The 449,537-nt window shown below is 72.1% G+C and carries 427 protein-coding genes, 4 tRNA genes, 6 pseudogenes and 2 riboswitches (2 of these 439 cut by a window edge); of the genes and pseudogenes, 238 read left to right on the plus strand and 199 right to left on the minus strand.

The genetic code is table 11. From position 1 onward, the window contains the following. Nucleotides 1-1,340: the 3' portion of an endo-1,4-beta-xylanase gene (locus BLW76_RS21470; RefSeq protein WP_244170251.1), read on the plus strand. 259 nt of this gene lie to the left of the window's left edge; the window shows 1,340 of its 1,599 coding nt (coding positions 260-1,599); its start codon lies off the left edge, out of view; the stop codon is at nt 1,338-1,340. A gap of 101 nt (nt 1,341-1,441) precedes the next feature. Here BLW76_RS21470 and BLW76_RS21475 read toward each other — a convergent pair whose 3' ends face one another. Continuing rightward, nucleotides 1,442-2,224 (minus strand): ABC transporter permease, encoded by a 783-nt coding sequence (locus BLW76_RS21475; RefSeq protein WP_244170252.1) that lies wholly within the window; start codon nt 2,222-2,224, stop codon nt 1,442-1,444. Then, on the minus strand, nt 2,217-3,182 hold the full coding sequence (locus tag BLW76_RS21480) for an ATP-binding cassette domain-containing protein (RefSeq protein ID WP_091310156.1): 966 nt from the start codon (nt 3,180-3,182) through the stop codon (nt 2,217-2,219). The genes BLW76_RS21475 and BLW76_RS21480 overlap by 8 nt, the downstream gene beginning before the upstream one ends. Before the next feature lie 101 nt (nt 3,183-3,283). On the opposite strand from BLW76_RS21480, the gene BLW76_RS21485 reads away from it, so the two are divergent. Both BLW76_RS21485 and BLW76_RS21490 read left to right on the plus strand, forming a co-directional pair. Beyond that, nucleotides 3,284-4,045 carry a TetR/AcrR family transcriptional regulator gene (locus tag BLW76_RS21485; RefSeq protein ID WP_091310159.1) on the plus strand — a complete coding sequence of 254 codons (762 nt, stop codon included), beginning with the start codon at nt 3,284-3,286 and terminating at the stop codon, nt 4,043-4,045. Between the two features lie 11 nt (nt 4,046-4,056). After that, complete coding sequence (locus tag BLW76_RS21490) at nt 4,057-4,857, plus strand: SDR family oxidoreductase (protein ID WP_244170253.1); 801 nt, start codon at nt 4,057-4,059, stop codon at nt 4,855-4,857. Nucleotides 4,858-4,867: 10 nt separating this feature from the next. Here BLW76_RS21490 and BLW76_RS21495 read toward each other — a convergent pair whose 3' ends face one another. Continuing rightward, entirely contained in the window at nt 4,868-9,496 is a 4,629-nt protein-coding gene (locus BLW76_RS21495; protein WP_091310161.1) for a DUF6531 domain-containing protein, read from the minus strand. Nucleotides 9,497-9,740: 244 nt separating this feature from the next. Between BLW76_RS21495 and BLW76_RS21500 the strand changes: the two genes are divergently transcribed. Then, nucleotides 9,741-11,354, plus strand: coding sequence for a long-chain fatty acid--CoA ligase (locus BLW76_RS21500; protein WP_091310163.1), 1,614 nt, complete (start codon nt 9,741-9,743; stop codon nt 11,352-11,354). 4 nt (nt 11,355-11,358) lie between these two features. On the opposite strand, the gene BLW76_RS21505 is transcribed toward BLW76_RS21500, so the two are convergent. Continuing rightward, nucleotides 11,359-13,047 carry a helix-turn-helix domain-containing protein gene (locus BLW76_RS21505; RefSeq protein WP_091310166.1) on the minus strand — a complete coding sequence of 563 codons (1,689 nt, stop codon included), beginning with the start codon at nt 13,045-13,047 and terminating at the stop codon, nt 11,359-11,361. A 144-nt stretch (nt 13,048-13,191) separates the two neighbouring features. On the opposite strand from BLW76_RS21505, the gene BLW76_RS21510 reads away from it, so the two are divergent. Together BLW76_RS21510 and BLW76_RS21515 are read left to right on the plus strand one after the other, a co-directional pair. After that, nucleotides 13,192-14,583: an MFS transporter gene (locus BLW76_RS21510; protein WP_091310169.1), complete on the plus strand. Its 1,392-nt coding sequence runs from the start codon at nt 13,192-13,194 to the stop codon at nt 14,581-14,583. Then, the gene (locus BLW76_RS21515; protein WP_091310171.1) at nt 14,580-16,163 is read left to right on the plus strand and encodes a tannase/feruloyl esterase family alpha/beta hydrolase; all 1,584 of its coding nucleotides are present in this window, start codon (nt 14,580-14,582) and stop codon (nt 16,161-16,163) included. The genes BLW76_RS21510 and BLW76_RS21515 overlap by 4 nt, the downstream gene beginning before the upstream one ends. An 18-nt stretch (nt 16,164-16,181) precedes the next feature. Here the strand turns inward: BLW76_RS21515 and BLW76_RS21520 are convergent, their stop codons facing one another. Together BLW76_RS21520 and BLW76_RS21525 are read right to left on the minus strand one after the other, a co-directional pair. Continuing rightward, entirely contained in the window at nt 16,182-19,838 is a 3,657-nt protein-coding gene (locus BLW76_RS21520) for a glycoside hydrolase family 3 C-terminal domain-containing protein (protein WP_091310173.1), read from the minus strand. 196 nt (nt 19,839-20,034) lie between these two features. Beyond that, nucleotides 20,035-20,487, minus strand: a complete 453-nt coding sequence (locus tag BLW76_RS21525; RefSeq protein ID WP_091310176.1) for a hypothetical protein — start codon at nt 20,485-20,487, stop codon at nt 20,035-20,037. Nucleotides 20,488-20,725: 238 nt separating this feature from the next. Between BLW76_RS21525 and BLW76_RS21530 the strand changes: the two genes are divergently transcribed. Continuing rightward, nucleotides 20,726-23,131 carry an ATP-binding protein gene (locus BLW76_RS21530; RefSeq protein ID WP_244170254.1) on the plus strand — a complete coding sequence of 802 codons (2,406 nt, stop codon included), beginning with the start codon at nt 20,726-20,728 and terminating at the stop codon, nt 23,129-23,131. Nucleotides 23,132-23,134: 3 nt separating this feature from the next. On the opposite strand, the gene BLW76_RS21535 is transcribed toward BLW76_RS21530, so the two are convergent. The 3 genes from BLW76_RS21535 to BLW76_RS21545 form a co-directional block, all read right to left on the minus strand. Beyond that, nucleotides 23,135-23,944, minus strand: a complete 810-nt coding sequence (locus BLW76_RS21535; RefSeq protein ID WP_091310179.1) for a radical SAM/SPASM domain-containing protein — start codon at nt 23,942-23,944, stop codon at nt 23,135-23,137. Nucleotides 23,945-24,164: 220 nt separating this feature from the next. Then, on the minus strand, nt 24,165-24,494 hold the full coding sequence (locus tag BLW76_RS21540; RefSeq protein WP_091310180.1) for an L-rhamnose mutarotase: 330 nt from the start codon (nt 24,492-24,494) through the stop codon (nt 24,165-24,167). A gap of 26 nt (nt 24,495-24,520) precedes the next feature. After that, entirely contained in the window at nt 24,521-25,279 is a 759-nt protein-coding gene (locus tag BLW76_RS21545; RefSeq protein ID WP_091310183.1) for a FadR/GntR family transcriptional regulator, read from the minus strand. 153 nt (nt 25,280-25,432) lie between these two features. On the opposite strand from BLW76_RS21545, the gene BLW76_RS21550 reads away from it, so the two are divergent. From BLW76_RS21550 to BLW76_RS21565, 4 genes are read left to right on the plus strand one after another with little or no spacing between them, the layout of a single operon-like run. Continuing rightward, entirely contained in the window at nt 25,433-26,701 is a 1,269-nt protein-coding gene (locus BLW76_RS21550) for an ABC transporter substrate-binding protein (protein ID WP_091310185.1), read from the plus strand. A 5-nt stretch (nt 26,702-26,706) separates the two neighbouring features. Continuing rightward, nucleotides 26,707-27,654 carry a carbohydrate ABC transporter permease gene (locus BLW76_RS21555; RefSeq protein WP_244170255.1) on the plus strand — a complete coding sequence of 316 codons (948 nt, stop codon included), beginning with the start codon at nt 26,707-26,709 and terminating at the stop codon, nt 27,652-27,654. Then, nucleotides 27,654-28,481, plus strand: coding sequence for a carbohydrate ABC transporter permease (locus tag BLW76_RS21560; protein ID WP_091310189.1), 828 nt, complete (start codon nt 27,654-27,656; stop codon nt 28,479-28,481). The genes BLW76_RS21555 and BLW76_RS21560 overlap by 1 nt, the downstream gene beginning before the upstream one ends. A gap of 1 nt (nt 28,482) precedes the next feature. Further along, on the plus strand, nt 28,483-29,634 hold the full coding sequence (locus BLW76_RS21565; protein WP_091310191.1) for a mandelate racemase/muconate lactonizing enzyme family protein: 1,152 nt from the start codon (nt 28,483-28,485) through the stop codon (nt 29,632-29,634). Between the two features lie 661 nt (nt 29,635-30,295). Here BLW76_RS21565 and BLW76_RS49775 read toward each other — a convergent pair. The 4 genes and pseudogenes from BLW76_RS49775 to BLW76_RS21585 all read right to left on the minus strand — a co-directional run. Beyond that, a pseudogene (locus BLW76_RS49775) lies at nt 30,296-30,496 on the minus strand (HNH endonuclease signature motif containing protein); the annotation flags it as partial. A 109-nt stretch (nt 30,497-30,605) separates the two neighbouring features. Then, nucleotides 30,606-32,063, minus strand: coding sequence for a group II intron reverse transcriptase/maturase (gene ltrA, locus BLW76_RS21575; protein WP_167384673.1), 1,458 nt, complete (start codon nt 32,061-32,063; stop codon nt 30,606-30,608). A 494-nt stretch (nt 32,064-32,557) separates the two neighbouring features. After that, nucleotides 32,558-33,682 carry an HNH endonuclease signature motif containing protein gene (locus BLW76_RS21580; protein WP_091310195.1) on the minus strand — a complete coding sequence of 375 codons (1,125 nt, stop codon included), beginning with the start codon at nt 33,680-33,682 and terminating at the stop codon, nt 32,558-32,560. A 109-nt stretch (nt 33,683-33,791) separates the two neighbouring features. Then, complete coding sequence (locus BLW76_RS21585) at nt 33,792-34,319, minus strand: hypothetical protein (RefSeq protein ID WP_091310198.1); 528 nt, start codon at nt 34,317-34,319, stop codon at nt 33,792-33,794. Nucleotides 34,320-34,392: 73 nt separating this feature from the next. On the opposite strand from BLW76_RS21585, the gene BLW76_RS21590 reads away from it, so the two are divergent. Both BLW76_RS21590 and BLW76_RS21595 read left to right on the plus strand, forming a co-directional pair. Continuing rightward, entirely contained in the window at nt 34,393-34,818 is a 426-nt protein-coding gene (locus BLW76_RS21590; protein ID WP_091310200.1) for a MarR family winged helix-turn-helix transcriptional regulator, read from the plus strand. Between the two features lie 56 nt (nt 34,819-34,874). Continuing rightward, entirely contained in the window at nt 34,875-36,053 is a 1,179-nt protein-coding gene (locus tag BLW76_RS21595; RefSeq protein ID WP_091310202.1) for a serine hydrolase domain-containing protein, read from the plus strand. 351 nt (nt 36,054-36,404) lie between these two features. On the opposite strand, the gene BLW76_RS21600 is transcribed toward BLW76_RS21595, so the two are convergent. The 22 genes from BLW76_RS21600 to BLW76_RS21705 all read right to left on the minus strand — a co-directional run bounded on the left by BLW76_RS21600 (nt 36,405) and on the right by BLW76_RS21705 (nt 51,930). Next, entirely contained in the window at nt 36,405-36,626 is a 222-nt protein-coding gene (locus BLW76_RS21600) for a hypothetical protein (protein WP_091310205.1), read from the minus strand. A 32-nt stretch (nt 36,627-36,658) separates the two neighbouring features. After that, nucleotides 36,659-37,123, minus strand: a complete 465-nt coding sequence (locus BLW76_RS21605) for a hypothetical protein (protein ID WP_091310207.1) — start codon at nt 37,121-37,123, stop codon at nt 36,659-36,661. Nucleotides 37,124-37,346: 223 nt separating this feature from the next. Then, complete coding sequence (locus BLW76_RS21610; RefSeq protein ID WP_091310210.1) at nt 37,347-38,390, minus strand: Gfo/Idh/MocA family protein; 1,044 nt, start codon at nt 38,388-38,390, stop codon at nt 37,347-37,349. Between the two features lie 74 nt (nt 38,391-38,464). Further along, on the minus strand, nt 38,465-38,875 hold the full coding sequence (locus BLW76_RS21615; RefSeq protein WP_091310211.1) for an enediyne antibiotic chromoprotein: 411 nt from the start codon (nt 38,873-38,875) through the stop codon (nt 38,465-38,467). A 210-nt stretch (nt 38,876-39,085) separates the two neighbouring features. Continuing rightward, the gene (locus BLW76_RS21620) at nt 39,086-39,973 is read right to left on the minus strand and encodes an NmrA/HSCARG family protein (RefSeq protein ID WP_091310214.1); all 888 of its coding nucleotides are present in this window, start codon (nt 39,971-39,973) and stop codon (nt 39,086-39,088) included. Further along, nucleotides 39,970-41,133, minus strand: coding sequence for an LLM class flavin-dependent oxidoreductase (locus BLW76_RS21625; protein ID WP_091310216.1), 1,164 nt, complete (start codon nt 41,131-41,133; stop codon nt 39,970-39,972). The genes BLW76_RS21620 and BLW76_RS21625 overlap by 4 nt, the downstream gene beginning before the upstream one ends. After that, the gene (locus tag BLW76_RS21630) at nt 41,130-42,194 is read right to left on the minus strand and encodes a methyltransferase (RefSeq protein WP_167384674.1); all 1,065 of its coding nucleotides are present in this window, start codon (nt 42,192-42,194) and stop codon (nt 41,130-41,132) included. The genes BLW76_RS21625 and BLW76_RS21630 overlap by 4 nt, the downstream gene beginning before the upstream one ends. A 31-nt stretch (nt 42,195-42,225) precedes the next feature. Next, the gene (locus BLW76_RS21635) at nt 42,226-43,500 is read right to left on the minus strand and encodes a beta-ketoacyl-[acyl-carrier-protein] synthase family protein (protein WP_091310221.1); all 1,275 of its coding nucleotides are present in this window, start codon (nt 43,498-43,500) and stop codon (nt 42,226-42,228) included. A 26-nt stretch (nt 43,501-43,526) separates the two neighbouring features. After that, a complete protein-coding gene (locus BLW76_RS21640; protein ID WP_091310222.1) occupies nt 43,527-43,844 on the minus strand; it encodes an antibiotic biosynthesis monooxygenase family protein in 318 nt (105 codons plus the stop codon). Then, the gene (locus BLW76_RS21645) at nt 43,841-44,170 is read right to left on the minus strand and encodes an antibiotic biosynthesis monooxygenase family protein (protein ID WP_091310225.1); all 330 of its coding nucleotides are present in this window, start codon (nt 44,168-44,170) and stop codon (nt 43,841-43,843) included. Before BLW76_RS21645 ends, BLW76_RS21640 begins: the two co-directional genes overlap by 4 nt. Next, entirely contained in the window at nt 44,170-44,928 is a 759-nt protein-coding gene (locus BLW76_RS21650) for an SDR family NAD(P)-dependent oxidoreductase (protein WP_091310228.1), read from the minus strand. Before BLW76_RS21650 ends, BLW76_RS21645 begins: the two co-directional genes overlap by 1 nt. A 28-nt stretch (nt 44,929-44,956) precedes the next feature. Continuing rightward, entirely contained in the window at nt 44,957-45,406 is a 450-nt protein-coding gene (locus BLW76_RS21655) for an SRPBCC family protein (RefSeq protein ID WP_091310229.1), read from the minus strand. Between the two features lie 2 nt (nt 45,407-45,408). Continuing rightward, entirely contained in the window at nt 45,409-45,657 is a 249-nt protein-coding gene (locus BLW76_RS21660) for an acyl carrier protein (protein ID WP_091310232.1), read from the minus strand. Between the two features lie 13 nt (nt 45,658-45,670). Further along, the gene (locus BLW76_RS21665; protein WP_091310234.1) at nt 45,671-46,894 is read right to left on the minus strand and encodes a ketosynthase chain-length factor; all 1,224 of its coding nucleotides are present in this window, start codon (nt 46,892-46,894) and stop codon (nt 45,671-45,673) included. After that, nucleotides 46,891-47,310 (minus strand): cupin domain-containing protein, encoded by a 420-nt coding sequence (locus BLW76_RS21670; RefSeq protein WP_244170256.1) that lies wholly within the window; start codon nt 47,308-47,310, stop codon nt 46,891-46,893. The genes BLW76_RS21665 and BLW76_RS21670 overlap by 4 nt, the downstream gene beginning before the upstream one ends. Beyond that, nucleotides 47,307-47,633, minus strand: coding sequence for a TcmI family type II polyketide cyclase (locus BLW76_RS21675; protein ID WP_341866497.1), 327 nt, complete (start codon nt 47,631-47,633; stop codon nt 47,307-47,309). Before BLW76_RS21675 ends, BLW76_RS21670 begins: the two co-directional genes overlap by 4 nt. Before the next feature lie 34 nt (nt 47,634-47,667). Beyond that, the gene (locus tag BLW76_RS21680; RefSeq protein ID WP_091310236.1) at nt 47,668-48,423 is read right to left on the minus strand and encodes a SchA/CurD-like domain-containing protein; all 756 of its coding nucleotides are present in this window, start codon (nt 48,421-48,423) and stop codon (nt 47,668-47,670) included. A 29-nt stretch (nt 48,424-48,452) separates the two neighbouring features. After that, a complete protein-coding gene (locus BLW76_RS21685) occupies nt 48,453-48,683 on the minus strand; it encodes a hypothetical protein (protein ID WP_091310239.1) in 231 nt (76 codons plus the stop codon). Between the two features lie 32 nt (nt 48,684-48,715). Next, nucleotides 48,716-49,645 (minus strand): NAD(P)-dependent oxidoreductase, encoded by a 930-nt coding sequence (locus tag BLW76_RS21690; RefSeq protein WP_091310240.1) that lies wholly within the window; start codon nt 49,643-49,645, stop codon nt 48,716-48,718. Further along, the gene (locus BLW76_RS21695) at nt 49,642-50,502 is read right to left on the minus strand and encodes a diaminopimelate epimerase (protein ID WP_167384675.1); all 861 of its coding nucleotides are present in this window, start codon (nt 50,500-50,502) and stop codon (nt 49,642-49,644) included. The genes BLW76_RS21690 and BLW76_RS21695 overlap by 4 nt, the downstream gene beginning before the upstream one ends. Beyond that, entirely contained in the window at nt 50,483-51,541 is a 1,059-nt protein-coding gene (locus BLW76_RS21700; protein WP_091310246.1) for an amidohydrolase family protein, read from the minus strand. Before BLW76_RS21700 ends, BLW76_RS21695 begins: the two co-directional genes overlap by 20 nt. Then, the gene (locus BLW76_RS21705) at nt 51,538-51,930 is read right to left on the minus strand and encodes a SchA/CurD-like domain-containing protein (RefSeq protein ID WP_091310248.1); all 393 of its coding nucleotides are present in this window, start codon (nt 51,928-51,930) and stop codon (nt 51,538-51,540) included. Before BLW76_RS21705 ends, BLW76_RS21700 begins: the two co-directional genes overlap by 4 nt. 270 nt (nt 51,931-52,200) lie before the next feature. Between BLW76_RS21705 and BLW76_RS21710 the strand changes: the two genes are divergently transcribed. The 3 genes from BLW76_RS21710 to BLW76_RS21720 are packed head-to-tail and all read left to right on the plus strand — an operon-like array spanning nt 52,201 to nt 55,906. Further along, the gene (locus tag BLW76_RS21710) at nt 52,201-53,946 is read left to right on the plus strand and encodes a non-ribosomal peptide synthetase (RefSeq protein ID WP_091310250.1); all 1,746 of its coding nucleotides are present in this window, start codon (nt 52,201-52,203) and stop codon (nt 53,944-53,946) included. Beyond that, nucleotides 53,943-55,166 (plus strand): cytochrome P450, encoded by a 1,224-nt coding sequence (locus BLW76_RS21715; protein ID WP_091310252.1) that lies wholly within the window; start codon nt 53,943-53,945, stop codon nt 55,164-55,166. Before BLW76_RS21710 ends, BLW76_RS21715 begins: the two co-directional genes overlap by 4 nt. After that, on the plus strand, nt 55,163-55,906 hold the full coding sequence (locus tag BLW76_RS21720; RefSeq protein ID WP_091310255.1) for an SDR family oxidoreductase: 744 nt from the start codon (nt 55,163-55,165) through the stop codon (nt 55,904-55,906). Before BLW76_RS21715 ends, BLW76_RS21720 begins: the two co-directional genes overlap by 4 nt. Here BLW76_RS21720 and BLW76_RS21725 read toward each other — a convergent pair. Beyond that, nucleotides 55,882-56,376, minus strand: coding sequence for a MarR family winged helix-turn-helix transcriptional regulator (locus BLW76_RS21725; RefSeq protein WP_244170258.1), 495 nt, complete (start codon nt 56,374-56,376; stop codon nt 55,882-55,884). The two genes, BLW76_RS21720 and BLW76_RS21725, sit on opposite strands and share 25 nt — an antisense overlap. 123 nt (nt 56,377-56,499) lie before the next feature. On the opposite strand from BLW76_RS21725, the gene BLW76_RS21730 reads away from it, so the two are divergent. The 3 genes from BLW76_RS21730 (at nt 56,500) to BLW76_RS21740 (ending at nt 59,911) form a co-directional block, all read left to right on the plus strand. Beyond that, the gene (locus tag BLW76_RS21730) at nt 56,500-57,807 is read left to right on the plus strand and encodes an MFS transporter (RefSeq protein ID WP_244170259.1); all 1,308 of its coding nucleotides are present in this window, start codon (nt 56,500-56,502) and stop codon (nt 57,805-57,807) included. A gap of 401 nt (nt 57,808-58,208) precedes the next feature. Continuing rightward, nucleotides 58,209-58,619, plus strand: a complete 411-nt coding sequence (locus BLW76_RS21735; protein ID WP_091310259.1) for a MarR family winged helix-turn-helix transcriptional regulator — start codon at nt 58,209-58,211, stop codon at nt 58,617-58,619. Nucleotides 58,620-58,690: 71 nt separating this feature from the next. Further along, a complete protein-coding gene (locus tag BLW76_RS21740) occupies nt 58,691-59,911 on the plus strand; it encodes a cytochrome P450 (protein WP_091310262.1) in 1,221 nt (406 codons plus the stop codon). A gap of 5 nt (nt 59,912-59,916) precedes the next feature. On the opposite strand, the gene BLW76_RS21745 is transcribed toward BLW76_RS21740, so the two are convergent. The 3 genes from BLW76_RS21745 to BLW76_RS21755 are packed head-to-tail and all read right to left on the minus strand — an operon-like array spanning nt 59,917 to nt 62,469. Next, complete coding sequence (locus BLW76_RS21745; protein ID WP_091310263.1) at nt 59,917-60,120, minus strand: MbtH family protein; 204 nt, start codon at nt 60,118-60,120, stop codon at nt 59,917-59,919. Between the two features lie 38 nt (nt 60,121-60,158). Continuing rightward, nucleotides 60,159-61,739, minus strand: a complete 1,581-nt coding sequence (locus BLW76_RS21750; protein WP_091310266.1) for a class I adenylate-forming enzyme family protein — start codon at nt 61,737-61,739, stop codon at nt 60,159-60,161. Next, nucleotides 61,726-62,469, minus strand: a complete 744-nt coding sequence (locus BLW76_RS21755) for an SDR family oxidoreductase (RefSeq protein ID WP_167384676.1) — start codon at nt 62,467-62,469, stop codon at nt 61,726-61,728. The genes BLW76_RS21750 and BLW76_RS21755 overlap by 14 nt, the downstream gene beginning before the upstream one ends. Nucleotides 62,470-62,728: 259 nt before the next feature. Here BLW76_RS21755 and BLW76_RS21760 point away from each other — a divergent pair, with 259 nt between their 5' ends. Beyond that, complete coding sequence (locus BLW76_RS21760) at nt 62,729-63,844, plus strand: glycosyltransferase (RefSeq protein WP_167384677.1); 1,116 nt, start codon at nt 62,729-62,731, stop codon at nt 63,842-63,844. 276 nt (nt 63,845-64,120) lie between these two features. Here BLW76_RS21760 and BLW76_RS50790 read toward each other — a convergent pair. From BLW76_RS50790 to BLW76_RS21785, 5 genes and pseudogenes are all read right to left on the minus strand, one after another. Then, nucleotides 64,121-64,639: pseudogene (locus tag BLW76_RS50790) on the minus strand (NAD-dependent epimerase/dehydratase family protein); the annotation flags it as partial. 13 nt (nt 64,640-64,652) lie between these two features. Further along, nucleotides 64,653-66,029, minus strand: a complete 1,377-nt coding sequence (locus tag BLW76_RS21770; RefSeq protein ID WP_091310273.1) for an NDP-hexose 2,3-dehydratase family protein — start codon at nt 66,027-66,029, stop codon at nt 64,653-64,655. A gap of 12 nt (nt 66,030-66,041) precedes the next feature. Continuing rightward, a complete protein-coding gene (locus BLW76_RS21775) occupies nt 66,042-67,262 on the minus strand; it encodes a cytochrome P450 family protein (protein ID WP_091310275.1) in 1,221 nt (406 codons plus the stop codon). After that, nucleotides 67,259-68,500 carry a cytochrome P450 gene (locus BLW76_RS21780; RefSeq protein ID WP_091310277.1) on the minus strand — a complete coding sequence of 414 codons (1,242 nt, stop codon included), beginning with the start codon at nt 68,498-68,500 and terminating at the stop codon, nt 67,259-67,261. The genes BLW76_RS21775 and BLW76_RS21780 overlap by 4 nt, the downstream gene beginning before the upstream one ends. Further along, entirely contained in the window at nt 68,497-69,714 is a 1,218-nt protein-coding gene (locus tag BLW76_RS21785) for a cytochrome P450 (protein WP_167384678.1), read from the minus strand. Before BLW76_RS21785 ends, BLW76_RS21780 begins: the two co-directional genes overlap by 4 nt. 764 nt (nt 69,715-70,478) lie before the next feature. On the opposite strand from BLW76_RS21785, the gene BLW76_RS21790 reads away from it, so the two are divergent. Continuing rightward, entirely contained in the window at nt 70,479-71,876 is a 1,398-nt protein-coding gene (locus BLW76_RS21790; RefSeq protein ID WP_279627736.1) for a helix-turn-helix domain-containing protein, read from the plus strand. Between the two features lie 74 nt (nt 71,877-71,950). On the opposite strand, the gene BLW76_RS21795 is transcribed toward BLW76_RS21790, so the two are convergent. Next, nucleotides 71,951-72,865 (minus strand): LysR family transcriptional regulator, encoded by a 915-nt coding sequence (locus BLW76_RS21795; RefSeq protein ID WP_091310284.1) that lies wholly within the window; start codon nt 72,863-72,865, stop codon nt 71,951-71,953. Nucleotides 72,866-72,981: 116 nt separating this feature from the next. Between BLW76_RS21795 and BLW76_RS21800 the strand changes: the two genes are divergently transcribed. Continuing rightward, a complete protein-coding gene (locus BLW76_RS21800) occupies nt 72,982-74,106 on the plus strand; it encodes a tartrate dehydrogenase (protein ID WP_091310286.1) in 1,125 nt (374 codons plus the stop codon). Between the two features lie 54 nt (nt 74,107-74,160). Beyond that, the gene (locus BLW76_RS21805) at nt 74,161-74,319 is read left to right on the plus strand and encodes a helix-turn-helix domain-containing protein (RefSeq protein WP_143060660.1); all 159 of its coding nucleotides are present in this window, start codon (nt 74,161-74,163) and stop codon (nt 74,317-74,319) included. A 61-nt stretch (nt 74,320-74,380) separates the two neighbouring features. On the opposite strand, the gene BLW76_RS21810 is transcribed toward BLW76_RS21805, so the two are convergent. After that, a complete protein-coding gene (locus tag BLW76_RS21810; protein ID WP_091310291.1) occupies nt 74,381-75,133 on the minus strand; it encodes a GntR family transcriptional regulator in 753 nt (250 codons plus the stop codon). 78 nt (nt 75,134-75,211) lie between these two features. On the opposite strand from BLW76_RS21810, the gene BLW76_RS21815 reads away from it, so the two are divergent. The 10 genes from BLW76_RS21815 to BLW76_RS21855 all read left to right on the plus strand — a co-directional run bounded on the left by BLW76_RS21815 (nt 75,212) and on the right by BLW76_RS21855 (nt 95,946). Beyond that, nucleotides 75,212-76,477 carry an MFS transporter gene (locus BLW76_RS21815; RefSeq protein ID WP_091310293.1) on the plus strand — a complete coding sequence of 422 codons (1,266 nt, stop codon included), beginning with the start codon at nt 75,212-75,214 and terminating at the stop codon, nt 76,475-76,477. A gap of 8 nt (nt 76,478-76,485) precedes the next feature. Next, the gene (locus tag BLW76_RS21820) at nt 76,486-77,427 is read left to right on the plus strand and encodes an NAD(P)-dependent oxidoreductase (RefSeq protein ID WP_244170260.1); all 942 of its coding nucleotides are present in this window, start codon (nt 76,486-76,488) and stop codon (nt 77,425-77,427) included. A gap of 5 nt (nt 77,428-77,432) precedes the next feature. Next, nucleotides 77,433-78,794 carry an acyclic terpene utilization AtuA family protein gene (locus tag BLW76_RS21825; protein ID WP_091310297.1) on the plus strand — a complete coding sequence of 454 codons (1,362 nt, stop codon included), beginning with the start codon at nt 77,433-77,435 and terminating at the stop codon, nt 78,792-78,794. Beyond that, complete coding sequence (locus BLW76_RS21830; RefSeq protein WP_091310299.1) at nt 78,787-79,101, plus strand: DUF4387 domain-containing protein; 315 nt, start codon at nt 78,787-78,789, stop codon at nt 79,099-79,101. The genes BLW76_RS21825 and BLW76_RS21830 overlap by 8 nt, the downstream gene beginning before the upstream one ends. Next, nucleotides 79,098-79,904: an alpha/beta hydrolase family protein gene (locus BLW76_RS21835; protein ID WP_091310301.1), complete on the plus strand. Its 807-nt coding sequence runs from the start codon at nt 79,098-79,100 to the stop codon at nt 79,902-79,904. Before BLW76_RS21830 ends, BLW76_RS21835 begins: the two co-directional genes overlap by 4 nt. A gap of 23 nt (nt 79,905-79,927) precedes the next feature. Further along, the gene (locus BLW76_RS48650) at nt 79,928-80,101 is read left to right on the plus strand and encodes a hypothetical protein (protein WP_167384680.1); all 174 of its coding nucleotides are present in this window, start codon (nt 79,928-79,930) and stop codon (nt 80,099-80,101) included. Between the two features lie 72 nt (nt 80,102-80,173). After that, entirely contained in the window at nt 80,174-83,197 is a 3,024-nt protein-coding gene (locus BLW76_RS21840) for a DEAD/DEAH box helicase (RefSeq protein ID WP_091310304.1), read from the plus strand. Further along, nucleotides 83,190-83,909, plus strand: coding sequence for an SWIM zinc finger family protein (locus BLW76_RS21845; RefSeq protein ID WP_091310306.1), 720 nt, complete (start codon nt 83,190-83,192; stop codon nt 83,907-83,909). Before BLW76_RS21840 ends, BLW76_RS21845 begins: the two co-directional genes overlap by 8 nt. Before the next feature lie 115 nt (nt 83,910-84,024). Continuing rightward, nucleotides 84,025-84,702, plus strand: a complete 678-nt coding sequence (locus BLW76_RS21850; RefSeq protein WP_091310309.1) for a helix-turn-helix domain-containing protein — start codon at nt 84,025-84,027, stop codon at nt 84,700-84,702. 324 nt (nt 84,703-85,026) lie between these two features. Continuing rightward, entirely contained in the window at nt 85,027-95,946 is a 10,920-nt protein-coding gene (locus tag BLW76_RS21855; RefSeq protein ID WP_091310310.1) for a calcium-binding protein, read from the plus strand. 280 nt (nt 95,947-96,226) lie between these two features. Here BLW76_RS21855 and BLW76_RS21860 read toward each other — a convergent pair whose 3' ends face one another. From BLW76_RS21860 to BLW76_RS21870, 3 genes are all read right to left on the minus strand, one after another. Next, entirely contained in the window at nt 96,227-97,792 is a 1,566-nt protein-coding gene (locus BLW76_RS21860; protein WP_244170261.1) for a M28 family metallopeptidase, read from the minus strand. A gap of 132 nt (nt 97,793-97,924) precedes the next feature. Then, the gene (locus BLW76_RS21865; RefSeq protein WP_244170262.1) at nt 97,925-99,613 is read right to left on the minus strand and encodes an enoyl-CoA hydratase-related protein; all 1,689 of its coding nucleotides are present in this window, start codon (nt 99,611-99,613) and stop codon (nt 97,925-97,927) included. A gap of 216 nt (nt 99,614-99,829) precedes the next feature. Next, nucleotides 99,830-100,267, minus strand: coding sequence for a MarR family winged helix-turn-helix transcriptional regulator (locus tag BLW76_RS21870; RefSeq protein WP_091310315.1), 438 nt, complete (start codon nt 100,265-100,267; stop codon nt 99,830-99,832). Nucleotides 100,268-100,336: 69 nt separating this feature from the next. Between BLW76_RS21870 and BLW76_RS21875 the strand changes: the two genes are divergently transcribed. Continuing rightward, nucleotides 100,337-101,740, plus strand: coding sequence for a pyridoxal phosphate-dependent decarboxylase family protein (locus BLW76_RS21875; protein ID WP_244170263.1), 1,404 nt, complete (start codon nt 100,337-100,339; stop codon nt 101,738-101,740). A gap of 13 nt (nt 101,741-101,753) precedes the next feature. On the opposite strand, the gene BLW76_RS21880 is transcribed toward BLW76_RS21875, so the two are convergent. From BLW76_RS21880 to BLW76_RS21890, 3 genes are all read right to left on the minus strand, one after another. Beyond that, nucleotides 101,754-102,755: an SMP-30/gluconolactonase/LRE family protein gene (locus tag BLW76_RS21880; RefSeq protein ID WP_091310317.1), complete on the minus strand. Its 1,002-nt coding sequence runs from the start codon at nt 102,753-102,755 to the stop codon at nt 101,754-101,756. A gap of 171 nt (nt 102,756-102,926) precedes the next feature. After that, nucleotides 102,927-103,397 (minus strand): MarR family winged helix-turn-helix transcriptional regulator, encoded by a 471-nt coding sequence (locus BLW76_RS21885; RefSeq protein WP_091310319.1) that lies wholly within the window; start codon nt 103,395-103,397, stop codon nt 102,927-102,929. Nucleotides 103,398-103,432: 35 nt separating this feature from the next. Continuing rightward, nucleotides 103,433-104,617, minus strand: a complete 1,185-nt coding sequence (locus BLW76_RS21890) for an alpha/beta hydrolase (protein WP_091310322.1) — start codon at nt 104,615-104,617, stop codon at nt 103,433-103,435. Between the two features lie 304 nt (nt 104,618-104,921). On the opposite strand from BLW76_RS21890, the gene BLW76_RS21895 reads away from it, so the two are divergent. Next, nucleotides 104,922-105,776 carry a dienelactone hydrolase family protein gene (locus BLW76_RS21895; RefSeq protein ID WP_091310325.1) on the plus strand — a complete coding sequence of 285 codons (855 nt, stop codon included), beginning with the start codon at nt 104,922-104,924 and terminating at the stop codon, nt 105,774-105,776. Nucleotides 105,777-105,801: 25 nt separating this feature from the next. Here BLW76_RS21895 and BLW76_RS21900 read toward each other — a convergent pair whose 3' ends face one another. Then, the gene (locus BLW76_RS21900; protein WP_091310327.1) at nt 105,802-106,104 is read right to left on the minus strand and encodes a hypothetical protein; all 303 of its coding nucleotides are present in this window, start codon (nt 106,102-106,104) and stop codon (nt 105,802-105,804) included. Between the two features lie 177 nt (nt 106,105-106,281). Between BLW76_RS21900 and BLW76_RS21905 the strand changes: the two genes are divergently transcribed. Beyond that, a complete protein-coding gene (locus tag BLW76_RS21905; RefSeq protein ID WP_091310329.1) occupies nt 106,282-107,259 on the plus strand; it encodes an LppU/SCO3897 family protein in 978 nt (325 codons plus the stop codon). Here BLW76_RS21905 and BLW76_RS47890 read toward each other — a convergent pair. From BLW76_RS47890 to BLW76_RS21920, 4 genes are all read right to left on the minus strand, one after another. Continuing rightward, nucleotides 107,249-107,581 carry a hypothetical protein gene (locus tag BLW76_RS47890; RefSeq protein WP_143060662.1) on the minus strand — a complete coding sequence of 111 codons (333 nt, stop codon included), beginning with the start codon at nt 107,579-107,581 and terminating at the stop codon, nt 107,249-107,251. The genes BLW76_RS21905 and BLW76_RS47890 overlap by 11 nt on opposite strands. A gap of 83 nt (nt 107,582-107,664) precedes the next feature. Then, nucleotides 107,665-108,714 carry a LacI family DNA-binding transcriptional regulator gene (locus tag BLW76_RS21910; protein WP_091310331.1) on the minus strand — a complete coding sequence of 350 codons (1,050 nt, stop codon included), beginning with the start codon at nt 108,712-108,714 and terminating at the stop codon, nt 107,665-107,667. A 176-nt stretch (nt 108,715-108,890) separates the two neighbouring features. Then, entirely contained in the window at nt 108,891-109,766 is an 876-nt protein-coding gene (locus tag BLW76_RS21915) for a universal stress protein (protein WP_091310334.1), read from the minus strand. A gap of 27 nt (nt 109,767-109,793) precedes the next feature. Further along, the gene (locus BLW76_RS21920; RefSeq protein WP_208613349.1) at nt 109,794-110,792 is read right to left on the minus strand and encodes an Acg family FMN-binding oxidoreductase; all 999 of its coding nucleotides are present in this window, start codon (nt 110,790-110,792) and stop codon (nt 109,794-109,796) included. 284 nt (nt 110,793-111,076) lie between these two features. Here BLW76_RS21920 and BLW76_RS21925 point away from each other — a divergent pair, with 284 nt between their 5' ends. The 5 genes from BLW76_RS21925 (at nt 111,077) to BLW76_RS21945 (ending at nt 115,102) form a co-directional block, all read left to right on the plus strand. After that, complete coding sequence (locus tag BLW76_RS21925) at nt 111,077-111,934, plus strand: universal stress protein (protein WP_091310335.1); 858 nt, start codon at nt 111,077-111,079, stop codon at nt 111,932-111,934. A gap of 2 nt (nt 111,935-111,936) precedes the next feature. Then, complete coding sequence (locus BLW76_RS21930) at nt 111,937-112,632, plus strand: CBS domain-containing protein (protein ID WP_091310338.1); 696 nt, start codon at nt 111,937-111,939, stop codon at nt 112,630-112,632. Next, nucleotides 112,629-113,486, plus strand: coding sequence for a universal stress protein (locus tag BLW76_RS21935; RefSeq protein ID WP_091310339.1), 858 nt, complete (start codon nt 112,629-112,631; stop codon nt 113,484-113,486). Before BLW76_RS21930 ends, BLW76_RS21935 begins: the two co-directional genes overlap by 4 nt. Before the next feature lie 102 nt (nt 113,487-113,588). Next, entirely contained in the window at nt 113,589-114,200 is a 612-nt protein-coding gene (locus BLW76_RS21940; protein ID WP_091310342.1) for a CBS domain-containing protein, read from the plus strand. Then, a complete protein-coding gene (locus BLW76_RS21945; protein WP_091310344.1) occupies nt 114,197-115,102 on the plus strand; it encodes a universal stress protein in 906 nt (301 codons plus the stop codon). The genes BLW76_RS21940 and BLW76_RS21945 overlap by 4 nt, the downstream gene beginning before the upstream one ends. Before the next feature lie 81 nt (nt 115,103-115,183). Here BLW76_RS21945 and BLW76_RS21950 read toward each other — a convergent pair whose 3' ends face one another. The 4 genes from BLW76_RS21950 to BLW76_RS21965 all read right to left on the minus strand — a co-directional run bounded on the left by BLW76_RS21950 (nt 115,184) and on the right by BLW76_RS21965 (nt 122,527). After that, nucleotides 115,184-116,623: a family 43 glycosylhydrolase gene (locus BLW76_RS21950; RefSeq protein ID WP_091310347.1), complete on the minus strand. Its 1,440-nt coding sequence runs from the start codon at nt 116,621-116,623 to the stop codon at nt 115,184-115,186. Nucleotides 116,624-116,751: 128 nt separating this feature from the next. Then, entirely contained in the window at nt 116,752-120,093 is a 3,342-nt protein-coding gene (cydD, locus tag BLW76_RS21955; protein ID WP_091310349.1) for a thiol reductant ABC exporter subunit CydD, read from the minus strand. Further along, nucleotides 120,090-121,109 (minus strand): cytochrome d ubiquinol oxidase subunit II, encoded by a 1,020-nt coding sequence (cydB, locus tag BLW76_RS21960; protein WP_091310351.1) that lies wholly within the window; start codon nt 121,107-121,109, stop codon nt 120,090-120,092. The genes cydD and cydB overlap by 4 nt, the downstream gene beginning before the upstream one ends. A gap of 17 nt (nt 121,110-121,126) precedes the next feature. After that, entirely contained in the window at nt 121,127-122,527 is a 1,401-nt protein-coding gene (locus BLW76_RS21965; RefSeq protein ID WP_091310353.1) for a cytochrome ubiquinol oxidase subunit I, read from the minus strand. A 164-nt stretch (nt 122,528-122,691) separates the two neighbouring features. Here BLW76_RS21965 and BLW76_RS21970 point away from each other — a divergent pair, with 164 nt between their 5' ends. The 4 genes from BLW76_RS21970 to BLW76_RS21985 all read left to right on the plus strand — a co-directional run bounded on the left by BLW76_RS21970 (nt 122,692) and on the right by BLW76_RS21985 (nt 126,078). Further along, on the plus strand, nt 122,692-123,330 hold the full coding sequence (locus BLW76_RS21970) for a response regulator (RefSeq protein WP_091310356.1): 639 nt from the start codon (nt 122,692-122,694) through the stop codon (nt 123,328-123,330). Nucleotides 123,331-123,498: 168 nt separating this feature from the next. Continuing rightward, on the plus strand, nt 123,499-125,193 hold the full coding sequence (locus BLW76_RS21975) for a sensor histidine kinase (RefSeq protein ID WP_091310359.1): 1,695 nt from the start codon (nt 123,499-123,501) through the stop codon (nt 125,191-125,193). 116 nt (nt 125,194-125,309) lie between these two features. Next, complete coding sequence (locus BLW76_RS21980) at nt 125,310-125,699, plus strand: hypothetical protein (protein WP_425266012.1); 390 nt, start codon at nt 125,310-125,312, stop codon at nt 125,697-125,699. 4 nt (nt 125,700-125,703) lie between these two features. Beyond that, a complete protein-coding gene (locus BLW76_RS21985; RefSeq protein ID WP_091310363.1) occupies nt 125,704-126,078 on the plus strand; it encodes a hypothetical protein in 375 nt (124 codons plus the stop codon). Nucleotides 126,079-126,152: 74 nt separating this feature from the next. On the opposite strand, the gene BLW76_RS21990 is transcribed toward BLW76_RS21985, so the two are convergent. After that, nucleotides 126,153-126,812 (minus strand): MOSC domain-containing protein, encoded by a 660-nt coding sequence (locus BLW76_RS21990; protein ID WP_244170264.1) that lies wholly within the window; start codon nt 126,810-126,812, stop codon nt 126,153-126,155. 73 nt (nt 126,813-126,885) lie between these two features. Here BLW76_RS21990 and BLW76_RS21995 point away from each other — a divergent pair, with 73 nt between their 5' ends. Next, on the plus strand, nt 126,886-127,776 hold the full coding sequence (locus BLW76_RS21995) for an intradiol ring-cleavage dioxygenase (protein WP_091310366.1): 891 nt from the start codon (nt 126,886-126,888) through the stop codon (nt 127,774-127,776). Here BLW76_RS21995 and BLW76_RS22000 read toward each other — a convergent pair. Then, complete coding sequence (locus BLW76_RS22000) at nt 127,766-127,972, minus strand: CsbD family protein (RefSeq protein ID WP_091310369.1); 207 nt, start codon at nt 127,970-127,972, stop codon at nt 127,766-127,768. The genes BLW76_RS21995 and BLW76_RS22000 overlap by 11 nt on opposite strands. 256 nt (nt 127,973-128,228) lie before the next feature. On the opposite strand from BLW76_RS22000, the gene BLW76_RS22005 reads away from it, so the two are divergent. The 5 genes from BLW76_RS22005 to BLW76_RS22025 all read left to right on the plus strand — a co-directional run bounded on the left by BLW76_RS22005 (nt 128,229) and on the right by BLW76_RS22025 (nt 130,441). Beyond that, complete coding sequence (locus tag BLW76_RS22005; protein ID WP_091310373.1) at nt 128,229-128,693, plus strand: Asp23/Gls24 family envelope stress response protein; 465 nt, start codon at nt 128,229-128,231, stop codon at nt 128,691-128,693. Between the two features lie 77 nt (nt 128,694-128,770). Continuing rightward, on the plus strand, nt 128,771-128,947 hold the full coding sequence (locus BLW76_RS48655) for a hypothetical protein (protein ID WP_091310378.1): 177 nt from the start codon (nt 128,771-128,773) through the stop codon (nt 128,945-128,947). Between the two features lie 2 nt (nt 128,948-128,949). Further along, nucleotides 128,950-129,342: an Asp23/Gls24 family envelope stress response protein gene (locus BLW76_RS22015; RefSeq protein WP_091310381.1), complete on the plus strand. Its 393-nt coding sequence runs from the start codon at nt 128,950-128,952 to the stop codon at nt 129,340-129,342. Next, entirely contained in the window at nt 129,339-129,866 is a 528-nt protein-coding gene (locus BLW76_RS22020; protein ID WP_091310384.1) for a DUF6286 domain-containing protein, read from the plus strand. The genes BLW76_RS22015 and BLW76_RS22020 overlap by 4 nt, the downstream gene beginning before the upstream one ends. Next, nucleotides 129,863-130,441 (plus strand): alkaline shock response membrane anchor protein AmaP, encoded by a 579-nt coding sequence (locus BLW76_RS22025; RefSeq protein ID WP_091310387.1) that lies wholly within the window; start codon nt 129,863-129,865, stop codon nt 130,439-130,441. Before BLW76_RS22020 ends, BLW76_RS22025 begins: the two co-directional genes overlap by 4 nt. A 649-nt stretch (nt 130,442-131,090) precedes the next feature. Here BLW76_RS22025 and BLW76_RS22035 read toward each other — a convergent pair. The 4 genes from BLW76_RS22035 to BLW76_RS22050 all read right to left on the minus strand — a co-directional run bounded on the left by BLW76_RS22035 (nt 131,091) and on the right by BLW76_RS22050 (nt 134,836). Next, nucleotides 131,091-131,318, minus strand: a complete 228-nt coding sequence (locus BLW76_RS22035; protein ID WP_091310394.1) for a hypothetical protein — start codon at nt 131,316-131,318, stop codon at nt 131,091-131,093. Between the two features lie 403 nt (nt 131,319-131,721). Further along, nucleotides 131,722-133,104 carry an MBL fold metallo-hydrolase RNA specificity domain-containing protein gene (locus BLW76_RS22040; protein WP_091310397.1) on the minus strand — a complete coding sequence of 461 codons (1,383 nt, stop codon included), beginning with the start codon at nt 133,102-133,104 and terminating at the stop codon, nt 131,722-131,724. 508 nt (nt 133,105-133,612) lie between these two features. After that, nucleotides 133,613-134,086 (minus strand): nitroreductase/quinone reductase family protein, encoded by a 474-nt coding sequence (locus BLW76_RS22045; protein ID WP_091310400.1) that lies wholly within the window; start codon nt 134,084-134,086, stop codon nt 133,613-133,615. Nucleotides 134,087-134,179: 93 nt separating this feature from the next. Continuing rightward, nucleotides 134,180-134,836, minus strand: coding sequence for a phosphoribosyltransferase (locus BLW76_RS22050; protein WP_091310403.1), 657 nt, complete (start codon nt 134,834-134,836; stop codon nt 134,180-134,182). A 298-nt stretch (nt 134,837-135,134) separates the two neighbouring features. Between BLW76_RS22050 and BLW76_RS22055 the strand changes: the two genes are divergently transcribed. The 3 genes and pseudogenes from BLW76_RS22055 to BLW76_RS50800 all read left to right on the plus strand — a co-directional run. Continuing rightward, nucleotides 135,135-135,911 (plus strand): hypothetical protein, encoded by a 777-nt coding sequence (locus BLW76_RS22055; protein ID WP_143060663.1) that lies wholly within the window; start codon nt 135,135-135,137, stop codon nt 135,909-135,911. Between the two features lie 71 nt (nt 135,912-135,982). After that, nucleotides 135,983-136,027: pseudogene (locus tag BLW76_RS50795) on the plus strand (hypothetical protein); the annotation flags it as partial. Nucleotides 136,028-136,211: 184 nt separating this feature from the next. Then, nucleotides 136,212-136,421, plus strand: a pseudogene (locus BLW76_RS50800) (ABC transporter permease); the annotation flags it as partial. A 33-nt stretch (nt 136,422-136,454) separates the two neighbouring features. Here BLW76_RS50800 and BLW76_RS22070 read toward each other — a convergent pair. Genes BLW76_RS22070 through BLW76_RS22080 form a run of 3 tightly spaced genes read right to left on the minus strand, consistent with a single transcriptional unit; the run spans nt 136,455 to nt 139,743 of the window. Further along, complete coding sequence (locus BLW76_RS22070; protein ID WP_091310408.1) at nt 136,455-137,612, minus strand: ABC transporter permease; 1,158 nt, start codon at nt 137,610-137,612, stop codon at nt 136,455-136,457. Then, nucleotides 137,609-138,766: an ABC transporter permease gene (locus BLW76_RS22075; RefSeq protein ID WP_091310411.1), complete on the minus strand. Its 1,158-nt coding sequence runs from the start codon at nt 138,764-138,766 to the stop codon at nt 137,609-137,611. Before BLW76_RS22075 ends, BLW76_RS22070 begins: the two co-directional genes overlap by 4 nt. 2 nt (nt 138,767-138,768) lie before the next feature. Continuing rightward, the gene (locus BLW76_RS22080; RefSeq protein ID WP_244170265.1) at nt 138,769-139,743 is read right to left on the minus strand and encodes an ABC transporter ATP-binding protein; all 975 of its coding nucleotides are present in this window, start codon (nt 139,741-139,743) and stop codon (nt 138,769-138,771) included. Between the two features lie 158 nt (nt 139,744-139,901). On the opposite strand from BLW76_RS22080, the gene BLW76_RS47900 reads away from it, so the two are divergent. The 7 genes and pseudogenes from BLW76_RS47900 to BLW76_RS49780 all read left to right on the plus strand — a co-directional run bounded on the left by BLW76_RS47900 (nt 139,902) and on the right by BLW76_RS49780 (nt 143,586). Then, complete coding sequence (locus BLW76_RS47900; RefSeq protein ID WP_143060664.1) at nt 139,902-140,165, plus strand: hypothetical protein; 264 nt, start codon at nt 139,902-139,904, stop codon at nt 140,163-140,165. A gap of 8 nt (nt 140,166-140,173) precedes the next feature. Next, nucleotides 140,174-140,428: a hypothetical protein gene (locus BLW76_RS22085; protein WP_091310413.1), complete on the plus strand. Its 255-nt coding sequence runs from the start codon at nt 140,174-140,176 to the stop codon at nt 140,426-140,428. Between the two features lie 78 nt (nt 140,429-140,506). Then, nucleotides 140,507-141,853, plus strand: coding sequence for a wax ester/triacylglycerol synthase domain-containing protein (locus tag BLW76_RS22090; protein WP_091310415.1), 1,347 nt, complete (start codon nt 140,507-140,509; stop codon nt 141,851-141,853). A gap of 8 nt (nt 141,854-141,861) precedes the next feature. Further along, complete coding sequence (locus BLW76_RS22095; protein WP_208613350.1) at nt 141,862-142,320, plus strand: hypothetical protein; 459 nt, start codon at nt 141,862-141,864, stop codon at nt 142,318-142,320. A gap of 147 nt (nt 142,321-142,467) precedes the next feature. Beyond that, nucleotides 142,468-142,812, plus strand: coding sequence for a hypothetical protein (locus tag BLW76_RS22100; RefSeq protein WP_091310419.1), 345 nt, complete (start codon nt 142,468-142,470; stop codon nt 142,810-142,812). A gap of 346 nt (nt 142,813-143,158) precedes the next feature. Beyond that, nucleotides 143,159-143,275: pseudogene (locus tag BLW76_RS50805) on the plus strand (peptigoglycan-binding protein LysM); the annotation flags it as partial. A 98-nt stretch (nt 143,276-143,373) separates the two neighbouring features. Continuing rightward, nucleotides 143,374-143,586: a LysM peptidoglycan-binding domain-containing protein gene (locus BLW76_RS49780; RefSeq protein ID WP_244170266.1), complete on the plus strand. Its 213-nt coding sequence runs from the start codon at nt 143,374-143,376 to the stop codon at nt 143,584-143,586. 127 nt (nt 143,587-143,713) lie between these two features. Here the strand turns inward: BLW76_RS49780 and BLW76_RS47905 are convergent, their stop codons facing one another. Genes BLW76_RS47905 through BLW76_RS22120 form a run of 4 tightly spaced genes read right to left on the minus strand, consistent with a single transcriptional unit; the run spans nt 143,714 to nt 145,479 of the window. After that, nucleotides 143,714-143,941: a hypothetical protein gene (locus BLW76_RS47905; RefSeq protein ID WP_143060665.1), complete on the minus strand. Its 228-nt coding sequence runs from the start codon at nt 143,939-143,941 to the stop codon at nt 143,714-143,716. 27 nt (nt 143,942-143,968) lie between these two features. Beyond that, nucleotides 143,969-144,193 (minus strand): hypothetical protein, encoded by a 225-nt coding sequence (locus BLW76_RS22110; RefSeq protein ID WP_091310422.1) that lies wholly within the window; start codon nt 144,191-144,193, stop codon nt 143,969-143,971. A 1-nt stretch (nt 144,194) separates the two neighbouring features. Further along, nucleotides 144,195-144,632: a nitroreductase family deazaflavin-dependent oxidoreductase gene (locus BLW76_RS22115; protein ID WP_091310424.1), complete on the minus strand. Its 438-nt coding sequence runs from the start codon at nt 144,630-144,632 to the stop codon at nt 144,195-144,197. 1 nt (nt 144,633) lies between these two features. Then, nucleotides 144,634-145,479 (minus strand): nitroreductase family protein, encoded by an 846-nt coding sequence (locus BLW76_RS22120; protein ID WP_091310426.1) that lies wholly within the window; start codon nt 145,477-145,479, stop codon nt 144,634-144,636. Nucleotides 145,480-145,656: 177 nt separating this feature from the next. On the opposite strand from BLW76_RS22120, the gene BLW76_RS22125 reads away from it, so the two are divergent. Next, entirely contained in the window at nt 145,657-146,004 is a 348-nt protein-coding gene (locus BLW76_RS22125; RefSeq protein WP_091310428.1) for a hypothetical protein, read from the plus strand. A 302-nt stretch (nt 146,005-146,306) separates the two neighbouring features. Here the strand turns inward: BLW76_RS22125 and BLW76_RS22130 are convergent, their stop codons facing one another. The 3 genes from BLW76_RS22130 to BLW76_RS22140 all read right to left on the minus strand — a co-directional run bounded on the left by BLW76_RS22130 (nt 146,307) and on the right by BLW76_RS22140 (nt 148,244). After that, nucleotides 146,307-147,380, minus strand: coding sequence for an IS110 family RNA-guided transposase (locus BLW76_RS22130; RefSeq protein ID WP_208613352.1), 1,074 nt, complete (start codon nt 147,378-147,380; stop codon nt 146,307-146,309). Between the two features lie 118 nt (nt 147,381-147,498). Beyond that, on the minus strand, nt 147,499-147,810 hold the full coding sequence (locus tag BLW76_RS22135; protein ID WP_091310433.1) for a hypothetical protein: 312 nt from the start codon (nt 147,808-147,810) through the stop codon (nt 147,499-147,501). Beyond that, nucleotides 147,807-148,244 carry a pyridoxamine 5'-phosphate oxidase family protein gene (locus tag BLW76_RS22140; RefSeq protein WP_091310436.1) on the minus strand — a complete coding sequence of 146 codons (438 nt, stop codon included), beginning with the start codon at nt 148,242-148,244 and terminating at the stop codon, nt 147,807-147,809. The genes BLW76_RS22135 and BLW76_RS22140 overlap by 4 nt, the downstream gene beginning before the upstream one ends. A gap of 273 nt (nt 148,245-148,517) precedes the next feature. Between BLW76_RS22140 and BLW76_RS22145 the strand changes: the two genes are divergently transcribed. Further along, on the plus strand, nt 148,518-148,919 hold the full coding sequence (locus BLW76_RS22145; protein ID WP_143060666.1) for a hypothetical protein: 402 nt from the start codon (nt 148,518-148,520) through the stop codon (nt 148,917-148,919). Between the two features lie 85 nt (nt 148,920-149,004). Here the strand turns inward: BLW76_RS22145 and hypE are convergent, their stop codons facing one another. From hypE to hypF, 4 genes are read right to left on the minus strand one after another with little or no spacing between them, the layout of a single operon-like run. Further along, a complete protein-coding gene (hypE, locus tag BLW76_RS22150; protein ID WP_091310440.1) occupies nt 149,005-150,051 on the minus strand; it encodes a hydrogenase expression/formation protein HypE in 1,047 nt (348 codons plus the stop codon). Continuing rightward, nucleotides 150,048-151,154: a hydrogenase formation protein HypD gene (gene hypD / locus BLW76_RS22155; RefSeq protein WP_091310442.1), complete on the minus strand. Its 1,107-nt coding sequence runs from the start codon at nt 151,152-151,154 to the stop codon at nt 150,048-150,050. The genes hypE and hypD overlap by 4 nt, the downstream gene beginning before the upstream one ends. Continuing rightward, nucleotides 151,151-151,411: a HypC/HybG/HupF family hydrogenase formation chaperone gene (locus BLW76_RS22160; RefSeq protein WP_091319689.1), complete on the minus strand. Its 261-nt coding sequence runs from the start codon at nt 151,409-151,411 to the stop codon at nt 151,151-151,153. The genes hypD and BLW76_RS22160 overlap by 4 nt, the downstream gene beginning before the upstream one ends. A gap of 5 nt (nt 151,412-151,416) precedes the next feature. Continuing rightward, on the minus strand, nt 151,417-153,702 hold the full coding sequence (hypF, locus tag BLW76_RS22165) for a carbamoyltransferase HypF (protein ID WP_091310445.1): 2,286 nt from the start codon (nt 153,700-153,702) through the stop codon (nt 151,417-151,419). 135 nt (nt 153,703-153,837) lie between these two features. Between hypF and BLW76_RS22170 the strand changes: the two genes are divergently transcribed. Genes BLW76_RS22170 through BLW76_RS22190 form a run of 5 tightly spaced genes read left to right on the plus strand, consistent with a single transcriptional unit; the run spans nt 153,838 to nt 158,267 of the window. Further along, nucleotides 153,838-154,947 (plus strand): 4Fe-4S dicluster domain-containing protein, encoded by a 1,110-nt coding sequence (locus tag BLW76_RS22170; RefSeq protein ID WP_091310447.1) that lies wholly within the window; start codon nt 153,838-153,840, stop codon nt 154,945-154,947. After that, nucleotides 154,944-155,756 carry an FAD/NAD(P)-binding protein gene (locus BLW76_RS22175; RefSeq protein WP_244170267.1) on the plus strand — a complete coding sequence of 271 codons (813 nt, stop codon included), beginning with the start codon at nt 154,944-154,946 and terminating at the stop codon, nt 155,754-155,756. The genes BLW76_RS22170 and BLW76_RS22175 overlap by 4 nt, the downstream gene beginning before the upstream one ends. Beyond that, on the plus strand, nt 155,756-156,508 hold the full coding sequence (locus tag BLW76_RS22180; RefSeq protein WP_091310450.1) for an NADH-quinone oxidoreductase subunit B family protein: 753 nt from the start codon (nt 155,756-155,758) through the stop codon (nt 156,506-156,508). The genes BLW76_RS22175 and BLW76_RS22180 overlap by 1 nt, the downstream gene beginning before the upstream one ends. After that, nucleotides 156,505-157,797, plus strand: coding sequence for a Ni/Fe hydrogenase subunit alpha (locus BLW76_RS22185; protein ID WP_091310451.1), 1,293 nt, complete (start codon nt 156,505-156,507; stop codon nt 157,795-157,797). Before BLW76_RS22180 ends, BLW76_RS22185 begins: the two co-directional genes overlap by 4 nt. Continuing rightward, entirely contained in the window at nt 157,794-158,267 is a 474-nt protein-coding gene (locus tag BLW76_RS22190) for a hydrogenase maturation protease (protein ID WP_208613353.1), read from the plus strand. Before BLW76_RS22185 ends, BLW76_RS22190 begins: the two co-directional genes overlap by 4 nt. Nucleotides 158,268-158,284: 17 nt before the next feature. On the opposite strand, the gene BLW76_RS22195 is transcribed toward BLW76_RS22190, so the two are convergent. The 8 genes from BLW76_RS22195 to BLW76_RS22230 all read right to left on the minus strand — a co-directional run bounded on the left by BLW76_RS22195 (nt 158,285) and on the right by BLW76_RS22230 (nt 164,956). Then, complete coding sequence (locus BLW76_RS22195) at nt 158,285-158,503, minus strand: hypothetical protein (RefSeq protein ID WP_091310454.1); 219 nt, start codon at nt 158,501-158,503, stop codon at nt 158,285-158,287. A 185-nt stretch (nt 158,504-158,688) separates the two neighbouring features. After that, the gene (locus tag BLW76_RS22200) at nt 158,689-159,195 is read right to left on the minus strand and encodes a DUF2231 domain-containing protein (RefSeq protein ID WP_091310455.1); all 507 of its coding nucleotides are present in this window, start codon (nt 159,193-159,195) and stop codon (nt 158,689-158,691) included. Between the two features lie 43 nt (nt 159,196-159,238). Further along, complete coding sequence (locus BLW76_RS22205; protein WP_244170268.1) at nt 159,239-159,976, minus strand: FAD:protein FMN transferase; 738 nt, start codon at nt 159,974-159,976, stop codon at nt 159,239-159,241. Then, nucleotides 159,973-160,404: an FMN-binding protein gene (locus BLW76_RS22210; RefSeq protein WP_091310459.1), complete on the minus strand. Its 432-nt coding sequence runs from the start codon at nt 160,402-160,404 to the stop codon at nt 159,973-159,975. The genes BLW76_RS22205 and BLW76_RS22210 overlap by 4 nt, the downstream gene beginning before the upstream one ends. 14 nt (nt 160,405-160,418) lie before the next feature. After that, nucleotides 160,419-161,807 carry a ferredoxin reductase family protein gene (locus tag BLW76_RS22215; RefSeq protein WP_091310462.1) on the minus strand — a complete coding sequence of 463 codons (1,389 nt, stop codon included), beginning with the start codon at nt 161,805-161,807 and terminating at the stop codon, nt 160,419-160,421. A gap of 47 nt (nt 161,808-161,854) precedes the next feature. Then, nucleotides 161,855-163,234 (minus strand): HAMP domain-containing sensor histidine kinase, encoded by a 1,380-nt coding sequence (locus BLW76_RS22220; protein ID WP_091310464.1) that lies wholly within the window; start codon nt 163,232-163,234, stop codon nt 161,855-161,857. Beyond that, nucleotides 163,231-163,923 carry a response regulator transcription factor gene (locus BLW76_RS22225; protein WP_091319697.1) on the minus strand — a complete coding sequence of 231 codons (693 nt, stop codon included), beginning with the start codon at nt 163,921-163,923 and terminating at the stop codon, nt 163,231-163,233. Before BLW76_RS22225 ends, BLW76_RS22220 begins: the two co-directional genes overlap by 4 nt. 781 nt (nt 163,924-164,704) lie before the next feature. Beyond that, nucleotides 164,705-164,956, minus strand: a complete 252-nt coding sequence (locus BLW76_RS22230; protein ID WP_091310466.1) for a hypothetical protein — start codon at nt 164,954-164,956, stop codon at nt 164,705-164,707. Nucleotides 164,957-165,409: 453 nt separating this feature from the next. Here BLW76_RS22230 and BLW76_RS22235 point away from each other — a divergent pair, with 453 nt between their 5' ends. Next, the gene (locus tag BLW76_RS22235) at nt 165,410-165,913 is read left to right on the plus strand and encodes a MarR family winged helix-turn-helix transcriptional regulator (RefSeq protein WP_091310469.1); all 504 of its coding nucleotides are present in this window, start codon (nt 165,410-165,412) and stop codon (nt 165,911-165,913) included. 18 nt (nt 165,914-165,931) lie between these two features. Here the strand turns inward: BLW76_RS22235 and BLW76_RS22240 are convergent. Together BLW76_RS22240 and BLW76_RS22245 are read right to left on the minus strand one after the other, a co-directional pair. Next, nucleotides 165,932-166,811 (minus strand): annotated as a pseudogene (locus tag BLW76_RS22240) (IS5 family transposase). A gap of 258 nt (nt 166,812-167,069) precedes the next feature. After that, nucleotides 167,070-167,420, minus strand: a complete 351-nt coding sequence (locus BLW76_RS22245) for a spore germination protein GerW family protein (RefSeq protein WP_091310471.1) — start codon at nt 167,418-167,420, stop codon at nt 167,070-167,072. 158 nt (nt 167,421-167,578) lie between these two features. On the opposite strand from BLW76_RS22245, the gene BLW76_RS22250 reads away from it, so the two are divergent. Genes BLW76_RS22250 through BLW76_RS22290 form a run of 9 tightly spaced genes read left to right on the plus strand, consistent with a single transcriptional unit; the run spans nt 167,579 to nt 177,385 of the window. Then, nucleotides 167,579-168,472: a class I fructose-bisphosphate aldolase gene (locus BLW76_RS22250; RefSeq protein ID WP_091310474.1), complete on the plus strand. Its 894-nt coding sequence runs from the start codon at nt 167,579-167,581 to the stop codon at nt 168,470-168,472. Next, a complete protein-coding gene (locus tag BLW76_RS22255; protein WP_091310476.1) occupies nt 168,469-169,065 on the plus strand; it encodes a 2-oxoacid:acceptor oxidoreductase family protein in 597 nt (198 codons plus the stop codon). Before BLW76_RS22250 ends, BLW76_RS22255 begins: the two co-directional genes overlap by 4 nt. Then, a complete protein-coding gene (locus tag BLW76_RS22260; RefSeq protein WP_091310479.1) occupies nt 169,049-170,290 on the plus strand; it encodes a transketolase C-terminal domain-containing protein in 1,242 nt (413 codons plus the stop codon). Before BLW76_RS22255 ends, BLW76_RS22260 begins: the two co-directional genes overlap by 17 nt. A 5-nt stretch (nt 170,291-170,295) precedes the next feature. Next, nucleotides 170,296-171,291, plus strand: coding sequence for a thiamine pyrophosphate-dependent enzyme (locus BLW76_RS22265; protein ID WP_091310482.1), 996 nt, complete (start codon nt 170,296-170,298; stop codon nt 171,289-171,291). A 1-nt stretch (nt 171,292) separates the two neighbouring features. Then, the gene (locus BLW76_RS22270; protein WP_091310484.1) at nt 171,293-172,915 is read left to right on the plus strand and encodes an NAD(P)-binding protein; all 1,623 of its coding nucleotides are present in this window, start codon (nt 171,293-171,295) and stop codon (nt 172,913-172,915) included. 9 nt (nt 172,916-172,924) lie between these two features. Next, complete coding sequence (locus BLW76_RS22275; RefSeq protein ID WP_091310487.1) at nt 172,925-173,194, plus strand: DUF1876 domain-containing protein; 270 nt, start codon at nt 172,925-172,927, stop codon at nt 173,192-173,194. Nucleotides 173,195-173,205: 11 nt separating this feature from the next. Then, nucleotides 173,206-173,727, plus strand: coding sequence for a flavodoxin family protein (locus BLW76_RS22280; RefSeq protein ID WP_091310490.1), 522 nt, complete (start codon nt 173,206-173,208; stop codon nt 173,725-173,727). Between the two features lie 5 nt (nt 173,728-173,732). Beyond that, a complete protein-coding gene (locus BLW76_RS22285; RefSeq protein ID WP_244170269.1) occupies nt 173,733-174,794 on the plus strand; it encodes a carboxylate-amine ligase in 1,062 nt (353 codons plus the stop codon). Next, nucleotides 174,791-177,385 (plus strand): cation-translocating P-type ATPase, encoded by a 2,595-nt coding sequence (locus tag BLW76_RS22290; RefSeq protein ID WP_091310493.1) that lies wholly within the window; start codon nt 174,791-174,793, stop codon nt 177,383-177,385. Before BLW76_RS22285 ends, BLW76_RS22290 begins: the two co-directional genes overlap by 4 nt. Here the strand turns inward: BLW76_RS22290 and BLW76_RS22295 are convergent. The 5 genes from BLW76_RS22295 to ftsH all read right to left on the minus strand — a co-directional run bounded on the left by BLW76_RS22295 (nt 177,345) and on the right by ftsH (nt 182,209). Next, nucleotides 177,345-177,857: a hypothetical protein gene (locus BLW76_RS22295; RefSeq protein ID WP_091310496.1), complete on the minus strand. Its 513-nt coding sequence runs from the start codon at nt 177,855-177,857 to the stop codon at nt 177,345-177,347. The two genes, BLW76_RS22290 and BLW76_RS22295, sit on opposite strands and share 41 nt — an antisense overlap. 29 nt (nt 177,858-177,886) lie before the next feature. Next, nucleotides 177,887-178,840: a magnesium transporter CorA family protein gene (locus BLW76_RS22300; RefSeq protein WP_091310499.1), complete on the minus strand. Its 954-nt coding sequence runs from the start codon at nt 178,838-178,840 to the stop codon at nt 177,887-177,889. A 4-nt stretch (nt 178,841-178,844) separates the two neighbouring features. Continuing rightward, nucleotides 178,845-179,285, minus strand: coding sequence for a hypothetical protein (locus tag BLW76_RS22305; RefSeq protein WP_244170270.1), 441 nt, complete (start codon nt 179,283-179,285; stop codon nt 178,845-178,847). Between the two features lie 111 nt (nt 179,286-179,396). Beyond that, nucleotides 179,397-180,269 carry a universal stress protein gene (locus BLW76_RS22310; RefSeq protein ID WP_091310502.1) on the minus strand — a complete coding sequence of 291 codons (873 nt, stop codon included), beginning with the start codon at nt 180,267-180,269 and terminating at the stop codon, nt 179,397-179,399. After that, on the minus strand, nt 180,266-182,209 hold the full coding sequence (gene ftsH, locus BLW76_RS22315; RefSeq protein WP_091310504.1) for an ATP-dependent zinc metalloprotease FtsH: 1,944 nt from the start codon (nt 182,207-182,209) through the stop codon (nt 180,266-180,268). Before ftsH ends, BLW76_RS22310 begins: the two co-directional genes overlap by 4 nt. A gap of 177 nt (nt 182,210-182,386) precedes the next feature. Between ftsH and BLW76_RS22320 the strand changes: the two genes are divergently transcribed. Beyond that, nucleotides 182,387-183,388 (plus strand): zinc-binding alcohol dehydrogenase family protein, encoded by a 1,002-nt coding sequence (locus BLW76_RS22320; RefSeq protein WP_091319703.1) that lies wholly within the window; start codon nt 182,387-182,389, stop codon nt 183,386-183,388. Between the two features lie 20 nt (nt 183,389-183,408). Here BLW76_RS22320 and BLW76_RS50470 read toward each other — a convergent pair whose 3' ends face one another. Further along, nucleotides 183,409-183,531 carry a hypothetical protein gene (locus BLW76_RS50470; protein WP_279627692.1) on the minus strand — a complete coding sequence of 41 codons (123 nt, stop codon included), beginning with the start codon at nt 183,529-183,531 and terminating at the stop codon, nt 183,409-183,411. A gap of 151 nt (nt 183,532-183,682) precedes the next feature. On the opposite strand from BLW76_RS50470, the gene BLW76_RS22325 reads away from it, so the two are divergent. Together BLW76_RS22325 and BLW76_RS22330 are read left to right on the plus strand one after the other, a co-directional pair. Continuing rightward, nucleotides 183,683-184,564: a universal stress protein gene (locus BLW76_RS22325; RefSeq protein ID WP_091310507.1), complete on the plus strand. Its 882-nt coding sequence runs from the start codon at nt 183,683-183,685 to the stop codon at nt 184,562-184,564. Nucleotides 184,565-184,576: 12 nt separating this feature from the next. Continuing rightward, nucleotides 184,577-185,200, plus strand: coding sequence for a CBS domain-containing protein (locus BLW76_RS22330; RefSeq protein ID WP_091310509.1), 624 nt, complete (start codon nt 184,577-184,579; stop codon nt 185,198-185,200). Between the two features lie 54 nt (nt 185,201-185,254). Here the strand turns inward: BLW76_RS22330 and BLW76_RS22335 are convergent, their stop codons facing one another. Together BLW76_RS22335 and BLW76_RS22340 are read right to left on the minus strand one after the other, a co-directional pair. Next, a complete protein-coding gene (locus BLW76_RS22335) occupies nt 185,255-185,494 on the minus strand; it encodes a DUF2188 domain-containing protein (protein WP_091310513.1) in 240 nt (79 codons plus the stop codon). A gap of 117 nt (nt 185,495-185,611) precedes the next feature. Continuing rightward, the gene (locus BLW76_RS22340) at nt 185,612-186,631 is read right to left on the minus strand and encodes an Acg family FMN-binding oxidoreductase (RefSeq protein ID WP_091310515.1); all 1,020 of its coding nucleotides are present in this window, start codon (nt 186,629-186,631) and stop codon (nt 185,612-185,614) included. A gap of 155 nt (nt 186,632-186,786) precedes the next feature. On the opposite strand from BLW76_RS22340, the gene BLW76_RS22345 reads away from it, so the two are divergent. Beyond that, a complete protein-coding gene (locus BLW76_RS22345; protein ID WP_091310518.1) occupies nt 186,787-187,119 on the plus strand; it encodes a hypothetical protein in 333 nt (110 codons plus the stop codon). Next, nucleotides 187,109-189,373, plus strand: coding sequence for a heavy metal translocating P-type ATPase (locus BLW76_RS22350; protein ID WP_091310521.1), 2,265 nt, complete (start codon nt 187,109-187,111; stop codon nt 189,371-189,373). The genes BLW76_RS22345 and BLW76_RS22350 overlap by 11 nt, the downstream gene beginning before the upstream one ends. A 6-nt stretch (nt 189,374-189,379) precedes the next feature. Here BLW76_RS22350 and narI read toward each other — a convergent pair whose 3' ends face one another. The 5 genes from narI to BLW76_RS22375 form a co-directional block, all read right to left on the minus strand. Beyond that, entirely contained in the window at nt 189,380-190,111 is a 732-nt protein-coding gene (gene narI, locus BLW76_RS22355) for a respiratory nitrate reductase subunit gamma (RefSeq protein WP_091310523.1), read from the minus strand. Further along, on the minus strand, nt 190,108-190,719 hold the full coding sequence (gene narJ / locus BLW76_RS22360; protein ID WP_091310525.1) for a nitrate reductase molybdenum cofactor assembly chaperone: 612 nt from the start codon (nt 190,717-190,719) through the stop codon (nt 190,108-190,110). The genes narI and narJ overlap by 4 nt, the downstream gene beginning before the upstream one ends. After that, nucleotides 190,716-192,365, minus strand: coding sequence for a nitrate reductase subunit beta (narH, locus tag BLW76_RS22365; RefSeq protein ID WP_091310528.1), 1,650 nt, complete (start codon nt 192,363-192,365; stop codon nt 190,716-190,718). Before narH ends, narJ begins: the two co-directional genes overlap by 4 nt. Nucleotide 192,366: 1 nt before the next feature. After that, nucleotides 192,367-196,050 (minus strand): nitrate reductase subunit alpha, encoded by a 3,684-nt coding sequence (locus BLW76_RS22370; protein ID WP_091310530.1) that lies wholly within the window; start codon nt 196,048-196,050, stop codon nt 192,367-192,369. 164 nt (nt 196,051-196,214) lie between these two features. Then, nucleotides 196,215-197,414, minus strand: coding sequence for an IS110 family RNA-guided transposase (locus BLW76_RS22375; RefSeq protein ID WP_425266056.1), 1,200 nt, complete (start codon nt 197,412-197,414; stop codon nt 196,215-196,217). A gap of 242 nt (nt 197,415-197,656) precedes the next feature. Between BLW76_RS22375 and BLW76_RS22380 the strand changes: the two genes are divergently transcribed. Together BLW76_RS22380 and BLW76_RS22385 are read left to right on the plus strand one after the other, a co-directional pair. Then, nucleotides 197,657-198,865: an MFS transporter gene (locus tag BLW76_RS22380; RefSeq protein WP_425266014.1), complete on the plus strand. Its 1,209-nt coding sequence runs from the start codon at nt 197,657-197,659 to the stop codon at nt 198,863-198,865. Continuing rightward, nucleotides 198,862-199,272 (plus strand): hypothetical protein, encoded by a 411-nt coding sequence (locus BLW76_RS22385; protein ID WP_091310535.1) that lies wholly within the window; start codon nt 198,862-198,864, stop codon nt 199,270-199,272. Before BLW76_RS22380 ends, BLW76_RS22385 begins: the two co-directional genes overlap by 4 nt. A gap of 10 nt (nt 199,273-199,282) precedes the next feature. Here the strand turns inward: BLW76_RS22385 and BLW76_RS22390 are convergent, their stop codons facing one another. Then, nucleotides 199,283-200,413: a site-2 protease family protein gene (locus BLW76_RS22390; protein ID WP_091310537.1), complete on the minus strand. Its 1,131-nt coding sequence runs from the start codon at nt 200,411-200,413 to the stop codon at nt 199,283-199,285. Nucleotides 200,414-200,542: 129 nt separating this feature from the next. On the opposite strand from BLW76_RS22390, the gene ppk2 reads away from it, so the two are divergent. Then, on the plus strand, nt 200,543-201,349 hold the full coding sequence (gene ppk2 / locus BLW76_RS22395; protein WP_091310539.1) for a polyphosphate kinase 2: 807 nt from the start codon (nt 200,543-200,545) through the stop codon (nt 201,347-201,349). Nucleotides 201,350-201,362: 13 nt separating this feature from the next. After that, complete coding sequence (locus BLW76_RS22400; RefSeq protein ID WP_091310540.1) at nt 201,363-201,554, plus strand: hypothetical protein; 192 nt, start codon at nt 201,363-201,365, stop codon at nt 201,552-201,554. On the opposite strand, the gene BLW76_RS22405 is transcribed toward BLW76_RS22400, so the two are convergent. After that, on the minus strand, nt 201,545-202,162 hold the full coding sequence (locus BLW76_RS22405; protein WP_091310543.1) for a hypothetical protein: 618 nt from the start codon (nt 202,160-202,162) through the stop codon (nt 201,545-201,547). The two genes, BLW76_RS22400 and BLW76_RS22405, sit on opposite strands and share 10 nt — an antisense overlap. Before the next feature lie 129 nt (nt 202,163-202,291). Here BLW76_RS22405 and BLW76_RS22410 point away from each other — a divergent pair, with 129 nt between their 5' ends. The 11 genes from BLW76_RS22410 to BLW76_RS22460 all read left to right on the plus strand — a co-directional run bounded on the left by BLW76_RS22410 (nt 202,292) and on the right by BLW76_RS22460 (nt 212,067). Further along, nucleotides 202,292-203,074: a universal stress protein gene (locus tag BLW76_RS22410; protein WP_091310544.1), complete on the plus strand. Its 783-nt coding sequence runs from the start codon at nt 202,292-202,294 to the stop codon at nt 203,072-203,074. 15 nt (nt 203,075-203,089) lie between these two features. Beyond that, nucleotides 203,090-203,671 (plus strand): CBS domain-containing protein, encoded by a 582-nt coding sequence (locus BLW76_RS22415; RefSeq protein ID WP_091310547.1) that lies wholly within the window; start codon nt 203,090-203,092, stop codon nt 203,669-203,671. Next, nucleotides 203,668-204,192, plus strand: coding sequence for a flavodoxin domain-containing protein (locus tag BLW76_RS22420; RefSeq protein ID WP_091310549.1), 525 nt, complete (start codon nt 203,668-203,670; stop codon nt 204,190-204,192). The genes BLW76_RS22415 and BLW76_RS22420 overlap by 4 nt, the downstream gene beginning before the upstream one ends. Next, a complete protein-coding gene (locus tag BLW76_RS22425) occupies nt 204,189-205,562 on the plus strand; it encodes a DUF4389 domain-containing protein (protein WP_091310551.1) in 1,374 nt (457 codons plus the stop codon). The genes BLW76_RS22420 and BLW76_RS22425 overlap by 4 nt, the downstream gene beginning before the upstream one ends. Nucleotides 205,563-205,575: 13 nt before the next feature. Continuing rightward, entirely contained in the window at nt 205,576-205,854 is a 279-nt protein-coding gene (locus BLW76_RS22430) for a DUF1918 domain-containing protein (protein ID WP_091310553.1), read from the plus strand. Further along, nucleotides 205,838-206,743 carry a universal stress protein gene (locus tag BLW76_RS22435; protein WP_091310556.1) on the plus strand — a complete coding sequence of 302 codons (906 nt, stop codon included), beginning with the start codon at nt 205,838-205,840 and terminating at the stop codon, nt 206,741-206,743. Before BLW76_RS22430 ends, BLW76_RS22435 begins: the two co-directional genes overlap by 17 nt. Beyond that, the gene (locus BLW76_RS22440) at nt 206,740-207,147 is read left to right on the plus strand and encodes a hypothetical protein (protein WP_091310558.1); all 408 of its coding nucleotides are present in this window, start codon (nt 206,740-206,742) and stop codon (nt 207,145-207,147) included. The genes BLW76_RS22435 and BLW76_RS22440 overlap by 4 nt, the downstream gene beginning before the upstream one ends. Further along, nucleotides 207,144-208,133: a CHAD domain-containing protein gene (locus BLW76_RS22445; RefSeq protein WP_091310560.1), complete on the plus strand. Its 990-nt coding sequence runs from the start codon at nt 207,144-207,146 to the stop codon at nt 208,131-208,133. The genes BLW76_RS22440 and BLW76_RS22445 overlap by 4 nt, the downstream gene beginning before the upstream one ends. Before the next feature lie 81 nt (nt 208,134-208,214). Continuing rightward, nucleotides 208,215-208,823, plus strand: coding sequence for a CBS domain-containing protein (locus BLW76_RS22450; protein WP_091310563.1), 609 nt, complete (start codon nt 208,215-208,217; stop codon nt 208,821-208,823). Beyond that, nucleotides 208,820-209,725 (plus strand): universal stress protein, encoded by a 906-nt coding sequence (locus tag BLW76_RS22455; protein ID WP_091310564.1) that lies wholly within the window; start codon nt 208,820-208,822, stop codon nt 209,723-209,725. Before BLW76_RS22450 ends, BLW76_RS22455 begins: the two co-directional genes overlap by 4 nt. After that, a complete protein-coding gene (locus BLW76_RS22460; RefSeq protein WP_091310567.1) occupies nt 209,722-212,067 on the plus strand; it encodes a phosphoketolase family protein in 2,346 nt (781 codons plus the stop codon). The genes BLW76_RS22455 and BLW76_RS22460 overlap by 4 nt, the downstream gene beginning before the upstream one ends. 47 nt (nt 212,068-212,114) lie before the next feature. On the opposite strand, the gene BLW76_RS22465 is transcribed toward BLW76_RS22460, so the two are convergent. Together BLW76_RS22465 and BLW76_RS22470 are read right to left on the minus strand one after the other, a co-directional pair. Beyond that, the gene (locus tag BLW76_RS22465; protein WP_091310570.1) at nt 212,115-212,822 is read right to left on the minus strand and encodes a hypothetical protein; all 708 of its coding nucleotides are present in this window, start codon (nt 212,820-212,822) and stop codon (nt 212,115-212,117) included. 9 nt (nt 212,823-212,831) lie between these two features. Further along, nucleotides 212,832-213,050: a hypothetical protein gene (locus tag BLW76_RS22470; protein WP_091310572.1), complete on the minus strand. Its 219-nt coding sequence runs from the start codon at nt 213,048-213,050 to the stop codon at nt 212,832-212,834. A 165-nt stretch (nt 213,051-213,215) separates the two neighbouring features. Here BLW76_RS22470 and BLW76_RS22475 point away from each other — a divergent pair, with 165 nt between their 5' ends. Continuing rightward, nucleotides 213,216-213,854 carry a response regulator gene (locus BLW76_RS22475; protein ID WP_167384682.1) on the plus strand — a complete coding sequence of 213 codons (639 nt, stop codon included), beginning with the start codon at nt 213,216-213,218 and terminating at the stop codon, nt 213,852-213,854. Between the two features lie 22 nt (nt 213,855-213,876). Here the strand turns inward: BLW76_RS22475 and BLW76_RS22480 are convergent, their stop codons facing one another. Beyond that, entirely contained in the window at nt 213,877-214,863 is a 987-nt protein-coding gene (locus tag BLW76_RS22480; protein ID WP_208613354.1) for an Acg family FMN-binding oxidoreductase, read from the minus strand. A gap of 145 nt (nt 214,864-215,008) precedes the next feature. On the opposite strand from BLW76_RS22480, the gene BLW76_RS22485 reads away from it, so the two are divergent. Further along, nucleotides 215,009-216,703, plus strand: a complete 1,695-nt coding sequence (locus BLW76_RS22485; protein ID WP_091310574.1) for a sensor histidine kinase — start codon at nt 215,009-215,011, stop codon at nt 216,701-216,703. Nucleotides 216,704-216,707: 4 nt separating this feature from the next. Here BLW76_RS22485 and BLW76_RS48660 read toward each other — a convergent pair whose 3' ends face one another. Continuing rightward, nucleotides 216,708-216,962: a dsRBD fold-containing protein gene (locus BLW76_RS48660; protein ID WP_167384683.1), complete on the minus strand. Its 255-nt coding sequence runs from the start codon at nt 216,960-216,962 to the stop codon at nt 216,708-216,710. Nucleotides 216,963-217,146: 184 nt separating this feature from the next. Here BLW76_RS48660 and BLW76_RS22495 point away from each other — a divergent pair, with 184 nt between their 5' ends. The 6 genes from BLW76_RS22495 to BLW76_RS22520 all read left to right on the plus strand — a co-directional run bounded on the left by BLW76_RS22495 (nt 217,147) and on the right by BLW76_RS22520 (nt 225,038). Further along, nucleotides 217,147-217,557: an Hsp20/alpha crystallin family protein gene (locus BLW76_RS22495; RefSeq protein WP_091310577.1), complete on the plus strand. Its 411-nt coding sequence runs from the start codon at nt 217,147-217,149 to the stop codon at nt 217,555-217,557. 67 nt (nt 217,558-217,624) lie between these two features. Beyond that, on the plus strand, nt 217,625-220,237 hold the full coding sequence (locus BLW76_RS22500) for a bifunctional acetate--CoA ligase family protein/GNAT family N-acetyltransferase (RefSeq protein ID WP_091310580.1): 2,613 nt from the start codon (nt 217,625-217,627) through the stop codon (nt 220,235-220,237). An 11-nt stretch (nt 220,238-220,248) separates the two neighbouring features. Further along, on the plus strand, nt 220,249-221,334 hold the full coding sequence (locus BLW76_RS22505) for an acetate/propionate family kinase (protein ID WP_091310583.1): 1,086 nt from the start codon (nt 220,249-220,251) through the stop codon (nt 221,332-221,334). A 4-nt stretch (nt 221,335-221,338) separates the two neighbouring features. Next, on the plus strand, nt 221,339-221,734 hold the full coding sequence (locus BLW76_RS22510; RefSeq protein ID WP_091310585.1) for a hypothetical protein: 396 nt from the start codon (nt 221,339-221,341) through the stop codon (nt 221,732-221,734). Then, the gene (locus BLW76_RS22515) at nt 221,731-222,444 is read left to right on the plus strand and encodes a hypothetical protein (RefSeq protein ID WP_091310588.1); all 714 of its coding nucleotides are present in this window, start codon (nt 221,731-221,733) and stop codon (nt 222,442-222,444) included. Before BLW76_RS22510 ends, BLW76_RS22515 begins: the two co-directional genes overlap by 4 nt. Next, on the plus strand, nt 222,441-225,038 hold the full coding sequence (locus BLW76_RS22520) for a cation-translocating P-type ATPase (protein ID WP_091310590.1): 2,598 nt from the start codon (nt 222,441-222,443) through the stop codon (nt 225,036-225,038). Before BLW76_RS22515 ends, BLW76_RS22520 begins: the two co-directional genes overlap by 4 nt. Before the next feature lie 3 nt (nt 225,039-225,041). Here the strand turns inward: BLW76_RS22520 and BLW76_RS22525 are convergent, their stop codons facing one another. Both BLW76_RS22525 and BLW76_RS22530 read right to left on the minus strand, forming a co-directional pair. Continuing rightward, a complete protein-coding gene (locus BLW76_RS22525; RefSeq protein ID WP_167384684.1) occupies nt 225,042-226,715 on the minus strand; it encodes a glycoside hydrolase family 27 protein in 1,674 nt (557 codons plus the stop codon). Nucleotides 226,716-226,791: 76 nt separating this feature from the next. After that, entirely contained in the window at nt 226,792-227,241 is a 450-nt protein-coding gene (locus BLW76_RS22530) for a universal stress protein (RefSeq protein WP_091310593.1), read from the minus strand. A 169-nt stretch (nt 227,242-227,410) separates the two neighbouring features. On the opposite strand from BLW76_RS22530, the gene BLW76_RS22535 reads away from it, so the two are divergent. From BLW76_RS22535 to BLW76_RS22555, 5 genes are read left to right on the plus strand one after another with little or no spacing between them, the layout of a single operon-like run. Further along, nucleotides 227,411-228,382, plus strand: coding sequence for an Acg family FMN-binding oxidoreductase (locus tag BLW76_RS22535; protein ID WP_091310596.1), 972 nt, complete (start codon nt 227,411-227,413; stop codon nt 228,380-228,382). Beyond that, complete coding sequence (gene ppsA, locus BLW76_RS22540; RefSeq protein WP_091310599.1) at nt 228,379-230,622, plus strand: phosphoenolpyruvate synthase; 2,244 nt, start codon at nt 228,379-228,381, stop codon at nt 230,620-230,622. Before BLW76_RS22535 ends, ppsA begins: the two co-directional genes overlap by 4 nt. After that, entirely contained in the window at nt 230,619-231,521 is a 903-nt protein-coding gene (locus tag BLW76_RS22545) for an ABC transporter ATP-binding protein (protein WP_091310600.1), read from the plus strand. The genes ppsA and BLW76_RS22545 overlap by 4 nt, the downstream gene beginning before the upstream one ends. Further along, a complete protein-coding gene (locus BLW76_RS22550) occupies nt 231,518-233,110 on the plus strand; it encodes an ABC transporter permease (protein WP_091310603.1) in 1,593 nt (530 codons plus the stop codon). Before BLW76_RS22545 ends, BLW76_RS22550 begins: the two co-directional genes overlap by 4 nt. Nucleotides 233,111-233,129: 19 nt before the next feature. Then, nucleotides 233,130-234,497, plus strand: coding sequence for an MBL fold metallo-hydrolase (locus tag BLW76_RS22555; protein ID WP_091310604.1), 1,368 nt, complete (start codon nt 233,130-233,132; stop codon nt 234,495-234,497). Here BLW76_RS22555 and BLW76_RS22560 read toward each other — a convergent pair whose 3' ends face one another. Both BLW76_RS22560 and BLW76_RS22565 read right to left on the minus strand, forming a co-directional pair. Next, nucleotides 234,498-235,010, minus strand: coding sequence for a DinB family protein (locus BLW76_RS22560; protein WP_091310607.1), 513 nt, complete (start codon nt 235,008-235,010; stop codon nt 234,498-234,500). 229 nt (nt 235,011-235,239) lie between these two features. After that, complete coding sequence (locus BLW76_RS22565) at nt 235,240-235,638, minus strand: CBS domain-containing protein (RefSeq protein WP_091310609.1); 399 nt, start codon at nt 235,636-235,638, stop codon at nt 235,240-235,242. A gap of 185 nt (nt 235,639-235,823) precedes the next feature. Between BLW76_RS22565 and BLW76_RS22570 the strand changes: the two genes are divergently transcribed. From BLW76_RS22570 to BLW76_RS22580, 3 genes are read left to right on the plus strand one after another with little or no spacing between them, the layout of a single operon-like run. Next, the gene (locus tag BLW76_RS22570) at nt 235,824-236,411 is read left to right on the plus strand and encodes an Rv1733c family protein (RefSeq protein WP_091310612.1); all 588 of its coding nucleotides are present in this window, start codon (nt 235,824-235,826) and stop codon (nt 236,409-236,411) included. A gap of 23 nt (nt 236,412-236,434) precedes the next feature. After that, nucleotides 236,435-236,947, plus strand: a complete 513-nt coding sequence (locus BLW76_RS22575; RefSeq protein ID WP_091310615.1) for a universal stress protein — start codon at nt 236,435-236,437, stop codon at nt 236,945-236,947. 11 nt (nt 236,948-236,958) lie between these two features. Further along, entirely contained in the window at nt 236,959-237,657 is a 699-nt protein-coding gene (locus tag BLW76_RS22580; RefSeq protein ID WP_244170271.1) for a CBS domain-containing protein, read from the plus strand. Between the two features lie 56 nt (nt 237,658-237,713). Here the strand turns inward: BLW76_RS22580 and BLW76_RS22585 are convergent, their stop codons facing one another. Next, nucleotides 237,714-238,016 carry a hypothetical protein gene (locus BLW76_RS22585; RefSeq protein WP_091310620.1) on the minus strand — a complete coding sequence of 101 codons (303 nt, stop codon included), beginning with the start codon at nt 238,014-238,016 and terminating at the stop codon, nt 237,714-237,716. A 6-nt stretch (nt 238,017-238,022) separates the two neighbouring features. Continuing rightward, nucleotides 238,023-239,171, minus strand: coding sequence for a carboxypeptidase regulatory-like domain-containing protein (locus BLW76_RS22590; RefSeq protein WP_167384685.1), 1,149 nt, complete (start codon nt 239,169-239,171; stop codon nt 238,023-238,025). Between BLW76_RS22590 and BLW76_RS48665 the strand changes: the two genes are divergently transcribed. Continuing rightward, entirely contained in the window at nt 239,158-239,361 is a 204-nt protein-coding gene (locus tag BLW76_RS48665) for a hypothetical protein (protein WP_167384686.1), read from the plus strand. The two genes, BLW76_RS22590 and BLW76_RS48665, sit on opposite strands and share 14 nt — an antisense overlap. 235 nt (nt 239,362-239,596) lie before the next feature. On the opposite strand, the gene BLW76_RS22595 is transcribed toward BLW76_RS48665, so the two are convergent. After that, nucleotides 239,597-240,634: a zinc-dependent alcohol dehydrogenase family protein gene (locus BLW76_RS22595; protein ID WP_091310624.1), complete on the minus strand. Its 1,038-nt coding sequence runs from the start codon at nt 240,632-240,634 to the stop codon at nt 239,597-239,599. A gap of 67 nt (nt 240,635-240,701) precedes the next feature. Then, the gene (locus BLW76_RS22600; RefSeq protein ID WP_091310626.1) at nt 240,702-241,310 is read right to left on the minus strand and encodes a DoxX family membrane protein; all 609 of its coding nucleotides are present in this window, start codon (nt 241,308-241,310) and stop codon (nt 240,702-240,704) included. 208 nt (nt 241,311-241,518) lie between these two features. Between BLW76_RS22600 and BLW76_RS22605 the strand changes: the two genes are divergently transcribed. Beyond that, nucleotides 241,519-242,370 carry a universal stress protein gene (locus BLW76_RS22605; protein ID WP_091310629.1) on the plus strand — a complete coding sequence of 284 codons (852 nt, stop codon included), beginning with the start codon at nt 241,519-241,521 and terminating at the stop codon, nt 242,368-242,370. Here the strand turns inward: BLW76_RS22605 and BLW76_RS22610 are convergent. Continuing rightward, the gene (locus BLW76_RS22610; protein WP_091310632.1) at nt 242,325-242,561 is read right to left on the minus strand and encodes a PLDc N-terminal domain-containing protein; all 237 of its coding nucleotides are present in this window, start codon (nt 242,559-242,561) and stop codon (nt 242,325-242,327) included. The genes BLW76_RS22605 and BLW76_RS22610 overlap by 46 nt on opposite strands. Before the next feature lie 177 nt (nt 242,562-242,738). On the opposite strand from BLW76_RS22610, the gene BLW76_RS22615 reads away from it, so the two are divergent. Further along, nucleotides 242,739-243,371 (plus strand): CBS domain-containing protein, encoded by a 633-nt coding sequence (locus BLW76_RS22615; RefSeq protein WP_244170272.1) that lies wholly within the window; start codon nt 242,739-242,741, stop codon nt 243,369-243,371. Next, nucleotides 243,371-244,696, plus strand: coding sequence for an NAD(P)/FAD-dependent oxidoreductase (locus tag BLW76_RS22620; protein WP_208613355.1), 1,326 nt, complete (start codon nt 243,371-243,373; stop codon nt 244,694-244,696). The genes BLW76_RS22615 and BLW76_RS22620 overlap by 1 nt, the downstream gene beginning before the upstream one ends. 629 nt (nt 244,697-245,325) lie before the next feature. On the opposite strand, the gene BLW76_RS22625 is transcribed toward BLW76_RS22620, so the two are convergent. Continuing rightward, a complete protein-coding gene (locus BLW76_RS22625) occupies nt 245,326-246,519 on the minus strand; it encodes an IS110 family RNA-guided transposase (RefSeq protein WP_091310636.1) in 1,194 nt (397 codons plus the stop codon). A 343-nt stretch (nt 246,520-246,862) separates the two neighbouring features. Between BLW76_RS22625 and BLW76_RS22630 the strand changes: the two genes are divergently transcribed. After that, complete coding sequence (locus tag BLW76_RS22630) at nt 246,863-247,132, plus strand: hypothetical protein (RefSeq protein ID WP_091310639.1); 270 nt, start codon at nt 246,863-246,865, stop codon at nt 247,130-247,132. A gap of 54 nt (nt 247,133-247,186) precedes the next feature. Here the strand turns inward: BLW76_RS22630 and gap are convergent, their stop codons facing one another. Next, nucleotides 247,187-248,200: a type I glyceraldehyde-3-phosphate dehydrogenase gene (gene gap / locus BLW76_RS22635; protein ID WP_091310641.1), complete on the minus strand. Its 1,014-nt coding sequence runs from the start codon at nt 248,198-248,200 to the stop codon at nt 247,187-247,189. 158 nt (nt 248,201-248,358) lie between these two features. Here gap and BLW76_RS22640 point away from each other — a divergent pair, with 158 nt between their 5' ends. The 3 genes from BLW76_RS22640 to BLW76_RS22650 are packed head-to-tail and all read left to right on the plus strand — an operon-like array spanning nt 248,359 to nt 250,455. Next, the gene (locus BLW76_RS22640) at nt 248,359-248,856 is read left to right on the plus strand and encodes a universal stress protein (protein WP_091310644.1); all 498 of its coding nucleotides are present in this window, start codon (nt 248,359-248,361) and stop codon (nt 248,854-248,856) included. 1 nt (nt 248,857) lies between these two features. After that, complete coding sequence (locus BLW76_RS22645) at nt 248,858-249,646, plus strand: ATP-binding cassette domain-containing protein (RefSeq protein WP_091310646.1); 789 nt, start codon at nt 248,858-248,860, stop codon at nt 249,644-249,646. Then, nucleotides 249,643-250,455 carry a slipin family protein gene (locus tag BLW76_RS22650; RefSeq protein WP_091310649.1) on the plus strand — a complete coding sequence of 271 codons (813 nt, stop codon included), beginning with the start codon at nt 249,643-249,645 and terminating at the stop codon, nt 250,453-250,455. The genes BLW76_RS22645 and BLW76_RS22650 overlap by 4 nt, the downstream gene beginning before the upstream one ends. Before the next feature lie 10 nt (nt 250,456-250,465). Here the strand turns inward: BLW76_RS22650 and BLW76_RS22655 are convergent, their stop codons facing one another. Beyond that, nucleotides 250,466-251,086 carry a DUF998 domain-containing protein gene (locus BLW76_RS22655; RefSeq protein ID WP_167384687.1) on the minus strand — a complete coding sequence of 207 codons (621 nt, stop codon included), beginning with the start codon at nt 251,084-251,086 and terminating at the stop codon, nt 250,466-250,468. Next, nucleotides 251,083-252,342 (minus strand): NAD(P)/FAD-dependent oxidoreductase, encoded by a 1,260-nt coding sequence (locus BLW76_RS22660; protein WP_091310653.1) that lies wholly within the window; start codon nt 252,340-252,342, stop codon nt 251,083-251,085. The genes BLW76_RS22655 and BLW76_RS22660 overlap by 4 nt, the downstream gene beginning before the upstream one ends. A gap of 141 nt (nt 252,343-252,483) precedes the next feature. On the opposite strand from BLW76_RS22660, the gene BLW76_RS22665 reads away from it, so the two are divergent. After that, complete coding sequence (locus BLW76_RS22665; protein WP_167384688.1) at nt 252,484-254,004, plus strand: WS/DGAT domain-containing protein; 1,521 nt, start codon at nt 252,484-252,486, stop codon at nt 254,002-254,004. On the opposite strand, the gene BLW76_RS22670 is transcribed toward BLW76_RS22665, so the two are convergent. From BLW76_RS22670 to BLW76_RS22695, 7 genes are all read right to left on the minus strand, one after another. Beyond that, entirely contained in the window at nt 253,992-255,635 is a 1,644-nt protein-coding gene (locus BLW76_RS22670; protein ID WP_091310658.1) for a SulP family inorganic anion transporter, read from the minus strand. The two genes, BLW76_RS22665 and BLW76_RS22670, sit on opposite strands and share 13 nt — an antisense overlap. Then, nucleotides 255,632-256,042, minus strand: coding sequence for an ArsR/SmtB family transcription factor (locus tag BLW76_RS22675; protein WP_091310661.1), 411 nt, complete (start codon nt 256,040-256,042; stop codon nt 255,632-255,634). Before BLW76_RS22675 ends, BLW76_RS22670 begins: the two co-directional genes overlap by 4 nt. A 47-nt stretch (nt 256,043-256,089) precedes the next feature. After that, complete coding sequence (locus tag BLW76_RS22680) at nt 256,090-257,451, minus strand: wax ester/triacylglycerol synthase family O-acyltransferase (RefSeq protein WP_091310664.1); 1,362 nt, start codon at nt 257,449-257,451, stop codon at nt 256,090-256,092. Between the two features lie 102 nt (nt 257,452-257,553). Then, complete coding sequence (locus tag BLW76_RS48670; protein WP_167384689.1) at nt 257,554-257,694, minus strand: hypothetical protein; 141 nt, start codon at nt 257,692-257,694, stop codon at nt 257,554-257,556. After that, complete coding sequence (locus BLW76_RS22685) at nt 257,691-257,930, minus strand: SHOCT domain-containing protein (protein ID WP_167384690.1); 240 nt, start codon at nt 257,928-257,930, stop codon at nt 257,691-257,693. Before BLW76_RS22685 ends, BLW76_RS48670 begins: the two co-directional genes overlap by 4 nt. A 14-nt stretch (nt 257,931-257,944) precedes the next feature. Further along, a complete protein-coding gene (locus tag BLW76_RS22690; RefSeq protein ID WP_091310669.1) occupies nt 257,945-258,955 on the minus strand; it encodes an Acg family FMN-binding oxidoreductase in 1,011 nt (336 codons plus the stop codon). Further along, nucleotides 258,955-260,505, minus strand: coding sequence for a bifunctional aminoglycoside phosphotransferase/ATP-binding protein (locus BLW76_RS22695; protein ID WP_091310672.1), 1,551 nt, complete (start codon nt 260,503-260,505; stop codon nt 258,955-258,957). The genes BLW76_RS22690 and BLW76_RS22695 overlap by 1 nt, the downstream gene beginning before the upstream one ends. 125 nt (nt 260,506-260,630) lie before the next feature. Between BLW76_RS22695 and BLW76_RS22700 the strand changes: the two genes are divergently transcribed. The 5 genes from BLW76_RS22700 (at nt 260,631) to BLW76_RS22720 (ending at nt 264,170) form a co-directional block, all read left to right on the plus strand. Further along, a complete protein-coding gene (locus BLW76_RS22700) occupies nt 260,631-261,356 on the plus strand; it encodes an ABC transporter ATP-binding protein (RefSeq protein WP_091310674.1) in 726 nt (241 codons plus the stop codon). Continuing rightward, complete coding sequence (locus tag BLW76_RS22705; protein WP_091310677.1) at nt 261,353-262,078, plus strand: ABC transporter permease; 726 nt, start codon at nt 261,353-261,355, stop codon at nt 262,076-262,078. Before BLW76_RS22700 ends, BLW76_RS22705 begins: the two co-directional genes overlap by 4 nt. A gap of 131 nt (nt 262,079-262,209) precedes the next feature. Beyond that, entirely contained in the window at nt 262,210-262,656 is a 447-nt protein-coding gene (locus BLW76_RS22710; RefSeq protein WP_091310679.1) for a DUF6292 family protein, read from the plus strand. 4 nt (nt 262,657-262,660) lie between these two features. After that, nucleotides 262,661-263,644, plus strand: coding sequence for an Acg family FMN-binding oxidoreductase (locus BLW76_RS22715; protein WP_341866499.1), 984 nt, complete (start codon nt 262,661-262,663; stop codon nt 263,642-263,644). Nucleotides 263,645-263,723: 79 nt separating this feature from the next. After that, nucleotides 263,724-264,170 carry a hypothetical protein gene (locus BLW76_RS22720; RefSeq protein WP_091310682.1) on the plus strand — a complete coding sequence of 149 codons (447 nt, stop codon included), beginning with the start codon at nt 263,724-263,726 and terminating at the stop codon, nt 264,168-264,170. 6 nt (nt 264,171-264,176) lie between these two features. Here BLW76_RS22720 and BLW76_RS22725 read toward each other — a convergent pair whose 3' ends face one another. Continuing rightward, on the minus strand, nt 264,177-265,097 hold the full coding sequence (locus BLW76_RS22725; RefSeq protein WP_091310683.1) for a galactose-1-phosphate uridylyltransferase: 921 nt from the start codon (nt 265,095-265,097) through the stop codon (nt 264,177-264,179). Further along, complete coding sequence (locus BLW76_RS22730; RefSeq protein ID WP_091310686.1) at nt 265,094-266,506, minus strand: glycosyltransferase; 1,413 nt, start codon at nt 266,504-266,506, stop codon at nt 265,094-265,096. Before BLW76_RS22730 ends, BLW76_RS22725 begins: the two co-directional genes overlap by 4 nt. A gap of 200 nt (nt 266,507-266,706) precedes the next feature. Here BLW76_RS22730 and BLW76_RS22735 point away from each other — a divergent pair, with 200 nt between their 5' ends. Next, nucleotides 266,707-267,327 carry an Rv1733c family protein gene (locus BLW76_RS22735; RefSeq protein ID WP_091310689.1) on the plus strand — a complete coding sequence of 207 codons (621 nt, stop codon included), beginning with the start codon at nt 266,707-266,709 and terminating at the stop codon, nt 267,325-267,327. Nucleotides 267,328-267,340: 13 nt separating this feature from the next. Here BLW76_RS22735 and BLW76_RS22740 read toward each other — a convergent pair whose 3' ends face one another. Both BLW76_RS22740 and BLW76_RS22745 read right to left on the minus strand, forming a co-directional pair. Beyond that, on the minus strand, nt 267,341-268,693 hold the full coding sequence (locus BLW76_RS22740; protein WP_091310691.1) for a hypothetical protein: 1,353 nt from the start codon (nt 268,691-268,693) through the stop codon (nt 267,341-267,343). Nucleotides 268,694-268,919: 226 nt separating this feature from the next. Continuing rightward, nucleotides 268,920-269,351, minus strand: coding sequence for a histone-like nucleoid-structuring protein Lsr2 (locus BLW76_RS22745; protein ID WP_091310693.1), 432 nt, complete (start codon nt 269,349-269,351; stop codon nt 268,920-268,922). 216 nt (nt 269,352-269,567) lie between these two features. On the opposite strand from BLW76_RS22745, the gene BLW76_RS22750 reads away from it, so the two are divergent. Both BLW76_RS22750 and BLW76_RS22755 read left to right on the plus strand, forming a co-directional pair. Beyond that, a complete protein-coding gene (locus BLW76_RS22750; protein WP_091310696.1) occupies nt 269,568-269,900 on the plus strand; it encodes a helix-turn-helix domain-containing protein in 333 nt (110 codons plus the stop codon). A gap of 157 nt (nt 269,901-270,057) precedes the next feature. Continuing rightward, on the plus strand, nt 270,058-271,269 hold the full coding sequence (locus BLW76_RS22755; protein ID WP_208613552.1) for a tyrosine-type recombinase/integrase: 1,212 nt from the start codon (nt 270,058-270,060) through the stop codon (nt 271,267-271,269). Nucleotides 271,270-271,319: 50 nt separating this feature from the next. Here the strand turns inward: BLW76_RS22755 and BLW76_RS22760 are convergent. The 4 genes from BLW76_RS22760 to BLW76_RS22775 form a co-directional block, all read right to left on the minus strand. Next, a tRNA-Val gene (locus tag BLW76_RS22760) sits at nt 271,320-271,394 on the minus strand. Nucleotide 271,395: 1 nt separating this feature from the next. Further along, a tRNA-Cys gene (locus BLW76_RS22765) sits at nt 271,396-271,466 on the minus strand. 24 nt (nt 271,467-271,490) lie between these two features. Further along, nucleotides 271,491-271,563 (minus strand) — tRNA-Gly (locus BLW76_RS22770). A gap of 112 nt (nt 271,564-271,675) precedes the next feature. Then, nucleotides 271,676-272,101, minus strand: coding sequence for an SsgA family sporulation/cell division regulator (locus BLW76_RS22775; RefSeq protein ID WP_013227152.1), 426 nt, complete (start codon nt 272,099-272,101; stop codon nt 271,676-271,678). Between the two features lie 391 nt (nt 272,102-272,492). On the opposite strand from BLW76_RS22775, the gene BLW76_RS22780 reads away from it, so the two are divergent. The 13 genes from BLW76_RS22780 (at nt 272,493) to BLW76_RS22840 (ending at nt 283,423) form a co-directional block, all read left to right on the plus strand. Further along, nucleotides 272,493-272,564: transfer RNA gene (locus BLW76_RS22780), tRNA-Val, on the plus strand. A 799-nt stretch (nt 272,565-273,363) separates the two neighbouring features. Next, nucleotides 273,364-274,887, plus strand: a complete 1,524-nt coding sequence (locus BLW76_RS22785) for a sugar transferase (protein ID WP_167384691.1) — start codon at nt 273,364-273,366, stop codon at nt 274,885-274,887. A 313-nt stretch (nt 274,888-275,200) separates the two neighbouring features. Further along, nucleotides 275,201-275,815, plus strand: coding sequence for a malonic semialdehyde reductase (locus BLW76_RS22790; protein WP_091310699.1), 615 nt, complete (start codon nt 275,201-275,203; stop codon nt 275,813-275,815). Between the two features lie 133 nt (nt 275,816-275,948). After that, nucleotides 275,949-277,976, plus strand: coding sequence for a threonine--tRNA ligase (gene thrS / locus BLW76_RS22795; protein ID WP_091310702.1), 2,028 nt, complete (start codon nt 275,949-275,951; stop codon nt 277,974-277,976). Next, nucleotides 277,973-278,515, plus strand: a complete 543-nt coding sequence (locus tag BLW76_RS22800; RefSeq protein ID WP_091310704.1) for an HIT family protein — start codon at nt 277,973-277,975, stop codon at nt 278,513-278,515. The genes thrS and BLW76_RS22800 overlap by 4 nt, the downstream gene beginning before the upstream one ends. A gap of 73 nt (nt 278,516-278,588) precedes the next feature. Next, nucleotides 278,589-279,110 carry a MarR family winged helix-turn-helix transcriptional regulator gene (locus BLW76_RS22805; RefSeq protein WP_091310707.1) on the plus strand — a complete coding sequence of 174 codons (522 nt, stop codon included), beginning with the start codon at nt 278,589-278,591 and terminating at the stop codon, nt 279,108-279,110. Between the two features lie 88 nt (nt 279,111-279,198). Continuing rightward, nucleotides 279,199-279,825 carry a phosphatidylinositol phosphate synthase gene (gene pgsA, locus BLW76_RS22810; protein ID WP_091310710.1) on the plus strand — a complete coding sequence of 209 codons (627 nt, stop codon included), beginning with the start codon at nt 279,199-279,201 and terminating at the stop codon, nt 279,823-279,825. Next, nucleotides 279,822-280,739, plus strand: coding sequence for a phosphatidylinositol mannoside acyltransferase (locus tag BLW76_RS22815; RefSeq protein ID WP_091310712.1), 918 nt, complete (start codon nt 279,822-279,824; stop codon nt 280,737-280,739). Before pgsA ends, BLW76_RS22815 begins: the two co-directional genes overlap by 4 nt. An 18-nt stretch (nt 280,740-280,757) precedes the next feature. Continuing rightward, nucleotides 280,758-281,903 (plus strand): glycosyltransferase family 4 protein, encoded by a 1,146-nt coding sequence (locus tag BLW76_RS22820; protein WP_091319725.1) that lies wholly within the window; start codon nt 280,758-280,760, stop codon nt 281,901-281,903. Then, nucleotides 281,900-282,382 (plus strand): NUDIX hydrolase, encoded by a 483-nt coding sequence (locus tag BLW76_RS22825; RefSeq protein ID WP_091310715.1) that lies wholly within the window; start codon nt 281,900-281,902, stop codon nt 282,380-282,382. The genes BLW76_RS22820 and BLW76_RS22825 overlap by 4 nt, the downstream gene beginning before the upstream one ends. A 1-nt stretch (nt 282,383) precedes the next feature. Further along, nucleotides 282,384-282,650: a hypothetical protein gene (locus BLW76_RS22830; RefSeq protein WP_091310717.1), complete on the plus strand. Its 267-nt coding sequence runs from the start codon at nt 282,384-282,386 to the stop codon at nt 282,648-282,650. Beyond that, nucleotides 282,647-282,898, plus strand: coding sequence for a hypothetical protein (locus tag BLW76_RS22835; protein WP_091310720.1), 252 nt, complete (start codon nt 282,647-282,649; stop codon nt 282,896-282,898). Before BLW76_RS22830 ends, BLW76_RS22835 begins: the two co-directional genes overlap by 4 nt. Nucleotides 282,899-282,916: 18 nt before the next feature. Continuing rightward, nucleotides 282,917-283,423 (plus strand): XdhC family protein, encoded by a 507-nt coding sequence (locus BLW76_RS22840; RefSeq protein WP_091310722.1) that lies wholly within the window; start codon nt 282,917-282,919, stop codon nt 283,421-283,423. A gap of 108 nt (nt 283,424-283,531) precedes the next feature. Here the strand turns inward: BLW76_RS22840 and BLW76_RS22845 are convergent, their stop codons facing one another. Beyond that, a complete protein-coding gene (locus tag BLW76_RS22845) occupies nt 283,532-285,640 on the minus strand; it encodes an elongation factor G-like protein EF-G2 (RefSeq protein ID WP_091310724.1) in 2,109 nt (702 codons plus the stop codon). 133 nt (nt 285,641-285,773) lie between these two features. On the opposite strand from BLW76_RS22845, the gene BLW76_RS22850 reads away from it, so the two are divergent. From BLW76_RS22850 to pdxS, 3 genes are all read left to right on the plus strand, one after another. After that, a complete protein-coding gene (locus tag BLW76_RS22850) occupies nt 285,774-287,216 on the plus strand; it encodes an FAD-binding oxidoreductase (protein WP_091310727.1) in 1,443 nt (480 codons plus the stop codon). Nucleotides 287,217-287,247: 31 nt separating this feature from the next. Beyond that, entirely contained in the window at nt 287,248-288,231 is a 984-nt protein-coding gene (locus tag BLW76_RS22855) for an ArsR/SmtB family transcription factor (RefSeq protein ID WP_091310728.1), read from the plus strand. A gap of 87 nt (nt 288,232-288,318) precedes the next feature. Beyond that, nucleotides 288,319-289,242: a pyridoxal 5'-phosphate synthase lyase subunit PdxS gene (gene pdxS / locus BLW76_RS22860; protein ID WP_208613356.1), complete on the plus strand. Its 924-nt coding sequence runs from the start codon at nt 288,319-288,321 to the stop codon at nt 289,240-289,242. Between the two features lie 60 nt (nt 289,243-289,302). On the opposite strand, the gene BLW76_RS22865 is transcribed toward pdxS, so the two are convergent. Beyond that, the gene (locus tag BLW76_RS22865; RefSeq protein ID WP_091310734.1) at nt 289,303-289,962 is read right to left on the minus strand and encodes a DUF4190 domain-containing protein; all 660 of its coding nucleotides are present in this window, start codon (nt 289,960-289,962) and stop codon (nt 289,303-289,305) included. A gap of 127 nt (nt 289,963-290,089) precedes the next feature. On the opposite strand from BLW76_RS22865, the gene BLW76_RS22870 reads away from it, so the two are divergent. Genes BLW76_RS22870 through BLW76_RS48675 form a run of 4 tightly spaced genes read left to right on the plus strand, consistent with a single transcriptional unit; the run spans nt 290,090 to nt 296,752 of the window. After that, nucleotides 290,090-292,003: a hypothetical protein gene (locus BLW76_RS22870; RefSeq protein ID WP_143060670.1), complete on the plus strand. Its 1,914-nt coding sequence runs from the start codon at nt 290,090-290,092 to the stop codon at nt 292,001-292,003. An 8-nt stretch (nt 292,004-292,011) separates the two neighbouring features. After that, nucleotides 292,012-294,855: an ATP-binding protein gene (locus BLW76_RS22875; protein ID WP_091310737.1), complete on the plus strand. Its 2,844-nt coding sequence runs from the start codon at nt 292,012-292,014 to the stop codon at nt 294,853-294,855. Then, nucleotides 294,852-295,055 carry a hypothetical protein gene (locus BLW76_RS22880; protein WP_091310739.1) on the plus strand — a complete coding sequence of 68 codons (204 nt, stop codon included), beginning with the start codon at nt 294,852-294,854 and terminating at the stop codon, nt 295,053-295,055. Before BLW76_RS22875 ends, BLW76_RS22880 begins: the two co-directional genes overlap by 4 nt. After that, nucleotides 295,052-296,752: a hypothetical protein gene (locus BLW76_RS48675; protein ID WP_091310741.1), complete on the plus strand. Its 1,701-nt coding sequence runs from the start codon at nt 295,052-295,054 to the stop codon at nt 296,750-296,752. Before BLW76_RS22880 ends, BLW76_RS48675 begins: the two co-directional genes overlap by 4 nt. Before the next feature lies 1 nt (nt 296,753). Here the strand turns inward: BLW76_RS48675 and BLW76_RS49790 are convergent, their stop codons facing one another. After that, nucleotides 296,754-297,110: a cupin domain-containing protein gene (locus BLW76_RS49790; RefSeq protein ID WP_244170273.1), complete on the minus strand. Its 357-nt coding sequence runs from the start codon at nt 297,108-297,110 to the stop codon at nt 296,754-296,756. Between the two features lie 208 nt (nt 297,111-297,318). Further along, a complete protein-coding gene (locus BLW76_RS22900; RefSeq protein ID WP_091310743.1) occupies nt 297,319-297,882 on the minus strand; it encodes a helix-turn-helix domain-containing protein in 564 nt (187 codons plus the stop codon). Nucleotides 297,883-297,951: 69 nt separating this feature from the next. Between BLW76_RS22900 and BLW76_RS22905 the strand changes: the two genes are divergently transcribed. The 5 genes from BLW76_RS22905 to BLW76_RS22925 all read left to right on the plus strand — a co-directional run bounded on the left by BLW76_RS22905 (nt 297,952) and on the right by BLW76_RS22925 (nt 301,275). Beyond that, nucleotides 297,952-298,644: an AzlC family ABC transporter permease gene (locus BLW76_RS22905; RefSeq protein WP_143060671.1), complete on the plus strand. Its 693-nt coding sequence runs from the start codon at nt 297,952-297,954 to the stop codon at nt 298,642-298,644. Further along, entirely contained in the window at nt 298,644-298,964 is a 321-nt protein-coding gene (locus BLW76_RS22910) for an AzlD domain-containing protein (RefSeq protein WP_091310745.1), read from the plus strand. The genes BLW76_RS22905 and BLW76_RS22910 overlap by 1 nt, the downstream gene beginning before the upstream one ends. A gap of 247 nt (nt 298,965-299,211) precedes the next feature. Beyond that, complete coding sequence (gene pdxT, locus BLW76_RS22915) at nt 299,212-299,829, plus strand: pyridoxal 5'-phosphate synthase glutaminase subunit PdxT (RefSeq protein ID WP_091310748.1); 618 nt, start codon at nt 299,212-299,214, stop codon at nt 299,827-299,829. A 41-nt stretch (nt 299,830-299,870) separates the two neighbouring features. Further along, nucleotides 299,871-300,626: a YebC/PmpR family DNA-binding transcriptional regulator gene (locus BLW76_RS22920; protein WP_091310751.1), complete on the plus strand. Its 756-nt coding sequence runs from the start codon at nt 299,871-299,873 to the stop codon at nt 300,624-300,626. 97 nt (nt 300,627-300,723) lie between these two features. After that, the gene (locus BLW76_RS22925) at nt 300,724-301,275 is read left to right on the plus strand and encodes a DUF4262 domain-containing protein (RefSeq protein WP_167384692.1); all 552 of its coding nucleotides are present in this window, start codon (nt 300,724-300,726) and stop codon (nt 301,273-301,275) included. Here BLW76_RS22925 and BLW76_RS22930 read toward each other — a convergent pair. Next, nucleotides 301,272-301,712: a cupin domain-containing protein gene (locus BLW76_RS22930; RefSeq protein ID WP_091310756.1), complete on the minus strand. Its 441-nt coding sequence runs from the start codon at nt 301,710-301,712 to the stop codon at nt 301,272-301,274. The genes BLW76_RS22925 and BLW76_RS22930 overlap by 4 nt on opposite strands. Before the next feature lie 75 nt (nt 301,713-301,787). Here BLW76_RS22930 and ruvC point away from each other — a divergent pair, with 75 nt between their 5' ends. The 8 genes from ruvC to BLW76_RS22970 all read left to right on the plus strand — a co-directional run bounded on the left by ruvC (nt 301,788) and on the right by BLW76_RS22970 (nt 310,928). Beyond that, nucleotides 301,788-302,372, plus strand: coding sequence for a crossover junction endodeoxyribonuclease RuvC (gene ruvC / locus BLW76_RS22935; RefSeq protein WP_091310759.1), 585 nt, complete (start codon nt 301,788-301,790; stop codon nt 302,370-302,372). Next, complete coding sequence (gene ruvA / locus BLW76_RS22940; protein WP_091310762.1) at nt 302,369-302,965, plus strand: Holliday junction branch migration protein RuvA; 597 nt, start codon at nt 302,369-302,371, stop codon at nt 302,963-302,965. The genes ruvC and ruvA overlap by 4 nt, the downstream gene beginning before the upstream one ends. Before the next feature lie 9 nt (nt 302,966-302,974). Then, nucleotides 302,975-304,042, plus strand: coding sequence for a Holliday junction branch migration DNA helicase RuvB (ruvB, locus tag BLW76_RS22945; RefSeq protein ID WP_167384693.1), 1,068 nt, complete (start codon nt 302,975-302,977; stop codon nt 304,040-304,042). Nucleotides 304,043-304,161: 119 nt separating this feature from the next. Next, nucleotides 304,162-304,566, plus strand: a complete 405-nt coding sequence (gene yajC, locus BLW76_RS22950) for a preprotein translocase subunit YajC (RefSeq protein ID WP_208613357.1) — start codon at nt 304,162-304,164, stop codon at nt 304,564-304,566. A 217-nt stretch (nt 304,567-304,783) separates the two neighbouring features. After that, nucleotides 304,784-306,592: a protein translocase subunit SecD gene (secD, locus tag BLW76_RS22955; RefSeq protein ID WP_167384694.1), complete on the plus strand. Its 1,809-nt coding sequence runs from the start codon at nt 304,784-304,786 to the stop codon at nt 306,590-306,592. 1 nt (nt 306,593) lies between these two features. Further along, nucleotides 306,594-307,820: a protein translocase subunit SecF gene (gene secF, locus BLW76_RS22960; protein WP_091310769.1), complete on the plus strand. Its 1,227-nt coding sequence runs from the start codon at nt 306,594-306,596 to the stop codon at nt 307,818-307,820. Nucleotide 307,821: 1 nt separating this feature from the next. Beyond that, nucleotides 307,822-308,340, plus strand: a complete 519-nt coding sequence (locus tag BLW76_RS22965) for an adenine phosphoribosyltransferase (RefSeq protein WP_091310772.1) — start codon at nt 307,822-307,824, stop codon at nt 308,338-308,340. 233 nt (nt 308,341-308,573) lie between these two features. Then, nucleotides 308,574-310,928: a RelA/SpoT family protein gene (locus BLW76_RS22970; protein WP_091310774.1), complete on the plus strand. Its 2,355-nt coding sequence runs from the start codon at nt 308,574-308,576 to the stop codon at nt 310,926-310,928. Here BLW76_RS22970 and BLW76_RS22975 read toward each other — a convergent pair. Both BLW76_RS22975 and BLW76_RS22980 read right to left on the minus strand, forming a co-directional pair. Further along, entirely contained in the window at nt 310,925-311,326 is a 402-nt protein-coding gene (locus BLW76_RS22975; protein ID WP_091310776.1) for a DUF1304 domain-containing protein, read from the minus strand. The genes BLW76_RS22970 and BLW76_RS22975 overlap by 4 nt on opposite strands. Then, nucleotides 311,323-311,736 carry a cupin domain-containing protein gene (locus tag BLW76_RS22980; RefSeq protein WP_091310778.1) on the minus strand — a complete coding sequence of 138 codons (414 nt, stop codon included), beginning with the start codon at nt 311,734-311,736 and terminating at the stop codon, nt 311,323-311,325. Before BLW76_RS22980 ends, BLW76_RS22975 begins: the two co-directional genes overlap by 4 nt. A gap of 89 nt (nt 311,737-311,825) precedes the next feature. Between BLW76_RS22980 and BLW76_RS22985 the strand changes: the two genes are divergently transcribed. The 3 genes from BLW76_RS22985 to BLW76_RS22995 all read left to right on the plus strand — a co-directional run bounded on the left by BLW76_RS22985 (nt 311,826) and on the right by BLW76_RS22995 (nt 314,936). Continuing rightward, complete coding sequence (locus BLW76_RS22985) at nt 311,826-312,848, plus strand: helix-turn-helix transcriptional regulator (protein ID WP_091310780.1); 1,023 nt, start codon at nt 311,826-311,828, stop codon at nt 312,846-312,848. A 91-nt stretch (nt 312,849-312,939) separates the two neighbouring features. Next, nucleotides 312,940-314,595, plus strand: coding sequence for a hypothetical protein (locus tag BLW76_RS22990; RefSeq protein ID WP_091310782.1), 1,656 nt, complete (start codon nt 312,940-312,942; stop codon nt 314,593-314,595). Then, nucleotides 314,595-314,936 (plus strand): hypothetical protein, encoded by a 342-nt coding sequence (locus BLW76_RS22995; RefSeq protein ID WP_091310785.1) that lies wholly within the window; start codon nt 314,595-314,597, stop codon nt 314,934-314,936. The genes BLW76_RS22990 and BLW76_RS22995 overlap by 1 nt, the downstream gene beginning before the upstream one ends. Here the strand turns inward: BLW76_RS22995 and BLW76_RS23000 are convergent. Beyond that, nucleotides 314,933-315,766 carry an alpha/beta fold hydrolase gene (locus BLW76_RS23000; RefSeq protein ID WP_091310787.1) on the minus strand — a complete coding sequence of 278 codons (834 nt, stop codon included), beginning with the start codon at nt 315,764-315,766 and terminating at the stop codon, nt 314,933-314,935. The two genes, BLW76_RS22995 and BLW76_RS23000, sit on opposite strands and share 4 nt — an antisense overlap. Before the next feature lie 73 nt (nt 315,767-315,839). On the opposite strand from BLW76_RS23000, the gene BLW76_RS23005 reads away from it, so the two are divergent. After that, nucleotides 315,840-316,619: an enoyl-CoA hydratase/isomerase family protein gene (locus tag BLW76_RS23005; RefSeq protein WP_167384695.1), complete on the plus strand. Its 780-nt coding sequence runs from the start codon at nt 315,840-315,842 to the stop codon at nt 316,617-316,619. On the opposite strand, the gene BLW76_RS23010 is transcribed toward BLW76_RS23005, so the two are convergent. The 3 genes from BLW76_RS23010 to BLW76_RS23020 form a co-directional block, all read right to left on the minus strand. Beyond that, on the minus strand, nt 316,606-317,184 hold the full coding sequence (locus BLW76_RS23010) for a P-loop NTPase family protein (protein ID WP_091310791.1): 579 nt from the start codon (nt 317,182-317,184) through the stop codon (nt 316,606-316,608). The genes BLW76_RS23005 and BLW76_RS23010 overlap by 14 nt on opposite strands. Before the next feature lie 95 nt (nt 317,185-317,279). Next, complete coding sequence (locus tag BLW76_RS23015; RefSeq protein ID WP_091310793.1) at nt 317,280-318,104, minus strand: LysM peptidoglycan-binding domain-containing protein; 825 nt, start codon at nt 318,102-318,104, stop codon at nt 317,280-317,282. A 148-nt stretch (nt 318,105-318,252) separates the two neighbouring features. Continuing rightward, nucleotides 318,253-319,125 carry a peptidylprolyl isomerase gene (locus BLW76_RS23020; protein WP_091310795.1) on the minus strand — a complete coding sequence of 291 codons (873 nt, stop codon included), beginning with the start codon at nt 319,123-319,125 and terminating at the stop codon, nt 318,253-318,255. 148 nt (nt 319,126-319,273) lie between these two features. Between BLW76_RS23020 and BLW76_RS23025 the strand changes: the two genes are divergently transcribed. Further along, nucleotides 319,274-319,840 carry an MBL fold metallo-hydrolase gene (locus tag BLW76_RS23025; RefSeq protein WP_091310797.1) on the plus strand — a complete coding sequence of 189 codons (567 nt, stop codon included), beginning with the start codon at nt 319,274-319,276 and terminating at the stop codon, nt 319,838-319,840. Then, nucleotides 319,837-320,472 (plus strand): hypothetical protein, encoded by a 636-nt coding sequence (locus tag BLW76_RS23030; RefSeq protein ID WP_167384696.1) that lies wholly within the window; start codon nt 319,837-319,839, stop codon nt 320,470-320,472. Before BLW76_RS23025 ends, BLW76_RS23030 begins: the two co-directional genes overlap by 4 nt. Here BLW76_RS23030 and BLW76_RS23035 read toward each other — a convergent pair. Together BLW76_RS23035 and BLW76_RS23040 are read right to left on the minus strand one after the other, a co-directional pair. Further along, nucleotides 320,444-322,255, minus strand: coding sequence for a YibE/F family protein (locus BLW76_RS23035; RefSeq protein WP_091310799.1), 1,812 nt, complete (start codon nt 322,253-322,255; stop codon nt 320,444-320,446). The genes BLW76_RS23030 and BLW76_RS23035 overlap by 29 nt on opposite strands. A gap of 253 nt (nt 322,256-322,508) precedes the next feature. Beyond that, the gene (locus BLW76_RS23040) at nt 322,509-323,486 is read right to left on the minus strand and encodes a GlxA family transcriptional regulator (RefSeq protein ID WP_091310801.1); all 978 of its coding nucleotides are present in this window, start codon (nt 323,484-323,486) and stop codon (nt 322,509-322,511) included. A gap of 99 nt (nt 323,487-323,585) precedes the next feature. Between BLW76_RS23040 and BLW76_RS23045 the strand changes: the two genes are divergently transcribed. The 6 genes from BLW76_RS23045 (at nt 323,586) to BLW76_RS23070 (ending at nt 330,962) form a co-directional block, all read left to right on the plus strand. Further along, on the plus strand, nt 323,586-324,290 hold the full coding sequence (locus BLW76_RS23045) for a DJ-1/PfpI family protein (protein ID WP_091319736.1): 705 nt from the start codon (nt 323,586-323,588) through the stop codon (nt 324,288-324,290). Between the two features lie 105 nt (nt 324,291-324,395). Then, nucleotides 324,396-327,341, plus strand: coding sequence for an AfsR/SARP family transcriptional regulator (locus BLW76_RS23050; RefSeq protein ID WP_091310803.1), 2,946 nt, complete (start codon nt 324,396-324,398; stop codon nt 327,339-327,341). Nucleotides 327,342-327,442: 101 nt separating this feature from the next. After that, on the plus strand, nt 327,443-327,952 hold the full coding sequence (locus BLW76_RS23055) for a hypothetical protein (RefSeq protein ID WP_091310806.1): 510 nt from the start codon (nt 327,443-327,445) through the stop codon (nt 327,950-327,952). A 54-nt stretch (nt 327,953-328,006) separates the two neighbouring features. Continuing rightward, a complete protein-coding gene (locus BLW76_RS23060; RefSeq protein ID WP_091310809.1) occupies nt 328,007-328,387 on the plus strand; it encodes an SPW repeat domain-containing protein in 381 nt (126 codons plus the stop codon). A gap of 97 nt (nt 328,388-328,484) precedes the next feature. Continuing rightward, the gene (gene ligD / locus BLW76_RS23065) at nt 328,485-329,369 is read left to right on the plus strand and encodes a non-homologous end-joining DNA ligase (RefSeq protein ID WP_244170274.1); all 885 of its coding nucleotides are present in this window, start codon (nt 328,485-328,487) and stop codon (nt 329,367-329,369) included. 126 nt (nt 329,370-329,495) lie between these two features. Further along, nucleotides 329,496-330,962 carry an MFS transporter gene (locus BLW76_RS23070; protein ID WP_244170275.1) on the plus strand — a complete coding sequence of 489 codons (1,467 nt, stop codon included), beginning with the start codon at nt 329,496-329,498 and terminating at the stop codon, nt 330,960-330,962. A 45-nt stretch (nt 330,963-331,007) separates the two neighbouring features. Here the strand turns inward: BLW76_RS23070 and BLW76_RS23075 are convergent, their stop codons facing one another. Next, nucleotides 331,008-332,078 (minus strand): DNA polymerase ligase N-terminal domain-containing protein, encoded by a 1,071-nt coding sequence (locus BLW76_RS23075; RefSeq protein WP_091310812.1) that lies wholly within the window; start codon nt 332,076-332,078, stop codon nt 331,008-331,010. A gap of 46 nt (nt 332,079-332,124) precedes the next feature. Beyond that, a complete protein-coding gene (gene mmuM, locus BLW76_RS23080) occupies nt 332,125-333,030 on the minus strand; it encodes a homocysteine S-methyltransferase (RefSeq protein ID WP_244170276.1) in 906 nt (301 codons plus the stop codon). Between the two features lie 100 nt (nt 333,031-333,130). On the opposite strand from mmuM, the gene BLW76_RS23085 reads away from it, so the two are divergent. Next, on the plus strand, nt 333,131-334,471 hold the full coding sequence (locus BLW76_RS23085; protein ID WP_091310815.1) for an amino acid permease: 1,341 nt from the start codon (nt 333,131-333,133) through the stop codon (nt 334,469-334,471). A gap of 63 nt (nt 334,472-334,534) precedes the next feature. Here the strand turns inward: BLW76_RS23085 and BLW76_RS23090 are convergent, their stop codons facing one another. The 3 genes from BLW76_RS23090 to BLW76_RS23100 are packed head-to-tail and all read right to left on the minus strand — an operon-like array spanning nt 334,535 to nt 338,933. Next, on the minus strand, nt 334,535-336,544 hold the full coding sequence (locus BLW76_RS23090; RefSeq protein WP_091310818.1) for an ABC transporter ATP-binding protein: 2,010 nt from the start codon (nt 336,542-336,544) through the stop codon (nt 334,535-334,537). After that, nucleotides 336,541-338,274 (minus strand): ABC transporter ATP-binding protein, encoded by a 1,734-nt coding sequence (locus tag BLW76_RS23095; RefSeq protein WP_091310821.1) that lies wholly within the window; start codon nt 338,272-338,274, stop codon nt 336,541-336,543. Before BLW76_RS23095 ends, BLW76_RS23090 begins: the two co-directional genes overlap by 4 nt. Beyond that, a complete protein-coding gene (locus BLW76_RS23100; protein ID WP_091310824.1) occupies nt 338,268-338,933 on the minus strand; it encodes a TetR/AcrR family transcriptional regulator in 666 nt (221 codons plus the stop codon). The genes BLW76_RS23095 and BLW76_RS23100 overlap by 7 nt, the downstream gene beginning before the upstream one ends. A 508-nt stretch (nt 338,934-339,441) precedes the next feature. Between BLW76_RS23100 and BLW76_RS23105 the strand changes: the two genes are divergently transcribed. The 7 genes from BLW76_RS23105 (at nt 339,442) to BLW76_RS23135 (ending at nt 344,663) form a co-directional block, all read left to right on the plus strand. Continuing rightward, complete coding sequence (locus BLW76_RS23105) at nt 339,442-340,698, plus strand: sensor histidine kinase (protein WP_091310827.1); 1,257 nt, start codon at nt 339,442-339,444, stop codon at nt 340,696-340,698. Further along, nucleotides 340,695-341,132: a roadblock/LC7 domain-containing protein gene (locus BLW76_RS23110; protein ID WP_091310830.1), complete on the plus strand. Its 438-nt coding sequence runs from the start codon at nt 340,695-340,697 to the stop codon at nt 341,130-341,132. The genes BLW76_RS23105 and BLW76_RS23110 overlap by 4 nt, the downstream gene beginning before the upstream one ends. Nucleotides 341,133-341,155: 23 nt before the next feature. Beyond that, nucleotides 341,156-341,530, plus strand: coding sequence for a DUF742 domain-containing protein (locus BLW76_RS23115; protein ID WP_208613358.1), 375 nt, complete (start codon nt 341,156-341,158; stop codon nt 341,528-341,530). After that, on the plus strand, nt 341,505-342,131 hold the full coding sequence (locus BLW76_RS23120) for a GTP-binding protein (RefSeq protein ID WP_091310833.1): 627 nt from the start codon (nt 341,505-341,507) through the stop codon (nt 342,129-342,131). Before BLW76_RS23115 ends, BLW76_RS23120 begins: the two co-directional genes overlap by 26 nt. 17 nt (nt 342,132-342,148) lie before the next feature. Then, nucleotides 342,149-343,375: a styrene monooxygenase/indole monooxygenase family protein gene (locus BLW76_RS23125; protein WP_091310835.1), complete on the plus strand. Its 1,227-nt coding sequence runs from the start codon at nt 342,149-342,151 to the stop codon at nt 343,373-343,375. A gap of 76 nt (nt 343,376-343,451) precedes the next feature. Then, nucleotides 343,452-344,342 (plus strand): non-homologous end joining protein Ku, encoded by an 891-nt coding sequence (gene ku, locus BLW76_RS23130; RefSeq protein WP_091310837.1) that lies wholly within the window; start codon nt 343,452-343,454, stop codon nt 344,340-344,342. A gap of 111 nt (nt 344,343-344,453) precedes the next feature. Then, on the plus strand, nt 344,454-344,663 hold the full coding sequence (locus BLW76_RS23135) for a hypothetical protein (RefSeq protein ID WP_091310839.1): 210 nt from the start codon (nt 344,454-344,456) through the stop codon (nt 344,661-344,663). A gap of 314 nt (nt 344,664-344,977) precedes the next feature. Here BLW76_RS23135 and BLW76_RS23140 read toward each other — a convergent pair whose 3' ends face one another. From BLW76_RS23140 to BLW76_RS23160, 5 genes are all read right to left on the minus strand, one after another. Further along, nucleotides 344,978-345,118: a hypothetical protein gene (locus tag BLW76_RS23140; RefSeq protein WP_162472556.1), complete on the minus strand. Its 141-nt coding sequence runs from the start codon at nt 345,116-345,118 to the stop codon at nt 344,978-344,980. A 147-nt stretch (nt 345,119-345,265) separates the two neighbouring features. Further along, nucleotides 345,266-346,726 carry an adenosylhomocysteinase gene (gene ahcY / locus BLW76_RS23145; protein WP_091310841.1) on the minus strand — a complete coding sequence of 487 codons (1,461 nt, stop codon included), beginning with the start codon at nt 346,724-346,726 and terminating at the stop codon, nt 345,266-345,268. Between the two features lie 81 nt (nt 346,727-346,807). Continuing rightward, nucleotides 346,808-346,886, minus strand: a riboswitch (S-adenosyl-L-homocysteine riboswitch). Nucleotides 346,887-346,917: 31 nt separating this feature from the next. Then, nucleotides 346,918-347,400, minus strand: coding sequence for a GNAT family N-acetyltransferase (locus BLW76_RS23150; RefSeq protein ID WP_091310843.1), 483 nt, complete (start codon nt 347,398-347,400; stop codon nt 346,918-346,920). Then, complete coding sequence (locus tag BLW76_RS23155; RefSeq protein WP_091310846.1) at nt 347,397-348,062, minus strand: hypothetical protein; 666 nt, start codon at nt 348,060-348,062, stop codon at nt 347,397-347,399. Before BLW76_RS23155 ends, BLW76_RS23150 begins: the two co-directional genes overlap by 4 nt. A gap of 56 nt (nt 348,063-348,118) precedes the next feature. After that, nucleotides 348,119-349,009, minus strand: a complete 891-nt coding sequence (locus BLW76_RS23160) for an AurF N-oxygenase family protein (RefSeq protein ID WP_091310847.1) — start codon at nt 349,007-349,009, stop codon at nt 348,119-348,121. Nucleotides 349,010-349,097: 88 nt separating this feature from the next. Here BLW76_RS23160 and BLW76_RS23165 point away from each other — a divergent pair, with 88 nt between their 5' ends. Beyond that, nucleotides 349,098-349,760: a TetR/AcrR family transcriptional regulator gene (locus tag BLW76_RS23165; protein ID WP_091310850.1), complete on the plus strand. Its 663-nt coding sequence runs from the start codon at nt 349,098-349,100 to the stop codon at nt 349,758-349,760. 33 nt (nt 349,761-349,793) lie between these two features. Here BLW76_RS23165 and BLW76_RS23170 read toward each other — a convergent pair whose 3' ends face one another. Both BLW76_RS23170 and BLW76_RS23175 read right to left on the minus strand, forming a co-directional pair. Next, the gene (locus BLW76_RS23170; RefSeq protein ID WP_091310851.1) at nt 349,794-350,822 is read right to left on the minus strand and encodes a DNA polymerase IV; all 1,029 of its coding nucleotides are present in this window, start codon (nt 350,820-350,822) and stop codon (nt 349,794-349,796) included. A gap of 37 nt (nt 350,823-350,859) precedes the next feature. Beyond that, nucleotides 350,860-351,123 carry a DUF3040 domain-containing protein gene (locus BLW76_RS23175; protein ID WP_091310854.1) on the minus strand — a complete coding sequence of 88 codons (264 nt, stop codon included), beginning with the start codon at nt 351,121-351,123 and terminating at the stop codon, nt 350,860-350,862. Nucleotides 351,124-351,386: 263 nt separating this feature from the next. Here BLW76_RS23175 and BLW76_RS23180 point away from each other — a divergent pair, with 263 nt between their 5' ends. Continuing rightward, a complete protein-coding gene (locus BLW76_RS23180; RefSeq protein ID WP_091310855.1) occupies nt 351,387-352,448 on the plus strand; it encodes a cobalamin-independent methionine synthase II family protein in 1,062 nt (353 codons plus the stop codon). A gap of 29 nt (nt 352,449-352,477) precedes the next feature. On the opposite strand, the gene BLW76_RS23185 is transcribed toward BLW76_RS23180, so the two are convergent. Continuing rightward, nucleotides 352,478-353,110, minus strand: coding sequence for a LysE family translocator (locus tag BLW76_RS23185; protein WP_091310858.1), 633 nt, complete (start codon nt 353,108-353,110; stop codon nt 352,478-352,480). 98 nt (nt 353,111-353,208) lie between these two features. Here BLW76_RS23185 and BLW76_RS23190 point away from each other — a divergent pair, with 98 nt between their 5' ends. Then, nucleotides 353,209-353,820: a GTP cyclohydrolase II gene (locus BLW76_RS23190; protein ID WP_091310860.1), complete on the plus strand. Its 612-nt coding sequence runs from the start codon at nt 353,209-353,211 to the stop codon at nt 353,818-353,820. Between the two features lie 111 nt (nt 353,821-353,931). On the opposite strand, the gene BLW76_RS23195 is transcribed toward BLW76_RS23190, so the two are convergent. Then, the gene (locus BLW76_RS23195) at nt 353,932-354,462 is read right to left on the minus strand and encodes a MarR family winged helix-turn-helix transcriptional regulator (RefSeq protein ID WP_091310862.1); all 531 of its coding nucleotides are present in this window, start codon (nt 354,460-354,462) and stop codon (nt 353,932-353,934) included. 96 nt (nt 354,463-354,558) lie between these two features. Here BLW76_RS23195 and BLW76_RS23200 point away from each other — a divergent pair, with 96 nt between their 5' ends. Both BLW76_RS23200 and BLW76_RS23205 read left to right on the plus strand, forming a co-directional pair. Next, a complete protein-coding gene (locus tag BLW76_RS23200; RefSeq protein WP_091310864.1) occupies nt 354,559-355,521 on the plus strand; it encodes an MBL fold metallo-hydrolase in 963 nt (320 codons plus the stop codon). Beyond that, nucleotides 355,518-357,008 (plus strand): FAD-dependent monooxygenase, encoded by a 1,491-nt coding sequence (locus tag BLW76_RS23205; RefSeq protein WP_091310867.1) that lies wholly within the window; start codon nt 355,518-355,520, stop codon nt 357,006-357,008. Before BLW76_RS23200 ends, BLW76_RS23205 begins: the two co-directional genes overlap by 4 nt. Nucleotides 357,009-357,212: 204 nt before the next feature. Here BLW76_RS23205 and BLW76_RS23210 read toward each other — a convergent pair whose 3' ends face one another. Further along, nucleotides 357,213-358,214 (minus strand): LacI family DNA-binding transcriptional regulator, encoded by a 1,002-nt coding sequence (locus BLW76_RS23210; RefSeq protein WP_091310868.1) that lies wholly within the window; start codon nt 358,212-358,214, stop codon nt 357,213-357,215. 198 nt (nt 358,215-358,412) lie between these two features. On the opposite strand from BLW76_RS23210, the gene BLW76_RS23215 reads away from it, so the two are divergent. From BLW76_RS23215 to BLW76_RS23275, 13 genes are all read left to right on the plus strand, one after another. Then, nucleotides 358,413-359,168, plus strand: a complete 756-nt coding sequence (locus BLW76_RS23215) for a sulfite exporter TauE/SafE family protein (protein ID WP_091310871.1) — start codon at nt 358,413-358,415, stop codon at nt 359,166-359,168. A gap of 31 nt (nt 359,169-359,199) precedes the next feature. Then, a complete protein-coding gene (locus BLW76_RS23220; RefSeq protein ID WP_091310872.1) occupies nt 359,200-361,464 on the plus strand; it encodes a xanthine dehydrogenase family protein molybdopterin-binding subunit in 2,265 nt (754 codons plus the stop codon). Then, nucleotides 361,461-361,931: a (2Fe-2S)-binding protein gene (locus BLW76_RS23225; RefSeq protein ID WP_091310875.1), complete on the plus strand. Its 471-nt coding sequence runs from the start codon at nt 361,461-361,463 to the stop codon at nt 361,929-361,931. Before BLW76_RS23220 ends, BLW76_RS23225 begins: the two co-directional genes overlap by 4 nt. Then, on the plus strand, nt 361,928-362,740 hold the full coding sequence (locus tag BLW76_RS23230; RefSeq protein WP_091310877.1) for an FAD binding domain-containing protein: 813 nt from the start codon (nt 361,928-361,930) through the stop codon (nt 362,738-362,740). The genes BLW76_RS23225 and BLW76_RS23230 overlap by 4 nt, the downstream gene beginning before the upstream one ends. A 91-nt stretch (nt 362,741-362,831) precedes the next feature. Next, nucleotides 362,832-363,503 (plus strand): flavin reductase family protein, encoded by a 672-nt coding sequence (locus BLW76_RS23235; protein WP_167384697.1) that lies wholly within the window; start codon nt 362,832-362,834, stop codon nt 363,501-363,503. Nucleotides 363,504-363,720: 217 nt separating this feature from the next. Then, nucleotides 363,721-364,563: an ESX secretion-associated protein EspG gene (locus BLW76_RS23240; protein ID WP_091310879.1), complete on the plus strand. Its 843-nt coding sequence runs from the start codon at nt 363,721-363,723 to the stop codon at nt 364,561-364,563. A gap of 15 nt (nt 364,564-364,578) precedes the next feature. Next, entirely contained in the window at nt 364,579-365,052 is a 474-nt protein-coding gene (locus tag BLW76_RS23245; RefSeq protein ID WP_091310881.1) for a hypothetical protein, read from the plus strand. Nucleotides 365,053-365,060: 8 nt separating this feature from the next. Continuing rightward, entirely contained in the window at nt 365,061-367,010 is a 1,950-nt protein-coding gene (locus BLW76_RS23250; protein WP_091310883.1) for a hypothetical protein, read from the plus strand. A gap of 5 nt (nt 367,011-367,015) precedes the next feature. Next, on the plus strand, nt 367,016-367,360 hold the full coding sequence (locus tag BLW76_RS23255) for a type VII secretion target (RefSeq protein ID WP_091310885.1): 345 nt from the start codon (nt 367,016-367,018) through the stop codon (nt 367,358-367,360). After that, the gene (locus tag BLW76_RS23260; protein WP_091310887.1) at nt 367,357-367,896 is read left to right on the plus strand and encodes a YbaB/EbfC family nucleoid-associated protein; all 540 of its coding nucleotides are present in this window, start codon (nt 367,357-367,359) and stop codon (nt 367,894-367,896) included. Before BLW76_RS23255 ends, BLW76_RS23260 begins: the two co-directional genes overlap by 4 nt. Further along, nucleotides 367,890-372,929, plus strand: coding sequence for an RHS repeat-associated core domain-containing protein (locus BLW76_RS23265; protein ID WP_091310889.1), 5,040 nt, complete (start codon nt 367,890-367,892; stop codon nt 372,927-372,929). The genes BLW76_RS23260 and BLW76_RS23265 overlap by 7 nt, the downstream gene beginning before the upstream one ends. A gap of 82 nt (nt 372,930-373,011) precedes the next feature. Beyond that, nucleotides 373,012-373,554 (plus strand): GNAT family N-acetyltransferase, encoded by a 543-nt coding sequence (locus BLW76_RS23270; protein ID WP_091310891.1) that lies wholly within the window; start codon nt 373,012-373,014, stop codon nt 373,552-373,554. Then, the gene (locus BLW76_RS23275) at nt 373,551-374,858 is read left to right on the plus strand and encodes an MFS transporter (protein ID WP_091310894.1); all 1,308 of its coding nucleotides are present in this window, start codon (nt 373,551-373,553) and stop codon (nt 374,856-374,858) included. The genes BLW76_RS23270 and BLW76_RS23275 overlap by 4 nt, the downstream gene beginning before the upstream one ends. Here BLW76_RS23275 and BLW76_RS23280 read toward each other — a convergent pair. Both BLW76_RS23280 and BLW76_RS23285 read right to left on the minus strand, forming a co-directional pair. Then, entirely contained in the window at nt 374,816-376,051 is a 1,236-nt protein-coding gene (locus BLW76_RS23280) for an SGNH/GDSL hydrolase family protein (protein ID WP_091310897.1), read from the minus strand. The two genes, BLW76_RS23275 and BLW76_RS23280, sit on opposite strands and share 43 nt — an antisense overlap. A 377-nt stretch (nt 376,052-376,428) precedes the next feature. Continuing rightward, nucleotides 376,429-376,695 (minus strand): hypothetical protein, encoded by a 267-nt coding sequence (locus BLW76_RS23285; protein ID WP_091310899.1) that lies wholly within the window; start codon nt 376,693-376,695, stop codon nt 376,429-376,431. A gap of 237 nt (nt 376,696-376,932) precedes the next feature. Here BLW76_RS23285 and BLW76_RS23290 point away from each other — a divergent pair, with 237 nt between their 5' ends. Beyond that, entirely contained in the window at nt 376,933-379,284 is a 2,352-nt protein-coding gene (locus tag BLW76_RS23290; protein WP_091310902.1) for an alpha-L-fucosidase, read from the plus strand. Here BLW76_RS23290 and BLW76_RS23295 read toward each other — a convergent pair. From BLW76_RS23295 to BLW76_RS23305, 3 genes are read right to left on the minus strand one after another with little or no spacing between them, the layout of a single operon-like run. Continuing rightward, nucleotides 379,281-380,465, minus strand: coding sequence for a 4-hydroxybenzoate 3-monooxygenase (locus tag BLW76_RS23295; RefSeq protein ID WP_091310904.1), 1,185 nt, complete (start codon nt 380,463-380,465; stop codon nt 379,281-379,283). The two genes, BLW76_RS23290 and BLW76_RS23295, sit on opposite strands and share 4 nt — an antisense overlap. Before the next feature lie 24 nt (nt 380,466-380,489). Further along, nucleotides 380,490-381,983: an ArnT family glycosyltransferase gene (locus BLW76_RS23300; RefSeq protein WP_091310907.1), complete on the minus strand. Its 1,494-nt coding sequence runs from the start codon at nt 381,981-381,983 to the stop codon at nt 380,490-380,492. A 23-nt stretch (nt 381,984-382,006) separates the two neighbouring features. After that, nucleotides 382,007-383,329 (minus strand): type III PLP-dependent enzyme domain-containing protein, encoded by a 1,323-nt coding sequence (locus BLW76_RS23305; RefSeq protein ID WP_091310908.1) that lies wholly within the window; start codon nt 383,327-383,329, stop codon nt 382,007-382,009. 82 nt (nt 383,330-383,411) lie between these two features. Between BLW76_RS23305 and BLW76_RS23310 the strand changes: the two genes are divergently transcribed. Continuing rightward, nucleotides 383,412-384,302, plus strand: coding sequence for a LysR family transcriptional regulator (locus BLW76_RS23310; RefSeq protein ID WP_091310911.1), 891 nt, complete (start codon nt 383,412-383,414; stop codon nt 384,300-384,302). Nucleotides 384,303-384,361: 59 nt separating this feature from the next. Here the strand turns inward: BLW76_RS23310 and BLW76_RS23315 are convergent, their stop codons facing one another. Further along, nucleotides 384,362-384,916 (minus strand): hypothetical protein, encoded by a 555-nt coding sequence (locus BLW76_RS23315; protein WP_091310912.1) that lies wholly within the window; start codon nt 384,914-384,916, stop codon nt 384,362-384,364. 25 nt (nt 384,917-384,941) lie between these two features. Beyond that, entirely contained in the window at nt 384,942-386,231 is a 1,290-nt protein-coding gene (locus tag BLW76_RS23320) for an NAD(P)/FAD-dependent oxidoreductase (RefSeq protein WP_091310915.1), read from the minus strand. Nucleotides 386,232-386,402: 171 nt separating this feature from the next. On the opposite strand from BLW76_RS23320, the gene BLW76_RS23325 reads away from it, so the two are divergent. Then, nucleotides 386,403-386,771 (plus strand): STAS domain-containing protein, encoded by a 369-nt coding sequence (locus BLW76_RS23325; RefSeq protein WP_091310917.1) that lies wholly within the window; start codon nt 386,403-386,405, stop codon nt 386,769-386,771. A gap of 57 nt (nt 386,772-386,828) precedes the next feature. Here the strand turns inward: BLW76_RS23325 and BLW76_RS23330 are convergent, their stop codons facing one another. Genes BLW76_RS23330 through BLW76_RS23340 form a run of 3 tightly spaced genes read right to left on the minus strand, consistent with a single transcriptional unit; the run spans nt 386,829 to nt 387,810 of the window. Continuing rightward, entirely contained in the window at nt 386,829-387,095 is a 267-nt protein-coding gene (locus BLW76_RS23330; RefSeq protein WP_091310919.1) for a DUF4235 domain-containing protein, read from the minus strand. Next, nucleotides 387,092-387,400, minus strand: a complete 309-nt coding sequence (locus tag BLW76_RS23335; RefSeq protein WP_091310921.1) for a DUF3618 domain-containing protein — start codon at nt 387,398-387,400, stop codon at nt 387,092-387,094. The genes BLW76_RS23330 and BLW76_RS23335 overlap by 4 nt, the downstream gene beginning before the upstream one ends. Then, complete coding sequence (locus BLW76_RS23340; RefSeq protein WP_091310924.1) at nt 387,397-387,810, minus strand: phage holin family protein; 414 nt, start codon at nt 387,808-387,810, stop codon at nt 387,397-387,399. The genes BLW76_RS23335 and BLW76_RS23340 overlap by 4 nt, the downstream gene beginning before the upstream one ends. Before the next feature lie 119 nt (nt 387,811-387,929). Between BLW76_RS23340 and BLW76_RS23345 the strand changes: the two genes are divergently transcribed. From BLW76_RS23345 to BLW76_RS23355, 3 genes are all read left to right on the plus strand, one after another. Beyond that, a complete protein-coding gene (locus tag BLW76_RS23345) occupies nt 387,930-388,391 on the plus strand; it encodes an SRPBCC family protein (protein WP_091310926.1) in 462 nt (153 codons plus the stop codon). A 101-nt stretch (nt 388,392-388,492) separates the two neighbouring features. Further along, complete coding sequence (locus tag BLW76_RS23350) at nt 388,493-389,332, plus strand: aldo/keto reductase (protein ID WP_091310929.1); 840 nt, start codon at nt 388,493-388,495, stop codon at nt 389,330-389,332. An 86-nt stretch (nt 389,333-389,418) separates the two neighbouring features. Continuing rightward, nucleotides 389,419-389,883, plus strand: coding sequence for a hypothetical protein (locus BLW76_RS23355; protein ID WP_091310931.1), 465 nt, complete (start codon nt 389,419-389,421; stop codon nt 389,881-389,883). 48 nt (nt 389,884-389,931) lie between these two features. Here the strand turns inward: BLW76_RS23355 and BLW76_RS23360 are convergent, their stop codons facing one another. Continuing rightward, nucleotides 389,932-390,735, minus strand: a complete 804-nt coding sequence (locus BLW76_RS23360; protein WP_091310933.1) for a GAF and ANTAR domain-containing protein — start codon at nt 390,733-390,735, stop codon at nt 389,932-389,934. A gap of 40 nt (nt 390,736-390,775) precedes the next feature. Further along, nucleotides 390,776-391,297 (minus strand): hemerythrin domain-containing protein, encoded by a 522-nt coding sequence (locus tag BLW76_RS23365; RefSeq protein ID WP_091310934.1) that lies wholly within the window; start codon nt 391,295-391,297, stop codon nt 390,776-390,778. A gap of 125 nt (nt 391,298-391,422) precedes the next feature. On the opposite strand from BLW76_RS23365, the gene BLW76_RS23370 reads away from it, so the two are divergent. Next, a complete protein-coding gene (locus tag BLW76_RS23370) occupies nt 391,423-392,931 on the plus strand; it encodes a CYTH and CHAD domain-containing protein (RefSeq protein ID WP_091310936.1) in 1,509 nt (502 codons plus the stop codon). Nucleotides 392,932-393,000: 69 nt separating this feature from the next. Here the strand turns inward: BLW76_RS23370 and BLW76_RS23375 are convergent, their stop codons facing one another. From BLW76_RS23375 to BLW76_RS23385, 3 genes are all read right to left on the minus strand, one after another. Then, nucleotides 393,001-393,792: a SigB/SigF/SigG family RNA polymerase sigma factor gene (locus BLW76_RS23375; RefSeq protein WP_091310937.1), complete on the minus strand. Its 792-nt coding sequence runs from the start codon at nt 393,790-393,792 to the stop codon at nt 393,001-393,003. Continuing rightward, nucleotides 393,789-394,238: an ATP-binding protein gene (locus BLW76_RS23380; protein WP_091310939.1), complete on the minus strand. Its 450-nt coding sequence runs from the start codon at nt 394,236-394,238 to the stop codon at nt 393,789-393,791. Before BLW76_RS23380 ends, BLW76_RS23375 begins: the two co-directional genes overlap by 4 nt. A gap of 62 nt (nt 394,239-394,300) precedes the next feature. After that, entirely contained in the window at nt 394,301-394,630 is a 330-nt protein-coding gene (locus tag BLW76_RS23385) for a plasmid stabilization protein (RefSeq protein ID WP_091310940.1), read from the minus strand. A 127-nt stretch (nt 394,631-394,757) separates the two neighbouring features. Here BLW76_RS23385 and BLW76_RS23390 point away from each other — a divergent pair, with 127 nt between their 5' ends. Then, the gene (locus BLW76_RS23390) at nt 394,758-395,723 is read left to right on the plus strand and encodes an LLM class F420-dependent oxidoreductase (RefSeq protein ID WP_091310942.1); all 966 of its coding nucleotides are present in this window, start codon (nt 394,758-394,760) and stop codon (nt 395,721-395,723) included. 5 nt (nt 395,724-395,728) lie between these two features. On the opposite strand, the gene BLW76_RS23395 is transcribed toward BLW76_RS23390, so the two are convergent. Further along, nucleotides 395,729-396,082, minus strand: a complete 354-nt coding sequence (locus BLW76_RS23395; RefSeq protein ID WP_091310944.1) for an STAS domain-containing protein — start codon at nt 396,080-396,082, stop codon at nt 395,729-395,731. Nucleotides 396,083-396,372: 290 nt separating this feature from the next. Between BLW76_RS23395 and BLW76_RS23400 the strand changes: the two genes are divergently transcribed. Continuing rightward, on the plus strand, nt 396,373-397,104 hold the full coding sequence (locus BLW76_RS23400; RefSeq protein WP_091310946.1) for a GAF and ANTAR domain-containing protein: 732 nt from the start codon (nt 396,373-396,375) through the stop codon (nt 397,102-397,104). A gap of 23 nt (nt 397,105-397,127) precedes the next feature. On the opposite strand, the gene BLW76_RS23405 is transcribed toward BLW76_RS23400, so the two are convergent. Then, nucleotides 397,128-397,340 (minus strand): hypothetical protein, encoded by a 213-nt coding sequence (locus BLW76_RS23405; RefSeq protein ID WP_091310948.1) that lies wholly within the window; start codon nt 397,338-397,340, stop codon nt 397,128-397,130. A 169-nt stretch (nt 397,341-397,509) separates the two neighbouring features. Here BLW76_RS23405 and BLW76_RS23410 point away from each other — a divergent pair, with 169 nt between their 5' ends. Both BLW76_RS23410 and ku (BLW76_RS23415) read left to right on the plus strand, forming a co-directional pair. Beyond that, nucleotides 397,510-397,704 (plus strand): hypothetical protein, encoded by a 195-nt coding sequence (locus BLW76_RS23410; RefSeq protein ID WP_091310951.1) that lies wholly within the window; start codon nt 397,510-397,512, stop codon nt 397,702-397,704. 28 nt (nt 397,705-397,732) lie between these two features. Continuing rightward, nucleotides 397,733-398,659 (plus strand): non-homologous end joining protein Ku, encoded by a 927-nt coding sequence (gene ku / locus BLW76_RS23415; RefSeq protein WP_091310954.1) that lies wholly within the window; start codon nt 397,733-397,735, stop codon nt 398,657-398,659. Between the two features lies 1 nt (nt 398,660). Here ku (BLW76_RS23415) and BLW76_RS23420 read toward each other — a convergent pair whose 3' ends face one another. Beyond that, a complete protein-coding gene (locus tag BLW76_RS23420) occupies nt 398,661-399,287 on the minus strand; it encodes a UdgX family uracil-DNA binding protein (RefSeq protein WP_091310957.1) in 627 nt (208 codons plus the stop codon). Nucleotides 399,288-399,374: 87 nt separating this feature from the next. On the opposite strand from BLW76_RS23420, the gene BLW76_RS23425 reads away from it, so the two are divergent. Then, nucleotides 399,375-399,791, plus strand: a complete 417-nt coding sequence (locus BLW76_RS23425; protein WP_091310960.1) for a CBS domain-containing protein — start codon at nt 399,375-399,377, stop codon at nt 399,789-399,791. Nucleotides 399,792-399,857: 66 nt separating this feature from the next. Here the strand turns inward: BLW76_RS23425 and BLW76_RS23430 are convergent, their stop codons facing one another. From BLW76_RS23430 to BLW76_RS23455, 6 genes are all read right to left on the minus strand, one after another. Then, nucleotides 399,858-400,163, minus strand: coding sequence for a DUF3040 domain-containing protein (locus tag BLW76_RS23430; RefSeq protein WP_091310962.1), 306 nt, complete (start codon nt 400,161-400,163; stop codon nt 399,858-399,860). Between the two features lie 65 nt (nt 400,164-400,228). Beyond that, complete coding sequence (locus BLW76_RS23435) at nt 400,229-401,995, minus strand: IlvD/Edd family dehydratase (RefSeq protein WP_091310965.1); 1,767 nt, start codon at nt 401,993-401,995, stop codon at nt 400,229-400,231. 138 nt (nt 401,996-402,133) lie between these two features. Continuing rightward, nucleotides 402,134-403,546, minus strand: coding sequence for a GH1 family beta-glucosidase (locus BLW76_RS23440; RefSeq protein ID WP_208613359.1), 1,413 nt, complete (start codon nt 403,544-403,546; stop codon nt 402,134-402,136). Continuing rightward, on the minus strand, nt 403,543-404,424 hold the full coding sequence (locus BLW76_RS23445) for a carbohydrate ABC transporter permease (protein ID WP_091310971.1): 882 nt from the start codon (nt 404,422-404,424) through the stop codon (nt 403,543-403,545). Before BLW76_RS23445 ends, BLW76_RS23440 begins: the two co-directional genes overlap by 4 nt. Beyond that, nucleotides 404,421-405,416 (minus strand): carbohydrate ABC transporter permease, encoded by a 996-nt coding sequence (locus tag BLW76_RS23450; protein ID WP_091310974.1) that lies wholly within the window; start codon nt 405,414-405,416, stop codon nt 404,421-404,423. The genes BLW76_RS23445 and BLW76_RS23450 overlap by 4 nt, the downstream gene beginning before the upstream one ends. A gap of 4 nt (nt 405,417-405,420) precedes the next feature. Next, nucleotides 405,421-406,725, minus strand: coding sequence for an ABC transporter substrate-binding protein (locus BLW76_RS23455; protein ID WP_091310975.1), 1,305 nt, complete (start codon nt 406,723-406,725; stop codon nt 405,421-405,423). Nucleotides 406,726-406,975: 250 nt separating this feature from the next. Here BLW76_RS23455 and BLW76_RS23460 point away from each other — a divergent pair, with 250 nt between their 5' ends. The 4 genes from BLW76_RS23460 (at nt 406,976) to BLW76_RS23475 (ending at nt 414,887) form a co-directional block, all read left to right on the plus strand. Then, complete coding sequence (locus tag BLW76_RS23460) at nt 406,976-407,971, plus strand: LacI family DNA-binding transcriptional regulator (RefSeq protein ID WP_091319748.1); 996 nt, start codon at nt 406,976-406,978, stop codon at nt 407,969-407,971. Between the two features lie 585 nt (nt 407,972-408,556). After that, entirely contained in the window at nt 408,557-411,475 is a 2,919-nt protein-coding gene (locus BLW76_RS23465) for a glycoside hydrolase family 48 protein (protein WP_091310978.1), read from the plus strand. A gap of 18 nt (nt 411,476-411,493) precedes the next feature. Then, nucleotides 411,494-413,029, plus strand: a complete 1,536-nt coding sequence (locus tag BLW76_RS23470) for a cellulase family glycosylhydrolase (RefSeq protein ID WP_091310980.1) — start codon at nt 411,494-411,496, stop codon at nt 413,027-413,029. Nucleotides 413,030-413,057: 28 nt separating this feature from the next. Continuing rightward, nucleotides 413,058-414,887: a glycoside hydrolase family 6 protein gene (locus BLW76_RS23475; RefSeq protein ID WP_208613360.1), complete on the plus strand. Its 1,830-nt coding sequence runs from the start codon at nt 413,058-413,060 to the stop codon at nt 414,885-414,887. Between the two features lie 629 nt (nt 414,888-415,516). On the opposite strand, the gene BLW76_RS23480 is transcribed toward BLW76_RS23475, so the two are convergent. Continuing rightward, nucleotides 415,517-416,788 carry an ABC transporter substrate-binding protein gene (locus BLW76_RS23480; RefSeq protein WP_091310985.1) on the minus strand — a complete coding sequence of 424 codons (1,272 nt, stop codon included), beginning with the start codon at nt 416,786-416,788 and terminating at the stop codon, nt 415,517-415,519. Nucleotides 416,789-416,958: 170 nt separating this feature from the next. Between BLW76_RS23480 and BLW76_RS23485 the strand changes: the two genes are divergently transcribed. Next, nucleotides 416,959-417,909: a LacI family DNA-binding transcriptional regulator gene (locus BLW76_RS23485; RefSeq protein WP_091310987.1), complete on the plus strand. Its 951-nt coding sequence runs from the start codon at nt 416,959-416,961 to the stop codon at nt 417,907-417,909. Between the two features lie 72 nt (nt 417,910-417,981). Here BLW76_RS23485 and BLW76_RS23490 read toward each other — a convergent pair whose 3' ends face one another. Beyond that, nucleotides 417,982-419,097, minus strand: a complete 1,116-nt coding sequence (locus BLW76_RS23490; RefSeq protein ID WP_091310989.1) for a lytic polysaccharide monooxygenase — start codon at nt 419,095-419,097, stop codon at nt 417,982-417,984. Between the two features lie 166 nt (nt 419,098-419,263). Here BLW76_RS23490 and BLW76_RS23495 point away from each other — a divergent pair, with 166 nt between their 5' ends. The 3 genes from BLW76_RS23495 to BLW76_RS47930 all read left to right on the plus strand — a co-directional run bounded on the left by BLW76_RS23495 (nt 419,264) and on the right by BLW76_RS47930 (nt 421,862). Next, entirely contained in the window at nt 419,264-420,457 is a 1,194-nt protein-coding gene (locus BLW76_RS23495) for an AGE family epimerase/isomerase (RefSeq protein WP_091310992.1), read from the plus strand. 126 nt (nt 420,458-420,583) lie between these two features. Further along, nucleotides 420,584-421,579 (plus strand): aldo/keto reductase, encoded by a 996-nt coding sequence (locus BLW76_RS23500; RefSeq protein WP_091310994.1) that lies wholly within the window; start codon nt 420,584-420,586, stop codon nt 421,577-421,579. Between the two features lie 160 nt (nt 421,580-421,739). Continuing rightward, nucleotides 421,740-421,862 (plus strand): hypothetical protein, encoded by a 123-nt coding sequence (locus tag BLW76_RS47930; RefSeq protein ID WP_425266015.1) that lies wholly within the window; start codon nt 421,740-421,742, stop codon nt 421,860-421,862. A 1-nt stretch (nt 421,863) separates the two neighbouring features. On the opposite strand, the gene BLW76_RS50475 is transcribed toward BLW76_RS47930, so the two are convergent. Continuing rightward, nucleotides 421,864-423,021 (minus strand): cellulose-binding domain-containing protein, encoded by a 1,158-nt coding sequence (locus tag BLW76_RS50475; RefSeq protein ID WP_091310997.1) that lies wholly within the window; start codon nt 423,019-423,021, stop codon nt 421,864-421,866. 530 nt (nt 423,022-423,551) lie between these two features. Between BLW76_RS50475 and BLW76_RS23510 the strand changes: the two genes are divergently transcribed. The 5 genes from BLW76_RS23510 to BLW76_RS23530 are packed head-to-tail and all read left to right on the plus strand — an operon-like array spanning nt 423,552 to nt 428,397. Next, nucleotides 423,552-425,003 (plus strand): hypothetical protein, encoded by a 1,452-nt coding sequence (locus BLW76_RS23510; protein ID WP_244170277.1) that lies wholly within the window; start codon nt 423,552-423,554, stop codon nt 425,001-425,003. Further along, nucleotides 425,000-425,830, plus strand: a complete 831-nt coding sequence (locus tag BLW76_RS23515; protein WP_091310998.1) for an AfsA-related hotdog domain-containing protein — start codon at nt 425,000-425,002, stop codon at nt 425,828-425,830. Before BLW76_RS23510 ends, BLW76_RS23515 begins: the two co-directional genes overlap by 4 nt. 29 nt (nt 425,831-425,859) lie before the next feature. Continuing rightward, the gene (locus tag BLW76_RS23520; RefSeq protein WP_091311001.1) at nt 425,860-426,669 is read left to right on the plus strand and encodes a carboxymuconolactone decarboxylase family protein; all 810 of its coding nucleotides are present in this window, start codon (nt 425,860-425,862) and stop codon (nt 426,667-426,669) included. Then, nucleotides 426,666-427,370 (plus strand): HAD family hydrolase, encoded by a 705-nt coding sequence (locus BLW76_RS23525; protein ID WP_091311002.1) that lies wholly within the window; start codon nt 426,666-426,668, stop codon nt 427,368-427,370. The genes BLW76_RS23520 and BLW76_RS23525 overlap by 4 nt, the downstream gene beginning before the upstream one ends. Before the next feature lie 25 nt (nt 427,371-427,395). Then, nucleotides 427,396-428,397, plus strand: coding sequence for a zinc-dependent alcohol dehydrogenase family protein (locus BLW76_RS23530; RefSeq protein ID WP_091311005.1), 1,002 nt, complete (start codon nt 427,396-427,398; stop codon nt 428,395-428,397). Between the two features lie 328 nt (nt 428,398-428,725). Here the strand turns inward: BLW76_RS23530 and BLW76_RS23535 are convergent, their stop codons facing one another. Continuing rightward, the gene (locus BLW76_RS23535) at nt 428,726-431,476 is read right to left on the minus strand and encodes a cellulose binding domain-containing protein (protein ID WP_091319753.1); all 2,751 of its coding nucleotides are present in this window, start codon (nt 431,474-431,476) and stop codon (nt 428,726-428,728) included. A gap of 270 nt (nt 431,477-431,746) precedes the next feature. Here BLW76_RS23535 and BLW76_RS23540 point away from each other — a divergent pair, with 270 nt between their 5' ends. Continuing rightward, a complete protein-coding gene (locus BLW76_RS23540) occupies nt 431,747-433,138 on the plus strand; it encodes a sugar porter family MFS transporter (RefSeq protein WP_208613361.1) in 1,392 nt (463 codons plus the stop codon). Here the strand turns inward: BLW76_RS23540 and BLW76_RS23545 are convergent. Further along, nucleotides 433,116-433,970, minus strand: a complete 855-nt coding sequence (locus BLW76_RS23545; RefSeq protein WP_091311007.1) for a TIGR03619 family F420-dependent LLM class oxidoreductase — start codon at nt 433,968-433,970, stop codon at nt 433,116-433,118. The two genes, BLW76_RS23540 and BLW76_RS23545, sit on opposite strands and share 23 nt — an antisense overlap. 259 nt (nt 433,971-434,229) lie before the next feature. Further along, nucleotides 434,230-434,308, plus strand: a riboswitch (S-adenosyl-L-homocysteine riboswitch). A gap of 14 nt (nt 434,309-434,322) precedes the next feature. Between BLW76_RS23545 and metH the strand changes: the two genes are divergently transcribed. Beyond that, nucleotides 434,323-437,967, plus strand: a complete 3,645-nt coding sequence (gene metH / locus BLW76_RS23550; RefSeq protein ID WP_091311009.1) for a methionine synthase — start codon at nt 434,323-434,325, stop codon at nt 437,965-437,967. 163 nt (nt 437,968-438,130) lie between these two features. On the opposite strand, the gene BLW76_RS23555 is transcribed toward metH, so the two are convergent. Further along, a complete protein-coding gene (locus BLW76_RS23555; RefSeq protein ID WP_091311012.1) occupies nt 438,131-439,273 on the minus strand; it encodes an FAD-dependent monooxygenase in 1,143 nt (380 codons plus the stop codon). 144 nt (nt 439,274-439,417) lie between these two features. Further along, on the minus strand, nt 439,418-440,812 hold the full coding sequence (locus BLW76_RS23560; protein ID WP_091311013.1) for a PI-PLC domain-containing protein: 1,395 nt from the start codon (nt 440,810-440,812) through the stop codon (nt 439,418-439,420). 159 nt (nt 440,813-440,971) lie between these two features. Here BLW76_RS23560 and cutA point away from each other — a divergent pair, with 159 nt between their 5' ends. The 7 genes from cutA to BLW76_RS23595 all read left to right on the plus strand — a co-directional run bounded on the left by cutA (nt 440,972) and on the right by BLW76_RS23595 (nt 445,578). Next, nucleotides 440,972-441,295, plus strand: coding sequence for a divalent-cation tolerance protein CutA (gene cutA, locus BLW76_RS23565; RefSeq protein WP_091311016.1), 324 nt, complete (start codon nt 440,972-440,974; stop codon nt 441,293-441,295). A 9-nt stretch (nt 441,296-441,304) separates the two neighbouring features. Beyond that, complete coding sequence (locus BLW76_RS23570; protein WP_091311017.1) at nt 441,305-442,012, plus strand: RraA family protein; 708 nt, start codon at nt 441,305-441,307, stop codon at nt 442,010-442,012. A 67-nt stretch (nt 442,013-442,079) separates the two neighbouring features. After that, complete coding sequence (locus BLW76_RS23575) at nt 442,080-442,544, plus strand: DUF6292 family protein (protein ID WP_091311020.1); 465 nt, start codon at nt 442,080-442,082, stop codon at nt 442,542-442,544. Between the two features lie 66 nt (nt 442,545-442,610). Next, nucleotides 442,611-443,258 (plus strand): response regulator transcription factor, encoded by a 648-nt coding sequence (locus tag BLW76_RS23580; RefSeq protein WP_091311021.1) that lies wholly within the window; start codon nt 442,611-442,613, stop codon nt 443,256-443,258. Nucleotides 443,259-443,330: 72 nt separating this feature from the next. Then, complete coding sequence (locus BLW76_RS23585; protein ID WP_167384699.1) at nt 443,331-443,729, plus strand: ATP-binding protein; 399 nt, start codon at nt 443,331-443,333, stop codon at nt 443,727-443,729. Between the two features lie 50 nt (nt 443,730-443,779). Further along, nucleotides 443,780-445,201, plus strand: a complete 1,422-nt coding sequence (locus BLW76_RS23590; RefSeq protein WP_091311024.1) for a PAS domain-containing sensor histidine kinase — start codon at nt 443,780-443,782, stop codon at nt 445,199-445,201. Beyond that, nucleotides 445,198-445,578: a response regulator gene (locus BLW76_RS23595; protein ID WP_091311026.1), complete on the plus strand. Its 381-nt coding sequence runs from the start codon at nt 445,198-445,200 to the stop codon at nt 445,576-445,578. The genes BLW76_RS23590 and BLW76_RS23595 overlap by 4 nt, the downstream gene beginning before the upstream one ends. Nucleotides 445,579-445,582: 4 nt before the next feature. On the opposite strand, the gene BLW76_RS23600 is transcribed toward BLW76_RS23595, so the two are convergent. Continuing rightward, nucleotides 445,583-445,975 (minus strand): STAS domain-containing protein, encoded by a 393-nt coding sequence (locus BLW76_RS23600; protein ID WP_091311028.1) that lies wholly within the window; start codon nt 445,973-445,975, stop codon nt 445,583-445,585. A 231-nt stretch (nt 445,976-446,206) separates the two neighbouring features. On the opposite strand from BLW76_RS23600, the gene BLW76_RS23605 reads away from it, so the two are divergent. Together BLW76_RS23605 and BLW76_RS23610 are read left to right on the plus strand one after the other, a co-directional pair. Beyond that, a complete protein-coding gene (locus BLW76_RS23605; protein ID WP_091311030.1) occupies nt 446,207-446,515 on the plus strand; it encodes a DUF4326 domain-containing protein in 309 nt (102 codons plus the stop codon). Between the two features lie 48 nt (nt 446,516-446,563). Further along, nucleotides 446,564-449,131 carry a tetratricopeptide repeat protein gene (locus tag BLW76_RS23610; protein ID WP_091311031.1) on the plus strand — a complete coding sequence of 856 codons (2,568 nt, stop codon included), beginning with the start codon at nt 446,564-446,566 and terminating at the stop codon, nt 449,129-449,131. Here BLW76_RS23610 and BLW76_RS23615 read toward each other — a convergent pair. Next, nucleotides 449,128-449,537, minus strand: the end of a protein-coding gene (locus BLW76_RS23615) for a phenylacetate--CoA ligase family protein (protein ID WP_244170278.1). Its footprint extends 1,039 nt past the window's final position; only the last 410 of its 1,449 coding nucleotides appear in the window; the start codon falls outside the window, past its right edge; the stop codon is at nt 449,128-449,130. The genes BLW76_RS23610 and BLW76_RS23615 overlap by 4 nt on opposite strands.

A 449,537-nucleotide genomic window follows, 5' to 3' on the forward strand; every position in this document is an offset into this window, starting at 1 on the left:
CGCCCGGCGTCGCCGGGGCGGCGAGCACACTCGGGGCCGCGGCCGCCCAGACCGGCCGGTACTACGGCGCCGCCATCTCGACCGCCCACCTGGGCGAGGCGGCGTACGTGAACACGTGGACCGCGGAGTTCAACGGCGTCACGCCGGAGAACGAGATGAAGTGGGACACGGTCGAGCCCAACCGCAACCAGTTCAACTTCGCGCCCGCGGACCGGATCGTCAGCCAGGCGGCGAGCCGGGGCATGAAGGTCCGCGGGCACACGCTGGTGTGGTACCAGCAGCTCGCGCCGTGGGTCGGCGGACTGGACGCGAACAACCTGCGTTCGGCGATGCTGAACCACATCGCCCAGGTGGCCGGGCACTGGAAGGGCCAGGTGATCGCCTGGGACGTGGTCAACGAGGCGTTCGAGGAGAACGGCACCCGCCGGCAGGCGACCTTCCAGCAGAAGCTCGGTGACGGCTACATCGAGGACGCGTTCCGCGCGGCCCGCACGGCGGATCCGGGCGCGAAGCTCTGCTACAACGACTACAACACCGACGGCATCAACGCGAAGAGCACCGGGATCTACAACATGGTCCGGGACTTCAAGAGCCGCGGCGTGCCCATCGACTGCGTCGGCTTCCAAAGCCACCTCTCCGCGAACTCGAACCTGAGCAGCTACCAGGCGAACCTCCAGCGCTTCGCCGACCTCGGGGTCGACGTCCAGATCACCGAGCTGGACGTCGGCGGCTCGGGGACCGGCCAGGCGAACGTGTTCCGGCAGGTGACCCAGGCATGCCGGGCGGTGACCCGGTGCACCGGGATCACGGTCTGGGGCGTCACGGACAAGTACTCGTGGCGCTCCGGCGACACCCCGCTGCTGTTCGACGGCAACTACGGCAAGAAGCAGGCCTACACCGCGGTCCTCGACGCGCTCGGCGGCGACGACCCGGATCCCGGCGGGGGTACCGGCCCGGTGCGGGCCGTGGCGTCGAACCGCTGCCTGGACGTGCCCGCCTCGTCGACCACCGCGGGTACCCAGGTCACCATCTGGGACTGCCACAGCGGGGCGAACCAGCAGTGGACCCGCGGCAGCGCGGGCGAGCTGAGCGTCTACTCCGGCGGGACGAAGCGCTGCTTGGACACCGCGGGCGGCGGCACCGGCGCCGGCACGGCGGCCGTCATCGCGAACTGCAGCGGCGGGAACGGCCAGAAGTGGACCTTCACCGGGACCGGGACGGTCACGAACGGCCAGTCGGGCCTGTGCCTGGACGTGAGCGGCGCGGCGACGGCCAACGGCACCAAGGTGATCGTCTGGACCTGCAACGGCGGAGCCAACCAGCGGTGGGCGGTGAGCTGACCGCGTGCCGGCCGGCGTCGTAAGCCGGCCGGCCGGGTGGCCAACTGCGGAAGGAGACGCCCGCCGCTTGAGGAGTGGCCGCCGGACGGACCCCCTTCGCGTCACGCCGTCCGGCGCCTGAACAGGCGGCCCGTCGCCGCGATCGACAGGGCGAGGATCCCGGCGCACCACGCGAGGGCGAGCCAGGCGCTGTTCCCGGCCGGGGTGCCGAGGAGGAACCCGCGCAGGGCCTCGATCAACGGCGTGAACGGCTGGTTGTCCGCGAACCCGTGGATCCACGACGGCATCGTGTCCACCGGCACGAACGCGCTGCTCGGGTACGGCAGGAACATCACGAAGAACGTGAACCCGCTCGCCGCCTCGGGGGTTTTCGCCAGCAGGCCGACCGCCGCGGACGCCCAGGACAGCGCCAGGATCGCGACCAGCAGCAGCCCGGCGGCCGCCAGCCAGTCCACAACGGACGCCGAGGGGCGGAAGCCGATCAGGAGCGCGACGCCGAGCACCAGCACGGTCGACACGAGGTTGCGGGCGGTGCTCGCGGCGACGTGCCCGCCGAGCACGGAGGTGCCCCGTACGTCCATCGACCGGAACCGGTCCATGATCCCGCCGGTCATGTCGTTCGTGACGGCCACCGCGGTGAGCGAAGCGCCGAACGACGCACACAGCATGATCACCCCCGGCACCACGTACGTCACGTACGCGGTGCCGGTCCGGATCGCGCCGCCGAACAGGTAGACGAACAGCAGCATCAGCATGATCGGCAGGGCGAGCGAGGTGATCAGCGCGTCGCTGTTGCGGATCGTCAGCGTGGTCGCGCGGCGGACCAGCACGCCGAGGTCTCCCAGCGGCGAGGCGGGACGGGTGGCGGAGAGCGTGTCAGACACCGGCTCGCTCCTTGTCGTGGGTGGTGGTCGCGTGCCCGGTCAGGGCCAGGAACACGTCGTCGAGGGTCGCGGAGTGCACGGCGAACCGGTGCACCGCGGTCCGGGCCGGATCGAGCTCGTCGAGCAGGGCGCGGACGTGCCCCGCAGTGCCGTCGGTCGCGACCGACAGGGCGAGCCGCTCGCGGTCGGGCAGCAGTGCCCGGTCGCGCAGCTCGGCGGCGAGCGCGTCGAACGCGGCCCGGTCGGTGAGCGTCAGGTCGAGCCGGTGGCCCGACACCCGCTGCTTGAGCTGCGCTGCGGTGCCCTCCGCGACGATCCGGCCGCCGTCGACGACGGCGATCCGGTCGGCCAGCCGGTCGGCCTCTTCGAGGTACTGCGTCGTGAGGAAGATCGTGACGCCGGAGTTCGCCAGTTCGGTGAGCACGGTCCACATCGCCGCCCGGCTGCGCGGGTCGAGGCCCGTGGTGGGCTCGTCGAGGAACATCACCGCGGGCGCCGCGATCAGGCTCGCGGCCAGGTCGAGGCGCCGGCGCATGCCGCCTGAGTAGGTCCCGGTGCGCCGGGAACCCGCCTCGGTGAGGTCGAACTGCTCCAGCAGCTCGGTGGCACGGCGGACGGCGGCACGCCGGGACAGCCGGCAGAGCCTGCCGAGCATCACCAGGTTCTCCGCACCGGTCTGCGCCTCGTCGAGCGCGGTGTCCTGGCCGGTGAGGCTGATGCTGCGGCGCACTGACCCGCGCTCCCGCACCACGTCGTAGCCGGCGACCCGCGCCGAACCGGCGTCGAGGCTGGTCAGCGTGGTCAGGATGCGTACGGTGGTGGTCTTGCCCGCGCCGTTCGGGCCGAGCAGCGAGAACACACTGCCCGCCGGTACGTGCAGGTCGATCCCGGCGAGAACCGGCACCTCACCGTAGGACTTCGTGAGGCCGGTAGCCTCGATCGCTGGTTGGCTCGACATGCTTCCCCCTGGGGTCCGCGGGCTTACTGCGTACGACATAAACTCTATTGCGTAGGGCGTAAACAGTAAATCAGGGTTTTCCCTGAGACGAGGTCAGGGTGATGAGCGGCGACGACGCGGAGACCGGGCTCCCGGCCAGTTTCGAGCTGGCCTGGGGCGTGCGCGACCGACCGGCCAAGGGGCCCAAGCGCGGACTGTCGCTCGAGCAGATCGTCGAGGCGGCGATCGACGTCGCCGACGCCGAGGGCATCGGCGGAGTCTCCATGGGCCGCGTCGCGAAGGAGCTCGGCGCCTCGGCCATGTCGCTCTACCGCTACCTCGGCTCGAAGGACGAGCTGCTCGCGCTGATGATCGACGGCGCGTTCAACCGCTTCGACGCCACCGAGCCCACCGGCGGCACCTGGCGCGCGCGGCTCGAGCGCTGGGCCGAGATCGAGCTCGCCGCCTACCGCCGGTTCCCGTGGGTGCTGCACATCCCGATCACCGGTGCGCCGATCATGCCGAATCAGCTCCGGTTCATGGAATGGGGTCTGCGGACGCTCGGCGGCACCGGCCTGACGGAGGCGGACAAGCTCTCGTCGGTGCTGCTCGTCACCAGCTTCACCCGCAGCTTCGCCTTGCTCAGCAGCGACATCGCGGCCGCGTTCGAGTCGGCGGACCCGACGACGGTGCGCCTCATGCCGCGGTACGGCGAGCTGATCAGGAAGCTGACCACCCGAGCGGAGTTCCCCGCCTTGCACGCGGTGGTCGACGCGGGCACGTTCGACGACGGCGGCGAGTTCGACGGCCTCGACCACGACTTCCGGTTCGGGCTCCAGCGCATCCTCGACGGCATCGAGAAACTGATCGACCGCCCCGCCTGAGGGTGGCTATCGTGCCCGCCGTGGAGAACGGAGCACTGGCGGGCCGGGTCGCGGTCGTCACCGGGGCCGGGCGGCGGGCCGGGATCGGGTTCGCCATCGCGGAAGAGCTGCTGACCGCCGGCGCCTCGGTGCTCGTGCATTCGTGGGCCCCGCACGACGCCGAACAGCCGTGGGGTGCCGACCCCGCCGGGGATGCCGGGGTGGTGGCGGCGCTGGGTGGCGAGGGCCGCCGCCTGCGGCACGTCTCGGCCGACTTCGCCGACCCGCAGGCGCCCGGGCAGGTGGTCGCCGCCGCGGTGGCGGCGTTCGGGGCGGTCGACGTCGTCGTCGCCAACCACGCCCGGAGCTCGGGCCAGAGCCTCGCCGACGTGACCGCCGCCGAGCTCGACCTGTCCTGGGCGGTGAACGCCCGGGCGAGCGTGCTGCTGGCGCAGGCCTTCGCCGCCGCGCACGACGACTCCCGGCCCGGCGGGCGGGTCATCCTGTTCACGTCCGGGCAGCACCTGGCTCCGATGAGCCGGGAACTGCCCTACGCGATCAGCAAGGGCGCCCTCCACCAGATGACGCTCACCCTGTCCGACACGCTGATCGACCGCGGGATCACGGTCAACACGATCAACCCCGGCCCGGTCGACACCGGGTGGGCCGAGCCGGACCTCGCCGCCCGCGTCGGGCGCGCCCTGCCCGCCGGCCGGTGGTGCCGCCCGGCCGAGGTCGCCCGGCTGGTCCGGTGGCTGGCCTCCGACGACAGCCGGTGGATCACCGGGCAGGTCGTCGACGCCGAGGGCGGGTTCCGCCGCTGGGTGATGTGACCCGCGGGCGTCAGCGCTTGGCCCGGTCCCAGATCACCACCGGGGGCTCGTTCGGGAAGTCCGTGTCGTGCGCCCAGACCTTGTCCACCTTGGGGTTGTGCCGCAGGATCGGGAACTCGTCCATGTCGAACACGTTGTTGGGACGGCGCGAAGCCAGCTCGTCGCCCTGGCCGGGCCAGCCGCTCGACTTGCCCGGCGTGTTCGGCAACGCGATGTGGACGTCGCCTTCCGCGTTGTGCGCCAGTGCCTTCGACGCGTCCTTCCAGACCTTCTCGCCGTTGGGGTGCTTGTCGGCGAAGCCGGGCATCTCGACGCCGTTGTCCTTCAGGAGCCCTTCGAGGGTGTTGCCGCCGTTCTTCTTCGCCATGTCGATCGCCGGGTTCTCGATCGAGCCGTGGTACTTCGACTCGGACAGCGGCTTGCCGGTCGCGGGGTCGACGACCTCGTCCTTGATGTGGCCGCCCGACCAGAACCAGGACTTGTCCTTGCCCGGCGCCATCATGTCGTTCCACTTCGCCGAGAACTTGGCGTACTGCTCGTCGGTCATGGTGTGCGGGCGAATCTTGCCGTCCGGGTCGCGGAACTCGTCGAGGCCGTCCGGCTTCTTGGCCCCCGGCGGGAGCTTGCCCGCGTCGCCGCCGCCCGCCGGGTTGTCCGGGGCCTTCGGGCCGCCCGTCTTGCCGCACGGGCTCTGTGTCAGGCCCAGCGGGTCGCTCTGCAGGTGCGGCTGCCCGACGTAGCCCGCCGGGTCGGGCGCCGCGGCCAGGCCGAGCGGGTCCTGGCTCAGGTAGCGGCCCGTCCGCGGGTCGTAGTAGCGGTAGACGTTGTAGTGCAGGCCGGTTTCGGCGTCGCGGTACTGGCCGGGGAAGGCCAGCGGCATCGGCGCCGTCCCGGACGTCGAGGGCAGCAGTTCGCCCCAGAAGCTCGTGCGCGCCTGCCACGCGACGCTGCCGTCCGGGCCCAGCAGCTCGGTCGGCGTGCCCGCCGGAGACGTCACCACCGTGTGGCACCGCACCTCGGTACCCCGCTGCTCGACCTGGACCACCGGCCGGCCGTCGTCGGGGTGGCGCTCCCAGGTGAGCACGCGCGAGGACCCGTCGTCGGTCACCTCGATCTCCTCGACGAGCTCGCCGCCGCTCCAGACGAACCACGTCTCGGCGGTCCTCCGCGGCGCGCCGTCGTCGCCGAGCTCCCAGCGCCGCTTGGCGAACCGGCGCCCGAGCGGGTCATAGCGGTAGGTCCAGAACGACTCGTCCGGGCCGATCGCGGCGACCAGCCGGTCGAGCTCGTCCCAGACGAAGCGCCACCCGGCGGTCCCGGTCACCCGGCCCTGCGGGTCGTGGTCGTCCCGCGTCCCGGACGGCGGCGCGAGCCGGCCCGCCGCGTCGTAGGCGAAGCGTTCGACGCCGTCGGGGGTGACGACCTCCGCGACGCGGCCCGCCGGGTCGAACCCGAACCGGACCGGCCGGGCGTCCTCGATCGCGGCGAGCCTGCCGTCCGGCGTGTAGGTGTAGGCGCGCCGGCCCACGCCGGCGATCGTCTGTTCCCCGAGCCGGTCGGCGGCGTCGAAGACCTGGCGCAGGACGACGGCGCCGTCGACCGAACGAGCGGTCTCGCGGCCGGCTTCGTCGTACTCGAACGCGATCTCGTGCCCGGCGACGCGCAGCGACACCGGCCGGTCGCCGTCGTAGCGCCACTCACTGTCCACACCGGACAGCGTGGTCCGGTGGACGCCGTCGGCGGCGTAGGTCCAGCGCACGCCGACGCCGTTGACAGTTTCTTCCCGCACGCGCCCGCGTTCGTCGCGCACGATCTGCAGCACCGACTCGTTGTTGATCGCGTACTCGAGCTGCCCCAGCGCGTCGTAGGCGTACCCGGTGACCCCGGTCGCGGTCCGGCGTTCGACGACGTTGCCGAGCGTGTCGTAGGCGTACTCGGTGACTTCGCCGAGACCGTTCGTCATCCGCCGCAGCTGCCCGGCCTCGTCGTAGGCGTAGGTCAGCCGGCGCCCGTCGAAGTCGGTCTCCGCGGCGAGCCGCCCGGCCGGGTCGTAGGTGTAGCGCCAGGTCCGGCCCCGCGGGTCGGTCACCGAAGCCAGGCGCAGTTCGGCATCGTAGCTGTACGCCGTGCGCGCGCCCGCCGCGTCGAACTCCTCGATCGGCAGGCCGAACGGCCCGTACGTGCGCCGGGTCGTCCGCCCGGCCGCGTCGCGGTGCTCGACGACGCGGCCTTCGCCGTCGTGGCGCCAGCTTTCCCGAGCCCCGTCCGGGCCGATCCGCCAGGAGCGCCGCCCTTCGGCCGTCCAGCCCAGCCGGGCCGCGCCGCCGGACGCGGTGTGCACCAGCCGCGGCCGGCCGAACGGGTCGCGGTCGCCGGGCCGCGCCGCCGCGGTGATCACCGGTTCGTCGCCGAGCGGGTCCACCCCGTCGACGCGCAGCCGGGTCGAGACGCCCGGGAGCGCGGCGTGGGGATCGGCCGCCGGGGCCACCGCCCGTGCGTCGCCGGCCCGCAGCTCCACCTCGCCGGTCCCGGACGGCGTCAGCCGCACCACGGAACCGTCCGGCCGCGTCACCGTCGTCAGCACGCCGTTTTCGTAGCCGTAGAAGGTGATCCGGCCCAGTTCGTCGGCCTGGGACAGCAGGTCGTCGTAGCGGGTCCAGGAGTACCGGCGCGTGTGCCCGAGCGGGTCGGTCCGCTCGACGAGCTGGCCTGCCTCGTTCATCCGGTACGTCCAGGTGTGGCCCATCGCGTCGGTGTACCGGGTGATCCGGGCCTCGGTGTCGTAGGCGAACGCGCCGTTGAGGTAGCGCTCGGCGCCGACGCTGCGGACACAGCGGCCCGCGGCGTCGTAGACGTAGCGGTACCAGGTGCCGGTGCGGTCCTGCCAGCCGACGATCCGGTCGTCGACGTCGTAGTCGAGGTTCACCGGGCGGCCGGTGAACCCGGCGATCTGGGTCAGCTGGCCGAGCCGGTTGTAGCCGTACCGGACGACCGGCGCGCCGCCGGGCACGCCGAGCGCGGCGATCCGGCCGGCCACGGTCTCGACGCCGATCTCGGTGCCGTCGTCCCGGCGCAGCAGCCGCGGCGCGCCAGTTTCGTCGTGTTCGATCGTGGTGCGGGAGCCGCCCTGCTCGATCACCGTCAGCGGCAGCACGCGGCCGGGGGAGTCGGCGAACACCAGGTGGTGGGCGCCGGTCGAGAGCCGGTACCCCGCGGCCGTGCGGCGCAGCGGGTGGCGCGGGCCCTCGATCGGCAGCACGGGCCGGTCGCCGTCGGGCCGCGGGTACACGAGGACCATGCCGTCCTCGGCGAAGAACCGCAGGTGCGCGCGATCGGCCTCGAGTCTTTGGTCCAATGTGGACGCCCAGGAGCGGCCGAACCACCGGCCGGCGCGGTAGGCCGACAGGTGGGTGCGGGACAGCGTCAGGTCGCCCGCGTCGCCCGGCAGGGTCAGGTCGACCTGCTTCAGCACGACCTCGCCGGTGGCGACGTCGACCGGGTCGGAGACGCAGACCTTCTTGTCGTCCGGCACCGCGCGGTCCCGCGGGCCGTCGCCCTTCGGGTCGCCTTTCGGCCTGCCGCCGCCGTCGGGCCCGCCCTTGGGCGTGCCCCCGGGCGGGTCGGCCTTCGGCGGCGGGTCAGCGGGCGGGTCGCTCTTCGGCGGCGGGTCCGTCTTGGGCGGGGGATCGGTCTTCGGTGGCGGGTCCGCCTTCGCGCCCGCCGCGCTGGTGCTGTCGTCACCCTTCGGCGGAGGGTCGGTCTTGGGCGGCGGGTCGGTCTTGGGTGGCGGTGCGTCGGGGTCGCCCTTGCCGCCGCCCTTCGGGCCGCCGATGTCCTTGGGCCCGCTCTTGATTTCGGCGTGCTTCGGCGGCGGCGCGGCCTTGCCCGGCTTGATGTTCCGCAACGCCTTCGCCGCGTCCGCGAACAGGTCACCGGCCCGCTTCAACAACGGCATCAACGCCTTCAACGCCGTCACCAGCCGCTTCACCAGATCGGCGATCTTCGACGCGGTCTTCGCCACCGCGTTGATCACCTGCGGCACCACCCACGCCATCCCGATGCCGAGGGTGAACACCACCTGCAACGCCCAGCTGATCAGGTGCCCGATCAGTTCGGCGATGATGTCGCGCACCAGCGCGCGGACCGCGGCGACGACTTCACCGGCGGTCTTCACACCACTGGAAGCGCCTTCACAGCCTTTCTGCGCGGTTTCGAGCAGCGTCACGGTGTCCTGCGCGCGCTGGCGGTAGGTGTCCGCGGCGGTGCCGGTCCAGGCGGAGACGTCGGTCTTGACCATGCTGGTCAGGTCCGCGCCGACACTGCCCAGCTCGGTCGCGATGTTCTTCCACGTCTCCGACTGCGCGGCGATCTCGTCGGCGTTGCCGGTCAGCCCGTTGAGCGCTTCCTTCAGCGGCCCGACGTGCTCGATCAGCCACCCCACCCCGGCCGCGAGGATCGCCCCGAACGGGTCCATCGCCATCGACAACGCATCCAGCGCCGTCCCGACCGCCCCGAGCGCCACCGACGCCCAGTCCCCGCTTTCGATGGCGGACTTCAGGTCGGCTGCCGACTCCAGCAGCGAAACACCCGAGTACGCCTTCGTGGAATCCTTGGTCTCCGCCACCAACGGGTTCGCCACTGCATGACCTTCTTTTCGCCGGGTCCTGGCGACAAATTAGCAGCGGCCGATCACGCCGCGCCGGTGCCGGAACCCCGCTGCCCGAAAAGCCACGATCGCTGTCCGGGGCGGGCAACGGCGGTCCGGCGTGGAGGTGATCACCACCGGAGACGGCCGACTGGTGGGCGGTTCTCACCTCTCCTCGGCATCGGAACCGCTCCTAAAGTCACCCGCGACAGCAAGTTCCCCGACCGGAAGAGGCGCCATGGACGGGCTGATGCAGCCACGGCCGCTCACCCTCGCCCACATCCTGGAGCGTGCCGAGCGGCTCTACGCGCACAAGGAAGTCGTCACGGCAGGCGGCGAGCGGCTGACGTACGCGGAGGTGGCCGACGGGACCCGGCGGCTCGCCCGGGCGCTGGCCGGGCTCGGCGTCCCGGCCGGTGCCCGGGTCGCGACCTTCGCGGCCAACCACCGGCGGCACCTCGAGCTGTACCTGGCCGTGCCGGTCACCAAGCGGGTGCTGCACCCGATCAACATCCGGCTGGCGGCGGAGCACCTCGAGTACATCGTCGGGCACGCCGAGGACGACGTCGTGTTCGTCGACCGCGCGCTGCTGCCGCGGATCTGGCCGAGCGCCGCCCGCCTGCCGCGGGTGCGGTACTGGGTCGTGCTGCCCGACGACAGCGGCGAGCCGATCCCGGCGGACCCGCGTGTCCTGCACTACGACGACCTGGTCTCCGCGGCCGTGCCCCACACCGGCTCGTTCGAGGAGGCCTTCACGCTCGCCGACGAGCACCTCGCGTCCGGGCTCTGCTACACCTCCGGGACGACCGGACCGCCCAAGGGCGTGCTCTACAGCCACCGCTCGACGGTCCTGCACGCGCTGGGGACGCTCGCCGCGGGGTTCATCGGCCTGTGCGAGAGCGACGTCGTGCTGCCGATCGTGCCGATGTTCCACGCCAACGCCTGGGGCCTGCCCTACGGCGCGATGCTGACCGGCGCGTCCCTGGTGCTGCCCGGTCCGTCCGCGGACCCGGACCACCTGCTGGGACTGATGGCGGCCGAGCGCGTCACGGTCGCCGGGGCCGTCCCCACGGTCTGGACGAGCCTGGCACCCCGCCTGGAAGCGTACGACCTGAGCGCGACGCGGTTCCTGCTCGGCGGCGGCTCGGCGGTCCCGCCGGCGCTGTCGGAGACCTACCGCGCCGCGATCGGGGTGCCCATCACGCATTCGTGGGGGATGACCGAGATCAGCCCGGTCGGCGCCATCGGCGGCACGCGCACCCAGCACCGGGACGCGCCCGCGGCGGAGCAGGTCGCGGTGCGGGCCGCCCAGGGCCAGCCGCTGCCGCTGGTGAACGTCCGGATCGTCGACGTCGAAACCGGCCGGGAGCTGCCCCGCGACGGCGAGGCCGTCGGCGAGCTGCAGGTCGCGGGCCCGTGGGTGGCGGGCGGCTACTACCGGGTGGCCACCGGCGGCAGCTTCACCGCCGACGGCTGGCTGCGCACCGGCGACCTGGCCACCCTCGACGCCGAGGGCTACCTGCGGCTGGTGGACCGGATGAAGGACCTGATCAAGTCCGGCGGCGAGTGGATCTCCTCGGTCGAGCTCGAAGGCGCGCTCACCGCCCACCCCGACGTCGTCGAAGCCGCGGTGATCGCCCGCCCGGACCCGCGGTGGATGGAACGCCCGGTGGCGTACGTGGTGCTGCGCGAGGGCAGCGAGACGACGGCCGAAGACGTCTTGGCGCACCTCACGCCGCTGGTCGCGAAGTGGTGGCTGCCCGACGAAGTCGTGTTCGTGCCCGCCCTGCCGAAGACGGGCACCGGCAAGATCTCGAAGACCGCCCTGCGCGACTCGGTGCGGATCGCCTGAAGCGTCAGGGCGTGCGCGAGCGCAGCTGGTGCAGCCGGAGCCCGAGCTGCAGTTCCAGGTCGTTCTCCTGGCGCCAGCCGTCGCCGAGCACCGTGCCGGCCCGGTCCAGGCGCTTGAGCAGCGTGTTGACGTGCAGGTGCAGCGCGCGGGCCGTCGCGGCGACGTTGGCGCGGTGGACGTAGTACGCGCTGAGCGTGCCGACCAGGTCGGTGCCCCGCTTCCGGTCGTACTCGAGGAGCCCGCCGATCGACCCGGCCAGGAACCGGTCGAGCTCGCCGGCCCGCTCGGGGTCGAACACCATGGCGTACAGGGCATACCGGCGGGTGGTGGTGCCGCCGTCGGGGTGGCCGAGCGCGCGCAGCACCGCGCCGCAGCGGCCGGCCAGGGTGAAGGCGCGGGCCCAGTCGTGGTCGCCTGCCCGTTCGCCCACGACGACGACCGGCCCGCCCAGCGCCCGCCGCAGTCTCTTGTGGACTTCCGCGGCGGTGGCCTCTTCGTCGGCGGCGGGCAGGATCAGCGTGGCCCGGCCCAGGTGCTCGCCGGCCAGCCCCGCGCGCTCGCGGGCGATGTCGTGCAGGTGCCGCACGAGGTCGGCGGGCGCCACCGCGGGGGAGTCCGCGACCAGCACCAGGTCGAGGCGGTCGACGTCGATGGCGCGGGCACGGGCGCGGGCGCGCTGGGCCGGGCCGATCCCGGGACTGCCGACCATGAGCTCGGTCAGCAGCTCGCCGCTCAGCCGTTCGCCGGCTTCGGCCACGGCCCGCTCCTTGAGGATGAGCAGGCCGAGGATGTGGGTGGCGCGTTCGAGCGTCCGCAGGTCCGTGTCGTCGCCGGTGGCCGAGGGCCGGCTCCACACGAGCGCGCCGAGGTAGCTGTCGCCCGCCTGGACGGCCGCCACGCTGTGGTCCGTTCCGCCGTCGCCGGACGTCGTCGCGCAGCGGCCGGTGCGGCGGGCCTCGGCGACGGCTTCGGCCAGGTCCGTCCCTTGTGGACTGTCCGTGCGGTCGAGGAGCGTGACGGCGCCGCCCAGCTGGTCGGCGAGGTGCTGGGCGACGTCGCCCGGCGTGCCGCCGTCCAGCACGACACCGGTCAGGGCTTCGTGGATCGCCTGCGCCCGCTCGATCTTGCGGTACGCGACCCGCAGTTCGCGCAACGCCGTCCGGCTCTCTTCGTAGAGCCGCGCGTTGTCGAGCGCGACCGCGGCGTGGTCGGCGAACGCGTTGAGCAGCGCGATCTCCTCGGCCTGGAACGACCGCTGCGACCGGTCCGCGGCGAACAGCGCCCCGACGGCCTCGCCGCGGATCACCAGCGGCACGCCGAGCAGCGCGACCAGTTCTTCGGTGACGACCAGGCGGTCGAAGTCCGGGTCGTGCCGGATGCGCGTCGAGGTGGCGTAGTCGCGCACCCAGTGCGGGCTCTTCGACGCCAGCACCTTGCCCCCGAGCCCGACCGTGGCCGGGATGGTCGCGGCGAGGAACTCCGCGGAGATCGTGCCCTCCGACGCGCGGGCCGACAGCCTGCCGTCCGCGCCGACCAGCGAGAGGTAGGTGAAGTCCGTGCCGATCAGGTCGTGGGCGTGGTGGACGATCGACTGCAGGACGTCGTCGAGCTCGCCGAGCGCGGTGAGGGACTTGACGGTCGCGTACAACGACGCCAGCTCGCGCTGCCGGCGCGGTTCCGCCGCACTGGTCACGGGACGCCCTCCTTGGCGTGGGGTGGGCGAAAGACCCACCGCTGCGGCGGGAGGAGTGGGTGGTCCACACCTCAGCCGGCAGCGTAACCGCGCCCTAACATCTCCGCCATCACCAGCCGGCGCTCCTCGACGAAGGCGGCACGCATGGCCATTCCGCTCACCCAACCCGACGGGCAGTCCGGCACCGGGGTGCCCGCCCCGCCGCGGCGGGGTTTCCGCAAGCTGCTCGCGGCCGGGCTGATCGGCAGCTCGATCGAGTGGTACGACTTCTTCCTCTACGGCACCGCGGCCGCGCTGGTGTTCCCCAAGGTGTTCTTCCCGCACGCCTCGGCGCTGACCGGCACCCTGCTGGCGTTCAGCACGTTCTGGGCCGGGTTCGTGGCGCGCCCGATCGGCGGCGTGCTCGCCGGGCACCTCGGCGACAAGTACGGGCGCAAGCCGGTGGTCGTGGCCTGCCTGGCGCTGATGGGGGCGGCGACGTTCCTGATCGGCTGCCTGCCGGGCGCGGCGAGCGTCGGCGCACTGGCCCCGACGCTGCTGGTCGTGCTGCGGTTCGTCCAGGGCCTCGCGGCCGGCGGGCAGTGGGGCGGCATCGTGCTGCTGCTGACCGAATCCGCCAGTCCCAAGCGGCGCGGCTTCGCCGGCACCTTCGGGCAGACCAGCGTCCCGGTGGCCGTGATCCTGTCCAACCTGATCTTCGTCGCGGCCAGCGGCGTGCTGCCGGACGCGGACTTCCTCAGCTGGGGCTGGCGCATCCCGTTCCTGCTCAGCGTCGTGATGTTCGGCGTGGTGCTCTACATCCAGGCCAAGGTCGAGGACACGCCGGAGTTCCGGCAGCTGCAGGAAACCGTGGCGGACAAGGAAGGCCCGGTCGTCCGGGCACCGCTCGCCCAGGTGCTGCGCAGCAAGTGGCGCACCATCCTGCTCGGCTGCGGGCTGCTGTCGGCGACCAACAGCCTCTTCTACGTCAGCATTTCCGGGCTGCTCAGCTACGGCACCGGCACGCTCAAGCTCCAGCGCGACTCGCTGCTCGCCGTGGTGCTGCTCAGTTCCGCGGCGATGCTCGCGACGATCCCGTGGTCCGGGTACCTCTCGGACAAGGTGGGCCGCCGCCCGCTGATCCTGGTCGGCGGGCTCGGCGTCGCCGTCTGGGCCTTCCCGTACTTCGGGCTGGTCGGCACCGCGTCGCTGCCGCTGATCTTCGTCGCGGTGACGGTGGGGTTCGTGTTCCAGTGCCTCACCTACGGCCCGATCGCGAGCTTCCTCGGCGAGCTGTTCGCGCCCAGCGTCCGCTACTCGGGTGCGTCACTGGCCTACCAGCTGTCCGCGATCGTCGTCAGCGGCGGGACGCCGTTCCTGATGACGGCGCTGATCGCGGAGGCCGGGAGCACGTGGCCGGTCGCCGTCTACATCACGCTGATGGGGCTGATCACCTTCGCCAGTGCGTGGTTCCTGCCGGAGACGAACCCCGCCGAAGTCCGGGCCGATCCGCACGCCGTCCCGGGCGCGCACCTGCACAAGGCGGCCGCGCGATGAGGGCGACCGTGGTGGCGGCCGCCGTGGTGCTGGCGGCGAGTGTGCCCGCGACGGCGTCCGCCGCGACGCCGGAGTGCACCGGGCTGGCCGGGGTGCGGATCCCGGCGTCGGTGATCAGCCTGCCGACTTCGGGCGGGCTCGTCACGGCGGCGTCCGTGACCGGTGAGTCCTGCCGGGTCGACGCCGACCTGTACCCCGTCGACCCGGCCGCACCGGCCATCAAGCTGCGCGTCGCCCTGCCCCGCGTGTGGAACCACAAGGCGCTGATGTTCGGCGGCGGCGGGTACAACGGCACGATCCCCGACGTGGCGGCGAACGTGCCCTTCGGCCCCGCCGACCGCCCGGCGCCGCTGGCCCGGGGGTACGCGACCTTCGCGAGCGACTCCGGCCACCAGCAGAACCCGGCGTCCCCGCCGTCCCTGGACGGCTCGTTCGGCACGAACGACGAGGCACTGGTCAACTTCGCCGCGGGGGATGCGCTCAAGAAGACGCGGGACGCGAGCCTGTTCCTCATCCGGCGGGCGTACGGGGCAACGCCGGCCGAAGTGTTCTTCGCCGGCGGGTCGACCGGGGGCCGCGAGGCGCTCGTCGTCGCCCAGCGCTGGCCGGCCGCGTTCGACGGCGTGATCTCCGCCTATCCGGCGTGGAACAACCTCGCCGAGATCCTGGACCTGGGTTACCTGGCGCAGGTGCTGTCGCGCCCGGGCGCGTTCCCCGGCCCGGCGAAGCAGACGCTCGTCTACGACAGCGTCATCCGGGCGTGTGACGGCCGCGACGGCGTCACCGACGGCGTCGTCTCGAACCCGGGCTGCCGGTTCGACCCCCGCGTGCTGCGCTGCCCGGGTGGGGCCGACACCGGCCCGTCGTGCCTGTCGGACGCCCAGATCGGGGCGGTGACGGCGATGTCGTCGCCGTTCCGGTGGCCGTACCGGATCGCCAGCGGCGAAACGCAGTACCCGGGCTTCCCGTTCCTCTCGGGGGCGGACATGCGGACGCCGTTCCTCGGCTTCGGCACCACCGCGCCGGCCGCCCCGATGCCGGTGACCAGCGGCTACGGGATGCAGTACTGGGACCAGTGGGTCAAGTACTTCCTGACCCGCGACCCGGGCCGCAACGGCCTGGACATCGACCCCCGGCGGCCCGGCGAGTGGCTCGGCCGGATCAGCGCGCTGTCGCTGGTCGAGGACCGCAACAACGCCGACCTGCGCCCGTTCGCCCGCGCCGGCGGCAAGCTGATCCTGCTGCACGGCGCCGCGGACGAGCTGGTCTCGCCGTACTCGACGAGCGACTACTACTCGCGGGTGCGCTCGGTGGCGGGTCCTTCGCTGACCGACGCCTTCCTGCGCTACTACGTCGTTCCCGGTGCCAACCACGCCAGCTTCGGGACCCCGGCGTTCGCGGCGGGCTGGGACTCGCTCTCGGCGCTCGAGCGGTGGGTGGACACCGGCCGCGCGCCGGCGGACCAGGTCGTCACCGACCTTGCCCACCAGCGCACCCGGCCACTGTGCGCCTACCCGGGCTGGCCCCGGTACCGCGGGGGCGATCCGGCCGCCGCCGCGAGTTTCGCGTGCGTCCGCTGACCCGCGGCCCGGCGCGGCTCAGCCGATGGCCACGGTGAAGATGTGCATCGCCGCCGTGCCCATGTTCGCGCCGTCGCTGATGTCGGGCAGGGTCAGGTACTGCACCGTCTTGCCCGGCTGCAGCGGGATCGGGGCGTAGTACAGGCTCACCCGCTGGTCCAGCCGCCCGTTGCTGTTGTTGAGGTAGGGCAGCGTGGTGAGGATGTCGCCGCCGGTGGCCGCGTTGGACCACCAGTCCGCGAAACTCACCGAGTGGGACTCGGTGGTTCCGTCGGTGTAGGTCACCGTCGCCGTTCCGCTCGGGCTGCCGTAGTCGCCGGCGCCGATCAGGCCCAGCGTCGTCCCGGAGCCCGAGAGCGCGATCGTCTGCCCGCCTGCCGAGCTGCCGGCGACCACGTTGTCCGGTTCCCCCGGCCGGACGTCGGGCCAGGTGAACGTCAGCCCGTTGTGGGTGAACGTGGCCCCCGGGGTCAGGCTGGGTGCCGCCGCGGCCAGTGCCTGCGCGGAGAAGCTCGCGTTGCCGCCGTCGAAGTTGCCGGCGCCCGGCGTGGCGTCGTCGCTGATGCCCACGTTGTTGCGGGCCGCGGCCAGCGACGGGTACGGCGGGTGCGGCAGCAGCACCGTGGTCGCGTCCACCGCGGTGCCCCGCCCGTTGGCCGAGGTGAACGTGGCCTGCGCCGAGACGTCGAACTTGCCGGGCTGCGCCGAGGCCGGCACGCCGATCTCCCAGGTGGTGCCGACGGTCTGCCCGGCGGGCACGGTGGCGAAGGTCGACGGCGAGGTGGCCTTCGCGGTCCACCCCGTGGGCACGGCGAGCGTCAACGCCACGTCCCGCAACGGCCGGGCACCGGCCGGGTTCGGCAGCGTGGTGGTGGCGGTGTACGTCGTCCCCGCCTTCACCTGCGCCGGTGCGCTGAGCGTGAACGGCTGCTCGACCACCACCGGCGTGCTGCCGGTGACACCGTCGACCGTGACGCTGATGGTCGCGACGCCGGGCGCCACCATGGTCACCTGGCCGGTCCGGCTCACCTGCGCCACCCGCGGATCGCTGCTGCGGTAACCGATCCGGGCCCGCGAGAGGTCGACGAACGACTGGTCGTCGTGCACCGCCTCGACGATGTGATCGGCCGGCGTGTGCTGCGCGGCCTGGGACGTGACGTCGGCGATCCACGGGTTCTTCGCCGTCAGGTCGAGCCGCTGCCCCGGGGGGAACACGACCTGGCCGGGCTGCACGGTGACGTACTTCGTCTTCGGCTGGAGCGCCCCGGTGACGGCCACCGTCGCGGTGCCGGCGAGGTGGCCGGAGTCGGCGCCCACGCCGAACCGGTACGCGCCCGGGTACACCACTTCGCGGCGCTTCGCCTCGTCCCAGAAGGACAGGTCGGCGATCCGCACCGGGAAGGCCACGTGCTGGGTCTGGCCCGGCGCCAGCACCTTCGTCTTCTCGAAGCCGGCCAGGCGCTGTCGCGGCAGTTCCACGCCGGGCACGCCGAACGCGGTGGCCGCGTACAGCTGCGCGACGGCGGCGCCGGGCGTCGTGCCGGTGTTCGTCACGTCCACGTGCACCGTCACCCGGCCGTTCGCGTCGACGGCCCTGGTGTCCGCGTGCACCCGGGAGAAGGCGAACTTCGTGTAGGAGAGGCCGTGGCCGAAGGGGTACGCCGGCGTGCCGGTGAAGTACTGGTACGTGCGGCCGAGGCCGCCGGTCTGCGACGGCGTCAGCCCGTAGTTCTTCATGTCGGGCAGCTGCGAGTCGTCGGCGTACCAGGTGAAGTTCAGGTGCCCGCTGGGGTTCTGCCTGCCGAACAGGACGTCGGCCAGTGCGGTGCCCTGGCTTTCGCCGTTGTACGCGCTGAACACGATGCCCGGGATGCCTGCGGCGTGGCCGAGCGAGACGGCGCCCGCGGACTGGACGGCCAGTGCGGTCCGCGGGTTGCCGGCCGCCTTGACCAGGTCGAGCAGCGAGTCGTAGTTGCCCGGCATGGCGATGGTGGTGCGGTCCCGGCCCTCGGTGGCCACGTTCCCGTCGGTTCCGGCGAAGACCACGACCAGGTCGGCCGTCTTCAGCGCGGCCAGGGTGTCCGCCGAGCAGCTCGCCGCCGTGGTCGTGCCGGTGGACGTGCCGCACGCGTCGAACGTGACCGTGGCGTCCGGGCGGGCGGCCTTGACCGCGGTGGTGATGCCCTGCACCGCGTTGACCTGCAGCGCGGGCTCGCCGGAGTAGCCGCCGAGGGTGACCTTGTTCGCGAGATCGCCGACGACGACCACGCTGCCGAGCTTCGCCGGGTCGGCGGGCAGCAGCGGCGCCTTGGTGCCGGCGACCGGGTCGTTCTTCAGCAGCACCAGCGAGTTCGCGGCGACCTTCGCGGCCAGCGCCTGGTGCTCGGCGCTCTGGATCACGTCCTTGGTGATCTTCGTGTAGGCCACCCGGTCCGGCGGGTCGAACTCGCCGGTCTGCATGCGGATGGTGAACACGTGCACCAGCGCGGTGTCGAGCACGCCTTCGGACAGCACCCCGGCCTTGATGGCCTCCTGGATGTTGGCGACGGTGGCTTCCGAGCCGGTGCAGTTGAGCTGGGTACCCGCCCGCAGCGCGTACGCCTGGCCGCCCGCGGCCCCGGAAACCTTCTGGCCGGTGGCGGTGTTCGTCCACTGCGTGGCCGCCCCGGCGGTGGTGGTGGTCCAGCCCGGCGGCGCCCAGTTGTGGCTGCCCGGCGCGAAGACGTCGCCGACCGCGCCGCAGTCGGAGGTGATGTAGCCGTCGAAGCCGTAGGTGCGCTGCGCGATGGCGTTCGCGGTGTAGGTGTCGGCCGGGGCCGGCGTGCCGTTGATGGCGTTGTACGCCGTCATCAGGCCGGCGACGTGCGCGTCCTGGACGAGGTGCCGGAACTGCCGGGTGTAGTAGTCGCGGATGTTGGTCTCGGTGGTGTCCGAGGAGTCCGCGTGCCGGTCGTTCTCGACGTCGTTGAGCGCGTAGTGCTTGGCGGTGGCGGCGACCTTGAGGTACGGCGTCTGCGGCTTCCCGGACGGCGACTGCCCCTGGTAGCCGTTGACGAACGCGCCGGCCATCTTCGCGACCAGGTACGGGTCTTCGCCGAAACCTTCGTCGGTCCGGCCCCACCGCGGGTCGCGGTCGAGGTTCACCGTGGGCGCCCAGTAGGTCAGCGAGCCGTAGTTGTTCTTGTCCGGGCCGATGTTGTTCTGCGCGACGCCCCACAGGGACTTGTCGAGCATGCCGCGGGCCTCGTCGGAGATCGCCGTGGTCTCCTGGTGGATCAGCGCCGGGTCCCACGACATCGTGCTCGCCAGGTTGGTCGGGAAGCTGGTGGCGTGCACGCCGCCGGTCGCCGTGCCGTCGTCGGTGTTCGCGCCGAGGGTGTTGAGGCCGTGCTGGCCTTCGCTCCAGTAGGTGTACTGCTGCACGCCAAGGCGCGGAATGGCCGGCGCGCTGTTGGTGCGCAGCTGCAGCACTTTCTCGGGCAGCGTCATCCGGGCGACGAGATCGGCGGCCCGTTCGGCGAAGCTGTAGTGCATGTCGCGGTAGACGGGCACCGCGGCCGCCGGGGCGGGCGCGGCCGAAGCGGCCGGGACGAGCGTGGCCGCGGTGATCGTCACGGCGAGCAGCGGCGCGGCGGTGCGCCGCACCCGCCGCCGTCCGGGAAAGCGCAGGGACATCGGATCTCCGTCGCGGAAGGTCGGATGGGCCGGGCGCTCCGGTGCGTCACCGGCCGGTTCGTGACCATCGTTCGCAGGGAAGCGGTGTCTGGCAAGCAATTCACGGCCGGGGCGGCGTCGTCGCTGGCCCGGGCCGTGCGGTGGCTGAAAATTTCACGGCCGCCGGCCCGGTCTGTCCTGAGGCGGTTCGTTCGAGTCAGAAGCGCCAAACCAGCCAATGGCCGAGGAGCACCGTGAGCTTCTCGAAGGACTCCCAGTGCGGACCTTGGCCGATGCCCAGAGCGACCACGACGGCCATCGCCAGCCGGCGCAGACTGGTGAACAGGTCACCGAAGATCGCCCGCTCGGTCCGGACGAGTACTGTCACCAGCGCGAGAGTGCTGGCTGCCAGCTTGGGCCAATCCCAGAAGCCGAGGTCTGCTTCCGCCACGACGCGCGTGTAGGCCACAGACAAGAGGAACAAGGCAAGGAAGTACGCCACTCCGGCGCCGCGGTAAACAGTCCCGGCCACGTATCCCTGATCGCTCGCCTCGAAGACTTCCGTGCTGGAGTGGAAATTCACGTCACCGTAGATGTCCCGTGCTTGGACGATGTCGTCCGCGGTTCCGGAAAAGTCGTTGACGAACTGTCCTTCTTGATCTTCGTCCACGGTCGTACCGTGCCCCTCGTCGTTTGCCGAACGGGTATGCCCCGATAGACGCGCCCTACGGTAGCGCTCCGGAAGTAGTCGGAGAGAACGGTGGGACGACTGGTTCTTCTGGTGCGCAAGAGGCTGTGACAGATTTGTGACATGGACGCCGATGGGAACGCCACTCCTTCGTACGCCCGGCGACAAGCGCTGCTGCGCTACCGTGGAAGCTCGGATGCATCGCGCTCTGGAGGACCCGATGGACCCGGCGGACAGGAACGCCGACAAGACGGTGCCCGTGCCGATGGACGGCACCCGATCGGAGTTGTCCGGTACAGCGGGTGACGTCGTTCAAGCTCGAGATGTCAGCGGTGGAGTGCATTTTCATCAGTTCGGTACAAACCGGCGGGACGTACCCCGGCAATTGCTCGGCGATGTGCGAGGCTTCGTCAACCGATCGGCCGAGTTGGGTCGTCTCGACACAGTCCTGTCCGAACGCGGGCACGAAGCAGCCCATCTCACCGTGATCGTCGGCACGGCCGGGGTCGGCAAAACCGCGTTGGCCCTTCGGTGGGCTCATCGCAGGCAGGATCACTTCCCCGACGGGCAGCTGTACGTGAACCTCCGTGGCTACGACCCGGGTACTCCGATCACCGCCGAGCAGGCTCTTGATCGATTCCTCCGCGCGCTGGACGTGCCCTCTGCGCGTATTCCGGCTGATCCGGAAGCCAAGGCAGCCCTGTATCGGTCATTGCTTGCCGGTCTCCGGGCTCTCGTCGTCCTGGACAACGCCGAGAGCGTCGGGCAGGTACGGCCCCTGATACCGGGCAGCGATGATTGCCGTGTCATCGTCACCAGCCGGAGCAGACTCGCCGGGCTCATGGCCCGGGACGGCGCCCAGCGCGTCATCGTGGAAGTTCTTCCCGAATCCGAGTCGGTCGAGCTGATCAGCGCCATCACGGCGGACTACCGCACCCAGGACGACCCCGCTGATCTCGCCGAGCTCGCCCGGTTGTGCGCCTGCCTGCCGCTGGCGCTGCGGATCGCCGCCGAACGCGCCGCCACTCGCCCTTGGATGCCCCTGGCGCAGCTCATCCAAGATCTGCGTGATGAATCGGGTCTTTGGGACGCCCTCTCCGCCGAGGACGGCGAAGAGGCGGACGGCGTGCGAGCAGTATTCGCCTGGTCGTATCGGGCCCTTCCCGCCGACGCCGCCAGAATGTTCCGGTTGCTCGGCCTGCACCCCGGTCCCGAGTTCAGCGTGGAAGCGGCCGCCGAGCTGGCCGGTGTCACGGTGCTGGACTCACGGCGTCTCCTTGACACCCTCTGCGGTGCCCATCTGATCGAGCAGATCGCCTCCGATCGCTACGAATTCCACGATCTGCTGCGCGCATACGCCACTAACGCCGCTCATCACGAGGAATCCCTCGAGGAACAGTACGCTGCCTTGAGCCGGGTGCTTTCGTGGTACCTGCACACCGCTCACACAGCGGGGATCGCCATGCGAACACCGGTCCGGCTCCTCCCGCCGACTGCCCTGCCGGCCCCTTCGGCCACGCTCGGTTTCGCGGAATATCTGGACGGCGCGCGGTGGTACGAGCTGGAGTGGGCCAACCTCCTCGCCGCGGTGCAAGCCGCCGAGAAGTCGGGTCTGGATCGCGTCTCCTGGCAACTGGGCTTGATGCTGCGACCGCTTTTCACGCGGCAGGCACCGATTGCCGATCGGCTGCAGGTGCTGGAAACCGCGCTGGGCGCCGCGCGCCGCGATGACGACAAGCTGGCCGAAGCGGAAGCCTCCTTCGCGCTCGGCGCTGCCTTCTCCACGCAGCATCGGCTCGACGAGGCGCTCCGGGTGCATTCGGAGGTGCTCCGGCTCCAGCGTGAGATCGGCGACAGCGAAGGGGAGTTGCTGTCGGTCAACATGCTTGGTGTGCTGTTCCTGATGCGCCGCAGTTTCGCCGAAGCCGTTGAGCAATTGGAGTCGGCTCGTGGGCTCTCGCGTGAACGAGGTGACGCCGGGCGTGAGGCGACCGCGTTGTTCAACCTCGCCGACGCCTACGACGGCTTGGGCCGCTACCGGGAGGCGATCGACGCCGCAAGAGCAAGCCTGGCCCTGAGCAGGGAACTCGACGACCAGCGACGGGAATTGGTCGCTCTCGTCTACCTTGCTCGCGCGCTGGCCGATTCGGGGGAGAACGGGAGGGAAGAAGCGCTCCGTCTCGCCGAGACGGCGCTCAACCTCGCTCGTGCACGTACTGACGATCGCAACGAGGGGTGGGTACTCCTCGATTATGCGCGCATCCAGCGGCTCAACGGCCACTCCAACGACGCACTCGTGTCCTATCAGCGGGCGACCACCCTGCACAGAGCGCTCGAAGACCGTGCCAGGGAGGCTGCGGCGTTGGACGGCGCAGGCCAGGCGTACCAGGACCTCGGCCGCACGGCAGACGCCATTCCGTTCCATCGTCGTGCCGTGGTGATCTTCCGGGAACTCGACGATCGATGGCGGCTGGCCGTCGCACTCGACAACCTCGCGACCGCACTGCGCACGACGGACGTCGCCGAGGCACGCTCGTGCTGGCAGGAGGCTGCCGAACTGTTCGACGGCTATGTGGATCCTTCGGCGCGCGCCCACTTGACGCGGATCGTCCGGCTGCTGGGTTGAACGTCAGGGGCCGCCACATTGCGGGCCCGACTTGACCGGGTCGCAGTCGACGCCGCCGGTTCGTTCGGCGAAGCCCGCGGAGATCGCTGCCATCCGAGGACTGACGAGAATCTTGTCCACCGGCTCCCGGTGAACGTTGCCGATGTGAATCCACCGGGCCATCACGCAGGGCGAGACGTTGCCGAGTGGGTCGATGGCCGCCCGGCTCTGAGCACACTGACCGCACAGATCTTCGGCCGAGGGTGGCCGGCCGCCGGCGCCGCGCCCGATCGCGCGAACTTGCCCGAGGCTGATGTCGGCGACACCGAGCGCGGCAAGATCCGCACGCGCATCCTCGGCCGCCGTGCCGCAGCCGATGACGGCCACCCGGATCCTCACACCCGTCTGCACGGCTCGGGCAATGTTGGCGCGCGTGCGGGCATGGCTGCCGACCAGACCGGTGAAAGCATCGTGCACCGCAGAGTCGCGGGTGTAGTACGACGTCGCGACCGACACATTCGGACGCAGGAAGAGCGACCACCAGGACCGGCTGACGCGCACCAGGTTCGTGAACACCTCGACGCGCATCCCCGAGGTCACTGCGTGATCGACCAGGTTCGCACATTCGGGGTGCAGAGTCGGCTCGCCTCCGATGAACTGCACGTGTTCCACGCCGAATCCGGCCGCCGCATCCAGGAGTTGCCGCCAATCCGCGCCGGTCATGTCGCCGTGCCGGCCGTGCGGTGAGGAATCGGCGTAGCAGTGGGCGCAGGAAAGCTGGCAACGCCCGGTCAGTTCCAGTGCTAGTGATCGGACGCGTGTGCCGGCCGCCATCGGTTCTCTCCCCTTCCCCGATCGCTGAGCGAGAGGGCGTGCACGAAGGGTCGCAGGTAGTTCGCGCACGGTCAATGGTCGGGGTCGCCGACAAGGAGGTCCCGTGCATCGCTGCCGAGGTCGATTGCTCAACCTGGACAAGGAGATCCGCGGCGTGGCAACCGTCGACGGGCCTGCCGCACCGTGATGTCCGTGATGGTGCGCGAGGAAGATCGCGCCGTCAGGGGGAGAGGTGCCAGACTTCCTGCATGGGCGTCCACCACGCGCCGCCTTCGCGGGGGGAAAGGGACTCCTGGCACGGGTCGGTCAACGCCCACCAGCGCTGCGTTTCGGGGTCCGCGGCGATGCGCGCCTGATCGGCGTCGTGGTCTTCGCCGACGTACTCGTAGAAGCCGAAGAGCAGGTCGTCGTGCAGGAAGATGGTGAAGTTGCGGATGTTGGCCTCCCGCAGCTTCGCCTCGACCCCTGGCCAGACCGCGGCGTGCAGCCTCAGGTACTCCTCGCGCCGCTCGGGGCGCAGGCGGATCAGCATGCCGTAGCGCTGGGCCATGGAACTCCTTCCGGACGGGGGCTGGATCATCGCTCGAGGCGGGTGAGGTCGCCGGAGGCGGGGCGGCGGGCGAGCCACGCTTCGGTGATGTGGTCGTACATCGCCTTCGCCGCGCCTTCCGGGTCGCCGGCCGCGATGCGCTCGTACACCCGGCGGTGGCCCTTGTTCGAGGCCACGCACAGGGCGCGCTCGCTGGGGCCCACGTACCGCGCCGTGTTCACCACCTGGTTCTCCAGTGCGCGCACCACGCCGCGGGCGAGGCGGTTGCCCGAGACCTGCATGATCGTGTCGTGGAAGGCGAGGTCCAGCTCGCGGTAGGCCACCGGCTCGCCGACGAGCTCGTCCATGCGGTCCACCAGCTCGCCCAGCCGCGCGACGACCTCGGGGCCGGCGGTCCGGGCGGCGACCATGGCCATGTCCGATTCGAGCAGCCGGCGGGTCACCACCAGATCGTCCAGGACGGCCACCGTCTCGTCCTCGGCGATCACCGCCGCCAGCACGAGCTCGTCGAGCATGTTCCACATCGACGCCGGGTTCACCACCGTGCCCGCACCCTGCCGGACCTGGACCAGGCCCTTCGCCTGCAGCAGCTTCACCGTCTCGCGGACCACCGTCCGGCTCACCGAGAAGCTCTCGCACAGCGCCGGCTCCGAGGGCAGCGACGTCCCGGGCGGGTGGACGCCGCGCACGATCCGGTCCACGAGTTCGGCGGTGACCGCGCTGCCCAGGTTCGCCGGGCGGCGCACCCAGTCGGGCACGGCGGGTTGCCGGTCTGATGCCGTCATCGTTCCTCCGGTCGCACGGCGCCGACCTGCGTCGAACGCACGAGGGAAGTTTACACAGCGGCAGCGTTGACGTCATACGTCATACGAGTTACGTTTCTGCGCACTGCGCCGGGCCACTCCCCGTCCGGCCACCGTCTGGAGAAGTGAGCAGCGATGAAGCAGCGCACACTAATCTCGGCCGCACTGGCCGCGGCGTTGGCGTTGACCGCCGGGTGCGGCAGCGCCTCCGGCCCGGCCGCCCCGTCCGGCGACGCGAGCGGCAAGCTCGTGGTCTGGGACTGGAAGTCCGGCGACGCCAAGGCCGCGGGATACGTGGCGAAGGCCAAGGCCGCGTTCGCCAAGCAGCACCCCGGCGTCACGGTCGAGTTCGTGGCCCAGCCCTACGACCAGTACTACACCCTGCTGGGCGCGGCGATCCAGGCCAAGCGCGGCCCGGACGTCATGCTCTTCAACGGCGGCGGCCAGATCCGCGACCGCGTCGCCGACCTCGAACCCCTCGACTCCTACGTCGCCGACGACCGCTCCCGGCTCAGCGGCTGGGACGCGTTCACCAAGGACGGCAAGGTCTACGCCGAGCCGGTCACCCTGCAGGGCCACCCGGTCTACTACGACAAGGACCTCTACCAGAAGGCCGGGCTGAACCCCGACGCCCCGCCCCGCACCTGGGACGAGTTCGTCGGCAACTGCGGCACGATCGCCGCCAAGACCGGCGCGAAGTGCTTCGCCCTGGGCAACAAGGAAGGCGCCGGGATCCAGTTCTGGCTCTCGGCGCTGGGTTCGGCGAGCCTGACGCCCCAGGAGTACACCGACTGGATCGCCGGCAAGCGCACCTGGACCTCGCCGGACGTCAAGCGGATCTTCGAGCTCTGGAAGCAGGCCGGCGACACCGGGCTGAACACCGACGGCCCCAACTCCACGGCGATGTTCAACGACGCGTTCGCGCTCTTCCAGTCCGGCAAGGCCGCGAACGTCATCGGCCTGATGTCCGACGTCGGGCACTGGAAGGACTTCGCCGAGTTCCTGGGCGCGGACAAGGTCGGCGTGATGACCGCGCCGCGGATCAACCCGGCCGCCACGCCCAGCCTCCCGTACGACGGCGGGATCGGCTACGCGGTGGCGAAGGGGACGAAGGACCCCAAGGTGGCCGCGGACCTGGTCCGGGCGCTGAGCTCGACCGACGCCCTGAAGTCCTTCTACGCCGACAGCGGCGCGATCGCCGCGGACACGTCGATCGACGTCTCCGCGGGCGGCCCGGCCGTGGCGACGATCGTCTCGGAGGTCAAGAGCGGCAAGCCCGCCTTGCACGTCGCCCTGTCCTCGAAGACGCTCGACCTCATGGGCCGGCTCTCGCAGCAGCTGCTGAGCGGGTCGATCGGCGTCGACGAGGTGCTGCAGCAGCTGGCCGCGTCGGACAAGGGCTGAGGGGCGTGACCGGGTACTCTCCCGCCCCGGTGGACCGGGCCCCGGCCCGGCCCGCCGGGGGACCCGCGCCGGCCCGGCGGGCCCCGCGCGGCACGCGGCTCGAGCGCTTCGCGCCGCTCGTCTTCGTCGCCCCGGCCGTGCTGGTCGTCGTCCTGCTGCGGCTGTGGCCACTGCTGCTCGGCGTCAACTTCTCCTTCACCGGGGACGGCGTCCGCAACGGCACGGCCGTCGGCCTCGACAACTACGTGACCCTGTTCGGCGATCCGCTGTTCCGCACCGCCCTGCGCAACGTCGGGCTGCTCGTGCTGCTGCTCCCGGTCGCCGTCGCCATCCCCGGCCTGCTCGCCACCTTCATCCACCTGAAGGTGCCGGGGCACCGGGTCTACCGCGGCGTCTACTTCTTCCCGGCCGTGCTCTCCCCGGTGATCGTCGGGGCGATCTTCAACCTGCTGCTGGCCTTCGACGGGCCGGTCAACGCCGCCCTCGGGGCGATCGGCCTCGGCCCGGTGGACTGGCTCGGCGATCCCGGCGTGGCGATCTTCGCCGTCGTCGGGGTGCACGTCTGGGCGACGTTCGGCATGGCGCTGGTCGTCTTCCTCGCCGGATTCTCCACTTTGGACTCCTCGTTGCTGGACGCGGCCAAAGTGGACGGTGCGTCGCTGCCGCAGACCATCCGGCACGTGATCGTCCCCGGCCTGTCCCGCACCATCCAGTTCGTCTTCGTCACCACGATGATCGGGATGCTGACCTCGATGTTCGGCCTGCTGTACGTGATGACGAGCGGCGGCCCGGCGGGTTCGACCTACCTGCCCGAGTACTACGTCTGGTTCCAGCAGGGGAACCTGAACCAGCCCGCGCTGGCCTCCGCGGCGTCCACGGTGCTGTTCCTGATCATGCTCGTGGTCGGCCTGGCCCAGATCGGCATCCTGCGTCGCGCGGGAAAGGAGGACTGATGCCGGGTTCCCGGCTCACGAAGTGGCTCGCCGCCGTGCCCATGGCCGCACTGGCGTGCGCGACGATCTACCCCCTGGTGTTCACCGCGAACGTCGCCATGAAGGACCGCCGCGAGTACACCCTCGACCGGTTCGCTCCGGCGGGCGCGCTGCGCTGGGACAACATCGCCCGGGCGTGGACGAGCGTGGGGATGTCGCGGTACTTCCTCAACTCGGTCGTCGTCGTGGTGTGCTCGGTCGCGGTGCTGCTGCTGCTCGGGTCGATGGCCGGCTTCGCGCTCGGGCGCCTGCGCTTCCGCGGTTCGTCCGCGGTGTTCCTGGGCATCCTCGCCGCGCTGTTCGTGCCGTTCCAGGTGATCATGGTCCCGCTCGCGCGGATCATGGCGGGCACCGGGCTCATCGACACCTACCCGGGGCTGGTGCTCGCCTACGTGGCGCAGTTCCTCCCGTTCACGGTGTTCCTGATGACCAGCTTCTACGCGGCCGTGCCGCCGGAGATCGTCGACGCCGCCCGCGTCGACGGCACCACCCTCTACGGCGTGTACTGGCGGATCATGCTGCCACTGGGTGCCCCGGCCCTGTTGTCGGTCGGGGTGCTCAACGCCCTGTTCTGCTGGAACGACGTCCTCATCTCGCTGCTGCTGATGCCGTCCGCCGAGCACCGCACGCTGATGGTCGGGGTGACCGCGCTGCGCGGGCAGTACTCCGCCGACATCCCCACGTTCGCCGCGGGGGTGCTGATCGCCGCGGTGCCGGTGCTGCTCGTCTACCTGTTCCTGCAACGCCAGATCGCCGACGGGGTCACCGCCGGGTCCACGAAGGGATGAAATGCGCATCACTGGCTTCCGGGCCCTCACGACCGTCCAGGACTGGGGCCGCCCGGTCGGCGACGCCAACGGCGTCCACGCCGGCGGTCTCGTCCGGATGCCCCTCGTCGTCGTCGAGACCGACGAAGGCGTCACCGGCGTCGGGCTCGGCTCACACGTGCAGGCGGAGACCGTCTTCGCCGCGATCGAGGGCGAAGACCCGCGCGGCGTGACGGCGCTCTACGACCGGATGCTGCGCCGGACGTTCAAGGCGGGGCACGCCGGCGCGGTGTTCGGCACCATCGGCGCGTTCGACACGGCGTTGTGGGACATCAAGGCGAAACTGGCGGGCGAGCCGCTCTGGCGGCTGCTCGGCGGCCGGGACCGCCGCGTGCCCGCCTACGCCTCGGGGCTCGACATCGCCCTGGACGACGACGAGCTGGCCGAGCTGTACCGGACCTACGCCGGGCACGGGCTGCGCGCGGCGAAGCTCAAGGGCGGCCTCGACGTCGACCGCGACCGGCGCCGCCTGACGCTGGTCCGCGACGTCCTCGTCGAGGCAGGCGGCAGCACCCGGCCGGGCCTGATGCTCGACGTCAACGAGAACTGGACGCGCAAGCAGGCCGTCCGGCACGTCGGCGAGCTCGAACGGACCCTCGACCTGACCTGGATCGAGGAACCCGTGCGACGCTGGGACGTCGAGGGGCACGCGACCGTCGGCCGCGGCGTCCGCGCCTCGGTCGCCACCGGCGAGAACCTCACCGGGCTGGAACAGCACCGGCCGCTGATCACCGCCGGGGCGGTCGACGTCGTGCAGACGGCCGCGGGCTGGGGCGTCACCCACTTCCTGCGGGTCGCCGCCCTTGCCCACGCCCACGACCTGCCGGTGAGCCCGATCGGCACCACCCCGGTCGGCCTGGTGCACGCGGCGACCGCGGTGCCCAACCACCTGGTCACCGAGCTGCAGGACCTCCGGCCCCCGGTCGGCATCGCACTGGGCCACGAGATCGGCGACGGCGCGTTCGTCCTCGGCGACGCCCCCGGCCTGGGCATCCACCTCGACGAGGCGGCCATCGCGGCCGCCGGGCACCGGCTGCCCGACCCGGCGTCGGACGGTTCGCACATCCGGCCCGACCGCGCCGGGTACCACCTGCTCCCGGCGCTGGGGGTTTGACGGCGGTTCACCGGGCCGGGGGACCGCCCCGCCGGGAACCTCTCCACGGAGGTGGCCGACGGGGAGGCCCGCGCGGTGGCCGCCGCGGCATGGGAGGCCGGGGATCCCGCTCTTCGGCAGCACTACGGGCACGGGCGGACCGCCTTCGCGCGGAGTCCGTCTCGTCGGCCGGGTCCTGGTCCCGGATCGGGCGGCGAGGGCTTTGCCGTCCCGGCGACCTTGCGCGGGGAGTGGGACTTCAGCGCGTCCGGCCTCCGGCGCAGTCTGGAGTCGCTGGAGCGCCTCGGCGTCGTCCACGACACGGACGACCACGCGGACCAGGCGCCGGCCGAAGCGGTGCCGGCTCTGGCAGAGCCGGACGTGATCGGCAGGTCCGGGGTCGGGGGTGAACCAGTGGCGGTTGCCCGTCCGGTTCGACGGCGCGTCATGCACGCGGGGCGCGCACGTTGCTGGAGCAGCCGGCGCCGGCGGAGCTGCTTCCCAGGGAGCTGTGAGTGGAAGGCCCGCTTGACGTCGAAGCGCCGACGCCCGGGGCTGTCTCGAAGTCGTGTCGAGCTGGTGAATAAAGTAGACCGGACTGCCCGGCGAGTTGCCGCGGTCAACGGGTGGCTCGCGCGCGGGTGTAGGCCCGTAGCCGTGTGGCTGCGGGCCGTTCCCGTGTTCAGGCTGCGAATGGCAGGGGTTCGTGGATGTTGTTGCGTCGGGGTTGTCGGCGTCGGTCGATGAATGCTGGTGGCAGGAACTCCGGCAGCCCATCGGCCGCGATGCGGACTTCCCAGCCGGAGCGGTGCAGCAACCGATGGTGGTGGGCGCACGTCAGCACCAGGTTGTTCAGGTCGGTGGGGCCGCCGTCGGCCCAGTGAGAGTCGGCAGGGGGCGCGGTGTCCGGATTTCGCCGGGTCGTTTCCCCCTGCCGCTCTCCCGAACCCGGCGTACCCGTTTCCGAGTACCGGGCTCTCCACGAGTCGCCGTCAGGCAGGCGAGACGCCTGGTTTGTCCCATGGTGTCGGTATCCGGTGGCCCCGGTAGCGATAACGCTGAATGGTCATCGTGGCGGGTTGCCAGAGTGCGACACTGTTGTATTCCGGCCACCACCGGTTGTAGTAGCGGCGGATGATCCACCGTCTGCTGGTGCGGGGGTGTTTGTTCTTCAGCCATTCCCAGACCCGCCACCACAGGTAGTGCTGGAGATGGTGGTAGGCCTTGCTGGAGGAACTGTGCCGGAAGTACTGGGCCCATCCGCGGGTCATCGTCCCGAGTTGCCGGAACAGTCGGTCCGCGTCCTGATGGGTGATCCGCTTGGTCGCTGCCTTCACCTTCCGTTTGATGGAAGTCATCGACTTCTTCGACGGATAGGTGTAGATCAGTTTCCGGTCGCTTCCGTATTGAGTGTGCCGCTGGATGCGGAATCCCAGGAAGTCGAATCCCTCGTCGATGTGCACGATCTGTGTCTTTTCCGGGGCGAGCCGAAGCCCGATCCGGTCCAGGATCGCACCGATCTCATCCCATAGTTTCTCCGCGTGGTCTCGGGTTCCGTTGACCAGGACGACGAAGTCGTCGGCATAACGGGTCAGCCGGAATGTTGCGCCGCCGCGTTGGCGATGGCGCGCCCGGGTCCAGGAGTTCCTGTGGTTCTCCCAGATCTGGTGGAAATAGTCGTCCAGTTCGGAGAGAGTGATGTTGGCCAGCAGCGGCGACAGAATGCCGCCCTGAGGGGTTCCGGAATGGGTGTCCCGGTCGGCGCCGTCCTCGCTGAGGATTCCCGCGCGCAGGAACGCCTTGATCAGCTCCAGGATCCGCTTGTCCTTGATCCGTTTCCGCACCAGCCCGAGCAGGGCGGTGTGGTCGATCTCGTCGAAACAGGCGGCGATGTCGCCCTCGAAGACCCACTCATAGCCCTGCTGGGCATAGTGGCGGATCTCCTCGACGGCGTCCTGGGCCCGGCGCCTGGGCCGGAAACCATAACTAGAGTCCCGGAACCCGGCCTCGAAGATCGGTTCCAGGACCAGCTTCAGCGAGGCTTGAACGACCCGATCGGTCACGGTCGGTATCCCCAGCCGGCGCGTCTTCCCGCCGGTTCTGGGAATGTGCCGTTCCCGGACCGGGAGCGGACGGAACGCCCGAGCCTTCAGATCAGCCCGGATTTCCTCCAACAACCCGACAACACCCAGCTTCGATTCGGTGATCGAGCGGACAGTCCGCCGATCGACACCCGCGCTGCGTGCTCCGGTGTTCCCCGACACCCGTTCCCACGCCGTGACGAGGAATGCGGGGTCGGCCACGAGGTTATAGAGATCATCAAACCGGCGGCCGGGATCGGCCGCCGCCCAACGGTGCAGCTTCGTTTGCATTCCCAGTACCCGCTGCCCTGCGGTGAACGGCACCAACAGCAGATCACCGATGTTCACCGGTGAGGCTTCTTCTGGCATTACCTCAACTTCCCTGCTTCGTCTCGCTGCCGCCCTTCCCCATGTGGACGGCTTTCCCGTCCTCGGAGTACTACGGCGACTCCGCCCCATCGCAAGCCTCTCGGCAGGCAATGCGCCTATCCGTCATCAGACCACCGGCTGTGACCCGTTTATGGAAGGCTTGCGGTGGTTCCCATGTTCACGTGTTCCCGATCGACGAGTGAGGCACCCAGCTTTACCCCGGCAGTCCCTGTGAATACGCCACAGACTTTCTCCACAGGCTGCCCGAGAACAATTCCCGGGCGGACGCTACCCCTACCACTTGGTTCACGCGCACTGCACTACCGACCCATATCCGCCAGGTTCGAGTCGGCTCCACATAACGAGGCTTCAGACACTGATTCCTATTCGTATACCTTCTCGTCTCGCTCACCGAGCCCGCACCATCTGGCGATACTGGCACGACTCGACTTTGTCAGGGCCGCTTGCCACCTCAACCTGCCCATTCCCGCAGGTCAGGCTGCCCTCAGCTTCACCGAACCGCTGTGACGATCCAGCGTCGGAGGTCTTGCACCTCCGATCGGATAAACACGCGCCTCATGGCGCACGTGGCGGACGTGGTGGCCCTGGCAATGCCGGGGTGGGCGGTGGCAGCCGGGGAAGGCACAGCCTCGGTCGCGGAGGAATAAGGCTCGGCGGAGTCCCGCGGAGATCAGCCGTCGGAGGCGGCCGAGGTTCAGCGGTTCGCTTTTCTCGCCCAGGACCGCGGGGATGATCATGGCGTCGCAGGCGTGCACCCGCGCTTCGGCGGCCGTCATGGTTCCGGTGTCGCCGAGGGTGGCCTTCCCGACCCCGGACTTCAAGTCTTTCAGGGAGACCGCGACCATCACGTGGGCTCGTTCCCCGGCCTGCATGGGCAGGTTCGGGGAGTTGAGGGCGAGATCCACGGCGTCGGAGAAGGCATCGCCGTAACGTTGCGGGGTGGTGCGGAAGTCGGGGCCGTCGTCGCCGGTGCGACGCTCAGCCAGGGCGTCCAGCAACGCGCTGGCGCGGGTGCCGGTTTCGTCGTCGAACCGGCCGCTCAGCTCCCACACCCCGGTTCTTTTGCGGCGCAGGAACAGTTCCCGGGCGGGAACCGAGGGTTCGGTGTCGTCGGGGGCGGTTCCGTCGGGAGCCAGGTGGGCGAGGATGCGGGCACCGAGGGCGGCGACCTGCTTGTGGCCAGCCTCCTCGGCGAAAGTGAGCAGGTTGGCCTCGGCACTCAGGCGATGCTCGGGCGGAACTTGAGTCAGGACATCGGTGATCACATCGATCATCGGGTCACTCAACCGCCCCGCCCGGGCAGCAGCACCGGTGCCGGGAGCCAGCGCAGGAATCGGGGAGCCATCCAGGTTCCGGCCCGGGTTCACCAACCGAGCCCGTTTCACCGCCCGTTCCGCAGCCGGCTTCGGCACATCGGCGAGATGCTCCAGAAGCCGTGCCACAGAACGATAGCCGAACAGCTCCATCACCCCACGCTGCTCGATGTCCACCAGCAGCGCACCAAGTTCAGCCTCGGCAGACCGCATGGTCGCGATCAGCGATCCGATGCGGTCGGCAAGAGCCGCCGCGTCGGCTGAGGGGGTCGCGTCGTGGGTCATACCTCCAAACTACCCACCCATCGAACACACGGCATCACACGAAACGGTGAGAACACAAGGTAAAGAGGGTAAGCGAAGCATGGCGAATCGGCCCACGCGGACCACAGTTCTAATGGTCCACAGTGGATGGCTGAGGCCGGGAAGCCTCCTCGGCGGCGCGCACGCGGAAGACCTGACGAATCAGGCCGATGCACCAGATGAACGTCAGCGCGATCACGGTCGGGTTCTTCAGGAACAACAGGACAGCGAGGTACGTCTGCCGGGCGGACTCGGGCAGCAGCTGCGACAGCACGTGTTCGGCCAGGACTTCGAAGACCAGGACGGCCGCGCCGAGGAATGCCGCCTGCCACAGCAGGCTGCGCCAATGGTTGCGCGCGAACGCCCGGCCCGCGCGCCAGTGGAGGGTCAGCCCGCGCATCGCGAGGCGCCAGACCAGCACCACGAGGGCGATCCGGGCGGCCATGACGACGACCTCGGAGGCGAGGGCGAGGCCGTGGGGGATCCGGTCGGTCCAGTTGACCACGATCAGCCGCTGGATCGAGGCGATCGACGACAGGCCCACGACGAGCCGCCAGTGGCGGGTGTAGCAGTGCCACGTCCACTTCGGCACTTCCAGTGCTCGCTTCAGCTCGCTCACGGTACCCCCATGGTTCAGTCGGCGAGTAATTTAGTTCAGTGTACTGAAATATCGACGCAGGTAAAGTGACCGCATGGACGGTCGAGACGCCGGACGCGAACTGAGCACCGCCGTGGTCGCGTTCCACGAGGCGGTGGGCGCGAGCCTGGGCGTGACGGCGGTGGACCAGCGTGCCCTCGCGATGATCGCGGCCGCCGGCTCGATGTCGGCGGGGGACTTGGCCAAGGAGATCGGCCTCACCCCGGGCGCGGTGACCGGGCTGGTCGACCGGCTCGAGCGCGCCGGGCTCGCCCGCCGCGCACCGGACCCGGCCGACCGGCGCCGGCTCGTGATCACGGCGGTGCCCGGGGCGTTCGGGAAGGTCTTCGCCGGTCTCGACGCGGCCATGACCGAGCTGAACGGCCGCTACACCCCGGCCGAGCAGGCGGTGATCGCGGACTGGGTGGCGCGCACGATCGACGTCCTGCGCGAGCAGACCCGGTTGCTCGCGAAGCGGTGATGCCGCCGGCCCGGTTGCGCTACGGTGGCGGGGGAACGCGGACACCGGGGGGAATCATGCGTCGACTGCTCGTCTCCGCCGCCTGCGCCGTGCTGCTGGTCGCCGGCACCGGAACCGCCGATGCGGCAACGGATCCGCGGCAGGCCGCGCTGGATGTGGCCGTGCAGGCCGGGAACGTCGGGATGATCGCCGTCGCCACGGACGCGGGCGGGCGGTGGCGGGGGCGGGCCGGGGTCGCCGACGTCGTCACCGGGGCGAAACCCGACACCGGCGGGCGGTTCCGCATCGGCAGCGTGTCCAAGACTTTCACGGCGACGCTCGTGCTGAAGCTCGCCGCGAACGGCAGGCTGCGGCTGGACGACCCGATCGCGCGGTACCTGCCCGGCCTGCTGCCGTACCCGGAGCCGATCACCGTGCGGCAGCTGCTGCAGCACACCGCCGGCGTGCCCCGTGACCTGGCGCCGCAGTACACCTGGACGACCGCGGAAGAGCTGGACACCGAACGCTTCGTGCACTTCGGCGAGGTCGAGGCGATCCACGACAGCACCGTGCAGCCGCTGCTGTTCCCGCCGGGCACGGGCTGGTCCTACTCCAACACCGGCTACAACGTGCTGGCGCTGCTGGTGGAAAAGCTCACCGGCCGTCCGTTCGAGCGGGTGCTCGCCGACTGGATCACCGGCCCGCTGCACCTGGCGGACACGTTCCTGCCGCGGGACTTCCCGTGGGTGCCGCGCCCGGCCATCCGCGGCTACGAGCAGCTCTACCCGGCACCGCGCGGGCTGACGGACGTCACCGTGTACAACCTCAGCCGCTACTTCGGCGCGGGGAACATCATTTCCAGCGCGGCCGACCTGAACCGCTTCTTCCGCGCGCTGTTCGGCGGCGAGCTGCTGCCCGCCGACGTGCTGGCGCAGATGAAGACCACGGTGCCGTGGCCGGGCGAGGGCGGGCTGGTCGGCTACGGGCTCGGGCTGATGCGCATCTCCCTGGCCGGCATCTGCGGTCCCGGCGCCCCCGACGTCTGGGGGCACGGCGGGGACGTCCCCGGGTACAACACATGGAGCATGAGCGACGCGGCGGGCACCCGCGGGATCACGGTCGCGTCCAGCCCCGACCTGACCGCTTCGCCCGCCGCGGCGGCCCGCCGGACCCTGGCGATGGTGACGGAGTTCTGCACGCCGGCGCTGCCGGACGCCCAGGAACGCGCCGCGCGGATCCAGGCCGCGCTGCGCTGACGCCGGTTCCCCGCCACCGCACCACGAGCCGATCGCCGTGGTTTGGCCGCCTCGGCGGCCGGGTAAACGAATTCCGGCTCGTCTCCAGCCCTCCGGACGCGCCGGCCTGCCGCGCTCCGCACCGCCGTCCGGAGGAAGAGCCGTCACGCTGTTCCCGGCTTCCTGGCGCCGGTGCGCGCTCCGCCACCACCGATCCAGGGGGAACCCATGTCCGTGCCGTCCCCGACGACCGTCGACCGCCGCCCGGCCCGAACTCCGCACCCGGTCGCGCCCGGACCTCGTGGCGGGCAAGGCGTTCGGGCAGCCGCGGATGACGGCGCGGGCGCCGGGGTCAGCCGAGCTTCCCGGTCGTCACTCGGGCGTGCAGGTGCTGCGGGGGTCGAGCAGGACGGCGGCGAGCAGGTCGACTTCGCGCAGGTCGATGACCACCAGGTGCGGTGGCGGCAGGGGGTCCGTGGCGCCGAGCAGCCGGGTCGGCACGGCCGCGGCGGCGCCCGTGTCGAGGGTTCCGGTGACCCGCAGGACGAGCGCCTGCCCGGCCTCCACCGGCGCGATTTCGATCTCGGCCGCCATGAGACACCTCCAGTCCGGTCGTCGGAACGGGGTTACCCGAGCGGGGCCGGTCGTAGTCCGGCCGCGCGGCGGGCCACCCCCGCGGCGGCACCAGGACCGCGGCGCTCGGGTCCGACGGCCTGCTCAGGCGGCTCGTCCGGTGTGTCGAGTGCTTCCGCGCGCCGGCGGTTGATGACCGCGTCCGCCCGGTGGGTTTCCGCTTTGCGGCGGTGTTCCGCTTCGGTGGCACCGCCCGAGCGGGCGGCTGCTTCGTGTTGCTCCGCCGCCCGATCGTGGGCGTCCGCCGACCGGTGCAACGCGGCCCGCAGCCGCTCTCGCGCGGCTTCTTGCCGCTGCCGGGCGTCGTTCGACGTCGGGAAGCCCCGGGACTGCTCGACGCTCGAGCGGTCGTCGCGGTGGGACAGCGCCCGGCGCCAGTGCCGGGCGGCCTCGGCGCGCTCGGCGGCTCGTCTCGCGGCTTCCGCGGCGGTCGCGCCGGGGTCGGTCGGGACGTCCACGCCACTGATGGTTCCACGCGTCGACCCGCCGGTCCTCCCCCCGGAAAGAAGGACCGCTTCCGCTCGGCGAAGGGTGGGGGGAGACCTGCGAGCGGAAGCGGTGGCTTGGGGTCGGTACGGGGGTCGCCTCTCGGCGAGTGGCGCGACCCGGCTCCGGGGTGAACCGGTGGTCCGGGAAGGCGGAGGGGGTGAGGCCCGGGGGACTCCGCCGTACCGACACCCGTTACAACGTCCGGCGTGGCGCGGTGTTCCCGGCGGGGAGGCCGCCGGGCGTGACGTGCGTCGCCACGGGAGCCGGCCGCCGGACCGCCCGCTCCCGGATCCGGTCGACCAGGGCGGCCTGGGCGACGATCGGCGGGCCCTCGAGGTCCGACGGCACGCCGTCGCGGGCCCGCGCCACGAATTGCCGGACCACCGCCGCGAACTGGTCGTCCGGCGGGAGCGTCCGCTCCTCGACGCCGTCCGGGCGCTCGACGCGGACGACCGGGGCGTGCCCGGCCGGTGGGGTGTACGCCCACGGCACCGTGATGCGGCCGTGGTCCCCGGCCAGCTCGTAGCGGCAGCGGTACGCGTGCCGCATGCCGAACCTCAGCTCCGCGGTCCGGCCGGCCGGACCGGTCAGGACGGCGGAGCCGCCGACGTCGACGCCGAGGCCGGGGTCGACGTCCAGCGTGGCGGCGACGACTTCGGCTTCCTCGCCGAGGAAGTCCAGTGCCGTGCGGACCGGGTACACGCCGATGTCGAGGAGCGCGCCGCCGCCGAGGTCGGGGCGGTGGCGCATGTCGCCCGGCGGAGGCGCGGGGATGGTGAACTCCGCCGTCAGCGACCGCACCGTGCCGACGGTGCCGCCGGCGGCGAGGGCGCGGACCGCCGCGTGCTGGGAGTGGCAGCGGAACATGAAGTTCTCGAGCAGGGCCACCTTGCGCTCGTCGGCCAGCACCACGAGGCGCTGCGCGTCCTTCGCCGTGGTGGCCAGGGGTTTCTCGGCGAGGACGTGCCGGCCCGCTTCGAGTGCGCGCTCGATCCACTTCGCGTGCAGGACCGCCGGGAGCGGGACGTACACCGCGTCGAGGTCTTCGCGGGCCAGCAGCCGGTCGTAGCCGGTCACGGGCTCGCCGCCGAACCGGGCGGTGAACCGGGCGGCCTTGGCCGGATCGCGGCTCGCCAGGGCCACGACCGCCACGTCCGGGTGGCCGGCCAGCGCGGGAAGCATCCTGCGCCAGGCGATGTCGGCGCAGCCGAGGACGCCGATGCGGAGCGGGTTCATTTCCGTCGATCCCTTCGGGATGCGGCCGGTCGGCCGAGCTGGGGGAGGGGCGGGCCGACCGGCCGCGGGCTCGCTCAGCCGAAGGAGATCACCGCGTCGGCGACTTCGCTGTAGGACTCGTCGGCCACACCGACGAAGCACCCGTTGGCGACCGTGGTGCAGTCCACCGGTCCCGACGCCGTGGTGAGGACCCGGTGGACGACGAACGAGGTGGACACCGTGCCGTCGGCGCCGGTGGTGGCCGCCTGGCTGCCGGTGTCGCAGACCGGGCCGGTGGCGCCGCCGGCGCACTCCCAGACCGTGACCGCTGCCCCGGCGGTGAAACCGGTGGCGGCCACCGAAACCGTGGCTCCGTCGGCCAGCCCGCTCGACGGCGACACGGCGACGCTCGGCGTGGCCGCGGGGTCGGCGTACGCGGCCGAGCTGCCCGCCGCGACGACGGCGAACGCGACCGCCAGTGCCGGGAAGAACCTGGTTTTGGACATGCGGGAACACTCCGAATCATCAGGGGGAAATCGCGAGGTGCGAAAGCCGGCCGCCGCGCGGTCCGGCCCGGTCGTGATCGTTTGACCGTGAACCCGATATTAGGCGAGAAGTTCACAACATGGCAAGCAAGAAGTATCAACTGCTAGTTTCTTGCCGGTGAGACGGGACGAGGCCGGGAGGTTTCCCGGCCTCGTCGGCGTTTCCGGCGCTCACGCCGTCGGCACGGCCTTGATCGGCTTGGCGCCGATGTGCTGCCAGTCCTGCAGTCGCGCCCAGTCCGCGAAGGTGTGCCAGCCGACGTCGGGGAAGTCCGCGCGCAGGGCGGCGATGTCGGCGGTGAAACCGACGCGGTCGATGTAGGCGAACATCGCGCTCAGGTCGGGGCCGAGGAACGGCGCGTCCGGCGGGATCGCCGCGTAGCGGACCGGTTCGCCGATGATCTCCGCCAGCGTCGCGGCGGCGGCCTCGCCGGTGAGGTCGTCGCCGGCGATGTCGAACCGCAGGCCGAGCACGTCGGCCCGGTGTTCCAGCGCGTGGCGCACGAACTCCGCGATGTCGGCCACGGCGATCTGCTGCAGCGCCCGCGCCGCGGGCATCGGCGTCGGCAGCAGCCAGCCGTCGTCGCTCCGCCGCAGGCCGAAGAACCGGTTCTCCATGAAGAACGCCGGCGCGACGACCGTGTGCGGCACGCGGTTCTCCCGCAGGTGCCGCTCGATCGCGGCCTTGCTGTCGAAGTGCGGGACACCGGTGTCGCGGTCGGCGCTCGCCGCCGAGGTGTAGACGATGTGCCCCACCCCCGCCCGCCGCAGCCCTTCGACCGCGCCGATGCCGGCGGTGGTTTCGAAGCCGGTCCCGGCGTCGAAGGAGTCCGAGAGCAGGAAGGCGGCGTCGGCGCCCTGTGCGGCGGCTTCGATCGACGAGGCGACGGCGAGGTCGCCGGGCACCACTTTCGCACCGAGACCGGCCAGGTCGGTCGCGGCGGCCGAGCCGGGTCTGCGGGTGAGGGCGCGGACGGTGTGTCCGCGGCGGAGCAGTTCACGGGCGACGGCGCCGCCCTGCTGCCCGGTGGCGCCGACGACGAGGACGTCGAGGCTCATGCCGGAACCTCCTGTACCGAAGGGGAAATCCGGGCCTGGCGGGTGCGCAGGCCGCGGCTGAGCCAGAGCAGGCCCGCCATGCTGTAGACCGCGTCGGCGGGGGACACCATCGCCGACGCCGCCACCAGCACCGGATGCTGCAGGCCCGCGTCGACCAGGTCGCCGATCCGGGCGCGGACCTGCTTCGGCGTGCCCGCGACCACCCGGCTCGCGACCAGCTCGGCGGGTGCGGCGTCGATCGCGGCTTCGACCTGGGCTCGGCTGTACCGGTGGGGCAGGAGGTCCATCGCCCCGCGGAAATCCGGGCCCAGCGGGTGCTCGGCCCCGAACGAGCGCCACGCGCGCGCGTCGGCGAGCAGGGCCAGGTAACGCACGGACTTGGCGCCCAGCAGCCGCCGGACGTGGTGGGCGTCGCGGCCGAGGACCACCGTCAGCACCTGGGCCGCGCTGATCGCCGCCGGGTCGCGGCCGGCCCGCTTCGCCGCGTCGTGGACTTCGCGCAGCCGGCGCCCGTACTCGTCCGGGTCGACCGGCTCCCACGGGTACCAGCCGTCGGCGTAGCGGCCCGTCAGCTCGAGCATCCGCGGGCCGTGCGCGGCCAGCCAGAGCTCGGGACGGCGGCCCTGCGGTGCCCGCAGGTCCAATACCGCCTGGTCCAGGGTGAAGTACTCGCCCGTGAAGTCGAACGGTCCCTCCGCGTCGAAGCACCTGCGGATGATCTGCACGGCCTCCGCCAGCCGCGTCACCGGCCGGTCGCAGGGCACGCCGTAGGGGTCGAGGTTCTCGCGTTCCCCCGCGCCGAGGCCCAGGATCGGCGGCCGGCGCGTCAGGTGGGCCAGCGTCAGGAACGTCTGGGCGAGGCTCACCGGGTGGCGGCGGTGCGGGTCGGTCACGCCGACGGCCAGCTGGACCTTGCCCGCCTTGGCCGCGAGGTGGCCGAGGACCGTGGCGAAGTCGAATGCCTCGTCCGGCGTGGGTGATCCCTTGGCCAGGAACGAGAAATCGGTGTCCCAGACGCTGCGGGGAAACGGGCTGATCAGGTGGTCGACCGTCCACAGTGAACCCATGCCCGCCAGTTTCGCGCACGTGAGGTGCCCGGGCCCCGCCGCGGCCGGCGCGCTGGTGGCCCAGACGATCCCGGGCGACACGGAGCGGCTCATCGCGGCTTCGCCTCCAGGACCCAGTTCGGCGGCGTGGCGCGGGTCGTGGTGGCGAGCTCGAACCCGCCGGCGGCGAACAGCGCCCGCCACTCGGCCTCGGTCCGCTCGCGGCCACCGAGGTTGACGAGCATCTCGATGTCCATCAGCTTGCTGAAGTCGAACGTGTTGAGCTCGGGAACCGTGGCCTCGAACAGGATCACCCGCGCGTCCGCGTTGGTGCCGATCCGCCGCCGGATGTTGCCGAGGATGGTGACGCACTCGTCGTCGGTCCAGTCGTGCAGGACGCTCTTGAGGACGTAGGCGTCCGCCTCCGGCACGTCCTCGAAGAAGTTGCCCGGGACACGCGTGACCCGGTCCTGCACGCCGTTGCGCGCCAGCACCGGGTCCGCGCCGGCGAGCACCTCCGGCCGGTCGAACAGGACGCCCTTGACCTCCGGGTGGGCGCGCAGCACCGCCGACAGCATGTGGCCGTGGCCGCCGCCGAGGTCGGCGACGACGCCGAAGCGGCCGAAGTCCGCGATCCCGGCCAGCTCGTCGGCGGCCGCCTCGCTGAACGCCGTCATCGCGCCGTTGAAGACCTCGGCCAGGTGCGGGTGCGCCGCGTAGAAGTCGAACGACTGCATGCCGTGCACCTGCTGGAACGCCTGCTCGCCCGTGCGCAGCGTGTCCACCATCGACGCGTAGGACTGCAGGCGGCAGGCGTGGCCGACGTGCCGCGCGAAGTTGCGCAGGCTGCCCGGCGTGTCACTGCGCAGGCACTCCGCGTCCGGCGTCAGCTCGAAGCGTCCGTCGGGCCGCTCGGCGAACACCCCGATCGACGCCGCCGCGCGCAGCACGCGGTAGAGCGCGTCCGGGTCGGTCTCGGTGGCCGTGGCGATCTCGGCCACCGTGCGGGGGCCGTCCACCATGTGGTCGGCGACGCCGACCTCGGCCAGGACGTTGATCGAGTGCGAAAGCCACTGCGCGGTGACGATCATGATCACGCGCACCCGCGGCGGCAGCACCGCCAGGTTCGGGAAGCCCGCCCCGGCGGTCGGCGGGGCGATCACTTCACTGGTCACGAGCTGTCCTCTCATCGGATGGGTACTGGGGTCAGGCCGTCGGCCGGGTCAGGACGGCGGCGGACTGGAAACCGCCGAAGCCGCTCCCGACGCTGAGCACGACGTCCATCGGGTGTTCGCGGGCGTGCACCGGGACGTAGTCGAGGTCGCACTCGGGGTCCGGGGTGCTCAGGTTGGCGGTCGGGGGCACCACCTGGTGCTCCAGGGCGAGCGCGCAGGCGGCGAGCTCGATCGAGCCGATGGCGCCGAGGGAGTGGCCGACCATGGACTTGATGGAGCTGACCGGCACCTCCCGGGCGTGTGCGCCGAGGCTCCGCTTGAACGCCGCGGTCTCGTGCCGGTCGTTCTGCTTGGTGCCCGAGCCGTGCGCGTTGACGTAGTCCACTTCGGACGGGTCGAGCCGGGCTTGCGCCAGCGCCCGGTCGATCGCTTCCCCCATCTCCCGGCCGTCGGGCCGCAGGCCGGTCATGTGGAAGGCGTTGCTGCGCGCGGCGTACCCGGCGAACTCGGCGTAGACGTGCGCGCCGCGGGCCCGCGCCGCGGACAGCTCCTCGAGGACGAGGATCGCGGCGCCCTCCCCGATGACGAACCCGTCCCGCTCGCGGTCGAACGGCCGGGAGGCGTGCCGCGGGTCGTCGTTGTTCGCCGACGTCGCCCGGATCGCGTCGAAGCAGGCGACGGTGATCGGCGAGATGGGCGCGTCGGTGGCCCCGGCCAGGACGACGTCGGCCGAGCCCTCCCGCACCAGCGCCGCGCCGTGGGCGACGGCGTCGATGCCGGACGTGCAGCCGGTGGAGATGACCGCGGCCGGGCCCTCCGCGTTCGCCGCCCAGGCGACTTCGGTGGCCAGGGTGCTGGGCACCATGAAGCTGTAGAGGTGCGGGACGACGTAGTCCTCGTCGACCTCCCAGTGCTTGCCGTGGTCGCTGAGCACCACGTACTCCCGCTCCAGCGCGGTCGTCGCGCCGACGGCGCTGCCGACGCTGACGCCGATCCGCTCGGGCGGGAGCGCCGCGAAGTCGAGGCCGCTGTCGGCGATCGCCTCCCGGGTGCTCGTGACGACGAACTGGGCGGCCCGGTCCATCCGCCGGATCTCGCGTTCGCTCAGCCCGTTGGCCGCGGGGGAGAAGCCGACCTGCGCCGAGATCCGCGACCGGAAGCCGCTGGGGTCGAACAGGGTGATCCGGTCGGTGGCGGTGCGCCCGGTGGACAGCAGGTCCCAGAACTCCTTCTTCCCGATCCCGCCCGGGGCGACGACGCCGATGCCGGTGACGGCGACCCGGCGGCCCTGTGCCGGCAGTGCCATGAGGTTCCTCTCCGAGAATGGTGGTCCTAGGACAGCGCGTCGGCGCGGTACTCGGACACGACCTGGTAGATCGCGAACGGCCGTGCGCGGGAGCCGTCCTGGTGGTCGCGCAGCGGCGCGGTCGACGCGCGGTGCCCGGGGCCGCGCTCCCAGACGTCGAACTCCTCGAGGCTGGACCACTCGCTGAGCACCGCCATCTCCGCCGGGTCGTGCGGTGAGCGCAGCAGTTCGTTGCCGAGCAGGCCCGGGGTCCCGGCCAGGCTCGTGCTGATCCGGTGGTACGCCCGCTCCACCTGCGCGGTGTCGGCACCGCGCAGGTAGAGCAGCACGCGCACCCGGCTCATCGCGAAGCGCCCGCGGCCTGCGGCGCGTGGACGACCGTCGTCGTCTCCATCGACCCGCCCGTCCGGAACGGGTGCAGCTTCACCCGGTGCTCGAGGTGGTCGTCGCTGCGTTCGAACGCGCGGAACTCCGGCTCGCTCGTCCAGTCGCTGATGACGAAGTACACCGGCGCGCCGGGCTGCGTGCCGCGCAGCAGCCACTGCCCGCGGTTGGCGGGGTGCCCGGTGATCACGTCGGCGATGTCGAGCCAGGTCCGCTCGAACTCAGCCTCGACCCCCTCCTTGATCTCGAACCGGAGGATCACCCGGAAGGTCTCCTGGTCGCTCATCACATGCCCCCGTCCACGGAGACGACCGCCCCGTTGACGAAGCCGGCGGCGTCACTGGCCAGGAACGCGACGACGGCGCCGACGTCGGCCGGCTCGCCGAGCCTGCCGAGCGGGACCCGCTTCCGGTAGCCCGCCAGGCGTTCTTCGACGGCCGCCCGCTCGTCGTCGGTGGCCCGCTCGGCCATCTCGGTCGCGATGATCCCCGGCGCGACCAGGTTGACGCGGACGCCCTGGGCGCCCAGTTCCTTCGCCAGCGACTTGGTGAGGCCGGTGAGCCCGGCTTTCGCGGCCGTGTAGTGGGCGCGCAGCGGCACGCCGATCTCGGCCACCTTGGAGCCGATGTTGATGATGGCGGAGCCGGGGCGGAGGTGGGTCATCGCGCGCTGCGCCAGCAGGTACGCGGCGGTCAGGTTCGTGTCGATGACCCGGGTCCAGTCCGCCACCTCCAGCTTGACGAACGGGACGTGGCTGATCGCGCCGGCGTTGTGCACGAGGACGTCGAGGCCGCCGAGCCGCTCGCCGCACACCTCGATCAGCCGGTCGATCTCGGTTTCCTGGGCGATGTCGGCCTGCACCACGTGGTGGTGGCCGCCGCGCTCGTCCAGCTCGGCCTCCAGCGCCTTCGCCGCGTCGGTGTCGCTCTGGTAGCAGGCGACGACGTCGGCGCCGGCGTCCGCCATGGCGAGCACCACGCCGCGGCCGATGCCGCGGGTGCCGCCGGTGACGAGAACGCGTTTCCGGGCAAGGGAAAGTGTCATGATCTGCTCCCTGGGTGGTGATGGGTGGTCAGCCGGCGGCCGCTTCGACCTTGTCCTTGATCAGCTTCAGCTGGCCGGCGGAGTTCGTGTTGAGCCGGTCGGTCATCTGCGCGTCGTCCAGCGGGGCGCCCGGCTTCAGCTCGAAGTCCTGGACCCAGCGCAGGCGGACGCGGCCGCCGAGGTCCTCGTACTCCCAGAACAGCGACATGTACTTGAAGACGCCGGTCTCGACCCGGTGGGCGCGCACGGTCCGGGCGGCCCGGTCGGGGGTCCGCTCGGACACCCAGCTCCAGGTCTTGCCGTTCTCGTCGGGGTGCAGCGACAGCCGGAACTTCACGGTGTCGCCGCGCTGTTCCAGGACGACGGCTTCGGCGTACTCGCTGAACAGCCGCGGCCAGCCGGGGACGTCGTTGGTCATCCGCCACACCCGTTCGAACGGGGCTTCGATCACGATCTCGTTGTCGGTGTGCCCGGCCACGGCTACACCTCCACGAGGTTCTGGTTCACGTACGCGACCAGGTCGTCGGGGCGCAGGAGGAGCGTCGCGGAGTCCTCGGGGAAGGAGATCCCCAGCTCCTGCTTGACGCGCGCCTGGATCTCCAGCATCGCCAGCGAGTCGAAGCCGAGCTCGGTGAACTCGGTGGCGCCGATGTCGCCGCCGAGGTCGACCCCGTCGTCGGCGCCGCCGGTGGCGTCCATGATCTCCCTGAGACCGTCCAAAGTGAACATCGTGGTTCTCCCTTCACTCGGTTCCGCACTGGCGCACGACCATCGCGGAGTTGAAACCCCCGTGGCCACGGGCGAGCACGAGCGCGGTGCGCACCCGCGCTTCCCGTGGCTCGTTCAGCACCAGGTCGAGGTGGTGGCCGCCGGCCTGCCGCCGGACGCCGACGGTCGGCGGGACCACGGCGTCCCGGATCGCCAGCAGGGCGAACGCGACGTCGAGCGCCGCACCGCCCGCGAGGAGCCGGCCGGTCATCGTCTTGGGCGCGGTCACCGGAACGCCGTGCGGCCCGAAGATCCCGGTGATCGCGGCGGCCTCGGCGCGGTCGAGCGCGGGCACCCCGGCGGCGTCCGCGAAGACGACGTCGACCTCGTCCGGGGCCACGCCCGCGTCGGCCATCGCCGCCTCCGCCGCGCGGCGCAGGCCGGGGGGCCGCGGCGAGCCCGGCGGGGGATCGAACGTCGCCGCGTACCCGGCGATCTCGCCGTAGCGGCGCGGGGCGCCGCGGCGCACGGCGGACGCGAGGTCCTCCACGATGGCGATCGCCCCGCCTTCGCCGACGACGTGCCCGCACGCGTCGGCGTCGAACGGCAGGTACGCGCGCTCGGGGTCGCTGCGGGTCGACAGCCGCCCGGTGGCGGTCTGCGCGACCAGCCCGTAGGGGCACAGCGAGGCGTCGGTGCCGCCGGTGACGATCACCGGCGTGCCCGCCCGGATCAGCCGCCGGGCCTGGCCGATGGCGTCCAGCCCGCCGGCCTGCTCGGTGGCCACGACCCCGCACGGACCGCGCATCCCGTGCCGGATCGAGACCTGGCCGGTGGTGGCGGCGTAGAACCACGCGATGGACTGGTACGCCCCGACGAACTCGGGGCCCTTCTCCCACAGGCGCTGGATCTCCCGCTGGCCGAACTCGTTCCCGCCGGACGAGCTCGCCGTCACCACCGCCATCTCGTACTCGTCGAGCGCCGCGGTGTCGACGGCCGCGTCGGCGAGCGCGTGCTCCGTGCAGACCAGGCCGTGCTGGGTCCACTTGTCGGTCTGCACGATCAGCCCGCGCGGAACGCGGTCGACGGCGTGGAAGCCGGCCAGCTCGCCCGCCACGGTGACCGAGTACCGCGACGCGTCGAACCCGGAGATCGGGCGGATGCCGGTCTTCCCGGCCAGGGTGGCGGCCCAGCACTCCTCGACGCCCATCCCGTTGGGGGCGAGGACGCCGAGGCCGGTCACGACGGCGGTGGTCACCGGTGCGGCCCGCCGACGTCCACCCCGGCCTCGGCCGGGTGGGCCGGTGCCTCGGTGTCCACGTGCCCGAGCTCGGGCCGCGGGGCGAGCGGGCACAGGTGGAACACGGCGAACGCGGGTTCACCACCGCGGTTCTCCAGCCGGTGGCGCACGTCCTTGGGCACCAGGACGGCTTCGTCGGCACCCAGCTCGACCGGCTCGCCGTCCAGCGTCAGCACGAGCGTGCCGCGCACGACGTAGAGGTACTCCTCCGAGTACGGGTGGTAGTGCTCGGTCACGGACTCGCCCGGCAGCAGCGTGACACCGCCCATGAACCCGGTGGTCGACCCGGCCGTCTTCGGGCTGAGCACGACCCGCAGGTCACCGCCCCGCCGCCGGTTGGCGGGCACGTCGCCGAGCGCGATCTTCTGCGTCACGTGGCACTCCAGCTGTAGAAGGTCTCGGCCATCGCGTCCTTCGGTTCCCGCCAGCCCGGGTCGAACGGGCTGATGAACTCCGCGAGCCGCTCGTTGATGTCCTGGTAGAGCGGGTGGGACCGGGCCTTGTACAGGTCGCCCGTGATGTCCGCATCGGCTTCCACGAGGTGGAAGTAGAGCCCGTGGAAGCGGAAGAGGGTCCGCCGGTCCACGCCGATCATGCGCGGCAGCTCGGTCGCGTCCGAATCGGCGAAGATCCGGGCGACGTCCGCGCTGTCTTCCGCGTTCATGCGGGCCACGATCAGTGTTCTCCGCACGCGCACCTCCGAAGGTGGTTTCGTTGTCGGACAGGGGGTTTCAGACGCGGGCGGGCAGGATCTCCCCGGCCGGGGAGTCGTGCATCGCCAGCTGGGACAGGCAGCGCATGGCGAGCCGGCCGACGATGTCCGGATAGGACTGTTCGGTCGGCCGCAGGCCGCCACCCGACAACGCGTCCAGCAGCACGGCTTCGCGCGCGAAGGCGGCCGCGTCCCGGGCCACCAGCCGGGCCACGTCCCGCAGTTCGCCGGTGTGCTGCCACAGCCGGACGACGGATTCGCCGTTGCGGTACCAGCGTTCGGCGAGCAGCGCCGGACCGTCCGGGTGCCCGGGCCCGGCCCAGAGCGGCACCCGGCTCTCCAGCGCGAGGTCGGCGGGCCCGGCATCCGGGTGCCGGAACCGCAGCACGGTGATGCGGGCGAGCCGGTCCGGCGTCGACGAGCCGCCGCAGTCGGTCATCAGGCTGTTCGCGAAGTACCGGAGGAAACCCTGTTCCGTCTGCGTGTCCCGCGGCTCGGCGAGGAACGGGCTGAGCCGCTGCTCGGCGAACTTCACCGTGGTCTGCCGGGACATGTGCCGGGCGACGTCGTCGAGCTCGCCCAGGTACTGGATGATCCGGACCATGCTGTCGTCCCCGATGAACAACCCGGTGGCGGGGATCAGGCCGACCTCGTTCCCGGCCGCGTCGTAGACGACCGGCGAGCCGGTCCGCCGGAACCCCGTGGCCGAGAAGATCTCGGCGATCTCGGCCTCGGTGTCCGGGCGGATGTTGTAACTGATGGCGGCAAACGACACCTTCCTGCCTTTCTGCTCGGTGCACCCGGTCAGATCAGATTGCGCGTGATGCCGGCCCAGGCGGCCCGCTCGACGTCGGTGAGCGGCGGGCCCGCCGGCGGCGGACCGGGTGCCGGTTCGCCCGGGACGGGCTGGACGGGCGGGACGGCGAACGCGTGGAACGCGGCGCCCACGGCGCCCAGTGCCGCCAGTGCGTACCGGCCGAGTGCGCGCAGGCGGCGGCGCGACTGTCCACCTGGGACGAACCGGCGCTCCGGCATCGGCCCCCCACCTCCCTTTCTGTCCGGCACCCTCAGCCAACCCCGGGCGGCTGCGCACGACCACGTGCTTGTGCCTGCAGGAATGCCGGAACTTCACCGGCGAGGACGACGGCCGCGTCCTTGGCGCCGTCGCCCCGCCCGGTCAGCGCGGCGAACCGCCGGGCGGCGTGCGTCACCAGGTCCGCGTCGAGCCCGCCGTCCCGCGCGGTCGCCTCCGCGAGGCGCAGGTCCTTCGCCATCAGGTCGGTGCGGAACGCCGCCGGCACCAGCCGGTCGTCACGCACGAGCGCGGCCCGGAAGCTCAGCACCGGCGAGCTGAAGCCGCTGCCCGCGATCGCTTCGAGGAGCCGGTCGCGGTCGACCCCGCCCGCGGCGCCGATGTCGAGCGCTTCGGCGAGACCGGCGAGCTGCACGCCGAGCAAGGCGTTGAACGCCAGCTTCGCGCTCGCGGCCGAGCCGGTGCCGCCGATGTGCCAGGTCTGCTTGCCGATCGCGGCGAGCAGGTCCGACACCTTGGCGACGTCGGCTTCCTCGCCCGCGGCGAGCACGCGCACCTCGCCGGATCTCGCCTGGAACGGGTTGCCGATCAGGCAGGCCTCCACCCGGGACACCCCGGCTTCGGCGAGCCGGGCGGTGCAGGCGCGGGAGAAGTCCGGCGAGACCGTGGAGGCGTCGACGACGACCGCGCCCGGCTTCAGGCCGTGCACGGCGCCGTCTTCGCCGAAGAGCACCTCGGCCACGGCCTCCGGTCCGCTGAGGCTGACCAGCACCGTGGCGGCGTCCTCGACGGCGGCCACGGGGGTCGCCGCGCACCGGGCGCCGCGCTCGGCCAGCGGGCCCGCCTTCGCCTCGGTCCGGTTGAACACCGAGACCGGCCGGCCCGCGTCGAGCAGCCGGTGGGCGAGTCCCGAACCCATCGCGCCGAGGCCAAGGCACGCGATCGGGGTGTCCGGTCCGGTCATTGAAACTCCTTGTCCAGAGAAGTGATCCAGCCGGCGTCGAGGGTCCCCAGCGCGGCGACGCTGGCCGAACCGGTGAACACGGTCTTGCCGTGCCCGCGGAGGGTGACCGACAGGGGCCCGGCGTCGGTGTCGACGACCGTCGTGCCCCAGGCGCCCGCCGCCCGCTGCCGGGCCGCCGCGGCCGCGCACACGGCCGTGCCGCACGACCGCATTTCGCCGGTGCCCGGTTCGTACACCCGGGTGCGCAGCCGGCCGTCGGCCAGCACGTTGGCCCAGGTGATGTCGAGGTCGGCGGCGCCGAACCCATCGGCCAGCACGGGCTCGGCCGAGAAGTCGAGCGTCTCGACCGGCGCCGTCACGAAGCACACGAGGTGCAGGTTGCCGAGCGAGATGACGCTGCCCGGGTACTCGCGGCCGCCGAGGCGGACCGACGACGAGCCGAGGAACTCCGGCGGCAGCAGCTCGACCGACGTGGTGCCGGCGTCGTCGATGACGGTCCGCTTCGCGCCGACCTGCGTCCCGATCCACACCTCGCCCGGCGCGATCAGGCCGGCGTCGAGCAGGTAACGCGCGATCAGCCCCAGGCCCGGGCCGCACATGGGCGCCACCGTGCCGTCCGGGTTGCGGCAGTCCATGTACCACTCGGCGTCCGCGGCCAGTGCCGGGTCGGCGAACTCGGTGCGCACCAGCCGGAGCACGCCGTCGCCGCCGAGGCCGCGGTAGCGGTCGCACAGGCCGCGCACGGCGTTCCCGGTCAGCCGGACGTCGTCGTCCGGGTCGATGAGCAGCACGAAGTCGTTCCCGCCGCAGAAGCCCTTCGCGTACCGCGGCCCCCGGTCAACCGCCGGCGGGGACACGGCGCTCCTCGGCGGATGCACGGGCTTCGAGGAAGTCCGTGAGGTCGAACAGCCGCAGCGCGTTCCCGGCGAGGATGTCCTGGACCTCGGCTTCGCCGATCGGGAGGTCGCGCACCGCCTGGACCTTGTCCGCGAACTTGACCGGGATCGGCGGCGCGTCGGTGCCGAAGACGATGTGCTGCGGGCCGAGCAGGCGCAGGTTCGCCTCGTGCAGGCTGGGGTGGTCGAAGGTGGTGTCGACGTACAGGCGCGCGGCCAGTTCGCTGGGCCGCGAGGACGACGCCGTCCGGTGCAGCTCCGGGACCGGGGCGCCCGCGGCGTCGTCCTCGCCACGGTCCTGAGTGGACCGGTCGTCCCAGTGCCGGGGCCGGACCGCCCAGTCGATGCGGTCGGCGAACAGGCTGAACGCGCCGCCGGAGTTCGCCGAGATGAACTTGAGCGACGGGTGGCGTTCCAGCCGTCCGGACAGGACGAGGGCGGCGAGACCGAGTGTCGCGTCGCACGGCCGGCCGAAGATCTCCAGCAGTCCGTAGTTCGCGATGTCCCGGCAGCTCGCGGGCATCGGCCCGGCGTGCAGCAGGATCGGCACGCCGGCCTCTTCGGCCATGGCGAAGAAGGCGTCGGCGCGCGGGGAGTCGAGGTACTCCGCGTCCGCGCTGAAGTTCGCGATGAGCCCGACGAAACCGGGTTCGCGCAGCGTTGCCGCCGCGGCGGCAATGCTCTTCTCGTCGCCGAACACGTCGCAGTAGACGTAGGCACGCAGGTGCCGCCACCACTTCTGCACGGTCTCGCCGAGCCAGTCGTGCAGGGCGCGCAGCTGGTCGAACGGCTGCTGGTAGCCGAACGGCTGCCGGTAGCCGGCGAACCGGTCCGCGGGTGCCATGGTCCGCGCGCCGCTCGGGCTGCCGACGATGGTCAGCTCGATGCCGGCGGCCGCCTTCGCTTCGATCATGCCTTCCACGTCGACCAGGCTGCGGGGCATCGGGGCGCGCTCGGCCGCTTCCGCGGAGATGATGTGCCCGTGGACGTCGATGATCATCGGGCCGGCGCTCCCGTCGGGTCCAGTGCGGGCTTGCGGAAGTACAGGCAGCGCATCGCGGTGTCCGCGAAGAAGGTCCGGAACCCCTCGGGGGTGGTGAGGTCGGCGGGCTTCTCGAGGTACTGCTGGAGCGCGCGGTCGATCTCGGCGTGCGTCGACTCCATCGACTTCTGGCGCAGCAGCTCGGGCAGCGGGCCTTCGAACTCCATGACGCGGACGACGAGGTTGTCGCGCACGAAAACGGCGGTCGCCAGCATGCGGCCGACCACGGTGCCGGCGTCGTCGGTTATTTCCAGCGAGTCCGGCGGCGGATACCGGAGGAGCAGGTCCTCGACTTCGTTCTTGCATTCCCGGCGAAACGTCCATGCTATCGCCGCAACCTGCGTCATCTGATCACCTCTCGGAGTTCCCGCGGGTTCTCGCAGCGGATCGGATCCGTGCCCTGCTCAGGCAAGAATGGGCAGGCGGCACCCGGCTCACCAGGCAGTCGGGGCAACTGCCGCCGAAACTGCCGATCGGCCGCCACTCCTTCCAGCGGAAGCACATGGCCGCGGTCTCCGCGCGGTGATTGGCTTTGGCGCGTGACGGTATCGAAAGACGAGGCGAGCACTGCCCACGACTTTCGTCGATCGGCAGTCGGGCAATTGGCGAACGAGGGTGTGCCCCGCACCCTGCACGCATTGTGGGAGCACACGGTGCGGCGGCACCGGCGCGGGACCGCGCTGGTCGCCGGCGGCGAAGTCCTTTCCTACGACGAGGTGAACACCCGGGCGAACCGGCTGGCCCGGCTGCTGGCCGACCACGGTGCCGGCCCCGAACGCGTGGTGGCGCTGGCGCTGCCGCGGTCGGCGGAGATGGTGACGGGGGTGCTGGCCGTGGCCAAGGCCGGGGCCGCCTTCCTGCCCGTCGACGTCTCCTACCCGGCCGAGCGGATCGCCCCGATGCTGACCGACGCCGCACCCGTGGTGGTGTGCACGACGCGGGCCGGTGCCGCGGACCTCCCCGAAACCGGCGTGCCGGTGGTGGTGCTCGACGACGACGGGGCGTCCGCGGCGCTGGAGAGGCGTCCCGGCACGGACCTGACCGACGCCGACCGCACCGGACCCCTGTCCGTGGCGAACCTCGCCTACGTGATCCACACGTCCGGCTCGACGGGACGGCCCAAGGGGGTCGCGGTGACCCACGCCGGGCTGGCCGGGCTGGCGCGCGCCAAGGTCGCGGCGATGCGGGTCACCGCGGACAGCCGGGTCCTGCAGTTCGCCTCGCCGAGCTTCGACGCGTTCCTGACCGAACTGCTGGCGGCGTTCACCACCGGCGCCGCGCTGGTCGTCCCGTCGGCGCCGACGCTGGCCGGCGAGGTGCTCGAGGCGGCGATGCTGGGCGGGCGCGTCACGCACGCGGTGCTGCCGCCGACCGCGGTCGCGACGCTGACCCCGGGCACCTTCCCCGCGCTGGAGACGCTGGTCGTCGCCGGGGAGGCGTGCCCGCCGGAGCTCGTCGCGCGGTGGGCGCCGCACTGCCGGGTGCTCAACGCCTACGGGCCGACCGAGGGCACGGTGTGCGCCACCATGACCGGGCCGCTGCGGCCGGGCGAGCCGGTGACCATCGGCACCCCGATCGCCGGGGTCTCGGTGTACGTCCTCGACGGCGAGCTGAGCCCGGTGCCCGACGGGGAAATCGGGGAGCTGTACCTCGGCGGCGCGGGCCTGGCCCGGGGGTACCTCGGCCGGCCCGCGCTGACCGCCGAGCGGTTCGTCGCCGACCCGTTTTCGACGGCGGGCGCCCGGATGTACCGCACCGGTGACCTCGCCTCGCGCCGCGCCGACGGTGCCTTCCTGTTCCACGGCCGCGTCGACGACCAGGTCAAGCTCCGCGGGTTCCGGATCGAGCTCGGCGAGGTCGAGGCCGTGCTGGCCCGGCACCCGGGCGTCGGCCAGGCCGCCGCCGTGGTCCGGGACGACCGGGTCGCCGGCCGGCAGCTGGTCGTGCACGTGGTCCCGGCGCGGGGCAGTGCGCCTTCGGCGGACGAGCTGCGGGCGCACGCGCTGCGGTACCTGCCCGCCCACATGGTCCCGGCCGCATACCCGACGTTGGACGCGATGCCGGTGCTGCCCAACGGAAAGGTCGACCGGGCCGCGCTCCGCGACCGGGAGGTCCGCGGGGGAGCGGCGGGCCGGCCGCCGGAAACCGCGGCCGAGAAGGCGATCTACCTGATCTTCCGCGAGCTCTTCGGGGACGCGCCGATCGACGCCGGGAGCAACTTCTTCGAGCTCGGCGGCACCAGCATCCTCGCCATCGACGTGATCCTGCGCGCCCAGGAGGCCGGGCTGGAGCTCTCGCCGCGGAGCGTGATCGACAACCCGACCCTCGAGGCGCTGGCCGCCGCCGCCCGGAGCGAACCATGACGACACGACCGATCGCCGACCCCGCCGCGCTCGACGAGCTCGACCTGGCGTCGCCGACGTTGCACGCCGAGCACGAGCTGGGCGCGGTGTGGCGGCACCTGCGCACCCACGACCCGGTGTACTGGCAGCCCCCGCGTGGCACGCAACGCGGGTTCTGGGCGATCACCCGGTACGCCGACGTCAACCAGGTGTACCAGGACAAGGCGCACTTCGGCGTGGAGAACGGCAACGCGCTGGCCACCCTGCTGCACGGCGGCGACTCGGCGTCGGGGGTGATGCTGGCGGTGACCGACGGCGACCGCCACGACAAGGTCCGCGGGGTGCTGAAGAAGGGCTTTTCCAAGCGGATGCTCGACCTCATCGGGCATTCGCTGCAGGAGACCGTGGACGGCCTGCTGCTGGACGCGCTCGAAAAGGGCGACTGCGACGCCGCCCGTGACGTCTCGTCCAACGTCCCGCTCGGGGCGATCTGCGACCTGCTGGAGATCCCCGACGGCGACCGCAAGTACCTGCTCGACCTGACCGCGCACGCCTGGAGCTCCGACTACGCCGACGAGCCGCCCGAGGAGAGCTGGGTCGCCAAGAACGAGATCCTGCTGTACTTCAGCAGGCTGGCCAAGGCGCGCCGCGGCGCCACGGGCGACGACATGGTCACCTTGCTCGCCAACTGCCACGTCGACGGGCTGCCGCTCAACCAGGCCGAGCTGATGGCGAACTGCTACGGCCTGATGATCGGCGGCGACGAGACCGGACGGCACGCGATCACCGGCACCATCCTGGCCCTGATCGAAAACCCGGACCAGTGGCGGGCGCTGAAGAACGGCGACGTCGACCTCGCCACCGCCACCGAGGAGGCGCTGCGCTGGACGGTGCCGTCCCTGCACGGCGGCCGGACGGCGACCGCGGACGTGGTGGTCGGTGGCCGGCAGATCCGGGCGGGTGACGTCGTCAGCGTGTGGATCTCCTCGGCCAACCGGGACGAGACCGTGTTCGCCGGCCCGGACCGGTTCGACCTCGCCCGGACCCCGAACCACCACTTCACCTTCGCCTACGGCTCGCACTACTGCCTCGGGCACTACCTCGGGCGGATGGAGGTGCGGGCGGTGCTCGACGGGTTGCGCCGGCTGGTGTCCCGGATCGAGCAGACCGGCGACGAGAAGTGGATCTACTCCAGCATCCTGCACGGGATGAGCTCGCTGCCGGTCAAGTTCACCGCATGAGCGTGGCTCTGGTGACCGGTGCTGCGGGCGGGATCGGCGCGGTCACCGCGCAACTGCTCGCGGCCGGCGGGTTCCGGGTCGTCGCGGTCGACCGCGACGAGGACGGTGTCGCCGGCACGGTGGCCGCGATCCGCGCGCTCGGCGGCGCCGCCACCGGCCTCGGCTGCGACGTCACTTCGGCCGGCCAGGTGACGAGCACGGTGAACCGGGCGGAGCGCGAGTCCGGGCCCGTCGACGTGCTGGTGAACTGCGCCGGCGTCACCCGCGACCGGTTGCTGCTGACCATGACCGACGAGGAGTGGGACACCGCGGTCGACGTCAACCTCGGCGGCACGATCCGCTGCTCGCGCGTCGTCAGCGAACGCATGAAGCGGCGGCGGCGCGGCCACATCGTCAACTTCAGCTCCGTCGCCGCGGACGGCAACGCGGGCCAGGCGAACTACGCGACCGCGAAGGCCGCCGTCACGGGCTTCACCCGGGCGCTCGCCGCGGAGCTCGGCCCGTTCGGCGTCACGGTGAACGCCGTGGCGCCGGGCTTCGTCGCGACGGCGATGGTGGCCGAGCTGGCCGACCGGCTCGCCGTCGACCGGCAGGCGTTCCTCGACCGCGCGGGGGCGGCAACCGCGCTCGGGCGCGTCGGCTCGGCCGCGGACATCGCCGGTGTCGTGGCGTTCCTCGCCGGCCCGGGCGCGGGCTACGTCACCGGGCAGACGGTCTACGCGACGGGAGGCGACCGGTGATCGCCGGGTCCGGGTGAGCTGAAGGGGCCCAGCCGGCCCGCGACGTGCTCGCGCAGCCGGGCGAGCACGTCGAGCAGGGTGGCGCGCTCGGCGTCGGTGAGGATGCCGAAGGTCAGCTCGGCGTGTGCCTCGTGCAGGGCCTTGATCTCGCCGAGGTGTTCCCGGCCCTTCGCGGTGATCTCGAGCCGGGTCGACCGGCGGTCACCGGGGTCGCCGACCCGCTGCAGCAGGCCTTCCTCCTCGACCCCGTCCACCAGGGACGTGATCGACCGGCCGGTGACGCCGAGGCGGTCCTTGAGGTCACCCATCCGCGGGTTCCCGGCCTCCTGGACGGCGAGCATCAGCAGGACGCGCGACGGGGACCAGCCCCGCTGCTGGTACGGCTGCCCGGCGAAGCGGCGCAACGCGTGCGTGGTGCGCATCAGCGCGTCACCCAGCTGGGCCCCGGTCGGCGGTTTGTCGCTTGACACCCCCTCACCATACCGGTAATCCTGACAGGCACAAACTACTCTGTCCGGATTGAAACTAATTTCAGGAGTGCGTGCATGGAAGCAACGGGGACGAGCACGGGCCCGCCGGGGACCGTCTCTCCGGTGAAGAAGTCGTGGTTCAGCCGCAACTACAAGTTGCAGATGGCGGGCGCGATCATCTCGGCACTGGGCACGTCCGCCGCGCCGGTCGCGATGGCGTTCGCGATCCTCGACACCGGCGGCTCGGGCACCGCCGTCGGCCTGGTGTCCGCGGCGGGCACGGTGCCCGCGGTGCTGTTCTTCGTGATCGGCGGCGTCGTGGCCGACCGCCTGCCGCGGCACCTCGTCATCGTCGCCACGAACGTGGTCAGCACGGTCGCGCAGGGGTTGTTCGCGCTGGTCGTGTTCCTCGATTCGATCAAGCTCTGGGAGCTGGTGGCGTTCTCCGCCGCCAACGGCCTCGCGATGGCGTTCCGCATGCCCGCCACCGAAGGCCTGCTGATGCGCAGCGTCGACCGGGAGCACGCCAGCAAGGCGTTCGCCATCTTCCGGACCGGCCTCAACGGCGCCCAGGTCGCCGGCGCGGCACTCGGCGGTGTGCTGGTGTCCGCCTTCGGCCCGGGCTGGGTGCTGGCGATCGACTCGGCGACGTTCGCCCTGACGTCGTTGCTCGCCTTCGCGATGCAGGCGGAGGGGAAGCTGCGCAAGCGGGAAGGCATGATCACCGAGCTGCGCGAAGGCTGGACGGAGTTCTCCAGCAGGCGCTGGCTGTGGACGGTGACGGTGCAGTTCGGCATCGTCAACGCCCTCGGCGTCGGCGCGTTCACGGTGCTCGGCGCGGTGGCATCGGACCGCCGGCTCGGCGGCGCGAGCGACTGGGGCTTCATCCTGTCGTGCGACGCGGTGGGCATGATCCTGGGCGGCTTGCTGATGGTCCGCCTCCGCCCGCAGCGGCTGCTGGTCTCGGGGGTCTGCGGAGCTCTGCTGCTGGCGTTGCCGCTCGCGGCTTTCGCGGCGGGAGCGCCGCTTCTGGTGATCTGCGCGGCCGCGCTGCTGGGTGGAGTCGGCGTGGAGGTGTTCACGGTCAACTGGATGACCACCCTCCGCCAGGAGATCCCCCACGAGAAGTTCTCCCGCATCGCGGCGTACGAGGCATTGTGTTCGTTCGGGCTGACGCCGCTCGGCGCGGCAGGCGCAGGCCCGGCGGCGGACCATCTGGGGCTCGGCCGGACGCTGTGGTTCGCGAGTGGCGCGATCGTGGTGACCACGGCGATGGTGCTGGCGAGTGCGGACGTGCGGAGGGTGAAGCGCGCGCCGGATGACGGGACGCGCGGGCCTGGGGGGCCGTTCGGTGGGCCTGGGGGACCGGGTGGGCCGGGCGGGCCCGGTGGCCCTGGTGGGCCTGGACCGGGCGGACCTGGCAGGCCTTGACCGGGCGGGGCTGGCAAAGTCTTGCGCAGTCGTGCTGCAGGTGCCGGCTGGGCGTGGCAGCGGGTTCGAACGTCATGAACGAGTCGTTCATGACGCCGGACGTCATGAACGACTCGTTCAGTGCATCGGCGACCCCGCCGCCATCCCTCGATCACCCTGCGAACGACACCCGATGACCTCCCGAGCCGGCCGTGGCCGGTCGGGGTGGCGGCCGCCCGGTGGGGTGGCCGGCGCCGCTCGGTGCCTGACTCCCCCGGGGGTGCCGAGCGGCGCGCGGGACCGTATTCCCGGGCACCACTTACAACCCGGATAGCTTTACTTTCGTCAATCCGGATTGCGTGTAGCCTGAACGCGTGTCGAGCAAAAATCCTCCGTCCGGGGCGCAGCTGGCGGATGCGTTGATGCGCACCACGCACGCATTGCGCCGCTTCGCCGGCCAGCCCTACCAGCAGCGCGGCTGGTCGACCTCGCGGGTGCTGCTGATGCTCGCCGTCGACGAGGCGGGTACTCCGCGGATGGGGGAGCTCAAGGACAGGCTCGGCGTCACCGGCCGCTCGATCACGTCGCTCGTCGACGGTCTGGAAGAGGAGGGACTGCTCAAGCGGGTCGACGATCCGGGCGACCGCCGGTCGATCCGGCTCGAGATCACTGCGAAGGGCCACGAGCACCTCGGGGAGATCAAGGCCCTGCACGACGCGCACGCCGAGGTGACCTTCGGCATCCTCACCGACGCCGAACGCGCCACCCTGCTCGACGTGCTCGACCGGCTGCGCGACCACGTCGCCGGCCGCTTTCCCGAGCCCGAAAAATAAAACCGGCAGAAAATCCGCACCAATCGCCATTCCTGTTGCCTGGCGAAACAAATCATGCTCATGATGACGGCATGGTGGAATCCGTCGAAATCAAGGCCGATCTGTCCGATCCGGAATTCCTGCAGAACCCCTATCCCGCCCTCGCCGCGCTCCGGCGTGACTCCCCGGTCGCACGGGTGAAAACCGCGTTCGGGTTCGACGCGTGGCTGCTCACCGGGTACGACCTCGTCCGGGAGTCGCTCGCCGACCCGCGGCTGGTGCGGAACGTGCCGGGGGAGGTGGACCCGATCCGGCAGGGGACCCCGGGCGGCGTGGCCGGCCGGGACTTCGTGCCGCCCAGCGTTCTCGACACCGTCGACCCGCCGGAACACACGCGGCTGCGCGCGCTCGTCCAGCCTGCCTTCACCAGCCACCGGATCGACGGGCTCGCCGGCCGGATCGAGGCGGTGGTCGCGCCGCTCGTCGAAGAGCTCGGCGGGACGCCGGAATGGGACGTCGTCCCGCGGATCGCCTACCGCCTGCCGCTGGCCGTCATCGGGGACATCCTCGGCACGCCGCGCGGCGACGACGTCGAGCTGGTGCGGATCACCGCCGGCCTGCTCGCCGAGGACACCGACGGCGACAGGTTCCGCGCCCACCGCATCGCGTTGCACTCCTTGCGCGACTACCTCGTCGACCTCATCGCGCAACAGCGACGGCGACCCGGCGAAGACCTGACCAGCAAGCTCGTCGAAGCCGTGCCGGCGACGGACGAGGTCGCCGGGTACGAGCTGGTTTCCCTGCTGGTCAACATCGTCGTGGCCGGCTACCTGACCACGGGGAACGTGATCGGCAGCGGGCTGGCCGCCCTGCTGACCCACCCCGGCCAGCTCGCCCTGCTCCGCGGAAACCGCGGGTACATCCCTTCGGCGGTCGAGGAGTTCGGGCGCATCGAGGCGCCGTTCACCTCCGTGCTGGCCTTCGCCGCGGAAGACCTGGCCTACGGCGAAGCCGCGATCGAACGGGGTGACGCCGTGATCTCGTCGCTGACCGCGGCGAACCGGGACCCCGCGCGGTTCGCCGACCCCGACCGGTTCGACATCACGCGCCCCGACCACGGCCAGCTCGCCTACAGCCGCGGCATCCACCGCTGCCTCGGCAGCCACCTCGCGCGCGTCGAAGTCGCCGTCTTCCTCCGGTTGCTGCTCGACCGCTTCCCGGTGCTGGAACTGGCGTGCGCGCCGGAGGACCTGCGGTGGCGGGCCATCGGCGAGATCCGCGGGCTGCGGGCCGTGCCGGTCCGCACGGCCTGAGCCGGCTACTCCCGGGCGTGGACCGTGGCCGGCCGACCGGTCCAGTTCCGCTCGACGTGACCGAGCGCGGACTGCCGTCCGGCCGGCCCGGCCACGATCCGCCAGCCGGCCGGGACCGGGACGGACGCCGGCCACAGCGCGTGCTCGTCCACGGCGTTCACCAGGACGAAGTAGCTTCCGGCCGCGTCTTCGAACGGGTTGGTTCCCACAGGTTTTCCTTTCCCACCGACAGAAGATGTGCCCGCGGCTACGCGCCGACCAGGCCCTCGTCCTCGACCGCGACGAGGGCATTGGCCCGGCGCACCGCGACGCGGTCGACCTTGCCCGCGGTGCTGACCGGGAACCGGCGCCAGCGCACGAACTTGACCGGCGCGTGCGTCGGCGTCATGTGCCGGGCCACGTGCTCCCGCAGGGCCGCGAAGCCGGGCGGGCCGTCCGCGGCCAGCACCACCCCGGCGTGCAGCTCCTCGACCAGGTCCGCGCGGCGGTGGCCGTACACGCACGCGTCGACGACCCCCGGGTGGCCCACGAGCACCTTTTCGACCTCCGTCGGCGCGACCTTGGTGTCGTGCACCTTGACCACGTCGTGCATCCGGCCGAACAGCCGCAGGTACCCGCCGGCGTCGAAGCTGCCGTAGTCCCCGGTGTGCACCCAGCTGTCGCGCAGCACCGCGTCCGTCAGCTCCGGATCGGCCGCGTAGCCCCGCATGGCGTACGGGCTGCGCACGGTCACCTCGCCGATCTCGCCGGCCGGGACCGCGCGGCCGGTCGCCGGATCGCGGATGACGACGGTGATGTCGGGCCGTGGCCGGCCGACGGTCGTCCGCAGCGCGGGCTCGCGGTGGCCGTCGGCGGTCAGCATGGCGATCGGGCCGGCCTCCGTCGTCCCGTACGCGTAGTGCAGGACGCCGGGGAAGACGGCGAGCGCCTGCTCGACGCGTTCCGGCGACGCCGGGCAGCCGCCGTACAGGAGGCTCCGCAGGGACGAGAGGTCCGCCGAGCGGACGCCGGGGTGGCAGGCGAGCTCGTAGAGCAGCGGCACGCCGATGAACGTGTCGGTGATGCGCCACTTTTCGATGTCGCGCAGGAACGATTCCGGTTCGAACCGCTCTCGCAGCAGCACGCTGCCGCCGGACGCGATCGCCATGTCGGCCAGGACGCCGCCGGTGTGGCTGGCCGCGCTCACCACGAGGAAGTGCTTCGGCTCGTCCGCGCCGGAGAGCACGAGGTCGTTCCACGCGGCGAAGGGCTTGAAGACGCCTTTGGGGCGGCCCGTGCTGCCGCTGGTGTAGATCACCGTGGAGCACTCGGGCACCCGGGGCTCGAAGTCCAGGCGGACGTGGCCGAGCGGCCTGCCGTCCACCGTCACCGTGTCGCGGATCGGCCGGCCCACCCCGCACAGGTGCGGCGCTTCGGTGAGCAGGTCCGCGATCTTCCGGATCCGCTCGGCGTTCGCGTCGTCGAACACCACGAACGACGCGCCGGTCTCCCGGATCATCCGGGCCCGGGCCGCGACCGGCAGCTCGTGCGTCACCGTCCCGTGGTTGGCGCCGCTGATGTGCACGACGGTGGCCCCGAGCAGGTGCGCGGCGTACCGCGCGACGAGCATCCACGGGCTGTTCACCGCGGTCAGGATCGCGACCGTGTCCCCGGGCCCGGCGCCGGCTTCGTGCAACGCCGACGCGACCCGCAGCACCGCGTACCGCAGCTCGTCGGCGGTGAACGTCTCGTCCCGCCAGCGGACGACCGGCCGGTAGCTGTCCGCGGCCAGCGCGCCGAGGATGCGCGCGACGTAGTGCCCGGCGGTCGGCGGCCTAGTGGCTGACATGGCTGTCCCGCTTCCCGTTGGAGGTCTGGAGCCGCGGCCGGTCCGGCCGGCCCGCGACGTAGGTGCCCTGGCCGGTGATCGCGCTCGCGCGGTCGTCGGCCAGGAATTCCGCCACGTGCGCCACCCCCGCCGCGTAGGGCTCGGCGTCGTCGCCTGCCGTGCGCAGCCGCGGGCGGGGGTTGGGGGCGCACGCCAGCGGCGCGACGTAGTTCGCGGTGATGCCGAACGCGGCCAGCTCGACGGCCAGGGTCCTGGTGAACCCGATCAGGCCGGCCAGCACGGTTTGCGCGTCCCGCCACCCGTCGGCCCCGGTTTCCGTGGCCAGTCCGACGTTGATGACCCGGCCCCACTTCCGGCGCGCCATGGGCGTGGTGGTGGCCCGGCTGCAGACGAACAGGGTGCGCAGCCGCCGCCGGACCGTGCCGACGTGGTGCTCGAGGAAGGGCGATCGCTCGGCCCGGACCCCGAGCGGGACGCCGGTGACGAGGACCGCCGGGCTGCCGAGTCCGGACCCGATCGCGCGGATCGCGCGCTCGAACGACGTGGTGTCGGCGCAGTCCGCTTCGAGGGCGAGGCACTGCCGGCCGGTTTCCGACACCTGGCGGGCGGTTTCCCCGAACCCGGTGGGATCGGTGTCGACCAGGGCGACGTCGAAGCCGCCGCGGGCGAGCCGGACCGCGGCCGCCGCGCCGGCGTCGCTCGCGCCCGCGATGACGGCGACCCGGTTCACCGGGTGCCGTCCACCGGCTGCCGAGAATTGCGTCGCATGGCCGTCTTCCCGTCCGATCGCCTGCCGAACCGTGCTTTCCGGTCGAGGCTAGACAAGGCTGCGCGAATCGGGCCATGCGGTTCCGGTGGAAACAATGCGCCGGCCACCGGCAGTTTCCCGGCAGATACCCGGAATCGCCGGCCGGAAATGTCTCCGGCTCGGCATCCTGGACACAGAGGTGTGCGAAAAAAGCGGCTACGCCGATCTGAGGAGTCCACCGTTGCGAGTACTGTTCACCACCCTGTCCGGCGTCGGCCACCTGTTCCCGATGGTGCCGCTGGCCCAGGCGGTGCGGGCGGCCGGGCACACTGTGCTCTTCGCCAGTGACGAAGCTTTCGCGCCGGTCGTCCGGAATGCGGGCCTGCCGGCCACCGCCGTCCTGCCCCCGAGTGACCTGTCGACGTTGCTGAAACCGCCCACCGGCGCGCCCTTCGGCCGGTTCGATCCGCAACGGGCGGCCGAAGGCAGCGGACGCCGGTGCGGCGAGGCGGCCGTCCGGGCGCTGCCCGCGGTCCGGCGGCTCGTCGAGCGGTGGCGGCCGGATCTGGTGGTGTCCGAGCCCATGGAGCTCGCCGGCCCGGCCGCCGCGAGCGAGGCCGGGGTGCCGTGGGTGCGGCACTTCTGGGGGCTGTTCCCGCCCGAGGGCATCCTGCGCTCCGCCGCCGAATCCCTGGCGGCCGCCGGCCTGGCGCCACTGGCCCCGCCGGTGCGGACGATCGACATCTGCCCGGCCGGCCTGCAGTTCCCGGCCACGACGCCGGTGACACCGATGCGGTACGTCCCCCACCAGCCGGCCGACGTCCCCGGCCGGCTTGCCGGTGGCGGGCCTCGGGTGTGCCTCACGCTGGGCACGATGCTGCCGCGGCGCGAACCGGAGGTCGCCCCGCTCTGGCGGCGGCTCCTGGACGGGTTCCTCGACCTCGGCCACGAGGTGGTCATCGCGATCGACCCGAAGGACCGGCCGGTGCTCGGCGACCTGCCCGGCGGCGTGCGCGCGGACTGGGTGCCGCTGGCCGCGCTGCTGCCGACGTGCGCGGCGATCGTCCACCACGGCGGCATGGGCAGCCTCATGACGGCGGTGACGTGCGGCGTGCCCCAGCTGGTTGTCCCGCACTTCGGTGACCAGTTCCGCAACGCGGAGCGGATCACGGAGGTCGGTGCGGGCCTCGGCTTGTCCCGGACCACCGAGGATCCGGCGCAGATCGGCGCCGCCGTGGCCCGCCTGGTGGCCGACGGCGGACTCCGCGAAGTCTCGCGGCGGCTGGCGGCGGAGAACGCGGCCCGGCCGAGCCCGGCCGCCGTCGCCGAAGACGTGACGGCGCTGACCACGGCGTGAGCCCCGGCCGGCGGTGGAGACCTTCACCGCCGGCCCGCCGGAGAGGCCGTTCACCTGGGGGACCGGGACGTACCGATCGAGCACTGTGGACAGATAGCCCGGCCCGAACCCGTAACCGTCCACTTCGGGCAGGAGCCGGCGCAACCGGTCCAGGCTGACCGCGGCCGTGCTCGCCGGCCGGTGCACCACCTGCCGGTCCGCCGTCGTGCCGAGCCGGCGCTCGATGCCGTCGATGATGCGCTCCACCGGGACCGGCACGCCGGAAGCCACGTTCACGACGGTGTCGCGCACCCCCGCGCGCAGCAGGCCGTCGAGCGCCGCGAGGACGTGGCGGACGTCCACCAGGTCCCGGGTCACGCCGCGGCGCACCAGCACCGAGCCGGACCGCACCTGGCTGACCAGCGTCGGCAGCAGCTGGTGTTCGCGCTGGCCGCGGCCGACGAGGTTGCTCAGCCGCAGGGTCAGCCAGCCGGCCCCGCTGGCCGCCAGCACCGCCTCCAGCGCCAGCTTGTGGCGGCCGTACACCGAGGCGGGGAACACCGGGCCCCCCTCGGTGCCCGCGGACCGCTCGCCGTACAGCGCCGGCGACGCCGTCGAGAAGAACACCGCCAGCCGGCCGCGGTTCCGGCAGTCGAGCGCGACGCGGTACACCAGCTCGGCTTCGCGGTCGAACTCGGCCGCCGCGTCGACGATCGTGCTCGACACCCCGGCCGCGATCGCGGTCACGCCCGGGTGCCGGTCGCCGAAGTGCCCGCGCAGGTGCCCGGCCAGGAACCCGCCCCCGATCACCTGCATCGCGGCCGCGGGCTCACGTCAGCGCCCGCAGCGCCGCGACCAGCGTCCGGGCCTGGACGTTGAGGTAGTGGCGGTGCTGCAGCAGCACGGTCAGCTGGCTCGGCGTCAGCCACTGGAACTGGCCGTCCGGGCGGACCGGGAACCCCTCGTCCACCTCGAGGATCACGTACCGGCTGCGGGCGTCGTGGAACCGGCCGCCCTCCTCGGAGAGCTCGACGTCGAACCAGGTTCGCTCCGGTCGCCGGCTGCGCACCAGGTCGACGTAGGGCGGCATGCTGCCGGCGGGCAGGTGCCGGTAGTTCTCCGGGACGCACTGCACCGTGGGCGCCAGCTCGACGACGTCCAGGTAGCCGGGCTCGACCCGCGCGTTGATCAGGGCGTGCAGCACCCCGTCGAAGCGCTTGACCAGCAGCGCGACGATGCCGGTGCCGTGCGGCTCGAGCAACGGCTGCTGCCACGAGGCCACTTCGCGGCAGCCGGCCTGCACGTCCACGGCCACGACGCTGAAGAACCGGCCCGACTCGTGCGCGATCGCGGTGTCCGTGCGGTGCCAGCGCTCGATTTCGCGCAGCGGCACCCGTTCGGTGACCAGCTCGTGCTCGGTGCGCATCCGGGTGATCCAGCTGAGCACCTCGGCCGTGGTGTGCAGGCTCCCGGCGGCGGGGTCGACCACCGCCGGCAGGCACGACAGCACCGTGCGGGCGTCCATGTTGACCACGTTGTCCAGGTGCAGCAGCCGGTGCAGCTGCCCCAGGGTGAGCCAGCGGAAGTCGTCGCCCGCTTCGACCTCGGGGCCGACCGCCACGACCATGTTCCGGTTGCGCTTGCGGTAGAACCAGGCGCCCTGCTCGGACTGCAGGACGTCGGCGATGACGTGCCGCGGATCGGCCGCGGCGAAGTGCTCGAGGTAGGGCACCGCCCGGCCGCCGTGCACCCGGGTGTAGTTGCTGCGGGTGGCCTGGACCGTCGGCGCGAGCTGCACCCCGTTCGGGTTGCCCGGTTCCGCCTTGGCCTGCATCAGGAAGTGCAGCACGCCGCCGATCTCGCGCACGGCGATGCCCAGGATGCCGATCTCCGGCTGGTGGATGATCGGCTGGGACCACTCGCGCACGGGCCCGAAGTCGCTGCGCACCCGCAGCCCCGCCACCGAGAAGAACCGGCCGCTCGTGTGGGCGAGGTCGCCGGTGGCCGGGTCGAAACCCCAGCCGGCCAGCTCGTCGAACGCGATCCGCCGGACCCGCTGGGCGTGGTGCGGCCGCCGGTTCTCCAGCCACGCCAGCACTTCCCGGTGCGTCAGGACGCCGTCGGCCGCCGCGGCGGACTCGGCGACGCGGGCGGGCAGCGAGGCGTCGGTGTGGCGCAGCAGTCCGGTGGACGTGGCTGTCGGCATGCGATCCTCCGTCTACGCCGGCAGGACCGGCAGTTCGGCGAGCCCGCGGAAGGCGGGGATCTCCACCCCGAGCCAGGGCACCTGCTCGGGCGGCACCGCGAGCTGGATCCCCGGGAAGCGGGCGAACAGCGTCGCCAGCGCGATCTGCGCCTCCATCCGGGCCAGCGAGGCGCCGAGGCAGTAGTGCGCCCCGTGGCCGAACCCGAGGTGGCCGCTGTTGTTCCGGCCGAAGTCGACGGTGTCCGGGTCGGGGAAGCGGGCCGGGTCCCGGTTGGCCGCGGCGATCGCGATCTGCACCAGCGCACCCCGGGGGATCACCTGGTCGCCGATGCGCAGCTCCTCGGTGGCGTACCGGAAGGTGGCGTTCTCGGCCGGTCCGTCGAAGCGCAGCAGCTCCTCGACGGCCTGGGGGAGCAGCTCGGGCCGGGCGCGCAGCTCGGCCAGCCGGTCCGGGCGTTGCAGCAGGTGGAAGACCGAGTTGCCGATGAGGTTGCCGGTGGTCTCGTGGCCGGCGAACAGCAGCAGCCAGGCCGACGACACGAGCTCCCGCTCGTCGAGCCGGTCGTCGTCGCGGGCGCTCACCAGCGAGCCGAGCAGGTCGTCGCCGCGTTCGGCGCGCTTGCGGGCGATCAGGTCCACCAGGAACTCGTGCAGCTTGCCTTCGGCTTCCTGCTGGGCGCGGGTGGACTCCTCGTCGAACCCGGTGTGCGCCACCGTCGCCGACCACCGCTGGACGTCCGCCCGGTCCGCTTCCGGCACCCCGAGCAGCTCGCAGATCACCGTGATCGGCAGGGGGAAGCCGAACGCGGCCATCAGGTCGACCGGGACGCCGGGGGCAATGCGGTCCAGCAGCTCGTCGGTGATCGCCTGCACCCGCGGCCGGAGCGCTTCGACCCGGCGCGGGGTGAAGGCGAGGTTGACCAGCCGGCGCAGCCTCGTGTGCTTGGCCCCGTCGGAGTTGATCATGTTGTCGTCGAGGTGCACCGAGCTGTCGCCGAAGATGGCGACGTAGGCCTCCCAGGCGCCGTACATGTCCTTGCTGAGCCGGGGATCGGCGAGCGCGGCACGGGCGTCCTCGTAGCGGGTGACGACGTAGGCCGGGAACCCGTGCGGCGCCGTCACCGGGCAGGCCGCGCCGGACTCGCGCAACCGGGCGTAGGTGGGGTAGGGATCGCGCCGGAAGTCCGCCGTGAACATCTCCGAAACGGGGCTGCTGCCCGCGATGTCCGTCATCCGAGTGCTCCCTTCGCGTCGAACCGGACCGGCAGCTCGTAGACCGAGCGCAGCAGCAACCCCGGCCGCCAGCGCAGCTCGCCCGGGTCGACGGCCAGCCGCAGGCCGGGCAGCCGGCGCACCACGGCCGCGAGGCCGACGGTGCTCACCAGCTGCCCGATCTTCTGGCCGAGGCAGTTGTGCGTGCCGATGCCGAACGCGATGTTGAGCTCGCCCTGCCGGGTGACGTCGAGCCGCTCGGGTTCGGCGTAGTGCCGGGGATCCCGGTGCGCGGAGGTGAGCACCGGGCACACCACGGCGCCCCGGGGGATCACGGTGTCGCCGTACTGCAGGTCCTTCGCGGCGAAGCGGAACGTCGCCGTCTGGGTGCCGCTGTCGTACCGCAGCAGCTCGTTGACGGCGTTGTCCATCAGCTCCGGCCGGGCCCGCAGCAGCTCCAGCTGGTCGGGGTGGGTGAGCAGCGAGTGCAGCGCGGTCCCCAGGAAGGCGGTGACCGAGTCCACTCCGGACAGGACCATGGTGACGACCATGGCCAGCAGCTCCTGCTCGGTCATCTCCTCGCGGTCGCGCGCCCGGACGAGGTCGCTGATCACGTCGTCGCCCAGCTGCTCGCGCCGCAACCGGATCACTTCGAGCACGAGGTCGCGGATCTCGTACTTGATGCGGTCGAAGTCCGCCGAATGGTGCTGGTAGCTCGGGCTGGTCAGGTTGCGGCCGAGCTCGCGCAGCCGCGCCCAGTCGGCGGACGGCAGCACGTGCACGCCGACCAGCTCGCCGATGATCCCGTCGGCCAGCGGCGAGGCGTACCCCTCGATCAGCTCCGCTTCGCCGTCGGCGGCGAACTTGTCGATCAGCTCGTCGGCGAGCCGCTCCGCGGGTTCCTGCCGGGAGCGTGCCTGCCGCGGGGTCATGTTCTTCGCGATCACGCGGCGCAGCCGGGTGTGGTCGGGCGGGTCGAGCATGGACAGGTTGCGGTGGAACGGTTTCAGCTCCGGGTCCATCAGCTGGTGCGCCGCGAGCGAGCCCTCGGTGACCGAGCTGCGGTCCTTGACCAGGTCGGGGTCGATCAGGGCCGTGCGCACGTCGTCGTAGCGCGTGAGGAACCAGAGCCGGTTCAGCCCGCCAGGGTAGAAGCGCTGGGAGACGCCTTCGCTCTCGCGCATGTGCTCGTAGGTGGCGTGCGGGCAGGCCACGAACTCGGGGCTGAAGAGCTCGGGCGCCGCGTCCTGCTGGGTCATCGGCTTTCCTCGTCGGTGAAGGTGACGGGCAGTTCGCGGACGGCGCGCAGCAGGATGCCGGGCCGCCAGTCGAGGGTGTCGGGAAGCGCGGCGAGCGCCAGGCCGGGGAGCCGGCGCAGCACGGTCTCCAGGGTGATCCTGGTCAGCATCCGGCCGAGTTCGGCGCCGAGGCAGTTGTGGATGCCGTGCCCGAGCGCGACGTGGTGGGTGGCGTCCCGGGTGATGTCCAGCCGGTCGGGGTCGGGGAACCGGCCGGGATCGCGGTTGGCCGCGGCCAGTGCCAGCGCGACCACCGCGCCGCGGGGGATCACCGTGCCGCCGAGCTCGACGTCTTCGCTGGTGAACCGGAACGACGCGGTCTGCATGGCGCCGTCGAACCGCAGCAGCTCCTCCACCGCGTTGTCCATCAGCTCCGGCCGGGACCGCAGCAGCTCCAGCTGGTCGGGGGAGAGCAGCAGCGCGAGGAGGGCGTTGCCGAGGAAGGCGGCCGTGGTGTCCATGCCGCCGAGCACGAGGGTGACCACCAGGCCGAAGAGCTGGTCGGGGGTCAGCTCGCCGCGGTCGGTGGCGGCGATCAGGGCGCTGAACACGTCCGGGCCGGGGTTTTCGCGGCGCCGGTCGATGAGGATTTCGACCAGTGCCTTGATCTCGAACTTGATGGCGTCGTAGTCGAGTGTCGTCGCGCTGTTGTCCGGTGTGGTCAGCCGGTTGCCGAGGACCCGCAGCCGGTCCCAGTCGAACCCGGGCCAGTCCTCTTCGGGCCGGGAGCCGAGCATGCCGCCGATGATGTGGTAGCACAGCGGAACGGCGAGATCGCCGATGAGCTCCGCCTTCCCGGCCGGCCGGAACCCGGCGACGAGCTGGTCGGCGTAGGCCGCGGCCTTGTCCGCCATCGCCCGGATCCGGCGCGGGCTGAACTCCTTGGCCACGAGCCTGCGCAGCGTGGTGTGCTCCGGCGGGTCGAGCATGATCAGCGTCCGGTGGAACGCGGCCAGCTCGGGGTTCCCACGGCCCTTGGCCAGCCCGCCCGTCGACACCGACTCGCGGCTCTTGCGGAACCGCGGGTCGCGGAACGCCGCGCGGACGTCTTCGTAGCGGGAGACGAACCACACCTGCATGCGCTCGCCGGCGTACCGCTTGCAGACCACCGGCTCGTTCTCGCGCAGGGCCCGGTACGTGGGGTACGGATTTGCGGTGAATTCTTCGCTGAACAATGCGGGAGCGTCTGTTTTCGGCATGGTCACCTCGAGTGGGCGGACGGGAAAAGAACTCGAACTCGACGACACCGCCGACCTTATTGGCTCGTCACGGGCCGGACACCTGAGAGAACGGCTGCAGTATTCCGGCGGTTTCGGCGTCCCCTTCCGCCTGCCTTCCTTCCGGTGCGCGGGCGGCCGGTCGGACGAACCCGGATGAAACGGACGTACCTGACATTTGTGCCTTGACAACGTGTCAGACGCGTTGATAGACAAACTCATATCTTCCGAACGAGACCCTCCGAGGGTGCGCCTATGGAGACCGAGCGTCGGCTTGCGCCGCCCGATGCCCCCGAGTTGTGCGCCCGCCCTGCGGGGTTGCCCGGTGAACGGGACAGGTCTCCGGTCTCCTCTTCGTGTGCCGCCGGGTTCCGGCTCGCGGCCGGCACCGGGCTCCGGGATCGGTCGCCGACCGCTGCCTGACCCTTCGTCGCGTCGGCTGCGGGGTGCCGGCCAGGGGAATTCCACAACGTCATCTGCGGGCAGGCAGATCGCGGTACGGTGGTACAAGTGAAAACTGGGGGTTGGTAACTGGGGTGAAAATTCAGCTTCAACTGAATTGATCGGATCACGCACTTCGTCGGGTGGCGGTGTGTGTGCCATCGGTGATCGCGGCCGGCGTCGTCCGGAATTGCGCGGTCGCCGATCAACAGTACTCGCGGTTCGTTCGCGCGCGGGTTTCGTGCGCGAGCGGACCGGCGGGGAAAGTCACTGGGGGCTTTGTGTTCGAATCAAGCGAGTCATTCAGGGTTGAATTACGGAGATTGCGCATCAAATCCGGTGTCACGCAGGAAGAACTGGCGGAGGCGTCCGGCATCAGCGTGCGGGCGATCAGCGACCTCGAGCGGGGCCGGACCCGCCGTCCGCAACGCAAGACGGTGGAGCTGCTGGCCAGCGGGATGCGCCTGGACGAGCACGACACCGCGCGGCTGGTCCAGGTCGCCCGGAAGTCCACGTTGCAGGTGGCGCTGCCGCACGCGGTGCCCGGCGTGGTGCCGTGCGGCCACGACGCGGCCCGCTCCGAGCCGGGGGAGCCGGGCCGGATCTGCGAGCTGCCGCCGAGGTTGCCGGGCCTGCACACCACGCTGCCGGAGTACCCGGTGCTCGACGACTTCCTGCAGTCCGTGGCCGCGGCCGAGACGGTGGCGCCGGCCAACGGCAACACCGCGCTGGTCATCGGGTCGCCGTGGGTGGGCAAGACGACGGCCGCGGTGCACGCGGCCTACAAGTGGCGGCACCTGTTCCCGGACGGGCAGCTGTTCATCGACCTCAGCCCCGACGGCCAGCCGGCGATGCTCCCGCTCGACGTCGTGCGGCGGTTGTCCCGGTCGGTCGGCGCGCCGGTCGTGGAGGACGGCGCCGGCCTCGAATCCGCGGCCGCCACGCTGCGCAGCTTCCTGGCCAGCCGCCGGCTCCTCATCGTGCTGGACAAAGTGGTCAGCGAAGCCCAGGTGCGCGCGGTCCTGCCGGGGGTCAGCGCCAGCGCGGTGATCGCGGTGTGCCGCCGCCGGTTCCCCGCGCAGGCGGGCCTGCCGACGGTGGTGGTCGAGCCGCTGTCGGCCGGCCTGTCGGTGGCCCTGCTCGCCGCGGCCCTCGGCGAGCAGCGCGTCCGCGCCGAGTACGACGCGGCGATCGGGCTGGCGACGTTGTGCGGCGGGCTCCCGCTGGCCCTGCAGTGGGTGAGCGGCAAGCTGCTGCGCAATCCACATTGGACACTGCACCGGATGTTCACGGCGCTGATCAACCCGCAGACCCGGAAGGACCTGATCGGCGCCTGCCGCATGGACTTCAGCGGCCGGTTCTACGCCCTGTACGACGAGCTGTCCCCGGACGCCCAGCGCGCGTTGTGCGCCCTGTCGCACATCCACGCCGAGGAGTTCACAGTGGACATGGCCGCGGCCGTCCTCGGCACCTCGGTCGACACCGCCGAGCACATGATCGAGTACCTGATGGAGTGGCAGATCATCGAGGTCCACCACGACGCGGCCCGCCCGGCGGCGTTCCGGATCAACCCGTTCGTGCGGGCGTTCGCGGTGAGCGTGTCGGAGACGAGCGACCCCCTGGCGGACCTGGAGCACGTCCGCCAGCGCGCCACGACGGTGGTGGGCGCCAAGGTGTGAGCCGGAGGCCGTCCGGCACGGCGGCGGCGTGACGCCGTCGTGCCGGACGGTGTCGTGCCGGAGGGCGGGGGCCGTCACCGTTTCCGCGGGGGCCCGGAACCGGCGATCCGGTCCGGCAGCCGTGCGGCCAGGTACTTGATCAGCTCGCTGATCCGCCGCGGCACGTGGGTTTCGTCGGCGCGCAGGGCGTGGATGTCGGCCGGGGGTGTCGGCACGCCGGGCAGGACGCGCACCAGCGCGCCGCTGTCGAGGTGGGCGCGGACCTGCCACTCCGAGCGCATGATCACCCCGTGTCCCTGCAGCGCCCAGCCGGTCACGATGTCGCCGTCGTTGCTCGACAGCCGGCCCCGCACCCGGACCTGGCGCGGGGTGCGGGCGTCTCCGAAGCGCCACAACGCGAAGTCGCCCTCGTTCTCGCGGAGCACGATGCAGTCGTGGTCCGCCAGGTCCTCGATGCGCTCGGGCATCCCTCGCTGGTCCACATAGGACGGAGCCGCGCAGGGCACCCGGCGGTTCTTCGCCAGCCGGCGCATCCGCAGCGAGGAGTCCGGCGGGGTGCCGACGTGGACGGCCAGGTCGAACTCGCGCCGGTGCGGGCGCAGGGGCAGCGCGGACGTGCGGAGCCGGACGTTCAGCCGGGGGTGCCGGGCGGCGAACTCGCCGAGCAGCGGGGCGACGTGCGCGCGGCCGAGGCCGAGGGTGGCCTGGACCACGACGGATCCCCGCAGGTCGCCGGAGCCGTGGCCGACCAGGTCCTCGAGCTCGCGGACCTGGTCGAGGATCGGCTCCAGCCGCGCGGCGAACAGCTCGCCCTCGGCGGTCAGCGCGAGCCGGCGCGTGCCGCGGTGCACCAGTCGCGCGTCGAGCCGGCGTTCCAGCGCGCTGAGGCGCTTGCTGACGGCAGGCAGCGAGCACTGCAGCTCGCGGGCGGCCGCCGTCAGCGTCTCGCTGGCCGCCACGACGTGGAAGAAACGGAGATCGTCGATCATCGGGGTCCTCACCTTTCCCTGGGGGAAAGGATAGGTTGCCCGCCCGGTTCTTGCCGGGACGCTCGCCGCCGATCAGGGTGGGAGCCGCGTGTTCACCGGATCGACAGGAGTGTCTCGTGTCCCAGCGTTACCGCATCGCGGCCATCCTGGGTGACGGCATCGGCCGCGAGGTCGTCCCCGAAGGACTCCGGTGCCTGCGAGCGGCCGCCGAAGCCCACGGGTTCGAGCTCGACGTGGTCGAGCACGACTTCGCCTGCGCCGACCACTGGCTGCGGCACGGCGCAATGCTGCCGCCGGACTGGAAGGACGTGCTCGGCGGCTTCGACGCGATCTTCTTCGGCGCGGTCGGGTGGCCCGAGGTGGTGCCCGACCACGTGTCGCTGTGGGGCAGCCTCCTTCAGTTCCGCCGGGGTTTCGACCAGTACGTCAACCTGCGGCCGGTCCGGCTGCTGCGCGGGGTCCGCAGCCCGCTGCGCGACCACGGCCCCGGGGACATCGACTTCCGCGTCGTGCGCGAGAACACCGAGGGGGAGTACTCGAACGTCGGCGGCCGGATCTTCGAGGGCACCGACCGCGAAACCGTGCTGCAGGAGACCGTGCTGACCCGGATCGGGGTGGACCGGGTGCTGCGCTACGCCTTCGACCTCGCCGCCGGCCGCCCGCGCAAGCACCTGACGTGGGCGACCAAGAGCAACGGCATCTCGATCGCCATGCCGTACTGGGACGAACGCGCGGCGGCCATGGCGAAGCAGTACCCGGACGTCGTCGCGGACAAGGACCACATCGACATCCTGGCGGCCAAGTTCGTCCTGCGGCCCGGCCAGTACGACGTCGTCGTCGCGAGCAACCTCTTCGGCGACATCCTGTCCGACCTCGGCCCGGCCTGCGCCGGGACGATCGGGATCGCGCCGAGCGCCAACATCAACCCGGACCGCACCTGGCCGAGCCTGTTCGAGCCGGTCCACGGGTCGGCCCCGGACATCGCCGGCCGCGGGATCGCGAACCCGGTCGGGCAGATCTGGAGCGGCGCCATGATGCTCGAGCACCTGGGGGAGCCCGCCGCGGCCGCGGCGGTCCTGGCCGCGATCGAGCGCGTGCTCGCCGACCGGCCGGAGGTGCTCACCCCGGACCTCGGCGGCCCCGGCACGACCGAGGGACTGGGCACGGCGATCGCCGCCGAGATCGCCTGGGCCGGACGCCAGGAGGATCAACCCGTCCAGGTCTGCCGCGGCTTGTCGTGAGTGGTAAGGAGGGTTCTAACCGGCTGTTGAGTTTCAGGACATGTCGGACAGTTGATGTCTCAGGACCTCTGCCGCGAACACGGCATGTCCCGGGACACCTTCTCCCGGTATGTGACCCGGTTCCGGACCGAGGGCATTGACGGGTTCATCCGCCGCAGCACCGCCCCGCCTGCTCCATCATGGGGGACACGGTCGCCCGCCAGCTCACGCTAGACCGGTCGCTACCTCACCAACCACACACTGTCCGCGAGGTCCTGCGACAGCACAGAGGGTTCTAACCCTCTTTCCCACTCACGACCGCGGTGCCGGGCGGGGCGGTGGGGGCGGCGAGCAGATCACCCAGCCCGCCGCGGGCGTCCTCGATGACGAGTGCCTCGGCCGCGGCCGAGTCGCCCGCCCGCAGGGCCCGGACGAGCGCGCGGTGGCTCCCGTAGCGGTCGAGGCCGAACTGGTCGTTCCCGGCGATGCGTTCGATCAGCCTGGCCCGCCGTTCCGGCCCCGAGAACACCCGCGTCTGGCCGAGCAGGCGCACCAGGACCGGGTTGTGGGCGCACGCCTCGACGACCTCGTTGAAGCGCTGCATGGCGTCGAGCAGCCGGTCCAGGTGCCGGGTCACGTCCTGCCCGGCCTGCTGCCGTTGCCGGACGAGGATCAGCAGGTCGTCGGCTTCGTCGAGGACGGCGTCGAGGTGGTCCAGCTGGGCCGGGGACGCGTGCCGCGCGGCGAAGCGGGCCACCATGCCCCGCAGGGCCACCTCCACCTCGGCCAGATCCTGGATCGCGGCGTCGCCGACGGCCGTCACCTGGACCGTCCGCGGTCCGGTGCGTTCGAGGAGGCCGTCCTGCTCGAGGCGCCGGATGGCCTCCCGCACCGGGGTCGGGCTCACCGACAGCCGCTCGGCGAGCCCGCGTTCGGTGACCTTCTGCCCCGGCCGCAGCTCGCCGGTCGTGACCGCGTCGCGGATGGCGCGGTACGCGCGGTCGGCCAGCGTGTCGGCCGTCAGGCCCTTCAACGTCTCACTCGCCATACCGCCACCCTATCTGCCACAGCAACGCCAGTAAGAAACTATTGACGTTCTTGCTATAGCAAAAGTACGGTCTCGGACATGACCACGACGTCGAGCACGCGCCGCGTACGGACCGGGCGGATCACGATCTTCGTCGCGCTGGCGGTCTTCGCGCAGGAGTCGACGTGGAACCTCTACGACTCGCAGGTGCCGCCGTTGCTCCGCGAGCACCTCGGCAGTGCCGCGCTGATCGGTCTCCTGATGGGGATGGACAACGTGCTCGGCATCTTCATCCAGCCGTGGATGGGCAACCGCTCCGACCGCACCCGCACCTCGTGGGGGCGGCGCATCCCGTACCTCGTCGCCGGGATGCCCGTGGCGGCGCTGCTGTTCCTCCTCATCCCGCACGCCGCGGCGTCGCTGCCGCTGCTGATCGCGACGATGTTCGGCTACGCGCTGGTCGCGAACTCCTTCAAGCCGATCGCCGAGTCCCTGCTCCCGGACTTCGTCCCGCCCGAGCGGCGCAGCCGCGCGAACGCGGTCGTCAAGATCGCGGCGAGTCTCACGGTGATGGTCGCGGCCCTGATCAGCATCTTCCTGATCGACGCGTATCCGAAGCTGTCGTTCGCGATCCCCGCGGCGCTGATGGTGGTGTCCCTGGCCGTGCTGGCCGCGAACGTGCGGGACAGCCGGTCGCCCGCCTACCGGAGCGCCGTCGCCGAGGAACGCGAACAGGCGGCACCCGCCGCACGGGTGCGGGACACCGTGCTCGACATCGTCCGGGACCGCGATCGCAGCCGGCTGCTGCTCATCGTGTCGATCTTCCTCTTCGGCGGCGCCTGGGCCGCCTCGCGGGCACTCAGCACGCCGTACGGCATGGAGGTGCTGGGCATGTCCCGCGGCGAAGCGGGCGGCCTCACGCTGCCCAGCGGGGTGGCCTTCATCGTGGCCGCCTACCCGGTCGCCAGGCTCGCCGAACGCTTCGGCAGGCTGCGGGTGATGACCGCCGGGATGACGGTGTTCGCGGCAGGCATGGTGCTCGGCACCGTGATCCGGAACCCCGCCGGTGTCGTCACCGGTCTCTGCGTGGCGACCGCGGGGGCCTCGGCGTTCCTCGTCAACGCGGTCGTCGTGCTGTGGAACCTCGCCCCGTCCACCCGCGTGGTCGGGACCTACACCGGGCTCTACACCGTGGGCTGGGTGGGTGGCGGCTTCCTCGGCCCGGCGCTGATCGGCGGCCTGGTCGACCTGACCGGCTGGGGCCTGCTGCTGCTCCACGTCGCGGCCGTCGCGCTCCTCGCCGTGCTGGCGGTCGCGCGGGTCGGCGCCCTGCAGCGCCGCTGCGCCACCGGTCGTGCGCTGTGACGGCGCGCGTGCTGATCACCACGGACTACCTCCGTCCCGGCGACGAGGCCGATCGGTTCCTGCGCGGACGCGGCCTGGAAACCCGGCACCTGCCCATGGCGGGCCGGCGCGATCCCGGCGAACTCGCCGCCGCGCTCGCCGGCATCGACGCGGCGCTGGTGGCCAACGAACCGCTGACGGGAGACGTCCTCGCCCGCGCACCGCGGCTGCGCGTCCTCGTGCGGACCGGGGTGGGCTACGACTCCATCGACGTCACCGCCGCGGCCCGGCTGGGGATCACGGTGAGCAACCTGCCCGGGATCAACGCCAACGCCGTGGCCGAGTACACCCTCGGCCTGCTGCTCGCCGGAGCACGGCGGCTCGTGCAGTCCGCTTCCGGGGTGGCGAACGGGGGATGGCCGCGCGAGGACGGACACGAACTGCGCGGTGCGACCCTCGGCCTCGTCGGCTTCGGTGCCTCGGCGCGGGCGGTGGTCCCGCTGGCGCGCGCCTTCGGCATGGCCGTGGTGTGCACGACGAACGTCCCGGCGGAACTGCGGGATCCCGGTGTCCGGTGCCTCGGGCTCGGCGAGCTGCTGTCCATTTCGGACTACGTCTCGGTGCACACCGCGCTGACCGAACGGACCCGGGGGCTCCTCGGCGCCGCGGCGTTCGAGCGGATGAAGCGGACGGCACTGCTGGTCAACACCGCGCGCGGCGCCATCGTCGACGAAGCCGCGCTCGCGGCGGCCGTCCGGGCCGGGGAGATCGCGGGCGCCGCGCTCGACGTCGCGGCCGAGGAGCCGCTTCCGCCCGGCAGTCCGCTGCGCGGGGTGGCCGGGATCGTCGTCTATTCCCACCTGGCCGGGCAGACGGCCGAAGCCCGCCGGGCCGCGGGCCTGCGCGGTGCGGAGGAACTGGTCGCGGCCCTCGCGGGGCGGGGCCGGTTCGTGGTGAACGGAGAGAAATGAGGACCATGGAGACAGTGCGCGTCCTGGCGCCGAGCGGCATGCTCGGCGCCGGCTGGGACCACGCGACGGTCGAGCGCGGCATCGCCCTGGGCGCCGACGTCATCAGCATCGACGGCGGGTCCACCGACTCCGGCCCCTACTACCTCGGCGCCGCGACGGCCAAGACGACGGCCAAGGCGGTCGCGCGCGACCTGCGCAGCCTGTTCACGGCCGCCGCGGGGGCGGGGATCCCGGTGATCGTGGGTTCCTGCGGCACGAGCGGGACCGACCGCGGCGTCGACTGGGTCGCCGGGATCGCCGCCGACGTGCTGGCCGAGGAGGGCCTGTACCTGAAGGTCGCGCGGATCTACAGCGAGCAGGACGCCACCGGCCTCAAGGAGTGCCTGGACCGCATCCACCCGTTGCCGCCCTCGGGAGAGCTCGACGCCGAGACCCTCGAAAGCTGCACGCACATCGTCGGGGCGATGGGCCACGAGCCGATCGTCGAAGCGCTGCGCGCGGGCGCCCAGGTCGTGCTCGCCGGCCGCGCGACCGACACGGCGGTGGCGGCCGCCTACCCGCTGATGATGGGCATGCCGCCCGGACCCACGTGGCACGCGGCGAAGATCATCGAGTGCGGTGGCCAGTGCACGAGCAACCCGCGGGCGGGCGGCGTCCTCGCCACCATCGACGCCGGCGGCTTCACCATCGAGCCGCTCGACCCGACGGTGGCGTGCACGCCGATCTCGGTGGCCGCCCACATGCTCTACGAGACCGCGGACCCGTTCGAAATGCGCGAGCCCGCGGGCACCCTCGACGTCCGGGACGCGCGGTACACCGCCGTCGACGACCGGATCGTCCGCGTCGAGGGATCGCGGTTCCACCTCGCCGGCCAGTACACGGTCAAGCTCGAAGGCGCCCGGATCACCGGCTACGAAACCGTGTCCTTCTCGGCGATCCGGGACCCGCTCATCCTCGCGGACGTCGGCGCCTGGGCGAACCTGATGCGCACGATGATCACGCAGCGGGTGCGCCAGACGCTGGAGCTGGCGGACGACGAGTACGCCTTCGACCTCCGTCTCTACGGCCACAACGCGGTGCTGGACGACCTCGAGCCCGAGAGCGGGCCGCCGCGCGAGGTGGGCGTGATGCTGCTCGTGAACGCCCCGGACCAGGCGACGGCCACGGCGGTCGCCAAGGTCGCCAACCCGCTGATGCTGCACCTGCCGGCGCCGGGGATGGACTACCTGCCGAGCCTCGCGTTCCCGTTCTCGCCCGCGGAGATCGAGCGCGGCGCGGCGTACGAGTTCGTGCTGAACCACGTGGTCGACTGCGCCGATCCCGCCGAGCTGTTCCGGACCGAGCTGGGGGAGAAAACCCATGCCTGAGCGCACTCTCGCGGATCTCGCCCACGAGGTCCGCGCCAAGAACGCCGGCCCGTTCTGGGTCACCATGGAGCTGTTCATGCGGGACGCCGAGGGCTACCGGATCGCCGCGGACCTGGTGGACGAGCGGGTGATCGCCCGGCTCTACCGCGTCGAGGAGAGCACCGTCCGGCTGTTCCGGATCCCCGCGCTCAACGTCGTGAAGATCTCCTTCCCGCGCCCGGTGAGCCAGGGCTCGCTCCGGGACCGCGACGTCCACGCGGGACAGCACCACGTCCCGCTCGCCCGCATGCCGGTCGAGCGCTCGTGATCCGGGTCGCGGACCTGCCCGCCACCCACCCCGGCCGCCGGTTGCTGACCAAACGCTCGCCGTTCTTCGCCGCCCCGGGCGAGCCGCGGTGCAGCTACTGCGTCTACGTGCCCACGAGCTGGACCCCGGACGCCGAGCTGCCGGTCCTGGTGGCCGTGCACGGCACCGGCCGCAGCGTCGGCGAGCTGCGCGAGGGGTTCATCCCCTTCGCGGAACGCCACCGCCTGATCGTGGTGGTCCCGCTGTTCCCGGTCGGCATCGACGATCCCGACGACGTGGACGGCTACAAGCACCTCGACGCCCACGGCATCCGGTTCGACCTGGTGCTGCTGGACATCCTGGAGCAGGTGCGGTTCCGGTGGAACGCGCGCGTCGGCACCGTGCTGCTGTGCGGGCACTCCGGCGGGGGCCAGTTCGCCCACCGCTTCCTGTACCTCCACCCCGGCCGGGTCGCCGCCGTCGCGGTCGGCGCGCCCGGCGGCGTGACCCTGCTCGACGACTCGCTCGCCTGGCCGGCGGGCACCGGCGACACCCCGCGGCGGTTCGGGAGCACCGTGGACCCCGGCGCGGTCGCCCGGGTGCCGGTGCTGCTCGTCATCGGCGGCGACGACGACGGGCGGGCCGACCTGGCCGCCATGGGCGACCACGGCCACAGCCGGCCGGAACAGCTCGACCGGCTCTCCGAAAGCCTGAGCCGCCACGGCACGCCCGTGACGAAGGTCGTGGTCCCCGGCGTGGGCCACAGCGCCGCGGGAACCCGACCGCCGGTCACCGGCTTCTTCGCCCGGTTCCTGTCCGAATAGGACCCCTCGGGAAAGGCGGGTCCTTGATCGGAAACGACTCTGGCCGGCGGCGGCTCCGGGTGGCGCTCGCCGCGGCACCCGTGGTCCTGCCCGGGACCGCCTCCTCCCCGATCGCCGTCCCCCAGCGCTGGAACCGCGCGCTCGTCGTGCACGCGCACGCCTGGGCCGCGATCGACGGCGTGGGCATCGCGCCCTGATCCGGTGGCGAGGCCCGAGCACCGTGTCCGCCGTGCGACGATCGACGGGGAACCCGGACCGGAGGAAGACCCTTGCCCCTCGTGCACGCTCTGTGGTCTCCGGGCCGAGGCCTGCTGCTCTGGGCGGAGCACGACCGGCGCCCGGCGGGCACGTCGAGCCGCTCGGCGCGGATCGCGCTCTCGCACCCGTTCGCCGTCTCCAGCGCTGACCTCACCGCGCTGCACCCCGGCAAGCCGACGTCGGTCACCTTGCTGCTGCCGTCGCGGGCGAACCGGCCGCTCGCCTCCACCGAACTGCGGGCCGGTGCCCGGCGACGAGGTCCGGCGCCGTCGCTGCGGGCGTGGTCCGTGCCGGCGCTGGTCGTCGACGCCGCCGAGCTGGACGACCTCGACGACTCGGCCTCCTACGGCGCCTCCGTCACCCACCTGCGGGCCGTCGCGGGGCTGGCCGCGGAGCTCGTGGGCCGGGGGCGGGTGCTGCCGACGCTGCTGCGGCGGGGCGACGCGGCTGAGGCGCGGTGGCGCCCGGTGCTGCAGGGCGTGGACTTCGTCGCGTTCGACGCGCTGGTCGCGGCCATGCCGCCGGTCGGGCGGGCCGAGCAGATCGCGCCGCTCACCGGGGCGTCGCCGCGTGCGCTCGTCACCGATGCCCTGCACACCCTGGTCGACGCCGCGGTCCGGGACCGGCTGGCGCGGGCCGAGCCGCCCGTCGACCTGCGTGGGGGCCCGGGTCCGGCCGGGGCGTGGCTGTCCGCGCTGCAGGGCGGCGATCCCCGCCTCGACCTGCCGCTGGCCGAACTCCGCGTGCTGGCCGACGCCGTCGCGAAGTGGGACGAGGTCGCCGACACCGACGTCGTCGACGGCCGGGCGTGCTTCCGGCTGGCCGAAGTCACCACCCTGCGGCAGCCGGCCGCCGACGACCCCGACGACCAGACCGGCGACGGCACCAAGTGGCAGCTGCAGTTCCTCCTGCGGGCCACCGCCGATCCGAGCCTGCTGCTGTCGGCCGGGCAGATCTGGGCGGGCGAGGCCAACGGCCTGGTCCGCGACCCGCGGGGGCTGTTCGTCGCCGAACTGGGCCGGGCCGCGCTGGTGGAACCGGTGCTGGCGCCGGCGTTGCGCCGGACGCAGCCGTCCGAGTACGACCTGACGGTCGAGGAAGCCGAACACTTCCTCACCTCCGGGGCGAAGCGGCTGCTCGACGCCGGGTTCGAAGTGCAGCTCCCGGCCACCTGGGACGGCCGGCGCCGGCTCGCGCTGCGGCTGTCGGTCCGCAGCACGCCGGCCGAGCAGGTCGTCGCCCGCACCCGGGTCGGCCGCGACGAGCTGGCCGGGTTCCGCTGGTCGATCGCGGTGGGCGACGACGAGCTCGGGGAAGAAGAGCTGGCGAAGCTCGTCGCGGCGAAGACCCCGCTGGTGCGCCTGCGGGGCCGGTGGATCAGCGTCGACGCCGAGCGGCTCCGCGCCGGGCTCGAGTTCCTGCGCCGGGACCCGGCCCGGCAGTCCCCGCACCCCACCGCGGCCGAGCTGCTGGAACTGGTCCACTCGGGAGTGGAAACGCCGCTGCCGGTCACCGACGTCCGCGCCGACGGCTGGGTCGGGGACATCCTGGCCGGGCGGGTCCAGCAGACGCTGCGGCCGGTCGAGCTGCCGCCGTCGTTCCGGGCCACGCTGCGCCCCTACCAGCAGCGGGGCGTCTCCTGGCTGGCGTTCATGGCGGCACTGGGGCTCGGCGCCTGCCTCGCCGACGACATGGGTCTCGGCAAGACCGTCCAGACACTGGCGCTCGAGGCCGTCGAACGGGCGGACGGCCGGCACCTTCCGACGCTGGTGCTGTGCCCGGTGTCGCTGGTCGGCATGTGGCAGCGGGAGGCGGCGAACTTCGCCCCGGGCCTGCGGGTCTCCGCCCACCACGGCGGTGCGCGCGGGCACGGCGACGCGCTCGCCGAGCGGGTGGCCGCGGCCGACCTCGTCGTCACGACCTACGCCACCGCCACCCGCGACGCCGGCGAACTCGAAACCTTCACCTGGCGACGCCTGGTGCTCGACGAAGCGCACGCGATCAAGAACGCCGACACCGCGACGGCCAAGGCGGTGCGCCGGTTCCCGGCCGGGCACCGGCTCGCGCTCACCGGCACCCCGGTGGAGAACCGGCTGGCGGACCTGTGGTCGGTGCTGGACCTCCTCAACCCGGGGCTGCTCGGCAGCCGGTTCGAGTTCCGGCAACGGTTCGCCGTCCCGATCGAGCGCCGCGGCGACACCGCCGCGGCCGCCGCGCTGCGCCGGCGCACCCGGCCGTACCTGCTGCGCCGGGTGAAGACCGATCCCGCGATCGTCCCCGAGCTGCCGGACAAGATCGAGATCCGGCAGGAGTACCGGCTCACCCGCGAACAGGGGACGCTCTACAGCGCGGTCGTCGAAGAGATGATGAAGAAGATCGAGGACAGCCAGGGCATCAAGCGCCGCGGCAACGTCCTCGCCGCGATCACGAAGCTCAAGCAGGTCTGCAACCACCCGGCGCACCTGCTGCACGACGGGTCCCCGCTCGGGGACCGCTCCGGCAAGGTCACCCGCCTCGAAGAGGTCCTCGCGGAAATCCTGGCCTCGGGTGACCGGGCGCTGTGCTTCACGCAGTACACCGAGTTCGGCCACCTGCTCGTGCCGCACCTGGCCGACCGGCTCGGCACCGAAGTCGGCTTCCTGCACGGCGGCCTGGCCAAGGGCGCGCGGGACGCGATCGTGGACCGCTTCCAGTCCGGCGCCGGGCCGCGGATCCTGTTGCTGTCGCTCAAAGCCGGCGGTTCCGGGCTGACGCTGACCGCGGCGGGCCAGGTGCTGCACCTGGACCGCTGGTGGAACCCGGCCGTGGAGAACCAGGCCACCGACCGGGCGTTCCGGATCGGGCAGCGCCGGACCGTGCAGGTGCGGAAGTTCCTGTGCCCGGGCACCGTCGAAGACCACATCGACACCCTGATCACGAAGAAGCGCGCGCTCGCGGGCATGGTGGTGGGCGAAGGCGAAAACTGGCTCACCGAGCTGTCCACGGACACCCTGCGCGAGGTGCTCACCCTGGGGGAGGACGCGATCGATGACTGAGCCACTCCCGTGGTGGGCGACCCGGTTCGTCCGCGCGCTGACGGCGATCGGCGTCCTGCTGCCCGCGCCGGGCCAGGGGCGCGTCACGTCGCTGGCGGTCGGCGCCGGGCGGGTCGACGCCGAGGTCCGGGACGGCCGGCCGCACCAGGTGCGGATCGGGCTGACGGCGTTCGGGAAAGCGGACTGGGCGGCGATCACCCACGCCGTCGCCGCGAAGGCGTCGCTCACCGTGCAGCTGCTCGGCGGCGAGCTGCCCCGCGACGTCGAGCAGGTCTGCCAAGCGGTCCGGCTGCCCCTGTTCCCGTCGTCGGCGCGGGAGGTGTCCCTGGACTGCACCTGCCCGGCCGCCGAAGTGCCGTGCGGCCACCTGAACGCGGTGTTCTCCGCGCTCGTGGCGCGGGTCGCGGAGGATCCGTTCACCGTCCTCGCGCTGCGCGGCCGCACCCGGGAAGCGCTGCTCGAGGACTTGAAGAACCGGCTCATCGCCGCCGAGCCGCTCGATCCGGGCGACGGGTCCCCGGCCCTGACCGACGTCATGGCCGGCTACTTCGACGGCGTCCCGGCCCCGGGCCTGGGCGGTGCGGCGCCGCTGCACGCGCCGCGGACGGCGTCCGACGCGCTCCTCGACCAGGCACCGCCGTTCGCGATCACGGTGGGTGGCGAAGACGTCACCGACCTGCTCCGGCCGGTCTACCGGGCCCTCACCGGCTGACTTCGGCCCCCTTCGAGTGGTGCCTCACCCACACGTGGGAGGTTCCGTAACGACGTGGCGACGCGCCGCGACTTGCCCCCCGGCGCGGCCATTCGGCCCAGGAGGGGAGGCGTGGATGTTCACGGACGGCTCTGACCTGCGGCTGGTCGAAGAGGCCGGGCGGGGCCCCGGCCGGAGTGTGCTGGCCGGCGCGTTCGCGCTGCTGGAGGCACTCGCCGACGCGAAGGCCGAGCTCGGGCTCACCGAGGCCGCCCGCCGGGCGGGGCTGCCCAAGTCCACCGCGCACCGGCTGCTGGAGCAGCTGTGCGGGATGGGCGCGGCCGAGCACCGCATCCGCGGCTACGGCGTCGGGCCGATGTTCGGCAGGCTGTGCGACGGCCGCGACCGCGGCCACGAGTGGATCCGCGCCGCCGCCGGACGGCCCGCGGTCCGGCTGGCCAAGCTCTCGCGCACCGACGTCGTGGTGTGCGTGCTGTCCGCCTCCGAGGTCCTGGTGGTGGCGACGTTCGCCGGCCACTCGGCCCGGCTGCCGGTGGTCCGCCCGGGCACGGTCCTGCCGCCCCCGACCCCGTTCGCCACGGTCCTGCTCGGCGGGTGCGGCACCGGAGCCGCCCCGGAGGTGGCCGGCCGCAGCTGTGCCGCGGCCCCGATCCACGCCCCGGACGGCCGCGTCGTCGCGGCAATGGGCGTGCTGAGCCCCTCACCGGAGGAGCTACCCCGGCTGCAGCCACTGGTGACGACGGCCGCGGCCGAGGCCGGCCGCGAGCTGGCGGAACCGCTCCGCCTGCGCTGAGCCGAGCGGCAAGCGCCCCAATGTGGCGTTGGGTGCGTTGGGCGTACCCAATGTGGCGTTGGGTGCGTTGGGCGTACCCAATGTGGCGTTGGGTGCGTTGGGCGTACCCAATGTGGCGTTGGGTGCGTTGGGCGCACCCAATGTGGCGTTGGGTGCGTTGGATGCACCCAATGTGGCGTTGGGCGCTCGGGGCCAGGGCGGCGAGGGCGCGGCGGTGGGTTCCGCTGAGCGGACCCGGGCCTTCCGGAAGATCCGTCCCCTTTGTCAGTCTCGCCCGGTGAGCGGCGCCGGTGTTCCGTGCGCCCGCGACAGTGGAGGTTGACCATGGGCTCCAGAAGGTGGCTCGGACTGACCACGGCGTTCGCGCTCTCGCTCGGCGGCGTCGTCGTCACCGCCGCTCCGGCGCGGGCGGCCGATCCCGGTGTCACCACCCTGGTGAACGCCCTCGCCGCCCCCGCGAACAGCTTCGCGGCCTGGTCGAAGGGACTCGGCACGCTCGGCCAGCTCGCCAAGGCGCTGCCCGCCGTCCAGACCAGCCCCGGTGCCGCGCTCGGGTTCGACACCCTGGCGCAGGAAGCCTTCCACGCCGGCACCAAGAAACTCGCCGACGCCGTCGACGACGCCGATCTCGACATCGACCAGCCGATCAGCCTCTCCGCCGACCGTGCCGGGACATTGAAAACCACGCTGACGTCCGTCGGCGAGGACAAGCGGCTCGACGTCACCCTCACCGTCTCGCGCGTGCTGCAGGACCAGGCGCTGAGCGTCCCGCTGCCGATCGGCGGCGGCACCAATGCCCCGCAGTCGGCGTTCTCCTCCACCGGCGGCGTGCGGCTCACCGTGAGCACCGCGCTGAAACTGAGCCTGGTCTGGGACAAGGCCCACGACAAGGCCTACTTCGTCAACGACGGGACGACCCCGTCGCTGACCGTCGACGCCGAGGCGAACATCCAAGACGTCAACGCGGTCAAGGCCGCCGTCGGCATCCTCGGCGTGAAGCTCGCCGGCGATTCCTCTTTGGACCTCAAGGCGCACTTCGCGGCCACGGTCAACGATCCGGACAACGACGGGAAGCTCGCGTTCACCAACTTCGACGGCACCGCCGGCGAACTCGCGCAGAACGGTTCGCTGGCCGGCCTGGTCAGCTTCGGCTTCGCGAGCCCCGCCGGGTCGCTGACCGGCTCGCTGCACCTCGCCGCCGCGCCGGCGAGCTCGTTCTCGCTCGACCTGCCCGCGGTGGACGCCAAGATCGGCATCCAGTGGCCCGACCTCGCCACCGGCACCCCGCAGATCGTCCCGCAGGGCATCGAGACGGTCGGCCCGTTCCTCAACATTACCCCGCGCGACCTGGCCACCGGCCTGGCCCAGCTGGCCACGACGCTGACCTCGATCCAGCGCGCGAAGTGGGGCGACGCGGCCAACCCGGTCGGCAACCTCGACCTGCCGTTCCTCAAGGGCACCCTCGCCGACGCGATCCAGCTCAACGAGTCGATCAAGAAGTTCCTGCAGGACAACACCAAGACCGCCGCGGACCCGGCGCAGGCCGGCGAACCGCTGTTCGTGTCCCTGCAGGAAATGCTCGACAAGCTCAACACCGCGGCGAACCTCCCCGGTGGCGGCAAGATCGGCGTCTCCGACGTCCACCTCCCGCCGGGCACGACCAAGCTCGACTTCAAGATCACGGTCTCCCGAAAGGCACCCACTACGGCCGTCGACCTCAACGCGGCCGCGGCGGCGGCGTCCGGCCCGGCGGGCAGCCCGGGCAAGACGTCCTACACCCAGACCACGCTCAAGGACGAGAACCAGAAGTGGAAGCCGGGGGAGTTCGCCGGCCGCCACGTCGTCGCCGGCGCCGCCGGGGCGACCGTCGAGAACAACAACGAGAACACCCTGTTCCTGCAGGCACCCGGCTGGACACCGGTGATCCCGGTCGCGAACGCGCCCTACACGATCTCCGGCATGCAGGGTGACGTCGGTGTCGTCCAGCTCGGCAACGACCTCAAGACCGGCGGCCGCGGCGTGGGCGAAGCCAACGCCGTCAACGCCACCGCGAAGGTGAAGCCGTCCTACGACGCCGCCGTCACGCTGGTGCTCGACCTGCAGAACCCGACCGTGCACACTCCGCCGATCGAGCAGAAGAACCCGGACGGCAGCACGATCCTCGTCGGCGCGACGCCGACCGGGCCGGACCGGGTGCTGCTGCGCACCTCCGGCGGCCCCTCGCTGTTCACCGCGGACTTCCCGATGGACGCCGACGTCGACCTCTTCGCCAACGCCGGCTTCCTCCAGGTCGAGCTCAAGGGCGCGGCCCACGTCTGCCACCCGGACGCGGGCGCCGACTGCGCCGGCACGCCCGACGCCGACGACCACATGCTCCAGGTGGAGCTCAAGGACCAGGGCGACCTGACCTTCGGCGCGGTCGTGGACAAGCTGCTGCACGACCCGGGCGCGCTGCTCGACTTCCAGGTCGCCGTCCGCGGCGCCGGCGGCGTCGACGCGAGCGCGCCGGGCACCGGTGACTTCTTCAAGGGCGCCACCGCGCACGCCGGGTTCACCTGGAACGACCTCACCAAGCTCACCGGCTCCGACGGCCCGCAGTTCAGCACGAGCGACCTCTCGGAGCTGGCGAACTTCGACTTCGACCCGGCCAACCCGAAGGCGCTGTTCTCGATCATCCTCAAGACGCTGCAGACGCTCAACTCCTCGATCAGCGACGCCTCCCCGGCCGGGGCCGCGGTGTTCGGCACGAAGATCCCGCTGGTCGGCCGCTCGCTGCGCGACCTGCTGCGGGCCGACGAATCCGGCTCCGGCCCGAAGGTGACGTACGGCGGGAACACCGTGAAGGACACCGCACGCAGTGTCGAGAAGGGCAACGCGTTCCCGCAGACGCTCATCGGCCGCACCGTCGTCGCCGGGACCCAGGTCGGCATCGTCGGCAGCGTCAGCGCGGACACCCTCACCCTGGCCGGGCCGTGGGCCAGCCAGCCGTCGCCGTCGACGGCGTACGTGATCCGGTCCGAACTGGACGACGTCATCTCGATGCTGGAAGCCGCGCCGTCGGACAACCTGCAGCGGCTCGTCCAGACGATCAACGAGCGCTTCAAGGGCAGCGTGCCCATCCAGTTCGAATACGCCGACCTCGCCGGGACGCCGTCGCTCATCATCCGGCTGGACTGGAAACGCAGCTACCACACCAGCACGCCGGTGCAGTTCGACTTCAGCCTGCCCGCGGGCAACCAGCGCGTCGCCGGCGTGCAGGGCGACGGCTCGGTGTCGCTCGGGGTCGGCGGCGAGGTCAAGATGGGCCTGGTCGTGCCGCTGGCGCCCGGGCCCGGCCCGGCCGACGCGAACGCGCTGCGCATCCTGGACGACTCCAAGATCGGCGTGAAGCTCGACGCCACCGTGGAGAACACCACCATCGCCACCACCCTCGGCCCGCTGACCGTCTCGCTCGGCAACCCGAAGTCGGCGGACAAGGCGACCGCGAAGGCCTCCTACTCGCTCGACCTGGCCAAGAGCGGCGGCACCGGCGCGCCGGTGACGTTCGCCGAGTTCGCCGGCGCCGTCGGGCCGTCGGTCAACGCCGCGAGCACGGCGGTGAACTGCGGCCTCGACGGCAGCACACCACTGGCCCTGTGCGCCAAGTTGCCGCTGTACATCAGCGAAGACGGTGGCGCGACCTACACCAAGGTGATCACCGACGAGACCAAGGCGAACGACTTCGCGCTGCGCCTGCCCAAGTCGACGACACCCGACGACTACTTCAACCTCGGCGGCGCGGCCATCGACGGCCACCCGCGGCTGGAGACCCCGGATCCGACGCTGCTGGGCCAGGAGCTGGCCAAGCGGCTGATCGACTTCGGCAGGCTCGACGGCCTCGACAGCTACCTGAACATGGTCGAGCAGGCCCTCACCACGGCCAGCTTCGGCGGCAAGCTGCCGCTGCTCGGCGACGACCTCCAGCAGGGCGCCGACTTCATCGGCAAGCTGCGCACGGCGATCCACACCGCACTGGACCAGCTGCCCGCCGACGGCCACTTCACCGACATGGCCGCCGTGCGCGGCTGGGTGAACGACCAGCTCGGCGCGAAGCTCGCCGCCGCGGGCCTCAACCCGGACACCGTCACCGTCGACACCCTGTGCAAGACGCGCCTGGGCACGGTCGGCGTCCCGACGGTCAAGCTGCACGAAGGCGCCACGGCGGCCGACAAGACCTACCGGTACGTCGTCGCCTCGTACGCCACGATCAACGGGGAGAAGAAGCAGGCCAAGGCGAGCGATCCGGGCTCGATCACGAACGGCCCGGCCACACTGTCCACAACGGACTCCCTCGACATCGACTGGGAGCCGGTCGACAGCGCTTCGGGCTACATGGTGTTCCGCGAAGAGGGCGGCGTCTTCAAGCTCATCGCCGACGTCACCGACACCCAGGCCACCGACACCGGCGCCGCGGCCATCGGCGGAGCCCCGGAGAACCCGGCCGAGAACCCGCAGCCGCACGATTGCGCGTATAACGACCTCGACGCCGTGACGATCAGCCTGAACGTCAGCCAGGGCGACTTCAGCGGCGACCTGCTCAACTGCGCCGGGCTGCCGGCCGGCCACGAGTGCCTGAAGAAGTCCGTGCCGCTGGACCTGGGCATCCCCGGGTTCTCCCTCAAGGGCGACGGCGGCGCGGGCCCCGAGGTCCAGCTCGGCTGGCGGCTGCACCTGGCCATGGGCATCAGCCGCAGCGAAGGGTTCTTCGTCACCACGAAGGACTCCGCGCAACCGGAGTTCGCGGTCGGGCTGAACGTCACCCTGCCGCAGAAGATCAACGCCCAGCTGGCGTTCATCAACATCACCGCGGAGAACTGCACCAAGCAGTCCAGCGCCGACGACTGCAACGCCGCGGCCGCGCCCCCGGCGAACGCCGTCCTGCCGCTGTTCGGCGGCGCGTTCAAGATCGACCTGATCGCCCCGGACGACCCGACCAACGGCCGGCTGCACCTGACCGACCTGCAGAACGCCGGGCTGGACCGGCTCGCCGACGTCAAGCTGCACGCGAGCGCGGACATCAACTGGCTGCTCAAGGCGCGCCCCGGTGACGACGCCGGGTTCCCGGGCATCCAGGCGAACTTCCGCCTGCACTGGGCGTGGAACAACGTCAAGCCGGGCACCAACTCGGCCGACAACAACGGCAACAGCCCGCTGACGCTGGCCTTCGACAAGGTCGCCATCGACAGCGGCGAGATCTTCGAGAAGATCCTCAGCCCGATCGTCAACAAGATCAAGCAGGTGACCGGCCCGCTCGACCCGGTGATCAAGACGCTGTACGCGCCGATCCCGGTGCTGTCGGACCTGTCGCACCTGGCCGGCGGCGGCGACGTCACGCTCGTCTCGCTCGGCAAGGCGTTCAGCACGATCGCCGGTGGCCCCGACCTGAAGTTCGTCGACACGATCGCCGGGATCATCACCTTCATCAACAACTTCCCGACGTGCACCACCAGCTGCCTGATCCCGCTCGGCTCGTTCGAGCTGGGCGGTCAGAAGGCACTTGACACGACCGCGACACCCGACAACACGGAAAGCCTCATCAGCAGCAAGAAGGACGCCGGCGGCGGCACCACGTTCGCGCCGCTGCTCGACACCATCAACGGCAAGAACTCCAACACGAACTCGGTCAACCCGATGACCACCCAGGCGTCGGCGGCCGGCTTCAGCTTCCCGGTGTTCGAGAAGCCGGCGTCGCTGTTCAACCTGCTCCTCGGCGGTGACGTCGACCTGGTCAAGTTCGACTCCGGGCCGCTGCGCCTCGGCTTCGACTGGCGCCAGCAGTTCGGGCCGGTGTACGCGCCGCCGCCGGTCGTGATCACCCTGCACGGCTCGGCGTCGGTGACGCTGCGGATCGTCGCGGGCTTCGACACCTACGGCATCCGCAAGGCGTTCGAGGCGGCCCGCGCGGGCACCCTCGACCTCGGCACCGTGGGCAACGCCTTCCTGCAGAGCTTGTTCTTCTACACCACGGAAAACGGCAAGCCGATCCCGGTCGTGACCTTCACAGGTGAGATCGCGGCCGGGGCCGCGGTCACGGCGGTGATCATCACGGTCGGCATCGAGGGCGGGCTCGGGCTCACGGTTTCTTTCCTGTGGAACGACCCCAACCACGACGGGAAGTTCCGGATCACCGAATTCCTGCAAACCGCACTGAACAACCCGATATGCCTGTTCACGGTGTCCGGGCGGCTTTACGTCTTCCTCAAGCTGTACGTGACGGTCGGGTTCGGCCCGTTCTCGGTGTCGTTCAGCTTCACGATCGTCGACGTCACCCTGCTCGACTTCACGGCGACCCCGAACTGCACGCCACCACCACCGAAGCTCGGCGGGCTGAGCGGCGACGGGAAGACGTTGGTCGTGTACGCGGCCGCGCTCGGCCACACCGCGCAGCGCGGCGGCGGCGCGGGTGACCCGTACGAGTCGAACAACCAGGAAAAGGACACCGTCAAGATCACCTCGCTGCACAACTACGCGAACCCCGCGAACCCGGCGTTCACCGGCGTGGCCGTGGACATGCTCGGCATCCGGCGCGAGTTCACGAACCCCAACATCGAACGGGTCGTCGTCGACGGCCGCGGCTACGCCAAGCCGATGAGCGTCACGTTCATCGGAGACGCCCAAGCCGACACCGCCAAGACCGGCCCGCCGCCACCGACCGCGCAGTTCGACCGCGACGCGATCGTCTTCGGCGGCACCAAGAACGACCAGATCAAGACCGGCATCGGCCACTCCTGGGTCGACGGCGGAGCCGGCGACGACGTCATCGTCACCGGCGACCGGACCGTGCTCGCCGCGAACAAGACGAGCTACGTCCGCGACGACGCGAAGGCCCGCGTCGCCGGTGGTCCCGGCGTCGACAGCATCACCGTCGGCAACGGCGTCGACATCGTCGCCGGTGACTCGAGCCTCGGCGCGCCCCCGGTGACGTCGATCGGGCTCAAGGAACTCAAGAACGACGGCCGAGACGGCGGCGACCCGATCGCCGACGGTACCGGCGGCCCGAACGTGTCCGTGCCGAACTGGGCGCTCCTGCCAGATCCGGCGGGCGGCACCGGCACCGGCGACGCCGGCGACACGATCAAGCTCGGCCTCGCCAAGTCGACCGCGTACGGCAACGGTGGCGACGACACCCTCGGTGTCGCGGCCGACGACCCGCTCAAGGACGTGCCGACGTACCCGCAGGGGCTCTTCGTGTCCCAAGGCGCGACACTCGTCGGCGGCGACGGCAGCGACCGGTTCGCCGGCGGCACCGGACCGGACCAGATCTACCCGGCGGCCCAGGTCGACCCCGGCGTCGACGGCTACGGCTCCGACGACGCCAACACCTCCGGCGGACCCGCGGGCGGGCCGATCAACACGATCGACACCGGCAGCGGCAACGACACGGTGTACGGCGGCAAGGGCCAGGACCGCGTCACCGGCCACTCCACCAAGGACCAGCACGACGACTTCCGCGGTGGCGGCGGCAACGACATCCTGTTCGGCGGGTTCGGCCCCGACACGCTCTACGGCGGCCCGGACGACGACTACGTCATCGCCGAACCGTCCACACTGGACTTCCCGAACCCGGGGAAGACCGACGGCTTCGGGCCGTTCTACGTCGTCACGCACACCCCGCTCCCGCAGGGGGTGACCCCGTCGCACAAGACGCTCGTCGGTGGCCTCGGCTTCGACCACGTCATCGGCGGCGACGGCGGCGCGGACGTCTACGGCGACAAGCAGACGACGCCGTGCAAGGCCGGGACGCCGATCCCGTCGACCCCGGTCGGCGAGTCGGTGAACGACCCGCTCGACGGCAACGACCGGATCATCGGCGGGGCGGGCGTGGAGAACATCCGCGCCGGCGGCGGTGACGACAACGTCGATGCCGAGGCGGCCGACGACCTCGTGTGCGGCGAGAAGGGCAAGGACGCCCTGCACGGTGGCCGTGACGCGGACCAGGTCTGGGGCGGCTCGGACGACGACGCCGTCTACGGCGACTCCGGCGCGGACCTCCTGTACGGCAACGACGGCGTCGACACGATGTTCGGCGGCGACGACCCCGACACCATCGAAGGCAACAACGGGAAGGACTGGGTCTCCGGTGGCCTGGCCGGCGACACGATCGTCGGCGGCACCCGGGCGGCCGGGCAGCCCGACGACGGCGACAAGCTGTTCGGCGACACCGGCCCCGACACGATCATCGGCGACAACGGTGATCCGCTGGTGCCCGGCGGCCCGGTGTTCGACCTGGCCAGTGCCGACCCGGCGCTGGGCGGCGACGACACGATCTCCGGCGGCTTCGACAACGACCTGTTGTTCGGCGGGCTGGAGAACGACACGGTCTTCGGCGGGAAGGACCCGGACCGCATCGAAGGCAACCCGGGTGCCGATACGCTGAACGGCGAGACCGGCGCCGACGACATCATCGGCGGCAGCCACCAGACGCCGGGCGACCCGGCGGTCAAGAACGCCGCCGGCTACCCGGACGCGGGCGACACGATCTCCGGCGGCGACGCCGACGACGTGATCACCGGCGACAACGCGACGATCACCGGGACCGGCGGTGGCGACACCGGCGACCCGGTCACCCGGGGCCGCGGGCTGTCGGCCGGACGGCACGTGGTGCTGTTCGACCTCGGCTACACGCCGGCCGCGGGCACGTCCGGCGGAGACTCGATCTACGGCGGCGAAGCCGCGGACGTCATCTACGCCCAGGGCGGCCCGGACACCGTGCACGGCGACGCCGGCGACGACTACGGCGAAGGTGACCAGGACGCGGACAAGCTGTTCGGCGAGTCCGGGCAGGACGACCTGGTCGGTGGCTCGTCGTACGTCGAATCCGGAACCGGCCAGGGCACCGCGGGCCAGCTCGACACCGGCGACACCATCTCCGGTGGCGACGACGCCGACCTGATCACCGGCGACAACGCCCTGCTCACCCGGGACGCCGGTATCCCGAAGAGCCCGATCACGCAGGGCCGCTTCGACACCGACGCACCGGCGTCGGCGCCGATGGTCCAGCGCAGCATCCAGCAGTACGACCTGGGCGACGGGCCGCTGCCGAACACCTCCGGCGGCGACGACATCACCGGGGACAACGGCTGCGACGCGATCCTCGGTCAGTCCGGCAACGACCGGATCAAGGGCAACGCCGACGGCGACTACGCCGAAGGCGGCCCCGGCCGGGACTGGCTCGAGGGCAACGGCGGCGACGACGACCTCGTCGGCGGCAGCTCGGTGATCTTCGGCGCCGACACGGCGTTGACCACGCAGGGCCAGCCGGACACCGGCGACGCCGTCTTCGGCGGCACGGGTGACGACGTGGTGCTCGGCGACAACGCGATCACCGACCGGATCGCGCCGCCGTCGCCGTACCTGCTCCGCGTGGGCAGCACCGGGGTGTTCGAGACGCAACGTTCGCTGCGGCTGCTCGACCTCTCGTGGAGCAACGGGTTCCTCGGCGCGCCGACGCGGTCCGTCGCGGGCGGCGACCAGTTGTCCGGTGGTGGCGGCGTCGACGTGGTCTTCGGCCAGGACGGCGACGACCAGATCTCCGGCGGCGCGCACGACGACTACGCCGAAGGCAACGGCGGGCACGACACGATGTTCGGCGACCGGACGCTGGCCGAAGCCGGGATCCCGATCGCGCCGGCCTCCCCGGCGTGGCCGGGCACGGCGTCGGGCGACCTCGGCGACGTCTCCGCGCCGAACGGGCAGGACGACCTGCTCGGCGGCAGCTCACTGGCGGTCTTCCGCGACACGGCCGACGACGTGCACGGCGACGGCGCCGCCGACTTCGTCCTCGGCGACGGAGGCACCGCGGTGCGGGACGCCGTCGACCAGACCGGCAAGCCGGTGGCGCTCGGCGACGACCTGTCGAAGGTGTCGCTGCCGCTGACGAACCGGATCTACGCCAAGCGCTACCCGGCGACCCCGCCGGTGGGGGCGGCGTTCGTCCGGCACGGCGTGGGTGGCGCCCCGACCCGGTTCTGCACCACCACGCAGGCGACCTGCGAGTCGCTCGGCGCGTCCGGCGGGGACAACCTGTGGGGTGACGCGGGCGAGGACACGCTGTACGGCCAGGACGGCAACGACCTGATGTACGGTGACACCGGCACGGCGACGGCGGCCGGTGACGGCGCCGACGACATGTACGGCGAGCTGGGCGACGACCGGATGTGGGGCACCGGCGGCGACGACGCCATGGTCGGCGACCGCGGCGGCATCGTCGACGTGTACCAGAACGGGTCGAACAAGTTCGTGATCGACAACAGCCAGGTGCCCGCGATCCACTACGAGGGTTTCCTGCCCGGCTCGGTCACGCGGCAGGTCGACCTGCAGCACGACGTCAACGGCGACGCCTTCGCCGCACCCGGCACCGCTCCGGCGATGCCGCACCGCGGTGACCTCGAAGGCGGCACCGACCGCCTCCGCGGCGGCGACGACCACGACTCGATCCACGGCGGCTTCGGCGACGACCTGGCCAACGGCGATTCGGGCGGCGACAACGTCTTCGGCGACGACGGCGCGGACCTGCTGTGGGGCGGCAAGGGCGGCACCGACCCGGCCAACCCGGACGACCGCGGCGTCGGCGACTCGCTCGTCGACTACGTCCTCGGCGGCAAGGGCGCGACGACCGGCCCGTCGGTCGACCCGGTGGCGGGAGCGCTGGGTTCGGACATCATCGACTGGCGCCCGCGCGGCACGTACGGCACCCCGGGATCGGCGACGTGTTCGGCGAACCCGTGGCCGCAGACGTTCGGCAACGGCAAGAACGCGGTCACGGTGGACCCGTGCACGTGGTTCGAGATGACGAACCTGAACAACGCGGACGTCGCGGACAACCAGCACCACCAGGGCATCGACTGGATCTACGGCGGCTGGGACCGCGACGTGCTGCAGGCCGACGTGGCCGACAACGGCCCCAACCAGGGCGACCGCCTGCTGGACTGGGGCGGGGCGTACAACCTGTACACGCACTGCAACGCGGCCTACGGCGGCTACAACGACGTCCGGCAGTTCAGCCCGACACACCAGGACTTCCTGCAGCGGTGGGCGTACTCGCTGGGCGCCGGCCAGGGAGCCGCGGACGTGACAACGGCGGGCACGTCGGCGTTCGACGAGCTGGCGCTGGTGTACCAGTCCGACTTGCAGGCCCACGGGGCCGGACCGGCGTTCCCGACCACGCCGGGGCACTTCGACAATCCGAACGCCTGCGCACCCTGACCCGCTGACAAGGAGGAAAGCCACGGCGGGCGCCCGGGATCCGGGCGCCCGCCGTGCTGTCCGCGGGTCCGACGCCTGAACGCGTCGGCTGGTGAGCATGAAGGCGGCCGGGCGGTTTGTCGGCCGCGTGGTCGCCCGGTTCGGGCGTGGTGTGTTCGGGAGTCTGTTCCCGATGCCGCGGCCACGCTGAGGGTGAGTGCGCGGGACCTTCGCGCGCATCGCCCGGCGGCCCGGACAGAGCGGGCGCCCGGAACCCGGGCGCCCGCCGCTTGGCGACCGGCTACTGCACCGCGTCGTCGTGCTGCCCGGCGGCCGGGTTGCGCAGCGAACCCGGCGGCGTGCGGCCCGGCACGCCGTTGACGAGCTGTGTGCTGTACGCCAGCGTGACCGTCGAATAGGCGATCGCGTCGGCGTTCTGGTCCAGCACCACCAGGTTGTTGTTGGCGAACGTGTCGCACGCCTGGTGGTAGCAGCTGTCGTAGGCGACGCCCGCCGTGCCGCCGTAGACCGCCGCCTGGGCCGGGGTCTTCACGCCCTCCGCCCCGGTGAACAGGCCGCCCGCCGGGATGCCGATCTCGATGAACGGGCCGTAGTCGCTGCGGCCGTCGAATGCCGTCGGCTCGGTGGCGAGGCCGCGGTCGGCGAAGAACTTCGAGAACACGTTCTCGATCGGGCCCGAACCGGCGGGACCGGGGTCGCTGAGCCCGGCCGAGCCGTCGCCGTCGTAGACGAACCTGACGAAGTTCGGGGACGAGACCATGTCGAAGTTGAGGTACAGCGCGATCCGGTCCGCCTCCGCCTGGGTCAGGTTCTGCACGTAGTGCGCCGACCCGAGCAGGTTCAGCTCCTCCGCGCCCCACCAGGCGAACCGCACCGTGTTGGTGGGCTTGGCCTTGGCGAACATCCTGGCCACCTCGAGGATCGCCGCGCTGCCGCTGCCGTTGTCGTTGATGCCCGGCCCGGCGAGCACCGAGTCCAGGTGCGCGCCGACCATCACCACGTTGCCGTTGGTGCGCGCGCCGGGCAGCTCCGCGAAGACGTTGCGGGTCTGGCGGATCTGGCTGACGGTGCTCGTCGCCAGGTGCACGGTCGCGCCCTGGAGGCTGACGCCGATGTCGAAGCTGGTGCCGACCACCGGAATCGTGATTCCCGGTGCGCCGAGCGTGCCGCCGAAGGCGTCGGTGCGGCCCGGCTGGCCCTCGTTGAAGATGATCACGCCGACGGCGCCCGCGGCCTGCGCGTTGGCCGCCTTGTCGGCGAAGGCGCAGGTTCCGCGCTGCAGCAACGCGATGTTCCCCGGGACGAACCCGGCGAAGTCGGCGGCCTCGCACCCGCTCGTCGACGACGAGGGCACCGGGCCCGGCGGCAGCATCAGGTCGACCGGCCGCACGAACGCCGTGACGTTCCCGCTGCCCGAGTAGGTCATGGTGCTGAAGTCGGTGCCCGGCGCGAAGAGCCGGAACAGCGGCGCCACCTGCTCCATGGTCTCGCTGTTCAGCTGGAAGAACGGGAAGTCGAAGTCCTGCGTGGTGACCTTCAGGCCCGCGGCGCGCGCCTGGCTTTCGACGTAGGCCGCCGACGCGGCGTACCCGGGCGTCCCCGAGGCACGCGTGCCGCCGTTGGCGTCGGCGGCGTTCTGCAGCGCCTGCTGGTGAGCGCGGACGCCGCCGACCGTGACGCACTCGAGCATCATCTGCACGGTGTTGTTGGTCCGCGTGTCACAGCGCGCGGGCGCGGCCGAGGCCGGTCCGGAGACGGCGGCGAGCGCGGGGAGCACGAGCAGGCCGGCGACCGCCATGACGGCGGCCCGCGGTCTCTTCCTGGGGTGGGGGCTGGCAGAGGACATCGTCGTCCACTTCCTTTCGGGCACGGGCGCCGGGTGCGCCCGTACCGGATAAGTCGGGACGAACGGCTCAAGTGTCACAGCCGATCGGCGTAGTGACCGGGAGCTGACCTGCGGTTACGCGGGCGCGCCCGCTCAGCCGACCGGTGTCATCGATGGCCGCCGGGGGACCGGCAGCGAGGGCGGTGGCGGGTCGGCGGGCCGGCCGGTGAGGAAGGCGCGCCGGGCGCGGGCGAACCCGTGCCGGTCGTCGAAGATGTCGTGGCTCATCTCGGCGAGCTCGCGGATCCGGTAGGTCTCCAGCGGCCGGCGTTGCTCGTCGGCCTCCCGGGTGGCCCGTTTGCGGTCGAGCAGGGCCTTCGCGTGGCCACCGGCGGCCAGTTCGGTCGCGTACGCCAGGGCGGTGGCGACGAACGCGGCGCGGTCGCCGTCGGCGAGCTGGTCGACGGCCCCGAGCGCGGCGGCCTGGGCGGCGGTGATCGGCTCGCAGGCCGTGGTCAGCCGGCGGGCCTGGTCTTCGCCGACCCGGCTCGGCAGCACGTAGGTCCAGTATTCCGAGCCGTAGAGCCCCATCTTCCGGTAGTGCGGGTTGAGCAGGACGCCGTCCCGGGCGATGACCCGGTCCGCGCCGAGGGCCAGCATGACCCCGCCCGCGCCCGCGTCGCCGGCGAGCGCGGACACCACGAGCTGACCGGTGCAGCCGATGATCTCCCGGCAGAGGTCGTCGATCGCGGTGATGTTCCGCCAGGCCTCCGCCGCGGGATCCGGGTGCGCGTCGATGACACCCAGGTGCAGGCCGTTGGAGAACACCTCGCCGCCCGCCAGGACCAGGACGTCGGTGTCCTGCGCGGAGGCGAAGCGCACGGCCGCGGTGAGCCGGCGGCACTGGGCCGTGGACATCGCGCCGTTGTAGCACTCGAAGCGCACCAAGCCGACCCGGCCCACCCGCCGGTAGCCGAGGTCGCGGAGGCCGGGCGGGCCGGCGATCCGCGGCACGTCCGGTACCCGGTCCCCGAGCGCGAGGACGGCGGGGAGCTTGACCGTCGTGCCCGGGGCTTCGGGCGCCAGCCGCCGCGCGTGCCCGATCCACAGCGCGCCGTCGCCGGTCCGGACCAGCACCGCACTCCGCGTGCGCGCCACGATGGTGCCCGGCTCGCCGGGCCCGGTGTCCCCGGGATGGGCGTCGAACACCGCGACCGGAACCCCGGCCAGTTCGGTGTGCACGCCGGGACGGCCGTCCGCGGCCCGGATGCGCCGCAGGATGTGGCCGGTCGGGTCACCCCAGGAGAAGGACCGGTCGGTCTGCCGGACCAGGGGACGGTCCGTGCCCGCCCGGGGGTCCAGGCGCCGCGGCGTGAACCCGGGGTCTTCGGCCTTGGTCGCGACTTCGTCGATCAGGCTCAGCGCGGCGTCGGACACCTCGGTGTTGTAGAGGGTGCTCTTGCGCGGCGGGTCGGCCGGCATCCGGAACACCCGGGTGCCCCAGACGGGCCCGCCGTCGAGGTCCCCGGTCGCCTGCAGGGCGGTGACGCCCCAGCGGGGTTCGGCGTCCATGATCGCCCAGTCGAGCGCGGACGGCCCGCGGTCCCCCTCGGGGCCGGGGTGGATGACGATCGTGCGGTGGCGGCGCCAGACCGCCTCGGGAACCCGGTGGCGCAGGAAGGGGCAGATGATCAGGTCGGGTTCGGCCGCCGACACGGCCGCGGCGATGTCCTGCGGATCGCGCACGGTCCGCACCGTGACGTGGTGGCCGCGGGCGCACAGGCGGAGCCAGGCGCGCTGGCTGAGGCCGTTGAAAGCGGAACACAGCAACAGGATTTTCAACGGGCCTCCGCTCGTTGCCGCGATCGATCTCCTCAGGCGACCGATCGACGTTACCCGAAGCGGCACTGAAGAAAACGCGGCCAACGGGGTAACTGCATTCCGCCAACCGGGCTGTTCAGGGGCGACGCCGTGGTAAAGGACCGTTTTCGCCGGTGAACCGGAGATATTTTTCCGGCGGTAACCGCGATCATTGAAAGCGCTTTCTCAACTACTTACTCACTCGTCGCCTGCGAAGCGCCGCTCCAGGTGGGCGAGGGTCTCGTTGCACCGCGCGATCGTGGCCGGGTCGACGTCGCCGAGCAGGTCGGCCAGCAGCGCCGACCACGCGCCGCGGAGGACTCCGAGGTTGGCCTGGGCGAGCTCGGTGGGGTGCACGGTCACGCTCCGGCCGTGCCCCGTGCGCGTCAGCATGCCCTTGGCTTCCAGCCCGCGCAGGGCGGTGCTGACGTTCGTGCGCTGCAGCCCGGCACGCTCGGCGATCCGGCTCGGCGCGCACCCGGGGTCCAGGTCCACGATGCGCATGACCTGGCGCTCGGTGGCGGTGAGCGGCACGACGGCCGGCTCGGCCGGGGTGCGCAGGCGGATCAGGCGCGCGACGTTGAGCACGAGGTCGGCCAGGTCGGCGTACGGGTCCGAAGGCTGCGGGCGGGGCACCCCTTGAACCCTACCCGATAGTTATGTGAAGATAATTATGTATTGATAGTCAACGTGCGGGGAGTGCCGATGCACCGAGACGATGGTGTCCTGCGGGCCGGACCGGCCGGTTTCCCGGAGCTCGCCGCGGTGCTCGGCGACGCCGTCCGCGACGTCGGGGCCTGGATGTCCGAGTACGGCGGCTACGACCCGCACCCCGCCCAGGACGTGCCGCTCGAGCGGCTCCGGGAGGCGACCGCGGAACTGCACCGGCGCCTGCGGGACAACTACCCGTTCTTCCACCCCCGCTACATCGGGCAGATGCTCAAGCCGCCCCATCCGGCGGCCGTCGCCGGCTACCTGAGCGCGATGCTGATCAACCCGAACAACCACGCCCTCGACGGCGGTCCCGCCACCGCGGCCATGGAAAAGGAGGTGGTCGCGGACCTGGCGGCGATGTTCGGCCTGCCGCAGCACCTGGGACACCTGACCAGCAGCGGGACGATCGCGAACCTGGAAGCCCTGTTCGTCGCCCGCGAGACGCACCCGGGCAAGGCGATCGCGCACAGCGCCGACGCCCACTACACCCACGGCCGGATGAGCCACGTGCTCGGCATCGAGGCCGTCCCGGTGGCCGTCACCGCGGACGGGACCCTCGACCTGGACGCGCTCGAGGACCTGCTGCGCGCCGGACGCATCGGCACGGTGGTCGCGACCACCGGGACGACCGGCCTGGGTGCCGTCGACCCCGTCGGCGAGATCGTCGCCCTCGCCCGCCGGTACGGGGCCCGGGTGCACGTGGACGCGGCGTACGGCGGGTTCTTCCGGCTCATCGCCGACGACACCGCCGACGGCGTGGCCTCGGCGCCCTTCCGCGCCATCGCCGACGCCGATTCGGTCGTCATCGACCCGCACAAGCACGGGCTGCAGCCCTACGGCTGCGGTGCCGTGCTCTTCCGCGACCCGTCGGTCGCCGGCCACTACCTGCACGACTCGCCGTACACGTACTTCACCTCCGACGAGCTGCACCTCGGGGAGATCTCCCTCGAATGTTCCCGGGCCGGCGCCGCGGCCGCGGCGCTGTGGCTGACGTCCCAGGTCCTGCCCCTGACCCCGGACGGGCTCGGCGCGGTGCTCCGCCCCGGCCGCCGTGCCGCGCTCGCCTGGGCGGACCTGATCGACGGCAGTGCCGAGCTGGCCTTGTTCCAGCCGCCCCAGCTCGACATCGTCAGCTACTTCCCCGCCCGCGAAACGCTTTCCGAGATCGACCGCGTCAGCGCCCACGTGCTCGAGGCCGGGTTGCGCCGCCCCCCGGAGCAGGCGTTGTTCGTCGCGACGTACACCGTCACCGGTGCCGACCTCGCCCGCCGCGGCCACCGCGTGCACGACGACGTCCCCCGTGGCCGGATCCTGCGCAGCGTCCTGATGAAACCGGAGAGCGAAACGCACATCCCCGGCCTGCACGCGGAAATCGCCCGGTTGAGCAGCAGGTGAACGGCCGGCTCGTTCAGTAGGGATTGCCGGGCACGTTGAGCCGCGCCTGGTAGAGGCCGTACCCGCCACCGGACACACTGGACGTGATGTACAGGGTCCGGCCGTCCGGGCCGCCGAACGCCGCGTTGGTGCTGTTGCGGCCGGCGGAAATGGTGCCGAGCCGGGCGCCCGTCGGGGAGAAGACGTAGACGAGCCCCTCGCCGTTGGAGACCCAGTACACGTTGCCGGCGCAGTCGACGGTCGCGCCGTCCGGGGTCCGGATGTTCGCGAACACCGTGCGGTCGCCGGTGGTGCCGTCGGGGCGCACGCTGTACTTCATGATCACGTCGGCGCCGGTGGCGCCCACGTACAGCGTCTTGCCGTCGGGGGACAGGACGACGCCGTTCGGTTGCGGCAGCGTGTCGTCGACGAGGCCGACCACGCCGTCGCGCACGCGGAAGACGCTGGTCCGGCCGCCCTGCTCGTCGGGGCGGTTGCCGCGCTGGTAGTTCGGGTCGGTGAAGTAGGTGGTGCCGTCCTTGGCGGTGGTCAGGTCGTTCGGCGAGTTGAACGCGCGGCCGAGGTAGCCGGCCGCGATCGTCGTCCGGCTGCGGTCGGCCAGGCTGTAGGCCGACACCGTGCGGTTGTCGTGGGTGGCGGCGAGCACCCGCGTGCCGTCGGCGGAGATCGCGAGGCCGTTGCTGCCGGCGTCGGCGATGAACGTCTCGAAGGTGGCCGGCGGGGTGTGCCGGATCATCGCCGACGGCTGCACGCCCTGGGGACCCGTGGGGCTGCGCATGTCCGACATCAGCAGGGTGCCCGTCCGCCGGTCCCAGGTGGGCCCTTCGAGGAAGGTGAACCCGCCCCGCACGAGCCGGGCCGCCACCGCGGGGCTCGGCAACGGCCGGCCGTAGGTCGCTCCGGGAGTGCACGGTGGATCCGCGGTGGCGCCGGACGCCGCGGGTGTCACCGCGCCCGCGAGGACGATCGCCGCTGCCGTCACTGTCCACTTGCGACGGTGTGTCCTGTGAGCCATGCGTCGCCTCCTTGCGAGCAGGTGCTGCCGGACTCCGAGGCTGGGAGCGCTCCCAGGCCACCGTAGCGCACCTCGTTCGCCACGGACAAGAGCGGTGAGCAGGTATCCAACCGCACCGGCTCGGCCGCAGCTTTCGAACAAGCCGTGAGAGTGGGACTCGGGCCGAAGGGCTCAGTCGTCGTCGGGGCGGAGGTGGGCGCGCTGGTGCTCGGTGATGTCGATGAGCCGGCGCTTGAACCGCGCGTAGTCGTCGCTTCCGATGCGCTCGGCGTGCCGCTGCTGGATGTCCGCCATGATCGCGTCCGCGGTCCGCATCTGTTCGAGCCCGCGTTCGGTGGGGCGGACGAGCTTCGCCCGGCGGTCGCTCGGGTCGGGGACCCGCCGGACGTACCCGAGCGACTCCAGTTCGTCGATCAGCAGGCCGACGTTCTGCTTGTGCTGCCCGGAAAGTTTCGACAGGTCGGTCGCCCGGACCCCGTCCGGGTCGAGGTAGGCCAGGACGGCGCCGTGGCGGGGCTTCAGGTCGTCGAAGCCCCGCTCGGCGAGCGTCGAGAACAGCTCCCGCTGCACGGCGAACAGCAGTCGCCCCGCGAGCACGCCCAGATCGGGGTCCGTCGCGTTGCGTTCCGCCCGGGTCGTCATCTCACCGCTCCTCGCCGTCGCCCTCCGCGGACAGCCTAACGATCACCGCGGCCGCCGGCTCCGGCGACGGTTTCGCGGATCCAGCCGGTGATCTCCGGCCAGACCGGGTGGTCCGGCCGGACGACGTCGAAGTGGGTGCCGCCCTCGACTTCCACGAAGCGGGCGCTGCCGCCCTCCGCGGTCACCTTCCCGACGTAGCGGCGGCTCCATTCCGCGGGCACGGCTTCGTCCGCGGTGCCGTGGACGGCGAGGACCGGCACCCCGGCACTGGCCAGGAGCAGCGGCGAGGTCCAGGCGTAGTGCTCGGGCGCGTCCGCGCGGTGCCCGCCGAGCAGCAGCGGCAGGATCCCGCCTCCGACGGCGTCCGCGACCGCGGGCCACACCTCGGGCCGGGCCGGCTCGGGCGCGTCCTTCGGCGGCTCGGCGGCCGGGTCGGCGAGCACCTTCCCGAGTCCCGCCGCGTCGGCTGCCTCCAGGTCGAGCGCGCCGGCCAGCGCGACCACGCCGATCGGCGTGACCCGCGGGTGGGCGCCGGGTGCCTCGGGCGGGAGCGCGCCGCGGTGGGCGGCCCAGGTGGCCAGGTGACCGCCCGCGGAGTGGCCGAGGAGCACGACGCGGCGGGTGTCGAGTGCCGGGTCCATGCCGTCGAGGGCGTCGATCGCCGCGGCGACGTCGAGGAAGGTGCCGGGCAGGCCGCCGCCGGGCTCGCCGATCCGGCGGTACTCGGCGTTCCACACCGCGTAGCCCCGGGCGACGAGGTCGTCGGCGACGGCGGTCAGCTGCCGTCGGTCCCACAGGGCCGTCCAGTAGCCGCCGTGGAGGACGGCCACGACGGGGAACGGGCCGTCGCCTTCGGGCAGGTACAGCTCGCCGACCTGCGACGGCTCGGGTCCGTAGGCGACGGTGCGGACCCGGCGGGCGCCGTCTTCGGAGTCGTCGTAGCGCACGCCGCGTTCGGCGCCGACCAGGGAGTCGATCGTCGCGAAGAAGGCCCCGATCGCCGGCAGGTTCGCGCCTTTGGCCTTCGACTCGTCCCACGCGGCGTCGTCGGTCCACTCGACGAAGTCGAGCCAGGTCCGCTCGTCGAGGCGGACCAGGCGGGCGGCGAGGAAACCCCGCCGGTCGGCCCGGAAGGCGGCCACCATGCCCGGGCGCGCGGCCAGCATCGCCTCGGTGTGCTCCGGTGCCACGGTGAACGTGGTCAGTTCGATGACCGACATCGTCAGCTCCTCGGTCTCCCCGAGTTGGTCAAGATTGATGATAGTCATAAATTTTGACCATCTGGTCGTGACGCGCGCCACGTCCGTGCGTGCCCGGCCCGCGCTCGTAACTTTCACCGCCCGGGAGCAGGCGTGACCTGGCCCCTTCGGCGGATTCGACGCGGGCCGGCGCGGGGGAGTTGGCGCGCCCGATCCGTTGGCACTAGCGTGATTCCGCACGCGGCTGCCGGCCATCGGCACGATTTCGGTGCTCTTCTCCGGTTTCCGCGAGGGCGAGCCGCCGGTCACCCGAGGAGGTAAGGCAATGCGACGCGTTCTCTCCGGCATCGCGGCGGTGCTGACCCTGGTCGCCGTGGCCGTGTCGCCGGCGGCCGCCGCGGCCAACCCGTACCAGCGGGGGCCGGATCCCACCCTGGCGAGCGTGGCGGCGCCATACGGGCCGTTCGCGACGGCGCAGGCGAAAGTGCCGCCCGGCAACGGGTTCAACGGCGGGTACCTCTACCACCCGGCGGACACCACCCTGGGCACGTGGGGCGCGGTCGCGATCGTGCCCGGTTACTCCGCCCTGTTCGCCGACGAGGAGGCCTGGATGGGGCCCCGGCTGGCGTCCTTCGGCTTCGTGGTCATCGGCATCGAGACCAATAGCCGGACCGACAGCGCCGACGCCCGCGCCACACAGCTGCTCGCGGCACTCGACTACCTGACGCAGCGGAGCCCGGTGCGCACCCGCGTCGACGGGAGCAGGCTGGGCGTGATCGGTCATTCCGCGGGTGGCGCGGGCGCCCTGCTCGCGGCCCTGCGGCGGCCGTCGCTGAAGTCGGTGGTCGGGCTGGCGCCCGGTTCCCCGGTGGGCAACCTCGACCTGGCCGGCGACCGGGTGCCGACGATGTTCATCGCCGGTCAGCGCGACCCGGTCGTCACCCCGGCGTACCTCGAGAAGCTGTGGGTCACCCTGCCGGCGGCCCTGAAGAAGGCCTACGTGCAGATCGCCGGCGCCGACCACCTCTTCGCGACCCGGCCGAACACCGTCGAAATGCGCACCCTCGTCCCGTGGCTCAAGCTGGCCCTCGACCAGGACACGCGCTACGGGAAGTTCCTGTGCCCGACGGTGGCCGACGCCACGGGCATCTCGATGTACCGCGTCACCTGTCCACTGTAGACATTCTCCCGGATGGGGAAGCGGCTCAGCCGGAAGTGCCGCCCACTTCCTTCAGTACTTCCTTCAGCGTCTCCTTCGAGACCCGCCCTGGGCCGGTGGCGGCGTAGACCACGCCCGCGGCCTTGACGACGCTCACCTGGTCGAGCGGGATCCAGTAGACACCGGCCCAGGTCTTCGCCTCGACGGAGCGGGCACTGCCCGCCGGCCTTCTCGTGCTGAGCCGGGCGATCTTCACGGCTTCCGCGCCTTCGGAGCTCAGGCCGGTCTGGAGGATGACGACCTTCTGGTGGTTGTGTTTCATGACCATGCCGGCCTTCAGCGATGCCATCCGGTGCCCCTCCCGACCAGGTGAACTTCGAACGATAGGCATACGCCGGGTAGTCGGCGAGATCCGAATGGGCGAACCGTCACCGCATTGTCGGGTGATCAAGCGGTCCCCCGGTGGGGACTGACCTGCGGCTATGATCTGGCTTCCGATCATGTTCACACGCTGGGGGGACCTTCCGTGACGACGCCCGAAGACAGACCGCAGCACGAGCCGGAGGCGAATCCCTTCCGGCCCCCGACCCCGGAACCGGCCCTGCCGCCGTACCCGGCCACGCCGTACCCGCACGCGCAGTACCCGGCGCCGCCGCCGATCGGCTTGCCGCCCAAGCGGGGAGCCGGCCGCAAAATCGCGCTGGGGATCGGGATTCCCCTCGTGCTCCTCGTGGTCGCTGCCGTGGTCGTGGCCGGGCTGACCGCGGCCAAGCCCGGCAGCAGCAACGTCGGCGACTGCCTCAAGGGCAACCCGGACCGCGCCGACAGCGTGTCCTCGGTCGCCTGCGGCCCGGAGGCCGCCTACAAGATCGTCGGCAAGCTCGCGGACCAGCACCAGGTGGCGATGAACTTCGGCGGCTGCGACCGGTTCCCGACCGCGTCCGCCGCGTACTGGGAGGGCGTCGACGTCTCGAAGGGCACGCTGTTCTGCCTGGAGGACCTGAAGAACCCGGGCAAGGGCATGCCGGCGGTGGGTGACTGCCTCAAGGGCGAACTCTCCGCCGCCCACGCCGAAAGGGTCCCATGTGGACCGGAGGCGAGCTACAAGGTCGCCGCCATCGAGGACGGCGGCGCGCTCGCCGGGCTCACGAAAGCGGTCTGCACCAAGGTCCCGTCCGCGGGAGCGTCGATGGAGTGGAAGCGCCAGGGCAGCTTGTCGTCGAAGATCCTGTGCCTGGAGGACCTGAAGAACCCGGCCAACCGGAGGCCCGCGGTCGGCGAGTGCATGGCCCCCGGCCCGGGCGACGAGCTCCACCTCGCCCCGTGCGCGAAGGGCGCGGCGAAGGTGCTCGGCCAGGTGGAGGGCCTGACCAAGCTGGACACCGTGTCGAAGACGGTCAAGGAGATCTGCAAGGACTTCCCCGGCGCGGACCAGGCGGCATCCTGGAGCGCGCAAGGCTCCTTCACGGCGACCACGTACTGCCTGCAGTCGGTCAGGAAGTAGTTCCGCCGATGGGCTCGGCGGGGAGCGCTCGTTCCAGGTGCCCGCGGACTCCGGCGAGCCGGCCCTGGTCGAGCTCACCCTGCTGGACCACGAGCTCGGCAGCAGCGCGGGCGAAAGCGCGCGGATCGCCGCGGGGGCCCAGCGTCCGGTCCGGGCACGGCACGATCCCGTACCCCAGCCCGGGGGAGGTGGACGGCTGCGTTCGCACGCAGTTCACCGGTGCGCCCGAAGAGGTCGCGGCCGGACCGGGCGCGCTGCGGCGGGCGACCGGCCTGGTCCGCCGGCTGGTGGTCGGCCCGGCCGGCGCATCCAGCGTTCGCACGCGGACCTGCCGGCCGCGGGCCGCTACCGGGCGCGGCCGTGCTGCGGGCCGAGGAGTCCGTTCGCAGGCCCACGTCCCCGTGCTCACCGCCGCGCTGGCCCGGTATCCCGAGGAGGGGTGCTGTCGCGCAGGATGACGTTCGTCGGCAGCCAGACGACCTCGCCCTTGTCCGTTCCGGTGAGGGCGAGGTCGATCGCGCGGCGGCCCATGGCGTGCGTGGGTACGCCGACGGTCGTCAGCGCGGGGGCGACATCGGTGGCGGCGCTGATGTCGTCGAAACCCGCGACGGCGAGGTCGGTTCCGGGGACCAGGCCCGCGTCGCGCAGGGCGCGCACGGCGCCGACCGCCATGACGTCGTTGACCGCGAACACCAGCTCGACGCCGGCCAGGCCGCGGCCGAGCAGGTCGGTCATGGCCGCGTGGCCGCCGTCCTCGGTGAAGTCGGTTTCGACGACCATGCCGGGGGCGAGGTCGATCTTCGCCCGGGCCAGGCCGGCGCGGAACCCTTCGGCGCGGTCGTGGGAGGTGCGGTGCCGGCCGGGGCCCCGCAGCACGGCGAACCGGCGATATCCCTGGGCGAGCAGGGCTGCCGCGAGGTCCTCGGCGCCGCGGCGGTTGTCGACCGTGACGGTTCCGTAGGGCAGGCCCGGCTGGCTCACGACAGCGACGCGGCCACCGGCGGCTTCGTACGTGCGCAGCTCGTCGGCCAGCGCGGTCTGGTCGTCGCCGACGCGGCTGCCGGCGAGGATGATCGCGTGCGGCCGGTGGCCGCGCAGTGTCGAGACGATCTCGAGTTCCCGCTCCGGGGAGCGGCCGGTCACGGCCATGGTCACGGTCAGCCCGGCGGCCTCGGCGCCGTCGATGGCACCGGCGGCGATGGAGGAGAAGTACGGGTCGGCGATGTCGTGGACGATCAGCGCGACCGTCTCGGTGGACCCGCGGGCGATGGCCTGCGCCGAAAGGTTGGGCGCGTACCCGAGCTTCGTGGCCGCTTGCAGCACGAGTGCCACTTTTTCGGCACTGACGTTGCGAGTGCTGCCGTTGAGCGCTCGTGAGGCCGTGGCCGCGGAGACACCGGCCTCCGTGGCGACATCCCGCAGGGTGGGGGAGGGGCCGGTGCGTGGGTCGTCCATGATGGGCCGGAGTCTAGGCGAGCGGCCGCCTCGGCGTTGTCGACTCGTGCAGCGGCGGCAACAGTCAGAAGTGGACGGTCAACGCCAACCGCACGATCACCAGTCCCCAGGCCGCCACCGCCGACAACACACCGGTCATCGTGTGGACCTGCACCGGTGGTTCCAACCAGAGCCGGTCACCACCGGGGCGGCGGGACGACGGCCACCGGGCAGGCGGCGTGGTAGATGAGGGCGTGGCTGGTCGAACCCAGCAGCAGGCCGCGGAAGCCGCCCCGGCCACGGGAGCCGACCACGACCAGCTGGGCGTTCCGGGCTTGGTCGAGCAGGGTGTGCGCGGGCCGGTGCCGGGCGACGACGACCTCCACCGGCACGTCAGGGTGCTCGGCCCGGGCCGGGGCGAGCCATTCGCCGACCAGTGCGCGGTGCTCGCGCTCGATCGCGTCCCAGGCCTCGTCGACGCCGATCTCGCCCAGTGGCGTGTCCAGCCAGGTGTGCACCGCGACCAGCGGCACCCCGCGCGAGGCGGCGGCGCGGAACGCGAACGGGATCGCCGCCGCACTCGTGGGTGACCCGTCCACGCCGAGGACCACGGGCCCCTCGGCACCGGCGTCGGCGCCGCGGACCACCACGATCGGGCAATGGCCGTAGGTGGCCACGGCCACCGCGATCGACCCCACCACCAAGCCGGTGAACCCGCCCAGGCCCCGTGACCCCAGCACGACCAGCTCCGCCGATGCCGAGCGGGCGATCAGCTGCTCGGCCGCCGAGCCGCGGGCCAGGTCCGTGCTCACCCGCACGTCCGGGGCGGCCTCCCGCGCCGCCGACTCCGCCGCGTCGAGCCACTCGCGGCCGTACTCGAGCTGCGCGCGGTGGTAGGCGGGCACCAGCGCTTCCGCGTACGGCACGGCCACCGGTACCAGCGCGCACGCGTGGACGACCACCAGCGGCACGTCGCGCCGGACCGCCTCCCGCGCGGCCCAGCTCACCGCGTGGGTCGCGGCGGTCGAGCCGTCCACGCCCACCACGATCGGCCGCACGCTTGCTTCCACCATTTCCGGTCCCTCCACGAAAGTCGGTGATCAGGCGCTGAGCCGGTCCGGCTCGAGCAGGACGTCGGCCACGGACCGGCGCGGCGTCCACGCCACCGGCTTGCCCCGGCCCAGGCGCAGGACGATCTGTGGCCAGAGTCCGCCGCCGAGCAGGTCGCGCAACTCGCCACGGACGGAGCCGACTTCGACCGGCTGGGAGATGAACGACGCGTCGAGCCCGGCGGCGGTGGCGGTCAGCAGCACCCGCTGCATGGCTTGGCCGGCGCGGAGCTGGTCGAGCCGGGTGTCGTCGAAGGAGCCGATGACGACGACCAGCGGGTCGGATGCGTCGATCCGGCCGCGCCGGGGCGAGGGCTCGGTCCCGAAGTCCCGCAGGATCCAGCCGCCGTCGTCGGCGGGCATCGCCCCGGCGGCGTGGTCGGGGACGCCGTCGCGGCTGCCTCGCCCCCGGCCGGTCCAGTACCGCCACTCGGCGACGAACGCCGGATCGGCGAGCTGGGCGTGGTGACTCTTGTTGACCAGTTCCCGGAGCCGGGCCAGCTGGACGGCGTCCAGCCGTGGCAGCCACGCCTGCTCGACCTCGGCGGCGTGGCGCAGCCTGGTGACCACCGAGGGGGGAATGGCGGCTTTCTCGAACGGCGTGCGGTTGGTGTGCCGCCGGGGGATCGCGCCGGCCAGCTCGACCAGCCGCGGGTCGGGTTTGCGGGCGGCGAAGGGCCGGACGACGGCCAGCAGGTCGGGTTCGTCGCGGCGGGGCAGCAGTGTCGTGGCGGGGTGGGCGCCCAGTGCGTGGATGGCGGTGCGCAGGTTGAACAGCGCCGCCCCGCAGGAGAGCAGCAGCTCCCGCCGTCCGGCGTCGACGACCGGGAGTGCGCGCTCGGTGTCCGCGTGCAGCTCGAGGCCCACGGGGGTGCAGCGGAACCGCCAGGGCTGCGTGTTGTGCGTCGACGGGGCCAGCACCGCGGCACCGAGCACGGATTTCACCTGGTCGGAGTCCAGCAGGCCGACCGGCGTGATGGCTGAAGTCATGTCTCCCTCCATGCCGCGGCGCGGCACGCTGTGGATCGGAAGGCTCGGCCCGAGGATCTCCCGGGCGGACCGGGCTCCGAAAGAGCACAAGGTCACCAGCCCGCCGGACCGCACAGTCCACTTCGGACATCGACGTGGCGGTGACGACGCGCGTCGAGGGACTCGGCCGAGTGGCCGAAGGTCCTCGCGGGCGAGGACGAACGGCCGCAGCGTCCGCCCGCCGGCGAGCCATACCTTCGAGCCGGATGCGTGATCCGCGCACCGGAACCCGGAGGAACCGAGTCATGGGCACAACCGGAAACCCGCCGGTCGTCGTCGCCGTCGACGGGTCGGAAACCGCTGCCGCGGCCGCGTTGTGGGCGGCCGGGGAAGCGGCCCGCCGGCACGCGCCGCTGCTCGTCTTCACCGCGTACGGCTACGAAGACGCCGCGTTCGGCGGGAAGATGTCCCCGCCGTCCGACTGGCTCGAGTTCAAGGAGACCGAAGCCGACGAGCTGCTGCGCACGACGCGGGCGACCCTCGAAGCCGCCGTCCCCGGGGTGGACGTGTCCACCGAGGCCAGTGACCGCGGGCCGGTCCCCGGCCTGCTGGAGGTCTCGGCGCGGGCGCGGATCCTGGTCACCGGGGAGCCCGTCGGCGCGATCGCGGGTCTGTTCAGCGGTTCGCCCGACGTCGACCTCGCCGCCCACGCGCACTGCCCGGTGGTGGTCGTGCGCGGGAACGAGTCCGCCGACGGCCCGGTGGTCGTCGGCGTCGACGGCAGCCCCCTGAGCGAGGCCGCGATCGCGTGGGCGTTCGAGGAAGCCTCGCTCCGCAACGCTCCGCTCGTCGCGTTGCACGCCTGGCACGACGGGGACGTCGCCTTCCCGGGCGAAGGTCTGCAGGACTCCGGCCGTCGGCTGCTGGCTCAGCGGCTCGCCGGCTGGCAGGAAAAGTATCCGGACGTCCAGCTCGAGCGCCGGGTCTCCCGCGACAAGCCCCGTTCCCGGTTGCTGTCGGCGAGCCGCGGCGCGCGGCTGGTCGTGGTCGGCAGCCGCGGCCGGGGTGGTTTCGCCGGGCTGGTGCTCGGCTCGACGAGCCAGGCCCTGCTGCACCACGCGGCCTGCCCGGTCATGGTCGTCCGCACCGAGGAGGAGAAGTGAGCATGAACGCCGGAACGGTGTCCGCGGTGATGACCGCCGACCCGATCACCGTTTCCCCGCAGACGCCGTTCAAGGACATCGCCGCGCTGCTGACCGGCAACGGGATCAGCGCGGTCGGCGTCGTCGACAAGACGGGCGCGCTGGTCGGCGTCGTTTCCGAGGCCGACCTGCTGCCGCACCTGTGGGAGGACCGCAAACCCCGGTGGCGTGACCGCCGGCTGGCCCGCAAGGCGACAGCGTGCGTCGCGAAGGACCTGATGACGAGCCCGGCCGTCACGGTCGACGCCGAGGCGACCCTCGCCACCGCCGCGGCGGAGTTCGCCCGCACCGGCGTCCGCCGGTTGTTCGTGCTGCGGGGCGGAAAGGTGGCGGGCGTGCTGTCCCGCCGCGACCTGGTCGCGGTCTTCACCCGCGGCGACGCCGACCTCGAGCGCGAGATCACCGACCGCGTGCTGCGTGACCGGCTCGACCTCGGGCCCGACCGGGTGCGCGTGCAGGTCCGGGCCGGGATCGTGACGGTCGTGGGGCGCGTGGAGCGGCGCAGCGACATCGACCCGGTGACGCGGCTGATCCACGAGCTGCCCGGGGTGGTGGAGGTCCGCAACCGCCTGGACTACGTCTGGAACGACGTCGGTTCCCGGAACTCACCCGCGCTGCCGAGCGCGAACTCGCGGCCAGGCCGCAGGAGGAATCGATGACCGCAACCGCCACCCGGCCGGTATTCGTCGGAGTGGACGCTTCGGCGGCGTCCCTCGACGCCGTCCGCTGGGCCGCGAAGGAGGCTCGACGGCGCGAAACGACGTTGCAGCTCCTGCACGCCTGCATCTTCGAAGAAGCCTCATCGCGAGCGGGCAACTCCGAACTGCTGCTCGAACACGCCCACCGCTCCCTCCGCCGTGCCGCGGAAATCGCCGGTGAGGAGGCGCCGGGCGTGCGGGTCGAGACCTCGGTCCGGCTCGGGCTCGCGGTCGACCTGCTGCTCGCCGAGTCCGGCGGCGCGGCGCTCGTCGTCCTCGGGTCGCACGGGCTCGGTGGCCTGCGCGGCGCGCTGATCGGTTCCGTCGCCCTGCGGGTTGCGGCCGGGGCGTCCTGCCCGGTCGTGGTCGTGCCCACGCACCGGCCCCACCGGACCGGCCCGATCGTCGTCGGCGTCGACCCGTCGGACTCGAGCGAGCACGCCCTGCGGTTCGCCCTCGAGGAAGCTGCCGCGGCGCGGGCGCCGGTGCACGTCGTGCACGCCTGGCACGACGGCCTGCTGGTGCCCGAGGCGGTGCTCGCGGACATCGGGGTCGCCGAGCAGCGCGAGCTGGAAGCCCACCTCGCGAGCTGGGCCCGCAAGTACCCGGCGCTGGACATCACGGCACGGGCCGTCCGGGACCGCATCGCCTCGCGCGCTCTGCTGGACGCCGCCCCCGACGCGCGGCTGATCGTCGTCGGCACCCGCGGCCGCGGCCCGGTCGCCGGCGGGCTCCTGGGGTCGACCGGGAACGCGCTGCTGACGCACGCGGCCTGCCCGGTGGCGGTGGTGCGGCCCAGCGACCGGGAGCCGTGACCACGCAAGAAGGGACGTAAGTCCCCGCGAGCGGTGACCGACGCCGGCGGCCGCCGGCGTCCGGCCTTCCTAGGTTGGGAGGTGACAGGAAAGGAACTTCCGATGCGCGCACGCGACCTGATGACTGCGCCGGTGACCACCGTGCGGCCGTGGACCTCGGCCAAGGAGGCGGCCGAGCTGCTGTCCGTGCACGGCTTCACCGCCCTGCCCGTGGTCGACGACGACGGCGGCCTGATCGGCATCGTCACCGAGGCCGACCTGATCCGCGGCCGGATCCCCGCCGACCCGCGCCATGCCCACCGGCGCCACGACGCCGCCGTCGCCGGCGAGACGGTCGGGGACGTGATGACCAGCCCCGCCACCGCGATGAGCTCCGGCACCGACATCGCCGACCTGTGCCAGGCACTGGTGGACGCCCGGATCCGGGCGATGCCGATCGTGGACGGCTCGGCCGTCGTCGGCATCGTCACCCGCGGCGACGTCGTCCGCACGCTCGCGCGGGAAGACACCGACATCGCCCGCGACGTCAAGCACCGCTTGGAGATCTACGGCGGCGGGGGCCGCTGGAAGATCGACGTCCGCGACGGCCACGTCCACATCACCGACCTGTACGACGACGACACCGACCGGCACGTCGCCCGGCTGCTGGCACTGGCCGTGCCCGGCGTCGTCGCCGCCGACACCGTTTACGCGGGTGAGGAGCAACAGCGATGAGCACCACCGAACCGAGGATCACCGTCGGCGTCGACGGCTCGGCGGGCAGCACGGCCGCCGTCGCCTGGGCGGCGAAGCTCGCTGCCTTGCGCCACCTCGAACTCCGGATCGTGCACGGCCTCCAGCTCACCGGCGTGTACTACGGGGGCGGCGTGCTCGGAGCCGGTGCGGAGGCGCTGTTCGACGCGATCCGCACCGACGGCGAGCGGGTCGTGGCCGACGCCCGCGCGCTGGCCGCGTCGATCGACAAGGACCTCGCCGTCACGACGGACCTCCCGAACGAGCCGCCGGTGCCGATGCTCATCGACGAGTCCCGGCGCGCCCGGCTGCTCGTGGTCGGCCGGACCGGCACGGACGGCTTCGCGGACATGCTGCTCGGCGGCACGGCGGCTTCGGTCGTCAGCCACGCGCACGGCCCGGTGGTGGTCGTCCGCGGCCGCCACGACTCGGCCGACGTCCCGGAGTCCGGCCCGGTCGTGGTCGGCGTCGACGGCAGCCCGAACAGCGAGCAGGCCATCGCCGTCGCGTTCGAGGAAGCCGCGCTGCGCGGAGCGCCGCTCATCGCGCTGCACGCGTGGAACGACGTCACGTATGAGGACGCCTTCGGCTCCGCCCGGATCCTCACCCAGCCGGAAAGCCTCGAAGAAGACGAAGAGCGGCTGCTCGGTCAGCGGCTCGCGGGCTGGCAGGAGAAGTACCCCGACGTGGCGATCCGGCGCGTGCTCGTGCGCGACCGGCCGCGGCACGCGCTGCTCGAGGTCTCCGCGGAGGCGCAGCTGGTCGTCGTGGGCAGCCGGGGCCGGGGCGGGTTCACCGGCATGCTGCTGGGCTCGACGAGCCAGGCGCTGGTGCAGCACGCCCGGTGTCCGGTGCTCGTGGTCCGCCCGGAGCCGAAGGCATGACCGCCGGCGTGCTGCGGCAGCGGATGACCGAGGCCCAGGGGCCGGAGATCCGCCACTGGGCCTGGGCAGGCTGAGGCCGCTCTAGCCACGCCGCCACAGCTGGACGGCGAAGCCGTTGCAGGTGTAGAGCGAGAGCCGGGCGCCGTTCACGGCCTTCCAGTCGTAGTTGTCCAGGCACATGTTGCCGGCGACGTTGCGCAGCGAGAACCAGCCGTTGCCCCGGTCGATGATCTGCCACTGCTGGGCCGTCGAACTGGTACAGGCGACCAGCCCGACGTCGGCGTTCAGCGCCGTGCTGCCGTTGATGTCGGTCAGGCACGTACCGGTGTTGCGGTTGCGGATCTCGTACCAGCCCTTGTAGCCGAACTCCCACTCCTGCGCGGCGTTGCCGTTGCAGCTGTACAGCCGGACGAGCGCGCCGGGCGTCGTGTCGAAGTCGTAGTTGTCGACGCAGCGGTCGCTGTACTGGCCCCGGATGCCGGGCGCGGTCATTCCGTTCGGCAGCGGCTGGCCGAAGAACGGGGTGCCGTTGTCGCCGAAGTAGAGCTGCTGGAAGCGGGTGTGCCGGTTCGGGTCGGTGAGCGCGTCCGGCGTCGGGTTGGCGTAGTCACGGGCGTGGTAGACCAGCACGTCCGTGCGGTTGTCCTCGGCCACCGTGAAGCTGCCGTGGCCCGGGCCGTAGACCCCGTTCGCCGTCTGGAACACCGGGTTCGGGCTCTTGCGCCAGGAGGCGGGGTCCAGCAGGTCCGCGGTGTCGTCGGCCGAGAGCAGGCCCAGCTTGTACCGGGAGTCGGTCGCCGAGGCCGAGTAGGCGATGAACACCTTGCCGTTCTTGACCAGCGGCGACGGCCCTTCCACCACGCCGGCGACGCCTTCCATCTCCCAGCCGTACGTCGGGCGCGCGATCTCGGTGACCGGGCCGGTGATGCCGGTGGGCCCGTTCATCCGGGCGATGTACATGTGGCTGTTGAAGTTGGTGTCCGGGCTGTCCTGGGCCCAGGTGAAGTAGCGCACCCCGCGGTTGACGAACGAGGCCGCGTCGAGCTGGAAGGACTCCCAGCCGGTGGTGAAGCGCTGGGGCGCGCTCCAGGCGCAGGTCATCGGATTGGCGCAGGTGTTGCGGATCCAGTAGAGCCGCTGGTCGAAACGCGCGGTGCCGGGCGAGGCCGAGAAGTACATGTACCAGGCGCCGTCGACGAACTGGATGTCCGGCGCCCAGATCCACCCGCTCAGCGGGCCGCTCGACGGCGCGGTGAACGCGTTGATCGTCGCGGCGCTGCCGAGGCCCTGCAGTGTCGTGGCGCGGCGCAGTTCGACCCGCTTGTAGTCGGGGACCGAGGCCGTCATGTAGTAGTAGCCGTCGGTGTGCTTGTAGATCGCGGTGTCGGCGCGCTGCTGGATGACCGGGTTGTTGATCGTGAGGAACTGTGCGCCGGCCGGCGGAGCCGACACGGTCAGCAGCAGCACGAGCACGCCGAACGCGACCGCCAGTCCCCGACGGACGCGGGTGAACGTTGCCATGGGTGGGCTCCTCGGGGGAAGGAGGGGACCGCGCCGGCGAGCCAGGGGTGGCGCACGGGCAGGTGCGATGTGAGCGCTAACAGAGTCGCTGGCGATTACGGGGATGTCAACAGCGGGTTTCGTGCGCTCTACGCCTCGCTCAAGGCGCGGCCGTCGGAGACCGCCACCACCGGAAGGGCCGCGAACTCCGCCGGCCGGTGTGTCACGACCAGCGCCGACCGGCTTTCGGTCGCCTTCAGCACGTCGGCCGCCAACGCTGTCGCCGTGGGGGCGTCCAGGTGTGCCGTCGGTTCGTCGAGCAGGAGGATCGGCCGGTCCGACAGCAGGGCCCTGGCCACGCCGATGCGCTGGCGCTCGCCGCCCGAGACCGGGGTTCCGTGGGCTCCCAGCGTCGTGTCGAGGCCGTGCGGCAGCCGGGCGAGCCACGGTCCCAGCTGGGCGCGCTCCAGTGCCGCCCGCAGGGCGGAGTCGTCGGCGGACGGCCTGGCCAGCCGGAGATTTTCGCGCACCGTGCTGTCGAACAGGTGGGTCTCCGGCCCGCACCAGGCGATCCGCTCCCGCACCGAGTCGCCATCGCACGTCAACGTGTCGGTGCCGGCCAGCAGGACACGGCCCGCCGAGGGGTCCAGGTAGCGCATCAGCGCCGCGATCACCGTGCTCTTGCCCGCACCCGAGCGGCCCGTCAACGCGAGCCGGCGCCCGTGGCCGATCCGGAGGTCCACGTCCTGGACCGCGTCGGCCGTGGCCTGCGGCCAGCGCACCGACAGGTGTTCGGTGGTCAGCTCCACGGCGGCCGGGGCAGGACCCGTGGCGACGGTGTGGGGCGCGGGAAGGACGTCCAGTTCGGCGAGACGACGTGCGGAGCCGGCGGCCCCGAGCAGCCGCTGCGCCGCCTCCGGCAGCCCGGCCACCAGCTCGGCCGTCGCCAGCGGCGTCAGCGCCAGCACCGCCAGCACGGGGCCGGGAACCGCCGCCAGGATGCCCAGGGCCAGGCACGCGACGGAGGTCAGCCCGACGCCCAGGGTCGCGATCCCGCCGCCCAGCCCGCGCCACCCGGCGGACCGGCGCTGGAGTGCCGTCACCGCGAAGTCGATCTCGCGCAGCCGCGCGTGGCGGCGCGCGGCCGCGTCGTGGGTGATCAGGTCGGCCGACGCCTGCAGTAGTTCCACCGTGCCCGCCGTGAGGTCCGCGCGCAGCCGCGCGGTCTCCCGCTGGGCCCGGTGGCCGGCCACCGCCGCGACGACCGGTGCCAGCACCCCCGCCGCGGCCAAGCCCAGGGCCGCCACGAGACCGGCGCCGGGCAGGATCACGCCGAGGGTGACCGTCGTCGCGGCGAGGACAAGGAACGTCGAAACACCCGGGACCAGGCCGCGGACCAGGACGTCCCGCTGGCTGTCCACATCGGACACGAGCCGGTGCAGCAGGTCGCCCCGGCGCAGACGGGCGGTGCCCGCCGGGCCGATCCGGACCAGCTGGGCCCACACCCGCACCCGGAGTTCCGCCAGGGCGCGGAGCGCGACGTCGTGGGACACCAGCCGCTCGAGGTAGCGGAAGATGCCTTTGGCCAGGCCGAAGGTGCGCACGGCGACGATCGCCACCATGAGGCTGAGCACCGGCGGGTGCAGGGCCGCGCTCGCGATCAGCCACGACGACGTCGCCGTGAGCGCGACGCCGCACCCCAGCGCGGCAGTCGCGGCCAGACAGGCCAGTGCCAGCCGCCACCGGTGGGGCCGGACCGCGTCGAGCAGCGGCCGCCACGTCGGGCCGGTCCGGTCCATCGTGGACGGCGCCGCCGCAACCGGCGAGGCGGCACGCACGGCCGGCCGGGAGGCCACGGACGGCGCAGCCGCGGAGACCGGCGCCGAGCCGCCGAGGGCGACGACCCGGTCGCACCGCGCCAGCACCGCGGGGTGGTGGCTGACGACGACGGCGGTCCGTCCGGCGAGCACCTTGGGCAGCCGCTCGAGGATGGCGGCCTCGGTCTCGGCGTCGACGCCCTCGGTGGGTTCGTCGAGCAGGATCAGCGGCCGGTCGAGCAGCACCGCGCGGGCGAGCGCGACGCGGCGGCGTTGCCCGGTCGACAGGCCGGCGCCCAGCTCACCGACCACAGTGGACAGCGGGACGTCGAGCGCCGCGGTGTCGGCGGCCGCGGCCACGGCGTCGTCGGTGGCGTCGGGGGAGCCGAGCCGGATGTTCTCCGCCACGGTTCCGGCGACGAGGTGCGGCTGTTGCGGCACCCAGGCGAGGTGCCGGTGCCAGGTGGCCCGCCCGACGTCGGCGAGGTCGGTGTGCCCGAGCAGGACCTGGCCGCGGTCGGGACGCCGCCAGCCGAGCAGGACGTCGAGCAGCGTGGACTTCCCGGCACCGCTCGGCCCGGTCACGCCGACGACCTCGCCGGCCGGGACGCGGAGGCAGAACCGGTCGAGGATCGGCCCGGACCGCCCTTCGACCGTGACGTCTTCGCACCGCAGTGCCACCTGAGCGAGGTCGGGAACCGGAGAAGTACCGGCGTCACCGGTGGGCGTGCCGGCGAGCGCGATGATCTCCTCTGCCGCGGCGAGTCCCTCGGCGCTGTCGTGGAACCGGGCGCCGACCGCCCGCAGCGGCAGGTAGACCTCCGGCGCGAGGATGAGCACGACGAGAGCGGTCTGCAGGTCGAGTTCCCCGGCCAGCAGGCGCAAGCCGATCGAGACGGCGACGACCGCGACCGACAGGGTGGCCAGGAGTTCGAGGGCGAGCGCGGAGAGGAAGGCGACGCGCAGGGTCCGCATGGTGTGCGTGCGGTACTTTTCGGTGATCTCCCGCAACGACCGGAGCTGGGCCCTCGCCCGGCCGAACGCCGTCAGCTCGGCGAGCCCGGCGACGAGATCGAGGAAGTGGTTCCCCAGCACCGAAAGCGTCTTCCACTGCCGCCGGACGTCGCGCTGGGTGTAGCGCCCGATGAGGATCATGAAGATCGGGATCAGCGGCACCGTGCACCCCACGATGACCGCGGCGACCCAGTCGGCGGCCAGGATCCGGGCGCCGACCACCAGGGGGACGACGGAGGCGATCAGCAGCTGCGGCAGGTAGCGGGCGAAGTAGCCCTCCAGGCGGTCGACGCCATGGGTGGCCAGGGCCGCGACCTCCGCGGGGGAGCGGTCCGCCCGCCGCGGCCCGATCCGCAGCGCGGCCGCGACGACCGTTTCCCGCAGCTGCGAGAGGGCCCGGGCGGCGGCGCGGTGGGCGGTCGTTTCCGACAGCCACGCGATACCGGCCCGGGCGAGCACGACGAGCAGGAGCAGGCCGAGCGGCAGCGCCAGGCTGTGGAGACCGAAGCCGTCGAGGAACGCCCAGGTGATCGTCTTCGCCAGCAGTTCCGCCTGGGCGAGCACCAGCATCGCGGTGAGCGCGCCCAAGCCGGCGCAGGCCAGGATGAACGGCCGGACGGCGCTCGCGTGGCGCAGCAGCCGCGGGTCGAGGGGCTTCACCGGCGAGCCACGGGCAGGCCGCCGCCGGCGGGGATCGAGGCGCGGCTGATGCGCTTGCGGAACACCCAGTACGTCCAGGCCTGGTAGGCGAGCACGATCGGGGTGAACGCGACCGCGACCCAGGTCATGATCTGCAGGGTGTACGGCGTCGAGGCCGCGTTCGTCGTCGTCAGGCCGAACGCCGGGTCGGTGGTCGAGGGCAGGACGTTCGGGTAGAGCGACCAGAACAGGGTGACGGTGACCGCGATGATCGCGCCGGCGGTGCTCGCGAAGGCGAACCCGTCCCGCTCGCCGGTGGCGAACAGCACGCCCGCGGCCAGCAGCAGCGCGGCGATCGCCGCGGTGAGCCACGCCCAGCCGCCGTGCTCGATCGCGGTGTAGGCGAGGAAGACCCCGCCGAACACGATCGCCACGCCGCCGAGCGCACGGCCCAGCGTCCGGGCCCGGTAGCGGAGCTCGCCGGTCGTCTTGAGCGTCAGGAAGATCGCGCCGTGGAAGGTGAAGAGGCTGAGCGTGGCGAGGCCGCCGAGCAGGGCGTAGGGGTTGAGCAGGGTGAAGAACGTGCCGGTGAAGTGGTGCTGCGCGTCCAGCGGGACGCCGTGGACGATGTTGCCGAAGGCGACCCCCCACAGCAGCGCGGGCCCGGCGGAGCCGAAGACGATGACCCAGTCCCAGGTGTTCCGCCAGCGCGGGCTGTCGAGCTTGCCGCGGAACTCGAACGCGACGCCGCGCAGGATCAGGGCGACGAGCACGAGCAGCAGCGCGAGGTAGAAGCCGGAGAACAGGCTGGAGTACCAGAGCGGGAAGGCGGCGAAGGTGGCGCCGCCGGCGACGAGCAGCCAAACCTCGTTGCCGTCCCAGACCGGGCCGATCGTGTTGATGAGCACGCGGCGGTCGGTGTCGTCGCGGCCGAGGACGCGCAGCAGCGTGCCGACGCCGAAGTCGAAGCCTTCGAGGACGAAGTAGCCGGTCCAGAGGACCGCGATGAGCAGGAACCAGATGTCGGTGAGGGCCATGACGGGTCTCCGGCGTCTCAGTAGGCGAAGGCCGCGGGCCGCGGCTCATCGGAATCGGTCTCGTCCGCGGGTGCCTCGGGAGGTGGGGGCCCGGCCTTGGCGTAGCGGACCATCAGGACGCCGTCGACGACCGCGAGCACGCCGTAGAGCAGGGTGAACACGATCAACGACGTCAGGACGTTGCCCGCGGAAACCGTCGGCGAGACCGAGTCGGCGGTCTTGAGCACGCCGAACACCGACCACGGCTGGCGGCCCATCTCGGTGAAGATCCAGCCGACGCTGTTGGCCAGGAACGGCAGCGCGATCCCGGCGGTCGCGACGGGGAAGAACCAGCGGGCGCGGGGCGTGCGGCCGCGGCGGAACAGCCAGAGCCCGGCCAGCGAGATCAGCAGGCAGAGGAAGCCGAAGCCGATCATCAGCCGGAACGTCCAGTAGGTGACCGGGATGTCCGGCCGGTACTCGCCGGGCCCGTACTGCCGCTGCTCGGCGGCTTGCAGGTCGTTGATGCCCTCGACCTGGCCGTCGAACTTCCCGGTGGCCATGAAGGAGAGCACGCCGGGGACGCGGATGCTGAACTTCTCCTGCGAGCCGTCGAGCGAGCCGATGGTGAACAGCGAGAACGACGCGGGCGCGACGGTGTCGTACAACGCTTCGGCGGCGGCCATCTTCATCGGCTGCTGCTCGGTCATCAGCCGGGCCTGCAGGTCGCCGGTGACGATGACGCCCAGGCTCGCGACCAGCACGGTGACCAGTGCGAGCTTCATGGACGGCCGGTAGACGTCCGCTGAGTTGCCTTTCCGCAGCTGCCAGGCGCTGATCCCGACGACGAACATGCCGGCGGTGAGGAAGCACGCGGTGATGGTGTGCGCGAACGCCCCGACGGCGGTCGAGTTGGTCAGCACCGCACCGAAGTCCTTGAGCTCCGCGCGGCCGGTGGCGGGGTTGACCGCGTAGCCGACCGGGTGCTGCATCCAGGAGTTGGCGGCGAGGATGAAGTACGCCGAGAGCACGGTGCCGATCGAGGCGAGCCAGATGGTGGCCAGGTGCAGTTTCTTCGGCAGCTTGTCCCAGCCGAAGATCCACAGCCCGAGGAACGTCGACTCGAGGAAGAAGGCGAGCAGGCCCTCGATGGCGAGCGGCGCGCCGAAGATGTCGCCGACGAAAGTGCTGTAGTCCGACCAGTTCATCCCGAACTGGAACTCCTGCACGATGCCGGTCGCCACGCCCATGGCGAAGTTGATGAGGAACAGCTTCCCCCAGAACTTCGTCATCCGGCGGTACTTGTCGTTCCCCGTGCGCACCCAGGCCGTCTGCATCCCGGCGACCAGGAAGGACAGCCCGATGGTCAGCGGGACGAAGAGGAAGTGGTAGACGGTGGTGATCCCGAACTGCCAGCGGGCGAGGTCCAGGGCGTTCATCGGTGTTCTCCTGCTCACGGACGACGGTGACCCCGGCAGCATCCGGTGCCGGGGCCCGCCGGCGAGAGGGTCCTTGGTCACTTCCCCGACGGTCTCGGGTCCCTGCCGTCCGGGGCCCTGTGGTCGTACGCTGATTTCCGTCGAACCGGATTGCGGGAGGTCGGATGCTTCGGGTGTTTCTCGTCGACGATCACGAGGTCGTGCGCCGGGGCGTGGCCGACCTGCTCGACGAGGACGAGAACCTCACGGTGATCGGGCAGGCCGGCAGCGTGTCGCAGGCGCTGGCCCGGATCCCGGCGCTGAACCCCGACGTGGCGGTGCTGGACGTCCGCCTGCCCGACGGCAACGGCATCGAACTGGCCCGGGAGCTGCGGTCGAAGCTGCCGGAGCTCAAGTGCCTGATGCTGACCTCGTTCACCGACGAGCAGGCGATGCTGGACGCGGTGCTGGCCGGCGCGAGCGGGTTCGTGATCAAGGACATCAAGGGCATGGACCTGGTCTCGGCGGTCCGGGACGTGGGCGCGGGCAAGTCCCTGCTCGACGCGCACGCGACGGCGGCGTTGATGGCGAAGCTGCGCGACAGCCAGGCGAAGAAAGGCCCCCTCTCCGACCTGTCGGACCAGGAGCGGAAGCTCCTCGAACTGATCGGGGAGGGGCTGACCAACCGGCAGATCTCCGAGCGGATGTTCCTGGCCGAGAAGACGGTGAAGAACTACGTCTCCCGCCTGCTGACCAAGCTGGGCCTGGAACGGCGGACGCAGGCCGCGGTGCTGGCCACCGAACTCCGCAACCGGAGCGAGTGAATTCCGGACACCCCGGCCGAGTACGGACTTCACCTGAACGGGGTCCAGCAGGCCGATCGAGGTGATGGGTAGGGTCGTGGTTTCCCCTCGCCGCCGCGGAGCGGCACACTCGATGCGGAGGTCGTGGTGAGTGGACCCGGGCCGGAGCCGGACGGTGGGCCGCGGCGGATGGCGGGCACGCTGTCCGGGTTGCGGCTGCGTGAGCTGCTGCGTGACCTGCAGGACCGGATCGAGCTGCTGATCGGCACCCGGGACAAGATGGACGGCCTGCTCGACGCGGTGCTGGCGGTCGCGTCGGGGTTGGAGCTGGACGCGACGCTGCGGCGGATCGTCGAGGCGGCGATGGAGCTGGGCGAGGCGAAGTACGGCGCGCTCGGGGTGCTGGCCGAGGACGGCTCGCTGGCGGAGTTCGTCTACGTCGGCATCGACGACCAGACCCGCCGGCTCATCGGTGACCTGCCGACCGGCCACGGCGTGCTGGGTGTGGTCATCGACGAGGCCAAGCCGCTGCGGATGGACGAGATCTCGGCGCATCCGGCGTCGGTCGGGTTTCCGGCGCACCACCCGCCGATGCACTCGTTCCTCGGGGTGCCGGTGCGGGTGCGTGACGAGGTGTTCGGGCGGCTGTATCTGACCGAGAAGAAGAACGGCGAGCAGTTCACCGATGACGACGAGGTCGTCGTGCAGGCGCTGGCCGCCGCGGCCGGTATCGCGATCGAGAACGCCCACCTCTACGAGCAGGCCCGAGTCCGCCAGCAGTGGCTGGCCGCCACGAGCGAAGTGACCACCGAGCTGCTGGGCGGCACCGACCCGGCCGAGGCGCTGACCACCATCGCCAGCCGCGCGCTGGAGCTGACCGGCTCCGACGTCACGATGCTGGCGTTGCCGAATTCCGGACGGCTGGACGTCGACGAGGACTGGGGCGATGACGTCGACGACCTGACCGTGACCGTCAGCGCCGGCACCCGGGCCGCGGAGCTGTCGGGCACGCACATCGACCTCGAGGGCAGCGTGCCGGGCGCGGTGTTCAAGGACCGCACCCCCCGCAGCGTCGCCGAGCTCCAGCTGGGCGGACACCGCTTCGGACCGGCGATGGTGGTGCCGCTGCGGGCGGGGGACCGCACGACGGGTGTGCTCATCGCGATCCGGGAATCCGGGGCCGGCTCCTTCGAGTCGACCCAGCTGCCGGTGGTGGCCTCCTTCGCCGACCAGGCGGCGCTGGCGCTGCAGCTGGCCGCGCAACAGCGAGCCGCGCGGGAGCTGGACGTGTTGGGCGATCGCGACCGGATCGCGCGTGATCTGCATGATCACGTGATCCAGCGGTTGTTCGCGGTGGGGTTGTCGATGCAGAGCACGCAGCGGCGGACGAAGTCGCCGGAGTTGCAGAAGCGGCTCGGGGACAGCATCGAGCAGCTGCACGAGATCGTCCAGGAGATCCGCACGGCGATTTTCGACCTGCACGGCGGCGCGGCGGGGGAGACGGGGATCAGGCTGCGGCACCGGCTGCACGACGCGATCGCCGAGCTGACCGACGACGCACCGCTGCAGCCGACGGTGAGCATGTCCGGCTCGATCGACACGGTGCCCACCCAGCTGGCCGAACACGTCGAAGCCGTGGTCCGCGAAGCGGTCAGCAACGCGGTCCGGCACGCCGACGCCGCGACGCTGTCCGTGTCGATCGCGATGAAGGACGACCTGATCCGCGTCGTGGTGATCGACGACGGCAAGGGCTTGCCCGAGGACGTCTCGCCGAGCGGGCTCGGCAACCTCGAGGACCGCGCGGAAGCCGTGGGCGGGCAGTTCGCCGTCGACGCCGTCCCGGCGGGTGGCCTGAAGCTGGAGTGGTCGGCCCCGGTCGGCTGATCCTCCGGGGCCGGATCGGTGACGAAGGTCCTCGGTGTTCGGGTAGTCCGGCCGCGTCGTGGCAGCCGGTGCCCGAGGTCTCCTTGTGGTGCCGAGCGAGACCGAAGGAGCGACCCGTGCGTGTGCTGACTCTGAACCCAGGTTCGTCGAGCATGAAGGTGTCGCTGTTCCATCGCTCCGGCCTGGCCGGGATGAGCGGTACCAACGGCGACCTGCGCCGCGTCCTGGCCGCCGCGGCCCGCGGCGAGCAGAACGCCGAAGTCGCCCTGGACGTCTACCGGCACCGGTTGTGCCGGGAGATCGGCGCGGCCGCGATGAGCCTGTCGCGGCTGGACGCGGTGGTGTTCACCGGTGGCGTCGCCGAGCACCAGCCCGGGCTGATCACCTCGGTCATCGACGGGCTGGGGGTGCTCGGCCTGCGCGCCGGGCAGGTCCCGCACACCGAAACCGATCGGGTCGTCACCGCACCGGACTCGCCGGTGCTCGCCCGAGTGTCCGTGAGGTGACGCCGTGCACGTCCTGTTGACCGAATCGTCCTTCGGCGACTCCGACTTCCTGCTGCAGCCCCTGCGTGATGCGGGCTGCCTGGTCAGCCGGTGCCACAGCCGCGCCGGGCTCTGCCGCGCGCTGGCGGTCGGGGGCCGCTGCCCGCTCGACGAGCCGTTCGCCCAGCCCGACCTCGTCGTCGACGTCCGCGGGCAGGGCGCCGAGCTGACCGCCCGCGAGTACGGCGTCGTCTGCGCGGTCCGCGACCACGTGCCGGTCGCGCTGGTCTCCCCGGATCCGGACGTCCGGGCGGAGATCCCGGCGGGGCTGGAGAACCGCGTCACCGTGATCGACGTCGACGGCCTGCTGGCGACCTGCCGGGCCGCGTCGTCACGCTGACCGAGCCGTCCAGCCGCCGCGGGCGAGCCGGAAGTTACCAGCCTCAGGTCGCGGATGGCCGGCGCGTCGCGTGGTCACCGCATCACGGTGAGGGTTGCGGGACCGACGCGCAGGATTCCGTCATCGAGCGGGGTGCAGCGGACACCGCCGCGTCCGCGGAGCGCGCGGAACGCGCCGGGCGCCAGCACCACGTCCATCCAGGCGCAGGGGTGGGCCGGGCGGTAGGCCTGGAACCGGACTTCGCCCGCCCCGGAGTCGAGGCCGAAGACGGCTCCGGTCCCGCCTCGCGGCGCGGCCAGCTCGTCGACGGGAAACCCGCGCACGACGATGTTGCGTCGCGGCAGGTGCGGGTCCGGCACGGCGTCGAGGCCGAGGTCGCGGGCGAGAACGTCGAGTGAGTCGGCGGCGAAGAGGGTGACGGCGGCCTGGCGGTGGGCCGGCCGGTTGAAGTACCGGTCACCGACGAGCCCGAGCCCGGCACGCACGGTCACCTCATCGTGCTCGACGGGTACGGGGTCGGGCCTCGGGCCGTCGGTGGGACGGCCTTCGAAGGCGTGTGCGGGGGAGACCAGGAGCGCGACGATCTCCACCGGGGTCGAGATCGTTTCAGGCATGGGCTCTCCTCGATCCGGGCCGTCGGTGTCGCTGGTGAACAGGATGCGGTAGTCGCCGTAGCCCGCGTCTTCCAGGTCATCGAGGTGGATGAACCGCCCGAACCCTCCATCACCTCGCATCAGGGACGAATCCAAAGCCGGCTCACAGGTCTCGCACATGGCTCGCCCACCCTCGCCCGGCAGAGTCATTGCCATGAGCGATGCTGATCCGACCTACGAAGGCCGTCCGCTACCCCGACCGCGTGACGAGGTCGTGGACCAAGGCCTCGGCTTCGACGTCGCAACCCTGTTCACCCGCCGCCGGGCGCTGCGGCTGTTCGGCGTCGGTGCGGCCGGTGCCGTCCTCACCGCCTGTGGCACCGTGTCCGGCGGTTCGACCACCACCTCGGCGACGACCACGGCATCGGCCGCACCGGGCGAAATCCCGGACGAGACCGCGGGACCGTATCCGGGTGACGGTTCCAACGGGCCGGACGTGCTCGAACAGAGCGGCGTGGTCCGCAGTGACATCCGATCGAGTTTCGGCACCGGCAGCGTCACCGCCGAAGGCGTGCCCATGACCCTCGAACTGGTCGTCGCCGACCTGGCCAACGGCGGCTCGCCGTTCGCCGGAGCTGCCGTCTACGTCTGGCACTGCAACCGCGCCGGCCAGTACTCCCTCTACTCCGACGGGGTCGAGAACGAGAACTACCTGCGTGGCGTCCAGATCGCCGACGCCGCCGGCAAAGTCCGCTTCAGCAGCATCTTCCCCGCCTGCTACGACGGCCGCTGGCCGCACATCCACTTCGAGGTCTACCCCGGGCAGGCGGATATCACGGACTCCACCAAGGCGATCGCGACCTCGCAGGTCGCCCTGCCGCGGAACGTCTGCGAAACGGTCTACGCCCAGCCCGGCTACGAGCAGTCCGTGTCCAACCTCGAAAAGGTGGACCTCAGCAGCGACAACGTCTTCGGCGACGACAGCGGCGCCCTGCAGCTGGCCACCGTCACCGGCGACGTCACAGGCGGCTTCACAGTGACACTCAACGTCGGCGTGAACCGCGGGAATGCCCGCGGCCCGAGCCGAACCGCGACTACTTCTTGAAAACGTCCTTGATCTTGCCGGTGACGTCGCCGACCGCGTCCTTGACGTTCTCGACGGCGTCCTTGAGGCCGGCCTTGGCCTGGTCGCTTTGCCCCTCGGCCTGCAGCCGCTCGTTTCCGGTGAGATCGCCGGCGGCTTCCTTGGCCTTGCCGCCGAGGTCCTCGGCCTTGTTGCTGATCTTGTCGCTCATCGACATGAGGCTTCCCTTCCCTGGTGGGCGCCCGGTGGCGCGCCGTCCGGTCCTGAAGACAGCACCTCCCCGCAGAACCTCACGACCCTGAACGGGTGATGGTGATCACCGCGCCAAACCGGCTTTGCAGCGGAGGCCTGCCCGCGCGAGACCGGGGTCACACGATCGGGTCGTGACGATCTCCCGAACGCCGGGTCCTGGAGGTGTGGAGGGCAACGGACTTCCGCCCCGAGAAACCGAATCCGACCCGAGGAGAACCGTCATGACGAACACGGCCGCCACCAAGACTCCCTCGACCGAGCTCGAGGCCGCCGGCACCGGCGCTCTGGCGTCCACGCAGGGTTCCACCACCATCGCCGACACCGTCGTCGCCAAGGTCGCCGGGCTGGCGACGCGCGAAGTTTCCGGCGTCCACGCCCTCGGTGGCGGCGCGGCGCGGGCGTTCAGCGCGATCCGCGAGCGCATCCCGGGCGCGTCGGCCTCGGTCGCCCAGGGCGTGTCGGTCGAGGTCGGCGAGCGTCAGGCCGCCGTCGACCTGCAGATCCTCGTCGAGTACGGCGTCTACATCGCCGATCTGGCCCGCTCGGTCCGCAAGAACGTGATCACCGCGGTCGAGCAGATCACCGGCCTGCAGGTCGTCGAGGTCAACATCAACGTCTCCGACGTCCACCTCCCCGGCGACGACGAAGGCGACGACACCCAGGCCGCGACCGGCCGGGTCCGGTGACCGCAGGCGTCGAAGTCGACGCCTGCGACCGGTTCCCTCCCCAGCCGGGCCGATCGGCAACCTGCAAGGAGAAACCCATGTCCAACACCCATCTCGGCCTCCTCACCGGCCTCGCGCTCGGCCTCGCCGCCGCGTTCGGCGGCGTCGGCGCCTTCCTCGTCGTGCTCGTCCTCGGCGCGCTCGGCCTGCTCGCCGGCCGGGTCCTCGACGGCAAGCTCGACCTCTCGCAGCTCACCGGCCGCGACCGGGGCTGACCATGACCACCACCCTGCAGCACCCCGCCGCCGCGGACCTCGACGAGCGAGGCACCCTCACCGTCTCCGAACGCACCGTCGAACGGATCGCCGCCCAGGTCGTGACGGAGGTCGAGGGCACCGGCGGCGCGGCCGGCCGCGTGCTCGGCATCGCCGTCGGCGGCGAAGACCTCGACCGCAGCGCGAAAGTCACCGCGACAGTGCACGGCGACACCACCGCGCTCGACGTCCGGCTTTCCATCGGCTACCCACGATCGGTCAGCCGCACCACCGAAGCCGCCCGCCGACAGCTGACGCGGCGGGTCGCCGAGTTCACCGGCCTCACCGTGGCGCGGGTCGACATCACCGTCACCGCCCTGCACACGACCACCAGCGCACCCAGGAGGGTCCAGTGAAACGCCGCCCCCGCCGCTCCACCCCGGCCACGGTCACCGCCCTCGTCCTGCTGGCCGGCTGCGCGTTCGTCGCCGTGGTCGCGATCCAGCTGATCCTGAACCAGAGCCCATGGGTCAGCTACCAGGCCATCGCCGGCGCTCTGCACGACGCGCGCTGGAACGACCCGGCCCCCGCGCTCGCGGGCGGCGGGGTGGCGCTGCTCGGGATCACGCTCCTGCTGACCGCGATCCTGCCCGGCAAGCTCACCGTCCTGCCGCTGCACGGCGAGCTGGATTCCGGCGCGTCCCGGCGCAGCTACCGTTCCACCCTCCGCACCGCGGCATCCACTGTGGACGGTGTGGTCGGCACGAAGCTGCTTCTGGGGCGCCGCAAGGTCACCGCGAGGGTGACGACCAGGCGCACCAGCACCGACGGGCTCGCCGACGCCGTGCGCGCCGCGATCGAGCACCGGCTCGCCCAGATCGACCCCGTCATCCACCCGGCCGTCACGATCAAGGTCCACGCCGCCAGGAGCGCGTCATGACCAGCCTCAACCGCCCGGCCCGCCTCAACCGCGCCCTGCTCGCCCTGGTCGGGCTGGTCCTGCTCGCCGCCGGCGGCTTCGCCGTCGCCACCCACTTCGGCGCAGTCCGCGTCCTCGCCCCGGACTCGCCGCTGGTTCCCGGCACGGCGACTCCGCCGACCTGGACGCTGTATGTCACCGCCGCCGTCGCGGTCGTGCTGGGACTGCTTCTGCTGCGGTGGCTGCTCGCGCAGCTGGCACGCAAACCCAAGAGCCACACCTGGCGGTTCGAGTCCGACCCGCACACCGGCCGCACCGAACTGGCCGCGAGCACCGCGATCCAGCCGTTCACCGCCGAAGTGGCGACCTACCCCGGCGTCCACGCCGCACACGCCACCCTGGCCGGCACCCGCGAGAACCCGGCCGTCGCCCTGGTCCTCAGCGCCGAGCAGGACGGCGACGTCGCCGCCATCCGCGACCGGATCGAGACGGAGGCCCTCCCACGCCTCCGCACGGCCCTCGACCTCGATGCCCTGCCCTCGACCGTCGAGTTCCGGTTCTCCACGAGTGTGGCGCCGATGGCATGTCCGAGATGACCAGGCGCGTGCGCCCGTCGGGCAACTCGGTTCGGTTCGAGCGCCGCGACGTCCCAGGCGTCCACCGGGTCACGGCGGCGTGTCCAGTACTTCACGCTGTCGCCGAGGTCGAGGTTGCCGTCTGGGATCACGCCGGCACCGGGATACGGTCCGGCGACCTCCGCATCGGTCGCACCCCAGCGCATCAGCACCGACGCGGCGAACGCGACGAGTTCGACGCTCAGCAGGAGTATTTCGAGAGGTCTCACGATGTCCCTCGGTCACGAGCTGTCGGCCTCGGTGGTTCAACGCGACGGGGAATGGTGAACGCGGGGTCCGCTGCCGCAGCGCGGGGCCCGGGCCATCACGTCCGGATCTTCGGCGGGTCCCGTCACCAGGAAGCCGGAGGGCGGGCAGGCGATCCCGGATGCCGCGGAGCCGGCGCCGGTACAGCGTCGGCGTCGTCACCAGCACGTTGCCTTCCCCCAGGGGGCGGCGTCGGCGGACCGGTTCGGGGTATCCGGGGCGGACCTGGTTCCGGGTGGAACCGCCGGGCCCCGGCCGGTGGGCGACTCTGCGTGCGCCGCGCGTGCTGCGTTGGTGGGACGCCCCGTGGAACCGGGGTGCGGCGTCGCAAAAGCAGCTGACGGGCCTCGCAGCCGGTCGGCGCTCAGTTTTCCGACGTGTCCACGACGTCGAGGCGGTAGCCGGGCACCAGCCTGGCCTGACCGGGGTCGAACTCGATCCAGGCCGAGCCGGGCCGGAGATCGGGGGCGTGGTCGACCACCACCCCGCTCAGCCCGTCAAACCGGTCGCCGTGCGCGCGGACCTTCAGCCCGGTGGGGAAGCCGCCTGTTCGGGCCGGTCCCGGGGCGTCGCTGTCACGGGGGAATGTCATGTCAGCCGTCCTGTCCGAGGAACGTGTCCGGTCTTTTCTGCCGGTTCTTCGAGGGTGTCACCCGGCGAGCGGGTGCTCCCAGGGTCGAAGGCCAAGCGCCGGTGGGCCGATCCTCCCCGTTTCCGCGGCGTCTGTGCCCTTCGGGCGGCGGACCTTGAGCTCGTCGGCGAGCCGCGAACGGGACAACGGTGGACGGTCCGGCCGCCGGAGACGGTGGTGGCGGGCGGGTGGCGGGGAGGGGGCGACCCGGGCCGTCACCACCGTTCCGTGCGAGGGAGCCCGCTGCCGGGGAGGGGGGCCACGGGCGGCTCCCTCACCATTGACGGTCCTCGCCGCCGCCGGCTCGTTGTAGGGGGTGAAGTCCCTATCGGGGAAGCACAAAGTCAGTTCCGGAGTCCCGCCGCTAGATCAGCACCCGCTCGCGGTCGCGGGCGATCGAAACCGGGATTCCCGGCCGCTCGGCCCGCAGGCGCGACGCCAGCTCTTCGGCGCTCTCGGGCTCGCCGTGCACCAGGTGGATCGCCCCCGGCGGTTCGCCGGCGCAGGCCCAGCGGACCAGTTCGCCGGCGTCGGCGTGGGCGCTGAAGGCGTCGATCTGTGCCACCTCGGCGCGGACCGGGACGTACCGGCCGTGGATCTTGATCTCCCGCGTCCCGTTGGCGAGGCTGCGGGCGCGGGTGCCGGCCGCGGCGTAGCCGACGATGAGCACGGTGTGACGGTCGTCGGGCAGCATGTGCTCGAGGTGGTGCAGGACCCGGCCGCCAGTGGCCATGCCGGACGCCGAGAGGATGATCGAGGGCATGATCGGGTCGTTGACCCGCATGGATTCTTCGGTGGTGCGCAGCTCGACGAGGTGGCCGGGGTCGAGCGGGTCTCCGTCGCCGAGGTCGGTGCGGATCTCCGGCCACCGCTGGTTCATGGCGGTGCGGTAGACGCGGAGCGCGGCGAGCGCCATCGGGCTGTCGACGAAGACGGGCAGCTCCGGGATCGCGCGCCGGTCGGTGAGCTTCTTGAGCGCCGCCAGCACGACTTCGGTGCGGTCGACCGCGAACGCCGGAATCAGGACGCTGCCGCCGCGCGCGGCGGTCCGGCGGATCACTTCGGCGAACGTCGCGAGCGCGGATGCGTCGTCGTGGACCCGCCCGCCGTAGGTGGATTCCAGCACGAGGGCGTCGCAGGCGGGCCGTGGCTGGGGCGGCCGGAGGACGCCGTGGGCAGGCCGGCCGAGGTCGCCGCTGAAGACGATGCCGCGGCCGTCGGCGACACGCAGGTGCGCCCACGCGGAGCCGAGGATGTGCCCGGCGCGGCCGAACTCCAGCCGCACACCCGGCGCCACGGCGGTGACGTCCCCGAACCCGATCGGCTTCAGCAGCCGGATCGCCTTCGCGGCGTCGTTCTCGTCGTACAGCGGCAACGCGGGGCGGTGCTTCGACCAGCCGTAGGTGTTCGCGTGCGCGGCCTCGGCCGTCATGAGGTGGGCGCTGTCCCGGAGCACGATCGGGACCAGCCCGGCCGAGCCGTGGGTGACGTAAACCGGGCCGTGCCAGCCGGCGCGGACCAGGACCGGCAGGTAGCCGCAGTGGTCCAGGTGGGCGTGGGTGATGACGACGGCGTCGAGGTCCGCGAGCTCGTGGGGCATCGGGGCCCAGTTGCGGCGGCGGAGCTTCGCCAGGCCCTGGAACAGCCCGCAGTCGACGAGCACCCGGGAGCCGCCGGCCTCGACGAGGTACTTGCTGCCGGTGACGGTCCCGGCGCCACCGAAGAAGGTGAGGGCAGGCTGCGGCATCGAGGTCCTCCGGTGGGCTCAGTGGTCGTGTGCGGCGGCCAGGCTGGCGCGGCAGGCGCGGACCAGCTGACGGGTGGCCCGCGTGGCGGGCGTGTCGCCGCAGGATGGGGCGAATCCGCGGGAGGAGCGCCGGCTGTCCATGGTGTGCCTCACTTTCGGCAGGCTCCAGACTCCGCCGGACGGAGCCGGGCGACGAGGGCCCGACCGCCCCGGATTCGCGGGACCGGAGGCCCCGGTTTCGAGGGGCGAAGGCCCGGGAGGTGAGGACTTTCGGCCGTCAGGAGGCGGTGCGCACCGGGTACGTGTGCAGCAGTGCCTGGCCGGGGAAGCCGCCTCGGCCCGGTCGCCGAGCACGACGAGCCGGGGGCCGGTACTGGGCTCGATCAGCTCGCGGTGTGGATGACCGCTTGCGGGTCCAGGTGCGGTTCGGCTTCCGGGCGGGGTGGATCGCCGGTCGACGCGGGCACACGACCAAAGCGGCGTGCCGGGCTTTCACCTCGGCAACCGCTCAGCTGGTTCGCAGGGTGATCGTCGCCAGGGAGTACTCGCGGACGACCGCCTCGAGCTCGGCAGGGTCCGGGTTCCGGTGGGCCGGCAGGGCCAGGCCGAAGCGACGCTGCGCGTCCGTGCGGCCGAGTTGCACGATCGCCTTGCTCAGCCGGCTGGCCACTGTGGACGGTTTTTCCTCCAGCTGGGCGTGCATCTGCCGGGTGAACCCCTGGCGGGTGACCGTCACTTCGGTGGTGTCCCGCAGGTTGGCTCGCCACCGGTGCTGGGTGACGATCAGCAGGGCGTCGCCGAGGTCGGCGTAACCGACCGGGATGTCGTAGTGCCGCCCGGTGCGCCGGCCCGTGAGGTGCAGGATCAGGACGCTCGCGTCGAGCAGGCGGTGCAGGCGCGAGCCTGCGATCGCTCGCACCAGGGGGTTCACGGCGGTGATCAGCCGTTGTGGTGGGATCCGCCGGGTGATGGTGTCGCTCATCGCCGTTCTCCTCGGGTTCGCCGGGTGTCAGTCGTGGTAGCGGCCGGACGGCGTCGGTTCGGTTGCTCCGCGTTCGGCCGCGTGGCCGCTGCCTCAAGGCCGGGTCGTTCCGGTCCCGGCCGGCTCCCGTGCCAGCAGGGCGAGGACCTCGGTGTCGTCGATCCGGTCGAAGTCGGTGTACCAGTCGCCGACGGGGCTCCTGCGTCGCAGCGGGACCGGGCAGAGGGTCTGGGCGACGTCGGTGGCGAGCGAACGCAGGACATCGAGGGGCGCGACCGGCACGGCGAGGACGATCCGGCCGGCCCCTCTGGCCCGCAGCACCCGGATCGCCGCACGCGCGGTGGCGCCGGTCGCGATGCCTTCGTCCACCAGGACGACGGTCCGCCCGGCGACCTGCAGCGGCGGGCCGTCCGGGTGGTAGCGAGCGGTTCGCCGGGCGAGTTCGGCCTTCGCCGAGCGGGCGACCCGGCCGAACTCGGCCGGCTTGACCTTGAGCGCCCGGATGGTGGCCGGGTTGCTCACGACGACGTCCGGCTCGCCGATCGCGCCGATGACGAGGTGCGGGCGGCGAGGTGAGATGAGCTTGTGCACCAGCAGCGCATCCAGCGGGGCGTGCAGCGCGTCGGCGACTTCGCGGGCGACGGCAACGCCGCCGTGGGGAAGGCCGAGGACGACCGGTTCGTGCCCGCGGAGGTAGTGCAACCGCGCCGCCAGGGCCTGGCCGGCTTCCCGCCGGTTCCGGAACCGCATCCTTCGCCTCCCGCCATCGGCCGTCCCACCACCTTGCCCGGTCGGCGACCGGGCCGAGCAGGGCTGGAAGTCGCGGCCTTGGGTGGCACAAAGTCCTTCACGCGCTTCCGGAGTCGTCAGCGGCTCCGCCGGCACCCCGGAAACCGCCCCGTCGTTGTCGCGCGCCGAACGTGGTGGCCGGTGCGGCGCGGTGGCGAACCGCGGTGGTGGTCGGGACGGGACGGGGACTTTCGGCTCTCGCGGCGAAGGGTCGCCGGGCGCATCGTGGGTGGGCGACGAAGCCGAGGGGGATGGCGCCATGGCAGTCCGGAAGCCGCCGGGATCCAGGGTTGGGAACAGCGAGCCGGCCGACGGCTCCGGGGACGTTCACCTCTGCCGGGCAGCGTTGCCGGTCGGGGTGGTGACGGCGTTGCTGGGCATGGTCGGCTTGGTGGCCGGGATTACGACACCGGCACGGTCCGGCGCCTTCTGCCGCGGCCCGTGCGTGGCCTACCCGTACACCGACGTGGCCGCGTTCGTGCCGCGGGACTACTGGTGGATGTATCCGGGACTCGCGTTGGCGCTGGTGGCCGTGGTGTTCGTGGTGTGCCTGGCCCGGTGGGCACCGTCCGGCCGCGGCGTCCTCGCCGTGGTGTCGGTGTGCTCGACCGCGATCGGCGCAGCGGTCCTCGTGGTCGACTACGGCGTCCAGCTCTCCGTTGTCCAGCCTGCTCTGCTGGCGCGGCAGACCGACGGGCTGACGCTGTGGTCGCAGTACAACCCGCACGGCTTGTTCATCGCGCTGGAGAACATCGGCTACGCGCTGCTCGGCGGGGCGATGCTGCTCCTCGGTGTCGCGCTGGCGCAGCACCGGGCACGGGCGCCGCGGGTGGTCGGCCGGGTGCTCGGGATCGGTGGCGCGCTGAGCATCGCTCTGCTGGTGGTCCTCGTCTCGATCTACCGCGCGGACCTGGATGTCCCCTACGAGGTGGCCGCCGTCTCGGTCACCTGGCTCGTCCTCACCGTGACCGGCACGCTGGTCGCGGTCCATTCCGCCCGGACCAGGCGGTCCGCGGCCGGCTCGGAAGCGAGGTGATCGGTATCGGCGCCGCGGAGCGGGTGAACGGGCTGCGCAAGCGACACGGCGACGTCGTGGCCGTGGACGACGTGAGCTTCGAACTGGGTGCGGGGGAGATCGTCGGCCTGCTCGGGCCGAACGGCCTCGGGAAGACGACGATCGTGGAGTGCGTGCAGGCCTGCGCCGGGCCGACCGCGGTGAGATCGACATCTTCGGCTCCGACCCTCGGCACGACGCGCCGAGGGTGCGCCGTCCGGTGGGTTGATCACTCTGTCCACGGTCGGCTACGACGGCGTGCTGCCGCACGACCGGGCCGGCGTGGCGGCCGGGTTCCTGTTGATCACCGCCGCGTTCGCGGCGCTGGGCGCGTTCCTCGGCGTGACCTTGCCGACGGCCCGGGCCGCGCAGGGCCTGGGAGTGCTGCTGTTCTTCGTCTTCCTCATGCTCGGCGGGGCGGGCCCGCCGCGAGAGGTGCTGGCCGGCGCGATGTCCACGCTGGCCGACGCCGTTCCGTTGATCTACGCCAGTGCCGTCCTGCGGGATGAGCGGTGTGCTTGCACCTCAGGCGGTCAGCGTGCGGTTCAGCCGCCACGAGGCCGCGGCCAGGAGAGCCGCCGCGAACGTGGCCAGCACCCCGAGGGGCAGGAGGATGTCGGCGAGGCCGCCACCGCGGGAAAGCAGCGTCGTCCACGCGTCGACCGCCCAGGCCTGCGGGGTGAGGTGGCCCAGCGCGCGCACCGCGTCCGGCACGATCTCCAGGGGCCACATGCAGCCGCCGAGCATGCCGAGGGCCACGCCGGACGTCGTGCCGAGCGCGGCCGCCTGTTCGGGCGTGCGGAAGAGCGTCCCGGCGAACATCCCGGCGCCGGTACCCACCACCGCCCAGGTGAGGACCAGCGCCGCCGCGGCGACCGGGTCGCCCCAGCGCACGCCGAACAGCGCCGCGCCCGCCCCGACGATCAGTGCCGACTGCAGCAGCGCGAGGCCGAGGTAGTACAGCGACTCGCCGAGGATGATGTCGCGGGCGCGTACCGGCGCGGCCAGCACGCGGGTGTGGATCCCGAGCCGCCGGTTCTCCACCAGCGCCGCGCCGGCGGCGACCGAGTTGACGAAGACGAACAGCACCAGCATGGTCGGTGCGCTGTAGGTGAACCCGGCGGGCAGGATGTCGCTCGAACCGTTCACCACTTCACCGGTCACCGGCACCACCGGCACCACGCGTTCCACCGCGGTGGCGAGCGGCAGGCGCCCGGCGAGGTCGCCACCGGCCTCCGCCGCGGCGAACGCTGCGGCCTGCACGGTTTTCGCGTGGCGGGCGACGGCGGCGGAGACCGCCTGCGACGCGGCTTGCCCGCTGCCGGTGAACCCGCCGGCCAGCAGGGGCAGCCGGATGTCCCGGCCACTCGCCAGCGTCTCGTCGAACTGCGCCGGGATGAGGAGAACGGCATCGACCTCGTTGCGGCGCAACGCGTCCCTCGCGGCCGGTTCGCCGTCGAACACAGTGGTCCGCAGTCCTCCCGCGGTGCCGAGGTCCCCCACGAGCCCGGCGGCGAGCGGGCCCGTCGCCGGGACGACGCCGAGCCGGGGCGTGCTCTGCCCGCCGACGGTCGCGCCGATCACGAGGATCACGACCAGCGGCAGCAGCACCATGAAGAAGGCGGCGACCCGGTCGCGCAGCATGCGTTTCAGGGAAGCGCCGGCGATGGTGAGAACGCTCATCGGCGTGCCTCCAGGTTCCGCAGGACACCGGTCAGGGCGGTGAGCGCCGCGCAGAACGCGAGGATCGCCAGTACCGGCACGATCACACTGGTGCCAGGGGCACCGCCGGCCAGGTCGGTGAAGCCGCGCAGCGCCCAGCCGTTGGGGGTGAACAGCGCCACCGTGCGCACCAGCGGCGGCGCGGCGCCGGCGAACACGAAGTGCCCGCCGACGAGCACCAGCCCGAAGGTGAGCATCGCCGCGAGGCTGTCGGCCTGGCGCTCGGAGCGCGACACCGAGATGACGAACGCGGTCAGGCAGGCGACGCTCAGCGCGACGGCGAGGACCAACGCGGCGACGGCGGGCAGCGGTCCCCAGTCGGTGCCGAAGACGAGCGACGTGACCAGGTACACCGTGCCGAGCCCGGCGACGCTGTAGGCGAAAGTGGCGAGCGACTTGCCTGCCAGCACGGCCCACTGCCCGACCGGGGCGACGGCGATCCGGTCGAGGGTGCCGTCCCGCCGTTCGAGGAAGTACCCCCGCGCCGCGAACCCCATGGCGAAGAACAGGAAGAAGATGCCCATCGCCGGGGCGAAGTAGCCGACACCGGAGATCGGGCGGGTGCCCGACGCCTGCCGGACGACCTGCTCGGGCAGCCGCAGCGCGGCCGCGCGGGCGGCGAGGTCGCCGGTGGGCGCGCCGGCGGCGACCGCGGTCGCCACGGACAGGCGGTCGGCGTCGAGCTGCGCGGCGAACGACTCCGCGACCGAGCGCACCACCTGCCCGGCCACCGGGCCGTCCACAGTGGTCAGCACGGTCAGCGGTGGCGGGGTCCCGCCGTGGGCCGCGGCGGAGAAGCCGGCGGGGATCACCACGCCCGCGCCGGCGTCCCCGCGGTCCACCCGGGCACGGGCCTCGGCGGCGTCGGCCACCGGGGTCACGGTGAGCACCCCGGCGAGTTCGGGGCCGGTCAGGAAGGACGTGAAGGCCCGCGCGAGAACGCCGTGGTCCTCGTCGACGACGGCGACCTCGGCGTGGAAGGTTTCGGCACCGCCGAAGGCGATGCTGACCAGACCGGCGATCGCCAGCGGGGCCAGGAAGCCGAGCACCCAGGCGGACCGGTCCCGGGCGCGCTGACGCAGGTCCTTGGCGGCGATGACGAAGACGGGCCACATGGTCAGTCCCGCAGCGCCGTGCCGGTGAGGTGCAGGAACACCGCTTCCAGGTCCGGTTCGGTCACCTCGGCCGACCGGACGACCGCACCCGCCCGCTCGGCCGCGGCGAGCGCGGCGGGCAGCAGCCGCCGTCCGCCATGCCCGAGCAGGTGCACCTCGGTCCCGGTGACGTCGGCGCCCTCGACACCGGGCAGGTCCCGGCACAGCGCGGCGAACGCGGCGAGGTCGCCGGTCGCGGCCAGGGTGATCCGGTCCCGTTCGCCGAGCCGGTCGACCAGCTCGCGCCGGGTGCCTTCGGCGATCAGCCTGCCGTGGTCGATGATCCCGACCCGGTGGCAGAGCCGTTCGGCTTCGGCCATGTCGTGCGTGGTGTAGAGCACGGCCATCCCGCCCGCGCCGAAGCGGTGGACGCTCTCCATGATCGCGTGCCGGCTCTGCGGGTCCACGCCGACGGTCGGTTCGTCGAGCACCAGCAGCGTCGGCCGGTGCAGGAGCGCGGCGCCGATGTTGAGCCGGCGCCGCATGCCGCCGGAGAACGACTCCACCTTGTCCTTCGCCCGGTCCGCGAGCCCGATCAGGTCGAGGACCTCGTCGATCCGGGCCCGGAGCGCTTTGCCGCGCAGCCGGTACAGCCGTCCGAAGAAGGCGAGGTTTTCGCGAGCGGTCAGATCGGGGTACAGCGCGACGTCCTGGGGCACGTAACCGATCAGGCCGCGCCCCGCGGTCGAGGCCGGGCTGACCGTCGCGCCACCGACGACGACGTGTCCGGCGTCGGCGCGCAGCAGGCCGCACACCAGCCGGATGGTCGTCGTCTTGCCCGCGCCGTTCGGGCCGAGCAGCCCGTAGGTCTCGCCGGCCGAGACGGCGAAGGAGACGTCGTCGACGGCGGTCCGGTCGCCGAAGCGCTTGCTCAGCCCGCTCGCGGCCAGGACACCGGAGGTCGCGGTGTGGTCGGAGACTGCTGCCTGCTGCGTCACCGGTCCAGCATCGGCGCGGCGGCGCGAGCAGGGGAGGGCCGAAGGTCCGCGAGCCGGAGGACCGACGGTTCTGGCCGGCCCACGGGCCGCGGCGTCGACGCGGGCCACGGGGAACGAGTGAGGAGCCACGCAGGGCGACGACCGCCACCGTGGCCGCCGTGCTGCGGATCCGGCTGTTACTCGGGCCACAGGGCTCGTGCTCGCGGTGTCCTCCGCCGGGGCTGGCTCGGCCTGCTCGTGATCTCGGCGTCGCCGCCGCCCTGCTGCTCGGCCCGGTGGCCGGGGTGGTGGCCGACCGCCTGTCCCTGGAGACCACCTCCGGTGTCACGCCGGTGGTCTCCGCGCTGGTTGCGGCCGCCTTGTCCGGCCTGGCGGCCCCGGACACCGTCGCGCCGTACCTGACGCCGCGACGTTCCTGCTGAACGCCGTCGTGGTCGCCTTCGCCGGAGCCGGCGTGGTGATCGGCGCCGCCCAGCGCTACGCCCGGTCCGTCGGCGACGGCGACGTGGCGTTCACGGTGCTGTTCGCGGCCCTGTTCACCGGGATGGCCTTGGGCGTCGCCGGCGTGTTCGCCGGCCTCCGTGCGCCACCGCCGGGGATCCCGGCCGACCGGCTGGTGCTGCTCGGCGCCGGCGGCCCTGTCAGGCTGGCCGGGCTGGCCGGCCTGCGGCTGATCGACGCGTGAGCGAAAGGCCCTTTCAGCTCCCCGGGCGGTGACTTCCGGCCCTGTGCCGGTCCGGGATCGCCGAGGTCGGCTGGGGTGATGAACCGGATCGATGTCGACCGCGCGAGTCCCACCGACCGCGCCTTCCTCGCGATGGGCACCGGCGACGGCGGGCCGGTGCAGTTCGGTGTCCTCCTGCTGCTCGGCCGGGCGGCCGGCCTCGACCTGGTCCGGGTACGGCAGCTCATCGGCGAACGCGTCCCGGCGGTCCCGCGCCTGCGTCGCCGGCTGGTGCCGGCACCGCGGGGCGGTGGCGGCCCGATCTGGGTCGACGACCCGGGTTTCGACGTCCGCCGGCACGTCCGGCCGGCGGTGTGCGCGCCGCCGGGGGATGGGCAAGCGGTGCTCGACACCGCGCTCTCGTTGGTTTCGGCGCCGCTGCCCCGGGACGCCCCGCCGTGGTCGGCGACTTTCCTCACCGGGCTGGCCGGCGGGGAAGCGGCGCTGGTCGTCGTGCTCGACCACGTGCTCGCGGACGGGGTCGGCGGCCTCGCCGTCCTGGCCCGGCTGGTCGACGGCGGCGCCGAGACGGCCGCGGTCCCGTACCCCCGCCCGTGGCCGGGTGCGGTGGCGCTGCGCCGGGAAGCCCTGGCCGGCCGGCTGCGGTCGGTGCGCCGGATCGGGCCGGCCGCGCGTGCTCTCTACGCGTCGACGGCGGCCGCCGGCGGGCTGCACCCGCCCCGCGCCACCCCCTGTTCGCTGCTCGGACCGGCGGGCTCCCGCCACCGCCTCGTGGTCGTCCGGGCCGAGCTCGCGCCGCTGCGGGCCGCCGCTCACCGGCACGAGGCCTCGGTGAACGACGCCGTCCTGGTCGCTGTGGCCGGGGCCCTCCACCGGTTGCTGCGGGCGCGGCACGAAGACGTCCGGACGTTCGCGATCGGCGTGCCGGTGTCCGGCCGGGCGGCGGCGGATGCCTCGCACCTCGGCAACGCGGTCAGCCCGCTGCTGGTCACCGTCCCGGGTACCGGCGACGTGGCCGGGCGGCTCGCCCTCGTCGCGGCCCGGGTCCGCGCCTCGAAAGCGGCCGCGACCGGGCCACCGCCGATCGCCGTGCTGGGCGCGCTGTTCCGGCCGCTGGCCGCGCTCGGCCTCTACCGGTGGTACCTGGACCACCAGCGCCGGATGCACACGCTCGTCAGCCACGTGCGCGGACCGGCCGGGCCGGTGACGTTCGGCGGTGTCCCGATCGGCGAAGCGATTCCGCTCAGCGCCGGCGCCGGCGGGAACCTGACGGTGCTCTTCGAAGTGCTCTCCTACGCCGGGAACGTGGTGATCTCGGTGCTGGCCGACGCCGCCCGGTGTCCCGACCTCGGCGTGCTTGCCGACGGCTTGGCGGCGGAGCTGGACCTGGTGTGCCGAGAATCCCGCGAACAGAGGCCGAAATGACGGCCGGCGTGCGAACCCGCCGAACACCCGTCCGGCCCCGGCTCGCCGGGTACCTCGCCGGGGTGGTGGTCAACGGCGTTCTGCTCGCCCTGATCAACGGACAGCCCGGCTGGGCGGCCGTGCCGTTCCTGACGGCCGGGTTCTCCGCGGTAACCGGGGTCGTCGACCTCGCGCTGGTGACCGGCCTGATCACCGGCTACGTCCACCTGTGGCACGACCCCGAGTGGCTCGTCACCGTCGACGGTCTCGTGACGACGGGTGCCGGTCTGGTCGCGCTCGTGCGGATCTGGCAGGTCTTTCCCCTCGACTTCGGCGCGACGCCGGTCGACTGGGCCGCGGCGGCCCGGGTCGTGCTGGCGGTCGGCATCGCCGGATCCGTGCTCGCGTTGATCGCCGGGCTGGTGAACCTGGTCCGGACCGGCCTCCGCCGGCCGGCCGGCCCCGCGGGCGGTTCCTCCGGCGAGTGAAACGTGCGCCGGGGTGAAGCAGGCCCCGGCGGGCACGAGGACTCTCGAAAGCGGGCCTTTGCGTCCTCCCGTCGGCGTGCGGCGCACCGCTACGGTTCCCTCGACCGCTTGACCGCCGAGAACCACCGGACGCGTCCGAGGTGAGCCATGACGACCAGCGCGATCCTCTTCCTCACGAGTGTCATCGCCGTCGTGCTCGCCGGCCTCGGGGTGGTTTGGTTGCTCGCGGGCAGCGGGGCCGGCCGACGGTCGCCGGCCCCGGCGGGCGCGGGGCGGCGAGTGGTGCGGAGGACGGCGGACGATGAGCCGGCCGGACCTCGGCTCGCCGCGGTTCGTCAGCTCCTTCTCGACGAGCTGGAAAGCCGTGCCCCGGGGAGATTCCGGCGGTGGCTCGAGCGCGGCGCGATGGCCGGCCTCGATCCCGAGCCGTTCCTCGGCGCGGACCGCGGCGCCGTCGAGCCCGGACCCGGTGGCGCCGGCAGGCGGTGCTGACGGGCGGGCGGCGACGTTCTTCCGCCCGTGGCGGCGCTCGGCTCGGGCTGGTTTGTTGCCGGCGGCGGAAACCGGGCTTCTGCCCGGTCGGAAAGGCCGCGCGGTTCGTTGGCCCGAAGGGACTTTGTGCCCTACTTGGCGGCCTCGGGGTGTTGCTCCACGAATTCCGATCTGTGCCGGAGTCCGGCGGTATCGGCTGCGAGCCGTGCGCGAAAAGTCCGGGCCGGTGATTCCGCCTTTTCTCGCGCCCGCGGGCGGCCCGATCCGAGAGGAGCGAACGGTGACGATCTACCTGGAGCAACCGGCAACGTACGACCTGGTGGGCACCACCATCCAGGTGGCCGGGGTGGCCGGCGGGGCCTTCGAGGCGAACTTCGGCTACCGCGTGCACGAGGGCCACGACGAGGTCACCGGCTCGTTCCTGGCCGGCGACGGCACCGGTGGGCACGGCCAGTTCCAGTTCACCACCGACGTCAGCGGCGCGGCCTTCAAGCTGGACCGGTTGTTCGTGGAGCTGTTCACACCTCGCCGAAAGACGGTACGGAGCTGGACAAGGTGGTCGTGCCGGTCGTCTTCGGCCCGCGGATCGTTCCGGGCTACCAGAGTTACCTGGAGCACATCGTGGTGTCCGGTGAGACGCTGTGGGGCATCGCCGCCAAGTACTACGGGTCCGGCAATCTCTACCACCGCTTGGTGGCGGCGAACCCGGGCACGATCCCGAATCCGAACGTCATCCACCCGGGTGACCTGATTCGCGTGCCGCAGGGAGCCTGAACGTCCCGGGCCGGCCGTCACCGCGGGCGGCTCTCTCACCTTCCATGGTCGTCGGCGGTTCCGGGTGGGTGCAGGGCGAAAAGTTCTCTTCCGAAGGGAACAACGTCGTCCTGAGCGGGGGAGGGAGTCACCGCGAGCCGGTGCGTTCCGCAGCGAATGGCGCGAGCAGCTCGCGCAGTTCGTCCGCCGTCAACCGGCTGTGGGGACGGCGTGGCTCGGACGGCGGGGCATCAGCGTGGTCCAGCCCGAGCATCGCCAGGAGCTCCGCCGCGTCGTCACCGTCGCGTGCGTGCCGCCGCACCGTGCGGCTGGCGCGCCTTCGCTCCTCCGGTGACGGACGGCCGGTCGCGGGCATCGCGCTCCTTCCTCGAATACGGGCGGCTCACTCTTCCGGTCCCGACACGTCGAGCCGGTACCCGGGAACGAGCCGGGGGTGGCCCGGGGTGAACTCGACCCAGACCGAGCCCGGGCGGAGGTCAGGGGTCCGGCCGACCACGATGCCGGCTCGTCCGTCGAACCGGCCGCCGTGGACGCGCACGTGCAGGCCGCTGGGAAAACCGCCCGCGCGGGCGGGCCCGGGTTCGCGATCGTGGTGGAGGAATCCCATGTCACTTACCCTTCTCCGCGCTGACCGTCACCCGCAGGTAGCGGGCGATGCCGAAGCGGCACCAGGCTTGGGCGTAGGCGGGCGAAACCTGCGTGAAGGCCTCGGCCGCGTCGATGATCCGTGGCTCGGTCACCACGGAGGTGATCCCGCGCGAGCGGAGGTTCGCCGTCCCGGCGGCGAGGACGTTGCGCAGCCAGTCGACGTCGGTGCCGTACGGCAGGGGCACGACGAACCCGCCCGGCACGCGGCCGGCCACCACGGGTGTGGTGTAGGAGCGGCCCGACCTGCGCCCGACGTGCTCGAGTGCCGACGCGTACCAGTGCTTGCGGCCGGCGAGCAGGCACATGACCGGGTTGAGGACGTGCTTGTTGAACTGCCGCACCCGGTCCTTCGCCGGGTGACGCGGACGTGTTCCCCGCTCGTGGTCCTTTGTGGACATCTCAGGCCTCCTCGCGCAGCAGGCGGTGGTGGTACTTGGGTGGCGCCTGGAGGGGCTCCAGGACGTGCCCCAGGCGGCGCCGCGGTGTCGGCGGCAGCGGTGCGGACCCGGGTGCTGCCCACCCGACCCGCACCAGGGCCTGGGGATACGCCGGCGTGGTGCGGGCGAACTCCTCCTGGGTGTCCCGCGAAGCGGTGAGTGGACAGGACGCGAGCCCGAGCGCGGTCGCGGAGAGCAGCACCGCGCTGGTCGCCTCTCCCGCGCGCAACAGGGCCATCCGGTCGTCGGACGCCGTGGCCACCACGAGCACTTCGCCGCCCGTTCCGAGAGCGGCCGGCCGGGTGAGAAGTGTGCCTGGCCGCCCGTCCATCCCGTGCCGGACCGACCCCGTCACCACCTCCAGCCGGGCGCCTTCGCGGGTTGCCGCGCGAGCCAGCGCGTCGAGGTGCGCGCGCGGCACCGGCCACACCGCGGGCGGACGCCGGTCGGTGCGGCGGCGGGGAATGGCGGCCGCCAGGGCGGTCGTTTCCTCCCTCGGGCGCCCGGCGGGGCGCGGGGTCACCACGGCCAGGTGCGCGGGATCGTCCGGGTCCGGCAGCCGCTGTACTTCGGCACTCCAGCCCAGGGCGGCGAAGGCCACCCGGACGTGGTGCAAGGCCGCGCCGCAGCCGAGGAGCACGTCCCGCTCACCCGGTGCCGGCAGCGGGCGGTCCTCGTCCGCGAAAAGGTGCAGGGTGCTGTACCCGATCCGCCAGCACCACGGCTGGGCGTTGCGGGCGGACGGGGCACGCAGCGCGAGGGCCACCGCGGACTCCACGGTGGCGGTGTCCGGGATTCGTCGCTCCATCGGTTCGCCTCCGGTTCCCACGGTGGCAGCGGGCCGTAGTGCGCCGGGAGAGCCGGAGGGCCTCACGTCCGGGGACTTCGGGTCACCATGCCGCCGCGGTGGCCGGACGCCTTTGGTTCTCGAAGCCGGGGACTTCCGGACCTGGGAGAGCGGCTGCGCGGTGAACACGATCAGGGTATGAAGATCCGCATCAACACCAGCAAGAACGTCCACGGCGGCGACGACCTGGCCCAGCGCCTCGCAGGCGAGTTCGGGACGGCACTGGCGAGGTTCGCCGGGGAGATCGAGACCCTGCGGGTCCACGTCGGTGGCGACGCGAACCCCGGCAGCCGGCACCGGCGGTGCGTGCTCGAGGCGCACCCGGCCGGACAGGCACCGGTCGTCGTCATCCACCACGCGGAGACGGTGCTCGAAGCCTGCCAGGGTGCCGCGCACAAGCTGGAGAGCGTGCTCGAGACCAAGTACGGCCGGGCCCGGCACCGCAAGGGCGGGGACACCATCCGCCGGCCGCGGGTGACCAGCTGATATGGAGGGGTTGTTTGTCAAGCGGGCAGGCTGAAGTTGGCCCGGTGTGGTGGGTCGTGCCTGGTCACAGGGGTGCCGGCGGGAGACTTCGGTGTGCGGGGCGGTGTCGGTCGACGCGCGGTCAAGGCTGATATGCGCGGGTTGGTTGCCGCATGACCGGGTGTTCGTCGGGAGTGTTCCGCGGCTCTAGGGTCGAGCGTCGCACCGTCCACTGGGCTGGTGTTGCTCATAGCTGTATCGCGGGTCGCTCCTCGCGCTGCCTGCGCATGCCGGTCTCCCGCCGGCGGGTTTTCGGGGGTGTGTCAGCCCGTGCCGGGTTCTGTGTCCGGTTCCATGGTGGCGAGGCTCCAGCACCAGCCGGCCAGTTCACGGGCGACGGCGACCGTGCTGATCGTGGAACGTTTGCTGCGAGCGTCCAACCGTGCCCAGCGGCGGTGCAGCCGCCGGTTGCCTGCCTCGGCCCGTGCCCGGGCCACCGCCGGCTGCCCGTCCTGGCGGCGGATCAGTTCCCGGCTGAGCCGGTAGCGTTTGCGGTGATGCCAGGCGGCCTCGACCAGCAACCGCCTGGCATGGCAGTTCCCGGTCTTGGTGATCGCTGCTTGGCAGCGGTGCTCACCGCTGGAGGACTCCGCGGGGACCAGACCGACGTAGGCGCCGATCGAGGCACCGGTGAACCGCCGCCAGTCCCCGATCTCGGTCGCCAGGCCGAACGCGGTCAGCGTGCTCACCCCGCGCAGGCAGCCCAGCCGCCCCACCACCGCCGCGAACGGCGGTGCCGCGGCCAGCTCGGTGATCGCGGTGTCCAGCCGGGCCCGGCGGGCCTGCGTGACCAGCACCGCGTCATAGGCTTCCTCGAAGGCCGGCCGGACCCCGGCCCGGTCGAAGGCCAGCGACCGCAGCCAGACCTCGTGCGCCCCGGTCCACGCCGAGCCGTCATAAAGCAAACCTTGCCGCAGCAGCAACTTCGACAGCCGGTGCCGGGCCCGCATCAGATCCCCGCGGACATCCTCGCGCGCCCGCACCAGATCCCGCGCCGCTTCCTCGGCCTCACTCGGCACCCGCACCGCGGGCAGTTCCCCGATCCGCAGCAGCTGCGCCAGGCGCTCGGCGTCACGCCGGTCGGTCTTGACCCGGTCACCGGGCGGCCGTTCCAGCTTCGACGGCGCGACCACCACGCACCGGACCCCGGCCCGTTCCAGTGCCCGCGCCGGCCCGAACCCGGTCGGACCAGCTTCGTAGGTCACCGCCGCCGGAGCGGGCAGCGAACACACCCACCCCACCACCGCCTCCGTCTCCGGCGACAGCCGCAGCGACCGGGCCTCCCCGGCCTCGTTGTCGATCGCGCAGGCCACCACCGACCGGGCGTGAACATCCAACCCGACACACGTACGCTCGATAAACACCGGCGCCTCCCGTAAGTCGCGGCTCTACCACCACCAAGCGTGGCGGCAACCCGCGTCAACTTACGAGCGAGGCGCCGGCCCTCCATACGGTCTAGTGGGCGCGCCGGTCACTGCGCGAGCGGGCGTAGCCGGGACCGTGGAAGACGCTCGCCGCGAGGAGGATGCCGAACACGAACCCGAAGTCGTACCAGTGCCCGTCGTTGCGGACCTCGTAGACACCCACGTGGTCGTTGAACAGGGAGACCAGGAAGGTGATCGGGCAGATGAAGCCGTGCCACAGCCCGAGCCAGAAGCCGGGCCGGGCGGCGGCTTCCGCGTAGGTGTTCGCGGCCGGGGCGCAGGCGGCCAGTACCAGGACCAGCGCGACGACGAGGGCGGCGGAGGCCGCGCGACGGCGGTTCACAGCAGGCCCGATTCGGTCGCGTCGGTCGCGTCCGGCCGCAGGGCGATCCGCCGCCCGTCGATCCGGTCGAGGCTGATGCGCAGGAGGCGGTCCCGCGGCGGGGGAGCCCACGAACGCAGGCCGGGGCCGAACTGGGCCGCCACGGTGTCGACGTCGGTGACCAGGGTGGCCACGCCGGTGACGATCACGCTCCAGCCGGTGTGGTCGCCGGCGTCGTAGGCGTCGGCCTCGAAAGTGACCGCCTGGCCGCCGATCCGGTCGGCCCAGGAGTTCCGGGCGGAGCGCAGCCATACGGCGTTGCCGGTGAAGGTGAAGTTCACCGGCCGGATCACCGGCCGCCCGTCGCGGACGAAGGCGACCCGGCCGAGCGGGACCGACGCGAGCAGCGCCCGGCAACGGTCGTGGCTCAAGGCGTGGATCTGCGAAGTGCTCATGGGCGGTGTCCTGGGGCCGGCGGATTCGGGTGAACCAGCTCAGGCTGCGCCGGCGGCAGGGGTGACTCCAGGGGCCGAGGTCACCGAGCGACGGGACCGAAGTCCACCGGTTCCGCTGGGATCGCTTCGGCCGGATCACCGAACTGAAGCCGCCGCCGGGGACCATCGGCGCCTCGGCGGCGGACATCGACGACACGGGGCTGGTCACGGGCACCGCCGATCTCCCTCCGGTGCCACCCGCGCGGTCGTTTGGGACGCGCGCGTTCCGTCTCGGTGCTGCCCGACCGCCCCGAGCAGGCCTCGTGCGACTGCCACAACACCGTGTACTGGAACCGGTCCGGGCAGCTGACCGACCTCGGACTGCCGTTCGGCGCGAAGTCGACGACGTTCGGCGCCATGAACGAATCCGGGGTGATCGCCGGCACCGCGGCGTTCGAGGCTCCGGGCTCGGTGACGCACGCGATCCGGTGGGACCGCAGGGACCGCCCCACCGACCTCGGTACGTTGCCCGGGGGCAGCTGGAGCATGGCCGGCCGGATCAACGCACGCGGCGCGGTCGTCGGGGGAGCCGAGACCGCCGACCACGCGACCCACGCCGTGTACTGGGACCCGGCCGGACAGCCCACGATCTGGGTGCCCTGCCCGGAGCCACCTGGAGTTCTCCCACCGACGTGAACGACCACGACGTGGTGGTCGGCTTCTCCCAGGACCCGCAGGCTTTCACCCGCCGCGCGGTCGCGTGGCGGCGCTGGTAACCGGCTCAGCAGATCCGGGGCAGCTGCTCGCCGATCAGCATGTCGACGACTCGCGTCGAGCCGACGAGGGTGCGGGCGACGACGCGGGCCGGTCCGCCGGGCGGGCCGACCGTGCCGATCGCCCGCGCTTCGCGGCCGGCCGGGTCCGCGCGCATCGCCGCCAGCACGGCGTCGGCGGCCGCCGGGGCGACGAACGCGACCAGGCAGCCCTCGTTGGCCACGTGCAGGGGATCGAGACCCAGCAGCTCGCATGCGGAAGCCACCGCCGCCGGCACCGGAAGCCCGGGCTCGTCGATCTCCACCGTCACGTCCGAGCTTTCGGCGAGCTCGTTCAGCGCCGAGGCGAGACCACCGCGCGTCGGGTCGCGCAGCGCGTGGACCTCGTGGCCGCCCGCTTCGACCATTGCCGCGACGAGCCGGTGCAAGGGGCGGCTGTCGGAGCGGATGTCCGCTTCGAAGCCGAGGCCTTCGCGGACGCTGAGGATCGCGGTGCCGTGCGCGCCGATCGGGCCGGACAACAGCACGACGTCGCCGGGCACGCCGCCTGCGGCCGTGGGGGTCGCGGACGGCAGCCGCCTGCCGATGCCGGTGGTGGTGAGGTAGCAGCCGTCGGCGGCCCCGCGGCCGACCACCTTCGTGTCGCCGGTGACGACGCGGACGCCGCAGTCGCGTGCCGCGGCCGCCACCGAAGCCGTGATTTCGCGCAGCTCGGCGAGCGGCAGGCCTTCCTCGAGCACGTACGCCAGCGTCAGCGCGATCGGTCGCGCGCCGCGCATCGCGAGGTCGTTGACGGTGCCGTGAACCGCCAGCGAGCCGATGTCGCCGCCCGGGAAGAAGCGGGGCGTGACCACGAAGCCGTCCGTGCTGACGACCAGGTCCCCGCCGATCAGCGCGGCGTCTTCGAGCGGGCCGGGCTCACCCAGCTCGCCGGTGATCACGGTGGCGAGCAGGTCGGCCATCAGCCGGCCGCCGGACCCGTGGCCGAGCAGGACGCGCTCGGTCTCGGCGCCGGGGAGCGGGCAGGTGAGCTGGTCGGGGTCGATGGTGGTCATCGTGCCTCCACAGTGGACTTCCGGCGGCCCGCGTGGTGGAAGGCCGCGCACGTGCCTTCGGTGGACACCATCGGTGCGCCGAGCGGGGTGAGCGGGGTGCAGCGGGTGCCGTAGGCGGAGCAGTCGGTGGGGATCGCGGTGCCGCGCAGGATGCGGCCGGCGATGCAGTCCGGGTGTTCGGCGGCGGGGGTGCCGGGCGCGGGGAAGCGGGCTTCGGCGTCGAAGGCGGCGAACTCGGGAGTGAGCGCCAGCCCGCTCGCCGGGATGGGGCCGATGCCGCGCCACGTCCGCGTGGTCACCCGGAACACCCGCCGGACGGCCTGCTGCGCGGCGGTGTTGCCCTCCCGCCGGACGGCCCGCGCGTACTGGTTCTCCACCGCGGCCCGCCCGGATTCCAGCTGCTGCACCGCCATGACGATGCCTTCGAGCAGGTCCAGTGGCTCGAACCCGGTGACCACGATGGGCACGCCGTAGCGCCGCGAGATCGGTTCGTACTCGGTCCAGCCCATGACCGCGCACACGTGCCCGGCGGCGAGGAAGGCCTGCACCTGGCTGTCGGGGGCGTCCAGGATCGCCGTGATCGCGGGCGGCACCAGGACGTGGCTCACCAGCACGGAGAAGTTCTCGAGGCCGGTGGTTGCCGCGTGCAGCACGGCCATGGCGTTGGCCGGCGCGGTGGTCTCGAACCCGACGGCGAAGAAGACGACCTGCCGGTCCGGGTGCTCGCGGGCGATCCGGACCGCGTCCAGCGGGGTGTACACGACCCGTACGTCGCCGCCGCGGGCCTTCACCCCGAGCAGGTCCCCCGCGGTGCCGGGCACCCGGAGCATGTCGCCGTAGCTGGTGAAGATCACGCCGGGGCGGGCCGCGATGGCGACCGCGGCGTCGATCGTGGCCAGCGGGGTGACGCAGACCGGGCAGCCGGGTCCGTGGATCATCCGGACACCGGCCGGCAGCAGCTCGTCGATGCCCTGGCGGACCAGGGTGTGCGTCTGGCCGCCGCAGACCTCCATGATCGCCCACGGCCGGGTGGCCGTCGCCCGCAGCTCGGCCAGCAGCCGGCGGGCCAGGACGGGGTCGCGGTACTCGTCGAGGTACTTCACGACGCGAACTCCGGCCCCAGCTCGCCCGCCAGTGCGTCGGGGATCGCGCGGAGCACGGCCAGCGTCCGGGCGGCTTCGGCCTCGTCGACCTGGCTGATCGCGAACCCGACGTGCACGATCACGTAGTCGCCCACCTCGGCTTCGGGGGTGTAGGCGAGGCACACCGGCCGCCGCACACCGTCGAAGTCGACGGTGCCCATGAGCAGGGCCGGGCCGTCGGTCAGCGCGACGATCCGGCCGGGTACACCGAGGCACACCGGGCTCACCTCCCGTTCATCCGGGCGCAGGCGATGGCCGCCTGGCCGTAGCTGATGCCGCCGTCGTTCATCGGGACGCGTTCGGCCACCAGCGGCCGCAGGCCCGCGGTGGTGAGCCCGTCGACGACGTTCGCAGTGAGCAAGGCGTTCTGGAAGACGCCGCCGCCGAGACAGACGACGTCGGTCCCGGCGGCGTCGGCGGCCTTCACCGCGAGCGTGACGACGACTTCGGCGATGGTGCGGTGGAACCGCGCGGCCACCTCACCGGCCGGGGCGTTCGCCGCGGACTGCAGTGCGTCGCGGAGGGTGGGGACCGGGTCGTACACCCACAGGCCGTCCCGTTCGTGCAGCTCCCATTCGAGGGCTTTCCGCGCGTCGTACCGCATGGCCGCCGTCTCCAGGCGGACGGCGGCTTCGCCTTCGTAGCTGTTGTCGTCGCAGAGGCCGAGCAAGGCGCTGACGGCGTCGAAGAGCCGCCCGGCGCTGGAGGCCCGCGGGCAGTTGAGCTCCCGCGCGATCATCGTGCGGACGACGGCGAGCTCCTGTCCGTCCACTCGGGACAGCAAGGTGCCGGCAAGGTGCTCGGGTACGGAGGCGCCGAACGATTCGGCACCGTAGAGATAACCCAGCGCCATGCGGGCCGGGTGGCGCACCGCGGCCGCGCCACCCGGCAGCGGGGCGGTGGCGAACCGGGCGAACCGCCGGAACTCCCGGTAGTCCGCGAGCAGCACTTCACCACCCCAGAGCGTTCCGTCGTCGCCGAGCCCGAGCCCGTCGAGCGCGACTCCGACGAACGGTGTCGAGACGCCGTGTTCCGCGGCGGTCGCCGCGACGTGGGCGTGGTGGTGCTGCACACCGATCCGGCGTCCGGCGGGCCAGCGCCGGGCGTGCTGCGTGGACAGGTAGCCCGGGTGCAGGTCGTGGGCGCACCACGCCGGTTCGGCGTCGAGCCAGCGGGCCAGGTCCGCGGCCGTCCGTTCGAACGCGGCGAGCGTCCGGGCGTCCTCCAGGTCCCCGGTGTGCGGGCCGAGGTGGGCCATGCCGTCGCAGGCGAGCGCGCAGGTGTGCTTGAGCTGCGCGCCGAGGGCCAGCAGCGGTTCCGGGGCGGCGAAGGGCAGCGGCAGCGGCGCGGGCGCGTACCCGCGGGCCCGCCGGATCGTCGTGGTCCGGCCGTGCCGGGTCCGCACGACGGAGTCGTCCGACCGGGACCAGATCGGCCGGTCGTGGCCGAGGACGCCGTCGGTCACCGGCCCGAGGATGGCCTGCGCTTCGGCGTCGTCGACGACCATCGGGCCGCCCGCGCGGTTGCCGCTCGTGACGACCAGGGGGCGGCGGAGCTCGGCCAGCAGCAGGTGGTGCAGCGGGGTGGTCGGGAGGAACACGCCGATCTCGGCGAGGCCGGGTGCGATGCCCTCGGCCAGCGGTGCGCCGGGGCGGCGGGGGAGCAGGACGATCGGGGCCGCGGCCGACGCCAGGACGGCGGCCGCGCGATCGTCCACTTCGGACAGATTCCGGACGTCACCGAGGCTGCGGGCCAGGACGGCGAGTGGCTTCGCGGGCCGGTCCTTGACGCGCCGGAGCCGGCGCACGGCGGATTCGTCGGCGGCGTCGCAGACGAGCTGGTAGCCGCCGAGTCCCTTCACGGCCACGATCCCGCCGCCGGCGAGGACGGCACAGGCGGCGGCGAGCGCGCCTTCGCCGTGCACGTCCGGCGTCCAGCTCAGCCGCGGGCCGCACGTGGGGCAGGCGATGGGTTCGGCGTGGAACCGCCGGTCCGCCGGGTTCTGGTACTCGGCCGCGCACGCCGCGCACAGCGGGAACGTGTGCATCGCGGTCCGGGGGCGGTCGTAGGGCAGCCGCCCCAGGATGGTCGCGCGAGGGCCGCAGGCGGTGCAGGTGAGGAACGGGTAGCGGTAGCGGCGGTCGGCCGGGTCGAACAGCTCGCGGACGCAGGCGGGGCAGGTCGCCAGGTCCGGTGGGACCTCACCTCCGCGGCCCTCGACACTGGCGGCGACGCGGAAGCCGGGGCCGAGCGCCACCCGGTCGGTCAGCGCGGTGACGTCGATGCCGGTGACGCGGGCCTGCGGGGGCGCCGCGGCGGTGAGCCCGGCGACGAAGTCGGCCACCCGGCCACCCGCCGCGCGGATCACGACGTGGCCGCCGGCGTTGCGCACGTCCCCGCCCACGCCGAGTTCGGTGGCCAGGCGGTGGACGAACGGCCGGAAGCCGACACCCTGCACGGTCCCGCGCACGTCGATCCGCACCCGGTCACCGCCCGGTGTCTCCGCCATGCCGCCTCCCGCGTTCCGGGCACCACGGTTCCCGGCGGGCCGCCCGGCCGACAGGGCACGAAGTACCCGTAGCGGTGACCTTCGGCCCTAGGCCCGTTCGCGGCGTCGCCGGTTCAGTGGCTCCGGGAGGTCCGGATGACAAGCGAAGGCACGGTGACGATCGACCTCGCGGGACTCGGCGGGCTGGTGGAGGCGCTGCTCCTCGACGGCTACCGGGTGATCGGCCCGACCGTGCGCGACGACGCGATCGTGCTCGCCGAACTCGAGTCGGCCGAACAGCTCCCGATGGGCTGGGGTGTCACCACGGGGCCGGGCCACTACCGGCTCCGCCGGCGCGCCGACCGCGCCGTGTTCGGGCATTCGGCCGGCCCTCAGGGCTGGAAGCGCTGGCTCCACCCGCCGCGGCGCAAGCTCTTCGAGGCCACCGCGGACGGCCGGTTCACCGCCGAGGAACCGGAGCAGCCGCGCTACGCGTTCCTCGGCGTGCGCGGCTGCGACCTCGCCGCGATCGCCGTCCTCGACCGGGTGCTCGGGGGCGCCGCGCACCCCGACGGCTCGTACCGGCGCCGCCGCGCGGAATTGTTCATCGTCGCCGCCAACTGCACGGAGCCGGGCGAAGTGTGCTTCTGCGCGTCCATGGGCACGGGCCCGGCGGCCGGCCCCGGGTACGACCTGGGCCTCACCGAGCGCGTGGACGAAGACGGGCACCGGTTCGTCGTCGACGTCGGCAGCCCGGACGGCGCGCGCCTGCTGGCCCAGGTCGGCACCCGGCCGGCCCGCGGTGCCGAAGTTCGCGCGGCCCGGGAAGCCGTCGCCGCCGCCGCGGACCGGATGGGCCGGGCCATGCCGGCCGTCGACCTGCCGTCGGTGATCCGGGAAAGCCGGGAGTCGCCGCTGTGGGAGGAGGTCGCGAGCCGCTGCCTCACCTGCGCCAACTGCACCATGGTGTGCCCGACGTGCTTCTGCACCACCACCGAGGACGTCACCGACCTGACGGGCGAACACGCCGAACGCCACCAGCGCTGGGCGTCCTGCTTCGAACTCGATTTCTCCTACGTGCACGGCGGGAGCGTCCGCACCTCCGGGTCGAGCCGCTACCGCCAGTGGTTCAGCCACAAGCTGGGCACGTGGCACGAGCAGTTCGGGACGTCCGGCTGCGTCGGCTGCGGCCGGTGCATCGCCTGGTGCCCGGCGGGGATCGACATCACCGAGGAAGCGGCGAAGCTGGCCGGGGGCTGCTCGTGACGGCCGAACCGATGGTGCCGGTGCCGTACCGGGTCGCCGGGCGGGTCGTGGAGACCGCCGACTCGGTGACCGTCCGGCTGGCGCCGGTCGGCGAGCCGGTGCCCGAGGCGCGGCTCGGCCAGTTCATGATGCTGTACGCACCGGGGGTCGGCGAAGTCGCGATCTCGGTCAGCGGCCCCGGGCCGACGCACACCATCCGCGCCGTCGGCGCGGTCAGCCGGGCCCTGCACGACCTCGCCCCGGGCCGGGTCGTCGGCGTGCGTGGCCCGTACGGCACCAGCTGGAACGTCGAGGACGCGGCCGGGCACGACGTCGTGATCGTCGCCGGCGGTGCCGGATTGTGCCCGCTGCGGCCGGTGCTCACGGCGGTGCTCGACGACCGGGCCCGGTACCGACGGCTGGTCGTCGTGGCCGGGGCCCGGACCCCGGCGGAGTTCCTGTTCCCGCACGAGCTGGCCGCCTGGGCGCGGCGGCACGACGTCGAGGTGCTGCGGACGGTCGACCGGCCGGCCGAGGGCTGGACCGGGCCGGTCGGCTTCGTGACGGAACCGCTCTCGTCGCTGGACCTCGACCCCGGGCAGACCCGCGCTTTCCTCTGCGGTCCGGAGCCGATGATGCGCGCCTGCGCGGAAATCCTGCTGGCGAAGCAAGTCCCCGCCGCGGCGATCCGGGTCTCCCTGGAACGCGCGATGAAGTGCGGCATCGGCCTGTGCGGCCACTGCCAGCTCGGGCCGCTGCTGGTCTGCCGGGACGGCCCGGTCGTCGACTACACCGTCGCGGGTCCGCTGCTCGCCGTGAAGGAGCTGTGATGACGACGCCGACGCTGGCCGTCTGGAAGTTCGCCTCCTGCGACGGCTGCCAGCTGACCCTGCTCGACTGCGAAGACGAGCTGCTGGAGCTGGCCGGGAAGGTGCGGATCGCGCACTTCCTCGAAGCCTCCAGCACCGTGCTCCCCGGTCCCTACGACGTGTCGCTCGTCGAAGGATCGATCACCACGCCGGGAGACCTGCGCCGCATCCAGGAGGTCCGGGCTGCTTCGAAGGTGCTCGTCACCATCGGGGCGTGCGCGACCGCGGGGGGCGTGCAGGCCCTGCGGAACTTCGCCGACGTCCGGGAGTTCGCCTCGATCGTGTACGCGCACCCGCAGTACATCGACACGCTGGCGACGTCGACGCCGGTGGCCGCGCACGTCCCGGTGGACCACGAGCTGCACGGCTGCCCGATCGACCGCGGCCAGCTGCTCGGCACGATCACCGCGCTGCTCGCCGGGCGCGCCCCCGATCTGCCGGACACCAGCGTCTGCACCGACTGCAAGCGCCGCGGGCTCACCTGCCTGCTGGTCGCCGGGGACACGCCCTGCCTCGGCCCGGTCACCCGGGCAGGCTGCGGCGCGCTCTGCCCGGGCGTCCACCGCGGCTGCTTCGGCTGCTTCGGGCCGATGGCGAAACCGAACACCCCCGTGCTGATCCCGTTGCTGCGTTCACGCGGGATGAGCGAGGACGACGTCGACCGCGTCTTCAGCACCTTCACCGTCACGGAAACGCGCCGGGAGGAACCGTGAGCCACCGCAGCCGGCAGCTGAAGGTCAGCTCGCTGGCCCGCGTCGAGGGCGAAGGCGCGTTGCGCGTGCGGATCGCCGACGGGCGGGTCGAGCGGGCCGAGCTGAACATCTACGAGCCACCGCGGTTCTTCGAGGCGTTCCTGCGCGGCCGGGCGCACACCGAGCCACCGGACATCACCGCCCGGATCTGCGGCATCTGCCCGGTGGCCTACCAGACGAGCGCGTGCAACGCGATCGAAGACGCCTGCGGCATCACCCTCGACCCCGGGATCGCCGCCGCACGACGGCTCCTCTACTGCGGTGAGTGGATTTCCAGTCACGCCTTGCACATCTACCTCCTGCACGCCCCGGACTTCCTCGGCCACCCGGACGCGATCAGCCTCGCCACCCGGCACCGCGACGTCGTCGAACGCGGCCTGGCGCTGAAGAAGGCCGGGAACACGCTGCTGGAGACCATCGGCGGCCGGGCGATCCACCCGGTCAACGTCCGGGTCGGCGGGTTCTACTCGCTGCCCGCGCGCGCGGACCTCCGCCCGCTCGCCGAAACGCTGCGGCGGGCCCTCGACGACGCGCTCGCCACCGTGCGGTGGACCGCGGGGTTCGAGTTCCCGGACGTCGAACTCGACCACGACCTGATGGCTGCCTACGAGCTCGGCCGCTACGCCATCGCGGACGGCAGCCTGCGTACCGCCTCGGGCCTGGCGTTCGCGCCGCGCGAGTTCCCGGAGCACGTTGTGGAGATGCAGGTGCCCCACTCGACCGCGCTGCACGCGTCACTCGACGGCCACCGCTACCTGACCGGGCCGCTCGCGCGCTACACCCTCAACTCGGGACAGCTGTCGGAGACCGCGCGGCAGGTCGCGGCCGAGGCCGGGTTGGGGCCGGCGTGCCGCAACCCGTTCCGCAGCATCCTCGTGCGCGGGGTCGAGATCGTGTACGCGGTCGAGGAAGCGCTGCGGATCATCGACGAGTGGGAACGTCCGCCGCGTGCCTTTGTCGAGGTGCCACCGCGCGCCGAAACGGGCCACGGGATCAGCGAAGCACCGCGAGGCACGCTGTACCACCGCTACGAGCTGGACGCCGGCGGCCTGATCCGCGCGGCCACGATCGTCCCGCCGACGTCGCAGAACCAGGCCGCGATCGAGGCCGACCTGCGGCGGGTCGTCGAGGACCACCTCGACCTCGGCGACGCCGAGCTGACCACCCTGGCCGAACGCACGATCCGCAACTACGACCCGTGCATCTCGTGCGCCGCGCACTTCCTGGACATCACCTGGGAGGGCCGGTGACCCGGGCGGTGGTGATCGGCGTGGGCAACGAATATCGCCGCGACGACGGGGTCGCGGTTGCGGTGCTGGCCGCGCTGGACGCGGACCCGATCCCCGGCGTTCGCACCGTGCTCTGCGACGGCGAACCGGCGGCTCTGCTCGACGCGTGGTCCGAGGTGGACACCGCGGTGGTCGTGGACGCCGTGCTGTGCGAGCCGGCCACGCCGGGTCGCGTGTGGGCGTCCACTGTGGATGGCTGGCCGCCCCGGGCGGTGCCGGCCAGCTCACACGCGCTCGGCATCCCGGACGCGGTCCGGCTCGGCGCCGCGCTCGGCAGGGTGCCGAAAGAACTGGTCGTGTACGCCGTGGAAGCGGCGGAAGTCGGTCTCGGTACCGGCTTGACCCCGGCGGTGCGGGCCGCGGTCCCCGAGGTGGTTCGCGCGGTGCGGGACCGGCTGGGAAACCCCGGCGAGTCACCTGCCACCCGGTAGCCGGGCGCGGAACGGGTTCACGGTGCGTCCGGCGAGAGGCGGTAGCCGGGGACGAGGACCTGCCTGCCGTCGGTGAGCCGAACCCATACGGAGCCCGGTCGCAAATCGGGGTCCTTGGCGATCACCACTCCGCGGGCGTCGCGGTACTGACCGCCGATGACATGGACCGACGCGCCCTCCGGGAACGCTTCCTCACCGAGTGGGCCGTCGGGGATCGGGAGTCCACCGTGCGCCATCGGCCAGCCTCCTCCGGTCCGCCCACACCGACGCGAACTCCTGGGACCAGCGACCTCCGCAGGAGCGCGAACGACTCGGGTTACCCAGGAGCGTCTCCGGTGAAACTGCCGCGCCGCAGACCCGCGGACTGCCACGCGCGCGGAACAACCGGCGGGGGGCAACCGGTGCCATCGGAAGGGCGGGATCAGCGATCCCGCCCTTCCGATGCCGGTGCGGTGCTGAACTGGCCCTGCCAGGTGGCCTGGGCGCCGGAGTCGCCGATGCGGTAGATGTCGACGACCGCCGCGCCGGCGGCTGCGATGGACAGCACCGAGAGCACCACCGTGACGGTCGTCGACGCCGGGCCCAGGAACGTGCGGCCCGGCCGCCGGGTTTCGCGCTGGCGCCACCACACCAGCAGGGCGAGCACGGCCACCGGGAGCGCCACCCAGAGCGCCGTGTCGCCGAGCTCGGTGTGGGTGCGGACCAGCGGGGTCCGCGCGACCCGGCGTTCGAGCCACTCGCCCGCCTCGGTGGTGATCGGGACCAGGATGACGACGAGGACCGAGAGGATCGCGTTGGGCCCGGCGAGCTTGCCGCGTGCGGCCGGCCAGAGCGCGCTGAGGACCAGGAGCAAAGCCGAAAGCGGCAGCAGCACGACGACGGCGTGCACGAGCAGGATGTGGGCGGGCAGACCGTTGACGGTGGTCATGGTGTCCTTTGTGGAGGGAAGCGGGGCCTGGGTGTGACTCCCCTCAGGGCGCCCGGGCGAGTGCGGCGACCTCGTAACCGGGTGCCCGGTTGGGCACCCACTCCTCGACGTCCTCGCCGCCCCGGGCGAAGGCGGCCGTGGCGAACACGTCGGCCCACAGGAGCGTCGGCCCGGTGACCGTGACGGCGAGCAGGTCGTGAGGACGGGTGCCGGTGTGGGGAGCGACGACGTGGTGGCCCCGGGCGGCTGTTCCGGACGTGGCGACGCCGCCGGTGCGCACGTCGAGGATGGCCAGGAACGCCGCCGCGTCCGCGGGGTCTTCGATCGCGACCCGCCACGGCGGGGAGGTCGTCAAGCCGACCCGGGCTGCGATGTCGCCGCCGACGTTGAGGTAGTGGTCGAACCCGGACAGTCCGGCGAGAAGCGCGGTGGCCGTCTCGGTGGCCCAGCCCTTGACGAGGCCGGACGGGTCGAAGCCGCCGGGCAGCCAAGCGTCGAAGTAGCCGTCAGTGCGGTCTCGTGCTTCGTCGCACAGCGCCAGGACTTCGGTGAGCCACGGGTGCCGGTCGTCGCGAGCGAGTTCGCCGCGGCGGAGGGCACTGACCCGGCTGTCGGGCCGGTAGGTGCTGAACAGCTCGTCGACGGCCCGCAGGTGCCCGAACACCGCCGCCACGGCCGGTTCGACGCCCGCGTGGGAGTCGATGTGCCGGCCGCGCAGGTGCAGGCCGGCCTGGGTGCCCATGACCGGCCGCGTCCAGGACCGCCGGGGCCTGGTCGTCACCGGTGGGCCTGGTCGATCGCCGACTGCAGGGACTGCTGGTAGCCCTCGGAGGTGTAGGTGGCGCCGCTGACGGTGTCGATCTGCGCGCTCTGGGCCTGCAGTGTCTCCTGGTTGAGCTCCGGCACGGCGGCGGAGTTGATCCGGACGTCGCGGCCGCTCTCCTGGGGGTAGTCGATCGCGTCCGCCGCGGTGATGCGGCCGCCGGCGATGGTGATGCGGACCTGGACCGGGCCGTAGCGGGTGTCGGCGGCATCGCCGGTGAACGTCCCGTCGCCGGCCGAGCCGGTGATCGGCGTGGGCGGGGCCGCGGTGCGGGACGGCTGTGACCGCCCGGTCGCGGCCGGGGTGGCGTCCGTGCTCGTGCGGTAGCTGAACAGCAGGACGACCACCGACACGGTCGCCGCGGCGGCGATGGCGATCCGGCGCATCGAACCCTCCTTTCTCACCAGGCGAACCGTTCGGAGTGGACGCGGTCGGCGGGGACGCCGGCGCGGCGGGCGCTGTCGAGGACGGCGTCGATCCAGGCGTCCGGGCCGCAGACGTAGACGTCGTGGTCGGCGATGTCGGGCACCAGGTGGCGCAAGACGTGCTCGTCGGGCACCGGGGCGTACCCGGCGGGCAGCCAGGACGGGCGGTGGTGGGGACGTGGGCCGAGCAGGTAGTGGATCCGGACGCCGCGGCGGGCGGCCAGGTCGTCGAGTTCGTGTCGGAACAGCAGGTCCGCCGGGCGGCCGGCACGGTGGAACAGCACGGCTTCACCAGGCTGGTAGGGGAGTTCTTCCAGCAGCGCGCGCAACGGGGTGATCCCGATGCCGGACGCGAACAGGGCGATCTTCCATCCTTTTCGGACGGTCCCGGTCAGCCGGCCGTACGGGCCTTCGAAGAAGGCCCGCGTGCCCGGCTGCAGGGTGGCGAGACGGCGGCTGCCCGGGCCGAGGTCCTTCGCGGTGATCCGCAGCCGGTGTCCGTCGGGGGCGGCGGAGAGGGAGAGCGGCTTGCCGCGCGTCCAGCCCGGGCCTGCCGGGAACCGCCAGATGCAGAACTGGCCCGCGGCGGTGGGGAGCCGGTCGAGGTCGCGGCCGCGCAGGTACACCGAGACGACGCCGGGTGCTTCCGGCACGACCTCTTCGACGACCAGCCGGTGCCGCGCATTGAGCCACACCGGCCGTCCCACCCGGAACACGAGCACGGCGCCCGCCGCCGCGGCGTACGCGGTCCACCAGAACGCGGTCGCCACCGGGGAGGCGGTGAAGTCGGCGCCGGTCCAGAGCTGGTGGGGGAGGGCGAGCCCGGCGCCGAGATAGGCGTAGAGGTGCAGCAGGTGCCAGGACTCGTAGCGCAGCCGCCGCCGGGCCGCGCGCATGGACGTCACGGCGACCATGCCGAGCGCCGCGGTCCCGGCGGCGGCGGCCAGGAGCATGCCCGGATAGGTCGTCACCAGCGTCCAGGTTTCGCCCAGGACGCCCGAGCCGTCGGTGGCCGCGTAGCCGAGGGTGATGAGCACCAGGTGCGCGGCCAGCAGCGTGATCGACGTGAAGCCGGCGATCCGGTGCCGCCGGGCGAGGTCGTCCTGGCCGTAGCTGCGTTCGACCCACGGGATCCGCGCCATGAGCAGCAGCTGCAGCAGCAAAAGATCCGCCGACAGAAGCCCGGTGAGCCGTCCGGTGGAGGTGAAGAAGTCGGTGGTGAGGTCCTGCAGGCCGCGGCCGGACACCCAGAGCGCGACCACGAACAGCACGCTCGCCCAGGCGGTGAGCCCGGCGATGTCGCGCCACCACCCGCGGACCGTGGGCCGCGCGAGGCGGCGGGTGGTGAGGGTGGTGGTGGACATCGGGCTCCTCGGGTGATCGCTACGGGAGCCACCCTTCCGGAGCCCGGTTAGCCGTCGACGTGACCAGGGTGAGAGTTCGGTAAGAGCCGATCCACGCCGACGGTGAACCCGACCACAGCGCCGCCGCCCGGGCGCGGCTCGGCGAAGACCGAGCCGCTGTGGGCCAGCGCGATGTCCCGCACGATGGCCAGGCCGAGGCCGGATCCGGGCAGGCCGCGGGCACCGTCCGCGCGGTGGAAGCGGTCGAACACGCGGGCCGCGTCGTCGTCGCCGATGCCGGGGCCGCGGTCGAGTACCTCGACGCGGCCGCCGCGCACGACGACCTCGATCGGGCCCTCGGGTGCGAACTTCACGGCGTTTTCCAGCAGGTTCGTCACCGCCCGCTCCAGCGCCTTCGCCTGGCCGGTCAGCGCGGACGCGTCCGCGCTGACGGTGATGGCACGGTCCGACCGCCGCCGGACGCGCTCGGCGGCGCGGACGGCGATCTCGCCCAGCTCGACCGGCCCTGGCTCCTCGGCCTCGTAGCGGCGGGTGGCCAGCTCCACGAGCTCGTCCACCAGGTGGGTCAGCTCGCGGGTCTCCCCGTGGACGTCGTCGAGCAGGCGGGCGCGGGACTCCGGGCTGAGCTCGGCGAACCGGCGCAGGACGCTGGCGTTGGTGCGGAGACTGGTCAGTGGGGTCCGCAGTTCGTGGGCGGCGTCCTGGACCAGGCGTTCCTGATCGGCGCGGGCGTCGGCGAGGCGACCGAGCATCCGGTCGAACGACGTCGCGAGCCTGCCGACCTCGTCCCGCCCGCCGGTGGGTACGGCGACGTCGTCGAGGCGGCCGTCGCTGACCTGCTCGGTGACGTCGGTCAGCCGGACCAGCCGCCGGGTGATCTGCCGGGCCAGCAGCCACCCGGCCAGGGCCGCGGCGGCCAGCACGAGCGCGCTGACGCCGGTGATGCGGGCGGCCAGGCCCTTCAGGACGTGCTGGGACTCGTCGACGTCGATGCCGAGCTGGATCGCCCCGCGACCCGGACCGAGGGCCACGGTGATGACCCGGTAGTCGTCGCGGCCGGCGGTGAAGTCGGTGTACCGGTGGTCGCCGAGAGCGCCGCTCGCGGCGAGGGCCCGGTCGTCGCCGGTGACGCCGAGGTGCACCGGCCGCCCGCCGACGGGCCGGGTGGTGCCGTCCGCGGTGATCGCCTGCGCCACCATCGGCTGGGCCTCGTCGTGGTCGTCGTCATCGGGACCGCGGGTGACCGGGCTCGGCGCGAGGACCTGCGTCGCCCCGGCGGCGACTTCCGCCGACGTCGTCAGCAGCGACCGGTCGAGTTCGGCGTTGATGCGCTGGGACGCGGCCTGGTAGCTGAAGACCCCGACGAGGATCGCCGCCGCCGCGCCGACCCCGGCGAACGCGATGGCGAGCTTGCTGCGCAGGTTCACGCCGGCCGTACCGAGTAGCCCACGCCGCGGACGGTGTGGATCAGCCCGGTCGCCCCGGCCTGCTCGAGCTTGCGCCGCAGGTAGCCGATGTAGACGGCCAGGTTCTTCGAGTCCGCGCCGAATTCGTAGCCCCAGATCCGCTGGTAGATCGTGGTGCGGTCGAGGACGATCCCGGCGTTGCGCACGAGCAGTTCGAGGAGGTCGAATTCGGTTTTCGAAAGGGGGATCTCGGTGCCCTGCCACCAGACCCGCCGCGCTGCCGGGTCGACCGCGAGTTCGCCCAGCCGCAGCGTGCGCCGCGCGTCCGGTTCGGATGACGTGCGGCGCAGCAGGGCCCGCAGTCGCGCGAGGAGTTCGTCGAGCTCGAACGGCTTGGGCAGGTAGTCGTCGGCCCCGGCGTCGAGCCCGGCCACCCGGTCGGGCGTCTCGACCCGGGCGGTGAGCATCAGGATGGGGGTGGGATCGCTTTCGGCCCGCAGTACGCGGCACACGCCGAGGCCGTCGACGCCGGGCATCATCACGTCGAGGACGATCACGTCGAACTCGTCCCGCCGGGCGGTGGCGAGCGCGCCGACGCCGTCGCTGACCTCGGTGACGTGGTAGCCCTCGAGATCGAGGGCACGGACCAGCGACTCCCGGATCGCGCGGTCGTCGTCGGCGAGCAGGACACGGTGCGGCATGGCCGCCATCATGCCCGCGCGCGGGCTTCCCGTCCCGCCGGGTGTTCGGGAAACCCCGCGGAGGGTTAGCGGCCGGTAAACGACGCCCGGTCCGGCGAGTCCGCTCTGCGGCCACTATTCTCGTTTTCCGGAATTCTCCGGAGGGTTTCTCCTCCGTTCGGCAGCTTCGCCGGCCGTGCGCGGAATGTCAGCCTGTGCGGGTCGCTCCGGGCTCCACCGCCCCCGGGCTCGGGGGGACGCGTTCAGGAAGCGCTGCCGGCGACCCCGCGCCGCGGGTCGCCGGCAGCGCTGTGACTCCGCAATGGACGGTGCCGGCGATGGACGTACCCGAGAGCATGCTCTGCGAGCAGTGCCGGCACCCGATCGCCCCGGAGGACGACCACGTGGTGCGGCAGGTCCGTGACGAGGAGCACTCGATGCCCGCCGTGCTGCACCGCCACTCGCACGCGGAAGGCGATCCGGCCTGCCGGGCCGTCCCGGATCAGCGTGGACCGCGGAACGCGGGCTTTCCCGCCCGTCGCCGGCGAGCCGCCGAAGGACGAGTGACCCCGCTCTCCGGTCCGATGGTCACCGCGGTGCGGAACTTCCCTCGCGGGCGGCGACCGCCGTCCGGTACCGGCCGAGCGGGCGGAACCTGTCGAGCGGGGGCGGCTGGTACGACCTCGTCACCCTTCCGGCCGGACGCCCCGTTGCCGGGTGCCCGCCGCCGGTGCTCATTGCCCCGACGTCAGGGGCGCCCTGCTCGACGGGGCCCGGCCACCACTGCTCTGCCTGCCGTCCCGGGACGGGCTCAGTTCCGGTCTCGGCGTGGCCGGGTGAGATCGTCGAAGGAACCGATGACGGCGGGGCGCTGCTCGACGATCGCCAAGGCGTAGGTGAGCACGAGGTGGGCGGTGCGCGCCTGCTGCGCCTCGGGCTCGTCCGCCCCGCCGCGGCCGAGGACCAGGTTTGCTTCGTGGCGCAGCCAGCGGTTGCGTTCACGGCGGAGGAGTACGGCCTCCGGTGGTGCGGCGGCGGGTTCGGGGAACTGGGTGTCGGGCATCGATGAATCTCCTCGAAAACGGCGTGCTGTGGCCAGTTTAACGAGAACGGCGGCGATTCGCTGCCCGGTGAATCAAAGAATTTCTTCGATTTGCGGTATTGCGATGTCGATTTCGTTCGCTGGCTTATCGAAGTCGGAAATTGTCCGGCCGTTTTCGTGCCCTCCCTGCGAGATGGCCGAAGCGTGGGTCGGCGGCGTCGTGATTCTCGACTGTGTTCTATTTCGGGAGCGGAGAATCTTCGCGCGGGTTCGGCTTTCTGGTGCCCGTTTTCCTTCGGGCGGCGTGGCGGCTGTGGGGCGTGTCGGCCGCTGCCTTATCTTTGCGCGAACGATGCGAAGATCGGTTGCGTGGACGGGAAGATCGGCACGGCGACGCGCGGGCGTCAGGAGACTAGATGAGCTATTATCTAGGTTAACTAGATATTTTTCCGGTGATCTTTTGGGCAGTGGGGTATGGAACGTCTGGCTGAGCAGCTGAGAGCGGTGATCGTGGCCACTGACGGATACCGGCGCGCCATGGCGTCCGCCTTCGGGGTGGGTGTGCACGAAGCCGCGGTGCTGGGCGAACTGCTGCACGAGGGGCCGCTGCCCCCGTCGGCCCTGGTGAAGCGGTTGGGCATCGCTTCGGCGAGTGTGACCGCGCTGCTCGACCGCCTCGAAGCGGCCGGCTACACCCGGCGCGAGCGGCACCCGACCGACCGGCGCAGTGTCCTGGTCGTCCTGACCCCCGGCGGCCGGGCGGCCATCGAAGCCAGTTTCGCGCTGTTCAGGGCCGACGTCCACCAGTCGGTCACCCAGTCCGAACCCGCCCACATCCGGGAATTCACCGTGGTGCTCGCCAGGATCGCCCAAGCACTCCGGGAACGGGCCGGTCAGCCCGGCGCGCTCACCGAAGCTCTCACCGAGCGGATCCGGTCCGCCGGAAAGGAGGACCGCTCCGCCGAGCCGGCCGGCTAGGGCCTGTATCGAAGTAGGTCAGAGCCATTCGTTGATGGCGGCGATGTGGACGGTGGCTTCGTAGCGGACGGCGAGCTTGTCGTATCGAGTGGCCACCCCACGGTGGCGTTTGAGCCGGTTGATGCCGCACTCCACGGCGTGGCGCTGTTTGTAGGTTTCGGGGTCGAAGGACGGTGGCCGGCCGCCCTTGGACCCCTTGGCCTTGCGATGCGCATCCTGGTCGGCCTTGCTCGGATCGTCGCTTTGATCCCACGTTTGCGCAGGTGGGCCCGGTTGGCCTTGGAGGTGTAGGCCTTGTCCGCCAGCACCCGGTCCGGACGCGTCCGCGGCCGCCCACCACCCGTCGGCCGGGGCACCCGGATCCCGGCCAAGACGGGAATGAACTGCGGGCTATCGCCGCGCTGCCCGGCGGTCAGCACGATCGACAACGGCTTCTGCCCCTGCTCACAGCCCAGATGCAGCTTCGTGGTCCACCCACCCCGCGACCGGCCCAACGCGTGATCCGCTGGCTCGACGGTGACCCCGCCCGGCGGCTCGGCCTGCAGATCCCCCTTTTCCGCGCACCCGCGGCATGCTGATGAGCCCGCGCGATCGTGGAATCCACACTGACATCCCACGTGATCCGCCCCTTGGCTTCGGCCAGAGCCTGCAACGCGGTCAGAATCCGCTGCCAGACACCAGCCCGCTGCCACCGCCGGAACAGCCCATACGCCGCTGACCAGGACCCATATCTCTCAGGCACGTCCCGCCACGGCGCACCGGTGCGTCCCCGCCACCGGATCCCGTCGATCAGCTGCCGCCTGCTCCACAACGACGGTCGCCCCGGCCGCTTCGGCTCAGGCAGCAACGGCTCCAGCGCTGCCCACTGAGCGTCGGTCAGGTCGAACCGCCCCGCCACCGCTAGGGTGTCCACGAGGTCTCCGGTGTTCAGGTTCTTCTTGGTCGACGAACCAAATACCGGAGACCTCACCCATTTCAGCCGCCGACACGCCCAGCGCAGCCAACTCCAGCTCAACCTGCCGGAGACAACTTCGATACCGGCCCTAGGGCCGGTATCGAAGCCGTTCGGTGGTCGCGCCGGGGCGGGCTGAACGTGCCCTTCAGCCCGCCCGATCCGCCCGCGAGGTGATTCGCCCGGCCGGTCGCCGCGCCGGCCTCACCGCGCCCTTTGCCGGACATCCCGGTGCTTCGCCAGCCGGGTCGCCGCGAACAGCGCGGCCACCACGACCGCGCCGAGGACGGCCAGCACGCGGTTCACGTCGACTGCCGGTTCCCAGCGGAGCTTGCCGTCCTTGATGACGTACGCCCCCACCGGCTTGGCCGACAACCCGAACCCCGCGCCTTCGCCGGAGCGGCCCTTCTCGTCACGGCTGTCACCGCCGCCACCGCCGGTGCCGACGCTGGACGCCACGATCACCGTGACGCCGTCGACCTCGTACGGCTCGCTGTAGACCATCTTGGTCTCGAGCCCGTCCTTCGCCTTCTCAAGCAGTTCGTCGACCTTCATGCGGCGAAGTCTCACCGCCGGAAGCGCGGGATCCCCAGAGCCGATGGTCCCCTGCGCGGGTGACCGAGGGCCCCGGTGCCGGTGGCGTTCGCCAGCAGTGGTGGCCGCCCCTTCGCGATTTGCTGGGCGGACACGAATCAGCGACCCCGGAGGCCGTCATGGCGCATCGTCCCCCGCTGGCCGAGCTCGGGCTGAACACCGGCAAGAAGACCCGGCTGCACCGCATCCTGCACGAGCACGGCCTGCGCAACGGCACGGCGTTCTTCCTGCCCTACGACCAGGGCCTGGAGCACGGACCGCGCGACTTTTTCGCCAATCCGGCCGCGAGCGACCCGAAGTACATCCTGAAGCTCGCGCTCGAGGGTGGCTTCAACGGCATCGCGATCCAGATCGGGCTGGCCGAGAAGTTCTACTGGGACTACGCGGGCGAGCTGCCGCTGGTCTTGAAGCTCAACGGCAAGACCGAGATTCCCTCCGACGCCGAGGCGCTGTCCCCGCTGCACGGCAGTGTCGAGGACGCGGTCCGGCTCGGCGCGGACGCCGTCGGCTACACCCTCTACGTCGGAACTCCCGCGCAGGAGCAGGACTTCGCGCAGCTGCGGCAGGTCCGCACCGACGCGCACCGCCTGGGCATGCCGCTGATCGTCTGGGCCTACCCGCGTGGCTCGGCGATCGAGGGCAAGGGTGGCCGCGACTCGTTCTACGCCGTCGACTACGCCGCGCGCACCGCGTCCGAGCTGGGCGCCGACGTCGTCAAGGTCAACTTCCCGCACCCGGCGAAGATCGACAACGTGCCCAGTGCCTACGCCAAGGAGACGACGAGCCAGCAGGCGATCGACGCCGTCGTCCGGTCGGCCGGGCGGACGCTGCTGCTGGTCTCGGGCGGCGGCAAGGCCGGCGACGAGGCGATGCTGGAGAAGGCGCGCGAGTCGATGGAAGCCGGGGCGACCGGGTTGATCTTCGGCCGCAACGTCTGGCAGCGCGACCACGACGAATCCCTTCGGTTCGTCTCGGCGTTGCGGGACATCCTCGCGAAGTACCCGAGCGCATGAGCACGACCGAGGTCCGCATCCACGGCCGCGGCGGCCAGGGCGTGGTGACCGCGGCCGAGCTGCTGTCGGTCGCCGCGTTTACCGAAGGGCGGCACGCGCAGGCATTTCCCAGCTTCGGCTCGGAACGCACCGGCGCGCCGGTGGTTTCGTTCTGCCGGATCTCCGACGCGGCGATCCGCACTCGCGAACCGATCGTCGCGCCTGACGCGCTGATCATCCAGGACGCCACTCTGCTGCACCAGGTGAACGTCTTCGAGGGCCTGAAATCCGAGGGCTACCTGCTGGTGAACTCCGCGCACAGCTTCGGCGAGCTGGGGCTGGGCGAGTTCGTCCGCAGCTTCCGGCGGGACCGCCTGCTCGTCGTGCCCGCGACCGAGCTGGCGATGAAACACCTGGGCCGGCCACTCCCGAACGCCGCGCTGCTCGGCGGGTTCGCCGCGCTGACCGGCGTGATCGAGCTGCGCTCGGTGATCGCCGCGATCGCCGGGAGGTTCGCCGGCGCGAAGGCGGACGGCAACATCGCGGCGGCCACGGCCGCCTACGGGTTCGTTCGCGCCGAGCGGGAGGATCTGGCCGGTGCTCAGGCAGATTGAGGGATCCCGGGCCGTGGCCGACGCGGTCGCGCTGTGCCGCCCGGAGGTGATCTGCGCGTACCCGATTTCGCCGCAGACCCACATCGTCGAGGGCCTGGCCGAGCTGGTGAAGTCCGGTTCGCTCACGCCGTGCGAGTTCGTCAACGTCGAGTCGGAGTTCGCGGCGATGTCGGTCGCCATCGGGGCGTCCGCGGGCGGGGCGCGGGCCTACACCGCGACGGCCAGCCAGGGGCTGCTGTACATGACCGAGGCGGTGTTCAACGCGTCCGGGCTCGGCCTGCCGATCGTGATGACGGTGGCCAACCGCGCGATCGGCGCGCCCATCAACATCTGGAACGACCAGAGCGACAGCATGGCGCTGCGGGACGCGGGCTGGATCCAGCTGTACGCCGAGACCAACCAGGAAGCCGCGGACCTGCACATCCAGGCGTTCCGGATCGCCGAGGAACTGTCCACGCCGGTGATGGTGTGCATGGACGGGTTCGTGCTGACCCACGCCTGGGAGCAGGTCGACACGCCCACCCAGGAAGAGGTCGATGTCTTCCTGCCACCGTACGAGCCACGCCAGGTCCTCGACCCGGCCGAGCCGTCGTCGATCGGCGCGATGGTCGGGCCGGAGGCGTTCACCGAGGTGCGTTACCTCGGCCACGCCCGGCTGATGGAGGCGCTCGACGTCGTGCCCGATATCGCCGACCGGTTCGCCGAGGCGTTCGGCCGCAACGCCGGCGGGCTGACCCGCTCGTATCGCACCGAGGACGCCGAGACGATCGTCGTCGCGCTCGGCTCGGTACTGGGCACGCTCAAGGACACCGTCGACGAGCTGCGCGAGGACGGCCTGCGCGTCGGCGTGCTCGGCGTGACCTGCTTCCGGCCGTTCCCGGGCGAGGCCATCCGCGCGGCCATCGGCCACGCGCGGCGCGTGATCGTGCTGGAACGGGCCTTCGAGCCCGGTGTGGGCGGCATCGTCACGCAGAACGTCGTGAGCGCGGCTCCGGCGGCCGAGGTGCACGCCGTCATCGCGGGGTTGGGCGGCCGCGCGATCACGAAGAAGTCCGTGAGCAGGGTGCTGCGGGAGGCGGACCGGTTGCCGCCGCTGACCTTCCTCGACCTCGACCGGTCGCTGATCGATCGCGAGCTGGGCCGCCTCGCCGCCACCCGGCGCTCCGGCCCGACAGCCGAAAACCTCCTGCGCGACCTCGGTGCGGTCGCTTCACGGATCGGGTGATTGACATGGCGGTGACGCCGATCAAGTTCTACCAGACCGGCAGCTTCGCGGTCGGCGGCCGGCTGCTCGGCGAAGACCAGCGCAGTGTGCAGTCCGACCGGCAGCGGATCAACTCGATCGACTGCGGCCACCGCGCCTGCCAAGGCTGCGGCGAGGCTTTGGGCGCGCGGTACGCGCTCGACGCGGCCATGCGCGCCACCGGGAACCGGATGGTCGCCGTCAACGCCACCGGATGCCTGGAGGTCTTCTCGACGCCGTACCCCGAGACGTCGTGGCGGATCCCGTGGCTGCACTCCCTGTTCGGCAACGCCCCCGCTGTCGCCACCGGCGTCGCCGCGGCGATGAAGGCCAAGGGGCGCACCGACATCCGCGTGGTCGGCCAGGGCGGCGACGGCGGGACCGTCGACATCGGCTTCGCGTGCCTGTCCGGGATGTTCGAGCGCGACGATGACGTGCTCTACATCTGCTACGACAACGAGGCGTACATGAACACCGGCGTCCAGCGCTCCGGCGCGACGCCACCGGCCGCCCGCACCGCCACCACCCCGGCGGTCGGCGCGGAGCCGGGTGCGGTGTTCGGGCAGGGCAAGAACGTGCCGATGATCGCGCTGGCCCACGAGATCCCGTACGTGGGCACCGCGACGGTCGCGGACCTGCGCGACCTGGAAGCCAAGGTGACGCGGGCGATGGAGTTCCGCGGCGCGCGGTACCTGCACGTCCTGGTCCCCTGCCCGCTCGGCTGGGGCAGCGCGTCCCACGACACGATCCGGATCGCCCGCCTCGCCAAGGAAAGCGGGATCTTCCCGGTGTTCGAAGCGGAAGCCGGCGAGATCGTCGCGACGTCGAAGATCCGCCGCCGGGTGCCGGTCGAGGACTACCTGCGGCTGCAGACCCGGTACGCCCACCTCTTCGGCGACTCGCCGCACACCGAGGTGATCGAGAAGATCCAGGCGCTCGCCGACCGCAACATCCGCCGGTTCGACCTGCTCGGGGAGGCCTGAGATGGAGCACGAGAAGCCGTTCGCGATCACGCTCGACGTCGGGTCCAGCCGGGCGAACAAGACCGGTGCGTGGCGCTCCGAGCGGCCGGTCTACGTCGACCTGCTACCGCCGTGCAACCAAGCGTGCCCGTCGGGTCAGGACATCCAGAAGTGGCTCTACCACGCGGAATCCGGTGACTACGAGAACGCGTGGCGCGGCATCATGGCCGACAACCCGCTGCCCGCGGTGCTCGGCCGGATCTGCTACCGGCCGTGCGAGAGCGCCTGCAACCGCGGCCAGCTCGACGAAGCCGTCGGGATCAACTCCGTCGAGCGGTTCCTCGGCGACGAGGGCATCAAGCAGGGTTGGACGATCCCGGTCGCCGAACCGACCGGCAAGCGCGTGCTCGTCGTCGGCGCGGGTCCGGCCGGGCTGTCCGCCGCCTACCATCTGGCCCGGCTCGGGCACGCCGTCACCGTCCGCGACGCCGAGGCCGCGCCCGGCGGGATGATGCGCTACGGCATCCCGCGCTACCGGCTGCCGCGCGAGGTCATCGACGCCGAGATCGCCCGGATCCGGGCGATGGGCGTCGAGTTCGAGCAGAACAGCCGGGTCACCGACGTCGTGGCCGCCAAGGTCGGATTCGACGCCGTTTTCCTCGCCGTCGGTGCCCAGGTCGGCAAGCGGGCCTACATCCCGGCCGGCGACTCCGCGCGCGTGCTCGACGCGGTTTCGCTGCTGCACGGGATGGAAAGCGGGGAGCGGCCGCTGCTCGGCCGTCGCGTCGCCGTCTACGGCGGCGGCAACACGGCGATGGACGCCGCCCGCACCGCGAAGCGGCTCGGCGCCACCGATGCCGTCGTGGTCTACCGCCGTACGCGTGACCGGATGCCCGCGCACGAATCCGAAGTGGCCGAGGCGGTCGAAGAGGGCGTGGCGATGCGGTGGCTGTCGACGATCAGCGAGATCGACGGCGACGGCATCACCGTCGAGAAGATGCGCCTGGACGAGTCCGGCTTCCCGCAGCCGACCGGGGAGTTCGAGCGGCTCGCGGCGGACAGCGTGGTGCTGGCCCTCGGTCAGGCCACCGATCTGTCCCTTGTGGACGCGTTGCCGGACGTCGAGCACGTTGGTGGTGTCGTGCGGGTCGGGCCCGGGATGACGACCGGGCACCCGGGGATCTTCGCGGGCGGGGACATGGTGCCGTCGGGCCGGACCGCGACCGTCGCTGTCGGGCACGGGGCCAAGGCCGCCCGGGAGATCGACGCCTGGCTGCGCGGCGCCCTCGCGCCGGAGCCGCAAGCCCGGCGCGAGGCGACCTTCGACAACCTCAACACCTGGTACTACAGCGACGCCGACCGGACCGTCCGGCCGCACCTGGACCTGTCCCGGCGGGTGTCCACCTTCGACGAGATCAAGGGTGGGCTGACCGAGTCGACCGCGTTGTTCGAAGCACGCCGCTGCCTGTCCTGCGGAAACTGCTTCGAATGCGACAACTGCTACGGCGTCTGCCCGGACAACGCGGTGCTCAAGCTCGAACCGGGGGAGAAGTACGCGATCGACCTCGACTACTGCAAGGGCTGCGGGATCTGCGTCGCCGAATGTCCCTGCGGCGCCATCGAAATGGTGCCCGAAGAAACCTGAGGAGAAATCATGCAGGAGAAGCGCTGGCACGTCGAAGTGCACATCGACGAAGACGACGACGGCCGCACCAGGGCCACCGCCCGGCTCCAGACCGCCGACGACACGCGGGTGTCCGGAACCGGCGTCGCGCGGCTGCACCCCGGTGACAGCGACGTGCCCGAGATCGGCGACGAGATCGCCGCGTCGCGCGCGTTGAGCGACTTGGCCCACAACCTGCTCGAATGCGCGGCCGGCGACATCGAAGCGCTCACGCGCAAGCCGGTCCGGCTCGACCACTGAAAGGGACGGACATGCGGATACTCGTCGTCTTCGAGTCGATGTTCGGCGCCACCGAAGAGGTGGCCAAAGCGATCGGGAAGGGGCTGGCCGGGGCGGCCTCGCCGGAGGTGGTCAACGTCGACGAAGCGCCCCGGGACCTGACCGGCGTCGGCCTGCTCGTCGTCGGCGGCCCCACCCACGTGCACGGGATGAGCCGGCGCGCGACCCGGAAGTCCGCCGCGGACCAGGTGGACTACCCGACTCGGTCGCGGACGGGCGTGCGGGAGTGGCTGGACTCCCTCGACGAGGTGCCCGCCAAGCTGGCCGCCGCGGCCTTCGACACCCGGATCGACAAGCCGCGCGTGTTCACCGGTGCGGCGTCGCTCGGGGTGGCCAAGCGGCTGCGCCGGCACGGGTGCCGGCTCGTCCTGCCGGCGGAGAGCTTCTTCGTCGGGACCGAGTCCATCGACGCCGGCCCGGAGCCCGGCGAACCGGAACGGGCCGAGGCGTGGGGCGCGGCTCTCGGGGCGGCGCTGGTCCGGGCCGGCTCCTGACGGCCGTGGCGGACGCCCCGACGGTCGGCGTGGAGGAGGAGTTCGTGCTGCTGGACACGCGAACCGGGGCGGCCGTCCCGGCGGCTCCACGGATCCTGGCGGCGCTGCGCGGCGAGCCCGGCGTGGTGCCGGAGTTCCTGCGCCTCCAGATCGAGACCCTGACCGGGGTGTGCCACTCGCTCGCCGAGGTCCGCGCGGACCTGACGCGGCTGCGCCGGCGGGTGAGCGAGGCCGCGGAGGAGGCGGGGTGCTTGGCGGTGGCGACCGGCGTCGCGCCGTTCGGCACCACCCCGCTGGTGACCGCCGACGCGCGGTACGAACGGCTGGCCGCCCGCTTCCCCGACCTGGTCGCCGGCGCGGGCACCTGTGCCTGCCACGTCCACGTCGGCATCCCGTCGCGGGCGGCGGGCCTGCGCGCGCTCACCGGGCTGCGGCCGTGGCTGGCCGTCCTGCTGGGCCTCAGCGCGAACTCGCCGTACGTCGCCGGTGCCGACTCCGGGTTGGCGAGCGCGCGGTACCCGCTGTGGTCCCGCTGGCCGACGGCCCGGCCGCCCGCCGCGTGGCGCGACGTCGCCGGGTACGACGCGGCCGTCGCCGAGGCGATCCGCGGCGGTGCCGCGCCGGACGCCCGCGGGGTGTACTTCTACGCCCGCCTGTCGCCCCGGCACCCGACCGTGGAGGTGCGGATCGCCGACGTCTGCCTCGACGTCGACGACGCCGTCGTGCTCGCCGGGCTGGTACGGGCGCTCGTGGCCACGGCGTTGCGGGGCGAGGTGGCGGCACAGCCGTCCGACGCGGCCCTCGCGCGGGCGCTGCGGGCCGCCGCCCGGCACGGCCTCGACCGGACCGCAGCCGCGCGGCTGCTGGCGCACGCCCGGCCCGCACTGGCGGAGTCCGGAGACCTCGAGGTGGTCCACCGGGGATGGGCCGGGCTCGCGGACCGGGGCGGTGGCGCGGTCCGGCAGCGTGCGCTGCGGGCGGTGTCGGCCACCCCGGCGGAGTTCGCCGCCCGGCTCGCCACGGTGACCCGGGGAACCGAAGACGAGAGCATGGAGGCGGCACGATGAACGCGGGAACAGTGACCGGCGCGGCGGAGTTCCACGCCCTGCCGGTGGCCGCGGCTGCCGAGCGGCTCGGCGTCGACCCGGCACGGGGGTTGAACAGTGAAGAGGCCGAAGCGCGGTTGGGGCGCTACGGCGACAACGTCGTCCGCGTGCCCGCCGGGCCCGGGCCGATCCGGCGGTTTCTGGCGCAGTTCCACAACCCGCTCATCTACGTCCTGCTGCTGGCGGGCGTGGTGACGTGGGTGTTCGGCGGGCACGTCGACGCCGGGGTGATCGCCGGCGTCGTCCTGCTGAACGCCGTCGTCGGGTTCGTGCAGGAGTCCCGCGCCCAGCGCGCGCTGGAGGCACTGTCCAAAATGGTCCCGGTGGAAACGACCGTCGTCCGTGACGGGGTGCCGCAACGCGTGCCCGCGGCCCGGCTGGTCCCGGGTGACGTCGTGGAGCTCGCCGCGGGCGACCGGGTGCCCGCCGATGTCCGGCTGGCCGAAGTACACCTGGCCGAGGTCGACGAGTCCGCGCTGACCGGCGAGTCGGTGCCGGTGGTCAAGGCCACCGAGCCGGTTTCGCCGTCGGCCCCGGTCGCCGACCGCGCCGGCTGCGCGTACTCGGGCACGCTGGTGACCCGGGGGCAGGCCCGCGGGCTGGTCACGGCCACCGGTGGCGAGACCCAGCTGGGCGGCATCCAGCACCTGGTGGCCACCGCCGAGGTCGTCCCCACCCCGCTGACCCGCAAGCTGGCCCGCTTTTCGCGGCAGCTGAGCGTGGTGATCGTCGTCGTCGCGGCCGCGGCTTTCGTGCTCGGTGTCCTGCGGGGGTCGCCGGCGCCGGAGATGTTCACCGCGGTGGTCGCCCTCGCGGTCGGCGCGATCCCCGAGGGGCTGCCGGCCGCGGTCGCGATCGTGCTGGCCATCGGCGTCGTGCGGATGTCGCGGCGCGGCGCGATCGTGCGGCACCTGCCCGCTGTGGAGACGCTCGGCGGAACGACGGTGATCTGCACGGACAAGACCGGCACGCTCACTCGCAACCGGATGACGGTGACGACCCTCGCGGCGGCCGGGTCGCCGGTCCCGGTGGCCGAGGCGGGGGAGACGCTGCGCGAGTGCCTGGTGGCGGGGGTTTTGTGCAACGATGCGGAACTCGAAGAAGGGGATCCGACCGAGAGCGCGCTGCTCGGCTCGGCGATCGCGGCGGGCCTGGACCCGGCCGCGATCCGGGCCGCCGCGCCGCGCACGGACACCGTGCCGTTCGAGTCCGAAACCCGGACGATGACGACATTCCACGGCGAGGTCGCCTACCTCAAGGGTGCGGTCGAAGAGGTGGCGGCCCGCTGCGAGGCCGAGCTGGTTCCCGGCGGCGAGGTTCGTCCGATCGACCGGGACGCGCTGGACCGCGTGCACGGATCGCTGACCGCGCGGGGACTGCGGGTGCTGGCGTTCGCGCGGGTGACGCCGGGGGCCGCACCGGTGCTGCTGGGCCTGCAGGCCATGCACGACCCGCCACGACCGGAGGCGGTCACCGCGGTGGCGGCGTGCCGGAGTGCGGGCATCGACGTCAAGATGATCACCGGTGACCACGCCGGGACGGCCCGCGCGATCGCCGGTGAAGTGGGACTGGCTTCCGGCCGGGTCCTCACCGGTGCCGACCTGGCCTCGCTGCCTGACGAGCAGTTCGACGACGCCGTGGCGGCCACACAGGTGTTCGCACGGGTGTCACCAGGGCAGAAACTGCAATTGGTGCAGGCGTTGCAGCGGCGCGGACACGTGGTCGCCATGACCGGCGACGGCGTGAACGACGCGCCCGCTTTGCGCCGGGCCGACATCGGCGTCGCGATGGGCGCGGGCGGCACCGACGCCGCCCGCCAGGCCGCGGACATGGTCCTGACCGACGACGACTTCGCCTCGATCGAGGCGGCCGTGCGGGTGGGCCGCGGCGTGTTCGACAACCTGCGCAAGTTCATCGCCTGGACGCTGCCGGCCAACATCGGCGAGGGCATGGTGGTGCTGGTGGCGATCCTGCTCGGCGCGACCCTGCCGATCGTCCCGGTGCAGATCCTGTGGATCAACATGACGACAGCGGTGTTTCTGGGCCTGACGCTGGCATTCGAGCCGACCGAGCGCGGCATCATGGGACGCCCGCCGCGCCCGCCTGACCGGCCGTTGTTCACCGGTTCCCTGCTGCGGCGGGTGGTGCTCGTGTCGCTGCTGCTGGTGGTGGCGGCGTTCGGCGCATTTCGCCTGCAGCTCGGTCTGGGGGCTTCGCTCGCGGAGGCCCGGACGACCGCGATCAACGTGTTCGTCGGCGTGCAGGCGGCTTATCTGCTCGGCTGCCGTTCGCTCGACCGGCCGGTGGTGTGTGCGTGGCCGGGGCACAGCCGGATGTTCCTGCTGGGCATCGGTTTGACGGCCGGCCTGCAGCTGCTGCTGACCTACGTGCCGGTCATGAACTCGTGGTTCCACACGGCGCCAATCGGACTGGTTTCGTGGCTCTGGGTGCTCGGGGCGGCGGTGGTGGCGTTCGCGGTGGTGGAGGCGGACAAGCTGCTCTGGTCGCGGCTCAGCACAGGGCCGGCAGCCGCGCGACGGCGAAACCGGTGACCGCCGACGTGGCCCCCGCCATCAGCAGACCGCCCAAGACACCGATGAGGATGGCTGGTGCCGCGACGCCACCTTTCCCGCTCGGCCCGGTGGATCGGCACGACCGCCGGCGCGTGGCCGTCCGGGTCGACCGTGTTCCTGGACACTGCGCGAAGCCGATCGACAGCAGCAGTGTGCCGCCCAGGACGGCGGCCACCGGCCGGAGCAGCGGGGGCGGCCAGGTCGGCAGTGCCGCGGCCCAGGTGGTCGGAGCCGGTCCCAGGAGGTAAGCGGCGATGCGGTAGCGGCGGAGTACGAAGGCTGGGCCGGCGCCGAGTGCGGCGCCTTCGGCCGCGCCGGCCAGCAGCAGCACGGGAAGTTCCGCCGGAGAGTTCGCGGTCAGGGCCCCGGCGACCGCGGGGATCGAGAACCCGAGGAACTCGCTGACCGTCACGACCAGGAACCAGGTCCGGGTCAGCCTGCGGCCGCGCAACGGCGGTCTGCTCCGGGGCGGCACCATGGTCAGAGCCAGTCGCGGCGTTTGAACAACACGTACAGCGTTGCCGAGACGATCAGGATGGCGAGCGTCGAGACCCACACGCCCGATGCCGTCCCGAAGCCCGGGTACGGGATGTTCTGCCCGTAGAACCCGGTGATCGCGGTCGGGACCGCGATGATCGCCGCCCAGCTGGTGACCTTCTTCATGATCGTGTTGAGCCGGTTGCCCTGGATGCTCAGCTGCGTCTCGCGGATGGTGGCGATCAGCTCGCGGAGGGACTCCGTCCACTCCGTCACGCGCAGGACGTGGTCGTAGACGTCCTGGAAGTAGGGCAGGAGGGTGTCGTTGCGGCGCATCAGGGCGGCGACGATCTCCCGCATCGGCACGGCCAGGTGCCGCAGCCGGCTGAGGCTCCGGCGCAGGCGCAGGGAGCGGCGCTGCAGGTCGGTGTGGTCGACGCGGTCGGCGAACAGGAGGTCTTCGAGGGCTTCGACCTGCCCGTCGAGGGCTTGGACGGCGTCGAGGTGCCCGTCGACGAGGTAGTCGAGCAGGCCGTGCAGCAGGAACGCGGCGCCGGCCTTGGCCAGGTCCGGGGTGGCGTCCCAGCGTGCGGTGAGGGCGTCGATGTCGGTGGTGCCGTTGCGGTGCACGGTGATCAGCACGCGGTCGGTGATGAACGCGTCGAGTTCCGAGGCGGCCAGGGCGCCGTCGGTCACGCGCACGGTGTAGGCGGCGAGGAACGAGTGCCGGTCGTAGCGGACGAGCTTGGGGCGTTGGTGGTCTTCGTCGAGCGCGGATGCGACGGCCAGCGGGTGGAGCCCGAGTTCGGTGGTGAGCGCGGCCAGGTCCTGCGCGGTGGGAGCGTCGAAGTCGAGCCACAGCGTCACCGACGGGTCGGCGAGGTGGCAGGCGGCTTCGGTGGCGGGGAAGTTCTCCTGCTCGAGGACGCCGCTGCGGTACAACCGGCTGCGTGTCATCGGCTCAGTGGTCGTGCGCGGCGGCAAGGCTGGCGCGGCAGGCGCGGACCAGCTGGCGGGTGGCGCGCGTGGCGGGGGTGTCGCCGCAGGACGGGCAGCGGACCGAGACGTCGCCGGCCAGCTGGTCGATCGCGACGTTCAGCGCGCATTCGCAGGCGCGGCACCAGCGGGTGCCGGTGATGATGACGACGTGCAGCGGGGAGGCGACGCAGTCGTGCAGCCACCGGCGGTGGGTGCGGCAGGTGACGCGCTCCAGGGGGTCCAGGCCGTCCTCTTCGGACCGGTCTTCCGCGGTCAGCGTGCGCGCCAGGTGCTGGTCGACGACGTCGGCGTAGCGGGGTTCGACGAAGTCGGCGGGCCTGAGGGCGAGCCGGTCGCGACGGTTGCGGCGGAGGGACGTCGGCTCGGCGGTGGTCGCCGGGGCGAATCCGGGGTTGGTGTCCATGGTGTGCCTCACTTTCGTCGGATTCCAGAGTCCGCCTGGTGAGGCCGGGGGAGGAGGGCCGGACCGCCCCGGTTCCGGTGGGGCGAAGGCCCATCCGCGTGAGGACTTCCGTCAGGAGACGGTGCGTACCAGGTACACGGGGCACGCGGCGTTGTGCAGCAGCGCCTGGCCGGTGGAGCCCAGCAGCAGGCCGGGGAAGCCGCCGCGGCCGCGGTCGCCGAGCACCACGAGCTGCGCGGTCGCGCTGCGCTCGATCAGCTCGCGGCGTGGGTGACCGCGGACGACGACCCGCTCGACGGTGATGCCACCGGCCTCGTGCTCGCCGGTGAGCTCGCCGAGCAGTTGCTCGCCGGCCTCGGTGGCGGCCTGCGGGTCCAGGTGCGGTTCGGTCTCCGGGCGCGGCTCGTCCGCCGACGCGTGCACCACGACCAGACGGGTCTTCCGCGCCCGTGCCTCGGCCACGGCCGCCGCGAGGATGCGGGCGCTGGGCTCGCTGCCGTCGATCCCGGCCACGACCGGCCGGTCCGCCACCTCGGGGTCGTCCCAGGAGTCGCCGCGGACCACCACCACGTCACAGGCGGCGTGCGCGCCGACGGCCGAGGCGACGGAGCCGGCGAGCAGGCCGGTCAGCCGGCCGCGGCCACCCGAGCCGACGACGACCAGCGCCGCCGTCCGCGACGCTTCGATCAGGGCCTGCGCGGCCCGGTCGGGATCGAGCCGCGTGGTCACGGCGGTCGTGCCCTGGGCTTCGGCGATCTCCTGCGCCGCCCGCAGGTAGCGCTGCCCGTGCGCACGCAGGGTGTCCTTCATCTCCTCCGGGGGCGGGACAACCCCGCCGGCGAGCAGCGCCGGGAAGTCGAGGGCGTGCACGATTTCCAGTGGGACGTCACGCAGGCGAGCGGCGCGGCCGGCCCAGCGGACGGCGTCGAGCGCCTCGCCCGACCCGTCGATTCCGGTGACGATCGGTCGTTTCGTCGTGTTCATCGGCGGCTCCCGGTACGGCTGTCGTCGGCCGACGGTAGGGCGATGACGTGACCGTCCGCTGCGGCCGGAAGTCCTTTCGCGAGGGGACTTCCGGCGGCCTCTTCCCGCAGCGCCGCGAGGACCACGGCCCCGTCGACGGTCTCGTGCTCCTGCAGCCTCGCGGCGAGCGCGTCGAGGGCACTCCGGTGCCGGTGCAGCAGGTCGGCCGCCCGGTCCTGGGCCGCGCGCACCAGCCGGGCGATCTCCTGGTCGACCGCCCGCTGGGTCTGTTCCGAATAGGGCCGGCCCAGCAGCTCCGGCCGGTCCTCGGCCGCGCTGTAGCCGATCGGGCCCAGTTCCGGTGACATCCCGAACTCGGTCACCATCTTCGCCGCCAGCGCCGTCGCGCCGGCGAGGTCGTTGGCCGCCCCGGTCGAGGTTTCTCCGAACACCACCAGCTCGGCCGCGCGGCCGCCCATGCGAACCGCGAGCAGGTCCGTGAGGTGGCTTTCGCGGTAGAGGTGCCGTTCGGCCTCCGGCAGCTGCTCGGTCGCGCCCAGCGCCATCCCGGCCGGCAGGATCGTCACCTTCGCCACCGGGTCGGCGTGCTCGCAGAGCGCCGCCACCAGCGCGTGCCCGGACTCGTGCACCGCCACCGAGTGCCGCTCCTCGGGGAGCAGGGCGTTCGAGCTGTCGCGCCGGCCCAGCAGCACGCGGTCACGCGCGGCCGCGAGGTCGGCCGCGGTCAGGACCGTGCGGTCGTCGCGGACGGCGTTGATCGCCGCCTCGTTGACGAGGTTCGCGAGGTCGGCGCCGGAGAAACCCGGCGTGCCGCGGGCGACGATGCCCAGGTCGACGTCCGGGTCGAGGTGCTTGCCGTCGATGTGCGTGGCCAGGATGGCCGCGCGCTCGGCCTGGTTCGGCAGCGGCACGGTCACCTGCCGGTCGAACCGGCCAGGCCGCAGCAGTGCCGCGTCGAGGGTCTCCGGCCGGTTGGTGGCCGCGAGCACGACGACGCCGCTGCTCTGGTCGAAGCCGTCCATCTCGGCCAGCAGCTGGTTGAGCGTCTGTTCCCGTTCGTCGTGCCCGCCGAGACCGCCTCCGGTGCCGCGCCGGCCGCCGACGGCGTCGATCTCGTCGATGAAGATGATCGACGGCGCCCGCGTCCGGGCCTCTTCGAACAGGTCCCGCACCCGGGACGCGCCGACCCCGACGAACATTTCGACGAACGCCGAGCCGGTGATGGACAGGAACGGCACGCTGGCCTCCCCGGCGACCGCGCGGGCGAAGAGCGTCTTCCCGGTTCCCGGCGGGCCGACCATGACGACGCCGCGCGGGCCCTTGGCTCCGGCCGCGGCGTAACGCGCCGGGTCGCGGAGGAAGTCGATGATCTCGCCGATCTCCTGCTTGACGCCTTCGTACCCGGCGATGTCGGCGAACCGGGTGGTCGGGCGCTGCGCTTCGATGATCTTGGCCTTCGCGCGGCCGAACCCGGTCGCGCCGAGGCCGCCGGCGGACTTCTGCGCCCGCATCCCGGCCCAGACGAGGAACCCGAGCAGGAGGAAGAACGGCAGGTAGCCGAGCAACCCCGACAGCAGCGAACCACTGGCTTCGGTGGCGGTGATCGCGACGTTCTTTTCGCGCAGCTTGGCCTCCAGCTGTCCCGGTTCGAGTGCCGTGGGGATGCGGCTGGTGAACGCCGCGCCGCCGCGCCGCTTCCCGTCGACCGCGCCCTGGTCGTCGACCGTCACCGACTCGACGTGCCCGGCGTCCACTTCGGACAGGAACTCGGTGTAGGTCATCGACGGCGCGGTGGGCGTCAGGAAGACCGGTACGACGAGCGCGCCGAGGATCAGCAGGCCGAAGGCGGTGAGGAGCCGGCTGCCGGCTCGTGAGCGCTGCGGCGGCTCCGGTTTCGGCGCGGGCGTGGGCGGCGGGCCGGATCGGGCCGTTCGGGACATGGGAGGCGCTCCTGGGGTCGCGGGGTGGTCTCACCTTCGCGGCTGCGCCGGCGGGGAAGAAGGGCCTAACGTCCCCGGCCGGAAGGACCAGGGCACGTCGCGCCACCGCGGCCGGCGGCGCATCCTGGCCTGGGAGTCCCCGCGACCCGAGGAGGACGGATGAACCTGCCGACGACCATGGCCGCTTGGCGCGTCACCAGGCCGGGCCCGATGCCCTCCGGGCCCCTCGAGCTGTCCCGGCTTCCGGTTCCGCGGCCGGTCGCCGGCGAGCTGCTGGTGCGGGTGCTGGTGTGCGGGGTCTGCCGGACGGACCTGCACGTCGCCGAGGGCGACCTGCCGGTGCACCGGCAGGGGGTGACGCCCGGGCACGAGGTCGTCGGCGAGGTCGTGGCGCTCGGGCCGGACGTCACCGGCTTCGCGGCCGGCGACCGGGTGGGGATCGCGTGGCTGCGCGAGACCTGCGGCACCTGCCGGCACTGCCTGCGCGGCCGGGAAAACCTCTGTCCTGAATCGCGCTACACCGGCTGGGACGCCGATGGTGGCTACGCCGAGTACGCGATCGTTCCGGCGGCGTACGCCCTGCCGTTGCCCGGCGGGTACACCGATGACGAACTGGCGCCGCTGTTGTGCGCCGGGCTGATCGGCTACCACGCCCTCGCTCGGGCCGAGGTGCCCGAGAACGGCCGCCTCGGCATCTACGGCTTCGGCGGCAGCGCGCACCTGACCGCCCAAGTGGCGATCGCCCGCGGCGCCACCGTGCACGTCATGACGCGCAGCGCCGACGCGCGCAAGCTGGCGCTGGAGCTGGGGGCCGCGTCAGCCGGGGAAGCCGCCGACCCACCGCCGGAACCACTCGACTCGGCGATCCTGTTCGCGCCGGCCGGCGAGCTGGTGCTGCCCGCGTTGGCGGCGCTCGACCGGGGCGGGACGCTGGCCATCGCGGGCATCCACCTGTCGGACGTGCCGCCCTTGAACTACCAGCAGCACCTGTTCCAGGAGCGGCAGGTGCGCAGTGTCACGGCGAACACGCGCGAGGACGCGCGGGAATTCCTGGACTTCGCCGGAACGCACCACCTCAGTGTCAGCACCGTGCCCTACGCGCTGCCCTACGCGGACCAGGCGCTGGCGGACCTGGCCGCGGACCGCGTGAACGGCGCGGCGGTGCTCCGGGCCGGCTGAGCCGGGCAGCAGCCGGACGGTCACGGCCGCCCCGCCGGGGTCCGGAGGTGCCGGACGGCGCCGGGCCGGGACCAGGCACCCAGGACGAAGGCGGCCAAGCCGAGCAGCAGCGCCGCCAGGGCGTCTCGCCATTCCTGTGCCATCGGGAAGTACCTCCTCCCGCTCACGATGCGCTCTTCACCGGGCGATCAGGAGCGGTCAAAGGTCACCGAGCGCGGGGACGAACGACCGCAGCATCCGCGCCGCCGCGCGACCTACCGTCGGGTTCACGAACTGAGACCCGGAGGGAACGTCATGAGCGCAACCGGAAACGCGCCCGTCGTGGTGGCCGTGGACGGCTCGGAAACGGCGGCCGCGGCTGCGTTGTGGGCGGCTGGGGAAGCGGCCCGGCGGCATGCTTCGCTGCTCGTCTTCACGGCGTACGGCTACGAAGACACCGCGTTCGGCGGCAGGGTGTACCCGCCGTCGGACTGGCTGGCGGTCAAGGAGGCCGAAGCCGACCAGTTGCTGCGCCGGACACGGGCGACCCTCGAAGCCGCCGTCCCGGGGCTCGAGGTCGGCACCGAGGCCAGCGACCGTGGTCCGGTGCCGGCGCTGCTGGCGATGTCGGAGCGGGCCCGGCTGCTCGTCACCGGCGAGCCCGTCGGCCCGATCGCCGGGCTGTTCAGCGGGTCCCCCGACGTCGACCTCGCCGCCAAGGCCCACTGCCCGGTGGTCGTCGTGCGCGGGCGGGAGAGCGTCGACGGCCCGGTGGTCGTGGGTGCCGACGGCAGCCCGCTGAGCGAAGCGGCGATCACCTGGGCGTTCGAAGAAGCCTCCCTCCGCAACGCGCCGCTCGTCGCGCTGTACACCTGGCACGACGGCGACACCGCCGGTCTTTTCAGCGATGGCAACGTGGCGTTCCAAGGCGAATCCCTGCAGGATTCCGGCCGCCGGCTGCTCGCGCAGCGGCTCGCCGGGTGGCAGGAGAAATACCCCGACGTCATGGTCCAGCGCCGCGTCGAGCACGACAAGCCGCGTCACCGGCTGCTCTCGGCGAGCCGTGGCGCGCAGCTGGTCGTCGTCGGCAGCCGCGGCCGCGGTGGCTTCACCGGACTGGTCCTCGGCTCGACGAGCCAGGCCCTGCTCCACCACGCCGCCTGCCCGGTGATGGTCGTCCGCACCGAGAACGCCTGAAGGAGAACCACCATGACCCCGGTTTCCGCGGTGATGACCGCCGACCCGATCACCGTCTCGCCGCAGACGCCGTTCAAGGACATCGCCGAGTCGCTGACCGGCAACGGGATCAGCGCGGTCGGCGTCGTCGACAAGACGGGCGCCCTCGTCGGCGTCGTCTCCGAGGCCGACCTGCTGCCGCACCTGTGGGAGGACCCGAAACCCCGCCGCCGCGACCGCCGGCTGGCCCGCAAGGCGACGGCGTGCACCGCGAAGGACCTGATGACCAGCCCGGTCGTCACGATCGATGCCGGCGACTCGCTGGCCGTCGCCGCGGCGAAGTTCGCGCGCACCGGCGTCCGCCGGTTGTTCGTGCTGCGCAACGGAAAGCCGGCGGGCGTGCTGTCCCGCCGCGACCTCGTCCGCGTGTTCACCCGCGGCGACGCGGACCTCGAACGCGAGGTGTGCGACCGGATCCGGCAGCTGAGCTGGGGTCCGGACCGGGTTCGCGTGGAGCTCCGGGCCGGGATCGTGACGGTGGTGGGCCGCGTGGAGCGGCGCAGCGACATCGACCCGGTGACGCGGTCGATCAGCGAGCTGTCCGGTGTGGTGGAGGTGCGGAACCGGCTCGACTACGTGTGGAACGACGTGGGTTGAGCCTTGACGGGAAGGCCTCCGCCCGGGTTCGGGCGGAGGCCTTCCGAGCCTCGCTCAGCGCTTGTCACGCGGCGGGTTCGGGTCGTGGCCCTTCGGTGACGTGTCCTTCTGCCGAATCCGGCCGTCTCGGCCGTGAACGACCGTTTCCCCGCCTGTGTTCGCCGTGATCTCCCGCGCCCGGGCGGAGGCCTGAGCCTGAGTGTCGGTGTGAGCGCTCGCCCTGCCGGCTCCGGGCTTCTTCACCTCCCAGCCGCCGTTGGGGTTCGGCACCACATGCCGGTCCTTGTCAGTCATGCGATCGTGCTCCTCGATTGGCTGTCCTGCGCCAAAGGCGTAGGACGTTACGCCGAGGAGAGCACTGCGCACTCGGTGATCACAACCGGTTTCCGGCCGGTGGCGTCGTATCCGCGGTCAGCGGCGGCCGCGCAGTTGTTCCGGGATCGGCAGGCCCACGCCGTACGGGTGGGGGAGCGGCCGCAGGACCTCACCGATCGGGCGGCGCGGGGTCGCCGGGAGCGGTGCCGCGTCCGTCGGCGCGTAGCCGACGCGGACCACCAGCTGTGGCTCGAGCCGTCCGCCGAGGACGCAGTCGCGGACCAGGCCGCGGGTGCTCGTCAACTCGAACGGTTCGGTGTACACGCAGGACGCCAGGTTCAGCCGGGTGGCCGTGAGCAGGACCGCGCCGGCGGCTTCCCCGGCGCGGAGGCGGTCCAGTTCGGCGTCGCCCGCGGTGGCGACCACCGTGAGGACCGCGCCGTCCGGGCCTGCCGCGTCCGGGAGCCGCCCGCCCGCGAACTCGCGGATCCGCAGCTCGCGGCGAGGTGCGAGGGCCAGGACCGCGTTCCGGGCCGGCACGCCGTCCGGGGCGTGGTCGCGGCCGCTCCACGCGGCCAGCTCGATCTCGTAGTCCTGGTCGGCTCGGTGCAGCCCGGCGGCCTCCGCGGCCGCGGTGCCGAGCACCGTCCGATGCGGTGCAGCCGTCGCCAGGTACAAGGCCGCGCCCTGGTCGGAAGCACTCTTCTGCAGCAACACCTCGTCCCGCCCCAGCAGCGGCCGCTCGGCGAACCGGCGCCGGTCCGAACGGCGGCGGGGAATGGCCGCCGCGAGTGCGATGTCGTCGTCACGCGTGTCGTGCGGCACCAGCTCGATCCTCGCCAGGAGACCGGGCTCGGGCAGCCGGTGGATCCGCGCGGCCCAGCCCATCGCCGCCGCGGCGACGGTGAAGTGGTGCAGTGCGCACCCGCAGCTGACGAGCAGGTCACGGCCGTCGGGGTCGGTGTGGCGCAGCCGGCGGCTCGTGTCGGCCCGCAGCTCGACCGTGCGGCCGCTGAAGCGCCACTGCCACGGCTGGGAGTTGTGCACCGAGGGGGCACGCACCGCGAGCGCGACCGCCGCCCGCACGGTGTAGCTGTCGGGCATCGTGGGGTCCATCGCTCCTCCTCGGATCGGATGCCTCCCATGCTTGCCGCGGCAGTCCGCGGTCCCCAGGGCCGAAGGGCTTCGCCGGAATGACCGCGTTGAGGCCCTTCGGCCCTTTCCGGCCCACGGCAGGCGGTCGAACCTGGGCACGGACCCCGGGAGGAGCCATGCACCCGAACGATCCCTTCGCCCACGCGGACGACCGCGCGCGGAAATGGCTGGCGGTCGTGGGCGACCAGCTCGGCACCGAGCCTCGACGGTCAGCCGATCGCGGACCGTCTGCAGCCACGCCCGGAGTACCCGGTAGGCCTGACGTCCCCGGCTTCACCGCCCGGTTCGCCGGTGCGGCGGGCGTCACCCTGACCGAAGTTCCCCCGGCCGCGGCGGCGGTCACCGCCGCGCTCGATCGGCTCTGCTCGCCCGGCCAGCTGGGACACGTCATGAAGCTGATGCCGAGCCGCCTCGCCGAGCTGCTGACCGGCGACCGCCGTGCGCACTGAGACCCGCCGGGAAGCCGGTCTGCTGACGCTCGTCCTTTTACTCGTCGCGGCCGGTGGAATCACCTGGTGGGCGGGCGCGCCGGTCGCCGCCGACGTCGTCTGGGCCGCGGCCGATCTGGTCACCCTCGTCCCGGCCGTCGTCTGGGTGGCGGCCGATCTGCGTGCCCGGCGCTGGGGTGCCGACCTGCTCGCGGTGCTGGCCCTGGTCGCCACGCTCGCGGTGGGCGAGTACCTCGCGGGCGCGATCGTCGCGGCGATGGTCGCCACCGGGCGCGTCCTCGAAGCGGGCGCGCAACGGCGGGCGAGCCGGAACCTGACGGCGCTGCTGGACCGGGCGCCGCGGGTGACGCACCTGCGGACCGCGACCGGCCACGAGACCGTCCCGGTCGGCACCGTCCGGCCCGGCGACCTCATCGTCGTCCTCCCGGGTGAGGTCGTGCCGGTCGACGGCGTGCTGCCGGACGGCGGGACCTTCGACGAGTCCGCGCTGACCGGCGAGCCGCTCCCGGTGCAGCGGCCCGTCGACGACACCGTCCACAGTGGAGTGGTCAACGCCGGTGCCGCCGTCGACGTCCGGGCGAGCGCGGCCGCGGCAGACAGCGCCTACGCCGGTGTCGTGCGGCTCGCCGAGCAGGCCGCGGCCCGCACCGCGGGCGTCGCCCGGATCGCCGACCGGGTCGCCGTCTGGTTCCTGCCCGCCTCCCTGCTGATCGCCGCGCTCGCCTGGCTGCTGACGGGGGAGGCGGACCGCGCCGTCGCCGTGCTGGTGACCGCGACGCCGTGCCCGCTGCTGCTGGCCGTCCCGATCGCGGTGACCGGGGGCATGTCCCGGTCCTCGAAAGCCGGCGTGGTGGTCAAGGACGGTGCCGCGCTCGAAGCGCTCGGACGAGCCGCGGTCCTGCTGATGGACAAGACCGGCACCGTGACCAAGGGCCGTCCCGAGATCACCGATGTCGTGTGCGCGCCGGGGCACGACGTCATCGAGGTCCTCGCTCGCGCCGCGGGGGTGGAACAGTACTCACCACACGTGCTCGCGGCTGCGGTGGTACGCGCCGCGGCCTCGGCCGGCGCCGCACCGGCGGCCGCCGAAGACGTCACCGAGGAGGTCGGCTCGGGCGTGCGCGGCCGGGTCGGCGGGCACCGGGTGCACGTCGGACGGCGGGCCGGGGCGGAGTTGCCGGCGTGGGCGCGCGGTGCCGCCCGGCGAGGTCGGCTCGATCTCGCGTCCGTGCTGTGGGTGGAGGTCGACGGCGAGCCCGTCGCGGCGCTGCTCGCGAAGGACCCGATCCGGCCCGACGCCGCCCGGACGATGCGCCGGCTGCGCGCTGCCGGCATCGGCGAGGTCCGCCTGCTCACCGGCGACCGCGTCGACAACGCGCGCGAAGTCGCCGCGATGCTCGGCCTGGACGACGTCCACGCCGAGGTGACGCCGGCGGAGAAGCTGCGCGAGGTGGAGGCCGCTCGCAGCAGGGGCGTGACGGTGATGACCGGTGACGGCGTCAACGACGCACCCGCGCTGGCCGCGGCCGACGTGGGGGTCGCGCTCGGCTCCCGGGGTGCCACGGCAGCCGCGCAGGCCGCCGACGCGGTCATCCTCGACGACCGCCTCGACCGCCTCGCGGACGCGGCGGAGATCGCCCGCCGGTCGCACCGGCTCGCCGTGCAGAGCGCGGTGGCCGGGACGCTGCTGTCGCTGGTGGCCATGCTCGCCGCGGCCGGCGGTGTCCTGGTGCCGGTGGCCGGGGCGCTGGTCCAGGAAGCCATCGACGTGGTGGTGATCCTGAACGCGCTGCGCGCCCTGGGCGACCGGAAGATCCACGGACCCGCCCCGGCGGCGATGGTCCGGCGGTTCGAGTCCGAGCACGAGAAGCTGCTCCCCGCCCGAGCCGCGGTCCGCCAGGCAGCCGACGCCCTGGCCGGGGGAGCGACACCGGCCGCGGACGTGGCGCTCCGCGCGGCGGCGCGGCTGCTCACCGACGAGCTGCTACCGCACGAACAAGCCGAAGAGACCGAGCTGTACCCGGCGTTGTCGACGGCGCTCGGCGGTCCGGAGGGCACGGTGACGATGAGCCGTGAACACGCGGAGATCGGCCGCCTGGCCCGACGGCTGGAACGGCACTTGGCGGAGGCACCGGACGGGATCCAGCCCGACCAGGTCGACGATCTGCGTGCGACGCTCTACGGCCTGGACGCCGTGCTGACGCTGCACTTCGCGCAGGAGGAGGAAGCGTATTTCACGCTCCCGTCCTCCTGAGCGGGGCTACTTCCGGCGAAAGTCCACCGGCGCCCAGCCGCGGCGCACCGGACGTGAAGCCGCCGCGCGATCTCGTGAGCGGTAGACGATGTACGGCCGTACCAGGTACGTCACCGGAGCCGTGAACGCGTGCACCAGCCGGGTGAACGGCCACAGCGCGAACAGCGCCATCCCGATGAGCACGTGCAGGTGGAACGCGAGCCCGGCGCGGCTCATCGCTTCGACGTCCGGCTGGAACACGAACAACGACCGGAACCACGGCGACACCGTCAGCCGGTAGTTGTGCTCATCGCCACCCGCGACACCCAACAGCGTCGTGGCCAGGCCCGCGACGATCGCCGCCACCAGAACCAGGTACATCAGCTTGTCGTTCGCCGTCGTCGCGCGGAAGACCGGGCCCGTGGTCCTCCTGCGGTAGATCAGGATCGCCACACCGGCCAAAGTGGACAGTCCGGCGATGGTGCCGAGCACCAGCGCCTGGACGTGGTAGGCCTCCTGGCCGAGGCCGAGGGCGTCGGTCCAGCTCTTCGGGATCAGCAGCCCGATCACGTGACCGACGATCACCACCAGGAGCCCGAAGTGGAACAACGGGCTGCCGATCCGCAGCAGCCGGGATTCGTGCAGCTCCGACGACCGGGTCGTCCAGCCGAACTTGTCGTAGCGGTACCGCCACACCGTGCCGCCCACCAGCACGGCGAGCATGACGTACGGGGCGATGCCCCAGAGGAGGACGTTCATCGCGGGGCTCCTGCGGGGATCGTGCCGAACGGGGCGAGGTCCAGGCCGACCTGCTCGCGGGGTGGCCCGCCGCGGGCGAGAGCCTTGGCCGCGGCGACGTCTTCGGGCGACGGGCCGGGCAGCAACGCGCACACCGCCTGCACCGGTGCCGCGTACGGGGTGCCCGCCTCGAGCAGGGCGAGGCGCAGCAGTTCCAGGCCCGCGCGGTGCTCCTGAAGCAGCCCCAGCCCATCCGTCAGGTCGGCCGTCGCCGCGTACTCGAGGACCGCCGGCAGGTAGTCGGGCAGCTCGGTGCCGGTGAACTCGACGCCGGCGGCCCGGTAACGCGCCTTCAACGCGGCGAGCGAGCTGCCGCGGCGGCGGGTCTCCCCGTCGCTCCACCAGGTCAGGTACAGGCAACAGCGGCGCCGGGTGTCGAACACCTTCACGTAGTGCTCGGCGTCACCGCCCGCAGCCAGGAACGACTGGAGGTGGTCACGCGATACGGACTCGGGGAGTGCGGAAACCGCCGCTCGCACGGTCGGCAGCGTCGCCCGCTGCGCGTCGTCGGGGTACTGCAGGCAGAGTGAAGCCGCCTGCAGCACCACCCTGGTCTGTTCGGGGGTCATCGGTCACTCCGAGGCGGGAACGGACGGCCTTTGCCGTCCCAGTTGAGGAGGTTGACGCGCGCGCCGGGCATGCCGAGGTCGGTGACACCGTCGCTGGTCTGGCGGTCGCGCAGGGCGTGGAACGTCTCGACGGACACCGGGGTGGCGCGCCCGGACCCTTCGCCGAACGGGCCGCTGCCGACCATGCCGGGCCCGCCGTCGACGTCGAGGCTGCAGCCGAGTTCCTCCAGCTGGTGGGCTTCCCCGGTGTAGGCGGTGGGAATGACGTACCGCTCTTCGTACTTCGCGATGCCGAGCAGCCGGTACATCTCGACCAGTTCGCCGCCGGTCATGCCGACGGCCGCGGCGATCGACTCGTCGCGCGGCCGGTCGAGGCTGACATCACGCATGTACGAGCGCATGGCGGCCAGCTTCCGGAGCACGCGGTCCACCGGCTCGGCGTCGCCGGCGGTGAACAGCTCGGCGAGGTAGCCGATCGGGATGCGCAGGGCCTCGATCGCGCCGAAGAGGTTGCCCGCGGCTTCGCCGTCGTGCCCGGTTTCGGTGAGCCGGTCGACCACCGGCGACAGCGGCGGGATGTACCAGACCATCGGCATGGTGCGGAATTCCGGGTGCAGCGGCAGCGCCACCCGGTGCTCCTTGGCCAGCTTGTAGACCGGCGAGCGCTGGGCCGCTTCCAGCCAGTCCTCGGCGATGCCGTCGCGGCGCGCGGCGGCGAGGACCTCCGGGTCGTGCGGATCGAGCAGGACGTCGAGCTGCGCCTCGTACAGGTCGCGCTCGTCGACCGACGCCGCCGCCGTGACGCGGTCGGCGTCGTAGAGGAACAGCCCGATGTAGCGCAGCCGCCCGACACACGTTTCGCTGCACACGGTCGGCAGCCCGACCTCGACGCGGGGGTAGCAGAACGTGCACTTCTCGGCCTTGCCGGTGCGGTGGTTGAAGTACACCTTCTTGTACGGGCAGCCGGTCACGCACATCCGCCAGCCCCGGCACCGGTCCTGGTCGACCAGCACGATGCCGTCCTCGGCCCGCTTGTACATCGCGCCCGAGGGGCACGACGCGACGCAGGCCGGGTTGAGGCAGTGCTCGCAGATACGCGGCAGGAAGAACATGAACGCCTGCTCGTAGGAGAACTTCACCTTCTCTTCGGACTCCTGGCGCAGCCGCTCGACGATCGGGTCGCGCGGCCCGTGTTCGGGGGCGCCGCCGAGGTCGTCGTCCCAGTTCGCGCTCCACTCGACGGCCATCGGCTCACCCGACAGCAGCGATTTCGGCTGGGCGACGGGGAAGTCGTCACCCAACGGGGCATCGGTGAGGTTCTCGTAGTCGTAGGTCCACGGCTCGTAGTAGTCGCGGATGTTCGGCAGGACCGGGTTCGCGAAGATGGTGAACAGCTTCCGGAACCGGCCGCCTGCCTTGAGCTTCAGGCGGCCGCGGCGGGTGCGGACCCAGCCGCCGCGCCACTGCTCCTGGTCCTGGTACCGGCGCGGATAACCCTGCCCCGGCCGGGTTTCGACGTTGTTGAACCAGGCGTATTCGACGCCGCCGCGGTTGGTCCACGCCTGCTTGCACGTCACGGAGCAGGTGTGGCAGCCGATGCACTTGTCGAGGTTCATGACCATGCCCAGCTGGGCCATCACGCGCATGTCAGTACTCCACCTTCTGGCTGCGGCGGCGCCGGATGACCGTGACCTCGTCGCGCTGGTTGCCGGTCGGGCCGAGGTAGTTGAACGCGAACGACAGCTGGGCGTAGCCGCCGATGAGGTGCGTCGGCTTGACGAGGATCCGGGTCAGCGAGTTGTGGATCCCGCCGCGCCGCCCGGTGTGCTCGGACTTCGGGACGTTCACCACGCGTTCCTGGGCGTGGTAGACGAACACCGTGCCGGCCGGGATGCGGTGGCTGACGACGGCCCGCAGCACCATGACCCCGTTGCGGTTGACCGCTTCCACCCAGTCGTTGTCACGCACGCCGATGGCCGTCGCGTCGGGTTCGCTCAGCCACACCACGGGGCCGCCGCGGGACAGCGACAGCATGAAGAGGTTGTCCTGGTATTCCGAGTGGATCGACCACTTCGAGTGCGGGGTCAGGTACCGCACGGTCACCGAAGCGCCGTCGGTCTCGCCGAGGGACGGCTCCCCGAAGAGCCGGTGCATATCCAGGGGGACGCGGTAGATCGGCAGGGTTTCGCCCATTTCGTGCATCCAGTCGTGGTCGAGCAGGAAGTGCATCCGGCCGGTGAGGGTGTGCCACGGTTTGCGGCGTTCGACGTTGACCGTGAACGGCGCGTACCGGCGGCCGCCGGTCTCGCTGCCCGACCACTCCGGGCTGGTGATCACCGGCACCGGCTGGGCCTGGGTGTCGGCGAAGGAGATCCGCTTTTCTTCGCTGCCGGCGGCGAGGTCGGCCAGCCGGACCCCGGTGCGGTGCTCGAGCTGTTCGAAGCCTTGCACGGCGAGCCGGCCGTTCGTGGTGGCCGAGAGGGCCAGGATCGCTTCCGCCATTTTGGCGTCGGTGTCGATCGCCGGGCGGCCGTCCCCGGCGCCGCCGAGCATGACGCCGTTTTTCGCCGCCAGGCGGGTGATCTCCTCGTCCGGCTGGTAGGTGACGGCCTTGGTGGTGACGCCGAGCCGGTCGACCAGCGGGCCGATCGCGGCCAGCTTGTCGGCCACCGCGGGGTAGTCGCGTTCGACGACCACGAAGTTCGGCATGGTCTTGCCGGGGATGGCGGCGACCTCGCCGGCGCGCCAGTCCAGGACCGTGCCGCCGGGCTGGGCGGTCTCGCCGGGGGTGTCGTGCTGCAGCGGCACGGCGACGACGTCCCGCCGCACACCGAGGTGCGTGGTGGCGAGGTCGGAGAACCGGCGCGCGATCGCGTGGAACGCGTCGAAATCGGTGCGCGCCTCGAACGGCGGGTCGATCGCCGGGGTGAACGCGTGCACGAACGGGTGCATGTCGGTGGTGTTGAGGTCGTGCTTCTCGTACCAGGTCGCGGCCGGCAGCACGACGTCCGACAGCAGCGTGGAGCTGGTCATCCGGAAGTCCAGCGACAGCAGCAGGTCCAGCTTGCCCTCCGGCGGTTCGCCGCCGCGCCATTCGACGTCCTGGGGACGGCGGTCCGGCGGGGTCTGCTCGGCCTGGAGGTTGTGGTGCGTGCCGAGCAGGTGCTTGAGGAAGTACTCGTCGCCCTTCGCCGACGAGCCGAGCAGGTTGGCCCGCCACAACGTCAGGCAACGCGGCCAGTTCTCCGGCGCGTCGGGATCGTCGATCGCGAACCGCAGGGTGCCGTTCTGCAGGCGATCGGCGACGTGTGCGGCGATGTCGTAGTCGGCTTCGTCGGCCAGGTCCAGGGGGTTGACGTCGAACTGCGGGTAGGACGGCATCCAGCCCAGCCGCGCGGACAGCGCGATGGTGTCCATCGTGTGCTTGCCCGCCAGTTTCCCTTCGGCGAGCGGGGAGGTGAGCGCGTCGGCGCGGTAGCCGTCGTAGCGCCACTGGTCGGTGTGGGTGTACCAGTACGCCGTGCCGATCATCTGCCGCGGCGGGCGCTGCCAGTCGGTGGCCATCGCCATCGTGGCCCAGCCGGTCACCGGGCGGCACTTCTCCTGCCCGACGTAGTGGGCCCAGCCGCCGCCGTTGCGGCCCATCGATCCGGTGAGCATCAGCAGCGCGAGCACGGCGCGGTAGGTCGTGTCGCCGTGGAACCACTGGCAGATCCCGGCGCCCATGATGATCATCGTCCGGCCTTCGGACTCTTCGGCGTTGGCCGCCATCTCCCGGGCGATCCGGACGACCTGCCCGGCCGGCACCGACGTGATCGGCTCCTGCCAGGCGGGGGTGTACGGCTCGGCCGCGTCGTCGTACCCGGCGGGCCAGGTGCCCGGCAGGCCGTCGCGGGCGACGCCGTACTGGGCCAGCATCAGGTCGAACACCGTCGTGACGAGCTTGCCGGCGACCCGGCGGACCGGAACGCCCCGGCGCAGCACGCCGCCGGTGCCGTCGAGGGCGTCGAAGCGGGGGAGCAGGACCTCGACGGCGTCGCCGCCGTGCAGGGTCAGCCGCGGGGCGACGTCATCGAGTTCGAGGTTCCACTTCCCGGCGCCGGTCTCGGTGTGGCGGAAGCCGAGGGAACCGTTGGGCACCACGGGTTCACCCGTGGAGCCGTCGATCAGCACCGTCTTCCAGGCCGCGCCTTCGGTGTCCTCGCCGAGGTCGGCGGCGGTGAGGAACTTGCCCGGCACGTACGCGCCTTCGCGCTCGGTCAGCGTCACCAGGAACGGCAGGTCCGTGTTGCTTTGCACGTAGTCCACGAAGAACGGGACCCGCCGGTCGACGAAGAACTCCTTCAGCATGACGTGGCCCATGGCCATCGCCAACGCGCCGTCGGTGCCGGGCTGGGCGGGCAGCCAGGTGTCGGCGAACTTGGTGTTGTCCGCGTAGTCCGGGGACACCACGACGACCTTCTGGCCCTTGTACCGGGCTTCGGCCATCCAGTGCGCGTCCGGCGTGCGCGTCACCGGGACGTTGGACCCCCACATGAGCAGGTACGTGGCGTTCCACCAGTCGCCCGATTCGGGGACGTCGGTCTGGTCGCCGAACACCTGCGGCGAGGCCACCGGCAGGTCGGCGTACCAGTCGTAGAACGACGTCATCGCGCCGCCGATCAGCTCGATGAACCGCGATCCGGCCGCGTGGCTGACCATCGACATCGCGGGGATGGGGGAGAACCCGGCGATCCGGTCGGGCCCGTGGGTCTTGATGGTGTGGACGTGAGCCGCGGCGACGATCTCGGTGGCTTCGTCCCACGAGACGCGCACGTGCCCGCCCTTGCCGCGCGCGGACTGGTATCGCTTGCGCTTCACCGGATCAGCGGTGATCTCGGCCCACGCGGCGACCGGGTCCCCGAGCCGGGCCTTGGCCTCGCGGTACATCTCGACCAGCACCCCGCGCGCATACGGGTAGCGGACGCGGGTGGGCGAGTAGGTGTACCAGGAGAACGCGGCGCCACGCGGGCAGCCGCGGGGCTCGTACTCGGGCGAGTCGGGGCCGGCCGACGGGTAGTCGGTCTGCTGGGTCTCCCAGGTGATGATCCCGTCCTTGACGTAGACCTTCCACGAGCAGGAGCCCGTGCAGTTCACGCCGTGGGTCGAGCGGACCACCTTGTCGTGGCTCCAGCGGTCGCGGTAGAAGACGTCGCCCTCGCGCCCGCCTTCCTTGAACACCGCCCGCAGGTCGTCGGAGGTCTCGCGCCGGGTGAAGAACCGGCCGGTCTTCAGCAGGGCGTCGGCCAGCGGGCCGTCCGTCCCGCCGGGGTCCTTTGTTCCTCGCGCCATCGCGCCTCCCACGATTTCGATCTCGCGAAAACGATGTCAGGGACGGACGTCCCGAAGCTACGCCGAAGGTCCTCGATCGAGAAGACCAAGGACCATTCCGCACCGGTTCCGGCCCCCCGACGATGGGAGCGATCAGTCGACCCGAAGGAGTTTCAATGATCGTGTCAAGCGGCGGCTGTGGCCGTGAGCGGTGGTGAGGGATGGAACTCGCGGCCGTCGCGCAGCAACGCCCAGATGACGTCGACCAGGCGGCGGGCCAAGGCGATCAGGGCTTGGGTGTGCCGTTTCCCTTCGCCGCGTTTGCGCAGGTAGAAAGCCCGAGAGGGACCGTCGGGGCGTTTGATGGCCGACAGGGCGGCCAGGTAGAACACCCGGCGCAGGCCGCGGTGGTAGCGCTTCGCCCGGTGCAGGTTGCCCCGTATCCGCCCGGAATCGCGGGGCACCGGCGCGAGACCCGCGTAGGCGGCCAGATGCGCGGAACTGCGGAACGCGGCCTGCAGGTCGCCGCCGGTCCCGGCGAGCAGCTGGGCCCCCAGGATGGGGCCGAATCCGTCGAGGCTGGTGATGGGCCCGGCGTCGGGGTGCTCGGCGAACCGTGCACCGAGCTGCTTGTCCAGGTCTTTGATTTCCCGGTCCAGTTCCAGCAGCTGCCGGGCCAGCCGGGCGATCAACGGTGCGGTCACCGATTCTCCCGGCAGGGCCACGGTTTGCTCCGCTGCCGCGGCGAGGGCCTTGTCCACCATGGCCGGAATGCCCTTGGGCCACGCACCATGCTCGGCCAGATAGGCCGACAGGCCAGTCGCTTCGGCCGCGCGGATGCCGGCCGGGGTCTGGAACCCGGTGAGCAGCACCAGCGCCGAGCGGGTGGAGTAGTCGAACGCCCGTTCCAGCGCGGGAAAAATCGAGGCCAGCAGTTCCCGGATCCGGTTGACCCCGCGCACCCAGTCGGCCATCAGGTCCTCGCGGCGCGCGGTGAGCACCTGCAGATCGGTGACGACCGCGTCGGGGCTGGTGATCGGGGCGAGATCGCTACGCAGGCGGGCGGTTTCGGCGATGGTGCGGGCGTCACGCGCGTCGGTTTTGCCTTCACCGGCGAACGCGCCGGCCATCCGGTTGACCAACCGGCCCGGCACCGACACCACCGGCTGGCCGGTGGCCAGCAGCAGCGTGATCAGCAGGCTCGCCGCACCGGAGGTCATGTCGACCGCCCACACCACCTCCGCGGCTTTCGCGGTGGTGCGGGTGATCAGCTGCTCGATCGCGGCTTGGCTGTTGGCGACCTTCCGGGAGAACACGATCTTGCCGGTCTCGTCCACCGCGCAGGCGTGGTGGAAGCCTTTGCCGACGTCGATCCCGACCCACATCTTGTGCACTGCCACGCAGCCTGTCCTCCCGTCTTCGCAGCTCAGCCCGGTGGACGACCCGCCGACAGCTCCATAAACAGCGACCGAGCGCAGATTTCAATCAGCGGCCAGGGCGTCCAGAACGACGGGGCGGCCACTCCTTCGAAGCCACCACACGAGGCAAGCCGTCATCAGCCACACCCCATCGCCCTGGGCATCCAGAACATCCCGTCCTGAACACCAACAATCTTATGGAGCCGGTCGTGACGAAGTCCTTGCCCCGCCAGCCCGGTTCACCGGCACGGCCGGACGCGCGTGCCGGTCTCATGCTCGCGATGGCGACCGCCGGGTTCGCGGTCACCTTCTGGGCGTGGGCGCTGCTGTCCCCGCTCGGCGCGACGCTGCGGGATCAGCTGCAGCTCTCTTCGCTGCAGCAGGCCGTCCTGGTCGCGGTGCCCGTGATCGTCGGCTCGCTCGGGCGGATCCCGGTGGGCGCGCTCACCGACCGGCTCGGCGCCCGCCGCATGTTCCCCGTGGTCGCCCTGCTGACCGCGGTCCCCGTGCTCTACCTGGGACACGGCGCCACTTCGTTGACGGGCTACCTCGTCGGTGGCTTCTTCCTCGGCCTCGGCGGGACGACCTTCGCGATCGGCATCCCGTTCGTCAACGCGTGGTACCCGCCGCGGCGCCGCGGGCTCGCGCTAGGCATCTTCGGCGCCGGGATGGGCGGCACGGCGATCTCGGCGTTCTCCACCGTCCAGCTGACCAAGGCGTTCGGGCACAGCTTCCCCTTCGACGTCGTCGCGGCGGTGCTCGCCGGCTATGCCGTGCTCGCGTTCTTCGTCCTGCGGGACCGCCCGGACCGGCCGCACGCGACCGGGAGCCTGCTCGGCCGCCTGGCCATGGCCCTGCGGATGCCGGTGACCAGCCAGCTGAGCGCGCTCTACGCGGTGGCCTTCGGCGGGTTCGTCGCGTTCAGCGTGTACCTCCCGACGTACTTGGTGACGTCGTTCGGGCTGGACCGCGGGGACGCGGCCCTGCGCACGGCCGGGTTCGTGGTGCTCGCCGTGGCGATGCGGCCGGTGGGCGGCTGGCTGTCGGACCGGCTCGACCCGGTGAAGCTGCTCGTGGCGGTGTTCGCCGTGGTGGGCGTCCTCGCGCTGGGAGCCGCGTTCGAGCCGCCGCTCGTGCCCGTCGGAACCGCACTCTTCCTCGGGCTGGCGGGTGCGCTCGGCACCGGGACGGGCGCGGTGTTCGCGCTGGTCGCCCGGCTGGTGGCGCCGACCGAGGTCGGCGCGGTGACCGGAGTCGTCGGTGCCGCCGGCGGCCTGGGCGGCTTCTTCCCGCCGCTGGTCATGGGCGCGGTGTACAGCGCGACCGGTGCCTACCTGCTCGGGTTCGTGCTGCTCGCCGCCACCGCGGCGGGCGCCGGCGTCCTCACGGCCACCGTCATCCGGCGGCGGGCGGCATGACGGCCGCGTTCGCGTTCACCTGGCTCGGCATGGTGCTCGCCATCTCGTTCCTGGAGGCCCCGCTGAAGTTCCGCGCCCCGGACGTGACGCTGCGGATCGGCCTGGGCATCGGACGGCTCGTGTTCGCCGCCCTCAACCGGATCGAGGTTCTGCTGGCGGTCGCGATCTGGGTGACGTTGCTCATCGGTCCCCGCTCACCGGCCTCGCTGGCGGCGGCCGGCGCGGTGGTGCTGGTCCTCCTGCTCCAGCTGGCCGCGGTCCGGCCGGCCTTGACGCGGCGGTCGGATCGGGTCCTCGCCGGGGAAGAAGGGCCCCGCAGCCGGGCCCATCTGGTGTACGTCGGACTGGAGGTGGTCAAGGTCGTCACGCTGGTCGCGCTGGGTGCCTCGGCGCTCGCCGGCGCATGAGGCCGTGCCGCTATCGGGCCGGGCGGCGGGCTTCGGCACCCAGCACGGCCAGCTCCAGCGTCCGCGCGACGTCACCCGGGCCCACCACCCCGACGAGCGCGCCGTCCGAGACGACCAGGGCGAGGTCCTGCCCGGGCCGCGCACCGATCCGGCCGAGGACCGCCGTCAGCGGAGTTTCCGGCCTGGCCTCCAGGCACGCCGGCGGACGGGCACAGACGTTCTCGACCCGCGTCGTGGCGCGCTCCTGCTCCGGCACCCGGGCAAGCATCCCCAGGCTGACCACCCCGACCGGACGGCCGTCGAACGTCACCACCGGGTAGGTGCGGAACGGTGCGGACGCGGCCTGGTCCACGAACCCCTGAACGGTGAACCAGCCGGGCGCCGTCACCGGGTCAGGAGTCATGATCTCGCCGAGCCGGATCCGCCCCAGCAGCTCGCGCGCCGGGCCCACGGCCAGCTCGGCCCGGGCGCTCAGGCTCATGAACCAGCCGACGCCGGCCAGCCAGAGCCCGGCGAAGCTGCCGGACCACAGCAGCCAGGCCAGTCCCAGCGCGGCCAGGGCCAGCCCGAGGGCCCGGCCCGACCGGGCAGCCGCGACCTGGGCCCGCCGCTTGTCGCCGGTGCGCCACCAGACGAGTGCCTGCAGGACCCGCCCACCGTCCAGGGGCGCGCCGGGCAGCAGGTTGAACGCCGCCAGGACCAGGTTCGTCCAGCCCAGCCAGGCGAGCGTGACGCCGGCGACGCCGGACAGCAGCAGGGACGTCCCCAGGAAGCCGGCCCCGGCCAGCAGGCTGGCCGCCGGGCCGGCGATCGCGACGGCGAACGCGGTGCGCGGCGTCGGGGCATCGTCGGTCAGCTCCGTACTGCCGCCGAACAGCCACAGCGTGACGCGGTCCACCGCGAGCCCGCGGTGCCGCGCCACGAGCGCGTGGCTGAGCTCGTGGACCAGCAGCGACGCCAGGAACACCACGGCCCCCACCGTCCCGGTCGCCCAGTAGACCAGCGGGGACCGGCCGGGCAGCGCTTCCGCCAGCAGTGACCGGGCCAGGAACCAGGCCAGCAGGGCCATGGTCAAGAGCACGGACCAGTGCGCGCCGACCCGGATACCGGCCGGGCGCCCGAGCGGGAAGGTGGCGTTCATCTTCCGACCGTCCTCCCGCGGGCGCGCGCGGGCGAGGGCCGCACCGCCCCAGAGGGAGGGACCAAAGACCCCGGCTCCGCCGACGTCCGGCCGCAGCACGGACGGCACCCGTGTTCGTAGCGTCGCAGTATGTCCGGAACCAAGAAACTCCCGCGCGCGATCTACGAGCGCGAACTGCTGCGCCTGCAGGTCGAGCTGGTGAAGCTCCAGGAATGGGTCCGGGCCGAAGGGGCGCGCCTGGTCGTGGTGTTCGAGGGCCGCGACGCCGCCGGCAAGGGCAGCACCATCAAGCGCGTCACCGAGCACCTCAACCCGCGCGTGGTGCGGATCGCGGCGTTGCCGAGCCCGACCGAGCGCGAGCGGACGCAGTGGTACTTCCAGCGATACATCGAGCATCTGCCCGCCGCGGGCGAGATCGTGTTGTTCGACCGCAGCTGGTACAACCGCGCGGGCGTCGAGCGCGTCATGGGGTTTTGCACGCCCGAGGAGCACCGGCGGTTCCTGCAGCAGTGCCCGATCTTCGAGCGGCTGCTCGCCGACGACGGCATCCTGCTCCGCAAGTACTGGTTTTCCGTCAGCGTCGACGAGCAGGAGCGCCGGTTCCGCGCCCGCCTCGACGATCCGATGCGCCGCTGGAAGCTCTCGACGATCGATCTGCAGTCCGTGACGCACTGGGAGGACTACTCGCGGGCGAAGGACGACATGTTCGTGCACACCGACACCGCCGAGTCCCCTTGGCACGTTGTGGAAAGCGAGGAGAAGCGGCGTGGGCGGCTGAACATGATCGCGCACCTGCTCGCCAGCGTGCCCTACTACGAGGTGCCTCGCCAGGCGGTGTCGCTGCCCCCGCGGCCGGAGCCGACCGGCTATTTCCGTCCCGACCGGCGGCTGCAGACCTACGTCCCCGACCACGCGGCGACCCTGCTGCCGCGCTGAACAGGAGGAAATCATGGATGCCAAGGAGAAGGCGGCCATCGAGGCCGAGGCACGTCGCGACGTCGCCGAGCGCGGGCGGCACGGCCCGAAGGTGGGCCGGTACCTGCACGTGGTCGAACACCACGCGATCAAGGAGAACGAAGAGGACCTTCCTCCGGTTGCCGCGGACGAACCGCGGCAACCGGCGGGCGAACGTCAGGGCTGATCGGTGCGCGTGTAGGCCGCGAGGGCCCGCTCCCGGGCTTTCACGGCCACCGTGCGGACGAGCGCCGTGTGCACCGAACCGATGGCCGGCCGGGCGATCCGCCAGTAGCGGCGGAACTTCAGCCAGCTCTCCGGATCGCTCATCCGGACCCGGGTGTGCACGGTCAGCACCGCGCGGTGCGCGCCGTAGGGAACCACCGACACGGCCATCACGAGCTTGCCGAAGCCGGGCTCGTCGAACGCCGCGAAGTCGTCGGATTCCACCCGGCGCCAGGTGATCACCGGCTTCCAGAACTTGCCCGCGACGCCGAGCGCGAACTCGGCGCCCGGCCGGTCGCCGAGCAGGGTCCACTCGGAACCGGCGTCGAGGTCGTCGGCCGTCATGCGGGTCGGACGGCGGGGCGGGCCGTGCCGCCGGTTGTGCCAGCGTTCGGGCAGCGCACGCAGCCACCCCGCAGCGGAGACGACGCCGCCCTGGACGTCGGTGAAGTCGAGTTCGCGCGCCGCCGAATAGGTGTCCTTCACCGGCGCGTCCACGATCGTCGTGCGCACCAGCTCGAAGTGCGGGTGCGGCAGGAAGTGGTCGATGAACAGATCAGGTGCAGTCATCCACCCAGCGTCGGTGCACCCGCACCGCGCGGACAGGCGGATTTGGTCCCCGGTGAAAGGGACTTCGGGCCCTGACCGGCGAGTATCGGCCGCAACCATGCTGAACCTCCGGACCCGCGGGAGGGACTCATGACCGCAACCATGCCGGTGCTCGCCGGGGTGGATGCCTCGGCATCGTCGTTGGCCGCCGTTCGGTGGGCGGCGAGGGAAGCAGGGCGGCGTGACACCACGTTGCGCCTGCTGCACGCCTGCGTCTGCGAGGACACCCCCGCCGACGGGCACGACGAGCTCCTGCTGGAGCACGTCCACCGCCGGCTGCGCCACGCGGCCGGGATCGTCCGTGACTGGGCTCCCGGCGTACGGGTCGAGATGGCCGTCCGGCTCGGGCTCGCCACCGACCTGCTGCTCGAGGAGGCGGCGGGCGCGGCAGTGGTCGTTCTCGGTTCGCGCGGCCTCGGTGGCCTGCGTGGTGCGCTGATCGGTTCGGTGGCGCTGCGCGTGGCCGCGGCGGCGCCCTGTCCTGTCGTCGTGGTCCCGGCGCACCAGCCGGTCCGGACGGGTCCCGTTGTCGCGGGCATCGACCGATCCGGATCGAGTGAGCACGCGCTGCGGTTCGCCTTCGAGGAGGCGGCCGCGACGCGCGCGCCGGTGCTGGTGGTGCACGCCGGCGACGACGACGCCGAACTGGCGGACCACGTTGCCGGCCGGCGCCGCAGGTACCCGGACCTCGAGGTCCGCACCCAGGTCGTGCCGGAGCGTGTCCCGGCCCGCGCGTTGCAGCACGCCGCTCCGGACGCCCGGCTGATCGTCATCGGAACGCGGGGCCGCGGCCCGGTCGCCGGCGGGATCCTCGGCTCGACCGGCAACGCCCTGCTCGCGCACGCGGCCTGTCCGGTCGCGGTCGTGCACTGAAGGAAAGGAGCCGTCGTGAAAGCACGCGACATCATGACGAGGCCCGTGGTTCGGGTCGGGCCCGCGACGCCGGTCCGTGAAGCGATCGTGCTGCTCACCGAGCATTGCGTCGCGGCGTTGCCGGTCGTCGGCGAGGACGACGCGGTCCTCGGCGTGTTCACCGAAGCCGACGCGCTCCGCAGCGGTATCACCGGCGCGGCACCGGACGTGCTGGTGGCCACGATGATGACGACCCCCGCCGAGACCGTGCGCCTGGACACCGACATCACCGAGATCGCCCGCCGCATGCTGGGCGACCGGCGCCGCAGCATCCCGGTGGTCGACGACGACGGCGTGCTCGTGGGCATCGTCAGCCGCCGCGACATGCTCACCCCTCTGGTGCGCCAGGACGACTCGATCGCTTCGCACCTCAACGCGCTGCTCACGGACTACTCCGGGCACCGCGACCGGTGGGCGGTTTCGGTCACCGGCGGCATGGTGACCATCCGCGGCACCTTCACCGACGAGGCCGAGCGCCGGGTCGTGACGGCACTGGCCAAGACGGTCTACGGCGTCGTCGGCGTCGAACTGTGGGAAGAAACCTCGGTGCGGACATGAAGATCCTCGTCGCGGTGGCCACCCGGCACGGGGCCACCAGGGAGATCGCCGAAAGCGTGGCCACCGCCCTCGGCGCCGCGCTGACCGACGCCGGGGTGCAGGCGCAGGTCGAGGTCCGCGACGCCGGCCTGGTGCGCTCGGTCGACGGCTTCGACGCCGTGGTCATCGGCAGCGCCGTCTACCTGGGTCATTGGCTGGAACCGGCCAAGAAACTCGTGGAGTCCTTTTCGGACGAACTGTGCCGGGTTCCGGTCTGGCTGTTCTCCAGCGGACCCGTCGGAGAACAGCAGCATCCCGCCGAAGAGCCGGTCGCCGTCGAAGACCTGGTCCATCGGCTGAACGCCCGCGGGCACCGCCTGTTCGGCGGCAAGATCGACCGCCGCACCCTCAAGTTCCCCGAACGCGCCGTGGTGGCCGCGTTGCGGGTGGCCGACGCGGACAACCGGGACTGGCCCATGATCCGCGCCTGGGGCCGCGAGATCGGGACAAGCCTCGCCAACGTCGAAAGGAGCGTGTCATGACCGAGTACCCGGTCCGCGTCGAGGCGACGCTGGACGAGCCGCTGTCGCGCGGGCTCTGGCTGGTGAAGTGGCTGCTCGCCATTCCGCACTACATCGTGCTGGCGTTCCTGTGGTTCGCCTACCCGTTCGCCACGATCGTGGCCTTCTTCGCGATCCTCGTCACCGGCCGGTATCCGCGGCCGCTGTTCGAGTTCACCTCCGGCGTGCTGCGCTGGAGCTGGCGGGTGCAGTACTACTCCTACGCCGCGCTCGGGACCGACCGGTACCCGCCGTTCACCTTCGCCGACGTCCCGGACTACCCGGCCCGGCTCGAAATCGCCTACCCGGAACGGCTTTCGCGCGGGCTGGTGCTGGTGAAGTGGTGGCTGCTGGCCATCCCGCACTTCGTCGTCGTCGGCCTGTTCGCCGGCGGTGGCACCTGGCTGGCCTTCCGCTCGGGTGACGACGGCGGCTTCGATTGGGCCGCCGGCGGTCTCGTCGGCGTGCTGGTCCTGGTCGCCGGGGTGGTGTTGCTGGTCACCGGTCGCTACCCGCGGCCGATCTTCGACTTCGTCCTGGGCATGGACCGCTGGGTGCTGCGGGTGGCCGCCTACGTGTCGCTGATGACGGACGAGTACCCGCCGTTCCGGCTCGACATGGGTGGCGCCGAGGCCGGCCACGAACCACCGCACCCGCAGCCGCCCCACCCGCACGCGTCGGGCTGGACAGCCGGGCGGATCGCCGCCGCGGCCACCGGTGCCGTGCTGGTGCTCGGCTCGATGGGCCTGCTCACCGGCGGCACGGCGGTGCTGTGGGCCGACCGCACCCAGCGTGACGCGGACGGCTACCTCACCGCGTCCACCACGTTCGTCTCGAGCGGGTATGCCTTCGCCACCGATCCGGTGCGGCTGGAGGGCGTGTCGGTGCCGAAGTTCGAGGGCTTCGTCGGTGACGTCCGGATCCGCGTGACGGACACCGGCGGCCGTCCGGTTTTCGTGGGCATCGGCCGCACGGACGCCGTCGAGCGGTACCTGGCCGCGACCGAGTACACGACCGCGGGCAACCGCACGCATCCGGGCGGTGCCCCGGCCGGTCCGCCCGGCGATGCCGGGGTGTGGGTCGCGAGCGCGTCCGGCGCGGGCACGCAGACCGTCGCCTGGCCGGTGCTGAACGGGCAGTGGACCGCTGTCGTGATGAACGCGGACGTCTCGCGGGGGATCTCCGTGCGCGCCGAAGCGGGCGCGACCGCACCCGCCCTCGGCTGGGTCGCCTTGGCGCTGCTCGTGTCCGGTCTCGTGGTGCTGGCCGGCGGCGTCGTGCTGATCGGCGTGGCCGCGCACCGAGCCGCGCACCGCCCGAACGCCCCTGAACCATCCACTGTGGACGCCTGAGAGAGGAACGACCATGCACGCACAGCCGGGCGACTGGCTCGTCGTCAAGGGACCGTGGGCCGACGCGCCCGAACAGCGCGGCCGGATCCTCGAGGTCCGCTCGGCCGACGGATCGCCGCCGTACGTCGTCCGCTGGACGGCCGACGACCACGTGTCGACGGTCTTCCCCGGTCCCGACGCGGTCGTGCTGACCGCCGAGGAGGAACGGTCGGCCGAAGACCGCGCGCGTACCCGCTTCGACCGGGTCCGGCGGTATCTCCACGAGGAGGGCGGCCATGTCCGGGTTCGTTGACGGCGCCGTCGTCACCGGGATCGACGGTTCGAGTTCGGCGGTGCAGGCCGCTGTGTGGGCCGGCGGGGAAGCCGTCCGCCGGGGACGGCCCCTTCGCCTGGTCCAGGTTTACGCACTGCCGCAGGTGAAGGCACCCGTCGCGTTCGGCACCCACGAGCAGGTCCGAGCCGGGCTGGCCGAACGGGCCGAGGGCCGGCTGGCCGACGCGAAGGGCGCGGTGCTCGCCGAGCACCCCGGTCTGGAGGTCGTCACCGCGGCGCGGGAATGGAGCCCGGTCACCGCGCTAGTGCAGGAGTCACAGCACGCCGAGCTGATCGTGCTCGGCTCACGCGGACTGGGCGGGTTCACCGGGCTGCTCGTCGGCTCGACCGCCGTTGCGGTGGCGGCGCACACGCACTGCCCGATCGTCGTCGTCCGGGGCCGGACCCCGCACGATCCGCCGCCGAGCGCAGGCCCGGTGGTCGTCGGGTCCGACGGTTCGCCCGACAGCGAGGCCGCCATCGCCTTCGCCTGTGAAGAGGCGAGGTTGCGTGGCGCCGCGCTGGTCGCGGTGCACACGTGGAGCGACGTCCTCGCCGACGGCATGCTGCGCCCCCACCCGCTGCAGGAAGATCCGGCCGAGATCGCGGCCGCCGAGCGCGGCAAGCTGGCCGAGCAGGTCGCGGGCTGGCAGCGCAAGTACCCCGAGCTGGCGATCGAGCTGGAGGTCGTCCGCGGCCGACCGGTGCGCACGCTGCTGGAGCGGGGCGAGGACGCCCAGCTCGTCGTGGTCGGCTGCCGCGGCCGCGGCGGGTTCACCGGCATGCTGCTCGGCTCGACGAGCCAGGCGCTGATCGCGCACTCGCCGTGCCCGGTGGCGGTGGTGCGGCCGGTCGGGAGCACGAGATGACCACCGCCCGGACCCGCGCCACGATGCGCCTGCTGGCGACGTTCGAAAGCCTGCTCGCCGCAAGCGCGGTGTACGGCGGGATTGCCCTGATCGCCGGAGCGCCGGGATTCACCATGCCGGTCGAATGGCTGGCCCCGCTCGGGCTGACCAGCTGGGCGCTGCCGGGCGTCGCGCTCGTGCTCGTCGTCGGCGGGTCGCTGGCCGCGGCGTCGGTGTTCGCCTGGCGGATCGACTTCCGGGCGCCGATCGCGGCCCTGGCCGCCTGCGCGGTGCTCACCGGCTGGCTGGCGATCCAGTTCGGCGTGCTCGGGGTGCGTGCGCCGGTCCAGTGGGTGACCGTGGCGCTCCTCGTGGTGCTGCTCGGGCTCGCGCTGCTGGCCCGCCACCGGCTGGGGTCGTCATGAGCGCCACCGTGACGAGCCTGCACGAGACGGAGTTCTTCGACACGGATTCGCTTCGCTTGCTCCGGCACAACCTCACGCTGGGGATCCAGGACGGCCGGTGGTGCCTCGACACCGCGGACGGGCCGATCAGCATGGCCGGTTCGGATCGTGGGGTGCCGCCGACGCTGTCCCGGCTCGTGCGTGCCTACACCCGCGACGACCAGCTGGTTCCCGTCGCGCGGCTCCGCGGTGGCCGGGAGGACCTGCGGGCGCGCCTGGGCGACCGGATCGCGGTGCCGGCCCGGCCGCACGACGGTTCGGCCCGGGGCGTGGTCCTGGAGTACGTGCGGGCGCAGATCGCCGCGCTGGCCGCCGCGGACCTGGCCGTCCGGCGGGGAATGCCCGATTCGGTGCACCGGTTGCGCGTCGCCGCGCGCCGCCTGCGCGGGGTCTTCACCGCCTACGCGCCGGTGCTCGGCGGACGGAAGCTCCTGAAGGAGTTCGGCGGAGCCCTGCGCTGGCTGGGCGGGGAGCTCGCACCAGCCCAGCTTGCCGATGACACCGGTGCCCCGGTGCCGCAGGCGTTGGACAGCTACCGGTACGTGCAGTTGCTGAACGCCCTCGACGTGCTCGAAGTCGTGCTCAGCGAACAGCCGCGCCGCGATCGGCCCAAAGCGGCCCGCCGCCCGGCCGCGAAGGTCCTGCCTCCCTTGGCCCGCGCCGTGGCCGAAGAGGTTGACGGCCGGGTCGCGGCCCTGCCCGCAGCACCCGACCAGGAGCGTGCTGTCCTTGACGTCCAGAAAGCCGTCGAACGGCTGAGGTACGCCCTCGAAGCCGGGGCGCCCGTCATGCCCGTGGACGCGGAGGCGCTGCGGGCCTTCCAGCGCCTGCTCGGTGATTTCCAGGACTCCGTGGTCGCCGGTGAGCACCTGCGCGTCCGTAAATCCTGGCGCGACCTCCGGCGGGACCTTCGTCCACTGTGGACCTGCTCGGGTGAAGGGACGTAAGTCCTCGCGACCGGTGACCGATGACGGCGGTGAACGGGGACCGGTCTTCCTAGATTGGTGGGGACCGGAAAGGAATTCCCGATGCGAGCACGCGACCTGATGACCGCGCCGGTGATCACCGTGCGCCCGTGGACGTCCGCCAAGGTGGCGGCCGAGCTGCTGGCGGCGCACGGCTTCACCGCACTGCCCGTGGTCGACGACGACGACCGGCTGGCCGGCATCGTCACCGAGGCCGACCTGATCCGCGGCCGCATCCCGGCCGACCCCCGCTACCTCCACGAACCCCGCGAGAGCGCCGCCGGCAAGACCGTCGGCGACGTCATGACCGCTCCTGTCACCGCGATGAGCACCGGCACCGACGTCGCCGACCTGTGCCAGGCACTGGTGGACGCCCGGATCCGGGCGGTGCCGATCGTCGACGGCTCGGCCGTCGTCGGGATCGTCACTCGCGGCGACGTCGTCCGGGTGCTCGCGCGGGACGACGTCGAGATCGCCCGGGACGTCAGGCACCGCCTGGAGATCTACGGCGGCAGCGGCCGCTGGCACGTCGACGTCCACGACGGGTTCGTGCACATCACCGACCAGTACGACGACGACACCGACCGGCACGTCGCCCAGTTGCTGGCACTGGCCGTGCCCGGGGTCGTCGCCGCAGAGACCGCCTACGCGGGTGAGGAGCAGAAACGATGACCGTCAACGACCCGAGGATCACCGTCGGCGTCGACGGCTCGGCGGGCTCGACCGCCGCCGTCACGTGGGCGGCGAAGCTCGCCTCCCGGCGCCGGCTCCAGCTGAAGATCGTGCACGGCCTGCAGGTCGCCGGTCTCTACTACGGCGGCGGGATGACCGGTATCGGGGCGGCCACGCTGTTCGAGGCGGTGCAGAAGGACGGCGAACGAGCGATCGCCGACGCCCGCACGCTCGCCGCGTCGATCGACAAGGACCTGGTCATCGTCACCGATCTGCCCAACGACCCGCCGGTGCCGACGCTGATCGACGAGTCCCGTCACGCCCGGATGCTCGTCGTCGGCCGGACCGGCACCGGCGGGTTCACCGGCATGCTGGTCGGCGGCACGGCGGCCACGGTCGCCGCCCACGCGCACTGCCCGGTCGCCGTCATCCGCGGGCGCCACGACTCGGCGATCGTCCCGGAGACCGGCCCGGTCGCGGTCGGCATCGACGGCAGCCCGAACAGCGAGCAGGCCATCGCCGTCGCGTTCGAGGAGGCTTCGCTCCGCGGTGTCCCGCTGGTCGCGGTGCACGCGTGGAACGACATCGTCTACGAAGACACGCGCGGCACGGCTCGGATCCTCACCCAGCCGGGAACCCTCGAAGAGGGCGAAGACCGGTTGCTGACCGAGCGGCTCGCCGGCTGGCCGGAGAAGTACCCGGACGTCGAGATCGGGCGCGTGCTCGTGCGCGACCGGCCGAGGCGCGCGCTGCTCGAAATCTCCGAGGAAGCGCAGCTGGTCGTCGTCGGCAGCCGCGGCCGCGGTGGCTTCACCGGTATGCTCCTGGGCTCGACCAGCCAGGCGCTGGTCCAGCACGCCCAGTGCCCGGTGCTCGTGGTCCGCCCGGAGCGGAAGGCATGACCGCCGTCGAAGCCCGCCCTTCGGTGCTAAGCGGCACCGAACTCGCCCAGGTGGACGCCCTCTGGCGGGCCGCGAACTACCTCTCGGCCGGCCAGATCTACCTGATGGCGAACCCGCTGCTGCGCGAGCAGCTGCGTCCCGAGCACGTCAAGCCGAGGCTGCTCGGGCACTGGGGAACCTCGCCCGGCCTGAACTTCGTCTACGCGCACCTGAACCGGGCGATCCTCGCCCACGACCTGAACGCGATGCTGGTCACCGGCCCGGGCCACGGCGGCCCGGCCCTGCTGGCCAACACGTGGCTCGAAGGCAGCTACACCGACGCGTGGCCCGAGGTGACGCGGGACGCCGCCGGGATGGCCGAGCTGTTCCGGCAGTTCTCCTTCCCGGGCGGTGTGCCGAGCCACGTGGCTCCGCAGGTGCCCGGCTCGATCCACGAAGGCGGCGAGCTGGGCTATTCGCTCGCGCACGCCTTCGGCGCCGCGTTCGACAACCCGGGCCTGCTGGTGGCCTGCGTGGTCGGGGACGGCGAAGCCGAGACCGGGCCGCTGGCGACGTCCTGGCACGCCAACAAGTTCCTCGACCCGGTCCGTGACGGCGCGGTGCTGCCGATCCTGCACCTGAACGGGTACAAGATCGCCAACCCGACGGTTCTGTCGCGGATTCCACCGGCCGAGCTGGACGCGCTCTTGCGCGGCTACGGCTACGAGCCGATCCACGTCGAGGGCAGCGATCCGGTGACGATGCACCAGGCCATGGCCTCCTCGCTCGATGCAGCTGTCGCCACCCTCGCGGAGCGGCGCGGGGTGTGGCCGATGATCGTGCTGCGCAGCCCCAAGGGCTGGACCGGACCGTCTGTTGTGGACGGCAAGCCGGTGGAAGGGACGTGGCGGGCGCATCAGGTGCCGCTGGCCGAGGTCCGGCACAACGCAGACCACCTGAAGCAGCTGGAGGACTGGCTGCTGTCGTACCGCCCTGCGGAGTTGTTCGACGAGCGCGGCCGTCCCGTCACCGAGGTCACCGCGATGATCCCGGTGGGCGAGCGGCGGATGGGGGCGAATCCGCACGCCAACGGCGGGGTGCTGCTGCGGCCGTTGACGCTGCCGGACACCGCGTCCCACGCCGCCCCGGTCGCCACGCCGGGGGCGACGGTGGCGGAGCCGACCCGGGTGCTGGGCCGGTACCTGCGGGACGTCTTCGCGCTCAACGCCGAGCGGGCGAACTTCCGCCTGTTCGGCCCGGACGAGACGGCGTCCAACCGGCTGGACGCGGTCTACGACGTCACCGCCAAGGAATGGCAGGCCGCCGTCGAACCGGTCGACGAGCACCTGGCCCGCGACGGCCGCGTGCTCGAAGTGCTGTCGGAGCACCTGTGCCAGGGCTGGCTCGAGGGCTACCTCCTCTCGGGGCGGCACGGGCTGTTCTCGTGCTACGAGGCGTTCGTGCACATCGTCGACTCGATGGTCAACCAGCACATCAAATGGCTGCGGGTGCACCGGCAGATCCCGTGGCGGCGGCCGGTGGCGTCGCTGAACTACCTGCTGACCTCGCACGTGTGGCGGCAGGACCACAACGGGTTCTCCCACCAGGACCCGGGGTTCGTCGACCACGTGGCGAACAAGAGCTCCGAGGTCGTGCGGGTGTACTTCCCGCCGGACACCAACACCCTGCTGGAGGTCGCGGCGCACTGCCTGCGTTCCCGCGATTACGTGAACGTGGTGGTCGCGGGCAAGAACGACACCCCGAACTGGCTCGATGCCGAACAGGCCGCGCTCCACTGCGCTCGCGGCGTGAGCATCTGGGAGTGGGCGAGCACGCACACCGACCGCGAGCCCGACGTCGTCCTGGCCTGCGCGGGTGACGCGCCGACCCTGGAAGTCCTCGCCGCCGCGCAGATCCTGCGGCAGGAGCTGCCGGACCTGGCCGTCCGGGTGGTGAACGTCGTCGACCTGATGCGCCTGCAGCCGGAGGCCGAGCACCCGCACGGTCTCTCGGACCGGGAGTACGACGCGTTGTTCACCCCGGACCGCCCGGTGATCTTCGCCTACCACGGCTATCCATGGCTGATCCACCGCCTGGCCTACCGCCGTACCGGTCACCACGACCTCCACGTCCGCGGTTACACCGAGCACGGCACCACCACCACACCGTTCGACATGCTGGTGCTCAACCACCTGGACCGGTTCCAGCTGGTGATCGACGTGCTCGACCGGGTGCCGGGCCTGGCGGCGACAGCGGGCGTGCTGCGGCAGCGGATGACCGAGGCCCAGGGCCGGCACCGCCGCTACATCCGCACCCACGGCGAGGACCTGCCCGAGGTGCGGCACTGGACCTGGGAGGGCTGAGCCGTGACCGCCGCGGCCGTCCTGGCCGCGGCGCTCATCTACGGCAGTTACCGGTAGTCGCCCATGCTTTGCACCGCACGCCGGATGTCTTCGGCAGCGTTCCTCAGCGTATTCGCATTGTCTTCGAGCCCAACGAGCTTACCTGCGGCGCTGTTCAGGACCTCCGCGCTGTCGCCAAGGTGGGACAGGTTCCTCGCCGCGTGGTAGAGCAGCTCAGCGGCGTCGAGGTTGACCGGGGAGCTCGCGGTCCGGGCCGCGTGCAGCTCGACGCGGAGTTCCTTGAGAAGTGCGGCCGCTTCGGCGTCACTCTGTTCCAATCTGATCAGGGTGTGCTTGATCTCGTCTTCGCGCGCCGCGATCGCCTGATTGATGATTTCGGCGAGGCGGTCTTCGGTGAGGTGCCGGAGGTCACGCAGCTGCTGGATGCCGCCGCGCTCGCGGATTTCCTTCCATTGCCGCAGCGGCTCAGCCGGCCACTTCTTCGCGGCGCCGCTTTCGTCGATCACCTGGTGGTGCGGGTGACAGAGGAAGATCAGATTTTCGAAGGCGTCGCGCTCGGCGTCGGTCATTCTCGGGTCGTAACGCTCGCCGGTGGCCTTCAACGCGCAGATGTGGGCGATCGCGAGGGCGATCTTGTAAGTGCCTTCGACCTCACGGACGATCGGTTCGGGACATCCCGGCCAGTAGCACGTTCCCGCGCTCAGTGAAATCAAGGCCGCTCGGTCGCCTCGGGTGTAGTCGCGGTTCCCGCTCAAGGCAACTCCCTACGACAGAAGAAATATCCTCACGCTAGCCATTGAAAGCCGGAAAATACCTGACAAATCCAGGACGGATCGCTCGGTCGCGCTCACGGACCTGCCGGCAGAGACCTTCACCGCCGGCAGCTCGGCGATCTCCGCGGGGCTGTGTGTGACCACCAGCGCCACCTGGCCTTCGGTCGCCTTCAGGACGTCGGCCGCCGGCAACGCGCTGGCCAGGGCCACCCGGCGGCGCTGAGGCGGTTGTTCTCCGCCACAGTCCCGGCGACCGGTGCGGAGAGCGTCCGGCCCTTGGGTCCTTGGTCACTTCCGGGACGGTCTCGGGTCCCTGCCGCCGGGGGCCTTGCGGTCGTACGCTGAGCCTGTCCAACCTGTCTTTGGGAGGTTCCCGTGCTCCGTGTGTTCCTCGTCGACGACCACGAGGTCGTCCGCCGTGGCGTCGCCGACCTGCTGGACGAGGACGAGAACCTCACCGTGGTCGGCCAGGCCGCCAGTGTGTCGCAGGCGCTGGCCCGGATCCCGGCGCTGAACCCCGACGTGGCGGTGCTGGACGTCCGCCTGCCCGACGGCAACGGCATCGAACTGGCCCGGGAGCTGCGGTCGAAGCTGCCGGAGCTCAAGTGCCTGATGCTGACCTCGTTCACCGACGAGCAGGCGATGCTGGACGCGGTCATGGCCGGCGCGAGCGGGTTCGTGATCAAGGACATCAAGGGCATGGACCTGGTCTCGGCGGTCCGGGACGTGGGCGCGGGCAAGTCCCTGCTCGACGCGCACGCGACGGCGGCGTTGATGGCGAAGCTGCGCGACAGCCAGGCGAAGAAAGGCCCCCTCTCCGACCTGTCGGACCAGGAGCGGAAGCTCCTCGAACTGATCGGGGAGGGGCTGACCAACCGGCAGATCTCCGAGCGGATGTTCCTGGCCGAGAAGACGGTGAAGAACTACGTCTCCCGGCTGCTGACGAAGCTGGGCCTGGAGCGGCGGACGCAGGCGGCCGTGCTGGCCACCGAGCTGCGCAACCCAGGCGGCTGAGCCCGGCCGCGCATTCGCGCGCTCACCTCAACGGCGACTGCTCCAGCAGGACGTCCGCCAGAGACCGCCGCGGCGTCCACGGCACCGGCGCGCCGCGCCCCAGGCGCAGCACGATCTGCGGCCACAGGCCCCCGCCGAGCAGCTGTCGCAGTTCCGCCCGGACCGCCGGGACCTCGACCGGCTGCGAGATGAACGACGCGTCGAGGCCGGCGGCCGTGGCGGTCAGCAGGACCCGCTGCATCGCCTGACCGGCTCGGAGCCGGTCGACGGCCGTGTCGTCGAAGGAGCCGATGACCACGACCAGCGGCTCGGAGTCGTCCGGCAGGCCGCGCAGCCGGGTGCCGAAGTCGCGGAGCACCCAGCCGCCGTTGTTCGAGGGCATCGACCCGGCCGCGTATTCGGGGACGCCGTCGCGGCTCTCCAGGCCCCGCCCGGTCCACTGCCGCCACTCGGTCAGGAACGCCGGGTCCGCGAGCTGGGCGTGATGCCCCTTGTGGACCAGCTCGCGCAGGCCCTCCAGCTGAGTCCCGCTCAGCCGCGGCAGCCACGCCTGTTCGACTTCGGCGGCGTGGCGCAGCCTGGCGACCACGGACGCCGGGATCGTGCTCGCTTCGAACGGTGTCCGGTTCGTGTGCCGGCGGGGGATCGCGTCCGCCAGTTCGATCAAACGGGGGTCGGGACGGCGGGCCGCGAACGGCCGGACCACGGCCAGCAGCGTCGGGTCGTCGCGGCGGGGGAACAGCGTCGTGGCCGGGTGGGCGCCCAGCGCCTGGATGGCCGTGCGCAGGTTGAACAGCGCGGCCCCGCAGGAGAGCAGCAGTTCGCGCCGGTCGGCGTCGGCCACCGGCAGGGCGCGTTCCGGGTCGGCGTGCAGCTCCAGGCCCGCGGGGGTGCAGCGGAAGCGCCAGGGCTGCGTATTGTGCGTCGACGGCGCCAGTACCGCAGCGCCGATGACGGACTTCACCTGATCGGAGTCCAGCAAGCCGATCGAAGTGATGGGTAGTGTCATGGTTTCCCCTCGTGCCGCGGGGCGGCACACTGGTGATCCGAACGCTTGGTTCGACGGTCTCTCGCCGCGCAGTGCCGCGGAAAGGGGACAAAGTCACCGATGATGCGGAGGCCTAGTGAGCGAATCCGGGCAGGAGCCGCGGCGGATGGCGGGCACGTTGTCCGGGTTGCGGCTGCGGGAGGTGCTGCGTGACCTGCAGGATCGGATCGAGCTGCTGATCGGCACCCGGGACAAGATGGACGGCCTGCTCGACGCCGTCCTGGCCGTCGCGTCCGGGCTGGAGCTGGACACCACGCTCCGGCGGATCGTGCAGGCGGCGATCGAGCTGGGCGAGGCGAAGTACGGCGCCCTCGGGGTGCTGGCCGAGGACGGCTCCATGGCCGAATTCATCTACCTCGGCATCGACGACGAGACCCGCCGGCTCATCGGTGACCTGCCGACCGGCCACGGCGTGCTGGGTGTGGTCATCGACGAGGCCAAGCCGCTGAGGCTGGAGGAGATCTCGGCGCATCCGGCGTCGGTGGGGTTTCCGGCGCACCACCCGCCGATGCATTCGTTTCTCGGGGTGCCGGTGCGGGTGCGTGACGAGGTGTTCGGGCGGCTGTATCTGACCGAGAAGAAGAACGGCGAGCAGTTCACCGATGACGACGAGGTTGTCGTGCAGGCGCTGGCCGCCGCGGCCGGTATCGCGATCGAGAACGCCCATCTCTACGAGCAGGCGCGCGTGCGGCAGCAGTGGCTGGCCGCCACGAGCGAGGTGACCACGGAGCTGCTGGGCGGCACGGACCCGGCCGAGGCGCTGAGCCTCATCGCCGGCCGGACCCTCGAACTCACCGGCTCCGACGTCACGATGCTGGCGCTGCCGAACTCCGGGCGATGGGACGTCGACGAGGACTGGGACGAGGACGTCGACGACCTGACGGTCACCGTGTGCGCCGGGACGCGCGCTTCGGAGCTGTCGGGGACGCGCGTCGACATCGAGGAGAGCGTCTCCGGTTCGGTGTACCGGGACCGGACGCCGCGCAGCGTGCCCGAACTGGCGCTGCGCGAGCACCGGTTCGGGCCCGCGATGGTGGTGCCGCTGCGGGCGGGGGACCGGACGACCGGCGTCCTGATCGCCGCTCGGGAGGTCGGTTCCGCCGGATTCGAAGCGGCGCAGCTGTCGGTGGTGGCGTCCTTCGCCGACCAGGCGGCGCTGGCGTTGCAGTTGGCGGCGCAGCAGCGGGCGGCGCGGGAGCTGGACGTGCTGGGCGATCGCGACCGGATCGCGCGTGATCTGCATGATCACGTGATCCAGCGGTTGTTCGCGGTGGGGTTGTCGATGCAGAGCACGCAGCGGCGGACGAAGTCGCCGGAGTTGCAGAAGCGGCTCGGGGACAGCATCGAGCAGTTGCACGAGATCGTCCAGGAGATCCGCACGGCGATTTTCGACCTGCACGGCGGCGCGGCGGGGGAGACGGGGATCAGGCTGCGGCACCGGCTGCACGACGCGATCGCCGAGCTGACCGACGACGCACCGTTGCAGCCGACGGTGAGCATGTCCGGCTCGATCGACACGGTGCCCACCCAGCTGGCCGAACACGTCGAAGCCGTGGTGCGGGAGGCGGTCAGCAACGCTGTGCGGCACGCGCAGGCGTCGACGCTGGCGGTGTCGATCGCGGTGAAGGACGACCTGATCCGCGTCGTGGTGGCCGACGACGGCAAGGGGCTCGCGGAGGGGATCTCGCCGAGCGGGCTGGGCAACCTGCGCGACCGGGCGGAGACGTCGGGCGGGACGTTCACGCTCGACAGCGGGCCCGAAGGTGGGGTCACGATCGAGTGGTCGGCGCCGGTCGCCTGAGCAGTCAGGAGCTCCAGACACGGTCGGCTTCCACCTCGAGCTCGATCATCGCGGCCTCCAGCAGCTCTTCGGTGAGGTCGGACATCGCCCGGCCCAGCGCGAGGTAGCCGGACACCCGGGCAGGCCCGCTGCGGTGGGCCAGGCCCACCCCGGAGAACTCGTAGCCCTCCGGAGCGCGCAGGACGATTTGGGCCCGCGTCCGGCGCGGCTCGTGATCCATCGTGACGTCGAACTGCCAGTTCCGGGTTTGCTGCGTCATGGCCGCTCCTCTCCGTCCCCGGCACCCGACGGTGCCAGCTGGGCCGAACGGCCCAACAGGATCCTCACGCCCGGCTTCGGTGACGAAGGTCCTCCCGGTTCGGGCAATCCGGCCGCGTCGCCGGACCACCGATCCGAGGTCTCCTTGTCTTGCGACACCGGATGTCGCACGGAAGGAGGAACGGATGACTGCCCTGGTGCCGGGCTCACGCCTGGCGTTGCCGAGCATCGCGGCGTGGCTGGAGAACCCCTGGCCGTTCGCCGAGCACAACCCGGTCCGGATCGAGGAGTCCACTGAGGACGGCAAGTACCTCGTGCGGGCCGAACTGCCCGGCTTCGACCCGGAGAAGCACATCTCCGTGACCACGCACAACGGGCTGCTGACCATCTCCGCCGAGCGTGAGGCGAAGGAAACCGCCGAAGGCGGCCGCAGTGAGTTCTACTATGGCACCTTCAGCCGCACGGTCAGCCTGCCGGCCGGGGCCGACCCGGCGAAGGTCAAGGCGACGTACACCGACGGCATCCTCGAGATCTCGATGCCGGTTTCGGAGCACCCGCGCGACAAGCACGTGAAGATCCAGGTCACCAAGGACTAGGTGACCCTCCGCGGTGGGCGCGGCCCTCGGTCGGCCGCGCCCACCCTCATGCCCCTGAGGAGATGCGATGACCCGGGCCCTGCTCGCACGCGGCGACGTGGTGCTCGTGCGCCCGTTGCACCCGGGCGACACCGCCGAGGTGCTCGCCCTGCACACCCGGCTCACCCAGCAGGACACCTACTTCCGGTTCTTCGGCACTCCGTCCGGGTTGGCCAAGCTGGCGGCGGAGATCGCCGCCGAGCCCGGCCCCGGCCACTACGCCGTGGGCTGCTACCAGCGCGGTGCGCTCATCGGCGTCGCCAACTACGAGGTGCTCGCCGACTCGGCCGATGCCGAGGTCGCTCTGGTGGTCGACGCGACGGTACGCACCCAGGGCGTGGCGACCCTGCTGATGGAGCATCTCGTCTCGCACGCCCGGAAAACCGGCCTGAAGCGGTTCCTCGCCGAAGTGCTCGCCGAAAACGCCAACGTCATCCACGTCTTCCGAGACCTCGGTCTGCGCTTCGAGGCCAGCATCGGCGGCCCGGAACGTGATGTCGTGATGGTCCTCGAAGAAGAGCCCGCCTACGTCGAGGCGGTGCTGGAGCGCGACTCGGTCGCCGACGCCGCCAGCCTCGCGCACCTGTTCCGGCCGTCCTCGGTCGCCGTGATCGGGGCGGGGCGGCGCCCGGGCTCGGTGGGGAACGCCGTGCTGGGAAACCTGGTCGCCTCCGGCTTTCCCGGCCCGGTCGAGGTGGTGAACCCGCACGCGGACGAGATCCTCGGCGTGCCGAGCGTCCCGTCCGTCGCGGCGCTGACCCGCACCCCCGAACTCGCCGTGATCTGCCTCCCCGCGCCGGCCGCCGCGCAGGCCGTCGAAGAGTGCGGCAAACGCGGGGTCCGAGCCGTCGTCATCATCTCTTCCGGACTGACCGGTACCGGCGCCGGCGAGCGCGTCCACGCGGCCGTGCGCGAGTACGGCCTGCGGCTGGTCGGGCCGAACTGCCTCGGCGTCGTCTCCACCGATCCGGCCAGCCCTTACGACCTGACGTTCCTCGCCACGCCGGTCAAGCCGGGCAACATCGGCGTCGTCACGCAGTCCGGTGGCGTCGGCATCGCGCTCGCCGAATCGCTCGGCGACCTCGGCCTCGGTGTGTCCACTTTGGTCTCCACCGGGGACAAGTACGACGTCAGCGGCAACGACCTGCTGATGTGGTGGGCCGCCGACCGCCGCACCGAGCTGGCCGTGCTCTACCTCGAGTCGTTCGGCAACCCGCGCAAGTTCAGCCGGCTGGCCCGCCGGCTCGCCCGCACCCGCCCGGTGCTCGCCGTCCGCTCCGGCAGCGGCGACACCGCCCAGCGCGCGGCCGCCTCGCACACCGCCGCGGCCGCCACTCCGGCCGTTACCCGGGACGCGCTGTTCGAGCAGGCCGGCGTCATCGCCGTCGACACCGTCGCCGAGCTGGTGGACGTCATCGCCGGGCTGTCCTGGCAGCTGCTGCCCGGCGGCCCGCGGGTGGCCGTGGTGAGCAACGCGGGTGGCGCCGGAGTCCTCGCCGCCGACGCCTGCGAGCGCGAAGGCCTGGTCATGGCCGAGCTGTCCCAAGACACCCGGGACCGCCTCGCGAAGGTGCTGCCGGCCGAGGCGGCCGTGCGGAACCCGGTCGACACGACGGCGGCCGTGCGTGCGGAGGTGTTCGCCGACGCGCTGCGCGCGGTCCTCGACGACGACGGCGTCGACGCGGTCATCGCCGCGACCGTGCCCACCGCCGTCGGCGACCCCGGCGCGTCGCTCGCCGCGGTGCTCCCGCCCGAGTACAAGACCGTCTTCGCCGTCCGGCCCGGTCAACGCGCCCGGGTGGCGCCGCTGGTGCCCGGCCGCGGCGTCACCGCCTGCTACGACGACCCCGCCGCGGCCGCCGCGGTGCTGGCCCGGCTCGTCCGCTACGAGCAGTGGCTGAACCGGCCGGAAGCCGACGAGCGCCTCGAGTCCCTGGCAGATCCGGACGCGCTGCGCACCTTCGCCCGCGAGCGCGAAGGCTGGCTGCCGCCCGCCGACGCCGTCGAACTGCTCCGGCTCGCCGACATCCCCATGGTGGAGACCCACTACGTCGAAGCCGGCGACTCGATGGACGCCGCGGCCGCCGACCTCGGCTCGCCGGTCGTGCTCAAGGCCGACGCCGACGGCCTGCTGCACAAGACCGCCGGCGGCGGCGTCCTGCTCAACGTGCGTGGCGCGGACCGGATCATGGAAGCGTTCCGGATCTTGCGGTCGCGTTTCGGGTCCGCCCTGCGTGGCGTGACGGTCCAGCCGATGGCCGAACCCGGCCGGGAGCTGCTGGTCGGCGTGCGTTCGGACCCGGTGTTCGGTCCGCTGGTCGTGTTCGGCCTCGGCGGCGTCGACACCGACCTGATCGCCGACCACGCCGCCCGGCTCGCGCCGCTCACCGGCGCCGACGCGGACCTGCTCTTGGACGGGTTGCGGTCGTCGAAGGCGCTCTGGGCGTCCGGACTGGATCGGGCTGCGGTGCGCGAGTTGCTGCTGAAGGTCAGCCGGCTGGCCGAGCTGGTGCCGGAACTGGCCGAACTGGACCTCAACCCGGTGCGCGTGCGCTCGGACGGGTGCGTGGCGCTGGACGTCCGCGCCCGTCTGGAGCATGTCGCGGCCGAAGACCCGTTCCTGCGCCGGCTGCGAGACTGAAGGAGCGACCCGTGCGTGTGCTGACCCTGAACCCGGGCTCGTCCAGCGTGAAAGTGTCGCTGGTCGCCGACGGCACCGCCGTCGGCTGGGCGGCGTGGGACTTGACCGACCCCGCGGTCGTGGGCCATGCGGTCCGGCGCTGGTCCGATGTGGACGCCGTGGCCGTCCGGTTCGTCCACGGCGGCACGCAGAAGGCGCCCGCGCGGGTCGACGACGTCCTGCTCGCGAACCTCGAACGGCTCACCTCGCTGGCGCCGAACCACCAGCCGCTGTCGCTGTCGGTGACCCGCGAGGTCCGCCGCCTGCTGCCGGACGTCCCGGTGGTGGCCTGTTTCGACACCGCGTTCCACGCCCGGATGCCCGAAGCCGCCGCCCGGTACCCGCTGCCGCGGGCGTGGACCGCGCAGAACCGCCTGCGCCGCTACGGTTTCCACGGTCTGTCGTGCCAGTACGCGCTGCGCCGCACCGGCGAGCTGCTGGGCCGGACACCGGACGAGCTGCAGCTCGTGTGCGCGCACGTCGGCGCCGGGGTGTCGGTGACCGCGATCCGCGACGGCCACGGCGTCGACACCAGCATGGGCTTCACCCCGCTCGAGGGCGCCATGATGGCCACGCGGTCCGGCTCGATCGACCCGGGCCTGCTGCTGCACGTGATGCAGACGGCGCCGATGAGCCCGGCCGAGATGGCCGACGCCCTGTTCCATCGCTCCGGCCTGGCCGGGATGAGCGGTACCAACGGCGACCTGCGCCGCGTCCTGGCCGCCGCGGCCCGCGGCGAGCAGAACGCCGAAGTCGCCCTGGACGTCTACCGGCACCGGTTGTGCCGGGAGATCGGCGCGGCCGCGATGAGCCTGTCGCGGCTGGACGCGGTGGTGTTCACCGGTGGCGTCGCCGAGCACCAGCCCGGGCTGATCACCTCGGTCATCGACGGGCTGGGGGTGCTCGGCCTGCGTGCCGGGCAGGTCCCGCACACCGAAACCGATCGGGTCGTCACCGCACCGGACTCGCCGGTGCCCGCCCTGATCGTCCTGCCCCGGGAAGACCTGGAGCTGGCCCGTGGCGCCGAAGAGGTGCTCGCCCGAGTGTCCGTGAGGTGACGCCGTGCACGTCCTGCTGACCGAATCGTCCTTCGGCGACTCCGGCTTCCTGCTGCAGCCCCTGCGTGACGCGGGCTGCCTGGTCAGCCGGTGCCACAGCCGCGCCGGGCTCTGCCGCGCGCTGGCGGTCGGGGGCCGCTGCCCGCTCGACGAGCCGTTCGCCCAGCCCGACCTCGTCGTCGACGTCCGCGGCCAGGAACCGGAGCTGACCGCCCGCGAGTACGGCGTCGTCTGCGCGGTCCGCGACCACGTGCCGGTCGCGCTGGTCTCCCCGGATCCGGACGTCCGGGCGGAGATCCCGGCGGGGCTGGAGAACCGCGTCACCGTGATCGACGCCGACGGCCTGCTGGCCACCTGCCGGGCCGCCACCAGGCACCTCCCGGCGCAACCGGGCAGATGACCGGATTCCGCTGGGACACCTCGTCCCGGGCCGTGCTCGGCGACGCCCTGGTGCGGCTCGGCCCGAACCGGTGCGTCGCCGAGGTGCGGCCGGACGAAGTCGTCCTGGCCGAACCGCCCTCCCGGCGCGACCGGGCGCGCAACGCGGCCTTGATCGAGTGCGGTGCGGCGCTGTCGACCGTCTGGACGGTGCTGCGGATCCTGGGCCGTGACCCGGTCGTGGTGTTCCCCTACGACGCCGACCGGCCGGACGTGGCGGCGGTCGTCCGGGCCGGAGCAGCGCGGCCGCCGTCGAGCGGTGAATGGGCGCGGTACGTGGCGCTGCGCAAGCCGGCGGAACCGGAGCTGCGACCGGTCAGCCTCGCGGTCCTGGGCGCGCTGGCGGGCGAGGACTTCTGGCCGGAGACCGACGTGCGGATCGTGCGGCCTGCCTGGGTGCCGGCCCTCGAACAGCTCGGCGCCGACGTCACCGGCCAGTCCGCCCTGCTCGTCACCACCCCGGGTGACAGCCGGCGGCACCACGTCCTCGCCGGCGCCGCGCTCCACGGCACCCGGCTGGCCGCGGCCGTTCGCGGGTTCTCCTCCCGGAACGTCCCACTGAGCCGCCTGACCGCCGTCGAGCGGGCCCGGCAGACCGAGATCATGCCCGGCATCCCGCAAGCGCTGCTGCTGGTCGGCCTCGCCACCCCGAAGCGAAGGAAGGCACGATGACCACGCACCTGAAGAGCCCCGAGGCGCCGCCGGTCGACGCCCGGGAGCCGGTCGCCCGGCTCCTGCGGGACCTGCGGACCACACCGACCGGGCTGACGGCCCGCGAGGCCGCACGCCGGCTGCAGGTGAGTGGTCCGAACTCGCTGCCCTCGCACGGTGGCCGGAAGTGGCCGCTGGAACTGGTGCGGCAGCTGGTCCACCCCCTCGCGCTGCTGCTGTGGGTCGCGGGCGGGCTGGCGTGGGTCGCCGGGACGACGAACCTGGCGATCGCGATCGCCGGCGTCATCCTGCTCAACGGCCTGCTGGCGTTCGTGCAGGAACAGCAGGCGGAGAAGGCGGTCGAGGCGCTGGGGAAGTACCTGCCCGACCGGGCGCCGGTGCTGCGCGACGGCCAGGTGTGGCACGTCCCGGCGACCGAACTCGTCCCCGGCGATGTCCTCGTCCTCGAGGAAGGCAACCGGATCCCGGCCGATGCCCGGCTGATCGACGGCACGGTGGACGTCGACGCGTCGATGCTGACGGGGGAGTCGGTGCCGGTGACCCGGATGGCCGACGCGCACGACGACGCTGCCCGCCCGCTCGATTCGCCGGTGCTCGTCTTCAGCGGCACGGTCTGCGTCGCCGGGGCCGCGCACGCGGTCGTCCACGCCACCGGGCGGCACACGGAGATCGGCCGGATCGCGTCGCTCTCGTCGCGCGTCGGACGTGAGGAAAGCCCGCTCGAACGCCAGGTCCGGCGGGTCGCGTGGCTGATCGCGCTGGTCGCCGTCGTGGTCGGGATCGGCTTCCTGCCGCTGGGCTGGCTGGCCGGGCTGTCCTGGGCGGCGGCGTTCGTGTTCGCGATCGGGCTGCTGGTGGCCAACGTCCCCGAGGGCCTGCTGCCGACGATCACCCTGGCCCTGGCCGCGGGTGTCCGGTCGATGGCCAAGGCCGGGGCGCTGGTGAAGCGGCTGTCCGCGGTCGAGACGCTGGGGTCGACGACGGTGATCTGCACCGACAAGACCGGGACGTTGACGCGGAACGAGATGAGCGTCGAGGAGGTGCACCCGTACGCGGAGTCGTTCGCCGAGGCACTGGCCCGGTGCAGCACCGCCGACGTCACCACCGGGAGCGGCGATCCCACCGAACTCGCGCTGCTGCGGTACGCGGGCTCGACCGGGGCCGACCTGTCCGCGCGGAAGGTGTTGTACCCGTTCGACCCGCGGCTCAAGCGGATGTCCACTGTGGATCTCGTCGGGGATTCCCTGTGGGTCTCGACCAAGGGGGCGCCGGAGCAGGTGCTACCCCGCTGCGCGATGCCGCCCGAGGAGCGGACCCGGCTCCTGGCGCTGGTCGACGAGATGGCGGGCCGGGCCCTGCGCGTGCTCGCCGTCGCCGGCCGCCGGGTGGCCGTGCTGCCGGACAGCCGGGAGGAAGCCGAGACCGACCTGAGCCTGCTCGGCCTGGTGGGCCTGGTCGACCCGCCGCGGCCCGAGGTCGCCGCCGCCGTCGCGGACTGCCATTCGGCGGGCATCCGGGTCCACGTGGTGACCGGCGACAACGGCCGCACGGCGGCGGAGATCGCCCGCCGCGTCGGGATCGGCGCGGACCGCGTGATCAGCGGCGAGGAACTGGCCGACCTGCCGGAGCCGGCCCTGGACGAAGCGCTGACGGCCAACGGCGAGATCGTGTTCTCCCGCGCGGCACCGGAGGACAAGCTCCGCATCGCGGACGCGCTGCGCGACTGCGGCGAGGTCGTGGCGATGACCGGCGACGGCGTCAACGACGCTCCGGCGTTGCGCCGCGCGGACATCGGCGTGGCGATGGGCATCGGCGGCACGGACGTGGCCAAGGAAGCGGCGACGGTGGTCCTGACGGACGACAACTTCGCAACCATCGTCGCCGGGGTCCGGGAAGGGCGCCGGGTGTTCGACAACGTCCGGAAGTTCGTGCTGTACATCTTCGCGCACGCCGTCCCGGAAGTGCTGCCGTTCCTGCTGTTCGCGGTGTCGGGCGGGATGATCCCGTTGCCGTTGACGGTGCTGCAGATCCTGGCGATCGACCTCGGCACGGAGACATTGCCCGCGCTGGCTCTCGGCCGCGAACCCGCGGAGCCGGGCTTGATGTCCCGCCGTCCGCGACGGCGCTCCGAAGGCGTGGTCACCGGGCGGATGCTCTTGCGCGCATGGGGAATCATGGGACTGTTGTCGGGAGCGTTGGTGCTGGGAGCGTTCTTCGCGGTGCTGTACGCGGCGGGCTGGCACCCCGGTGCGGATGTCTCCTCGGGAGCGTTGCACACAGCGTACTTGCAGGCGACGACGGCGACCTTCGCGGCGATCGTGTGCTGCCAGGTGGGCACGGCGTTCGCGGCCCGGACCGAGCGCGTGTCGCTGCGTTCGGTGGGCTTGACGACGAACCGCCTGCTGCTGGGCGGGATCGTGTTCGAGCTGGTGTTCGCGGCGGCGCTGATCTACCTGCCGCCGCTGCAGGCGCTGTTCGGAACGGCGGCGCTTCCGGCTTGGGTGGTAGCGATGCTGCTCCCGATGCCGGTCATCGTGTGGGGTGCGGACGAGCTGTTCCGCTGGGTCACCCGCCGCGGCGACGCTCGGGAGTGACGCTCACGCCGCGGGCGCCGTCCACTGCTGGTTCGCTTGGCCGTTGCAGGCCCAGAGGAGGACCTTGGTGCCGTTCGCGGTTCCCTGGCCACTGGCGTCCAGGCAGAGGTTCGACTGGACGCCGGTGATCGTCCCGTTCGCGTTCACCGTCCACTGCTGGTTGGCCTGGCCGTTGCAGTCCCAGATGACCACGGGCGTCCCGTTGGCCGTGCCCTGGCCGGATGCGTCGAGGCACTTGGTGCCGTAGACGGTGAGCTGGCGGCTCGCCGTCCGGGTCCAGGTCTGGCCGGAGCCGCCCTGGCAGTCCAGCAGTTGCACCTGGGTGCCGTTGGCGGTGGTCGCGCCGGGCACGTCGAGGCAGCGCCCGGACTGCTTGCCGGTGATCGGCCCGCCGGTCGGAGGCGTGCCGTCGGTGCCGGTGACGGTCAGCAGGATCGCCTCCCCGGCCGGGACCGAAGTGGCGTAGCCGGAGGTGAAGGTCCCGCGGTCGGCGCCGGCCCAGACGTCGCGGACGACCGCCGAACCCGACAGGCCGAGGGCGGACCACCGGGCGGTGATGGTGGCGGCCGACCCGGTGCGGTTGAGCAGGACGACGGCCCGGCGGCCGGTGCCGGACAGCACCTTCTGGTAGACCTGGAGACCCGAGGCGTCCTCGGTGACCTTGGTGCCCTGCCGCCCCAGCGAGTCCTGGTCGATGGCGATCATCTCGCGGTTGGTCAGCGCGGCGCGGGTGGCGGCGCTCATGTCGCTGGGCTTGTTGCCCGCGATCAAGGGCGCGCCGGAGATCGCCCAGAGGCTCAGGTGGGTGCGGTTCTGCGCGTCGGAGAAGCCGGGCAGCCCGGCGATGAGCATGTCGGGATCGTTGTAACGGCCGGGACTCTGCGCGCTCGGGTGCTGCGCGGCGTCGAAGTTGGCCAGCATCCGCGACATCGACGGCCGCTCGCCCCAGTAGATGATGTCACCGCTGGTCCGCCACAGGTTGGCGATGCCGGGCGCCCAGTTCCAGGGCTGGTTGCCGCCCCACTCGCAGACGGAGAACGTCATCGGCCGGCCGGTTTGGGCGGTGGCGCGCGAGATCGAGTCGCTGATCTGGGTGTAGGCCGTGCGCGCGTTCAGCCCTTCGGCGTTGCCGCCGCACCAGTCGACCTTCACGTAGTCGAAGCCCCAGCGCGAGAACTGCAGGAAGTCCTGGTCGTAGTGGCCTTCGGCGCCGGTGCCGGGGTAGGCGGGGTGCCCGGTGGGGTAGTAGTAGCCGCAGCCGTTGCGTCCGGCGTCGGTGTAGATGCCCGCCTTCAGGCCCTTGCTGTGGATGTAGGCGGTGATGGCGGACATCCCGCCCGGCCACTTCGCGGTGTCGACGGTGATGTTGCCGTTCGCGTCGCGGCTGCCGGTCCACCAGCCGTCGTCGATGTTGACGTACTCGTAGCCCGCGTCCTTCATACCGGAGGTGACGAGCGCGTCCGCCTGCTGCTCGATGACGGTGTGGTCGATCGCCCCGGCGAAGGAGTTCCAGGAATTCCAGCCCATCGGCGGCTTGGTGATCGGAGCCGGCGCGGCAGCGGCGCTCGACGGCGCCGCGACGGAGAAGAGGGCGGCGATCAGCGCGCACACCGTCCACAGAGGACTCAGCGGGCGCTTGGCTCGGCGTGCTTGCGCGTGCGGCAACGGAACCCCCATCGGCGGTGACGGTGGAAGTGTGAACGCTAACACAACTGCCGCGGCGGAGGTTCTTCCCGGTGAAACTTTCAGTTTTCTACGCCGGAGCCAGGTGATTCGCCGCCTCCGGGGTGATGACCACGACCGGGCACCGCGAGTACCGCACGCACTCCCGCCCGACGCTGCCCAGCACCAGATCCGCCACCGCGCCGCCGCGGTGCGTGCCGAGCACCAGCAGGTCCGCGTCCGCCGATGCCGTCACCAGCTCCGTCGCCGGGTCGCCGTGGATCGTCCGGGTCTCCACTGCGGCCGCCGTTTCGATGCCCAGTTCGCGGACGTGCGCGTCGAGCGAGTAGCCCGCCTCGGGGACCCGGCCGTGCGGCTGGAAGGCGAACGACGTCCCCGGCAGCAGCTCGTCGCGCGGCCGGACGAGGATCGCGCGGACCGTGTCGCCCGCGTGGGCGCCGATCTCGAGGGCCCACCGCAGTGCCGCGTCGCCGCGGGGTGAACCGTCCATGCCGACGATGATGACGCGGCCAGTGCTCATGACTTCCTTCTTTCCTCGGGCGTTGCCGCGATCGTGCGTCCGGCGGACCACGGCCGGATAGGGACGAATTCCGCCGGGGCGAGTGACTTTGTGCTCCGGTGCCGGCTCGGCGCACCCCGCGACCATGACTGTGGCGGAGCACCCCGCTCCGCGACGAGGAGTGACGGCGATGACCGCGGCCCTGACCACCGAGCAGATCGGCGTGCTGGCTCGCGCCGTGAGCCGCGCCCCTTCGGTGCACAACAGCCAGCCGTGGCAGCTGCTGATCCGCGGCACCGAGGTCGACCTGATCGAGCGCCGGGAGGTCGAACTCCGCCGCCACGACCCGCTCGGCCGGGACCGCGTGCTCTCCTGCGGCGCCGCACTGACCAACCTCGAACTCGCTGTCCGCGCGCTCGGCCGGGACTGCCACGTCGACCTGAGAGCCGACGGCGACGTCGTGGCCACGGTAACGATCGGCCGCCCACGCGCCACCTCTGCCCGGGACTACGCGCTGTACCAGGCAATCGGCCGCCGCCGCAGTCACCGGCACCGGTTCTTCCACAACCGCGTGCCGACGGACGTGTGCCGCGCGCTGGCCGCCGCCGGCGAGACGACGGGTGTCCACGTCAACGTCCCCGGACCGCTGGACAAGCTGGCCGAGCTCCTCGGCTTCGCCACGCGCGTCCTCCGCGACGATCGCGGCTACCAACGCGAGCTGGCGGTGTGGACCACCCACACCCACGGGTGGGACGCCCACGGCGACGGAGTCGCCGAGGAGGCGCTCAGCCCGGAAGCCCTGCCGGTCGCCGGGCTCGTCCGTACCGGTACCCCGGTTCCGGACGACGCCGTGCTCGCCGATCGGCTCGCCGCGGAGAACCTGCTGATCATCTGCACCGACGGCGACGCCCGGGCCGACCACCTCGCCGCCGGTGCGGCGCTGCAACGCGTCTGGCTCACCGCGGCGGCCAAGGCCCTGGTGGGCTCGGTCATCACCCAGCCGCTGCACCTCACCGGCGTCCGGGCGCGGCTCGTCTCCGAGCTGGCCTTGCCCGGCGTCCCTCAGGCGATCTTCCGCTTCGGCTACCCGGCTGTCCCCGCTGCACCCTCACCACGGCTCCCACTCGGCGAGCTGTTCCGGCCTCCAGGAGGAACCCGATGACCTACGTACGCGACCTGGCCGAAATCCGGCTCACCGACGACGAGACCGTCGGGGGCAAGGGCGCGAACCTCGGCGAGCTGATCTCCGCCGGGTTCCCCGTGCCGGGCGGCTTCGTCATCTCCCGCGACGGCTACTGGGCCGCGCTGGAGAAGGCCGGCGTCCGGGCTGAAGTCGCCGATCTGCACGCCAAGGCCCTGGCCAATGTGGACGACGCCGAGTTGCTGGCGGAGCACTGTGACCGCATCCGCGACCTGGTCCGGTTGGCCGGCCTCACTGGCGACCTGCGGGAGGAGATCGCGCAGGCCTACCGCGGACTCGGCTCGGCGACGCCGGTCGCGATCCGGTCCTCGGCCACCGGCGAGGACGGCGCCGAAGCCTCGTTCGCCGGGATGAACGCGACCTACACCAACATCTGGGGCGACCACGCCGTCGCCGAGCACGTGGTGGACTGCTGGACATCGTTGTTCAGCCCGCGGGTCGTCAGCTACCGCGCCAGCCGCGGGTTCACCGGCGAACCGGCGATCGCGGTCGTCGTGCAGCGCATGATCCGCTCCGAGCGCTCCGGCGTCATCTTCACCGCCGACCCGCGCACCGGCGACCGTGACCGCGTCGTCGTCGAAGCGGTGTTCGGCCAGGGCGAGGCGATCGTCAGCGGCGCCGTCGAGCCCGACACCTACGTCGTCGGCAAGCAGGACCTGCTGATCCTGTCGGTGCGGATCGGCAGGCAGACCCACAAGATCGTCGCGGACGAGGGCGGCGGCGACGTCACCATCCAGCTGCCGGAGCCCGCGGGTGGGCGGCGCGTGCTGAGCGAGACCGTCGTGCTCGAGCTGGCCCGGATGGCCTCCCGCGTGGAGGAGCACTACGGCGTGCCGCAGGACATCGAGTTCGCCATCGCCGACAGCGAGATCTTCCTGGTGCAGTCCCGGCCGATCACCACGCTGCCGCCGCTCACCCCGGCGAGCACGGTCGCGCTCGTCACGGGACTCGGCGCGTCGCCGGGCGAGGGCAGCGGCGCGGTCCGCGTGCTGCACGACCCCGTCGAAGCCAAGCACCTGCGCGACGGCGAGATCCTGGTCGCCCCGATGACCAACCCGGACTGGGTGCCCGCCATCCGCCGCGCCGCCGCGGTGGTCACCGACGGCGGTGGCATGACCTGCCACGCCGCCGTGGTCGCTCGTGAACTCGGCGTGCCGGCCGTGGTCGGTACCGGCGACGCCACCCGCGTCCTGGTCGACCGCAGCCTGGTCACCGTCGACGGCACCCAGGGCGAGGTCCGGCCGGGCGCGGCCAAGAAGGCACCCGCGCACACCGCGCCCGTCGCCGCCCCGGTCGCGCCCGAAGCGATCGGCACCAAGCTCTACGTCAACCTCGCGATGCCGGAACACGCCGAAGAGGTCGCCGCGCAGGCGGTCGACGGCGTCGGCCTGCTGCGCGCGGAGTTCCTGCTCACCGAGGCGCTCGGCGGCCGGCATCCGCGCGACCTGCTCGCCAAGGGCGATGAGCGGTCCTTTGTGGACAATATGGCGGAGTCGCTTTTGAAGATCACCAAGCCGTTCGGCACCCGCCCGGTCGTCTACCGCGCCACCGACCTGCGCACCAACGAGTTCCGCGGGCTGGCCGGCGGCGAGGAGTTCGAGCCGGTGGAGAGCAACCCGATGATCGGCTACCGCGGCTGCTACCGGTACGTGCGCGAGCGCGACCTGTTCGCCCTTGAACTGGAAACCCTGGCGCGGGTCCGCGAGCACACGCCGAACCTGCACCTGATGATCCCGTTCGTGCGCACGAAGTGGGAGCTGGAGGAGTGCTTGGAGCTGGTCGACGCGAGCCCGCTCGGCCGGCAGCGCGGCCTGCACCGCTGGGTGATGGCCGAGGTGCCCTCGGTCGTGCACTGGCTGGGCGAGTACGCCGGGATGGGTATCGACGGCGTCTCCATCGGCAGCAACGACCTCACGCAGCTGATGCTGGGTGTCGACCGCGACTCGGGCCAGTGCGCGGAGCTGTTCGACGAAGCCGACCCGGCGGTGCTCGACGCGATCGAGCGGATCATCCGCGTCGCCCGGCACCGCGGCATCACCTCGTCGCTGTGCGGCCAGGCGCCGTCCACCAAGCCCGGCTTCGCCGAGCACCTGGTGCGCTTCGGCATCACGTCGATCTCGGTCAACCCCGACGTCATCGGCCCGGCCCGCGCGGCGATCGCGTCGGCCGAGCGGCGGATCCTGCTGGAAGCCACCCGATGAGCGCGGCGATCGAGATCCGCGGCCTGCGGAAGTCCTTCGGCCACACCGTGGCGCTCGACGGGCTCGACCTGACCGTCGAAACCGGCGAGGTGCACGGCTTTCTCGGGCCCAACGGGGCCGGGAAGACCACGACGCTCCGGCTGCTGCTGGGCCTGCTGCGGGCCGACGGCGGCGAGCTGCGGCTGCTCGGCGGAGACCCCTGGCGCGACGCCGTGGCGCTGCACCGGCGCCTGGCGTACGTGCCGGGGGAGGTGTCGCTGTGGCCGAACCTGACCGGCGGTGAGGTCATCGACCTGCTCGGCCGGCTGCGCGGCGGCCTCGACCCGGTCCGCCGTGCGCGGTACCTGGACCGGTTCGAGCTCGACCCGCGGGTCAAAGGCCGCGCGTACTCGAAGGGCAACCGGCAGAAGGTCGCCGTGGTCGCCGCGCTCGCGTCGGACGTCGAGCTGCTCCTGCTCGACGAACCGACCGCGGGACTGGACCCGCTGATGGAGGAGACCTTCCGGGAGTGCGTCCGCGAGGAACGCGAGCGCGGCCGCACGATCCTGCTGTCCAGCCACATCCTGTCCGAGGCCGAGGCCCTGTGCGACCGCGTCAGCATCATCCGCGCCGGGAAGCTGGTGGACGCGGGCAGCCTCGACGACCTGCGCCACCTCACCCGCACGACGATCACCGCCCGGCTCTCGGGTGCTTCGGACGGCCTCGCGAGGCTGCCCGGGGTGCACGACTTCGCCGTGGACGGCTCCGACGTCCGGCTGACCGTCGACACCGCCGCGCTGTCCCCGGTGCTGGCCGCGCTCGGCCAGTGCGGTGTGCACAGCCTGGTCAGCCGGCCGCCGACGCTCGAAGAGCTGTTCCTGCGGCACTACCGCAGCGAGCCGGTGGCGGTGCCGGCATGAGCGGCACCTTCACCGGCACTGGCGCGCTGATCCGGCTGGCCCTGCGCCGCGACCGGATCCGGCTGCCGGCCTGGATCGTCGTGTTCGCGGCGACGGCGGCGTCCGCGGCGGCCGCCACCATGGCCGTCTACCCGACGGCAGCCGACCTGCACGCGGCGGCGGCGAGCATCAACGGGGTGCCGTCCCTGCGGGCCCTGTACGGGCCGGTGCACGAGCCGACCCTCGGCGCGACCTCGGTGTTCAAGCTGACCGCGTTCGGTGCCGCCCTGGTCGGACTGGTGATGATCTTCACCGCGGTCCGGCACACCCGGGCCGAGGAGGAGGCCGGACGGCGGGAGCTGCTCGGCTCGGCCGTGGTGGGCCGGTACGCCGGGCTCGTCGCCGGGCTGGCCGTGACGGCCGGCGCGAGTGTCGTGCTCGGGGTGGCCACCGCGGCGGCCCTCGCCGCAACCGGGCTGCCGGTCACCGGCTCCTTGGCGTTCGGGCTGTGCTGGGCGGCTTCAGGCCTGGTGTTCGGCGGCGCGGCGGCGGTGACGGCCCAGCTGACCAAGAGCGCCCGATCCGCGTCGGGTCTGGCCGCGCTGGCCCTCGTCGCCGCCTACTTCCTCCGCGCGGTGGGCGATTCGGCCGGGCCGGGATGGCTCTCGTGGGTGTCGCCGATCGGGTGGAGCCAAGAGGTCCGTCCGTACGCGGGTGACGTCTGGTGGGTGCTCGTACTCCCGGCCGTCGCCGCCGCGGCGCTCGGCGGGGTTGCGATCGCGCTGGCGCGGGTCCGGGACCTCGACGCGGGCCTGCTGCCCGACCACCCGGGCCCCGCCGAGGCCGACCGGGCGCTGCGGAGCACCTGGGGCCTGGCGTGGCGGCTCAACCGCGGCACGCTCGCCGTGTGGACGAGCGCGTACGTCCTGCTCGGGCTCGTGTGCGGCAGCCTCGCCGGCAACGTCGGCTCGATGCTGACCAACTCGCAGGCCCAGGCCATGATCACCGCGCTGGGCGGCGAGAAGGGGATCTCCGATGCTTTCCTCGCGGCGGAGCTGGCGATGGCGGGCGTCATCACGTCGGCCTACGTGATCGCGGTCCTGGTCCGGTTGCGCGCCGAGGAGCGGGCCCTGCGCGTCGAGCCGCTGCTGGCCACCTCGGTGGGCCGGCGGCGGCTTCTGGGTGGCTACCTCGTCTTCGCGGCCGGGGCGCCCGCGGTGCTGCTGACCGCGCTCGGCCTGGCGGCCGGACTGACGAACGGTGCTTACCTCGGCCGGATCGGGCCCGAGGTGGCCCGGCTGGTCGGCGCCGCGCTCGCGCAGCTGCCCGCGGTCTGGGTGCTGACCGGCATCGCGACCGTCGTGTTCGGCCTGTTCGGCCGGGCGCTGACCGCGGCGTGGGTGGCGCTGGTGGCGTTCCTCCTGCTCGGCGAGTTCGGCGCGCTGCTGAAGCTCGACCAGTGGGTGCTCGACCTGTCGCCGTTCACGCACTCGCCGAAGCTGCCGGGCACGGCGGTCCAGGCAGCGCCCCTGCTCTGGCTCACCGCGTTGGGTGCCGCGCTGGTCGTGGCCGGCGTGACCGGGTTCCGCCGGCGTGACATCGCCGGTTAGCACCGCGAAGGGAGAACCGATGTCCGACGGATCCCGAGCCGCCGCGCTCAGCGCCGCCCGCCGCGCGTCCGCGCCCTACCGCACGAGCCCGTGGCCGGGGAAGTTGCACGTGACCGCGCACCACGCGTCACACGACGATCCGTTGCTGACGTTCCTGGGCGGGGCCCGGTACCTGCTGGCGGCGGCGGACACCAAACTGCTGGTCGGGTGCGGGCTGTTCGCGGGACCCGAGACGTCGTGGCGCCGCAACTTCTCGCCGTGCCCCGACGAGATGCGCACGGCCGACGCAGTGGTGTTGCCGAGCGCCGACCTCGGGCACGCCGGATTCCTGCCGCAGCTGGCCGCGGAAGGCTGGCACGGGCCGGTGTTCGCCACCCCCGGCACCGCCGCGCTGCTTCCGGTGGTGTTGTCCGATGCCGCGAAGCAGTTCGCCGAAGACGCCGGCCAGGCGTGCCCGCCGGCGCCGGGCGTCCCGCCGTTCCGGGCGGAGGACGTCACCCGTGCGCTGGCTCTGGTCCGGCCGGTCGAGTTCGGCTCGCTGCACCGGCTCGACGGCGCGGAGTTCGAGTTCGGCCGGGCCGGCGGCCGGCTGGGCGCGGCCTGGGTGCGGGTGCGGGCCGGTGGCCGTTCGGTGGTGTTCGCGGGCCCGTTGGGGGCGGCGGACCACCCGCTGCTGCGCCCGCCGGACGCCCGTCCGCGTTCCGACGTCCTGGTCCTGGCGGCACCCCACCCACCCGCCGACGGCCACCTGCCCGGCCGGTTCGCCGCCGCGGTCCGCCGCGCGGCCCGGCGGGACGGCAGCGTGGTCGTCCCGGTGTCGGTGGACGGCGGCATGGAGTCGCTTCGGGCGCTCGCGGAGACCGGGCAGCTCCCACCCCTGCCGGTGGTCCTGGACGGCGACCTCGGTCTCGAGGTCTACCGGCAGGCAGCGGCCGAGCTGCGCCGCGGCGCGCGCGTGCCGGCTCCGGAGTTGCGGCCGGAGCCTCCGGACGGACCGTCGATCGTCCTGGCCGGCCTGGCGACGGCGGACTCCGGACGCGTCCTCCAGCACCTCGCCCGGCTGCTGCCGGATCGGCGCAACGGGGTGATCCTGCTGGGGCACCCGGCGCCGGGGACACGCGCGGCGCAGCTCGCGGACGGCGCCCGCCACCTGAAGATCCACGGCCGGTACGTGCCGGTCCGCGCCGAGGTGACCGCGCTCGGCGGCACGGGCGCGTTCGCCGGCCCGGCGGAGGTCCTGGCGTGGGCGACCGCGACCCCGGCGCCGGAGACCGCGTTCGTGGCCGAGGGGGAAGCGGAACCCGCGCACGCGCTGGCGAAGGCGCTGCACGCGGAAGCGGACTGGTGCGCGGTGGTTCCCGAGGAGGGCGAACGGGTGTCGTGCTGATCACCGACCGACGGTGAGCTGCTGCAGGTGGAAGGCGAAGTGGCGGGCCGGGTACCGGTAGACGTCGGCCAGGGTCATGGAAGACCGGAAGAACGGGTCCCACCGGACGGGGAAGGCCATTTCGCGCGCGAGTTCGGCCTCGCCGGCCCGGTCCAGGCTGCGGTGCAGGGACGCGACGATGCGGGCGAACCACCAAGCGGCGAACCGCGGCCCGAGCAGCCCGCCGCCACAGGAACCGAGGTAGTTGACGAGGTGGAACGGCCGCGCGGCGGCGTCGAGCCCGGCGGCGAACCCGCGGCTCACCCGGCCGGGCAGACGGCCGGACAGGCGGACCAGGAGCAGCAGAGCGCGCGTGACCTGGTACCCGAAGACGAGGTGGAACACCAGCTGCCGGTTGGTCCACCGGGTGCCGCGAGAACGTCGGCGGAGCTCGGCGGCGGTGGCGCCCGCCACGAGGACGCGCAGGGTGGCGAGGTCACGGTCCCACTGCTCGTGCACCGCCTGGCGATCCATGGTCCGGTCCTCCGCGCCGTCGTCCGGCCGAGTTTCCCACCGGTGGACCGGCCCCGGAAGGAGGAACCCAGCTCGCCGCGGTGCGCACCCGCTACTGGAAGCCCGCACGCGGACGTGCGCGCCGGGATGGCCAACCCTGGTGCGCATCGGCTACGGCTACCCGACCCGGCTGACCGGCCGCCGTCCGGTGCCCGAGGTGCTGACCCACCGGACCACCGCGGGCTGAAGTTCAGTGGTGGACCGAGGCACGCAGGACGTCCTGGAAGGTGATCATCCCGACGACGTGCCCGCCTTCGACGACCGGCGCCGAACGCACCCCGGCGTCGGTCATCCGCCGCGCCAGCTCGCGCGCGTCGGTGTCCGCCGGCACCGCCAGGCCGCTCGTGCGCATGACCGAGCGCGCCGTGCGCGGGCCGCCGTCGAGCATCACGCCGGTGTCCGGGTCGCCGGGCGCGGCCGGCGCCCGCAGGATGTCCTCTTCGGACACCAGGCCGAGCAGCTGCCCGTCGGCGTCGACGACCGGCATCGTCGTGAACCCGTGTGCGGTCATCATCTCCGCAGCCTCTTCGAGCGTCGCCGACGGCGTCAGGGCGTAAGCCGGCGTGGTCATGATGTCGCGTGCGCGCATCGTTCGTGCTCCGTTCCTCCGGGTGCTCCGACCATCCCGCCGGGCTCCGCGGACGGCACAGGGTCCTAAGTCCCCGGCCCGCCCGCCGACGGACTCCGGTCCGGGGTCCAAGGCCTCTTCGGCGAGCCCGGGCGTCCGGTGATCCTGGAAGCGGAAGGGAAACCGAACGGGAAAGGACGCCCACCATGAACCGGATCGCGCGGATGTGGCGCACGCTGGTCCCGCGCCGGAATTCGGTGGCGCGCCCCTCGGACCGCATCCAGGGCGGGTTGCTCGCCCTCGTGGTGCTGCTCGCCCTCATCGCCTTGCCGGTCGCCGCGAGCGTCGGCTCCGAGACCTTCGTGCGCCAGCAGGCGCAGTCGGCCCAGGAGCTGGCGGAGCGCGCCTTGGTGACCGCGACCCTGCTCGCCGACGGTCCCGAACTGACGGTGAGCCCCCGCAGCGGCATCGCCGGCAACGGCGCCCCCACCGACGCGACCTGGCTGCTGCCGGACGGGACCCGCCGCGTCGGCCAGGTCGTCGCCGACCAAGGCACCCTGAAGGGGCACACCTTCGGCATCTGGGTGGACCGCGACGGCAACCCGGTGGACCCGCCGCTCAGCAGCGCCGCCGTGGTGATCGACGCCGCCGGTGTCGGGCTGGGCCTGTGGCTCGCGGCGCTGATCGTGCTGGCCGTCGCCTACCGGCTTTCGGTGTCTTCCCTCAACCGGCTCCGCTACGCCCGCTGGCAGCAGGAGTGGTGGGCCGGCCAGGACCGCAAGACCCGTTCTTGAGACGAGAAGAAGGTGAAACTGACATGACCACGGCAAACCAGGGCGACATCGTCGTCGGCGTGGACCATTCGGCGATCAGCGTGGCCGCGCTGCGCTGGGCGGTGTCCGAAGCGGCGGTGAGCGGCCGCCAGGTCGTCGCGTTGCGCGCGTGGACGTTCGAGCCGGTCTACGACCTCGGTGCGGCCGTTGCCGGCACACCGCAGACGGTCGCCGACCGCGAGCGGCGGCAGCTGGACGACGTCGTCGGCGAGGTGCGGGCCGAGCACCCGGGCGTCGCCATCCGGGCCGAGCTGGTCGAGCACTCGGCCACGGTGGCCTTGGAAGAGGCGTCGAAGACCGCGTCGATGCTCGTCCTCGGCAGCCACGGCCACAACCGGTTGCTGAAGCTGCTGGTCGGCTCGGTCGCCGAGCACTGCCTGCGCGAAGCGAGCTGCCCCGTCGTGGTGATCCCGGCACGGACGGTTCCGGAGCCGGAGAAGGACGCGACACCCGAGCCGGAGCCCGCGATCGGGTACTACCCCGGGCCGCTGCTGTGAAGGAGATCAAGATGCCCAGTCGCCGCAAAGTGGGCTCGGTGATGACGACCGAAGTGACCACCGTGGGCCCGGACACCCCGTTCAAGGCCGTGGCGCTGCTGCTGGCCACCTGGAACATCAGCGGAGCACCGGTGGTCGACGAGGACGAGAAGGTGCTCGGCGTCGTCTCCCAGGGCGATCTGCTCGAACGCGAGGCCCCGCACGGCCTGCTCAAGCCCGGTTCCCGCCAGGCGAAGCGCAAGGCCGGCGCGGCGTTCGTCGCGGACCTGATGACGGCTCCGGCGGTCGTGGTCCGCGCGGACGACGACGTCACGGTGGCGGCGAAGCTGCTCGAGGAGCACCACTTCCACCGCCTGCCGGTGGTGGACGACGAAGGCAAGCTCGTCGGCGTGGTCTCGCGCTCGGACCTGCTGCGGGTGTTCCTGCGCACCGACCGCGAGATCCGCGACGAGGTCCGGGAGGAGGTGCTGCTGCGGGAGATGGCCATGGACCCGGCGGCGCTGTACGTCTCGGTGCACAACGGCATCGTGACCCTCAACGGCACGGTCGAGCGGCAGAGCATGATCCCGGTGATCGTGGCGCTGATCCGCCGGGTCGACGGGGTCGTCGAGGTGCGCCAGACACTGCAGGCCCGGTTCGACGACCGGGACGTGTCGCCGACGCCGTCCGGGCCGGCCGGGGTGCTGAGCCGGAAACGGCCGGCCTACTGAGCCACCGGTGGAGGGGCCACCGTCCACAGCGGACGGTGGCCCCTCCGCTCGCCCGGCTACCGCCACCGCCGCCGGGTGGCGAGCAGGAGTCCCGTGCCGACGACGACCGTGAGCAGGCCGCCCAGCGCGAGCCACGTCAGTTCGACCCCGGTCGTGGCCAGGCCGGCCGGAGGAGTGGCACCGGGGCGCGGCTTCGCCACGACCGGCCCGGCCGGTGCGGGCCGGCTGCCGGGCGGTGGTGCGGCATCGGGATCCGGCTGGTCCGGGCCGGGAACGACGTACAGGCGATGCTGGTTGTAGGGGTACGGGTCGAGCCCGTTCTCCCCGTCGCGCACCACGAACTCCGGGTCGGTGTACACCAGCCGCTACGGTCCGACGACGCCGACGTCGTAGGTGTTCGCCGGGACGCGGTAAAAGGCGAAGTTGCCCTCGGCGTCGGTCACCGCGCGCGTGACGACTCTGCCGGTGACCTGGTCGCGGAGGTAGACCTTCACCCCGGGCAGCGGATCGCTCGCCGGCGAGCCGAGCACCGGCTTGTAGCGGAAGAGCCCGAGGTAACCGACAACTTTCGGAGCGAGACCGCCGGGGATCCGCGCGGTCGCCCGGACGGCGTCCGCCATCCCGTTGAGGCGAGGTGGTGCGCCGACCGAGCACCAGACGCGCAGGCTTCCCTCGGCGGCAGCCTCTTTCGTGATCCGGACGGTCAGATCGACTGCCACCCTGGCACCGGCGGGCACGGCCACTCCGGGACCCCCTTCGGCCAGGCTGCCGGCGTTCACCTGGCCGGCGGGATACGCCCAGCAGTCGGCGGCCAGGTCCGTCACCAGGGCCGGCCCCGTGTTGGTCAGGGTCATCGTGAGGTGTGCGACGTCGTTCACCCGGTACGCCCGCCGCGTGAACGCCGCGGACGCGGACAGCGCAGAGGTGATCACGGGGACGCCGCGGATCAGCACCTCGGGGTCGTTCACCCCGGTCACCTGGACAATCGGCGCGGTCAGGTACCAGTCCGCGCTGGTGAACCAGGTCGAGTACCGGCCGTCCGGCACGTCCGGGAAGGCGAAGCGCCCTGCGGTGTCCGTGACGGTGGTGCGGGAGACCTCCGAGTGTCCTCCCGAAATGTCGACCCGGACTCCGGGGAGGGCTTCGCCCGGATCCATCGTGTGGTTCCCGTTGCGATCGCCGTAGACGGTTCCCTGGTAGCTGCCGCGGACGTAGGTGATCGGCACCGAAGCGGTGCTGGTGTTGTCCGCGGGATTCGCGTCCTGCGCGCCGCCGAGCAAGGTGACCGTGACGGTGAGGACCAGCGGCCCGGATTCGGTCGTCACCAATCCGGTGAGACTGCTTTCCACCGTCTGCCCCGGTTCGATCGGCGGCAACGGTGTCCAGTAGGCGTTCGAGAGGTTGCCGGTCGAGTTGACCCTGGCCTCGGCCGCCGGGGCGGTGCCGGCGTTGGTGATCCGGGCGTGAGCGGTGATCTGCTCGTGGGCGACGTAGCCGGTCTTGTCGAACCACACCGACAACCGCAGGTCCGCCATCGCCGACGCGGCGGTGACCGGTGCGGGCGCCGCGGAGGCCGGTGTGCTGGGCTTCGGGGTGGATGCGGACGGCTCGGTGGTCGCCGGTTCGGTCCTGGACGGCCGGGAGGTCGCCGCCGGCTCCGGTCTGGACCGCACGGGCGTGGATGTCGTCGTGGGGCTCGCCTGAGTGGCGGGCGTACCGGACGTTGTGTTTTCCGCGCTTTCGGCGGCTACCGGCCCGGGCGTCCGGCTGCTCTCACCGAACGCGGGCCCCGCCGAGGCGGCGAGGCAGAGTGCGGTCACCGAGAGCACGGCTCCGGCAGACCTCGCCAATCGCGACATCAGCTTCTCCTTCTTGTCCGTGCACGCACTCCGAAGCGACCGTCGGTGCGCACACCGAAGGCCGCCTCGGAAACGTGTCTTCAGCTGCGGAACAGGGCGACCTTCAGTGCGTTGCTGTCCTGCGGGTGGGCGAAGACGTCGTAGGCCTCGTCCATCTCGTCCAGCCCGAACCGGTGGGTGACGAACCGGCTCGTGTCCAGCCGGCCCGCCGCCAGCATCCGCAGCAGCATCGGCGTGCTGGACGTGTCGACCAGACCGGTCGTGATCGTCACGTTCTTGATCCACAGTTGTTCGAGGTGCAGCGTCGCCGGGGCTCCGTGCACGCCGACGTTCGCCACGTGCCCGCCCGGCCGGACCAGCTTCGCGCACAGTTCGAACGTCTCCGGAACGCCCACGGCTTCGATCGCCACGTCGGCGCCGAGCCCGCCGCTCGCCTCGGCCACCGCGGCCGCCGCGTCGCCCGGCTGCACCAGCACGTCCGCGCCGAACGACTTCGCCGCGTCGAGGCGGGCCGGTTCCCTGTCCACCACGATGATCGTGCTCGGGGCGAACAGCTGGGCGTTGGTGATCGCGGCCAGCCCGATCGGCCCGGCCCCGACGATGACCACCGTGTCACCCGGTTTGACCCCGCCGTTGCGGACACCGACTTCGTACGACGTCGGGACGATGTCGGCCAGCATCAGCGCCGACTCGTCGCTCACCCCGGAGGGCAGGACGTAGGTCGAGGTGTCGGCGAACGGAACGCGGGCGTACTCGGCCTGGACGCCGTCGGTCGTGTGCCCGAGGATCCAACCTCCGCCGCCGAGGCACTGGCCGTAGGCCGCCTTCCGGCAGTACTCGCACCGGCCGCAGGCCGAGATACAGGACACCAGGACCTTGTCGCCGGATTTGACGCCGGTGACGGCGGATCCGGTCTCGACGATCGTGCCGACCGCCTCGTGGCCCAGGATCCGGCCGCGCTCCACCTCGGGGACGTCGCCCTTGAGGATGTGCAGGTCGGTGCCGCAGATGGTGACCGCGTCGACCCGGACGATCGCGTCGGTGGATGCGGTGAGTTCGGGGTCGGCGTGGTCGGTCCAGCTGCGCCGGCCGGGTCCGTCGTACACAAGTGCCTTCATCGTTCAGATTCCTTTCGGGCAGGGGAAAGGGCGCCCGCCGGCCGGCGGGCGCCCTGGGGTGAGGTGTTCAGCGCAGCCACGTGCGGTCGCCGACGAGGGCGGCCCAGCGGCGGCCGAGGCCCCACGTGTTCCCGGCCGCGGCGGCGGCCAGCGCGATGAGGACGAGCGCGTAGATGATGTGGTAGTCGATGAGGGGGTTGGTGGAGCGCGTGGCTTCGCCGGTGCTGGTGCTGAGGGCGAGCGGCCATTCGGCGGCCCACATCAGGAGCATCATCAGCGTGCCCGCGGCGGCGCTCAGCCGCAGGCCGATGCCGGCGATGACGGCGATGCCGATGGCGGCCAGGCCGAGCATGAACAGCCAGTTGGCCCACCAGGTGCCGGCCCAGGCGTGGAACATCGACTCGAACGGTCCGACGTGGACGCCGCTGAGGAAGCCCTTGGTCGGCGAGCCGTCGTTGAGCCAGGCGCCTTTCGACGGGGTCGCGTAGCCCCACCCGAACAGCTTGTCGAGGAACGCCCACAGGAAGACGAACCCGGTGGCGATGCGCAGGACGGCCAGGGACTTCCAGGCGACGGTGGGCCCGGCGACGAAATCGGGGACCGGCGCCGGTTCGGTGACCCGGTGAGCCGGGACCTGGGCGGCGGCCGTCTTCTTTTCGTCCGGCTGGATGGACATGGCAAACCTCCGTTCCTTCAGTGCTGCGGTCAGTCTGTTCCGGTGCCACCAGGGTTTCCGGAGTCGAAAGTCCCCGGCTGGAAGGTCCTTGGGCGCCGGTTGACGAGGACCTCGCGAGAAGGACCGAAGTCCTCCCGGAACGGGGCCGAAGCCTCGCGCGGGAATGGGCGGAGGCCGGTTGGCTTTCTTGAAACGAAAGGGGAAACGGATGAGTGGCACGGATCTGGTGGTCGGCGTCGACGGCTCGGCCGGCGCACTCGCGGCGGTGCAGTGGGCCGCGCGCGTCGCCCGGGCACGGCGGCTCGGCCTGCGCCTGGTGCACGCCCTGCCGGAACTGCCCGCGCCCTATCCGAGGGCCGATCCGACGTACGAGCAGCTGCTGGAAGCGGCCGGGGCGCAAGGACGGGTCATGCTGGCCGAGGCTCGTGACGCGGCTTCGGGCGTCGAAGCCGCAACGGTGTTGCGCTCCGAACGGCCCGCCGACGCCCTGGTCGCCGAGTCCGGCGGCGCCGCGATGCTCGTGCTCGGCACGCCGGGACTGCGGCCGCTGGGCCGGGTTCTGGTCGGGTCGGTCACGGTGGCGCTCGCCGCGCACGCGCGGTGCCCGGTCGCGCTGATCCGTCCGCACGCCGGTGAGGACGAGCCGCCCGCCGAAGGGCCGGTCGTGGTCGGGGTCGACGGCAGCCCGGCGAGCGAGGAAGCCATCGCGGTCGCGTACGAGGAGGCGTCGTGGCGGGGCGCCCGGCTGATCGCGGTGCACTGCCGGCATCGCGACGGCTGGTGGGACACGGGAACGACCGCCGAGGAGTACGCACGGGAGCTGCTGGCTCAGCGGCTGGCCGGCTGGGCCGAGAAGTACCCGGACGTGGTGGTGGACCGCGAGGTCGTGGCCGGCCGCGCGGCCGAGCGGCTGCTGGACTTCGCCGACCGGGCGCAGCTGCTGGTCGTCGGCAGCCGGGGCCGGGGCGGGTTCGGCGGCCTGGCCCTCGGGTCGACGAGCCAGGCGCTGATGTCCTACGCGCTCTGCCCGGTGGTGGTGGCGCGTCCGCGGGCGAAGTAGAGCACCGGACCGGCGAAGTTGACCGCGATCACCAGGGCCCACAGCCATTTCGGGCCACGGACCTGTGCGGCAGGCCGGTGCGCGAGGTCCCACCACGCCGCCGCGGCGAGCAGCAGCTGGACGCTCGCGGCGAGGCGGATCCGGCCGCGCTGCCGGGGACTCAGGTCGCGCCACCGCTTGCGGTCGTTCATGGGAATCTCCTTCCGGTAGGTGTTCCAGGCAAGGGCATCGGCAGGCGCGGGGCAAAGGGGCGAAAGACCCCTGGGCCGGGGACCGTCGCCCGCAGACCGGCGGCGATGCGGATTCGTAGCGTGAAAGGAACCGTCCGACGGAGGTGTGTGATGCGCGGTCCGCAGGTATCGGATCTGATGACCTGGCCGGTGGTGACCGCCGGTCCCGCGACGACGTTCAAGGAGCTCGTCTCGCTGCTGGCGGAGCACGGCATCGCCGCGATCCCGGTGCTCGACGAACACCGGCGCCCGATCGGCGTGGTCGACGAAGCGGACCTGCTGGCCCGCCACCGCGGCGACAGCAAGCCGGAGCCGGTCTTCTGGAAGCGCCGGGTGTGGACGAAGGCGCAGGGGCTGACCGCGCGGGAACTGATGACCCGCCGCGTGCCGACGGTCGCCAAGGACGAGCCCGTGGCCGGAGCGGCCCGCCGGCTGGTGGAGGCGAAGCTGCGCCGCCTGTACGTCGTCGACGGCTCCGGCCGGCTGATCGGCGTCCTCGCCCGCCGCGACGTCCTGCGCTCCTTCCTGCGTCCGGACGAGGAGATCAAGGAGATCGTCGAGCGCGAGGTGCTGCAGCGGTCGATCTGGGCGGACCCGTCGACGGTCACGGTCCAGGTCGACGACGGCGTCGTGACGCTGGGCGGGGTGATCGACCGGCGCAGCGAGGTGGAGCGTGCGGAGTGGCTGACCGAGTCCGTGCCCGGCGTGGTCGCGGTCCGCAACCGCCTGAAGTACACCCAGGACGACGGCGCGGCTGCCGGGCTGCGCTGATGAAACGCATCGTCATCCTCGGCGGGGGAACCGGCGGCACGCTCGCGGCGAACCGCTTGTCCCGTGACTTCGGCGACGGCGCGCGGATCACCGTCGTCGACCGGGACGACCACCACGTCTACCAGCCGGGCCTGCTGTTCGTGCCGTTCGGGACGGCCGGCGGCGGCGACCTCGTCCGGTCGCGTCCCCGGCAGCTGGCCGACGGGACCGGCTACCACCGCAGCGAGGTCGAGTGCGTCGACATCGACGCCGATCGCGTGCACCTGGCCGATGGGACCGTGCTCCGCTACGACGCTCTCGTGATCGCCACCGGCGCCCGGCTCCGGCCGGAGAAGACCGCGGGGCTCACCGGGCCGGGCTGGCGTTCCCACGTCGATACGTTCTACGACCTCGACGGCGCGGTGGGCCTGGCTTCGGCGCTGGCGGCGTTCGACGGTGGCCGCCTGGTGGTGGACGTCATGGGGCTTCCGGTCAAGTGCCCGGTCGCGCCGCTCGAGTTCTGCCTCCTCGCCGACTGGTTCTTCACCGTACGCGGCGTCCGGGAGGGGGTCGAGCTGACCTACGTGACGCCGCTCGGAGCCGCGTTCGACGAGCCGGTGGCCGCCCGGACGCTCGCGGAGCTGCTGGCCGCGAAGAACATCGAGCTGGTGACCGGGTTCGCCACCGGCTTCGTCGACGGCACCGGCGGGCGGCTGGTGTCGGCCGACGGCCGGGAGGTCGGCTTCGACCAGGCGGTGGTCGTGCCGCTCCACGCTGGGGCGTCCTATGTGGACCGTTCACCCGGCCTGGGTGACGAGCGCGGGTTCGTCCGCGCCGACGAACACACCTTGCGAGCCGACGTGAAGGACAACATCTTCGTCATCGGGGACGCCGCGGCGCTCCCGGCCGCCAAGACCGCCTCGGTGACGCACTTCGAGGGCGAGGTGCTGGCTCGCAACGTCGGGCAGTTCCTGGACGGCAGGCCGCTCGACGCGAGTTTCGACGGCCACACCACCTGCTTCGTCGAAAGCGGTTTCGGCAAGGCCCTGCTCTTGGACTTCAACTACGAAACCGGGCCGCTCCCCGGTCACTTCCCGGCGGAGGCAGGGTTGCCGCTGCTCAAGGAGTCGCGGCTCAACCACCTCGGGAAGCTGGTGTCCTCGTGGTTCTACTGGCACCACCTGCTGCCCGGCCGTGACCTTCCCGGCATGTCGAGCGATGCCGCTTGTGGGCAAGCAGTTCCCGGAACCGGCCGGACGCTGAGCACCGGTTTCTTCCCGCCTCGGCTCTCCGGACCACGCGCGTGGCGGCCGGTGGAGGCCGCGCAACGGGAGGAGTGGGAATGAAACGAATGTCCCGGGTCGCCGCGGCGGCCACGTTGGCGGTGGCGATGTCCCTCGGCGTCTCGGCCGGGCCGGTGTTCGCGGCGCAGACCGAGGCACCGCTTCCACCGCACCGGCGGCGGATTCCCCGCCACCGGCCACGCCGGAAACCCCGACGACGAAGCCGTCACCCACATCGGTGAAGCCGTCGGAGACGGAGGTGAAGGACCCGCCACCGTCCGCGTCCAGCACGACGCCGGTGCCGACCACGTCGGCTTCCGCGCCGCCCGCTGCTGACCGTGGCGTTCGAACGTTGACGCCCCACACTTGGGACGGCTTCACCGGCAGGTACCTCGTGCTCGCCCAACTGGGTCTTCGACTACCCCGTCGTGGAGGTGACCGGGGGCCGTGAACCGGAGATGGTGCTTCAGGGCGAGTACGACATCACCGGCTGGCTCACCGGAACAGGGAGGTTGTCCGCGCCGACTTACGTCAAGGGCGACACGGCGCGGATGACCGTCACGGTGTCCAACAAGGGCCGTGGCCCGTTGCCCGGCGTGACCGGGTCCTGCTGGGCAAGCGACGAGCGCGCGCCGATCGGCCTGGGCGTGCTGGACCCCCGGCCGGGCCGGGGGGGTGTCCCTATGTGGTTGTCAAGCCGCGGCGGGAGCGGGTTGGCGGTAGTGGGTGCCGTTGCGGAGCATGGCGTAGAGGACGTCGCAGCGGCGGCGGGCCAGGCAGATCAGCGCAGCGTTGTGTTTCTTGCCCTCGGTGCGTTTGCGGTCGTAGTAGGCCCGGCTGGTCGGATCCGCCAGGGCCGCGAAAGCGGCGAGGAAGAACGCGCGTTTGAGCTGGCGGTTGCCGGTCCGGGCTGGATGTTCACCCTTGATCGATGTGCCGGAGCTGCGGGTGACCGGCGCGATCCCGGCGTAGGCGGCCAGATGCGCCGAGGATGCAAAGTTGGAGGCGTCACCGACCTCGAGGAGGATGCGGGCTGCGGTCCTGACTCCGATGCCGGGCATCGAGGTCAGGACCCCGGCAAGAGGGTGCGCATCAAGTATCCCCTCCACCTGCTCCGCCACCTGTTTCCGCTGCAGGAGAACCGCTTTCAAGCTGTCGGCCAACCGCGGCAAGACCGTGTCGGCCGCGGCGGTGCCCGGGACGGTGACGGTCTGCTCGGCCAGCGCGGCCATGATCGCCTCGACCAGCCGCTCACCCATCCGAGGCGCGTGGACCTTCGCGATCGCGGTCAGTTGGCGGCGGCCGGCCTTGGCGATCCCGGCCGGGCCGCCGCAACGGGACAGGATCTCCAGCACCGCGGGGTGGCTGACCTTGGGGCCGATGGCGTGTTCGAGGGCGGGGTGGATGCCGGTGAGCAGGCCGCGGATGCGGTTGCTGATCCGGGTGGCCTCGCCGGCCAGGTCATCGTCGAACCCGACCAGCACCTCCAGCTCGGCCAGGGCTTCGTCACCGACGTCGACGGGCCGGAGGGTGTGGGGCAGGGAGCGGGCGGCGTCGGCGATGACGAACGCGTCCCGGGCGTCGGTCTTGGCCCGACCCGGGTAGAGATCGGCGATGCGGCGCATCGCCAGCCCGGGCAGATAAGCCACCTGGTGCCCGGCGGCGCGGGCGACCGCGACCGGCAACGCCCCGATCGTGGCCGGTTGGTCCACCACGACCAGCAGCGGCCCATGCTGAGCGAGCTTGTCGAACAGGGCCTTCAGTTTCGGTTCGGTGTTGGGCAGCGGCCCGTCATGCAGACGGTTGCCCTCGGGGTCCAGGCCGACCGCGTGATGGGTGTCCTTGCCGACGTCCAGGCCGAGAAACACGCTGAAGCTGCCGCTCATCCACTATGCCGTTTCGTTCGCCGCGACGTGGTCACCGATCAGGCATCGATGGCCGGCACCCACGTTACGACGAGACCTACCAAGCTGGTGGCCGTGTCCCTATCAGCGGTCCCTCGATGCCACCAGACCCGGTGACACCACCCCCCGGATCATGGGTTCGACTGGGGGCGCAAGTCATGCCGGGCCTGGCGACCACAGCTCCTTGATCAGGAACCACGAAAAAGGTAACGGGGGCACACTCCCGGCCGGGTCCAGCACTGCGGGTGCTCGCCGGCGTACGACCCCGTGCCGGGAGTGAAGGTGTACCTGCGCAACCAGGTGACCGGAGCGATCGTCGCGCGCGGTGAGCGGCCAGGACGGGTACATCGCGTTCTTCGGCCTGCCCGCCGACCGCTCCGACGTCGGGATCGTGGGTCCCTGGCGGAGCTACTACGCGGAGCCGGTCTTCCTCGTCCGCGGCGACGACGACGGCAGCCTCGCCTACCGGAACCTGATCGTGGTCGTTCCCGGGGCGGATCAACCCGATCCGGACGCGGTCCCGCCGACGGCGAAGCCCCCGGGCCGGCGAGGCCGGTGTGCCGGTTCGGCCCGCACCTGCCCGGCAGGTTGCTGAGAGGCTGGGGACGGGCGCCCGCCGGGCCGGGTCACCGGCGGGCACCCGGGGCACTCAGCCCAGCGACCGCCCGATCAGCTCGACGAGCTCGACCGTGCGGGTCGCGTAGCCCCATTCGTTGTCGTACCAGCCGAACACCTTCGCCAGGTGCGCGTCGGCCTTGGTCAGCTGGGCGTCGAACACGCAGGAGGCCGGATCGCCGATGATGTCGCGGGACACGATGGGGGCCTCGGTGTAGCGCAGGATGCCCTTGAGGTCGCCGTCGGCGGCCTCGGCGAACGCGTGGTTGACCTGCTCGGCCGTCACCGGGCGCTCGAGCTCCACCGTCAGGTCGGTCAGCGAGCCGTCCTCGACCGGGACGCGGACCGCGACGCCGTCGAGCTTGCCGGCCAGCTCCGGGAGCACCAGGCCGATCGCCTTCGCCGCGCCGGTGCTGGTGGGCACCACGTTGACCGCCGCCGAGCGGGCGCGGCGCGGGTCCTTGTGCGGGCGGTCCAGCAGGGCCTGGTCGCCGGTGTAGCTGTGGATCGTGGTGAGCAGGCCGCGGCGGATGCCGAACGCGGAGTGCAGGACCTTCACCATCGGGGCGACGCAGTTGGTCGTGCACGAGGCGTTGGAGATGATGTGGTGGTTCGCGGGGTCGTAGTCGCCTTCGTTGACCCCGAGCACAATGGTCGCGTCGACGTCCTTGCCGGGCGCGGAGATCACGACCTTCTTCGCTCCGGCGGCGAGGTGCACTCCGGCGGCTTCACGGGTGCGGAACTTGCCGGTCGATTCGACGACGACGTCCACGCCGTACTCGCCCCACGGCAGCTGCGCGGGGTCCGCGGTCGAGCTCACCTGGATCAGGTGGTCGCCGACGCGCAGCGCCTCGCCTTCGACAACCTCGACCGGCGTGCGTAGCCGTCCGTAGGTGGAGTCGTGCGTGAGCAGGTGCGCCAGCATGTCCGGGGACGTGATGTCGTTGACCGCGACCACGTCGATCGGGCTGTCCGGGGTTTCCAGCACGCACCGGAGGATGTCGCGGCCGATCCGGCCGAAGCCGTTGATCCCGAGGCTGACCGTCATGGGTCTCTCCCTGTCGTTGTTCGTTTCCCTTTGATGGTCTGCACCGCGCGTCTTCGCGCGTAGGGCCCTTGGTCCTCGCAGGTCGGGCAGAACGACCGCTTCGCCCGGCGCGCGCGAGGAGTTCGCTGAAGGTGCGGGAGACTGCGGAAGGAGCGGTGATGACCGAAGCAACGGCGAGAGGCCGGATCGTGGTCGGTGTCGACGGTTCCGACGCCGGTACGGCCGCGCTCGTGTGGGCGGCCGGGCAGGCGGCGGCCGGCGGCGCCGAACTGGACGTCGTGACGGTGTGGCTGCACGACGCGATGCTCGACGACGCGTCCGTGAACCGGACTCTCGAGGAAGCCCGCCGGGTGCACGTCCACGAGCTGGAGAAGCTCGTCACCGCGGTGACGAAGGACCTCACCGGCGTGACCGCCCGGTGCTCGGCGCCCGACGGCGATCCCGCCGGGGTGCTGACCGAGCGGGCGAAGGAAGCGACCATGCTGGTGGTCGGCAGTCACGGCAAGGGCAAGGTCCGTGCGGCCCTCGCCGGCTCGGTGAGCAGCGCCTGCCTGCGGCACGCGACCTGCCCGGTTGCCGTGATCCCGCCGCCGGCACGCACGCCGGACAGCCCCCTCGGCCGGCGGCTGGCCGAAGTCACCGGGGAAACGGCCTGACGTGACCACCACCGCCGACCGGCCGCTGCTGCGCGTCCGGGGCCTCACCAAGAAGTTCGGGCCGGTGCAGGCACTGGCCGGGGTCGACCTCGACGTCCCGGCCGGGCAGGTGACCGCGCTGGTCGGTGACAACGGCGCGGGCAAGTCCGTGCTGATCAAGTGCATAGCCGGCATCCACGTCCCGGACGCCGGCGAGATCGACTGGGAAGGCCAACCGGTGCGCATCCGCACGCCGCGGGACGCCGCCGGGCTCGGCATCGAGACCGTGTACCAGGACCTGGCCCTGTGCGACAACCTCGACATCGTGCAGAACATGTTCCTGGGCCGGGAAAAGGTCCGGCACGTGTCGCTCGACGAGGACCGCATGGAGCTGGCCGCGAAGGAGACGCTGCACAGTCTGGGCGTGACGACGGTGACGTCGGTCCGCCAGCCGGTCGGGTCGCTGTCGGGTGGCCAGCGCCAGGCGGTGGCGATCGCGAAAGCCGTGTTGTGGCACTCGAAACTGGTCATCATGGACGAGCCGACCGCGGCGCTCGGCGTGGCACAGACGGAGGTCGTGCTGGAGCTGGTCGGCCGCCTGGCCGAGCGCGGGCTCGGCGTGGTCGTGGTGTCGCACAACATGAACGACGTCTTCGACGTGGCCGACCGGATCGCGGTGCTGTACCTCGGCCGGATGGCGGGCGTGTACGCCACCGACGAGCTGACCAAGGAAACGGTCGTCGACCTGATGACCGCGGGCCGCTCCGACCGCTGGAGCGTCCCGGCCCGAACGAAGGGAGTCGCGTCATGACCGTGTGGTTGATCGTCGCCGGGGTCGTCATCGCCGGACTGGCGCTGTCGATCCGGGTCGTCAAGCAGTACGAGAGGGGGGTGCTGTTCCGGCTGGGCCGGGTGGTCGGGGTCCGCGAGCCCGGGCTGCGGTTCATCATCCCGGTGATCGACGTGTTGCGCCGGGTGTCCCTGCGGATCGTCACGATGCCGATCCAGTCGCAGGGCATCATCACGCGCGACAACGTCAGCGTCGACGTCTCGGCGGTGGCGTACTTCCGGGTGGTGGACGCGACGAAGTCGGTGGTCGCAATCGAAAACGTCTACGCGGCGATCGACCAGATCGCCCAGACGACGCTGCGGAAGGTCGTCGGCCAGCACACCCTGGACGAGACGCTGGCCGAGACCGACAAGATCAACTCCGACATCCGGCAGATCCTCGACGTGACCACCACCGAGTGGGGCGTCGACGTGACCCTGGTGGAGCTGAAGGACATCCAGCTGCCGGAGTCGATGAAGCGGGCCATGGCCAAGCAGGCCGAAGCCGAGCGCGAGAAGCGAGCCAAGATCATCAACGCCGAGGGCGAAGCCCAGGCCGCGGCGGCGCTCGGCACGGCGTCGGACACGATGATGGCGCACCCGCTGGCGCTGCAGCTGCGGAACCTCCAGACGCTGATGGAGATCGGGGTCGACCACAACAGCACGGTGGTGTTCCCGGCGCCGCTGATGAGCACGATCGGCGAGCTGGGCACGTTCCTCGCCCGCGAAGCGGCCGCCGCTGCTCCGGCGGCGGTGTCCAACGGAGAAGCGGCGGTCCCGGCGCCTCGCTGAAGTGTGGCCCTCACCGCTTTCGGGCGGTGCGGGCCACCTGCACGGCCAGCAGCACGAGCCAGGCGAAGTAGGCGTAGGCGTTGATGCGCTCGAACCCGCCGGCCCACGGCGTGTCGTTCCGGTCGAGCCCGCGCATCGCGAACGCGGACGCGACGCCGAAACCGGCGACCACGACCGTGGTCGCGAGCGCGTACCAGCGGAACCAGCCCGGGAAGGCGACCGCCGAGAGGATCAGCATCGCCAGCACGAGCAGGCTGAACACGCCCGACAGCGCGATGTGCATGGTGTCGTTGAACCCCGGTGGCCGGCCACGCGAGCTCATCGCCCAGAACGTGTGCGTCGCGAGGCCCACGAGAACGAAGTCGGCGATCTGCAGAGTGCCGATCAACCGCACGATCCGGCGGCGGGCCGCGAGCACGACCCCGATCCCGAACACCAGCAACAGGACGTTGTGGACCAGGATCGCGCTCACCATCAGCGGCCGCACCGGCGACCCGAACGCGCTCAGCTCGCTGATCGCCTGGTCCCGGGCGCGGTAGCCGGCATACCGCCACGAGGACAGCACGTCGGCGGCGGCGTAGACCACCACCGCCGCGACGACGGCCGGGACCAGCAACCGCCTCGGGCTCACCGGGCCAGCCAGCGGGTCGCACCCCGCAGGCCGAACGCCATCGAGTCCCAGCCGGCACCCGCGTGCACCGGCAGGCCGGCGCGGAAGCGGCCCGGGACGTACGTGCCGAGCGCCTTCTTGCCCAGCCGCCAGGCCGCCGACGTGCCGACGCGGTAGGCATCGAGCTTCGCCGGGTCGACGACGACCGGGCGGGCCGGGTCGCCGGTGACCGACAGGGGGACCTGCGCGAACGTCGCCTTGTCGAACATCTCCAGCACGCACATGCTCACCGGCTCGAACCCGGGCCCCGGCAGGTGCACGCCCGTGTCGGCGGCGATCTGGCCGGCCACCGCCTGGGCCTGCAGCAGGGCCAGGAACGCCTGCTTCACCGGGAAGTCGCCGGCGTCGCCGGGCGCGTAGACGCCCGGGTGCCCGAGCACCTCGCGCTTGCTCTCCTCGCAGACGAGGAAGCCACGGTCGTCGGCCGGGAGGCCCTCGAAGCGCTGGGCGGCGACGTACGGCGGGAACGCCACCAGCAGGTCGAACTCGTGCGAAGTACCGTCGGTGAACGCCACTTCGAGCTCGCTCACCTTGTCGGGCTCTACGCCGGTGCGGCCCTCGATGCCGCGGGCGGCGAACTCCGCGGCCACCACGTCGTGCAGCTTCGGCCCGAACGCCTGCACGTAACTCTTCTCAGAGGTGGCGAAGGCGATCTGGACGTTGTCGCGAACCTCGCGACGGCGCAGCCAGGTGTCGAGCATCAGCGTGATCTCGTACAACGGGCCGGCGCACTTGTTGCCGGGCGGCACGAGGAACAGGACCTGCTGCAGGCGGCCGTGCCGGGCGTGCTGGGCCACCCACTGCAGTTCCTCGCCCAGTGCGTGCAGCTGTCCCGGGGTCCACACGGTGCGCGCGTATTCGGCCAGGCCGGGCACCTCCTCGGGGCGCATCGCGGCGCCGGTCGCGATGACCAGGTGGTCGTAGGGGACCGGTTCGTGGGAGGTGTGCACGACGCCGCGCTCGGTGTCGACGCCTTCGGCACTGGCCACCCGGGCCTCGATCTCCCGGCGCCGCAACGGCTTCGCCAGCGGCACGTGCAACGGCGCCTCGGCCGCGCCGAAGGGCAGGTAGATGCTGTTGGGGCGGAACAGGAAATCGTCCCGGTCGGAGACGAGGGTCAGCCGGACGCGGTCCGGGTTCGCCAGCGCGCGCAGCGCGAACGCCGTCTCCAGCCCGGCGAACCCGCTGCCCAGAACGACTACGTGGGTGGGGGACATGAGTCTTCTCCGATGCTCCGGTGGGTCGGCCGACACTTCACGATGGGCTCGGAAGGGGGAGCGGAGGCAGGGTCCTCGGCCGCACGGGCGAGGGACTTCCGGCCCTTTTCGCCGGATTCGGTGCCGCAGCACAGTGGAAGGGTGCCGAACACGCGGAGAACCGTCGGGCCGCACCGCCGGATGCCGGCGCAGGACAGCCTGTGGCTGCACCTGGACCGGCCCGAGAACCCGATGGTCGTCACCTCGGTGCTCTGGACGAGCACGCCGGTGGACTCGGCGCGGCTGCGGTCGCTCGTGTCCGACCGCCTGCTCGCGCGGTACCCGGTGTACTTCCAGCGGGCCGTCCGGCACGGCCGTACGCTCGCCTGGGAGACCGATCCCGGCTTCGAGCTGGGCAAGCACCTCGTCGTGCGGGATCTGCCGTCGCCCGCCGACCAGGCGGCTCTGCAGGCGTTCGTCGCGGCGCGTCGCGGCGAGCCGCTCGACCCACGGCGTCCACTGTGGACCATCGACCTGCTGCAGGGCTACCGCGGCGGCAGCGCGCTCGTGTGCCGCACCCACCACGCGATGGCCGATGGCATCCGGTTGACGCAGGTCCTGTTCAGCCTCCTCGACCCGGTCGAGAGGGAGACGGCTCCGCACGCGAAGGTCGGCGGGGCCGCACCCCACCGCGAACCGGTGGCCCAGCCCGTGGTCCGGCTCGGCGCCACCGCGCTGCGGGTCCTCGGCGACACCGGTGCGAGGGTCCAGCAGCAGGCCGCCCGCGTCCACCCGGTGCTGGAGACCGCAGTAGCCCTGCCGTTCCTCGGCGCGACCGCTGCGGTCGGTGCCACGGGCGCGGTCGCCGGATTCCTGTCGTCGGCCCTCGACGGCGGTCCCCGGCGCGCGGTCGACACGGTCGCGAGCGCGGCGACAACGCTCTGGCACAGCGCGACCGGGACCGGCGAGCTGCTCGGACCGTCGACCGCCACCGGCCTGTGGGACGGCGAACCGGGCGTCGAGAAGACCGCGGCGTGGAGTGACCCGGTGCCGCTGATCACGCTCGGCCGGATCGGCCACGACACCGGGACGACGATCAACGACGTCTGCACCGCGCTCGTCGCGGGCGCCCTCGACCGGTACTTCACCAGCCACGGAACCGCCCGGCCCGGGCCGTCGGAGCTGGGCTGGCTGATCCCGGTGAGCCTGTCGTCCTTCGACGACGAGCTCCCGGCCACCCTCGGGAACCACTTCTCGCTGGTGCTGGCCCAGCTGCCGCTCGGCCGCCGGACGTTCGCCGAGCGGCTCGCCGAGGTGCACCGGCGGGTCGCCCGGATCCGTGACTCCGTCGAACCGGCGCTGACGTTCGGTGTGCAGTACGCGATCGCGCAGAGCCCGGCGGTGCTGGGCCGGCCCGTGAGCCGGTTCTTCGCCGGCAAGGCGGTCGGGGTGCTGACGAACGTGCCCGGCCCACGGGCGCGCAGGACGCTGGCGGGCGCGGAGGTGGCCGGGATCGTCGGCTGGGCGCCCTGCAGCGGCCGCCAGGCGATCACCATCTGCATCTTCAGCTACGCCGGGGAGGTGCGGTTCGGGTTCGGCACCGACCGGAAACTGATCCCGGACCCGGAGGCTCTGGTGGACGCGCTGGCGGCGGAATTCGTCGAAGCAGCTCAGCGAGCCTGAGCCGACGCGCGTTGCACGTGGGCACGCGCGTGGGCGACCGCGTCGTCGAGATGGGTGAAGAGGTGGCTGCCGGTGCGGAGGACGCCGGTGGTGGTCAGCAGGTGCTGGTGGTGGTCCTGGATTCCCTTCAGCAGCACCATGACGCCCCGCGCCTCCAGCTCCCCGATGGTCTCGCCGAGCGCCTTCGCGCCGGTCGCGTCGAGCAGGTGCAGGCGGGAGAACCGCAGGATGACGACGAGGACGTCGTCGGCCGCGGCCGCGATCTCGGTGACGACCCGTTCCGAAGCACCCCAGAACATCGCGCCCTCGAACCGGAAGATCGCGATGTGCTCGTCGCCGTCGGCGGCCGGGCCGGGCAGGGTGTCGCGGCGGGCCCGGGCGGCCCGGGCGAGGTGGCGCAGCGCGAAGAACGCGGCGACCAGCAAGCCGATCTCCACCGCGAGGATGAGGTCGGCAGCGACGGTGACGAGCGCGGTCACGGCGAAGGTGACTGTGCTGGATCGGCTCGCCCGGACGACTTCGCGGATCGTGGCGAGTGGCACCATGCGCAGGCTCGTGATCAGCAGGACACCGGCGAGGGCGGCGAGCGGGATCCGGGAGACGAGCCCGGTGGCGGCGTAGATCACGGCGAGGATCACCAGCGCGTGGCTGATGGACGCGAGCCGCGTGCGCGCGCCGGAGCGGACGTTGACCGCGGTGCGGGCGATCGCGCCGGTCGCGGGCATCCCGCCGAACAGCCCGCTGGCGATCGAGGCGAGGCCTTGGCCGATGAGCTCGCGGTCCGGGCGGGTGGGCTCGACCGGCGGGCCGCCACGGGTCATCGTCGCGGCGACCCGGGCCGACAGCAGGGATTCGATGGCCGCGAGTGCGGCCACGGCGACGACGGCTCCGGCGAGATCGCGGACCACGCCGAGGTCGAAGTGCGGCAGGGTGGGGACGAGGCTGCTCGGCAGGGTCCCGATGCGCGGCACCGGGGCATGCGTGACTTCGGCACCGACGGTCGCGAGGACCACCGCCACCAGGGACGCCGGGATCCCGCGGTGCAGCTTCGGCAGCGCGAGCATGATCACCGCCACGACGGCGACCGTCGCCACCGTCCAGCCCGCCGCGCTGCCGGCGTTCGCGAGGGCGGACCCCGCACCCAGCAACGGATTGCGCCCCGGCGGCGCGGTCGTCCCGACGGCCGCGGGGATCTGCTGGAGGAAGATGATGCAGGCGATGCCGAGCGTGAACCCCTCGACGACCGGCCAGGGCAGGTAGCCCACCAGCCTGCCCAGCCGTGCCGCGCCCGCGGCGAGCACGACCACTCCGCCGAGGATCGAGACCAGCGCCACCGAGGACATCCCGTGGACGGCGACGATCGGCGCCAGGACGACGGCCATGGCCCCGGTCGGGCCGGAGACCTGGACCGGTGAACCGCCGAAGACCGCGGCCACGATCCCGGCGACCACGGCGGTGATGAGCCCGGCGGCCGCGCCGGCGCCCGAGCTGATGCCGAAGGCCAGCGCGAGCGGGAGGGCCACGACGCCGACGGTGACGCCGGCGAGGAGGTCCGCGCGCAGGATCGGCGGGCGCAGGTCGTAGTCGGCGCGGCCGGGCAGCAGCTCCCGGGCGGTCGCGAGGCGGCTCACGCCTTGGCCGCGATCGCGTCGAGGATGGCCTGCGGGCTGGCTCCGGGCAGCGGCGGCAGTTCCTGGGCGGTCCGGAGCCGGGCGGAGTCCGGGGTCAGGCTGGACAGCAGGAAGGCGCGGGCCACGACCAGGAGCTCCGCGACGAGGGGCTGGGCGAGCCAGTACTCGACGGCGTTGCCGGTGCGGGTGGAGGTGACGACTCCGCTGCGGCGGAGCACGGCGAGGTGCTGGGAGAGGTGGGACGCTTCGCAGTCGGTCACTTCGAGCAGCCGGGTGACCGGCGTGCTCTGTTCGCCGGCCGCGGCGAGCACCTCCAGCACCTGGATCCGGATCGGGTGGGCCAGGCACTTGAAGAGGTCGGCTTTGATCCGGTAGAGCGGCTCGGTCGTGCGGGAGCGGGCGGGCATGGGCACCTCCTGGATTGATGATTCTATCAATCCATCAACCCATGGCTTCAGCGGGCCGCGGCCAGCAGTGCCGGGAACTCCCGCTCGATCGCCTTGGCGAGCACGTCGGTGTCCGGGACCGCGTCCGCGTCCGCCGTGATCCCGAACGTCACCTCCCCGGCGTAGCTGAGCATCGCCACGCCGATCCGCACCCGCAGCGCGATGGGCACGTACGGGTGGATCCGGACGATCCGGCGGCCGAGGGCGAACAGCGGTTCGGCGGGGCCGCGCACGTTGGTCGTCACCGTGACGATGTTGCGTTGCGGCAGGTGCGCGGCCGCCCGGATCGCCCACGCGACCGGGGCGAACGGCTCGTGCGCCGCGGTGGCGGTGAGCAGCGCGCCGGCGTCGGCCTCCTTGGCGGCCTTCAGCATGCCCAGCCGGCGGTGCACCCGGACCAGCCGCTGGGCCGGGTCGGTCAGGTCGACCGGCAGCAGCGGCAGCAGGAGCGAGACCTCGTTGTCGAGCGCGGTGCCGGTCCGCACGGATACCGGCACCAGCGACCGGACGCTGTCGGCGGCGGGTGTCTCGCCGCGCTGCAGCAGCAGTTCCCGGAACCCGCCGGTGACCGCGGCCAGCAGGACGTCGTTCACCGTGACGTCGAAGGCCCGTGCGACGGCCTGGACGTCGGCCAGCGGCACCGACGCGGTCGAGTAGCGCCGGTCGCGCCCGAGCGGGCCGGTCAACGGCGTGGCTGTAACCGGCAGCAGCGCGGACGTCATCGCCGCGAGACCACGGGCGGCGTCGCTGACGCGGCGGGCCAGCCGGTTCGGGTGCAGCAGCTCGCGGGCGAGCAGCCGGGTCTGGGTCCACGGCGTCCGCAGCAGCGAGCCGACCGCGTCCAGCAGCAGCTCGGCCGTGCCCGGGTCGGCCGCTTCCGCGGCCGGACGCGGGTCGGCCGGGGCGTCGCCGAACAGGACGGTCTGCAGCCGCGTGGCCGCCAGTCCGTCGGCCAGGGCGTGGTGCACCTTCGTCAGGATCGCCCAGCGCCCGTCGGGGAGGCCTTCGATCACCCAGAACTCCCAGAGCGGGCGGTCGCGTTCGAGCCGGTCCCTCATCAGCAGGGCGACCAGTTCGCAGAGCGCGGTTTCGTCGTGCGGCGCGGGGAGCGCGATCCGCGCGAAGTGCGCTCCCGCGTCGAACGCCGGGTCGTCGACCCAGAGCGGCGGCGCGAGGTCGAACGGGACAGCGCGCACTTTCTGCCGGTAGCGCGGGATGCCGGCCAGCCGTGCGAGCACGGCGGCGGTGAACTCGTCGAGGCCCGGGGGCGGTCCCTCGGCGATGGCGATCGACGCGATCGCCATCGATGAGCTGGGGTCCTCGTCCTCGATCTCGAGGAAGGCCGCGTCGAGCGGGCCGAGCCGGTCCATGACGTCCTCTCGGGGTGCGATGTCGACGACGACACGCGGAATGGCAGCTGTGCGCGGACCCGGCGGCGAACGTGCTGAGCCCTTCGGAGGAGCCGGCGAAGCCTAGGAGTCGTTGCGGGTGCCGGGAGGACCAACGCCGGGGGCAGCGTGCTCGCCGGCGGCGCCGGCCCGGTCGCTCCCGCAGCCGGCGATGGCCAGGCCGCACACCAGCGCGACGAGCGCCACCCGCCCGCGTGAGGTCATCTCGTTCTCGTCAAGGCGTCTCGGCGGCGTTCGTACTCCTCCTGGTCGATCTCGCCGCGGGCGAACCGTTCGTCGAGGATGCGCCGCGCCGGGTCGGCCGGAGGCGGCGGCTGCGGTCCCCGCCGTCCCAGGACGACGACGAGCGCGACGAGTGCGGCGAGCACCAGCGCCATCAGCACGAGCATGCCGATGCCGCCGGCCCAGCCCATGGTTCCGGGATAGTGCCAATACGGCATGACCGGCTCCTTTCCTAGTAGGCCTGGAAGTGCTTCGGGGGAGCGTCGAGTGGCTGCAGCACGTCCTCGAGGTCGCGGCGCGGAGTGGCGGGCAGCGGCTCGGCGTTGGCGGGTGCCCAGCCGATGCGCAGCACCATCTGGGGGAACGACCCGCCGGTGACGTGTTCGGTCACGGTGTCGCGGACGTCCGGCAGCTCGAGCGGCTCGGTCAGCGGGCACGAGGACAGGCCGAAGGCGTTCGCCGTCAGCAGCACGGCACTCGTCGCTTCGCCGGCCCGCAGCCGCGACATCCGGTCGTCGGACGCGGTGCTCAGCACCAGCAGGACGGTCTCGTCGTCCTCGGCCTTGGCGCCCACCGGCTGGGCCAGCAACGGGTCGGCGAAGGGCCGGGTCCGGAGCGCGCCGGGTGTGTCGTCCGGTGCCGGGGTGTTGCGGGCGGGGACGCCGTCGGGCGAGAGACGCCGTCCGCTCCACGCCGCCAGCTCGGTGCGGTAGGCCGGGTCGGCGGCGTGCCGGTCCGCGGCCTCCTCGATCGCCGTCGCCAGGTAGTACCGCGCCGAGTTGTCGGCGGCCTGCAGCACGGTGCCTTCCAGCGCGGCCGCGCGGGACATCGCTTCGACGTGTCCGCGCGGGACGACCCAGGAGCTGTGGCGGCGCCGGTCGGTCCGCCGCCGGGGAATGGCTGCGGCCATGGCGATCTCGTCCTGGGACGGGTTGTGCGGGTGCAGCGTGATCGCCGCCAGGTGGTCGGGCTCGCCGGGGTTCGGCAGGCGGTGCACTTCCGCGGCCCAGCCGAGTGCGGCGAAGCCGACCCGGAGGTGGTGCAACGCGGCACCGCAGCTGAGGATCAGGTCGCGGCCGTCCGGGTCGGTTTCGGGCAACCGCCGCTCCGGGTCGGCGTAGAGGTGCAGGGAGCTGTCGCCGAGCCGCCAGTTCCACGGCTGGGAGTTGTGCACCGACGGCGCGCGGACCGCCATCGCGACCGCGGTCTTGACGGTGAAGTCGTCCGGGAATGCTCGGTCCATCATCGGCCTGCCTCGTCGTCGGAAGTTTCTGCCGCCTTGACCCTCGCACCGCGGTCGCGGCCGTCGGGAGGGCCGGAGTGCCTTCGCTCGGGGGACTTTCGGTGCTCGGGCACCAGACAGGCCAGGGCTCGCGCGAGCGACTCCGCGGGTGTTCCGCTGGTCGGCAGCGGATGCGCTTCGGGCCAGGGGTCGGCGTCCACGGCCATCCGGCGCGCGATCTCGGGGGTGGCGTCGGACAGGGCACCGGTCCGGGCCGTGATGCGGTGCACGGCGATCGCTTCCGGTGCCAGGCAGCGGATGGCGGCCGGCGGGCTGCTCGTCCGCCCGGCGGCCGCGGCGGCGAGCGCCCGGTGCGAGGCCGCGTTCCACGACGCGTCCAGCACCACGGTTTCGCCCAGCGCCAGCAGTTCGCCGGCGCGGTGCACGAGTTCGGCGTAGGTCGCGTCCGTGTGGCTGGCGTCGTAGATGCCTTCGCGGTAGCCCTCGGCGGGACGCCGGACCGGCGTGAGCCCGGCCAGTTCCTTGCGCAGGCGATCGGACTGCAGCAACGTGGCGCCGAGCCGGTCGGCGAGCCCGCCGGCGATGGTGGACTTGCCGGTGCCGGGCGCGCCGCCGACGAGGATCAGGCGGACCTGGCCGAACCGCAGGTGCTCCAGAGTGAGGTCGGCGTACTCGCGGGCCAGCTCAGCCGCTCGCGGATCGCCCTGCGCGTGGCGGAGGCAGGCTACCTTGGCGCGGACGAACGCGCGGTAGGCGAGGTAGTGGTGCACCAGCGCCGGGGGCGCGGGGTCGCCGGTGAATTCGCGGTAGTCGCGCAGGAGCTGGTCGCCGAACGCGGGAGCGCCGAGCCGCTCGAGGTCCATCGCGAGGAAGGCGACGTCGTCGAGCACGTCGACGTGCCGGAGGTGGTCGTCGAACTCCAGGCAGTCCAGCACGCGAGGGCCGTCGTCGAGGCAGAAGATGTCATCGGCCAGCAGGTCCCCGTGGCCGTCGACGACGTGCCCCTCGGCGATCCGGCGGTCGAACAGGGGTGCGCGGCCGGCGAGGAACTCCTCGGCGAGTTCTTCGATCTCGCCGGCGGTAGCGGGGTCGAGTACGTCGCCGTGGAAGGGCCGGACCTGGGCGAAGCTGTCGCGCCACCGGTTCCGGACGGCGTCGCGGGTCTCGTCGGCGTCGATCTCCGGCCCGCGTCCGGCTCGGGCGTGGAAGGCGGCCAGCTGCCGCGCCAGGGCCCGGATCGTCGCGGGCAGCGGTGCGCCGCGCCGGACCAGGGTCGAGAGCCGCCGGTCTTCCGGCATCCGGCGCATCACCACCAGGTGGTCGCGGACCTCGCCGCCAGGGCCCGTGACTTCGGCGACCCCGAGGTAGACGTCGGGGGCCAGCCGCCGGTTCAGCTCCACCTCCCGGTGGCACGCCCGTTCGCGGGCTTCCCGCGTCGAGAAGTCCAGGAAGCCGAGGTCGACCGGCTTCTTCAGCTTGTAGGCGAGGTCTCCGACGAGGAAGACCGCACCGATGTGGGTCTCGCGCACGTCGGCCCAGGGTTCGTCCATGCCGCCAGGATCGGCTCCTCGCGGCGGTTTGCACCGGGGACGAAAGTCACCGGGACCGGTGACCGGGGAAACCTCCCCGGACCCGTCCCCGGCGTTCACCATGGTGCCCGGCGGAAGGAGACGTCGTGGACGAGCCGGCGATCGTCGTGGCCGGCCTGCGGGTCCGCCGCGGCGGCGACGAGGTGCTGCGCGACATCGGCTTCGCCGTGCGTCGCGGGACGGTGACCGGCCTGCTGGGGCCGAACGGCTGCGGCAAGAGCACGCTGATGCGCTCGATCGTCGGCGTGCAGGTGGTCGAGTCCGGGCGCGTGGAGGTGCTCGGCAGGCCCGCGGGCCACCCCGAGCTGCGCCGGCGGATCGGCTACGCCACCCAGGACCCGGCGCTCTACGCGGACCTGACGGTGACCGAAGCCCTGCGCTACTTCGCCGCGGTGCTCGGCTGCCCGGCGTCCGATGTGGACCGGGTGATCACCCGGACGGGGCTCACGTCGTCGGCCCGCGTCCTGGTCGGCCGCCTCTCCGGCGGCCAGCGCGGCCGGGCCAACCTGGCGGCGGCGCTGCTGGGCACGCCCGAGCTGCTGGTGCTGGACGAGCCGACGGTCGGCTCCGACCCCGAGCTGCGCGACGAGCTGTGGCGGCTGTTCCACGAGCTGGCCGCCACCGGCGTCACGCTGCTGATCTCCAGCCACGTCATGGACGAGGCCGCCCGCTGCGACGACCTCCTGCTGCTGCACCGCGGGCAGCTCCTCGCCCGCGGCACCCCGGAGGCGCTGCGGACGGAGACCGGCGCACCCGATCTCGAGCAGGCGTTCCTGCGCCTGATCAAGGGCCGTTCGGAGGCCTCGCGATGAGCGCCCTGCCCACCACCCGGCGGATCCTCACCCAGCTGCGGCACGACCCGCGCACGATCGTGCTGCTGGTCGCGGTGCCCAGCGTGCTGATGATCCTGCTGCGGTACGTGCTCAACTCCGAGCAGCGGTTCAGCGCGGTCGCGCCGGCCCTGCTCGGCATCTTCCCGTTCACGATCATGTTCCTGCTGACCTCGGTGACGACGTTGCGCGAACGCACGTCGGGGACGTTGACGCGCCTGATGACGCTGCCGATCGGCAAGCTCGACCTGCTCCTCGGGTACGCGCTGGCGTTCGGCCTGCTCGCGACGCTGCAGGTGGTCGTGGCCGCCGGGATCTCCCTGACCTGGCTGGGGCTCGACATCGCCGGCTCGGTCTGGGTGCTGCTGCTGGTCGTGGTGCTGGACGCGCTGCTCGGCACCGCGCTCGGCCTGTTCGTCAGCGCGTTCGCCCGCACCGAGTTCCAGGCGATCCAGTTCCTGCCGGTGTTCGTGCTGCCGCAGTTCCTGCTGTGCGGCCTGTTCGTGCCGCGCGGGGAGATGGGCTGGGTGCTCGGCGCGGTGTCGGACGTCCTGCCGCTGTCCTACGCGGTGGACGCGCTGACGCAGGTGACCCGCTCGGCCGAGGTCGACGGCACCCTGGTGCGCGACATCGGGATCATCGCCGGCTGCGCCGTGCTGGCGCTGCTGCTGGGCGCGGCGACCCTGCGCCGCCGCACGCCGTGAGGTCACTGGTGACGAAAGTCCCTGGCGGCAAGGTCCAACGACGCCATCCGCCGGCGCACGCACGAACGTACCGTCGGATCCCGAACAGATCCGGTCCGCTGTGGCCGGTGCACGACCCCCGGCGTTGGAGAGTGATTCCCCTGCTCACCGGAATCGACCGTGATCACGGCCTGCGCAGCGGGCTGACCGGGTACCTGGCCGCGGTGAGCGCCGCGGTCGGCGTGGGGGAGGAGTCCTGCACCGTGGACCTCGACGCCCCCGCCTCGGCGTACATCGCCCTCGACGTGCGCCTGTCCCGCCACCCCGGCCGGGACATGGCCCTGCTGTGGGACGAACGGCACGGCTGGGCGTTCGCCATGGAGACCCATTCCGGCGAGGACCTGCTGGTGCTGGCCTACCTCGGCGGTGACCTCGTGCCCGGTCCTTCCCGCGTCCGCGGATTCGTCTCGGCGATCCGGTCCGCCGGTGGCGCGTCCGCTCCGCCCGTACCGCCGGATCTGCGCGGCGACCGCGGCGAACTGCTGGACCGCCTGCGCCGCCACCGCCGGATTTTCCCGTACTCGTTCCGGATGGGGTGATCTTGTGTCCACTGTGGAGGCGTCGGGCTGGACGCCCGCCGAGACCGAGGTGCTGGTCCGGTCGATGATGCGGGCGCCGTCAGTGCACAACACGCAGCCCTGGCTGCTTGAGGCCATCCCGGGGGAGCTGTCGGTGCGTGAACGCTCCGAACCGGCTCTGCCGCACCACGATCCGCAGGGCCGTGACCGAGCCGCCTCCTGCGGCGCGGCGGTGGCGAACCTCGAGCTGGCGGTCCGCACCCTCGGCCGCTCGTGCGTGGTCTCGTTCCTGCCGGAGGACGAGCAGCCCGACCTCCTCGCCCGGGTTGCCGTCGGCGAACCGGCCGCGCCGGCGATCGAGGAGCTCCGCTGCTATGGGGCCATCGCCCGCCGGGCCAGTCACCGCGCGCCGTTCGAAGGCGTGGCCGTGCCCGGGGCCGTGGTGCGGCGGGTCGTCACGGCGGGCGGGGCGCCGGGCGTCGAAGCCCGTCGAGTCCACGAGGTCGCCGCCCTCGCCCGATTGCTGCACTTCGCCGCGGACACCTTCCGGCAGGACGGCGCCTACCAGCGTGAGCTGTCGTTGTGGACGATCCGGGACGAGCGGGCCCACCGGCACGGCGTCGGCATCCCCGCGAGCAGGATCCCGGCCGGTTCGGTGCCCTGGGCGGGCCTGGTCCGCCGCGCGACCGACATCCCCGAAACGCCCGAACTCGAGCGCCGGCTGGCCGGGGAGACGCTCCTGCTCTTCGTGACCGTGGACGATTCCCGGCTCGACCACGTCCGGGCCGGCTACGCGATGGAGCGCGCCTGGCTCGCGGCGGTCGACCTCGGCCTGGCCGCCGCGGTGCTGACGCAGCCGCTGCACCTGGCGCCGGTGCGCTCGGCGCTGTGCGAGGACCTCGGGCTCACCGGTTTCCCCCAAGCCCTCCTCCGCATCGGTTACGCCGCGGAAGCGGATCCGCCGAGCCCGCGCCGGGCGGCGGAGGAGGTGCTGCGCCGCGGACCTTAGGGCCTGCCGCCGTGGACCAAGGACTCTGCCTCCGGCCTGCCCGCAGGTCGACGATCGTGGGGGGAGAACGGAGTCCACGATGACGACGACCAGTGTGCACAAGCGCAGACCGCCCGTCCGGACCCGGCGCGCCGGCTACCTCGTCGGGGTCGTGCTGAACGGCGTCCTGCTGGTCCTGGTCAACGCCTGGCCTGGCTGGGACGTCCTGCCGTTCCTCACGCCGGCGTTCCCCACGGTGCTCGGCCTGGTCGACCTCGCGCTGGTCGCGGGTCTGGTCACCGGCCTGGTCCAGCTGTGGCAGGACCCCGAGTGGCTCGTCGCCCTCAACGGCGTCGTGACGACGTGCGCGGGGCTGGCCGCCCTGGTGCGGTTGTGGCAGGTCTTCCCCTTCGACTTCGCCGGCAGCAGCTTCGACTGGGCGTTGACAGCCCGGACCGTGCTGGTCGTCAGCCTGGCCGGTTCGGTGATCGGCCTGCTGGTCCAGGTCACCACCCTGGTGCGCGCTGCCCTGCGGCGACCACGCTGACGCCGGTCATGCCGCCACGGCGGTGCGCAGCCGCGCGGCCGAGTGTTCCGGGGTCACGGTCGTCACCGGGACCCCGGTCGCGAGCTCCAGGCCGGCCGGGATTTCGAGCCGGGGAACCACCTGCAGCGACCAGGCCAGGAAGGGCGCGCTTTCGTAACCGCGGGGCGCGGTCCGCACGACGACGTTGTACGCGGGATCGCCCAGTTCGGAACGGAGCGCGGCCAGGACGGCCCGCAGGCAACCGGCTGTCGCGCGGATCTCCTCGGCCGTGGCGGCGGCGAAATCCGCGTGCGCGCGGTGCGGGACGATCCGGACCTCGTACGCGGCGACCTGCGCGAACGGCGCGTAGGCAACCACGTGGTCGTCGGCGAAGACGATCCGCTTCCCGTCACTCAGCGCCGCTTCGAGCTGCTCGTCGGCGAGCCGCCGCCCGTGGTCGCGGTGGTGCGTCCGGGCTGTTTCCAGCTCGCGGCGGGTGCCTGCGGACAGTACCGGCAACCCGGCCACCTGCGAGTGCGGGTGGTCCAGCGAAATCCCGGCCGCCGGTCCGTGGTTGCGGAACACGACGACCTGGGCGGCCGACGGCCGGAGTGCGCGGTGGCGGTGCTGCCAGGCCCCGAGGACGTCGGCGACCTCCGCGTCGGTGCCGGTCGCCAGGTCCCAGTCGTGGCGCGGCGACTCGATGACGATCTCGTGCTTGTCGGACAACGCGTACCGGTTCGGCACGGCGCGGACGCGCCAGCCCGGCCCGTCACCCGGCAGCCGCCACGTCTCCGGCGGGGTGTCCTGGCTGGTTCCCGGGCAGAACGGGCACGCGGCCCGGGTGACCCGGTGCGGGCGGCCGCCACGGCCGGGCGCGAGGATCGTCCAGTCTTCCGTTTCGGCGTTCCAGCGCAGCTCGCCGCCGTGCCATGGCCGGGTCGTCACGAGTCAGCTCCTTCGAGGAAGGCGGTGCGGCACCGCTGCGAGCAGAAGTAGCGGGTATGCCCCTCTTCGAGGGTCGACGGCGGGCCGCCGCCCGGCGGGACGGTGAGCCCGCAGACCGGATCGCGGTGGTCGGAGCGGGTCATGAGCGCGCCGGGCGGGTCGCCGTGGGCGAGGCCGTCGAGCAGCGTCAGCTCGTCGAGCAGGAGCCGGGGGAGCAGGAAGTGCCGCCGTACGCGCTCGCGGCCGGCGGCGCCCAGCGCGGCCGCGCGGCCCGGGTCCTCGAGCAGCTCCAGGAGCATCTTGGCGCACTCGGCGGTCGAGTCGACGAGCAGCCCGCCGGCGTCGTCGGCGACCTGCAGCGGGATCCCGCCCGCCCGGCCCGCGACGATCGGCGTGCCCTTCCACAGCGCCTCGGAGACCACGAGCCCGAACCCCTCGCGGATCGACTTCTGGATCATCACGGACGAGCACCGCTGGAAAGCGTTGACCTCGACGTTGCCGACGCCGGTGAGGTTGGTGAAGACGTGGATGTCCGGGTCGTCGCGGCCGGCCTCGCCGATCTGGCGGTAGACGTCCCAGCCCTGCGGGTCGTCGAGGGCCATCGAGCCGACCAGTGCCAGCTGGAGCCCGGGGACTTCGGAGCGGACCAGGCGGAACGCGTCGATCACGCCGAGCGGGTCCTTCCACGGGTCGAACCGCGACACCTGGGTGACGAGCGGGCGGTCGGGTTCGATGCCGATCCAGTTGAGCACCGCGTGCGCGGTCCGGTCGTCCAGGGACATGTTCTTCGGGCTGAGCGGGTCGATCGCGGGGCAGATGATGTCGGCCCGGTCGCGCGCCAGCGTCGGCGGCACGAAATCCGGCAGGGTGAAGACGGTGGCGTCGTAGCGTTCGACGTACTTGCCGAGGTAGTCCCAGACGCCGGGTGCCGGCTCGGACGTGTCGACGTGGCAGCGCCACACCGACCGGGCGTTCGTGGTGTCCGCAAAGGACAGTACGGCGGCGGGTTGTGGGTCGTGGACGAAGACGAAGTCGCAGGCCGCGAAGTCCGGATCGGCCGACAGCTGTTCGGCGTTGCGGCGCGATGTTTCCTCGTAGCGGCGGATGTCGGCGTCGGTTATCGGTTCGGTGCCGCCCTGCAGCGCGTTGTGCAGCTTCTTCGTCACGGCGAAGAAGCCGGGCTCACCACTGATGATCTTCCAGCTCGCTCGGACGCCCAGGTCGTTGTAGAGGGGCACCACGGACCGAAGCAGTTCGGAAACCCCGCCACCGTAGGGCGTCGCGCTCAGATGGATGACCCGCGCGCCGCGAAGCCGTTCCGCCACTTCGAGAAGCGGCTCGACGATCCAGTCCGGCGCGACCGCGCGATAGGCGGAGACGGAGAGCGCACCGACGTCGACTGTCTGCATCCCGGACCCCTCGTTCGACGGCCAGGTGTCCAGCGTCGGACACGTCCGGCTGTCATGGCCAGGGCCCAAAGTCACCGGAACCGGGCCGAGTGGAAACGGCCGCAAGGCCCGCCGGACGGGGACCGTCGCCCCTGCGGTGCGACCGCCTCACCCGGCGATGCTGGGTGAACGTTTCCCGAGCGACCCGGAGGGCAGGACCGATGTACACCAGGATGCGGTTGACCCGGCTGCGGCACACACTCCTGCCGGGCCGAGGCCCGCTGGTCCGCCGGTCGGACCGGCTGCAGGCGAAGCTCTTGGCCCTGGTGATCCTGCTGTCGCTGGCGGCAGCGGCGGGAGCGGTGTTGTTCGGCATCGGCGCATACTCGGTCGCGGCGGCCAAGTCCCGCGAGCAGACTTCCGCGCGCTACACGGTGACGGCGGTCTTGCTGGCGGACGGCCCCAAGCCGGTCTCCGCGGGCCGCGGCGAAACACCCTTCGACTCCGCCCCGACGCAGGCGACGTGGCGGACGCTAGACGGGCAGCAGCGCGTGGGCGAGGTGAAAGCGGCGGCGGGCACGGTCGCGGGTCACGAGGTCAAGATCTGGATCGATGAAACGGGCGCACCGACGGAGCGCCCGCTGACCATGGCGGCCGCGACGATCGGCGCCCCCATCGGCGCGGCAACCCTCTGGGCGGCGGCGGTGTCGTTGCTCGTCTTCGTCTACCGCGGCGCGGTCTACGCGCTGAACCGCCACCGCCTGGCCGAGTGGGAGCAGGAATGGGTCACCCGTCAGGCCGGCAGCAAACGCCGAGACGACCAGAGCCAGACGGGAGCCTAGTTCTGGAGCCGCGTCAGTCCGGTGCTCGCAGGGGTGGATTCATCCGCAGCAGGACTTGCATCGCCGCGACAAGGCAGGCGGTGGCCGCCCCCAGGAGGATCGCGATGACGAACAGCACGTTGCGCGACCGGTCTTCGGCCCCTTGGTCGAAGGTCGAGTAGGTGATACCGACGAGTTCGTTCTGGGCACTCCAGAACAACTTGTTCTGCACCTCGAGCGGTGGCGACGCCTGGGTCACCGTCACCAGCGGGTCGAGGTTCCCGCCGTCCACCGAGATGGCCAATGACCTGGGGCTCACCAACAGGTGGCCGACGATTTGCACGACGTTGGAAGGCTGGTGGAGCCGCCGTGGGGAAGCGGCGTGGACCGCAGGCAACGACACGACGGACCGCGAAGCAGCGCTCTGCTCGAACGATCCAGTGACGAATCCAGCGTACGTCGAATCGCTCTGGCCGAGCGCTCCGGAAAGAATTTGCGAGCCGTCGGCCGCGTCCGTGAGCAAAATCCCGTTCCCCGCCTGCTGCTGCTCCACCTTAAACCTGAGCCCGTCGAGCAAGAGAATGACCCAGGCACGGGACACCAGCCGCTCGATGTCACCTACCGGACGGACCCGCAGGGACATCCACATTCCCGCTGGACCCCAGGATTCGTAGCTGAACTCGACGCTCAGTTCAGCAATGGGGTCGACCGCGAACACCACGGCGTTGCCGGCGAGCTCCGGTGCGGCGACCGGCGCCGTGAACCGGGGGATGCTGGCGAACGAGACGAAGCCCAGCATGGAGGCGATGAGCAGCAGCGCGGCGACCTCGGCGAGAACCACTCGGCCCCGGGAAGCGACCAGCCACGCGACCGTGCCGACGAGGACGATGAACAGCATCAGCGGAGCGAGTAGCCCGTTGACGTCGGCCGTGCTGCCTGGCAACTCGCTCATGATCAGTACGAGGGCCAGCGCGATCGCGAGAATTGCCAGTCCGGCAAGCACACCAGAGGCCCAGCGGCCCCGGCGCTTGGCTGATCCCCGGAGCGCGACGACCAGCACCAGAACCGCCGCCACCGCGGCAATTTGCGCTGGCAGCCCATGGTCGAGGTTGATTTGCCACCCGCTGACGGCCAGCAGGAGCGACGCAAGAAGGCCGTACCCGGCTGACGTTCCGCGCCGGACCCGCTGTTGACTCCCGGAACCGCGAGCTGTCACCGGTACGTCGGCGGTCGTCACCGACGCTGCGGCACCCGGGTGGAGAGCGCCGCCCTGCGGACGTGTCGTCAGCAAGCGGCCCAGAAGGGCGCCCAGGACCGCCGACAGCACGACGACAAGACCCAGTCTCCGGTGCCGGCCGGACTCACCGGTCTTCCGGGAAGCGGTCACTGATGTCTCCTCCGAGGATCTTGCGCGCACCGGGGAGTCGCCGCGCTGCACTCCGCCGTTACTCCGGACTCGGCGCCGAAGACGTCGTGACGTCGGAACACTGATCGCGCACGTCTCCAACGGAGCCGAATCCCGGAGTTAGGAGCGTCAGGGCGCCGTACGCGGCGCACGCCCGCTTTTGGAGACGGCCATGACTTTATTTGGGTGGCGGTCGGGTTCGAGTGTCTCATTTGGTGCGCATGGTTCGCCGTTTCGGTGTCCGTCCGGCGCGAGGGTTCCGGGCGGTGCTGGAGGTGCCGTCACGGCGAGACGAGTTGAACGCCTCTACGACCGTCTTCGCGATTCTGCCTTGGTCGGCTACCTCGTACCCATTCTCGCGAGCCCAGGTACGGATGTCGTGAGTGGCCGCGTAATCCGTGGCCGCCCTCGGTTCCTGTTTCGTGTCGTCGGTGGACTGGCCGACAGCGACCCTGATGCGGCGACCACCCGTGCGGCGAGCCGCTGCCACGTATGGCTCCATCGCCGAGCGCAACGCTCGGGCGTTCACAGTGGACAGATCGATTTCATAGGACACGCCGTCGAGTCCGAACGGGACAGTCTGGTCGGCGCGGCTGCCGTCTGTGTCGTCGGAAATCTCAATAGAGATTCGCTTCGCCATAAGCTCAATCCTTCTCTGAGTCACTGGGTGTGCGTCGGGTCCGTTGAATAGTAGCGTCGTGAATTCGCGTTGAATCGACGGGCGTGTCGGCCGACGAGGCTCTTTGTATTTTTTGCGAGAGACCGTTGACGGGCAGGTGCCCGTTGGGTGTAGATGGTCGTATTCGACGACGAACACTTCCCTTGAACGACCGTAGAAGAGTCAGAGGAGAAAGCGATGGAAACCGAGCATGACGTGGCAACGTCAGGTGACGTTGCGGCAGCGATCCGCGAGCTCGCTGCAGCGGTCCGGGCGACCGTGCCGGAGCCGCCGGCTGACCCGGATGCGCTGCTGACCGCGGAGGAGGTGGGGGAGTTGCTGCAGCTGTCGCCGAGGACGTTGAAGGACCAGGCCGCTGCCGGGGTGTTGCCGCATCACCGGTTCGGGAAGCACTACCGGTTCACCCGCGGCGATGTTGCGGAGATCGTGCGGCTCAGTGCCGCGCCGGTGCAGCCGCCGCGGCGGCGGGTGTCCGTTCAGGACGTTGCCCAGGACTTTCGCGCCGCGTGAGGCGGGCGGAGCAATAGAGAAGAAGAGGAGTTGAAGGATGGCGCATGGCCAGGAAGAGCCCGGCACGGGTGAGTGGCGGGCGCGGTACAAGCGTCCTGACGGCGCGTGGGGGAGCAGGTCGGGGTTTCCCACCAAGAAGGCTGCTGAGGAGTGGGGGCTGGAGCAGGAAGCCCTGATCCGGCGGAACCTCTGGTTGGACCCTCGGGACGGCGAGACCCGGTTCGACGACTTTGCCGAGGAGTGGCTCGCTGCCGTGGCTCCGCGGCTGGAGCTGAACACGGTCGCGAAGTACCGGTCGTTCCTCGACACACAGCTGCTGCCGCAGTGGAAGGCGTGGCCGCTGATCGCGATCTTCAACGGGTACGTGGAGATCGAGCGGTGGCTCTCGGAGCTGCACGAGGATTACGCCGAGTCGTCGGTGGCCTCGTACTTCGCGTTGTTCTCCACCATCCTCAACGCCGCCGTGCGCGCTCGGATGATCCCGGCCAACCCGTGCAGCGGCGTCCGGGTATCCAGCGGCGAGTTCGACACCGAGAGGCTGGTCGCCACGCCGGCCCAGGCGCTGCGGGCCGCGATGCGGCTCTACGAGCTCGGGCTGGGGAAGTCGGGGTTTGTGCTGTGTCTGATGGATTTCTATACCGGCGCCCGATGGGGTGAACTTGTCGGGCAGCAGCGGCACGAGTACGACTCCGAGCGTCGTGGCATCGAGATCCGCACACCGCTGAAGGAGGTGGCCGGGAAGGTCTACAAAGGAGGCCGAAAGAGTGATGATCATCACGCGGATGGCCGTCAGCGTCCGCCGACGAGGCGCGGGAACGCCCGGCCCAAGAAGGGCCGGACCAAGACCCCGGCGGGCACGAGGTTCGTGGCGTTGCCGCCGGGGATCGCGGTGCTCTACGAGGAGCTGATGGACAGCCATCGGGGACCCTTCGTGCTATGCACGCCGGAGGGGCACCCGTGGCGTCGGTCGAACTTCCGGATCCGGTTCTGGCGGCCGGCATGGGACGGCGTCGAACTGGACGACGCCGGCGCGGGGGAGCGACGGCCGCCGATCCTGCCGACCTTCACGTTCCACGAAGGCCGCCACACCCACAGCACCTGGCTGACCGAGGACGGGATCCCGGAGGTTGCCCGCCGGGCGCGGCTGGGCCAGAAGATGAAAGGCATCGCCCGCGTCTACGACCACGTGACCCCAGCGATGGTCAACCAGATCTTGAATGCCCTGGAGGAGCGCTGGCTGCGGTCGCTGGCGTCCCTGTACCCGGGGGAACGGGCGAAGCTGATGTCGTGGTTCCCGCACCTGCGGTCCCAGAGGGTGATCGGGCCGGGTCCGGGGGCCGTCGCCGGATCGTCGCCGACTGACAGCTGAAAGCCCCGCCCCTCCGGGGAGGGACAGGGCTTCTGACCTGCGAAAACATGTGGTGCGCGATACTGGGATTGAACCAGTGACCTCTTCCGTGTCAGGGAAGCGCTCTCCCGCTGAGCTAATCGCGCGAGGTGGAGACGGGATTCGAACCCGTGTACACGGCTTTGCAGGCCGTTGCCTCGCCTCTCGGCCACTCCACCGTGACTAGGCCCGAGAGCCTACCGAGCGGATGACGGGATTCGAACCCGCGACCCTCACCTTGGCAAGGTGATGCGCTACCAGCTGCGCTACATCCGCATTCCGCAGCTCCGGGAACCCGAGTCCCCGTCGCCGTGGTGTGGGAAAACCATATCGGACCCCGGAAACGGCTTCGACACCGGGGTGTCACTTTGCCGTAGCGGGGCCGTGATCAGGCCAGATCGTGCGGGATGAGGTGGGTGAGCGCGTCGTCGACGTCGACCCACAGGTGCTCGTTGCCCGGGAGGACCACGTCGTACGTCCGGTCGAGGAAGTCCGCCAGCTCCTGGGCCGACGCCTCGAACATCGCGTGCCCGGACGGCGAGTTCAGCTCGATCAGGACCGCTTCGGGGTCCTCGACCGACGGGCGGATGCGGACGTCACCGTCACCCGCGTCGGCCAGGAGGCCGTCCGCGAGGAGGTCGCGGGCGTACACCCACTCGACCCAGCCGGCGCGGCCGGTGCGGAAGGCGGCGACGACCGCGTACGGGTCGCGTGTGTCGTAGCGCAGCTCCACCTTCACCGGAACCGCGGGAGTCCGCGGCGCCAGCAGGTCGAAGACCGCCGTCGAGCGGAGCGTCACGTGATCGTTGCGCATCGTCCTACCCTTCGTCTCCCTTCCCGGCCCGGCCCGGCCGAGGGCGTCACCACTTGGACGCATCAGGAGGCCGAAACCGTCGCGAGTGCGCCGCAGATCACCCGTCCGGGCTCTTCGGCCCCCTTCTCCACCCGTGACCACCCACGGCGCGCAACTGACCGGCGCGCCCCGCGGGGTCCACGCCCTCCATACTGCGCGGTTTAGTCGCCGGGCGATAGCACCGTCGCACGGATGTCGAACGTGGCTTCGGGCGGCCCCCCGTCGGCACAACCCCGGCTAGCTCGGGGTTGTGCGTTCCGTACTCACCAGTAAGCGGAGTGTGGTCGACCAGGACCACCCGTTTGCAGGCGCCCGGAAGTCGTACGCTAAAGTTCACCTCAACACCGCGAGCGGGCGATTAGCTCAGCGGGAGAGCGCTTCGTTCACACCGAAGAGGTCACTGGTTCGATCCCAGTATCGCCCACGCGATCGCTAGGAGAGCCCTGTCTGCGGAATGCGCAGACAGGGCTCTCTTGTCGTGTCCTGTGGGGGCCGAGCCCCCACACCCCCGCCGGGGGCGCGCCCCCGGACCCCCAGGTCTGGTCGCCTTTCGAGGCGCGTGCCGGTCGGGGCGTGGTGGCGTCTTGAAAACGGAGTGAACGATCCGTTCGGATCATCCGTATCTGCTGGCGAGAGTGGTTCGCGCCCCTGCCGCGGGGGCTTGCCGGAACTGCCTTCGAACGCTGTCGCTGCGGTGGTTTTCTGTCGAACGTCGTCCCCGGGAGGTCCGATGTGATCCTCGGCACTTCGGGGTGGCTCGACGTGTGACAAGACCCGCCACCCGTGACGTCGTGGCGATGAATGTCACTGTCGGTGGCGCGCGGGTCCGCGAGGCGACGTTCGTGGGCCTGGTGGGTCCACTGTGGATCGTCTGGGGTGGCAGTGTCCACTGTAGATCGGAACGGGGCCGCTGGGCCGTTCGGCGGTGCTTGGTCCGGCCGGGTGCGGGTATTGCCCTGTTCGCTACGCAAAGTAATTTTCGCGGGGATACGCGCTATCACGCATCGTCATCATCTTGTTATGATCCGGCCATTTTCTGGCGGGGAAGTCCCGCAGGATGTGGCTGGAAATCCTTGTAACACTGCCGAGAGAGTCGCCGATAACTTGCCGTGTGATGCCTCCGCGGGCGCCGCGCGACTACCGAGATGTAGTGACTCTCCGAAATCGTTTTCGGTGACGCTGCGTGCCTGCGGCTCAACTCGATCCAGTTCCCGGGAGGTCAGATGGAAGAGTCGGTGCGGCCTTCGTACACGGTGAGCCAGCCACCGCCGCACATCGACCTCCAGGCCATCCCGCGTCCCGCCAAGCGGGACGACCAGCCCGACGACGCCGGCGGCCCGGCCGCCAAGGCGTGGCCCGCGGCCTGGGAAGCGCGGTACAGAGCCTGGGTCATCGGCAGCGATGTCTTCATCACGCTGCTGGTGATCGCGATCAGCGCGTTCGTCATCGATCGCGTTGCCCCGCATGACATGCACGCCTTCGGCACGATCCTCGCGGTGTTCGTCTCGCTGCCCGCCAGCCGGGCCTGGAGCCCGCGCGTGCTCGGCGAAGGCGCGGAGGAGTACCGCACCCTTGGCCGCGGCTTCATCACCGCCGCCGTCCTGGTCGCGCTGGGCGGCCTCCTGTTCGGCGCGCTCGAGGTCCAGGTCTGGGTGTTCGTCGTCGTCCCCGCCATCGCGCTGGTCGCCTTCCCGCAGCGCTACCTGCTGCGCCAGGTGCTGCACCGCAAGCGCGCCAGGGGACTCTGCCTGCTGCCGGTGATGGCCGCCGGCAGCCCGGAAACCGTCGCCGACCTGATCGCCCGCACCCGCTCGGAAGCCCACGTCGGCTGGCGCGTCGAGGCCGCCTGCACGTTCAGCGGCCACGGCGAAGACCGCGACAGCGGCGAGATCGACGGCGTCCCGGTGGTCGGCAGGCTGGACGAGCTTTCCCGGCACGTCCGGCGCGGCGGCTACCGCGTCGTGGCGATCACCGCCGACCAGTACTGGACGCCGAAACGCCTGCAGCGGCTGGCCTGGGACATGGAAGGCACCGGTGCGGAAATGGTCGTGGCGCCCGTGCTGATGGAGGTCGCGGGGCCCCGGCTCAACGTCACCGGCGTGCTCGGCATGCCGCTCCTGCGGGTCACCGCGCCGATGTTCACCGGCGGCCGCCGGGTGGTGAAGGAGATCGTCGACCGGGCAGGCTCGGCGTTCCTGCTGACGCTGCTGTCCCCGCTGCTGCTGGCGATCGCTGTCGCCATCAAGCTCAACGACCGCGGCCCGGTGATCTACCGCCAGCGCCGCGTCGGCCGCGACGGCGCGACGTTCACCATGTTCAAGTTCCGGACGATGGTCACCAACGCCGACGAAATCCGGAAGACCCTCGAAAAGGAGAACGAAGGCGCGGGCCCGCTCTTCAAGATGAAGCGCGACCCGCGTATCACCCGCGTGGGTGGTTTCCTGCGCCGGTATTCGCTCGACGAGGTGCCGCAGCTGTTCAACGTCCTGTCCGGGAAGATGTCGCTCGTCGGCCCGCGGCCGCCGCTGCCGGAGGAAACCGCGCAGTACGCGCCCGACGCCCGCCGCCGGCTGCTCGTCAAGCCGGGCCTCACCGGCCTCTGGCAGGTCAGCGGCCGCAGCGACCTCACCTGGGCGGAGAGCATCCGGCTCGACCTGCGCTACGTCGAGGACTGGTCGCTCGCCCTGGACCTGGTCATCCTCTGGAAGACGTTCCGCGCGGTGATGGGCGGGCAGGGCGCCTACTGACCCGTCTGCCGCCGCGCCGCGCTCCACGGCCGCCGATCCCCCGCCGCGGGGAGCCGGCGGCCGTGCTCGTTTCCGGGACACGCCCGCTGCAGCGCGCTACCGGCCACGGCCGCGGGGGTCATCGGACGGCCCGCGCGCCGCTGGGTGCCCCAGAGGTCTGCACCTGTCCGGAGGATCCGGATTGCGCCCGCTCGCCCGGATTACCGGCAGGCTTGTGGGCCACGTCACCACACGAAGGTAGTTGAGCACGAAATAGTTCAACGCTCAACCTGGTTGCACGGGGTACCGACCCAACGGAAGGAAGCACAGCCCCATGACCACCTTTGCCGAGCAGACCGAGGCCCTCAAGCTCCCTGCGGACGTCCAGAACCTGCTGTTCCGCGAGGCGCGCACGGCCAACAGTTTCAGCTCCGAGCCGGTGACCGAGGAGCAGGTCCGCGCGATCTACGACCTCGTCAAGTGGGCCCCGACGTCGATGAACACCCAGCCGCTGCGCGCGCTGGTGCTCCGGACCGCCGAGGCGAAGGCCCGCCTGCTCCCGCACCTGGCCCCGGGCAACCGGGACAAGACCGAAGCCGCGCCGCTGACCGTCGTGCTCGCCGCGGACGTCGACTTCCACGAAAACATCCCCCAGGTGTTCCCGCACGCCCCGCAGGTGAAGGACAACTTCGCCGACGAGCAGGGCCGCGTCGAGTTCTCCAAGCTCAACTCGCTGCTGCAGGTCGGCTACTTCATCATCGGCGTCCGCGCCGCCGGCCTGGCCGCCGGCCCGATGACCGGCTTCGACGCCCAGGGTGTCGACGACGAGTTCTTCGCGGACAAGAAGTGGCGCTCGCTCGTCATCGTCAACGTCGGCAAGCCGGGCGAGAACCCGTGGTTCGACCGCCTGCCGCGGCTGGACTTCGACCAGGTCGTCGAAACCCTCTGACCGCCACCGGACGGGCCGCCCCACGCGCGTGGGGCGGCCCGTCCGGCGTTCGCCCCACGCGCGTGAGGCCCGCGAGCGCAGCCGACTAGCATCGACGGCGTCATCTCTGTCACTCCAGCTTGAGGAGCCGATCGTGTCCCAGTCGCCCCCCGTTTCCCCCGTGGCCGCCTCCCGCGTGGTGGTACCGGCGGGCACTACGGCGGGCGCGGCGGTCCGCGAAGCCGGTCTGCCGACCAAGGGCGCGGACACGATCGTCGTGGTCCGCGACGCCGACGGGAAGCTGCGCGACCTCGCCTGGGCGCCGGAAACCGACGCCGAGGTCGAGCCGGTCGCCGCGAACACCGAAGACGGCCGCAGCGTCATCCGCCATTCGGCGGCGCACGTGCTCGCCCAGGCCGTGCAGCAGCAGTTCCCGGACGCCAAGCTGGGCATCGGCCCGCCGGTCAAGGACGGCTTCTACTACGACTTCGCGGTCGACAAGCCGTTCACCCCGGAGGACCTGCAGGCGCTCGAAAAGCGCATGAAGCAGATCGTCAAGGGCGCCCAGCAGTTCTCGCGGCGCGTTTTCGACTCCGTGGACGAGGCGAAGAAGGAGCTGGCGGACGAGCCGTTCAAGCTCGAGCTCGTCGACCTCAAGTCCGAAGTGGACACCTCCGAGGTCATGGAGGTGGGCGAGGGCGAGCTCACCATCTACGACAATCTCGACCCGCGCACCAAGGAACGTGTCTGGAGTGACCTCTGCCGCGGCCCGCACGTGCCGACGACGAAGTTCATCCCGGCGTTCAAGCTCACCCGCGTCGCCGCGGCGTACTGGCGGGGGAGCGAGAAGAACCCGCAGCTGCAGCGGATCTACGGCACGGCGTGGGAGTCGGCCGAGGCGCAGGACGCCTACCTCGAGAGCATCGCCGAGGCCGAGCGCCGCGACCACCGCAAGCTCGGCGCCGAGCTGGACCTGTTCTCCTTCCCCGAGGAGATCGGCTCCGGCCTGCCGGTGTTCCACCCGAAGGGCGGCATCATCCGCCGCGAGCTGGAGAACTACTCGCGCCGCCGCCACGAGGAGGCCGGCTACGAGTTCGTGAACACCCCGCACATCAGCAAGGGCGAGCTGTTCCACACCTCCGGCCACCTGCCCTACTACGCGGACACGATGTTCCCGCCGGTGCAGTTCGACGAGGAGAACTACTACCTCAAGGCCATGAACTGCCCGATGCACAACCTGATCTTCCGCTCGCGCGGGCGGTCCTACCGCGAGCTGCCGCTGCGGCTGTTCGAGTTCGGCACCGTCTACCGCTACGAGAAGTCCGGCGTGGTGCACGGCCTCACCCGCGTCCGCGGCCTGACGATGGACGACTCGCACATCTACTGCACCAAGGAGCAGATGCCGTCCGAGCTGCGGTCGCTGCTCAAGTTCGTCCTCGACCTGCTCGCCGACTACGGCCTCTCCGACTTCTACCTCGAGCTGTCCACCCGCGGTGACTCCGACAAGTTCATCGGCGAGGACTGGGAGTGGGAGGAGGCCACCGAGACGCTGCGGCAGGCCGCCATCGACTCCGGCCTCGAGCTGGTCCCGGACCCGGGCGGCGCCGCGTTCTACGGCCCGAAGATCTCGGTGCAGGCCAAGGACGCCATCGGCCGCACCTGGCAGATGTCGACCATCCAGCTGGACTTCAACCAGAACAAGCGGTTCGAGCTCGAGTACACCGCGCCGGACGGCTCGCGCCAGCGGCCGGTGATGATCCACCGCGCGCTGTTCGGCTCGATCGAGCGGTTCTTCGGCGTGCTGACCGAGCACTACGCGGGTGCTTTCCCGGCGTGGCTCGCCCCGGTGCAGGTCGTCGGCATCCCGATCACCGCCGACCAGGTCGAGCACCTGCAGGCCATCGAGAAGGCGTTGCGCGCCAAGGGCATCCGCGCCGAGGTCGACGCCAGCGACGACCGGATGCAGAAGAAGATCCGCACGCACACCACGCAGAAGGTGCCGTTCATGCTGCTGGCCGGCGCCAAGGACGTCGAGGCGGGCGCGGTGTCGTTCCGCTTCCGCGACGGCGGCCAGATCAACGGCGTGCCGGTGGAGAAGGCGGTCGAGGCGATCGCCGGCTGGATCGGGCGCCGCGAAAACGCGTCGCCGTCGGCCGAGGCGCTGGAGACGGTCGTTCGGTGAGTGAGGGTCCCGAGCTCGTCGAGCAGCAGGGCGTCGGGGTCCAGGACGCGTTCCAGCGCCTCTGGACCCCGCACCGGATGGCCTACATCAAGGGCCAGGACAAGCCGGACGGCGACGACGAGCCCGGCTGCCCGTTCTGCCGCCTCCCTGCGCTGGACGACAAAACCGGCCTGATCGTCGCCCGCGGCGACGTCGTGTTCGCGGTGCTGAACCTGTACCCGTACAACCCGGGGCACCTGATGGTGGTGCCGTACCGGCACGTCGCGGACTACACGGACCTGACGGTCGAGGAGACCCGCGAGGTCGCCGAGTTCACGCAGCACGCGATGAAGGTGATCCGCGCGGTCTCCGGCGCGCACGGGTTCAACATCGGCCTGAACCAGGGCCACATCGCGGGCGCGGGCATCGCCGCGCACCTGCACCAGCACCTGGTGCCGCGGTGGGGCGGGGACGCGAACTTCATGCCGATCATCGGCCAGACGAAGGTGCTGCCGCAGCTGCTGGGGGAGACGAGGGACCTGCTCGCCGACGCCTGGTGAAATCGTCTGGACCACGGGCGGCGGACGGGCGAAAACTCCTGATTGAGTGTTCAACCGAGAGTATGATGGTGGTATGTCCGGAACCCGATGGCTCAGCGATGACGAACAGCGCGTCTGGCGTGAGTTCAACGCGGCCACCCGCATGCTCAGCGCGCACCTCGAAGGGCAGCTGCAGCACGACTCGGGCATGCCGCACACCTACTACGAGGTCCTCGTCGCCCTCTCGGAAGCACCCGGCCGCCGGCTGCGGATGAGCGAGCTCGCCGACGCCCGCCAGGCGTCGCGCAGCCGCCTTTCGCACGCCGTCGCGCGGCTGGAGGCCAACGGGTGGGTGCGGCGCGAGGCGTGCCCCACCGACAAGCGCGGCGCCTGGGCGGTGCTGACCGACGCCGGCTTCGCCGCGCTCGAAGCGGCCGCGCCCGGCCACGTCGAGGCCGTCCGCGAAAGCCTGTTCGACCCGCTGACGCCGGAGCAGGTGACGGCGCTCGGCGAGATCAGCGCCGCCATCCGCCGTCAGTTGACGCCGAAGTGCGCCGCCGCCGCGGCTGCCGAAGCGGCGAAGGAGCACGAGGGCCAGCTCACGAAATCGGGCTGACCCGGGGCGGCGCGTCGGGGCCGTGGCCGAGGGTGGATAGGCTGCATTCGCCCACCCGACCCTCGTAGCCAGGTGCCTCGACGAACCGATGCTCAATATCTTCGCGCGTGCCTCCGTCTCCCGCGTCACCGATCCGATCGGCCAGGCGCTGGTCCGCGCCGGGCTGACCCCGAACGTGATGACCGTGTTCGGCACCGCCGGCGCGGTCGTCTGCGCACTGGTCTTCTTCCCGAACGACCACCTGCTGTGGGGCACCTTCACGGTGTGGGGCTTCGCGATGCTCGACATCCTCGACGGCGCCATGGCCCGCGCCCGCGGCTACGGCACCCCGTTCGGCGCGGTGCTCGACGCGACCTGCGACCGCCTGGTCGACGGCGCCCTGTTCGCCGCCATCGCCTGGTGGTGCTTCGTCGTCGACGACAACCACCCGGCCGCCGCCGCGGCCCTGCTGTGCCTGGTGCTCGCCCAGGTCATCTCCTACGTCAAGGCCCGGGCCGACGCCTCGGGCCTGCCGGTCGACGGCGGGCTCGTCGAACGCGCCGAGCGGCTGATCATCGCGCTGGTCGGCACCGGCCTGCACGGCTTCGGAATTCCGTACACCGTGGACGTGACGCTCTGGCTGCTTGCCGCCGGATCGGTCGTCACGCTGCTGCAGCGCTTCGCCGCCGTGGCGAAGGCGGCCCGCGAGGCCGCCGCGGGGGAGCAACGGGCATGAGTGCGCTGTCAGAGCGGTTGAGCGCCTTCGGCTACGCGGCCGGGTGGAAGCTCGCCGGCTGGCTGCCCGCCGGGTTCGGCGGCACGGTCTTCTCGCTCGGTGCGGACCTCGCCGTCCGCCGCGACGGCGGCGGCGTGCGGCAGCTGCGCGCGAACCTCGCCCGCGTGGTGCCGCAGGCCGACCCGGTCGAGCTCGACGAGCTGACGCGGCGGGCGATGCGCTCGTACGCCCGGTACTGGCACGAGATGTTCCGGCTGCCGTCGATGGACCACAAGGAGGTCAGCGCCAAGGTCGCGGCCTCGATCACCGGCGTGGAGAACCTCGACGCCGCGCTCGCCGAGGGCAACGGCGCGGTGATGGCGCTGCCGCACAGCGGCAACTGGGACGCCGCCGGCGTCTGGCTGGCCGACTACCTCGGCGGCTTCACGACCGTGGCGGAACGGCTGAAGCCCGAGTCGCTCTACCGCCGGTTCGTCGAGTACCGGGAGTCGCTCGGCTTCGAGATCGTGCCGCTGACCGGCGACAGCTCGGCGATGCGCGTGCTGCTGAAGCGCCTGCGCGAGAACAAGGCCGTCTGCCTGGTCGGCGACCGCGACCTGACCACCAGCGGCATCCCGGTGAAGTTCTTCGGCGAGCAGGCCCGCTTTCCCGGCGGCCCGGCGCGGCTGGCCGCCACGACCGGCGCCGCGCTCATCCCGGCCGGCTGCTGGTTCACCGAGGACGGCTGGCAGATCCGGCTGCACCCGCGCATCCGCGTCACCGCGCGCGCCGAGGTCCCGGCCGCGACCCAGGCACTGGCGGACATCTTCGCCGGCGACATCGCCGCGCACCCGGCCGACTGGCACATGGTGCAGAAGTTCTGGCCCGCCGACCTCGAGGCCGCCGAGCAGGCAAGCCTCGAAGAAGCGAGCTGAGCGGTGGCCACGCGGCCGATGCGGGTCGGGATCGTGTGCCCCTACTCGTTCGACGTGCCCGGCGGGGTCCAGGGGCACGTCATCGACCTGACGAAGGCGCTGCTCGCGCGCGGGCACCAGGTGTCCGTGCTGGCGCCCGCGGACGAGGACGCGGAGCTGCCCGAGTTCGTGCACCCGGCGGGCAAGGCGCTCGGCATCCCGTACAACGGCTCGGTCGCGCGGCTGCAGTTCGGCCCGGTGTCCTACGCGCGGGTGCGGCGCTGGATCCGCGAAGGCGACTTCGACGTCCTGCACCTGCACGAACCGGCGGCGCCCAGCCTGTCGCTGCTGGCGCTGCTCATCGCGGACGGCCCGATCGTGGCGACGTTCCACACCGCGACCACGCGCTCGCGGACGCTGTCGGCGTTCCAGCCGGTGCTGCGGCCGCTGCTGGAGAAGATCACCGCGCGGATCGCGGTGTCGGCGCTGGCCCGCCGCGTCCAGGTCGAGCACGCGGGTGGTGACGCCGTGGAAATCCCGAACGGCGTCGACGTCGAGTTCTTCTCCTCGGCGCCGCCGCTGCCCGGCTACCCGCGGGCCGGGGGCACGGTCGGGTTCGTCGGCCGGTTCGGCGAGCCGCGCAAGGGCATGGGCGTGCTGCTGGAAGCGCTGCGGATGATCCTCCCGGAGTTCGAGGACCTGCGGCTCGTCGTGGTCGGCCGCGGCGACGAAGACCAGCTTCGCCGCGACGCCGGGCCGGAGCTGGCTCCGCACCTGGAGCTGCTCGGCCAGGTCGACGACGAGGTGAAGGCCCAGGCGCTGCGCAGCGTCGACGTCTACTGCGCGCCCAACACCGGCGGCGAGAGCTTCGGGATGATCCTCACCGAGGCGATGGCGGCCGGCACCCCGGTGCTGGCCAGCGGGCTCGACTCGTTCCGGCGGGTGCTCGACGACGGCCGCGCCGGCCTGCTCGTCGAGACCGGCGACCCGGCCGCGCTCGCGGACGGGCTGCGCGAGCTGCTCGGCGACCCGGCACAGCGGGCATCGCTGGCCGCGGCGGCGGGGGAGCGCGTCACGATGTACGACTGGTCGGTGGTGGCCACGCAGGTGCTGCGCGTCTACGAGACGGCCGTGGCGGCGGACCCGCGGCGGGTCGCGGCGCCGGAGCGGGAGCTCGCCCGGTGAGCGTGCTCTCCTGGCTGCTCCCGGTGCTGGCGGCGGTCGTCGTGCTGGGCGGGCTCTTCCTGGTGGCGACGGCGAACCGGCTCGACCGGCTGCACGTCCGCACGGACGCCGGCTGGGCCGCGCTGGACGCGGCGCTGGCCCGGCGGGCGGTCGTCGCGCGGGCGGTCGCCTCGGTGCTGGGCGACCCGGCCCTGCGGACGTCGGCGGAGCGTGCCGAGGCGGCGCCCCGGGCCGAGCGCGAAGCCGCGGAGAACGAACTGACACTGGAGCTGGGCCGCGTCGACCGGGCGTGCCTGCCGGCCGAACTGGCCGAGGAGCTGACCGACGCCGAGCACCGGGTGGTGATCGCCCGCCGCGTCCACAACGACGCCGTCCGCGACACGCTGCGGCTGCGGCGGCGGCGGAAGGTGCGGTACTTCCGCCTGGCGGGGACCGCGCCGTTGCCGGAGTACTTCGAATTCGCGGAGCCGGAGGTCTGACATGTGGTGGGTGGTCGTCGAGGAACAGCGCGGCGGCGGGGACGCGCGCGCCTGGAACGTCACGAAGACGAAGCCTGCGGGCGGCGATCGCGAGCACGCCGACGCGGTGGCGCGGAGCCTGGCGTTCTCGCATGAGCCGATACACCCGTCGAAGGTGACGGAGCGGAAGGTTCTGCAGGTCGCCGACGGGTATCTGGTGATCGCGTCCGGCCCTACGGCTAAGTTCCACTTCCGTGTGACACTTGGCCATAGGGTGGTGGAACCGTGACCTGGTGGGTGGTCGTCGAGGAGCAGCGCGGGTCGGAGCGGAACTGGGCGCTGTCGGAGCGGGTGCGGTTCGCCGACCGGGAGACCGCCGAGGCCGAGGCGCTGCGGCTCGCGCGTGAGCACGAACCGGCCCACCCGTGGTCGGTGAAGACGCGGACGGTCCTGCGCGGCCCGGGCGGCTACCTGGTGATCGTCGAGGGCCGGACGGCGACGTTCCACTTCCGGGTGAGCGTGCTCGAAGAGGTCTGAAGCTGCCAAACTGAGGGCATGAGCGAAACCTGCGACGTCGCCCACGGCACGGCTCCCGCCGACCCGGGCGTGCGGACCCTGGTGGCCGTCTTCGCGTCGCCGGTGTCCCGGTTCCTGCTGAAGTTCGCGAAGGACCTCGGCTACCACGTCGCGCTGTTCGAGCCCGATCCCGCGCGCGTCACCGACGTCCCCGAGGGCATCGACGCGGACACCGCGTTGCCGCGGCTCGACGCGTCGGCGGACGTCGTCGTCACCGACCACCACCGGCCCGAGCTGGGCGCGGTGCTGAAGGCCGCGATCGAAGGCAAGCCGCGGTGGGTGGGGGTGCTCGGCAACCCGCGTCATCCCGGCCCGCACGTGGCCGCCCTGCAGGGGCTGGGCGTGCCGGAGTCCGACATCGCCCGGGTGCACCGCCCGGTCGGGCTCAACATCGGTTCCCGCACCCCGCCGGAGATCGCCCTGGCCACCCTCGCGGGCCTCATCGCCGACCGCAACGACCGCCCCGGCGGCTTCGACTTCACGTAACTCGCGTGCGGGAAAACGGAACTCGCGTGATCGAAGCCGTAACTCGCGTGATTGAAGTCGGTACGGCTCCAATCACGCGAGTTACGGCTCTGATCACGCGAGATCCGGCTAGTGGACTGCCATTCCTTCCGGCATCGGCTCGAACCTCGCGTGGCGGCGGGTGAACGTCGCCGTGCCCGAGGTCATCGAACGCAGGTCGATCAGGTACCGCACCAGCTCCGTGGCCGGGACCTCGGCGCGGATCACGGTCCGGCCGCCGTCGCCCGCCTCGGTGCCCAGCACCCGGCCGCGGCGGGACGACAGGTCGCCCAGGACCGTGCCGAGGTGCTCGTCCGGGAGGCGGATCGCCACCTCCTCCAAGGGCTCGAGCATCGTGATGTGGCCGTTCGCCGCGGCCTCCCGCAGCGCCAGCGCACCCGCCGTCTGGAACGCCGCGTCCGACGAATCCACGCTGTGCGCCTTGCCGTCCACCAGGGTCACCTTGACGTCGACCACCGGGTGGCCGTCGGCGAGGCCGCGCGCCAGCTGGGCCCGCACGCCCTTCTCCACGCTCGGGATGAACTGGTGCGGCACCGCGCCGCCGACGACCTTGTCCACGAACTGGAAGCCGCCGCCGCGCGGCAGCGGCTCGACCTCGATGTCGCAGACGGCGAACTGGCCGTGCCCGCCGGACTGCTTCACGTGCCGCCCGTGGCCCTTGGCCGGCTTGCTGAACGTCGAACGCAGGCTGATCTTCACCGGTTCGGTGTCGACGTCGGCGCCGCCTGCGCGCAGCCGCGAGAGCACGACGTCGGCGTGGGCCTCGCCCATGCACCACAGCACCAGCTGGCCGGTCTCGGCGTTGCGGTCCAGCCGCAGCGTCGGGTCGCCCGCGACGAGACGGGACAGGTTGCGGGCGAGGGTGTCCTCGTCGCTGCGGGTCTTCGCGACCACCGCCACCGGCAGCAGCGGTTCCGGCATCGCCCACGGCTCCATGAGCAGCGGGTCGTCGGGGGAGGAGACGGTGTCGCCGGTCTCCGCCGAGCCGACCTTCGTCAGCGCGCAGAGGTCGCCCGCGACGCAGTAGGGCACCTCCCGCAGTGCCGAGCCGAGCGGCGAATACAGGTGGGCGACGCGCTCGTCGGCGTCGTGGTCCTCGTGGCCGCGCTCGGCGAGGCCGTGGCCCGACACGTGCACCGGCCGCTCCGGCCGCAGCGTCCCGGAGAACACCCGGACGAGGGACACCCGGCCGACGTAGGAGTCCACCGCCGTCCGGACGACCTCCGCGGCGAGGGGGCCCGCGGGGTCGGCGGTGATCGCGGCGTGCTCGCCGCCGTCCGGCGTGGTGACGTCGGGGGGCCGGTGCTCCAGCGGGGAGGGGAACGCGCGGACGATGCCGTCGAGCACCTCGGCCAGCCCGATCCCGCTGGTCGAGCACACCGGGATGACCGGGTGGAAGGAGCCGCGCGCGACCGCGGTCTCCAGGTCGGCGATGAGGGTCGCCTCGGCGATCTCCTCGCCGGCGAGGTAGCGGTCCATCAGGGACTCGTCCTCGCTCTCGGCGATGATCCCTTCGATCAGCTCGTTGCGCGCCTCGGCCATCCGTTCCAGGTCGGCCGCGGCGGGCTCGCCGACTGTCGGCGGGTGCCCGCCGGAGTAGTCGAAGTACCGCTGGGTGATGAGCCCGACCAGGCCGTCGCCCGCGGGGAGGTACAGCGGCAGCACGCCGGCGCCGAACGCGGCCTGGCAGGCGGCGATCTCGGCCATCGCGTCGGCCCGGTGGTGGTCGAGCCGGGAGACGACGACCGCGCGCGGCATCCCGACCGCGGCGCACTCCTCCCACACCGCGACCGTCGAGGCGTCGACGCCTTCGGCCGCGGAGACGACGAACAGCGCCGCGTCGGCCGCCCGCAGCCCGGCCCGCAGCTCCCCGACGAAGTCGGCGTACCCGGGCGTGTCGATCAGGTTGATCTTGTGGCCCTGGTGCAGCACCGGGGCCACCGAGAGGCCGACCGAGCGCTGCTGGCGGACCGCCGCCGGGTCGTGGTCGCACACCGTCGTGCCGTCGACCACCGAGCCCGCCCGCGGCACCGTGCCGGAGACGGCGAGCAGGGCTTCGGCGAGCGTGGTCTTCCCGGACCCGGCCGGTCCGACGAGCACGACGTTGCGGACCTTGGCGGGGTCGTCCACAGCGACGGCGGCCCCGGTGTCGGCGTGCTTGGCTTGTTTGTCTGCCATGACGACTCCTCGGCGAACGGCTGGTGTACGGGATGTGTCCTCGATCACACACCCGCTACCCTGGTCACGGCAAGGCAAGGCCCCCGGGACCAGCCGAATGCCCGGGGGAAGTGCGGTGCGAGGGGGCAGTGGCATGGACAGGCGGGCTTTCCTGCGGATTTCCGGGGCGGTGCCGGTGGCGGGCCTGGCGGGGTGGCCCCCGCCGGACGACTGGGAGCGGCTGCGGAAGCGGCTCTCGGGGCCGCTGTTCCGGCCGGGCGACCCCGGCTACCCGGAGGCCAAGCAGGGGTTCTTCACGATGTACGACGACCGGATGCCGGCCGCGGTCGTCGGCGCGGCGCGCGTCGAGGACGTGCAGGCCGCGGTCGGGTTCGCCGCTCGGCACGGGCTGCCGGTCGCCGCGCGCAGCGGCGGGCACAGCTATCCCGGCTATTCCACTGTGGACGGCGGGATCGTCGTGGACCTGAGCCGGTTTTCGGGTATCGACGTGCGCCCGGACGGCCGCGCGGCGATCGGTGCGGGCGCCCGGCTGGGGCCGATCGCGGCCACGCTGGCCGCCGCCGGCCGGGTGCTGCCCGCGGGTTCCTGCGACACCGTCGGCATCGCCGGCCTCGCGCTCGGCGGCGGCGTCGGCCTGGTCGACCGGAAGCACGGGCTGACGTGCGACCACCTGGAAGCGGCGCGGATCGTCACCGCGGACGGCCACGTGCGCACGGTGTCGCGGACAGCCGAGCCGGACCTGTTCTGGGCGCTGCGCGGCGGGGGCGGCGGCAACTTCGGGATCGTCACCGGCTTCACCTTCCGGACTGTGCCGGTCGCCGACGTCGTCACGTTCAAGCTCGACTTCGGACCCGGCACCCAGGCCGCGCTGCTGGCCGGGTGGCAGGAGTGGCTGCCGGGGATGCCGGACGAGCTGTGGTCGGGGGTGTACCTCGACGCCGGGGCCGCCGAGACCAGCGGGACGTTCCTCGGCACCGAAGCCCGGCTGAAGCCGCTGCTCGACGACCTCGTCCGCCGCGTGGGCACCCCGCCGACGGGCCGGGAGACGCGGCTGACCGACCACCTGAGCGCGATGCGGTCGTTCGACGACCGCGAGGCCCGGCCCGGCGTCGTCGCCGACCGGGCGGCGTACGTCGGCACCTCGCGCATGCTGCTGCGGCCCGTCACCGACCCGGCCGCGGTCGTCGAGGTGCTGACCCGCGCCCCGAAGGTCGGCACGCTCATCGACTCCGCCGGCGGCGCGATCGCCCGTGTCGGTGCCCGCGAGACGGCCTTCCCGCACCGGTCCGCGCTGGCCAGCTTCCAGTTCCTGCACGGCGCCACCACCGGCGACGGCGGTGAAGCCGAGGCGCGGCGGGCGCTGGGCGCGGTGCGCGACGGGCTCGGGCCCGAATTCGGCACCACCGGGTACGTCAACTACCTCGACCCGGACATGCCGGACTGGGCGCGGGCGTACTACGGGGTGAATCTGCCGCGGCTGCGCGCGATCGCCCGGAAGTATGACCCGCACGGGCTTTTCGCCTTCCCGCAAGGGCTTTCCGGGCCCCGCTCGACTGTCCAAAGGGGAGAGTCCTAGACTGCGCCGGATCCGGCGGCAGGAGGCAACGGTGCTCGACCTGGCATTCTCCACAGAGGACCTGGCGCACACCCGGTTCGCGTTCTCCCCGGCCTGGGAGATCGTCGCGAGCGTCCGCGTCCTGAACTCGCCGGGCCAGCACGCCCTGCACCTGCCGTGGATCAAGCGCGCCACCGCGGCGCTCGACGGCGCCGGCCTCGACATCGGGCTGCTGCGCGACCTCGTCCCGCTGCGGCACCTGCCCGGGTTCCTGGCCGGTACGCCGTCGACGCCGCTGCCCGACCTGGCCGACGAGCTCGCCGACCTGCGCGACGTGCCCGCCCGCCTGGTCCGCCGCGAACTGGACGCGATGGCCGGGCCGCGCTCGCCCGCGCTGGCCCGCCTCCACCGCGACCCCGAGGCGGGCCTCGAGCGGCTCGCGACGCTGATGGAGCGGTACTGGCAGCTCGTGCTGGCCCCGGACTGGCCCCGGATCCGCGCGCTGCTCGAGGCCGACGTGCTGTACCGGTCCCGGCTGCTGGCCCAGGGCGGGGCCGCCGAGCTGTTCAACGACCTCACGCCGCTGGTCCGCTGGCAGGGCGGCACGCTCACGGTGGCGCACCGGCACCTGCACGCCGCCGTCCCGCTCGACGGACGCGGTCTCGTGCTCGTGCCCTCGGCGTTCGTCTGGCCGCGCGTCTTCTCCAAGACCGACGCGCGCTGGCAGCCGGTGCTGCGCTACCCGCCGCGGGGGATCGCCACGCTGTGGGAGACCGGCACGGCCACCGCGCCCGGCGCGCTGGCCGCCGTGGTGGGCCGCGGCCGCGCGATGCTGCTGGCCGAGCTGGCCGCGCCGGCGTCCACCGCGGAACTGGCCCGGCGCAGCGGGCTGAGCGCCGGCGCGGTGTCGCAGCACCTCGGTGTCCTGAAGGCCGCGGGCCTGGTCAGCGGCCACCGTGCTGGACGTCACGTGCTCTACGCCCGCACCGCGCTCGCGGAATCCCTGGTCGCGGGCACCGGCGAAGTGGACTGCTGAGATACCCGCGTACTGGCCTGCTTGAAGGGTCCACCGCGGACCTACCCTCGGACTCGTCCACCCCCGAACGTGTCGAAAGGCCTCGTCGTGTCCGAGCAACAGCCCACCCCCACCAGCGGCACCGTCCAGTCCGTCACCGGCACCGCGAAGGTGAAGCGCGGCATGGCCGAGATGCTCAAGGGCGGCGTCATCATGGACGTGGTCACCGCCGAGCAGGCCAAGATCGCCGAAGACGCCGGCGCGGTCGCGGTGATGGCGCTCGAGCGCGTGCCGGCCGACATCCGCGCCCAGGGCGGCGTCGCCCGGATGAGCGACCCCGACCTGATCGACGGCATCATCGAGGCCGTCTCGATCCCGGTGATGGCCAAGGCCCGCATCGGCCACTTCGTCGAGGCGCAGGTCCTGCAGTCCCTCGGCGTGGACTACGTCGACGAGTCCGAGGTCCTCACCCCGGCCGACTACGCCAACCACATCGACAAGTGGGCCTTCACGGTGCCCTTCGTGTGCGGCGCGACCAACCTCGGCGAGGCCCTCCGCCGGATCACCGAGGGCGCGGCGATGATCCGCTCCAAGGGCGAGGCCGGCACCGGCGACGTCTCCAACGCCACCACCCACATGCGCAAGATCCGCCAGGAGATCCGCCGGCTGCAGAACCTGCCCGAGGACGAGCTGTTCGTCGCGGCGAAGGAGCTGCAGGCGCCGTACGAACTGGTTCGCGAAGTGGCCGAGGCCGGGAAGCTGCCGGTCGTGCTGTTCACCGCCGGCGGCATCGCGACCCCGGCCGACGCGGCGATGATGATGCAGCTCGGCGCCGAGGGCGTGTTCGTCGGCTCGGGCATCTTCAAGTCCGGCAACCCGGCCCAGCGCGCCGAGGCGATCGTCAAGGCGACGACGTTCTACGACGACCCGGACGTGCTGGCCAAGGTGTCCCGCGGCCTGGGCGAGGCGATGGTCGGCATCAACGTCGAGGAGCTGCCGGAGCCCCACCGCCTCGCCGAGCGCGGCTGGTAACGCCACCCCGAACGATCGAGAGGCCCGTGAACGGTGTGTTCACGGGCCTCTCGCATGTCGTCAGCGGCCCAGCGGCGCGGTGAACTGCCGGCTCGACGACACCTGCAGCGTGCAGACGGCGTTGAACTTCCCGGCCAGCCAGGCCTTCGAGTCCGGGTAGAACACCCCGAGTTCGGCCTCGACCGGCGGCGTGTGGCCGGGCCCGAACTTCGCGGTGCGACGCAACTCGCAGCCGGTCTTCGCCTGGTCCTCGAGGTAGTCCTCGCCGGGGTACTCGCCCTTGAGATAGCCCTTCAGCGGCACGGTGTCGAACGCCTCGCCGTCGTGCGGCTTCGCGCAGTCGGCCTTCGTCGCGTCCAGGCCGTAGCCTTCCGGCGTGTTGTAGCACTCGCCGACCTTGAGTCCCACGATCGTGGGAGTCGTGCCGATCGTTTCGGCCTTGCCGGCGATGTAGATGACGCCGATGGTCAGGCCGCCCGCCCACAGCAGGCTCAGCACGATGCCGGCGATGGCCATGCCGCGCCCGGCCTGGCCGGTCCGGCCGATCTGGACCAGCGCGACGATCCCCAGGATCAGGCCGAGGACCAGGGAGAGCCCGCAGACGCCGAGGAAGCCGAGGATCAGCGACGCGATCGCGAACCCGTTCCGGCCCGTCGGGACCGGCGGAGCCTGCACCCCGGGCATCCACTGCGGCGGGTTCGGCGGGTACTGCTCGGTCATGGTTCCCCCTGAGTGATCGACATCGAGCGGTGGACAGTATGGACAAATCCGGGGGAAAGTGTCACATCGGGTTAGCCCATCCGGCAGAATGGGCCCCCGACACGGGCGGGCGAGGACCGGAGGCGCTGTGCAGGGGCGGGACGTTGTCGTGGCCGGGCGGACGACGGAGATGTGGGAGCGGCTCTTCCAGCCGGCCGAGCGGTGGGGCTGGGAGTTCGTCAAGCCCGTGCCCGCGGCGGTCAGCCCGGAGGCGGGCACCCCGCCGATCGCGGAACAGGTGTACGCGCCGCAGGACTACCAGCTGCGGGAGAAGCGCAGCAAGCGAGCGTGGATCGGGCTGCTCGGCTACGTCGTGCTGGCCTTCGTGGTGGCGCTGATGGCCGCCGGGATGGTGCAGGCGGTGGCCAAGCAGGTGCCCGCCGCCATCGAGGTGACGGGCTGGGTCGTGCTGGGCACCGGCGTCCTGCTGGCGGTCTGGAACCTCCTCCGCACCCGGCGCCGGTTCAGCGTGATGAAGCGTGACTACACCACCCGCTACAACGGCGCTGTCGAACGCTACAACCAGGCGTACACGTCGTGGCAGCAGCGCGTCGCCGAGCACGACCGGCGCGAGGCGCGGCGGGTGGCGGAGGCGATGCGCTGGTACCCGGTCCAGCTGACCTCGCGCCCGGCCCGGATCGACGTCTTCGGCGGCACCGAGGACGGCTGGGCGAGCCTGCTCATGACCGTCGGGTCGACGCAGCTCGCCGCCGGCTCGTCGGTGTTCCTGCTCGACTTCACCGACCTCGCGGTGGGGGACAACCTCGCGGTCGCGGCGGCGGCCAAGGGCTACCCCGTGGCCGTCCAGGAGCTGCCCCGCGACCTCGCCGAACTCGGCATCATCGCCGACCTCGACGCGACGGAGCTGGCCGAGGTGATCGCCGAGACCATGCACACGATGAACCGCACCCAGTTCGGCGCGGACCTGCGCGGCCTGCACATCGACCTGCTCACCGCCGTCGGCGAGCGGCTGAGCGGACCGCCCACCTTCGCCAAGCTCGTCGCCGGGCTGCAGGTGTTCCGCCGGGTCTACGACGCGGGCTCGGACGACACCCTCTCGCCGGACGAGGTGCGCAAGCTCAACTCCTATGTGGACACCGTCGGCAGCACCGAGCAGACCCGCAACGAGCTCCAGGCGCTCGAAGGCGAGCTGCGCGGGCTGGCCAGGGCGGAACGCGCGTCGGAGACGCAGACGACGGCGGGGTTCCGCGCGTTGTGGCCGGTGCGCGGCTACTCCGTCGTCGCGACCAGGTCCAAGACCGGGCGGCACCGCCGGCTCGTCGAGCACATCGTCTTCCACCGCACGCTGCAGGAGCTGCACACCCGCGAGTCGACCGGCCGCGAGACGCTGATCGTCGCGGGTGCCGACCAGATCGGGCTCGAATCGCTCGAGGCCATGGCGCGCCAGGCGCGCCGCGCGGGCGTCCGGCTGATCTTCCTCGTCCAGCACCTGCGCGACGACATGCAGAAGCTGCTCGGCGCCGCGGGCACCGTCACGCTGCTGATGCAGCTCGGCAACGGCGACGAGGCGGCGAACGCCGCGGAGTTCATCGGCCGCGGGCACAAGTTCGAGCTGTCGCAGCTGACTCTCCAGGTCGGGCGGACGCTGACCCACGGCACGTCGTCGACCGAGGGGGTGTCCGTGGGCGTGCAACGCTCCCGCGGCTACACCTACGGCGGGTCGTCCGGGGGTTCGACCGGGCCGAGCGGCTCGAGTTCGAACTCGAGCAGCTCGTGGAGCACCACCAACACCACCACCCACAGCCGGGAACGGAACTGGTCGGAGACGGTCTCGCAGTCCGAAGCCGACTCCGAGAACCGGGGCATGACCGCGGCCCGCGTCTACGAGTTCGAGGTCGAGCCGACCGCCCTGCAGGGGCTCGCGCCGACGGCGTTCGTGATGGTCGAAAACGGTGCGTCGGGCCGTCGGGTGCTGACCGGCGACTGCAATCCGGGCACCGTGCTGCTCGACCGGGTCGCCGATCGCCCCCGCATCGGCTGAGGCCCGCCGTGCTGGAGGGGTTCGCGTTCCACGACCTGCTGGCCGTCCCGCGCGGCGACGACCTCGCGACGGGGGTGGACCGGCCCGACGAAACCGGCGGCCGCGCACCGGCGCAGCTGTTCGCCGCGCTGTCCGCGGCGCACGCCGGCCTGCGGTTCCGTGGCCCCGACGCGGCCTTCGCCGTGGCGTGGGAGCGGCCGGCGGGCAGCCGCGCGCTGCGGGTGCTGGTCGGTGGCCGCCCGCATTCGCCCGTCGCCCGCGAGGGGGAAGACGGGGTCGTCCCGGTGCTGTACCCGCCGGGCGGGCTCGGCCGGGCGGCGGACACCGCGGAGATCGCCGCCCGGTGGGCGGCACTGCCGTCCTGGACGCGCTGCACGGGCGGCTCGGATCCACTGTGGACACCGCAGTCGGGTGGCGAAGCGCCCGGCCGGGGCGGGTTCGACGACTACGTCGCCCACATGCCCGGCGCGTTCGCCTGGCTGGTCGTGGCGGAACCCGTTGGCACCGAGGCGGTCGAGCGCGAGCTGCTCGGGCTGGAGACCACGATGCCGCGGCTGCGGCAGCGGGAGAACTCCGAGCCGGACCGGATCGCTCTGCTGCGCGCGGAAGGCCGGTTCCGGGAGCTGTCACGCGCGCGGCCCGCGGGCCTGTGGAACGTGCACGTCCTCGTCGGCGGGCCGGACGAAGCGGCGACCCGTGCGGCGGCCGCGTTGCTGTGCAGCGCCAGCGACCTCGACGCGCTGCCGTACGTGCTGACGCCGGGTTCCGCCTGCGCCGGGTTCGCCGAGGTCTGGGCCAAACCGGTCGAAGACGGTGCGCTGGGCTCGCCGTTCCGGGCGACCGGCGAGCTCGTCGCGGCGCTCGCCCGGCCGCCGAGACGGGAGCTGCCCGGCATCCGGATGACCGAGCCGCCGCTGTTCGACGTCACGCCCGAACACACCGGCGACGTCCCGCTGGGCACGGTGCTCGACGACGCCGACCAGCCGGTCGGGGAGTTCGGCGTCGCGCTGGACACCCTCAACCGGCACACGTTCGTCGCCGGGGCCACCGGCTCGGGCAAGTCCCAGACCGTGCGGCACCTCCTGGAGGGGCTGCACCGCGCCGGGGTGCCGTGGCTGGTGATCGAGCCCGCGAAGGCCGAGTACGCCACGATGGCGGGCCGGCTCGGCGCCGACGGGCAGGTCACGGTGATCCGGCCCGGCGACCCCACGGCCTACCCCGGCGGGCTGAACCCCCTGGAACCCGTCGAGGGCTTCCCGCTGCAGACCCACCTGGACCTCGTCCGCGCCCTGTTCCTGGCCGCCTTCGACGCCGACGAGCCGTTTCCGCAGGTCCTGGCCCAGGCGTTGACCCGGTGCTACACCGACCAGGGCTGGGACACCGTGACCGGGCAGGTGCGCGGGCGGGTCGGTCCGGTGAAGTACCCGAGCCTCGGCGACCTGCAGGCGACCGCGATCGAGGTGGTCAAGGGCATCGGCTACGGCAAGGAGGTCGCCGACAACGTCCGCGGCTTCGTCGACGTCCGGATCGGCTCGCTGCGGCTGGGCACGCCCGGCCGGTTCTTCGAGGGCGGGCACCCGCTGGACGTCGCGGCGTTGCTGCGGGGCAACGTCGTGCTGGAGATCGAGGACATCGGTTCCGACGCCGACAAGGCGTTCTTCATCGGGGCGGTGCTGATCCGGCTGTTCGAGCACCTGCGCGTCCACCACCGGCACGGCTCGCGCGGGCTGAAGCACGTCCTGGTGCTGGAGGAGGCACACCGGCTGCTGAAGCGCGCCGAGCCGGGCAGCCCGGCCGAGCACGCGGTGGAGCTGTTCACCTCCCTGCTGGCGGAAATCCGGGCCTACGGCGAGGGAATCGTCGTCGCCGAGCAGATCCCGGGCAAGATCGTGCCGGACGTCGTCAAGAACACCGCGTGCAAGATCCTGCACCGGCTGCCGGCGGAGGACGATCGCCAGGCCGTCGGCGCGACGATGAACCTGAGTGAGGCCCAGTCCCGCCACGTCGTGACGTTGCCCCCGGGCCGGGCGGCGGTGTTCACCGACGGCATGGACCGGCCGCTGCGGTTGCGGATGCCGCTGAACGAAGCCGCCGAGGACACGGCGCGCGTGTCGAAGTCGCCACCGGTGGCCGCCCGCCGGAGTGCCGCTTGTGGCCGGTTGTGCGCCGCGTCGCCGTGCACGCTGGGCCGGATCGGCGAGGCTGTGCACCGGGCGGACCACGACCCGAAACTGGTGCTGTGGCTGGAACTGCTGACGGTCTCGCACCTCACCGGCCGCCGCGCCCCCGAGCCGGACCAGGGCTGGCTCGCCTCGCTGCGGCGTTCGTTCGACGAGCAGACACTGGAGTGCGCGGTGGCGCACCGCATCCAGGCGGCGGTCGACGCGCGCTACGCGGGCATCGCGGAGTACAACGCCCCCGGCGAGTTCGTCGCGCACCTGGCAGGCAGCGCGACGCGCACGCTGAACGGCGAGCCCGGTTGCGCCTTCCCGGAAGTCCGGTGGCAGGCAGGCACCTACCGGTGGTTCGACGTCAAGCGGGCCCTGAAACCGCGCGAGGGCCCGGACGACGCACCGCACCCCGCAACGGAATCGTGGGCCGCGCGCGGCCTGGAGCTGAGCGGGCGCACCCGGGCCGAGCAGCTCGCGGAGCTGCTCGACCGCCCCGAGTGCTGGCGCGACGACGACGCAACAGTGCTCGGCACGGTGCGGCCGACGCTGATCGACATCGCGGTCCGGAAGCTCAGCAGGGAAGGAGATCCGGGCAAGCGCCTGCTGCACGCGGCCGGCTTCCTGAACCTGCCCAACAGCTGGGCGGTGGCGGTGCTCAAGCTGGCGGGGAGGGACCGATGAGGGAGACCGGCGACGAGGAAGCCGAGGCCAGGGAGGGCGTCCGAGCTGACTGGGCGGCGGAGGTGGCGAACACGATGGGCGGCGAGATCGCGGAGGCGATCACCCCGATCGCGCGGGACGTGTACGAGAGCCGGGAACAGGACAAGATCCAGGCTGACGCGCAGCTCGTGCGCCAGTTCGGCAAGAAGAGCGAAGAATGAGCGAGACGAGCGAGAACCCCGAACCCGCGGACGAGGGCGAGGCCCCGGCCCAGGGCGCCGAAGAGCCGGAACCGTCCGACCAGAGCGGCCCACAGGAAGCCGACGACGAGGACGATCCGCCTGCCTCGGAATCTTCGGAATCCTCGGATTCGCCGCCGCCGGACCAGGACAACGCGGAAGAGACGGACACGCAGCCCGCTGATCAAGAGCGGGACGGCGAGCCCGCCGCAGGGCCACAGGAAGCCGACGACGAGGGCGACGATCCGGACGACAGCGAGGTTCCTGCCGCCGAGGACGAGGAAGCCGACGACACGGAGACTGCGGAGCCGGAGCCTGAGGCGGCGGAGGCTGAGGCGGCCGAGACCGAGAGCGCGGAGAGTGAAGCCGCGGAGGTTGAGGCGGCCGAGACTGAGGCTGCGGAGACCGAGAGCGCGGAGACCGAGGCCGCGGAGGTTGAGGCGGCGGAGGCTGAGGCCGCGGAAGCTGAGGCTGCGGAGACCGAGAGCGCGGAGACTGAGGCGGCGGAGGTTGAGGCGGCGGAGGCTGAGGCCGCGGAAGCTGAGGCTGCGGAGACCGAGAGCGCGGAGACTGAGGCTGCGGAGACCGAGGCGGCCGAGACCGAGGCCGCGGAGGTTGAGGCGGCGGAGACTGAGGCCGCGGAGACTGAAGCCGCGGAGGTTGAGGCGGCGGAGACCGAGGCGGCGGAAGCTGAGGCCGCGGAGACCGAGGCGGCGGAGACCGAGGCCGCGGAAACCGACGACGCGCAGACCGATGCGGACGACGCGGCTCAGACGGACACGCAAAACCCGCCCGCGGACGACAACCAGCCCCCACCCGAGGACCACGAACTCGAGTTGGAATTGAAGCCCCGCGGGCCAGGGTGGGATGGCAACTGGTCGTCCCCGGAGTCGAAGCCGCAGAGTGAGCAGCCCGCCGCGCAGCAGGAAACCGTCGTCACCACTGAGACCGAAAGCGGTGAGGCAGCCGAGCAGCAATCCGGCCAGCAAACCGAGCGCCAAGCCGAGCAGCAATCCGATCAACAAACCGAGCAGCAAACCGACCAAGAAGCCCAGCAACAAACAGAGCAAGAAACCGAACCCCAGAACGAGCGCGCCGAGCAGCAAGCCCCCGAGGCGCCCAACCCCTACCGCGGCGAGTTCGACCCCACGACCGGCGAACTGAAACTGGACCGCGACGCGCCCGACAAGCCCAAGGAGACTCCGCGCGAGCACGAGGCCGGCGACACCGCCGCCGGGCCGTGGAACTCGGATTCCGACAGTGAGGTCGTCGCCCGGTACGAGGACGGGGATGGCTGGGAGGTCGGTCCGGACACCCCCGCCGAACGTGAGCAGCGGATGGAGGAGATGGCCGAGAAGCTCAAGGGTGACGAGAAGACCGCGGCGGTACTCGCCGACAAGGGGCCTGATCTCGCCGAGCCGATCGTCAAGCTCTGGGATGGCGCGGAGGCCAAAGCCGAAGCCAAGAACGAGGCCAAAACCGAAGCCAAGGAAAACACGGACCACACCTCGACCACCCACGACAACAACCCGCACCTCGAGCCGGCCGAGTCGCAGGCTTCCACCCCGGACATGGTCGGGTCCGTGGCCATGACCGGCGTGGCGCTGGTGGCCATGGTGCGGCAGTGGCTCGCCGACCGGCGCGGCGGCGCGAGCGCTCCCGACGAGGACGACGGGTGAGCTACCCCTCGGGGTGGAAGAGGAACAGCGTGCACCCCGTGACACTGGCGGGCACGTGCCAGGACCCGGCCGGGGCGTGCAGGAACGTCCCGGCCGGATGGCTGCCGGCGCCGTCGTCGAAGGTGCCCGCGACCACGTAGACCTCGTCCGGAAGGGCCACGGAGCGGCCTACGCGGCCCTGCTCGCGCGGCACGTGGTGCTGCCGCCGCACCGCGAAGGTGGCCAGGCGTAGTACGCGCCGCCGCCCGGCGCGGACGACGGCGAACGGGACGGCCTCCTGGAGTGGGCCGGCGCCCGCCTCGGCACGCCGTTGCCGGTGGGGGGAGCTGGCCGCGCACCTCGACGTCTCCCCGCGCACGGCTGGCCCGGCGCTTCGCCAACCGGCTCGGGACCAGCCCGGGCGCCTGGCTGCCGGCCCGCCGCTGGCGGCGGCGCGCACGCTGGAGGAGGCGGACCTGCCGGTGAAGCGGTCGCGGTGGCCTGGCCTCGGCGGTCAACCTGCGCCGCCGCTTCCGCGAGCGCGTCGGCACCACGCCGGGCGCCTACCGGCGGGCGTTCCGGACGCCCTAGATGTACTCGGAGATCTCGACGCCGTACGTGCCCGGCTCGAGCGCCTCGAAGATGTGCGGGACGTCGCCGGGGTAGCAGATGTAGTCCCCGGGCAGCAGCTCCTCCGGGGCGTCCGTGACGCCGACGCGGGCCCGGCCCGCGCACAGCACGATGTGCTCGACCACGCCGGTCATGTGCGGGTCGGAGCGCCGGGGCGTGCCCGGCTCGCCGCGGACGACGTAGATGTCGCGGCGGGCGCCGGTGGGGCAGGCCGACAGCAGCGTGCACGCGTAGTCGGCGTGTTCGGCGAAGACGGTCGGCCCCTTGCCCGCGCGGACGACACGGACCTTGGGCCGTTCCGGTTCGACCAGCCGGGAGAAGGGCACGTCGAGGGCGACGCCGAGGGCCCAGAGCGTCTCGACGCTGGGGTTTCCGGTGCCCGACTCGAGCTGCGAGAGCGTCGACTTGGCCAGGCCGGCGCGGCGCGCGACCTCGGTCAGCGACAGCCCCGCGCGGGTGCGTTCGCGGCGCAGGGAGGCGGCGATGATCTCCAGCGGGGCCCCGCCGGCTTCCTGGGACATCTCTGTTCGCTCCATCGGTCTTCTCGTTCGGCTTGACGAACACAGGGCCGTACGTTCACTGTAGAACACATGCGTTCGATATGGCGAACACTCGATCGGGGCCTCGCCCGTGACGTCGGCCTGGTCTGTCTGGCCGATTGTCTCGTGGGGGTCTCCTACGGCGCCATCGCGGTGAGCTCGGGCTTCCCGCTGTGGCTGCCGATGCTGATGTCGCTGCTGGTCTTCGCGGGGGCGTCGCAGTTCATGTTCATCGGCATCGTCGCGGCGGGCGGCAACCCGTTCGCGGCCGTGCTGGCCGGGCTGCTGGCCAACGCCCGCCACCTGCCGTTCGGCTTCGCGATCGGCGACGTGCTGGGCAAGCGGTGGGCGGCCCGGCTGGCGGGCAGTCACCTGATGATCGACGAATCGGTGGCGTTCGCGCTGGCCCAGGAGGAGGCACACCGCCGCCGCGCGGCCTACTGGGTGTGCGGGATCGGCCTGTTCGCCTGCTGGAACGTCGGCGTGGTCGCCGGCGCGTTCGCCGGGACGGCGATCAGCGACACGGACGCGTTCGGCCTGGACGCGGCGTTCCCGGCGGTGCTGCTGGCCCTGGTGCTGCCGTCGCTGCGCGACAAGGCGGCGCGGCTGCCGGTGCTGGTCGGGGTGCTGGTCGCGCTGGCCGCGACACCGTTCCTGCCGGCCGGGCTGCCGGTGCTGCTGGCGCTGGCGGGCGTGCTGGTCGGCGTGCTCGCCAAGGAGCCGGAGATGGAGGAGGCGCGCTGATGGACGGGACGGAACTGCTGGTCGCGACGGCGGTGCTGGCGCTCGGGACGTTCGCGTTCCGGTTCGCGGGCCCGGCGCTGCGCAGCCGGGTGAAGCTGACGCCGCGCGCCGAGCGCTTGATGGCCCTGGCGGCGGTGGTGCTGCTGGCGGCGCTGGTCGCGGTGAGCGCGCTGACGGAGGGCCACGGCTTCGCGGGGATCGCCCGGCCGGCCGGGGTGCTGGTGGCGGGAGTGCTGGCGTGGCGGAAGGCCCCGTTCGCACTGGTGGTCGTGGCGGCCGCGGCGACGGCGGCACTGCTGAGGCTGGCCGGCGTCCCCTGACTCGGGTGCACGTTGTTGTCCGGTCGCCAGCGCCCCAATGTGGCGTTGGGTGCGTTGGACGCACCGAACGCCACATTGGGTGCGTTGGACGCACCGAACGCCACATTGGGTGCGTTGAGCGCAACCAAGGCCACCTTGGGGCGCTCGGGGCCAGGTGCGGCGGAGCCGGGCGGGAGCGGGCCTGACCTGCCGGTCAGCCGCCGAGTCAGTACGTCTAGGCTGGTGGGAAGGTCTTTCGGGAGGTCGGGTGTCGTCGGAACCACTCATCGGGGTGCTTGCCATGCAGGGTGCCGTGCGGGAGCACGTTGCCATGCTGGCCGAAGCCGGGGCGCGTGCCGTGCCGGTGCGGCGGGCCGCTGAGTTGTCCGAAGTGGACGGTCTGGTGCTGCCCGGTGGCGAGTCCACCACCATGTCGCGGCTGCTGGAGAGCTTCGAGCTGCTGGAACCCCTCCGGGCGCGGATCGCCGACGGGCTGCCTGCCTTCGGCTCCTGCGCCGGGATGATCCTGCTCGCCCGGCAGACCCTCGACGGGCGGCCCGACCAGCAGCAGCTCGGCGGGCTCGACGTCGTCGTGCGGCGGAACGCCTTCGGCAGGCAGGTCGACTCCTTCGAAGCCGACCTCGACTTCGGCGGGATCGACGACGCAGTGCACGCCGTCTTCATCCGCGCTCCCTGGGTCGAGAAGGCCGGTGACGGCGTCGAGGTGCTGGCCACCGTCAGCGGCGTGCCCGGCGTGGACACCGGCACCGCTAGGATCGTCGCGGTCCGGCAGGGGGCGGTGCTGGCGACCGCGTTCCACCCGGAACTCACGCCCGACGTGCGGGTGCACCGGCTGTTCGTCGACCTCGTGCGAAAGGCTGCCTGAGACGCGGTGCCCGGCCGGGGTACGGAACAGATGGAGGAGAGATGAGCGGCCACTCCAAGTGGGCCACCACGAAGCACAAGAAGGCCAACCTCGACGCGAAGCGCGGCAAGCTCTTCGCGCGGTTGATCAAGAACATCGAGGTGGCCGCCCGCACGGGCACCGGTGGTGGCGACCCGGACGGCAACCCCACGCTCTACGACGCCATCCAGAAGGCGAAGAAGAACTCGGTTCCGCAGGACAACATCGAGCGCGCCCGCAAGCGCGGCGCCGGTGAAGAGGCCGGTGGTGCCGACTGGCAGACCATCACCTACGAGGGTTACGGCCCGAACGGTGTCGCCGTCCTGATCGAGTGCCTCACCGACAACCGCAACCGCGCGGCGTCGGAGGTCCGCACCGCGCTGACCCGCAACGGCGGCTCGCTCGCCGACCCCGGCTCGGTGGCCTACCTGTTCAACCGCAAGGGCGTCGTGCTGATGCCCAAGGGTGACGCGGCCGAGGACGACGTCCTCATGGCGGTCCTCGACGCGGGTGCCGAGGAGGTCAACGACCTCGGCGAGAGCTTCGAAATCGTGTCCGAGGCGACCGACCTGGTGCCGGTCCGCAAGGCGCTGCAGGACGCCGGCTTCGAATACGAGTCGGCCGACCTCACCTTCCTGCCCTCGGTGAGCGTCCCGCTCGACGCCGACGGCGCGAAGAAGGTCTTCAAGCTCATCGACGCCCTCGAAGACTGCGACGACGTCCAGAACGTCTACGCCAACTTCGACGTCTCCGACGAGGTGCTCGCCGAGGTCGGCTGATTTTGCTGCGTCGTTTTCCCTTGCGCCGCAACGCTTTCGTGCCCGGGCCGGAAATTTCCGGCCCGGGCACTGGGCTGTGGCGGGCTCGTCAGGCAGAATGTGCGCCGTGACCTCGACGACCCCCGCCGCTGCCGCCGACATCACCGCCGAACTGTCCGCGGAAGAACTGCGCCTCATCGAATGGATCGAGGGGCAGGCGAAGGAACGCGGCAACGCCGTCATCAACGTCGCCGGTGACGACGAAGGCGCCGGCTACTCCTTCACCGCGTGCGCCTGGGCGCTGCACAACGTGCCGGAGGCCGTCGTCGTCGGGCTGCCCGGCACCATGGGCCAGGTGCTGCTCGACGCCTACGTCGACCGCGCGGCCAACGGGGAGATCTTCGAGGTCGGCAAGCGCTACGACGACTTCTTCGAAGGCGTCCCGGTGGTCCTCGAGCGCGTCAACAAGGGGCACTACCCCGAGTTCTTCGGCACGGCCTTCCTCATCTACCCGGACGGCGACTTCCCGGCCCTGCAGCTCATCGTCGCGACGCCCGAGGGCAAGTTCCCCTGGCACCCGGACGCACCCGAGGGCTTCGACCGGTGGCAGCCGGTGCTGACCGAAAGCGGTGATCCCGAGAGCTGGACCCCCGGGGTCGACGGTCCCTAGAACTTCCGCAGGTCGGCGGCCGCTTCCGGGTACTTCGACGCCAGCTCCGCAGCGGGCGCGAATTCCACGCAGTCGTCGGTGTAGGGCGGCACGACGACCGTGCCCAGCAGGCTCCACTCGCCCCGCGTGACCGTGGCCTGCCAGGTCCCGGCGGGCACCACGACCTGCGGCCGCTCTCCGGCGGCGACGTCGGTGCCCAGCACCGGCCGCTCCACCGAGCCGTCCGGGTGCAGCAGCAGCATCTCCGCCGGCGCACCCGCGTGGTGGACGTACACCTCGACGCGGTCCAGCCGGTGCGGCGCGGAGAACTCCGGCGCGACGAGCAGGTAGTAGATCGCGGACCCGGCGTCGGAACGCCAGCTCTGCGCCCACCGCCCGCCTTCGACCGGGAGCGGCTGGAGACCCAGGTGGGTGACGAAATCGGCGGGCTGCGGCATGTCCTCCATCCTGCCGCAGGCGCGCCCAGTAGCCTGCAAGCTCGAACTGGTGTTCGCGGCGGGAAGGAAAAACGGGTGCGGGTGCTCGGGGTCGACCCCGGTCTGACCAGGTGCGGCCTGGGGGTGGTCGACGGCGGCAAGGGCCGGGCCGTCCGCTGCGTCGCCGTCGACGTCGTGCGGACGCCGGCGGACGCCGACCTGGCGCACCGCCTGCTCGGCATCTCCGACGAGGTCGAGCGGTGGATGGACAAGTACAAGCCGGCCGCGGTGGCGGTCGAGCGGGTCTTCGCCCAGCACAACGTCCGCACCGCGATGGGCACCGCGCAGGCCGGCGGCGTGGTCGCGCTCGCCGCCGCGCGCCGGGGCCTGCCCGTCGTCTTCCACACGCCCAGCGAGGTCAAGGCCGCCGTCAGCGGGTCGGGCCGGGCCGACAAGGCGCAGGTCACCGCCATGGTGATGCGCCTGCTCAACCTCGAGGTCGCGCCGAAGCCCGCGGACGCCGCCGACGCGCTCGCCCTCGCCATCTGCCACCTCTGGCGGGAGCCGATGCGGGCCCGGCTCGCCGAAGCCGAAGCCCGCGCGGCCGAGATGGCCCGCACGCACAAAGCCCGCCTCGCCGCGGCGGCGAAACAAGTCAAGAACCCAGGAGCAGCACGATGATCTCGTCGGTACGCGGAGAAGTCCTCTCGGTCGGTCTCGACCACGTCGTGGTCGAGGTCGGCGGGGTCGGCTTCGCCGTGCAGGCCACCCCGGCGACCCTGGCCACGCTCCGCCGCGGCGAAGAGGCCCGCCTGCACACCGCGCTGGTCGTGCGCGAGGACTCGCTGACGCTGTTCGGCTTCGCCGACGCCGACGCGCGCGAGCTGTTCGGGCTGCTGCAGACGGTGTCCGGGATCGGGCCGCGGCTGGCGCTGGCCACCCTCGCCGTGCTCGACCCGGACAAGCTGCGGGCCGCGCTGGTGGAAGGCAACATCACCGTGCTCACCTCGGTGCCCGGCATCGGCCGCAAGGGCGCCGAGCGGCTCACCCTCGAACTGCGTGACAAGGTCACCGCGCTGGCCGGCGCCGGCGACGCGCCCGCCGTCACCGCGCCGGGTGCCCTGCGCGCCGAGGTCGTCGAGGCCCTCGCCGGGCTCGGCTTCCCGGCCAAGCAGGCCGAGCAGGCCGTGGACAAGGTCCTCGCCGACGGTGACGGCCACACCACGTCCAGCGTGCTGCGTGCCGCACTGGCCACCCTCGGCCGGAAGCGGTAGGCGCGGGGAGTGGAGTATGAGGCGGTGGACGAGGAAGAGGCCCTCTCGGCGTGGGCCCAGACCGGCGAAGAGAACGTCGAGGGCACCCTGCGCCCGCGCAAGCTCGACGAGTTCGTCGGCCAGCCGCGCGTGCGCGAGCAGCTGGAGCTGGTGCTGGAGAGCGCGCGCCGCCGCGGGGTCCCGCCCGACCACGTCCTGCTGTCCGGCCCGCCCGGGCTCGGCAAGACGTCGATGGCCATGATCGTCGCCGCCGAGCTGGGCGCGGCCATCCGGATCACCTCCGGTCCCGCGCTCGAACGGGCCGGCGACCTGGCCGCGATGCTGTCCAACCTCGCGCCCGGCGACGTCCTGTTCATCGACGAGATCCACCGGATCGCCCGGCCCGCCGAGGAGATGCTCTACCTGGCGATGGAGGACTTCCGGGTCGACGTCGTCGTCGGCAAGGGCCCGGGCGCCACCAGCATCCCCCTCGAAATCGCGCCGTTCACGCTGGTCGGGGCCACCACCCGGTCCGGCTCGCTGACCGGCCCGCTGCGCGACCGGTTCGGCTTCACCGGCCAGATGGAGTTCTACACCGACGCGGAGCTGGAGCTGGTCGTCCGCCGCGCCGCGACGATCCTCGACATCCCGATCGACCGCGAGGGCTGCGCCGAGATCGCCCGCCGCTCGCGCGGCACGCCCCGGATCGCGAACCGGCTGCTGCGGCGCGTCCGCGACTACGCCGAGGTCCGCGCCGACGGCAAGGTGACCCGCGAGGTCGCCCGCGCCGCGCTGGCCGTCTACGACGTCGACGAGCTCGGCCTCGACCGGCTCGACCGGGCCGTGCTCACCGCGCTGACCAGGTCGTTCGGCGGCGGGCCGGTGGGCATCTCGACGCTGGCGGTGGCCGTGGGGGAGGAGGCGACCACCGTGGAAGAGGTCTGCGAGCCCTACCTCGTGCGCGCCGGTATGCTCGCCCGCACCCCGCGCGGCCGCGTCGCGACCGCGTCCGCGTGGGAACACCTCGGCATGGTGCCGCCCGCGGACCTCCCGGGGCGCCCGGACCAGGGCGGGCCGTCGCTCTTCGAACAGGATTGAGCGGCTCGTACCGGCGGGTGGGTGTCGGCGTCCGCGCTGGTACCTGGCACACTCGACAGGAGCACATACCCAAAACCGGACATTTCGGCAGGGCCCGGGTGTCCGTCGAACGGAGAATCATGCAACAGCTATTGCTGCCCCTGCTGCTCGTGCTCGTCCTCGCCGTGCCGCTGGTGATGAGCACCCGCAAGCAGAAGAAGCAGCAGGCCGCGCAGCAGGAACTGCAGAGCAGCCTGGCGCCCGGTGACCGCGTGATGACCACGTCCGGTCTGTACGGCACCGTCGCCGACGCTTCGGGCGACACCACGATCGACATCGAGATCGCCCCCGGTGTCGTCACCACGTGGCTGCGGCTGGCCGTCCGCGAGAAGGTCGAGCCGGTCGTCGAGACCGAAGAAGACGCCGCCGACGAGGTCGAGGAGACCGTCGAGGAGCCGAAGGCCGTCGAGGCGACCGCCGTCAAGACCGACGAGCCGCAGACCACCGCGCAGGTGGCGCCGCCGCTGGAGCACGGCAAGAAGTAACCCCCGCGGCACTCCTGGGCGAGGCCGGGAATCCCGACGAAAGTCGGTATGACCTCGCACGCCGGGCTCACGCAGCACCGAGTAGTGTCTCGGTGCTGCGTGCGTGTCCGCCGTCATACCCGTGCCCGGGAGTGAATCGCACACAGTCCCTCCCGGTAACCCTCCGGGCGGGCACCGCAACTTTGGGGTCCACCCCGTCCGAGGAGACCGAAGCACCGTGGCAGCTTCCGCCGGGCATCTCCGCCCGGGACGCTATCTCGCCCTGTTCGCCCTGATCGTGATCGTCTTGTACGCGCTGGTGTTCCTCACCGGCAACCACAAGCCGACCCCGAAGCTGGGTATCGACCTGCAGGGCGGCACCCGGGTCACGCTCACCGCCCGCACCCCCGACGGCGGCCAGCCGACCCGTGAGTCCCTGAACCAGGCCCGCCAGATCATCGAACGGCGCGTCAACGGGATCGGCGTCAGCGGCACCGAGGTCCTCCTCGACGGCAACAACGTCGTGATCACGGTCCCGGGTGAGCAGGGCGACCAGGCGAAGAACCTGGGCAAGACCGCGAAGCTGGGCTTCCGGAAGGTCGTCTCCGCCGCCACCCAGCCGGTGGTGCCGCCGCAGCCGACCACCCCGCCGCCCGCCACGGGCACCCCGACCTCGGGTGCGCCGAACTCGGGTGCGCCGACCTCCGGCGCGCCGACCTCGGGCACCAAGCCGCCGGCCACGTCGACCGCGCCGCCGACGGCAGGCGGCGGTGGCGCCGCCGGTGCCCTCGCGCAGCAGCAGAGCACCACGCCGGCCGCGCCGAGCAGCAGCGCCCCGCCCGCGTCGACCCCGGCGCCGGCTCCCGCGCCGTCGGACGGCTCGGTCGACGCGCAGACCGCGCAGGAGATCCAGGCCGCCAAGGCCCTCCGGCAGAACCCGCAGCTGATCGGCGCCGACGGCCAGCCGAACCAGGAGCTCGTCGCCAAGGCCATGGCGGCGCTCACCTGCGCGCCGAACGCCAAGGACCCCCTCGAGGGCAACGACGACCCGAAGCTGCCGCTGGTCGCCTGCGGTGACAATGACACCGCCAAGTACCTGCTGGAGCCGGAGTTCCTGCCGGGCACCGAGATCGCCGACTCCACCTCGGGCTACGACCAGCAGCGCGGCCAGTGGGTGGTGAACCTCAGCTTCAAGAGCGAGGGCACCAAGACCTGGGCCGACTTCACCTCGAAGAACCAGGGCCAGCAGGCCGCGTTCGTGCTCGACACGCAGGTCGTGTCCGCGCCGAACATCCAGGTGGCCATCCTCGACGGCAACACCCAGATCACCGGCAAGTTCACCCAGACCGAGGCGAAGAACCTCTCGGACATCCTCAAGTACGGCTCGCTGCCGCTGTCGTTCGCCTCGTCGGACGCGACCACGGTGTCGGCGACCCTCGGCCTGGCCTCGCTGGAGGCCGGCCTGATCGCCGGCGGCATCGGCCTGCTGGTCGTGTTCATCTACTGCCTGTTCTACTACCGGCTGCTCGGCGTGCTCACCATCCTGTCGCTGGCCCTGTCCGGCGCGCTGGTGTTCGCGGTGCTGGTGCTGCTCGGCCGGTGGATCGGCTACACGCTGGACCTCGCGGGCATCGCCGGCCTGATCATCGCCATCGGTATCACGGCGGACTCGTTCGTCATCTACTTCGAACGGCTCAAGGACGAGATCCGGGAGGGCCGGACCTTCCGGTCCGCGGTGCCGCGCGGCTGGGTCCGCGCCCGGCGCACCATCCTGGCTTCGGACGCGGTGAGCTTCCTGGCCGCGGCCATCCTGTACGTCATCGCGGTCGGCGACGTCCAGGGCTTCGCGTTCACCCTCGGCATGTCCACGGTGCTCGACCTGGTCGTCGTGTACCTGGTGACGCACCCGCTGGTGGCCATGGTGTCCACGTCCAAGAACAGTTTCCTGTCCAATCCGAGGCACCTGGGCCTCGGCGCCGTGCAGCAAGTGGGTTCGCAGCGTAAGAAGTCGACCTCGGTCGGCCGCGCGAACGTGAAGGAGGCCTGACATGGGGGTCGAAGAACTGGACACGGACGCCGAGGGCAACGCCAAGGTGGCGGCCAAGCCCGGCAAGAAGGAAAGCGTCTTCCACCGGCTCTACGTCGGCACGGGCGCGTTCGACGTCGTCGGCAAGCGCAAGCGCTGGTACGTCTTCTTCGGCGCGCTGGTGCTGGTGTGCCTCCTGTCGATGATCATCCGCGGCTTCAACCTCGGCATCGAGTTCGAGGGCGGCACGCAGATCCAGATGCCGGCCAACGGCACCCACGGCGTGATCACCGAGGAGCAGGCCAAGGAGTCGTTCCAGAAGGCACTCGGTCACCCGGCGACGGAGACGCAGAAGGTCGGCACGGGCAACGCCTCGACCATCCAGATCCGCACCGAGACGCTGAACGCGGCCGACGTCGCCAAGCTGAAGCAGACCCTGTTCCAGGACCTGGGCCCGATCGGCAGCAACGGCCAGGCCAGCGTCCAGGCGATCAGCGACAGCGCGGTGAGCGCGTCCTGGGGTGGCGAGATCTCGCAGAAGGCCCTGATCGCGCTCGCGGTGTTCCTCGTCGCGGTGGTCATCTTCCTCGCGGTCTACTTCGACCTGCGGATGGCCGCGGCGGCGCTGGTCTCGCTGCTGCACGACATCCTGGTCACCGCGGGTGTGTACTCGCTGATCGGCTTCGAGGTCACCCCGGCGACCGTGATCGGCCTGCTGACCATCCTCGGGTTCTCGCTGTACGACACGGTGGTGGTGTTCGACAAGGTCCGCGAGAACACGCGCGGCCTGCTCGGGCTGACCCGCCGCACCTACGGCGAGGCCGCGAACCTCGCGCTGAACCAGACCCTGATGCGGTCGTTCAACACGGCGTTCATCGCGCTGCTGCCGATCCTCGGCCTGCTGGTCGTCGGGTACATCCTGCTCGGCTCGGGCACGCTGCAGGACCTGGCGCTGGTGCAGCTCACCGGTACCCTCGTCGGCGTCCTGTCGTCGGTGGCACTGGCGACGCCGCTGCTGGTCGACTTCAAGATGCGCGACCCGAAGTACAAGCAGCAGGCCGAGCGGGTCCGCCAGCGTCGCGCCAGCCAGGAGCGCAAGGCGGCGGGCGAGGACTTCGACGCCTCCGACGACGACGCCCTGGCGAAGGAACTGCGCAAGGAGAAGGCGTACGCGGCCGCGGCCAGCGTCCCCGCCCGGATCCAGAAGCAGCGCCCGGCCGGCAAGCCCGCGGGCAAGCGGAAGCGCTGACGTGGAGCTCGACGAAGCCCTCGGCCTGATCGCCGAGGTGCCGGACTTCCCCGAGCCCGGCGTGCTGTTCCGCGACTTGAGCCCGCTCTTCGCGGACGCGGGTGCGTTCAAAGCGGTGACCGACGCGCTGGCGGGCACCCTCGACCCGTCGGTCGAGGCGCTCGCCGGCGTGGAGGCCCGCGGCTTCCTCCTCGCCGCGGCCGTCGGGTACGCCCGCGGCCTCGGCGTGGTGCTGATCCGCAAGCCGGGCAAGCTGCCGGCCGTGGCGGGCCGCGTCGACTACGCCCTGGAGTACGGCACGGCCACGGTGGAGCTCCCGGCCGGCGTGGTCCGGCCGGGCCAGCGCATCGCCGTCCTCGACGACGTCCTGGCCACCGGCGGCACGGTCGCGGCCACGGGCAAGCTCCTGGAGGACGCGGGCGCGGTGGTCGACAGCGTGTCGGTGGTCCTGGAACTGGCCGCCCTCGGCGGCCGGGGCGTCCTGGGCGACCGCAAGATCCACGCCCTCCGGACCTGCTGAACCCGTAACTGGCGTGATCCAGCCCGGATCTCGCGTGATTGGGGCCGTAACTCACGAGTTACGGCCCCAATCACGTGAGTCACGGCTTCAATCACGCGGGTCACGGGTTCAATCACGCGAGTTCGTGCTGGTGACGGGCCCCACATCCCCCTGAACGGGCGCACCCGACAGGGCTGCGAGGCGCAACGGCTACCCTGGTGGTCCGAAGGCCGCACGAGCAGCAGGAGGTGCGGGTGAGCCAGGAGCTCGACGCCGCGGTGCCCGCGAAACAGGGCGCCCAGCAGAACGGGCAGGCGGCGGCACAGCCCGCGCCGCCGAAGCCGAACGGTGCGGCGCCGAACCCGTCCGCGACCCGGCGGGTCCGGGCGCGCCTCGCCCGGCGGATCACTGCGCAGCGCGCCGCCCCGGTCAAGCAGGTCCTCGAACCCCTGGCCGTCATCCACCGCGAGCTGCACCCCAACGCCGACCTCGGGCTGCTCCAGCGCGCCTACGACGTCGCCGAGGAACTCCACCGCAACCAGCGGCGCAAGTCCGGCGACCCGTACATCACCCACCCCCTGGCGGTCGCCACCATCCTCGCCGAGCTGGGCATGGACACCACCACGCTCGTCGCGGCGCTGCTGCACGACACGGTCGAGGACACCGGCTACGCCGTCGAAAGCCTGAAGGCCGACTTCGGCGAGAAGGTCGCCGAGCTGGTCGACGGCGTCACGAAGCTGGACAAGGTGCAGCTCGGCTCGTCCGCCGAGGCCGAGACCATCCGCAAGATGGTCATCGCCATGGCCAAGGACCCCCGGGTGCTGGTCATCAAGCTCGCCGACCGGCTGCACAACATGCGCACCATGCGCTTCCTGCCGCCGGAGAAGCAGGCCCGCAAGGCCCGCGAGACCCTCGAGGTGCTCGCCCCGCTGGCCCACCGGCTCGGCATGGCCACGGTCAAGTGGGAGCTGGAAGACCTCGCGTTCGCGATCCTGCAGCCCAAGAAGTACGACGAGATCGTCCGCCTGGTCGCCGACCGCGCGCCGTCACGGGACATCTACCTGCGCTCGGTCATCACGGACCTGACCAGCAACCTCGTGTCGTCGCGGATCACCGCGAAGGTCGAGGGCCGGCCGAAGCACTACTACTCGATCCACCAGAAGATGATCGTCCGCGGCCGCGACCTGGACGACATCCACGACCTGGTCGGCGTGCGGATCCTGGTCGAGGACGTCCGCGACTGCTACGCGGCGATGGGTGTCGTGCACGCGCTGTGGCAGCCGGTGCCCGGCCGGTTCAAGGACTACATCGCCCAGCCGCGGTTCGGTGTCTACCAGTCGCTGCACACCACGGTGATCGGCCCGGACGGCAAGCCCCTCGAGGTGCAGATCCGCACCTACGAGATGCACCGCACGGCCGAGTACGGCATCGCCGCGCACTGGCGCTACAAGGAAACCAAGGGCACGCACAGCGGCAACGCCATGGACGTCGACGAGATGGCGTGGATGCGCCAGCTCCTCGACTGGCAGCGCGAGGCCGCGGACCCGGGCGACTTCCTCGAGTCCCTGCGCTACGAGCTGGCCGCGCGCGAGATCTTCGTGTTCACCCCGAAGGGCGACGTCATCACGCTGCCGGTGGACTCGACGCCGGTCGACTTCGCCTACGCCGTGCACACCGAGGTCGGCCACCGCTGCATCGGCGCCCGCGTCAACGGCCGCCTGGTCGCGCTCGAGCGCAAGCTGGAAAACGGCGAAGTCGTCGAGATCTTCACGTCGAAGGCGGAGAACGCCGGCCCGTCGCGCGACTGGCTGCAGTTCGCGGGCTCGCCGAAGGCCCGCGCCAAGATCCGTCAGTGGTTCGCCAAGGAACGCCGCGACGAGGCCATCGAGGGCGGCAAGGAAGCCATCACCAAGGAGATCCGCAAGGTCGGCCTGCCGATCCAGCGCCTGGTTTCCGCGGAGTCCATGGGCGCGGTGGCCACGGAGCTGCGCCACGCCGACATCTCATCGCTCTACGCGGCGGTCGGCGAGGGCCACACGAGCGCAAAGCACGTGGTCCAGCGCCTGGTGGCCCTGATCGGCGGCGTCGACGCGGCGGAGGAGGAGCTCGCCGAGCGCGCGACACCGTCCACGGTGACCCGCCGCCGCGGCTCCAACGACGTCGGAGTGGTGGTCAAGGGCGCCAGCGACGTCTGGGCGAAGCTGGCCCGCTGCTGCACCCCGGTACCGGGCGACGAGATCCTGGGCTTCGTCACCCGCGGCGGCGGCGTATCGGTCCACCGCACGGACTGCACGAACGCCGGCGACCTGCAGTCCCAGCCCGAGCGCCTGGTCGAGGTCGAGTGGGCACCCTCGGCATCATCGGTGTTCCTGGTGGCGATCCAGGTCGAGGCACTGGACCGCCACCGCCTGCTCTCGGACGTGACAAAGGTGCTGGCGGACGAGAAGGTCAACATCCTGTCGGCATCGGTGACGACGTCCCGCGACCGCGTCGCGGTCAGCCGCTTCTCGTTCGAGATGGGCGACCCAAAGCACCTGGGCCACGTCCTGAAGGTGGTCCGCGGCGTGGAGGGCGTCTACGACGTGTACCGGGTGACGTCGGCTTCCTAGAAGAGCGCCGCAACCAGCGCACCAAGCGGTGGCATCGCCTGGGCCAGCGCGCCACCGCGGCCCGCCCCGCGCGGGCGGCTGAGAGCCAGCACGTCCGACACCCCGAGGGCGATCCCGGCCAGCACCATGAACCCGCAGCAGTAAAGAACCAACCACCGCCCGGCCTCGACACCCCCGGTATGCAGCAGGATCAACCCAAGCACCGGCCCACAGGCAAGAAACAAGTTATAAAACCCCACATTGAACGACCACAGCCGAGTAGCGGGCAAATTCACGGACGGGATCCGAAAAATGCCCTCGTGCACCCCCGGCCGTTCGAACAGCACAACCTCCCAGACGAATGCCAGCAGGTGCACCAACACCGCCACCCCAGCGAAAACCTGCGCAACGACGTTCACGACACAAGCTCGATCCCGTGCTGCCCGGCGATCTCCGGAATCCGCTCGGGAGCAGCCTGGTCGACGGCCCGGAAGAACCGCCCCATCCCGTCCGTCAGGCACACCGCAAGGAACTGCGCAGACGGCGTGTGCACCGTGAAGGTGTTGGCCGCACCGGCCGGAATACTGATCGACGCACCAGGGACGAGGTCGTGCAGCTCGCCGTCCACGTACACCGTGATGCGCCCGTGGAGCACGTAGAAGCTCTTCGCCCAGGGCTCGGTGTGCGGCGGGACCGACGGCCCGCGCGGCGCGTCGACCTCGAACACCTCGTAGGCGCCGCCGGTGTGCTCCGCGCCGACCTTGACGGTGATCCGCGCGTCCTTCGAATCGAGTTCCGGGCCTTCGCCCGGGGCGCTGAAGTGGGTCATGCCGACAACGCTAGGAACCCGCGAGCCCGGGGGACCATCCCGGAAAGGTGGGATACCCGCCGGGCGCACCGGCGGCGCATACTGCGTCCGTGTGGGACGGCCGGGCACAGGGAGTGCGGCGGGACGTCGCCGCGCTCGCCACGGCGGGTCTCGGCGTCGCCGAGCTGCACGCCGCCGCCATCGAGCTGGTCGAGCGGGTGGTGCCCGCCGAGCTGACGTGCTGGGCGTCGCTCGACCCGGACACCGCCGTGATCAGCTCGATGACCAGCGGCCGGGCCCGCATCCCCGGCGAGTACGAGCCGCTGCTGGCCACCTACGAGTACGACGGCGCCCAGCCGCACACCTTCGCCGAGCTGGCGCGCAGGCCGGTACCGGTGGCGCGGCTGTCCGACCTGCCGCGCCGGGCTGTCGAGCGCAGCGGACGGCTCACCGAGGTCTGGCGGCCGCTCGGGCTCGGGCACGAGCTGCGCGTGGTGTTCCGGGTCGACGGCACGGCGTGGGGCGCGGCCGGCCTGGTGCGCCGCGGCGAGTTCGGCGACCGCGAGGTCGAGTTCCTGACGTCGGTCGCTCCGGCGCTGGCGGCGGCGACGCGGGTGGCCGCCCGCATCCGCCGTGCGGGGGAGCGGGCCGAACCGGCGATCGTGGTCGTCGGCGCGGACGGCAGGCAGCGGGCGGCCACCGCGGCGGCGGAGACCTGGCGCTCCGAGCTCGACGAGATCGCCCCCGGCCGGTTCGCGGTCATGGTGCGCGCGGTGGTGACGGGGGCCCGCGCGGCGGCGACGGGGACGTTCCGGGCCCGTGTCCGCGACGCCCACGGCGGGTGGATCGTGGTGCACGCCAGCCGGCTGGTGGCCGGGGAGGACGACGGCGAGACGGTCGTGACGTTCGACCGCGCGTCGGGTGCCGAGCTGCTGGGCGTGCTGCTCGCCGCCTACGGCCTGACCGCCCGGGAGCGCGACGTCTGCCGCGAGGTGCTGGCCGGACTGTCCACAACGGACATCGCGGCCCGGCTGGCGATCTCGGCGCACACGGTGCAGGACCACCTCAAGTCGGTGTTCGGCAAGGTCGGCGTCCGCAGCCGTGGGGAACTGACCGCGGCACTGTTGCACTGAGGTTGCGGAGGCGGAATTACCGCCCCGTGGCTCGCGGCTGCATGATACGGTCCGCAACTTGCGGGGGAGCCAGCCTGACAAGGGGGGCCGGATGGCCGACGACACCACGCGCTACCTCTGTGCGGCGTCCTACCTCGATCCCGCCTACGGCAAGCGGGCCATCACGGAGTTCCTCGTCGAACCCACCCGGCCGGTCCCGCCGTCGACCGGGCTCGACGCGGGTGTCGTGCTCACCGAGGCGGTGCGGGCGCGGGCGCGCCGCAAGAACTACGACGGGCTGCTGGTGCTGCTCATGGCCGTCGTGCTCGGGCTGCTGTGGGACAACCCGTTGCTCTACGCCTGGATCGTGGTGTCGCTGGTGCTCGTCGGCGTGCGGATGGCGCGGAAGGCGTCCGCGCCGGAGAAGCCGGTCAACCCGAAGATGATGATCATGCTGGCCGCGGCGATCGTCGTCGCCTGGCTGCTGCTGTCCTATTCGGACGAGATCTTCGACTCCGGGAGCCGGTACTCCTCGCGCTACTACGACGACGTCGAATACGACGACTCGTCCGGTGGCGACACCGCCCGCGCGGTCATCGGCATCGTGCTCGCGGTGGTCGTGGGCGTGGTGGCGACGATCGAGCGCTGGTCGCTGTGGAACCTGGTGACGACGCGCTTCCGGCGGTTCGCCCGGCCCGCCGACGGCGGCGGCAGCCTCACCGGGCTCCTCACCGAAGACTTCCGGGGGCAGCTCGCCCGCTTCCGGGGTGGCGAAGAGACCGCCGAGACGCCGGGAGCACCCCTGGTGGTCTACCGCGGGTACAACCCGTTCGTGGGCGCCGGGTACCGGCGTGACGCCTGGTCCATGGCGGTCCCGCTGGAGCGGGTCGAAGACGGCGAAGGCCGGCCGCAGCTGACGACCGAGGCGTTGTACGACGGCATCCGCGAGGCGATCGCGAACCTGCGTCACGCGAACGCGCTGACGCCCGACAACCGGCTCGGCGCGCTGACCGTGACCGAGGCGGTGTTCACCCCGGCCGCCGCGCTGATCGACCACCTGGGGGAGCCGGACGCCGCGACCTACCTGCCGGACGTCACGCACCCGCCGCACACCCGGCTGTCCCCGGACGCCGTCGCCCGGCTCCGCACCGAACCGAAGGAATGGGCGCGCTACTACCTTTCCTTCCAGGTCGAGACCTGGGACCGCGAGCTGGTGCTCACGACGTTCCTGCACGTCGCCGTGGACGACACGACGCTGTACGTCGAGTGGACGCCGTTCATGCTGCCGCCGATCCGGGCGGAGTACCGCGTGGTGGACAAGATGCGGCCGGACTCGCTGCGCCCGCTCGGCCAGGGACTGCTGGCCTGGCTGGAGATGCCGGCGAGCCTGCCGGGCCGGATCCTGAACCTGGTGTCGTGGATCCGGCACCCGAAGCGCGAGGCCGGCGTCCTGGACCCGGACCGCTACGGCGCCGCGCAGACCCTGCGCGAACTCGGGTCGCTCAACCTGTTCACCGACTACTTCCAGCTCCTCGACATCGAACGGTACGAGAAGATCCTCGAGAGCCGGCTGCTCCCGGCGATCGGCAAGCTGCTGGACGAAGCCGGCTTCTCGACGGCGAAGTTCGAGGAGCAGGCGGCGGTCGTGATCAACAACGACATCACGATCGGCGGCGACAACAGCGCCCCGATCACCCAGACCGGCGTGCGCGGCGCGCGCCGGCGCCCGCCGGCGGCACCCGGCAGGCGGACCAGGACGGAGGCCTGATGGGACACCGGATCAGCAACAAGGTCAGCATCGGCGGCGACAACTCCGGCGCGATCACCCAGACGGGCATCGAAGCCGGCGGCGCCGAGACCGCGCTCCCGGCGTTGCTGGAGCTGGTCGAGCGGCTGAGTTCCGAGGTGCGCGGCCGCGACCTGGCCAAGCAGGAGGTGCTGGAGGACACGCTGACCGACCTGGCGGCCGACCTGAGCGCGGGCGAGGCCGCGGAGCCGGCGGTGGTGCGCAGCCGCTGGGAGAAGGTCAAGGGCCTGCTGGGCGGGGTGGCGCAGTTCTCCGAGCTGGTCGCCAAGATCTCGGAGCAGGTGCAGAAGATCTTCGGCTAGAGGAACTTCCGCAGCAGGGCGTTGACCTCCGCCGGCCGTTCCATCGACGGCAGGTGCCCGGTGCCGGCCAGCTCGACGAACTCGGCCTGGGGCAACGACTCCGCCAGGTGCGCCGACAGCTCCACCAGCCCGCGGGCGTCCGCCGTCCCGACCACCACCAGCGCGGGCGTGGTGATCTCGGCGAGCCGGTGCCGGGTGTCCGGGATCCGCTCCGTCCACTGTGGAGCCGTCCAGTCGTGGCGGTACACCTGCTCGCACATCTCCCGGACCAGCGCGACCATTTCGCCCGGCAGCACCGAGACATCGCGTGCCGGTCCGGCGACCAGGTACCGGATGTTGGCTTCCGCCATGGCCCGCACGTCCGCCGGGTCGACGTCGCCTTCGCGGGCCTGGTAGCGGGCGAGGCGGTCGGGCGGGAGGATCGCCGCGGTCAGTTCCGCGATGTCCGCCTGCATGTGGTCCGGCCAGGTGTGCCCGGTGAGCCCCGAGCCGAGCAGCACCAGCCGGGTGATCCGCTCCGGTGCGGCGAGGGCGGCGTCGAGCGCGCACGCCCCGCCCATCGAGGCCCCGACCAGCGCGGCCCGCTCGAGCCCCCGGGCATCGAGCAGGGCGAGCAGGTCCTCGTAGTGGGCGTGTTCGCCGCTTTCGCCGCCGGTTTCCCCGAACCCGCGGCGGTCGTAGCGGATCACCCGGTGGGTGGCGGCGAGCTCGGTGAACTGCGCGTCCCACATCCGGCGGTCGCCCAGTGCGGCGTGCAGCAGCACGACGGCGGGCCCCTCTCCCGCTTCGTCGTAGCCGAACGCCGTCCCGCCCACCTCGATCGCCGCCATGGCCCCAAACTAGCCACACGACCGCGTCACACACCGCCGGTTTCGCTGAGGGCGAGCAGTTAGTGTGCGGGGCATGACCGACGGATTCGACCTGGCGCGCGACGGCGAAGTCGCCCGCCTGACGCTGACCCGGCCGGAGAAGATGAACGCCATCACCTACGGCATGTGGGCGGCCATCCCGGATGTCGTGGCCGAGGTGGAGGCCGATCCGGCGCTGAAGGCCCTGGTGATCGCCGGAGCCGGCAAGCACTTCTCCGCCGGTGCCGACATCAGCGAGTTCGGGGAGCTGCGGACCACGGCCGAAGGCGCGGCGAGCTACGACAAGGCCGTCGAGGGCGCGGTCGCCGCGCTCACCGCGATGCGCAAGCCGTCGGTCGCGATGGTCCAGGGCAACTGCATCGGCGGCGGCTGCCAGATCTCCGTCGCCTGCGACTTCCGGTTCGCCGCCGACGGCGCGCGGTTCGGCATCACCCCGGCGAAGCTCGGCATCGTCTACCACTTCGACTCGACGCGCCAGCTCGTCTCGCTCGTCGGCCCCGCGCACGCCAAGTACTTCCTGCTCTCCGGCGAGCTGATCACGGCCGCCCGGGCCCGCGAGATCGGCCTGCTCAACGACGTCTTCCCGGCCGCCGACCTCGAAGCCTCGACGCTAGCCTTCGTCGCAACGCTCTGCTCTCGTTCCCAGGCGTCGGTCCGCGGGATGAACCGGATCATCGAAAAGATCGTCGCCGGGCAGGAAACCCCGGACGCCGAGGTCGAGGAGATCCGCGCGGAGGCCCTGCACGGCGAGGACTACGCGGAGGGCGTCGCCGCGTTCCTCGAGCGGCGCCCGCCGCGGTTCACCTTTCGCTGACCTCGACGTCCAGGTAGGCGTGGAAGTGCTCGGCGACGAGGTCGGTGACGCCGGCCGGGTCGAGCTTGCCGTCGATCTCGATGACGCGGATGCCGCGGTCCCGCGCCGCCCGCACGGCGTGGGCGGCGAGCATCCGGTCGCGCGTCAGCCGGGTGCGCTGCTCTGGGATCGCCGGCGCGTCCGGCCGGTGCCGGAGCTGGTGCTGGCGGAACAGCTCGGTCGGCACCAGCACCACCATCCTGCCGGGTGAGTCCACGAGCGGGGCGACGAGCTCCGGCCGCAGCCCGCGGCCTTCGGCGACGACCGGCCGGGGCGAGGCCAGCGCGCGCAGGTCGTCGAGGGCGCGGCGGAAGCGGCTCCCGAACTCGGCCATCATCGCGCTCAGCTGGTCGCCGGCCGGGAGGTCGTCCGGCAGGGGAGTGCCGGGCCGGACCCGGTCGTCGTGGTGGTAGGCCGTCAGGCCGTGCCGCTCGGCCAGCAGCCGCGCGACGGTGGACTTCCCGGTCCACGGGGCGCCGCCGATCCACAGCGCCTTCTGCAGGGTGCCGAACGGATCCGAGGTCATGCGACGACTATTGCGGGCCCGGCGGCCCGCTGGCCAGTGTTCGGGCGCCGGTTGATCCGTTCAGCGCAGAGTGACCCGGCACGTACCGCCCGGGGTCAGGACCGGTCGGCGTCGCCGTCGATCACGAGCACGGTCGGGGAGTCGGCGAAGTCCGGTTCGGGGCCGATCCGGAAGTGGAACCGCGAGCCGGGCCGGACCGCGGCGATCACCTGGGTTTCGGCGGTGTCGAGCACGATGATCGCGAGCTCGGTCGTCTTCGGCTCCGGGCGGAACACGACGTCGGGACGCGGTTCGGGGACCACGATCGGCAGCGGCAGGGTGCCGCTGACCGAGCCGGAGCCGAAGTCCTCCTCCGCGGGCGCGGGCGGCTCGAACGGGGCCGGCGGGAGCAGCTGCGGCCGCCGTCGCCACCAGAGCCCGGCGAGCAGGCCGGTCAGCAGGCCACCGGTGCCGCTGACGACCGAAGCCAGCCCGACGCCGAGCCCGGACGGCTCACCGGCGGCGGGGACGGGAGCGGGCGCCGTGGCCGGGGTGAGGGGCGGGGTGGCCGGCAGCGGCCCGTACTGCACGCCCGGCTCCGGGGCGGCGTCGTCGGGCAGCTGGAGCACCTGGCCGGGCTCGATCGCGGTGGGATCGGTGAACGGCGTGCCGTCGGGCCGCGGCCTGCCTTCGTTGAGCCGGAAGATCTCGGGGAAGCGCCGCCCGTCGCCGAGCGCGCGTTCGGCGATCTTGAACAGCGTGATGTCGTCGGGGTTGTCGGCGTGCGGCACGATGAAGTACTTGACCGGCGGCGGCTGCGGCGGATCGTCCTGCGCGAGCGCGGGACCGCCGGCGAGCACGGCGAAGAGGACACCGGCGCAGCCGGCCTGGCCGGCCCGCCCGAGGACGCGGCGGACCGCGGTGATCCGGTTTTCGACCATCGTCGCACCTCTCCCCGGCGACCCTCGGCGGGTCTGGCGGTGTCACCTCTGACACGGGGCGGGTGCGGGCGTGGTTCAGATCTTGCGCCCGGCGGACACGAAACAGCCCGTCCCGGATCTCGTCCGGGACGGGCTGTGCCGAGTCGTGCTACGAAACGGTGACGCCGGTGAATTTCACCTGTTTGGTGGGCGCCCCGGTGCCGTCCTGCGGGTTCGGGTTCCCGATGCCGGCCTTGGCGACCGCGTCGAGCACCTTCAGGCCCTCGTCGCTGATGCTGCCGAACACCGAGTAGTCCGGCGAGAGGCCGTCGGCGTTGCCGTAGACCATGAAGAACTGGCTGCCGCCGGAGTTCGGGGCCTGCGTCTTCGCCATGGCGAGGATGCCGCGGCCGTACTTGATCTCCGGGAACGCCTCGTCCGGCATCGTGTAGCCGGGGCCGCCCTGGCCGTCGTTCGCCGGGTCGCCGGTGGCCGCCGGGTCACCGCACTGCAGCATCTGCAGGCCCTCGGTGCCGAGCCGGTGGCACATGGTGCCGTCGTAGAAGTTCTGCTTGGCGAGGCTGACGAAGCTCTGCACCGCGCAGGGGGCGAGCGCGCGGTCGAGCGTCAGCGGGATGTCGCCCGCCGTGCTCTTCAGCGTGACGTTCACCGTGCCGGTCGACGGCACGTTCTTGCCGTCCGGCAGGTTCACCTTCTTCGGCGCCTTGCCCGTCGTGTCGGCCTTGAAGTCGCACGTCGTCGGGTTCGGCAACGGCGTCGCGCGCTTCGGCAGCGCGGTGCGCTGCGTGGGGATCTGGAGCTCGGTCGGCGGCGGGGCGGCCGAGGACGACGCCGCGGCGTCGGTGCCGTCGCTGCTGTTCGCGCTCACGATCCACACCACGACACCGGCGACGACGAGGACGGCCACGCCGACTACACCAGCCCCGATCATCCGGCGTCGCTTCTGCTGCTCCAATCGGCGCTCGAGCTGCCGCTCGAGTTTGCGCTTCGCAGCTTCGCGGCGCTGCTGGTTGGTCGCCACCCCGTACCCTCCAGGTTTCCGCTCGTGTCACACGTCTGAGGTAGCGGCAGTGTATGGGCACAGCCTGTGAGGACCATGTACAGGGCCCGCTAGTCTCAACCCGATCGTGATCGGCGCCATCCGGCGCGGAAGTCCGGGGAGGCGTTCGGTGCTCGTCGTCGGGTTCGGCAGCGGCCCGCTGCAGGCCAACTGCTACCTGCTGGCGGCGGCCGCCGGCGGGCCGTGCGTGGTCGTGGATCCTGGCCAGGAGGTGGCCGCGCCGCTGGCCGCCGCGCTCGCCGAACACCGGCTGGTCCCGGCCGCGCTGCTGGCCACCCACGGCCACCCCGACCACGTCGCTTCGGCGGCCGGGCTGGCGGCCGAGCACGGCGTCCCCCTGCACCTGCACCCGGACGACGCGCCGCTGTACGACGGCGCCAGCCTGCCGCTGGCGCCGGGCACGTACGCGGGCCTGGACGTCGACGTCCGGCACGTGCCGGGGCACACCCCGGGCTCGGTGGCGCTGGGCCTGGCGACGCCCGAGGGCGGGCGGCTCGCGCTGACCGGCGACACGCTGTTCGCCGGGTCGGTCGGCCGCGGCGACGTGGCAGAGGCCGTGCGTGACCTGCTGGCGGCGTTCCCGGACGACACGGTGGTGCTGCCGGGCCACGGCCCGGCGACGACGATCGGCCGGGAACGCGCGGGCAACCCGTTCCTCGCCGGGACGGGGGCATGACGGTGGCCGAACGCATCGCGTTGTTCGAGGAGGACCCGCGCGGCCGTCGCCGGCGCGGCATCTCGGGCCTGATCGGCGTGGTGATCGTCGCGGCGGCCTTCGGCGGGATCGCCGGCCTGATCGGCGGCACGGTGACCGGCCTGGTCGTCGCCCTGGTGATCGCCCTGCCGCTGCTGTACGTGATGGCGGTCAGCATCCGGCGCCGCGTCTGGCTGGAGGGCTCGACGCTGCTCGTGCGCACGTGGGGGCTGCGCCGGGTCGACCTGGTGACCGCGACCCGCCTCGACCTCGTCGTCGGCGACGTCCGGGGCAGCCGCACGGTGAGCCTGCTGGTCAACGCGGGGCAGCGCGGCAAGGTGGCGAAGGTCGACCTCGCCGTGTTCTCCGGCACGGGCGGGCGCGAGCTGGGCATCCTGCCGCTGCGGAAGCTCGCGAACGCGCTGATGAACAACACGGAGGCGAACGGCCTCGTGTTCGGCGAGCTGCTGGTGGCCGAGCTGAAGGCGGAGGCCCGCGGCGCCGGCGTGGCGGAGCGCCCGCTCTACCGGCTGGCGTCGGTGGCGCCGTCGGGCAAGTACGTGCAGCGCTTCACGATGGAGGCCGTCAGCCGGTTCGTGGCAACGCTGGACTGAGGTGTCCCGCGGGCTCGCGGGAGGCGATCAGCGCGGCCAGGACGGTGGTCACCGGGACGGCCGCGACGATGCCGACGCTGCCGGCGAGCGTCCGGATGATCTCCTGCGCGATGTCCTCGCTGCCGAGCAGCGCGCCGAGCCCGACACCGGAGATCGACGAGTACAGCAGCACCGGCAGCGCGGCCCCGGCGTAGGCCATCACGAGGGTGTTGACCGCCGAGCCGACGTGGTCGCGCCCGATCCGCAGGCCGGAGTTGTAGAGCTCGCGCCAGGTCAGGTCGGGGTTGGCGCGCCGGAGCTCCCAGACGGCGCTGGTCTGGGTGACGGTGACGTCGTCGAGCACGCCGAGGGCGCCGATGACGACGCCGGCGAGCAGCAGCCCCCGCGCGTCGATGCCGTGGCCGAGCGAGCCGATGAGCGTCGAGGTGCTGTCGTCGAGCCCGGTCAGCGAGGCGGCGGCGGAGAAGATCGCGGACAGCACGCCGATGAGGGCGAGGCTGACGAGCGTCCCGAGCACGGCGGCCGAGGTCCGCGCGGACAGGCCGTGGGTCAGGTAGAGGGCGATGAACATGATCGCCCCGGCCCCGGCGATGGCCACGACCAGCGGGTTTTCCCCGGCGAGGATGGCCGGGAGGATGAACAGCGCGATGACGACGAAGGAGAGCCCGAGCGCCACGAGCGCGGCCACGCCCTGCCACCGCCCGAGCACCAGGACGGCGACGGCGAAGAGGGCGGCGAGCACGAGCAGGGGAGTGCCGCGCTGGAAGTCGACGAGCTGGAAACTGGCGGGATCGCCGGGGTTGCCGTTGTTGTAGGCGAGCACGACGGCGTCCCCGGCGGCGAAGCGCGGGGTGCTGGGCTCGATCGGGACGGTGAGGCGCAGCGGTTTCCCGGCGGCCGGGCCGTCGGTCATGGTGAGCTCGACGGTGAGACAGGGTTTCGCGTTCGGGTCGGTTTGGTCGCCGACCTGCACCTGGCCCTGCGCGAGACAGGGCCCGGTGGCGGTGGTCCTGATGTCGGCGTGCACGGGCGTGCCCTGCGGGACGACGCTGGTGGGCGAGGCCTTGCCCCAGGGGTAGAGGACGACCATGCCGACGACGGTGGCGAGCGCCAGGGGGGCGAGCAGCCAGATCAGGAGGAGCCGGACCCGCCGGGACGCGGGGGCGGCGGGGCCGTGTCCGTGGCCGTGTCCGGTGGGGGGTTCCGGGGGTTCGGGGGTTTTGCGCCGGGGACGGGCGTCGGTGGCTCGCTGGGGTCCGGTGTCCCCGCGGCGGGTGCGCGGGGTGGCTGCGTCGGTGGCCGGTTGAGGTCCGGTGTCGCCGCGGCGGCGCGGTGAGCCGGCCTGGTCGCCGCCGGCCGGGGTCGGCTGGGGTCCGGTGTCCCCGCGGCGGGTGCCGTTCTCGGTGACTCGTTGCGGCCCGGTGTCCCCGCGGCGCCGCGGAGTCGCGGGCTGGTCGTTGTCGGGCACTCGTTGCGGCCCGGTGTCGCCGCGGCGCCGCCGGGCCTCGGTGCGCTCGTTCTCCGCCGGAACCGGCAGCGATCCGGAGTGGGCGGCGCGCGGTCCGGCAGCGGATTCCCCCGCCGGAACCCGCTGGGCGCCGGTGTCGCCGCGGCGGCGGGCGGGGTCGGCCGCCCGGCGGGTGCCCTCGGGGGGCGTGCGGCGGGCGGGCTTGCGGGGCGTTCCCGGCGTTCCGGACGTGCCGCGGGCCGGAGAAGGGGACACCTCGTCCGTGATCCGGCGAATCGGGCCGGTTGCGTCGTCGTCCAGGTCGGGGCGGTCCACCCACACATCCTGACAGCGGGATCCGCCACCCCGCGCGAGGGGCCGCCGACGGCCCGGTTCGTCCCGAAGCACCGTGTCGTCCCCCCAAGCACGCGTGTCGTCCCTGCAATCACGCGTGTCGTCCGCTCCAGCACGGCGAAGCCCACGTGACCAGACCCGGAACTCACGTGATCAGAACCGCATCTCGCGTGATTGGGCGCGTATCTCGCGTGATTGGAGGGGCATCTCGCGTGATTGGGAGGTCGACACGGCGTCAGCCGTAGGACTGGCGGACGTGGACCCGGCGGTAAGCCGACGGTGGCGTGTCGAAGTGGTCGAGGAAGGCCTGGCGCAACGTCTCCGTCGAGCCGAAGCCGCAGCGGCGGGCGATCGTCGCCAGGGGGAGGTCGGTGCCGGACAACAAGCGCGCCGCCTGCTCCGTGCGGATCGTGCGGACGTACCGGCCCGGCGTGGTGCCCAGGTGGGCGTCGAACAACCTCGTCAGCTGGCGGGTGCTGATCCCCGCGCGGGCCGCCAGTGCCGGCGTGCCGAGGTCGGCGTCGAGGTGCTCGGTGATGTACGCCGTGAGGTCGCGGACCTCGCGGTGCTCCGGCGGCGGCCCGGCCAGGAACAGGCTCACCTGGGCCTGGTTCCCGGGCCGCTGCAGGTACGTGACGAGCATCCGGGCCGCCTCGCGGGCCAGTGACGGGCCGTGGTCCGCCTCCACCAGCGACAGCGTCAGGTCCAGCCCGCTCGTCACGCCCGCCGCCGTGTAGACGTTGCCGTGGCGGACGTACAGCGGCACCGAATCCACCGTCACCGCCGGGTAGTCGCGGGCCAGGCGCGCCGCGTAGCGCCAGTGGGTCGTCGCGCGGCGGCCGTTGAGCAGCCCCGCCGCCGCGAGCACCTCCGCGCCCGTGCACACCGACGCCACCCGGCGGCTGGTGCGGGCGAGCCGCCGGACGTGGGCCAGGACGCGCTCGTCGGCCGCCGCCGCGGTGCTGCCCCAGCCACCCGACACGACCAGGGTGTCCAGGTCGCCGGCGACCTGGTCGAGGCGCAGGTGCGGCTGCAGCGTCAGCCCGGAGCCGGTGGTGATGGCGTGGCCGTCGACCGAGGCGAGCCGGAGTTCGTACGGCGGGCGCGCGCCGAGCCGGTTCGCCGCGTCGAACACATCGGCGGGGCAGGCGATGTCCAGCAGCTCGGCGTCGGCGTACCCGACGATCACGACCCGTCTGGGTGACCCTGGCATGGCCGAACGCTAGCAGTCCCGCCCGGCACTCGGACGTGGTTCGCAGGAATTCGGACATCCGGGCCGCCCGCCGTCCGCGGCTTGCCCAAGCTCGAGCCCATGACCGATGAGCAGAAGACCATCGCCTTCGTCGTGTACCCCGGCCTGACGCCGCTCGACCTCGTGGGCCCGCTGCAGGTGCTCAGCGCGCTCGGGCAGCTGGACCCGCGCTTCCGGACCGTCGTCGTCGGCGCCACGAAGGACACCGTCGGCACCGACACGCCGCTGCGGGTCGCCCCGAGCCACACCTTCGACGAGGTGCCGTCGCCCTTCGCGGTGCTCGTGCCCGGCGGCACCGTCCCGACCCTGCACGCGATGGCGGACGAGCGCCTCCTCGCCTGGCTGCGCACCGCGGCCGTCTCCGCGGAGCTGCTGACGTCGGTGTGCACCGGCTCGCTCGTCCTCGGCGCGGCCGGGCTCCTCGACGGCCGCGAGGCGACGACGCACTGGATGTTCCGCGACCTGCTGACCGGCCTCGGCGCGACCCCGGTCGCCCGGCGCTGGGTCGAGGACGGCCCGGTGATCACCGCGGCGGGCGTCTCGGCCGGCATCGACCTGGCCCTGCACCTGGTGGAACGGCTGGCCGGCCGCCAGGTCGCGACCACCATCCAGTTCGGCATCGAGTACGACCCCGAGCCGCCGCAGGGGGCGCTGGACTGGGCGAACCAGCCCTACGGCGACCTGAAGCCGCTGCGGGAGCACACGCTGCGCGAAGGCCTGAAGGAGCACCCGGAGCTGCTGGAGAAGCTCCTCGCGCACGTCTGAGGCGAACGTCGTCGGCCATCCGGGTGAGCGGGGTTCGCCGAACGCCCGGGACGGTTAGATTCGGCTCGCTCGATCAGGTGATCTCGCGGGTGGGGTGTGGTAGCCGTGCGGTTCCAGGTCCTCGGGCCGGTGACGGCCTCCGTCCCGCTGCCGTCGGCGGCCCAGCCGCGGCGGCTGCTCGCCGTCCTCCTCGCCCGCGCCGGCCGGTTCGTCGGCCGCGACACCCTCATCGACGAGCTCTGGCCGGACGGCGCCCCGCCGAGCGCCGCGGCGATCGTGCAGGTCACCGTGTCGAAGCTGCGCAAGACGCTCTCGCCCGGCCTCGGTGCCGCCGAGGCCGGGCAGCGGCTGCGCTCCGGACCGCGGGGGTACGCCCTTTCCGTCGAGCCGGGGGAGCTGGACGCGGACGACTTCCTGGCGCTGCTCGGCTCGGGCGCCGACGACCGGGCGCAGCGCCGCCGGACGCTCGACCGGGCGCTGGCGTGCTGGCGGGGCGACGCGTTCGCCGACGTCGCGGGCGGGCCGCTGCTGGAGGCGCACAAGCTGTGGCTGGAGGACCGGCGCTGCGCGGCCCTGCTGCAACTGGTCGAGCTGGAGCTGGCCGACGGCGACGGTGAGTCCGTGGTCGAGCGGCTCGCCCCGGTGGTCGCCGCCCGGCCCGCCGACGAACGGTTCGCCGCCCGGCTCGCGGTCGCCCTCGGCGCCGTCGGCCACCGCGAATCGGCACTGGAGGTGCTGCGCCGGACCCGGCGCGCGCTGTGGGACGAGGCGGGCGTGTGGCCGGGCGCCGACCTCGTCGCGGTGTACCGCCGGATCGCCGGCACGGAGTGGACGACGCCGGGGCCGCCCGCCCAGCTCCCGCCCGCGGTGCCCGACTTCACCGGCCGCGCGGCCGAGCTCGCCGACGTCGGACGCGCGCTGCGCGGCCCGGCCCCGGTCGTGCTGCACGGGGCCGCTGGGGCCGGCAAGTCCGCGCTGGCGGTCCAGGCCGCCTGGCGGGCCCGCCGCCGGTTCCCCGACGGCCAGCTGACCGCGTCCCTGCGCGCCCCGGACGGCACCCCCGCCGAGCCGGCGACCGTGCTGACGGGTTTCCTGCGCCTGCTCGGCGCCACCCCGGCCGAACTGGCCGACCGCGCCGGGCTGGCCGGGCTGTGGCGCGGCTACACGGCCGACCGGCGGCTGCTCGTCCTGCTCGAGGACGCCGCGTCGGAGGCCCAGGTGCGGGCCCTGCTGCCCGCCGGGCCCGGCTGCGCCACGCTCGTCACCGCCCGCCGCGAGCTGCCCGGGCTGTGCGGGGCGCGAGCGGTCCCGGTGCCGCCACTGTCCACAGAGGACGCCCGCGCGCTGCTGGCGGCGATCGCCGGGGAGTCGCGGCTGAAGGCGGAACCCGAAGCGGCGCAACGGCTTCTCGGGCACGGCGCCGGGCTCGCGCTCGCCGTCCGGATCGCCGGGGTGAAGCTCGCGACGCGGCCGAACCTGCGCGTCGCCGACCTCGCCGCGCGCCTGGCCGACGACCGCCGCCGGCTCGATGAGCTGACCGCCGGCGACCTCGGCGTCCGTGCCGTGGTGACGTCGGCGCTGCGGGAGCGGTCCGCCGCCGAGGTGTCGCTGCTGCGGCTGCTCGCCGCCTTCGGCGTCCCCGTCCCCGAGTGGGGTGCCGCGGCGCTGCTCGACCGGTCCCTCGCCGAAGCCCGCGACCGGCTGGACGACCTGGCCGCCGCCCACCTGCTCGACCCGGCCGGGACGCGGTGGGCGGTGCCCCCGTTCGTGCGGCTCGTGCTGGCCGAGAGCCCGGCCGGCGCCGATCCCGCGGCGCTGCGCCGGGCGTGCGAGGCCGCGCTGGCGCTCGCCGACCACGCGCGGGGCCGTCCGGCGCCCCCGCCCGACCCGGCCCTCGCCCGGCGGATCGCGGCCGACCCGGCGGGCTGGGCGGCCGAGGAGACCGGCCTGCTCGCCGCCGCCGTCCGCCTGTCCGGCGCGCACGGCTGGCACGAGCTGACCGAACGGCTCGCCGACGCGTGCACCGCGCTGGCGGGCACCCCGTGGCTCGGCCACGCCGCTCGCGCCGTCTCGGTGCTCGGGCTGGCCGCGGCCCGGCGCCGCCGCGACCCGCGCGCGGAGGCCGGAAAGCTCTACAACCTCGGTGCGGTGCACTGGCAGCACGGCCACTGGCACCGGGCGCGGAACTACTTCGTCATGGCCGAGCACCGCTACCGCGCCCTGGCCGATCCGCAGGGCACCGGGGAGGTGCTGACCGCGCTCGCCGACGTCCACCTCGACGGCGGCGACCCGCACGCCGCCGAGGCCGAGCTGAGGGAGGCGCTGGGCCTGTTCCGCGCGTGCGGGGACCGGCGCGGCCAGGCCGCCGCGGCGGCGCAGCTGGGCTCGCTGGCCGAGGACGTCGGCGACGTCCGGCGGGCGGTCGAAAGCTTCGAGGCGAGCATGCTGCTCGCCCGGGAGGCCGACGACGGCCGCGGGCACGACCAGGCCGCCAAGCGCTACGCCGACGTCCTGCGCCGGCACGGCGACCGGGACCGGGCGGCCTGCCTGCTCGCCGGCGCGCTCGGCGGCGCCGTCCGCACCCGCGAGCGGCACTGGGAGGCGCACGTCCTGCGCAGCCTCGGCGACCTGCACACCGACGCCGGCGAACCGGCCGACGGGCAGCGTTTCCTGACGCGGTCATTGGCGCTGTTCGAACGGATCGGGCACCGGCACGCCGCCGCCTACACCCACCGCAGCCTCGCCGAGGCCCGTCGCCGCGCGGGCGACCCGGCGGGCGCGCGCCGGCACCTGCGGCTCGCGCTGGACGTGTTCCGGGAGCTGCGCGACCGCCGCGGCGCCGGGTACGCCCTGCTCGGCCTCGGGCGGACGGCGGCCGAGGACGGCGACGGCGGCGAGGCGGAACGGCTGCTGCGCGCCTCGGCGGGGTTGTTCCGGGAGCTCGGGTTTCCGCTGTGGGAGCTGCGGGCCCTGGGCGAACTCGACGCCGTCACCAGCGCTTCCCCGGACCGGGACCGGACTCGTGAAGTCTTGGCGAAGATCAGGAGGTGACGGCGTCCCGGCCCGGCCGGCGGCGACCGGAGTTTGGCGAAGTTATGGCCGTCCCGATTTGGCTCCACGGCGTCCGGATCGTCGTACGAGGGAGACAGCTCATGCCGGGACAGCTCATGCTCACGCGGGTCGCACTGGGACTGGCCGCGTCCGCGGCGACGGCGGTGTTCGCCACCATCGGCACCGCGCAGGCGACCGAGCAGGTCACCAAGCTCACCCAGGCGCAGGCCGCGTCGCAGCTGTCCGCGGCCGGGGTGACGCGCTCCTCCAGCGGTGGCTGCACGGATCGCTACAACTCGACCTGCACGTCCTACGAGCAGATCAACCAGAGCACGGTCAGCGGGGTCATCACGCTGAAGCGGGCCAGCGGCTGCGCCGTCAACATCACCGGCGGGACCGAGACCGGGCACGCGTCCGGCACCTACAGCCACTGGAACGGCTACAAGGTGGACATCTCGCACAACAGCTGCATCGACGCCTACGTCAAGAACAACTTCGGCTACGCCGGCCTGCGCGGCGACGGCTACCCGCAGTGGAAGGCCGCGTCCGGCAACCTCTACTGCGACGAAGGGAACCACTGGGACATCACGTACTACACCTGCGGCTGCTGACCGGCCGGTTACCGGGTGCGACGAAGGGGTACCTCTCCGGGTGGAGGTGAGGAGATGACATCCCACGGCACCCCGGCCGTCCGGCGCCGCACCGCGGTGCTCGGTGCGGCCGCCGGACTGGTCCTGCTGGCCGGGCTCTTCCTCGTACTCGCCCCGTGGATCGCCGGTTTCGGTGGCGCGGGCGTGCTTGCGCTCAGCGACACCGTGCTCGGGCTGGTCCTGGTCGCGCTGGCGATCGCCCGCACGGCCACCCGCAGGCTCGCGCTGATCGGCTGGGTGATCCCGGTCCTCGGCGCGTGGGTGGTGCTTTCGCCGTGGCTGCTGTCCCAGGCGGGGGACACCCCGCCGTCGGCGGCCGCGATCACCGGCAACGTGGTCGCGGGCGCCGTGGTCGTGGTGGCCGGGGTGTGCTCGGCGCTCGCGGGCGAGCGCTGAGCACGCTCCGAGTGGACACGCCCGGCCCGGGGCGGGCAGGCTCCGCCCAGGAGCGCGTGCGGGTGGACGGGCCCGCCGCCGACCCCTGGGAGGCGCGGTGGACCCCGCCGATATCACGACCTCGAACCCGGACAAGATCTACTACCCCGAGGCCGGGCTGACCAAAGGCGACGTCGTCGGGCACTACCGGACGGTCGCCGAGGCGATGGTGCCGCACCTGCGCGGCCGGCCGCTGACCCTGCGCCGCTACCCGAACGGCATCGCGGGCCAGACCTGGTACCAGAAGGAGGCCAGCCCGAAGCTGCCCTCCTGGATCCGCGTCGAGGCGATCCCGCAGCGGACGACCAGCGACGTGCGGCACGTCATCTGCGACGACGCCGCGACGCTGGTGTACCTGGCCAACCAGGCGGCGATCGAGTACCACATCTGGTCGTCCACTGTGGACGACCTGGAGCACCCGGACATGGTGCTGATCGACATCGACCCGCCCGACCACGTCACCGTCGCCGACCTGCGCGGGATCGCGCGCCTGGTCCGCGACGTCTACACCGCCGCCGGGCTGACGCCGTACCTGCAGGCCACCGGGGGGCGCGGGTTCCACGTCGTCGCGCCGCTCGAGCCCAGCTTCACCTACGACGAGGTCCGGGACCTGGCCAAGGTCGCGGCCGAGGTGCTGGCCCGGCTCGACCCCGACCGGCTCACCACGGCCGTGCGGAAGAACCAGCGCGGCGACCGCGTGTACCTCGACATCCTGCGCAACGGCTACACCTCGACGTTCGTGGCGCCCTATTCGCTGCGCGCGCGGCCGTCCGCCGGGGTCGCGACGCCGCTGGACTGGCACGAGCTCGGCAAGGCGGAACCGGACGGCTGGACGCCGAAGCGGATGAAGGACCGCCTGGCGCGCAAGGCCGATCCGTGGGCCGGGATGGCCGACCACGCGGCCTCCCCGGCGCGGGCGCTGGAGCTGCTGAAGGCGCTTTAGCGAAACCGCATGCGGGAAGAAATCGCTGTGCAATCCGGAGGAAGGTGACTGCCCCTCCTCCTCCGTACGGTCGACGCAGACCTACGGACCGCGGAGAAACGCCGTCTCCGCTCGAAGGAGAGAGCAGTGAACGTCGCCCAAGCAGCTCCCGCATCGGTGGCGTCGGGTCTCGACCCGCGCCGCTGGAAAGCCCTCATTCTGCTCTGCACGGCCAACTTCATGGTGATCCTCGACGCGCAGATCGTCATCATGGGCCTGCCGTCGATCTCGGCCGACCTCAAGCTGTCCCCCGTCGCGGCGCAGTGGGCCCTCTCGGCCAACCTGCTGACCTTCGGCGGGCTGCTGCTGCTCGGCGGCCGCGCGGCCGACCTGCTCGGCAGGCGGAAGGTGTTCATCGCCGGCACGGCGCTGTTCCTGCTGGTGTCCTTGCTGTCCGGGTTCGCCTGGAACGCCGAGGTCCTGCTGGTGGCCCGCGCCCTGCACGGGGTTTCGGCCGCGCTGATGGCGCCGACCGCGTTGTCCATCCTGACCAACACCTTCCCCGAAGGCCGGGAGCGCAACAAGGCGTTCGCCGCGTGGTCCGGGATCGCCTCCATCGGCGCGACCGTCGGCCTGCTGCTCGGCGGCACGCTCATCGACTGGCTGGGCTGGCAGTCGATCTTCTTCGTCAACGTCCCGGTCGCGCTGCTCATGCTGATCCTGAGCCCGGTGCTGCTGCGCGAGAGCAAGGACGCGGGCAAGCAGCGGACGTTCGACCTCGCCGGGGCGGTCGTCAGCACGGCCGCGCTGGGCCTGCTCGTCTACATCCTGGTCGAGGCGCCCGCCAAGGGCTGGGTCAGCTTCCACACCCTCGGCCTCGGCGTGGTCTTCCTCGTGCTGGTCGCGCTGACGCTGGTGATCGAGAAGCGCTCGGCGGCGCCGCTGGTGCCGCTGCGCCTCTTCCGCTCGCCCGCGCTGGTCGGCGGCAACGTCGTGACGGCGATCGTCGCGGCGCTCGCGTTCGGCATGTCCGTGGCGATCTCCCAGTTCTCGCTGGGCGTGCTGCACTACACGGCGCTCGAGTTCGGCCTGAGCCAGTCGGCGATGCCGATCGCGGCCGTGGCCGGCGCCTACCTCGCGCAGGCCGTGCTCAACCGTATCGGCATCCGCGTCGTCGCGGTCACCGGCGTGGTGCTGCTCGGCGCCGGCTGCTTCCTGCTGACCGGCATCTCGCCGACGGGCACCTACTGGGCCGACGTCTTCCCGGGCCTGGTCCTGTTCGGCCTGGGCCTCGGCGGCGGCCCGGTCGCCCTCGCGGCGGCGGCCCTGAACGGCATCGCCAAGCGCGACGCGGGCATCGCGTCCGGGTTCAACACCGCGGCGTTCCAGGTCGGTGGCGCGATCGGCGTGGCGATCGTGTCGACGATCATCGCGTCGCACATGGCGCAGGCGGCGACCAACCCGGCGGCGGTCATCGAGGGCTTCAGCCAGGGCTTCGTGGCGTGCGTGATCTTCGCGGCCGTCGGCCTGGTGCTGGCCGTGGCGCTGCTGCGCAAGCGCGGTGGCGGGCAGCTGCAGGTGGTCCCGGAGCAGCGGACGCCTTCGGCGCACTGAGTTCCGGCGGTGACGGCCTCCCCGGTTCCGGCCGGGGAGGCCGTTTCACGTCCGGATCCGGAGCCAGTCGCCGTCGGCCTTGCCCGGGCGGTACTCGCTGTCCGCGCGCTTCGCGTAGATCCCGCCGAGGCCGTGCTCCCGCGCCGCGGCGAGCACGGCCTCGCCGCCGCCGTGGAAGTAGCGCGGCACCTGCCAGTTGCCGCCGGAGAGGCCGAGGTCGGCCAGCATGTCCCGGCGTTCGAGGTAGGGCAGGTCCAGCGTCGACCGGCCTTCGTAGTGGAGCAGGTCGTAGGCGAAGAAGAACGCCGGGCAGTGCTTGGCCAGCCGCTTGGCGTCGGTGCCGTCGGCGCGGCCGCGCCGGACGAGCCCCGCGGGATCCGGGCGCCCGTCGCAGACCACGACCATCTCGCCGTCGAGCAGGACCTCCGTCGAGCCCAGGGTTTCGCCGAGCTTGTGCAGCTCCGGCCAGCGTCCGATGACGTCGGCGCCGGTGTCGTCGTGCGCCGCGATGCGGCCGCCGGAGACGCACAGCATCGTGCGGGCGCCGCCCCAGTCGAACTCGTAGGCCCAGTCGGCGTCGTCGGCGGGCAGTTCGCCGTCGACCGCGGCCATCGGCTCGAGGAACTCGGGGGAGTCCTCGTGCCCGGGCTCGGCCGGGTCGAGGCGGCGCAGCGTCCAGTCGCCTTCGTCCTCGGGGTTGTGCCGGTTGAGGAAGAGGTACTTGCCGTTCGCCTTGCCGCCGTGGAAGACGATCTCGACCTTGTGGTTGTTCCAGTGCAGGGTTTCGTAGCGGCCGGTGTCCCAGATCGCCATCCACCCGCCGCCGTACTCGCCGGCCGGGATCTCGCCCTCGAAGTCGAGGTACTCCATGGGGTGGTCTTCGGTGTGCACCGCCAGTCGCGTGACGCCGGGGGAGAGCGGCAGGCCCTTCGGCACCGCCCACGAGACCAGCACGCCGTCGCGCTCCAGCCGGAAGTCCCAGTGCAGCCGGGTGGCGTGGTGCTCCTGGATGACGAACAGGTCGTCGTTGCCGGGTTGCGGCGGGCCTTCCGGCCACGGCTCGGGGGTGCGGGAGCGACGCCGCTTGCGCCGGTACTCGTCGAGTCTGTCGGCCATGGGCGCCCCAGTACCCCTTTCGCTCGAAGAACTTCCAGGGTACCGGTCACGGCGTCGCGACGGTGGCGGCCAGTCCGGCGATCCCGGCCGGGCCGACGCGGCAGCAACCCCCGATCAGCCGGGCGCCGGCGGCGACCCAGCTCCGGACCTCCGCCGGGGCCCAGCTCGCCCGGCCGGTCCACCGGCGGGCGGCGGCGTCCCACACCTCGCCGCTGTTGGGGTAGGCGACCACCGGTTTGCCGGTGGCCGCCGCGGCGAGCGCGGCGGCGGCCGGGACGTCTTCCGGTGCGCTGCAGTTGACCCCGGTGGCGATCACCTGCGGGACCCCGGCGGCGAGCGCGAAGGCCTCGCCGAGCGGCTGGCCGGCCCGGGTCGAGGTCCCGGCCACGGTGTAGGACAGCCACAGCGGGAGGTCCAGCTCCGCGGCGAGCCCGACGAGGACTTCGGCCTCCTCGACGTCCGGGATCGTTTCGACGGCGAACAGGTCCGGCCCGGCCTCGGCGAGCACCTCCAGCCGCGGCCGGTGGAACTCGCGCAGCCGCGACGCGCTCAGGCCGTACCGGCCCCGGTACTCCGAACCGTCGGCCAGCGACGCGCCGTACGGCCCGACCGAGGCGGCGATCCACAGTGGACGCTCCGGGCCCGCGTACCGGTCCCGGGCCGTCCGCGCGAGGGAAACGCTGCGGCGCAACAGGTTCGCGGTCTCCCCGGCCGGGATGCCGTGGCGGGCGAAGCCGGGGAAACTGGCCTGGTAGCTCGCGGTGAGGACGACGCTCGCCCCGGCCGTGAAGTAGGCGAGGTGCGCGTCGGCGACGGCCTCGGGATCGTCGCGCAGGAGGCGCGCGGTCCACAGCTCGTCGGACAGGTCGTGCCCGGCGGCCTCCAGCTGGTTGGACAGCCCGCCGTCGATGACGACCGGGCCACGGGACAACGCGGTTTCGAGAGACGGCACGCGTCGAATGTAGTACTCCCACTCCGTGGGAGCCGGGGTTCCCGCCTCGTAGGATCCCGCTGAACGTCCACAAGGGACGTCCCAGTCCGGAAGAGTGAGCATGACGTCGAACACCCCCGCCGAACCACCCGCGAAACGCCGGTTCGGCCTGCTGACCGCTGTGTGCCTCGTCACCGGCAACATCATCGGCGGCGGGGTGTTCCTGCTGCCCGCGACGGTGGCGCCGTACGGCACGGTGAGCATCGTCGCGCTGGCCGTGCTCACCGTGGGCGCGGTGGCGCTGGCGGTGCTCTTCGGCAGGCTCGCCGCCCGGACGCCGGTCACCGGCGGGCTCTACGTCTACCCGCGCGAGGCGTTCGGGGATTTCGCCGGGTTCGTGTCGGTCTGGTCGTACTGGACGATGACGTGGGCCAGCAACGCGGCACTGGCGGTCGCGGCCGTGGGGTACCTGCAGGTCCTGCTGCCGGTGCCCGGGGGCGCCGGCTGGCAGGCGCTCCTCGCGCTGGCCGCGTTGTGGCTGCCCGCGCTCACGAACTTCGCCGGGCTCAAGTACGTCGCCGCCGCCCAGATCGTCTCGACGGTCCTGAAGTTCCTGCCCCTGGCGGTCGTCGCCCTCGTCGGGCCGTTCTTCGTCCACGCGGGCAACTTCGGCCCGTTCGACGCGACGGGCCAGGGGGTGGTGCCGTCGATGTCGGCGGCCGCGGCGATCCTGCTGTACTCCTACCTCGGGGTCGAGTCGGCGGCGGTCAGCGCCGGCGAGGTGCGCAACCCGAAGCGCACCGTCATCCGGGCGGGCGTGCTGGGCACGGTCGCCTCCGCGGTGGTCTACCTGCTGGGCACCTTCGCCGTGTTCGGCCTGGTGCCCCACACCGCGCTGGCCGGGTCGTCGGCGCCGTTCTCCGACGCGCTCAACGCGATGTTCGGCGGCACCGCCGGCGGGGTGGTGATGGCGGTCGCCGCGGTGCTGTCGATCGTCGGCGCGCTCAACGGCTGGATCCTGATGAGCGCCCAGATGCCCTACGCCGCCGCCGTCGACGGGCTCTTCCCGCGGGTGTTCACCCGGACGCGCCGGGGCGTGCCCTGGGCCGGCGCGCTGATCGGCGTCGTCCTGGCCTCCGTGCTGATCCTCTTCAACTACCTCGGCGGGACCGGGCAGGTCTTCCGGGTCCTCGTGCTCATCACGAGCTTCACCGCAGCGGTGCCGTACCTGCTTTCGGCGGCCGCCCAGCTCCACTGGCTGGCGCGCGGAGACCGCGAGAAGGTCCGCGGCGGGCGCCTGGCCCTGGACGTCACCGTGGCGGGGGTCTCGTTCGCCGTGTCGCTGTGGCTGATCGCCGGCGCCGGCTACGCCGCTGTCTACCAGGGCACGCTGTTCCTGGCCGCGGGGCTGCTCGTGCACGTCTGGCTCTCGGCCCGGCGGCGCGTCCCTGCTACGTCATGAACGACTCTTTCCTGACGTTGGACGTCAGGAAAGAGTCGTTCATGACATCCGGGAGCGCTCGGGTCAGTCCGTCTCCGCCATCGCCTCGGCGAACTGGGCCGCGTACAGCCGCGCGTACGCACCCCCGCTGTGCAGCAGCGTTTCGTGGTCGCCCTGCTCGACGATGCGGCCGTGTTCCATCACCAGGATCACGTCCGCGTCGCGGATCGTCGACAGGCGGTGCGCGATGACGAAGCTCGTGCGGCCGCTGCGCAGCGAGTTCATCGCCCGCTGGATGAGCACCTCGGTGCGGGTGTCGACCGAGCTGGTCGCCTCGTCGAGGATGAGGATGACCGGCTTGGCCAGGAACGCCCGCGCCACGGTGATCAGCTGCTTCTCACCCGCGCTGACCGTGCCGCCCTCGTCGTCGAGCACCGTTTCGTACCCGTCCGGCAGGGTGCGCACGAAGCGGTCGACGTGCGTCGCCTTCGCCGCTTCGACGATCTCCTCGCGGCTCGGGTCGTCGGCGCCGTAGGCGATGTTCTCCGCGATCGTGCCGCCGAACAGCCAGGCGTCCTGCAGCACCATCCCGGTCTGGTCGCGCAGCTCTTCGCGGTTCATCTTCGCGATGTCGACGCCGTCGAGGGTGATCCGCCCGCCGTCGAGCTCGTAGAACCGCATGAGCAGGTTGACCAGCGTCGTCTTCCCCGCACCGGTCGGGCCGACGATCGCCACCGTCTGCCCGGGCTCGACGGTCAGCGAGAGGTCGTCGATCAGCGGCTTGTCCGGCAGGTAGCGGAACGAGACGTCCTGGAACTCCACGCGTCCCCGGACCACCGCCGGCCGCTCCGGCGAAGCCGGCTCCGGTGCCTGCTCCTCGGCGTCGAGCAGCGCGAACACCCGCTCGGCCGAGGCGACGCCGGACTGCAGCAGGTTCGCCATGCTGGCGATCTGCGTCACCGGCTGGCTGAACTGGCGCGAGTACTGGATGAACGCCTGCACCTCGCCGAGCGTGAGGTTGCCCGACGCGACGCGCAGCGCGCCGATCACCGCCACCAGCACGTAGCTGAGGTTGCCGATGAACATCATCGCCGGCTGGATCATCCCGGAGATGAACTGCGCCCGGAAGCTCGCCTGGTACAGCGTCTCGTTCTGCTTGTCGAAGATCGCCGCGGACTCCTCGCGGCGGCCGAACACCTTCACCAGCGAGTGCCCGGTGTACATCTCCTCGACGTGGGCGTTGAGCTTCCCGGTCGTCGACCACTGCTTGATGAAGTTCGGCTGCGCCCGCTTCCCGATCTTCGCGGCCAGGATCGCCGACGCCGGCACGGTCAGCAGCACGATCACCGCCAGCAGCGGCGAGATCAGGAACATCATGATCAGCACGCCGACCACCGTCAGCAGCGACGAGACGATCTGCGAGAGCGTCTGCTGCAGCGACTGCGCCAGGTTGTCGATGTCGTTGGTGACGCGGGAAAGCACCTCGCCGCGCGGCTGGCGGTCGAAGTACTTCAGGGGCAGCCGCGCGAACTTGTCCTCGACCTCCTGGCGCAGCCGGTACACCGCCTGCTGCACCAGGTTCGTCGTCAGCCGGGCCTGGATGAGCCCGAAGAACGACGAGACGACGAACAGCGCCAGCACGATCAGCAGGATCCGGCCGACCGCGTCGAAGTCGATGCCGACGCCGGGCACCAGGTCGACCCGGCTGTAGATGTCGGCGAGCGTGCTGTCGCCGCGGGCCCGCAGGCCGGCGACGATCTGCTCCTTGGTGACCCCCGGCGGCACCTGCTTGCCGAGCACGCCGGCCAGGATGAGGTCGGTGGCGTGGCCGAGGATCTTCGGCCCGATGACGGTCAGCGTGACGCTGGCCGCGCCGAGCACCAGCACGCCGATCAGGGCGGCCCGCTGCGGTCTCAGCAGCTGCAGCAGCCGCTTGAGGGACCCCTTGAAGTCGAGGGCCTTCTCCGGCGGCGCGCCGCCCGCCATCCACCGGCCGGGCCCGCTGGTGGCGTTCCCGGTGTTCTTCTGCCGCTCGGCGGTCGGCCGTTCCCCGGCTTCGGTGACGGCGGCCTTGGCGGATTCCGTGGTGCTCACGCCGCCTCCTGTTCGGTCAGCTGGGACAGCACGATCTCCCGGTAGGTCTCGTTGCCGTCGAAGAGTTCGTGGTGGGTTCCGGTGCCGACGACGCGGCCCTCGTCGAGGACGATGATCCGGTCGGCGCCCCGGATCGTGCTGACCCGCTGCGCGACGATGACCACCGTCGCGTCCTTCGTCTCCGCCACCAGCGCGCGGCGCAGGGCCGCGTCGGTCGCGTAGTCGAGCGCCGAGAACGAGTCGTCGAACAGGTAGATCTCCGGCTTGTGCACCAGCATCCGGGCGATCGCGAGCCGTTGCCGCTGGCCGCCCGAGACGTTGGTGCCGCCCTGGGCGATCGGGGCGTTCAGGCCTTCGGGCATCGCCTCGACGAACTCCTTGCCCTGCGCCACTTCCAGCGCGTGCCAGAGTTCTTCGTCGGTCGCGTCCGGGTTGCCGTAGCGGAGGTTGCTCGCCACCGTGCCGGCGAACAGGTACGGCTTCTGCGGCACCAGCCCGACCGCGCGGGCGAGCACGTCCGGATCGAGGTCGCGCACGTCGACGCCGTCGACCTGCACCGTGCCGGCGGTGGCGTCCATCAGCCGGGGGATCAGGTTGAGCAGCGTGGTCTTGCCGGTGCCGGTCGACCCGATCACGGCGGTGGTCTCACCCGGCCGCCCGATCAGCGAGATGTCGCACAGCACCGGCTTCTCCGCGCCGGGGTACCGGAATTCGACGCCGGAGAGCTCCAGGTGCCCGTGCACCGCGCCGGGCCGGATCGGCGACACCGGCGGGCGGACGCTCGACTCGGTGTCCAGCACCTCGCTGATCCGCTCGGCGCTGACCTCCGCGCGCGGCACCATCATGAACATGAACGTGGCCATCATGACGGCCATCAGGATCTGCAGCAGGTAGGACAGGAACGCCGTCATGGCGCCGATCTGCATGCTGCCGGAGTCGATGCGCTGCCCGCCGAACCACAGCACGGCGACGCTGGAGGCGTTCATCACCAGCATGACGATCGGGAACATCAGCGCCATCAGCCGCCCGACCCGCAGGGAGACGGTGAGCAGCTCGTCGTTGGCGACGTCGAAGCGCGCTCGTTCGCGGGAGTCGCGGACGAACGCCCGGATGACCCGGATGCCCATGATCTGCTCGCGCAGGATCTGGTTGATCCGGTCGATGCGCTCCTGCATCAGCCGGAACGCGGGGCGCATCTTCGCGATGATCGTGCCGACGGCGACGGCCAGCACCGGCACGATGACCAGCAGCAGCGACGACAGCGGCACGTCGAGGTTGAGCGCCAGGATGATCCCGCCGACGCACATGATCGGCGCGGACACCATCAGTGTCAGCGTCATCAGCACCAGCATCTGGACCTGCTGGACGTCGTTGGTGGTGCGGGTGATCAGCGACGGCGTGCCGAACTGGCCGACCTCGCGGGCGGAGAAGTCCTGCACGCGGTGGAAGACGCCGGCCCGGATGTCCCGGCCGATCGCCATCGCGGTGCGGGCGCCGAAGTACACCGCGCCGACCGAGCCGGCGATCTGGGCCAGCGTGACGGCGAGCATCACCGCGCCGACCCGCAGGATGTAGCCCATGTCGCCCTTGATCAGGCCGTCGTCGACGATGTCGGCGTTCAGCGTCGGCAGGTAGAGCATGGCGACCGTCTGCACCAGCTGGAGCGCGACGATCACCCACAAGGTGCCCCGGTACGGGCGCAGGTGACTGCGCAGGAGCTTGACTAGCACAACGATTCCCCCAGAGGAGTGGTGGTGGTGTTCGGTTCGGGGTTCGCGGCCGCGCCGATCAGGGTCGGCATCCCGGCGGCCAGCTCGTCCAGCAGCCGCTCCAGGGTCGGCAGGAGCGGTTCGCCTTCGGTGAACCAGTTGACGAAGGCGACGCGGACGGCACTTTCCACCGAGGAGGCCATCAACCGGCACAACAGGTGGTCCACACCACCCACCCGCTTCGCGATCGTTTCGGCGAGGACCCGCTCGACCGCCGCGTGGGCGTTCAGGAACTCGCCACGCAGCATGAGCTGGCCCATCAGCTCCCGGATACGCGCAACATACGCGCGATCCGGCTCGCCATCACGTGAATATTGCTCCAGCACCGCCTGCTTGACCGACTCCCAGAGCGGCTCGCCCGCCGGCCGGGCGAGCAGGGCCTCCCGCATCCCCTCGTGCCGGTCGACGACGACCGAGCAGACGGCCTGTTCCTTGCTGGAGAAGTAGTTGTTGAACGTCCGCGGGGAGACCCCCACCTCGGTGGCGATGTCCTCCACCCGCACGTTCTCCAAGCCCCGTTCCAGCGTCAGCCGCAGCGCGGCTTGCGCGAGCGCGCGGCGGGCCTCGCGCTTCTTCCGCTCGCGCAGGGTCAGCTGCTTCGGTGGTTCTTCCGGCGGCATGTGCAGAGTGTAGCGAAAAAGTTGCGTGGCCCGCAAAAATTTGCGTGGCACGCAAAGTTGGGACGAATCGGGCGCAGCGGGGACTGGCCGGGGAGGGTCACCCGGAGTGAGCTGCGACGACGGCCGCCGTGCGGTGGTCTGGGTGAAGCCTGCCGGTTCGGCCGCGTTCGCTCAGAGCCGACCGGTCGCGGTTGTTCCCGCTCGCGCAGGCCCTGGCCGGGTCGTGGGAACTCGGCGCACGGCGTCTCGATGGTCGGCGCGGATCGCGACCGAACCATTCGGCCGTGTGCGCTCTGTTGCGGGGCGCAATTTGCAAAATTGAACCGAATGGCCTAATCCACTGCGCTCACCAGCAGCGACGCAGCGAATTCGCGATCACGCACCGCGATCGTCCGGAGACCGCGTGTGGACATCCCACGAACCTTTCTGCTTGCATGTCCCGCATCGCCGCCGGGGGGCGGCGCAGCACGGTTGTTTTCGAATCCGATCAAGGAAGAAGTGGGACCACATGGCGAGCCGGGCCCGGGAACTCCTGGATCGATCACGCGTCCTGCTGGACCGCTCGCGCGTCGCCGCCGGGCAGTTTCTCACCGCGCCGCCGAAGCACCCCGGTCACGTGCCCGCGGCCGGGCCGGCGTTCGTCGAACTGACGCGGCCGGAGCCGGTGGCGGCCCCGGCCGACGAAGGCGTGCTCGCCGAGATCTGTGCCAGCGTTGCCCTGCGTGACCTCAACCTGCTCGACCAGCTGCTCGCCCGGCTCGAAGAACTGGAGGCGGGGGAGGAGGACCACCGCCGCCTCGCCGAGCTCTACCAGCTCGACCACCTCGCGACGCGGCTGCGGCGCAACGCCGAGAACCTGCGCGTGCTCGCCGGGCAGGACACCGCCGACGACGCCGCCCGTGCCACTTCGGTGCTCGACCTGATGCGCGCGGCGATGTCGTCGATCAACCACTACGCCCGGATCACCATCGGCCGCGTGGTCAACCTCGGCGTGGTCGGCTTCGCCGCCGAAGACCTGGGCCGGGTGCTGGCGGAGCTGTTCGACAACGCCGCCAACCAGTCGTCGCCGAGTTCGCCCGTGCACGTCAGTGCGCACCTGACCGAGCAGGGCAGCGTGCTCGTCCGGATCGAGGACGAGGGCATCGGCATCCCCGCCGACCGCATCGGGGACCTCAACGCGCGCCTGGCCGCGGGCGGCGACCTCGACGACGCCTCGGCGCGGCACATGGGGCTCGCTGTCGTCGCGCGGCTGGCCGCCCGGCACGGCGTCACCGTGCGGCTCGACCGGCGCAGCCCGCACGGCACGGTCGCCACCGTGCTGCTGCCCACCGGCGTCGTCACCGAACTTGCCGAGAACGCCTGGTCGGGCACCAGGACCGTCACGGCCGAACCGGTCACGACCGAGGCCGGCCCCGAGCCGGCCACGGTCGGCGGGCTGCCGCGCCGCCGCGCGGGCGCCTTCTCCCGGGCGACGCCCGAGCCGCTGGCGCCGCGCAAGCCCACCCCGCGGCCCCGTCCGGTCGCCGAGGGGACCGTCGGCGGCACCACGGCGAACGGCCTGCCGCGCCGCGTGCCCGGCAGCATCCGCGCGGCCGCGCCGGAACCACCGCCACCGCCGCCTTCGGAGTCCGACACCGCCCCCGACACCGCCGCCGGGCACGAACGGCTGCTGGCCGACCTCGGTGCGTTCGCCGACGGCGAGCAGGCCGCGCTCGCCGAGCACCGCACCCGCCAGGACGAGACGCCCGGAGGAACCGCCTCGTGAGCGCCCCGCACTCGGCCACGGCGAACTTCGCGTGGCTGCTCGACGACTTCGTGCACAAGGTCCACGGCGTCAGCCACGCGCTGATCATGAGCGTGGACGGCTTCCCGCTGACCGCCTCGGATTCGGTCGGCGAGGCCGAGGCCGAACAGCTCGCCGCGATCGCCAGCGGCCTGCTGTCGCTGGCCGGCAACAGCGCGGCCCTGTTCGGGAAGGGCGCCTGCGAGCAGATCATCATCCGGCTCACCCACGGCTACTTCCTGTTCATGGGCATCGGGTCCGGTGCCGGGCTCGCGGTGCTGACCTCGGGCGACGCGGACATGAAGGTGGTCGCCTACGAGATGACCCAGTTCATCACCAACGCCGGTCACGCGCTCACCCCCGAGGTGCGCGCCGAACTGCGCCAGGTGCTGACCGCGCGCCGTCCTCGGGGTTGATCGAAGTGCCCGACAAGGATGTGATGCCCGTGTCCGAAAAGGACACCGCACTGCCGCGGCGCAGCCGCCGGATCCGGGCGTACGCGCTCACCGGCGGCCGCACCGGCACGCGCCACCAGCTGCTGGTGGAGACGCTGATCTCGGTGCCGCGGTACGACCCCGCGCTCAGCGACACGCTGATGCCCGAGTCGCGCTCGCTCTACGAACGCGCCCGGGTGCGGTGCTCGGTCGCCGAGCTGTCGGTCGGGCTGGACCTGCCGCTGGGCGTCGTGCGGGTGCTGCTCGGCGACCTCGCCACCCAGGGCGCGGTGTTCGTCCACCCCACCGCGCACGCCTACCACCACGACACCAACGTGCTCGAGAGGATCCTTGATGGGCTCAAGCGGCTCCCCGCCTGAGGGCGATCTGCTGACGATCTCCGCGAAGATCGTCGTCGCCGGGGGCTTCGGTGTCGGCAAGACCACGTTCGTCGGCGCGGTGTCGGAAGTGCCGCCGATGAGCAACGAGGCGTGGATGACGGAGGCGGGCGAGGGGATCGACGAGATCCCGCCCGGCGGCAAGTCGACCACGACCGTCGCGATGGACTTCGGCCGGATCACCCTGCGCCCGGACCTGCTGCTGTACCTGTTCGGCACGCCGGGGCAGGCGCGGTTCTGGTTCCTCTGGGACGACCTGAGCCGCGGCGCGCTCGGCGCGGTCGTGCTGGTCGACACCAGCCGGATCGACGAGTCGTTCGCGGCGATCAACTACTTCGAGAACGACTCCGAGCTGCCGTTCGTCGTGGCGGTCAACCAGTTCGAGGGCAAGCCGGTGCACGACCTCGACGAGGTGCGCGACGCGCTGGCCCTCGACCCGGCCGTCCCGCTGGTGACCTGCGACGCCCGGGACCGCGCGTCGACGATCGCCACCCTGACCGAGCTGGTCGCCCACACGCTGTCGCTGGCGGTGCTGTCCGGTCCGGCGGGCCGGCAGCTCGCCGGCACCGCCCCGCACGCCTGAGAAGGAGAACGAGCTCCATGCGCAAGGTCCTGGTCGTGGGCGCCGGGCAGTCCGGTCTGCAGCTGGCTCTCGGGCTGCAGGCGAAGGGCTACGACGTGACCGTGATGTCCGCGCGGACGCCGGAGGAGATCCGGACCGGGCGGGTGATGTCGACGCAGTGCATGTTCCACGACGCGCTGCAGCACGAGCGCGACCTCGGGATCAACCTGTGGGAGGCGGAGACGGTCGATGTCGAGGGCCTCGGCATCTCGGTGGCCGCGCCGGACGGCGGCCGCGCGCTCGACTGGTTCGCCGAGCTCGACCACCCCGCCCAGTCGGTCGACCAGCGGGTGAAGATGGCCGGCTGGCTGGAGCTGTTCGAGGACCGCGGCGGCAAGCTCGTCATCCACGGTGTGATGACGTCCGAACTGGACGCCCTCGCCCGGCTCTACGACCTGGTGGTCATCTCGGCGGGCAAGGGCGAGCTGGTCCAGCTGTTCGACCGGGTGCCCGAGCGGTCCCCGTTCACGCAGCCGATGCGGGCGCTGTCGCTGGTCTACGCGCACGGCGTGGGCCGCCGGCCGGAGCACCCGGAGAAGGTGGGGGTGCGGTTCAACATCGTCCCCGGCGTCGGCGAGCTGTTCATGATCCCGGCGTACACGCTGAGCGGGAACTGCGACATCCTCTTCTTCGAAGGGGTGCCCGGCGGGCCGCTGGACTGCTTCGCCGACCGCCCGGGCCCCGACGAGCACTTCCGGCGCGTGCTGGACCTGATGCGGCAGTTCGTGCCGTGGGAGTACGAGCGCTGCCGCGAAGCCGAGCTGACCGACGGCAAGGCGACCCTGGCGGGCGGGTACACGCCGGTGGTCCGCCACCCGGTCGGCACCCTGCCGGGCGGGGCGATCGTGCTGGGCATGGCCGACGTCGTGGTGGCCAACGACCCGATCACCGGGCAGGGCTCGAACAACGCGAGCCACTGCGCGGCCACCTATCTCGACGCGATCGTGGCCCACGGCGACCGTCCGTTCGACGCCGCGTGGATGGCGGCGACGTTCGAGCGCTACTGGGAGTACGCCCGGCACGTGACCGAATGGACGAACGCCCTGCTCCTGCCGCCGCCTCCGCACGTGCTCGAGATCCTCGGGGTGGCCGGGCAGAACCCGGCGGTGGCCCGGCGGTTCGTGAACGGGTTCATGGACCCGTCCGACTTCCAGCACTGGTTCATGGATCCCGCACTTTGGAAGAAGTACCTGGCAGAGGTGTAGATCGCCCTGTCGCGGAGGGACGATTCGGGCTACGGTGGTCACGTAGCGTGAAGGCGGAACCCCGGAGGTGCTTGGCATGCGGGCGATGTGGAAGGGCTCGGTGTCCTTCGGTCTGGTCAGCATCCCGATCCAGATGTACGCGGCCACCGAGAACAAGAACGTCTCGCTCCGGCAGGTGCACGAGGCCGACGGCGGCCGCATCCAGTACAAGCGGTTCTGCACGATCGACGGCCAGGAAGTGCCGTACGCCGAGATCGCCAAGGGCTACGAGCTGCCCGACGGCGAGATGGTGGTGATCACCGACGCGGAGATGGCCGAGCTGCCGCTGTCCACCCAGCGCACGATCGACGTGCTGGAGTTCGTGCCGCTGGAGTCGATCGACCCCATCCAGTACGACCGGACCTACTACCTGGAGCCGCAGAAGAACGCGGTGAAGCCGTACGTCGTCCTGCGGGACGCGCTGCACAAGTCGAGCCAGGTCGCGATCGCCAAGGTCGCGGTGCGGCAGCGGGAGAGCATGGCGGTGCTGCGGGTGCACGCCGACGTGCTGGTGATGACGACGATGCTGTGGCCGGACGAGGTCCGCGAGCCCGACTTCCCGTTCCTGCGCGACGACCCGCCGCAGATCCGGCCGCAGGAGCTCACCATGGCCGGGTCGCTGATCGACTCGCTGGCCGAGCCGGTGTTCGAGCCGGAGAAGTACCACGACCACTACCGCGAAGCCCTCGAGCAGATGATCGAGGCCAAGGTGGCGGGCGACGAGACCACCAAGCCCGCGGCGGTCACCGCCAAGTCCGACGTCGTCGACCTGATGGCCGCCCTGCAGGCCAGTGTGGACGCCGCGAAGAAGTCGCGGCAGGCCGCCGCGACGCCGGCCGCGTCTTCGGGCGCCGACGAGTCCGATGAGGACGTCAAACCGGCGAAGAAGAAGCCGGCCGCCCGCAAGCGGGCGCCGAAGTCCGCCTGACCCCGCCCGGACGGGTGGTTGTGGCGACACGCCGTGCCCCTGCCGGTTCCGGCGGCGCCCCGGTTCTACCTTGGGGGGACGTCGTCCACGAGCGCGGAAAGGCGGCCGGTCATGGAGTGTGCGTCCTGTGACGCGGGGATCGACCACTGCCACGGCACGCTGGTGGTGCACCCGGAAGGCGGATTCGCCGAGTGCACCGATCCGGCCTGCGCGGACGGCGACCGCGTCCGCCACGGGCTGATCGTCGACTGCCGGGGAGTCGGCGGCGGGTGCGGCTGTGCCGTCGCGCCGCGCAAGCCCTTGCTGCGCCAGGTTTCCTGAGCCTCCCGCCAGGATGCGTGCGGGCCTCCCTGGCGGGTTTTCCGCTCGCCGGGGAGGCCCTCACCGCGGCAGGACGAGGTCAAGGGCGTAACACGATCGTGTATGCAGCTGTGTACACGGGCTTGGCGATGTGCTAACACTAACGGGGTCCTTCGGCTCTCCCTCCCCCTCGGAGCCGGAGGACCCTTACTTTTCCGGAAGTGACCGCGTTCGCGGGCGATGTCCAGTGTGGAGACTCGCGGCCCGGACAGGCCGAACGGCCTGGCGCGGCCGGCTTTGCGGCCGGCGCGCCAGGCCGTGGCGGTGTCCCGGGATCAGTACCAGTGCGCCCGGCCACCGATCCGGCGGCCCGTGCCGCCCAGGATGGCCAGTGCCACGCCGGCCACCGCGAGAATGATACCGATGGTGTACAGCACCGGGATGCCCACGATGAACCCGATGACAAGCAGAATCACACCGAGAATGATCACTTGACACACTCCTTCGCATGAGACCCGGCCCGGCTCCGTGCCGTCCGGGCGGATGCGCTCTCGACCGGAGGATGGCCAGTTTCCGGATAAACCAAACTACGGCGAATGGAGCAACCTTGGAGCAGAGCCGGTTCAGTACCGATAGTGATCGAGCTTGTACGGACCCTCGACGTCCACGCCGATGTACTCCGCCTGCGTCTTCGTCAGCTTGGTGAGTTTCACACCGAGTGCGTCGAGGTGCAGACGGGCCACCTTTTCGTCGAGGTGCTTCGGCAGCCGGTGGACGTCGGTGGCGTACTCGCCGGGCTTGGTGAACAGCTCGATCTGCGCGATCGCCTGGTTGGTGAAGGAATTGGACATCACGAACGACGGGTGCCCGGTCGCGTTGCCGAGGTTCATCAGCCGCCCTTCGGACAGCACGATGATCGCGTGGCCGCCCGCGAACGTCCACTCGTGGACCTGCGGCTTGATTTCCTTCTTGGCGATTCCGGGGAGTTTCGCCAATCCGGCCATGTCGATTTCGTTGTCGAAGTGCCCGACGTTGGCGACGATCGCGTTGTGCTTCATGCGGCTCATCTGGTCCGCGGAGATGATGCCGAAGTTGCCGGTGGTGGTGATGAAGATGTCGGCGTCGGCGACGACGTCGTCGAGCTCGACGACGTCGAGGCCGTCCATCGCGGCCTGCAGCGCGCAGATCGGGTCGATCTCGGTGACCGCGACCCGGGCGCCCTGGCCGCGCAGCGCCTCGACCGCGCCCTTGCCGACGTCGCCGTAGCCGCAGACGACCACGCGCTTGCCGCCGATCATCACGTCGGTGGCCCGGTTCAGGCCGTCCACAAGGGAGTGCCGGATGCCGTACTTGTTGTCGAACTTGGACTTCGTCACCGAGTCGTTGACGTTCATCGCGGGGAAGAGCAGCTCGCCGTCCTTGGCCAGCTTGTAGAGCCGCTTGACGCCGTTGGTCGTCTCCTCGGTGACGCCGCGGATCTCCTTGGCCATCCGGGTGAAGCGGTCGCCGTCGGCGGCCAGGCTCGCACGCAGGGTCTCGAGGACGATCCGGTACTCCTCGGAGTCCTCTTCGGACGGTTGCGGCACCGCGCCCGCCGCCTCGAACTCGACTCCCTTGTGGACGAGCAGGGTGGCGTCGCCGCCGTCGTCGAGGATCATGTTCGGGGCCTGCCCGCCGGGGAAGGCGAAGAGCTGGTCGGTGCACCACCAGTACTCTTCGAGCGTCTCGCCCTTCCACGCGAACACCGAGGTGCCCGCCGGGGCGTCCACCGTGCCCGCCGGCCCGACGACGACCGCGGCGGCGGCTTCGTCCTGGGTGGAGAAGATGTTGCAGGACACCCAGCGCACCTGTGCGCCGAGTGCGATGAGGGTCTCGATGAGCACGGCTGTCTGCACCGTCATGTGCAGCGACCCGGCGATGCGGGCGCCCTTCAGCGGCTGGGCGGCGGCGTACTCACGGCGGATCGCCATCAGGCCGGGCATCTCGTGCTCGGCCAGGCGCAGCTGGGTGCGGCCGGCGTCGGCCAGGGAGAGGTCGGCCACGGCGAAGTCGAGGCCGTTGCGGTTCTGCAGTTTGTCACTCATGCTTCGATGCACTCCGGAGTTCGTCGGCGAAAACGCTCGGGAGGCCGAAGTCCCTGTGGGACAACGAAAAAGGCACCTCCCTCGCGGGAGGCGCCCTTGGAGTCGTGGTGCCGGGCCGAGCGTGGCGGAAGTGGCTTCCGTCGCAGCGCCTCTCGGCCCGGCACCAGGATGGCAAAGCCGCCGCGCGGCTGTCAAGCGAGCGATCGGGCCATGAGAACGTCGTCGACGTCGGTGCCGTCGAGGCGGAATTCGCCGCGCAGCACGCCTTCGGTGACGAACCCGCAGCGCTCGTAGACCCGCCGGGCGCCGGTGTTGTGACCCAGCACGCGCAGCGTCAGCTTGCGGGCGCCCTTCCGCCGCGCCGCCGCCACGGCGGCCTCCACGAGCTGCCGTCCGATGCCGAGCCGCTGCCGGTCCGGGTCGACCGCGAGCCCGCCGATCACCAGCACGTGCCGGTGGGCGTCGATGGGGAACCCCGCGGAGAGCCGGACGTAGCCGGCGACCTCGCCCTCGTGCTCGGCGACGAGGAAGTTCCCCGGCCGCGCGTCCTCGCCGAAGAAGGGGGTGCCCGGCTCGGGCGGGGGAGCCGGGGACACGGCCGAGCTCCAGGTGCGCCGGTCGATCTCGGTGAGTGCGGCTTCGTCTTCGGGGCGGGCGAGGCGGATGGTGATCACCGGCTGAGTATCGTCCAGGCCTCTTCGAGGATTCCAGCGAATTCCCGCGGGTCGCGGTTGCCCTCGGAGCTGATGCTCTGCAGGGTCACGGTCAGGTCCGGGCCGGTGTGCTGGCAGACCCGGACCGAAGACCGCTCCGGATCCGGCGCCGACCCGGCGTTCTCCGGGTCGTGGTGCACCAGGCACTGCACGTCCCCGAACCGCACGAGTTCGGTGCCCGGCGCGGCCAGGCCCAGCGCCTCGGCGTCCTGGTACGGCGCGATGAGCCCGGGCGAGGGCGCGCGGACCGCGAGCAACCGGACCGAACGCCGGAGCCGGTCGTCCTGGTACTGCTGCACGACCGCGCCGGCACCGCCGTAGGCCGCCGACACGCGGGCCGTGTCCTCCTTGTCGCTCTTGCCGATCCGGTCGATCGTGGCCTGTCCCTTGGCCTTGTCCAGCTTGGCGATCGCGTCCTGCGCGCGGCTGAGCCCGCCCAGGGTCGGCGGGGCGGTCAGCGGCCCGCCGCTCGGGCCGGCGAGCAGCGTCAGCACCAGCCACGGCACCCCGACCAGGACCGCGCCCGCCACGAAGCCGGCCAGGCCGGTCACGGCCGGCCGGGCGAGCAGCGGGCGGCGCGCCGGCGGCCCGGGTGCCGGTTCGAGCGGGGGATCGGCGGTCACCGTGCCATCGTGGCGCGGCCCGGAACCGCGCGAAAGGGGAATTCCGCCGTCGGCGTTCAGAGCAGGTGCGCGCGCCGCCAGATGCCTTCGGAGCGGCCGCCGATCAGCCCCGCGTCGCTCAGGAACGGCACGATCTTCTCGGCCATCCAGCGGCGCGTCTCGTGGAAGTGCGGGTTCGCCAGCGCCGCGGCGCGGCCTTCGCGCGGGGCGATCCCGACGCTGCGGTAGACCCGCGGGTCGACCATGCTGTCGATGACGCCGTACGCGACCAGCGCGGTCCGCAGCCGGTGCCGCCGCAGCCCCGCCTTCGACAGCTTCGGCGTCTCGCGCAGCACCTCCTCCTTGGCGAACCGGACGTGCCGGGCCTCCTCGACGACGTGGATGCGGTTGACCGAGCGGATCAGCGGCTGGATGCCGTCGTCGTCCATCATCGACCGCTGCAGCCGGTCCGTGGTCTCCTCGGCGACCAGGACACTGGCGAACATCGACGGGCCGGCGGCGGTCGCGCCGAACACCTTCGCGGCGCGGTGCACCACCTTCGGGACGCCGTAGCGGGGGACGCCGAGCCGCTGCGCGGTGCGGGCGAACATCACCGAGTGCCGGGTTTCGTCGCCGATCTCGGTCATCGCGTACTGCGCGTGCTCGGTGCGCGCGTCGAGGTCGAAGACGTACCGGGCGAGCAGCTGCATCAGGACGATCTCGAACCACAGGCCGACGCTCATGATGCTGGCGATCTCGTGCTTGGACAGCTCGATCCGCTGCTCCGGCGTGAGTTTCGCCCAGAGGTCCGTGCCGTGGAGGGAGACGCGCTCGAGCGGCATGTACGCCTTGCCTTCGGCGAGCGGGGCGGCCCAGTCGATATCGACGTACGGGTCGTAGGAGTTCTTCGCGGAGCTCTTGAGCAGGCGAGCCGCGGTGACGTCCCGGTCCTGGGCCTCGACGCCCATGGCGGCCTCCGTAAAGTAGGGGGTACGCGCTGTACTAGCTACTTCGGCAGCGTACACCGCCCGGCGGGTGCCTGAGTAGGCTTTCGCCGTGACCAAGGTCGACGGACGGGCGACGCGCTGGGCGGGCCAGCAGGAACGCCGGCGCGCGGAGTTCGTCGACGCGGCACTGGCGGCGATCGCCGAGCACGGCCCGGACGTCTCGACCGAGCAGATCGCCGAGCGCGCCGGCGTCGCCCGCACCCGCCTGTACCGGCACTTCTCCGACGCGGCGGACCTCCGCCGGGCCATCGCCCGGCGGGCGGCCGAGCTGGTGACCGCGGACCTGGCGCCGCTCTGGCACCCTTCGGGATCGCCGAACGAGATGATCTCCACGGTGATCGCGACGCACCTGCGCTGGCTGACCGAGCACGCCCACCTGCACCGCTACCTGGCCCGCGGCGTCCCGGACGGCCCCGACGTCCGCGGCGCGATCGCCCGCCACCTCAGCACGCTGTTCAGCGGCTACCTGACGGCGTTCGGGCTGGATCCGGCCCCGGCCGACACGATCGCGTTCGGCCTGGTGGGCTACGTCGAATCGGCGACGACCCGCTGGCTGGACCACCCGGGCGAGCTCACCCTGGCCCAGCTGACGGCCCAGCTGACGGGCACGATCTGGGCGATGCTGGACCACACGCTGCGCGCGGGCGGGGTCGAACTGGACCCGGACCGGCCGCTGCCGCTGCCGGAGGAGGTCTCCCGCGGCTCGTCGTGAGTGGTAAGGCGGGGTTCTAACCCGCCTTACCACTCACGACGGCTCTCGCGGGAACTCGGCCCGCACGCCCAGCAGCCGCACCGCGCGGGTCAGCTCGAACATGCCCAGCACCTCCTGCGCCGCCCGGTCGAGCTCCGTCGCGTCCGACGTCGGCTCCGGCAGCGTCACGCTGTGCGTGTGGGTCAGGAACGGCACGAACCGCACCTTGACCGCCACCCGCGCGGCCGGACGGCCTTCCTCCAGGACGTCCTGGGCGACGCGCTTGGCCAGCGCCGAGACCTCGGCCGCCATCTCCGCCGGGTCCGTCAGGTCGCGCTGGAACGTCGTCTCGCGGCTGCGGGACCGGGCCACCCACGGGTTCGCGCTCACCTCGGCGTCGCTGATGCCGCCGCCGAGCAGGCGCAGCCACGGGCCGGTCTTCGGGCCGAACCGGGCCGCCAGCTCCGCGGGATCGCCGCCCGCCAGGTCCAGCACGGTGGTGATCCCCAGGGAGGCGAGCTTCTTCGCCGTCTTGCCGCCGATGCCCCACAGCGCGTCGGTCGGGCGGGCGCCCATCACCGCCCACCAGTTCTCCTGCGTCAGCCGGAAGATCCCGCCCGGCTTGCCGAACCCGGTGGCGAGCTTGGCCCGCAGCTTGTTGTCGCCGATCCCGACCGCGCACGACAGCCCCGTCTCGCGTGCCACCGCCTCCTGGATCGCGGCGGCCAGCGCCTCGGGGTCGTCCGTCTCGGCCCCGACGAACGCCTCGTCCCAGCCCAGCACCTCGACCACCACCGGCAGTTCGCGCACCGCGGCCATCACCCGCGCCGACACCTCGAGGTAGGCGTCCGGGTCACTCGGCAGGAAGACGGCCTCCGGGCAGCGCCGGGCCGCGATCCGCAGCGGCATGCCGGACTGGACGCCGAACTCGCGGGCCTCGTACGACGCCGTCGCCACGACGGCGCGCTCGGTGGGGTCGCCGTTGCCGCCGACCACGACGGGCTTCCCGCGCAGCTCGGGGTGGCGGGCGATCTCGACCGCGGCGATGAACTGGTCGAGGTCGACGTGCAGGACCCACTTCACCCCGCCCAGTCTGCCTCAGATCCGGCGCCGCGCGACCTCAGATCCTGTGCCGCGCCACGTGGGTCCAGACGGTCGCGGTGAGGGCGAGGATCCCGCACAGCGTCACGCCGGGGTCGGGCAGGACCAGGCCCAGGACCAGCAGCGTCACGGCGGTGATGTCGAAGACGATCAGGAGGGCGCTGCGGAGCGCGCGCGACTTCGGCCGGCGGCCGTCGCGCAGTGCGGCCGCCAGTTCCGGGTCGCTGAGCTCGAGGCTGCGCTCGATCTTCTCCAGCTCCGTGCGGTCGTGGTGACTGAGCATCGGGCCTCCTTCGGCGCCGAACCCGCCGTATCGCCGTAGCGAATACCCAATCGTCCTCCGAACGAACCGCCGAACGCCTTCTGAATTCGTGCTTTTCTCTGGGCCAACCGGGTGATCCGCGCTCCGTGATCGGCTTTCACCACGTTAAGTTGCCCTTCGAACGTGGCCGGTCACGCACCGGACGGCGGGTGGGGGCGGCCGGCAGGCCACGTCCTGCCGTCGTGCCGATGGCCGGTCAGGCCCTTCAAACAGCCGGAGGACTCATGACCCTGCCCACCGAACCGATCGGCAGCATCCCGCGGCCCGCGTACCTCGTCGAGGGGCTCGGGGACTTCGCCGCCGGCCGGATCGACGCCGCCGCGCTCGCCGAGCTCGAGAGCCGCGCGCTGGCCGACACGATCCGCCGTTTCGAGGAGACCGGCTCACCGGTGCTGACCGACGGCGAGCAGGGCAAACCGAGCTTCGCGACCTACCCGCTGGCCGGGCTGGACGCGCTGGCGCCCGACGGCGTCGTCATCCCGTTCGCCGACGGCCACACCCGGCAGCTGCCGCGGCTCACCGCGGGGCCGTTCCGCTACGCGACGCACGCCGACTCGTACCTCACGCGCGCGAAGAAGCTCACCGACCGCCCGGTCAAGCAGGCGGTGATCGCCGCGTCCGCGCTGTCGCTGATCTACCCGGGCGACGGCATCGAGGGCTATTCGCAGGAGCAGTTCGTCGCCGACCTCGTCGACGCGGCCGAGGCCGACATCCGGGGCAGCCTCGAGGCGGGCGCGGACAGCGTGCAGATCGACTTCACCGAAGGGCGGCTGTCGCTGAAGCTCGACCCGTCCGGTGGGCTGCTGCGGCAGTTCGTCGAGCTCAACAACGCCGTGCTCGACCGGTTCACCGCCGAGGAACGCGCGAAGATCGGCGTCCACACCTGCCCGGGCGGCGACCAGGACTCGGTGCACAGCCTCGACGTCGACTACGCGGGCCTGCTGCCGGCGTTGTTCGACCTCAAGGCCGGCCGGTTCTTCGTCCAGCTGGCCAGCGAGGCCGACCCGGAGCGCGCGCTGCGGGTGATCGCCGACAACCTCAAGGCCGACCAGCGGGTGTTCGTCGGCGTCACCGACCCGATCGACCCGCGCGTGGAGACCGCCGAGGAGGTCAGGGACCGCGTCCTCACCGCGGCGAAGTACGTGCCGGCCGAGCGGCTCGGCACCTGCGACGACTGCGGGTTCTCGCCGTTCGCCGACGACACGTCGACCTCGCGCGACATCGCGTTCGCGAAGATCGCGGCCCGCGTGGAGGGCACCCGGCTGGCGTCGGAGAAGCTCGGCTGAGCCCGGCGGCGTGAGCCCCTTCGGCGGGCTCACGCCGTTTCGGCGGCGACCTTCAGCCCGAGGGCGACGAGCACGGTGCCCAGCACGGCGTCGAGGCCCCGGCGGACGCGGCCGGCGCTGAAGAACTTCTTCAGCGCCCCGACCACGACGGCGAGGGTGACGAACCACAGCACGGTGCCGGCGGTGGCGATCGCGGCGAGTTCGAGCGTCTGCAGCGTGGAGCCGTCGGCGGGCAGGAACTGGGGCAGCAGGGCCAGGAAGTAGACGGCGACCTTGGGGTTGAGCAGGTTCGTCACCAGCCCCTGCCGGAAGGCGGCCCCGGCTGTGAGCTGCCGGCCCCCGGTGCCTGCCGCGAGATCCCGGTACTCGCCGCGGCGCACGGCCAGCCAGGCCTTGACGCCGAGGAACACGAGGTAGGCGGCCCCGGCGAGCTTGACGACGGTGAAGGCGACGGCGGAGGCGGTGAGCACGGCGGCGACGCCCAGCGCGATCGCGACCACCCACGCGAAGACACCGAGCGCGATCCCGGCCCCGGCGGCGATCCCGGCCCGGCGGCCGCCCGAGAGCGAGGAGCGCGTCACGACGACGAAGTCGGGCCCGGGCGACATCGCCCCGAGCACGACGACCAGCAGGAACGAGGCGGCGGTGGCACCGGGGATCATGGCCAGAGGATACGACCCGCCCGCCACGGGTTTTCGCGGAAGTTCGAATTTGAACCTCGTGTAGGGTCGATCTTGTGGGTGACTCCAGGGGCGCGGGCATGACGGCTGAAGTGCGGACGCGGGTGCGGATCCCGCTGCGACTGGACGGCGGCGTCGCGGTCGACGCCGAAGCCGTCACCTTCCGCGGCCTGGCCGACGGCGGTGAGCACCTGGCGTTCGTCCTGGGCACGCCGGGCGAGGTGCCGCTGGTGCGGCCGCACTCGGAATGCCTGACCGGCGACGTCTTCGGCTCGGCGCGCTGCGACTGCGGCCCGCAGCTGGCCGAGGCCGTCACGCGGATCTCCGAGGCCGGTGGGTACCTGCTGTACCTGCGCCAGGAGGGCCGGGGGATCGGGCTGTACAACAAGCTGGACGCGTACGCCCTGCAGGACGGCGGCCTCGACACCTACGCCGCGAACGCCGCGCTCGGCCTGCCCGAGGACGCCCGCGACTACACGGTCGCCGCGCAGATGCTGGGTGCGCTCGGGGCCGGCCGGGTGGACCTGCTGTCGAACAACCCGGACAAGGCGGCCCAGCTGCGCGCGGCCGGGATCGCGGTGCGCGACCGCGTGCCGACCGGGGTGTTCGCGACGGAGAGCAACGTGCGGTACCTGCGGGCCAAGGCCGAGCAGACCGGGCACACGCTGAGGCTGCCCGGCTTGGCGAGCTGACCCGGACGACACGCGTACCCGGGCGGACGACACGCGTGTCTGGAGGGTCGACACGCGTGCTCAGGCGGACGACACGTGTGATTGGGGGGTCGACACGCGGCCGGAGGGTGGTCAGGCCAGGCGCTGGGCCGCCGCGGCCGCCGGGCTTGTGGTCAGCTTCTCCAGCAGGCCGATCAGGGTGTTCTGTTCCGCCGGCGTGAGTGCCGCCGCCCAGGCCTGCTCGCGTGTGTTGTGCTCCTGGTAGGCGTCGGTCACCGCCGTGTGGCCCGCTTCGGTGAGCGCCAGCCGGACCGCGCGGCGGTCGTGGGGGACCGGGGTGCGCGTCACCAGGCCGTCCCGCTCCAGGGTTTTGACCAGTGCCGACACCGCCGCCCGGCTCATCCCCGCGAGCCGCGCCGCGTGGCGGGACTCCAAGGGGCCCGCCAGCCACAGCACGAACAACACGCGGAAGCCGCCCCAGCTCCAGCCGCGTGGGCGGTGGACCGTCGACTCCCAGTCGTAGACCAGCGCGCCGGCCAGCCGGTGCAGCGTCAGGCCGAGGCGCATCGCCACCGGGTCGGTGGCGGGCAGTTCGGCCTGCGTCTTCCCGATCGCGTAGTCGACGAACGAGAGGTAGTCGAGGTCGGCCGGTCGGTCGGTCATGCGGCCCAGGTTAGGGGAGACGGGTTCCCCGCGGCGGCCCGGCGGGCTAGCCTGACCGCGGATGGTCAATCCTTTGACGATCAAGGAGCGCTCGCCGTGACGAAGAAAGCCTTCGCCTCTTCGGCCGACCTGGCGGAGAAAGCGCAGACCCTGGAAGTCCTCGCGGACGGCGTCTACGCGCTCACCGCCGAAGGCGACCCGAACATCGGCGCGATCGAAGGCGAGGACTTCCTCGTCTGCTTCGAAGCGCTCGCCACGCCCGTCGCGGCGGGGGAGTGGCTCGCGAAACTGCGTGAGCACACCGACAAGCCGATCCGGTACCTGGTGCTCAGCCACTACCACGCCGTGCGCGTGCTGGGCGCGTCCGCGTTCGACGCCGACGTCATCGTCGCGCACGAGAACACCCGCGCCCTGGTCGCCGAGCGCGGCAAGGAGGACTGGGAAAGCGAGTTCGGCCGGATGCCGCGGCTGGCGAAGGGCGCGGAAACGGTGCCCGGGCTGACCTGGCCGACGCTGACTTTCTCCGACCGGCTCACGATCGACCTCGGCGGCGACCGCGGCGACCTCGTCCTGCAGTACTGCGGACGCGGCCACACCGAGGGCGACATCGTCGCCTGGCTGCCCCGCGAAAAGGTCCTCTACGCCGGCGACCTCGTGGAAGCCGAAGCCGCGCTGTACACCGGTGACGCCTTCCACCGCGACTGGGCTTCGTCCACTTTGGACCGGGTGGCCGCGTTCGGGGCCGAGACCCTGATCGGCGGCCGCGGCGGGGTGAGCCGCGGCCGGGCAGCGGTCGAGGCCGCCATCGCGCAGACCCGGCACTTCCTCGACACGATGATCCGCGAGGTCGGGGCGGTCCGCGACGCCGGCGGCACGCTCAAGGAAGCCTTCGAGCGCACGTACGCCGCCCTGAACGACCGGTACGGCCACTGGCCGATCTTCGAGCACTGCCTGCCCTTCGACGTCTCGCGGCTGTGGGACGAGCTGGGCGGCGTCGAACGGCCGGTGGTGTGGACGGCCGAACGCGACCGCGAAGTCTGGGGCCGGCTGCAGGGATGACGGTCGCGGTCCTCGGCAGCGGCCCGGTCGGCCAGACGGCCGCGCTCCTGCTCGCGCGCCGGGGCGTGCCGGTGGTGCTCGTCGACGAGCACGCCCGACGCGAACACGTGGGCTCCAAGGCCATCTGCCACCAGCGCGACACCCTGGACGTCTGGGCGTGGCTCGGCGCGGGGTGCCTCACCGAAGAAGGACTGACCTGGACGACCGCGCGGACGTTCCACCGCGACCGCGAGCTGTTCGCCCACCGGCTGCCGGACGCGGGGTCCGCGCTCCCGCCCTTCGTCAACCTCTCGCAAGCCCGCGTGGAGGAGGTCCTGGACGAGCTGATCGCGCGGCAGCCGCTGATCGACGTCCGCCGCGGCCACCGCGTCACCGGGCTGAGCCAGCCGGGCTGCGTGGTGGTCGAGTGCGCCACGGCGGACGGACCTCGCCGGATCGAAGCGGACTACGCGATCGCGTGCACCGGCGCCCGCGGCGACGTGGTGCGCCGCGCGGTGGGGGAGCACCTGGCCGGCGTCTCGTTCGCCGACCTCTTCCTCATCTGCGACATCCGCGCCGACCTCCCCGGCTGGGCGGCCGAGCGGCGGTTCTTCTTCGACCCGCCGTGGAACCCCGGCCGCCAGGTGCTGATCCACCCGTGCCCCGGCTCGCGGTTCCGGATCGACTGGCAGGTGCCCGACGGCTACGACCTCGCCGCCGAGGAGGGCGGCGGGGCACTGGACCGCCGGATCCGGGCGATCATCGGCGACCGGCCGTACGAGGTCGGGTGGCGGTCGGTCTACCGCTTCCACACCCGGCTCGTCCGCCGGATGCGGGTGGGCCGCGTGCTGCTGGCCGGCGACTGCGCGCACCTGTTCGCGCCGTTCGGCGCCCGCGGGCTGAACTCGGGGGTCGCGGACGCGGAGAACGCCGCGTGGAAGCTGGCGTCCGTGCTGCGCGGCGAAGCCGGCGAAGGGCTGCTGGACAGCTACCACGCCGAGCGGCACGCGGCGGCCGTCGAGAACGCCGAGGTGACGTCGGCGACGATGGACTTCCTGGTCCCGCAGGACGACAAGCAGCGACGGCACCGGGCCGACGTGCTGGCCAGGGCCGCGCGGGACCCCGCCGCGCACGCGGAAGTCGACTCGGGGCGGCTGGCCGAGCCGTTCTGGTACACCGGATCGCCGCTGACCACCCCGGACCCGGCCCGCCCGTTCGCCGGCCGCCCGCCCCGCGGAGCCTTGCCGCCACCCGCGCCCGGCATCCTGCTGCCGGACGTCACGGTCGCGGGCGGCCGCCTGCGTGACCTGGCACGACAGGGATTCCTGCTGCTGACGACGCCGGGCGCGCCGGCGGCGGGCGTGCGGTCGGTGGAGATCCCGGTGGGCGGGGCACTGGGCGCGCGGCCGGGCGAAGCGTGGCTGGTCCGCCCGGACGCGTACGTCGCCGCGGTGCTCCGGGACCCGGCGGCGGCCGGCCGCGCGCTGCGGCGCGCGACCGGTGGCTGACCGGCCACAGTGGACGGACGGCTAGTGCCGCGCGTCCGAGGTCCGTCGACAGCGGCCGGGCGATGCGCCCCAATGTGGCGTTCGGTGCGTCAGACGCACCCAATGTGGCGTTCGGTGCGTCAGACGCAACCAACGCCACATTGGGGCGCTCGGGTCACACGGCTTCGGCCACGCCGGACGGCAAACGACTTGCGACGCGCGACGCTAGGGCACCCGGGTCGACTCGCGGACCACCAAGGACGTCGGGACGATCAGCGGCTCGTCCGGCGGCGGGGCGCCGGCCAGGCGGTCCAGCAGCAGCCCGGCCGCCGTCTCGCCCATCTGCCGCAGCGGCTGGTGGATCGTGGTGAGCGGGGGCTGGGTGTGCGCGGCGAGCGGGATGTCGTCGAAGCCGACGACGGCGACGTCGCCGGGGACCGTGCGGCCGGCTCGGCGCAGCCCGGCCAGCACGCCCGCCGCCGTGAGGTCGTTGTGCGCGAAGACCGCGTCGAACTCCGGGCCCGTTTCGAGGAGTTGGAGGATCGCCGCCTCACCGCTTTCGCTCGTGAAGTCGCCTTCGATGATGAGGCGCGGGTCGAGGGTCAGGCCCGCGTCGAGGACGACCTCGTTGAAGCCGTTGAGGCGGTCGGCGGTGCAGCCGAAGCCGTGCGGCCCGGTGACGGTGGCGAGCCGGGTGCGGCCGGTGTCCAGCAGGTGTCGGGCCGCGGCCGCGCCGCCGTGGCGGTTGTCCGTGCCCACCGACGGGAACGCCGGGCGGCGGCCGCGGTCGTCGATCACCACGACCGGCAGCCCCGAGTCGTGCAGCACGCGCAGGTGGCGCACGGCGTCCGGCGGTTCCACCAGCAGCAGCCCGTCGAACGCCTTCGCCGACACCTGGCGGGAGAACTCGCCGAGGGAGTCGGCGCCGCGGTTGGTGGTGGACAGCAGCAGGCCGTAGCCCTTCGACTCCACGACGTCGGCGACGCCCTGCAGCACCTCGCCCATCCACGGCCAGGTCAGGCCCGGCACGAGCATCCCGACCGTGCGCGTCACGCCGCGGGCCAGCCCGACCGCGCCGGCGCTGGGGATGTACCCGGTCGCGGCGATCACCTCGCGCACCCGGATCGCGGTCGCGGCGTCGACGTCGGCCTTGTTGTTGAGCACCCGCGACACGGTCGTCTTGCTCACCCGCGCGCGGCGGGCGACCTCGGCGATCGTGACGCGCATCCGTCCTCCCGAGCGCGGGGTGGCGAGCCCTGTGGTGTCAAGGTACTCGCCCGCGGGCCCGCCGCGAGCCGTCCGAGATCGATCAAGTGCGGACGACATCCGCGCCGCCGCCCGCTCCGGTCCGATGTGGACAATGCAGTCGTATAACGGCCTATACCCGCCGGCGAGGCTGCGCGGCCGGCGTGGTGAGATGACAACGTGATCATCGACCCGTGGGTGCTGCTCCTGCTCGTGCTGGCCGGCGTCGGCGCCGGCCTGACCGGGGCCACCGCCGGGCTCGCGTCGCTGGTGTCCTACCCGGCCCTGCTCGCCGCGGGACTGCCGCCGGTGACCGCGAACGTCACCAACACCGTCGCCATGCTGGGCACCACCGCAGGCGCCGCGGCCGGGGCCCGGCCCGAGCTGGCCGGGCAGCGGCGCCGGCTCGTCCCGCTGTGCGCCATCACCACCGTCGGCGGCGCGTGCGGCGGCTTCGTGCTGCTGCTGACGCCGTCCGACGCGTTCACCGTCATCGTGCCGTGGCTGATCGGCGGGGCGTCGCTGGTGCTGATGGCCGGGCCGCGGCTGCGCCGGCTGGCCGAAGGCGCCGAGCACCACGGCCTCGGCCCGGCGACCGGCGTGGTCGCGTTCCTGATCGGCGTCTACGGCGGCTACTTCGGCGCCGCCGCGGGCGTGCTCATGCTCGCGCTGCTGGTCACCGTCTGGAGCCAGCCGCTGGCCCGGACGAACGCGGCGAAGAACCTGGTCACCGGCTCGGCGAACCTTCTCGCCGCGATCGTCTTCTCGGTCACCGGGAAGGTCGTGTGGCCGGCCGCGCTCGCGGTCTGCCTCGGCTCGCTCGGCGGTTCGTGGCTGGGGTCCGCGCTCGTGCGGCGGCTGCCGGCGACGCCGCTGCGCATCGGGATCGGGTTGGGCGGACTGGGCCTGGCGGTCGTCCTCGGCCTGCGGGCATGATCGGCGGGGTATTCGGCGAGCAGGAGACCAGATGAGCATTGTCGGGACCAGGGTGGTCCGCCGGGAAGACCGGAACCTGATCACCGCGGGCGGCACCTACGTGGACGACTTGCGGTCGGAAGCGCTTTCCGGTGCCGCGCACGCGGTTTTCGTGCGAAGTCCGATCGCGCACGCGCGGATCGGCGGCATCGACGTGAGCGCGGCGAAGGAGGCGCCGGGCGTGCTCGGCGTGTTCACCGCCGCGGACCTCGGGCTCGACCCGCGCCCGTCGGGGCCGGTGCCGGAACCGTGGCTGGCCGGCGAGGTGGTGCGCTACGTCGGCGAACCGGTCGCGCTCGTCGTCACCGAAGAGCGCTACCAGCTGGCCGACGCCGCCGAGCTGGTCGACGTCGACTACGAGCCCCTCGAAGCCGTCGCGACGATCGACGCCGCACTGGCCGGTGAGACGCTGCTGTTCCCCGACCACGGCAGCAACATCGTGCAGGCCAAGGGGGCGGCGGAGTTCGACGACGCGATCTTCGAAGACTGCGAAGTCGTCGTCAGCACGACCATCCTCAACCAGCGCGTCGCGCCCGCGCCGCTCGAAGTGCGCGGCGCCGCCTGCGTGTGGGGCGAGGACGGCAGGCTCACGGCCTGGCTTTCCACCCAGAACGCCCAGATGGCGCGCGGCCAGCTGGCGGGGGCCCTCGGTGTCGGCGAAGAGTCGGTGCGGGTGATCGCGCCGGACGTCGGCGGCGGGTTCGGCGCGAAGATCGGCGCGGACCCCGAGGCGACCGTGCTCGGCTGGGCCGCCAAGCAGCTCGGCCGGGGCGTGCGCTGGGTCGAGTCGCGCAGCGAGAACCTCACGGCGATGACGCACGGCCGGGCGCAGCAGAACACCGTGACCATCGGCGGGAAGCGCGACGGCACGGTGCTGGCGTACCGCCTCGACGTCGTCCAGGACGCCGGTGCGTACCCGCGGATGCTGCTGCTGCCGACGCTGACCGAGCTGATGGCCGTCGGCGTCTACCGGTTCCCCAAGGTCGAGACGCGCAGCCGCGCGGTCGTCACCACCACGACGCCGATCGGGGCCTACCGCGGCGCCGGCCGCCCCGAGGCGACGGCCGCCGTCGAACGGGCGATGGACCGCTTCGCCGCCGAGATCGGGCTGGACCCGGCCGAGGTCCGCCGGGTCAACTTCATCCGGCCGGAGGAGTTCCCGTACCAGACGCCGACCGGCGCGGTCTACGACACGGGCGAGTACGCGACGGCGCTGGACAAGGTCCTGGCCGCCGCCGGGTACGCCGAACTGCGCGCCGAGCAGCAGCGGCGGCGGGCCGCGGGCGACCCGGTCGAGCTGGGCCTGGGCATCGCCTCCTACGTCGAGATCACCGGCGGCGACGGCGCCGGCGAGAGCGGCCGCGTCGACGTCCACCCGGACGGCTCGGTCGTCGCCTGGACCGGCAGCTCGCCGCACGGGCAGGGCCTCGGCACGTCGCTGGCGATGCTGCTGGCCGACCGGCTCGGCGTGCCGCTGGACAAGATCACCGTCCGGCACGGCGACACCGACGAGGTGCCGCAGGCGGTCGGCACGTTCGGCTCCCGGTCGCTGCAGCTGGGCGGCTCGGCGATCCGGCAGGCGGCCGACGAGGTCGTCGCGCAGGCCCGGGAACTGGCCGCGGAACTGCTGGAAGCCGCGCCGGACGACCTCGAGCTGGACGTCGAGCGCGGCGTCTGGCAGGTCCGCGGCGCGCCGTCGAGCACGGTGCTGAGCTGGGCGCAGGCCGCCGAGCGGGCCGCCGGGGGCAAGCTGTCGGCCGACGTCTGGTTCGGTGACGGGAAGCCGACCTTCCCCTTCGGCGCGCACCTCGCGGTGGTCGAGGTCGACACCGAGACCGGCAAGGTCGAGCTGCGCCGGATCGTCGCCGTCGACGACGCCGGCCCGATCGTCAACCCGCTGACCTTCCGCGGCCAGCGCCACGGCGGGCTTGGCCAGGGCGCGGCGCAGGCCCTGATGGAAGTCGTCACCTACGACGACGACGGCAACCCGACGACCGCGACGCTGGCGGACTACTCGTTCGTCACCGCCGCCGAGCTGCCGGACTTCGAGCTGGTCGACATGGCGACCCCGACCGACCGCAACCTGCTGGGGGTCAAGGGGATCGGCGAGGCGGCGACGATCGGCTCGACGCCGGCGGTGCACAACGCGGTGGTGGACGCCCTGTCCGCCCGCGGCGTGCACCACCTGGACATGCCCACCACGCCGATCCGCGTCTGGGCCGCACTTGAAGAAGCTCGGAAGGGAAGCGCGCAGTGAAGGTCTCGATCGAGGTCAACGGACGGCCGGTGGCCGAGGAGGTGCCGGACCGGACGCTGCTGGTGCACTTCCTGCGCGACACGGCCGGGCTGACCGCCACGAACATCGGCTGCGACACGACGTCCTGCGGCGCCTGCACGGTGCTGCTCGACGGCGAGTCGGTCAAGTCGTGCACGGTACTGGCCGCGCAGGTCGACGGCCACGCCGTCACGACGGTCGAAGGACTGTCCGCTTCGGACGGATCGTTGCACCCGGTGCAGCGGGCCTTCCAGGAGCAGCACGGCCTGCAGTGCGGGTTCTGCACGCCGGGCATGATCATGGCGTCGGTTTCGCTGCTGGCCGACAACCCGAAGCCGACGCGCGACGAGGTCCGCGCCAGGCTCGAGGGCAACCTGTGCCGCTGCACGGGGTACCACAACATCGTCAGCGCCGTGATCGACGCGTCCGGGCAGGAGGTGGACCGGTGATCCCGGCTTCGTTCGAGTACCTTCGTGCGTCCACAGTGGACGAAGCGCTTTCGCTGCTCGCCGCGCACGGCGACGACGCGAAGGTGCTGGCGGGCGGGCATTCCCTGCTGCCGCTGATGAAGCTGCGCCTGGCCGCCCCGGAGTACCTGGTGGACATCGGCCCGCTCGACGAGCTGCGGTACGTCCGCCTGGAGGGCGACGAGGTCGTCATCGGCGCGTTGTCGCGCTACAGCGCGCTGGTGCAGGACCCCGTGCTGCTGGAGCACGCGCCCCTGCTGGCGCACGTGTCCGGCGAGGTGGGCGACCGCCAGGTCCGCCACCGCGGCACGATCGGCGGCTCGCTGGTCCACGCGGACGCGGCGGCCGACCTGCCGGCGGCGATCCTGGCCTCCGACGCGGTCCTGGTGGCCCGGGGGCCGTCGGGGGAGCGCCGCATCCCCGCGGCGGAGTTCTTCCTCGGCCCGTTCACGACGCCGTTGGAGCCGGCGGAGCTGCTGACGGAGATCCGCGTCCCGGCCCAGACGGGCCAGGGCTGGGGGTACCAGAAGTTCACCCGCCGCGCGATCGACTGGGCGATGGTCGGCGTGACGGTCGCCGGCGGCCGCGTCGGCCTGGTGAACATGGGCGGAGTACCGCTGCGCGCCACGGCCACGGAGGAGGCGCTGGCGGCAGGGGCGTCGATCGAGGAAGCGGCGGGGCTGGCGGCGTCGGGGACGAACCCGCCGGACGAGCCCCACGCCACGGCGGAGTACCGCCGTCACCTGGCCCGCGTGCTGACCCGGCGGGCGTTGACGCAGGCTCGCGGTTGACTCCGAGGGGGCGGCATTCGTGCCGCCCCCTTGATCGCGACGGCCGATTCCCGCCAGCGCGGGGTCCCTTGTGGACGGCAGGATCGACGGCGTGAAAACTGTTGCGCACACGGCCATCGAGCCGGGAATCCTCTACTTCGGCACCCCGGTGGTCCTGATTTCCAGCACCAATGAGGACGGCACGGCGAACCTGGCCCCGATGTCGTCGGCGTTCTGGCTCGGCTGGCGGGCCGTTCTCGGTCTGGGGGTCCGGTCCCGGACGGCGCAGAACCTGTCCCGCACCGGCGAAGGCGTGTTGAACCTGCCTGCGGAGTCACTGGCCCCGGCGGTCGACCGGCTGGCGCTGACGACGGGCTCGGACCCGGTGCCCGAGGGGAAGCGCTCGCGCGGGTACTTCCACGTGGCGGACAAGTTCGGCCGGGCCGGGTTGACGCCGGTGGAGTCGTCGACGGTGGCCCCACCTCGGGTGGCGGAGTGCCCGGTGGCGATGGAGGTGGTCGTCGAGCGGGAGCACCCGGTGGGGGACGACGGGGGCGTGGTGGCGTTCGAGGTCCGGGTCCAGCGGGTGTACGTGCACCCGTCGATCCGGATGCCGGGCAGCGAGGACCGTATCGACCCGGACGCCTGGCGGCCGTTGATCATGAGTTTCCAGAAGTTCTACGGGCTGTCTTCGCAGGTGCATCCGTCGGCGTTGGCGGGGATCCCGGAGCGGCTCTACCGGGGGCCGGATATCGAACGGGCTCGGCGGGTGGCCGGGGTCTGACGCTCTTTACCTTGTGTTCTCACCTTTTCGTGTGATGTTTCGAGGCCGACGGCGGTGCGGCACCCCACGCGGGCCGGCGAACGCGTCCCGTTTGCCCGCCTGATCCAGGCCGCCGTGGTCTTTCGGGCATCCGGGTGGCGGCGCCGACGCCCATCCCCGCCGCACTGCTAATCTTCCTCTCGGAACTTGCTTGAAGGTTTGATGAAACCGAGGGGAAATGGCGGAGCGGTTCGAGTTCGTCCTCGAGGTCTTCGAAGCGCTCGTCGTCGGGCGGGCGACCGGGGGCGATGTCCGGCGGTACCCGCTGCGGGCCGGGAACCTGCCCGCCGATCCCGTGCGTTTCGTCACCGTGGCGCGGCAGGTCTACGACGCCCTCGAAGAACGGCGGCTGTCCGTCTCCGGTGAGCTGCACCCGGGCGTGCGGACCGCGTTCGAGCTGCTCGCCGAACCGCGGATCTCCGTCGCCGTCAGCGGGATCGACGGGCTGGGGGCCGATGTCGCCGTGCTCGTCGTCAGCGACGGGGCGCAGGCACTCGGCATCACCCAGGCCCCGGACACCGATGACCTGCTGTTCTCGCTGTTCGCCGACGAAGACCTCGTCGAGGTCGTCACCGGGGTGCTGCCGCCTGCCCCCGCCGCCACCACCGGGAAGCACGTCGTGCACCGGGCGGCCGGGCGTGAGGTGTCCGCCATGACCGCGAAGCGGATCGCCGACGCCGAGTTCGACGAAGAAGAGACCGACGCCTTCGGGATGATCGAGGTCAAGGCCGTCGTGCGGCCCGGGCGGCGGCCGCCGGCTCCGAAACCCGCCGATGTCGCCGTCCTCGAACGGGTGCTCGCCGAACCCCGGCTGGGAGGCGGGCACATCGCCGTCAGTGCCCAGGGACGGCGCGGGGAACGGCTGGCCGGTGAGCCGCTGAGCTGGCTCGACACCGCCGACGGCCGGTACCTCGTGCACACCCGGACCGGCGACGCCGGGGAACTCACCGCGGAATACGTGCCGGCCGGGCGGGCCGATCTCGCGCGCGCCATCCGCGACGCGATCGCGGCTGTCTACTGATCGGGGGACTGACTGATGACGACGGAAGAGACCGCCGCCGCGGCGGCCCAGGCCATCCAGGCCACCATGCAGCTGCAGGCCGCCGCCACGCCCGAGGCCAAGACGATGGCCGCGGTGCGCGTCGGCCTCGCCGGGGCGCAGCTGAAGCGGCTCGCGCAGACCGGTGGCTTCGCGGTCGACGACACCACCGGCAACCAGCTGATCGAGGCGCTCGAAGGCGTGCTGGAGTCGCTCGAGCAGCGCTGGGCGAACCTGCAGCGGCTGCACGACGCGCCCGCGATGAGCCGCACCGCCACCGGGCAGTGGGTCTCCGCGCACATGGTCAGCACCGCCGCCGACGACGCCGGGCTGCTCACGCAGCTGCAGGCCGCGCGGCAGGAGTTCCCGACCTACATCGAGGCCATCAAGCTGGCGAAGAAGAACTACAAATCCCGGGAAGAGGACACGCGGAAGACGCTGACCTCGCTCCCGACCGCCGACCAGAGCTGAGGGAGACCGTGGCACCCACCGCCGAGTCCGTGTCGGACCCGTCGTCCCCGGACTACAACCCGCGCAGCCCCCTCTACGACGTCACCGCCGACTCGTCGTCGAAGTACTACGTCGGGCCGCTGACCTCGGACAAGTCGCCGTCGGGCGACCAGATCCGCGAGATGGCCACCCGGCAGATCGACGACGAGATCCGGGCCGGCTGGCTCGGCCCGGTCGTCGACCCGGTGCTGCGCGACAAGAAGATCCAGGAGCTCTACCAGCAGCACCTCCACGACGCCAAGCACGGCCTCGACGAGGGCCTCGCCATGCGCGAGACCGGCGGGGCGCCGCGGACGCTGTGGAACAACGCCAGCCACGAGCAGATGAACGAAGCCATCACGCAGGACGCCAACTCGGCGACCGTCGCGGAGACTTCGGAAGAGTGGGTGCGCGTCGGCAACGACCTGGGCACCCACCAGAAGACCCTGGCCGGCGCGATCAACGCGAGCACGAACAACTGGCAGGGCGATGCCGGGGACGCCGTCCGCGAGCACCTCGCCGGTGTCGGCAAGTGGCTCGGCGCGACCGCGCAGGGCGCGACGCTCGCCGGGCGCCAGCAGGAGATCCACTCCCAGGCCCTCAACGAGACCCAGCGGCAGATGGCCGCCAACCCGCCGGTGCAGTTCGACCTGCAGGCGACCAACCAGCGGCTGATGTCGATGACCGACCCGGTGCAGTACGCCGCAGCCGCGGGCGAGGCCATGCAGACCTACCGGGCGCAGCAGGCCGCGCGCGAGCACGCCGCGCAGATCATGACGCAGTACGACGAGACCATCGGCGCTGCCGTCGCCACGCCGCGGTTCCCGGCCCCGCCGAAGCTGCCGACCGCCACGGCGACCCGGCAGAACGCGGTCGCCGGGGGCGGCGCCGGCGGGGGCGGGGTGCAGCCGCTGCTCGCGCAGAGCCGGCGGCTCCCCGATGCCGCGGGCACCCCGATCGACGCCAACGCGGCCGCCTTCGGTGGCGTGGGTGCGGGCGGTGGCGCGGGTGCGGGCGGCGCCGGCATCCCCGGTGACGGCACCGGCTCGGGCTTTTCCGGCAGTGGCATCCCGGGTGCCGGCTCGGGCTCCGGTGGCGCCGGCTTCTCCGGCCCCGGCATCCCCGGGAGCGGCGCCGGCGGCGGTGGCGTGGGCGGCGGTGCGGGTGGCGGTGCCGGGTTCACACCGCCGAACTTCGAGGTCCCCGACACGCCCGCCGGCGGCAACTTCAGCGGCGCCGGCATCCCCGGCTCGTCGCTGCCGCACTTCGACGACTCGACGACGTCGTCCGGCTTCTCGCCCTCGGGGATCGGCGGCGGGGGCACCGGCGGCAGCGGGTTCACGCCGCCGTCGATCCCGAACATCCCGGACGTCTCCGGCGGGGGCGGGGGGTCCGTCCGCGGCGGCAGCCCGATCCCCGGCTTCACCCCGCCCGGCATCGACCCGGTCACCGGCCTGCCCACCGGCACCGGTGGCCTCAACACCCCCGGCGGCGCCAAGCTGCCGACCATCGGCCGCGGCGGCGGGATCAACGGCGACAGCATCGCCAGCAGGCTGGGCGGCCTGAGCGGCGGCGGTGGCGGGGCGGGCGGCGGTTCCCTCGGCGGGATCGGCGGCGGCTCCGGGACCGGCGGGGCCGGCGCCGGTGGCGCGGGCCTGCGCGGGGCAGGCAACCTCAGCGGCGGTGCCGCCTCCGGCGCGGCCGCGGAAGCCGAAGCCGCGGCGGCGCGCAACGCGATGTCGGGCCGCGGTGCGGCCGGTGCGGCAGGCACCCCCGGCATGGGCGGCATGGGTGCCGGAGCGCGCGGCGGCAAGGGCGAAGACGACAAGGAACACAAGGCCGCCGACTACCTCGAAAGCGACGACCCGAACTTCTTCGCGGGCGAGCAGGTGGTCGCACCCCCGGTGATCGGCGACTGGAAGAACCAGGATTGGAAGTGACGCCCATGTCGGCCCCCGGCTTCGAGGTCGAACCGGACGACCTGGTCGCGCACGCGAGTCACGTCGAGAGCCTGGTGGACCGGCTCAACACGGCGAGCTCGGCGGCCGACACGGCGATGTCGGACCACGCCTACGGGCTGCTGTGCGCGTTCCTCCCGCCGATCATCCGGCCGACGAACGAGCAGGCGAAGGACGCGCTGACCGCGTCCGGGGAAGGCGTGCGCGGGCTGGCGGACAACGTCAGGTCGGCCGCGCAGTCCTATCGCGAAGGTGAAGAGGGCAACGCGCAGCCGTTCGAGCGGCAGCTCGCGGCGTCGCCGCGCGCAGTGGAAGCGAGGACGAAGGCATGACGGGGCCGAACGGCCTGGGGGACCTGATGCGGGACCCCGACGAGACGATCCGCCGGATGGACGACTGGGCGGCCGGGTTCGCGGCGAAGGCGCAGCGCTACCAGGCCGCGCAGGAGCAGACCGAACGGCTGCGGCTGACCGCGACCAGCTCCGACGGCGCGGTGAGCGTGACCGTCGGCGCGGACGGCACCGTCACCGACCTGACGTTCTCGAACAAGGTCAAGTCGTTCCCGCTGGAAGAGCTCTCGCGGCAGATCCTGACGACCATGCGGCGGGCGCAGGCCGGCATCGCCGACCGCGTCGCCGGGGTGATGGCCGAGCAGCTCGGCGACGAGGACCGCGAAACCCGCGGCCTGCTGCTGGACAACCTGCGCGGCCGGTTCCCCGACCCCGACGAGCCGGACGAGCAGCCGCCCGCCGCGCCCGGGCCGGTCCCGCCGGCCCCGGCCGGTGGCGCCGCGGCCCCGCCCGTGACCCCGCAACCGCCGTCACGACGGCCCGCCCCCACCGACGATGAGGACAACAACCCGTGGTGAACCCGTTGGTCGCCGAGACCAAGGATTCCACGAAGGCGTATTCGGGTGTTTCGCTGCTGGAGTCGGCAGCCGACCTGAAGTCCGCCATCGAAAGTGGCGACTGGGCGTCGGTGGCGCTCGGGGCGGTCGGGACGGCGCTGGATGCGTTGTCGATGGCGATGGACCCGTTCGGGGCGATCCTTGCCGCCGGGGTGGGGTGGTTGATCGAGCACGTCGGGCCGCTGAAGGAAGCGCTGAACGGGCTGACCGGCAACGCCGACGAGATCGCGGCGCAGTCGGAGACGTGGAAGAACATCGCGACCGAGCTGGGCAGCGTGGGTGCGGACCTGACCGGCATGGTCAAGGCCGACACGGTGTCGTGGACCGGGAATGCGGCGGACACCTACCGGCAGCGGGCGCAGGACACGGTGACGCTGCTGGAGACCGCGCAGAAGGGCTGTGAGGGCGCTTCCAGTGGTGTGAAGACCGCCGGTGAAGTGGTGGCTGCGGTCCGGGCGCTGGTGCGGGACATCATCGCGGAGCTGGTCGGGCATCTGATCAGCTGGGCGTTGCAGGTGGTGTTCACCCTCGGCATCGGGATGACCTGGGTGGTGCCGCAGGTGATCAACGCGGTGGCGAAGACCGCGTCGAAGATCGCCGATCTGGTGAAGCGGCTGGTGACGGCGTTGAAGGCGTTGATGCCGTTGTTGAAGCGGGCCGGTGACCTGTTCGCGGACGCGGCGAAGGCGTTGCGGAACATCAAGCCGGGCAAGGCCGCGCCGCCGCCGAAGCACGCCGAAATCAAGAGCGGGCCCAAGGACATCGGCGGCCCGAAGGGCGGCGGCAAGGGCGATCCGGACGCACCGCCACCCAAGACCGACCCGCCGCCCAAGACCGACCCTCCGCCGAAGGGTGACGACAGCACCAGCGCGGCGGGCGCGAAGGCGGACCCGCCACCGAAGACCGATCCCCCGCCCAAGACGGACCCGCCGCCGAAGAGCGACCCGCCCGCCGACCCCCCGCCGCCCCCGGCGTCGAAGGGCCCGGACGGTGGCACCACGCCGTCCGGGGCGGGCAAGGGGCCGGACACGCCGCCGAAGCTCAAGGACAGCAACCCGAAACCGGACGAGCACACCACCCCCGCCGCGAACCGGTCGCTGTGCGGCGACCCGATCGACGTCGCCACCGGCGCCGTGCTGCTCGAGCAGACGGACGTCGAGCTGCCCGGTGCGCTGCCGCTGGAGTTCGGCCGGACGCACCTGTCGAGCTACCGCGCGGGCCGCAGCTTCGGTCCCACGTGGACGTCCACAGTGGACGAGCGGATCGAGGTGGAGCCGGACGGCCTGCACCTCGCGCTGGCCGACGGGACGATCCTGCGCTACCCGGTGCCCCGCGGCATCGAGCCGGTGCTGCCCGAGCACGGCCCGTACCTTGCCCTGCGCCGGGTGCGCCACGGCTTCGTCGTCGGTGCCCCGCAGCACGACCGGATGCGCTACTTCGCCGCCAAGCCGGGGGAGACCACCTTGCCGCTGCGCGCGCTCGTCGACGGCGCGGGCAACCGGGTCGTCGTCCGGCACCGCGACGGCGTGCCCGTGGCGATCGAGCACTCCGGCGGGTACCACCTCGAGCTGGACTCGGCCGACGGGCTGATCACCGCCGTGCGCGTGGCCGGCGAGCCCGTGCCGCTGGCCGAATACCGCTACGACGAGCGACGGCGGCTGGTCGAGGTCACCGACGCGGCCGGGACCCCGCAACGGTTCACCTACGACGCCGACGGCCGGATCGTCCGCTGGGAGGACGTCAACGGCCGCTGGTACGGCTATCAGTACGACTCCGAAGGCCGGTGCGTGCAGGCCCGTGGCGCCGAGGGCTACCTCGACGCCGGCCTCTCCTACGAGCCGGGGCTGACCACGGTCACCGACTCGCTCGGCGCCGTCACCCGCTACCGCCTCGACGAGCGGCTCCGGGTGATCGGCCGGACCGACCCGCTCGGCGGCACCACCAGCACCGAACTGGACCGCTTCGGCCGGGAGATCGCGCGCACCGACGAGCTCGGGCACGTCACCCGCTGGGAGCGTGACGGGGCGGGCAACGTGACCACCGTGGTCCGCGCCGACGGCACCCGGATGGTCACCGAGTACGACGAGGGCGGCCGCCCCGCCTCGGTCACCGGGCCCGACGGCGCCGTCTGGCGCTACGAGCACGACGAGCGCGGCCGCCTGGTCCGCGACATCGACCCGACCGGGGCCGCGACGAGCTACACCTACGACGAGGCCACCGGCACGATGGCCACGGTGACCGACGCCCTCGGCGGCGTCACCCGGTTCGCGGCGAACGCGGCCGGGCTGCCGGTCGCGATCACCGCGCCGGACGGTGCGGTGACCCGCTACACCTACGACTCCCTCGGCCGGCTCGCGAGCGTCACCGATCCCACCGGCGCGACGACCCGCACCGTCCACAACGCGGCAGGCGACCTGGTCGAGCAGGTGGACCCGGACGGCGCCGTGCACCGCTTCGGTTCGTCGGCGGTGGGCCACACCGACGAGCGGACCGACCCGCGCGGCGGCGTCAGCAGGATCGCCTACGCCCAGTTCGACCTGCCGGTCAGCGAGCAGCGGCCGGACGGCGGCGTCCTGCGCTACGGCTACGACACCGAGCTGCGGCTGACGTCGGTCACCAACGAGGCCGGGCTGGTCTGGCGCTACGAGTACGACCCGGCGGGCCGGCTCGTGCGCGAGGTCGACTACAACGGCCGGTCCCTGGACTACGCCTACGACGCCGCGGGACGGCTGGTCCTGCGCGGCAACGGCGCCGGGCAGACGATCGCGCTCGAACGGGACGCGCTCGGGCGGGTGGTCCGGCGCCGCAGCGGCGACGAGGTCGCCGAATACGCCTACGACGCGGCCGACCGCGTCGTCCTGGCCCGCAACGCGCACAGCGAGCTCCGGTTCGCCTACGACGCGCTGGGCCGGGTGGTCAGCGAGTCGGTGAACGGCCGGGCCGTGCTGTCGGCCTACGACGCGCTCGGCCGCCGGACCCACCGGCGCACCCCGACCGGCGCGGAAGCGGTGTTCGCCTACGACGCCCGCGGCCGCGCCACGTCACTGGCCACCGGCGGGCGCACGCTGCAGTTCGGCTACGACGCCGCCGGCCACGAGACCGCGCGCCGGCTGGTCACCCGCCACGGCGTGGCCGCCGAGCTCCACCAGGCGTGGACCCCGGCAGGCCAGCTCGCGGTCCAGACCGTGCGGCGCGGCGAGGCCATGGTGCAGCGCCGCGAATACGGCTACCTGCCCGACGGGTACCTGGCCACGGTCACCGACCTGATCTCCGGGCCGCGCAGCCTCGAGGTCGGTCCCGCCGGCCGGGTGCTGGCCGTCCGCGGTGCCCGCTGGCAGGAGAGCTACGGCTACGACGTGGCGGGCGCGATCACCGCGGCCGACTGGCCGGGCGCGCCGGAGGCGAGCGGCCCGCGCAGTTACCGGGGCACGCTGCTCACCGCCGCGGGCGCGACCCGCTACACCCACGACGCCGAAGGCCGTGTCGTGTCGCGGGAGCGGGGCGGCCGGCGCTGGGAGTACCGCTGGAGCGCGGAAAACCGGCTCACCGCCGTCCGCACGCCCGAGGGAGTGGTCTGGCAGTACCGGTACGACGCCGTGGGCCGCCGGATCGCCAAGCAGCGGCTGGACGCGACCGGCGCGGTCGCCGAGCAGGTCGAGTTCTCCTGGGACGGCACCCTGCTCGCCGAACAGGTCCACGGCGTTCCCGGCGGGCCGCTCGTGGCCACCGTCTGGGACTGGGCGCCGGACGCCGAGCGCCCGCTGGCGCAGACCGAACGCGTGCTCGGCGACGGCACGGACCGGTTCCACGCCGTGCTGACCGACCTCGTCGGCTCGCCGGCGGAACTGCTGGACGAAACCGGTGCGCTGGCCGGGCACCAGCACACGGCCCTGTGGGGCGCGCTGGTCTCCGCGGGCGGCCACGCGGGCACGCCACTGCGGTTCCCCGGCCAGTACCACGACGCGGAGACCGGGCTGCACTACAACCTGCACCGCTACTACGACCCGGAGACCGGGCGGTTCGTCTCGCACGACCCGCTCGGGCTGGCCCCGGACCCGGACTCGCTGGCCTACGTCGGCAACCCGACGGCGTCGATCGACCCGCTCGGCCTCGGGAAGGTGACCCCGTGTGCCGCGTCCGGCTCGGGCGGCGGCGGGGGCGGCGGCAAGAAGCCGAACCACTTCCACCCGTACAGCAAGCCGAACGGGGCGCCGAACAAGGGCAAGCGCCGGGCGCACAAGTACCCGGAAGGCACCTACGGCGACAAGGACTTCGAGCGCAAGCGGCTCGAGGACAAGTTCGGCTCCAAGATCGACGGCAACAAGACCCACCAGTCCGAGCACACCGCGGGCTTCGACGTGCTGAACGACAACGGCGCCCCCGGCAAGGTGCCCCGCAAGGAGGGCCGGGACCTCGAGAACAACGCGTGGGCGTACTACGAGGAACACGGTGCCCACCGCGCCCACCCGGGCACCGGCACCAGTCACGCCACGCACGATTCGGGCTGGAACGCGCCGACCTACCGGCACGACCAGCGGACCGCGATCGAGAACAACGACCCCAACACCGCGGTCCAGCTCAACCAGCTCGGGTACGCGCACCAGCCGGGCTTCCAGGGCAACCACCCGGATCCGGTGATCCGCAACCGGATGGACATGGCCGACGACTCGTACCACCGGATGGTGAACGACGTCCACGCCGGTGGCGAGGGGATGCGGTACAACCCGCAGCCGGGCGCGGCCGTGCCGGACGGGGGCGCGACGGTGCCGGGGACCGGCGGGCACGTGACGACCCGCCCGCTGAGCGACGCCGACGCCTTCGAGCTGCACGAAGCCCGCAACGCGGCGCGCACCGGCAACTGGCCCGGCGACGACGCCTGGCAGCGGTACTACCCGGACCCCACGCCGGAAGACTGGGCGCGGCTGGAACGGGGCGACTTCGATCCGCCGCAGCTGCCGCCGATCAAGCCGGGCAGCCCGATGAACCTCGACTGACCGCCCCGGCGCCCGCGTCGAGACTCCTGAGCAGTCCTTTCGGGGTCTCGACAGCGGGCGCCGTGCGGGCGACACTGGGCCGATGACCGGCCTGATCACCGGAAGCCGTGTCCGGCTGCGGCCAGCTGCCGCCCCGGACGCCGCCCGGTTCGAGGAGATCCTGTCGCACCCCGAAGTCGCCCGCTGGTGGGCCGACGCCGAGGAGCCGGTGGCCGCCCAGGTGTCCTATCTGCTGGACCCCGACGAAGGCACCACGACCTACGCCATCGAACACGAAGACACCGTCATCGGCATCGAGCTCGCCTTCGAGGAGGGCGACCCGCAGTACCGCCACGCCGGCATCGACATCGCGGTGCACCCGGACTTCCAGGGGCAGGGCCTCGGCTCGGACGCCATCCGCACGCTGGCCGAGCACCTGTTCACGGTGCGCGGGCACCACCGGCTGGTGATCGACCCGGCGGCGGGCAACGAGGCGGCGATCCGGCTCTACCGGTCGCTGGGCTTCCGCCCGGTCGGCACGATGCGCTCCTACGAGCGCGGTCCCGACGGCAGCTGGCACGACGGGCTGCTGATGGACCTGCTCGTGGACGACCTGGTCCCGGCAGCCGCACTAGCCGGCTCGTGAGGGGCCGCGCGGTCGCGGCCCGGCCCTTGCGGCGGGTTGCTGTGGCGAGCGCGGTGGGGACCACGATCGAGTGGTACGACTACTTCATCTACAGCACGGCGACGGCGCTGGTGTTCAACAAGGTGTTCTTCACGTCGCTGTCACCCGCTTCCGGCACCCTGGCCGCGTTCGCGACGCTCGGCGTCGGGTTCCTGGCCCGCCCCGTCGGCGGCATCCTCTGGGGTCACTTCGGCGACCGCGTCGGCCGCAAGGCGATGCTGGTGCTGTCGCTGCTGCTGATGGGCTTCGCGACCGTCGGCGTCGGCCTGCTGCCGACGTACTCGGCGATCGGCGTCTGGGCGCCCATCCTGCTGCTGGTCCTGCGGCTGTTGCAGGGGCTGAGCGCGGGCGGCGAGTGGGGCGGCGCGGCGCTGATGGCCGTCGAGCACGCGCCCGAGGACCGCCGCGGCCGGTACGGCGCGTTCTCGCAGATCGGCGTCCCGGCCGGGTTGATCCTGGCGCAGCTGGTGTTCTTCGTCCTCGGCCGCGCGCTGACCGACGCGCAGTTCGCGTCGTGGGGCTGGCGGGTGCCGTTCCTGGCGAGCATCGTGCTCGTCGGCGTCGGGCTGGTGATCCGGCTGCGGATCGAGGAGAGCCCGGTGTTCTCGCGGCTGCGGGAAGCCGAAGAACGCAGCAGCCGTCCGATGGTCGAGGTGCTGCGCGAGCGGCCGCGGGCGCTGCTGGTGGCGTCCGGCAGCTTCATCGCCAACACCGCGATCGGGTACATCTTCCTGGCGTACCTGCTGTCCTACGGCACGTCGGTGCTGAAGATCCCGCGCACCACGCTGCTGGTCGTCGTGATCGTCGGCAGCGTGACGTGGCTGGTGAGCATCCTCGCCGCGGCCGCCTGGTCCGACCACGTGGGCCGCAAACCGGTGTACCTGGCGGGATCGGTGCTCCTCGTGCTCTGGCCGATCCCGTTCTTCCTGCTCGTCGACACCAAGGCGACGGTGTGGCTGCTCGTGGCGGTGATCGTGCTCAACGTCGGCCTCGGCGCCACCTACGGGCCGCAGTCGGCGTTGTTCGCGGAGCTGTTCGAGCCGCGCTACCGCTACAGCGGCGCTTCGTTCTCCTACGCCGTGGGCGCGGTGCTGGGTGGGGGCTTCGCGCCGTTGATCGCGACGGCGCTGCAGACCGCCACCGGCACCTCCCTTTCGGTGTCGCTCTACTTGGTGGCGGTCGCGCTGCTGAGCCTGGTCGCGGTCCTGTTCATCCCGCGGGATCAGAGCCGGTCGAGCCGGACGGCGGCGGCCATCCGCTCGTAGCCGGCGTCGCCGGGGTGGAGGTGGTCGCCGGAGTCGTAGGCCGGCAGCATCCGGAGCGGGTCGGCCGGGTCGCGGACCGCCGCGTCGAAGTCGACGACACCGTCGAAGACCCCGCCGGTGCGGATGAACGCGTTCACCGCCTGGCGGGTCGCTTCGAGGGTGTCGTCGTAGACGCGCCAGCCCTTGAACGGTGTCAGCGTGCCGCCGATGACCCGGATGCCGCGCGCGTGCGCCTGCGCCACCAGCTGGCGGTACGCCGACGTGATCGCGTCCGGGTCGGTCTGGTGCGGCGTCTGCTGGATGTCGTTGATGCCTTCCAGCACGATGATCGTCCGCACGCCGCCGACGCTCAGCACGTCGCGGTCGAAGCGGGAAAGCGCGTTCTGGCCGGCGCCGGAACCGGGCACGTCGAGCAGCAGCCGGTTGGCGCTGATGCCGGCGTTGAGCACGCCGAAGCGGCCGTGCAGGCGGTCGGCGAGGTAGTCCGGCCAGCGGCGGTTGGCGCCCGAGGTCGAGCCGACGCCGTCGGTGATCGAATCGCCGAGCGTCACGATCGAGGCTTCCGCACCGCCCTGGACGTCGACGCCGGAAACGTAGTGCCACACGGACGTCTGCTCGGTGTAGGGGGCACCGGACTCGCTGGCGGCGAAGTCGCCGTTGCGCGTGAAGTACGACGTCTGCGCCGCGGCCGGGTGATGGGTCACCGGCCCGGACTTCGCCGGCACGAACGTCGTCACGAGCAGGTTCGCGTCGGCGGGGATCCGCAGGTTCACCGGATCGCTCAAGGCCTCGGCACCGGCGGGCACGACGACGCTCGGGGCGCCGCCGAAGGTCAGCGACCGCAGGGTGCCCGGCACGGCGTCCGGCCCCGTGCCCTGGACCGCGACGGTGACGTGCCCGAAGGTCAGGGGAGCGGCCCCAAAGGCGTTCGACAGGTGGACGCGGGCGCGGCCGCCGCCGGCGCTGGTGTGCACGACGTTGCGGATCGAGTAGCCCGGGTAGCCGTCCGGCGTGTTCGGGACGGCGGACGCGGGCGCCGCGGCCCACGTGCCGACCCAGCCGCCGATCGCGTGCTGCGGGAGGACTGGGACAGCACTTCTTGAATGCGCACTGCCCGGGTTGGCGCTGCCCGGCGTCGTGAGGAGACCGATGCCCGCCAGGACGGCCGCGCTCACGGCCACGAAACGTCGCATGATCCCACCGTCGCGCGCGAGCCCGCGGAGTGGCGACCGCTGATCAGGTGAGGCGCCGGACAAGATCCGCGACAGCTGGGGGCGGGCCCGTCCGGGATTCTGGGGATGCCGGACGGGCCCGCGCGAGGTGGCCGTTGCCGCGACGGCCGCTCGCCGGGGTACCCGGTCCCGATCGGGCGGAGGCTGGCCCGGATCGTTGCTTCGTGGTGAACCCCGGAGGGCGTGTGCGAGACGCCCTCACCCAAAGCACGGCCGCCGGTGCGGGGTGGTTCAGCGCAGTGCCGAAGTTTCTCGGCCCAGGTGCCCGCACCCGGAACGCCGTGAAGGCCACCTCCCGGATCGCGGGAGGCGGCCTTCACGGTTTCCGAGCGGGAGGCTCAGGCTGCGGCGACGGGAAATCCGGTCAGGGCGCGGTGGCCGGCTTCGGTCAGTTCGGCGGGCGCCCACTGGCCGGGGGCGACGAGCCGGGTGGCTCTGACCAGTCCGGCGCGGGCGAGGTCGTGGGCGGTGCTCTGGTCGCAGCACGACAACCCGTCGACGCGGAGATCGGGTTCGCAGCTGCAGCGGAGCTCGGCGCGCCCGTCGGCGATCGCCTTGAGCATGGCGATCGCGCGGCGGCTCAGCGCGTTCGGGTCGGTGGACATCGGTCTGGCCTTTCGTGCGGCTGGGTTCTGGCGGCGAGTGCTGCAGCTCGTTACCCAGTGATACGTGGCGAACACGAGCACGGTTCACAACGATCGGACCACTTGGCCCCTTGACACGGCGGGGGCCAGCGAGCAGGGTCATTCATCGGATGAATCAGTTCCGCCAGCGACAGGCGCGCCTTCTGTGGGTGAACTTTGTCGTAAATCCGCCGTAGTCATCCGATCCCTGGAGGTTCAGTGCCGACCTTCCCCCGCCGCCAAGCCCTGGGCATCGCCCTGGGTGGTGCCGTCGCGCTCACCGCCGCCGGCATGACACCCGTCGGCGCCGCCGTGCCGGTGGACGCCGCTGCCGACAACGCAGACACCCCGATCGTCCCGCCCCCGCCGCCCGTCCCGGTCGCCCTCGACACCTGGTTCGGCAACGACGGCATCGACAGCGCGTCCGCCACCGGCGGCGACTTCGACGGCTCCGGCTACACCTTCCCGGCCGAGCACATCCCGGCCGGGCAGACCGTCACCGCCGGCGGTGTCCCGTTCAAGCTCGGGTCCGCGGCCGCCGGAGCGAAGAACAACATCGCCGCCACCGGCCAGCGGATCGACCTGCCGAAAGGCCGCTACTTCGTCGCCTACTTCCTGGTCGCCGCCAGCTACGGCGCCACCGGCGGCCCGGCGACCGTGCACTACGCCGACGGCACCACGAGCACCGGTTCCCTGTCCGGCCCCGACTGGTACACCGGCAGCGGCGCGCTCGTCTCGCCGTTCCGCTACGCACCCGGCGGGGTCGTCGACGACAACCCGGTTTCCCTGGCCACCGGCCAGGTCTGGCTCGACCCGGCCCGCGAAGCCGTCGCCCTGACCCTGCCCACGACGGCGAACCCGGCACCGAACGTCTCCAGCCTGCACGTCTTCGCACTGACCCTCCAGCCGGTCGCCGTCGGGCGATCGGCACTGGTCCTGGACGGCCGCTCGACGGCCAACCTGCTGACCGTCGGCGGCCCGCAGGCCGCCGAAGCGACCATCGTCAACGCCGGGACCGTGTGGCTCGGCGCGGGCGACCGGGTGAGCGTCACCGTCGACGTCCCCGGCGGCCGGACGACCGTGCCCGCGGCCCTCCGCGCGCTGGCGCCGGGAGAGCAGGCGACGGTCCGGCTCGGCCTGGCCCCGAACGCGTCCGTGCCGCCCGGCACCACGACGAACGGCCAGATCCGCGTCACCGCCGGCCGCGGCACCCTGGCCACCCAGCAGGTGCCGGTCACGCTCGGCATCCCGGATTTCCGCCCGGCCGACGCGTCGCTCTCGACGCACCGCGCGCCCTATTGGTTCAACGACGCCAAGTTCGGCATCTTCATCCACTGGGGCGTCTACGCCGTGCCCGCGTGGGCGCCGGTGGGGCAGCAGTACGCGGAGTGGTACTGGCAGAACCAGCAGGACCCGAACGGCGCGACCTACGCCTACCACAAGCAGAAGTACGGCGAGAACTTCGCCTACGACGACTTCATCCCGCTCTTCACCGCGGCGAAGTTCGACCCGCGCAGCTGGCTGAACCTGATCGCCGACGCGGGCGCGGAGTACTACGTCCTGACGTCCAAGCACCACGATGGCTTCGCGTTGTGGGACACCAAGGTCAGCGACCGCAACTCCGTGAAGCTCGGGCCGAAGCGGAACATCATCGACGAGCTCTTCACGGCGTCACGGAAGTACACCCCGCAACTGCGCAACGGCCTGTACTTCTCGCTGCCGGAATGGTTCAACCCGGACAACCCGTGGATGGGACACGCGCCGCGCAACCCCTACACGGGCGCGCCGCTGCCCTACACCGGCTACACCGCGGGGAAGGACTTCGTCCGCGACTACCAGGCACCGCAGGTCCTCGAGCTGATCCGCGAGTTCGACCCGGACGTCCTGTGGTTCGACATCGGCGGCGTCAACGACAGCCGGACCGTGCTCACCGAGTACTTCAACCGCGCGAAGAACCGCAAGCGACCCAAGGACGTCACCTACAACGACCGCGGCGGCATCCCCGACCACGACTTCACGACGCCGGAGTACACGACGTACCCGAACACCGTGGTCGCGAAGTGGGAGGCGAGCCGCGGTCTCGACCCGTTCTCCTACGGCTACAACCGCGCGACCCCGGACGACCGCTACATGACGGCGGAGGAGGTCGTCCGCACGCTCGTCGACATCGTCTCGAAGAACGGCAATTTCCTGCTCGACATCGGCCCGGACTTCGACGGCACGATCCCGGATGTCATGCAGCGGCACCTGCGGGACGCGGGCGCGTGGCTGAAGGTCAACGGTGAAGCCATCTACGACACCACCTACTGGTCGCGGCTGGCCCAGCTCGGCGACCTGCGGTTCACGGTCAAGCAGAACGAGGCGTTCTACGTGCACTCGCTGACCGCGCCCGGCAGCCGCCTGGTGGTCGACGCGCCGGTGCCGATCCGCCGTGGGGACCGGGTCACCATGCTCGGGTACCGCGGCAACCTGCACTGGAGCGTCGACAACGGTTCGCTGGTGATCGACGTCCCGGCCGCGGCCCGGCAGGCGGGCCGCTACGCGTGGGTGTTCAAGATCGCCTGGAGCTAGAAGTTCGCGTTCTTGCCGATGTACAGCTCCGCGAACGCCGCCGCGGCCGCGGGCGAACCGAGCAGGCGGCGCATCCGGGCCTCCGCGATGCGCGCCGCGAAGGGGTTGTCGCCCGCGGCCGCCGTGTGGTGGAAGATGTCCGACAGCCACAGCGAAAACTCCTGATACTGCCACACCAGCGGCAGGCACGCGGCCGAATAGCCGGCCAGCGGCGCGCTGTCGCCCGCATAGTACGCCTGGAGCGCGTCGGTGAGCAGGAACGCGTCGTGCAGGGCGAGGTTCATGCCCTTCGCCGCGATCGGCGCGACCAGGTGCGCGGATTCGCCCGCGAGGTGCAGGCGGCCGTGGGACATCGGCTCCACGACGTAGTTGTGCATGTCGAGGATCCGCTTCTCGAACAGCCTGCCCTCGATGATCTCGCCGCCGGGCACGGTGAGCCGCGCGTGCAGCTCCCGCCACACGCGCTCGTCGGGCCAGTCCGCTTCGGTCTCGCCGGGTGCGGTCTGCAGGTAGAACCGCGTCACCTGCGGCGTGCGGGCCATGTGCGCGGCGAACCCGCGCGGGTGGATGCCGAACAGCACGCCGTCGGCGGACGGCGGGGCCTCGGCGAGCAGGGCCAGCCAGCCGATTCCGTAGTCGTGATGGGCTTTCACCGTCGAATCCGCCGGCAGGTACCCCTGGCAGACGCCGCGGGCGCCGTCGCAGCCGGCCACGAAGTCGCAGTCGATGCGGTGCTCGTCGCCGCCGGCCCGGAACGTGACGGCGGGGGAGTCCGACGTCAGGTCGTGCAGCTCGACGTCCGAGACCTCGAAGACCGCGTCACCGCCGGCGTCGGTGTACTGCGCGACCAGGTCGGTCACCAGAAACTGTTGCGGGTAAACGAAATGCCGCTGCCCGGTGACGTCGCCGTAGCGGAAGACGTGCCGCTGCCCGGCGAACCGGAACTCGAACTTCTCGTGCTGCGGGGCCTTCGCGACGAGCTGCTCGCCGAGACCGCGCCGTTCGAGCCCGCGGACCGCCCACTCCTCGATGAACCCGGCCCGCGGCCGCTGCTCGATGAACGCCCGGCTCTGCGCCTCCAGCAGCACGCAGCCGATTCCCGCGCGCCGCAGGAGGTTCGCCACCGTGAGTCCGGCCGGGCCCGCCCCCACCACGGCCACCGCCGTGCGCCTCGCCACCATGGGCCCGAGGGTAGCGCGAATCGCTCAGTAGTAATGCCGGAGCTGGGGCCACGCCACCGACCACGGCCGCGTCAGCGTGCACAGGGACAGCGGGACGCCTTCCTCCTCGTTGTCGACGCCCGCGGCGTTGTGGTGCTTCGCGACCGCGCGGCAGCCGGTGATCAGGTGGGCCGCGGGTGAGCCGGGCTGGATCCGCCCGATGAGCAGCACCGGGCCGACCAGCCGGTCCGGTGGCGGCCCCCAGTCCGCGTAGGACATGTGCGGCGAGTACGCCGGCGGCAGCCCGTACTCGGGCCCGTAGCGTTCGAGCGCCCCGGCCTCGCCGTAGTTGCCGGCGAGGATGACCGCGGTGTCGCGCTCGGCGTCCGGGATCCGCCGCCAGGCGCCCGCGACGCTGCCGGCGAAGTCCGGCCAGCCGACCTGCTCGCCCGGTTCCTTGTTCATCGCCAGCAGCGGGCCGTTCAGCGCCGTCGCCGGTACGACCGGGAGTCCGATGAGGACGGACACCACCACGCACACCGCGGCGGTGACGCCGGTGAGCGCTCGCCGGAGGGTCCCGGCCCGGCCGAGCCATCGCAGCACCGGTTCCGCGCCCAGCGCCACCAGCGGCAGCAGCAGCGGCACCGAGTAGTACGGCTTGCCGCCGACGACCAGCAGCTCGGCGCAGACCACGGGGTAGGCGACGGCCGGCGCGCGGGCCCAGCGCAGGCCGGGTTCGCGCCACGGCCGCACGAGGCCGGCCACCCACACCGGCGCCAGGACCGGGGACAGCAGGACCAGCTGCATCGGCACGAACAGGAGGCGGTTCTCGGCGCCGTCGCCGGAGCTGATCCCGCCGGCCACGGTGAGCATCGGCCAGCCGTGCGCCGCCTGCCAGAGCAGCACGGGCGCGGCCAGGACGACGGCGATCCCGACGCCGGCCGCGAGCCACCAGGTCCGCAGCACCCGGCGTGGCCCGGCGACGGCGACCCCGATGCCGAGCCCGGACAGCAGGAGCAGGACGAGCCACTTGTTCGCCAGGCCGAGCCCGGCGGCGGCGCCGACGGCGAGCCACCACCGGCCGTCGCCGGTGCGCAGCAGCCGCAGGCCGAAGAGCGCGATCAGCGACCACAGCAGCACGTCCGCGGAGTTGGTCGCCAGCATGTGCGACACGACCAGGACGTAGGACGACAGAGCCGTCGCCAGCGCCGTGAACAGCTGGACCCCGCGGCCGCCGCCGAACTCGCGGGCGATCAGCGCGACGACCACGACGGTCGCCATGCCCAGCAGGGTCGCGACCACCCGCAGCCCCGACGGTGTCTCGCCGAACAACGCGGTCGACGCGCGGGCGAGCCACGGCGTGATCGGCGGATTGTCGACGTATCCCCAATCCGGACGGCGGCCCGCGGCGACGAAGTACAGCTCGTCGCGGTGGAAGCCGTAACGCCCCGATAGGGCGGTCAGCACGACGGCTTGTACGGCGACGACGATCCCGACAGGCAACGCGGCAAACCGCGGCAGCTCTCGACCATCCCCCATGGCCGGGCATCGTACGCGGCCGATCACCCTTCCGGGAGCGCTCCGAGGAATTCGCTCCCGGCGTCGGCGACCAGTTCGGCGAGGGTCTGCGCGCGACGCAGCGGCGTGAACTCGACGTCACCGGTCGGCGACACGGTGAACCCGTACACGGCCGGGCGCGGCAGCGTGTTGTAGGCGTAGTGCGCGCCGAAGTAGTACGCGCCGGTGTCGTGGGCGACGACGAGGTCCCCCGGTTCCAGCAGCGGCAGCGGCCGCTCGCGGGCGAGGAGGTCGCCCGCGAAACACAGCGGGCCCGCGATGTCCTGCGGCACTTCGGGTCCCGTCTTCGGCGTACCGGTGGCGTCGAACGCGCCGACCCGCAGCGGCCAGTGCTCCGGCTGGAGCACCGTGCGCGCCGCCACCTGGCCGCCCGCGTGCGTCACGGCGATGTGCCGTCCGCCCGCGACCTTCGTGTACTCCACCGTGCTGACGAGGAAGCCGCTCTTCGCCAGCAGAGAGCGGCCGAACTCGGTGACGAAGGCGTAGCGCCCGTCGGCGAGGGCCGGGACGCGGTTCAGCAGTGTCGCGACGTAGCCGGCGTAGGTCGGTCCGGGCTCGTCTGAGGTGAAGTCGACCGGCAGCCCGCCGCCGAGGTCGAGGCTGGTCACCTGCCGGTAGCCGGCTTCGGCGTTGATCTCTTCGGCGAGTTCGTGCACCGCGGCGACGCCGTCGGCCATCAGCTCCGGCGGGCAGCCCTGCGAGCCGACGTGGACGTGCAGCCGCGTCAGCCACGGCCGGCGTGCGAACGCCTCCCGCAGCAGTGCCCGGTTTCCGTTGTCCCGCAAGGGGATGCCGAACTTGGACGCCGCGGTGGCCGTGCTCGTGTCGCCGATCCGGCCGGCCCCGACCTGCGGGTTGATCCGCAGGCCCAGCACCGACCGCGGCGGCGTCGGGCCGACCAGCGCGTCGAGCCGGGCGAGTTCCTGGAAGTTGTCGGCGTTGACCGCCGTCCCCTCGGCCAGGGCGTGCGCGAGCTCGGCGGTCGTCTTGGCGGGGGAGTCGAGCACGAGCCGCGGGCCGCGCAGGCCGGCGGCTTCCGCGACCGCCGTCTCGCCCGGGCTCGCGACCTCGGCGTCGATCCCGAGGCCGCCGAGGAACCGCAGCAGGGGCGCGAGACCGCACGCCTTGGCGGCGACCGTGTGCTGCACGCGCCCGAGCGGCGCGAACGCCGTCGTCAGGTCTTCGACGGCTTCCCGGACGGCGTCGAGGTCGACGAACCCGGCCATCGGGTCGGCGAGCCGCCGCCCGGCCACGACGGCGAGCAGCTTGCGGTCGGTGCGGGTCAGGGGTGCGCTGGTGGTCGTCACGGGACCCAGGACAGCAGCGGGTGGCGCGTCCGGTCCAAGACTTCGTCCCGATGAGGTCATAGGAACGTCCTATAATCGCCGGGTGGACCTGCGCCGATGGCACTACTTCGCCGTGCTCGCCGAGGAGATGCACTTCACGAAGGCGGCCGCTCGGCTGTTCGTGTCCCAGCCGTCGCTGAGCCAGCAGATCCGCGCTTTCGAGGCGGACCTCGGCGTGGCGCTGCTCGACCGCACGGGGCCGCGCTTCGCGTTGACCGACGCCGGCCGGGTGGCGGCGGCGGAGGCCCGTGACCTGCTCGACCGGCTGGACCGCGCCCGCGGCGCGGTGGCGGCGGCGGGCCGGGGCGACGCGGGGCGGCTGCGGATCGCCTACACGCGCTCGGCACCGGGCCCGCAGGCCGGCGACCTGGTGGCGGCGTACCGCGAGCGGCACCCGGACGTCGAGCTGGCGTTGGAGACGGGTTGGACGAGCCTCAACCTGGCCCGGTTGCAGGCGGGCGAGATCGACATCGGCTTCGTCCGGCCCCCGGTGGCGGCGGCGGGCATCGAGGTGGCGGTGATCGGTTCGGAGGAGGTCCTGCTGGCCCTGCCGTCGGGCCATCCGCTGGCCCACCGCCGCGGCCGCGTGTCCCGCGCCGCGATCGCCGCCGAGCCGGTGGTGTTCTGGCCACGCGAGAACGGCCCCGGCCAGTACGACGCCATCAGCGGCCAGGTCTGGCCGGGCGGGCTGCCGCCGATCGTCCGCGAGGAGCCGGAGGACGAGCAGCTGATGCGCGCGGTGGCCGAGGGAGCGGGCGTGGCGGCGGTCCCGGAGCACCGGGCCCGGGCGTTGCGGAGGCGTGGAGTGGTGTTGCGGCGGCTGGCGGCCCCGGCGCCGCGGATCGACCTGGGGCTGGCCTGGCGGGCGGGACCGGCGTCCGCGGTGGTCCGGGGATTCGTGGAGCTGGCCGGCAGCCGGGTTCGAACGTCATGAACGACTCTTTCCTGACGTCAGACGCCAGGAAAGAGTCGTTCATGACACCGGGTGGGCCGCTAAGCCGCCTCCAATGCCGCGCGCACCGCCGTCACCACCTCCGGGTGGCCCAGCGGCAACGGCGGGGGCACCCGGTCCGCCAGGCTCTCCCTGCTCGACGCCACCACCCGCACCTCCGTGCCCGCCTCGCGCAGCTTCGCCACCACGTCCTCGTGCTCGGCCAGCCACGCCTCGTTGGCCGCCGCGGCGTCGCCCGAGGACAGGAAGGCGTCCGAGGCCGGGTCGACCAGCAACAGGTGCTTCGCCGCTCCCGGGTGGCGCTCGGCCAGCTGGAGGGCCTCCGCCGCGAACGGGCCGCTCGCCACCACCGCTATCTCGGGGTCGCCAGGGCCCGCGTCGCCGAGGAGGTCGTCGGCTTCGGTCAAGGCTCCGCCGGCGGGGACCCGGCACCAGAACACCGCGCGGGTCTCGGTCAGCGGCCGCCAGGTGGCCGGGAGCTCGTCGTGCTTGGCGGCGCCCGCCGGGTCGAGGACGATCACCTTGGGGCCCGAGGGGTCGCCGGCGGTCACCACCGCGGGGCCTTCGGAACGGACGGGTTCGGGTTCGGCGGGCATCGGCGTTCCTTTCACGAAAACGACGTCAGCGACGGGGAAGTTCGGGACTGTCGGTGTCGAGCGGCACCGCCCCGGACCGGACCAGTCCCAATTGGACGGTCTGGCGGCCGGTCAGCGCCTCCAGGGCCCAGTCGGCGGCCGTGCGCACGCGGTTGCCCGGCATCGCCATGAGGTGGTAGCCGCGCGTCACGGCCTTCGCCGGGCGGCCGGACAGCGGGATGTGCAACGGGTTCGCCGCCGCCGCTCCGGCGCCGAGGTCGACGACGAAGCCGAGGTCGTGGTGCCGGTAGGTCCCCGGGCGGCCGTAGCCGAGGGAGGCCGCCACGTTGCGGCCGGCGAGCCTGCCCTGCCGCTCGGCGTGCTGGGCGGTCATCGCCGTGTACTGGCCGGGGCGGGTGAGGTCGGGCACCGCGGCCGCGTCGCCGCAGGCGAACACGTCGTCGCGGCCCGGCACGTTCAGCCGCTCGGTCACCACGAGCCTGCCCTTCGCCGTCTCGAGGCCGAGGCCGGCCACCAGCGGGTCCGGCCGCACGCCCACGCACCACACGAGGGTGCGGGTGGGGACGGCGTCGCCGTTCGTCAGGGTGACGCCCTTGGCGTCGGCGTGGTCCACCGAGGTCTTCATGAGCACCTCGACCCCACGGGCGCGCAGCACCTCGTCGGCGGTGCGGCCGAGCCGCTTGTCGAGCTCGGGCAGCACCCGCTCGGCGACGTCCAGCAGCAGCCAGCGGATCTGCTGCCCGGCCAGCTCGGGGTGACGCGCGGCGAGCGCCGCGGTGAACGCGGGACCCTGGGCGGCGACCTCGGTGCCGGTGTAGCCGGCGCCGACCACCACGAACGTGCAGCGGGCTTCGCGCTCGGCCGGGTCGTCGGCCGCGGCGGCCAGCTCGATCTGCCGGGTGATGTGGTCGCGCAGGTACAGCGCTTCCGGCACCCCGCGGAACCCGTGCGCGTACTCCGGCACGCCCGGGATCGGCAACAGCTTGTTGACGCTGCCCGCGGCGAGCACCAGCCGGTCGTACCCGATCCGGTGGTCGTTGTCCTCGGGATCGGTGTACGTGACGTGGCGGGCGTCGAAGTCCACGCCGGTCGCCACGCCGAGCACGAGCCGCACCCCGCGCAGCGTCTCGGGGATCGAAACCGCGACCCGCCGCGGGTCCAGGATCCCGGCCGCCACTTCGGGCAGCAACGGCAGGTACAGGAAGTAATCGGTCGGGTTCAGCACGACGACTTCGACATCCTCGCCGGCTTCCTTCCGCAGGCTCTTCGCCGCGTGGTATCCGGCGAAACCGCCGCCGACGATCACGACACGCATGGATCTCCTTCCCGGGCGCGGATATCGGTCCCGAACGGATTACCCGAGGTCGGAGCCGGGAAACCCGCGGGGTTGACCTCCCGGCTCAGGGGCGTACGGTCAGGGGTGTTGGCTGTTGTTCAGACACGTGCTCCGGTCAGCGCCCCTGCAACGCTGGAACAAGGGAGCGCCATGTACGACTGTTTCCGCACGATCTACGAACCGTCCGGCCTCACCGTCACCTCGACCGAACGCCCGGGCGGGATCACCGTCCTCACCCTGGTGGGCGACATCGACGCCGCCACGGTCGGCACGCTCGACGAAGCCCTCGCCACCGGCGAACGGCTGGTCGTCGACCTGAGCCGGGTGGCGTTCCTCAGCTGCGCCGGCGTCCGGTCGCTGCTGCAGGCGAACGACCGCACCGAACTCGCCGTCGTGCTCGGCGGCCACGCGGTCACCCGTTCGCTCGAAGCCACCGGCGCCGACCTGGTGCTGAAGGTCCACCCCGGCGTCGGCGCCGCGCTCGCCGGCCTCGGTCCCGAGCCCGGCCGGGAGGCGTGACCGCTCGCGCGGACCACGCCTCCCGCCGTCCACTGTGGACATCCAAGACGGCGATATTCAGTCGTCGCCCGGCCAGTCGCCGGTGGCCTTGCGGTAGCCGACCGCACCGGCCCGCTCGGTGGCGGCCTTGACGGCACCGAAGATCGCCCCCTGCACCGCCGCCGCGACGACCACCTGCCGCCAGGTGTAGTCGCGGTCAGTGGCGTCGGGGGCGTCGTCCTCCCCGGCCACGCGGCTCCAGACCTGCTTGAAGACCTGGCCGGCGAGGATGCCGCCCAGCGCACCCACGACCCAGCTCAGCGGCTTGTAGAGCGCTTTGTTCACGAGTTGTTCCTCCGTCGCAGGATCAGGCGGATCACGATCAGCAGGCCCAGCACGCCGGCGAAGACCGGCAGCGGGTTGGCGCGGACGGCGTCGGCGCCCTGGCGGAACTTCACCGCGGTCGGCTCGTTCGTCACGTCGGCGACCTTCGCGGTCGCCTGGTCGAGCTTCTCGTCGACGTTCTCCTTGACCCTCGTCTTGACGTCGAGCTTCTGCCCGAGCGCCGTGAGGGTCTCGGTGAGTTCCTCCCGGGTGGTGTCCCGGTCGAGCCGCGCCTCCTCGGCGTTCTTCGGGAAGTCCCCGCTCATGTCCGCACTCCCTGCTTCACGGTGTCCACGTCCTCGCGGACGCCGCTGATGGCTTCCTCGGGCACCGGTGGCACCCCTTGCGTCACTTCCTTCTTGCCCACCAGCGCCGCGATCCCGGCGACGACGAACAGCGCGACCGCGACGATCACCGCGGCCAGCCAGCCCGGCACGACCAGCGCGAGCGCCAGCACGGCGGCCGCGACCAGCGTGCCGGCGCCGAGGAACGCGAACAGGCCCGCCGCGCCGAACAACCCGGCGCCAAGACCCATCTTCTTGCCCTTGCGCTGCAGTTCGAAGACCGCGAGCCGCATCTCGTCCCGGACGAGCCGCTTGACCTCGTCGGTCAGGTCCGTCACCAGCTCGCCGACCGAACGGTCGGCCGCCGGTTTCCTGTTTGCCTCTTCGATCACCGAACACCTCCTTTGCCTGGGCGGCGAGTACCCGGGCCCGGCACCGGTCAACCGCGCCGGGTTTGACCGCCGGTGCACCGGGTAGCCGAATTGCACCGACCATCGACCAGGAGGAGTGCATGAGCACGATCACCGAAATCGTGGACGTGGAAGTCCCCGTTTCCACCGCGTACAACCAGTGGACGCAGTTCGAGGAATTCCCGAAGTTCATGGAGGGCGTCGAGGAAATCCGCCAGGTGGACGCCACCCACACCCACTGGGTGACGCGGTTCGGTGGCGTGACGCGCGAATTCGACGCGACGATCACCGAGCAGCACCCCGACGAGCGGGTCGCCTGGACGTCGGACTCCGGGCCGGACCACGCCGGCGTGATCACCTTTCACCGGCTGGACGACTCGCACACCCGGGTGACCGCCCAGATGGACATCGACCCGGAGGGCTTCGCCGAGAACGTCGCCGACAAGCTCGGCGTCCTCGACCGCCGGGTGAAGGGCGATCTCAAGCGGTTCAAGGAATACATCGAGCAGCGCGGCCGGGAGACCGGCGGCTGGCGGGGTGACGTGGACCGCCCGGGGCAGTAGTTCTCGCCAGGTCACCCGTTCGGGGTGAGTTGTCGCGGCGGGGCGGGGATCACCCGCCCCGCCGCGTTTCACGTCCGGGGAACGCCGGGTAGGCCGTACCCATGACGACCACCACTGCCGGCGTTCCGGTCCTCGAACTGAACAACGGCGTGCGCATCCCGCAGCTGGGGTTCGGCGTGTTCCAGATCCCGCCGGAGGAGACCGCGCAAGCCGTGCGGACGGCCCTCGAAGCGGGGTACCGCCATGTCGACACCGCGCAGATGTACCGCAACGAAGCCGGCGTCGCCGCCGGGATCGCGGAAGCGGGCGTGGCCCGTGAAGACGTGTTCGTCACGACGAAGCTGGCGAACGACGCGCACGGGCACGACAACGCGATCACCGCGCTCGAAGGCAGCCTGCGCCGGCTCGGCTTCGACTACGTCGACCTCTACCTGATCCACTGGCCGCTGCCGGCCAAGGACAACTACGTCCGCACCTGGCTGGGCTTCGAGGACATCCTGCGGGCGGGCAAGGCCCGCGCGGTCGGCGTGTCGAACTTCCAGCCCGCCCACCTCGACCGGCTCGCCGCGGAGACGTCCCTGGTGCCCGCGGTCAACCAGATCGAGCTGCACCCGGCGCTGCAGCAGCCGGGGCTGCGCGAGTACCACCGGGCGCACGGGATCGCCACCGAGGCGTGGAGCCCGCTGGCCCAGGCCGAGGTCCTCGGCGACCCGGTGCTCACCGGCCTGGCGGAGAAACACGGGCGGACCCCGGCGCAGGTCGTCCTCCGCTGGCACGTCCAGCTCGGCAACATCGTCTTCCCGAAGTCCGCCTCGCCCGGGCGGATGCGCGAGAACCTCGACGTGTTCGGTTTCGAGCTCGACGACGAGGACCTGGCGGCGATCGGCAGGCTCGACGAAGGCCGCCGCACCGGGCCGGACCCGGACAGCTTCGCCGGGTGACGGTGTTCACCGCGTGACGGGGGCGTTTCCCTGCGCGACCTGCCGGGTATTCCTCCGGCAAGGTCCCCCAGGAAGGAGCGTCCGGCATGACCACGAACGCGTACCTGTCGTTCCTCGCGATCGGCGTTGCGCTGGTCCTGATAGACGGGCAGATCATCTACCGCAGCGGCCGCCGGTACCTGGAGAACTCCTACGGCGACCCGGCGGCGGGCGCGTCGATGACGCGCCTGGTCACGGTGCTGTTCCACCTCGCCACGCTGGGTGTGCTGGCCCTGATCTCGACCATCGACATGGGCGGCAGCGACCTGCCCGGCGTCGTCGGGCGGATCGGTGTGCTGCTGCTGATCCTCGCACTGGCCCACGCGATCACCCTCGGCGTCCTGGCCCGCATCCGCGGTGAGCAGGAGGTGGAGGCGGTCGTCCAGCGCGGCCCCCGCCCGCGGGTGGAGGCTGACCAGGGCCCGACGGTCACCCCGGTGCCGGGCCAGGACGGTCGTTACCCGGCCGCCAGCCCGTCGCTGGAGAACCGGGCCCCCTATTCGGCCCAGTGACCACCACCGAAAGGGGCACTTTCACGAGAAAGTGCCCCTTTCGGCGTGTCAGCCTTCGGCGGCCGGCGGCAGGTCCACCTCGGTGTGCCGCGCGGCCAGGGTCCGCGCCAGGTCGGCGAGCTTGACGTTGAGGTCCTGGGACGCGCGGCGCAGCACGTCGAAGGCCTCGTCGGCGCTGATGCCGCGGCGCTGCATCAGGATGCCCTTCGCCTGGCCGATGACGTCCCGGCTGTCCACCGCGCGGCGCAGGTGCGCCGCCTCCAGCTCCGCGGTGGCCACGGCCTCGCTGTGGGAGAGGGCCAGTGACGCGTGCGTCGCCAGCAGCAGCGCGATGTCGATCGCCCGCGCGTCGAACGCCCCCGGGGTGCGCGAATAGATGTTGAGCGCGCCGGAAAGCCGGGGTGGGCGGGCGTCCGGGAGCAGCGCGGTGGCCAGCACCGAGTGGTAGCCGTGGCGGGCGGCGGCCGGGCCGAACACCGGCCAGCGCGGGTCCCGGCCCAGGTCCTGCGACCAGCCGACGGCCGGGCCGTCCGGGCGGGCCGACTCGACGCACGGGCCTTCGCCGTGGTCGTACTGCACCTGGTCGAGCCGCTCGGCGACGGCGTCCGTTTCGATCGGGGTGTGGAACCGGCCGTCGGCGTCCCGCAGGGTGACGCTGACCAGGTCGGCGCCCGGCACGAGCGCGGTCGCGCCGCCGACGACGAGCTTGAGCACACCGCCGACGGTCGGTGTCGCGTCGAGCAGGGTGCGGGTGAGGTCGGCGAACTGCCCGGCCAGCAGCCCCGGCGCCGGGGCACCGTCCTGTCCGAACCCGGCCCGTTCCCGGGCCCACTCCTCTTCGCCGACGCTCATGGATCCTCACTGTCCTCGGTACGGGTGGCCGACCTCCCATTCAACCCGATGCCGGGGTGCGCAGCGCGGCACGGGCCCGGTCGACGAACCCCGGCCCCGGCCACAGCTGGTCGGCCTGCGGCACCCGGTCGGCCAGATCCGGGTGGGGGAGCGTCGGCGCGGCCTCGCGGCTTTCGACGACGGCTCTGCCGAGTTCGGCCTGCCGTTCGGCGGAGCAGGTGCGCCGGATCTCCCGCTCGGCCGCGGGCCCTTCCTCGCGCACGTGCCGCCGGACGGCGCGGATCAGCCCGCCCAGCAGGCGCTCGAACCGCGGCTCCTGCGGTCCGACGCCTTCGAGCTGCCGCATCAGGCCGTCCGCCTCGGCGAGCTCGCCGTCGCCGTCGAGGAAGGGTTCTTCGGCGACGGCGTGCCGGACCAGCTCCGCGATCAGGTGATCGGCGAGGTCCTTGCGGTTCTCCGGGCTGCCCTGGCCGAGCTCGAGCTCGGTGCAGAGCCGGTCGAGCTCGCGGTGGTCGCCGGCGAGGACGGTCGTCAGGTCGGTTGCGGGCTGGTTGCCGTTCATGCACTCTCCTGGTCCGGGCTCGGGTTCGCAGAAGGGGATACCCGCTGTTCCGGCGCCGAATCCCGTGTCGGCCACGGCCTGCTCGGGTATTCCTACGACAAACCGGGCCCCAGGGAGGACGAACCATGGCAGCGCCGTCCGCGGTGATCGAGCGCGAACGCAAGTACGAGATCGTCGCGGGCAGCGGCGTACCCCGCCTGATCGGCGTCGCCGGCGTCGAAACCCAGGACGATCCGGTCGAGCACGTCCTCGACGCGTCGTACTACGACACGAAGACGTTCCGCCTGGCCCGCGGCGGCATCACGCTGCGGCGGCGGGTCGGCGGGCCGGACGCGGGCTGGCACCTGAAGCTGCCGGTATCGGCCGACGAGCGGCAGGAGCTGCAGCTCCCCCTGGGCGGTGATCCCCACAAGGTGCCCGGCCGCCTGCGCAGGCTGGTGCGGGCGTACACACTGGGGGAGAAGCTGGTACCGATAGCCCGCTTGCGCACGGACAGGTTCGCCCACCGCCTCACCGACGCGACCGGCGCCACGATAGCGACGCTGACCGACGACCACGTGACGGGCGAGGTCGGCGGCGAAACAGTCCACATCGACTCGTGGCGCGAGCTGGAACTCGAGCTGGATCCGGCGGCCGACCCCGGCCTCCTCGACGAGTTCGACCGAGCCCTGATCGCCGCGGGCGCCTCGGCATCCCCATGGTCATCAAAGCTACGGCGGCTCATCGGCGACCGGGTCCCGAAGCAGGCCGGGCTGCCGAAGAAGCCAACCGCGGGCGACGTGGTGGTGGCGGCATTGCGAGAGCAGCACGGCCGGCTGCGGCGGGCGGACGTAGGAGTCCGGCTGGACGTCGACGATTCCGTGCACCAGATGCGGGTGGCGATCCGGAAGCTGCGGAGCACGCTTCGCACCTTCGGCAGCCTGATCGACCCGGGCCCGGTGGTGACGGAGCTGCAGTGGCTGGGCCGCGAGCTGTCCCCGTCTCGAGACACGGAAGTCACCGAGGCCCGCCTCCGAGCGCGCCTCGACGACCTGCCATCGGAGCTGGTGTTCGGCCCCCTGCGCCAGTTCCTGACCCGCTACTTCGCCCGTGAGGCCGAGGAGGGCCGCACTCGCGCGCTGGCAGCACTGGCGTCCAAGCGCTACCTGCGGTTGCAGCGTGCGCTGGATGCGTTGCTGGAGAAGCCGCCATTGACCGCGAAGGCACGAAAGCCCGCGAAGGCCGGGCTGCAGAAGCCCCTGCGGAAGGCCGCATCGAAGCTGAGCCGCGCCGAGGCCACAGCGCGAAGGTCGACGGGCGACGAGCGAGAGAAGGCACTACACGACGTCCGGAAGAAGGCGAAGCGAGCCCGATACGCGGCCGACGTCGCGAAGCCGGTGTACGGCAAGAAGCTGCGGAAGTGGCGCAAGAACGTCAAGGCGGTACAGGGAACACTGGGCGAGCACCAGGACACGGTCGTCGGCCGCGAGGTACTGCGGCACCTCGCAGTGGCGGGCCACGGCGAGGGCCAGAACACCTTCACCTTCGGGATGCTCCACGCCCGGGACGCCGGCCGGGCCGAAGAGCTGCGGGAGAGGTTCTCGCAAGAGTGGCGCCGGGTCCGGAAGGGCACGCGCCCCGGTTGGCTGGGCTGAGCTCTGCCGGGGCCGACCCGAACGCGCTGAAGGGCACCTTCCTCCCATCGGATGCGAGGAAGGTGCCCTTCAGCCTTCGCCGGTGAGCTTCCCCCGCAACTGTTCCAAGGTCTGAGACAACAACCGAGACACATGCATCTGCGAGATCCCGACCCGATCGGCGATCTGAGTCTGCGTCAACCCCCCGAAGAACCGCATGACCAAAATAGCCCGTTCCCGCTTCGGCAGCTCCTGCAGCAGCGGCTGAAGCGCCTCGTGGTTCTCGACCATGGCCATCTCGTGGTCGGGTTCTCCCATGGTGTCCGCCAGCGACAACGCCTCCGCGTCGTCGTGCACCGGCTTGTCCACCGACAGCGCCTGGTACGCGTTCCCCGCCAGCAGGCCCTCACGGACCTCGTCGACGTCCAGGTTCAGGTGCTCCGCCAGCTCCGTCGGCGTCGGCGCACGGCCCAGGCGCTGCGACAGCACCGCAGAGCCCTGGCTGAGCGAGAGGTGCAGCTCCTTGAGCCGGCGGGGGACCCGCACCGACCAGCCGGTGTCGCGGAAGTGCCTGCGGACCTCGCCCATGATCGTCGGGACCGCGAAGGACAGGAAGTCGTGGCCGCGGGTGGGGTCGAACCGGTCGACCGCGTTGATCAGGCCGATCCGGGCCACCTGGACCAGGTCCTCACGCGGCTCGCCGCGGCCGGAGAACCGGGTGGCGATGTGCTCGGCCAGCGGGAGGAGCTCGGTGACGAGCTTGCTGCGGACGACCTCGCGCCGCGGGTCACCGGCCTCGAGGGTGCCCAGTTCCTCGAACAGCGGCTCGCAGTGGGCATATTCGTCGGGGCGGTGGAGGAGGGTTTTTCGCTCGCTGCTCACGCGCTCGTTCCCGGGTTGAGCACCAGCTCGATCGTCACGATGCCCGCACCTCCACCGGGCAGCACGTCGCAGTGGGCCGTCACGGACCGGCTCAGGGTCGTCAGCACGTGCCAGCCGAACGTGCGGTCGCTCGGCGGCCTCGGGTCGGTCGAGCGGGTCGACACGATCACGTGCAGGCCGTCCGGGGCCAGGCGGAAGCGGCACTGCAGCTGGGAGCCGAGCTCGGCCAGCTGGACGAGCTGGGCGCACGCCTCGTCGACGGCCATCTTGGCGTCGGCGATGGCGTCCAGGCCGAAGTCCGCGCGCGAGACCACGCCGTGCGTGAGCATCCGGACCAGCGGGATCTGCTCCGCCATGGCGGGCAGGCGCAGCTCGACGAGTTCGTCGAGCAGCTCGTCGACGGTCGGCTTGCCGCCGAACGAGCTGTCGCTTCGAGTTTCTTCCATGCGGGAGGTACTACCCATCCGGTGTAATGGCGACACTTCGTGATCAGGGATTTCGGGTTTGGTCACCGGCCCAGCGCCTGTTCGAGTTCCTTCTTGGTCATCTTCGAGCGGCCGTCGATGTTCTTCTTCTTCGCTTCGTTGTAGAGCTGGTCCTTTGTCAGGCCGCCGGGGCCCTTGCGGTTGCCGGACCGCTCGCCGCCGCGCTGCTGGGGCGACTTACCCTTGAGCGAGGTCTTGCTCGCCTGCCGGGACTCACCCGATCGGGCGCGGTTCTTGTTCACCGTCCGGGCCGCGATCTCCTTGGCCCGTTCGCTGCTCGCCCCGCGGTCCTCGGCCGAGTCCTTGATGTGCTCGTACTGGCGTTCGCGTTTGCCGCTCCACGACTGAGGCATGCCCGCTCCCTTCGTCCTCGTCTCGCGGGGTGGGTACCCGCTTGATCGCGCGGCAAACGTCCGGGTCGTGGTGGGTTACCCGCTGCTCGCGGGGGGTAAGCGGGGGGTTGACCGAGAGGAGGCGCCGATGCGGATCGGCTACACCCTGATGACCGAGCAGGCAGGCCCGGACGACCTGGTCCGGTACGCCGCCGGCGCGGAACGGGCCGGCTTCGACTTCGAGGTCATGAGCGACCACTACTCGCCCTGGCTGGACGAACAGGGGCACGCGCCCTACGCCTGGAGCGTGCTGGGCGCGGTCACGCAGGTGACCGAACGAGCCGAGCTGATGACCTACGTGACCTGCCCGACCATGCGCTACCACCCGGCGGTCGTGGCGCAGAAGGCCGCAACCATCCAGGCGCTCTCGGGCGGCCGGTTCACCCTCGGCCTCGGGGCGGGGGAGAACCTCAACGAGCACGTCATCGGCCAGGGCTGGCCGCCGGCCAACGTCCGGCACGAGATGCTGGCCGAGGCCGTGCAGATCATCGGCGGCCTGTTCGACGGCGGCTACTTCGACTACGAGGGCAAGCACTTCCGCGTCGACTCGGCGAAGCTGTGGGACCTGCCGGAAAAGCGGACGCCGATCGGCGTCGCGGTGTCCGGTTCGCAGTCGGTCCGGAAGTTCGCCCCGGTCGCCGACGTGATGATCGCCGTCGAGCCGAAGGTGGAGCTGTCCCAGGAGTGGGACGCGACGAAGCTGGGTGGCGCGCCGAGCCGCAAGGTCGGGCAGCTGCCGGTGTCGTGGGGCACCGACCGCGACGCCGCCGTCCAGCGCGCGCACGAGCAGTTCCGCTGGTTCGCCGGCGGCTGGAAGGTCAACGCCGAGCTCCCGGGCCCGGCCGGGTTCGCCGGGGCGACGCAGTTCGTCCGCGAGGAGGACGTCGCCGGGTCGATCCCGTGCGGCCCGGACGTCGAGCCGATCGCCGAGGCGGTGCGGGAGTTCGAAAAGGCGGGCTTCACCGACGTGGCGCTGGTCCAGATCGGCGGTGACCAGCAGGAGGGCTTCCTCGACTTCGCCGAGAAGGAACTGCTGCCGGCCCTGCGCGGGTAGGCGGCTCAGGCGGGTGCGGGGGCGGGCCGGTGCGCGGTCAAGGCGAGGCGCTGGTCCGCCCCGGTGACCTGCAGGGCTCGCCGGACCATCGGGTTGGTCCCGGTGACGACGAGCAGCTCGGTGCCGCCCGACCCGGCCTGCAGCGCCGCGTGCAGCAGCACCCGGATCCCGGCCACGCCGAGGAAGTCCACTTCGGACAGATCGACGACCAGCCGGTCCGGTGTCGCCCACAGGCGGTCGGAGAGCAGCGCGGCCAGGTCGCCTGCCGTCGCGCTGTCGAGGTCGCCGCGCGCGGTCACCAGTACCGCGTGCGGGGCGGGCCACGCCGTGCGCAGCCGCAGGCTGGAGTGAGAGCTCATGCCGGTTCGCCACCGTCCTGGTGCGGCGCGGCCGCGGCCGCGCTCGGGGGGAGTCGGAGCGGCTGCTGGTTGAACCGTGCAACCGAGACTAACTCCGCGCTCCCGGCGCGCAACCGACGTTGCTCCGAACGGGCGTGCGGCGCGCCGCGGTGGTGACCGCTCGTGCCCGGGCTGATCGCGATGCAGTAATCTCGCGCTGGACCCGTTAAAGCGCTAGCGGCCCACTAGTGGCGCGCGCCCGGGTCCCCCCTGGTTGAGAGCGCCCTGTCAGAAGGAGGGGCGTCACCAGGATGACGGGCGGCCATGAGCAGCTCACCGCGCGGCTGGACGAAGTCACGCTCGCGATGGAGTCGCTGACCGCGATGCTGGACAGCGAGCTCGACCTCGGCCAGATGCTGCAGGCGGTGTGCGACCACGCCGTGCAGGTGGTGCCCGGGGCCGACATGGCCAGCATCACCCTGGTGCGCGACGGGGTGCCGGAGACGGTGGCCAGCACCGACCAGCGGGCGGTGAACTTCGACCGCGAGCAGTACCGGATCGGGGACGGACCGTGCCTGCGCGCGGCGGAGACGGGCCAGCCGGTCCGCGTCGGCGTCGGCGCGGTCGGGGACCTGTGGCCGCAGTTCGTCTCCTCGGCCGGGCAACTGGGCGTGGCGAGCTTCCTCGCCGCACCGCTGACGGTGGACGAGGACATGTCCGGCGCGGTGAACCTGTTCGGCTTCGGCGAGCACGGCTTCAGCGAGCTGGGCACCAAGATCCTCGAGCTCTACACGGCCACGGTGGTGTTCGGCCTCCGCAGCGCGCGGCGTTACTTCGCGGCCCGCGAGCTGGTCGACCAGCTCAACCGGGCCCTGGAAACCCGTGCGGTGATCGACCAGGCCAAGGGAATCCTGATGGCCGCCCACCGCATCACGGCGGAGGAAGCCTTCCAGCGGCTGGTGAAGCGTTCCCAGGACGGCAACCGGAAGCTCCACGAGGTGGCGGCGGAGTTCGTGACCGCGGTGGCGACGACGACCGCGTGAGCGGGCGGTCCGACTCGGCAGGGTCAGCCGGCCGGGACCTCGTCCGGGGGTGCCTCGGACTCGACCGGGGCCGGGTCCTGGCGGGGCTTGCTGCGCTGGCAGGTCGTGCAGACCAGGGTGCGGCCGAGCACCGTGCCGTCGTCGGCGACCACCTGGGCCACGTGCATCGTCGGGAAGCCGCAGACCTCGCACGGCAGTGAGCCGTCTTCGCGGCTGATGCGGAGCTGGGTGCCCATCCGGCCTCCTGCTGTGACGTGGGTCTCACCACCTTGCCTGTCTCCGGTGCCGGACCCGGGTGAATTCACTCGTTCGGCCTAGCCGCACCGGATCTTCGGGGCTTGCCGTGTCGCCTGGCGGGATCCTGGGTAACCCGCGGGCGAACGAACTGCCGGAGGGGAGCGAAAGATGCGAGACAAGCGCAACGATCTGCGGCCGGTGGCGGACCTGCTGGTCGACGGGGACTCACCCGAGCTGGAGCGCACGCGCCACAAGGCGGCGCTGGCCGTGGCCGCCCGGGCGAAGGACCCCGAAGACTGCGCGCGGCTGCTGGACATGCTGGGGCTGCACCGCGGCGGCCGCCGCGCCAGCGACGTCGCCTGATAGCCGTCGCGGAAAGCAGGAGGACGACATGGCCCGGCCCGTCTGGAGCGGCGCACTGAGCCTGGGACTGGTCACCGTGCCGGTGGAGCTGTACCCGGCGGTGGCGGACCACACGATCCACTTCCACCAGTTCGAACGCGGGACGTCGGACCGCATCCGCAACCGGCGGGTCAACGAGCGGACCGGCGAAGAGGTCACCCAGGACGAAATCGTCAAGGGCTACGACCTCGGCGGCGGCGACCACGTGCTCGTCGAACCGGACGAACTGGACGAGATCGCGCCCGAGCGGTCGCGCCGGATCGACATCGAGCAGTTCGTCGAGCTCGACGAGATCGACCCGTGGTTCTTCGACAAGACGTACTGGCTCAAGCCGGCGAAGGAGGACTTCGCCAAGGCGTACGGCCTGCTGCTGCAGGCGATGGACCGCAGCGAGAAGGCCGGTATCGCCAAATTCGTACTGCGCGGCAAGGAGTACCTCGCGGCCGTCCGCGCCGGCGAGGACGTGATGGTGCTCAACACCCTGCACTTCGTCGCCGACCTGCGGAAGCCGAAGGACGTCATGGGCAAGCTGCCGCAGCTGCCGAAACCGCGGCCCAAGGAGCTCGACATGGCGCTCGCGCTGGTCGACGAGATGACCGCGCCCTGGAAACCCGAGGACTACCGCGACGAATACTCCAAGCGCGTCGAAGAGCTGATCAAGGCGAAGGAAGCAGGCAAGGAGATCACCCACGAGGAGGAGCCGGAGCCCTCGGCCGACGTCGTCGACCTGTTCGAGGCGTTGTCGCGCAGCGTGAAGAACCGCAAGGGCGGCGGCAAGGAGCCGAAGAAGAAGGCCGGGAAGAAACTGTCCGAGCTGTCGAAGTCCGATTTGGACAAGCTGGCTCGCGAGCAGGGCGTGAAGGGCCGCTCGAAGATGACGCGGGCCGAGCTCGAGAAGGCCCTGAAAGCATCGTGACTCAGCCGAGCAGCTTCGCCGCCGCACGCAGATCGGCGACGAAGGCCGCGTAGGCGTCGTCGCGGTCCGGGGCCCGCAGCACCGCCGACGGGTGGACCGTGGCCAGCGCCGACGGCACCAGGTCGGCGACGTCCGCCGGTGCTTCCACCGGCTCGCCGCGGTGGGCGGTGAGCCGGAACTTCGGGCCCAGCAACGACTGAGCGGCCGTCGCGCCCAGCAACAGCACCAGCTCCGGGCGCACCGCGCGCAGCTCGGCCAGCAGCCACGGGCGGCACGCGACCACCTCGGTGCGGCCCGGCTTCTGGTGGATGCGGCGCTTCCCCTCGCGCTTGAACTTGAAGTGCTTGACCGCGTTGGTGACGTACAACGACCGCCGGTCGAAGCCGGCTTCCTCGAAGGCGCGGTCCAGCAGTTTCCCGGCCGGTCCCACGAACGGCTCACCCGCGAGGTCTTCCTTGTCGCCGGGCTGCTCGCCGACGACGAGGACCTGCGCCCCGGCGTCGCCTTCGCCGAAGACGGTCTGCGTGGCGTCCTGGTAGAGCGGGCAACCCCGGCAACCGGACGCCGCCGACCGCAACCGGTCGAGGTCGGTGGTGTCCGGTGGCTCGGCACCGCGGGAATCCGGCATGCCCCCGGAAATTCCCCGGCCACGGCGCGGGTAAACGTGCCCGGCCCGGGTAGCCGAGACGCAACCGCCCAGAGAAAGGAGTTCACGATGACCACCGCACGCGACATCATGACGTCGGACGCGACCTGCGCCCGGGAGTCCGACACCGTGCACGACGCCGCGGTCACCATGGCCCAGAAGAGTGTCGGCGCGCTGCCGATCTGCGGTGAGGACAACCGGCTCAAGGGCATGATCACCGACCGCGACATCGTGGTGAAGGTGCTGGCCGAGGGCAAGGACCCGCGCGCGGTCCACGTCGGCGAACTCGCCCAGGGCGAGGTCGTCACGATCGGCGCGGACGACGACGCCCAGGAGATCCTGCGCACGATGTCCGAGCACCGCGTCCGCCGGCTGCCGGTGATCGACGGGCACGACCTCGTCGGGATCGTCGCCCAGGCCGACGTGGCCCGCGCGCTGTCGAACCCCAGCGCCGGCGAGCTGGTCGAGGCGCTGTCCTACGACTGAGTGACCCCTCGACCCACTACGGCCGCCCCCGGCACGTTCCGGGGGCGGCCGTAGTGCGCTGGCACGTCAGCGGGAACCGGTGGCGGCGGTACCGTCCTCAGTGGACTCGCGGATGGCCTCGGCGCGGGCGATGTGCCAGGCCACCAGTGCGCCCGCGCTCACCGTGCCCCACAGCACGAGCGCGGCGTCGCGGGCGAACAGGCCCACGAGCAGCATCGTCACCGCCGTGATGTCGCACAGCAGGAGCAACAGGCTCCACCGCCTGGGCGCGCGCAGCGAGCGGCCGCTGAGGGCGGCGGCGAACGCGGGATCACTCGCGCGCAGCTCCGCCTCGATTTCGCGCAGGGCGTGGCGTTCTCGATCCGGGAGCATGGGGGGCCTCCTCGCCTCGGCTACCGGGCTGGATACCCGTTTTCCCCGCTTCCGAAGCGAGAAACTCAGTGGTTGTCGCGGGGAATGCCCTTCGTCGCGGCGATGCGCTGGTACGCGACGGCCGGGCGCAGCACCATGCCGTCACACAGCTGGTCGACCATCGACCGCTGGATCTGCTGCCACGGCGTCTGCGACTCGGGCACGGGGTAGCCGCCCGCCTCGGCCAGCTCCCGGTGGCGCCGGGCGAGTTCCTCGTCGGAGACGAGGACGTCCGCGGTGCCGGCGCCGAGGTCGATCCGGACCCGGTCCCCGGTGCGCAGCACGGCGAGACCGCCGCCGGCCGCGGCTTCGGGCGAGGCGTTGAGGATCGACGGCGAGCCGGAGGTGCCCGACTGGCGGCCGTCGCCGAGGCAGGGCAGCTCGTGCACGCCCCGCTTGATCAGCTCCGCCGGCGGCCGCATGTTCACCACCTCCGCGGAGCCCGGGTAGCCGAGCGGGCCGGTGCCGCGCATGACCAGCAGCGAGTGCTCGTCGACGCCGAGGTCCGCCTCGTCGATGCGGGCGTGGTAGTCCTCCGGGCCGTCGAACACGACCGCGGTGCCTTCGTAGACGCCCCCGGCCAGGTACCGCCGCCGGAACTCCGGCGAGATCACGCTGGACTTCATGATCGCCGCGTCGAAGAGGTTGCCCTTGAGCACCAGGAACCCGGCGTCGGGGGTGAGGGCGGTGTCGAAGGTCCGGATGACGTCCCGGTCGCCGGCCTCGGCGTCCCGGCAGTTGTCGCCGAGGGTGCGACCGTTGACCGTCGGCGCGTCCTCGTGGACCAGCCCGTGCCGCATCAGCTCGTGCACCACGGCCGGGACCCCGCCCGCGCGGTGGAACTCCTCGCCGAGGTACTTGCCGGCGGGCTGCAGGTCGACCAGCAGCGGGACGCCGTGACCGAGCCGCTGCCAGTCGTCCAGGGGCAGGTCGACGCCGATGTGCCGGGCGATCGCGCCGATGTGGATGGGCGCGTTGGTCGAGCCGCCGATCGCGGAGCTCACCACGATGGCGTTCTCGAACGCCTCGCGCGTCAGGATGTCCGACGGCTTGAGGTCTTCGCGGACCATGTCGACGATCCGCAGCCCGGTCCGGTAGGCCATCCGCGCCCGGTCGCGGTGCGGGGCCGGGATGGCCGCGCAGCCAGGGAGGCTCATGCCGAGGGCTTCGGCGAGGGCGTTCATCGTGGACGCCGTGCCCATCGTGTTGCAGTGCCCGGGGGAGGGGGCCGAGGACGCGACGAGCTCCATGAACCCGGCGTCGTCGATCTCGCCGGCCGCGAGCAGCTCCCGCGCCTTCCAGATGATCGTGCCCGAGCCGGTGCGCTTGCCGTCGTACCAGCCGTTGAGCATCGGGCCGCCGGACAGCACGATCGCCGGGATGTCGACGGTCGCGGCGGCCATCAGGCACGCCGGGGTGGTCTTGTCGCAGCCGGTGGTGAGCACGACGCCGTCGATCGGGTAGCCGTAGAGCGTCTCGACCAGGCCGAGGTAGGCGAGGTTGCGGTCGAGCGCGGCGGTCGGGCGTTTGCCGGTCTCTTGAATGGGGTGGACCGGGAACTCGATGGCGATGCCGCCGGCCTCGCGGATGCCTTCGCGCGTGCGGTCGGCCAGCTGCAGGTGGTGGCGGTTGCAGGGGGTGAGGTCGGAGCCGGTCTGCGCGATCCCGATGATCGGCTTGCCGGACTGCAGCTCCTCCCGGGTCAGGCCCCAGTTCTGGTACCGCTCGAGGTAGAGCGCGGTCATCCCGGGGTCGGCGGGGTTGTTGAACCAAGCTTCGCTGCGCAGTCCCATACCGGCCAGTCTGGCAACGGCGGTCCCGGATTGCACGCCCCGGCTCAAGCGCCCCAATGTGGCGTTCGGTGCGTTGGACGCACCGAACGCCACATTGGGTGCGTTGGACGCAACCAACGCCACATTGGGGCGCTTGGGTCAGCCGAGCCCGTTGAGGCCGATCACCCGGGAGTACCAGTGGGCGCTCTGCTTCGGCGTCCGCCGCTGCGTGTCGTAGTCGACGTGGACCAGGCCGAACCGCTTCGCGTAGCCCTCGGCCCACTCGAAGTTGTCCAGCAGCGACCAGTAGAAGTACCCGCGCAGGTCGACGCCGGCCTGGATCGCGTCGTGGCAGGCCCGCAGGTGGGAGTCGAGGAACGCCACGCGGTCGGTGTCGACGATGTCACCGCCGTCGGAGACGACGTCGGGGTAGGCCGCGCCGTTCTCCGTGATGTACAGCGGCAGCTGCCGGTAGCCGCGGTGCACCTGCAGCAGGGACTCGGTCAGCCCGGCCGGCTGGACCTCCCACCCGGAGTCCGTGCGGGGCGCCGCCGGGTCCGGGACGAAGTGCACGTCACCCGCGCCGACCCACTCGGGGCCCGCCGGCTCGCTGCCCGGCACCGGGCGGCCCGCGACGCGGTAGTCGCGGTAGTAGTTCACGCCCAGCCAGTCGACGTGCGCGGCGATGATCGCGGCGTCCTCGTCGCGCACGACCGAGCCCAGGCCGAACGGCTCGAGGTCGGTGACCAGGTCGTCCGGGTAGCCGCCGCGCAGCACCGGGTCGAGGAACAGCCGGTTCTGCAGGCCGTCGATCCGCCGGGCCGCGGAGACGTCGGAGACGTTCGCCGGGTCGTGCGGGGCGACCGGGTACAGGTTCAGCGTGATGCCGGCCGGGACGTCCCGGGCGTGCCGCCGGATGATGTCCATGGCCAGGCCGTGGCCCAGCAGCAGGTGGTGCGTGGCGGCCACCGCCGCCGGGTGGTCGGTGCGGCCGGGCGCGTGGATGCCGCCCGCGTAGCCGAGCATCGCCGCGCACCAGGGCTCGTTGAGCGTCGACCAGCTGGCGACGCGGTCACCCAGCCGCTCCAGCACGGTCTCGGCGTATTCGGCGAACCGGTAGGCGGTGTCCCGGTTGGTCCAGCCGCCCTTCTCCTCCAGGGCCTGCGGCAGGTCCCAGTGGTACAGCGTCGCCCACGGCTGGATCCCGGACTCGAGCAGGCAGTCGACCAGCCGGTCGTAGAAGCCGAGCCCGGCGGCGTTCGGCGCGCCGCCGTCCGGCCGCACCCGCGGCCACGCCAGCGAGAAGCGGTAGGCGCCGAGGTTGAGCCGGCGCATCAGCCCGACGTCTTCGGAGTACCGCCGGTAGTGGTCGGCCGCCGGTTCGCCGTTGTCGCCGCCCCGGACCGCACCCGGGCGGCGGGCGAAGACGTCCCAGACCGAGTCGGTGCGCCCGTCGGCCGTCGTGGCTCCTTCCACCTGGAACGACGCGGTGGCGGCGCCCCAGACGAAGCCAGGCGGGAACATCAACGCGGTCTCCGCCCGAACGCTGTCGGGATGTACGGACATGTTCACCCTTTCACGGCACCTTGCATGATCCCGGCCACGATCTGGCGGCCGAGGAGGACGAAGACGATGAGGATGGGAATCGTGGCCAGGGTCGTGCCGGCCAGGACGAGGGAATAGTCGACGTAGTAGCCGCTCTGCAGCTTTTCCAGGGCCACCTGGACGGTGGGGTTGCCGGCGTCCAGCACGACGAGCGGCCACAGGAAGTCGTTCCAGGACATCATGAACGTGAACATCGCGAGGATCGCCGCGGCCGGGCGCACGGCGGGCAGGCAGACGTTCCAGAAGACCCGGATCATGCTGCAGCCGTCGACGCGCGCGGCCTCGATGAGCTCGTACGGCAGAGCGTCCACTGTGTACTGCCGCATCCAGAACACGCCGAACGCGGTGACCAGGTTGGGCACGATCACCGCCGTCAGGCTGCCCGTCCAGCCCAGTTCGGACATCGCGATGAACAGCGGGATGATGCCCAGCTGGGTGGGCACCGCGAGCGTGACGACGATGAAGACGAACAGCTTGTTGCTCCCGCGGAACCGCAGTTTCGCGAAGGCGAACCCGGCCAGCGCCGAGAACAGCACCGTCGTCAGCGTCACCGTGCCGGACACGATGACGCTGTTGGCAAGCGCTTTCCAGAACGGCACGGTGTCGAACACCCGCGACGCGTTCGCGAAGAAGTTGCCGCCGGGCACGAACGGCGGGATGCGCTCGGTGAGCATCCCGTTGTCGCGGCTGGCCACCAGGAACGACCAGTAGAACGGGAACAGCGAGCCGAGCACGAAGATCGCCAGCACGATGTAGGTCGCCTTGCGGGGCTTGCCGAGCGTGGCGACCTTCTGCCGGATCCCCGGTTTGCTTCCGGTGGGGATGTCACTCTGGAGTGTGGTCATTTCTTCTTCACCTTCACCGCCGGGGTGCTGGCGATCCGGCTGGTGATGAAGAAGTTCGCCAGCGCGATGAGCACGATGATCAGGAACAGCACCCAGGCGATCGCCGAGGCGTAGCCGAGGTCGGCGTTCTGGAACGCCGTCTGGTAGAGGTACAGCGTCACGGTCTGGAACTGGTTGGTCGAACCGCCGTTGTTCGACCCCGGCATGGCGTCGAACAGCTTCGGCTCGGTGAAGATCTGCAGGCCGCCGATCGTCGAGGTGATCGTGATGAAGATCAGCGTCGGCCGCAGCAGCGGCAGGGTGACGTTCCAGAAGCGGCGCCACGTGCCCGCGCCGTCGATCACGGCGGCCTCGTGCAGTTCCTTGGGGATGGCCTGCATGGCCGCCAGTACGATCAGGGCGTTGTAGCCGGTCCAGCGCCAGTTCACCATGATCGCGATCGCGACGTGGCTGCCGAACCGGTTGGCCTGCCAGTCGACCGGGTCGAGGCCGATGGTCTGCAGCACGCCGTTGATCAGCCCGTACTTCGGGCCGAACAGGTTGGCGAAGATGATGCCGATCGCGACGAGGCTGGCCGCGTACGGCAGCAGGATGCCGACGCGCCAGCCGGTCGCGCCGCGCAGCCGGGCCCCGAGCAGCGCCGCCAGCATGACCGCGATGATGAGCTGCGGGACGCTGGACAGCAGGAAGATGCTGATCGTGTTCGTCAGCGCGTTCCAGAACTGCGTGTCGGCGAAGAGCTCCTTGAAGTTGTCGAGGCCGATGAAGTCGGGGTCGTCGCTCCCGGCTTCCCACTTGAACAGCGAGACGTAGGCGGTGTAGAGCAGCGGGAACAGCCCGACGATCCCGAAGAGGATGAAGAACGGCGCGATGTAGAGGTACGGCGAGACCTTGACGTCCCACCGGCTCAACCGGTGACGGAAGGTGGGCCGGGGAGACACGCGCTCCCCGGCCTTACTCCCTTCTGGCGCGACCTTGTCGAGGACGGTCATCGGTTCAGCGCGTGATCTTCTTCGCGGCTTCGACCATCTGGTTCCAGCCGTCCGCCGCCGACTTGCCCTGCTCGACCGCCTGCAGTGCCGGGCTGGACGCGTTCTCCTGGATCTGGCCGTCGCCGGGGCCCTTGTACTGCGGCTTCTGCACCTTCTTGGCCTGCTCGGCGAACAGCGCGCCGACCTTCGTGTCGCCGAAGTAGTCGTTGGTGTAGCTCAGCAGCGCCGGGTCCGAGAGCGCCTTGACCTGGCTGGGGAAGGTGCCCTTGGCCTGGAACGCCTTGATCTGCTGCTCCGGGGCGGTCAGCCAGGCCGCGAGCTCGGCGGCCTCCTTCGGGTGCTTGGACTGCGTCGGGACGGTCAGGTACGAACCACCCCAGTTGCCGCCGCCGCCGGGGAAGGCCGCGGTGACGGCCCACTTGCCGGCGTTCTCCGGGCCGGCCTGCTCCTTGATCACGCCGAGCATCCAGGCGGGGCACACCTTCGTGGCGAACGCGCCCTGCTTGAAGCCGGTGTTCCACTCGTTGCTGAACGCGGTGAGCTTGGCCGACTCGCCCTTGGCGACCGCGTCGGTGACCTTGGCCCAGGCGTCCTTGATGCCCTGGTTGGTCTCGACGGCGAGCTTGTCGTCGGTGTTGATGTAGCCCTGGGGGAGCTGGTTGACCATCGCGTTGAAGTTCTGTGCGGCCGAGTCGAACCAGGCCTTGCCGTTGCTCTTCTTGACGAAGTCCGCGCCGGCGGCGAAGTAGCTGTCCCAGGTGGCGAACAGGGGCTTCACGGCCTCGGGGTCGTCCGGCAGGCCGGCGGCCTTGAACATGTCCTTGCGGTAGCACATGGCGAGCGGCCCGATGTCGGTGCCGTAGCCGATGAGCTTGCCGTCCTTGGTCTTGGCGGCGTCGTACTTCCAGGGCAGCCAGCGGTCGGCGGAGGCGTCGGCCGGGCCGATCTTGCTCAGGTCGTTGAACTTGGAGCCCTTGTCGAGGAAGTCGGAAAGGTGGCCCTCCTCGAGCGCCGTCACGTCGGCCAGGCCCGAGCCCGCGGCCAGCTTCGTGACGAGTTCCTCGTGGTAGGGGCCGCCCTGGCCGGTCTTGCGGTGGGTGATCTTGATGTTGGGGTGCAGCCGCTCGTACTCCGGGATGAGGGCCTCGTAACCGAACTCGGTGAACGTCGCCAGCGTCAGGTCGACCTTCTCGTTCGGGTTCGCGGCCGCCGGCGTGTTGGTGTCACCGCCTCCGCTGCAGGCCGAGGCGCCGAGCGCCGTCATCGTGATACCCAGTGCCAGGACCAGGCCGTTCCGGATCGTTCTCACGTGTCCAACCACCTTGTTGACGGGAATGAGCGCTCTCACTGCTGGGAGCCGATCTGGGAGCGCTCCCAGGTGTGGCAGAGTCTGGTGGGGGCGTTCACCGGTGTCAAGGGGTTGTAACCGGAGCGTTTCCTGCGAGGAGCGCTCCCGGACGCAGCGGAGCGTGAACGTTAAGCTGAGGCGGTCAGAGTTGCAGAGGGTGAGCGAGGGCGGTGCCGTGGGGCCTCGAGCAGGCGATGAAGAACGGCCGACACTGGAGGACGTCGCGGCGTTCGCCGGCGTGTCGCGGTCGACGGCGTCGCGCGCGTTGAACGACGACGCGTACGTCAGCGCGGCGGCGCGCGAGAAGGTGCTCTCCGCCGCCCGTGACCTGGGCTATTCGCCGAACCAGGCGGCCCGGTCGCTGGTCACGCGCCGCACCGGGGCGGTCGCGGTGGTGCTGTCGGAGCCGGAGTCCCGGCTGCTCGACGACCCGTACCGCGCCGCCGTCATGCGGGCCGGCTACCGGGAGCTCGCCGACGTCGGGCGGCAGATGGTGCTGATCTTCAGTGACATCCGCGAGGACCTGAGCCGGACGGTCCGGTTCCTCGAGGGCGGCCACGTCGACGGCGCGCTGGTGTTCGCGCCGCACCGCGCCGACCCGCTGCCCAAGGCGCTGCGGCTGCTGCGCATCCCGGTGGTGTTCGGCGGCCAGGCGGCCGGCATCCGCCGCGGCGTGCACGTCGTCGACTTCGACAACGAAGGCGGCGCCCGGCTGGCGGTCCAGCACCTGGTCGCGGCCGGACGGCGGCGGATCGCCACGATCGCCGGCCCCCAGGACCAGAGCGCCCCGATCGACCGCCTGGCCGGCTGGCGCAAGACCCTCCTCGACGCCGGGCTCGACCCCGCCGACCTGGCCGAAGAAGCCGATTTCACCCTTTCGGGCGGCGCGAACGCCATGTCCGCCCTGCTGGCGAGGCACCCGGACATCGACGCGGTGTTCGTCGCCAGCGACATGATGGCGGTGGGCGCCCTGCGCACCCTCGGCGGCGCGGGCCGCCGCGTCCCGGACGACGTCGCGATGGTCAGCTTCGACGACAACGTGACACTGGCCCCGGCCATGGACCCGCCCCTGACGTCGGTCCACCAGGACCCGCGCGAGCAGGTCCACGCCATGGTCGAGACCCTGATGCGCCTGCTCGACGACCACAACCTCAAGCCGCGCCAGCACATCCTCCCGGTCTCGCTGGCGGTCCGCGCCTCGAGCTGAGCCTTCGATGCCCCGCGAATCACGCGTGATGCCTGCCGGCGCACGCGTGATGCCCGGCCGCGCGCGTGATGCCCCGCCGGAGCGCGCGTGGCGCCTCGTCGCGCGCTCGATGCCCCGCGAATCACGCTTGATGCCCGCCGGCGCACCCGTGATGCCTCGTCGCGCGCGCGTGATGCCCGGCGAATCACGCGTGATGCCCCGCCGTGCGCGCGTGATGCCCGGCGCCGCACGCGCGTTTCCGGTGTGAAACGTTTTCACCCACCTTCGGAGATATGTCCGCGTTACGGGTGCCCCGGTAGGTGGGAGTGTTCCCGTTCAGGTGTACGCGTTTGGCGCTAAACGGCGTTTTCTCGACACTCCGGGTAAACAGGTCGCTGGGCTGAACGGGTGACGGGACGACGTTCGGGTGCGGCTGTTCAGGAGCGTTCAGTGGTCCGGTGTTCGCCGGGTGCGCAGATGTGACGTTCGGGCTCCCGGTGTCCTTCTGACTCGATTCTTTACATCCAGGTTTCCGGCTGGCTACCGTCTGCGCCTGGAAGCGCTCCCAGATCGCTGGCTCCCTACGGACAAAGGAGTTCCGCAGCCATGCGTTCCTCTCCCCGAAAGCGCGTCCGTGCGCTGGCACTGGCCTCGGCCGTGCTGGCGGTCACGGGCGCGGTGGTCGCCCCACCACCGGCGCTCGGCGCCGACATCGCCTGTTCCGTCACCTACACGACCAATGACTGGGACACCGGGTTCACCGCCAACGTGTCGCTGCGCAACGACGGAGCTCCGTTCGACAGCTGGAAGGTCGGCTGGACGTTCCTCGACGGCCAGAAGGTCCAGCAGGGCTGGAGCGCCACGTTCGCCCAGTCCGGCGCCGCGGTCACCGCGACGAACATGTCGTACAACGGCCACCTCGACACCGGGGCGAGCACGTCGTTCGGGTTCAACGGCTCGAAGGGCTCGGCCAACCGGCCGCCCACCGACTTCTCGGTGAACGGCACCGCGTGCACCGGTGCGAACAAGGCACCGACGGTCACCCTCACCTCGCCGAGTTCAACCGGCACCTACTACGCCCCGGCCACGATCCCGCTGGCCGCGACGGCCGCCGACAGTGACGGCACCGTCAGCAAGGTCGAGTTCTACGCCGGCGACACGCTGCTGGCCACCGACACGGCCGCGCCGTTCGAAGGCAGCTGGGGCAACGTCCCGGCCGGGACCTACTCGATCACGGCGAAGGCCTACGACAACAAGAACGCGTCGACCACGTCCAGCCCGGTCAGCGTGAAGGTCCTCTCCGGGCCGACGATCGTCGCCGCGCCGGCGACCGCGCAGGTCAAGCAGGGCGGCACGACGACGTTCGCCGTCTCGCTCGCCGGTGCTCCGTCGGGTTCGGTCACCGTCGCGGTGGCGCGGACGGCCGGCAGCACCGACCTCACCGCGAGCCCCACGAGCCTGACCTTCACCGCGGCGAACTGGAACGTGCCGCAGAACGTCACGGTCGCCAGTGCCGACAACGGCGGTGCGCTGGGCAGCGCGACCTTCACCGCGAGCAGCAGCGGCTACACCGCGGCCACGGTGGCGGTCAACGAGATCTCGTCGTCCACTTCGGACTACCAGCTCGCGTTCCTGACCCAGTACAACAAGATCAAGGACCCGAACAACGGCTACTTCCGCAAGTTCGGGAACATCCTGGTGCCCTACCACTCGATCGAGACGCTGATCGTCGAGGCGCCGGACCACGGGCACGAGACGACGTCGGAGGCGTTCAGCTACTACCTGTGGCTGGAAGCGTCCTACGGCCGGATCACCGGTGACTGGACGCCGTTCAACCAGGCGTGGACGTCGATCGAGACGTACGCGATCCCGTCGGCGGCCGACCAGCCGGGCAACTCCGGCTACAACGCCAGCAAGCCGGCGACCTACGCGGCGGAGTACCCGAGCCCGAAGCAGTACCCGTCGCAGCTGCAGAGCAACGTCTCGGTCGGGGCCGACCCGATCGCGGCGGAGCTGAAGGCCGCCTACGGCAACCCGGACGTCTACGGCATGCACTGGCTGCTGGACGTGGACAACATCTACGGCTTCGGCCACTGCGAGGACGGCACCAACACCGCGCCGGCGTTCATCAACACCTTCCAGCGCGGCTCGCAGGAATCGGTGTGGGAGACGGTCACGCAGCCCAGCTGCGACGTCCTGAAGTTCGGCGGCAAGAACGGGTACCTCGACCTGTTCACCGGTGACTCCTCCTACGCCAAGCAGTGGAAGTACACCAACGCCCCCGACGCGGACGCCCGTGTCGTGCAGGTGGCCTTCCAGGCCGAGAAGTGGGCCCAGGCCCAAGGCAAGAGCTCGGACATCGCGGCCGTCGTCAAGAAGGCCTCGAAGATGGGTGACTACCTGCGGTACTCGCTGTTCGACAAGTACTTCAAGAAGATCGGCAACTGCGTCGGCGCGTCGGCCTGCCCGGCAGGCACCGGCAAGAACAGCGAGCACTACCTCATCAGCTGGTACTACGCCTGGGGCGGCTCGATGGACCCGTCCAGCGCCTGGGCGTGGCGCATCGGTGACGGCGCGGCGCACCAGGGTTACCAGAACCCCCTGGCGGCCTACGCGCTGTCGGCGGACCCGGGCCTGAAGGTCACCTCGGCGACCGGTGCCACGGACTGGGCGACCAGCCTGAACCGGCAGCTGGAGTTCCTGCAGTGGCTGCAGTCGTCCGAAGGCGGCCTCGCCGGCGGCGCGACCAACAGCTGGGACGGCCAGTACGGCACCCCGCCGTCCGGCACGCCGACCTTCTACGGGATGTTCTACGACTGGCAGCCGGTCTGGCACGACCCGCCGAGCAACCAGTGGTTCGGCTTCCAGACCTGGGGCATGGAACGGATCGCCGAGTACTACCAGGCGACCGGTGACGCCCGGGCGAAGAAGATCCTCGACAAGTGGGTCCCGTGGGCCATCGCGAACACCACGGTCGGGGCGGGCGGCAGCTTCCAGATCCCGGCCGACCTCACCTGGACCGGCGCGCCGGACACCTGGAACGCCACCAGCCCGGGCGCGAACAACGGCCTGCACGTCGCGGTGAAGAACTTCAACAACGACGTCGGGGTCGCGGCTTCCCTGGCCAAGACGCTGTTGTACTACGCGGCCCGCTCGACCAACGCCCAGGCGAAGACGGTCGGGGAGCAGCTGCTCACCGCGCTGTCGGCGAACACCGACAGCAAGGGCATCGCGGTGCCGGAGACCCGGAAGGACTACGACCGGTTCGACGACACCTACAACGCCTCCACCGACCAGGGGCTGTACATCCCCTCGGGCTGGACGGGCACCATGCCGAACGGCGACCCGATCAACGCGAACTCCACGTTCCTGTCGATCCGCTCGTTCTACAAGAGCGACCCGCAATGGCCGCAGGTCCAGTCCTACCTGAACGGCGGCGCCGCGCCGACGTTCACCTACCACCGGTTCTGGGCGCAGACGGAGATCGCCACGGCGTTCGCCGCGCACGTGGACCTGTTCGGCTGAGAGGTACAGAGGCACGCGATGAAGCGACTGCTCAGCCTGGTGGTCGCCGCACTGGTCGGGGGCGCCGTTCTCACGGCGTCCCCGGCCACCGCGGCCCCGGCACTTTCACGTGAAAGTGCCGCATCCGGGACTGGCACCGGGTTCTGGCACGCCGCCGGAGCCCAGCTGGTCGACGCGACCGGAGCGCCGGTCCGGATGACCGGGATCAACTGGTTCGGCGCCGAGACGGCCAACTACTCGCCACACGGGCTGTGGAGCCGCAACTACCACGACATGCTCGACCAGATGGCCGCGCTCGGGTACAACACGCTGCGGCTGCCGTACTCGAACCAGCTGTTCGACTCCGGGTCCAAGCCGGTCAGCGTCGACCAGGTGCAGAACCCGGACCTGCAGGGCCTGACCGGCTTGCAGGTGCTCGACAAGATCGTCGCCTACGCCGGCAGCAAGGGCATGCGCGTGCTCCTGGACCGGCACCGGCCGGACTCCGGCGCGCAGTCCCCGCTCTGGTACACCGCGGCGTACCCGGAGAGCCGCTGGATCTCCGACTGGACGATGCTGGCCAAGCACTACCAGGGAAACCCCACGGTCATCGGCGCGGACCTGCACAACGAACCGCACTCGATCTCCGGTGGCGGGGGAGCGTGCTGGGGCTGCGGCGACACCGCGACCGACTGGCGGCTCGCCGCCGAACGGGCAGGCAACGCCGTGCTCGCGGTCAACCCGGACTGGCTGATCGTCGTCGAAGGCGTCGACTGCGTCAGCGGCACGGGCGACCCGCAGTGCGGCTGGTGGGGTGGCAACCTCTCCGGGGCGAAGCAGTTCCCGGTGCGGTTGTCCAAACCGGACAAGCTGGTGTACTCGGCGCACGAGTACGCGACGTCGGTGTTCGCCCAGAAATGGTTTTCCGACCCGGCTTTCCCGGCGAACCTGCCCGCGCTGTGGGACCACTTCTTCGGCTACCTGCACAAGGAGAACATCGCGCCGGTGCTGCTCGGCGAGTTCGGCTCCACGCTCGCCGACCCGCGCGACAAGGTCTGGCTGCAGGAACTGATGAAGTACGCGGGCACCGGCACCTCCGGGATGAGCTTCACGTACTGGTCGTGGAACCCCAACTCCGGGGACACCGGCGGCATCCTCGGCGACGACTGGACCACGGTCAACCAGGCCAAGCAGGCCATCCTGCAGCCGTACCTGATCCCGCCGGTGGGCTCGGGCGGCGGCCCGGCCGACCCGCCGCCGGCGAGCTGCGCGGTGACCTACCACGTCGACAACACCTGGCAGGGCGGCTTCGTCGCCACGGTGACGGTGAAGAACACCGGCAGTTCGGCACTGAAGAACTGGGCGCTCGGCTGGACCGTGCCGTCCGGGACGCAGATCACCGGCGGCTGGAACGCCACCGTCACGCAGACCGGGCAGCAGGCGAGCGCCAAGGCTCCCGCCTGGGCACCCGACCTCGCCGCCGGCGCCTCGGTGTCGATCGGCATCCAGGCGACCGGCCCCTCGACCGGCACGCCCGGCGGCTTCGCCGTCGGCGCGACCGCCTGCACCACCTGACCCACCCAACAACTAAGGAGCGCACTCGATGAGGAGTGAATTCTGGTCCGCGAAGAGGAAGACACGGTTCGCCGTGGCGTCCTCGGTGACGGCGGCGGCGCTGACCGCCGGATTGCTGGTGGCCGGGGGCAGTCCGGCGGTCGCCGCCACCGGCTGCAAGGTCACCTACACGGTCAACCAGTGGGACACCGGCTTCACCGCCAACATCGCCGTGACGAACCTGGGCGACCCCGTGTCGTCCTGGAACGTCGAATGGGACTTCGGCGGCAACCAGCAGGTGCAGCAGGGCTGGAGCGCCACGTACAGCCAGAGCGGCAAGCACGTGAGCGCGAAGAACCCGTCGTGGGGCGGGAACCTGGGCACGAACGCCACCGCCAGCTTCGGCTTCAACGGCTCGTACTCGGGCACCAACGACATCCCGACGTCGTTCTCGCTCAACGGTGCCCACTGCGACGGCACGCCCACGACCACGACCCCGACGACGCCGACCACGACGGCGACGCCCACGACCACGACGACCCCGACCACCTCCACGACGCCGACGACCCCGACCACGGTGACCACGACGCCGCAGCCCGGCACCCACGTGGAGAACCCGTACGCCGGGTCGAAGGGGTACGTGAACCCGGACTGGTCGGCCCAGGTGTCCGCGGCCGCCGCGGCCAAGGGCGGCACGCTCGGTGCCCAGATGGCCAAGGTGGCGAACACCTCGACCGCGGTCTGGCTGGACCGGATCGCGGCGATCGCCGGCACGTCGAGCTCACGCGGCCTGCGCGCGCACCTCGACGCGGCACTGGCCCAGCAGACCGGCAGCACCCCGGTGACCATCCAGATCGTCGTCTACGACCTGCCGAACCGCGACTGCGCGGCGCTGGCGTCCAACGGTGAGCTGAAGGTCTCCGAGAACGGCCTGGCCCGGTACAAGGCCGAGTACATCGACCCGATCGCGTCGATCCTGTCCGACGCGAAGTACCGGTCGCTGCGGGTCGTGGCGATCGTCGAGCCGGACTCGCTGCCCAACCTGATCACCAACCTCGGGACGGCCAAGTGCGCCGAGGCGCAGTCGAGCGGGGCGTACGTCCAGGGCATCCAGTACGCGCTGAACAAGCTCCACGCGATCTCCAACGTCTACAACTACCTGGACATCGCGCACTCGGCGTGGCTGGGCTGGGACAGCAACTTCGGCCCGTTCGTGAACTCGGTCAAGCAGATGCTGCAGGGCACCACGGCCGGGGTGAACAGCGTCGACGGCTTCATCAGCTCGACGGCCAACTACACGCCGCTGACCGAGCCGAACCTGCCCGACCCGAACCTGAACGTCGGGGGGCAGGCCCTGAAGTCGGCGAAGTTCTACCAGTGGAACCCGTACTTCGCCGAGGTGCCGTTCGCCACGGCGATGTACAACGCGTTCGTGGCGGCCGGGCTGCCCAGCGGCATCGGCATGCTGGTCGACACCTCGCGCAACGGCTGGGGCGGCGCGGCCCGGCCCAGCGGGGCCTCGGGGTCCACTGTGGACGCCTACGTCGACTCCGGCCGGATCGACCGGCGGCTGCACCGCGGCAACTGGTGCAACCAGAGCGGTGCGGGTCTGGGCGTCCGGCCCACCGTCGCGCCCCAGGCGCACTTCGACGCCTACGTCTGGATCAAGCCGCCGGGTGAGTCCGACGGCGCGAGCCAGCAGATCCCGAACGACGAGGGCAAGGGTGCGGACCCGATGTGCGACCCGACCTTCCACGGCAGCGAACAGGCCAACGGCGGCAACCTGACCGGTGCCCTGCCGAACGCCCCGCTGTCCGGCAAGTGGTTCGGGGCCCAGTTCGAGCAGCTGGTCCAGAACGCCTACCCGCCGGTGCAGTGAGGCTTGTTCAGCCGTCGGCCGCCGCACGGCTTCTGCTTTGCCTGCAGTACGCAGGCGGGCGGCGGCGGCCTGACCAGAATAGGCCTCGGTAACAGACCCCGGGCCGGGCGGTGCCGCGCAGCCGCCGCCCGGCCCGGCCTCCACCACGGTGGCAGCGGCCCGTCCCGCCGGGCCGCTCGCCGCGGTCCCGTCCGGGCGCCTGAACCGTCCGGGCGGGACGCGCGAGGATCCGGTCCGTGCCCGCGGTGGCCTCCGGCGGCCACGGGCCGGATCCCGCGATGCGGATTTCCGCGGAAGCCGGTCCCGGCCCGTTGTGGCCGGGCCCGACCGGCACCCCCTCGAACTCCTTCGGCCCTGGTTCGGTGACGAACCCCCATCCGGGTGTGGAACGCGTGCGAACCCTTGTCCTGCGGCGAAGTGATCGCCCGCACCACCGAGCGCCCGTACGCGGCGCTGCCGGCGAAGAAGCACCGGCGGTCCGGCAATGCGCCCCAATGTGGCGTTCGGTGCGTTCAACGCACCGAACGCCACATTGGGTGCGTCTGACGCAACCAACGCCACATTGGGGCGCTTGGGGCCGGCCGTCCCGAACGTCACATGACTTGCCGGCGATACCGGCGGGTTTCCGGTCAGGGCACGAGCCGGTGCACGCCGGCCAGCACCTGCTGCCAGACGGCCGCGGGGTCGGCGCCCTGCTCGACGGCCTTGAGCGACGGCGCGATCACCGTCTCCTGGATCTTGCCGTCGCCCGGCCCCTTGTACTGCGGTTTCCCGACCTTGCGGGCCTGCGCGGCGAAGACCTGGCCGTTCAGCGCCCCGCCGAAGTAGCCGTTCATCTCGCTGAGCAGGTCCGGGGAGGTGAAGGCGTCGACCTGGCTGGGGAAGTTGCCGCTGACCCGGAACGCGTGCAGCTGCTGCTCCGGGGCGGTCAGCCAGGCGGCGAGCGCGGCGGCCTCCTTCTGGTGCGGGCTCGAGGCCGGCACGGTCAGGAAGGAACCGCCCCAGTTGCCGCCGCCGTCCGGGAAGGCGTCGGTGAGCGCCCACTTGCCCGCGTTGGCGATGCCGGCCTGCTGTTCGATGACGCCGAGCATCCACGAAGGACAGATCTTCGTCGCGAAGGCGCCGGTGCGCAGGCCGTTGTTGCCGTCGTCGGCGAAGGCGGTGAGCCCGGCCGACTGGCCCTGCTTCACCGCGGTGGTGACCTGGTTCCAGGCGTCCTTGAGCGCGGTGTTCGTCTCCAGCGTCGAGTGGTTCTCGCGGTCGAGGTAGCCCACCGGCAGCTGGTTGACCTTGGCGTTGAAGATCTGCGCGGAGGAGTCGAACCACGGCTTGCCGCGCGAGCGCTTGACGTACTTTTCGCCGGCCTTGAAGTAGCTGTCCCAGGTCGCGAACATCGTCTTGACCGAGCCGGGGTCGGTCGGCAGCCCGGCCGCTTCGAGCAGGTCCTTGCGGTAGCACATGGCCAGCGGCCCGATGTCGGTGCCGTAGCCGACGAGCTTGCCGTCCTTGCTGCGGCCCGCCTCGTACTTCCACTCCAGCCACCGGCCGGGTTTCACTTCGGGCGGCCCGATCCTGGCCAGGTCGGCGAACTGCGCCGAGTGCGCGAGCACGTCGGCGAGGTGGCCTTCCTCGACGGCCTGGATGTCGGCGAGCTCCTGGCCCTTCTGCAGCTTGTCCAGCAGGTCCTGGTGGTACGGTCCGCCCTGCTCGGTCCGGACCTGGCGGATGGTGAGCCCGGGGTGGGTGAACTCGTAGCCGGGGATGAGGTCCTCGTAGCCGAACTCGCCGAACGTCGCGATCGTGAGCGTGATCCGCTCCGGCGTGTCCGGTCCGCAGCCCGCGGTCAGGACGGCAGGCAGGAGCAGGACGACAGCGGCCAGCGTTCTTCGGATCTTCCTCATGTGCGCGCACTCCCCATTCGCGGCACGCTCCCGGCCTCCATTGGCTGGGAGCGCTCCCGGGGCGAGTCTCGTTTCCCGGTGCGGCGGGTGTCAAGGTGCGCGACGGCGGGTGTCCGGACGGACACGGACCGCGGACCGGAGTCCTCGTGGTGGTGCCAGGAAGGGGTGCGATGAAGCGTCCGACGATCACCGACATCGCGAAGGAGGCCGGCGTCTCCAAGGGCGCGGTCTCCTACGCGCTCAACGGCCGCCCCGGCGTCTCGGAGGCCACCCGGCGCCGGATCACCGAGATCGCCCGGGAGCTCGGGTGGGCGCCCAGCAGCACGGCGCGGGCGCTGTCCGGCGGCCGGACCGGGGCGCTCGGCCTGGTGCTCGACCGGCCACTGGAGGCGTTCGTCCCGGCCCTGCTCGACGGGTTCGCGGGCGAACTGCTGCTGCAGGTGACCCCCGGCCGCGAGGCGGCGCTGGCGATCTACCGCCGCTGGCGGGCCGAGCGGAAGGTCGACGGCGTGCTGCTCACCGACCCGGGCTGCGCGGCCGAGCTGATCCACATCGGCCTGCCGGCGGTGGTCCTCGGCGGGCCGGGCGGGGTGCCGGGCACCCCCTCGGTGCTGGTGGACGACCTCACCGGCGCGGCGGAGGCGCTGGCGTACCTGGCGGCTCTGGGGCACCGCCACGTCGTCCGCATCGCGGGCGTGGCGGTGTTCGCGGACCCGGTGGCCCGCAGACGGGCGTTCACGACGGCGGCGACGGGCCTCCCGCACCCGGACACGGTCCACCCGGAACCCTCGGCCGACGCGGTCCGCCGGGTGCTGGCCGCGCGTCCCCGGCCCACGGCGTTGCTCTGCGACACCGACGACCTGGCGGTGGCGGCCCTCGCCGCCGCGCGCGAGCTGGGCCTCGCGGTGCCGAAGGACCTGTCGGTGGTGTCGTGGGACGACACCCCGCTCTGCAGGCTGGTCCGCCCGGCGCTGACGGCGATCCGGCGCCCGCTGGCCGAGCTCGGCAGCCTGGCGGCGTCGGTGCTGCACGACGTGCTGGCGGGGGAGCGGCCGGGCGACGTGTACACGTCCCGGCCGCGGTTGATCACCCGGGGGAGCACGGGCCCGGCGAACGCGTGACACCGCGAACCGGGAGGGCCGCTCCGGGGAACGTGCCCCGAAGCGGCCCTCGTAGTCTGTCCACTCAGGACATCAGGTGCCCTGGCACGTCGGTGCCGGGGGCACGGCCCCGCCCGTCGTGTTGACGACCATGCCGAAGCTGGTCGTGCCGTCGGCCGCGACGGTGCCGTTCCAGTTGGCGTTGCGGACCGTGACCGCCGAACCGGACTGGCTCAGCGTGCCGTTCCACACGCTGGCGATCGTCTGGCCCGTGGGCATCGTCCAGCCCACCTGCCAGCTCCGGTACGCCGCCGTGCTGTGGTTCATCACCGTCACGGTGGCCTGGTAGCCGCCGCTCCAGGTGTTGGTGATCTCGACCATCGCCATGCACGAACCCTGCGGCATGGGGGTGGTGGTCGTCGTCGGCGTGGTCGGGGTGGTGGGGGTCGTCGGGGTGGTGGGAGTGGTCGGGGTCGTCGGCGTGGTCGACGTCGGCGGGTTGCCCGGGTCCTTCACGCCCGTGACCTCGCCGTTCCCGCCGTCGAACGTGACGTCCGAACAGCCGTAGAACGTCTCGGCGCTGTCCGAGCGCTTCCACACCGAATAGATGATGTGCCGGCCCGACTTGTTCGACGGCAGCGCGCCGCTCCACTTGTACTGGCCCTCGACCGTGCCCACCTGGCCGGTCACCGACGGGTGGTCGACCGTCAGGAACGGCTGGTCCTCCAGTGAATCCCAGGTGAGTGGTTGGTTGGGGTTCCAGCCGTCCTTGGTCACGTACGTGTAGAACCAGCCGGGGTGGGCCGCCCACGCGTTGTACGAGAAGTTGAACTGGGCGCCCGCGGTGAGGTGGGTCAGCGGCCAGTTGCCGACCCCGTCGAAGCCCGCGTAGCCCGGGTTCCCGCCCGAGCACAGCTTCCCGTCGGGGATGAACCCGCGCGTGCGCCCGGCCCCGTCGGACCGCAGCACGCCGAACCAGTTGTACAGCGAGTTGGCCCCGCTGACCCCCACCGCGGCCGCGCAGGCCGGGTTCTGTGGCTTGATCTCGCCGGTCGAACTGAGCCCGTCCTGCCAGCACAGGAAGGTCCGGCTGCCCGGTTTCATCATGGCACCGTGCGCCTCGGCCGTGCCGGTGGTCAGCAGGATCGTGGTCAGGCTCGCCAGCAGCACGGTGACGGCGGCGAGAACGGTACTTCGTCTCCTGGTCACGTCAGTCCCTTCATTGGGTTGCGTGCGTCGAAGACTGGGAGCGCTTCCAAGGTCAGGATACGCGGTGGGCGTCACTTCCGGAACAGCCCGCGATGGCCGGGGCGGGTGCCTTGGCCTACCTTGACGGGGGCCGTCGAACCGGGCGGGCCATGGAGAAAGGCAGAGAGTGGACAGTCCGTCTTCGGTTCCCGCCTGGGTGCGCGCCGAACCCGCCCGGCTGCTCGGTTTCGCCCGCGGCGCGGCCCACCCGGACGGCGGGTTCGCCTGGCTCGACGACGCCGGGCGGCCGGTGCTCGACCGGCCCGTCGAGACGTGGATCACCTGCCGGATGACGCACGTCTTCGCGCTCGCGTCGCTGCAGGGCGCCGACGTCGGCGCGCAGGTCGCCCACGGCGTCGCGGCGCTCACCGGTCCGCTGCGGGACGCCGAGCACGGCGGCTGGTACGCCTCGACGGCGTTGGCCGAGAAGCGGGCCTACGAGCACGCGTTCGTCGTGCTGGCGGCCGCGAGCGCGGCCGCGGCCGGTGCCGACGGCGCGCAGGCGCTGCTGGCCGAAGCCCTTGAAATCGTCGAACGCCGGTTCTGGGAACCGGCCGCAGGCCGGGTCGCCGACGTCTGGGACCGCGGCTGGACGCGCCTGGAGGACTACCGCGGCGCCAACGCCAACATGCACACGGTGGAGGCCTTCCTGGCCGCCGCCGACGTCACCGGCGACCCGGTGTGGGCCGGCCGCGCGCTGTCCATTGTGGAGCGCCTGGTCCACGGCGAGGCCCGCGCGCACGGCTGGCTGCTCCCGGAGCACTTCGACCCGGACTGGCGCGTGCGGCTGGAGTTCAACCGCGCCGAGCCCGCCCACCCGTTCCGCCCGTTCGGGGCGACCGTCGGGCACCTCTTCGAGTGGGCGCGGCTGGCCGTCCACCTCGGACGGGCGCTCGGGCCCGCCGCGCCGTCGTGGCTGGTGCCCGACGCGGCCGCGCTGTTCGAGACCGCCGTCCGCCACGGCTGGGCCGTCGACGGGCGGCCGGGCTTCGTCTACACGACCGACTTCGCCGGGACGCCGGTGGTGCGCACCCGGCTGCACTGGGTGGTGACCGAGGCGATGGCCGCGGCGTGGACGTTGCACCAGGCGACCGGCGACCCGGCCTACCTCGCGCGGTTCGCGGAATGGTGCGAACACGCCGAAACCTGCTTCGTCGACCGTGAACTCGGTTCGTGGCGCCACGAACTGGACCCGGAGAACCGGCCCGCCGCGACGGTGTGGGCCGGCAAGCCGGACGTCTACCACGCCTACCAGGCGACGCTGCTACCCGGCCTGCCGCCCGCGGCGTCGTTCGCCGGCGCGCTCCTCCGGCGCGGCTAGACTGAACCTTATTCTGGTCAGGACGGCGCTACGGGCCGCAGGCCGCCCACGGGTGGTGACACTCGCGCCGGCCGACGGCTGAACAAGGTTCACTGCGCCGGCCGTCCACTTTCGACAAGGAGAACCATGTCGCCTTTCGTCGCGGCCGAAAGCCGGTACGCGGACATGCCGTACCGGCGGGCCGGGCGCAGCGGGCTGAAGCTGCCCGCCGTGTCGCTCGGCCTCTGGCACAACTTCGGGGACGACAAGCCCCTCGACGTCCAGCGGGCCGTGCTGCGGCGGGCGTTCGACCTCGGGGTGACGCACTTCGACCTGGCCAACAACTACGGCCCGCCGCCCGGCGCGGCCGAGACCAACTTCGGCCGTCACTTCGCCGCCGACTTCCGCCCGTACCGCGACGAGATCCTGGTGTCGTCCAAGGCGGGCTACCTGATGTGGGACGGCCCGTACGGCGAGTGGGGGTCCCGCAAGAACCTCCTCGCGAGCCTCGACCAGAGCCTGACCCGCACCGGGCTGGAGTATTTCGACGTTTTCTATTCGCACCGCCCGGACCCGGACACGCCGATCGAGGAGACGATGGGCGCGCTCGACACGGCCGTCCGTTCGGGCAAGGCGCTGTACGCGGGCATCTCGAACTACTCGCCCGAGCAAACCGAAGCCGCGCTCGCCGCGCTGAAGGAGCTGGGGACGCCGCTGCTGCTGCACCAGCCCCGGTATTCGATGCTCGACCGCTGGGTGGAGGACGGCCTGCTCGACACCCTCGACGCGCACGGCGTCGGCTCGATCGCGTACTCGCCGCTGGCCCAGGGCCTGCTGACGGACCGCTACCTCGACGGCGTCCCGGCAGACTCCCGCGCGGCGGGCGCCAGCCCGTTCCTCACCAGCGACCGGCTGACCGCGGAGACACTGGCGACCGTCCGGGCGCTGAACGACATCGCCGGGGCGCGGGGGCAGACGCTGGCACAGCTGGCGATCGCCTGGGTGCTGCGTCGCGGCCGGGTGACGTCGGCGCTGATCGGGGCGAGCAGCGTCGCCCAGCTGGAGAACACGGTCGCGGCGACGGCGAACCTCGAGTTCGCCGACGACGAGCTGGCCGAGATCGAGCGGGTGCTGGGCCGGTAGCCGATTCGCGTGGGGGGCGTGTCGCGCATCCGACGTTCGTTGGCAGCGGCCGGGCGATGCGCCCCAATGTGGCGTTCGGTGCGTCTGACGCACCGAACGCCACATTGGGTGCGTCAGACGCAACCAACGCCACATTGGGGCGCTGCTGCGTCGCGGCCGGGTGACGTCGGCGCTGATCGGGGCGAGCAGCGTCGCCCAGCTGGAGAACACGGTCGCGGCGACGGCGAACCTCGAGTTCGCCGACGACGAGCTGGCCGCGATCGAGCGGGTGCTGGGCCGGTAGCTCAGCAGCCGATCCGGGAGGAGCCCACGGCCACGTCGTCGAACCACAGCGTGTCGGCGTCGCCGGCGTAGCTCTCCCAGCCCAGGCGCAGGTCCGTCACCGACGGGTGCCACGACCGGGCGAGCCACTGCTGGTCGATGTCGGGGGTCGGGACGCCGTCCACGACCAGGCCGGGCACCTCGGCCGAGCCCAGCCACGTGCGGAGCTGGCCGGCGGCGCCGTCGAGCCGGAACTCGAAGCACGACCAGGTGCCGGTCGGCAGCGGGACGCTCTGGGCGACGCCGGCCGGGCTCTGCGCGGGGAGGGTGGCGTCGTCGGACTCGCGGTTCCACTGCAGGGCCCGGTTCTGCCCGCCGGCGCGCAGGTCGCGGCCGTCGGTGCTGTCGCGCATCGCCAGGAACGTGACGTGCCCGGTGGGCAGCGCGGTGGTGTGCCGGACCCAGAACCGCCCGTACAGCACGCCGGAACCGGCCACGCTCGTGCCGAGGAACGCGTGGTTGCAGTAGCCGCCCTGGCCGGTGACCTTGACCGACCGGCTGCCCGAGTGCGCGACCGTGGTGTCGACGGCGACCGTGCCGGTGCCCTGGCAGTTGGCCGCGCCGACGGTCCAGCGCCCGCCCGGGGTGCCGCCGGTCTGCTGCTCGAAGTCGTCGCAGAGGGCGGCGTCCGCGCAGCCGGCGGGCGGCGGTCCGGACGTCGTGGTCGTCGGCGTGGTGGTCGGCGTCGTCGGAGTGGCCGTGGTCGAGGTCGGCGGTGCGGGGTCGCCGCACGAGACGCCGTTGAGGGCGAAGTCCGTGGGCGCGGCGTTCGTCCCGCTCGCCGTCCCCTGGACCCCGAACGACACCGAGCCGCCGGCGGGCAGCGTGCCGTTGTAGGACAGGTTCTGCGCGGTGACCGCGTTCCCGGTCTGGCGGACGGTGGCGTTCCAGGCCGACGTCACGGCCTGGTTCCCGGCGAAGTGCCAGGTGAGCGTCCAGGCGGAGGCCGCGGTGGGACCGTTGGTCACCGTGATGTCCGCGGTGAAGCCGGTCTGCCACGCGTTGAGGCGGTAGGCGACCGCGCACGCGGGCGCGGCGGCGGCCGGACCGGCCAGGACGACCGCGGTGGTCCCCGCGGCGGCGAGGCAGAGCGCGGCCAGTGCGCCGGCGAACCTGTTCATGGGTGGGCCTCTCCCTCCGGACGCGGACGCGGACAGGGGCGTCGTAGCTTGCACCACGACGCCCCTGGGTGGTGGCCGCGTTCTGGCGAGGCGACCTGGCATGGGAGCGCTTCCAGCCGCCGGAAAGGTAACCCCGGCGTGTCGCCCTTGTAAAGAGCGACCCGGACGCGGGCCGATCCGGTGGTCCGTTTTCCGCAGCCGCCCCGCCCGCAGTCGCCACTGAACACTCCTGAACGGCCGAATCCGTTGGGGCGCAGCACATGCCCGCGGTCGCACTGCGCCACCGCGGCGCGGTGCCGCACACGGCCGTTGGGGTGGATTCCGGAAAATCACCCCAAGATCATCGAAACGTCGCCGATGCCGGTCGTTGGGAGCGCTCTCAGGGTGCCGAAAAGGGCCCAAACCCTTGTTGCATCTTCAACATCTCGAAAATCGCAGGGTTTCCGTGTCGATCACGACCTGGGCTCCCGCGGTCACGCGCGGTACTGTCGTCCGTGTGCACCCGTACTCCGGAAATCGTTGGATGAACGATGAGTCGACAGGCCAAACCAGGGAGTAAGCCCTACCGTGCACAACTGCGGGACAGGCTGACCGCGCTGGGCTTTCCCGAGGAGGCGCTCCCGGCCCAGGTGGCGAAGAACCTGGTCGTCGAATGCCGGATCCCGCCGCGCACCGCGTGGCGGCTGGCGTCGGAGCTCTCGCTCGACGTCGCGGCGCACCAGTACAACGCCGTCACCGGCGACCCCCGCGCGGGCATGCGCGGCACGCGGATCTGGGAGTACGAGCAGTGGCCCGAACGCGGGGTCCGGCCGACCGTCGCCGCGCTGCGGGTGCTGGCCCAGGTCTACGGCACCAACTGGAAATGCCTGCTGGGCCTGCGTGATCTCGAACAGCTGCCGGCCAAGGACCTCGCCGAGTACCACGCCGAGACCGAGCCCGCGGTCGTCGCGCCCGAGCCCGAGGCGCCGCCGGTCCGCGCCCTCTTCCGCACCGAAGGGCGCTCGGAGGAGGAGATCGGCGCCGGCGCCCTCGACGACGCCCTCCTGCTCACGAAGACCAACGTCGACGACGTCCAACTCGACGACCTGTGGGCCGACCTCGACTTCCTCGGCGGCGCCTACACCCGCACCGCGCCCGACTCGATCCTCGGCCAGCTCGCCGTGATCGCCGACCGGACCTCGGCCCTGCTGAAGGGCAGGCAGCGGCCGAAGCAGACCCAGGACCTGCTGCTCATCGGGGCGAAGTCGAGCGCGATGATGGCCTGGATCGCGGGCGACCTGGGACGGTACCGGCTGTCCCGCGAACTCAACACCGCCGCCTGGCTCTACACCCAGTACGCCGACGACCTCCTCGCCCGCCGCTGGGTCCGCACGTCCCAGGCGCGGGTGGCGTTCTGGGCGGGCAACGGCATCGAGTCCGCGAAACTGGCCGCCGACGGGCTCAACTACCACGCCGGCGGGCGCCTCACCGACGCGCCGCTCATCCTCGCCGAGGCCCGCGGCTGGTCGTCGGTGCAGGCCGAGCCGCAGGTGCTGGCCGCGATCGCGCGCTGGACGGCCATCGAGGACCCGGACCTGGGCGCGGGCGGCGAAGACAGCTTCTTCAACATCACGAAGGACCGGCGGCACTACATGGCGGGCACGTCCCTGCTGTCGGTCGGGCAGGCTTCGGCCGCGCTGCGCGAATTCGCCACCGCGCGCGAGGCCTTCGAGAAGCTCTCGCTCGAGAACCGCTGGGAGGCCATGGACCCGATGATCCGGATCGACATGGGCCGGGCGCACCTGCGGCTCGACGACCTCGAAGGCGCCGCCGCGCAGGTCGAGCCGCTGCTGACCGCGGGTGTCGGCAAGCAGCCGGACATGGTGCGCGCCATGCTGAAGCTGATGGCCACGGAGCTGTCCGGGCCGCGCTGGCGCTCGGCCACGACGGCCCGGCACCTCGCCGAGGCACTCCTCGACGCCCACGCTTCGGCGCGGCCGTGACGCCGGACCAGGCCCGGACGGAGGCGCCCGAAGCGGTCTCGTGCCCGCGGAGCCCGCGCGCCGGGGAGTGGGCGCTGGACGGCTACACCCGGCGGGACGTCGTCGTGGTCGGCGACCGGTTCGCGCGGTTCGCCCGCGGCGACCGGGTGCTCACGCTGTCGGACCTGCTGGCCCTGCTCGAATCCGGTGGCCTGCCCGCGCCGGGCTGCCACTGGGTCGTCCACTTCGGCCAGGGCGTCGACACCGCCGACGGCGAACGGCTCGAAGCCGCCTGCGGCCGGAGCGACGGCGCCGTGCGCCTCGCGGACCCGGAGACGTTCCGGCGGCGGCCCGAATCCCCGGCCGTCGTCCACAAGAGCCGGCCGGAGAACGTCCTGCTCGCCGGCGTGCACAGCCCGGAACCCGCGCGGTGCCGGGCCGAACTGCGGATCCACCGGGACAACGAACTGGTCCTCGACCACCACACCGGCGAGCACGTGCAGGGCATCGTGATCATCGAGGCGATGCGGCAGATCTGCATCGCCCAGTTCGAAACCGCGATCCGCCCCGGCCTCGCGCCGGCCGCCGCGTACGCCGGGGTGTGGCAGCGGATCGACCTGTCCTTCGAGGACTTCCTGTTCCCGCTCCCGGCCACCGTCGAGTCGGTGATCGTCGATTCCGACCTCGGCCGGGAAACCCACCTGAAGTTTCGTGCCACCACGGCGGTGCGCCAGCACGGGCGGGCCGTCGCCACCGCCGGCATCGAGTACTCGATGATCGCGCAGGAGCGCATCGACACCCTCGAACGCCGCAAGGCCGACCAGGCCACCCGGGCCTACCTCGGCTGAGTCCACTCCGGAAGGGAAACCAGTTCACGATGTCCGACCTGCAGCAGCAGGACCGTTCCGCGTCCTTCGCCCAGGGCCTGAAACTCATCCAGCAGCTCGGCGGGGCCGACCGGCCTGCCGTGCTGGACCTGTTCGAAAGCATCGGCGAGGCCGAGTTCGGCGAGCAGTGCGTCGGGTTCATCTACGGCGACGTCTACCACCGGCCCGGGCTGCCGCTGCCCGAGCGGCAGCTGGCGACGGTCGCCGCGCTCACCGCCCTCGGCTACGCGGGTTCGCAGCTGCAGTTCCACGCCAAGGCCGCGCTCAACGTCGGCTGCACCCGCCGCCAGCTGGTCGAGGCCGTGATCCACGTCAGCTCGTTCGCCGGGTTCCCGGCCACGCTCAACGCGCTGACGGCGCTCAAGGCGGCCTTCGAGGGGCAGCCGGACGACGAGCCGTCGGACGAACCGGCCGAGGTGCCGTGGGCGGGTATCGAGGACCGCCACGAGCGCGGCCTGGCGGCGCTGAAGGCCGTCGACGGCGAGGCGGGCGAGCGGGTCGCCGCCGCCCTCCAGGACATCGCGCCCGACCTGGCGACCTACATCATCGACTTCACCTTCGGCGAGATCTACTCCCGGCCGCACCTGAGCCTGCGCCACCGCGAGATCGTCACGATCGCCGCGTGCGTCGCGCTCGGCACCGCGCTGCCGCAGCTGAAGGTGCACATCCACGGCCTGCTCAACGTCGGCGGCACCGAACAGGAGGTCGTGGAGACCGTGCTGCACCTGGCGTTCTACTGCGGCTTCCCGGCCGCGCTCAACGCGATCGCGGCCGCGCGGGAAGTGTTCGCGGGGCGGTGACCCGGCTGGACAGGCTGCGCGTCGTCGCCCTCGACTGCGACGGCGTGCTCATCGACGACACCTACCTGGCCATGATCGCCCGGTGGGTCACCGGCCACGGCGGGGTCTACGACGCCGCGGCCGAGCGGGACGTCATCGGGCTGCGCGACATCGTCGTCGCGGAGAAGGTCACCCGGCTCTGCGGCCTCGACCAGCCGGCCGAGGAGACGCTGAAGCAGTTGTGGGCCGCGCGGCAGGAGTACCTGGCCGAGCACCCGATCCGCGTCGCCGAAGGCGTGCGGGACTGCCTCGCGGCGCTGGCGAAGCTGCCGGTGCGGCTGGTCTGCTACGGCGGCCGCACCCGGGAGCACACCTTCGACCGGTACCTGGGCGAGTTCGCGGACCTCCTCGATCCCGACGTGCCGTACGTGAGCATCAACGAGCACCGGCCGGGCGTCGCCCACATCGCGCGGACCGTGCTCGGCGTCGGCTTCGACGAGATCGTCTTCGTCGACGACGTCAGCCGCGTGGCCGAGGACGCCCGCGCGCACGGCGCCGGGTTCGTCGGGTTCCCGTCGAGCCCCGCGCACGCGCGGCAGCGGGACTTCATGGCCGCCTGCGGCGTCCGCCACTTCGCCACGTCGCTCGCCGAACTGACCCCGGAACTCCTGGCGACCGTCGACGCGGAACTCGCGGCTTCGACACACTGGCCTCGTCGATGAGTTCCCCCGACCACTGGGAGCCGCTGTGAAGTTCTTTTCCCTGCCCCGTCCCGGCGCCGGTCTCGTCCTGGGCGAGCGTGACGTGCCCGAACCCGGTCCGGGCCAGGTGCTGGTCCGCATGCGGGGGTGGGCGGTCAACGCCCGCGACCTGATGATCCTGCGCGGGTTCTACCCGAAGCCGGTGAAGCCCGACGTGATCCCGCTGTCCGACGGCGCCGGCGAAGTCGTCGCGGTGGGGTCCGGGGTGGCGGCCTGGACCGCGGGGGACCGGGTGGCGGCGACGTACTTCCCGGCCTGGCTGGCCGGGCCCGGCACGCCGGAGAAGACCGCGGACGACCTGGCCGGCACGCTCGACGGCGTCCTCGCGGAGTACGCCGTCTTCGCCGAAGACGCGCTGGTCGCGGTGCCCGCGCACCTCGACTACGCCGAGGCGGCCACGCTGCCCAGCGCCGGCGTGACGGCGTGGCGGGCCGTCGTCGAGGAGGGCGGGCTGACCCCGGGCCAGACCGTGCTCACCCTGGGCAGCGGCGGCCTGTCGACGTTCGCCCTGCAGTTCGCCGCGCTCGGCGGCGCGCACGTCATCGCGACGTCGAGCGCGGACGAGAAGCTCGAGCGGCTGAGTGCCCTCGGGGCGGCCGAGACGCTGAACCACGCGACGACCCCGGAGTGGGGCGCGGCGGTGGCGGCCCTGACCGGCGGCGGCGTCGACCACGTCGTCGACGTGGGCGGCGGCGGCACGATCGGCCAGTCGATGATCGCCGCCCGGTACGGCGGCCACATCAGCGTCGCCGGCGTCCTGACCCACGAAGGTGCCGCCGACCCGATCCTGGTGCTGGTCAAGCAGCTGACCCTGCGCGGCCTGACCAACGCCTCCCGCGAGACGTTCCAGGCGATGAACACCGCGATCGAGCGGACCGGGCTGCGGCCGGTGATCGACCGCCGGTTCGCCTTCGACGAGGTCGCCGAGGCCCTCAAGCACCTGGAGTCCCGGACCCACGTCGGGAAGGTCGTGCTGGAGAGCGCCTGAGCCCGGGTAACTTTTGCTCGCCCCCGTGGGTATTTTTGCCGCCGCCGGGTGGTGTTTCCGCAGTTCGGCGCGGGTGCGCGGAGGCGAAAAAGTCCCCTTTGGGCAGGAATGGCGACGGCCATCGCCAACGGGAAGAGTGGACGGCACCGGGGACGTTCGCCCGAGCAGGCTGCGGCTGCTCGGGCGGAGGCCCCGGTCTGGGGCGCGGGGAGGGGGTTTCAACCACCTGGGGGTGGGTTGAAACCCTCTCCCTGCCGCGCGTCCCGGATGTCATGAAAGAGTCGTTCATGACATCCGACGTCATGAACGACTCTTTCATGACATTGGGTCAGGTGGTCGTGCAGGCCCGGCCGTTGAGCGAGATCGCCGCCGGTTTGCCGTTCGCCGCGCCCGACGAGCCCGTGAAGCCGAACTCCGCGCTGCCGCCGGCCGGGATGGTGCGGTTCCAGCCCGCGTCCAGTGCCGTCACCGCCGCTCCGGTCTGGGTGACCTGCGCGTTCCACGCCTGCGTCACGCGCTGGCCGTCGGCGAACGTCCACGTCACCGTCCAGCCGGTCACCGCCGTGGTGCCGGTGTTGCCCAGCTTCACCGACGCCTGGAAGCCGCCCTGCCACTGGTTGGTGACCGTGTAGGCCGCCGTGCAGGAGCCCGACGGCACCGGCGTGGTGGTCGTCGTGGGCGTTGTGGTGGTGGTCGTCGGCGTCGTGGAGGTGGTGGGTGTGGTGCTCGTCGGGGGCGGCTCGCTGCCGCCGGACTCGCCCACGATCACGCCGCGGCCGTTCGTGCCCACGTACACCCGGCCGTACACCCGCGGGTCGCCGGTCAGCGCCTCGCCGATGTTGCCGTACTGGTGCCGGTCGTCGTTGATCCGCAGCCACGAGGCCCCGGCGTCGTCCGAGCGGAAGATCCCGCGTACCCCGCCGATCTTGGCGATCGTGTACAACGCCGGATACGTCCGGCCGGGGGCCGCCTTGCCGAACCCGATGTTGTCGGCTTCGGCGACGTTCGCCAGCTTCGTGAAGGACGTTCCGGAGTCGGTGGAGTGCCAGAGGCCGTACGCCGTGCCGGAGCCGCCGGCCAGCCAGACGTCGCCCTTGATGCCCGGCACCGCCTTGAAGTGCGCCGAGCCGGCGGGCAGCCCGGTGGCCGCGGTCGCGGTGAACGTCGCGCCGCCGTCGGTGCTGAGGTAGAACCGGCCCGCCGCGAACCCGTAGAACCGCTTCGGGTCGACGCGGTCGGACTCGACCACCGCGCCGGCCGGGATGCCGGTGGACGCCGTCCAGGACGAGCCGAAGCCGACCGAGTAGCTGACGGCCGAGCCTGCCGGGCTCCAGACGAACCGGCTGCCGTCGGCGGCCGCGGCGACCGTGCCGCCACTGGCGTTGCCGCCCGGCTCGGCGCCCTGGAACCAGTTCTTGCCGCCGTCGGTGGAGAAGGCGATCCGGTTGTCGTTCGGCCGCGCGGACCGGTCGAGCGTGCCGGTGCGGACGATCGTCGCCGGGGTCAGTTCGGCGTAGTCGAGGCTGGTGGTCGTGGTGAACACCGGCTGCGTGTACATGGTGGCCGGGACCGCGTCGAGGCTGTCGTGCCGGAACCCGCCGATGTCGCCGAGGCCCGAGAGCAGGGGAGCGCCCGACGGCGGGCTGATCAGGTCGAGCACCGCGGTCTCCTCGAGGCCGCCGACGACCGGCTTGATCGTGATCTTCCCGCCGCTGTCCCACTTCGTCAGGTCGGACGTGCCGTAGATCGTCGCGCCCGTGCCGTAGAGCAGGTGGTTCGAGTCGAACGGGTCGATCTCCACCGACTCGGTCATCCAGCCGAGCTTGGGCGAGGGCACCGGGGGAGCGGGCTGGAGGCCGAAGTTCAGCCACGGCACCGCGGAGATGTCCTGGGTGTAGCGCAGGTTCCGCTCGGGGTAGTTCGCGAAGTCCCAGATGCGGGTCCAGGTGGCGCCGCCGTCGGTGCTGCGGAAGAAGATGACGTCCGGCCACCACGACACCTGCGTGGCGACCATCAGCGTGTTCGGGTGCTGCCGGTCGATCGTCAGCCCGCTGTAGCCGAAGTAGTCGTCGCTGCTGTCGGAGGGGATCGGGCTGATCCGCGTCCAGGTGCCGGTCTTGGTGGCGTACTTCCAGACGTCGCCCTTCGCACCGTCGTAGGGGCCGCCGGTGTCGCTGGTCGCCAGGTACAGGTAGCCGCCGACGCTGTCGAGGACGCCCTTGTGCGCCAGGTGCCCGGTGGGCTGGCCGGCCAGCCGCGCCCACGTCGTGCCGCCGTCGGTGCTGCGGTAGACGGTGTTCTGCTTGTCCGCGACCCCGACGTAGATCGTCTGCGTGGTGCTGCCGCGGGTGCCGGTCGCCGGGTCGAACGTCACCCAGGTGACGCCCTGGTTGTCGCTGGAGTAGCCGGTCGTGTCGTTCGGGTCGGCCACGTAGTTGCCCGGGTTGGGGAAGCTGGTCACCTTCGCCCAGGTGACGCCGGAGTCCGTGCTGCGCCAGAGGCCGTTGCCGCTCGGCGCGCCGAGGTAGAGGACGCTGTTGCGGTTCGGGTCGATCGCGAGCCGTTCGCCCATCCCGCGGCCGGGCATGTTGCCGCCGAGCTTGAACGGCAGCGCGGCCGCCTGCCAGGTGCCGCCGCGGTCGGCCGACCGGAGGATCGCGCCGTTGTTCGGGTCCCAGCTGTTGGTGTACATCCCGGCCGCGACGTAGACGCGGTCCGGGTCGACCGGGTCGGTGGCGAGGCTGACGACGCCGTTGTGGCCCCAGTCGGTCCAGCCGACCGAGTCCAGCAGCGGCAGCCAGCGGCCGGTGGCGGTGTTCCAGCGGTACGCGCCGCCGATGTCGGTGCGGGCGTAGACCAGCCCGGGCTCGGCCTGGTTGAAGATGATCCCGGGCACGAACCCGCCGCCGGCGATTTCGGCGTTGCGCCACGTGGTGGCCGCCGGCGCGGCCGGCGAGGCGGGCGCGCCGAGGGTGACGGCGACGGTGGCGGGCAGGAGAACGGCGAGCAGGCTGACGAACAGCCGTCTCGCCGAGCGGAACGGGGACGGGGAATGCGTTCTCGGCACGACGTTGTGCACCTTGGCCTCCACACTCTGGGAGCGCTTCCAGAGGGACGGTAAACCAGCGTTCCGAGCGTTGTAAAGCGTTCGACGATTTCGGCGGCCAACACTGTCCACAGTGGATTACGAACCGGGTCGGCGCCCGGTGTGCGGGGTTTGTACGCATCACATACGTGAATGTCAATCAGGTGTCTGAATCGTTATCGGAAACCTTCTTGCCCGCCATTTTGCGGCGTGTGAGTGTGGTGGCCGCTGCTGGACTGGATCAACGGAAGAGGCGACCAGGCAATGACGCAAACGGCCCCGGCGCGGCACATCGGCCGGACCACGCTGTACTTCTTCGGCGCACTCGGCGGCATCCTCTTCGGCTACGACCTCGGCGTGATCTCCGGGGTGCTCCCGTTCATCGGGAAACTGTGGGGGCTGACCAGCTGGGACAAGGGCGTGATCACGGCCAGCCTGTCGGTCGGTGCCATCGTCGGCGCGCTGTTGTCCAGCCGCAGCAACGAAATCCTCGGCAGGCGCCGCACGATCATGGCCGCCGCGGGCATTGTTGTCGTGGGCACGCTGGCAGCGAGCTTCGCGCCGGCGTTCGCGCTGCTGGTGGTCTCGCGCCTGGTCATCGGGGTGGGGATCGGCCTTTCGTCGTCGACCGTCCCGACGTACCTGTCCGAGCTGGCGCCGGCGAAGTGGCGCGGCGCGCTGGGCGCGCTCAACCAGATCTTCATCGTGCTGGGCATCCTGATCGCGTTCCTGGTCAGCTACGGGCTCGGCCCGGGCTCGGCGTGGCGCTGGATGTTCGCCGGCGCGATCGTGCCGGCGGTGATCCTGCTCGCCGGGCTGGCGTTCCTGCCGGAGACGCCGCGGTGGCTCGTGCAGAACGGCCGGGAGGACGAGGCGCGGTGGGTGCTGGCGAGCGCGCACGGGACCACCGCCGACCTCGACGGGGAGATCGCGACCATCCACGAGGTCATCCGGCTCGACACCGAGGAGAAACCGCGGATCCGCGACCTGTTCTCCGGGTTCGTGCGGCCGATGGCCGTCGTGGCGCTGCTGCTCGCGATCGGCCAGCAGTTCAGCGGCGTCAACGCGATCAACGCCTACTTCCCGACGATGCTCATCGGCCTCGGCTTCGCCACGCAGGCGGCGCTGCTGTCCGGCGTCCTGCTGGGTGTCACGAAGTTCCTGTTCACCGCCTGGGTCGTGTTCGTGGTGGACCGCTGGGGCCGCAAACCGTTGCTGCTCATCGGGAACGTCGTCATGGTGCTGACACTGGCGGGGGCCGGCCTGGTCGTGCTGAACGTCCACGACACGAGCACGCGCGGCCTGCTCATGCTGGTGATGATGGTGCTCTACCTGGTCGGCTACGAGCTCGGCTGGGGCGCGGTGGTCTGGGTGATGATGGCCGAGGTCTTCCCGCTGAAGTACCGGGCCATGGGCATGGGTGTCAGCAGCGTGGTCCTCTGGGCCGCGACGGGCATCGTGAGCGCGGTGTTCCCGCTCATCTCGGACCCGGGCGCCCTCGGCGTCGGCGGCTCGATGTTCCTGTTCGCCGCGGTGAACGTGGTGCTGTTCGCGCTGACCCGGTGGCTGGTCCCGGAGACCAAGGGCCGCACGCTGGAGCAGATCGAGCTCGACCTCCGCGCCCGGCAGGGGGTCAGTGGGCGGGCGCGAGGGTGAGCTTGCCGGCGAGCCTGCCGAGCCAGGCCTCGACCTCCTCGGCCGAGCGGTCGGGCAGGCCGAAGATCGTTTCGGTGACGCCGAGTCCGTCCAGGTGGGCCAGGCGTGCGGGGTCGGGGCGCTCGCCGAGGGCGCAGATCCGCGGCGCGCCTGCGCGGCCTTCGGCGTGCCAGATCTCCTTCAGCAGGGCCACGTGGCCGTCCAGATCGGTGTCGGCGGGTGTCGTCATCCAGCCGTCGGCGTGGCGGGCTATCCAGCGGAACGTCTTCTCGGTGGGGCCCGCGCCGAGCAGGACCGGGATGTGCGGCTGGATCGGCTTGGGCCACGCCCAGCTCGGCCCGAACGAGACGAACTCGCCGTCGTAGGCCGCTTCCTCCTGCGTCCACAGTGCACTCATCGCCTCGAGGTACTCGCGCAGCGCGGTGCGGCGGCGGTTCCCGGGGACGCCGTGGTCGGTCAGCTCGTCGACGTTCCAGCCGAACCCCGCGCCGAGCGTGACGCGGCCACCCGAGAGGTGGTCGAGGCTGGCGATCGTCTTGGCGAGGGTGATCGGGTCGCTCTCCACGGGCAGGGCCACCGCCGTGGCGAGCCGGATGCGGGAGGTGACCGCGGCCGCCGTCGCCAGCGCGACCCACGGGTCGAGCGTCCGGCTGTAGCGGTCGTCGGGCAGCGACGCGTCCCCGGTGCGCGGGTGCGGTGAGGCGCGCTTCACCGGGATGTGGGTGTGCTCGGGGACGTAGAAGGTCGAGAACCCCGCGGCTTCCGCGGCGCGCGCCGCGGCCGCCGGGGTGATCCCCCGGTCGCTGGTGAACAGCACGATTCCGTAGTCCACCCGCGGAGCGTATTAGAACGTGTTTCAGTTTTCAAGCCGTTCGGATGGTGACACTCTGTGCTCGGAGACGTACTCCGGGTGGTCTTGAGGGGGGCTCGATCCCGGGCTGGCACACTCGGGCCGGTAGTCGCGGGCCGGTCGGTCGACGGAGGTGCAGGGTGACCCGGACAATCCATTGTGGACGGATACCGTCCCAGTCCGTGGACGCGCGGGTGGGGCGGGATGGCGTGCACGGGCCCGGATCCGATACCGTGGACCACAGGTCGAGAGGCGCTGCAACGGACCACCGGGTCCGCCACGCTCGGCCGGGAATGACCAACCAAGGGCGCCTCCCGAACGAGGGAGGCTGCCGGTGAACACCCCGCACGAGTCCACGGCGTTCGATTCGGGCCTGCGCCTGCGCGAGCTGCTCGACCAGCGCGTGGCGATCCTGGACGGCGCCTGGGGAACCATGCTGCAGGGCGCCGGGCTCACCCCGGCCGACTACCGCGGCGACCGCTTCGGCGAGCACACCCACGACGTCACCGGCGACCCCGACCTGCTCAACCTCACCCGCCCGGACGTCATCCTCGACGTGCACCGCCAGTACCTGGCCGCGGGCGCGGACATCACCACGACGAACACCTTCACCGCCACCAGCATCGGCCAGGCCGACTACGGCCTGCAGGCGTACGTCCATGAGATGAACGTCCGCGGCGCGCAGCTGGCCCGCCAGGCCGCCGATGAAACAGCGGGCAAATTCGTCGCCGGGTCGATCGGCCCGCTCAACGTCACCCTGAGCCTGTCGCCCAAGGTCGACGACCCGGCGTACCGGGCGGTCACGTTCGAGCAGGTCAAGGCGTCCTACGCGGAGCAGATCGCCGGCCTCGCCGAGGGTGGCGTCGACCTGCTGCTGATCGAGACGATCTTCGACACGCTGAACTGCAAGGCCGCCATCGCCGCCGCGCGCGAGGTCGCCCCGCACCTGCCGCTGTGGATCTCGGTGACGATCGTCGACCTGAGCGGCCGGACGCTGTCCGGGCAGACCGTCGAGGCGTTCTGGAGCTCGATCGAGCACGCGAAACCGCTGGTCGTCGGCGTGAACTGCTCGCTGGGCGCCGAGGAGATGCGCCCGCACGTCGAGGAGCTCTCGCGGATCGCCGACGCCTACGTCGCCTGCCACCCCAACGCCGGCCTGCCGAACGCGTTCGGCGGCTACGACGAGACGCCGGAGGAGACGGCCGGGCTGGTCGGCGGGTTCGCCCGCGACGGCCTGGTCAACCTGGTCGGCGGCTGTTGCGGCACCAGCCCGGCACACATCGCGAAGATCGCCGAGGCCGCGAAGGGCGTCTCGCCGCGGGAGGTGCCCGCGCCGCGCACCCACACCCGCTTCAGCGGGCTCGAGCCGTTCGGCATCGGCGCCGACACCGGGTTCGTGATGATCGGCGAGCGCACCAACGTCACCGGCTCCAAGCGGTTCCGCCGGCTCATCGAGTCCGGCGACCACCAGGGCGCCGTCGACGTCGCGCTGGAGCAGGTCCGCGGCGGGGCCAACCTGCTCGACGTCAACATGGACGCCGACCTGCTCGAGTCCGAGCAGGCGATGACGACGTTCCTCAACCTGATCGCCACCGAGCCCGAGGTGGCCCGGATCCCGGTGATGGTCGACAGCTCCAAGTGGAGCGTGCTCGAAGCCGGCCTGCGCTGCCTGCAGGGCAAGGGCGTGGTCAACTCGATCAGCCTCAAGGAGGGCGAGGAGCCGTTCCTCGCCCAGGCCCGCACGATCCGGAACTACGGCGCCGGCGTCGTCGTGATGGCCTTCGACGAGCAGGGCCAGGCCGACACCGCCGACCGCAAGGTCGAGATCTGCGCCCGCGCGTACGACCTGCTGACGCAGGAAGCGGGCTTCGCCGGCGAGGACATCATCTTCGACCCGAACGTCCTCGCCGTCGCCACCGGCATCGCCGAGCACAACGGCTACGCGAAGGCGTTCATCGACGCGCTGCCCCGGATCAAGGAACGCTGTCCCGGCGTCCACATCTCCGGCGGCATCTCGAACCTGTCGTTCTCCTTCCGCGGCAACGACGTCGTCCGCGAGGCGATGCACTCGGCGTTCCTGTTCCACGCCATGCAGGTCGGCCTGGACATGGGCATCGTCAACGCCGGCCAGCTCGCGGTCTACGAAGACATCCCCAAGGACCTCCTCGAACTGGTCGAGGACGTGCTCTTCGACCGCCGCGAAGACGCCACCGACCGGCTCGTCGCCTTCGCCGAGAACGTCAAGGGCAGCGGCACCAAGCGCGTCGTGGACCTCTCCTGGCGCGAAGGCACGGTCGGCGAGCGCCTGTCGCACGCGCTGGTGCACGGCATCGTCGACTACATCGAGGAAGACACCGAAGAGGCCCGGCAGCAGCTGGCGCGGCCCCTCGACGTCATCGAGGGCCCGCTGATGGACGGCATGAAGATCGTCGGCGACCTGTTCGGCTCCGGCAAGATGTTCCTGCCGCAGGTGGTCAAGAGCGCGCGCGTGATGAAGCGGTCCGTCGCCTACCTCGAGCCGTACATGGAGGCGGAGAAGGAGAAGGCGCGCCAGGAAGGCCGGCTCGCGTCGAGCGGCGGCCAGGGCAAGATCGTGCTGGCCACGGTGAAGGGCGACGTCCACGACATCGGCAAGAACATCGTCGGCGTCGTGCTCGGCTGCAACAACTACGAGGTCATCGACCTCGGCGTGATGGTGCCGGCGGGCAAGATCCTCGACACCGCCGTGACCGAAGGCGCCGACGCCGTCGGGCTGTCCGGCCTGATCACGCCGTCGCTGGACGAGATGGTCGCCGTCGCCACCGAAATGCAGCGGCGCGGCCTGAAGATGCCGCTGCTCATCGGCGGCGCGACGACGTCCAAGCAGCACACCGCGGTCAAGATCGCGCCGGCCTACGACAACGCGACGGTGCACGTCCTCGACGCCTCCCGCGTGGTCGGCGTGGTGTCCGACCTGCTCGACCCGGACCGCTCGATCGCCCTGACCGAGAAGAACCGCGCCGACCAGGAGGTGCTGCGCGAGCAGCACGCGAGCAAGCAGCGGCGTCCGATGCTGACTCTCGAGCAGGCCCGCGCGAACCCGGAGAAGGTGTCGTTCGACGGCCTGCCGACCCCGGCGTTCACCGGCGTCCGCGTGGTCGAGCCGGGCATCGCGGAGCTGCGCGAGATGATCGACTGGCAGTTCCTGCTCCTGGCCTGGGAGCTCAAGGGCAAGTACCCGGCCATCCTGGAGCAGCCGGTCGCCCGCGAGCTGTTCGACGACGCGAACACGCTGCTCGACCAGATCATCGCCGAGGGCAGCTTCACGGCGAAGGGCGCGTACGCGTTCTGGCCGGCGCACAGCGAAGGCGACGACATCCTGCTCGAAGGCGACTACGCGCACGTGGCGTTCCCGATGCTGCGGCAGCAGACGGCGAAGCCCGAGGACCGCGCGAACCGCTGCCTGGCCGACTACATCGCCCCGATCGGCGACCACCTCGGCGGCTTCGCGGTGGCCATCCACGGCGCCGAGGACCTGGCCGCGCGCTACGAAGCCGAGCACGACGACTACCGCGCGATCATGGTCAAGGCCCTGGCCGACCGGCTCGCCGAGGCGTTCGCCGAGCACATCCACCTGCGCGCCCGCCGCGACTGGTTCGAGCCGGACGCCCAGCCGAAGCTGGAAGACCTGCACGCGGAGCGCTTCCGCGGCATCCGCCCGGCGCTGGGCTACCCGGCCAGCCCCGACCACAGCCAGAAGCGGGAGCTGTTCCAGCTCCTGGAAGCGGGCGAGCTGGGCATGGACCTGACGGAGTCGTTCGCCATGACCCCCGCGGCGAGCGTGTCCGGCCTGATCTTCGCCCACCCGGACTCCCGCTACTTCACCGTCGGACGGCTCGGCCGCGACCAGATCGAGGACTACGCCCGCCGCAAGGGTGTGGAGGTCGCCGAGGTCGAGCAGTGGCTGCGGCCGAACCTGGCCTACGACCCCGAGTCGTAGCCCGGCAGCTCACGTGATCGGAGCCGTGACTCACGTGATCAGGGCCGTAACCGGCGTGATCGGAGCCGGAACTCGCGAGTTCCGGCTCCCATCACGCGAGTTACGGCTTCGATCACGCGAGTTCCGGCCCGGATCACGCGAGTTCCGGCGCTGAGCACGTGAGTTACGAGGCGTAGGCCGGCAGCTCGATGTCCGTGGCGAACTTGTCGGTCGCCTTGAGCATCAGGCCGAGCAGGAAGCGGGACTTGAACGTCCAGTTGCGCAGCTTGATCCGCGCCCGCGACGGCGGCGCGAGGAACGGCCCCGCGGTGCCGCGTTGCGCGACCTTCGCGTAGCGGCGGAGCAGTTCCTCGTAGCGGGCGAAGGCCACCCGGTGGTCGCCGTCCGCGGCGCGGAGCTCGCCGGCGAGCACGTACGCGCCGACGATCGCCAGGCCGGTCCCGAAGCCGCCGAGGGTGTTGCCGTAGGCCGCGTCGCCGAGGAGGACGACGCGGCCGCGGGAGTAGTGGTCGATCGTCACCCGGCTGAGCGAGTCCAGGAAGAAGTCCTCGGCCTGCGGGACCTTGGCCATCAGTTCGGGCACCCGCCAGCCGGCGCCCTGGTAGGCGTCCAGCAGCAGCTGCCGCTGTTTCTCGGTGTCGGTGCGGTCGTAGTCGAGCTCGGGGGAGGCGAACACGAAGAACGCCGACGCCTTCGGCCCGCCCACGGCGGCCATCCGGCCGGGCTCGTTGTACATCACCGCGTCACCGCCGAGTTCCTCGCCGAGCTCGGCCAGGGCGTAGTGGTAGCCGAGGTAGCGGACGTGGTCGCGTTCGGGGCCGAAAGCCAGCCGCCGGACGTTCGAGTGGATGCCGTCGGCGCCGACGACGAGGTCGAACCCGCGGGGCCGGGCGTGGGCGAAGGTGACGTCGACGCCGTCCGGGGCCTCGGTCAGCGACGTGATGGTGTCGCCGAAGAGGTACTCGCAGTCCGTGTGCGCGTACAGGATTTCGGCGAGGTCGCCACGCCGGATCTCGATCTCGCCACCGGTGAACTCGCCGGGGATCACGGCCTGCGGCTTCCCGGTGGCGTCGACGATCGTCTGGTCGTGCCCGCCCGTCTGCCGGCGCCGGACCTCGTCGAGGATGCCCATGCGCTCGAGGACGGCCCGGTGGGTGGGCCCCTTGAAGTCGACGGCCTGCCCGCCACGCCGCAGCGCCGGAGCCCGTTCGACGACGGTGACGGCGCAGCCGTAGCGGGTCAGCCAGTGGGCGAGGGCAGGACCGGCGATGCTGGCGCCGGAGATCAGGACGGTCAGGTTCTTCATGCGGCGAGCCTCGCCGGGGCCGCTGACCGGCTCCTGGCGAAGCGCTGACGGCCGCTGTCAGCCACCGTCAGCCACCGTCAGCCCGCGGGGGCGCCCCCCGTTTTCCACGCTACCGGAAGGCACCGACAATTCCGGACCATCGGGCTACTCGACCGCACCCGCTTGGGTGAGCAGGTTCTGGTACCAGGCGTCGTACGGGCGATTGGTCGCCGGGTAGTTCGCCAAGGGCGTGGTCGCCTGGCTCGCCGAATCGAAGTCCCAGCCGCGGACGAGCCTGCCCGCCTGCCGGGCCGAGGTGATGAACGCGCGTTCCGTGGCCGGTGCGCCGTAGAACAGCGCGCCCTGCTGGAGTTCGGCGCTGTCGCCCTGCTGGAACTCGTCGAAGGCGACCTGCCGGTACCGGATCCGGTCGCCGGCGACCTGGCCGGTGTCGGCGCGCAGCGTCTGGGCCGACGTCGGGCCGTCCGCGCCGGTCCACACCGACACCGTGCGGCCGGCGCTGGTCGACGTCGCCTTCGCGAACCGCGCGTTGGACGTCTTGGCGTTGCCGGTCCACGACACCGTCGTGCTCGCGAGCGCGCCGTTCCACGCCCAGTTCTGGCTGCTGCTCTGGCTCTTGTGGATTTCGCGCAGGTGCGTCGCGTCGGTGAAGGCGACCGTCGGCAGCACGCCGTTGTCGTACTGGTGGCTGGCCTGCCAGGTGATTTCGCCGTCCGCGCCGAGCTTGCCGACGTGGTACCACAACGTCGTCGCGCTCGGGGACTGGTGGACCTCCACCAGGTCGCCGTCGTCGTTGAGCGCGACCGCCGGCGTCTGGCCGCTGTCGTACTTCCCGTGCCGCAGCCAGGTGACGCGGCCGTCGGCGCCGTACGTCCCGGTCCAGTACCAGAGCGCGCCGGCCCCGGAGTCGTGCACCTCGACGACCTGGCCACGGCCGTTGAGCGCGACCGCCGGGTGATAGCCGACGTCGCGCTTGTACTCGGTGCGGGAGCCGCCGTCACCCGACAGCAGCGGCAGCACGCGCCCGCGCAGCGCGTCGACGTCCGGCTGCGCCGCCGGGTAGTCCCGCGCCCGCAGCAGCCGCGCGCCGAACACCGACTCCAGCTCCTCGTTGAGCGCGGTCAGGTTGCCCGCGGCGAACGACGGGTTGTCGGTCAGGTCGTCCTTGAGGTCGAGCATGACGACGATCGGCGCGGCGCCCGGGTGCTGTGCCGACCACGTGTTCACCACGGCCAGCCAGTCGCGGAGGTTGTTCGACGCCGGGTTGCCGCCGCTGTGGTCGACGAGGTTGCCGGGGGAGTCGTGCCCGACGGCGTAGTCGTGTGTCGTGGCGTAACCGTTGTCGTGCACGTCGAATTCCAGGAACCGCACGCCGTGGTCGAGCTGGTAGGTGACGGAGTTCTTGGCGCCGTCGACGTTGCCCGAATAGCTGTTGTGGGTCGCCTTGAAGACGGAGGACGAGAACGGCGGGCTCGCGGCGTGGGCCGTGGCGGGGGTCAGGAACGCGGCAGTGAGCACGGCGGTGGCGAGTACGCGCATCCTCGGGTCCTCACGTCGGGGAACGGGGCTCGCCCATCCTGGCGCCCGGATGGTTGCGGTGTCTCGAAATCGGGGTGAACCCGCGTTCGCGATAGGGGTCGGCAATCGGATCTACCGTGGTGGAAGGACTGTTCTCGCCTGCGCCGGTAACCTCCCCGCATGGCCGCCGAACACGTGATCGTCACCTCCACCACCGACTCCGAAACCGCGGCGCGCGACCTCGCCGCCCAGGCCGTGGAAGCCCGGCTGGGTGCCTGTGCCCAGGTCGTCGGGCCCATCACCAGCGTCTACCGGTGGGACGGCGCCGTGCAGACCGACCAGGAGTGGCGGGTCGAGATCAAGACCACCGCCGATCGGGTGCCCGCCCTGGCCGAACGACTACGGCAGCTGCACGGCTACGACCTGCCGGAGGTCATCGCCACACCCATCGTCGGGGGCAGTGCCGAATACCTGGCGTGGCTGACCGCCGAAACCGCTGGCTAGATTCGGCGCATGGAGCACGACGCACTCAGACAGCGCTTCGCGACGCTGACCACCGCCCACCTCGCCGACGCCTGCATCCGCGCCGGCCTTCCGGTGCGCTGCGCGCCCGCGCCGACGCGTGCCGTCGTGCCCGGTAGCCGGCTCTTCGGCCCTGCGGTGCCGGCGAGGCACGTCGGCAGCGTCGACGTCTTCCTCGAAGCCTTCGAGGGCGCCCCCGCCGGTGGGGTGCTCGTGGTCGACAACGGCGGCCGGCTCGACGAAAGCTGCGTCGGCGACCTCGTCGTCCTCGAAGCGCGGGCCGCCGGGCTCTCCGGGGTCGTGATCTGGGGCCTGCACCGCGACACCGCCGACATCCGCGCCATCGGGCTGCCCGTGTTCAGCCTCGGCTCGCTGCCCACCGGGCCGCTCGGCCTGGGCCCGCGCGTCGACGGCGGCCTGGCCGAGGCGATCGTCGGCACCTGGCGGATCGGGCCGGCCGACCTCGTGCTCGGCGACGACGACGGCGTGCTCTTCGTCCCGCTCGCCCGCGCGGGTGAACTGTTCTCCCTCGCCGAAGGGATCCGTGACACGGAACGCCGCCAGGCCGACCGGATCCGCGGCGGCGAATCGTTGCGGCAGCAGCTCCGTTTCGGTGAATTCCTGGCGGCGCGGGAAACGGATCCCGCATTGACTTTCCGCGCGTACTTGCGGTCCGTGGGCGGGGCGATCGAGGAATGAGCACGAAAGTGTGATCGCTGCCCGAATCGGGTATTCCGGGCCTGCGGCGGGTGCGGGAGGCGGACCTATGAACACGCTCATCGGCTTCGGCAGGGACATCGAGTACCACTTCGCCCGGGGGCTGCGTGCCTACCTCGACCGGGTCGCGCGGGCCGTCGGCGTGGGCTTCGAATCGTGTTCGCTCGACCTCGACGTGCCCGCCTCCGGGTACGTCGCCCTCGACCGCAGGCTGCCGGACCTCCCTGGGCACGACCTGGCGCTCATCTGGGACGAGGTGCACGGCTGGGCGGCGGTCGTCGAGCCCGCGGGCGGGGGCGCCGCGAAGCCGCTCGCCTACCTCGGCGGCCGCGAAGTCCTGCCCGCGCCCCGTGCGGTCGCCCGGTTCCTCGACGTGCTGCGCGCGGCGGGGCCGCCCGCCGGCTCGTTCCGCCCGCCGGTCTTCCGGGCGGCCGGCCACCACGAGGATCTCGTCGACTGGCTGCCCGTCACCGGCCCCGAGGGACTGCTGCGGCCGAGTTCCCCGGCCTGGTGACCGGCGGCGAGTCCCCGCCAGGGCGCCTAGGATGGGCGGGCAGTCACCCCCGCAGTGAGGAACCCCGTGCGCAGCGCCGATGAGCCCCGTCCCGTCCGTGTCCTGCTCGTGGAGGACCACGACATGGTCGCCGAGGCACTGCAGCTGGCCCTCGACCGCGCCGACGGGATCACCGTCGTCGGCCGGGCCCGGTCGCGGGCGGAGGCGGTCGCCGACGTGCTCGACCACGCCCCGGACGTCGTCGTCCTGGACCGGCGGCTCGCCGACGGTGACGCCCTCGACGTCATCGCGCAGCTCGGCTCGGGCGGGGCGCGGGTGCTGGTGCTGACCGGCGACGCGACCCTCTCGGTCGCCGTGCAGGTCGCCAAGGCCGGCGGCGCGGGGCTGCTGCTCAAGTCCTCCCAGCTCGGCGTGCTGGAATCCGCCGTGCGGGACGTGGCCGCCGGTGGCGTGGTCTTCGACCAGGAGCTGCTGCCCGGCGTCTTCGACCGGCTCACCGGCCGCGGCCAGGGCGGCGGCGCGGCGCTGACCGCCCGCGAACGCCAAACCCTCGACCTGCTCGCCGAAGGCGCGACCACCGACGAGATCGGCCGCCGGCTGGGCGTGTCCCGCAACACCACGCGCAACCACGTGCAGCGGGTGCTGGAGAAGCTCGGCGCGCGCTCGAAGCTCGAAGCCGTCGCGGTGGCCCGCCGGGAGGGCCTCATCGGCTGATGCACCTGCACCAGCCGGGTAGGGGCCTTTGCATCTCGCGCGGGCCACTACTCTTCGTGCACGCTTGCGGGCGTGAACATCCCTGCCCCGCTGACCGCGGAGTGCGTGCTGACCGACGTGGCGGGCGGCCTGGCCGCCGCTCGCCGGTTCACCCGGCTCGCCCTGCTGGCCTGGACCGACGGCGCCGCCGTCGACGACGCGCTGCTGGTCGTCACCGAACTCGCGACGAACGCGCTGTGCCACGGCAGCGGTGACCCGGTCCTGCGGTTGACCGTCGACGGCACGGACGTCCGCATCGAGGTCTTCGACGACAACCCGGCGCCCCCGGTGCGGCGGCCCGCGGGAGCCGACGGGGGCTGGGGGCTCGCCCTCGTCGACCGCCTGTCCTCGGTGCGGGGGACCGACCGCCACGGCCGCGGGAAGGTGGTCTGGTGCGTCCTGTCCGCCTCGCCCGCCGAGCTCGCGGGCTGAGCCGGGCGCGCGGCCGTGCCGGGCGGGCGGTCATCCGGCAGAGTTGCCGCATGGACGACGACCGGTTCCGCCTGCTGGTGCAGGGAGTGCTGGACTACGGGATCTTGATGCTCGACACCGGGGGCCGGATCTCGACCTGGAACGCCGGCGCGGAGCGCATCAAGGGGTACGCGGCCGAGGAGATCATCGGCCGGCACTTTTCGGTGTTCTACCCGGCCGAGGACGTCGCGGCGGGGAAGCCGGCCCGTGAGCTGGAGGTCGCGGTCGAGCAGGGGCGGCTGGAGGACGAGGGCTGGCGGGTGCGCAAGGACGGCACCCGGTTCTGGGCGAACGTGGTGATCACGGCGTTGTACGACGAGCAGGGGCGGCTGCACGGGTTCGGGAAGGTGACGCGGGACGTGACCGAACGCCGGACGGCGGAACTGGCGCTGCGCGAAAGCGAAGAGCGGTTCCGGCTGCTCGTCCAGAGCGTCCAGGACTACGGCATCTTCATGCTGGACACCGGCGGGCACATTTCGAGCTGGAACGCCGGCGCCGAGCGGATCAAGGGCTACACGGCGGACGAGATCATCGGCCGGCACTTCTCGGTGTTCTACCCGGCCGAGGACGTCGCGGCCGGCAAGCCGGCCTGGGAGCTCGAGGTCGCCGTCGCGGACGGCCGGCTGGAGGACGAGGGCTGGCGGGTGCGCAAGGACGGCACCCGGTTCTGGGCGAACGTGGTGATCACGGCGTTGTACGACGAGCAGGGGCGGCTGCACGGGTTCGGCAAGGTCACCCGCGACATGACCGAACGCCGCAACGCCGAGCAGGCCCTGCGCGAACGCCGACGGCTGGTTGGGCACCTGGTCGAGGCCCAGGAAGTGGAGCGGCGCCGGATCGCCTGGGACGTCCACGACGAGTCGATCCAGTCCATGGTGGCCGTCGGCATGCGGCTGCAGCTGCTGGCCTCCCGGCTGCCGGAGCCGCACGCGAGCGCCGTCTCCGGCCTCGACGAGTCGGTCGCCGCCGCGATCGCCCGGCTGCGCGGGCTGGTGTCCCGGCTGCGGCCGCCGGAGCTCGACCGGCACGGCCTGGTCGAGGCGATCACGGCCTACACCGACGACGTCGCGGGCCGCTGGGGGCTGGCGCACGAGGTGCGGGACGAGCTCACCGCCGAGCCGTCGCCCGAGGCGGCGATCACCGTCTACCGGATCTGCCAGGAGGCGCTCAGCAACGTCCACAAGCACGCGCGCGCCACCCGGGTCGCGGTCACGCTGTCCACAGTGGACAACGGGATCCTGGTGCGGATCACCGACGACGGCGTCGGCACGGCCGGGGAAGACGCGGGTGCGGGCCACTTCGGGCTGGTCGAGATGCACGAACGCGCCGAAGCGGCGCACGGCTGGCTGTCCGTGGACAGCACGCCCGGCGAGGGCACCGTCGTCGAGTTCTGGCTGCCCCTGCTGCCCGACGCGACGGAGCTCGAACCGTGACCGAGCTGAGCGTGCTGATCTCCGACGACGACGTGATGATCCGCGACGTCCTGAAGGAGGTACTGGACTCCGAAGCCGACATCGCCGTGGTCGCGGTGGCCGGCGACGCCGACGAGGCGATCCGGCTCGCCGAACGGCACCGGCCCGCGGTCGCCGTGCTCGACGTCCGGATGCCGGGCGGCGGCGGGGCGCGGGCGGCGCGCGAGATCGCCCGGCGCAGCCCGGACACCGCCATCCTGGCCTTCTCGGCCTACGCCGACCGTGCCTCGATCGCCGGGCTGGCCGCGGCCGGCGTCACCGAGTACCTGGTGAAGGGCGCGCCGAACACGGCGATCGTCGAAGCCGTCCGGAGGCTCGGGCGGCAGGCGGCCGGGTGAGCGGTCAGGGGACCGGCCGGACGTTCGCGACGCTGTCGAAGTCGGTCGGCAGCAGCGTGAACAGCCGCCGCACCGCGCGCGAGCGCCCGGAGTCCACGCTGAGGTGGGCCCCGGCCGAGTCGGCGAGCAACTGGGCGCGCAGCAGCGAGTTCAGCCCGGCGACGGAGAAGAACGTGACTCCGGCGAGGTCGATGACGACCTCGCCGATCCCGCCGTGGACGAGGTCCTGCAGGACTTCGTCGAGGCGGCGGGCGGTGCTGAGGTCGACCTCGCCGGTCACTTCGACGAGCAGGGTGCGCGAGCCGGGGCGGCGCACGCGCAGTGACATGTGGCCACCGGCGTTCGGCCAGCCGGGGACGGTGAGCTGGTGGTCGGCCGAGCGCGGTTCGGGAACCATCGCGGCACACCCTTTCGTCGGGCAGCGGGGGCAGACCGGACGGCGCGGGCGGGGATGCCGGACGAGGCAGCCTGCCGGCCCGGGCGCGGAACGTCCGGCAGCGGCTGACGGCTCAACCGTGAACCCTCAGCATAGTGCATCTGCACTAGATGAACCATCGGACGTAACCGGATGGAGAGCGAACCGGTGGACAAGGGACCACCGGTGTGCGCGGACGGTGAAGGAGGCGGCATGCCGACCACGGTCGTCAACCTGAAGGGGCACCGGGACGACCCCGAGTACGCCGACGTCGTCTACGTCGGGCGGGCCATGCACCGCGGCGGCTGGCACCTCGCGGGGTCGAAGCTCGCCAGCCCGTTCCGGCCCGGGCCGGACGGGACGCGCGAAGAGGTGCTCGCCCGCTACCGCGAGCACCTGCTGTCCCGGCCGGACCTGCTCGCCCTGCTGCCCGAGCTGCGCGGCCGCCGGCTCGGCTGCTGGTGCGTCCCCGAGCCGTGTCACGCCCAGGTGATCGCCGACCTCGCGGATAACGGGACGTAACGAAACGCACCCCCTCCGCGAGTAACCTGACACACGAGGGGGTGATCGATGGTGCACGCGCGGCGACTCGGCGGCTTCGACCAGGCCGAACTGCCCCCGGCGCACCGGGTCCGGTGGTGGCTGGCGGCGGCGACGGCCGGGCTCGTCGCGGCCGGCTTCGCCGTCGTCCCCTACCTGCCGTTCTTCCAGGCCTGGACCTTCGTGCGGGACCCGAAGGTCGCCACCGTCATCACCTGGACCGTGCTGCAGACGTCCGTGGTGCTCGTCTCCGCCGTCCTGACGCTGTACTTCATCGGCAAGGCGCGGCTGGAAGCCGCGGCCTACCGGGCCAACCAGATCGACATCCGGCTGTTCGTCGACGAACGGCCCGAAGGCAGTCACGACCGCGAGGTCGACTCCGCCGCCGAGCTGACCGCGACCTTCAAGCGGTTCCTCAACGACTCCCGCCTCTACACCCCGACGCCGGTGCCGGGCGCCGGCAGCTCCTACGACTTCCTCCAGATCGTCGAGCACGCCGGCGATGCCGCCGACGGCTGGTGGAAGGCGGTCACCAAGGTGATCCGGCTCGCCCAGCCGCCCGCCGCGTTCACCGTCACCGGCATCGTCCGGCCCGGCAACACCGCCGGCCGCCACCAGCTCATCCTGGAACTCGTGCGCGTCCCGCGCTTCGCCGCGAGCCCGCTGGTGATCGAGGACGCGAACTGGCCGCGGGTGCTGCACCGCGCCGCGAACGCCGTGGCCGCCCTGGTCATCCCGCGCAGCGCCTACGTCCGCTCGAACATCCACTGGGCCGCCTGGCGGGACGCGAAGATCCCGCACGAGCTGTTCGACGCCTACCAGCGCGCCAACCACTTCATCGCCTACCGCCGCTACGACGAAGCCCTCGCCGAGTACTACCGCGCGGTCAGCCTCGACCCGGCCAACGTCTACATCCGGCTCGAGATCGCCGCCCTGCAGGAACAGCTCGACCTGCACCTCGACGCACTGGCCACCTACGACGACGTCATTACCGTCTGCAGCCGCGGGAACCCGCGGCTGGCCCGCTGGTGGATCGGCCCCGACTTCGCGCGCCAGCCCCGCCACGCCGGCCGCGGCCGCGACGTCGCCCTGCTCATCGCCCGCTACCGGCACGCGCTCGTCCTCGGCCACGGCGACTCGGTGGCCGGGTCCTGGTGGGTGCGGCGCACCACCGCGGGCGCCCCCGGCGACGCGCGGGCCCAGCGCCGCGCCGAACTGCGCGCGGCGATCGAGCTGCGCTTCCGCCGGTACGTCGACCTCGACGTCCGGACGCGCCCGTACGCCATCCCGCGGGAGAAGCGGCTCGAACTGCACAAGCGCGTGCTGAAGGTGCCGGTCGAGGAGCTCCTCGTCCACCAGGCGACGCCGGCGCAGCTGGCCGAGTACCACCAGCGCGCCGCGGAGATGCGGTCGTACTTCTGCGCGCTGTCGCAGTACGAGATCGAGCGGCTCATCGCCGACTACCGCCGGTTCGGCCGCCGCTGGCGCCGCAGCTGGCAGCAGCTGACGAACCGGGCGCTCGACCTGTCCCTGGTGTGGTCGGTGCTGCGGCGCGCGATGGCGGACGTCGAGCCGGTCACCGGCGCGGTGCCCGAGCCGCAGCCCGCCTACCCCGGCAGCCGCGTGCGGCTGGCCGACGTCTGCCCGGACCGGCGCTGGCCGCCGTCTCCGCAGGCACTCGACGACACCGTCGAAGCCGCCGGGCCCCGCCGGTCGTGGGAGGAGTGCTACAACGCGGCGAGCGTGTACGCGGTGGCGATGCTCGAACTCGGCCCCCACGGCGAACGCGACCTGCGCGACCGCGCGCGCAACCCGCGTCTGCTCGGCGAAGCGCGTGACGAGGTGGCGCGCCGGGCGGTCCGCGAGCTGTACCACGCGGCGACGATCAGCCACAGCGGACGGCTGCCGGAGCGCCGGTCCTGGGTGATGGGGGAGGACCCGGACCTGGCGGCCCTGCGCGGCCACGAGCTGTTCCGCGTGTTCGAGATGGTCACCTTCTCCCCGGACCGCGCGGCGCCGCTGCGGCCCCAGCGCGCCCACGTCTGGGAGCAGGTGAGCTACGTCCGCGGGCTCGTCGCCGAGATCGCCGGCTGCCGCGCGCACTTCTGGCGCGTCCACGCGCTCGACGAGGGCCCGCCCCCGGACGGCCGCACCCTCGACCGCTGGCGCTCGGCCGACCGCGACGCCTGGCGGAAACTGGCGCGGCTGGCCGCGGGGAAGCAGGACTGGTACACGCGCTACCAGGCGATCTGCGCGTTCCGCGACTGGGCGGCGGAGACCGGCTACCCGGGGGCGATCTCCGGGTTCCCGCTCTACTGCGAGGAAAGCCTGCACGTCCAGCTGCGTGGCGCGGCCGGCCCGGGCGCGAAGGCCGGTCTCGACGCCGACATCGTCGTCCGCGAGTACGTGCGGCTCTGCGACCGCCGGCTCGACCACCTGGTGGCGGACGTGGCGGAACTCGAGCAGGCGGGCCCGGACGACTTCACGGCCCGCGCGGAACTCTGGGCGGCGCTGTGTTCGTGGTTCGACGACGACATCGCCGACGGCTCGTCCGCCGACGAGCGCCGCGAACGGTTCCGCAAGCTCGCCCGGCCCTAACCGCGCCGCGTGTAGCGGTGCTTGACCCCGACCGGGAAGTACTCGGGGTCGCCCGCCGGGCGCAGGACGACGTCGGGCAGCTGCCGTTCCGCCGGGACGTAGTGCGCGTACTCGCTGTTCAGCAGCACCAGCTGCGCGCGCACGGATTCGGCGATCCGGCCGGCGTCGGCGGTGGCGCCCGGTGCCGTCTCGACCGTGACGCGCAGCCGGCGGTCGCGGTCGGCGTCCTCGACCGACTCGATGACGAACTTGCCCGTCACGGTGTCGCTGATGCCGGGCTGCTCCAGGCCCACGGTCACGTTCTCCGGGTAGACGTTCGCGCCGAAGAACGACACCGTGAACAGCGAGCGGCCGAAGACGTACACGAACGGCAGCTCCGGGCCGCGGGTGTCCGGCGTGAAGCCGT

This window comes from Amycolatopsis tolypomycina (genome assembly GCF_900105945.1).
Classification (GTDB): domain Bacteria; phylum Actinomycetota; class Actinomycetes; order Mycobacteriales; family Pseudonocardiaceae; genus Amycolatopsis; species Amycolatopsis tolypomycina.

Coding starts and splice junctions, on each gene's coding strand:
- BLW76_RS21480 (WP_091310156.1), bottom strand. CDS start 3,182: ATGTCGAGCCAACCAGCGATCGAGGCTACCGGCCTCACGAAGTCCTAC.
- BLW76_RS21485 (WP_091310159.1), top strand. CDS start 3,284: ATGAGCGGCGACGACGCGGAGACCGGGCTCCCGGCCAGTTTCGAGCTG.
- BLW76_RS21500 (WP_091310163.1), top strand. CDS start 9,741: ATGGACGGGCTGATGCAGCCACGGCCGCTCACCCTCGCCCACATCCTG.
- BLW76_RS21510 (WP_091310169.1), top strand. CDS start 13,192: ATGGCCATTCCGCTCACCCAACCCGACGGGCAGTCCGGCACCGGGGTG.
- BLW76_RS21515 (WP_091310171.1), top strand. CDS start 14,580: ATGAGGGCGACCGTGGTGGCGGCCGCCGTGGTGCTGGCGGCGAGTGTG.
- BLW76_RS21520 (WP_091310173.1), bottom strand. CDS start 19,838: ATGTCCCTGCGCTTTCCCGGACGGCGGCGGGTGCGGCGCACCGCCGCG.
- BLW76_RS21530 (WP_244170254.1), top strand. CDS start 20,726: ATGGACCCGGCGGACAGGAACGCCGACAAGACGGTGCCCGTGCCGATG.
- BLW76_RS21535 (WP_091310179.1), bottom strand. CDS start 23,944: ATGGCGGCCGGCACACGCGTCCGATCACTAGCACTGGAACTGACCGGG.
- BLW76_RS21540 (WP_091310180.1), bottom strand. CDS start 24,494: ATGGCCCAGCGCTACGGCATGCTGATCCGCCTGCGCCCCGAGCGGCGC.
- BLW76_RS21545 (WP_091310183.1), bottom strand. CDS start 25,279: ATGACGGCATCAGACCGGCAACCCGCCGTGCCCGACTGGGTGCGCCGC.
- BLW76_RS21550 (WP_091310185.1), top strand. CDS start 25,433: ATGAAGCAGCGCACACTAATCTCGGCCGCACTGGCCGCGGCGTTGGCG.
- BLW76_RS21560 (WP_091310189.1), top strand. CDS start 27,654: ATGCCGGGTTCCCGGCTCACGAAGTGGCTCGCCGCCGTGCCCATGGCC.
- BLW76_RS21565 (WP_091310191.1), top strand. CDS start 28,483: ATGCGCATCACTGGCTTCCGGGCCCTCACGACCGTCCAGGACTGGGGC.
- ltrA (WP_167384673.1), bottom strand. CDS start 32,063: ATGCCAGAAGAAGCCTCACCGGTGAACATCGGTGATCTGCTGTTGGTG.
- BLW76_RS21580 (WP_091310195.1), bottom strand. CDS start 33,682: ATGACCCACGACGCGACCCCCTCAGCCGACGCGGCGGCTCTTGCCGAC.
- BLW76_RS21590 (WP_091310200.1), top strand. CDS start 34,393: ATGGACGGTCGAGACGCCGGACGCGAACTGAGCACCGCCGTGGTCGCG.
- BLW76_RS21595 (WP_091310202.1), top strand. CDS start 34,875: ATGCGTCGACTGCTCGTCTCCGCCGCCTGCGCCGTGCTGCTGGTCGCC.
- BLW76_RS21600 (WP_091310205.1), bottom strand. CDS start 36,626: ATGGCGGCCGAGATCGAAATCGCGCCGGTGGAGGCCGGGCAGGCGCTC.
- BLW76_RS21610 (WP_091310210.1), bottom strand. CDS start 38,390: ATGAACCCGCTCCGCATCGGCGTCCTCGGCTGCGCCGACATCGCCTGG.
- BLW76_RS21615 (WP_091310211.1), bottom strand. CDS start 38,875: ATGTCCAAAACCAGGTTCTTCCCGGCACTGGCGGTCGCGTTCGCCGTC.
- BLW76_RS21620 (WP_091310214.1), bottom strand. CDS start 39,973: ATGAGCCTCGACGTCCTCGTCGTCGGCGCCACCGGGCAGCAGGGCGGC.
- BLW76_RS21625 (WP_091310216.1), bottom strand. CDS start 41,133: ATGAGCCGCTCCGTGTCGCCCGGGATCGTCTGGGCCACCAGCGCGCCG.
- BLW76_RS21635 (WP_091310221.1), bottom strand. CDS start 43,500: ATGGCACTGCCGGCACAGGGCCGCCGGGTCGCCGTCACCGGCATCGGC.
- BLW76_RS21640 (WP_091310222.1), bottom strand. CDS start 43,844: ATGAGCCGGGTGCGCGTGCTGCTCTACCTGCGCGGTGCCGACACCGCG.
- BLW76_RS21645 (WP_091310225.1), bottom strand. CDS start 44,170: ATGAGCGACCAGGAGACCTTCCGGGTGATCCTCCGGTTCGAGATCAAG.
- BLW76_RS21650 (WP_091310228.1), bottom strand. CDS start 44,928: ATGACACTTTCCCTTGCCCGGAAACGCGTTCTCGTCACCGGCGGCACC.
- BLW76_RS21660 (WP_091310232.1), bottom strand. CDS start 45,657: ATGTTCACTTTGGACGGTCTCAGGGAGATCATGGACGCCACCGGCGGC.
- BLW76_RS21685 (WP_091310239.1), bottom strand. CDS start 48,683: ATGCCGGAGCGCCGGTTCGTCCCAGGTGGACAGTCGCGCCGCCGCCTG.
- BLW76_RS21690 (WP_091310240.1), bottom strand. CDS start 49,645: ATGACCGGACCGGACACCCCGATCGCGTGCCTTGGCCTCGGCGCGATG.
- BLW76_RS21700 (WP_091310246.1), bottom strand. CDS start 51,541: ATGATCATCGACGTCCACGGGCACATCATCTCCGCGGAAGCGGCCGAG.
- BLW76_RS21705 (WP_091310248.1), bottom strand. CDS start 51,930: ATGACGCAGGTTGCGGCGATAGCATGGACGTTTCGCCGGGAATGCAAG.
- BLW76_RS21715 (WP_091310252.1), top strand. CDS start 53,943: ATGACGACACGACCGATCGCCGACCCCGCCGCGCTCGACGAGCTCGAC.
- BLW76_RS21720 (WP_091310255.1), top strand. CDS start 55,163: ATGAGCGTGGCTCTGGTGACCGGTGCTGCGGGCGGGATCGGCGCGGTC.
- BLW76_RS21735 (WP_091310259.1), top strand. CDS start 58,209: ATGCGCACCACGCACGCATTGCGCCGCTTCGCCGGCCAGCCCTACCAG.
- BLW76_RS21740 (WP_091310262.1), top strand. CDS start 58,691: ATGGTGGAATCCGTCGAAATCAAGGCCGATCTGTCCGATCCGGAATTC.
- BLW76_RS21750 (WP_091310266.1), bottom strand. CDS start 61,739: ATGTCAGCCACTAGGCCGCCGACCGCCGGGCACTACGTCGCGCGCATC.
- BLW76_RS21770 (WP_091310273.1), bottom strand. CDS start 66,029: ATGCCGACAGCCACGTCCACCGGACTGCTGCGCCACACCGACGCCTCG.
- BLW76_RS21775 (WP_091310275.1), bottom strand. CDS start 67,262: ATGACGGACATCGCGGGCAGCAGCCCCGTTTCGGAGATGTTCACGGCG.
- BLW76_RS21780 (WP_091310277.1), bottom strand. CDS start 68,500: ATGACCCAGCAGGACGCGGCGCCCGAGCTCTTCAGCCCCGAGTTCGTG.
- BLW76_RS21795 (WP_091310284.1), bottom strand. CDS start 72,865: ATGATCGACGATCTCCGTTTCTTCCACGTCGTGGCGGCCAGCGAGACG.
- BLW76_RS21805 (WP_143060660.1), top strand. CDS start 74,161: ATGTCTCAGGACCTCTGCCGCGAACACGGCATGTCCCGGGACACCTTC.
- BLW76_RS21810 (WP_091310291.1), bottom strand. CDS start 75,133: ATGGCGAGTGAGACGTTGAAGGGCCTGACGGCCGACACGCTGGCCGAC.
- BLW76_RS21815 (WP_091310293.1), top strand. CDS start 75,212: ATGACCACGACGTCGAGCACGCGCCGCGTACGGACCGGGCGGATCACG.
- BLW76_RS21825 (WP_091310297.1), top strand. CDS start 77,433: ATGGAGACAGTGCGCGTCCTGGCGCCGAGCGGCATGCTCGGCGCCGGC.
- BLW76_RS21830 (WP_091310299.1), top strand. CDS start 78,787: ATGCCTGAGCGCACTCTCGCGGATCTCGCCCACGAGGTCCGCGCCAAG.
- BLW76_RS21845 (WP_091310306.1), top strand. CDS start 83,190: ATGACTGAGCCACTCCCGTGGTGGGCGACCCGGTTCGTCCGCGCGCTG.
- BLW76_RS21850 (WP_091310309.1), top strand. CDS start 84,025: ATGTTCACGGACGGCTCTGACCTGCGGCTGGTCGAAGAGGCCGGGCGG.
- BLW76_RS21855 (WP_091310310.1), top strand. CDS start 85,027: ATGGGCTCCAGAAGGTGGCTCGGACTGACCACGGCGTTCGCGCTCTCG.
- BLW76_RS21860 (WP_244170261.1), bottom strand. CDS start 97,792: ATGTCCTCTGCCAGCCCCCACCCCAGGAAGAGACCGCGGGCCGCCGTC.
- BLW76_RS21875 (WP_244170263.1), top strand. CDS start 100,337: ATGCACCGAGACGATGGTGTCCTGCGGGCCGGACCGGCCGGTTTCCCG.
- BLW76_RS21880 (WP_091310317.1), bottom strand. CDS start 102,755: ATGGCTCACAGGACACACCGTCGCAAGTGGACAGTGACGGCAGCGGCG.
- BLW76_RS21885 (WP_091310319.1), bottom strand. CDS start 103,397: ATGACGACCCGGGCGGAACGCAACGCGACGGACCCCGATCTGGGCGTG.
- BLW76_RS21890 (WP_091310322.1), bottom strand. CDS start 104,617: ATGTCGGTCATCGAACTGACCACGTTCACCGTGGCACCGGAGCACACC.
- BLW76_RS21895 (WP_091310325.1), top strand. CDS start 104,922: ATGCGACGCGTTCTCTCCGGCATCGCGGCGGTGCTGACCCTGGTCGCC.
- BLW76_RS21900 (WP_091310327.1), bottom strand. CDS start 106,104: ATGGCATCGCTGAAGGCCGGCATGGTCATGAAACACAACCACCAGAAG.
- BLW76_RS21910 (WP_091310331.1), bottom strand. CDS start 108,714: ATGGACGACCCACGCACCGGCCCCTCCCCCACCCTGCGGGATGTCGCC.
- BLW76_RS21915 (WP_091310334.1), bottom strand. CDS start 109,766: ATGGTGGAAGCAAGCGTGCGGCCGATCGTGGTGGGCGTGGACGGCTCG.
- BLW76_RS21920 (WP_208613349.1), bottom strand. CDS start 110,792: ATGACTTCAGCCATCACGCCGGTCGGCCTGCTGGACTCCGACCAGGTG.
- BLW76_RS21925 (WP_091310335.1), top strand. CDS start 111,077: ATGGGCACAACCGGAAACCCGCCGGTCGTCGTCGCCGTCGACGGGTCG.
- BLW76_RS21930 (WP_091310338.1), top strand. CDS start 111,937: ATGAACGCCGGAACGGTGTCCGCGGTGATGACCGCCGACCCGATCACC.
- BLW76_RS21935 (WP_091310339.1), top strand. CDS start 112,629: ATGACCGCAACCGCCACCCGGCCGGTATTCGTCGGAGTGGACGCTTCG.
- BLW76_RS21940 (WP_091310342.1), top strand. CDS start 113,589: ATGCGCGCACGCGACCTGATGACTGCGCCGGTGACCACCGTGCGGCCG.
- BLW76_RS21945 (WP_091310344.1), top strand. CDS start 114,197: ATGAGCACCACCGAACCGAGGATCACCGTCGGCGTCGACGGCTCGGCG.
- BLW76_RS21950 (WP_091310347.1), bottom strand. CDS start 116,623: ATGGCAACGTTCACCCGCGTCCGTCGGGGACTGGCGGTCGCGTTCGGC.
- cydB (WP_091310351.1), bottom strand. CDS start 121,109: ATGGCCCTCACCGACATCTGGTTCCTGCTCATCGCGGTCCTCTGGACC.
- BLW76_RS21965 (WP_091310353.1), bottom strand. CDS start 122,527: ATGAACGCCCTGGACCTCGCCCGCTGGCAGTTCGGGATCACCACCGTC.
- BLW76_RS21970 (WP_091310356.1), top strand. CDS start 122,692: ATGCTTCGGGTGTTTCTCGTCGACGATCACGAGGTCGTGCGCCGGGGC.
- BLW76_RS21975 (WP_091310359.1), top strand. CDS start 123,499: ATGGCGGGCACGCTGTCCGGGTTGCGGCTGCGTGAGCTGCTGCGTGAC.
- BLW76_RS21990 (WP_244170264.1), bottom strand. CDS start 126,812: ATGCGAGGTGATGGAGGGTTCGGGCGGTTCATCCACCTCGATGACCTG.
- BLW76_RS21995 (WP_091310366.1), top strand. CDS start 126,886: ATGAGCGATGCTGATCCGACCTACGAAGGCCGTCCGCTACCCCGACCG.
- BLW76_RS22000 (WP_091310369.1), bottom strand. CDS start 127,972: ATGTCGATGAGCGACAAGATCAGCAACAAGGCCGAGGACCTCGGCGGC.
- BLW76_RS22005 (WP_091310373.1), top strand. CDS start 128,229: ATGACGAACACGGCCGCCACCAAGACTCCCTCGACCGAGCTCGAGGCC.
- BLW76_RS48655 (WP_091310378.1), top strand. CDS start 128,771: ATGTCCAACACCCATCTCGGCCTCCTCACCGGCCTCGCGCTCGGCCTC.
- BLW76_RS22015 (WP_091310381.1), top strand. CDS start 128,950: ATGACCACCACCCTGCAGCACCCCGCCGCCGCGGACCTCGACGAGCGA.
- BLW76_RS22025 (WP_091310387.1), top strand. CDS start 129,863: ATGACCAGCCTCAACCGCCCGGCCCGCCTCAACCGCGCCCTGCTCGCC.
- BLW76_RS22035 (WP_091310394.1), bottom strand. CDS start 131,318: ATGACATTCCCCCGTGACAGCGACGCCCCGGGACCGGCCCGAACAGGC.
- BLW76_RS22040 (WP_091310397.1), bottom strand. CDS start 133,104: ATGCCGCAGCCTGCCCTCACCTTCTTCGGTGGCGCCGGGACCGTCACC.
- BLW76_RS22045 (WP_091310400.1), bottom strand. CDS start 134,086: ATGAGCGACACCATCACCCGGCGGATCCCACCACAACGGCTGATCACC.
- BLW76_RS22050 (WP_091310403.1), bottom strand. CDS start 134,836: ATGCGGTTCCGGAACCGGCGGGAAGCCGGCCAGGCCCTGGCGGCGCGG.
- BLW76_RS22055 (WP_143060663.1), top strand. CDS start 135,135: ATGGCAGTCCGGAAGCCGCCGGGATCCAGGGTTGGGAACAGCGAGCCG.
- BLW76_RS22070 (WP_091310408.1), bottom strand. CDS start 137,612: ATGAGCGTTCTCACCATCGCCGGCGCTTCCCTGAAACGCATGCTGCGC.
- BLW76_RS22075 (WP_091310411.1), bottom strand. CDS start 138,766: ATGTGGCCCGTCTTCGTCATCGCCGCCAAGGACCTGCGTCAGCGCGCC.
- BLW76_RS22090 (WP_091310415.1), top strand. CDS start 140,507: ATGAACCGGATCGATGTCGACCGCGCGAGTCCCACCGACCGCGCCTTC.
- BLW76_RS22100 (WP_091310419.1), top strand. CDS start 142,468: ATGACGACCAGCGCGATCCTCTTCCTCACGAGTGTCATCGCCGTCGTG.
- BLW76_RS47905 (WP_143060665.1), bottom strand. CDS start 143,941: ATGCCCGCGACCGGCCGTCCGTCACCGGAGGAGCGAAGGCGCGCCAGC.
- BLW76_RS22110 (WP_091310422.1), bottom strand. CDS start 144,193: ATGGGATTCCTCCACCACGATCGCGAACCCGGGCCCGCCCGCGCGGGC.
- BLW76_RS22115 (WP_091310424.1), bottom strand. CDS start 144,632: ATGTCCACAAAGGACCACGAGCGGGGAACACGTCCGCGTCACCCGGCG.
- BLW76_RS22120 (WP_091310426.1), bottom strand. CDS start 145,479: ATGGAGCGACGAATCCCGGACACCGCCACCGTGGAGTCCGCGGTGGCC.
- BLW76_RS22125 (WP_091310428.1), top strand. CDS start 145,657: ATGAAGATCCGCATCAACACCAGCAAGAACGTCCACGGCGGCGACGAC.
- BLW76_RS22140 (WP_091310436.1), bottom strand. CDS start 148,244: ATGAGCACTTCGCAGATCCACGCCTTGAGCCACGACCGTTGCCGGGCG.
- hypE (WP_091310440.1), bottom strand. CDS start 150,051: ATGACCACCATCGACCCCGACCAGCTCACCTGCCCGCTCCCCGGCGCC.
- hypF (WP_091310445.1), bottom strand. CDS start 153,702: ATGGCGGAGACACCGGGCGGTGACCGGGTGCGGATCGACGTGCGCGGG.
- BLW76_RS22170 (WP_091310447.1), top strand. CDS start 153,838: ATGACAAGCGAAGGCACGGTGACGATCGACCTCGCGGGACTCGGCGGG.
- BLW76_RS22180 (WP_091310450.1), top strand. CDS start 155,756: ATGACGACGCCGACGCTGGCCGTCTGGAAGTTCGCCTCCTGCGACGGC.
- BLW76_RS22195 (WP_091310454.1), bottom strand. CDS start 158,503: ATGGCGCACGGTGGACTCCCGATCCCCGACGGCCCACTCGGTGAGGAA.
- BLW76_RS22200 (WP_091310455.1), bottom strand. CDS start 159,195: ATGACCACCGTCAACGGTCTGCCCGCCCACATCCTGCTCGTGCACGCC.
- BLW76_RS22210 (WP_091310459.1), bottom strand. CDS start 160,404: ATGCGCCGGATCGCCATCGCCGCCGCGGCGACCGTGTCGGTGGTCGTC.
- BLW76_RS22215 (WP_091310462.1), bottom strand. CDS start 161,807: ATGTCCACCACCACCCTCACCACCCGCCGCCTCGCGCGGCCCACGGTC.
- BLW76_RS22225 (WP_091319697.1), bottom strand. CDS start 163,923: ATGGCGGCCATGCCGCACCGTGTCCTGCTCGCCGACGACGACCGCGCG.
- BLW76_RS22230 (WP_091310466.1), bottom strand. CDS start 164,956: ATGCCCGACACCCAGTTCCCCGAACCCGCCGCCGCACCACCGGAGGCC.
- BLW76_RS22235 (WP_091310469.1), top strand. CDS start 165,410: ATGGAACGTCTGGCTGAGCAGCTGAGAGCGGTGATCGTGGCCACTGAC.
- BLW76_RS22245 (WP_091310471.1), bottom strand. CDS start 167,420: ATGAAGGTCGACGAACTGCTTGAGAAGGCGAAGGACGGGCTCGAGACC.
- BLW76_RS22250 (WP_091310474.1), top strand. CDS start 167,579: ATGGCGCATCGTCCCCCGCTGGCCGAGCTCGGGCTGAACACCGGCAAG.
- BLW76_RS22255 (WP_091310476.1), top strand. CDS start 168,469: ATGAGCACGACCGAGGTCCGCATCCACGGCCGCGGCGGCCAGGGCGTG.
- BLW76_RS22265 (WP_091310482.1), top strand. CDS start 170,296: ATGGCGGTGACGCCGATCAAGTTCTACCAGACCGGCAGCTTCGCGGTC.
- BLW76_RS22270 (WP_091310484.1), top strand. CDS start 171,293: ATGGAGCACGAGAAGCCGTTCGCGATCACGCTCGACGTCGGGTCCAGC.
- BLW76_RS22275 (WP_091310487.1), top strand. CDS start 172,925: ATGCAGGAGAAGCGCTGGCACGTCGAAGTGCACATCGACGAAGACGAC.
- BLW76_RS22280 (WP_091310490.1), top strand. CDS start 173,206: ATGCGGATACTCGTCGTCTTCGAGTCGATGTTCGGCGCCACCGAAGAG.
- BLW76_RS22290 (WP_091310493.1), top strand. CDS start 174,791: ATGAACGCGGGAACAGTGACCGGCGCGGCGGAGTTCCACGCCCTGCCG.
- BLW76_RS22300 (WP_091310499.1), bottom strand. CDS start 178,840: ATGACACGCAGCCGGTTGTACCGCAGCGGCGTCCTCGAGCAGGAGAAC.
- BLW76_RS22305 (WP_244170270.1), bottom strand. CDS start 179,285: ATGGACACCAACCCCGGATTCGCCCCGGCGACCACCGCCGAGCCGACG.
- BLW76_RS22310 (WP_091310502.1), bottom strand. CDS start 180,269: ATGAACACGACGAAACGACCGATCGTCACCGGAATCGACGGGTCGGGC.
- ftsH (WP_091310504.1), bottom strand. CDS start 182,209: ATGTCCCGAACGGCCCGATCCGGCCCGCCGCCCACGCCCGCGCCGAAA.
- BLW76_RS22320 (WP_091319703.1), top strand. CDS start 182,387: ATGGCCGCTTGGCGCGTCACCAGGCCGGGCCCGATGCCCTCCGGGCCC.
- BLW76_RS50470 (WP_279627692.1), bottom strand. CDS start 183,531: ATGGCACAGGAATGGCGAGACGCCCTGGCGGCGCTGCTGCTCGGCTTG.
- BLW76_RS22325 (WP_091310507.1), top strand. CDS start 183,683: ATGAGCGCAACCGGAAACGCGCCCGTCGTGGTGGCCGTGGACGGCTCG.
- BLW76_RS22330 (WP_091310509.1), top strand. CDS start 184,577: ATGACCCCGGTTTCCGCGGTGATGACCGCCGACCCGATCACCGTCTCG.
- BLW76_RS22335 (WP_091310513.1), bottom strand. CDS start 185,494: ATGACTGACAAGGACCGGCATGTGGTGCCGAACCCCAACGGCGGCTGG.
- BLW76_RS22340 (WP_091310515.1), bottom strand. CDS start 186,631: ATGGACCCCACGATGCCCGACAGCTACACCGTGCGGGCGGCGGTCGCG.
- BLW76_RS22345 (WP_091310518.1), top strand. CDS start 186,787: ATGCACCCGAACGATCCCTTCGCCCACGCGGACGACCGCGCGCGGAAA.
- narI (WP_091310523.1), bottom strand. CDS start 190,111: ATGAACGTCCTCCTCTGGGGCATCGCCCCGTACGTCATGCTCGCCGTG.
- narJ (WP_091310525.1), bottom strand. CDS start 190,719: ATGACCCCCGAACAGACCAGGGTGGTGCTGCAGGCGGCTTCACTCTGC.
- narH (WP_091310528.1), bottom strand. CDS start 192,365: ATGCGCGTGATGGCCCAGCTGGGCATGGTCATGAACCTCGACAAGTGC.
- BLW76_RS22370 (WP_091310530.1), bottom strand. CDS start 196,050: ATGGCGCGAGGAACAAAGGACCCCGGCGGGACGGACGGCCCGCTGGCC.
- BLW76_RS22375 (WP_425266056.1), bottom strand. CDS start 197,414: ATGTGGGTCGGGATCGACGTCGGCAAAGGCTTCCACCACGCCTGCGCG.
- BLW76_RS22385 (WP_091310535.1), top strand. CDS start 198,862: ATGACGGCCGCGTTCGCGTTCACCTGGCTCGGCATGGTGCTCGCCATC.
- BLW76_RS22390 (WP_091310537.1), bottom strand. CDS start 200,413: ATGAACGCCACCTTCCCGCTCGGGCGCCCGGCCGGTATCCGGGTCGGC.
- ppk2 (WP_091310539.1), top strand. CDS start 200,543: ATGTCCGGAACCAAGAAACTCCCGCGCGCGATCTACGAGCGCGAACTG.
- BLW76_RS22400 (WP_091310540.1), top strand. CDS start 201,363: ATGGATGCCAAGGAGAAGGCGGCCATCGAGGCCGAGGCACGTCGCGAC.
- BLW76_RS22405 (WP_091310543.1), bottom strand. CDS start 202,162: ATGACTGCACCTGATCTGTTCATCGACCACTTCCTGCCGCACCCGCAC.
- BLW76_RS22410 (WP_091310544.1), top strand. CDS start 202,292: ATGACCGCAACCATGCCGGTGCTCGCCGGGGTGGATGCCTCGGCATCG.
- BLW76_RS22420 (WP_091310549.1), top strand. CDS start 203,668: ATGAAGATCCTCGTCGCGGTGGCCACCCGGCACGGGGCCACCAGGGAG.
- BLW76_RS22425 (WP_091310551.1), top strand. CDS start 204,189: ATGACCGAGTACCCGGTCCGCGTCGAGGCGACGCTGGACGAGCCGCTG.
- BLW76_RS22430 (WP_091310553.1), top strand. CDS start 205,576: ATGCACGCACAGCCGGGCGACTGGCTCGTCGTCAAGGGACCGTGGGCC.
- BLW76_RS22435 (WP_091310556.1), top strand. CDS start 205,838: ATGTCCGGGTTCGTTGACGGCGCCGTCGTCACCGGGATCGACGGTTCG.
- BLW76_RS22440 (WP_091310558.1), top strand. CDS start 206,740: ATGACCACCGCCCGGACCCGCGCCACGATGCGCCTGCTGGCGACGTTC.
- BLW76_RS22445 (WP_091310560.1), top strand. CDS start 207,144: ATGAGCGCCACCGTGACGAGCCTGCACGAGACGGAGTTCTTCGACACG.
- BLW76_RS22450 (WP_091310563.1), top strand. CDS start 208,215: ATGCGAGCACGCGACCTGATGACCGCGCCGGTGATCACCGTGCGCCCG.
- BLW76_RS22455 (WP_091310564.1), top strand. CDS start 208,820: ATGACCGTCAACGACCCGAGGATCACCGTCGGCGTCGACGGCTCGGCG.
- BLW76_RS22460 (WP_091310567.1), top strand. CDS start 209,722: ATGACCGCCGTCGAAGCCCGCCCTTCGGTGCTAAGCGGCACCGAACTC.
- BLW76_RS22480 (WP_208613354.1), bottom strand. CDS start 214,863: ATGACACTACCCATCACTTCGATCGGCTTGCTGGACTCCGATCAGGTG.
- BLW76_RS22485 (WP_091310574.1), top strand. CDS start 215,009: ATGGCGGGCACGTTGTCCGGGTTGCGGCTGCGGGAGGTGCTGCGTGAC.
- BLW76_RS48660 (WP_167384683.1), bottom strand. CDS start 216,962: ATGACGCAGCAAACCCGGAACTGGCAGTTCGACGTCACGATGGATCAC.
- BLW76_RS22495 (WP_091310577.1), top strand. CDS start 217,147: ATGACTGCCCTGGTGCCGGGCTCACGCCTGGCGTTGCCGAGCATCGCG.
- BLW76_RS22500 (WP_091310580.1), top strand. CDS start 217,625: ATGACCCGGGCCCTGCTCGCACGCGGCGACGTGGTGCTCGTGCGCCCG.
- BLW76_RS22515 (WP_091310588.1), top strand. CDS start 221,731: ATGACCGGATTCCGCTGGGACACCTCGTCCCGGGCCGTGCTCGGCGAC.
- BLW76_RS22520 (WP_091310590.1), top strand. CDS start 222,441: ATGACCACGCACCTGAAGAGCCCCGAGGCGCCGCCGGTCGACGCCCGG.
- BLW76_RS22525 (WP_167384684.1), bottom strand. CDS start 226,715: ATGGGGGTTCCGTTGCCGCACGCGCAAGCACGCCGAGCCAAGCGCCCG.
- BLW76_RS22530 (WP_091310593.1), bottom strand. CDS start 227,241: ATGAGCACTGGCCGCGTCATCATCGTCGGCATGGACGGTTCACCCCGC.
- BLW76_RS22535 (WP_091310596.1), top strand. CDS start 227,411: ATGACCGCGGCCCTGACCACCGAGCAGATCGGCGTGCTGGCTCGCGCC.
- ppsA (WP_091310599.1), top strand. CDS start 228,379: ATGACCTACGTACGCGACCTGGCCGAAATCCGGCTCACCGACGACGAG.
- BLW76_RS22545 (WP_091310600.1), top strand. CDS start 230,619: ATGAGCGCGGCGATCGAGATCCGCGGCCTGCGGAAGTCCTTCGGCCAC.
- BLW76_RS22550 (WP_091310603.1), top strand. CDS start 231,518: ATGAGCGGCACCTTCACCGGCACTGGCGCGCTGATCCGGCTGGCCCTG.
- BLW76_RS22555 (WP_091310604.1), top strand. CDS start 233,130: ATGTCCGACGGATCCCGAGCCGCCGCGCTCAGCGCCGCCCGCCGCGCG.
- BLW76_RS22560 (WP_091310607.1), bottom strand. CDS start 235,010: ATGGATCGCCAGGCGGTGCACGAGCAGTGGGACCGTGACCTCGCCACC.
- BLW76_RS22565 (WP_091310609.1), bottom strand. CDS start 235,638: ATGCGCGCACGCGACATCATGACCACGCCGGCTTACGCCCTGACGCCG.
- BLW76_RS22570 (WP_091310612.1), top strand. CDS start 235,824: ATGAACCGGATCGCGCGGATGTGGCGCACGCTGGTCCCGCGCCGGAAT.
- BLW76_RS22575 (WP_091310615.1), top strand. CDS start 236,435: ATGACCACGGCAAACCAGGGCGACATCGTCGTCGGCGTGGACCATTCG.
- BLW76_RS22580 (WP_244170271.1), top strand. CDS start 236,959: ATGCCCAGTCGCCGCAAAGTGGGCTCGGTGATGACGACCGAAGTGACC.
- BLW76_RS22595 (WP_091310624.1), bottom strand. CDS start 240,634: ATGAAGGCACTTGTGTACGACGGACCCGGCCGGCGCAGCTGGACCGAC.
- BLW76_RS22600 (WP_091310626.1), bottom strand. CDS start 241,310: ATGTCCATCCAGCCGGACGAAAAGAAGACGGCCGCCGCCCAGGTCCCG.
- BLW76_RS22605 (WP_091310629.1), top strand. CDS start 241,519: ATGAGTGGCACGGATCTGGTGGTCGGCGTCGACGGCTCGGCCGGCGCA.
- BLW76_RS22610 (WP_091310632.1), bottom strand. CDS start 242,561: ATGAACGACCGCAAGCGGTGGCGCGACCTGAGTCCCCGGCAGCGCGGC.
- BLW76_RS22615 (WP_244170272.1), top strand. CDS start 242,739: ATGACCTGGCCGGTGGTGACCGCCGGTCCCGCGACGACGTTCAAGGAG.
- BLW76_RS22620 (WP_208613355.1), top strand. CDS start 243,371: ATGAAACGCATCGTCATCCTCGGCGGGGGAACCGGCGGCACGCTCGCG.
- BLW76_RS22625 (WP_091310636.1), bottom strand. CDS start 246,519: ATGAGCGGCAGCTTCAGCGTGTTTCTCGGCCTGGACGTCGGCAAGGAC.
- gap (WP_091310641.1), bottom strand. CDS start 248,200: ATGACGGTCAGCCTCGGGATCAACGGCTTCGGCCGGATCGGCCGCGAC.
- BLW76_RS22640 (WP_091310644.1), top strand. CDS start 248,359: ATGACCGAAGCAACGGCGAGAGGCCGGATCGTGGTCGGTGTCGACGGT.
- BLW76_RS22650 (WP_091310649.1), top strand. CDS start 249,643: ATGACCGTGTGGTTGATCGTCGCCGGGGTCGTCATCGCCGGACTGGCG.
- BLW76_RS22660 (WP_091310653.1), bottom strand. CDS start 252,342: ATGTCCCCCACCCACGTAGTCGTTCTGGGCAGCGGGTTCGCCGGGCTG.
- BLW76_RS22675 (WP_091310661.1), bottom strand. CDS start 256,042: ATGCCCGCCCGCTCCCGCACGACCGAGCCGCTCTACCGGATCAAAGCC.
- BLW76_RS22680 (WP_091310664.1), bottom strand. CDS start 257,451: ATGGACCGGCTCGGCCCGCTCGACGCGGCCTTCCTCGAGATCGAGGAC.
- BLW76_RS48670 (WP_167384689.1), bottom strand. CDS start 257,694: ATGACCTCACGCGGGCGGGTGGCGCTCGTCGCGCTGGTGTGCGGCCTG.
- BLW76_RS22685 (WP_167384690.1), bottom strand. CDS start 257,930: ATGCCGTATTGGCACTATCCCGGAACCATGGGCTGGGCCGGCGGCATC.
- BLW76_RS22690 (WP_091310669.1), bottom strand. CDS start 258,955: ATGGACCGAGCATTCCCGGACGACTTCACCGTCAAGACCGCGGTCGCG.
- BLW76_RS22695 (WP_091310672.1), bottom strand. CDS start 260,505: ATGGACGAACCCTGGGCCGACGTGCGCGAGACCCACATCGGTGCGGTC.
- BLW76_RS22705 (WP_091310677.1), top strand. CDS start 261,353: ATGAGCGCCCTGCCCACCACCCGGCGGATCCTCACCCAGCTGCGGCAC.
- BLW76_RS22720 (WP_091310682.1), top strand. CDS start 263,724: ATGACGACGACCAGTGTGCACAAGCGCAGACCGCCCGTCCGGACCCGG.
- BLW76_RS22730 (WP_091310686.1), bottom strand. CDS start 266,506: ATGCAGACAGTCGACGTCGGTGCGCTCTCCGTCTCCGCCTATCGCGCG.
- BLW76_RS22735 (WP_091310689.1), top strand. CDS start 266,707: ATGTACACCAGGATGCGGTTGACCCGGCTGCGGCACACACTCCTGCCG.
- BLW76_RS22745 (WP_091310693.1), bottom strand. CDS start 269,351: ATGGCGAAGCGAATCTCTATTGAGATTTCCGACGACACAGACGGCAGC.
- BLW76_RS22750 (WP_091310696.1), top strand. CDS start 269,568: ATGGAAACCGAGCATGACGTGGCAACGTCAGGTGACGTTGCGGCAGCG.
- BLW76_RS22775 (WP_013227152.1), bottom strand. CDS start 272,101: ATGCGCAACGATCACGTGACGCTCCGCTCGACGGCGGTCTTCGACCTG.
- BLW76_RS22785 (WP_167384691.1), top strand. CDS start 273,364: ATGGAAGAGTCGGTGCGGCCTTCGTACACGGTGAGCCAGCCACCGCCG.
- BLW76_RS22790 (WP_091310699.1), top strand. CDS start 275,201: ATGACCACCTTTGCCGAGCAGACCGAGGCCCTCAAGCTCCCTGCGGAC.
- BLW76_RS22805 (WP_091310707.1), top strand. CDS start 278,589: ATGTCCGGAACCCGATGGCTCAGCGATGACGAACAGCGCGTCTGGCGT.
- pgsA (WP_091310710.1), top strand. CDS start 279,199: ATGCTCAATATCTTCGCGCGTGCCTCCGTCTCCCGCGTCACCGATCCG.
- BLW76_RS22815 (WP_091310712.1), top strand. CDS start 279,822: ATGAGTGCGCTGTCAGAGCGGTTGAGCGCCTTCGGCTACGCGGCCGGG.
- BLW76_RS22820 (WP_091319725.1), top strand. CDS start 280,758: ATGCGGGTCGGGATCGTGTGCCCCTACTCGTTCGACGTGCCCGGCGGG.
- BLW76_RS22830 (WP_091310717.1), top strand. CDS start 282,384: ATGTGGTGGGTGGTCGTCGAGGAACAGCGCGGCGGCGGGGACGCGCGC.
- BLW76_RS22840 (WP_091310722.1), top strand. CDS start 282,917: ATGAGCGAAACCTGCGACGTCGCCCACGGCACGGCTCCCGCCGACCCG.
- BLW76_RS22845 (WP_091310724.1), bottom strand. CDS start 285,640: ATGGCAGACAAACAAGCCAAGCACGCCGACACCGGGGCCGCCGTCGCT.
- BLW76_RS22850 (WP_091310727.1), top strand. CDS start 285,774: ATGGACAGGCGGGCTTTCCTGCGGATTTCCGGGGCGGTGCCGGTGGCG.
- BLW76_RS22865 (WP_091310734.1), bottom strand. CDS start 289,962: ATGACCGAGCAGTACCCGCCGAACCCGCCGCAGTGGATGCCCGGGGTG.
- BLW76_RS22880 (WP_091310739.1), top strand. CDS start 294,852: ATGAGGGAGACCGGCGACGAGGAAGCCGAGGCCAGGGAGGGCGTCCGA.
- BLW76_RS48675 (WP_091310741.1), top strand. CDS start 295,052: ATGAGCGAGACGAGCGAGAACCCCGAACCCGCGGACGAGGGCGAGGCC.
- BLW76_RS22900 (WP_091310743.1), bottom strand. CDS start 297,882: ATGTCCCAGGAAGCCGGCGGGGCCCCGCTGGAGATCATCGCCGCCTCC.
- BLW76_RS22905 (WP_143060671.1), top strand. CDS start 297,952: ATGCGTTCGATATGGCGAACACTCGATCGGGGCCTCGCCCGTGACGTC.
- BLW76_RS22910 (WP_091310745.1), top strand. CDS start 298,644: ATGGACGGGACGGAACTGCTGGTCGCGACGGCGGTGCTGGCGCTCGGG.
- BLW76_RS22920 (WP_091310751.1), top strand. CDS start 299,871: ATGAGCGGCCACTCCAAGTGGGCCACCACGAAGCACAAGAAGGCCAAC.
- BLW76_RS22925 (WP_167384692.1), top strand. CDS start 300,724: ATGTGCGCCGTGACCTCGACGACCCCCGCCGCTGCCGCCGACATCACC.
- BLW76_RS22930 (WP_091310756.1), bottom strand. CDS start 301,712: ATGCCGCAGCCCGCCGATTTCGTCACCCACCTGGGTCTCCAGCCGCTC.
- ruvA (WP_091310762.1), top strand. CDS start 302,369: ATGATCTCGTCGGTACGCGGAGAAGTCCTCTCGGTCGGTCTCGACCAC.
- yajC (WP_208613357.1), top strand. CDS start 304,162: ATGCAACAGCTATTGCTGCCCCTGCTGCTCGTGCTCGTCCTCGCCGTG.
- secF (WP_091310769.1), top strand. CDS start 306,594: ATGGGGGTCGAAGAACTGGACACGGACGCCGAGGGCAACGCCAAGGTG.
- BLW76_RS22980 (WP_091310778.1), bottom strand. CDS start 311,736: ATGACCCACTTCAGCGCCCCGGGCGAAGGCCCGGAACTCGATTCGAAG.
- BLW76_RS22990 (WP_091310782.1), top strand. CDS start 312,940: ATGGCCGACGACACCACGCGCTACCTCTGTGCGGCGTCCTACCTCGAT.
- BLW76_RS22995 (WP_091310785.1), top strand. CDS start 314,595: ATGGGACACCGGATCAGCAACAAGGTCAGCATCGGCGGCGACAACTCC.
- BLW76_RS23000 (WP_091310787.1), bottom strand. CDS start 315,766: ATGGCGGCGATCGAGGTGGGCGGGACGGCGTTCGGCTACGACGAAGCG.
- BLW76_RS23005 (WP_167384695.1), top strand. CDS start 315,840: ATGACCGACGGATTCGACCTGGCGCGCGACGGCGAAGTCGCCCGCCTG.
- BLW76_RS23010 (WP_091310791.1), bottom strand. CDS start 317,184: ATGACCTCGGATCCGTTCGGCACCCTGCAGAAGGCGCTGTGGATCGGC.
- BLW76_RS23015 (WP_091310793.1), bottom strand. CDS start 318,104: ATGGTCGAAAACCGGATCACCGCGGTCCGCCGCGTCCTCGGGCGGGCC.
- BLW76_RS23030 (WP_167384696.1), top strand. CDS start 319,837: ATGACGGTGGCCGAACGCATCGCGTTGTTCGAGGAGGACCCGCGCGGC.
- BLW76_RS23040 (WP_091310801.1), bottom strand. CDS start 323,486: ATGCCAGGGTCACCCAGACGGGTCGTGATCGTCGGGTACGCCGACGCC.
- BLW76_RS23045 (WP_091319736.1), top strand. CDS start 323,586: ATGACCGATGAGCAGAAGACCATCGCCTTCGTCGTGTACCCCGGCCTG.
- BLW76_RS23055 (WP_091310806.1), top strand. CDS start 327,443: ATGCCGGGACAGCTCATGCTCACGCGGGTCGCACTGGGACTGGCCGCG.
- BLW76_RS23060 (WP_091310809.1), top strand. CDS start 328,007: ATGACATCCCACGGCACCCCGGCCGTCCGGCGCCGCACCGCGGTGCTC.
- BLW76_RS23075 (WP_091310812.1), bottom strand. CDS start 332,078: ATGGCCGACAGACTCGACGAGTACCGGCGCAAGCGGCGTCGCTCCCGC.
- BLW76_RS23085 (WP_091310815.1), top strand. CDS start 333,131: ATGACGTCGAACACCCCCGCCGAACCACCCGCGAAACGCCGGTTCGGC.
- BLW76_RS23100 (WP_091310824.1), bottom strand. CDS start 338,933: ATGCCGCCGGAAGAACCACCGAAGCAGCTGACCCTGCGCGAGCGGAAG.
- BLW76_RS23105 (WP_091310827.1), top strand. CDS start 339,442: ATGGCGAGCCGGGCCCGGGAACTCCTGGATCGATCACGCGTCCTGCTG.
- BLW76_RS23115 (WP_208613358.1), top strand. CDS start 341,156: ATGCCCGTGTCCGAAAAGGACACCGCACTGCCGCGGCGCAGCCGCCGG.
- BLW76_RS23120 (WP_091310833.1), top strand. CDS start 341,505: ATGGGCTCAAGCGGCTCCCCGCCTGAGGGCGATCTGCTGACGATCTCC.
- BLW76_RS23125 (WP_091310835.1), top strand. CDS start 342,149: ATGCGCAAGGTCCTGGTCGTGGGCGCCGGGCAGTCCGGTCTGCAGCTG.
- ku (WP_091310837.1), top strand. CDS start 343,452: ATGCGGGCGATGTGGAAGGGCTCGGTGTCCTTCGGTCTGGTCAGCATC.
- BLW76_RS23135 (WP_091310839.1), top strand. CDS start 344,454: ATGGAGTGTGCGTCCTGTGACGCGGGGATCGACCACTGCCACGGCACG.
- ahcY (WP_091310841.1), bottom strand. CDS start 346,726: ATGAGTGACAAACTGCAGAACCGCAACGGCCTCGACTTCGCCGTGGCC.
- BLW76_RS23160 (WP_091310847.1), bottom strand. CDS start 349,009: ATGGGCGTCGAGGCCCAGGACCGGGACGTCACCGCGGCTCGCCTGCTC.
- BLW76_RS23175 (WP_091310854.1), bottom strand. CDS start 351,123: ATGCTCAGTCACCACGACCGCACGGAGCTGGAGAAGATCGAGCGCAGC.
- BLW76_RS23180 (WP_091310855.1), top strand. CDS start 351,387: ATGACCCTGCCCACCGAACCGATCGGCAGCATCCCGCGGCCCGCGTAC.
- BLW76_RS23185 (WP_091310858.1), bottom strand. CDS start 353,110: ATGATCCCCGGTGCCACCGCCGCCTCGTTCCTGCTGGTCGTCGTGCTC.
- BLW76_RS23190 (WP_091310860.1), top strand. CDS start 353,209: ATGACGGCTGAAGTGCGGACGCGGGTGCGGATCCCGCTGCGACTGGAC.
- BLW76_RS23195 (WP_091310862.1), bottom strand. CDS start 354,462: ATGACCGACCGACCGGCCGACCTCGACTACCTCTCGTTCGTCGACTAC.
- BLW76_RS23205 (WP_091310867.1), top strand. CDS start 355,518: ATGACGGTCGCGGTCCTCGGCAGCGGCCCGGTCGGCCAGACGGCCGCG.
- BLW76_RS23210 (WP_091310868.1), bottom strand. CDS start 358,214: ATGCGCGTCACGATCGCCGAGGTCGCCCGCCGCGCGCGGGTGAGCAAG.
- BLW76_RS23220 (WP_091310872.1), top strand. CDS start 359,200: ATGAGCATTGTCGGGACCAGGGTGGTCCGCCGGGAAGACCGGAACCTG.
- BLW76_RS23240 (WP_091310879.1), top strand. CDS start 363,721: ATGGCGGAGCGGTTCGAGTTCGTCCTCGAGGTCTTCGAAGCGCTCGTC.
- BLW76_RS23245 (WP_091310881.1), top strand. CDS start 364,579: ATGACGACGGAAGAGACCGCCGCCGCGGCGGCCCAGGCCATCCAGGCC.
- BLW76_RS23255 (WP_091310885.1), top strand. CDS start 367,016: ATGTCGGCCCCCGGCTTCGAGGTCGAACCGGACGACCTGGTCGCGCAC.
- BLW76_RS23260 (WP_091310887.1), top strand. CDS start 367,357: ATGACGGGGCCGAACGGCCTGGGGGACCTGATGCGGGACCCCGACGAG.
- BLW76_RS23270 (WP_091310891.1), top strand. CDS start 373,012: ATGACCGGCCTGATCACCGGAAGCCGTGTCCGGCTGCGGCCAGCTGCC.
- BLW76_RS23280 (WP_091310897.1), bottom strand. CDS start 376,051: ATGCGACGTTTCGTGGCCGTGAGCGCGGCCGTCCTGGCGGGCATCGGT.
- BLW76_RS23285 (WP_091310899.1), bottom strand. CDS start 376,695: ATGTCCACCGACCCGAACGCGCTGAGCCGCCGCGCGATCGCCATGCTC.
- BLW76_RS23295 (WP_091310904.1), bottom strand. CDS start 380,465: ATGGTGGCGAGGCGCACGGCGGTGGCCGTGGTGGGGGCGGGCCCGGCC.
- BLW76_RS23300 (WP_091310907.1), bottom strand. CDS start 381,983: ATGGGGGATGGTCGAGAGCTGCCGCGGTTTGCCGCGTTGCCTGTCGGG.
- BLW76_RS23315 (WP_091310912.1), bottom strand. CDS start 384,916: ATGCCCGCCGAACCCGAACCCGTCCGTTCCGAAGGCCCCGCGGTGGTG.
- BLW76_RS23320 (WP_091310915.1), bottom strand. CDS start 386,231: ATGCGTGTCGTGATCGTCGGCGGCGGTTTCGCCGGATACCACGCGGCG.
- BLW76_RS23325 (WP_091310917.1), top strand. CDS start 386,403: ATGTACGACTGTTTCCGCACGATCTACGAACCGTCCGGCCTCACCGTC.
- BLW76_RS23335 (WP_091310921.1), bottom strand. CDS start 387,400: ATGAGCGGGGACTTCCCGAAGAACGCCGAGGAGGCGCGGCTCGACCGG.
- BLW76_RS23345 (WP_091310926.1), top strand. CDS start 387,930: ATGAGCACGATCACCGAAATCGTGGACGTGGAAGTCCCCGTTTCCACC.
- BLW76_RS23350 (WP_091310929.1), top strand. CDS start 388,493: ATGACGACCACCACTGCCGGCGTTCCGGTCCTCGAACTGAACAACGGC.
- BLW76_RS23355 (WP_091310931.1), top strand. CDS start 389,419: ATGACCACGAACGCGTACCTGTCGTTCCTCGCGATCGGCGTTGCGCTG.
- BLW76_RS23360 (WP_091310933.1), bottom strand. CDS start 390,735: ATGAGCGTCGGCGAAGAGGAGTGGGCCCGGGAACGGGCCGGGTTCGGA.
- BLW76_RS23365 (WP_091310934.1), bottom strand. CDS start 391,297: ATGAACGGCAACCAGCCCGCAACCGACCTGACGACCGTCCTCGCCGGC.
- BLW76_RS23370 (WP_091310936.1), top strand. CDS start 391,423: ATGGCAGCGCCGTCCGCGGTGATCGAGCGCGAACGCAAGTACGAGATC.
- BLW76_RS23380 (WP_091310939.1), bottom strand. CDS start 394,238: ATGGAAGAAACTCGAAGCGACAGCTCGTTCGGCGGCAAGCCGACCGTC.
- BLW76_RS23385 (WP_091310940.1), bottom strand. CDS start 394,630: ATGCCTCAGTCGTGGAGCGGCAAACGCGAACGCCAGTACGAGCACATC.
- BLW76_RS23390 (WP_091310942.1), top strand. CDS start 394,758: ATGCGGATCGGCTACACCCTGATGACCGAGCAGGCAGGCCCGGACGAC.
- BLW76_RS23395 (WP_091310944.1), bottom strand. CDS start 396,082: ATGAGCTCTCACTCCAGCCTGCGGCTGCGCACGGCGTGGCCCGCCCCG.
- BLW76_RS23400 (WP_091310946.1), top strand. CDS start 396,373: ATGACGGGCGGCCATGAGCAGCTCACCGCGCGGCTGGACGAAGTCACG.
- BLW76_RS23405 (WP_091310948.1), bottom strand. CDS start 397,340: ATGGGCACCCAGCTCCGCATCAGCCGCGAAGACGGCTCACTGCCGTGC.
- BLW76_RS23410 (WP_091310951.1), top strand. CDS start 397,510: ATGCGAGACAAGCGCAACGATCTGCGGCCGGTGGCGGACCTGCTGGTC.
- ku (WP_091310954.1), top strand. CDS start 397,733: ATGGCCCGGCCCGTCTGGAGCGGCGCACTGAGCCTGGGACTGGTCACC.
- BLW76_RS23420 (WP_091310957.1), bottom strand. CDS start 399,287: ATGCCGGATTCCCGCGGTGCCGAGCCACCGGACACCACCGACCTCGAC.
- BLW76_RS23425 (WP_091310960.1), top strand. CDS start 399,375: ATGACCACCGCACGCGACATCATGACGTCGGACGCGACCTGCGCCCGG.
- BLW76_RS23430 (WP_091310962.1), bottom strand. CDS start 400,163: ATGCTCCCGGATCGAGAACGCCACGCCCTGCGCGAAATCGAGGCGGAG.
- BLW76_RS23435 (WP_091310965.1), bottom strand. CDS start 401,995: ATGGGACTGCGCAGCGAAGCTTGGTTCAACAACCCCGCCGACCCCGGG.
- BLW76_RS23445 (WP_091310971.1), bottom strand. CDS start 404,424: ATGACCACACTCCAGAGTGACATCCCCACCGGAAGCAAACCGGGGATC.
- BLW76_RS23450 (WP_091310974.1), bottom strand. CDS start 405,416: ATGACCGTCCTCGACAAGGTCGCGCCAGAAGGGAGTAAGGCCGGGGAG.
- BLW76_RS23465 (WP_091310978.1), top strand. CDS start 408,557: ATGCGTTCCTCTCCCCGAAAGCGCGTCCGTGCGCTGGCACTGGCCTCG.
- BLW76_RS23470 (WP_091310980.1), top strand. CDS start 411,494: ATGAAGCGACTGCTCAGCCTGGTGGTCGCCGCACTGGTCGGGGGCGCC.
- BLW76_RS23475 (WP_208613360.1), top strand. CDS start 413,058: ATGAGGAGTGAATTCTGGTCCGCGAAGAGGAAGACACGGTTCGCCGTG.
- BLW76_RS23480 (WP_091310985.1), bottom strand. CDS start 416,788: ATGAGGAAGATCCGAAGAACGCTGGCCGCTGTCGTCCTGCTCCTGCCT.
- BLW76_RS23485 (WP_091310987.1), top strand. CDS start 416,959: ATGAAGCGTCCGACGATCACCGACATCGCGAAGGAGGCCGGCGTCTCC.
- BLW76_RS23500 (WP_091310994.1), top strand. CDS start 420,584: ATGTCGCCTTTCGTCGCGGCCGAAAGCCGGTACGCGGACATGCCGTAC.
- BLW76_RS50475 (WP_091310997.1), bottom strand. CDS start 423,021: ATGAACAGGTTCGCCGGCGCACTGGCCGCGCTCTGCCTCGCCGCCGCG.
- BLW76_RS23510 (WP_244170277.1), top strand. CDS start 423,552: ATGAGTCGACAGGCCAAACCAGGGAGTAAGCCCTACCGTGCACAACTG.
- BLW76_RS23520 (WP_091311001.1), top strand. CDS start 425,860: ATGTCCGACCTGCAGCAGCAGGACCGTTCCGCGTCCTTCGCCCAGGGC.
- BLW76_RS23540 (WP_208613361.1), top strand. CDS start 431,747: ATGACGCAAACGGCCCCGGCGCGGCACATCGGCCGGACCACGCTGTAC.
- BLW76_RS23555 (WP_091311012.1), bottom strand. CDS start 439,273: ATGAAGAACCTGACCGTCCTGATCTCCGGCGCCAGCATCGCCGGTCCT.
- BLW76_RS23560 (WP_091311013.1), bottom strand. CDS start 440,812: ATGCGCGTACTCGCCACCGCCGTGCTCACTGCCGCGTTCCTGACCCCC.
- cutA (WP_091311016.1), top strand. CDS start 440,972: ATGGCCGCCGAACACGTGATCGTCACCTCCACCACCGACTCCGAAACC.
- BLW76_RS23570 (WP_091311017.1), top strand. CDS start 441,305: ATGGAGCACGACGCACTCAGACAGCGCTTCGCGACGCTGACCACCGCC.
- BLW76_RS23575 (WP_091311020.1), top strand. CDS start 442,080: ATGAACACGCTCATCGGCTTCGGCAGGGACATCGAGTACCACTTCGCC.
- BLW76_RS23590 (WP_091311024.1), top strand. CDS start 443,780: ATGGACGACGACCGGTTCCGCCTGCTGGTGCAGGGAGTGCTGGACTAC.
- BLW76_RS23600 (WP_091311028.1), bottom strand. CDS start 445,975: ATGGTTCCCGAACCGCGCTCGGCCGACCACCAGCTCACCGTCCCCGGC.
- BLW76_RS23605 (WP_091311030.1), top strand. CDS start 446,207: ATGCCGACCACGGTCGTCAACCTGAAGGGGCACCGGGACGACCCCGAG.
- BLW76_RS23610 (WP_091311031.1), top strand. CDS start 446,564: ATGGTGCACGCGCGGCGACTCGGCGGCTTCGACCAGGCCGAACTGCCC.